This window comes from Microbulbifer maximicatervae (SeqCode) (assembly GCF_052467615.1).
Genome location: NZ_CP174319.1, coordinates 102,501 through 563,873, shown reverse-complemented (window position 1 = coordinate 563,873; position 461,373 = coordinate 102,501). Strand labels below are relative to the sequence as shown.

The window sequence follows — 461,373 nt, the reverse complement described above, 5'->3', positions numbered from 1 at the left end:
AAAATAAAGGAGATCGCCACCATCACAAGACTGGCGATAGTGAGAGGCTGCAATACTTTTTTCCAGAACTGCAACCAGTAGCGACTGGAGTCTTCACCTTTGCGATCGAGGAATTTGCCGTAAGCCCACAGATTGCGCGGTGACAGATCCGCAGGCAAAGGCACCACCAAAGCGAATAACTCTGGCGAAATCTCCGCCTTCCATTCGGTCGTAGGCAGTACTTCACTCTCGGTATGCTCACCGGTGAAGATGGTCGTGCGGCTATTCTCCAGCTCCCAGCGCTTGCCGTCAAAATGGCCGCGCTCAGCAAACTCCACCTGCTCCAGTTCTCGATCAGCACCGAAGTGGTAGCGGGTAACACCGTAAAGTTCACCATCCGGCAATGCCGCGTTGAAGTGAACAAACTCGCCACTGTCTTTCAGCCACAGGCCACTTTCCAGACCGCTCGCCTCCAGCTCACCCAATGCCCGGGCTTTGTCACTTTCGGCAATCACATTGGTCTTGGGAATAACAAATTCCGCCAGGCCCAAGCCCAGTAAAATCAGCAGCATAATGGGCTTCATCACCGCCCAGGTAATCCGACCGATTGAGACTCCGGCAGACCGCATAACGGTCAGCTCACTGGTACCTGCCAATGAACCAAGCCCCACCAGACACCCAACCAGGGCGGAAAAGCCCAGCTGTTCATAAATACGCGCCGGCAATGTCCAACCCACATACTTCAGGGCATCGATAAAGCCGTAATCCTTCTTCAGCTCCCCCAACTGGTCCACTAATGCAAAGACCACAGTGAGGCCAAGAATAATCATCAGTGCGCCACCCACAGCAACAATAACGGTGCGGGCGATATATAAATCGAGCTTACTCACCTGGCGACTCCTTCACACCCTCGGGCAAACGCTTGGGCGGCGCCTTGCGCCAATTTCTTCCCGCTAACAACAGCAAGCCGAGCAGTAAGAATGGCGGGTGAACCAGCCAGATCATTGCCGGATTGGAAATCTTGCCGTCCTCAATCGCCCCCCTGACACCCTGCAGGATTACCAGGTAGGTGATATACAGCAGAATGGCCGGGATCATCCTCGCAAAACGCCCCTGGCGAGGGTTGGTACGGGATAATGGAACTGCTAGTACTGCAACCACCAATACCAATATCGGAAGGCTGAAGCGCCAGTAGAGGTAGGCCCTCTGTTGTGGATCATCGCCTTTAAGAAGATCCAGGGTTGAAGCCGATTCCATCTGGTCCTGCAAGCGGCTGCGCTCGCGAGGCACCTCTAGAATCACTGAGTAACTGTCAAATTTCATCTGGCGATATTCCCGCTCACCGGGAACACCCTCATAGCGAAAACCGTCGCGCAGTACCAAATAGCGCAGGCCTGTCTCAGGATCTATCTCCTGTACACCTTCACGAGCACGGATGACAATCTGCTGGTCTGCCTCAGTTTCCTCTTCCGCACCACCCAACTCAGCCAGGAACACCCCCAACATGGTGGACTTGTCTTCGCTCAGACCATCGGCGTAATAAACCGCGCGGCCGCCCTGGGAGGACACAAATCTCTTTGGTACCAGGTGATCAAATTCGTTGCGCGCCTTTTCTGCATTTAACAGGCTGGTAGAACGCTCCATACCCGCCGGAGAGAAATACAGGCTCATGGACGCCACCACCAGCGCCAGCATCAGTGCTGGAATCATGGTATAGCCCAGCAAACGCCAATCGCTAAAGCCACAGGCGTGCAGAACCGTCATTTCACTTTCTATATAAAGGCGGCCATAGGAGAGGAGAATCCCCACAAACAGGCCCAGCGGTAATACCAGTTCCAGGAATCCCGGCAAACGGAACCCCATCAGGGAGAACAGGATATTCGCCGAAATATCACCGGCAGCAGCTTCCGCCAGGTATTTCACGAATCGGCCGCTCATCACAATTAACAGCAAAATTGCGCTAACCGCTAGCGTGGCAAACAGCAGCTCGCGGCAGAGATAGCGAAAAATAATCACAGGGCGAACAAATTCCTTGGTGACAGCGGTGTGATGGTGTCTGAATCAAAAACGAGCAAGTTTCCCTCTAGGTACAGCAATCCACAGGCAGGCGGGTTAAACTTGTGCGACGCATTATCACTAAAAATTCTTGCTATGTCTCGGCCTAGAGGCATGCAATCTATTGTCAGATTTTAAGGAAAGCGAAAAATGCAGTTCTCCGCCAAGGTTGCAGATATCAGTAAACAACGCAGTGCCTGCTCAATTATTTCAGCAGATGCCAAAAATAACCTCAGCGAAAGTGGAAAAAGCCTGGATAAACTGACCGGGGGAATGATTGCAAAAATCCTCAAGCGCGGGGACTTGGGGGCCAAATCCGGCAGCACCCAGCTGATCAATCTTATCGACGTTCCCAGCGAGCGCGTTCTGGTCGTACGCACCGGTAAAGGCACCATCAGCCAGGCGGAATTCCGCAAGCTGGCAGCCAGCAGTGCCAATGGAGTAAAGAACTTTAAAGAAGCCGCGAGCTACCTGTGCGAAGTAGAGGTTGAAGGTGCCGATAATCGCTGGAAAGCACAGCAAATCGCCATGGCCGCCGGTCTGGCAAGCTATCGCTACACCCTGTCCCGCACCGATGCAAAGCCCCTGCCCCTGGCGAAATTCACCATCCACGCCCCAGAGAAAAAGCAGCTGAAAGCTATTCAAGGCGGCATGGAAGTGGGTGCCGCTCAAGCACTGGGCAGCAATGTCGCCCGTGATTTGGGGGATCTCCCAGGCAATATCTGTACCCCCAACTACCTGGTTGCCCAGGCGAAGGCGCTGGCCAAAAAACATGCAAAGCTCACCACCAGCGTGCTGGACGAAAAGAAAATGAAAGCCCTGGGCATGGGTGCTTTCCTCAGCGTCTCCAAAGGCAGCGACGAGCCCCCCGCCCTGATTGCCATGAACTACAAAGGTGGCAAGGCCAGCGAAAAACCTGTGGTATTGGTTGGTAAAGGCATCACCTTCGATAGCGGCGGCATCAGCATCAAGCCGGGCCAGGCTATGGACGAAATGAAATACGACATGGGCGGTGCCGCCAGTGTCTTCGGCGTGATGAACGCCCTGGTTGAACTGCAGCCTTCTATCAACGTAGTAGGCCTGGTTGCCGCTGCTGAAAATATGCCCAGCGGCCGCGCCAGCAAGCCCGGTGATGTTGTGACTTCCATGTCCGGCAAAACCATCGAAATCCTCAACACCGATGCCGAAGGCCGCCTGGTTCTGTGCGATACGATCACCTACGCAGCCAAGTTCAAGCCCAGCGCAGTGATTGATATCGCCACCCTCACCGGTGCCTGTGTTATCGCCCTGGGCCATCACGCCACCGGTCTCTACGCCAATAACGAAGAACTGGCCAAGAGCCTTCTCCAGGCTGGCGAAACTACTGGCGACCGCGCATGGCAAATGCCACTGTGGGACGAGTACCAGTCCTCCCTGGATTCCAATTTTGCCGATGTCCAAAATATCGGTGGACGCGAAGCCGGTTCAGTAACCGCTGCCTGCTTCCTGGCGCGTTTTGCCAAAGACTACAAGTGGGCACATATGGATATTGCCGGTAGTGCCTGGAAGTCCGGCGCACAGAAAGGTGCAACCGGCCGTCCGGTTCCTCTACTGGTTGAATATCTACTGGGCAAATAAGTAGCCAAAGCGCACAATAGCCGCCGGCACCATCGGTGCCCGGCCGCCGGGCGGTCCATTAATTAATGGGCCGCTTTTGCTTTTGGCGGCGTATCAATATGGCCGGGATTATTTGACCAGTATCTGAAATGACTCGCATTGATTTCTATATTCTCTCTTCCGACCAACCGGAACACGCCGATGTTTTTGCCTGCCGCCTGGCTGAGAAAGCCTTCCGCGCGGGTATGCGTGTATTAATCGCGGTGGACGACCCGCAACGGGCGGAACAGATGGATCAACTGCTATGGACATTTCGCGAGGACAGTTTTCTGCCCCACGCCCCGCAAACTGAAAACCAACAGGCGCAAATAGAAATTAATAGCGGAGAAGACCCCGCAGATCACCACGGCTTACTGATCAATCTCTGCTCCAAAGTACCCAAATGGTTTAGCCGCTTTGAACGCTTGGCAGAAGTTGTGATCCAACAACCGGAACCATTAAAACGGTCCCGATTGCGATTTGGTCACTTCCGCGATCGCGGATATCCGTTACAATCCCATAAGATCAATTAGAGCCTCTAACTACGTCCGAGAGTCATGTCCGGCAAAAAAAACAAACACAAGCACCGCGGACAGCAGCGCAAGCAGCCCAGTGAATTTCTGGATGAACTTAATTCACTGCACAACTTGCTTGTCACCGACGAGAACAATGAAGAAATCCCCGTGCTCAGCCAGGTGGCCAAGCAGGGTAATCCTGTAACCCCAGAGCCCCCCACTCTTCCCACTATTGACGACATAGCAAAACCCAGTGGGACACCAGCTACCAGTGAGTTCGAAGATATCGACACCTCACTGGAAGATATCGACTTACCGATTTTATTTTCACCGGTTGAAGAAGAGATGCTGGCCCAGCAATCCCTGTCGCTGGCAGAGTCTGACCTGGCTCTATTGCGCCCGCTTCAAGAGCTGGCTGTAGAGGATGAGGAACCGCAGGCTTCCGCAGAAACCGGGCAAATCGACGAAGAGCCCGTTGAAGAAAAACCGGTTGAAACACCGTTAGAGCAGATTTCCCGGGAAAGCAAAACTGAAGATTTCCCAGAGGCCGAACCGGAGAGACAGCCCGAACCGCAGCCGGAGCCCCGAGCGGAAAACCCGTTCCTGCCAAATCATATTCGCTCCCGCCTCACCGGTGGACGGCCCCTGCCAGCTGAAGAAAATACCCAAGTAACCGAAGCCCCAGTGCCCCCGGCCCCGGAAGTAGAAGCAGAAGCTCCAACAACAGTGGCCCCAGCCCCTGAAGCCAAAAAAGAAGTTGAACTTCCAAGCACTGAGGCCCAAGCCGCCGAAGAAGATCCGGCCGCAGACCCTGAGCCCTCCGCCAAAGAGCGCCAGCGCCAGGAGTTGATCGAACAACTCGTCGCCCAGCAGCTGCCCAAACTGGAGCGCCGCCTGCGCGCCCAAATAGAACACGTGGTCGACGAGCTCGGCGTTTGGGATTAAGAGACGGCCTAAGGGAGCCTCTGAATAACTCCCTAAGCTCAAATACTGCCTTTTGCCCACCAGACCCCGGCGGTATAATTGCCGCCTTTTCCGCGCAGCCCGAGCAAGCACCAGACTATCCTGAGCCAAAACGCTGTGCACGCAGTCAGTTAAACACAAGGTTTCCCGCCCGCATGGACAAAACATACCAGCCCAACGCCATCGAACAGCAGTGGTACAAAACCTGGGAGGAGAACGGCTACTTCAAGCCTTCCGGGGATACTGAGGCCAAGCCCTACAGCATCATGATCCCGCCGCCGAACGTCACCGGCAGCCTGCATATGGGCCACGGTTTCCAGGAGTCCATCATGGACGCCCTGATTCGCTACCACCGCATGCAGGGAGACAACACCCTGTGGCAAGTGGGCACCGACCATGCCGGTATCGCCACCCAGATGGTGGTAGAGCGCCTGCTGGGCGCCGAAGGCGTATCCCGCCACGACCTGGGCCGCGACAAGTTTACTGAGAAGGTCTGGGAGTGGAAGGAAGAGTCCGGCGGCACCATTACCCGCCAGCTGCGCCGCCTGGGCGCCAGCCCCGACTGGTCCCGCGAACGCTTCACCATGGACGACGGCTTCTACAAAGCGGTGCAGGAAGTCTTTATCAAACTGTATGAAGACGGCCTGATTTATCGCGGCAAGCGCCTGGTGAACTGGGACCCGAAATTCCACACCGCGATCTCCGACCTGGAAGTATTAAACGAAGAGAAGCAGGGTCACCTGTGGCACTTCCGCTACCCGCTCTCCGACGGCTCCGGCCACTTGGTAGTTGCCACTACCCGCCCGGAAACCATGCTCGGCGATACCGCCGTAGCCGTACACCCGGAAGACGAGCGCTACCAGCACCTGATTGGCAAGACCATAAAGTTGCCCCTGGCGGATCGCGAAATCCCGATTATTGCCGACGAATACGTCGATCGTGAATTCGGCACCGGCTGTGTAAAAATCACCCCGGCACACGACTTCAACGACTACGAAATGGGCCAGCGCCACAACCTCGAGATGATTAACATCCTCGATGCCGACGCCCACCTGAACGACGCAGTGCCGGAAAAATACCGGGGCATGGAGCGCTTTGCCGCGCGCACCCAGATTGTCGATGACCTGGACGCCCTCGGCCTGCTGGAAAAAGTAGAGCCCCACACCCTCAAGGTACCTCACGGAGACCGCTCCGGCGCCGTGATTGAGCCCTGGCTCACCGATCAATGGTACGTAAAAACCCAGCCCCTGGCCGATGAAGCCATCGCCGCCGTTGAAGATGGCCGCGTTGAGTTCGTACCGAAAAACTACGAAAACATGTACTTCTCCTGGATGCGCGATATCCAGGATTGGTGTATTTCCCGTCAGCTGTGGTGGGGCCACCGCATCCCCGCCTGGTACGACAACGAAGGTAAAGTCTACGTTGGCCGTAGCGAAGAGGAAGTGCGCGAGAAGCACAACCTGGGCGCCGATATCAGCCTGCGCCAGGACGACGACGTACTCGACACCTGGTTCTCCTCCGGCCTGTGGACCTTCGGCACCCTGGGCTGGCCAGAAGATACCGAAGAACTGAAAGCCTTCCACCCCAGCTCCGTACTGGTCACCGGCTTCGATATTATTTTCTTCTGGGTCGCACGTATGATGATGCTGACCCTTTACTTCAAGAAGGAAGTACCGTTTAACACCGTGTACGTGCACGGCCTGGTGCGCGATAACCACGGCCAGAAGATGTCCAAGTCCAAGGGCAACGTGATCGATCCCATCGACCTGATCGACGGTATCGACCTGGAGAGCCTGGTACAGAAACGCACCAGCGGCCTGATGCAGCCGCACCTGCGCGAGAAAATCGAAAAGCAAACCCGCAAGGACTTCCCCGAAGGTTTCTCTGCTTTTGGTACCGATGCCCTGCGCTACACCTACTACTCACTGGCATCCACCGGCCGCGACATCAAGTTTGATGTGGGCCGTATCGAAGGCTTCCGCAATTTCTGTAACAAGATCTGGAATGCCTCCCGCTACGTGCTGCAAAACTGCGAAGAGCACGATTGTGGACAGGACGGCAGCACGGATTTTGAACTGACCATCGCCGACCGCTGGATTATTTCCCAATTGCAGCGCACCGAAATCACCGTACGCGAAGCCATGGACACCTACCGCTTCGACCTCGCCTCCCAGGCCCTGTACGACTTTATCTGGAGCGAGTACTGCAGCTGGTACCTGGAACTGTCCAAGCCGGTACTGTGGGACGACAACGCCTCCGACGCAGTGAAGAAAGGCACCCGCCGCACCCTGATCCGCGTACTGGAAACCATTTTGCGTCTGGCCCACCCGCTGATGCCGTTTATCACTGAAGAAATCTGGCAGCGTGTAAAAACCCTCGCCGGCTCCAACGGTGACACCATTATGCTGCAACAGTACCCGGAAGCCGATAACAGCAAGATCGACGAGGAAGCGGAAGCGGCCGTTGCCTGGTTGAAGCAGGTTATTGAAGGCGTGCGTAATATTCGCGGTGAAATGAATATTTCCCCAGCGAAGAAAATCCCACTGATCCTGCGCGGCGGTTCCAACCGAGACAAAGAACTTCTGGAGCAAGCCCGCAGCCTGCTGATCAAACTGGCGAGCCTCGAAGAAATCACCTGGCTGGAAAGTGGAGAAGCGGCCCCCGCCTCCGCCACTGCCCTGGTAGGCGATATGGAATTGCTGGTACCCATGGCCGGCTTGATCGACGTTAAAGCCGAAAGCGCCCGTCTACAAAAAGAGATTGATAAACTTTCCAAAGAACTCGCGCGGGTTGAAGGCAAACTCAACAATCCCAAGTTTGTAGACAAAGCCCCCGAAGCCGTTGTTGCCAAGGAGAAGGACAAGCTTGCAGAAATGAAAGGTGCTCACGAGCGTCTGCAACAGCAACTTGAGGAAATCAGTAACCTTTAAGATTACTGGTAATCCGCTCCATTAAAGAGCGGAGCTGATTTAAAAAAGGGGGCACTGCCCCCTTTTCTTTTTTTGACATAAATCAAACGACCCCTTCTAGCCCTAGTGCCTTTCGATTTTCTAGCAACTTCAGAACCTGAGTATGTACTCAATGTACCTGCATCGCCTATGGGTTTGTCAGCGCCAAAATCAGCTTTACCGAAGTGGTATACGACCTAAAGCGCGCTAAAACGCTTCAAGCTACGCTCAATCTTTCAACCCTCCTAAGTACCTGATAAGAAATCAACATGATTTCCGATCGGTTTGACTGTTATTTTTTATACAAAGATTCTGATTGATTGAAAACTCTAGGTCTAATAGTGAGTTAGAGAAAAACTATTCATTGGGGATAGTGACCAAACTAATTATTTTTGAACTTGGGACAAGAGTTCCGGTTTGTATGTGATTTATTGATCCCTCAAGGTTCTTACGTACTTCTTCGTTAGATTGATTCCAGAATAGTAATCATCATAATAGTGGTCAGAATGATTACTATATAAATGCCATGTTTCAAATAAGGGGGAGTCATAAACTATGAGTTATGAGCAAATCACAGACCTAAAAGAGATTGAGTCAAAGTTACAAAGTCTCGGTTGGGAACTTGATGCATGTGAGTATGATGATAAAGATGAATTCGAAGAAGTATTAGACCGACTATATCCGGGTGAGGTGAAAAAGGTAGCAAAACGTGCTTCTGAACTTGGCTCTGTAAAGGGGAAGCACTTGTACGGTCGAATGCTAGGAGATGAAGCTAGAAAACTCAAGGAAGACGGAAAACCGTACAAGGATTTACAGACGAAAGCCAGAGAGCTAGTTTTTTACGCAGCCAAAGGTGGTTGCTGGGGGGCTATGGATGATTTAGGAACTGAGCATACTGAAGATTTAGGGCCGCAAATGTACGAACAGCTTGCGTTTATCCAACTCTCCGGTCAAGACCCATTGGAACATGTTGAGTATTGTCGAGAGTATCTCAATATGAACATTACCCAGGAAGAAATAGACAAAGGTGTAAACCTATATAATGAGTTACACGATCACATGGAAGTAAATTCTATACAAAAGGAAAGTTGTAACTGTATTTTTCCATAGCAAATCATAACAAATGGTTGCAGTACGTTCCGCTGAACCTGGCATTAACTACACAAGGAGAAGTAATGAGCATTCGAGGAGTATTAACCCGGTTCGCTTTAACTTATATAACACTGATTTTCATCGTAGGATTTACACTTAACTATTTTGGCGTTGACAGTAATAGCGGCGTAAATTTCGGAATATTAATGGGCTCGATATTTTGGGTATGCTCTTCTTTTGCTAATAAGAATCGCCGCTATTTCAATAAAAGTGAAAAAACCAGGGTAGTAATTGCCCTCATCACTATTAACGTAGTTATTCAAGCTATTTTCGGGGCTATCGCACTTTCCGAATCTGGTCATGAAACAAGCGGTTCAGTTCTTTTGCTCTCAGTTGCAATTATCGGAGCTATTCATGCAGTCGCTATCTATTTCTTCGTAGGGTTTGCGAAAAAAACACTAATTAAGCAAGGCATCATAGAGAGTTAAGAAGGCCAGCCCGAGGGATGCCAAAACCTCCGTTTTGGTTTTGGCGCCCCCTGCTGGCAGAACTATGGTTAAAATGGGAATCGAGAAAATTGGAAACTTTGATCCCAATTATACTTTTTGTATTATTTATCTATGCAATTTTATTATTGATTATTGGATTCGTTAAATATGGACTATTTCTGATTCAAGAAAGAAGCACTGGGCAAATAGAAAAAATAGTAAAAACATATAGATTTACTTTCACCACAAAACTTAGTAATCATTTAAACTTCATCAACACCTTTATGTTGGCTATACTTATATCGTTTATAGTAGCTGGGCTTATATATGTGCTTAAACTTTTCAACTAAGCACTAGCAAACCATATTAAACGTGTCGTGGTTCATCGGTAAAGCCGATAGGATCTTTGTTCCGCTGCTTACAACTACACTATAGAGCCACAAATGTAGACGGCATGGTGCTGTAAAATTAAGGAAAAAGTTTTTTGAGAGCAGATCTTAGGAAAAAGATTATTGACGTTTGTGACCAAAAAATAGAAAAGAAAGGTAGTAATGTAGGAGTATCTTTCTATGCATTTTTCAAAAACAAGAATGATCAGCCAGAAATTCTAATGGAGGCCGCGAAGTGGTGGATAGAAACGCACCAACTTGATCATTTTGAAAAGGCCGAAAAAATCAAATCAATGATCAAGGCTGGTGTTTAACATGGTAACTTCCGGTCAAATTATCCAGCATCATAATAATATGCTCAAAGACGCACTACGGGCTGGACTCTGGTGCTTTCACACCTCCACGCTCTACCGTAGGCGCTATAAATCCATATGAGTAAAGAAAAATTAAAGCATAGTTGTAAGCAAAATCAGTACGAAGATGCTGAAATTCTCTATCAAAAAATTAATCAAGTGGAATGGGGTTGGGTTCTTTCGCAGTGGCAATCTGCGACTGAATTTGATATTGAGGATGGTTATAAAGGGAAAGTTGGCTCACAGATGTGCTCTCATCACCTCCTTATAAGATACTGCCCATTTTGTGGTGAAGATCTTAAAAATAGAAGAGAAGTGCATAGTAGCTTATAACAAGCTAATAAACTTCGCGCGTGAAAGACACACGCCGAATAGCTTACGATACGCTCCAGCTGCCAGTTATTAGAACGTTAACCCTATCGCCTAGCGGATTGAACACGCCAACGCGCGCCCTTGCTTAGGGCGCTCCGTAATCTCAACCAACTTCATCCCCCAGCACCCTCTCCTGTTGGACACGTCTATAGATTTCCTCACGGTGAACAGGTAGAGATTTTGGGGCACGTATGCCTATCTTTACCTGATTGCCCTTAACTTCCAATACCGTAATTGAAACGCTCGCTCCAATCCGTAAGTTTTCACCCGTCCGGCGCTTTAAGATCAACATAATTGCTTCCTATGAATACTCAAACCATGCGTAGACCTCCCTTAATGGAAGGATTTGAAAGTAACTTTTAAGGAAGTATCAGGTGGAGCGCGAGAACGGTAGGCATAGAGGTAGAAAAGGCAGACGCAACGCTTCCAGAGCCAGGGGACATGCCCCAAACTACTGAATGGACTCCACTTTATTGAAGACGAGCGGGTTTCTAGCGTATGATCCATATAGCCATTTTGATAGTCATAGTATCAATTTGGTTAGCTGGCCCCAGGTGTTAGCGCACCTTGGGTCAGCGCCTTTTACTTACTCTTACGTCACGCTACCGTTCTCCTTTGAGGGAATGGTTTTTAGAAAATTCTTGATTCTCTCGAGTTTCTTGGACCGCTTTGCTCATCGGCCTTCAGAAGGCTGTTCAATGACGACCCAAATACCGATAAATATCCACCGATTTTACGCAGCTTTGACACTAAAACAAACTGAATAAAATCCAATAAGATTATTTTTGTGCCTATATTTTGTGTATTCACAAACGGAGAATCTTAGTTGCACATAAAAATAAGCGTTAAGATTGATACTCTTCCCCGCAACTCACTTTGGAATCCAGAAACAATAGATTATCCATAACAGCCTCGCCCTGCTGTTTTTATGTACATTCTGTTGATTTTCTATACTTCTTGCCTCGAAGATCAAAAGCAGAAAATTACTAATGGTATAATGCGGCTTCTTTTGAATCGCTGTTATAAGTAATAAAAAAATGGAACCTGAAGAACTAAAAAGGAAGCTTGATCTAGTCGCGACTTCTTGCATGCAGCTTTCCAGAGAGTTGCAGTCTCTCGACACACAGTTAAGCCTGAATATGGACAGAAAAGCAATTCGGGAAATAATTACCAATCTCCACTGGGCAGCCGAAAACACAACCGTGGTTGGGCTTCACCAAATTGGAGAGGCGCTTGACGATAATATGGGTACCGGTCTCCATGATTGAAATTACTTATAATAAGCGCCGGCACAAATACAGGCTTCGCACTTTGGACTCACAACAAGTTGCTTGCCTGTGCCGCGGGCGTTACATACCCAAAAAGTGTAACCGGAATAATTAAATTAAGGAATAAGATGTCAGCGAATATAGCAAGCAGGTTGGAAACTGGAACCCCATATCTAAAAGACTTAATTGCAGATATAAACTCTGGACAGATCAAAGTTCCTCAATTTCAGCGCCAGTTTGTTTGGAAAGAAGAGCAAGCATTGAAGCTTCTGGACTCTATTGCAAGCAATTATCCAGTTGGCAGCTTGCTACTTTGGCGTACAAAAAATTCTCTAGCTGTAGAGCGAAATATTGGGGCCTTTAAGTTGCCAGAAACAGACGATATGTCTCCAACAGACTATGTTCTAGACGGGCAGCAAAGATTGACTGTAATTTATTCGGCACTAGGTGCTTTAGAAGGGCAAAATGGTTTTGATGCAGCTTACGATCTCGTTGAAGACTGCTTCATGGAGGCCCCTGAGGACTTTAGTCAAACTCAATTTCCCCTTCGCATTATATACAACACAACGAAGCTACTTAACTTCCGATCTGGACTTGTAAGTTATCCGAATGCAGATGAGTTACAAGAGAAGTTAGATGGTCTAATTGATGTAATTACAAACTATAGAATTCCAGTTGTTACTTTAAAGGAGCTAACTGTTGAGGAAGTTTGCCCAATTTTTGAAAGGATCAACAGTTCAGGAACTAGACTTTCGACGTACGACTTAATGGTTGCCGCAACATGGACAGAGAGCTTTGATTTGAATGAAGAGGCTCAAAAAATTGCGAATTCGTTAAAACCTAAAGGCTTTGATGATATTGATGGCAATACTGTTCTCAAATGCCTTTCTGCAATCAAACACAAAGGAATAAAGAAGGAGCAAGTTTTATCTCTAAGAAATCTATCTAAAGATGAAATGGATAGCTTAGTTGAAATAGCAAAGGCTGCGCTTCTTAAGACTATAGATTTACTTAAAACGGAGTTTAAAATATACAGCTGGGACTTCCTTCCTTATGAAGCTATTGCTGTTGTTCTTTCATACGTTTTCTCAAAAAGAAAGACGTTAACACTAGAAGACGTAAGACGTGTTAGAAAATGGTTTTGGTTAAGTGCATTTTCTGAACGATATCGGGGGGCATCAGAATCATTTGTCTCTCAAGACCTTGAAGCTATAGATTCTTTTGTTATTAATGGTGAAGATCCTAAAAAATCCTTTGGAAGCATTCCGACACAGGAAGCCTTTAAAAAGTTAGCGTTCAGAAGTAATAACTCCAGATCTCGGGCACTAATAATATTGCTTGCTCTGAAACGCCCGCGAAATATTACAAATGGAGCTGTTATTGATCCTGAAATAGCGCTATCGAACTACAACAGCAAACAATTTCACCACATTTATCCGAAAGCTCATCTAAAACGAATTAATGCATCTGGAGAGCACAATAGCTTAGCAAACTTCTGCATGTTGGCCGCTTCAGAAAACAATGCAATCAGTGATGATCATCCGAATGAGTATTTGCCGCACTTGATTAGCGAATTAGGAAAAGAAGTTGTGGATGTATTTAATTCTAATTACCTCCCGGATCCCAGATCAGTAGATTTTTCAACACTTGAATACCCTGAGTTCATTGATCTAAGGGCTAAATTGATGCTTGAAGATATTAATAAACTGACGAATGGTGAAAGCATATAAATCGGATAGCCGGTACTTTCTAGCTACCGGCCCCATACCACCTATTATGTGGGTCCGCAATGGGCGGTTACTTATTGGTTATAATCCTCTACCCACCGATAGTGTCGAGAAGCTCTTCATTTGAGCTGAGTGTCATGGCAGTGTGCCACCTCAACTTTATCCGACTGGAAACATATCGGTAGGCTAGCCCTGTCTTTTAAATCATGGATTTTGTGTTCAGGCTTTCACCCTGTCCAAGATATTCATCTTGGCATTTGGCTACTACACCACCGGCTGACTTCTGTTGAATCACCTCAGCCATTACTGAAGATCTAGGACAGCCAAAGACTGAGGGGTGGTTCCTGTAATAGAGCTAGCTACCTCTCTGGCGGCTCTTTCTCTTTGGTTTACAGGTAAAGGAGATTAAATACTTGGAATTGGTCTTCAGGCTATTGGGATCGCTGTTTTTCGATAAAAGGGCGGTAATCGTGCTGTTGAGTACTTAAGGCCGGGGTAGATTAGCAGGGCGTAGCTGAGAGGAGGCGCCGACAGTCGCTTATACCGTGTACCCAGCGTTTATCGAGTTGAGCACAAACTTTTTGTACAACCTCTACCGATCCCACCAAGCCTTTAAAGCGACTTTCAAAGTTCCGGCTGAGATAGAGCCAGTGCTTGGGTGAAATGCCGAGTCGCTCCAGAATAGGAGGTATGTTTTCGGCAATACAACCCCGTTTTCTGGGGTCTAAATGCCGGCCGCTCCAATCCACTAACTCCAAATAGTGATCCAGCTGGAAAGGAAGCCCTTTCGGCATATTCAAACGCTCACCGCCGACAAACGGAAGTAGATTTTTGGGCTGCTTACCTGAGACTGCCACACGAATACGCTGTTGAATCGAGGTGTAATCAGACTCTTCAGGTGTCTTGGCAATATTGGCACGGATGGGGTTAAGGTCTACATAGGCCATACAGGCGGCGAGTGCTCTTTCATCCAGTAAAGCCTGAGACTTGAACCGGCCCTCCCAAAAGCGGCCTGTACAGTTGTCTTCAGCATTGGCCTGGCGAGCGATGGATTCATTTAAACAGCGCATAAACCAGCTGATATCCATTAGACGCTCCCGCCATAGGGAAACGACCTCTTTTAGCCTGTCTTCCTCAGCATGATCGAGAGTATCGCCCTGAATATAGCGCTGAGCTAAGCTGGAAGCCTTGAATAGCTTTTGCCAGCGAGTAATTACCTCTGTAATAGACCACTTGTTAGCCGATTCTGTGTCGATATAGAGCACTATATGGTAGTGATTACTCATTACTGCATAGGCGGCAATATCTAGCGCAAACACCTCGGCTAACTTATGCATACGGCTTTCAATCCATTCGCGCCGATGCTCGTAATCTTTTCCGGATTCAGTATCTCTGCCACAGAGAAATGCACGCCGTACACAGCGGGAGACACAGTGATAGTACGGTGTTGCATCAAGAGATATCTGGGTGCTTCGCGGTAGAGTCATCGGCTGCACGCGCACTTATCTGTATAAACATACAGCATTTTGTGGGATTTCAATCTTTTGTCAATAGGGATGACGGTTTATACTTTCTATTTGGTGGGTGTCCAGGATCACGCTAACACGCAGTTTTGCTAGCGGCTTCCTCCCCACAAGACCTCTCGGTATTGCAGTTGCCATTCGCTAGTAATTAGCATTTAATGGCGCCCATTAAATGGTGATTTTCCTAAAGGGGACTTTCACTCATTAGTCCGCGTCTATGCTGGGCGTACCAAGCCGAACCAAGCACTTCCCTTGGTCGCTGGTACAGCCAAAACGCTGCGCTTATCTGCCTGCCCTTGTGTAGGGCGTGATATCTCAGGGGATTGAAGAGTTGTGATTATTAGGAATGTGATGTTAGTAATATCCTTTCTAGGGCTAGCTGGGTGTGCTTCAACCGAGTTGAAAAAATCATTTAAGCCAGTAAAAAATACATATGAAAGTATACAATTCAATCCTGTATTTGGCGAAGTGACTAGTAAACATCCAGAATATTTAAAGGCCCAGAAGGAGTGTGAAAATACTGTTTACGCTGACGGGGTCAAAATTAATGATATATTTGTACATGATCGATCAAAGTTAAATGGAATATCCACCAAACACATGTCTGAATATATTAAAAATAGATTATCTCTGGGTTTAGGCATTAATGGATCATTTAATTTGGCCAGTGCGGCTTTATCTATCCCAATTGAAAGTGATACCCCCTCTTATCAGTCTAAGGGTAATCCCAAAACATATGAAGATTATTCGAAAGAATATATGACTCTGGAGAAACCGACTGAGATTAAGACTATTAATAGCCTTCAGGAGAAATATATTGAATGTATGCGAGAAGAGAAAAAATTTGAGCCTATAAAATTTATTATAAAGAATTCTGAAACAGGTGAGATAATAAGGGAACACAAAGTCAAGAAATAAGACATATCGAGTAGTTGGCAGCTTTAAGCTGCCAACCATTTTGCGAGTCCGCAATGGGCGGTTCCCTATCCGTAATGAGTCTCTACCCAGCGATAGTGTCGAGCAGCACTTCACTTAAGTTGAGTGCCATGGCAGTGCGCTACCTCAACTTTATCCGACTGGAAACATATCGGTAGGCTAGCCCTGTCTTTTAACTTATGGAGTTTAGGTTCAGGCCTTCACTCTGTCCAAGGTATTCATCTTGGCATTAGGCTACTATGCCGTCGGCTAACCTCTGTTTAATCACCTTGCTCATTACTGACCTAGGCCCAGCTGTGTCTCACCTCTTTCAACTATCCCCGCGATGGTGGCTAGCGGGTTGGGCCTTATGGGGCACCGGCCACTCTGACAGCTTCACAGCAGCAAGCTAAACAGATCTCCCCTAAGAAAAGCGTGAACTTCCACTACGCAACTGCATCATTAACTCTACCCGCTAAATCACACGGCTTCAGTGCCCATGGCCACCTCGCCTCCAGGCTAAGCCTTATAGGATGTTTCTGTTTGCCAGCGCGTAGTTTTGTAAGCAGCTTCCTCCCCACAAGACCTCACGGTATTGCAGTTGCCATTCGCTAGTAGTTAGCATTTAATGGAAGCCATTAAACGGTGATTTTCCTACTGGGGACTTTCACCCATTAGTTCCCGCCCATGCTGGGTGTACCAATCAGCCGACCGCAAAAGCCTCGGCTGATTGAGGCGTTACATATACAATGAGGTACAACCTTGAAACTACTCTTAATCATTGGCATATGCTTAGCTTCTTATGCTCTCTATGCCAGCATGAAGAAGGCTGGTAAACCAACACATCCATTAAGTAGCTTGGCATCATTAATTTCTAACTCTAGTGAGAAGGTAAGTACCGATATAAATCTGTATTTAAATTCACCTGAATCATTCTTGAAAAAATATGAGTTCGAATTCAGAGAAAGAGATATTGAATCAGTAGATGAGATGTCTGATTCCGTCGTTGTAGTAGAAATTTTACTGAAGAATAAATTTCTTATATACGTAGATGGCGATCATGAACCAAGTGATGCATTGTTACAATTAAACATCCTTTCAAAGGAAAAACTACAGACAGCAGACTCATACAATGAGATCATGGATTCCTATAGATCAAGTAAGTATGGCATTGCAACTTTCCTACAGGATGGTGAATGGCCCTCTTTGTTTAAATGCGCAAACGAAGCAGGCTTTAAGCTTCTTGCTGTTGATGAAGATTCTGATTCTTTGCCATTAATCCTTGTGCCACTTGAGAAATCTCAAGAAATTCTAAAGGCGTTTAGAGAGGCAAGACTTAAGACCTATTTTTCAAGTAAATAAATGTAAATTGGGTAACCGGTAGTTTCTAGCTACCGGCCCTTAGACCACCCATCGTTCAGGCCAGTAATGGCCGGTTCCCTATCCGAAATGAATCTCTACCCAGCGATAGTGTCATGGCAGTGGACTCTGGTTATTTGCCTACCCATTTGCGGTCTTTTTTGATAGGAGTTTTGAATTAATGATCTCAGAGCTTAGATTGAGTGTTCTACTTCGAGGAGAGAAGTTTTCTCCAAAGGAAGCAGAGAATGTCACAGGGCTTAGACTTCAAGACAAATTAGAGCTTGGTGAGATTTCTCCGAGGGGGCGCTATCGAGGTAAGCCTGTACCCTATGGTACTGCTCAGCTAGAAGTTCCCGCCGAAATACCATATGAAGATAGGTTGATGTGGATAATTCGAGCCCTCGAAGTAAACCTTAAACAGCTATATGAATGTGGTGCTGAAGAGACAAGAATTTATGCAGGTTACTTCTATAAAGATCAATGCAATTTTGGCTTTAGCAGGGAGGAGTTGTCGTCAATAGCAAAACTTGATATAGATTTTGCTATATCCTGTTACGACATGTCAGATGAGGAATAAATGCACTAAATCGGATAGCCGATAGTTTCTAGCTACCGCCCCCGATACCACCCATCGCGCGAGTCGTTATTGGGCGGCTCCCTTTCCGTAATAAATCTCTACCCAACGATAATGTCGAGTAGCTCCTCATTTGAATAAAGTATCATGGCGGTGCGCAACTTCCGAGTCAGTGGCCACGCTGACGGCTTCACAGCAGCAAGCTAAACAGATATCCCCAGATAAAAACATGAACTTTCACCACACAACTGCATCATTGACTCTATCCACTATATCACTCGGCTGGGTGTCCTTGGCCACCTCGCCCCCAGGCTAAGTCTTAAAAAATACTTCTATTCGTCAGCTCGTAATTTTGCTAGCGGCCTCCTCCCCACAAGACCTCACGGTGTTGTAGTTGCCATTCGCTAGTAGTTAGCATTTAATGGAACCCATTAAATGGTGATCCTCCCACAGGGGACTTTCACCTCATGAGTCCGCGTCCACGCTGGGCGTACCAAGCACATGTTGTCGGACTAGTTATCCGTTGCGTTCCAAACCAGCCGCAATTGCGAGCGTTAGGCATCTATATAGAATATGCAAATAAAACTTAATGATTCAGAGGAAATCCAAATTCAACTGCTCAGTAGGGGAGCTTCAAATTACATTTATGACTGTAATTTGTTAGTTTCATTTAGAACTGGCGAAAAGACATATTCACAGGAAGTCTGGGTGGATGGTACTGAATTTAAGTGTTTTTTAAATGAGCTTGAAATACTCAACCATAAGTTAAGTGGAAAGGCCGAATTAGCTTCAGAAACGCCAGGAGAATTACTAATAAAATTTACATCTGTCGACTCCCTGGGTCATATGGCTCTCCACTTTGAGTTAGGTAAGCAAATTTGGATTGGTCCTGAGGTTTTTTGGTCCAAAATTATTCAAGCCTTTCCTATAGACGCCGAGTACTTGGAACGTATTTGTAAAGAAATGTTTAAAAGTTTTTCAGAAGTTAAAAATGCCTAACGAGCACCTACAGTTGACCCTAGATGCTCTGCGCCTTTTGGGCTTGCTGCGTAAACTAACCCAAATTCGCTCCATTCCAAGGCCAACTGATGTGGGCGTTAGTACTTTAAAAGCAGTCTCGATATGACAAAAGTAAGAAACAAGCTCACAACAGTACAGAAGAGAGAAAAGGCCGAGAGGCAAAAAAAATATATGTGGGTCTTCATGAGCGGGAAACAAGTTCGGGTTAAGCGTCCCCCAACCATAGATGGAATGGACGTTGACATGTATATTGAAAGGAACGCAGATCCTATTTGGCTACATGAGAACGGAATGCGGGAAGTTCTTCATGCAAGAGAAATGGATGAATCTAATGATGATATTTTTTAACCAGCGGCGTCTCTTCATTGAGGTGCTAAATCAGATAGCTGGTAGCTCCTAGCCCCCACACTGTCCATCGTGCGAGTCCGCAATGGATGGCTCCCTATCCTTAATAAATCTCTACCCAACGATAGTGTCGAGCAGCCCTTCACCTGAGTTGCGTCTCAAGGCCTTGCGCCACCTCAACTTTATCCGACTGGAAACAAATTGGTAGGTTAGCCCTGTCTTTTACCTCATGGATTTAGGTTCAGGCCTTCACCGTGTCCAAGGTATTAGCCTTGACATTAGGCTACAATGCCGTCGTCTAACTTCTGTTGAATCACCTTGGTCATTACTGATCGAGGCTCTACTGTGTTCCACCACTTGCTTTCTATCTTCACGACGCTGGCTAGCGGGTTGGACCTACTTGTGAGTCAGCGGTCACGGTGACAGCTTCACAGCAGCAAACTAAACAGATCTCCAAGATAAGAGCATGACCTTTCACTGCACAATTGCATCATTGACTCTGCCCATTAGATCACCCGGTGTCGCTGTCCCTGGCCACCTCGTACACCGGCTAAGCCTTGTATGAAGTTTCTGTACGTCAGACCATGGCTTTACTAGCGGCTTCCTCCCCACAAGACCTCGTGGTATTGCAGTTGCCATTCACTAGTAGTTCGCATTTAATGGCACCCATTAAACGGTGATCTTCCTACAGGAGAGTTCCACCCCATTAGTTCACGCCCATTCTTTGAGCGTCCTGGCCTCAGATAGAGCGTTAAGCCTATTTTGGCGATATAACTAATAACGTTCACAAGGAGTAATGAGTGAGTGAAGTAAATCTTTTCTTTCAAATTTCCTATTCAAATACGGATGACGCATCTCTTGCAAGCAAGAAAATTAGAAAATTACTGAATGAAAGTCATCAAGATCTTAATAGTGCACTTTATAAGTTAGAGGCTTTCAATGACAAAAACCTAGAAAATGAAATAACAGTTGAAAGCCTTCAAAGAACCAAGTCAAATATCAATATTTCTGCCTATAGCGGAAGGATTGACTCGCCAGTCTGGCTAATTAAATCAATAGCTTTAACGGGTTGCGAATACATTAGTTTGCGAGAGCAATGGGATGATGGTGGGCAAACACACTATTTTATAAAAGACAGAAAGGTCTCCAAAAAAGTATACGATGAGGAAAGCTACGAAGGAGATATAGCTGGTGATACTGAGGGACTCTATCTTCCTGAAGGCAGGGTCAGAATCAAAGCAAAATTATTGGAGTCTGACTGGATAGACAGTGACTTTGGCACTATTTGTTATATGAAATTTATGTCTGAAGATGGACATACGATTTATTACAAAGGGACTTCAGAAAAGCTGGCTTTGACTGCACTAGATGATTACGAAGATAACGTTGAATTTGACTGCTCTATTGAAAGGGAGCTAGTCGGTAGTATTTTCATAGCAAGAATTAAAAGACCCACCAATATTTTGGTTAAGGAAGCTGCAAAAGAGGAGTTCTCTCCAAAGTCTTTTAGGGGTAAAAATCGAAAATTTATTGATGGCCCGCTTGGTAAGCTTACATTAGCTTACTTAAATGAATACTCTTGCTCTTCCGAGAAGGCAATTCACTCTCTTTCTGATCATGGAATAATGGGGTTTACATTTACGGCCATTATATCGAAATTGAAAAAAATAGAAGAACACAACTTTTCAGGTTTTGGTATCAATATAAGTTTGGACGATAGCAAATTTAAAATGGTTGAAATCAATTCAGCCCAAGACGGATTAGAATTGGACCTAGAAAGTTTCAACAAGAAAATATTAGCTTGGAACATTGAGTTTTTTCAGCAAGAAATTAGAGAGAATTATTCTGAAATATCATGGGCCAATAAAGGCATCGATGTTAACTTAGTATTGAGAAGAAATGGCTTTAAGTTTGTTCTCAAGAAATTACCGAAGACAACATCGAAAAATGCACTTCAGACTTACAAATGGTATTCAGACCACCCAGGAGAAGCAGGCCTATTACACTGGAAGATTTTATTTGATGAGATCAAGCTTCTTGCTGATTCTGGAGACCCTGAATGTATGACAATTATTGGTCATTTATATAATTCCTCTGTTCGCTCATGGGATATGGATATTAAAGCTTCGGAGAAATATTGGAAGATGGCTGCAGAACTTGGTAACGTTGATGCAATGTGGGCTCTGGGTAGAGCATATAGCTGGAGAACTTGGCCAAATGACGAAGAAACTGCGATAAAATATCTAAAGATGGGGGCTAATTTAGGCCACAGGCAGTGTGCAAAAGAACTAAAAAAATATAACGTGTTAAACGAATAGAAAAGCCAGAAGTCGGGTAACCGGTAGTTTCTAGCTACCGGCCCCCATACCCCCCATCGCGCGGTTCCGCAATGGGCAGTTCCCTACCCGTAACGAATCTCTACCCAATGATAGTATCATGGCAGTAGACTGTAGTTATCTGTCTATCCATATACGGTTTTTTTTGATAGGAATTTGAAGTAATGATCGCCGAGCTTAGATTGAGTGTTCTACTTCGTGCAGAAAAATTTTCTTCAAAGGAAGCAGAGAATATCACAGGGGTTCGACTTCAAGATAAATTAGAGCTTGGAGAGATTTCCCCGAAAGGGCCCTATCGAGGTAAGCCTGTTCCTTATGGTACTGCCCAGCTAGAAGTTCCCGCTGAAATACCATATAACAACAGGTTAATGTCGGACCCTCGAAGTAAACCTTAAAAAGCTATATGGATGTGGTGCTGAAGAGACGAGAATTTATGCAGGTTACTTCTATAAAGATCAATGTAATTTTGGCTTTAAGAGGGAGGAGTTGTCTGCAACAGCGAAACTTGATATAGATTTTACAATATCATGTTACGACATTTCAGATGAAGAATAAATCTACTAAACCGGATAGCCGGTAGTTTCTAGCTGCCGGCCCCACATCACCCATCAAGCAGGTCCGCAATGGGTATTTCCCTATCCATAATGAATCTCTACCCAGCGATAGTGTCGAACAGCTCTTCACTTGGGCTGAGTCCCATGGCAGTGCGCTACTTCCGAGTTAGCAGCCACGCTGACAGCTTCACAGCAGCAAGCTAGATGGATCTCCCCAGATGAGAACATGAACCGTCACCACACAACTGTATCATTTACTCAATCCTGTAGATTACCTGGCTTCAGTACCCTTAACCACATCGCCTTCAGACTAAGTCTCATAAGATATTTCGGTCCGTCAGCTCGTAGCCTTAAAAGCCGCTTCCTCCCCACAAGGCCTCGCGGTGTTGCAGTTGCCATTCGCTAGTAGTTAGCATTTAATGGACCCCATTAAATGGTGATCCTCCTACATGGGAATGGGACTCTCACCCCATTAGTTTACAACCATGCTGGGCGTACCAAGTCAATCAATGCCACCGACATCTTACTTTATGTACTTTTGTATGGCTGCTACGCTCCCATTTACGCGCAAAAAGTATATAAAATAAGCCGCGACTGATTGCGGCGCTAGCATTCACATCCACATAATCCGTCAAACCTAAAGATATAAGAAAATGTCAGAATTTTACATAACAATTAATTTCAATGTTCCTCAAGATAAAAGGTCTAAAATTGAGAGCTTTCTCGAGGAGGGAACTATGAGCATGGATACTGAGGGTGCTATCAATGCGATCTCGTCGTTGGGAGAAGGTATCCGTGAGCTGCTTGAGATAACGGATGATGAAGGTGAGAGAGAGTGGTTAGATGAGCAGTTAACTTTGGAAGAACAGTTGGAGCCTCAGGAATGGAATATTGATGGAAATTCCGTGGAAATCGAGTACATGTGCGACTCTTGGGTTGCAAAGGGTTTCGTGAACTTGTTAATTAATATCTATCGCCTAGCTGGAATGGAAGGTGTTTCTGCAGCTGAACTCAATGAAGACGAATTTTGCGAGTAATCAAAGCTAAATTGGGTAGCCAGTAGTTCTAGCTACCGCCCCCCACACCACCCATCATGCGGATCCGCAATGGGTGGTTCGCTATCCGTAATAAACCCCTACCCAACACTAGAGTCAAGCATCTCTTCATTTAAGTTGATTGTCATGGCAGTACTCTCCCTCAACGTTATATCCAGCTGAAAACATATCGGTAGGCTACCCCTGCCTTTTAACTCATGGATTTAGGTTCAGGCTTTCACCGTGTCTAAGCTATTCATCTAGGCATTGGGCGCTACTATGCAGTCTGCCGGCTTTAGCTTAATAAGCTCATCAGCCATTACTGACCGAGGCGCGGCAATGTCCTACCATTTTTGTCTATCCCCACGGTGGTGGCTAGTGGGTTGGACCTAATTATGGGTCAGCGGCCACGCTGCCAGATTCACAATAGCAAATTAAACAGATCTTCCTAGATAAAAACGTAAACTTTCACTACACAACTGCATCATTGACTCTACCCGTTAGGTCACCCAGCTTCGGTGTCCTTTGCCACCTCGCCTCTAAGCCAAGCCTTATAGGATGTTTCTGTTCGTCTTTGCTAACCGCTTCCTCTCCACACGACCTCACGATGTTGCAGTTGCCATTCGCTAACAGTTAGCATTTAATAGAATCCATTAAATGGTGATCTTCCTACAGAGGACTTTCACTCCATTAGTCCACTCCCGTCCTGGGCGTACCAAGTCAATTAACTACGCGCCTTCGGCGCCCGACAGCTTATACTTCACTTCGCTATGTTTCGGCTGCGGGTGATTGAGGCGTTAAAACTCAAAAAGGAATCGTGCATGAAATTTATTGTTTTGGCTTTAACGCTTGCTATGTCATTGGCAGTTACTGCAAATCCAGTACCTAACTTTCCGTTCGTTATTGTCACGGAGAAACTTGAGCAAAAGGTAAAGCCCGATGTAGTAAAAGTACGCTTCAGTATATTGGCTTACGAACAATCCTCTAATAGAGCTATGGAGCAATTAACAAAATCCTCAGCACTGATGTTGGAGGCGCTTAAAAAGCATGGGGTACTCATTTCAAGCTTAGAGTCAACCCAAATTGATAAAAACACAAAGCGCGCTAGAAAAGACGGAGCCTATAATTTGGAGGTTTTGGGTTATGAGGTACAGCAAGGATTCAATTTGAGATTAACGAACCTCGATAAATACCCCAGCCTAATGAATGAACTGATCCGGCTAGATGGAGTTCAAAATATAGATGCATTCTTTGAGACGTCTAAAGAAGAAGAGTACAAAGAGAAAATGATAACTGAGCTTAGTGTAAAAGCTCGGAAAAAAGCTAATGCTCTTGCCCAAGCCCAATCTAGAAAGGTAAAAAGTGTATATGGTATAACTACGGAGGAAAACTTTGGTCAGGCGTACGCTATATTTTCCTTAGAGTACAACCCCCAAGAATATGCACTGGCTATGGCCGCAGATTCTTACGGTATGGACTTAGTTATGGCGGTGCCGGAATATATTAAAGTGGGACAAAGAATTACCGCAATATATGAACTTAACTAGCTTAAGTGATAAAAAGTGTAAATCGGGGGACGATAGCTTCTAGCTACCACTCCCATACATCCCATCATGCGGGTCCGCAATGGGCGGCTCCCTATCCGTAATGAATTTCTACCCAACGATAGTGTCGAGCAGGTCTTCATTTGAGCTAAGTATCATGGCAGTGCGCCATCTCAACTTTATCCGACTGGAAACATATCGGTAAGCTAGTCCTGTCTTTCAGCTCAAGGATTTAGGTTCAGGCCTTCACCTTGTCCAGGGTATTAATCTTGGCATTTGGCTACTATGCCATCGGCTGACTTCTGCTTAATCACCCTGACCACTACTGACCCAGGGCGCTGCTATGTCCCACCACTTTTGTCTGTCCCCGCGGTGGTGGCTAGCAGGTTGGGCCTACTTATGAGTCAGGGGCCATACTGACAGCTTCACAGCAGCAAGCTAAACAGATCTCCCCAGATAAGAACGTGAACTTTCACTACACAACTACACAACTACACAACTACACAACTACACAACTACACAACTACATAACTGACTCTACTCGCTAGATCATCCGTCTTCGGTGCCCCTGGCCACCTCGCCTCCAGGCTAAGCCTTATAGGATGTTTCTATTTGCCAGCGCGTAGTTTTGCTAGCGGCTTCTTCCCGCAAGGCCTCCCGGTATTACAGTTGCCATTCACTGGTAGTTAGCATTTAATGGCGCCTATTAAACGGTGATCTTCCTGCATGGGACTTTCACCCCATTAGTTCACGCCCATGCTGGGCGTACCAAGCGCATGCTGCCGGACTGTTTTTCCGCTGCGCTTCAAACCAGCTGAAAATCCGAGCGCTAGGCTTTTAGACTAAAGGTAGAACATGTCAGTAATTGAAAAGATGATGGATGCAGCAGAAGCTGATATTGACGTATTAAATTTGTTGAATTCTCAGGGAGATAACTTCGATCTACACAGAGATGTAGACTTTCTTATTGAAGCTCCAACTCAAGAAAAAGCGAAACTAATCTGCGAGTTCATAAATGACTATAACTATGGACACGCCACTCTTGAAGGCGAGCATGATGGGGCTCATCGTGTAACAGTGGTGATAAATATGCCTATTAACCAGAACATTATTACTTCTGTCTCGGGGCTCATGGTATGTATTTCAAGCCTCTTTGATGGTGTTCTTAACGGCTGGGGTTGTTGTGCACAAACCCAATCCTAAATCGAGTAGCCGGTAGTTTCTAGCCACCGGCCCCCACACCCGCCATCGTGTGAGTCTGCAATGGGCGGTTCCTATCCGTAATCTCTGCCCAACGATAGTGTCGAGCAGCGCTTCACTTAAGTTGAGTTGAGTTGAGTTGAGTTGAGTTGAGTTGAGTGTCATGACATTGCGCTACCTCAACTTTATCCAACTGAAAACATACCGGTAGGCGAACCCTGTCTTTGAACTCATCGATTTTAGATTCAGGCCTTCACACTACCAAGCCGGTGTTTGAGGCGTTAAGTTTACGGAAATATTATGAATTTAAGCTGGAACCCATTTCCTGAGTATCGAGATTTTTCGTTTCAGGCAATCCATGACGATTCGGAGGGTTTTCGAATACTTTTAGAGGCTTACTGTGACAAGATCTCGAATAAGCAAGCATTACGAGTGAGATTTCCTCTGGCTGGCCCGATGTACTACCACAGAGTAGATGAAGGCTTTTTGTTGTCTCCAGAAAGTACGATAGGTAATCCAGCCGCTACTTTTCAGCAAACAAAAGCATCGGATTTAATTGAGCGTTTTCATATGTTTAGCTGTAATATTTATCGAGAAAGTTCAATTGTTCATTATTGTATTTATACTGCTAATGAATGTATTGAAGTTCTCTCAGAATTTGAACCTGTCTGTGAAGATTTGTCGCGCCTGAAAACTTAACAAGTTGCTTAAATACGTTCCGGGCTGCGCCCTCCACGGACAGCCTACACTGTGTTTCGGCTGCCCTTTAGCAAAGCGTTAACTGGAATTTCTATATGAGTCAATTCAAGCCAGGCTTTAGGATTTCGTTACTCGATATAGCGGTGCTAACCGTCGCAGCTATTCTGACTTATGTGACAAGTAGCAGATCAATGATTTTGATGACGATTGTACTGTTCGTCGTTGGCCACTTTTTCTTGTTTTGTAACGTAATCCGAAGGCTTTAAATAGCGGGAATGAAATGAAGAAAGGAATCAAGACTACAGGAATACAATTACTGATCTTATTGGGCTTGTTTGTTGCTTCTATCGTTTGGTGGAGGCTTTGGTTTTACCAAGGCTTCGTTGGTCCCCCTCCTTTCTTACATTGGTTTATCCGCATGGATGGTGAGGCCTCGTATGACTTAACCTATTGTGAATTGTTAATTCAACTTATACTGGTTTGGTTATCATCTAATGTGTTTTACTATGTTAAAAGACTTTATGGTAAAAGCATTTAACCAACTCAGGCACGCGACCCACTTTCGTTCCGCCTTTCGGCTCCATAAAAAGCGCTCGCATGCTAAAGACGTTAAACGTAAGGAATCATATGAGAATAATGCGCTGGATTGGAGAAAAGCTGGCTTTTGGTTTTGTCTTTGGTATTGGTGTTTTTCTGGCCGTAGAGGGAGGTCAGAGGGCTGAGAAGAAGATAAAACGCATCTTTTATTCAAAGGAATATATTCAGTACTCTGGTGGCAACGAGCTTGAAATCAGTGATCACTCAGATATTCGAGATATGCGAGAGTACATAATCGGCGGTGTCATCAAAAATAACACCGAAGACTCATGGAAGAATGTGACCATTGATGTGGTCGTTCTAAAAAGTGGTATCGAGGTTGATCGCTGTCAGAAGGAGCTAGGGTTTCTGGCAGCAAATTCAACCGAAAGTTTTAGTGTAGTTTGTGATCGCGTGTTCCCAGAAAGAGTTACAAAAGATTATACATATACAATTGAAATTTCTTATGCGAGCCGTCGCGTTTAACAAGTCAATCAATGCCCCCCGTGGTGCTGAATCTTCGCACTGCGTGCTCTGGCCCATCATTGATGGCATTAAGCAATAAAGCTATGGCAAAATATAAAATATATTATTTCCAAATTTAAAATTGCGACAAGATGCATTCTAATTCTTGTATCTGTGTTGGCGCATATCCATAGTTATACTTGCTTCCTATTTACAGATGGATGCGGGCTAGCCGAGGGACTGTACGCTTTATATGGCATTGTCTTCGGGTCATCATTAACAGCCGCTGGCATCATGCTTCTTCATTTTTCAAAATGGCCTGCATGGCTAGGGCAGTTATTTTTAGTTTATGTTGCAATATTCTCGGTTACAGTGCAATAAATGCTTAACAACACCTACAATGATCGCCCTTCGGGCTGGACCGCTAAAAGCACTGCTTCGCAGCAACACAGCCGATTCACTCAGCGTTATGGATCATTATGAATTTTCCTAAGCTCAATCTATTATTGGTAATTTTCTTGACGTTGGGAGGTTGCTCTTCATTGGGAGCCCAGTATTATTGCGGTAATCCCGATAACAAAAAGAAGTGGGAGTTAGTTGATCTAACCTCTGAATCACAGCGGGTCTATTTGGAATTAATCCCAAAAGAGTCGGTGTTCTTCAAAACACCCAAAAAGTACTACTGGTATACGTCTGGGAAGCAAACTCGGTTGTGTTCGCCAACTCTGGAGTTGGAACCTGAATTTTTCGATGAATCGGTCGAGGGCTGCTTTATCTACGAGTTCATTTTTGAAGACAGCAATATAGTACAAGAACGTGAGCTAGTGTGTACAGGCTAAGCCATAACAAAGTGCTCTACCGGACCGCCTACTGCGTAGGCTGGGACTCGCAAAAAGCACGCTTTTTACTCGCCGGTAAGCACGACGTTATGCGTAAGTAGTCATGGAAGAAAAATACGAAGGATTCTGGCTTAATATTGATGAAGATGATTCATCTAGAGTTGTGTATGAAAGTTATAGAAAGAAGCTTGATCTCCTAAAAATAATTTATCAAAGAGCGGACGGTTGCTATCTACCTTCTTCATTTAGAAAGCAACGAGATCCACGTTGATGGCAAGTTCCGTGTCATAGACCAGGCTGACATGGAAGTATTACTCAAGAAACTTACTTCTAACGGCGATCAAAGAATTCAATGTGCTGGTGAAGAGTTTGATATGATCGAGCCTCCTGAAGAAAGAGATGTTGAAGTAAGAATATGTGTGTAGAGAACGTTACAATACTTCAGATATCAATGTCTAACAATGCGCTGCATCCGACTCTGGCGCTATCGCGCCTGCGTGTGCAAGCTTGGTGTTCTGTGTCAAAGGAGTTATCGTGAGTATACCTAAAAAGGGAAGTAGAAAAATTGTAGTAAAAGGAAATTCATACCGTTGGATCGTACGAGACCGGCCTACTTACACACAAGCTTGTCAAGGTGGGAAAATGCTTGCTGCTATTGAATTAGATAGCCAAAAAGGTTCTACGTTATCGGTTGAATTCAAGTGGCTGCGTCCAGATGTTGCAATAACTAGCTATCCAAACTCTGTGACTCCAAAGTTAATTGAATCATGTATTAAGAGTGCAATAAACGAAGGCTGGAATCCAATTAATCCTGGTCCAGTTTATAATTATTATTGTGAACTAGATCAACACAGAAATCGGGTAGCCGGTAGTTTCTAGCTACCGGCCCCCACACCACCCATCGTGCGGGTCCGCAATGGGCGGTTCCCTATCCGTAATGAATCTCTACCCAACGATCTCGCAATGAAATCAAACCCATCTCTTCGAAGAACTCATTATTGAGCGCAATATGAATACCCTCAGTTTTTGCGCTTCGCCAGTAACTTTTACCGGACGAGCCGCAGGTAACTGCCAGCGACCCTCTCACACCCATACGCAGTAAATTTCGAACTTTCGTTCTCACTCTGCGCCAATTCTTCCAATAGCTCATTCTTAATCGCCGCCGTATCCAGCAGTCAAGATCTATACATTTTTGATAGCCTTGCGCTATCCCAAAGTAGTTGATCCAACCACGGAGGTATACGGTAAGTTCTTTCAGTTTCTTTTCCATAGAGATACCACGAGATCGCCCTGTAATCTGGCGGACGCGGTATTTAAATTGGCGCAGTGACTTATCATGCCAGACAAGCTTTGCTCCACGGAAAGAAAAACCCAGAAACTTACAACGACTAACGGGGACTACTTGGCTTTTAGTATCGTTAACTTTGAGCTTAAGCTTGCGCTCAACAAAGCGTTTAATACTCGCCATTACCCGTTCACCCGCGCGCTTGGAAGCAACAACAATCACAAAATCATCCGCATAGCGAACAAAATCATGTCGGCGTTTTTCCAGCTCTTTATCGAGCAGGTCGAGTACAATGTTGGAGAGCAGCGGCGATAAAGGGCCCCCTTGTGGAACCCCCTCATGACAGGCTTTCCAGCATCCATCTTCTACACTTCCTGCACGCAAGTAACTTGCGATCAACTTGAGTAAACGCTTATCGCTGATTCTTTGGCCAAGTAAACTCATGAGGAAATTATGATTTACCCGATCGAAGAATTTAGATAAATCGACATCTACGGCTATTCGTTTCCCTCCCTCGATATACTTTCGCAGCTTTTTCACCGCATGATGCTGCGATCGCTTTGGGCGGAACCCATAGCTGAACTTCGAAAAGGTTTTATCGAAACTGGGACCGATGATTTGGGCGATAGCCTGCTGAATAACACGATCAAAGACCGTAGGTATCCCGAGACCACGCTGGCCACCATCTGGCTTGCGAATGTAGACGCGCCTGACGGGAAGCGGCTGGTAATGACCCTGTCGAATGGTCTCGATGAGGTCGTCGCCAACTGCCTTGAAGTGCTGCACAAAATTATCGACAGTAATCCCGTCAATGCCTGCGGCACCTTTGTTGCTTCGCACGTGTTTCCATGCAGCATTAAGATTTTCTTTGCTGAGGATGGCTTCAAGCAGATTTTCATTTGAGTTGAGTGTCATGGCAGTGCGCTACGTCAATTTTATATCCGGCTGGCAACATATCAGTAGGCTAGCCCTGTCTTTTAACTCGTGGATTTTGGGTTCAGGCCTTCACCGTATCCAAGGTGTTAATCTTGGCACTAGGCTACTATGCCGTCGGCTGACTTCTGTTCAATCACCTTGGCCATTACTGACCGAGGCGCTGCTGTGTTCCACCAATTTTGTTTACTCCCGCGATGGTGGCTAGCGGGCTGAGCCTACTTATGAGTCAGCGGCCAAGCTGACAGCTTTACAGCAGCAGGTTGAACAGATCTCCCCAGATAAGAACGTGAACTTTCACTACACAACTGCATCATTTACTCTACCCGTTAGACCACATGGCTTCGGTGTCCTTGGCCACCTCGCCTCCAGGCTAAGCCTTATATGATGTTTCTGTCCGTCAGCTCGTAGCTTTGCTAGCGGCTTCCTCCCCACAAGACCTCGCGGTATTGCAGTTGCCATTCGCTAGTAGTTAGCATTTAATGCAATCCATTAAACGGTGATCCTCCTACAGGGGACTTTCACCCCATTAATTCACGCCCATGCTGGGCGTACCAAATGTATCAAATTGATGCCTACGCTACCGCTTCGGCACAATTTATACAGGCGTTCTGCGTAAAGACTATGGGTAAACAAATAGAAATCTCTCTAACTCAAGATGATGAAATTCTTCTCGAGAAATACATATCAGAGAGGTTTGATATCAGGGTTGCTAATAGGTTCTATCCTGCGTCTTGGGATAAGTCAGCTCTTTACAAGACAAATGATACAAACCATTGGCTAATAATTGATGCTCGTGCAGAAGAGATTCTGATTGAATCTGCAAACTTGATTGATACTGGACCTAGCAAGGATTTATGGCAAATGAGGAGCAAGTCCTATTCATGCATCGAATGGGAAAGGGATATGAGGCCAAATCCTCAGTTTCCTACTGGAAGGTTGTTCTTAGATACTAGTCCTGGTTCAATATGGAAAGATATTTCATCTATTTCGGGAGATGATGTTTCAAAGATTTATAACCGTGCGTGTAGGTGGCTCAAGAAAAACTGCAAACTTACCGGTAGGGTGTGGTCAAGCAACCACACAGAACAAGGGCCAATAATTGGCTCCAGCCGGCGTGGCCGGTGTTCGTAATGTATCTCTACTCAGTGATAGTGTCGACCAGCTCTTCATTTGAGTTGAGTGTCATGGCATTATGCTACCTCAACTTTATCCAACTGAAAACATATCGATAACCTAGCCCTATTTTTTAACTAATGGATTTTGGGCTCAGGCTTTCACCATGTCCAAGGTATTCATCTTGGCATTAGACTACTATGTCGTCGACTGACTTCTGTTAAATCACCTCTGTCATTGCTAACCGAAGCGTTACTATATTCCACCAATTTTGTCTATCCCCGCGGTGGTGGCTAGCGGGTTGGACCTACTTATGAGTCAGCGGCCACGCTGACAGCCTCATAGCAGCAAGTTAAACATATCTCCTCAGATAAGAACGTGAACTTTTGTCATATAACTGCATCCTTGACTCTACCCGTTAGATCACCCGGTTTCAGTGCCCCTGGTCACCTCACCTCCAGACCAAGCCAAATAAGATGCTTCTGTTCATCAGCTCATAGCTTTACTAGCCGCTTCCTCCCCAGAAGACCTTGCTGTGTTTCAGTTGCCATTCGCTAGTAGTTAGCATTTAATGGAACCCATTAAATGGTGATCTTCCTACAGGGGAATTTTACCCGATTAGTTCACGTCCATGCTGGGCGTGCCAAATTTAGGCAAGCGGACAAATTACTACGCCTTCGATTCTGTAATTTGCCGTTGCAAGGGCGTAATGTGGGGCTAAGTCGAGGTCTTATTAAGAGATGTGGCGTAATTAACATTAGCTTATAGAATCACCCTGACACCCACTGAAGTGCTACGACAAATTTACTAGACACAATAAGTTGTTTTTATGCAGCCTTTTAATACTCAGTTTACCTTATCTAGAGATTACCTTGCCGAATGCTTTGATCAGTCTCTACCTTATGGGAAAAATATCAAGCCGAATTATCTTCTTCCTACATTATTATTATCTTCTGGTGTGGGATTACTGTTATTTACTGAGCAACCTAAGATCGCAAGTTGCACGTTAATTGCGTTGGGCGCGCTGGAGCTCATACATATTCGATTTCGACGAGCTTGGTGGTTAGCACGGCAGATGCTTGGGAAAAGTGCCGGTAGTGAAGTGAAATTAACTATAGACAAGGATGGAATCCAGACAAAAAATTCTTATACGGTAACAGCTCTGTTGTGGGCAGATATCGAGCGTACTATTGAAACTGATTTAGGGCTTATTTTGGTGACTAAATCTGGAGGGCAACAGTATTTATCTAAATCGTTATTACCTCCTGAATTAATTAATGAGATAGTTACCAAGATTAAGGGTTGATATTAGAGATCGCCCTCAAATTTGATTGTGCTGACCTCGTTTTGGAATTCAATGATTGGCAAGAAAACCACATCACTATCAAGTGTGAGAATACGCAAGGATTTCGGTTTTAAAATTCAGAATACGAGATTTCTGAGTCTGAGAGCTTTGATTCTTGTCACACCCTACATGATTCTGGGAGGATGAAAGAAGATCTTAAGCAGGGTGAAGCCTTGGAAGGTAAAAATTGGCTCCACTATAAATTAAACTTTAATACAGCTGGTGTAGTGGAGGTTCTATGTTCCAAACTTGCCAAAACTTAAATTGGGTAGCCGGTAGTTTATAGCTACCGGCCCCCACACCACCCATCGTGAGGATAGGCAATGAGCGTTTCCCTATCCGTAATGAATCTCTACCCAACGAAAGTACCGAACAGGTCTTCATTTGAGTTGAGTATCATTGCAGTGAGCTACTTCTTAGTCTGCAACAACCCCGACAACTTCACAGCAGAAAGCTAAACAGATCTCCCCAGATTGGAACGTGAATTTTCACTACACAACTGCATCATTGACCCTACCCGCTTGATCACCCGACTTCGGTGTCCTTAGCCACCTCGCCTCCAGGCTAAGCCTTATAGGATGTTTCTGTTCGTCTTTGCTAGCGGCTTCCTCTCCACAAGACCTCACGGGGTTGCAGTTGCCATTCGTTAGTAGTTAGCATTTAATGGAACCTATTAAACGGTGATCTTCCGACAGGGGACTTTACCCCTATTCGTCCATGCCCATACTGGGCGTACCAGGGCTAACCAGTATTGCCCCTTCGGGGCTGGAATTCGCTACGCTCGGCTGCTGTTGGCGGCATTATATTTTCTTCTCATCGGAGACAGGGAATGTCATCGAAAGAAATTTCCAACTATTATGACTTAACAGAACATAGTGATACTCGAGAAGATTTAATCTATGCTCTTAGCGAAGTAAAAGGAAGAAAGGTTGCTGTTGATTGTGGCTGTGGAGCAGGATCAGATATAGCTTATTTACGCGGTAAGGATTTCATAGTTCATGCCTTTGATATTGAGAATGAATCTATATCTAGATGTCGCAAACGATTTAAAGATGATGAGCAGGTTATTCTATCAATGGATAGTTTTAGCAGTTTCAATTATCCTGAGTCCTCACTAATAGTTGCTGATGCCAGTCTTTTCTTTTGTCCTGAAAAAGATTTTGAATCTGTTTGGTTGAAAATAACTAACTCTTTGACAAAAGGTGGAATTTTTTGCGGTTCATTCCTAGGGCCGAAAGACACAATGGCTGGGCCTGAGTATGATAAGGAAGCTTTCTGGAATGATACTCTAGTTATGAATGAATCGAAGATAAGAAAACACCTCAGTAACTTTGAGCTATTAAAGTGGACTGAACATGACCTTTCAGGAAAAACTACAGATGGTACACCGCATCATTGGCATATATTCTCCATCGTAGCGAGAAAAATCTAAATCGGGTAGCAAGTTGTTTCTAGCCACCAGCCCCCACACCAGCCATCGCGCAGATCCGCAACAGTCAGTTCTCTATCCATAATGAACCCCTACCCAACGATAGTCTCAAACAGCTCTTCTATTGAGTTGAGTGTCATTGCAGTGAGCTACTTCTGAGTACGCAGTTACGCTGACAACTGCACAGCGGCAAGCTAAGTAGATCTCCACAGATAAGAACGTGAACTTTCACTACACAACTGCATCATCTACCCTACTCGTTAGATCACATAACTTCGATATCCTTGGTACCTCGCTTCCAGACTAAGCTTTATGGTATATTTCTGTTCGTCAACTCGTAGTTTTGTTAGCCGCTTCCTCCCCAAAAGACCTCGCGGCGCTGCAGTTGCCATTCGCCAGTAGTTAGCATTTAACGGAAACCATTAAACGGTGATCTTCCTAAAGGGGACTTTCACCCCATTAGTTCATGCCCATGCTGGGCATACCATGTACAAGCAGGTTACTTCGGGCCTTTGACCCTTAGCAGGACGAACGACGCTATGCTCCAGCCGTCCCTGTTGTAGTCGTTATAGCCAAGGATAGATATGGAAAGCAATAAGATATTTCTAACAATCAACAGAGTTAACTCAATACTCTTTCTACTATTATTGATTAGTTCATTAATTGGGGCGTTTTTTATCTTTCAAGAGATAACGAAAAGTACAAGGAGAAATGCGGTAGAAATTGCTACTCCTGACAAAGAAACTAAAGAAGTAATCGAGCTTTCAGATGTAGAAACAATTCGAGACAAAGGAATCCAGTATATACGTGTCTATTCAAAGCGTGATGGCGTTTTAAAGTCTGGGGGGTATAGCCGAACCCTTCGAAACCTGCTTTTCTTAAGTCAAATCAGGGAGGAACCTATATGGTTACTTCCGAACAATAACTCTCAAATTATTGAACATCGCGTTCTTAAAACATATGATAGTCAAACAAATGAATCGACGTCCGACTACATATATGTGGAGATTATTCCTGAATCTGAAGGGATAAGTGCTTGTGTCAGCGCCACCGATGGAACAACCCTTGAGTGCCTTGATACTGGATTAAACAAAATCATCCAGTACGAGTATTTCTCAGATAAACAGACGCTGGGCTTGCTTGTTCAAGTGTCAAATGAACTTCGCTACAAAGTTTTTAACCTTGCCTCGAAGAATCTAGAGTCTGACAAATTTGTGATAAAGCTATAAATCGGGTAGTCGGTAGTTTCTAGCTACCGACCCTCACACCACTCATCGTGTAAGCCCGTAATGGACGCTTTCCTATCCGTAATGAATCTCTACCCAGCGATAGTATCGAGCAGCTCTTCATTTGAGTTAAGTGTCATGGCAATGCGCTACCTCAACTATACATCCGACTGGAAACATATCGGTAAGCTAGTTCTGCCTTATAACCCGTGAGTATAAGTCCAGACCTTCAATATGTCCAAGGTATTCAAATTGGTATTAGTCTATGACTTCTGTGGAATAACCCTGGTCATTACTTATCCAGACGCTGCTGTGTTGCGCCACTTTTGTCTATCCCCACCCAGGTTGGGCTTACTTATGAGGCAGCGACCACGCTGACAGCTTCAAGCTAATCAGATTTCCCCAGATAAGAACGTGAACTTTCACTACACAGCTACATCATTTACTCCACCCGTTAGATCACCCGGCTTCGGTGTCCTTGGCCACCTCGCATCCAGCCTAAGCCTTTTATGATGTTTCTGTTCCTCACCTCATAGTTTTGCTAGTGGCTTCCTTCCCAAAAGACTACACGGTATTGCAGTTGCCAATCGCTAGTAGTTAGAATTTAATAGAACCCATGAAATGGTAATCCTCGTACAGTGAACTTTCACCCCACTAGTCTACGCCCTTGCTGGGCGTACCAAGAAAAGGCAGAACGACGCTGAAGAGCCTGTGCGTCTGCTTTGGGCGTTAAGCATCAGCTCAAGTTATGAGTATCGAAATGGAAGCTAGAGAGTTCAAAGTAATAACAGGGATAGAACTCCCTGTATCTTTAATTGAACTCTACAAAGAAAAAGGGAAAGAAGGTTTTGGCCCTGAACATGGCATGCTCGGAATTATTACTGGCCACAAAAACGACTTAGATGATTCGATCTTGAGTCTATATCAGAGTTTATGTTCTGGAGACTCTGATGACCCCAACTGGATTTGGCCAACGGAACTAGTTCCATTTATTCATATTGGGTGTGCAATCCACTATTGCATAGATTCTACTTGCCAAAATAATAAAGTCATTGAATTCGATCCAACAGGTTATGATCCAGAGGTGGGCCCTAAAGGCCACTTCAAAGAGATTTGTCCGTCTTTTAAAGAATGGGTAGCAAGCAATGTGTAAATACTTAACAAACCGATCAACTTCGCGCCTACGTGGCCGGACAGCTAAAAACGTGGCTTCGCCACATTGCTGCCGCTATTGAGGCGTTAAGCGAAAAGATATGAGTACAGAAGAGGCAATGGAAAGGCTAGGGTATACGCAGGAATGGATCGATAGCGGTATCATCTCTGAGGAATTTCTAGCCTTGCAGTACCACGAGATAAATAATAGTGAGGACCAAAATGCAGAGCATTATAGGTGGGGTGGATTTCTCAACTATATTCGTGGAAAAAGCACACTATCAGACGATGAGGTAGAAAATATATTTTCGCTTGAAGATCGTGGTCCTGACGATATCGATCTTCATATAAATAGAGTAATTGAGCTGATTCAATCGGGTCTGCTAACCGATGAACAGTTTGTTAAAATTGCGCACCATAATGAGATTTTAGAAAAACCGATACAGAAGGTATATCAAAGGTTTGCATTGCGTCAAAAAATTCGTTCAATTGGTATTGAGCTAGCGTTTGATGAAGTAAAATCGTCAACAGATACTACAGTGCATGAGTATGTACTGGATCTTCCTGATGTTAAATTAGATCATGTCAGGTGGTTGGCGGAAAATGGCGCCAATAAGCGAGTACGTAATATTGCAAGGCAAATGGCCAATAGTCGTAGGTTCAGGGGTGACGCTTAAATTGGGTAGCCGGTAGTTTCTAGCTTCCGGCTACCACACCAGCTATCGTGCGAGTACGCGATGAGCGTTTACCTATCCGCAATGTATCCCCGCCCAACGATAGAGCCGAGCAGCTCTTCATTTGAGTAGAGTGTCATGGCAACGCGCTACCTCAGCGTTATCCAACTGGACATATATCAGTAGCCTAGCATTTCCTTTAAACTTGTGGATTTAGGTTCAGGCCTTCCCTCTGTCCAAGGTATTAATCTTGGCATTAGGCTACTATGCCATCGGCTGACTTCTGTTTAATCATCTCGGTTATAAATAACCGAAACGCTGCCGTGCTCCACCCTTTTTCTCTATCCCTGCGATGGTGGCTAGCGAATTGGGCCTATTTATGAGTCAGCGACCAAGTTGACAGCAGCAAGCTCAATCGATCTCTCCAGATAAGAATGTGAACCTTCACTACCCAACTACACTATTGAATCTATCCATTAGATCACCCGGCTTCGATGTCCTTGGCCATCTCGCATCCAGGCTAAGCTTTGTATGATATTTCTGTACGTCAGCTCATAACTCTACTAGCGGCCTCCTCCCCACAAGGCCTCTCGGTGCTGCAGTTGCCATTCGCTAGTAGTTATCATTTAATGGAACACATTAAATGGTGATCTTCCTACAGGGGACTTTCACCCCATTAGCACACGCCTATGCTGGGTGTAGCAAGTTAATCAATGCTACCCGGATCTCTGCATTAGGTGCTCCGGTCCATTATTGAGACGTTAAGTGAAATAATGCAATACGCTCCATTACTCTTACTATTGCTGTCGGCTATATCAGAAAATGTTTATGCATGTATGAAAATTGCTCCCTCCATGCTGAAGGAGTATGAGGGTATGTCAATCTATGAATCGAATTTAGCGTCGAGTGATATTGCTTTCGAGGGTACTTGATACAAGCCGAAACTACGGCACGAACAGCTCGAGAAAAGGGGGGTGTAAGAATCTATAAGTATCTCGTAATTGAGCCATTTAAAGGGAATATTAAAAAAAATGAGGTCGTAGAGGTATCACAGAATCGTACTTATTGTAGCTTTACCTATTGTATTGATAAGGAACATTTAGTTTATCTTACAAAAGATAAAATCGGACTATATCAATTTGGTATGGCTCACTCTGGCCCGCTATTTGATCAAATTCTAGATATGGAAAAAGAGGAAGATGTAGAGTTTTATCAAAAGATCGTAGAAGCCGGTAGAGGATCTGATTATGTGGTGCGATCATATTTTCCCAACGGGAAGCCAAGAATTTACACTTATAGTGTGGAAAAACAGCTGGACAAAGTACGTGTCGCATCAACATTTAAACCAGGTAGTCGGTAGTTTCTAGCCGCCGGCCCCCACACCACTCATTGTACGGGTCCGATTTGAGCGGTGCGCTATCCGTAATGAATCTCTGTTCAACGCAAGTGTCGAGCAGCTCTTCATTTTTCTGTTTAATTACTTTGCCAATCACTGACCGAAGCGCTACTTTGTTCTACTACCTCTCTCCTTCCCTGAGACGGTAAATAGCGTATTGAGCCTACTTATGAGTCAACGGCTACACGGACAGCTTCACAGCAGTAAGCTAAACAGATCTCGCTAGATAAAAACGTGAACTTTCACTACATAGCTGCATCATTGACACTACCCGTTAGATCACCCGGCTTCGCTGTCCTTGACCACCTCGTATCCAGGCTAAGCCTTTTATAATCTTTCTGTACGTCAGCTCATGGCTTTACTAGCGGCTTCATCCCCACAAAACCTCACGGTGTTACAGTTGCCATTCGCTAGTAGTTAGCATTTAATGGACCCCATTCGGCGGTGATCTTCCTAAAGGGGACTTTCACCTCATTACTTCGCTCCCATACTGGGCGTACCAAGTTTAGGCAGCCGACGCCTACGGCGCAGATGCTAAAAGCGTTAAGGCTATAGACTAAGTATCGAGCATGTGAGGAAATCATCAATGAGGGGCTGAGCTCATTTACACCCATACTACTTGGCTGTGGATCAGGAGCATTTGGCCTTGTAATGATTATCTCTGCACCACCAACTGATAAAGTAATCGGCTTCTATGTCTTCGCCAGTGCTTGTTTAAGCATTTCATTTGCCTGCATGTTTACTGGTAGAGTTCGTCAATTTTTCGGTAGCTTCATTGGTCTTGGATTGTATTCTGTACTGTCGTCCGCTGTTGCGGACACAATAACCACGGATAGATTCTTTTGAGTATTAGATATCTTGCAGAAACAAAAGACTACAAAGTCTATTCCATCTTCGAGTCTGTGTATTTAAAAAATAAGTCTACTTGTAGAAATCTAGTCGAGCATGAAGAAGAGGATCAATGTATAGCTTGGATCTACGGCGATCCAGATTCAGCTGTAATATCATGCGATGGAAGTTTCATTGTAGTAGCAGGATGTGGAATAACAATATTTTACATCGAAACTAACCAAGCAACTGAGCTATTTAACGAGCCTGATGACATTACTTGGACTGAGGGTATATACCAGAGCTCTGAAGATGATTGTAAATATGTCCGATTTAATGCACTTACCAAAAAAGATAACTTAAAAATACATCGCTTAGACACCCAAAAAGGTAGTCTGGAGGTGTTAAGCTGATGGCTATAAATCAGGTAGGCCCTAGTTTTTAGCTACCGGCCTCACACCACCCATCGTGCTGGTCCGCAATGGGCCGTGCCCTATCCCTGATGAATCTCTACTCAACAACAATATCGTGCAGCACTTCATTTGAGCTGAGTATCATGACAGTGCATTACCTCAACTTTATCCGGCTGGCAACATATTGGCAGGCTAGTCCTATCTTTTAACGCGTGGATTTTGGGTTCAGGACTTCACCATATCTAAGGTATTAGTCCTGGCATTAAGCTACTATGCCGCCGGCTGACTTATGTTTAACCACCTTTGTCATTACGACCGAGTCGCTGCTAAATTTTATATCCATTGCGATAGTGGCTCGCGAGCTGGGCCTACTTATGAGTTAGCAGCTACGCGGACGGCTTCATAGCAGTATGCTTATCAGACCTCCCCCGAGAAAAGCATGAACTTCCACTACCCAACTGCATCATGACTCTACCTATTAGCTCACAAGGCTTCGGTGACCTACCCACCTCGCCTACAGGCGAAGCCTCATAGGATATTTCTGTTCCTCAGTTCATAGCTTTAATAGCGGCTTCATCCCCACAAGATCTCACGGTGTTACAGTTGCCATTCGCTAGCAGTTATCATTTAATGGCGCCCATTAAATGGTGATTTTCCTACAGGGGATTTTTACCCCATTAGTTCATATCCAAGCTGGGTGTACTAAGTAAATCCATGTGACTCCTACGGTGTCACCTGATTTAGGCGTTATATTCCAGGAGAGATATGTTAATCCGAGGTAATGTAACCAACTTTGAGGGAGCATACTACAAAGAATTTTTTATCCATTTTGGGTTGATGGAATCGGCATCGTGTTTTGATATCTATTAGTGATGAGGATGAGCACCTTGATGTCCCCAAGAATGGAAGTATTAAACGTTTGGCTTGCTTCCGTGCTATCTGTCATTAAGGGAGCAGCCGCACATAACATCAATCAGATTTCAGGTCAAAATCACATCTCAGTATGTGGCGAAGTTCTAAATGTAGTGTAAGAAGGCGAACTTAAAATAGCTGTCGAATCGCTGCCATCACCAATAATGGCCAAGTTTGAAAATGATGTACAGGTGAAGGCTGGTTAGATTATTAAATTCAGCAGTGAGCTGCAGCTGCATGCACAATATAATAATTGCAAGCACGGTCGCCCACAATCGGGCTGGACTCGTCGCTGCGCTCCTAGCCCGTGTTACGGGCATCAGGCCCTTGGTATTAATCAAGGGGCCAGGCCGACAAGCTTAGATACGGCGACGAAGCTACACAAAAGGCTAACCCCATTCTCATATGAACGTACATGGAGGAATAATGAGATTAACGTATTTCTTTGACACGGCTCAGGAAGCAGAGTCATTCTTTCTTAGCCTGGTGCCACTATACTGCGGTGAGACTGCCACTATTGATGTGACACTTGATGAGTTTAGTTTAGGGCTCAGTGAATTGAGTGAGATCTGCACCATGTGCTCCTGGCACTGCGACAAAGACGGCATCTATGCATTTTTGGATTTTGAAGGTGACGCCTTCAAGATTGCTGATCAGATAAAAGCCACGATTGATAAAATACTTGAGCCTATGGACCTGCGTTATCGCGACTGCCAAGTGGAGAGGTCCTTAAGCGCCTTCGCTGAGGACGAAGAGCCTGACCACCTGAGACTAACCTGGCCTGAAAGTTGGGAACAGGCCCCAAATTTGGGCGAGGGCTGTACGTTCAATTACAATATTTATGCGCTTTTGCCGGCTGAAAATAAGCTGTATACGGGTAAGTGTCTATCTGAACAGCAACAAGCTAACCTAGTTAAGCACTGGTTAGATTACGGTGGTCTCACTGTCGAAGAACTCACTATGTACTATTGGTCAGACGGGGCCGATGGTAACTACACTCCAAGTTCACTCGAAAACATTTTGACTGCTATTTACGGGAACGGTCTACAGCAGTGCGGCTATATCAGTATTGCGTCAAAAAAGGGGCGGTACGTGAAGCGCTTGATCCAGGACCTATTGTTACCAAATGTAGAACTTTTCGATATTTCAGATAGTGGTTATGAAGGCGCTGGTAACGAGATCAAGATTGTCAGTGGTAGCGGCGTGCATCTGCAGTTCAATCTGAGGCGAGAGCTATCGGTGGAAGAACGGCAGGCTATTATGAAGCGCTACCAACAGAGTGATCTTTACAAGTTTATCAATACCGCTTTTTCCCGCCTGTTTGACATAGAGCCTGCCTTGGTGTTAGAAGATGATAACAATGCAAACGTTGAGTTTGAACATGCCGATCAACTCGAAGGGCACCTGGTAGCGCTATCAAACGCACTCAAAGGCGGTGGCTATAATATCTCAGCGATTAAGGTTAACAAAGCCCTGGTTAATCTTGGCATCCTTAGAGAGATGAAGGTACGAGGAGTTAAGACCCCTAAGAAGTCCTTCACTGAAGAACATTCTTCATTTGGTGAAAATATCCCTAAGTCTCATCGCAAAAATGATATTGAGGCACGGTATTATCCAGGAACTTTCAGAGCGCTGATGTACCAATTGGGAGAAGCTCCTTCTCTTACTGAGCGGTGATCGCACCACGCAAGAACTGTCCCACCAAAGATCTCTGGCATTAAAAATGAGATGAACTCCAGGATATTAAATACCGAAAAATGAATGGGTCGAACACTGCTTTGTAAACGAGTGCAATGCCCAAATCGGGTATCCGGTAGTTCCTAGCTACCGGCACCCACACCACTTATCATGCGGGCCCGTAATGGGAAGTTTCCTGTCCACAATGAATCTCTACCCAATGATTGTCTCGAGTAGCGCTTCAATTGAGTTAAATGTCATAGCATTGCGCTACCTCAACTTTATCCGACTGGCAATATATTGGTAGGCTAGCCCTGTCTTTTAACCCGTGGATTTTGGGTGCAGGGCCTCCCCCTGCCCAAGGTATTCATCTTGGTATTAGGCTACTATGCCGTCGGCTGACTTCTGTTTAATCTTCTAGGCCATTACTGACCGAGGCGCTACAGTGTCCTTGGGCACCTAGCCTCCGAGTTCAGCCTTATAGGGTGTTTCTGCTTATCAGCTCGGGGCCCTACCCGCGGTTTCCTCTCAACAAGACCTCACTGTATTACAGTTGCCATTCGCTAGTAGTTAGCATTTAATGGCGCCCATTAAATGGTGATCCTCCTACAGGGGACTTTCACCCCATTAGTTCACGCCGATGCTGGAAGCTTCGCCCCTTTGGGGCTGGACAATCACTCTACGCTCCAGCTACCAGTGATAAAATCGTTATATGGAAGTATATATGTTGAAGAAATTATCGGTACTATTGAGTTCTATTCTTTATATATCTTGTACGAATAATATCCCATATACCCCAATCGCGAAGGATAACTACGGGGATGATACTCCAGGCTACAAAGAGAAAGACTTAGGGGGCGGTCGCTACGATATTGAAGTTTGGGGGTACGAAAATACTAAAGAAGAATTGTATGTATATTATCTGCATAGGCGATCCCAAGAGCTCTGTAAATCTGGATATACATATATACCCAAAGATATAGAGTTGGTTATGGTTTCTAGTGGCCGGCAACCCAAAGTGAATTCAGGTAGATTGTGGAGTATACAGTGTGTAAATCCATAACGGCCACATGAATCGGGTAGTCGGTAGTTTCTAGCAACTGGCCCCCATACCACCCATCATGGGAGACTGCAATGGGCAACTCCCAATCCGTAATGAATATATCACATAAAGATATCAACTAAGTACACTGAGGGTTAACTACAGTAGGTTAAACAGATCTGCCCAGATAGGAGCGTGAACTTTCACTACTCGACTGCATCACTAACTCTTTCCACTAGATCACTCGGCTGGATGTCCTTGGCCACCTCGCCTCCATGCTAAGTCTTATAAACTACTTCTGTTCATCTTTGCTAGCGGCCTCCTCCCCACAAGACCTCACGGTATTGCAGTTGCCATTCGCTGGTAGTTAGCATTTAATGGCGCCCATTAAACGGTGATTTTCCTATAGGGGACTTTCACCCCACTAGTCTACGCGCTTACTGGGCGTACTAATACCGTCAAAATTGCCCTACGGGCTGGACCCCGGTGCTAACGTACCTCCGCCCGTTATCCTAGGCGTTATAAAAACCATCAAAAATAGGAGATTTAAATGGCTGAAGCATGGGGAACCGTAGTAATAAAAGGTGATGATTCTATAGTTGATCTTATTAAGGCTGACGATGAAAGTATCGAGTGGGCCTCAATGGAAAGTCTATTCTTGGCTTTAGGGTTGGGACAATTGAAAGGTAGTCATTATAAGCTTGAGTACTGCAAGGGCAATTCATTTTATCATGAGGGGATCCAGCGTGGTAATGGAATTGCTTCTATATCCATATTTGGTGATGAGTGGATGCCCGTTGTAGATGTCTTAGCTAAAAACGCACGTGGAATAGAGATCTACGCGAGAATCAGGGATGAATATGGCACGTCAGCCTATTACATACTAACAAAAGAGGAACAGCGGTTTAATTCTTCCTTGGACTACGAATGTGGTGTTGAAGAAAGCGAAGAGGCAGAGTTCGAGAAACAATGGAGTTCTTTGGTACCTTCTGAAATAAAATCGACATATTTTTCATAGCGGTGCAGTTTTACAAGTCGGTAGCCAGTAGTTTCTAGCTACCGCCCCCATACCATCCATCGTACGGGTCCGCAATGGGTGGCTCCCTATCTGTAATGAATCTCTACCCAGCGATAGTGCCAAGCAGATCTTCACTTGAGTTGAGTTGAGTTGAGTGTCATGACAGTGCGCCACCTCAACTTTATCCGGATGGGAAACATGTCGGTAGGCTAGCCCTATCTTTTAACTCGTGGATTTTGGGTTCAGGCCCTCAACCTGTCCAAGGTATTAAGCTACTATGCCGTAGGCTGGCTTCTGTTTAATCAGCTTAGTCAATTACTAACCGCGGCACTGATATGTCCCAACACTTTTGTCTATCCCCACGATGGTGGCTAGCGGGTTGGGCCCGGTTATGAGTCAGCGGCCATGCTTACAGTTTCACAGTAGCAATCTAAACGGGCCTCCCCAGATAAGAACGTGAACTTTCACTACACAACCGCATCATTTACCCTACTCGTTAGATCAAATAGTTTCGCTGCCCTTGGCTACCTCGCCTCCAGGCTAAACCTTATAAGATGTTTCCGTTTGTCAGCTCGTAGTTTTGCTAGCGGCTTCCTCCCCACAAGACCTCACGATACTGCAGTTGTCATTCGCTAGTAGTTAGCATTTAATGGCGCCCATTAAATGGTGATTTTCCTATAAGGGACTTCCACCCATTAGTCCGCGTCCATGCTGTACCAATCGCTCCCCTTGATCGCTGGTACAGCCAAAAGGCTGCGCTTATCTGCCTGCCCTTGTACAGGGCATGATATCTCAGGAGGTTGAAGAGTTGTGATTATTAGGAATATGGTGTTAGTAATACCCTTTCTCGGGCTAGCTGGGTGTGCTTCAACCGAGTTGAAAAAATCATTTAAACCAGTAAAAAAAACATATGAAACTATACAATTTAATCCTGTATTTGGAGAGGTGACCAGTAAACACCCAGAATATTTAAAGGCCCAGAAAGAGTGTGAAAATACTGTTTATGATGATGGGGTCAAAATTAATGATATATTAGTATATGATCGCTCAAAGCTAAACGGAATATCCACTAAACACATGTCTGAATATATTAAAAATAGATCATCTCGAAGTTTAGGCATTAATGGATCATTTAATTTGGCCAGTGCGGCTTTATCTATTCCAATTAAAAGTGATACCCCCTCTTATCAGTCTAAGGGTAACCCCAAAACATATGAAGATTATACGAAAGAATATATGACTCTGGAGAAGCCGACTGAGATTAAGGCTATTAATAGCCTTCAGGATAAATATATTGAATGTATGCAAGAAGAGAAAAATTTTGAGCCTTTGAAGTTTATAGTAAAGAATGCTGAAACAGGCGAGATAATAAGGGTACACAAAGTCAAGAAATAGACTATATCGAGTAGTTGGCAGCCTTAAGCTGCCAACCATTTTGCGGGTCCGCAATGAACAGTCCCCTATCAGTAATGAACCACTACCTATCGATAATATCGAGCAGCACTTCACTCAAGTTGAGTGTCATGGCAGTACGACTGCCCCAACTATATCCAACTGGCAACTTATCGGTAGGCTAACGTCTGTTTATTCACCTTGGCGATAGCTGACCGAGGCGCAGCTGTGCTCCTCCATTCTTTCTATCTCCACGTTGGTGGCTATCGGGTGGTGCCTAATTATGAGTCTGCGACCATGCTGACAACCTCCCCCAGCAAGACAAATAAATCTCCTCCGATAAGAACCTTGACTTTCACTACACAACCGCATCATTGACTCTACCCGTTAGATCACCCAGCTTCGATGTCCTTAACCACTTTGCTTCCAGGCTAAGTCTTTTAGGACGTATCTGTTCGTCTGCTCGTAGCTTTACTAGCCGCTTCCTCCACACAAAACTTCGAGGTGTTGGTGTTGCAGTTGCCATTAGTTAGTAGTTAGCATTTAATAGCGCCCATTGATTGGTGATTTTCCTATCGGGGATTTTCACCCCATTAGTTCACGCCCGTGCTGGGCATACCGAGCGTAGGCAAGCCGACGAAATTGGCGCTGCGCTTCAGCCTTACTCGTGCTAAAAGCGTTAGGTGTACGCATGGATATTACGATTGATGGGCCAACTTTCTACGACCAAGAAGATGAAAATATTTTCTTTTCCTGTATCTATGAGCTTCCTGACTACAAACAAGTACGAGGCCATGGAATGGAACTCACTATCAGCTTTAACCAATCACCTTCAGATGAAGCCATAATTAAATTATTGGTAATTTGTAGGCGCTGGCATATTAGTGCAAATGTACTTGAACGCTTTAAACGTAAAACAAATTTAGAGTGCTACCTGTGGAAGAATGAAATCCCACGGTCAAGCACCTAACAAATAAAGGCTGTGCGCCTTATGGATAGGACGTGCTAACGTGCAGTGCTGCTTTGGGTATTATGTGTAGTGGCGAGAAAAAATGAAAACCTTTGCATTAAGCTTGATTATTATTGGTAGCGTCATTGGTCTTTCTAACTGGGCATCAGGGCTAAGTGCTTTGATAAAGAAAGGTAGTACATCATTTTCCCCATATATAGGCGGTATAATTTGCTTGGGTGGAGTATATTTACATCCAACATTTCACTTGTCGGATTATTGGTGGCTTGCTTTAATCGTAGACTTTACATTGCTTCCATTAATATTAGTGTTAGCTTGTCAAGCTGCTAGAAATAGAGGAAGTCGTGAAAAAAAATAAATTGGGAGCAAGTAGTTTCTAGCTACCGGCCCCCACACCACCCATCGAGCGAGTCCGCAATGGACGGCTCCCTATTCGTAATGAATCTCTACCAGACAACATTATTGTCCAGCACTTCATCTGAGCTGAGTGTCACGAAAGTACGCTACCTCAAATTTATCCAAACTGGAAATATATCGGTAGGCTAGCCTAATCTTTTAACTCGTAGATTTAGGTTCAGGCCTTAACTCTGCCAAAGATATTAATCTTGCATTTGACCATTATGCAGCCTGCTGGCTTCTGTATAATCACCTAGCCATTACAGACCGAGGCGCAGCTGTGTTCCACCACTTTCATCTATCCCGAGATCGTGGCTAGCGGGTTAGGCCTACTTATGAGCTGACAGCCTCACAACAGTAAGTTACACACCCCCCCCAGATAAGGACGTGAATTGTCACCACACTACTGTATTATTTACTCTACACGTTAGATCACTCCGCGTCGGTATTCTTGGCTATCTCGCCTCCAGACTAAGCCGTATAGGATATTTCTATTCGTCAGCTCGTAGTTTTGCTAGCAGCTTCCTCGCCCACAAAACCTCACGGTGCTGCGGTTGCCATTCGCTAGTAGTTAGCATTTAATGGACCCCATTCAACGGTGATTTTCTTACAAGGGACTTTCGCCCTGTTAGCTTACGTCTATACTGGGCGTACCAAGTGGCGGCAATGCTAAGTCCATCACGGTTGGACTCAGCATTGTGTGCCTCGCCATTGCGCCAGGCGTTAAGCACACGCAAGATTAGGAACCCTCTCCATTTTATCGCGGCTTCTGAACTCGATAATTGATAGGGGAAAGAATAATGGATGATTTAAGAAGCAGGGCTGCGAGAAGATCCAAGACCAAAGCTAAGCCCCATAAGAATAGTGCTAGAACTAAAAAGCCGTGGATTTCGGAGAAAAACTGGAAGTTGATGTATACACGCTCTGAAAAGCTTCGTAGAGCTAAGCAATTAGGGATCGAGTACCCCAGGCGAACTATGCTTCAAATCCTAAATACTGAGCTTCCTGAGAAAGATTTAGATATGCGAAATCTCCTATTCATATGTAGCCGGAATCAGTGGCGTAGTCCTACAGCTGAAGCCATTTGGAGAAAACACCCTGATTTCAACGCTAAATCTGCGGGTACCAGCCCGCGGGCTAAAAAAACAGTCAGATCAGCGGATATTCGCTGGGCTGATGTGATATTTGTTATGGAACAAAAGCATAAAAATAGGCTAATAGCAGAATTCTCTAGAATGCTGGATCATAAGCCAGTTCATGTCTTAGATATTCCAGATGAATACAAATACATGGACCCAGAGTTAGTTCAAGAATTAGAATCGGTTGTTAGGGCGTACTTAGAGAGTTAGTGTCCAGGTTCAGCCCTTACAAAATTTAGGTAAGCTGAAAAACTACTACACCTGCGGTTCCGCAGTTCCCCTCTGCTAAAAACGGTAGGCGTGTAATATCGACAACCTCTTTGAGACATAATAATGAAGAAACTCAAAAACGAAAAAGAGTTAGTGAAAAAGGCTATAGCACTCGGTACTGCATATGGCACCAAGCGAGGAGTTGTCGAGTTCGAAGCTACCGATTCAGCTCACGAGAAACTCGAATATATTTACCGTCTTTTAGTTCACGATAAAATAATTCAACCGCTTCCAGAAGACAAGATATCACAGAAGGCAATCATGCATAGGTTGGCAATTTGGGCTTCAAAGTACTGAGCGCTCTAATAGGATTTTCAACTAAATCGGGTAGTCACTAGTGTCTAGCGAACCGCCCGATTCATACCGCCATCAGACAAGATACTTTGCCCATTGATGTATCGGGCTTCATGTGAAGCAAGAAAGACACAGGTCTGCCCGATTTCTTCGAACGTGGCAGTGCGCTGTGCGGGTATGGATCTGCGGGCAAACTCCGACAGGTTTACGTTTTCACAGAAGCCCGGCATTAAATTATTCATGCGAATATTGTATCTTGCATAACGATCACCATAGAGCTTGGCAAAACTGTGTAAAGCGCCACGCAGCATGCTCATCGGATAAGGCGCTCTCGGCTCAACCGTGTTCATTGAAGAAATATTGACAAATGCCCCTCCTCCCTGCTTGATATAAATCGGCGTGACTATACGGGCAAGCTTGACGACATTGAGCACGTACATATCGAGGCTCTCATGCCAGAGATCGTCGCTTAGCTCAAGCAGGGGGCCGTTGAAATCAGGATCGAACCCTACTGTTTTAATTTCTTCCGGCACCCCGCCACCATGGCCCATATTGCTAACGATGGCGTCAATACGGCCATAGGTTTGCATCGTATCGTCGACCATTGCCTGCAGATCTGCGGTTTCGAGAACCGAACCCTGCCGCCCTATGCCACCTAATTCCTTGGCCAGTTCAACACTGCGGTTGGAAGGGGACATCAACGAGACCTTGTAACCCGCCTTAGCCATTTCGCGGGCGCAGCCGGCACCAATTCCCTGACCAGTTCCGGTCATAATAGCAACTTTTGTTTCGGACATTACGCTATCCTCTAGTGCAAATAATTCATGGGTGGAGATCAATATACGATCTTTAAAAGTGGCAACAAAAGGATATAATTACATGTACTTATGAGTTTAATTCATACCAAAACACGATCTTTACCATCTTTGGCCGGCTTGCGTGGGTTTGAGGCTGCGGCAAGGCATATGAGTTTTACCGATGCTGCGAAGGAGTTGAGCGTTACGCAAACGGCGATCAGTCACCAAGTGAGAAATTTGGAGTCGAGACTGGGTGTAAAACTGTTCCATCGAGCGGGGAAGTCGATTTCATTGACCGATGCTGGGAAAAAGCTGTTATCCGAAGCCAGTGAATGTTTTGATCGACTCGAAAATGCGCTCCACCTCATCAAAGCCGAGAGTCAATCTCCGGTGGTAACCGTGAGCGTAACCCCCAGTTTTGCCAGCAAATGGTTAATACAGCGGTTAGGTAACTTCTGGAGAGCCTACCCTGATATACAGTTGAATGTTCACCATACCCTGGCTCTCGCCAATTTCACTAACGATGGCGTCGATATTTCCATTCGAGCTGGTGACGGAAACTGGCAAGGTTCAGTGACCAGGCTTTCGTTGCCGCTCGATTTAAGCCCGATTTGCCACCCTTCGCTGCTTAACGGCAAAAATCCTTTGAAAGTGCCATCCGACCTCAAGTATCAAACCTTGCTGCATGAAGATAATTTTGACGATTGGGCATCGTGGCTCAAAGCAGCCGGGGTCGACGATGTCGATCCGCGATCAGGTAGCGTCATGAATGATGGTAACTCTCTCGCAATTGCAGTCGAAAACTGCCAGGGCGTTGCACTGGGCCGAATATCTCTAATCGAGGATGACTTAAAATCTGGAAGAATCGTAAAACCATTTGATATAAGCATTGATTCCAACTTCTCTTATTATCTTGTCTGCCCATACGAAAAACTTGATAACCTTGGAGTACAGGCTTTTCGTAACTTTATACTCAGCGAGATAAGTCAAACTGTTTAACGTAAGTCAGGGGAGAAATAAGGTATCGCTTCACAACAATCAACTATCTGGACACGATAAAGCTTTACCGATAACCCTAATCATTATTGGCTTCATGTAAATTGAAATTTGATTGATAATTTGGAATACATAATTATGGCATCCAACTTTTAGATAGTTTGTAGTTACTGCAAGCACCTATCTACACCTTAACTCTCACTTCCAAAAAACTTTCCTAAAAGCTGGCACCACAGTTTCATTCAAGTACTATCGTTTTAAGTCAACAAGCCTTACGACCTTGCTAGTCCATCATAGAGTGCCAATAAAAGTTAATTTGTTGGAAAAGTATGGTATTTTTCCCTGTGAATTTATATGGCAGTAGCCAGCTAACGTTTACTGCTAAAGAGTAAATAGGTCGTTCCGAGAGCACCAGTTATAATCAGGCAGCGCAAGCTTATGCTGAAGAGTGGTTATCCAAAGAAGTGGTCTCGGAAGAATACTTTCTTACCCAATTTAATGAGGTTAAATCTTCTGAAGATAAAAGTTCAGAACATTATCAAAATAGTGGATTTCGTGATTTTTAACGTCCAAACGTTCGCTCAGTGAAATGGAGCTGTCTACAATTTTTGAATTAAAAGACAACGGTCCAGATAAATGTAATCTACATGAAAACCGTATTGTCAAGTTGATCCACTCTAATATACTACCTGACAGTCGACTTGATTGGATTGTACAATATCGAGAGACATCAGAAAGGCCAGTACAAAAAAAGTACTTTAGAGAAAAACTAACTAGAGAAGTCGAAAATAGCTCTGTCAGCGAATGCTTTGAAGAAATAAAGTTATGTGGTGATATTTATATCCAAGAGTATATTATACTCCGTAGCGTTCTAAAAGCTGAGCATGTAAAATGGCTTACTAAAAATGGCAGCAATAGAAAGCTTCGAAATATTGCTAAGGAGTTATTAAATAGCAGCAGATTTAAGGATTCAGTCGCCTTTATTGCTCACAAAATCATCCAACTGTATGAACCCGGCGCTTAAAGTATTAGCAGTAAATAGATGGCGAAGACAATAGAAAAATTGAAAACCGAGTATTAAAGGATTAAATATATGAAGTATTTTTTAGCATTTTTTGTTGCGTATGTTGTTTCCAGGCTTATTTTTAGCAGTTTTGATTTTCAGTATTTTTTATTTAGCGAGTCATTTGATATTAGGAAGCTGGCTATAGATGCTGGAGTTTTTGGGATTCTATTCTTTGGGGCCACCCACGCATTCGGATGGCTAGTGCCAAAAAAGAACAATAAGAGTGGTGCATAACCAGTTAAAAACTTGCAGCGAGGGGCCCAGCTACGTCCGGTTCGCTACGCTGGACGCGCTTTACAAAACGTTAAATGTATACATATATAAAATGCCAAATGGAGAAAAGCTAAACCATATCCAACCTTGTTTTTAGCCATGGTCGAAACCGTTAACACAAGAAAACAGATAGTCAGCCTTAATAGGGAAATAAACGCTCAGTCTGAGACAGGAAAGTATGAAGTGGCTTAAAATAAGCCACTTCTATCACAAACAGCTAATATCTGCTAAAGCGGCAGTGGCATAGGTTTTTCATTAACCTTAAGCTCGCTGTCTTTCAGACTGACATTTGAGCTGTAGCCGTCCTTAGTAGACACTAATAAACCTTGCTGTTCAAGGGACTCTAATATGGTCGGCACTTGTTGAGCAGCTATTTGCTCCAGTTGCTCTTCACTCATGCCTTGAGTTTGAGGGTTATTTTTCAATTGAGCTTTCATCACTTGTACGGCAATAAATTCAATTACAGCTTTATCGCCGTTTAGCTCGCCGTCAACTAAGGTATGTGACAGCCAAAAAGCTGGATCTAGCGGTTGCTCCGGTAACGCACTGATACCAACTAAGCTAGTATGAAGGTTACTGTTAAAGCTTCCTTGTGGGAAAGTGCCACGTAAGCTGGTAATGTTCAGTTGAGGCTCGCCAGCCACTAAAGATAGCAAGTTTTCGCTCATAAACTCCATTGTCTTAGCGGTTGCTTCTTCCGTAGGTAGTTTATTGAGTGAGACGGCAAAGTCCTGATAAGACTTCAAAAATTCCTGGCTGATATTGGTGACCTCAAGCTCAAGGGCCAGGTCTTCACCATGGAATTCAGCTATATCAACCTTTTTAGTTCCATAGGCAACTTGCATATTCCCCAGCTGATTTTCTGGGTTGAGTTCAGTACTGGCCTTTATATATAAATCAGCAATGTCAATATTTTCGTTTTGCTCTCTATCATTAAACTTTACGGCACCAAAGTTAATTGTTGTATCAGAATCATAAAAAGCACTTTCAAACATTGCTTCAAGGGAGGAAGGCATGGTCATATCCATAGTCAACCTTTCAACCTTAAAATCCCTTAGCTCGGAAGTAACAGTAAGGCTATCGGCACTCCCCTGATAAGCTAGTTGCTCATCCTGATATTGCCCTTTGCCTTGAAAACCGCTAAAGGTTAACTGAGCTTTTTGATTCTCAACATCAGTAGTAAATGGCGTAATGCTATCGTTATAGTAATAACCACCTAAGGCATTCATATTACCATGAACCTGGTAAAAAGGAGCTTCCTCAGCCCAAACCAAATGTTCACGCAATTGATCACCGGCAACTTCTAGTGTCCAGCCAAGCCAACCAAAACCAGCATGCTCGCCGAAACGGAAGGGGCCGTGGGAAGCACTAAAGTCTACTTCTACAGAAAAAGGATCAATTTCAGGGGCACCTGATACATCCGAGAAAGCACTGACATCCATGCTCACCAAAAAGGTGGTCTGGGTTGAAAACCAGGATGAATCCATGCTTTTTACTTCAACCGTGTATGCCGAATTTTCATTCGCGGCAGTGACTATTTCATCAATGGATGACTCTAGTTGAATGCCAACAATTTTCGGCGCAACAACACCTGTAAGCACTGCTGCCGGAAGCAATACTGTTAATACTTTTTTCATTGAGATAAATCCAATTTACAAATGGGATGGAAGACAGGTCTATTATCGACAGAGTTATTTCCAGCATTATCTCATATTTACAGACGACTGTAAGTCAAAATATATACTTTTCTAGTAAAGACTTCAGGCGTAATAGATATCAATTACAAAACAAGCGTACCTATAATGGCAATAAATAATGCAAGCTCTATGAATTCTATTGCGTGCGTTATCTTGACCGTTGCGCGGTAATGGTGGAAGAAATTTGCTAAGCAGTACTTGGAAGATCGCGAATCAAATCTTGGATGAAGTTTTGCTCCATTAAATAGTCGCCTCCCCCTTGGATATATTGGGAGAAGATTCCGAAAATACTTGTGAAGAACACCTTGTTGCATTCTTAGTTAGAGTGATAGCTATCATTAATCAACTGATGGTAGATACGATTACCACCGTAGATATCATCAGCCTGCATCCAGGAATGGGGTATAGATCACAACAGAAAAGTTGAGAAACTGCATTAGGAAGTTGACTCTCCAAAAAATTGGGAAGTGTCCCTGAAAGCCAAAAAAAAACTTAAAGATGCGTGTCCATTGCCCATAAACAATAGCACCCCAGTACCAGATACCTATATAAAACGCCCACTCATAGTTTTTACATACAACTTATCCCTGAGGAAAGCACGCGAGATAGAGAGAACTGTCGAATTACGGGGCACCTAACTCTGGTGTAATAATAGTTATAGAAACCCAAGAATTTGAGTAGAGCCAAAACTTGATGATGCACGAATAGACCACAAATACACTGATTTTCATAGGAAAAACAGTGTGTAAAGCGGGAAGTGTCTATCATCAACTCTCTTTGCCAGGATCCCATATATTAGAGCTGAAAGTTTAAAGAGAGAATCAGGTATACCAGACTGAGCTAGACTCCCAATGGACAAGTGATGTGTCCTTCCTTAAGATCAATATGAAAAAATGACCGCATAAGATGAATATAAGCTAGCGTCTACTTTACCGGTGGAGGCTTATGCAACAGGAAGTGCAAAAGGCGTAAGTAATCCTATGAATCGACGCAAGCTATTATCATTAGTTACCACTTTGAGCATCTTAATTGGCTTAGCCTTTGTCGCAACACCATTTTTTGCCTCTATGAATCCAAATAAAGCTGCTAAGAGCAACTCAAAAATCAGAATAGATTTGTCCGAGATAGCAGAGGTTGGAGCACTAGAAGTCGATTATCAATGGTATAAAGCTCTTGTGGTAAAAAATCCTGAAATGACAGTTTTCGTAGTGCCCTACTCCGATGGGACCTATTGGTTACCAGACCCCACCTGGGAGCGCCCTTTTCTGCCATGTAACAAATTCCTCATTCGAAAAGATGGCTTTTATTGCAAAGATCCCAGCCTCCATGAAGGTTGGCATGAACAGGCTCAATGGGATTCACAGGGGAGTAATAAAGGTACATGGATGCCCGATCTACAAAAGCTAAACTTTAGGATTCAGGGAAAGTACCTAGTACTGAGTCCAGAGTACAACTAATTACCAACAAGTCAATACAGCCGATCGATTGAAGTGTTAGGAAGTAAAAAATAGCCGTAATGAAAAATATATTTTTACCTATGGTTCTAATTCTATGCTCCTGCTCGTCAGGTATAGATGAAGACAGTATAAATATCGAAGCAGCGACTGAGTCTTTGGAACGGCTATTATTAAAATGTGCAGAGAAAGGAGAGTATTTTTCTAGTGAAGTAGATCATATTGAGCCAATCGGAAAAAGACACTCCTATTGCGACCAAAGTGGTGCTTATATCAAATATGGTAGTGTATTCGTTTCAGAGTACGGTTTGTATATGCCTGCAAAGGGAGTCACTGTTGTAGAATCTGATGGCTCTGACCCCAGCTATAAAAAAATCCATGAATCTTTCTATAGCTACAAAATTCGAGGGTAAAATTTCTAACTAACCATGTATGCGGCATAAGGGTAAACCAGATAAACTAGATTTAAAAGCGGCGGGAACTACTACTTAGTAAAATTTTAACAAGTAGAAAGTCTGCTAAAGTCTTACAAAATAGCGCCCTCACCAGGATACTAAAAACACTATGCGTATCGTTCTAATTATTTTAGCAATAGCTACTGCTGTCAGTTGCGCAATTCAGGTGCCTTACGAAGGTGACGGCAACCTTACCAGAAGCCTGTTAATTCAAACTTGGAGTAGGCCCGGAGAACATTGGACCTATCAATAGGGAGAGAAAGGCGAGTTAAATACATATATTGGCCACCCACACTTTCCGCTCACTTATGATTTTGTTTGATCTATAGAAGACTCTGTGCTGTATGTAGAATACGATCAATATTATGAGAAAGAACAAAAAGAATATACGTATAATATCCTTGAGCTACAACAAGCACGCATGGTCCTTGAGCCTTTATACGGAGGGCGTAAGATTGTCCTCAATGTATATAATTTTTAAAAAGAATTGCCAGCAGATCCTGAAAATTTGATTGGAGGCAAGTCGAGGCTAACAGATAGAGACTCCTGACTGTAAATGCAATGTTTAAATTCTTCAGGACACTCACTCGAGCGACAGCTAATACGGCCTGAACCGGTTACCTCACCTTCCAAGGTATCCTGAAGAGTGTCAGGTAAGGCTATTTACCCAGGGATCCGACATTAGCAACCTCCATAAAACTATATTCCTGTTGATTACTCCTCTTGTCAGATCAGTTAACGGAGTAAGCCGACATATTTCTATCCAATACACCGTAACTGGTCATATCTTATTGGCCTCTGACATTGCTCTTTGCGGTGAGGAGATATTATTTCTGACTTCCTCATCAGAAAAATTAAGGCGAGTCAGTCTCGTATTCAAGGTTACAACAACCGCTAAAACGGCTAATAGGACAGCAGCTGGTAAAGCGGTGCTGAGCGCTTGCCCGGCCAGTAGGTGCGATCCCGAAGCCCCGATCAGAGCTATCGAGAAGCCAGCATATCCCCACTGTTTAAGTGTTTTGAACTTTGGTTGAAGAATTGCAATCGCGCCAATCAAATAGGCGGTTCCTAAAATTTTCAACAAATAAAGCGGGTAGCCTAAATCAACCGTTGCCTGAACAATGGCTTCCTGTCCTGTTAGTTTGGCCATGCCTGATATCATCATCAGCACCGCGAACATAGAAGAGACCAGGTAAAAGATGACTGCCTGTTTTCTCATGAAGGGAATCCTGTTTCGTTAAATGACGAGTACAGATTAGATGTTCTCTTATTGCAGTTATATAGACAAAAAGGCAAACTTCTATTGCATGAATGCAACGTCAGGGTAATGTCATGGATTGGAACGATTTGAAGGTCGTTATCGCGCTTGCAGAGAAAGGAACCTTAAAGGCGGCTTCTAGGCAGTTAAATGTTAATTCAACCACTGTGTGGAGGCGGATCCAGCAGCTTGAAAGTAAGCTTTCAACGCAGCTTTTTATTGTTAGTCGTCGCGGCTACCAACTGACTGAGGCGGGGCGAACTGTTTTGGATAGTGCCAAGCGAATGGAGTCATTGGCCGATGGCATCCTCATTCAAAGTTCTCTGCAACATGACAAAGTTCAAGGTTTAATTCGTGTTACCGCACCCTCAACAATGGCAACGACCACTTTGCCCGAGTGGGTTAGTGAATTCCGGAGGCCATTCCCCGACGTTGAGTTTGAGATCCTTGAAAGTGAGCAGGCTCTGGTTATCGAGCATCGCGATGCGGACATTGCCATTAGGGCAAGTCATACAGCACCGGAAAACCTTATTGCACGTAAAATGAGAGATGTAAACTTAAGCATCTATGCCTCTGAAGACTTTTTGAAGGCTAGTGGGTACAACGCTCCTTTTAAGTTGTCCGAAATTGAACACCTAACAGCTATTGATTACGTGCACTTAGATAACCCAGCAGTGCTCTGGTATCAGAAACGAATTAAACACAACGCTAAATCCATATATTGTAATTCTATAACTACAGCATTGAACGCTGCGCTTAATGATCAAGGGATAGCGTTGTTACCAACTGATGATTCATACGATCTAGTTGAACTCTATCGACTGGACGCTAAGTACAACTCATCTTTGTGGATTCTGGCTAATAAGGATCTGAGAAACACAGCACGTATCAAGGCTTTTTGGGACTTCTTAATTACCAAAATGGAAAGTTATAAAGTTCAATGATTTAAATATTTCTATACTGCCCAAGAAATCCGAGTTGGTCCATCTAATTTTATGAATATCCTAATCGCGGAGTCGCTAAGCCCTTTGCCAATATGCACTACAATACCTAATAGAGAAATGCAATGACCTATGGAAAATGGTATAGATAGACTTCTAGACAAATTAATCACATCAGGCATTGGACAGACCAATGATCACAATTATCAGTCTGTAGTTAAATAGGACTACCAAATGTTTATGGTACCTTTTATGGATTATGTTTAGTTAGTAGCCCTTGATAACGGCTACCTAAAAATCGATATAACATAATCACTCGTAAATATAATTAACAAAAATACTGTAGATTGGACGCACCAATGCGCGTCACCGCTTACAGCATTCCAGACACTCAGCCAGTTTCTTAATGATTTTCGCCCCATTTTAATTTGTCAGTATATTTACCTACTTGGTTGCCTTTAACGTCCAGCACGGTGATTGACACACTTATTCCATTCCTTTAGTTCTCTCTAGTCTTATGCTTTCAGATCAACATATCTACTTCTTCTGATACTCGAGCCATATCCAGCTCTCCTGGCTGAGGGATTTGAAGGTATCTCTTGCGGAAATAGATGTGGAACCCGAGGATGTTAGACGCAAAAGAAAAAAAGTTAGGCGTAACGCTTCCAGAGCTTGAAGAGTCGCTCCAAGCCGCTGAATGTTCTTCACTTTATTGAAGAAGAGCGGGTTTCTAGCGTATGATTCATATAGTCACAAAAGCATCTTTATGACTATGCCAGCCAACCCTCTGGATATCATATTTTTACTAAATATAGTATTTTTGTATCCCTAGGATATTTTGACGAATGATAATGTTCAGCTGCTTTTGGATATACTGTTAGGGCAACATCATGCAAAAACTAATTACTATTTTATGCTTTCTTCTTGCTAGTCCAGCTCTAGGGAATGAAATTCTTGGCAAGTATAAAAGTGAGTCCACGATAGGCCTTGGCTTATTTGGCGGGCATATTTTAGTGATTGAAAATAAAGGCTTCATTCATAAAATCACTACTGATATAATGTGCAATAAAAGTGATCCAAATTGCCACCTTAATAAAGTGCCCTATAAACCTTATAAAGGTTCATATTCTTTACAGGGAAACCAGATTACCTTTGACAGTGAATTTATGGATGAAAAAATATATTATTATGTAAAGTATCACAATAAAGAATTTCTCTTAACTGAGACAGATAAATTTGCATTTGATCAAGCAAGAAGATTACCACCAGTGGTATTAGTAAAGATTTCGGATAGTCCGGAGCGAAACCAGCCTTAGCAAATTGCGGTACAATCATTTTTAAAATACTCAGACTGGACTAACCACACTTGGCTTCGACTGCCCGTGCTGGCAATATTATGCACATCAAGGGAATTGCCTGTTAACTCAAAGAGGTTCAAATGAATACGTTAGTATTACTTATAATTTTTGGTTACTTAATTATCTATATGTTCTTAGGATTGAACTTTTTGATGATCCTTATGGAGCAAAAAATTAAGATTAAGCTTAAACTAAGTACAAAGAACTTTTATTTTCCTATAGATCCTGAGACCAAAGAAAATCTATCTAAGCTCTTTAGCACTGAGACAAATCCAAGCGGATACTTAAGTGCACGAGTATACGGTATTGGTTCATTTGTAATGCTACTAATACCCATTTATTCAGGTATAGCATATAAGGTATACCAAATAATCCAAGGTATGTATGCATAAGAAGTTGCTTACATTGGCTGCAGCCCTTTGGACCTCTGCGGAATGTCCACGCCCCATGGCAAGACATTAAGCGTCAGGAGCAATTGAGTGAAACGAGGCTCAAAAGGGAGTGATAGAGAATTGGAGAAATTCTCCAGTATGTCTCTCCCTGACACAAATAAGGAGATTGAGCGCTGTATGTGGGGCTCAAAAAATGGTGGTACTACTACGGGACGTAAATCATTTTTCAAACGTCTAGTGTGGCTAGAAGACATTCGAGAAGAAAGACACGGTATAGAGGCTCCTAGGCGTGATTTCAGAAAGCACTAAAGTACAAACACTTAACAAGCCGCTCAAACTTATTCCGATCGTAAAAGGCGCGGCCTCCATTGGGATCGATACACTGCGTTCCGCTTACCGTTTAGCGGGGCGTTAACTGACCAGTGAAATCATGAATAAGGGAAAAGGAATAACACTTAGGCTCGTATTGGTAGTTGTAGTTGCAGCTGCGATTTCATTTTTCTTTGGAAGCAGCTTCTATATGACCATAGTTATAGTTACAGCTCTGGGACTGTTAGGCGAGATGGTGCATATGCCTGAGAATATGCCAGGAGCTGTCGACAACCACGAAGGAAAAGAAGTTCACCCATTTATTGCAATGATCATTGGAGTGCTTGTTGTATTAATTTTACTAATCATAGGTTTTTTGTTTCCAGAGATATATCGTTATGATTTTGGTTCATACAGTTAACAAACCGAAGCAATCGATCCCCTTGTTCGCCTGGATAGCCAAAACACAACACTTTTTTATCTGCCCTTATACGAGGCGTTAGCAGAGAAATCATGTTGAACCTAATATAATCTGATATCAATGACGGTTATCATTTCACAATCAACAGAAATGATGGGACGGTATCTATCGGTGAAGCACTTGAATTTTTCCACGGTAATTTTTCTCTACCTTCACTGACTTGCACCTTAAGACCATATTGGTAGACACTTGCAGTATCAGCAAGAACTTGGAATCATCGAGTAATGTCAGGAATACTAGAATTAGAGCGTCTTTTGAGCGGAATGAATCCCGAACTTATTGAAGGTGAATTTGTATTTTGCACTGTTTCGGGCTCATTAGCTCAATATATTGAATGGAACCCACTTGCAAGCTTCAACGAAAAAGAAGGATTAACACTTGTCTTAACAAAGGATATCGCAAGCCGTGAGGGCTTGCAGTTTAAAAATACTTACAAGCAAATAACTTTAACCGTACATTCTAGTTTAGAGGCTGTTGGATTAACAGCCGCTGTTTCTAACAAACTAGCTTCGAAGGGTATTAGTGCAAATGTAATTGCAGCATACTTCCATGACCATATTTTTGTACAATCAGAAAAAGCAAGGGAAGCGTTGATTGCATTGAAAGAAGTCGGCAAGAACAGTTTATAAGTGCTCCAACAAGGGCATATACTGGCTGACTACTACGCTGCGTGTCAGATTTTGACCACCTCGTATATACCTACTAAGCAAGTGTTAAGATTTTAGGGTTGAGAAAGTATGGCAAAGGAAATTGAGCGGAAGTTCTTAGTTGATAAAAAGGCTATTGCTTCTTTTACAGGTGGAAAAAGAATCAAACAAGCCTATATAAGTACGGAGTCCAAAGCTGTAGTCAGAGTTCGCGTAATCGGAGATCATGCATATCTAACATTGAAAGGTGAAAGTAAAGGAATTACACGGACTGAGTTTGAGTATCCAATACCCTTTGAAGACGCAAATGAAATGATTGCGGAGCTATGTGATGGTCCCCTCATAGATAAAACGAGGTTCATAGTAGAGCACGAAAAACACACCTGGGAAATAGATATCTTTCATGGAGACAATGACGGCTTGATTGTTGCTGAGGTCGAGATGCAAAGTGAATCTGAAAGTGTGGAGTTGCCGAAGTGGATTGATAAAGAGGTCACTGGAGATCCAAGATATTACAACTCCAATTTATTAGATTTTCCATTTAAAGATTGGGACAAATCATAACTAGAACCTGCACAACATTGACACATGCTTCGCTGAGCTAATCACAAAATAAATTCTGTATATCCTCGGCTCAGCGAGGCATCATGAGTAAATCACTATGAACCCAGCCATAGAAGGATTCCGGAGGTACAAACTTCAATGTAACGCAAGCGATGTGTACCTTGTTAGAAATACCGAAAAGAATTGGTTAAATGTACTTGCTTGGCCAAACTACCTCTCTCATGAGAAATGGAAAGTCCCATACAGAAACGCAAGTGGAGTACGCTATGATGGCATTATTAGGTGCCAAACAAGCCAATGACATCACACTCTAATTCCACTACTACGAAACCCTAAAAATTCCGATCTGCTTTTGATCAGAGGAATAGTTTAAGAACAATAGGCCCCTCCTTCATCTTCTGAATACTGGCGCACATCTTCATTTATCGAACTGTCGCAAGACATTACATAACCCTACCGAATAAAAAGTATACACATAAGAATTAAACGTTCCTTCGCACCACTGGCGCTATCTCCCGCAACGATTTATAAATCAGACAAGCGAATAGGATTACCGACAACTAAAAAATTTCTCAGAAAAGCAATAATCGTTTTTCAAATTATCTCTTCTTGCGTGAGAGCACCCTCAAAATCAGAATTCTTGATTTGCCCTTTTACTGCAAGACCAGTGATTGATACGGGCTTCGCCCGCAGAAACATGGGAGAGCGAAGTTGAATTACCCGGATCAGTTCACTCCTCAGATTTGGCCATTGATTGTTTATTGTCTGGCCGTATTTGCCCTAATTACCTTAATGCTCAGCCTTTCCTATTTTCTCGGTCAGAAACGCAGAGACCCGGCTACCGATGAGCCCTATGAGTCGGGTATTGTTTCCCAGGGCAATGCGCGTCTGCGCCTCTCTGTCGCCTATTACCTTGTTGCCATCCTGTTTATCGTCTTCGACCTGGAGGCGATTTACCTGTTTAGCTGGTCCATCGCATTTTATGAAACTGGCCTGCTCGGGTTTATCGAGGCCACCGTATTTATCGTGATACTGCTGGTGGGGCTTATTTATCTGTGGCGCCTGGGTGCACTTGACTGGGGCGGATACCAGAAGAGTTTGGAGAAACGCCAAAAACCCCGATAACAACAATGAGAATTCATAATGCGCTGGAAGCTGAGCAAAGCCGACGACCTTATTGCTACCGAACACGGCAATCCTTCTGAAGAAATAAGCACTCAAGATTTAGAAAAAAATATTCTCCTTACCAAACTCGAAGAGCTGGTTTCCTGGGGCCGTTCAAATTCCCTGTGGCCATTTAACTTCGGGTTGTCCTGTTGCTATGTAGAAATGGCCACCGCCTTCACCAGCCGCCACGACATCTCCCGATTTGGCGCTGAGGTCATCCGAGCAACCCCACGACAAGCGGATTTGATTGTAATTTCAGGGACGGTTTTCCTGAAAATGGCACCAGTGGTACAGCGACTCTACGAGCAAATGATCGAGCCCCGTTGGGTCATCTCCATGGGTTCCTGCGCAAATTCCGGCGGTATGTACGATATCTACAGTGTGGTTCAGGGGGTCGATAAGTTTCTCCCGGTCGATGTTTATGTGCCCGGCTGTCCACCACGCCCAGAGGCTCTACTGCAGGGATTGACCTTGCTGCAAAAGTCGGTGGCTGCGGAGAGACGAGCCTTCAGCTGGGTTGTGGATGATCAAGGAACTCACAAGGTTCCAAAGCCCAGTCAGCGTGATCTCCATAGGGAGGAACGTATGAAAGCTGACATGCTACGTGCGCCCGACAGTGTTTAGGCTTCATGGAATAAGAAAAAAACAACGGAATAGCCAATGACTGGCGTAATTGCGAAAACTGTCCACACAGCAACTCCCTACAGGAAAGCAGCAGAGGCATTTATTCGGGACCTCGACACCGGATATAAGCTTCACTCGTTCTGGTGGCAGCCACACTGTGATGATATGCCCACACTGTGGATCGAGAAACATGCCTTGATCCCTCTTTTACTCTTTCTCAAGCGGGATATCACCCAGCCATTTGAAATGCTGTATGACCTGAGTGCTATCGACGAACGGCTGCGGGTCAACCGTGGGGAGGGAACCGAAAAACAGCCTTCCAGCGATTTCACCCTGGTATATCAACTACTTTCATTTACCCGCAATTTATTTATTCGTATCAAGGTGGCTCTTCCCGAGAGTGATCTGAGCGCACCGACTATTACTGCCGTTTGGGAGAATGCCAACTGGTATGAACGGGAAGTGTGGGATCTATTCGGTATCGACTTTCCCGGTCATCCCCATTTACAGAGAATCATGATGCCCCTGACCTGGAAGGGGCATCCACTGCGCAAGGATCACCACGCCCGAGCTACCGAAGTCGACCCATTTAGTCTGTCAGAAGAGAAGGAGCGCAAAGAACAAGACGCCCTGCTGTTCCGGCCGGAAGACTGGGGCATGGCCAGGAGTAATGAAGACTCAGAGTTTATGTTCCTCAATCTGGGCCCGAATCACCCCAGTGTGCACGGGGTATTCCGTGTAGCCCTTCAGCTGGATGGTGAACAGATTATCGATGCAGTGCCAGATATCGGTTACCACCATCGCGGTGCGGAGAAGATGGCCGAGCGCCAGGCCTGGCATACCTATGTGCCCTACACTGACCGTATCGATTACCTCGGCGGTGTCATGAACAACCTGCCCTATGTGATGGCACTGGAGCAACTCGCCGGCATTAAGGTCCCTGAACGCGCACAGATGATACGGGTGATGATGTGCGAGTTCTTCCGCATATCCAGCCACCTGGTATTTTTTGGCACCTTTGCCCAGGACGTGGGGCAGATGTCTCCCGTGTTCTATATGTTTATCGATAGGGAAAAACTGTTTGGAATAGTTGAGGCCATTACCGGCGGCAGAATGCACCCGGCATGGTTCCGTATCGGCGGAGTAGCGCAGGACTTACCCCAAGGTTGGGACAAGATGGTGCGGGAATTTCTTGACTATATGCCCGCACGCTTAGCCGATTACGACGGCATGGTAATTAAAAACAAACTCCTGCAACGCCGCACCCGTGGCATTGGTGTCTACGATACGGCGGAGGCGTTTGAGTGGGGGGTTACCGGGCCAGGGCTTCGCGCCACGGGCCTGGATTGGGATCTGCGTAAAAAGCGCCCTTACAGCGGCTATGATCAGTTCGAGTTCGAGATTCCCAGCTACGATGGTGGGGACTGTTTCGACCGCTGCCGGGTCCGGGTGGATGAGATATGGCAGAGCCTGCGGATTATCCGCCAGTGCCTGGAAAATATGCCGGCAGGCCCTTATAAGTCGGACCACCCTTTGACTACCCCTCCGCGAAAGGGGCGCACCATGGAGGATATCGAGACTTTAATTCAGCACTTTGTGAATAACAGCTGGGGACCGGTAATGCCAGCCGGCGAAGTGTGTTATCCCATTGAGGCCACTAAAGGAATCAACAGCTACCAGATCGTTAGTGATGGGGGGACCACCTCATACAGGACCCGAATTCGCACCCCTTCATTCCCACACCTGCAAATGATTCCGTTGATGTCCAACGGACTGTTGATTGCTGACCTTATTGCCATTATTGCCAGCATCGACTTCGTCATGGCGGATGTGGACAGATAACAATAAAGAATTACGGCAGGCACAGGGCCGTACAGCAGCGGAGTAGAAAAGTGCACGGAAATACACCCAGCGTTTCAGCCATCGCAAACACAGATGGCGGCAGCGCCTCAACGAAACCTCCGCAAGTTCTATCTCGGGGGCGACTATGTCCAGCTTATTAGAACCGGAATTGATTGAAGTAATGGAGCAAGGCAATAGCAATTCAGCAGACAACCAGGCGACCTTAACAGTACAAGAAAAAGAGGAAATTGATCAGGAAGCCACCCACTACCACGAAAAAACTTCAGTGGGGCTCGAGGCGTTGCGGATTGTACAGAAACATCGCGGCTGGATTTCCGATGAGAGCCTCCAGGCAATTTCCAATTATCTGGATATTCCCGTTGCAGAACTTGAGAGTGTCGCCACCTACTTCCAGTTGATTTTCCGCCAACCAGTAGGTAAGGAAGTGATCTACCTGTGTAAAAGCTCCAGCTGCTGGATTATGGGTTGCGATAATTTGCAGAAAAAAATATCTGAGCGCTTAAATATCCAGCCTGGAGAAACCTCCGAAGATGGGATTTTCACCCTGCTGGAAACGCCCTGCCTGGGAGATTGTGACAAAGCCCCAGTCCTTATGCTCGGCGAAGAGATGCATCGCCATTTGGATGAGAAAGGTATTGATGAATTAATCGATAAGAAGAAAAAATACCATGCTGACAAATCCACTGACTAAAAATATTTCCAGTGAAAATATTGCCGCCACTATTGAGCAATATGTGGAAAACGACGGCTACCAGGGCTGGCGCAAAGCCATCACCATGGTACCGGACAGTATTATCAACGAAGTAAAAGATGCAGGCCTGCGCGGACGCGGTGGAGCGGGGTTTAACACTGGGCTGAAGTGGAGTTTTGTACCTAGGGGTGAAGATTCGCCCAAGCAGAAGTACATCGTCTGTAACGCCGATGAAATGGAACCCGGCGCCTTCAAAGACCGATTGCTAATGGAGCGAGACCCTCACCTCCTTCTTGAGGGAATGGCTATAGCCGCCTATGCCATTGGCGCCTCTCACGCCTATATTTTTATTCGTGGTGAATACCACCTGGCTGCAAACCGGCTCGAACAGGCAATCGATGAAGCCAAGCAGCAGGGCATGATTGGCGAAAATATTTTCGACAGTGGCTTTAATCTGGAGATCTGCCTGCACCGCAGCGCCGGTAACTATATCTGTGGTGAAGAAACCGCACTGCTAAACGCCCTTGAAGGCAAGCGGGCCATTCCCCGCGCCAAGCCCCCCTTCCCACAGGTCAGCGGTCTTTGGGGCAAACCCACTGTCGTTAACAATGTAGAGACCTTGTGCAACCTCCCCCATTTAATTAGCCACGGCGTGGAGTGGTACAAAAACCTTAGCCGGGGTGACGATGCGGGAAGCAAAATATTTGGTGTTAGCGGCAAGGTTAATAATCCAGGGGCTTGGGAACTCCCAATGGGGACGCCCATTCGCGAAATTATTGAACAACATGCCGGTGGCATGAAAGATGGCCTACAACTGAAGGGCATTCTTCCCGGTGGAGGATCGACCGACTTCCTCGGCCCGGACCACCTCGATCTTCCCATGGACTACGACGTTATCGGCAAGGCCGGCAGCCGTATGGGGACCGGCACGATCACCGTGCTCGACGATAAAACCTGCCCCGTTGGCTTGGTACTGAACTTGACCCAGTTCTTCGCGCGGGAATCCTGTGGCTGGTGTACCCCCTGCCGGGACGGTTTGCCCTGGGCAGTCAAAATTCTGGAGAGAATAGAGTCTGGCCAGGGGACTAAAGAAGACTTAGAACTCCTCAGGGAACAGTGCGAGCGTATTGGCCCCGGCAATACTTTTTGCGCCCTGGCTCCCGGCGCTGCAGAGCCTATACAAAGCGCGTTAAAACTCTTTGAACAGGATTTTATCGACCATATTGAAGGCGGTTGTTGCCCCTACCAATAAATTGGCGCGACTAAATTAGTACAACAACCCTGCCCCTGAAAGCATTAATAAAAAGAAGATGGATTTCAAATGCCAACCATCACAATAGACGGTAATAAATACCAGGTTGATGGAGATCAAAACCTGCTCACTGCCTGCCTGTCCCTGGGTTTGAATGTCCCCTATTTTTGCTGGCACCCCGCCATGGGATCTGTTGGCGCCTGCCGCCAGTGTGCAGTTATCGAGCATAAGGACAGCGAAGATCAACGGGGCCGTTTGATTATGAGCTGTATGACACCGATAAAAGACGGCGGTATTTACAGTGTCAGTTCGGAAGCTGCGAAAGATTTTCGCGGTTCTGTGATAGAAGACCTGATGACCAACCACCCTCATGATTGCCCGGTTTGTGAGGAGGGTGGCGAGTGTCACTTACAGGATATGACTGAAATGTCCGGTCATACCATGCGCCGCTATCAGGGTACCAAGCGCACCCATCGAAACCAGTATCTCGGTCCCTTTATCAATCACGAAATGAATCGCTGTATTACCTGCTATCGATGTGTCAGGTTCTATCACGACTATGCCGGTGGCGAGGATTTACAAGCACTGGGCCGCAATCACCAGGTCTTTTTTGGCCGCAATACTGAGGGCATGCTGGAAAATGGTTTTAGTGGGAACCTTGTCGAAGTGTGCCCCACCGGAGTATTTACCGATAAGACCTTCAGCCAGCACTTTGTCCGAAAATGGGATTTGCAAACAGCTGCCTCAGTCTGTGAACACTGCGCCGTGGGTTGCAACACCGCGCCAGGAGCGAGGGAATCCGGCAACAACCAAGACCCGATGTTGCGCCGTGTGGTTAACTTATATCACCACGATATCAACGGCTATTTTCTCTGTGACCGGGGGCGCTTTGGATACGAATATGTCAACAGTAAGAGCCGGATAACCCAGGTACTTTCTGCACGCAAAGATGATGTGATCAGCTCTACAGCAGAAACTGATGAACGTCTGCACAAAGAGGTTTCCCCCAAGGACGCGGTGTTCTCACTTTCAGAAAAACTCGCATCTGCGCAAAGAGGTGAGCATCACTTAATAGGCATAGGTTCACCCAGGGCATCATTGGAAAATAACTTCGCCCTATTAAAGTTTGTAGGGCGGGATAACTTCTTCTCTGGTCTCAACCAGCGGGATATGCAGCTACTACACCTTGTCGATAGAATTCAGAGCGATGCCAATATCCACAGCCCGACCATCCCTGAGATAGAAAATTCAGATGTTGTATTGATACTCGGAGAAGATATCTACAACACAGCCCCCAGGGTTGCTCTGGCAGTTCGCCAAGCAGCACGGAGCCGCCAAAAAGAACAAGCTGAATCATTAAGAATACCCTTGTGGCAGGATGCTTCCGTTCGACAATTAGAGGGTGAACCCAGTCCGATTATTTTTATCGGCACTGAACTCAATCAGATCTCAGATATTACCTGTAAAGCGATCTATACCCTGCCGGAACAGGCTGCCCAAATCGGCCAGGCAATTGCCAATAATATTCTGGAGGTTAAAAGCAACAAAACTTCACTGAGTCCAGAGAATCTGGAGGAAGCTGAAAGAATCTCAGCAATATTAACTGCGGCCAAGAACCCAGTGATCATCTCTGGAACCAGCAGCAAAAATATCCACCTTACCCACAGCGCAGCCAAAATCGCCAGTGCACTGGCAGAAAAAAATGGCAAACCTACTTCTCTATACTTGTGTTGTGAAGAGGCTAATAGCTTGGGAGTTATTCAACTGTTTGAGCCCGAAACCGGTTCCCTTGAGCATCTGATCACTGAACTCAAGAATGACAAAACCAATATCGATAAAACCCTAGTGATTCTGGAGAATGACCTCTCCTTAAGAATCGCGAGTGAAGAGTTAAACAGTCTGTTTGCCAGCGTCGACCATATCATTCTGCTGGACACCCTGCTCAATGAAACCGCCAAACATGCCGACTTAATCTTTCCTGTATCCGCAACGGCCGAATCCCAAGGGACATTTGTTAACAATACTGGTTTGGCACAGCGATTTTATGCGGTCTATGAAGGCACTGGGTATATCCAGGAGAGCTGGCGCTGGCTGGTAGATGCCGCTGGTTTTTGCACAGAACACTCCGAGAGTATCGACACTATTATCAATTGGAATCACTGCCCGGATATCACCGATTCCCTGGCAGAAAGTCTTGCTTCACTCAAGGTCATCAAAGATTTAGGGCCGGATGAAAACTTCCGGATTGACGGGCTCAAGGTTGCTCGACAGACCGCTCGCTACAGTGGGCGCACGGCTATTCACGCAGAGGAACATGTCTCAGAAGAGCCCCCACACCAAGACCCCGATGCTCCTATGAGCTTTAGCATGGAAGGTGTGCACAATCCAAACCGATCACCGCTGCAAGCCAATATCTGGTCTCCCGGATGGAACTCCAACCAATCGATTTTCAAGTTTCAGCAGGAAGTGGGTGGCGAACGCCGTGGTGGTGCCTCGGGTAAATATATCCAGCGGCGAGAGCAAGCACTATCGGAGTGGTCCTTGCCCACAGCCTCCGATGGCGATACAGATAGCGATAACCACAGTCTAGCGACACTGCCGATTTACCGAATGTTTGGTTCGGAAGAGCTCAGTAACCGCGCAATGGCCATCGCTACAGTGATCGATAAGCCATTCTTTACTTTAAATCGCGGTGATGCCGAAAGTGCCAACCTCAACCAGGGAGACACAGTGGCATTAGACACCAATAGCGGTGTTTTCCGGGGCAGTGTGATTATCTCCGATAGCCAACCTTCGGGCAGCCTGGGTGTGCCCTATGGTCTTCCAGGGCTTGAAACTCTTGCCCCCGTATTACCGGGTGGCGCCAATCTGTTGCCAGTGGAAGAAAGCTCCACAATCGGGCAAGAGGACTAATTATGAGCACAAATATCTGGATCATATTGCTCAATATTTTCGGCGTATTGATAGTTACCGTGCTGCTAGCAGCCATTTTAACTTGGGGCGAGCGCCGCCTATTGGGCTTTTGGCAAGATCGCCCGGGCCCTAACCGAGTAGGGAAATTTGGCACCCTGCAAGTTATTGCAGATATGATCAAGCTATTCTTTAAGGAAGACTTCACTCCGAAATTTGCAGATATTCCCGTATTTGTACTGGCACCCACTGTAGTTATGGCAACCATGTTGATTGCCTTTGCTGTAGTGCCCATATCGCCCAATATTGGGGTCACCGACCTGAATATCGGTTTACTGTTTGTGCTGGCTATGAGTTCTATTGCGGTCTATAGCGTAATTCTTGGAGGATATGCATCAAATAATAAATATGCTCTGCTCGGTGGGCTAAGGGCTGCCGCTCAAACCGTGTCCTATGAAGTATTTATGGGTTTGAGCCTGATGGGCGTCGTTATGCTCTCAGGCAGTTTCAATCTGCGTGAGATTGTTAATGCCCAGGCAGATGGTTGGTTTATCATCCCTCAATTCCTGGGTTTTATTGTTTTCTTTATTGCCGGTATTGCCGAGAGCCGCAGAACTCCATTTGATCTTCCGGAAGCTGAGCACGAACTGACAGCGGGATTCCATACCGAATACTCCGGTATGAAGTTCGGCATGTTCTTTGTGGGTGAATATCTGGCAGTGATTCTAATTTCAGCACTAATCACCACCCTGTTTCTCGGTGGATGGCACGGCCCCCTACTGCCCCCATTTATTTGGTTTTGCCTGAAAACTGCCATTCTGGTTGGTGTGTTTATTCTTTTAAGGGCGGCGATTCCACGCCCCCGCTACGACCAATTAATGAAGTTTGGCTGGAAGGTCATGCTACCTCTGGCCCTGATCAACCTACTGGCTACCGCAGCGGTACTTTTGTGGACAGCCTAGAAAATTAAAATAAGCGTGCGAGGCCAAAGAAATGATTTCAAGCCAGATTCGCAGCATGTGGTTGGTATTTAAACACCTGTTCCGGAAGAACGTTACCGTACAATACCCCGACCAAAAGCCCTATCTGGCACCCAGATATCGTGGCAGGATCGTGCTCACCCGAGATCCCAACGGTGACGAGCGCTGCGTTGCCTGTAATCTCTGCGCCGTTGCCTGCCCTCCTGATTGTATTTCACTGCAAAAAACAGAAGATCCTGACGGCCGCTGGCGTCCCGAATATTTTCGTATCAATTTTTCCCGCTGCATTATGTGTGGGCTTTGTGAAGATGCCTGCCCAACCTATGCCATCCAGCTAACACCTGACTTTGAGATGTGCGAGTACGATCGGCAAAACATGGTGTACGAAAAGGAAGATCTTCTAATCAGTGGCCCTGGTAAGTATCACGACTACAGCTTTTATCAAATTGCAGGAAAGGCCATCTCAGGTAAGGACAAGGGCGAAGCTCAAAATGAGGCCGAGCCCATTAATGTAAAAAGCCTAAATCTCTGATTTCAATAAGGCTAATAACTAAAAAGAGGTTTTCCCAGTGAATTACATTTTCTACTTAACCGCTGCGGTTGCCATTGTCTCAACCGCCATGGTTATCTTTCACAAGAACGCGGTCCACGCGCTACTTTATCTTGTCACTTCACTTTTATCGGTTGCCGTTATTTTCTACCAGTTTGGCGCCCCCCTGGCAGCAGCTTTGGAAGTTATTATTTATGCCGGCGCCATCATGGTATTGATTATTTTTGTCATCATGATGCTCAACCAGGGAGACGCTTCAGTTGCACAGGAGCAAGCCTGGTTACAACCCCACACCTGGATTGGCCCAGCCCTTCTATCAGCCATTTTGTTAATCCAGCTACTTCTGCTGGTTAGTAGCGGGCAAATTCCTTCAGAGCAAACCTACCACTATATCGGGCCCAAACAAGTCGGTATCGCACTTTTTAGTCATTACGTTCTCGCTGTCGAACTGGCTTCAATGCTGCTTTTGGCAGGGCTTGTTGGAGCTTTTCACCTCGCCCGACACAGAAGAACAGTTAAACCGGAGTGAAGCTATGCCTATCGAATCTGCACCTGGTTTGGAGGCTGGCGTGCTGTTGGCCTCCATTCTGTTTTGCTTGGGGTTAGCCGGATTACTCATCCGAAGAAATATTATTTTTATGCTGATGAGTATTGAAATTTGCACCAATGCCGCAGCATTAATGTTTGTTGTCGCCGGCGCACACTGGGGCAATGCTGATGGGCAGGTGATGTTTGTTTTTGTTGTCACCCTGGCCGCTGCCGAAGTAGCCATTGCACTGGCGCTGGTCTTGCAATTTTATTATCGCAAACACACGGTCGATATTGACCAGCTCAATGGATTGAGGGGTTAATATGAACGGATCACTAGCCTGGATACCATTACTTCCCTTTCTTGGTTTCCTGACCCTCATCAGTATTCCACTGTTTACACAAAAGGAACCCTCACAAAAGTTAGTGAGCCTGATTGGTGTGGGCAGTGTGGGAATAGCAGCGATTCTGGTTTTTAACCTCGCACTCTCCACCTTTCTGGGCAACCCGGAATCGGTCGTTACACTGTCAGTTTGGCAGTGGATGCGGGTATCAGACCTCCAACTCGGCTTCACCTTTCATGTGGACTGGCTAACCCTGGTAATGCTGATGATCATTACCGGAGTGGGCTTCCTTATCCACTTATACTCAGCCGGATATATGCGTGAAGATCCGGATTTCCGCCGCTACTTTTCCTACCTGAATCTCTTTGTCTCTGCCATGTTAATTCTTGTAATGGCGGACAACCTGGTACTTCTCTACCTGGGATGGGAAGGTGTTGGTCTTTGTTCCTACTTGCTCATTGGCTTTTGGTATAAGGACCCTGCAAACGGCGCGGCGGCACAGAAGGCATTTATCGTCACCCGCGTCGGCGATACCGCCATGGCGATCGGCTTGTTCCTGTTGTTCTTTGAGTTCTCAACACTAAATATACCGGAGCTCATCACAGCGGCAGGGAATCCCGGGGTCAATACTCAAATTGTCACTATCGCTATGCTGCTGTTACTGGGTGGCGCTGTGGGTAAGTCAGCACAGATTCCACTCCAGACCTGGCTTCCCGATGCGATGGCAGGCCCCACTCCCGTCAGCGCCCTTATCCACGCTGCCACCATGGTGACGGCCGGGGTCTACTTGATCGCCCGCATGCACCCGCTTTATCAGCTGTCTGGAACCGCCATGACAGCTGTAGCCATTGTCGGCGCTCTGACTCTATTAATCTCCGGATTCAGTGCTATCGCACAAAGTGATATCAAACGGGTCCTGGCCTATTCGACCATCTCCCAGATTGGATATATGTTCCTGGCCCTGGGTGTCGGTGCCTGGTCAGGAGCCATCTTCCATTTGATGACCCACGCCTTCTTCAAGGCTCTGCTCTTCCTCTCCGCAGGGTCAGTAATCCTGAGCGTACATCACGAGCAGAATATCTTTGCCATGGGCGGCCTCTATCGCAAAATCCCCTTTACCTTTATCTGCTTTACCATCGGTTGCGCCTGCCTGGCAGCACTCCCATTTACATCCGGTTTCTACAGCAAAGATCATATTTTGCTCAGTGCTTATGAATATCATCAAGGAGTAAACCTGCTTTGGCTTGCCGGTCTATTAGGTGCGCTGGTCACAGGGATTTATAGCTTCCGGGTTCTGTTTCTTGCATTTCTGGGCAGTGAGGGCAGCGCCTCCTCACACTGTAAAGACGCCAATAACACGGTGATGATGCTTCCCTTGGGCCTCCTCGCTGTACTTGCCCTATTTGGTGGAATTCTCGCTCCACCTCTCCAGGGAGTCTTTGGCACCCCAACCGACGAACACCACTCCTGGGTCATTGAAGCCATTGCCATTGCCATGCCGCTGATCGGCCTGTTTATCGCCTGGAAAATGTTCCTGTTCGAGAAGAAGGTTGGGGAGCAGCGCTCTCCACTAATGCAGTTTTGGTTTAAGGGATGGGGTTTTGACTGGGTCTATGACCGGGTCTTTGTAAGACCTTTTAAATTTATCACCGCCCTTAACCACAAAGATATTATCGACAGCATCTACAAGGGTACCGCTTCGCTGAGTGCACATCTAAATAACGCCCTCAGCTCTTCACAAAATGGCCAAATACGTTGGTACCTGGCCACCTTTGTAGCCGGATCAATTTTATTCCTAGCCCTGTTGGTGGCTCTATGACATTACTGGCAATAATTATAATTTTATTTGTTGGGGGAATATTAGCCTGGCTGGCAGAGAGACATCTCTATGAGGGTGGACGCTTAATCAGCCTGGTTTCCCTGATAATCGCATCCCTGCTCTTGATCAGCTATTTCCCCCAGGCAGAGTCCACAGTTGTTACAGGTGACAGTCAGTGGTGGGATAGCCTTTTGGTATCCTGGATACCCAGGTTTGGGATCAGCTTCCATCTGGCAATTGATGGGCTCAGCTTTCTTATGCTGCTACTGACAATGGGGATGGGGATCTTTGGGTTAGTAATGACCTGGAATGATGTCACCTTCCGGCGCGGCTTCTTTTATTTTAACTACCTGTGGACACTGGCCGGTATTGTCGGTGTGTTTACCGCTATCGACCTGTTTTTATTCTTTTTCTTCTGGGAAGTTATGCTGATTCCCATGCTGCTGTTGATTGCAGTTTGGGGTTATGAGGGCAGAGTCTACGCTGCGATAAAGTTCTTTATTTTCACCCAGGCAAGCAGCTTGTTAATGCTGATTGCCATCGTTGCCTTGGCATTTATCCACTATCGGAATAGCGGGCAACTGACCTTTAACTATATGGATTTGTTGGGTGCTCAACTGTCTGCAACAGCAGCTTATTGGTTAATGCTCGGATTTTTTATTGCCTTTATCGTCAAGTTGCCAGCGCTGCCCTTCCATACCTGGTTACCTGACGCCCATACCCAGGCCCCTACTGCCGGCAGTATTCTGCTGGCGGCGATTCTGTTGAAAACAGGAGCCTATGGTTTATTACGCTTTACACTGCCCTTATTCCCGGAGAGTTCACAAGCTTTTGCACCCGTTGCAATGACCATTGGAGCCATCAGTGTGGTCTACGGCGCATCGCTGGCATTCGCTCAGAAGGATATGAAAAGACTTGTGGCCTATTCCAGTGTGAGCCATATGGGATTTGTTCTATTGGGGCTCTACGCGCTGAATACTATCGCCCTGCAGGGCGCAGTGATGCAAATGATCGCCCACGGCTTGAGTACCGCTGCTCTCTTCGCATTAGTAGGCGCACTACAGCATCGTCTCCATACTCGGGATATGAGTCAGCTCGGCGGTGTCTGGCCTCTTCTGCCAAAGCTATCCGCCGTTGCACTCTTCTTTGCCATCGCCTCGCTAGGACTGCCTGGGCTGGGTAATTTTGTTGCCGAATTCCTGGTGCTTGTTGGTAGCTTTAAAGCTAATCACTGGTTAACGGTTATTGCAGCAATTGGGCTTATTGGAGCAGCACTCTATGCACTATTGATGATGCAACGTGTCTTCTTTGGCAAGTTTAATGACAAATTGAAACCCGCTACAGAGGGGAAAACTGTCAGTGATCTAAGCCTCAGGGAGATCTCTGCGCTTCTTTCACTGGCGGTGCTTCTCGTGATCTTCGGGCTCCGCCCCCAGCCTATCTTTGATATCGCCGAGCCTACGATTGCCAAATCAATGCAAAAATTTCAGGCCCCCGAAAATGAAGAAGTCGTCATAGAAAAGACAGGGCCGGAAACTTCAGCAAGCTTATCCTCTCCTACTGCTAAAAGCGCTAATACAGGTACATCTCTATGAGTGCCCAAGAACTATTTTCTATCCTACCGCTTTTACTGATTAGTGCCGGTATTGTAGTTTTGCTGCTCCAAGTATCCTTCTGGAGAAATCATGCGGGCGCTCTGGTTACAACTCTTATCACCTTGGTAGCCGCTATCATTGCCTGTTTCTGGGTTGGAGCCAGCCTATCGGGCAATAACGGGTCCATTCAAGTGACTGCCCTACTCTCGATTGACTACAACTCGTTGTTCTTCTGTCTGCTGATATTAGTTACCGCCATAGCCGTCAGCGTTATGGGATACAACTACTTAAAACTTCGGTGTGACCTGAATAGAAACCCGGATAGCTATCCAGAAGAGTTTTATATACTACTTTTACTTGCCATTTTGGGAGCAAGCACCCTGGTATTTGCCAGCCACTTTGCCACCTTTTTCCTCGGTATAGAATTAATTAGCCTCGCTCTTTATCCACTGTTGGGATTTGCGGTTACTGGCAATTTATCCTCAAGTAAAGATCAAGTAAATTCCCTGGAATCTGCCTTTAAATACTTAATCCTTTCAGCACTTTCTACCGCTCTCGGGCTATTCGGTATCGCATTAATTTATGCGGCGTCTGGGGCACTGGACTTTGGCAGTATCGCTACACGGATACAGGATCTTTCACAGACTTCTGCTCTTTTTGCAACCGGCGCCACTCTGCTGGTCATTTCTGTTGCTTTCAAGTTATCACTGGTTCCATTTCATATCTGGACACCCGATGTATTCCAGGGCGCACCTACGCCTACGACGGCGTTGATCGCCACAGTGGGAAAAACAGCCGTAATTGCCTTTCTGTTGCGATTCTTTAATACCTTAAATCTCTACCAGAGCCCTATTCTTATTGATTTACTGACAATCGCCGCCATAGCCAGCATGCTGATAGGAAATTTATTGGCCCTGATGCAAAACAATATCAAAAGGCTGCTGGCCTACTCCTCAATCGGCCATATAGGCTATTTAATTGTGGCGTTTATCATCGGCAATAGCGCGTTTGGTACAGAGGCGGTTATTTATTACATGGTCGCTTATGTCATTACTACACTAGGAGCCTTTGCAATTGTTGGCCTGATAGCTGATTCAGTGGAGGCCGCCCAACTAACCAATGGAACAAATGTCAGTGACGTGACCGACAGTGCAGATGATCCCTATCACAGAGACTTTTACCGGGGATTACTCTGGCGTAGTCCATGGCTGGCGAGCTGTCTTGCTCTAATGCTGTTATCTCTGGCTGGAATTCCCTTAACTATTGGGTTTATTGGGAAGTTTTACGTCTTTACCGCAGGTGTTGAAGGAAAAATGTGGGCTCTTCTCGCTGGTGTGGTTATTGGTAGTGCATTGGGCCTCTTCTATTACCTTCGTCTTCTACTTACGATGGTACAAAGAGATGCCATTGACACTAGCAGTAACAGCGAAACGTTACAAATTACCACTTCAGGGCAGTTTTTAATCGCAACTCTCGCTGCCGTACTGGTTTTTTTCGGAATATTTCCACAGGTCCTTATTAACTGGATAAATGCTATATAAAGTAGAGAGCGAGTGCTGATGTAAAAATATTTTAAAGCCCAGGCAATAGCCTGGTCATCAGAGGGTACTTACTATGAAGACTTTCAAACAAGCATTTGAAGTCATCAAGGATGCTGAGAGATTTCATCTGGAAATGGCAGCTGTTTACGAGACCTTACTGGACAAATCAGAAGACTACCGAACCCAATTGCTATTAAAACACATGCTTGAACATGAGCAGAGAATGGCGAAAAACCTGCAGAACTACAATGATGTAGCGCAAAATAAGGTGATGAAGACATGGCTGCAATACACCCATGAAGAAAGTGCCAATGACTTTATTCGCCGCCTCAATCTGAGTGATCCACCGACAATTCGTGAAATTAATAATATGGGACGAGAGGTAGATCGCTATTTCTCAGAACTCTATCAGGCGGTGTATGGTGCAATTGAGTCGATGGAGGTGAAAGAGGTGTTTGAAGACCTAAAGCAAATACAAGATAAGGAAAGAATTACCTTATCTATGGCCACAAATTCACTGTGGGATATGTAAAAATCCCGCTACTTACAGCGGGATCTAATCGTCACATAATTCTGCAGTCGGCTAACCCGGTATTAAGAAACACCAGGTTAGCCAGCTACATAGCAACTAGAACTACCTAGAACTCATACTGCGCTCTTACGTAGTACAGAGCTCCATTGAATCCCATAGGTGCCGTTTCCGGATATTCCGCTCCAGCAACACCGGACCAGGGGTTTTTATCCGGGTAGTTGTTGAATACGTTTTCCGCACCGGCAATCAAGGTCATGGAATCATTGAAGTCATAAGCAGCCTCAATATCCACAGTCCATTCATCACCGGCATCAATGGGCAAGCTGTAATCGTCCAAATGTGCTTCCCAGTAGCTACCGTAGTAGTTGAGTCGCACTAAGCCGCGCCAGCTGTCACCACTATGGGTGACAGATGCATTACCGCGCACCTCTGGTAAGCCATCCTCCAGCTGCCTGATACGCATTTCATCCATGGTATCCGTACTGAAATCGGTAACTTCCGTTTCCGTCCAGTTGAAAGCCAGGTTGAAATCTGTCGCATCACCGAGTGGGTAAGTCGCCACCAGGTCAACACCCTGGGTTTGGGTATCGAAGTCATTGGTGTAGAAACGGAAATATTCAAGGGAATCAGCACCACTGATGCCATCCTGAACCAACTGATCTCGCTCTTCATCAGTCAGTTCCTGGTTAGCAGATTGAGTGATTCGATCTGTAACCTCGATGAGGAAGTAATCCAGGGTAATATCCCAATCACCTGCGGCAATAATTGTACCGAAAGTAAAGCTCTGAGACTCCTCTGGCTGCAGCTGCTTACCGCCTTTCAATACCGCAATGGGATTGGTTGCCGGAATAGTTCCCCGGTTAGCCAATGCGCCATTGGTATATGCCGTAGTGACATTGGTAATGTTGGACTGACCTGGTGTTGGAGCACGGAAACCGGTGCTCAGTGTAGAGCGCAGGGCAATCACATCGTTGATTGTATAGTGGGCTGACAATTTGAAATTGGAAGTATCTCCGAAATCAGAGAAATCTTCCCAACGCAGTGCCGCACCTAATCGAAGAGCTTCGACGACTTCGAGTTCGAAGTCGGTGTAAAGTGCAATATTATCCCGGTCAAATGTGCCTACAACCTCAGGACCAAAACCAGAGAACCCATTCGAACCAATCAGGAAACCCTGCTCTGCCAGATCACCAACTTGCCAGGAGGCAGTATCACCCTGTTTGACCTCAAACTCTTCTTCACGCCATTCAAAGCCCGTGGCCATGAACAGAGGCATTCCGGCAAGTTCAATGCTCTTAGTCAAATCGATATTGAAGTTGTTTTCTTCCTGTATATAACCACCAGGGCTAAATCTGGTCGGGCTGTCAGGTCCGAGCGTGGCGTTGACGGTGTTGTAGATTAAAAAATCTACTTCGTTGTGACCGGTACTGGCACTTACGTCGTAGCCAATGCCATTTGCCAACTCACCACGAACACCAAATACTGCTGAGTAGTCCTCTAGCTCACCGCCAAAGCGCGGAGTAAATCCGCCTGGGAACATTTCGGTGTATGAGAAGCACTCATCACTAGACTGTGCTTCCTCATGGGTCATGCCAATACAATCATAGATACCATTGCTAGCATCCAGATCACCAATTAAGGGCTCATCATCAAGCGCATAAACGCCGGGACGAGTTTCCGGGTTCCGGAAGTAAAAGCCCCCATCTGTTTCGCGGCTGGCATAGTTACCAAAGGCATACAGCTCAGCAGTATCATTTATCTCTATGGCACTGTTAACAAAGAACTTGGTGTCGTCATTAACTTCTGGCTGGCCCCAGATCTGCGCAGGATTGGCAACATAGGTATTGCCATCTGCGATCAACTGGGCTGCATCGTCTCGCTGCACACTGCGGCTGGTAGAGTCCTGCTCACGGTACTCGAGGCTGACATTCACAAAACCAGAATCCGTCAGAGGCAGACCGAAATTCGCCGCTATCGTACTCTGATCACCATCACCTTCAGCGGTAGTTGCATACTTGGCTTCAACCGTGCCGCCCTCCGCTGCATCCTTTAACTGAAAGTTGATAACGCCGGCAATCGCATCGGAGCCATATTGGGCCGCGGCACCGTCACGGAGGACTTCAACCTGTTTCAGAGCAATCGCCGGAATTGCGGAGATATCTGGCCCCTGGGCACCATCTGAAACACCACTTCCGAGGAAGGAAATGACGGCAGCGCGATGGCGACGCTTGCCATTCACCAGAACCAGTGTGCTATCGGGTGGCAGTCCACGCAGGTTTGCAGGGCGAACGATTGAGGCAGCATCAGAAATTGGCTTTGCATTAACGTTGTAGGATGGAACAACGTTTCTAAGCAGGTTACTGAGATCTCCATCACCCTGGTTTACAAATTCTTCTCCGGTCACGATATCGATGGGAGCGGAGGAATCTGTAGCGGAACGCCCTTCAACACGGGTACCGATTGTTATCACTTCCTCAAGGAGTGCATCTTCAGCAAAAGTGGGACTGCTTAGTGCAGCAATCGAAGCTGCCAGCAGAGAGGGAGCGCCAAAGGCTGTAAGCCAGCGCTTCTTTTTTTCATTCATAGGAGAAATACCCTGTTTTAGTTATCTCTTATTTTCTTCCGAGCCAAATCAACCAGCTTTCACTTAAACCAATTTGTGCGTTACAGCAAAAATAAATTGGCTAATTAAGGTAGTGCTCCAGGAGATCAATAAAAATTTTTTACGCACTTGAAAGCTCGCTTATGCAGAGGGAGGTTACCACCAATACATTCACTGCAAGAAGTGTGACAACCAGAGAAAATGCCAGAAAAACTACAATTTGCAAGAGCAAAAAAGGCAATTTAAAAATTAAGAACGACTAAAAATGTAGATACTGACAAAACTGCCAAAAATAAAATAAATCTAATTAGATGATTAAATTAAATTTTAGTACAAAGGGAAGCCAAATAGAGCGCTCATGAACAAGCAGGGTATATCCCAAATAATAACTTCTACAGAGGACAAATGAAACTTATTTGATGATTTGAGGTAAAAAAATAACCTTAGCCTACCGTAATAAACATGATAAATATCATTTCACAAACAAATACCGTGAAGATATTTTATCTTGTCAGCTCTAACTCACAGACAAACATCCACAGAAAACCCACTTAACAAAAGAGGTTAATACTAAAAAACTAACGAATATGGGACAAGCAAACCTAACAAGAGTAGATTTGTGTTATAAAAAAACCACCCACTGATACGCTTCGAAGCTAGTAGAGTGGCTTTAATAAACGTCACAGTGAACTATCAGTCTAACTTTTGGTTGACAAAGATATCTCTAAGTAAACCTAGCAACACTATTCAACAATCAAGTGCGAACTTTATTGCGGCTTGAGCGTGAATCTCTGTGGAGTTCATCAGGTGAGTAGAGGTATCCTCTTGCGAAAGCAACATGCAAATCTCTGTACACCCTAGGATCACACCTTCGGCACCTCGATTGGATAGCAAATCCACAATACGAATAAATTCCATTTTTGAACTGTTAAGGACTCTTCCCTTACAGAGCTCTTCGTAAATAACCCTGTGGACTATCTCTCTATCGCTGGGCTCCGGAATCAAAACCTCAATCCCATACTTTTCCTGCATATAGCCACGATAGAAATCTTGCTCCATAGTAAAAGCTGTCGCCAACAAGCCGACGGTCTTTATCCCTCTGTTCTTAAGTGCTTCAGCTGTAGCATCACCAATATGTAAAAAAGGTACATCAATAGTCTCGATAATATCTCCGGCTACTTTATGCATAGTATTAGTGCACAATAAAATGCCCTCAGCACCAGCTTTTTCCAGGCACATTGCCGCCTCAACCAATAGCTTACTCGCCTGAGCCCAATCACCCTCCATTTGTAACCGTGCAATTTTTTCAAAATCGACGCTGTAAAGTAGAATTTCAGCCGAGTGCAGCCCTCCTAACTTTTGAGCAATTCCTTCATTAATCAGGCGATAATAAATTGCTGTACTCTCCCAACTCATTCCACCCAAAAGGCCAATCTTCTTCATCTTTGAGCTCATCTAATATCCCTTAATACATGTTGCGAATACTAACATGAGAGAGTCGAAAGACTGATTGTAAATTGAGGGCATTCAGGAATAGCGACAACTTAATTAAAAGTACCAATTCATATAAAATCGGTATTCACTTATAAATTACATACGGACGTGATTTAATACTTTTCTTATTCTTAGTGAAAGATCAATAATCAGACACTTCTGTAGGATCAACCCGCATACAGGAAGCTATTAAGTTTCTCTTACTGAAGTTGTAACCGGACACGACACTCATCAAGTTTTCCCTTCCCAATAGCCGGTGGGTAATCTCACCAAGAGGCAATCCTTGCCGGTCCAATTCCCGTGCTTCAGTTGCAAGATTTAACAAATAATCATACTTGGCTTGTAAGCGGATTTTTCCTTTTTCTACAATCCCTCTATGAGGACAAAATATAATATCAAAATCATAGGTGAGCACTTTTTTGATACTGTGCATTAAAGTTGGAATACTTTCATCTTTACGCAATAGCTTTAACTTACTAGCTACATACAGATCAGCAGTGAATATCCACCCTCGATCCTGAACCAGATAACAGGTCATGTCTTTGGCATGCCCTGGTGCGGGGATAACAACTACCTTTTCGCCGGAGAACCTTAAATCTTCCGGTAGTGGCGCAGCTTCCGCACGCCCGGCCCTCCCCCAAATCAGCATCTGTATTGGAGGTATCCGAAAGCCTCTCTTTAGTATCTCTACTGTCGCCTTAGGGGCTCTTGGTTGAATACCGGTAAGCTTATAAATTGCACCGGCGTTACCACTATGATCTTCGTGGTGATGGGTGAGGACTAATTGCCGAAAAGGTTTATTTTTTACAAACCACTTGACGTATTTCCACTGGTTACTGGGGCCGGCATCGATAATAGTGTCACCCAACCGATATACAATAAAGGTTGTATTGATACCAAAATCGAAACGGCCGACCCTTTGCGCATCCAGATCTTGATAGTCAAAAGAATCAATAACCGACACGCCACTCTCCAGCGCAAGAGACAGACCTTTAAGGAATTATAGAAGCATATCTATAAGGGCAGTCCTCCCCGGCAATTAGGCAATTTTAACGCCAACCATCGCAGGCTCAGGGAAAGAGAGTTTGATATAAGCTTAAATACGACACAGTAACCTTAATGGTGACAAGCTACTTTGTCATCTTTAAGCGCAACTGCAAACCCAACTTGGATGTGGCGCCAGTGGTGACCCAGGCAACGCGCCCGTCAGTGTCGACAATCAGCAAGGTTGGCGTCACTTTAACGCCCCATTGGGCGCTTAAAACACCATATGGATCATTTAGAGAAGGAAAAGCAAGTTTGTGATTCCGCATATATTCAGTAACCACCTCTTCTGTTCCAGACTGCATCGCAACACCAACAACCTGGTAATCCCGAGACAGGTCAGTCACAGCGGGGGAAACTATCCGGCAATAGGGGCACCAGGTTGCCCAAAAATAAATTAATACTGGACCTTTAGAGTACATTTGCTTTAGGTCAATAAGATTTCCCTGCAGCGATTGCCCCTCTAACTGAGGGGCCTGGTTCTCAGGGATATCTCTTTGGTGGAAATAACCCACGGCAGTAACCATTAGTACCGCCAAGGTGATAAATATCAACGCCTGAATCAGGTAGCTATAACGAGCTTTTTCCACCCCAAATAAACTCCTTTAGTACTTCACACTACACCCATAAGCCCGCGACGAGGACTTGGCCACAGCCAGTCCCTTCAGTGAAGCATCCAGTGCAGCAGAAACATAATTGTGTGAACTGCCTATAACCGCAGGATTGGCTGAGTCATTATCATCAATGGCTCCAGCATATACGACTTTCCCCTGAGGATTAATGATAAACATATGCGGAGTAGTTTTAGCTCCATAAGCACGCCCCATAACTCCAGAGGTATCCAGCAAAAAGGGTACGCTTGCGCCGAGGTTATGACTCTGTGCAACTGCCATAGCCTGCTCTGGCTCCAAATAGCCCTGCTTTCCTTTAGCTGAAGAAATAACCGTGAGCCAATTTACTTTCTGTGCTGTATACCTTTTTTGAAGGGACTGCATATTACCACTGCCATAGTGTTTCCTGACATAGGGGCAATCTTTATTAAACCATTCAATAACCAACCATTGGCCTGTGTAATCGGAAAGATTGTGAGTTTTTCCAGCAGCATCCACTACTGAGAATTCTGGCGCTTTTTGTCCAGGAACGGCTGCTGCCAACACAACACTCGGCAACATCAGGAATAAAAGCAAAACTCCTCTAAGTATCGAATTATTCACGTTGAAAAGTAATTTCATAATTAACCATCCTCACTATTAACAGTTAAGTGCTTACTAAACAGTGCTGCAATTAAAGACTCTTGCAGCAGTGGTGGAAGTAACTCTGGTTTTTTCTCTCCTGCAGGGTACCATGCATATACAGGTACAGAGTTCCTCCCTAAATCCTGCAAAGCTTGAGTAATTTCAGGGTTATAACGCGTCCAGTCGGCCCGAATTAGAAGCACGTTATTCTTTTTAAATAATGCTTGTACATTTGGGGTATCAAGCACCAGCTTTTTATTTACCTGGCAGGTAATACACCAGGCTGCGGTATAGTCAATAAATACAGGGCGCCCATTATCCAAGGCTTCCGTCAAAAGTGCCTTGTCATAACGATGCCAGTCATACGCCATTTCTGCAGATTGCTCACCACCCTCCATACGGATTGCCGGTAGAGATATTAGCAAAATAGCAGCGACACAAATCAGACCCGCTGCTCCCCCCTTTTTGGAAAAATTTTTTACTAGCCAGATTGCAAGAGTAACAACGAGCAACAGGCTTAAACCGGCCAACCAACCAGAGTCCCCAGCTAGGCGCCCTAAAACCCATAGTAGCCATATCACCGTTGCGTAAAGCGGAAATGCCAGAAACTGACGCAACTTCTCCATCCATGGACCTGGAGCTGGCAGATGCCTCAGTATTACAGGACTTGCACACATCAAAATAAATGGCGCAGCGAGCCCTAAACCGAGGCATAAGAAGATGAGTAGAGCCTGAAGTGGAGGAATCACCACCGCTGCTCCCAGAGCTGCTCCCATAAATGGACCGGTACAGGGGGCCGCAACAAAGACAGCTAAAACACCGGTGGTAAAGGAGCCACGGCTACTGGAGCTAGCAAGCCCCATTAATCGGTGCCCAAACTCAAAAAAGCCGCTAAAGGATAAGGCCATCAGCCAGAAGAGCATAATTAACCCAATTACCACAACCGGTGACTGAAGTTGAAAACCCCAGCCAACGGCCAACCCTCCCCAGCGTAGCGCCAATAAAGCAAGCCCCAGGGCAAGAAAAGTCACCATAATACCGGCGCTATATAGGAAAGATTCACGCAAACGTTCGGTTGGGCGATTACCACCGTCAATCAGTCCAAATAGCTTGATGGACAGCACCGGGAAAACACAGGGCATCAGATTCAATAGGAGACCGGCAATAAATGCTAACAGAAGTAAAAGCCATATAGAGGTCGCGCTCTTCTCAATTTCCACTTGGGATAAGAGGGGGGCAGAGACTTTCCAGGCCCGGTCCGAGTCTGTAATCACAAAATCGCTGCTTTCAATAATCTCAGAGCCTGGCAGACGCTTGAACTTATAGAGGAGAGTTTCATCTTTGCGCTGAACTTCTGGCTCAGACGCAGAGTACAAGTCACCATTTACGGGGAAAATACTAGGTATTTCATCGCTACGATTCCCACTGAGCTGCAAAGTAATATGCTCACTACCTCGCGCTGAAATGGATACTGGTTGCCACGGGCTCTCACTTTCTCCCCCTGGAAGCCTGTTGGCAAAGTAATTCCTTAACGCCAGATCTGTAGCTGGCCAAGCCGCCTGCTCTGCAACCGGCCGTACAAGGCTCATAGTGGCAAAGCCCGGTATGCAATCCACTTTACAAACCAACCACTCCAGGTCCGCATGCAGGATGATCTCTTGCGTGCGCTTATCTGGGAGGAGCTGGAACAGGTAGGCAACATTCCCGGAGTACCCCAGGTTAGTAAGATGCTCTACCCGGAGGCGCGTTGGGAATGGCCATTCGATCGGCCCTAATAAAGCGCCCTGAGCCTCCATATCAAACCGTGGAGCCGACCCTGAATCTCCAGCATTACGCCAATACACATGCCATCCAGGATCTACCTCAAAGTAGAATCCAACTGTCTCTCTCATTCCTTGGCGAAATGTATCAGGTGCCAGCCAACGCACTTTGACGTGATCACCAGATGCCGTCTCCTGTGCTACAGGGAGACCCGCAACCAACAGTAACGTTAAACAGCAGATGTTGATCAGCGTGGTCTTTATTTTCAATGTGATTCTCCTTCTCGCCTAATCAACTGGTATTCCTCCTTTGGGTCAGATACAAGTTACAACATTGGCCTCACCCATCACAAAACGAAGTCTCACTATACTCCGATCATACCTAACCTAAAGAAGCGCCCAGAATGCCTGCCTTGCAGATAAGTGACGGCCGTATCCTTACTTATGATGACTATGGTGATCCAAATGGCTGGCCTGTGCTTTTCAATCATGGCTTCTCAGATTCGCGACTAATTCGCAATCCTGATAAGGACCTTACCGCATCTCTTGGCGTAAGAATCATCTCAGTAGATCAACCTGGTGTGGGGGGATCATCTCCTCATAGAGGCCGGCGAATGGTTGATTGGGGATCGGATATCGAAGAACTGGTTAATCGTCTAAATATCGAGACATTTTCGGTAGTCGGCCATTCAGGTGGTGCCCCTCATGCACTTTCTATCGCTAACAAACTTCCCCACAGAGTCTCTAAAATTGCCCTTGCAGCCCCAGTTGCGCCACTGGACTACCCAGGAATGACTGACCTGCTAAAAAACCCGGATATCAGACTTATCGCAAAGATCCATCGTTGGCAATTTCTTACTCGTTGTCTGTGCCGATTAAGTGCATACCAAGCCAATAGCAATATACAAGATTATATTCAGCTCTTTGCAAAGAAAGACGCCTCTGATGCCGCACTGTTTATTCGAGACCCGGCACTTAAGAAAATGTTTGAAGAATCATTTTCTGCTGGAGCAACGCAGCATGGGGAGGGTTTTTTTGAAATGATAATGGCGCTTTGGGATTGGGGGTTTGATCCTCGTGAAATCACCACTTCCACCAAAATATTTTATGGTGATGCCGACGATATAATTGATATTAAAATGCCAGAATATCTCTCAAGTATAATGCCAAATAGCTCAACTCAAAGCTGGCACCAGCTGGGACACTATGCCTTTGTTAACAAGTACTGCTGGGTTGAGTTGCTCAAGTCAGCTCGCAAGTAAGCCTTGCGAACTTTACGAGCAACGCTTTTATCTAGCCATCAACAGGCAAAGCCTCTACAGCACTTACCGGGACCAGGCTTGAAATAAAATCCTCAGTGGCCACATCCCAGGAATAGGTCCTGGCATGAGTAACACAGTCCGATCGGTCCAATAATAGTGCCTTTTCTATGGCCACTTGCAGATTGCTATCCAACGCTCCAACGGGGGCATCACCAATGATATCTTTCGGACCTGTCACAGGGTAGGCGGCAACGGGCAAACCACAGGCTAAAGACTCAAGATTAACCAGACCAAAAGTGTCAGTTACCGAAGGAAATACAAAAACATCTGCAGCGCTGTAGCATTCAGTTAAGTCCTTACCCTCTTTAATTCCCAGATATACCGCCTGTGGAAACTTCCTCTTTAATTCATTGAGTTGAGGACCATCCCCCACGATAACTTTTGTTCCCGGTAACTCAATAGATAAAAACTTATCTAGTGATTTTTCCACTGCAACACGTCCTACATTGAGCATGATAGGTCGAGTTAGGCCCTCAAAAAGTTTTGTCTCAACTGGATGGAATTTTTCTAACTCTACGCCTCTTCGCCAGCGGGTGACACGGGCAATTCCCAAGGCTCGAGCTTCCGCTGCCATACCATCTGTAGTCACCATTGTTTGTGCTGCGGAATTATGAAAGCGACGCAGGAGACCGTGTAACCACTTCAGTGGAACTTTATAGCGAATCGATACATATTCAGAGAGACGGGACAGCCAAGATGTCGTAAAACGCAAATTATTCCGTTTGCAGTAGCCACGAACAGCCCACCCCACTGGACCTTCACTCATGATGTGAATGGCGTCCGGTGAAAAATCCTCAATAATTCGGGCAGCTTTCCCACCGGGAAATACTGCAATTTTCACTTCTTTATAGCCTGGCCAGGGGAAATTAGTAAAATCAGTAGCAGAAACAATTTTTACTTGGTGCCCTCGTGTTGTGAGTTCTTTCTCAGTTTTTTCCAGCACTCTGGAAACACCATTTAGTTGCTCCGGATAAGTATCCGTAGCAATCAAAATCTTCATATTTTGCACTCTTCAGCTATAGACATAAAACCTCACCTTCCACAAGCAACCTTGATTTCATATAAAATCAGGGCCATTGAAGTATAAAAAAATCACCACTTCGACACACAAGGGATTTTAGTTTGGTCACATCGATGTGAATATTTTTTGGCAATACCCTCAACTTCAGTGAGAAGATTATCATTCAGGGTTATAGGCTTGAGCCCCATCTCGATAAGCTGATCATTATTTACCAACAAATCATTTTCTTCTGACTCTTTTCTGGGGTTGTCCAAGTAGGCGATTCCTACCCCTGTCTTGTTGGAAATTATATTTGCTAGATCCCTGATACGATGCGTCTCTGTCATTTGATTCAGAATTTTGACTCTATCGCCTATCTCTGGAGGATTTTCAATAGCTAACTGAATACATTGACAGGTATCCTGAATATGAATGAATGCCCGCTTCTGGCCACCAGTGCCATGAACGGTAAGTGGGTAATTAATCGCCGCTTGCATCAGGAATCGATTGAGGACTGTTCCATAATCACCATCATAATCAAATCGATTAATCAGAGATTCATCCCTCTGTGTTTGTCGGGTCTGGGTACCCCAAACGATCCCTTGGTGTAAATCAGTGACACGTACCTGATCGTTCTTGTTATAGAAGGCAAATAACAATTGATCCTGAGCCTTTGTCATATGATAGATAGAACCTGGATTACTAGGGTAAAGAATCTCCTGTTCACTCAAATACCCTTCAGTCTCTACCTGGATTTTTAAATATCCTTCGAGAATAGTGAGACCAGCTGTTCCATACCCGTATACACCCATAGTACCCAAGTGAATCAAATGTATATCCAATCCGCTTGCCACTATAGCCGCCATGACATCATTGGTAGCATTCAAGTTATTATCAAGTGTATAACGTCTATGCTGGACAGATTTCATCGAATAGGGTGCGGCACGCTGTTCAGCAAAATGTACAATCGCGTCTGGTTTTTCCTCCTTTAAGAGAGTAAGCAATCGCTCAAAATCCTGTCCGAGGTTAATATAAATATGCCTGATGGACATACCGGAAACTTCACGCCATACACGAAGCCGCTCGGACAGGTGCCTGATTGGTGTCAATGAATCAACTTCAAGCTCAATATCAATTTTTCGCCGTGATAAGTTATCAACAATAATAACTTCATAACCCATCTCTGAAAGGTGGAGAGATGTAGGCCAACCACAAAATCCATCACCTCCCAAAATCAATATTTTCCTCACCCTACCCCCAAAAAATTCTTAGGATTCTATACAATTCGAATACACTAATATTCTTATCAGCTTCGAATTAACCTACCTCATTCAAAAGTACCAACCACAGTTAAACGAGGCCATACGGGCAAATTTATTCGACTTTTTGTGACAATGTCGTGACAATCCATATCACTATCCATGCTCCTTGTACGCCACAATGAGAAAAAAAGAATCACACGTTAAAAATATCTCTCAGCAGCTTTGTAGTTAATAGTAAGTTGAGGGCTTCCTCGCCTACAGGCGCAATAATAGAACTATCTCATTGTTTCTATATTGAAATATATGGCGACAAAGATCTTTATCGCGCCATTCAAATGAATAATGCGCCAATTTTACTTTTAGCCTAAATACATGGAGCACTCGAACGGAAACACCATTGTTTTAGACCGATCACTCTACCCCCCTATTAGAAGGGGAAAATACGCCAATAATGTTTTCAATAAAGCTAAACTTTTTTGACAATTATACGGTTCACATTAGTTGCACACACCCCAAAGCACCTTTCTGAAAGTAAGACAGTAATCAAATATCCTTTATCTCTGTATCTACGCTCACAAGCGCATGCTGAAATTTGATCTGGTATAACGAACTGGCACTCATCGAAGATAAGAAGTGTTTCCATAAACCCTATCTACAAAGGTGATATTAAATTCCACAAACAGATAAGTTATTAGCCTCCAAATCATGTGTCACCTGAAGACAATACGAATTCACAATTGGGGAATTCACTCTCAATCGAAAATAATTATAAGTTTTTCGAAATATCCATTGCCTTCAGTAACGTTAATAACCAGCACTTTTTCCTAAATCTAATGTCACAACCACCAGGAATAGGGACTTTCCGTGAAGTAGGAAAGCCTGTCACCGAAAGGCAAATATGCAAATACCTACCCTTTCAAAGGAACTTATTTATCAGAAACGGCAACTAAAAAAGCCGAAAAACAAAAACATAGCCGCGTACTAGCGCGGTAGGTTATGGGCAAAATCGACACAATCGGGATCGCATTTTAGATCTTTAGGTCAGTTAATCTGAGCTTTAAAATCTGCTATCGCAATACTGTATCTCCCGTGGTCTTGACGCCTGCCATAAGTGGCAGAACAGGCACAGTTCTACCTATAAGAAGCTTGCAAGGATGCTGTTAAACCTTCACTGGATGCACTTTGCGAGATAAAAATGTTATTACCAAAATCTCTATCAATTTTTCCTTGTAGCACAACTGACAATCAGTTTTTTGGGGAATCGTGCTTAAAAGAAAAGTGGTCGAGTGTCTCCGCATCGAGTGCATTTTCGTAGAAGAACTCACCTTACGTCCGCTCAATATCAGTACCCGGAGATATAGCTGATGATACTTAAAAAACACCTGTTGCCTGTCGCTATGGCAATATCGGCTTTAACATTTAATGCCACTCCAGCGCTTGCCGACTTTGGTTCCAAGCACGATAAAAACCGAGTTCCCAAGCACGCAAGAAAAAACCAAAGACAGCAAAGGGCCACTCCTTTCGATTTTAGTGAAGTCTTCGATACCGTACAGATATTGCATGCTGGGGCAATTGAAATTCACCTGGGTGGACATTTAGAGCAATCTGATCTCGAATCCATGGATACCTTGGAAGCCTATGTTCACGCTTTTGAGGAGGGCGATGAATTATTCGAGATGAATTACAACGCTCTCGACGGGGTCGGCGTAAATGTAGGCAACGGCAAAAGGTTCACCAGCTTCCCACGACCTGACCTGAAAGGGCCAAATGCATGGGCAAATGTCTTGCCCCACCGCACGACGGGCCCCAACGGTGACTCCTGTATCAGTTGTCACAACGTACCCGTGGCCGATGGCGGTGGTGGCGTTAACGATAATGTGATTCGCATGGACCCTGAGCGCAAGCAAAGAGGATTTATCGAACGCCAGTCGCCCCACCTGTTCGGAATGGGGGCTGTACAGTTGGTAGCAGAAGAAATGACTACCCAACTGCACACTCTGCGGGATGAGGCTATCAGTGAGAGCTGCTCATCCGGCACCGATACGACTGTCGCATTAACCGCAAAAGGCGTTAGCTTTGGTGAGATCTCCGTCTCCTGTGATGAGGTCAACTACGATAGCGTTGAAGGCCTAGATGCTGACCTGGTAGTCAGACCCTTTGAGTGGAAAGGCCTAACCGGATTTGTACGCGCATTCGTTCGTGGCGCGGCACACCAGGAATTGGGCATGCAGGCCACTGAACTGGTCGGTGATGCGGACAGTGACTTTGATTCGATCACTAACGAACTCAGTGTTGGTGACATCACCGCGTTAACTATCTACAACGCAGCGCAACCCCGTCCGGTAACAAAAATCGAGCTTAACAGCGTAATCGACTCCCTAACGGAAGAGGAGCAGGAGACATACGGCCTACCTTTAAGTGATGAGGAAATTGCCAGTATCGAAAATGGCGAAGAGCTATTTAGCTCCATTGGCTGTGCCTCTTGCCACTCCCCCGAGATGGAAGTTGCATCGCCGGTATTCTATGAGCCCTCTCAGCACGCTAGCTACCGCGATGAAACTTATCCCGCAGGCGATATAGCCGGCCTACCCAGCCAATCCCTGCAATTTAACTTGCTCACAGAGATCATGGATAACCCTCAGGAGCTTCCTTCTGGACAAACGCTAGGGCAATTTGAGGAATCGGAAAATGGCGGGGCTATAGTCCGCCTATATGGTGACCTTAAGCGTCACGATATGGGAACAGCCATGGCCGAGGAAATTGATGAAGGCAATGTGGGAGCCTCAGTATTCCTTACAGAAAACCTCTGGGGCGTTGGCTCAACACCACCTTATTTACACGATGGACGCGCTACCACTATGACTGAGGCGATTGTCTATCACGGTGGTGAAGCTGAATCCAGCAAGGAACAGTTTGATGCGCTGAGTGACACTGAAAAAGCAGACCTGGTCAACTTCCTGGATAACCTGGTGCTCTATCTCGCGGAAGAATAAACGCAAGGTTAACTCTATAGACCTGAAGCGGGGCGGTCACAGGCTCGCCCCGCCTCTCTTTATCCCCTCCCTAATCGGGAACATTTCGCTGGTGCCATTCAGCCAGGGACTCTTCAGGATAGCTTCCAAACATTTCGTCCCCCTTCCGTATATCTGGCTGCACCCAACTCGGAGCATAATCCAGCATCATGTGGCTACGCACTGGCGGTACCGGCAACTCAGAATCAATCGCAGAAGCGAAGGGGTGTACGAGTTCTGGCCAGCGCGGGTCCCAAAGCCATAACGCACTGCCACACTTTGAACAAAAATGTCGCTGTGCCGGACTCTTCCCGCTACTTTCCCGACTTCGAATCCCAATTTCAGCCTGATAGACACTCAAAAACTCCTCGCCCTCCACTTTCAGGGTTTGGAAATCTGCCCCCAGGTTAATAGCAAAGCCCCCTCCTCCAGCAGTTTTTCTGCATATTGAGCAGTAACAACGGTTGAAGGGATAAGGTTGCCCGGAGTTCAAACTGAACTTAACCGATTGGCAGTGGCAAGATCCTTTGAGTTTCACAGTACTTTTCCAGATTTAACTTGTCGTTCGGCATCAGATAAGTACGGTAGATCAATGCCCCTACAGATCGTTGTACAATAATTATCTGTCACTGAAACGCTATCGAACAATTACTAAAAAAAGGAAGAAATGACGTAACTACCCCTAGAACCACATCAGACAGGGATACTGATTACGAACTTATAGGGAGCATTCACAGCGCGCCTCTAAATCGGTGCACTCTTTCCCTCTAACACCGTAGTAGCCGTATCCAGGAAAACTGATTGATTTTCCTCTTTCCTAATGAGCCCCGAAGGTCAGCCAACGTTTGAAGCCGCCGGAAATACTAAGTGATGGTAAGTTCAGGAATATATACATTTTTAATTGAAGATTCCAAGTAGTGGGAGGAATACACTTTCACGACTATTAGAACCGTTCTAGCGATAAAAAATTTGCCATCCTCAATAATGACTACAATGATATACCCGACCTACCCTCTAGCATTCCCAAACTTAAATATTGGATAGTTTTCATGTCAAATTATCTTAAAAACGGCCACATTAACTGCCTATCCGTTACGCTCAAGCTAGACTACTAAATCTCCTCTCTTCCGGTATCAGCCCTGTGAAAAAAAATATTAGGCATGATAAGTGGAGCGCTGCTGAGTACGTTGAAGCATCGCAGATGCAGTGGCAGCAAGCTATGGAGGCGCTTAAACGATGTACTTTTCGCGACGCGAAATCGATTCTAGATGTAGGTTGCGGAGATGGCCGAATTACTCGATACTTGGCAGAGAACCTAAAATACGGCAAGGTTATTGGCGTAGATCTTACCGAGGACATGATAAGGCATGCTCGTGAAATGCATGGAGATGTCCCTAACCTATCTTTTCAACAAATGAGTGCAGATGAATTAAATTTCAATCATCAGTTCGACAAAATCTTCTCATTCAGCTGCCTACACTGGGTTAAAGACCAAGCCAAGGTTTGGGAGGGCTTCCATAAATACTTAAAAGATAATGGCGAAATTGTTTCGATAGTCGGCTTTCAGGCTGGGCATGAAAATTTTTGGGACACAGTGGATATGTTTCAAAATAGTTCAAAGTGGAAGCCACTTTTTATAAATTTTCGAGATCCATACAATCATTTTTCACTCCAGGAAATGCGTGACTTTATTGAAGGTGCAGGCTTCTACCTTTCGAGAATAGATGAGATATATCAGGTAGAATACTTTGGAACTCAAAAGAAGTTGACCGACTTCTTTCTTTCCTGGGTTCCTCAATTCCGACACCTACCTAACCCATTGAGAGAGGAATTTGCTAATCAAGTAATAGAAGAATACCTTCGCAAAATTCATATAAAAATGAAAAGCAGAGCAGGAGTCAGAATTAAACGATATATTATTGAGGTCGAAAAATAGAGGCAGGAAAAATATAGATACACTCACCCAAAAATTAACCCTAATTTAACAACTCATAAAATTTAACCCCCACCAATCACTAAGCAAGCAGTCTAGCAACTAACCCCGCAATATAATTTCCCCACCACAAATACATATTCCTCTAACCCTCAAAATACAGAAATTACACCAACCAAAGCAAAGAGTGCTTCGCTACAAATTGCAACTGAAATTCAAGGTCTAGAATCTAGGCATCTCATCCAAGTTAACTTGTAAGCATGAAGCAATCAAATTTCTCTTGCAGAAATTATAACCAGTCAAAGCGCTGAACAATCCTTCTTTACCTAATAAACGCAAAGTAGTCTCTTCTAAGGGCAGTCCCTGCTGCGTCAACTCCTGCGCTTCTCCAGATAGATTAAGCAGGTACTCATATTTTTTATTCAACTGCTGCCAACCATCCTCTACCACACCTCTATGAGGGCAAAGGATAACGTCAAATGAATGATCCAGGACTCCCTTTATACTTTTCATTAATGTAGGGACATCTTCATCAATACGCAGGAACTTTAAGTAGTTGGCAATAAATAAATCAGCACTAAACAGCCAGCCACGGTCAGACAGTAAATAGCAGGTCATATCCTTTGCATGCCCGGGACTAAATACTGGAACCACTTTTTCTCCACCAATGTAGACTTCCTCTGGAAGAGGTGCCACCTCCGCTTTTCCAGCAGTTCCCCAGAAAAACTTCTGCATCGGGGGAATTCGGAAGCCTTTTTTTAATATACCAATAGTCAGATCCGGGGCCACCGCCTGCACACCGGTAAGTTTCTGGATAGCGCCGGCATTGCCACTATGGTCTTCGTGGTGGTGAGTCAGCAATAACTGCTTTAGCGGTGCGTTTTGTATAAACGGCTTGACATACTTCCACTGATTGCTGGGACCTGTATCAATTACGGTTCCATTGAGGCGATAAACAACAAAGGTTGTATTAACACCCATATTGACTCGACCGACGCGAATAGCATCTAAGCCTTGATAATTAAAGGTTTCACGTACTGGCATAGCTGTGCCCTTGGATAGCTAGGCGTTATTTTTAGGCGAATGCCGTATCTTGGGGAATTGTATTTCCCATGAAAATGAATGACATATCCGTTCCGAACCCTAGACAGTTACGGAGGAGACACACCCTGACTTACTGCAGAATACTGACACTAGCTGGTCGAGGGTTATTCTAGTGCCACTACTTCTATTCCGGCATCGGTATAACGCCAACGCAAATTGAATTCACACAATTGCATGCCATAAGTGCGCTGTGGATCGGTCTTTTGGTATGCCGGTCTTGGATCCTGGGATAACACCTGTTCAATTAAACGGGGGAGATCTGTACCCCAGTCATCGCGGTAGGCTATGGCTTTATTCAGAACTGACTCGGGGATAGTAACGGGAATTTGCACTGGAGCTGCGTCAGCAAATTCACTTTGCGCATGCGTTAACGCATCCGCATAGGGAACATAGGGTTTAATATCCAATACCGGCGTACCATCGACCAAATCTGCCCCAGCAACTATCAACTCCACTTTAGGAGAGGTGCGTACCTCCAGAAGACGAACTACTGACAGCCCGATATTATTGGGGCGAAAAGGCGAGCGAGTGGCGAGTACACCCAGTTTCTTATTGCCGCCCAAACGGGGCGGGCGCACTTTAGCTGACCACTGCCCAGCGGCTTGGTGAAATTGGAACACTACCCAGATATGGCTATTTTGCTCCAGACCGGCAACTGCATCTGGCGTATCCAGGGGGGGTAACAACATAATACTGGCGCGACTGGCATCCGCCAATAGTGGCTGGCGGGGCACTCCAAACTTTTCTCCAAAGCAGGAATGCACCCGCGCAATAGGCTCTACAATCATTTACAAACTACTTATCAATACCGCCGACACACAGATATTTTATTTCCAGGTAATCCTCAATACCGTATTTTGAGCCCTCGCGCCCCTGCCCGGATTCTTTTACACCGCCAAAGGGTGCCATTTCGTTGGAAATAATACCCTCATTGATACCGACCATACCGTATTCAAGTCCTTCTGCAACACGCCAAATACGACCGATATCCCTGGAGTAAAAATAAGAAGCCAGACCAAATTCCGTATCGTTGGCCATTTTAATGACTTCTTCTTCAGAGGAGAATTTATATAGCGGAGCTACCGGACCGAAGATCTCTTCTTTGAACAAGTGCATTTGATCGGTGGCCCCACCCAATACTACGGGAGAATAAAAGCACTCCCCCATAGTACTGGGACCACCAGCAACTAGGGTTTGCGCGCCTTTTTGCAGCGCATCTTCCACCAGGGATTCCGTTTTCTTCACTGCTTTGGTGGTAATCATAGGGCCCATGTCGACACCGCTATCAAAACCACTGCCCATGGAAAGCTGGTTTACCGCAGCGGAAAATTTCTGTGCAAATTCATCGTAAACACCTTCCTGCACGAAAATGCGATTGGCGCATACACAGGTTTGACCGGCATTGCGATATTTACAAACAATTGCGCCCTTTACGGCTTCGCCAATGTCAGCATCATCAAAAACAATAAATGGGGCATTACCGCCCAATTCCATAGAGGTTTTTTTCATGGTTGCTGCACACTGGGCTTGCAGCAATTTTCCGACAGCGGTAGAACCGGTAAAAGTAAATTTCCGCACTAAGGGATTGGCCGTCATTTCTGCGCCAATCTCCGGTGCCTTATCCCCTGCGACAATATTAAAAACACCTGGGGGGATTCCCGCTTCCTCAGCGAGAACTGCGAGAGCCAGTGCGGATAGAGGTGTTTCGGAGGCGGGCTTGGCAATAAATGGACAGCCTGCGGCAATAGCGGGAGCCATTTTGCGTGCGATCATAGCACTGGGGAAATTCCATGGCGTTACAGAACAGGTCACACCAATCGACTGCTTGATAACCAAGAGCCGTTTATCACTGGAAGGCGGGCTAATAACATCCCCGTAGACGCGCTTGGCTTCTTCCGCAAACCATTCGACATAATTAGCACCATATACAATTTCGGTACGGGACTCTGTCAGTGGCTTGCCTTGCTCTGCGGTCAAAATAATGGCTAGATCATCGGCGTTAGCAATTATCAGCTCATACCAGCGCCTGAGTATTTTCGCTCTTTCTTTTACCGGAGTATCGCGCCAGGCAGGCCAGGCTTTATCAGCAGCTTCTATAGCACGGCGAGTCTCATCTGCCCCCAAGTTGGCGATACTGGCAACCGCCTTGCCAGTTGCCGGGTCCAACACATCGAAGGTATCGCCAGAATCAGCGTCAATCCACTGGCCATTGATATAGGACTGGTTGCGCAGCAATGCAGGATTCTTCAGCTTCAACATCGTATTCTCCTTGTGGTTTCTTCCCTGGCCCCGTCAAAAACGGGATCACTGGTACGATAGAAATCCCACAATGCCATTCCACTGTGGGTTAAGGCTGTAGAAGCTGGAGTGGTGCGCAAACCGGCAGTATCCCTTGCCGGCTTACAGGTAACCTAAGTTACCGCCTCTTATTTTTTCTTCTTTTTAACAAACTTCATCAGGCGGCGTTTCTTGGCCTTCTGGCGGTCACTCAGCTTGTTCTTTTTGTCCGCGTAGGGGTTAGCGCTGGTGCGGAACTCAATTTTTACCGGAGTACCGTGCAAATCCAGAGCCTTGCGGAAAGTCTTCTCCAGGTAGCGCACATAATGTGCCGGTACCTGCTCAGTCTGGTTACCGTGGATCACAATAACCGGCGGATTTTGTCCACCGGCGTGAGCGTAGCGCAATTTGATACGATGTCCGTGCACCAAAGGTGGTTGGTGCTCACTTACTGCCCACTCCAGAATACGAGTGAGGTGATTAGTGGACAGTTTGTCTGTAGCGCTCTGGTAAGCACCCTCAATGGACTCGTACAGATGCCCAACACCGGTGCCATGTAGTGCAGAAATAAAGTGCACATCAGCAAAGTCCACAAAGCGCAGGCGGCGCTCCAACTCGGCTTTCACATAGTCGCGATGATCCGCTTCCAGCCCATCCCACTTGTTCAGGGCAACTACCAGCGCGCGTCCCGCCTGTACTACGCTGCCCATCAGGTGCATATCCTGGTCCACCAGGCCTTCGCGGGCATCGATCACCAGCACCACCACGTTGGCATCTTCCACCGCCTGCAAGGTTTTGACGATAGAGAACTTCTCTACCGATTCCTTGATATTTTTCCGGCGGCGAATGCCCGCAGTATCGATCAGGGTGTAAGGCTTTTCGTCGCGTTCATAATTGATATAGACGCTATCGCGGGTTGTGCCGGGCTGATCGTAGACAACAACCCGGTCCTCACCCAAGAGGCGGTTAACCAGGGTGGATTTACCCACATTGGGGCGGCCCACAATGGCAATCTTGATTCCGGTCGCTTCTTCGGCTTCCTCTTCAACTTCTTGCTCGGGCAGGTCCTCGATTACCCGCTGCATCAGGGAGCGAACACCGCGCCCGTGGGTAGCAGTCGTCGGGAAAAGCTCACCAATACCCAATTCATAGAAAGGTGCCAGGGCAATATCCGGGTTTACCCCATCAACTTTGTTGGCCACCAGGAAAGTGGGCTTGGAGCGGGTGCGCAAGCGCTCGGCAATCATCTCGTCGGCTGGGGTCAGGCCGGCGCGGCTGTCCACCAAAAAGAGTACGAAGTCTGCTTCTTCGATGGCCTGCATAGATTGTTCGGCCATAGCCGCATCGATGCCTTCTTCGCCACCGGAAATACCACCGGTATCGACCAGTAACAGCTTGCGCCCGTCGATCTCCGCCTCACCGTATTTGCGATCGCGGGTAAGCCCGGCGTAGTTGGCCACCAAAGCGTCGCGAGACTTGGTCAACCGGTTAAAAAGTGTGGATTTGCCCACATTGGGGCGCCCGACCAGGGCAATTACTGGCAGCATACAAATTCTGGTTTTAGCCGTATAAAAAAATACAAAAGCCCGCGCGAGGCGGGCGATTTCAACTTGCCTGCACAGCAGGCTCCATTTGCGGGCTCTAAGCCCTAAGGCGGACAGCCTGTCCGCCTCTCGTCAGTTGGCTGCGATTATCAGGAATCAGCGAGGCGTAGAGCTGATAACTTGCCGTCATCCGACAGCACAAATATCAGATCGCCATCAACCAGAATGGGGATGCGAATCGCATCACCGTCCACCTGCTCGCGGCCAATAAATTGTCCGGAATTAGGGTCCAGCACATGCAGGTAGCCTTCCAGATCTCCCACAACGACCACGTCCTGGAAGAAAGCCGGTCCGCTCAATTCGCGGCGCAATAGTTCGTTATTACTCCACTCGATCTGGCCGCTGCCCACATTGTAGGCATAGACGCTACCGGAGGCATCACTGAGGTAGACATGGCCACCACCTACTGCCACTTCGTGGTGGGTAGAGGCATCGCGAGCCCAGAGGCCGCGGCCATTATCTTTGGACAGGGCGACAACACGGCCCTGGTAGCTGGCGGCAAACACCAAATCACCGCGCACTACTGGAGCACCGTCGATATCAACTACCCGCTCCAGCTCCGCAGAGCCCTGGGGAATAGCGACTCGCTGTTCCCAGCGCTGAATGCCATCGCGGGCGTCCAGGGCCAGCAGTTTGCCGTTATCCAGGCCGGCAATCACCATACCACCGCTAATAACAGGTGCTGCAGTACCGCGCAGGGTCAGTACTGGCAAATTGGTATTGTGGCTCCACAACTCTTCACCGCTGGTAGCGTCGAGGCCAACCAGCTTGCCATCTACGGTCTGCAGGACAACCACGCCAGCACCGATCGCTGGAGCGGCAACTACTTCGCCGGAGACCTGGTAATTCCATAGCTCAGCGCCGTTTTCGAGATCCAGAGCCACAGCGCGGCCGCGGTAGTCGGAGACTACCGCCATGCCCAGGCCAGTGCCCACACCACCGCTCAGATCTACATCCAGATCTGTCTCCCAGAGCTTGCGCCCGGAGCTGCGATCAAAAGCACTGATTTCACCATCGCTGCTGGCAGCTATCAGGCGACCATCGATAAGGCTCGGCTGCAGCATCGCGTAACGCTTTTGGTCAATACCGCCAATATCGGCAGACCACACCTCTTGCAGGGCAACAGTGGAGTTAATATCCACCAGTTCGACGGGGTCGACATCTTCCTTCTCGTCATTAGAGGCACAGGCAGCCAGGGCCACCGCTAGCGCCACCGCTGCAGTGCGACCCGCAGCGCGATTCAGAAATCCCATTACTCGTCTCCCTCAGATACAGGCTCGGTTTGGTTCTGAGCGTCACTGCTCTCGGTTACCGCCAGGCTTTCAGCCTTCAGGCGCAGAAGTTGGGTGTTGCCCGCTTGCTCTGGCAGAAGCTCTGTCAGCGCTTGCTCGTACGCGGCACGCGCACCGGCATTGTCACCCTTTTGCTTCAGGATATCACCACGGGTCTCAGAATAAAGCGCCGCAAATGCGGGAGGTACAGTGCCCTCAAGCAGTTTGAGACCTTGATCCGGCTCACCCCGGGCTGCCAAAACAGCGGCCAGGCGGCGTTTAGCGAGCAGCTCCAGGCTTGCTTCACTGGTGTTGTCGAGTACCCACTGCAGCTGCTGCTCGGCAGCTTCCAGGTCATTGCTCTCCGCTGAAATAGCCGCGAGACGCAGTGCAGCCTGGCTGGCGTAGATACGCTTGGCAAAATCATCTTTCAGCTGCTCGGCCACATTCTTGGCAGTGGTAAGCTGCTTGTTGTCCGGTTGATTGTTGTTGGCGGAGACCGCTTCAACGAAAGTCTGGTACAGGTCAGAGGCCGCTTCAGCCTTAGTGCGCTGATCTCCCTGCCACCACTGATAACCGAAGTAACCGGCCAGGGCCAGCACGACGCCAGTCACAATTCCCTTGCCATTTTCCGCCCACCAGCGCTTCAGCGTTTCTATTTGTTCTTGTTCGGTAAGATGCTCAGCCATTGGGTAATTTGCCTTTCCTGTAGATTACTAACTTTCCCGGCGGGGGCCTCCGCCTCCCTCAGTGTTTCTTTCAGCCTTGCAGCAGTGCTGCCAGCTCTTTTGGTGCCAGCGTTTGCTGCGGTTGGTCAGCGCGAAGGTACTTCACAGTTATCTGACCATTTGCAGCCTCATCTTCGCCGATAATCAGCGCATAATCGGCGCCGCTCTTATCAGCTTTCTTCATCTGGCTTTTAAAGCTTCCTCCACCACAGTGCAACTGCAGTCGCAACCAGGGCAGCTCGTCGCGCAATTGCTCGGCGGCTGTCATGGCAGCTGATTGTACATCACCAACGGCAACCAGGTAGGCATCTACCTGTTGCGAAAGGGATTCAGGCAACACTTCTAGGGTTTCCAGCATCAATACAAGGCGCTCAACACCCAGGCCAAAACCCACGCCCGGAGTGGCTTTGCCACCCATCTGTTCTACCAGGCCGTCATAGCGGCCACCGGCACACACAGTGCCCTGGGCACCGAGGCTGTCGGTCACCCACTCAAATACAGTTTTTCCGTAGTAGTCGAGACCGCGCACCAACTTGGGATTGATCTCATACTTAACGCCAGCCCCGTCCAAAAGTGCCTTTAACTGACTAAAGTGGGCGGCGGATTCCTCATCGAGGAAGTCCAGTAGACAGGGCGCATCCGCCAGCAGTTCCTGAGTTTGCGCATTTTTACTGTCGAGAATTCGCAGCGGATTGCGCTCCAGACGGCGCTGGCTGTCCTCATCCAGCTGGTCACGACGCTCACTTAAATAAGTGACCAGCGCATCCCGATAAGCTGCGCGGCTCTCGGCGTTACCCAGGGAATTGAGCTGCAGGGTCACATGTTCGCTGATACCCAGCTGACGCCACAGTCGCGCAGTCATGATCAGGATTTCTGCATCGATATCCGGCCCTTGAATGCCAAACACCTCGACACCAAACTGGTGGAACTGACGCAGGCGCCCCTTCTGTGGGCGCTCATAGCGGAACATAGGGCCGAAATACCATAGGCGCTGTGGCTGGTTCAGCAGGTTGCTCTGGATCGCCGCACGCACAGTGCCCGCTGTGCCCTCAGGGCGCAGGGTAACGCTGTCACCGCTCTTGTCATCAAAGGTGTACATTTCCTTCTCGACAATATCGGTAGCCTCGCCCACCGCACGGCAAAATAACTGGGTCGACTCCAGGTAGGGAGTGCGAATTTCGGTGTAGCCGTAGCGACTAGTAAGTTCACTCAGTGTGGCTTCCACGTACTGCCATACCGGGGACTGTTCCGGTAGCAGATCGTTCATGCCGCGAATTGCGCGAAGCTGTTTCAACGCTGTTCCTTAATTTTTCACTCAATTAATTGGGTCTTGCGCAGGGAGCTGTTGCCCTCTACGCCTTGGCGATGATATCCGCTTCGCGCTCGGCCTTGGCGGCCGCCTTCTCGCGAATCAAGCGTTCTAAATCATCCACCAGATTTTCATTCTTAAACTTGCGGTCCGGCTGCCCATCCACATAGATGGCATGGCTTGGGGTACCACCAGTCAGGCCTACATCGGCTTCTTTCGCTTCGCCGGGGCCGTTGACGATACAGCCAATTACTGCCACATCCAGCGGTGTGGTCACATCTTCCAGGCGCGTCTCCAGCTCATTCATGGTTTTCACCACATCGAAGTTCTGGCGCGAGCAGCTGGGGCAGGCAATAAAGTTAATACCTTTACTGCGCAGACGCAGGCTTTTGAGCAGATCCCAGCCCACTTTGACCTCTTCCACCGGGTCTGCAGCCAGGGAAACCCGCAGGGTGTCCCCGATACCGTCGAGCAGGAGGGCACCGAGACCAATCGCCGACTTCACTGTGCCGGCACGCAAGCCGCCAGCTTCGGTAATACCCAAGTGCAGCGGTTGCTCAATCTGCTGGGCCAGCTTGCGATAGGCAGCCGTGGCCATAAAGATATCGGATGCTTTTACACTGACTTTGAAGTCCTGGAAGTCCAGGCTGTCGAGGATCGATACATGGCGCAGCGCCGACTCTACCAGAGCATCCGGCGTGGGCTCGCCATACTTTTTCTGCAGGTCTTTTTCCAGGGAGCCCGCATTGACACCGATACGAATCGGGATATTCAGATCGCGAGCTTTATCCACTACGGCCCGAATACGCTTCTCTCGGCCAATATTGCCGGGGTTAATACGCAGGCAATCCACCCCCAGGTCTGCGACCCGCAGGGCGATACGGTAATCGAAGTGAATGTCTGCGACCAACGGGACATTCACCTGTTTTTTAATTTCTCCAAACGCCTCTGCGGCATCCATGCTGGGCACAGAAACCCGCACTATATCGGCTCCAGCCTGTTCCAGGCGCTGGATCTGGCCAACAGTAGCTGCTACATCGCAGGTTTCGGTGTTGGTCATACTTTGCACCGAGATCGGGGCACCCCCTCCGACCGGTACATCACCCACCATGATCTGGCGCGACTTGCGGCGGACAATGGGAGATTCAAATTGCATAGGCTGACCTGGTGGTATTACTGATAAAAATCGAGGGGAGATTATAGAGAGATTGGGCGCAAACCTACAGGGTTCGCGCCCAAACGGGGAAGATCATCTTAATCGCCGACAATCAGACGACGAGTGCGGCGGTCGCCAATAGGCTGGCTGTCGATAGTTTCATCGCGGTAAACCACATGGGTTGCACGGGCATTTCCCAACATCAGCTCAAATGGAGCATCTCCATCTAAAGATCTGGCACTGCCAGCAGCTTGGACCCCGGCCAGTAAAATCACACCTTGTGCGTCTTTCACCTCAACCCAGGCATCTTCATCAAAGCGAAGCCGCAAAGCGCCTTTCAGGGCCTGGTCCAACTGGGCTACTTGGGAGGGAACAGGCTCAACCACTTTTTCCACAGAAGCAGCGGGTTTATTCTCCACCGTTTCAGCACTGCCAACCTCAAGTTGAACATCAGCAACTCCATTTGATGCTGGTGCAAATGGCTCTGAGCTCAACTCTTCAACTGCAACTTCCTGCCCCTCTACTTCAGTAACCGGATCAGTTACAACTTCACTGGCAACGGGGGCTTCGGCAACCAGGTCCGCAGTATCCTCACCCATGGGCATACCGGGAATATTGACTGGAGTACCGTACTTCCACCAGAAGACACCACCCGCGAGCAACAGGGGAATCAGGGCCAGGGCACCATGTCCGCGCTTGCGCTCAGGGCGAAATGCCTCGGCTTTAGTGGTTCGCCGGGATTCACTGCGCTGTGCTGGCTGCGGCCGATCCCTATCATAGGCTTCCAAAGCCGGCTCAGCAGGAATATTCAACTCGCGACAAATATTGCGGATATAGCCTCGCGTGTAGACAGCTTCTGGCTGCTTTTCGTAATTATCGCTTTCAATCCACTCAACTGTGTTATCAATAATACACAGGCGCTGCGATAACTCCTCTCGGGACAGCCCGGCCGCTTCCCGAGCCGCCAGCAAAAGATTGCCAGCGGAACCCTTAGAAGTTTGCGTATTGGATACGACCTCACCACCTTCGCAGTGTTCGGGACTACTATCCGTCATTACCACTCAACTCCTGATATTTCAGTGTCTCCGCAGAGTACGGGTACAAATTCTTCAAAGCAAGGGCGTAACTCCGCTCCTTGTCACGATTGCCAAACACCTTCTCGATACGAATCCCAAGCCACAGTGACTGGGGTGTCTGGCGATTCTTTTCACTAAATTGATCCAGGTACGCCTTGGATTTTGCATAATCACCGGCGTTAAATTTCAGCTCAGCCATTTCGATCAACGCCAGCGGCAAATCGGAGTTCAGCGCTAACGCCCTGGCATAGGCCCCTTCCGCCTTGTCAGTGAAACCCAGACGCGCGGCCGTACGGCCGTAGTTAACCAAGGCAAAAGATCGACGATTATAGGTGAGGTCTGTAGAGGCGAGTTCGAACTGTTTGAGGGCCTCTTTGTAGCGCTCTTGTTTATAGAGAAAAACGCCGTAGTTAGTGTGAGCCATGGAAAACCCGTCGCTATAGCGCAAGGCTTTCTTGAAGTGAGACTCCGCAATATCCAGCTCACCATCCGCTTGATAAAGCAGTGCCAGACCGTGATGTGCCAGTGGGTTCTTTTTGCCCAATTCCAAAGCGCGGTTAAAATGACGGCGGGACTGCTCCCTGCTGTTGGGGTCCCGCAAATAGCGAAGCCCCAACTGAACATGGGTCTCCAATGCCTTATCCAGGTCAACTTCCTTGCGCTCGGGCATCCCAGAGGTTACACACCCCCCCAGCAGAGTACCGAGCAGCACCAGGAGCGACAGGCTCTTAAATTTCGCGGACACTACATCACCTGTATCTTTATTTTTCACTTATCGGCCCAGCGAGATTGCGCGGGTGTCACCAATACACCAATGAGTGCTAACGCCAATCCCTGGACAAAGCAAGCCCGCAAAACACAGCAAAACCCAACATCGACCACCGGCATCCACTGGCAGTGGTAAAAGTACATATCGGTATTTTGTGTGAGAAATCTGATCCCGCCTCAGCTGGCACTTTCCAAATCCCTATACTGCCGGAAAGCCTTGCCAGTTGCAGCCCTAAAACCCAATCAATTCCATTTAGTGATGACTTTGTCGAGTATTGTCAATCCGCCAGTACCGGTGTACCGGCGGAATAAGTAAAAAGGGCTTAGAAGAGTTAGAGTTGATTACCTTCCTGGTCAACCGCATCCAGCTGCATGCCATCTGGACCAGTGTCCCGCGGCGGAATCAATGACTGGACTGCATTGGAGTCAGTATTTGCCGCATCTGGATCAGTTAGGGTTTCGAGGAACGCTACCAGTAAATCAACTTCCTCGTCGTCCAAATTCACAGCGCCGTCGCCATTTTCAGCCAACAGTGCTTCAGTCAGTGCCTGGCCATTGGGCGCAACTTTCGCCGCACACTCATCCACCTCTGCAAACTGATCCAAATCGCACATCTCACTGTTGGTGAAATATTGGGAAACAGAGTCGGCTCGACCAGTGTAGTGTTCGACATTTCTTTTCAATGTACCGAACTGACCTGCGTGCCCCCAGGGGCCAGTGAGCGCCACGTTAAGCAGCGTTGGCGTGCGGAAGCTGCCGCTTCCATTACCACCCAAGTCAGCACCACTGCCACTCTCATCTTTACCAACACCAATTTGTGGATAACTGACAGCTCTCAACCCTTGATTAGAGAAAAAGGCTCCTGAGTGGCAATTTGTACACCCTGAATTTCGTGTCATAAAGGTAATTGCCCCTCGCTTTTCATCGTTATTGAGGGCCGCAAGGTCTCCATCAACATAATCAAAGAAGGGGTTATCAATAAAAATTTGCACCGCTTCGTAAGAGGCAATTGCCTCTGCAATTCTGCTGAAGTTAATTGCCGAATCGCCAAATGCTGCGGTAAACATTGCACCCCACGAGTCCTGGGTTAATTTTTCAGCGAGAATATCCTCACGATAATCAGTAAAACCATCATCGCTGGTATCGTCGTAACCGAACTGGGTAATATCCCCCATCTCAGCAGCTTCTGTGACCGGGAAGTGGGCTTGGGCCATCATCAGTGCGAGGGTACCAGTACCCACGGCCGCCTCTGTGTTGCGAGTAACATCCCGGGAGTCTGTCCTGAGCCCTCCATTACCATTGATCGCCACTCGGTTATCCCAAAACAAACCGTTATCCCAAAGGGCTACATTGCAGATAGGCTGGGCATTTCGAGGTACCAGCGGAACTTCATTCTGGCCGTCGGAGCGACCGGGACCGACTAATTCAGCATCAACGGGATCAACGCCAACTGGCATGGATAAGTCATCGCCACCACAACCTATTGCCGGGTGGTGGCAGGAAGAGCAAGATGCATCGCCATCAGCGCTCAGGTTTTTATTGTGAAACAAGCGCATACCCAGCTCTACCATGGCAGGGTCCTGTTCACTTCTGACCCGGGCAGCAAAGGCGCGCATATCTTCCAACTGCTCGGCCATACCAACGTCATCCAGCACTGCCTGTAAGCAGCTATCGAGACTGCCATCAGCAATATTGACCGCTGAACGCGCATTTTGACATTCATCAAAATCGGAAATTCGGCTATCAGAACCATCTGCATCAGAACCATTACTGAGCCCGTCATTAGTATTATTTACCAATGTTCTGGCAGTGACGCTGGCGGTCTCATCTTCGCTGTCGACATCGCCGGTGGTTACTGAGTAGGTATATTCAGTGTCTGATGAGAGACCTTCATCGACATGGTATCCGCTAGTCGTCTCAGCAATTCGTTCACTGCCACGATAGATAACATAGGTCGCACCAGTGCTTTCCCAGGAAAGACCAATGCTGGTACCGGAAAATGCGTTGCCGATCAGTTCTGCAGGAATAATTCCCTGACCTGAGCCTGTATCGCCATCGCCATCGCCATCGCCATCGCCATCGCCATCGCCATCGCCATCGCCATCGCCATCGCCATTATCATCATCACCTGAACCAGAATCACCATCACTGCCAGTATCAGAAGTTTCAGTAGGTGTGTCATTGTCACTACTTGAGGAACCACCTCCTCCGCAGCCCACCATCACAAGAAATAGAGGTAGGACCAGCAGCTTTACCAGAGCCGTTAGCGATAGTGTGATTTGATTTTTATCAACATTCATAGTTCTTGACCTGCCCGTCAATGACCTTTTCTTATTCCGAGTTCTGGACAGCAAATACAGACCTAAGTGCCAGCACTGGCATCAAAGGGTAAGGAAATACTTACTATATCTAAGAATAAATTCTGCGTTGCAACCTAATGAGAGATCTAGGGAGCCTCGCAGTGGTTGTGAACCGACCTGAAAATCAGCGGCATTGCGAAAATATCCAGTTACTCCCAGGGCCTACTGTAATGACTTAAAACGGGAATAACTGCTAATAAGGTCGCAGTAAGCTACTACATCCGTTCTCATAGTCAGGAATTTAATAAAAATTAGTAGTTTCAGTGTTTGCTTTAGAAAATATGTAAATTCAATCTCTGAAATTTGGGCGTTAACACCCAAACCCCAATGAAAATATTTTTGCGCCGTTGAATCAGAGGTGGGAAAAGCAAGAAGAGTTTGTAAGAACAAACTGTATCAGGATTGTTTCAGATAGATTAAAAAAAGCTGCCGAAAATAACCGACAGCTTTTTAGCGGTGACTACCGGCAAATAGCCGGCTAATCCAACTTAGGGGAAACGCAAAGCGCTCTTGACGCAACCATTTCCCAAAGAGTTATGGAATGAAGGCTATAAACTTTCACCATCGCTATCTTTTGCATCTAACTGCTTTCCATCTGGTCCACCATCCCGAGGAGGAATCAGAAACTGAATCTCATTAGAGTTGGTATTCGCGGCCTTGGGGTCAGTAAGAGTCCCCAGAAATACCACTATAAGGTCCATCTCTTCTTCGCTCAGGCGATTTATACCCCCACCCTCATTTCCATCTAAGATCGCCTGAGAGTGTGCCAAACCATTGGGAGCCAGTTTACTGGCGCAATTTTCAAGATCCTTGAATTGAGCGAGATCACACATCTCACTATTTTCAAAGTACCTGGAAATGGAGGCTCCATGATCACTGTAGTGTTCAACATTTCTCTTCAGCGTGCCAAACTGCCCGTTGTGCCCCCAGGGACCAGTGATCGCCACATTCAGTAAGGTCGGTGCCCTGAATGCTCCGAACCCTAAGGAACCCTCTCCACCCAGATCTTCCCCACTGCCACTCTCATCGGTTCCTATACCTATCTGCGGATAATTTGCGGCCATCAAGGCTTCAGACGTGAAGAAAGCTCCCTTGTGACAGAACGTGCACCCAGCATCCTTCGACATAAAAGTAATAGCACCACGCTTTTCCTCTACATCGAGCGCTTCCAGGTTACCGCCCACATAGTCAAAGAAGGGGTTATCGATAAATATTTGCACGGCTTCATAAGCTGCAATTGCTTCAGCAATACGACTGAAATTAATTTCAGAATCCCCAAAGGCAGATGTAAACAGGGGAGCCCAAGCTTCGACATCCAAATTAGCCGCTAATATATCTTCGCGGTATGCAGTGAAATTTTCATCGACAGAATCATCGTATCCAAAGTCCGCGATGTCACCCATTTCTGGCGGGGCCGTTACCGGGAAATGCGCCTGCGCCATAAGTAGGGCTAACGAACCAGATCCCACAGCATCATTCGTATTATCGGTAACATCTCTTGAATCCGTACGGAGAACGCCATTCGGACTCAGTGAGACCCGGTTATCCCAGAACAGTCCACGAGACCATAGTGACGCATTACAAATAGCTTGTGAATTTCTCGGCACTAAAGGCACTTCATTAGTTCCATCAGATCGACCTGGCCCGAGCAAAGCGGTATCTACAGCATTCACTCCAACCGGCATCGAGAGGTCATCTCCCCCACAACCAATCGCAGGGTGGTGACAGGATGAACAAGAAGCATCTTGATTAGCACTGAGAGACTTGTTGTGGAACAGACGCATGCCCAGCTCCACCTTGGCAGGATCCTGCTCACTGCGGACCCGTGCAGCAAAAGCCCGAATATCTTCGACAAGAGAAACCATGCGATTGTACTCGAGCATGGCTGCCAAACAATTGTCCAAGTCCTCTTCGAGTAGATCTAGTGCCGTCGCAGTATTTTTACACTCTGCAAACGTGGAGATACGCTCATTTAAAACATCATCTTCTGTACCGTTATTCAGGCCAGCATTGGTGTCATTAACTAATGTCTTGACCGTAACCTGCGAAGTTTCCGATTCGTTTGCAGCATCAACCGTACTGACAGAGTAAACATATTCGGTGTTAACTGAGAGGCCCTGTTCGACATAATAGTTATTGCTGGTTTCCGCGACCTTTTCACCGTTTCGATAGATAAAGTAAGTCTCACCATCTCTTTCCCAGTTAAGACCGATACTGGTTCCCGAGTGGGCATAGCCAATTAGCTCAGCGGGTTCACCGGCTTCTTCAGGCTCAGGCTCAGGATCGGTGCCCGTCCCTGAGCCGGAACCGGAACCGGAACCGGAACCGGAACCGGAACCGGAACCGGAACCGGAACCGGAACCGGAACCGGAACCGGAACCGGAACCGGAACCGGAACCATCATCACCCTGAACGGTATCTGCAGGCGAATTATCCTCACTACCAGATGACCCGGAGCCGCAACCGACTAACAGCGAAAACAGCGTGAGGAAAAAGAGTCTAAATAGGACTCTGGGAAAGACTTTTTGATCGAACTTCTGAGCACTCATAAGAATCCTAGTGATCCCTTCCATATATTTTTAATAATTCATAGGTGATAACGCGACACCAATAGATTTGGTTGACCAATTAAGGAAGAAATGTGAACAAAAGTCCGGAGTGAATCCCGGAGGAAACTACCAGCTCACCAGAATTTCAGGGGATAGCATTTTTTCCAGCAACAACTGACTAAAAACTTCGCAATCCAGACGATGACTTTTACCTAGCCCTGATCGCAAGAATTCACTCTCGGATCAACTTCGGCCTGGCCCTGGAAGCAAAGTAAGAATGAAACTGTGGTGAATTTTAAGGCAGAAGGTAGTTGCCTGAATGATGAATGCGAATAAAGTTCGCTAATGAAGAGTTGGCATCTCACCAGTAAGTCAATATTAGTGAGATGCTCAAATAAAATGCAGGAATATTAAAGTTCGTTGCCGTCCTGATCCCAGGCATCCAGCTGCATTCCATCGGGTCCGCCGTCACGGGGAGGAATCAGGGATTGGGTTGCATTTGAATTTACATTCTCTGCATCCGGGTCAGTGAGCGCCTCAAGAAATGCCGCTAAAAGCTTCACTTCATCGTCGTCTATCGGAAGTGCTGCATCACCATCAATCTCCAGAATTGCCTCGGTCAACTCCAGACCATTGGGCGCAACTTTCGCTGCGCAGTCTTCTAGCTCAGCAAACTGATCCAGGTCGCACATTTCACTATCTGCGAAATACCGGGATACCGAATCTGCTTGCCCGGCATAGTGCTCAATATTTCTTTCTAAGGAGCCAAACTGCCCGGCGTGCCCCCAGGGACCAGTAATGCCTGCATTGAGCAGTGTTGGAACACGAAAGCCACCGAGTACTGCCCCTCCCCAATCAGCGCCATCATCCTCTTTTCCGACACCAATTTGAGGATAGTTAACGACCCTCAAACCCTGGTTAGTAAAGAAGGCGCCCGTATGGCAAGCAGTACAACCAGAGCCTGGCGTAAAATAAGTAATTGCTCCCCGCTTCGCATCGTCATCCAGCGCTGTCAGGTCACCGTCGATATAGTCAAAGAAGGGGTTATCAATAAAAATATATACCGCTTCATAGGCGGCAATCGCCTGTGCAACCCTACTGTAGTCAATACTGTTGTCTCCATAAGCGGCAGCAAATAAGGGGCCCCAGGACTCCTCATTGAGCTTTGGTATAAGATATTCCTCACGGTAGTCAGTAAGGTCATCGTCGCTACTTTCGTCGTAGCCAAATTCAGAAATATCCCCCATCTCAGCAGCATCTGTCACCGGAAAATGGGCTTGGGCCATCATAAGTGCCAAAGTTCCGGTACCAACCGCCGCTTCAGTATTATTGGTTACATCCCTGGAGTCTGTTTTAAGGCCACCGTCGCTCGTGAAAAGAACGCGGTTGTCCCAGAATAATCCATTATCCCAGAGCGCCACATTACAAATAGGCTGGGCATTGCGTGCAACCAACGGCACTTCGTTTTCACCATCGGAACGCCCTGGGCCAAGCAAATCGGGATCAACGGCATTAACCCCAACAGACATGGAAAGATCATCACCAGCGCAGCCTATTGTCGGGTGGTGGCAAGAAGAACAGGCGGTATCACCGTTAGCACTAAGACTTTTACTGTGGAATAACCGCATACCCAACTCAACCATCTCCGGGTCTTGCTCACTTCTAACTCGAGCAGCGAAAGCACGCATATCCTCCAATTGCTCTGCCATTCCCACTTCATCCAGCACAGCCCGCAAGCAACTGTCGAGACTACTATCGTCAACATCTACGGCTGAGCGCTCATTTTGACATTCATCAAAATCAACAATGCGCTTTTCAATGGCCTCTGCTTCAGTACCATTGCTCAGGCCATCATTCGTGTTATTAACCAGTGTTTTTGCAGTAACACTATTAGTATCACTATCAATACTCCCCACACCGACCCAATAACTATATTCAGTATTAACTGAGAGGACTTCATCCACGTAATGGTTATCTGTAGTTTCTGCGATCAATTCGCCATCGCGATAGACGCTGTAGGTCTCTTCAGAGTCCTCCCAGGAGAGCCCTATGCTGGTGCCGGAGAAGGGATTTGCAATCAGTTCAGCAACCAAGATCCCCTGCTCTGAATCGGATTCATCATCTGACCCAGTATCACCATCCGAACCACCATCAGTATCACCGTCCGAATCGTCACCATCGTCTGAGCCAGAGCTATCCCCAGAGCCGCTATCATTTTCAGTAGTTTCTGTCGATGAATCATCCTCACCGCTAGAGGAACCACCTCCCCCACAGCCCACCATAAATAGAAATAAAGAAATGAACAGCAGCTTATTCAGCGCTACAAGCAATTGGGTTAATTGGTTTTTTTCCGCGTTCATAATGTTCGAACAGTCCCGTCGATAACTTTTCTTTTCCTAAGCCAGGCAACTCAGAGAACTCCATGCACTTCAACTCTCAACACAGCTGTGCAAGCATTTCTACACTTTGTTTCTCCTGAACCTAAGCACGCTGTAACAGCTCCAGGCCAAATGAAAATGACTGGATAGCACGCTATAGCGTCATAATGTTTTGATGGATGTTGGAGATACGGGTGTAGCTACTGCAAAGATCCAGTGCCAGACGGTCTAGTGAAGACCTCTCTCCAATGGCCAGCTATTTCATTCAAAGTCAAAATGTTGCAAGCAAAATGCAAATTAAAAAAATATGATCGTTTTGACCTAATCTCATGCATATATCCAACGCTCCCTTCCCGGGTAAATTTTCCTCGAGCGTTAAACGTTAGATAAAGCAATTTCGTTGACACGAAAAATAGAATAGAAAGGAAATTTCAGGCTGAACAGAGTTTTTTTGGGAAGGGGGAAATCGAAGCCAATAGGCTGCCAACAAGTTGGCAACCTATACAAAAAATTACCAGCGACTAGTTAACAATACGAACGGGGCGCTCCGCATTGCGGTAGCGCTCGGAGCGGCGGGTGCGGTCATTAACACTGCCCGCCAACTGACCACAGGCCGCATCAATATCATCGCCGCGTGTAGTGCGCACAGTCACGGTATAACCTTTGTCGAGCAAAATCTGCTGGAAGCGACGCAGTGCATTATTACTCACTCGCTGGTAGTCGGACAACTCAAACGGGTTAAAGGGAATCAGGTTAATTTTCACCGGAATCTCTTTAAGCAGCTCCGCTAATTGCTCAGCGTGCTCCGGGCGGTCGTTAACCTCGCGCATCAGCGTGTATTCAATGGTCATTTTACGGTGCGTATCCGGCATGCGGTCGATGTAGCGCTTGGCGGAATCCAGTAGCACCGCAATAGGGTATTTTTTATTGATCGGCACCAACTCGTTACGCAATTCATCGTTGGGCGCATGCAGGGAAATTGCCAGGCTCACATCGGTCACATCGGCGAGGCGGTCCAGTGCGGGCACTACACCGGAGGTCGACAGAGTAACGCGGCGCTTGGAAATACCGTAGGCGTTGTCTTCCATCATCAGGTTCATGGAATCGACCACATTGTCGAAATTGAGCAGCGGTTCACCCATGCCCATCATTACCACGTTGGTAACCTTGCGCGGTCCTTTCGGATCCAATTGACCGAAAGATTTACAGGCAATCCAGACCTGCCCGATAATTTCTGCCGCCGTTAAATCGCGGTTAAAGCCCTGCTTGCCAGTTGCACAAAAGCTGCAATCCAGGGAACAGCCCACCTGGGAGGAGACACAAAGGGTACCGCGATCACCATCGGGGATATAAACAGTCTCGATAGCATTGCCACCGGAAACTTTAATTAACCATTTCCGTGTGCCATCGGCGGAATCCCACTGATTCAATACTTCTGGGGCACGGACTTCGGCCACTTCCGTCAACTTTTGACGCAGGGCCTTGCTGACATTGGTCATCTCAGCAAAATCATCAACCCCATTCTGGTGAATCCACTTTAAAACCTGAACAGCGCGGAAGCGCTTCTCGCCCAATGATTCAAAAAAGGCGGCCAGCTTTTCTACCGAAAGGCCGAGCAGGTTGGTTTTCTCTGTGGTCATTCATTTCACCTCGGGGGAAGAATTGCACCGGTCCGGACAGACCGGTGCGATTTGTGGCGCGGATTAAGCGCGCGCGCAGATTTCGTCGTCGGCGAAGAAGTAGCTTACTTCGCGAGCAGCGGACTCTGCGGAGTCGGAACCGTGTACAGCGTTGGCGTCGATGCTGTCAGCGAAGTCAGCGCGGATGGTGCCAGCAGCAGCTTCTTTAGGGTTGGTAGCACCCATCAGGTCGCGGTTTGCCAGGATAGCGTTCTCGCCTTCCAGAACCTGTACAACAACTGGACCGGAAGTCATGAAGTCAACCAGGTCTTTGAAGAAAGGACGCTCTTTGTGCTCAGCGTAGAAACCTTCAGCTTTTTCGCGGGACAGTTGAACCATCTTCATGGCAACAATGCTCAGGCCAGCTTTCTCAAAACGGCTCTCGATTTCACCGATTACATTCTTGGCTACTGCGTCCGGCTTGATGATAGAAAGGGTACGCTCCAGGGCCATGGTTATCTCCAAATTGATTTTTTGTAACTTAACTTAGGAGTCTCCAAACAACTCTGTAAGCCCCGCAGGGCGGGCCTTCAAGGCTCGCAGAGGTGTTGCGGGATTGTTGCGGAGTTGTTCAGAGGCTCCCTACATAAAGAAAGAGCAACCTACTCAGTTGCTCTTCCCTGATATTCCTTTCATACCCACCGGGGGTACTCAATTTTTGATCACCGCATTTCGCGGCCGGCGGATTATACGGGGTATTGATCGACTTTTGTACTCTCTTGCCAATACTGCCCCCGAAGGCCGGTCACTCCTGCTCTTCGATCCAGGCAGCCTGGATCGCTTCGAGGATTTTCTCTCCGCAGCGATCGGGATCGTCATCAAACCCGGGCAGCGCCATCACCCAGTTGCGCAGGTCGACAAAGTTGACCGTCAGAGGGTCCACATCCTCGTGAGCTTCGCTCAACTCTATGGCAATATCGTGAATATCAGTCCACTTCATGATTCGGCTTCCTCAGCGTGCAAGTCAGTGCTTTTCCGACACCTGGTTGATGGTGTACTTGGGAATCTCGACCACCAGGTCTTCATCCTCCACAATCGCCTGACAGGACAGGCGAGACTCCGGCTCCAGGCCCCAGGCTTTATCCAGCAGGTCCTCTTCAAGCTCGTCCGGCTCTTCCAGGGAATCGAAGCCCTCGCGCACAATGACGTGGCAAGTGGTACAAGCACAGGCTTTTTCACAGGCGTGCTCAATTTCAATATCGTTGGCCAGGGCCGCGTCGATCACGCTGACACCGCTCTCCGCTTCCACCACTTTGCCCTCAGGGCACATTTCCGGATGGGGTAAAAATACTATCTTCGGCATGGGGTACTGAACCTCTGTGGTCTCAATCCGACGGGGAGAAAGTAACGACTCCCCGGCCGCCGGCAGCGCAGAGTCTGCGCCTGATCATGGTTATTTATCAAATTCATCCAAGCTGTGGCCCTGCATAGCGCGCTTAATGGAGGCATCCATACGCTTGGCAGCAAAAGGCTCAGACAACTTATTCAAGGCTTCGATACGTCGACGAATTTCCTCTGCGTCGCCGCCGTTATGGGCCAAGCGCAAAGCCTCCATCGCGTGCTCAAGCTCATTTAACTCACCTTCGTCCAGCAGCTGGGCACCGTTCTCACGCAGGGCCACCAACATGCTTTCCAGGGTTCTCTCCGCTTCCACCTGAGCCTCGCGCAGGGCGCGCAGGGCGATATCCTCAGCGGCGTGGGTGTAGGATTCCTGCAGCATTCGCGCAATATCCTTGTCCTCCAGCCCATAAGACGGTTTAACCGTAATATCGGCACTGACACCACTGCTTTTTTCCATGGCTGTCACTGATAAAAGACCGTCAGCATCCACCTGGAAAGTCACACGGATATGGGCGGCACCGGCCACCATCGGCGGTATGCCGCGCAATTCAAAGCGCGCCAGTGAGCGGCAGTCACTCACCAGTTCCCGCTCGCCCTGCACGACATGGATCGCCATGGCAGTCTGGCCATCTTTAAAAGTGGTGAACTCCTGGGCTTTGGAGACGGGGATGGTCGTGTTGCGATCAATCAGTTTTTCCGCGAGGCCGCCCATGGTTTCAATCCCGAGGGAAAGGGGAATAACATCCAACAACAGCAGTTCTTCGCTGGACTTATTGCCCACCAGTACATCAGCCTGAATCGCGGCGCCGATTGCTACTACTTGGTCGGGGTCAATTTCCGCATGGGGGGGACGACCAAAATAACCCTCAACCCGCTCCCGCACGCGCAGAGTACGAGTGGAGCCACCCACCAGAACCACTTCCTGCACCTCATCGGCACTGATACCGGCATCGCGCAGGGCGCGCTTGCAGGCGCGTAGGGTTTTGTCGATCAGGGGGTCCAGCAGTGAAGCCATGGTTTCGCGATCGAGTACACCGGACCAGTCGCCGTATTGCACTTCCACCTGCTCGACACTGGACAGGGATTCTTTCGCAGCACAGGCGCTGTCTAACAGGACTCGCTGGGTCGCAGCGTCGAGATCGGTACCCAATCCCACTTGCTCGGCGATCCAACTGGCAATGGTACGATCGAAATCGTCGCCACCGAGAGCGGTATCGCCGCCGGTAGACATGACTTCAAACACACCCCGGGACAGACGCAGAATAGAGATATCGAAGGTGCCGCCACCGAGGTCATAGACCGCGATCACACCCTCTTCGCCTTTATCCAGGCCATAGGCAACAGCCGCTGCTGTGGGCTCGTTGAGCAGGCGCAGGACTTTCAGGCCCGCCAGTTGGGCGGCGTCTTTGGTCGCTTGGCGCTGGGCATCATCGAAGTAGGCCGGCACGGTGATCACCGCACCATCCAGCTCACCGCCCGCTTTGCCATAGAGCGCTTCGCGGCCACGCGCAGCCAGTTTTTTCAGGATTTCTGCCGATACCTGCACCGGGTTTACCGGTCCGGCTGCAGTTTCAATCGAAGGCATACCGCCGCTGCTCTCAGCCAGGCGATAGGGCAGCTGCTCACCAAAACTTTTGATATCTGCAACACCTCGCCCCATCAGGCGCTTGATAGAAATCATAGTGTTGTAGGGATCTTCTGCAGCGCACGCGCGGGCTTCAGCACCCACGGTAATCGCCTCGGCTCCGTAGTGCACCGCTGATGGCAGGATCACTTCACCCTGCTCATCGGCAATGGCCTCTGCCGATCCACTGCGCACGGTCGCTACCAGTGAGTTAGTGGTCCCCAAATCGATACCCACTGCGTGCTTGCGCTGGTGGGGAGCTGGGCTCTGGCCCGGTTCAGAAATCTGCAGTAATGCCATTAGTTATCTCTTCTTTAAGCGGGGCGCGGTACCGTCTGGCCCTCTCAGTCAGTGCTCTCGCAACTAGTCGTTGAAAAGGTCTTCTTCCAGCTCGTCAATTTGTTTCTCAAGCTTGGCCAGGAACTGAAGCTTGCGCAGAGAATCCTCTGCTGCGCCCAGATCGCCCCCGTCATAAGTTTCGGCAAAGCGCTGTTCCTCATTGGAGATCAGCCCCCGCGCCTCAGCACTGAGCTCATCTAGCGCAGCTGCAGGATCGGGCTGCTCGCGCACTTCTTCCAGGCGCTCGCGCAACATCATCTGCTGCATCAGAAATTCAGTATCTTTGGTGGTCTGCTCAGGTGGCACATCTACCCCGGCCAACTTGAGTAGGTAGGCGGCGCGCTGTACCGGGTCGCGCAAAACGGTGTGCGCCTCATTAATCTGAGCCGCCATTTTGATGGCCAACAATTGTTCGCCCTCGGAATGGGAAGCGTATTTGTCCGGGTGGAATTCCCGCTGTAACTCCCGGTAGCGGGTCGCCAGGGCACTGCGATCGACCGCGAACGCGGGTTGCAGACCAAAAACTTCGAAATGGTTCAGGTTGGTTGCCATCTGAATATACCTACTGGGGCACAGCCTGGGACGCGGCTGAAGTTGCCGCTTACTGCTGCACGGCCCCCAACTGTCCGAGGAGCCAATAAAAAGGCCGGTATGCGCAGCGCACCCGGCCTTGTGGGGCGAGAGCGAATCAGACGTGGAAACTCTCGCCGCAGCCACACTCATTTTTTACATTGGGATTCGAGAAGGTGAAGCCTTCGTTCAGGCCTTCCTTGACGAAATCCAGCTGGGTGCCGTCGAGGTAAACCAGACTCTTGGGGTCCACCACCAACTTAACGCCGTTTTGCTCAAATACCGTATCTTCGGCTTCGAACGAATCGACAAATTCCAGCACATAGGCGAGACCGGAACAGCCGGCCGTTTTGACACCGACACGAATGCCGATTCCCTTGCCTCGCTTGGCCAATTGACTTTGAATGTGGGCCTCAGCGGCCTCGGTCATACTAATAGCCAAAACAACACCTTCGCTATGTTTAGACGCTACATTTGGACGAAAAGTTAACCCGCCGCAGATTCCTTGGCTTCTACAGCGTCATCGGACTCACCGCGCTTTTCACGGATATCGCGAACCGCAGCCTTGATCGCATCTTCAGCGAGAACCGAGCAGTGGATTTTTACCGGCGGCAGCGCCAGCTCCTCTGCAATGGCAGTGTTCTTGATCTGCTCCGCTTCGTCGATCGTCTTGCCTTTCACCCACTCGGTCAGGAGGGAGCTGGAGGCAATGGCGGAACCACAGCCGTAGGTCTTGAACTTGGCGTCTTCGATAACGCCCTCGTCGCTTACCTGAATCTGTAGGCGCATCACGTCACCACAGGCGGGCGCGCCCACCATACCGGTGCCTACATTGTCCGCCTTGTCGTCCATACGTCCAACATTGCGGGGGTGCTCGTAGTGGTCAATTACTTTATCGCTATAGGCCATGACTTTTCTCCTAACTCTTGCGCGCGCTTAGTGAGCGGCCCATTCAATCTTGTTCAGGTCTACGCCGTCTTTGTACATATCCCAAAGCGGTGACAATTCACGTAGTTTCTCCACTGCCTTGCGCACTTCTGCGGCAGCGGTGTCGACATCACTCTCGCTGGTAAAACGACCAAAGCTGAAACGCAGTGAGCTGTGCGCCAGTTCGTCGTTAACACCCAGGGCTCGCAGTACGTAGCTGGGCTCCAGGCTCGCAGAGGTACAGGCGGAACCGGAGGAAATCGCCAGGTCGCGCAGCGACATGATCAGGCTCTCACCTTCTACAAACGCAAAGCTCACGTTCAGGTTGCCCGGAATTCTCTTCTCGGCGGAACCGTTGATATGGACCTCTTCCATATCCTTGATCTGATCCCAGAAACGGTCGCGCAGAGAGCGCAGACGCTCGGCTTCCTGAGCCATTTCTTCTTTGGCAATACCAAAGGCTTCGCCCATACCGACAATCTGGTGAGTCGGCAGGGTACCGGAGCGCATGCCGCGCTCGTGGCCGCCACCGTGCATCTGGGCTTCCAGACGGATGCGGGGCTTGCGGCGTACGTAAAGGGCACCGATACCTTTGGGGCCGTAAATTTTATGGCCGGAGAAGGACATCAGGTCAACTTTCATTTCCTGAAGGTCGATCGGCAACTTGCCGGCGCTCTGGGCCGCGTCCACATGGAAAATAACTTTGCGCGAGCGACACAGTTCGCCGATTGCAGCGATATCGTTGATCACCCCAATCTCGTTGTTGACGTGCATCAGGCTCACCACAGTGGTGTCCTCACGCATAGCTTCCTCAACCTGCTCCGGATAGACGATGCCGTCTTCGCGGGGATTCAGGTAGGTCACTTCAAAACCTTCCCGCTCCAGCTGGCGGCAGGTATCCAAAACAGCTTTGTGCTCAATTTTGGAGGTAATGATGTGCTTGCCGCGACTCTGGTAAAAGTGGGCCGCACCCTTGATACCCAGGTTGTCAGACTCGGTGGCACCGCTGGTCCAGACAATTTCGCGCGGATCGGCGTTGATCAGCTCCGCCACCTGGCGTCGGGCATTCTCCACTGCTTCTTCCGCTTTCCAACCAAACAGGTGGGAGCGAGAGGCCGGATTGCCGAAATTGCCTTCCATCGTCAGCTGCTCTGCCATTTTCTTGGCGACGCGTGGGTCAACCGGACAGGTAGCCGAATAGTCCAGATAGATGGGAAGCTTCATAGTCATACCGTTTCCGCTTAGTAAATCTCTAATATCTGTCTGCTGGCCCGTTTGGGCCTCAATCACAGGCCGCCGAGTACAGCGACCCTCTCTTCCGGCGCCTCGCGCATATCTTGCCGACGCGCAACTTCCTGCACCTCAGCTCGGGAAACCAGGTTGGCCAAGCTGATACTGCTGAGGAAGCTATGAATCTGATCGCTCAAGTCTGACCAGAGGTAGTGGGTCAGGCACTGTTCGCCGTTGGCGCAATCCGCATTGCCGCCGCAGCTGGTGGCGTCTACAGATTCATTGACCGCATCAATGATCTGCGCCACAAAAATCTCTTCACCATCCCGCGCCAGGCGATAGCCACCGCCGGGTCCACGCACACTGGACACCAGCCCAGAATGCCGCAACCGGGAGAACAACTGCTCCAGGTAGGACAGTGATATACCCTGGCGCTTGGATATGTCTGCCAGACTGATCGGTCCGCGATCAGCGTGCAACGCCAGGTCCAGCATGGCAGTCACCGCGTAGCGGCCTTTGGTTGTCAAACGCATATCAGCTCCCAACTGATGTACAGCCCTTTTCCGATCGGGGCGCGAGTATGGAATAACCCACTACTGTAGTCAAGTATATAACCCAGCGGGACACTCGGGTACTCAACTAGTCGGGTCGCCCCTTACCACCAGAGCGATGAATGTAATTCTGGATTGAGGTCAACATACCGCGCAGTATACCCAGCTCCATATCATCGGGGCGCACCCGACTATACAGTCGGCGCAGGCGGGTCATTGTCTGACGGGGGTTATCCGGGTCAATAAAGCCCAGCTCGCCCAGCGCCTGTTGCAGGTGATCGAAATACAGCTCCATATCGCTGGCCTTGGCCGGTGGACGATCCCAATCGGTGTAATTCACAGGCTCACCCTTTTCCGCTTCCAGGGCCGCCATACGCACTTCGTAGGCAAGTACCTGAACAGCAGTCGCCAGGTTCAGGGAGCTGTATTCCGGGTTGGCAGGAATATGCACATGGTAGTTACAGGCCTGTAATTCTTCGTTGGTAAGCCCTCGATCCTCGCGGCCAAACACCAAAGCAACCGGATGAGACGCGGCCTCGGCGACGGTACGCTCTCCACACTGGCGCGGGGTCAGCAGGGGCCAAGGGATTCGGCGCTCGCGAGCGCTGGTGGCCACAACAAGACCACAATCAGCCACGGCTTCTTCCAGGGTATCCACCACAACGGCGCTATCGAGCAGCTCAGCTGCCCCTGCTGCACGCCAAACAGCATTGGCTGCAGGAAATTCCCGAGGCGCTACCAGGTACAGCTGACTCAGGCCCATATTCTTGAGCGCGCGCGCCGCACCACCAATATTTCCGGGGTGTGCGCTGTTAACCAGAACCACGCGCACATTGTCGAGCGCGGCAAGTGGAGTCGTGTCTAAAGGTGACTTGGCCATACTGAAAGTAATAAATCGGTGTCATGGGGGCGCGCGAGTGTAGCAAAAACCAATCGGAATCCCTACAATCGCGTCCGTCGCAGTTAACCTGCGGCCTGCTTTTTAACCCCTTTAACCACTTTGTGCGGAATAGTTATGGAACCCATGCTAAATATTGCCCTGCGCGCGGCGCGTAAGGCAGGAGAACTGATCGAACGGGCCTGGGAGCGCGGCGACCTGATGAAATTCGAAGAAAAGACGCGCAACGATTTCGTTACTGAAGTGGATAAGGCCAGCGAACAGGAAATTATCTATCACCTGCGCAAGGCCTACCCCAAGCACAGCATCCGCGCTGAAGAAAGCGGCCTGCAAGAGGGCGCAGAGCCCGATTACGAGTGGATTATCGATCCCCTCGATGGCACCACCAATTTTATCCACGGCGTCCCACAGTTCGCTGTTTCTATCGCCTGTCGCTATCGCGGCCGCATTGAGCACGCAGTCGTACTGGACCCGATCAAACGCGAAGAATTTACCGCAAGTCGCGGTCGCGGCGCTGCCCTGAATGGCCGCCGTATCCGCGTCTCTTCACGCCAGGGCATGCGCGGCTCTCTGATTGGCACCGGCATTCCCTTCAACGGCCTGCCGCTGGATAACATCGACGCCTACCTGGCCGCCCTAAAAGATATCGCTGGGCAAACTGCGGGAATCCGCCGCCCTGGCGCCGCAGCGCTGGATCTTGCCTATGTTGCTGCCGGGCGATTCGACGGCTTCTGGGAAATGTACCTGAACACCTGGGATATCGCAGCGGGCTCCCTGCTGGTCAAAGAGGCCGGCGGCCTGATCAGCGATTTCCGCGGTGGTGAAGACTACCTGGACTCCGGCCACCTGGTCTGTGCAACTCCGAAAGTATTTAAGCCCCTGGTGAAAATCGTGGGCAAACATATGGGGCACATACGCTAAAATCCTGAACGGCACTCCGGCAAATAAGATGCCGGGGTGCTGATTCCAACAGTCCAACTCACCTCTTCCCCGTCAAACACTCCATCAAAACTCGCGCAAGCTGCGGTCGATCAAAGTTATCCGGCAAAGCGGTGGTCACTCCCGAGGAAGCCTCTCCTCCCATAACCACCAAACAGGTTTTTTGAGTGACTTGATCCTGCTTGAGGATACTTACCAAATCCCCAACCGACATTCCCGGTAAGGTATTGTGAAACAACACCACATCCGGTGCTTGGGTACGCGCCATAAATATGGCCTCAACAACATCTGCGGCCACAGAAAGCTGTACTTGCGGCGCCCCCTGCAAAAGTTTTTCCACCCGAGCCACACTTTCAGGGCGGTTATCCACTAGCAGCAATATACAGTCGGGTAATGTTGACGGGGCATCAACAGAACTTGCAAATGACAGGAAAGACTCCGCAGCATCAACCATTGGGAATTCAACCCAAAATACTGAGCCCTGCCCTTCCTGACTGTCAAAATCGATCCGCCCCCCCATCGCCTCCGCCAGACGCTTGGCAATTGCAAGACCGACACCGGTACCCTCGATATGCCCCTTTTCCTCCCCCAAACGGTTAAAGGGTTCAAAAACTTCTTTGCGTCTCTCTGCTGCAATCCCCTTGCCGGTATCCAAAATATTCAGCCTCAACCAGCCATCGGCCTGCGGCGTAAAATTAATAATGACACGGCCATTTTCACGATTGTATTTCACCGCGTTGCCCGCCAGGTTCAATACAACTTGCTTATAGCGCACAGGGTCCGCACAAATATAAGCGGACTCCCAGCCGAGAGGCTCAAACACCAAACTGACACGACGGGTTTCAGCCAGGGGCTCGAGCAAACGTTTACATTCTGCAACCAAATCGGCCGGCCGAATCAATTCCATCGAGGGGCCCAAACGCCTACTGTCGATTCTGGCCAGCTCCAATACATCACCGACCAAATGCAATAAATGCTGCCCCGCGCGACGAATTTCTGATAAGCGCTGACGCTGGTCTGCGTTGAGACTCTGATCTAATTCGACAATTTGGCTGTAACCTAAAATTGCATTAAGTGGCGTGCGTAATTCATGGCTCAGGCTAAATAATAAATCTGCCCGATGCGCATTTTCCTCCCGCTGCAACTCCAGCTCCCGCTCCATTTGCGAAAGTCTTTCCCGGCTGCGGCTGACGTCTTGTAAAACTCCCAACACCCGCACGGGCTGACCGCGACTATTTAATTGGGCCTTACCGCGGCAGCGAACCCAAACCACACTGCTATCCGAACGCCAGATGCGAAATTCCACATCGAGCGGTAACCCCTCGCGCACATGATCCCGCATGGACTGCTCAACCCGAGGGAAGTCCTCCGCTAAAATTCGAGCCTTCCACTGCTCCGCGGCTGAAATACCGATACTGCGTATCGGGCTCACTTCATAACCCAGAATCCCCCAGCAGGCATCATCAAGCACCATTTCATCTGCGCGTAGATCCCACTCCCATAAACCATCGCCAACTCCAGACAGTGTCTGTAAGGGGCGCTCGCCAGGCAGGTTAGATAGGTAGCGCTGGGCCAAGGTTTCAGTGAAGTCAGCGCAACTTCCAATCACAACAAACCCACTGTCATCCTCGAGGTTTATTGCGCGTCCTCGCAATCGCAGCCAGCGCAATTGACCAAGACTATCGTAGGCCCGAAAAGTAGTATCGAAGTGTCCACCTTTGTTGGTAAGACGACGCCGCACAGTGATAATTCGATCCCGCTCATCAGAGTGAACCGAACGCAATTCATCACCCGTCCACAGGGAAGTCAAAGAGAGTTCTGCAGTTTCTGCAAACAGGAGCCAAATTTCACCCTGAGCACGCTGAGCACCGGAATCCGGATGCCACTCCCACAACCCGCAGTCTGAATCTAAAAACAAATCTTGCAAGCAGGCGTTATGACGAGGCAGGCGCGATGCATCCAAAGAGGAAAGCTCATCGCTGGTTGCCAACTGGAACACTGCGCTGGACGGATTTGGGGTTAGTGACTCTGACACACAGGGCTCGACTATCGAAATTAGCTCATTAATTACCTGGCTCATGCATCCTTGCCATACATAAAAGAGAGCCTCTCTCCCGGGGCCGTTAAATTTGGGAACGCCTCGGGAGACCCTAAACTAAAGCATTATGAGCTTTGCGCAAAGTGCGGGCAAAAAAAAGGCCCCGCAATGCGGGGCCGTAATCAGCGATGATGAGAGAAAACGGGAAGTCACCCAGTGTTAATGGTTTGCCATAACCCTAAGAAACTCTCCCGAAATGCGGGTCCGTTGTCCCGCACAATCACTAATGCAACACTTATGCCAACTTTAAAAACGGTGTTTTTAACCGGCATCACCCTTCATCCATTGTGTCACAGCAAACTTACGAACCATTGCGAACCTAAAAATATGGTCACCGCACCAAAACGATGCATTCTCGGCAAAGACACTAGGGGAAAAATCGCTATCAGGTCTGAGAAAAATCGGGACCGCAGAATATGGCCGGTGAGATTTGTTTCTCCCGGGCATACATAAACCCGAGGACCACACTATGAACACAACCTCGATAGACTCTACTCTCAAAAGAAAACGCTTCTGGCCTCCCACGTTGCTATTTGCCATAACCGGTTTGCTGGCAATTATTGCTGTGCCCCTATATGGCTTTATTTTTGGTTATCACTGGTATCAGTGGCTCGCATTCGCCGTAATGGGTGCAATGTGCAGCCTTTCTATCACCGCCGGATATCATCGCCTTTGGTCCCACAAAAGTTATGAGGCTCACTGGGCCCTACGATTATTATTTGCACTATTCGGAGCCGCAGCACTACAAGATTCTATTTTGAAGTGGTGCGATCATCATCGCCACCACCATCAGTTTGTTGATGACAACAACCGCGACCCCTACTCAGCCAAACGCGGATTTTGGTTTTCCCATATCGAATGGATGATGCATGAATATCCAACCAGCCACCAAAACTTCGAGAATGTACAAGACCTAAAGCGGGATAAAATTGTGATGTGGCAACACAATAACTACATTCCAATCACCGCCACCATGAATCTTGGGATTCTCACCCTGCTGGGAATTTGTACCGGCGATATTATTGGTATGTTCTTACTTGCAGGAGCACTCCGAATTGCCTTCTGTCACCACACTACTTTTATGGTAAATTCGATCATCCATCGATTTGGTAGCCAGCCCTACCGGGATGATGTGACCGCTTGCGACAACAAAATTGTTAATTTTTTTGTTTTTGGTGAGGGTTACCACAACTACCACCACGCCTTTCAGCTCGATTATCGCAATGGCATTCACTGGTTTCATTACGATCCAACCAAGTGGGTCATTAAAGCTCTTAGTCTGATCGGTATTACCCGTAACCTAAAAGTAGCCTCTCCAGTGAAAATTCAAAAAGCCAAGCTAGACCTACAGTTTAAGAAGGCGCGTAAGAAGCTGGAAAGCGGATCTCTGCCCAAGGGAGTCGAAGAGGCCCTAAAAAGTGAAGCTCTACAGCTCACTCATACCCTGGAAAAATGGGAGCAATTGCAATTAAAAAGCTATAAGGCTAAAAATGGAGAAAAGCCCAACAAATGGGAGTTAACCCAAATACAAACCAAGACGAATGAACTTGAGTACAGTTTGAAAATGCAAGGAGAACGACTTCAAGCTCTGATGGAACACGTCCAGGAAGAAAAACCTAAGGAAGCTTTATAATCAGGCCCCCTAATGGAGCCCAAACCTACACTTCTGCGTATTTGCTCACAGCAAATTTGCGCATGGAAAATGCCACCCGTTCATCCACATTTTTCCTGAACATTTCTTCATCAAATTTTTCGATAAAGCCCAAGCGCTCGCGCAAGCCAACACCGTTGGCAATTTGGATTGCCAACCCTGGACGCGCATTGGCCTCCAGTAAGAGCGGGCCACGTTCACGATCCAGAACAATGTCACAGCCTAAATAACCCAGCCCAGTCATTTCGTAACAGCTTGCCGCCAAGCGGACCAGCTCGTACCAACCTGGTACCTGCAATGCATCGAAAGGCACTTCAGTGTCCGGGTGCTGGTCAATTCGCAACCCGCGCATTACCGCATGACAACTTTTGCCCGTGGCCAGGTCGATACCAACACCCACAGCGCCCTGGTGCAAATTGGCTTTACCATCTGAGGCGTGGGTTGAGCAGCGCAGCATGGCCATCACCGGATAACCGCGAAAAACAATAACCCGCACATCAGGCACACCCTCAACAGAGTAGCGATCGAAGACCGGGTCAAAGTCCACCAGCGCCTCCACCATCACCCTGTCGGGTTTGCCACCGAGGCTGTAGAGGCCGCTGTGAATATTGCTCACGTGCCGCAAGATATCCAGCGCATCAATTTCAGCACCGGATATCTTTTTATATTTGTCGCCATTGCGACCGGCAATAACGAGAATACCTTTACCACCGGAGCCCCGTGCCGGCTTGATTACAAACTGCCATAGAGGGTCAATCACCTCCATAACTCGCTTGCGGCTGGCAGGACTTTCAAATGCCTCGATCAACTCGGGCACAGGAATTCCCGCTTTTTTAGCCGCACGCTTAGTGTTTAGCTTGTCGTCGACGATGGGATATTTTTTGCGATCGTTATAGCGCGCAATATAGTCAATATTACGCGCGTTCATCCCCAACACCCCCATGCGGCGCAGGGTCAGCGGAGATACCACTCCGCCGCGAACTTTATTGAAGATATGCTTAACTGAAAACTGCAGCATAACGCCCCCTAGCGAACCAGCGGACGGAAACGCATCAACTCACTGAGTCGATATCCGGTGTAGTTGCCCACCACCAGAATAAAGGCCAGCAATACCAACAGTAACTCGGGGAAGTTGAACGTCCAATGCTCAATATAGCGGTTGGTCATTACCCACCAAGCCAGTATCGCCACTAATAAGCTACCCCCGGACTGCACCACCACTTCGTAGGGACCATCCTCCTCCCACACAATCGACATACGCTCGATAGTCCAGGCAAGGATAATCATCGGGAAGAATGTCACTGTGAGAGCCTGCTCAATGCCCAGCTTATAGCTGACCACACTGATTGCCCCCATTATTATCACCACCGTCACCACGACGGCGGCGATCCTCGACACCAATAGCAAATTGAGCCTACTGAGATAAAACCTCACCCAAAGACCGAGGATCAGGATCAAAGTAAAAATGGCTAAACCGGTAATCAGCTGGGTTTCGATAAAGGCAATTGCCAGAAGTACCGGCATAAAGGTACCGGAGGTGCGCAGGCCCACAAATACACGCAGCAGCACCACCACCAGGGCCCCCACAGGCACCAGCAGGATCAGCTTGAAAATACTCTGCTGCTCAATGGGCAAACTGTAGATCGAGAAATCCACCAGCGCATCTTTCTCATCCTTGGTGCTGCGCATAGAGACATCGCGAGCTGGGACATCATTGGCAATCACAGAGAAAGTCACTTGAGAGTTACGACCGCCCTCAAGATCCAAAAGACTCTTGCCACCGCGCTGCCAAATAAAGAAATTTTCCGGCACACCTGGCTGGCCACTGCTGGGTTCAAACACGATCCAACGCTTGCCATCATAGACCTCAAGCAGATCTTCTGGAGATAGTCGACGTCGATCATCCTCCAGGTAGAGGCCGCGAATACGGTGGGCGGGGATATCGGCTGTCGCCAGTACAAGCAAAGCGACATCTACAAAAGAGCGGTCGGCGTAATGGCGGAAGATCAGGTTGCGATCCTGATTTTCATCGTCATTCAGTTCGAATAGTAATTGGGTAGTTAGAGATTCCACATCGGAAGAGCGCTCACGGGCCTGTTCAACCAGGGAGTAAATCGCCAAGCGCACCGCTTCTTGCTCACGGGCCCCCAGGAAGGGTTTTTGTATCTCAGTGCTCAGATCCAGAGGCTGCGCCAGCGCAGCACCGGGACGCTGGTAGACATCCAGCTGATAGAAGAGAGATTGGGGGCCTCTTGCGGCCCGGCGAGACCAAATGGCCCGATAGGCATCATCTTCTCTCGCGATATAGAAACCAAAACCGGAGGAACTGAAGGTCTCCCCCAGTATTTCCATATTGCGCTGTTCGCGCGGGAGGGTCAGTGCGGCCTTTACCGGACCGCCATCGGCATCGAAACCCACTTTTGCTTCGATAGTCCACACGGTGCGGTACTCACCCGGCAACAGCGGAAAACCCAACTCAAGGTTTTTATAGGCGGTCAGGCCTGCTCCTACCAATGCGAGTAACGCCGCAATTACATAAACTTGGACACGCGGCGACATTCGCCATTCCCCGTAACTCTGAGGTCCCAATTAGGAACCCAATTGGATAACTGGCCTATTTAACCCCGTCTATTTGGGGTTGGCCCTGGACATTGCGCCGGCTCACATCGACAACAGCGGCATCTTTGAGGAAGTTGCGTCCCAGCAGCATCAATAAATCAGAGCCGCCCTCATCGGTCAGGTTAACTTCGACCTGGTGGGTTATACGCCCAACAGTCAGGTTAAGCTCCACTACTGGCCTGCGCTGATTATCAAAGCCCAGGCGCTCCACTCGAACATGGCGTTTTATCGGCAGCTCTACCGAGACCGGGTCCATTTTGCTCGACTGAACAATCTGGAACCTGATCCAGTCCCTGCCATCCCGCTCGAACGGAGTCAGCTTCCTGACCCGCAGTGTGGAAGTGGGTGAACCTGTATCGACAACGGATTCCAGGATCAGGCCGGGAGGCTCTATGGCCACTTCTTCTACCGATCCCAAAACCAACTTATCTTTGGCAACGGGCACTTCGACTACTTTTTCTACAGTTCGTTCGATTACCCGCTCAACAACCTTCACTTCCGGTTCCGCACAAATCACTTCCGCAGGCTCTGGGCACTGCATTGCAGAATCTGGTGATTCTACCGGTGGTGCAACTTCCGCTGGTTGAGCGGCCCTGTCCCGCCCCGGATACATCAGTGACTCACAACCGGCGAGCACCGAAAGCGTCAACATTAACCACAGAAGGGAAAATCTCTGCATACCGACCAATTACCTCAAGCCCCATTAGCAATGCCATTCGGACCGCTACAAACGCGCGGTGTTCGCTTATCTGACGGAGAAATTGCTCCCCGCCTCAGGCAAAAGGTCGATATTAGCTCATGAGCGCGGCCACTGCACAGCGATGTCCGCCGAGTCGCGGGACTCAACACTAACAATGTGACATGCCGCCCAGAGTGATTGGGAGCACCGGGCTCAGGGAGTCAGAAGCCGGTTAGCCCTGCTGCAGGCGCTGATCGATAGTTTCCAAAATAGCCAGCAGTGCCGCAGCATCATCCCGCCCCTTGAAGAACTCTTCGGCAACCGGAGCAATACCACACTGGCCCGGTAGGGGCATCTCCCCTTCAATCAGGACCTGCATACGCGGCAAAAAAATAAATTGAAGCCACTGGGGCAAGGTCAAAGTATCCACACAAAATGGCTCGGTGCTGGCCAGGGCTTCTGCAGGCGGCGCATTATCCTGCCAAACCTGCAGGCTGCGCAGTTCAGATTCAAGGAACAGGAGCTGATCAGCGATTTCAGAATAAATAGGTTGCATAACTCATAGAACCTTCACATTTACAGCCGTGATAATACGCAATAGCCACCTGCCCAATCTGAGTAACAGCGCAAATACGACTAAAGATTTTCTAAATTTTTCGATTAAAGGGCGGCAGTGAATTGAGTATTGCCTGACCATAGCGACGGGTAACCACCCGGCGATCCAGCAAAGTGACTGTGCCGCTGTCCCCTTCTGCCCGCAGTAAGCGCCCGCAGGCCTGCACCAATTTTAGGGCTGCATCCGGCACTGTGATTTGCATAAACGGATTGCCGCCCTTAGCTTCAATCCACTCCGCCAGCGCCGCCTCAATGGGATCATCGGGCACCGCGAAAGGCAGTTTCGCAATAACCACGTGGCGGCAGTAGTCACCAGGCAAGTCCAATCCCTCGGCAAAACTTGCAAGCCCGAACAGGATACTGCTGCCACCGCCATCGATAATCTCACGGTGGCTATCCAGCAACTGCTGGCGGGATTGCTGCCCCTGCATCAGAATTCGGTTGCGCCAGGTACCAGGGAGCGCCTCGTAAACCGTCTCCATCTGGCGCCGGGAGGAAAACAGCACCAGAGCGCCACCCTCCCCTTTCAACAGGTCTGGCAACGCATCGATAATGGCGTCTGTGTGTTGCTCTGCATTGCCCGCATCTACAGCTTCCGGGGGCACTTGCAGTGTTGCACGGGAAAAATCGAAAGGACTCGGCACCACCTGATAGCTGGCATTGTCTGGAGTACCGGCACGCATTTGCAAACGATCAAATTTCCCCAAAGCTGTGAGTGTGGCCGAAGTCAGTACCGCGCCGTAACAGCGGCGCCACAAGCTGTACTCCAGGGTTTTGCCTGCGAGTATCGGTGAGCTGCAAACCTCAAAATCTGTGGAGCCGCCCCAGTCCACCAGGGTGACCCAGCGCGCCTGGGGCAATGCGCCATCAGCATCGGCACGGGCGTAATTCGCCCACAACAGAAGATTGGCCTCAGCGCGCCCATGCCAACTGCCCAACTGGGGGTACCAGCGCTCCAGATCTGCCAGGGGTACCGGCGAGTGGCCGTCCTCCATCATGCGTTGGGCGGCCTGCAACATCTTGCTGAGCAGGCTTTCCAACTCATCAAAGTCTTCCCGCAGCTTTTCCGCCAGCTGCGACATGGAATCGGGGATTACCCCACCTTCAAAGCGATGGCGGATGGTATTGCCCCGCTCATCTTCAAATTCACACAGCTCTTCAATCAGCGGCCACATCTGCTCCAACCCCTGCTTGGCAGAGGTGAGAACCGCCGGCAGCTGCTCGCCGCAGCGGTCGATCTGGGCGCCGTCACCAATCTCACCCAGCATCTGCCCCAGGGCCTTATTGGTTTGATCCAACCAACCGGTGGAAGCCCCTACGCGACTGTGGTGAGAGAAATGATTGAGAGCCTTTTCCGGTAGATGGTGGGCTTCATCAAGTACATAGATAGTCTCTTCCGGGGGCGGAAGAATCGCGCCACCACCCAGGGCCAGGTCCGCCAGCAACAGGTCGTGGTTAGCAACGATCACCTGGGTCTTGCCCAAGCTCTCTCGCGCTCGGAAGAAGCTGCAATTGGTGACATGGGGGCAGCGGCGGCCACTGCATTGGCGATGGTCAGTGGTAACCCGACTCCAATCATCCGTCTCGATCGTATCCGGCCAGTTATCCCGATCGCCATCCCAGGTACCCGATGTCAGGCTATCCGTCATCTTCTGGTAGAGAGCGACACTCTCCGCTTCCACCTGCGGGAGTTCATCTTCATAGAGACCAAGGGAAAGGCCGGTGCCGGAGGCAGAAAAGCTGGACAAGAGTTGATCCAACTTGGATAGGCAGAGATAGCGGCCACGGCCCTTCGCCAGGGCAAACTCAAATTTGAGCCCACTGTGACGAGCAACTTCTGGCAGGTCTTTGTGGATAATCTGTTCCTGCAGGGCCACAGTGGCGGTGGATATCACCAGGGTCTTGTCCTGGGCCTGGGCCAGGGGAATAGAGGCGAGAAGGTAAGCAACGGTTTTACCGGTACCCGTACCCGCTTCAACTACACAGATATGCTCGCCATCAGTCTTGTCGCTATCGCGCTCACCACTGGCATTCTGGGTGATGGAACCCAGTGAGCGGGCAATGGCGGCTACCATCAGCTTCTGCCCATAGCGGGCTTTCAGCCCTCGACCGGACAGGAATTGGCTATAGGCGCCCTGAATGGCGCTTTTGTGTTTTTCGTTGAGCACGGGGGTGAGGTCTATTCGCTAAGTGGCTGGCGCAGGGGGCGCTATTATCCACTAAGCGCCCTCTCCCCACCAGCTTCTGAACTCAGCGGGCCTTACTCATAGGCGAGGCGAGATACCACGGGATTGGCGTAGGCCTGAATAGCCTTGTCGCGCCAGCGCTCATCGACCCGAGCCATGCGCGCTTCAAACTTCTCCCGCTCTTCTTTATGTGCAGCGGGGTCCCAGGCTTTAGCCGGATATCCCACCGGTAATTGCGGAACCTCACCGTAAACCATCTCGTAGGCAATCATATTGGATGGATGCAATGTGTAGTTGCCGATAACTTGGCGATCTATTTCTTCAGCCAGGCTGTTTACATCGTTAAAATCACCTTCAATCGGCGTGCCGAAGGCGGCATGTACACGGCCTTTGTGACCGACAATGCCCTTACCAATCGAGGCCAAGTCCTCGTTTTTACCCTTCTTGTACTCGTCCTTGTGCTCGGTAACGTAAATTTCCTTGGCCTTCTGTGCATCACAGGGGTCCCATTCGTAGGAAATAGACACCGGAACAATATGCAACTTGCGCCAAAAATCGGCAAAGGGCGTTTCCCGGTCCTTAGTCATGGCGAACATGGCGCAGAGTGCTGGATTGGTGCGATCCAGGCCATCTTTGGCGCGCCCGGAACGCTGTGCGATCCACACATGCTCGTTATCGTTGACGATGGAGTGATAGATGTAATTGGACAACTGGGTTGCTGCCTGCAGCTTTTCCCGACGACTGCCAGAGCTGCGCACCACGGTGAAGCACTTGTTCAACTTCATCAGGTCGCTGGCAAACTGCTTGCTGAGCAGGTTGTCTCCAATCGCAATGCGGGAGGTCTCATGCCCTTCGCGGAACATCGCCTGAATCATCAGCGCCGGGTCCATAGCGATGTCACGGTGATTGCTGACAAACAGGCAGGCGCGATCCCTGGGCAGGGTGTCCAGTCCAGAAATGCTCAGGCCGGAGGTGGTGCGCTTGATCACCTTCTCCATATATTTGCCGACAATCTCTTGAAGATCCCGCACATTGCGAACATTGCGCAGTTCAAAGCGCAGAAACTGACGTACCAACCAGGCGACGGCGCCCTCCAGCTGAGCCAGTTTGGGGACAAGGAAATGCGCAGCTGCGTGGGACATTTCCGGGTCGGCAATTAGCCTTTTGATAACCTCGCGCACTTCATCATCGCGATAGGGGCGCATATCCTCGAATTGAGAGGGGTCTAACTCACTTGCTCTCATGAAATACTACCTGTCGGGCCTGCCTCAGACGGCCCGCACTTATTTATTTTGCGGCTGGATCAGCCGGGACTACTGGGCGCAGAACATACCGGAAGCGTCGACGAACTGCCAGCACTGGACCCGACCAGATAGTTGACCCCAGTGATAAATCCGGTTTCGACGACCAAGTCAACGCCAAAATACAGCGATGGTGCGATGATACAAAGTGGACTTCACCGCCCCAAGCTATGAGAATAAGGCTATTAACCGCCGCCGACGGCAAAACAACGATAACGAATACGGCGCTAGCCACGCAGTCAAGCAGGAGTTCACCTTGTCTCAATCCAACCCCAGCTCAGAGCCGCGCGCTCCCAGCTTAACGGACGCCCTGATCCCTCTCGGGATTCTCGTCGCCCTGTTGTCACTATCCGTATATTTCTACGGTGCAGACTCCTCCTACGGTCCCAATCAAATAGCGCTACTGCTCTGTGCCTGCGTTGTGGCCCTAATGGGGATGAAGAACGGACACAGCTGGAACGACATGGAAGGTGGGATGCTCCATGGCATTGGCCTGGTATTTGGCGCTATTCTGATCCTGCTGTCTGTAGGTGCACTTATCGGTAGCTGGATCCTGGCCGGCACAGTGCCTTCAATGATCTATTACGGCGTGCAGATTCTATCGCCACAGTGGTTCTACGCCGCCAGCTGTATTATTTGTGCCGTAGTAGGACTGAGTATTGGCTCCAGCTGGACCACAGCGGGCACCTTAGGTGTGGCACTGATGGGAATTGCCGGCGCTCTGGGCCTATCCCTTGAGGTCACTGCCGGAGCCGTAATCTCTGGCGCCTACTTCGGCGATAAGATGTCTCCGCTATCTGACACTACCAACGTGGCCGCAGCGGTAACATCCAATGATCTGTTCCAGCATATTCGCCATATGATGTCCACAGCGATCCCGGCCTTCGCGATCGCCCTGGCGGTTTTCGCTTTCCTGGGTTTTACCTCTGAAGCCAGTTCTGCCTCCGCAACTGATATCGAATCATTGCTCACCGCGCTTAGCAGTGAGTTCAAAATTTCCCTGGTTAGCCTGCTGCCTTTGATCTTGTTGCTAGCAATGGCTTGGCGCAAAGTCCCCGCTTTCCCAACATTGATCATCGGCTCCCTGGTTGGCTGTGCCATCGCACTGATTTTCGAACCGGAAGCCGCCCGTCGACTCGGTGGTGGTGAAGGTGCTTTAGCCCCCCTGAAGGGCGCTTGGTACAGTCTGTTCGACGGCTATAAGTCCACTTCCACCAACGAGAACGTGGCTGCATTGCTGTCCAAAGGTGGTATGAGCAGCATGCTCAACACCGTATGGCTGATCACCTCCGCCATGGCCTTCGGCGGCGCTATGGAGCGGGCCGGATTCCTACAGGTCATCGTCCAGGGAGTTTTGTCACTGGTTAAAACAGTGGGCGGCCTGGTAACTGCCACCGTCTTCACCTGCTTTGGAATGAACCTGGCCGCAGGCGATCAGTACATGGCGATTATTATTCCGGGCCGTATGTTCCGCGAAGCCTTCAAGGAAAAGGGCCTACACGGGCTTAACTTGTCTCGCACCCTCGAGGATTCCGGCACCATCACCTCTGTGCTGATTCCCTGGAATACTTGTGGTGCCTTTATGGCGGCAACGCTGGGTATTGCTACCTGGGAGTATTTACCTTTTGCCCTATTCAATATTATCTGCCCTCTGTTGGCGATCGCCTATGGCTGGCTGCACTTTAAACAGAAGCCCATTTCTGTAGCGGCTACGGCATCTTAAGGAAATAGACAAAACCCCTATGAGTGAAAGCGGTACCCTAAGCGCCCTGATCGAGCAGGCTGACTTCAAATTGCGCTGGTTCGATCTGGGCCGGCGCTTGCAGTCGGTTTCGAAATCCACTGCGGCATCCTTCGAAGCAGGTCTGGCTCCCTGGCCACACCCATACTTGCGCCAGGCCTGGACGGGCCTGCTGCTGCAACCAGCCGAAGGCGGTGAACCCATCGTCTGGTTCCTGCGCTTTCCGCTGGACGAGCAGGGCAAGCTGCAACTTCAAGCCCGAGATGGATTACTTCGCGCTCTGGCACAGGAACTCAAGCAGGGACCCGCTTCTGAATCTGCTGCGCAGCTGGACCAGCTGCTGCAGCAAAGTGGCTTGCTGTTTACCCCATCAACTGAGCGGCAGGCAGCATTTCACTCCCAAACAGCGCTTCTGCTGGGCCGCCAGCCCAGCGAACATTACGAGCCTGTCCTCCGCTATTTTGGCGACCCGGAAAATCACCGCTGGGACAACCTTGCGCTGCAAGGGATTGCCGACTTGGCCGTGCGCTGGGAAAAAGAAAGCACTTTGCTAATGCGCCAGATTGGAAAAGTCGCGGCTCCGGTTTTTATTAACATTTGCCATTGCCTGGAAAACCAGCCGGTCGACCACCGTCTTGCAGCAGCCATTATTGAGCGAGCAGAGCAAGAACTGACCGCAAACACGCCGGATATCTCGGTGGCCGCTGCTGCTATCAGGGGTATCTCTCACTCACCAGCCACAGGATTGCGACAGGCATTTATACAGTCACTTTTGGCTGAAGATGCCAGCAACCGGAATAAAGAAGTCCTGGCCGCAATAGGCAGTCGCTGCGTCCAAGATTTGGAAGGACAAGAATTGGCCGCACAGTGGGTTGGCAAGCTGGCTGATGCCGCTGACGAGCAGACTTTTAACTTACTGCTTTCCGATTTAATGTTCATTCCGAAAGTGCGAATCGCCCTATTGAGTGCTCTCCGTGACCCGGCAAGAAAAGAAAGTCTCGCAGTAGCTTTTGGCAATTTTTTGCACGGACCCAAACCGACACACTGAAGGCCTAAAGATAACGCCTCAGCTGGTGCTCCCTCACCCATTAAAGCTACTTTCACGAGTGAGAATTTTTAACAGAAAAAACTCTTACTCGTGAAACCATTTTCTTTGCATCGCAAAAAAACTCCCCAATCCATCAAGCGGCATTGTCAGCCACAATAGTAATTCTTAGAGTCTGCCTCAAAACTGGCGCGATCAGTTTCAGCGCGTAGATTAAACAACCGAAATTCACCATAAAAAACGGTCAGCACAAACCACATTTTTTTAAAAACCCCTTATTTAAGTAGTTTTTTAAAATAAATTGGCGCACCTCTTTTCATAACTTGATCATTGACAGACATTTAAACCCAACGCCTATTACACTCAAATAGGCGGTACCTTTGTAGAACAGATTTTACAAAGCTGACCAACAGGTGACGTTTTATTGGCTATGCTAATGGCTAACATCAACGGAAAGGAGTTAGGGGATGAATTTCACTCCAGCCAAGTACTTAATTGGAATTATCAGTGCACTGGTTCTTGCAGGTTGCTGTAGCCCTCCGGCACCTCCAGCTTACTGCCCACCCGGCGCTGAACAAATTCCTCTATCCATGGCTTGTCCTGCAGATGCCGACTGCTGGATGGCTTCCGACAGAGTGCGCTGCATGAAGGTGGTCAAGTAAAATCTTTTTCTTGCCCGACAGCGTGGTGATTCATACTAAATGAAGTTTTGACCAAATCACCGCTGACAGACACCCGATTTACAAAGCCTTATTTAGTATGGATCACCACAAAATGCCGCTCTAACGAGCGGCATTTGTCTTTCCCCACACAGTTCCTTATCTCGAAACATTCCCTGTAATAGACTGTGATGCCCGCGGCGCTGGCCCGGCAAAGAAAATGCCGTTAGCATTGCCGCCCAGAAATAATAAATAAAATTTGATTTGTGTACGTTTTAGCCAAGTGGCAATAAAAAGGCTCAGAAGAGAACAAACCGAATACCATGACTAGTGAAACCCTGGCTTTAAGCCGTGTAGCGGCAATCTCACGGTTGAAGTCCCATTTTGACCAACATAAGTGGTCGCTGAGAGAGCTGTTTGCAACGGATCCCCAAAGGACAGAGAAGTTCAGCTCAGACGCAGCCGGAATCTATCTGGATTACAGTAAAAACCACTTGCGTGAAGACACCCTTAAGTTGCTGTTGGAATATGCCGAAGAGCAGGGTCTGAACAACCAAATTACTGCGCTAGTGAACGGGGCCATTGTCAACAATACCGAACACCGCCCTGCCCTGCACACCGCGCTGCGCTTTCAGGGGCAACCGAAAACTGAACAAGAACGCGCGGTAAAAGATTGCCGCGAGCAAATGAAACAGTTTGCCGAGTCGGTGCACAGCCATAGCTGGCGCAGCTTCTCAGGTAAACCGATCCGCCATATCGTAAATATTGGTATCGGCGGTTCCGACCTGGGTCCGCGCATGGCGGTAGAGGCCCTCAGCCCTTGGCACAAAGACTCTATCGATGTGCACTTTGTATCAAATATCGATGGCGCAGACCTTAGCGACACCCTGGCTGGTATTGATGCGGAAGAAACCCTTTTTGTGATTGCTTCCAAGTCCTTTTCCACCTTGGAAACCCGTGAAAATGCGCTGTCCGCACGCCGTTGGATGTTATCTGCCGGTTGCGATGAGTCGCAGTTGGCCAAACACTTTGTTGCGGTGAGCAGTAATATTACTGCTGCTCAGGATTTCGGAATTGCTCCTGAGAATATTTTCCCAATGTGGGATTGGGTGGGTGGTCGCTACTCACTCTGGTCTGCTATCGGCCTGCCCATTGTTCTTGCTTGCGGCTATGAAGTTTTTGAACAGCTTCTGCAAGGCGCCAATGCAATGGACCAGCACTTCGCCACTGCTCCACTGGAGTCCAATCTACCCGTACTGATGGCGTTGACCCAGTTCTGGTATCGCCAGTGCTGGCATACGACCAGCCATGTCGTGCTGCCCTACGCGCAGCGCCTGGCCCGATTCCCTGCCTGGTTACAGCAGCTGGATATGGAGAGCCTGGGTAAAAGTGTCGACAAGGACGGGCAGGCGCTGGGCTACCCCAGTGGCAGCGTTATCTGGGGCAGTGAGGGTACGAATGGCCAACACTCTTTCCACCAATTATTGCACCAGGGAACCGATCTTATTCCAGCAGACTTTATCGCAGTCAAGGAACCGACGTCTGAACTCCTCGAACAGCACCGCTGGCTGCAGGCCTGTTGTATTAGCCAGAGCCAGGCGCTACTGCGAGGTAAAAGCCTGCATGAGGCCCGCCAGGAGCTGGAAGAAGCTGGTCACACTCATCGTGAGGCCCACGCCCTAGCCCCACATAAAGCAATCCCTGGTAATCGCTCCAGCAACACCCTGATCCTGGAAAAGTTAGATCCTTTCCACCTGGGCTCGCTCCTGGCACTGTACGAGCACAAAGTCTACGTTGGCGGCTGCCTGCTGGGGATCAACCCCTTTGATCAGTGGGGCGTCGAACTTGGTAAGCAGTTGAGTTCAAAAATCCATAAGGCTGCCAAGGGTGAAATTCCTCAGGATGACTGGGATAGTTCAACCCGCAGCCTGATGAAAAAGCTGCTCTAAACTCTACAAAAAAGGCCGCACTAATTAGTGCGGCCTTTTTTGATCTTTGTTAAGGACATCGTTAACTGGATGCAGAGCCCCGCTTCAGCATTGGCTCAATTAGATCCAGTGGCAACGGAAATACAATTGTAGAGCTGTTATTTGCGCCGGCAATATCAATCATGGTTTGCATATAGCGCAAAGTAATCGCGTTGGCATTTTTCGATAATTGATTCGCTGCCTCAGTCAGCTTTAAAGCCGCCTGCGCCTCCCCCTCTGCGTGTATAACTTTAGCCCGCCGCGCGCGCTCCGCCTCTGCCTGCTGTGCGATAGCCCGCACCATACTTTCATCAAGATCGATATGCTTAATCTCTACATTAGTAACTTTTACACCCCAGGCATCTGTTTGCTCATCGAGTATTTTTTGGATATCTACATTTAGCTTATCTCGCTCACATAACATCTCATCCAGCTCGTGCTTACCCAGTACCGAACGCAATGTAGTTTGCGCTAACTGGCTTACAGCCTCGTGATAGAATTCCACATTAATAATTGCAGACTGTGGATTAATTACCCGGTAATAAACCACTGCGTTGACTTTAACTGAGACATTATCCCTGCTGATAACATCCTGGGTGGGTACGTCCATCACCACAGTGCGCAGATCCACACGCTCCATAGTTTGAACAATGGGAATGATTATAATCAGTCCTGGCCCTTTCACTGTTTGAAAACGCCCCAGGAAAAATACCACCGCGCGCTCATACTCCCGCAAAATACGAATGGCATACATCAGTAGCAGTATGAGTGCGACTACCAGTATCCCAAAAAAATAACTGAGCATCATTGGACTCTCCTTAATCCCACCTTAACTGTTGAGCGCTGTCATTAGCTCAATTAATTACCCTACCTACTCCACCTCTACCCGTAAAACCATACCATGTTGGGCCACTACTCTAACTTTCTGCCCCACCTTCAGAGGCTGGTTACAGGTCGCCTGCCAAATCTCTCCATCGAGATGCACCAAGATCTCTGCGTCTTTAACTTCGCTTACCACTGCAGAGCGTCCCACAAAAGCCTGGTCTGCCGGGACTTTCGGCTGGCGTAAACTACGTCCAACAGCGGTCAGTAGCATCAATAAAAAGACACCACTTACACCGGCAATAGCCCCAATCAGCTGTTTGGAAACCTGCATTCCCGGCACATCACTATCAATAAGCATTACAGAGCCAATCACCAATGCAATAATTCCGCCGATCCCCAAGGCGCCGAAACTCGGCATAAAAACCTCTGCCACAATCAGCAATGCGCCAACAATAATTAATGCAAGACCAGCGTAATTAATCGGTAAAACTTGCAAGGCATAAAATGCCAGCAACAGGCAGATAACACCAACAATCCCTGGAACGAAAGCACCGGGGCTATAGCCCTCAAAAATAAGCCCGTAAATACCCACTAATAACAAAATATAGGCCACTTGAGGATTGGTAATCAGTGCCAGCAATTCATTACGCCAATCCGGCTCGTAACTTTCACTTTGCAGCTCGGCAATATTCTCCGGGATCGTATAATCGCCGGTATCGAGTAATACTTTTCGACCGGCAACCTGGCGCAATAAATCATCATCATTATCCGCAACAATATCGATAACATTCATTTTTAATGCTTCTGGAGCCGTCAGGGTCGCTGCTTCGCGTACAGCTTTTTCCGCCCAGTCTGCATTGCGCCCATGGCGCTGTGCCAACCCTCGGATAAACGCGACAGAGTCATTAACGACTTTGCGCTCCATGGCTGTTCCAGCAAGCGGTTTTTCTTTTTCTCCATCCTCACTGTCTTCCGCCTTTTCTTTTTTCTCTTCCTCCTGCTTTCCCCCCGGCATAGGTGTGCCCTGAGGTCCGCCAATCTGCACTGGCGTAGCCGCTCCCAAGGTGGTAGCAGGAGCCATAGCGGCGATCTGGCTGGCATAGAGAATATAAGTTCCCGCACTGGCGGCGCGCGCACCAGAGGGGTAAACGTAGGTGGCAATAGGGATTGGAGACGCAAGGATATGCTGGATAATATCCCGTGAGGCAGCATCTAACCCCCCAGGAGTATCCAGGTGCAGAATCACCAACTCGGCGCCCTGGTCCACAGCCTCCTGCGTGGCCCGCTTGAAATAATCAGTCGTCGCGGGACCTATGGCGCCATCAATTTTGAGTATGGCTACATGGGGAAAGGGCTCTTCCTGGGCGGCACTTCTACACACAAAAAAGCTGAGCAGCAGCGCCAGGAAAACCAAGCTGCGAAAGAACAAAACGGGCGAATTCTGCTTCGACATGCATCCATCCCTGATGCGACATCTGGCTCAACGCCAATATTTGGATATTGAGTGCCACAGCGAAAAAGCAAAATCACTTTAGCATTCACGACACCCTAGACCGGAAACAAAAAACCCCGGCTAATTCCATCAGATTAACAGAATTAGCCGGGGCCTTGTTTATTTCCACCGGGATTTACGCCCAGTTGAGTAGTTTTATACCCGATTGCGTCGGCTATACCAGTTCACATCGCGGGAATATTTATCTACCTGATTCTCAACACCCAGCAACATGGCAAACAGAGCCATACGCACCAGCAAGCCATTATCGGTCTGGCGGAAAATTGCCAGACTCGGATGTTCATTCAGGTCGGTATCCAGTTCGTTCGCCTCTGCGCGTGAATCCCGTGGCAGGGGGTGCATAATTACCGTGTTAGGCTCTGCGTGGCGGGTAAAAATAGCCTTATTCAGGCGGAAGCGCCCACGGTAGCGGTTGGCCTCTTCCTGAGAGGCAAAACGCTCTTCCTGGATACGGGTGGAGTAAACAATATCCACATGGGAGATAGAGGATTCCAGCTGATCGGTAACCGTCACCTCGTGCCCCGCCCCGCGCAGCATCTCCACAATCATTTCCGGCATCGCCAGTTCCGGTGGAGAAACCAGGGTAATCTGCACCTTGCCAAACAAACACAGCAGTTTGCACAGGGAGTGCACCGTGCGGCCGTGCTTGAGGTCGCCGATCATGGCGATACGAAAATCATCCAGGGTGCGGCCGTGCGCAGCCAGTTCCTTGCGAATGGTGTAGAGGTCCAACAGTGCCTGGGTGGGGTGTTCATTGGCGCCGTCGCCGCCGTTGACCACCGGCACACGACTCGCTTCAGCAAACTCAGCCACCGACCCTTCTTTTGGGTGGCGCATACAAATCACGTCGCTATAGCCCGATAGCACTCGGGCGGTGTCGTAAAGGGATTCGCCCTTTGCCATAGCGCTGGCAGTAATTCCTACCGTTTCACGTACAGTACCGCCCAACAGATTAAAGGCGGCTCCAAAACTCAGGCGAGTACGAGTGCTCGGCTCCATAAACATATTGCCGAGAATCGCCCCTTCCAATACTCGCGTTACCTTTTCACGCTGTGCATAGGGGGTCATGGCGTCAGCTACATCAAATACACGCTCTATGTCGGCGCGCTCAAATTGGCTGACCGACAGTATATTGGCTCCGATAAAGTCCATGGTTACTCCAGTGGTTGCGCCTTGTGGGCGCCGGGTATTCGCGAGCGGCATTCTACTCGGGCACCAGGAAAGAGCCCAGAGGAAGAACGGCCGCTGACGTGATTCGACACATTAGGCGAGTAAGCTATCGCCCCAGTTCTCCAGCTCTGTAATCAGGGAAATGCGCTCCGGGTGCTGCACCCGCAGCTCAGACAGCTGGCGGAAGTAATCTTCCAGGGTGACTGAGGCCCCGGCAGTAGCGTCAGTTAAGCGCTGGAAACACCAGATCTGCCAGCGCTGGTGCTCTTCCTCAGACAGGGTCTCGGGGAAATTGCGCGCCCGCATACGGAATAGCAGCTCGGGTAAGCGCTTATCGGTGAAAGGCACTTCACCCGCCAAAGCTTCCGGACCTCGGGCCGCCAGTCCACGGTGCAGTTCACGGCAGATATCGCGGTCAGAGTCGCAGAGGAACCCACCGTAAAGGTCCGCTTCCACATCTCTCTCAGGGAATTCCCTATCCAGGAATACGTTGTGCAGCTTTTCCGTCAAATCGATATCTTTGAGCTTCTGCCAGTTCGCCTCACAGGTTGTGCGATCGATACCCAGCTCTGCGGCGCGCTTGTCATCCAGCATATTTGCAGGCGCCAATACCGGGCACTTGTTCAAATGCACCAGTTTCAGCCCTACCGGCAACTCGCCCTCACCCAGCTTGTCGCGAGAGGTGTACAGGCGCTCTCGCAGAGTGTCTGCATCCAGGCTGAGTAATGGCTCGGGGTCCATTGCCAGGTTGGCAACAATAACCGCATTGCGGTTAACCGGGTGACTGGCCAAGGGCATCACATAGGTCAAGTGACCATGATTAGCAGAGACCTTGCCGGAAATATGCAATAGCGGACGGCGCTCGCGCATATCGATCATCTTGGCGGCCTCCTGCTTGCGACGCAGGCGGAACACATAATCGTACAGCTTTGGTTGCTGTTTGCGGATCAGCCTCGCCATATCAATGGTGGCGTGCACATCCGACAGCGCATCGTGGGCGCCCTCGTGGGAGATCCCATTGGCAGCGGTCAATTCTTCCAGGCGGAAGGACGGCGCACCGTCCTCACGGGTGGGCCACTGGATTCCCTCTGGGCGCAGGGCGTAGGTGAGGCGCACCATGTCAATAATGTCCCAACGGCTGTTGCCGGAGCGCCATTCCCGCTCATAGGGATCGAGCAGATTGCGATAAAGGGTGTAGCGAGTTACCTCGTCATCAAAACGCAAACTGTTGTAGCCCACCCCACAGGTGCCCGGCGCACCCAGTTCGGCGAGGATGCGCTGGATAAACTCTATTTCCGGCACTCCATTGGCCAGGGCTTTCTGCGGGCTAATGCCAGTCACCAGGCTCGCCATCGGCTGTGGCAGGCAATCCACTGAAGGGCGACAGTAAATCATCAATGGCTCGCCGACGATATTCAGTTCTTCGTCGGTCCTGATACCGGCAAACTGCGCCGGCTTGTCGGCACCCGGGTCTGTACCCCAGGTTTCATAATCGTGCCAATAAAGTGTGGTAGAACTCACGGTACCTCCATAATTTGGCGGCATCATACCACCGAGAACCTCCTCGTCTGGACACCCAAGTCGAGATTTCGAGCACTCCGGACCAACTCCTTTGCCAACGCTGGTTGCAAAGCCGCCACCGCCCATTAAAATTCGGCGTTTCCACGAATTTAAGACAGCACTTCACTCTATGAATATTCGCCAGCTCCTCACCGACAAATTCCAGGCCGCCATGCTCGCCGCCGGTATCCCCGAAGAATGCGGCCCGATTGTGGCACCTGCGAAGAAAGCCGGATTTGGCGACTACCAGGCCAATGGCGCTATGGGCGCTGCCAAGCGTATGGGCACCAACCCGCGTGAGCTGGCTGGCAAGATCCTTGAGCAGCTGGATAAGGGCGATATGATCGAAAAGGTCGAGATCGCAGGCCCCGGTTTCTTGAATATTCACTTGAGCGAACAGTGGCTGAGCCAGCAGCTATTGGCCGCCCAAGGCGACAAGCGCCTGAATATCGCCTCGGTTGAAGAGCCCAAGACCGTAGTCATCGACTATTCCCATCCCAACCTGGCCAAAGAAATGCACGTAGGCCACCTGCGCACCACCATTATCGGTGATGCCCTGGCACGCCTGTTGGAGTTCCAAGGTCACAAGGTAGTTCGCCAAAATCATATGGGCGACTGGGGCACCCAGTTCGGTATGTTGCTGGCACACCTTTCCGACAAGTTGGCAGACAGTGATGCAGAAGTGGCACTGGCCGACCTGGAAGTCTTCTACCGCGAAGCCAAGGTTCGCTTTGATGATGAAGAAGGCTTTGCCGATCGCGCCCGTGAATACGTTGTAAAACTGCAAGGCGGAGATGAGCAGTGCCTGAAACTGTGGAAGCAGTTTATTGATATCTCTATCAGCCACTGCGAAGAAATCTACTCCAAGCTAAATGTCACCCTTAAACAGGAAGACGTTTACGCTGAAAGCCAGTACAACGATGATCTGCCGGTGCTGGTAAAAGAGCTGTTGGATAATGGAATCGCTGTTGAAGACCAGGGCGCGATCGTTGTTTTCCTGGAAGAGATGGCCGATAAGGAAGGCAACCCCAGCCCGATGATTATCCAGAAGAAAGGCGGCGGCTACCTGTATGCCACCACCGACCTGGCCGCTATCCGCTACCGTGCCAACCAACTCAGTGCCGACCGTATCCTATATGTTGTTGATGCTCGCCAATCCCTGCACCTACAGCAGGCCTTTGTCGCCTCACGCAAAGCGAGCTTCCTGCCGGAGTCGGTTTCTCTAGAGCATTGCGCTTTTGGCACTATGATGGGCGACGACGGTAAGCCATTTAAAACCCGCACCGGCGGCACCGTAAAACTGGCAGCCCTCCTGGATGAAGCAGTAGAGCGTGCAGAGAAACTGGTGGCTGAGAAAAACCCGGAGCTGGATGCAAAAACCTGTGCAGAAATCGCGCGCAAGGTGGGCATCGGCGCGGTGAAATATGCGGACCTAAGCAAGACCCGCACTAACGATTACATCTTCAGCTGGGAATCCATGCTGAGCTTTGAGGGCAATACCGCCCCCTACCTACAGTATGCTTACACCCGCGTACGCAGTATTTTCCGCAAAGCCGGTATTGAGCCGAGCGAGCTCAAGGGCGATATCCAACTGGAAAACCCACAGGAACGCGCCCTGGCAATTAAACTAAGCCAATTTGGCGAAGTACTGGACCAGGTAGCCAAGGATACCTTCCCGCACGTACTCTGCACCTACTTGTACGAACTGGCCAGCGCCTATATGAGCTTCTACGAAGCCTGCCCAGTATTGAAAGAAGGCGTAAGTGAACAGCAGAAGCACAGCCGCCTGCAATTATGTAATCTAGTGGCCAGCACTATCGCTACTGGCCTCGACCTGCTTGGCATTGAAGTGATGGAGCAGATGTAAATTGCTCCAGCCCGGTATCACCTTCTGTAACTCTTCAGATAGGCAAACCGGGCAGCACCCGGGTAGGCGGCCTTCAGTTGTGGCCTACCCAACCATCCTGCACCATCTTTTATCCCACTCAGGCCACACGTTTCCCGCCAGCCTGACAAAAGGAAATCACCCGTGAAAATACTGATTACCGGCGCCTCCGGCCTATTGGGGCGCAGTGTATTTAAACAGCTTTCCAGCAATCCGATTTTTTCTGTTACCGGTACCGCCTTTTCCCGCGCGGGAGATAATTTAATTCGCCTGGATTTGTCCGATAGCGAAGCAGTGAAGACCTGCCTGCAACAGGTTAATCCCGATATTGTCATTCACTGCGCCGCCGAGCGCTGGCCTGATCGCTGCGCCGACAGCCCCGACACCGCCTGGCAGCTCAATGTCAGCAGCACAGAATTCCTGGCGAAATACTGTAACGAAAATGATACACAATTAGTGTATATCAGCACCGACTATGTTTTTGATGGCAGCACCCCGCCCTACAAAGCTGATGACAATCCCAACCCGGTTAACTTCTATGGCCGCAGTAAATTGGCAGGGGAAGAGGCGGTACTGAATAACGGAAGTCACTGGGTATTGAGGTTGCCCTGGTTATTCGGGCCCGTTGCCTATCTGGAGGAATCCGGCATCACCGCCCTACTGGATACTTTGCGCAAGCAAAAGCCAGTCACGTTGGATCACTGGGCTATTCGTTTTCCCACCAGTGTTGAGGAAGTGGCTGAAGTATTGGAGCAATGCCTGCTAAAAATTCGTAGTGGTATGAGTTTTGAAGGCATTTACCAGTGGAGTGGCGATACGGCCTGCACACGCTACGAACTCGCACACATTATTGCCAAGGCTTGCAATCTGAATGCCGAACACCTGAGCGCTGAAAGTGAACCCAATTTTACAGTGCCACGCCCTTACAATTGCCAGCTGGATAAATCAAAACTGACAGATATGGGGATTAGCAGTAGCGAACCCCTGGAGCAACAGCTATTACGAAATTTAAAGCCATTTATTGCAGGCTGATTTAAACAGCTTTCAGACAAAGCGCTACAGGGAAGTATCGCTGCCGGCCATGTTCCGGCTCACACCTGTGTAATACCGTTAACTCATACAACAAACGGTGCTACAAGGTGGCAATCGAGTAGATCAGGGAGGAGCTATTGGATTGCCGAGTAAAACCACTCGAATATTTAGGGAAGGATAAATGAAATTGAAACACTGGTTCTCTGCAGGAGCTCTGGTACTGGGCAGCCTAACCACATTGGCTTCTTGCAATGCGGATAGCGGACCTCACAGCAAGAAACCACACCAGGCCATCAAGACTGAAAACGCCCAACCCATTATCTGGATTGGCGACTTCAATAACTTTGACGATGCCGTAGCACTGATTCTAATCGCCAAAGACCCACGCTATACCCTGGAGCTGGCTGTCGTTGAGGACTCTTTCAATACCGTAGCGCACGGGGCCAACACTGTTTACAACATCCTCGAATGGCTGGGAAATAACGACACCCAGGTTATTCGCGGAGCCTATTTTGCCACAGAAGAAGTCGCCTACGGCGCAAACGGCAAAGCTTCAGTATCTCCGGTAAATGACGATAAGGCCGTTCTCGGCAGAGAAGACTATCAACTACCCAACTCCTCCGATTTCTCCACCGGCACCTGGAACCTGGAGCGCCGCAACGCCATGGGTATCAATCTCTACGGCCAGTATGTACCCGGCCCCTGGCGTGACAACGGCTCCACCTTATATGGAACTGACCACCTAATCCCGCGCGCCAAACAGGAGCACTACCGCTACCAAGGTAACAATGGTGTCTCCTTCAATTTTGAGCTGGCCGAAGACATTATCCTGGAAACGATGGATAACCTGGAGCAACGCCCAGTAGTTTTCAACACCGGTAAACTCACCACCCTGGCCCGGGTACTTGGCAAAGCCAGCGAAGAGCAGCTGGCTAAAATTGACCGCGTTATTATGATGGGCGGTGGCTTTGAGAATTATGAGCCGTTTACTGAGAGTCACGAAGCAGCCTGCTTTGGCGATAAATCTAGAAATCTGGGCGGCAATATTTTCTCCCACCCCAGCTTCGGCTGTGACAGCGACTTCAGTACCCATCAGGAATTCAATATTCTGCTCGACCCATTGAGCGCACAATGGGCCTTCGACGCCCTGAGTGAAAATAGTATTGAAACCTATCTGGTTCCGACCAACTCAACCGATATGGCCAAAGTACAAGGCAGCACCATCGAAGCCCTCGCAGAGCGCCGCGCAACTCCGGAAGCCTGCTACACCTCCCAACTCCTCAGTTCCATTCGTGAATTTGAGGGTGGGGATTTCCAGGGTAATGGTGACTTCGCCATGGATGCCGTTATTCGCCTGTGGGATATTATCGCTGCGCTGGTACTACTGGAGCCTGAAACCTTGGAAATGGAATTAGTGCCCGGCTATATCACCGTCGATCAACTAGATGCGGGCCTAGCCGACAGCACAACACCTTATGATCCAATTACCTTTGATCCAACAGTAGGAAAGACTACTTTTACTGACGCCGATGAGGGCTTGGCAGTAAATGTGGTTATGGGTATTAACCAGGATGCTGCGCGCTCAGCGATGATTGAGCGCTTGCGTGATCGCTTTAATGCTGCGCGGAAGGGGCCTAAATGCCGCGTTAAGTAATATTTAGCCTTACCCAAATAAATATTGGGGGCCTTTCATGTATTCCCTGCGATTGATACAAATACTTGAACAGGCCCTAAACTACATCTTAATCTAGTACGATAGTTTGTTAAATTAACATATAAACAGTATCACCCCCCTACATTCGTACAAAAGTACAAACAAACTAATAATTGAGAAATCCGTTAACTCTTTATCCTTAACCTACATTTAAGAACTTCGATTTGCTTTAACTCGAACCTCTAGTCTGGCATTCTCACCCTTCACAATTAGAGCTTTCCAAACAATAGGATTAAAAGATTTAGGCAAGTTTTACAACTGCAATTGAAACAATAAATCAAAGTAGATAATTGAAACATGCTCCTGTAAAGCAAGACAGCGTTCGCGCTCATATTAAAATTTAATTCATTAAGGAAATATAAAATGAATTGCTGGGAAATCATAGGGATTCCTCCAACAGTCGATATAAAATCAATTAAACGTGCCTACGCTAAAAAGTTAAAAACTCATCGACCAGATGAAGATCCTGAGGGTTTCCAATCTTTACGAGCCGCCTTCGAAAAGGCCCTAAAAGAAGCCAAGCGGTATCAGCCTGATAAAGAAATCAACAGTATAGCCAAGAATTCATCAGTCCCTAACACTGAAGAATCAAACCAGACCGAAACGCGATCTTACTCATCGAGCACGCCCCGAGAACTTGATACCGACTACATTAAAGAGTCAATCAACTCCCTACAAGAAGCCACAAGCAAACTTTACGCAAATTTTAACGAGCGAATACAACTACCACTATGGCGAGATATTTTTGAGAGTGAAGATCTATGGAATATAGAAATAAAACAACATATATCCCTCTGGCTATTTAGCTTTATTGGACAAAACAGATTCATTCCAAAGGAAGTTATCGAATATCTAGAAAGCATTTTCTGCTGGCATGAAAATTTCACTTGGCTGAAACGAACCTTTACTGAAGAATATATTGATTACGTATTCAATAGAATAGTAACTTCCAAGTGGGGACTAAACTACAAGGGTATCACTTTTCCAGAACCCACTAACCTAAATACAATCGAAACCTACTTATCACAACGAGAACACTTAGAGTATCTTGTTATCAGCAAACAAGATAAAGACCGCGATGAACTGCTTAACGAAATTACCAATAATAATATCCAAGATCCAGAGTTATACCGATTACTATCCTCATTTTTTTTCAACGAGAAAAATTTACCTTTAGCTTTCAAATATGGGCACCAACTAGCAAAATGGGATACTACAGCTATAGAGGGCCCTCTCACTATTGCCGCCATTTATTACAAAGAAAAAAATTTCAAGAAGGCACTAGAAAGCTATGAGACAGCATTATCTATAGATGAAGATCATGATATTGCTTTAAAGGGCTTAGCAGCATGTTATTTAGAGTTTAACGACTTATTTTCCGCAAAGTGCCTATATGAACAAGTTTCAATACAGACACCCTTTGACCTTGAGGCTCGCATCCAGCTAGTTCGCATTAATCAATTATTGATTAAAGAGAACCGGATAAAACTATCGGATAACCCTGAAGATATCAGCGCTCAATTTAAAACAGCTGAAAGCTACATTGAAATTGGAGCATATAACGAGGCTATTCAATTTATACTTTCGATTGTAAATAAAGATACACCAACTACAGAGCATATCGGCGACTTGCACTATTTGTTAGGACTCTCCTACGAAGCCAATAACAAATCATCAGATGCGGAATCCCAATTTATTAGAGCCCTAGAGATTTCAGAAGAAAATGGAGGGAATGGTTACTATGCGCTGCTTAAACTAGGGGAGATTTACGTCAATCAAGATCTGCATGAAAAAGCCATAACCCTGCTTAAAAAAGCAGCAAGGTACAACCCAGAATCCGCAAAAGTATTCGAATTGCTTGCCAATGCTCAGCGCTGTTTAAATTTGAACGAAGAAGCAATGCAAAATATTAATCGCTCAATATCGCTGGACCCCAATGAATGGCACAGCTACTCCATTCGCTCACTACTCTTAATGTCTGCAGAAGACTACGACGCTGCAGCTCGAGATCTCAAGGTGGTTCTACGTTCAAAACATAATTTCGCTCTAGCCTGGTATCGCCTGGGCACCTGTCAAAACAAACAAGGCATTTATGATGAAGCAGTGGATTCATACGAGCGGGCTCTATCCTATAACACCAAACTCAAAAGTGCTGCACTAGAATGGATTGAAGTTGCCTGTAAGGTCGAAAATATTGGAAGTGCAGAGTTAGCAAAGGAAGCATTCCTCAATGCCGATGGAAGTCCAGAAGAAATTGCCGAATATATCAACAGTATTGAGAGCATAAAAAATAGAGGGGGTAGTGAACATGAACAATAATAGAGCTAACACTTACAATCCTGACAACCTATCAGATGCTCAACTTTGGGGACTAGGGGTCAGCTCTATCCTCACAGAAATGAATGGCCAACGGCATGACACACTTTATCAATCAGGTGCGAGAACTGAAAATGTGGTCACTAACCTTATACACATGATGAAGCGCGACTGGGGAATTGAGTCGCGCGAAGAATACCTAGACATGCTGAAATGGCTATCTAACGAAGGGCACAACCATTCCTACATGCAGATCCAAAATCATTTTAATGCACTATCAGAAAGCTCAATTAATGCACTTATAGACATATACTCCCACGATACCGACAAACAGAGCAGTTTTAAAATAGTTAAGAATTATCGCCACACATTAAGAGTCGGCGGGATTGGTGCCTGGGATGACGGCCGATATGTCTCTATTTGTCGCTGGGGAGCCACTACAGGGGTACTTACAGAAGAGGAATCCTGGGAAAAAATACACCGAGTAGCTTTGCGAGTCCAGAACTCCTATGATAGCTGGTATAGCTTTGGGTTGAGTTATATAGCTGGCCGGCAATATTGGCGAAAAGACACCTCCGAATTCTTCGCTAAAGATGCGATGAATATGATCAAAGGGCTCACCGGAGATCCTAACAGCCCTTGGAATTTATTAGACTGGAATTTAGATTTATCACAAAATTCTTAAGCTTACTTTAAGGTATAAACTGTAATAACATAAAAAATTGATCTGGCAGATCCCGATGAACACTGGAGCGTTCTGTCAGATCAAGTAACAGACACCATAAGTGAAATTCGCCATTTTTACCTATAAGTAATGTTCAATACTCCGTCCGATCGTGAGGACACCCAGTATATTCCCACCCCATGTCCTCAAAAGTATGTCGGATTTCATAATACAGGGTTTCAGGAAAATTAAAGGCACTGGGTTGGCCAGCAATTACATAATAAGCGAATGGAGGAGTGGGGCTTCCCGGAACAAAACCTAATTTAGCCAAGTCTTCCACCACCTTAACTCGGCGCAATTTTGCTATAGCCTGATGCTCTCCTTCCCTCAGGTAACCGGATGGATTCCCCTTAACTTCCTCTTCGGATAGATAATACTGTAAAGGCGTAACTTGATCGGCATTAACTCCCGTTACCCATTCGGCAGCTATTTTGTAACTTTCATCAACGGTAAACAATAATCCTCTACTTTCCACTGGGAACCTGCCTATGCAATCTAATAATTTCAGCAATGTTAGAACATATGAAGTGTTCACTTAATTCAAAAAGCAGATCAAACAGATATCCAAGTTGGAAATGCTCGTACTGCAACACAATTGCGCAGTTACCTTTCACAATAAACAATGGGACACTTCACTAAAAGATATATCCACTTCCCCACCTAGCCAGTCATATTCGTTGCCCCAAAAAGCTTACAACTCACTTGTACTACGAGTAGACCTCACTAAAGTTGCTTTAATGAATTCATCGACAATCTCTAAAGCAAGAATTTAACTACGCCCAACTAAATGGATCTCCAAGTGAAATGCTGGCGGAAAAGTTCGCTGCCTTCGAGGTAAGTAGAGCTGACTATCTATGAGCCCTATGGAATCTTTTCACACCACTTCCTAAGCACTCCTCGCCCTTATACGCATCACTCGCTTAGTTCAGCACAGTACAAAATCGCCTCAACCCCCATTTCACAGGATTAAACCTACTTTTTGGCCCCAAATTTAGCAGTTTCCTCGCTCAAATCCCGCAGATTGCCCCTACTCGCCCCGATTGCTAAGATGCGCGCCTGCCGCTATGGCCCGGCTTCCCCTTTGGTTCCGTATTGCGACACTGGGGCTGCCTGCAAACCGATTTTCCCAAGCGTTACCCTCGCCTATCCGCAACGCGGAGGCCCGAGGCTTTCCACAGGAAAAGCGGTACTGAGGCCAGGTGCTATTTTTAACCGCGAGCGCACCGCGACGACTCCCTGCGACTACAGGAACGAAGTTTATGACCCAACCATCGCTGCAGCAGTTGGAACAACACGACGCCTTTATCCATCGCCATATCGGCCCCGATGCCAAACAGGTAGAGGCCATGCTGGAAACCCTCGGAGTTGCCAGCCTCGAAGAGCTGATCGAGAAAACCGTGCCCGAAGCCATTCGCAAGACCGATGAGCTGGATCTGGCCGACGCGATCAATGAAGTTGAGGCCCTCGCAGAGCTGAAAGATATCGCGGCGCGCAACAAGATCTACCGCACCTTTATTGGTATGGGTTACCACGACACCATTACCCCCAATGTGATCCTGCGCAACGTGCTGGAGAATCCGGGTTGGTACACCGCCTATACCCCTTACCAGCCGGAAATTGCCCAGGGGCGCCTGGAAGGCCTGCTGAACTTCCAGCAGATGATTATGGACCTCACCGGCATGGAACTGGCCAACGCCTCCATGCTGGATGAAGGCACCGCTGCCGCAGAAGCCATGGCCATGTGTAAGCGCCAGGTCAAGCGCAACAAGTCCAACGTCTACTTTGTGGACCAGGACTGCCATCCGCAAACTATCGCCGTAGTTAAGACCCGCGCCGAACACTTCGGCTTCGAAGTCGTGGTCGGCGATGTGGAAAAAGATATTCCCGCCGAGCTGTTCGGCGCACTGCTGCAATACCCCGGCAGCACCGGCCGTGTACGCGACCTGAGCGATATTATTGCCAAGGTCCACGAAGCCAACGCCCTGGTAACCGTGGCCGCAGATCTGATGAGCCTGGTAGCCCTGCGGGCACCGGGTGATATGGGTGCGGACGTAGTCGTCGGCTGTAACCAGCGCTTCGGTATCCCCATGGGTTACGGTGGCCCCCACGCAGGCTTCTTCGCCTTCCGCGAAGCTTACAAGCGCTCCGCACCGGGTCGTATTATCGGCGTTTCCGTCGACAGCAAAGGCAAGCGTGCCCTGCGCATGGCTATGCAGACCCGCGAGCAGCATATTCGCCGCGAGAAAGCCAACTCCAATATCTGTACCTCCCAAGTACTGCTGGCGGTGATGAGCGCGTTCTATGCGATTTACCACGGCCCCGAAGGCCTGAAAACCATCGCTGCCCGCATCCAGCGCCTGGCAGATATTCTCGCTTCCGCCCTGCAGCAGGAAGGCTTCAATCTGGCCCACGACAGCTGGTTCGATACCCTGAATGTCACCGTTGGCGCCAAGCAGGAAGAGATTTACCAGCGCGCCCTGGCCGCTGAGATCAACCTGCGTAAAATTGGTGAAGACGCCCTGGGTGTGAGCCTGAGTGAGACCGCCACCCTGCAAGATGTGTCCGACCTGATCAATGCCTTTATCGGCACCGAACACAGCATCGATCTGCATACTCTGGACAGCGAAATTGCAAGCAAGGGCTCCCTGGGTGTACCCGCCTCCCTGGTGCGCGAAACTGAATTCCTAACTCACCCGGTGTTCAACACTTACCACTCCGAGACCGAGATGCTGCGCTATCTCAAGTCTCTGGAAGCCAAGGATATCGCCCTGAATCACTCCATGATTCCCCTGGGCTCCTGCACTATGAAGCTGAACGCCACCGCCGAGATGATCCCGGTCACCTGGCCCGAGTTCGGCAAGCTGCACCCCTTCGCGCCAGTAGATCAAGCGGAAGGCTACGCGGAAATGTTCCGCCAGCTACAGCAGATGCTGTCCGCCTGCACCGGTTACGATGCGGTGAGCCTGCAGCCCAACGCCGGTTCCCAGGGTGAATACGCAGGCCTGGTCGCTATCAAGAAGTACTTCGAAGCTAAGGGCGAAACCCAGCGCGACATCTGCCTGATTCCCGCCTCTGCACACGGCACCAACCCGGCATCCGCCATGATGGTGAGTATGAAAGTGGTTGTGGTTGCCTGTGATGATAAAGGCAATGTGGATATCGAAGACCTGAAAGCCAAAATCGAAGAGCACGGCGACCGCATTGCCGCACTGATGGTCACTTACCCGTCCACCCACGGGGTGTTCGAGGAAGGTATCCGCGAAGTTTGCGATCTGGTTCACCAGGCTGGCGGCCAGGTTTATATCGACGGTGCCAACATGAACGCCTTGATCGGCGTCGCAGCTCCGGGCCAGTTCGGTGGTGACGTATCCCACCTGAACCTGCACAAAACTTTCTGTATTCCTCACGGTGGCGGCGGCCCCGGTATGGGTCCGATCGCTGTTGGCGAGCATCTGAAGCCCTACCTGGCGGCCCACCCGGTGACTGAAGTACCGGAAACCAATCTGGATAACGGCACCATCTCCGCCGCTCCCTGGGGCTCCGCCAGCATCCTGCCGATCAGTTGGATGTATATCCGTATGATGGGTAAGCAGGGTATGAAGCAGGCTACCGAGATGGCGATCCTGAACGCCAATTACGTAGCCAAGAAACTGGGTGAACACTACTCCCTGCTCTACACCGGTACCAATGGCTTTGTTGCCCACGAATGCCTGGTTGACCTGCGCCCACTCAAGGAAGCCAGCGGCATCACTGAAGAGGATATCGCCAAGCGTCTGATGGACTTTGGCTTCCACTCCCCCACCATGTCCTTTCCGGTAGCCGGCACCCTGATGATCGAGCCTACCGAAAGCGAATCCAAGGGTGAGCTGGATCGCTTTATCGAGGCTATGGCGACAATTCGCCAGGAAGTGGAAGATGTCACCAGCGGTAAATACACCCCTGAGGACAACCCACTACACAATGCCCCTCACACTCTTGAGGATGTAATGAGCGGTGAGTGGACCCACAGCTACTCCCGGGATATTGCTGCACGCCCGGCGGCGTGGTTAAAAGAGCATAAGGTGTGGCCCGCTGCTAACCGTATCGACAACGTCTACGGCGACCGCAACCTGATTTGTTCCTGCCCTCCGATTGAGAGCTACGCTGAGTAAGATCTAACACTCTCACAGGTGGATTTAAAAGCGGGCTTAATGCCCGCTTTTTCGTTTTTATTAGGCCTATTTAACCTTCGCACCACCCGCAAAGCTTTCCCCTTTTCATCTCAATCAATGGTAAGGAACACCCAATGAAAAGCGGCAAACAAAGAAGAACCGAAATTAAGCAAGCTCGAAGAAAAAGAATAGAGAAGTTAAATAGAGGCAAGATCCTTGATCAGTTCAGTGGCCCCATTCCCGACTGGGCTATTGCGGTAGATAGGGCAGCAATTGTGCACCACTCTTACTACATTGATACTCCTCTCTACTACTTGGATCGAGAATTTCAATGTAAAGATTGTGGCTCAGATGAAGTATGGACGGCAAAGCAACAAAAATGGTGGTATGAAATCGCCAAGGGAGACTTTGAGACCTCTGCGATTCGTTGTCGCCCCTGTAGGAAAAAGAAAAACCAAGCGAAAGCAGAACAGAAAGCTCATATGGAAGCAATGGCAAAGAAAAAGCCACACCCCAATGAGGCCTTCTTTAAAAAGGGCTTTATTAAGGAATAGTATAGGTGCATCTGGTAAGAACCAGAAATCACTCCTTGGGAGCCGAGTATAAGGATTGTATTTCGGAGTGTTTACTACCCACTCCGAAATAGCTTTACTAAAGAAAATTAACTAAATCATAACTATCAATATTTTTGAACTACTTAAGGCAATTAGGAAGCGCTGAAGTACCTGGCCATATTGTAGAAAGGTAACTGCTAGAATCTTTAGTCACATTAAATATCATAGTGCCACCACCAAGGTTATTATTTTCATTACAGGAGGCCAAAGCACTTGCAGTAGATGCACCATTCATCACAGTGGAAGCTCCAACACCTAGCTTAGACTTATCAACACCCAGATTGATATATTTCTGGATTCGTGAAGTACAGCTTGAGCCCAACCAATAGCTCATCTCCCAACCATAAGTTAATTGGTCGCCCAGTTTCTTCCCATTCCATTCAGCCTGAAAAGCATCGGTATCACTCCAAAGTGCTTTAGAAATAATTTTGTTAGGCATCTTCTCTCGCAATGCACTAGTCACTTTTACCAAGGAGTCAGAATAGGTTTGGCTGCACTGTGAGTACTCATCATCAATATCAATACCATCCAACCCATACTGATCCACGGCATCTTTTAGCTGCTGAGCAAAGTCATCAGCGGACTGCTCATCGGCAAAACAGGACCAACCTGCATTTTGGTGATTTCCGAGAACGCTGAGCACCACTTTCGTACCCTTGTCTTGCAATTCTTGTACTGTACTCAAATTGTTATTGAGCAAGTCTGACACTTGGTCATTAAAATGCAGTACAGCTTTCTGACCATCGTAATTAACATTTGCCGCGAAGATCACAGCTATATCAAACAACTGGCTGCCATCGCTCTCTGTAAAGCAGCCTGCATTGCCCAGGTTATTACTATTAACTTCTACGTAAGCAACTTTAGGCGCTGACACACTTTCCTGAGGAGTATCAGATTTACACAGAGTTGAGCCCAGCTCACGGATTTCATTCTTACGTGAACCACACCCATACCCGCTGCCATCCATGGAGGCATTATCGGCAAGATTTGCAATTTCCCAGTCCCCCAGGATGGAACACAGCTCATCCTTATAGATTTGAGCCTCAAGATAGGTGACCGGGCTTGCATCAGTTGCACAGCTGCTTCCACTAACAACATGAGGCGCTGAAGGTTCGGATTTACACAATGTCATGGATAATTGGCGACTTTCATTACTCGTCAATTGGCAATTATTTCCCAGATGTTCTATTGAGGACCCGTCTGATAAACCAACCAAATCACCATTATTGAGAAGATCACAAAATTCATTAGGATAATTAAGCGCTTCAGAATAGCTTACTGTTGTAGTGTCCGAGGGACAGTCATCCGAATTGACCACTTCAATATCTGCGTATGCACCAGTCTGAAATAAAATGGTGGCACAAGCAGCCTGCATTGCTCTACGTGTCGATTGTTTCATATTTATGCTCATTTTTATTATGTGGTTATGTAAATTCTATAATCTAATATCGATAGTCAAAAAAAATGGTGTAGAGCTTACACTCTACACCCAATACTACGATCAACGAGGTATTAGAATTTATAGTTTGCACCAATATATAGTCTGCGCCCAGAGTAATTATAATAAGTCATTCTGTTTTCCTGCTTCCAGAACCCCTCTGCCTTTTCCTCCGTTAAATTAATGATAGATGCCGTGAAATTGAGGTTTTCATTAAAGGTAAAGCTGGCATTAAGATCAAGCTGCCCATAAGCTTTATCGTATAAATTATACCCTTGGTGAAGCCCCCCAGCTCGATCATCTTTCCAGTTATAAGATGCTCGCACACTGTACAAATCATTTTCATAATAACCGGAAAGATTGTACTGGTGCTTAGCCGTTCCAGGAATTTCTGCCTCAGTTTCTTCACCATTAACAAACACCCCTGAAGTACTGGTGTCGGTGTAGGTATAATTTGCCATTACACCAAAACCACTTTCGAACGCGTGTTGTGCAAACAGCTCAACGCCTCTTGAAGTTGCCTCAGCACCACCCGTTTTTGTGGTCATGTCGACTTCAATGGGTCCATTGCAGCAATTGTGCTCACGTAATACAACTTCAGTTGTGGTTATAGGAAGGTTGCTGATATCCTTACTAAATAATGTTGCCCCAAGTGCGGAAGCATCAAAGTAATACCACTCAATTCCCAGGTCGAATTGATTGGAAAGCATCGCTTCTAGCCCAGTATTTGCTGAAGTGCCAGTCCCACGGCCGGTCCAAGAATCCGGCGAGTTAATATTTACAGGGGGGCCATAAGACTCAGCCTGCCCCAAATCAGCATAACTAACTCGAGACATGGTTTTTGCTGCAGCAAATCGTATTACAAGGTCATCAGTTAGATCCCAGGCAATATTCAAACTTGGCAGGAAGTTTTCACTATCAGCACTTCGGTTATTTGCATTGGTGATATCTGTCTCTTGACCAATGATGTCATCGTACGTCGAGGTAGTTAAGTCGGTATTAACATAGCGGACACCAAAGTTACCCCGGAAGGCTTCCCATTCAAAATCTGCCTGTGCGTAAAGTGAAAATATTTTCTCCTCGATGGTATAGGTACCGGATAAGACAGGAACTACAGTCCGGGTAAAATTATCACTAACGTAGGCTTTAAGCGCATCTATATCAAAAGGCAGATAGTTAATAGCCCCGGTATCGCCTGCGCTATTATCGATTACGCTGCCGCCAAGTAAGATTGAAGTGTCTGGATGAAAATCCGGGTTGTGGAACCATTCGGTACCCGACAACCACCCACGATAACCACCGTTATCCGAAATACCGTCATCCCACAGGAAAGTATCTCTTAGGGACTTAGCTTCATGATCCCGATATTTAGTACCGACATAGATTTTGTTAACTATTCCCCAATTGGTATCAAATCCCAGGTCAAGCTGATAATAATCTTCTCTATCCCGATTTTGGGTAGCGTCAGAACTAAACCAGTCATAGTATGGATAGGCCTCCTGATCCGAGGTGAGATCTGTAGAGATTTCGTAGCTAGGTTCCCCGTCGGCAATAGACCACAGCCAACTATTTACGGAACCATAACGTGCATCCATATTTGCCATGATTCTTTCGGAGACACCTCCTTTTGCAGAGCTGCGCCCTATATTCACTGCTGCTGTGTAAGAGTCACCTTCATACAGAATTTCGAGGTCGAATGTATGAGATTCTGATTCACCGTAGCTATCCTGCCCGGTCAATTGCGGAGACATTAAACCTCGCTCTACCTCGACACCACCATTGACATCAGCATCGCCCCAGTTATCAGCATTTAGCAGGCCGTTATCACCGTTGCCATAGGTAACTACGGTATCCCCTTCCAGCTCAACGCCAAAGTAGGGGTTATGGTTATCATTCCATTCAGCTAAGGTGAGATTCTGACTACGGGTATCGTACCCTAACTGGGAACCGAAATAGTTCAGAGAAAATTCCAAGCGCTCAGTTGGCCGCCATTGAGTAGTAATTTGATAACCATCCCTGGCCCTATCCTGCTCATGATTACCAATACCCATAGCCCTGGGCGCCCAAACATTGTTGTAAACTTCACCAGTTTCCTGGTCAACAATTGCCGGACGCTCAGCACCTTCAACTGTATCTGAATGGAATCGCCAATGGCTCGCGTAGTTTTCAATTGAGGTTACGGTTCTGTCCTGCTTGGTATAGCCAGCCAGGATACCAAAGGTTTCACTCTCATTTTTCCAGGAGTAAAAAGCACTATATTGAGGCTCCCACTGCTCATTAGTATCTGAGTAAGTGGTTTCAGTAGTTATAACACCCTCACCAGAATCCATTTCCAGAGGCTTACGACTGTGTAGAATAACCGTTCCGCCAATTCCTCCTTCATCAATTCTAGCTTCCGGGCTTTTGTAAACTTCTACTTTGCTAATCATGTTGGATGGCAGCAAAGTGTAATTAAAGCTTCGAGATGGCGCTTCTCCATCAGAGGTTGCAATGTAGTTTCCATTTAACTGAGTCAAGGTCCACTCGGCACTGGTGCCACGAATACTGACTCGACTACCCTCTCCACCACTGCGTGTAATTGTGATCCCTGGCACGCGCTGAAGAGAGTCTGCAACATTCTTATCCGGGAACTTGCCCACATCCTCGGCGGTTATCGCGTCTACAATAGCATTAGAATCCCGCTTAATTTCCAGGTTTCTGGTATTACTCTCAAGAATTCCGATTACCTCAATATGATCCATCGGTTTGTCTTTCTCAGAGATATCATCAGCAATCGCCACGCTACTAATGGCTAATGAAATAGCGGAGACTAGCGATTTCTGCTTAATCTCCCGGCTCCAGATTTTGACCGTGGTTCGTCTATTATTCTTGACTGTTTTCATAGTATCCCAACTTTCTTTTCTTATAAGTTTTTTAAAAGAGCCCCTCTCCAAGTTGGAGAGGGGCGAGAAACCGTCAGGGGACCCTAAACCCCGTAATGACAGTCCACTTGTTGAGCACTAAAACCCTAAGAAAAAAACGGGATAAGGGGGTAATAGAAACTGAGACAGGAATAGAACAAAATCGGCGTTTGGAATTTTGGAGGACACTAAGGGAAAGGTATTAGAAGGTATGAAAGGACAAAATTCGATTATGGATTTACAGGATATTCAACAAATAGATAAACTATATTTAAAGAGAAGAAAGCCAGCACCAAACCATTTCAACAAAAAACTTCTATTGATTATCCATCTCTAAGTAGTTCAGGAATGGCCTATCGCATTCAAAGTTGAGACTGGACTTCTTCTCTATAAATAGCGGGAAGCTGCCCAAACATGGTCTTGAAATGTCTACTGAAGTAACTGTGAGATGGAAATCCGACACGGTATGCGATTTCAGAAATTGGCCGCTGAGTATCCACCAGCATACGACGAGAGTTCTCTAACCTAACCTCCCTGACAAACTGCATTGGAGTTTTCTCCAAATACTTTTTAAATCGCCTCTCAAGTGCGCTAACAGACAAACTGGCCACCTCTGCTAGCTGTTCGACAGTAATCGGCTGGCTGTAATTATTTTTAATATATTCAACAGGCTTTTTCAGCTTATCCATTCTGGAGAGCGTTTTGACCGTCTCATTAAGATCGCGAGCTACGCCATAGGTACCAATAATTTTTCCAGTGGAATTCTTTAGTGGGCGCTTGGATGTCGTAAACCAAACCAACTCCCCACTTTTCCCTATATTTAACTCCAGTCGATCTGTAATCGTTTCACCCTCCATCACTCTTTGGTCATCACGCATATAGTTTTTTGCGAGATAAGAGGGGGAAAAATCCATATCAGAGCGGCCCACAACCTGATTAAGGGACCTGCATCCCACATGCTCAATAAACTCTCGGTTACAATGTACTACGTAACCAGAATCATCTTTCACCCAAAAAATAATATCTGATATTAAATCAAAAACCGCAATAATCTGCTGGGTAGACACCATTTCCAATATTGATTCAGACTTCATTATTATTATCTGCAATAGCTGGTAAAGAGCCCCTGTCTTTTTACATCGGCTTGAATTACTGCACAGGTCTAGCAAGCAGAAAAGACACTAAAAAGCGCCTTCTCGGCACTCTCCCCGCACCTCACCCCCATCTGCAGAAATAACCCGTTCAATTTCAAAATAGCCACGCTCACAGAAACCGGTTTCCAACATCTTTTGTTCGAGAGCCCAATCTAAATAAAGCTCTACACGGTCACTTGAACGGCCTCCCAAACCGATAGTATCCCGCTGCATTCGACGTTGAGAACTAGGCTGGTTTGAAACTGGGGGAGGAAGATCCTGTCGATCCTTCTCAAGAGTAAATGTAAAACGCTTAGCTCCGTTTTGAGCAATCTTAGTTACAAACGACTCTTTCATTCCGGGAATCGGCTTGTTACTGGAACAGGCACTGAGAAAAATAGGTAACGCTAGGCCAGCGGCAATAAATAAGCGGGCCTGAAAACTGCTAATATTTTTATTATTCACTCAAAATCCTCTCTAAACACTAACCTGCTTTACTACATCGAGCGCAAAGTTAGTATTGTTTACTGCGTTTCTATTTAAATACCACTGTTTTATTTCCGTGTATAAACACTCGCTCCTGCAAAACTAGTTGCAGCGCTCGAGTCAAAACCAATTTTTCGACATCCCTACCTGCATCCGCCATGGTTTCTGCAGAATAGGCATGATCCACATGTATTACATCCTGTTCAATGATCGGCCCTTCATCCAGATCATCGGTAACAAAGTGCGCTGTGGCTCCAATAATTTTTACTCCACGCTCGTAGGCCTGCTGATAGGGCTTGGCTCCGATAAATGCGGGCAGGAAAGAATGGTGGATGTTGATAATGCGTCCACTATAGCGAGCAACAAAATCAGGGGTCAGCACGCGCATATACTTGGCCAGCACCAGATAATCCGGGTTGTACTCATCCACTAAGGTGGCCACTTGCTGCTCGTGAGCTCCGCGCTCCATCCCCTCTGCAGAAATACAGTGGAAAGGAATATCAAACTTCTGTACCAGCCCCTCCAGATCCGGGTGATTGCCGATAACAGCCGCGATCTCCACATCCATAGCGCCGGAATAGCACTTCATCAGGATATCCCCCAGGCAGTGGGGCTCGCGGGTAACCATCAGCACCAGGCGTTTCTTCCGCTCTATGGATACCAAGCGACGCTCTGCGCCCTGGGGCAGTGTCATATCCAGATCTTCCAGGAAGGTGGCATCGTTAAAGATACCCTCCAGGGCAGTGCGCATAAAGAAGCGCCCCTCAACCCGGTCCACGAACTCATCATTCTTGATGATGTTCAGCTGGTGCTTGTAGCAAATATTGGTAATCTTTGCGATCAGCCCCTTATCATCGGGGCAGTCGGTCAGCAGTATCTTCTTTTCCATGGTCAAATTTCAGGCCAAATATCCAGAGTCCAGACTATACACTATGCCGACTTTACGATTCAGCGATCCATTCCGGGGAGAACATGGATAAAAACCTTTACGCCGATCATATGGCCACCCTGTGCCGCCGCTACGACGAAATCCTCGAGCAGAGCGGGTTTGATACCCTCAACGTATTCAGTGGCGCTCCCAGGGTGCAGTTCCTGGACGATAACTATTACCCGTTCAAGGTGAATCCCCACTTTAAGGCACTGGTTCCCATTACCGACAACCCCCACAGCTGGGTTATCTATCAGCGCGGACAAAAGCCAAAGCTTTTGTTCTACCGTCCAGTAGACTTTTGGCATTATGTACCGCCGGCACCCCAGACCTTCTGGAGCGATTTCTACGATATCGAGCTACTGAGCAAGCCGGCCGATGCCCAGGCGTTCCTGAGCTCGGAGAATGCCGCTTTTATCGGTGAGAGCGACAAGCTGCAAGGCTGGTCACTGGGGGAGGAAAATCCGGAGCTTCTGATCAACCGCTTGCACTGGGCCCGCGCTTATAAAACGCCTTATGAGGTCGCCTGCCTGCGTGAGGCGAACCGTATTGCGGTCAATGGGCACCGCGCCGCCGAACAGGCTTTCCGCAGTGGCGCCAGTGAATTTGAGATCAATCAAGCCTACCTGGGCGCTGCTGGCCAGGGCGAGAACCGTATGCCCTACGGCAACATTGTTGCCCTGAATGAACACGCCGCAATCCTGCACTACACCCACCTGTCTACTGAGCGGCTGCCTGAGCCGCAGCTGAAAAGCTTCCTGATCGATGCGGGTGCTGACTGCAATGGCTACTGCTCTGATATCACTCGCACCTACGCCTATGCCGATAATGAGTTCGCAGAGCTGGTAACGGCCATGGATGAAAAGCAGTTGCAGCTGGTAGACGGCCTCAAACCTGGCCTGCCTTACCCAGAACTACATCGCCAGTGCCACTTAAACGTGGGCGAGCTGTTGGCCCAATTTGGCATAATCAAAACCTCTGCCGAGAATGCCGTGGAATCCGGATTAACTCGCCCCTTCCTGCCACACGGCTTGGGTCACTTCCTCGGCCTCCAGGTACACGATGTCGGCGGTCACCAGACCGGCCCCGATGGAGGCACGACACCCCCACCGGCCAAGTACCCATTCCTGCGTACCAGCCGAACTATCGAGGAGAACCAGGTATTTACCATCGAACCTGGACTCTACTTTATCGATAGCCTATTGGGAGAGCTAAAAGACTCAGACCTCGCTGCCGAGGTTAACTGGGATAAGGTCGACAGCTTCCGCCCCTACGGCGGCGTGCGTATTGAAGACAATATTGTCGTACACGCAGCCGGCAACGAAAACCTTTCTCGCACCCCTTAGTTCATAGAGTAACGCAATATTGTGAGAGTGCTTACAAGTAAGCGCTCTCGCAATACCTTTACCTTACTCCGAAAGTTAAAACATTAAAGAACGCCCTACCGCTCCCGCTTTTCCTCTCGCCGCTTGCGCCCCTAAGCTGCTTGCCCCCTCACCGAAAAGAAGCCAAAGTCCATCACCGGTATTACAACAAGAAAAGGGACTGTTCATGAGAAAAAAAACACTGGCAACGCTTATCGCAGCCACAGTACTAGCCGCAGCCAATAGCGCTTATGCAAAATCAATCGAGTATATTTTTTACGATAAAGAGGGCATTGCTGGCTCTGAAGTTATTCATCAGGATGGAACAAAGGTATCTGGTGAATTAAAGCTCGGCTGGAATAACCGTCGCCTAAACCTCAAGGAGAGCTTCACTATCGGTGAGGCGGCAATGCCCGAGAAATTATCCATTGAAGGGATCAGCCCATTTGGTGCTCCAGTCAGCGAAGAATTTTCCCAGGAAAATGGTGTCTCTCGCTGGAAAGGTTCCGATGAACATGGCAGTGCAAAAACTTCCGAAGCCCAATTTTATATTCCCAAGAACAGTACCCTTGCCGTACAGACGCAATTGGTAAAAGCACTGATTGCCGATGCAGATCAAAATATTGATTTACTGCCGCAAGGAAAAGCACGCCTCCATAAGCTTGATAAAGTGACCCTGCAACAAGGCGAGAAAAAGAAAACGGTCCACCTTTACGGCGTAAGCGGCCTGGGCTTTACCCCAGATCTCGCCTGGTATGATGACAATGGGGATTTATTTGCCTCCGATGAGGGGGGATGGTTCGCCATCCTGCGCAAAGGCTGGGATAAATCTCACCTCGAAGAACTGAAAACCCGGCAAGTCGCAGCCGCAGACCAGTACCTGCAAAGTATTGCCAAGAAACATACCCACACATCAACCCAACCCATCCTGATCAGCAACGTCAACCTGGTTGATGTTGAATCTGGCAAACTGCAGAAAAAGCAGCATGTGCTGATCAAAGATGGAAAGATCGCAAAAATCAGTAAAAAACCGATCAAAGCCAACGGGGCAACCACCATTGATGCCCGTAACCATACGTTGATCCCCGGCCTCTGGGATATGCACGCCCACTTATCCCCTACCGATGGTGTTCTGAATATGGCCGCTGGCATTGTCAATGTTCGCGACATCGGTAATACCCATGAAAGTATCATGCGTATTGAAGGCATGTTTGAGTCAGAGCAAATCATTGGCGGCGACCTTTTCCGTGCGGGCTTTATGGACCGGGAAAGCGAAAATGCCATGCGAATGGGCAAGACTGCGGACAGCCTGGAAGAAGCCAAGGATATTGTCGAGTGGTATGCCGATCGCGGCTATCAGCAAATTAAAACTTACAGCTCGATGGAGCCCGAGTGGATCGCTCCGTTAGCCAAGCATATCCACGAAAATGGTATGCGTTTGTCCGGTCATATTCCTGCATTTATGACCGCCGAAGAGGCAGTGGACGCGGGCTTTGATGAAATTCAGCATATCAATATGCTGTTTCTGAATTTTATGGGCAAGATAGATACCCGTAAAAGACTGCGCTTTACAGAAATCGGAGAGCACGCCCACGAGCTGGATCTGGATAGCAAAGAAGTGGCTGCTTTCCTGGATAAGCTAGCCAAGAAAGGCACTGTCGTAGACGCAACCACCACCGTATTCAGTTCGATGTTACTGCGCCAGCCGGGCAAAGTAGATCCTGAATTTGCCGATATTACCGACCACCTTCCAGTCAATATCCAGCGCGCCTTTGTTGGGGCCGAACTGGATGTGAAGCCGGAACACCGGGATGACTACGACCTTTCAGCGGAAGCCCTGCTGGCCATGATGCTCAAGCTACACGAGCACAAGGTCACTATGGTCGCGGGCTCCGATGGCATCCCCGGATTTACCCTGTTACGCGAACTCGAACTCTATGCCAAAGCAGGTATTCCCAATATTGATGTACTGCGCACGGCTACACTGGTACCGGCGCAGGTTATGGGGGCCGACGAGTACACTGGCAGTATTGCAGTGGGAAAAAATGCAGACCTGGTTTTACTGGAGGGAAATCCCCTTGAGGATATTACCGCGCTGCGTCGCACTGCACTGGTGCTCGAGGGACAAAATATGTATCGCCCGGATGAACTTTACACTGCCTTGGGTATTAAACCTTTCCACCCTTCAGTGCCATTTGAATTAAATAATACTACTACAGTAGCCACCAAGTCCGAGTAAGTTAAAAAAACAGAAGCGAAAAAAACAGAAAAAAAACCGGCAATCCAAATGATTGCCGGTTTTTTATTTATAAATTGGCTAGGCCAGTTCTGTACGCACAGTGCGTGCAGCCTCTACCATATTCAGTAGGGATGACCCGACCTCAGCCCAGTTACGGGTTTTAAGGCCGCAGTCTGGGTTTACCCAAAGTCGCTCAACCGGCACCACCTGTGCAATTTTCTTAAGTCGCTCAACCAGCTCCCCCCTTTCCGGCACATTGGGTGAGTGAATATCGTAAATGCCAGGTCCAATTTCATTGGGGTAACCACCGGCCTTGTCGGCAAACGCGCTGAGTAGGCGCAAATCGGAGCGAGCTGATTCAATAGTAATTACATCCGCATCAAGGGAAACAATGGCATCCATAATTGCATTGAAATTGCTGTAACACATATGAGTGTGGATCTGGGTTTCCGCTTTTACTTCGCTACAGGTGTAGCGGAAACACCCTACCGCCCAGGCAAAATAATACTGGTGCTCAGACTCTCGAAGGGGAACTCCCTCACGCAAAGCCGGTTCATCAATCTGGATGATCCCGATACCGGCCGCCTCAAGATCCAACACTTCTTCCCGCAATGCCTTGGCAATTTGCAGACAGCTCTCACTGCGGTGAATATCTTCCCTCGGGAAGGACCAGTTGAGAATTGTCACCGGGCCGGTAAGCATACCTTTTACCGGCTTATTAGTAAGGCTCTGGGCATAGCTGCTCCACTCTACTGTCATAGCGTTAAGTCGGGAAATATCATCAAAAATAATCGGGGGTTTCACACAGCGAGAGCCATAACTTTGCACCCAGCCATTACCGGTGTGTACAAAACCATCCAGTTGCTCCCCGAAATATTCCACCATATCGTTGCGCTCAGCCTCACCATGCACCAGTACATCCAGACCGAGTATTTCCTGACGACGGATAGCTTCGGCAATTTCAGCGCGTAGATGTTCTAAATAATCCGCTTCAGAAATTTCGCTATTGCGGTACTTGCGGCGCACACCGCGCAAAAGATCCGTCTGTGGGAATGAGCCTATTGTGGTGGTTGGTAGCAGTGGCAATTGCCAACGCTTGGCCTGTACTAAAGAGCGATCCTGAAAGCACTGTTGACGCCAGGTATCCCGTAATTGATCAGCAATGGAGCCCTCGGCTACACCACTCTCTCCGCCTGAGACAGGGATCTCTGTGTCCTCATTGAGCAGCTGCTGTAATTGAGCCAACTCCTGAAGTTTCTGGCGGCTGTAAGCGAGCTTCTGTTTTTGCTCACTGGGCAGCTTGACCTCCGTTTCCAGATCCACAGGGCTATGGAGCAGGGAGCAACTGGCTGATAGCCATAGGCGATCTCCCAACTGCTTCGCCAAAGGCTGCAAAGTGCCCTGCCAACGATTGAGGTCTGCTCGCCACACATTTCGCCCATTAATCACACCCGCAGACAGAACCTTGTTCTTACCTGCCAGCTGGGCCGCAGCTTCAAGTTCTTCAGGTGCGCGTACACAGTCAATATGTACCCCGGACACAGGGAGGGAAAATACCAGCTCCAGATTCTCGCGCAAAGGTGAGAAATAGGTAGCCAGCAGTGTATTCACCCCCGGGGCTACTACCGCAATCTGCTGGTAGGTGCTATCAAAAGCCCCACGCCATTCATCCGGCAGATCCAGGCCTAGTATGGGTTCCTCCAACTGCACCCATTCAACTCCGAGGTCAGCGAGCTGAGACAGCAACTCGGCATAGCAAGGCAGGAGTTTTGGCACTAAATCCAGAGGGCTATCCACACCTCGCCCCAGCCACAGGTAAGTGAGTGGTCCGATAACCACCGGCTTGGCTTTGTAGCCCAGGGATTGGGCTTCCCGCACCTCGTCAAGTAACCACTCACTATCCAGGGAGAAGGCCTGATCATTGGAGAGTTCAGGGACCAAGTAGTGATAGTTGGTATCAAACCACTTGGTCATGGCACTGGCCGCTACCGGCTGTCCCGATGGAGCGCGACCACGGGCCAAGCGGAAATACTGGTCCAGCTTGTTATCTGCCGCTCCTTCTTTAAAGCGCTGACCGACCACACCAAACATCAGGGAGTGATTCAGAACCTGGTCGTACCAGGCGAAATCCCCCACAGCTACACGGCTCAAACCGGCCTCACTTTGGGCCTGCCAGTTACCACGGCGTATCTCTGTGCCCACTTGCAGCAACTGCTGCTGGGGCATATCACCGCGCCAATAGGCTTCTTGCGCTTTCTTCAGTTCGCGATTGGCTCCGATACGCGGATAGCCGAGGATATGTGTTTGCACCATGGCCGCCTTCCCAAGCTCTTTCCTGTGAGGGGATCAAAGTTGCCCCATTGAAAAATACCCCGCAGCTGCGATCTCGGTAACGGTCGCATTAGCGAGAGTCCTGACTTGATTGTGTGCGCACAGTGCTGTTCAATCAATTTCATATTTTTTGCAAATAACATGAATAATTTTAATGATGATTGAATTGCGCCATTTGCGTGCGCTGAGTGTTTTGCGTGAGACAGGCAGCCTGGTACGCGCAGCAGAGCGCCTTCACCTGACCCAGTCGGCTCTTTCGCACTTATTTCGCGAAATGGAGGACCGGCTCGGCCAAGAACTGTTTATACGTAAATCCCGGCCTCTGCGATTTACCAGTGCCGGTCTGAGACTGCTGCAATTGGCGGACGACATACTGCCCCAGGTAGCTATAGCACAACGGGACCTGTCTCGACTGGCATCTGGGCAAGCGGGCAGGCTCAATATCGCTATCGAGTGCCACAGCTGCTACCAGTGGCTGATGCCCGCACTGAATACCTTCCGGGACAGCTGGCCAGAAGTGGAACTGGACCTGTGCAGCGGCTTCCACTTCGCTCCCCTACCCGCACTGGTGCGCGGCGATCTGGACCTGGTTGTCACTTCTAATCCAGACCCCGATCTCAAAGGACTGCACTACGAGCCGCTATTCAGCTTTGAAATGTGCCTTGCCATAAGTCGCAAACACCCTCTAGCGCAGGAGAGCAAACGGCGTTGGGTAGAACCGCAGGAATTGGCTGGTGAAGTCCAGATTACCTATCCGGTTGAGCGCGAGCGGCTGGATATCTTCCAGCACTTCCTCGACCCCGCTGGAATTGAACCCGCAGAAGTTCGAACCGCAGAACTCACCGTGATGATGGTTCAGTTAGTAGCCAGCGGCCGAGGGGTTTGCGCCCTGCCCAATTGGGCGCTACACGAGTACCTGCAAAAGGGGTTTGTTTCCCAATTCCAGCTGGGTAAAGAGGGCCTTTGGAGCACTCTCTACGCGGCAGTGCGGGAAGATATGCTCGAGCAACCTTATCTCACAGACTTCCTCAAAACCGCACGGGATACCAGCTTTGCCAATCTACAAGGTGTGAGAGCGGCCAGAACCTGCCTAACCACTTACAAAAGTTAACTGGGCGGCTTAAGCCTTTGCGGAAATAATGACTTACTCAACCTCAGCACAATTATCAAACAAACTGAATATTTTCAGATCAAACAAATCAATGGTTTGGTCTGGCCGGAGAGGCCGGTAAAATCACACAAATAACTATACGGCAGTGGCCTGTACCCGGCCAAATGCCTGGACTTTGTAGGAGACCCTCTATGTCAAACCCGGTTGAACGTTGGAACTCAGTGAGTAAAGGACTGCACTGGCTTTTTGTAATCCTGCTGCTCTCTGTGTGGGGAGCGGTTGAACTGCATGAGTTTTACGAGCGCGGCGACCCCATGCGCGGCTGGTTTATGCAGCTGCACTTCTCGCTGGGAGTCGGTGTCCTGATGCTTCTGGCCCTTCGCCTCTACTGGCGTGCACGTCACAAGCGCCCACAGATTGAAGGCAAGAAGTGGCAGAAGGCACTGTCCAGCCTGACCCATGGTGGACTCTACCTGTTGATTCTGGCTATGCCGGTATCAGGCATCGTGATGCGCCAACTGTTTGGGCGCGATACCGAGTTTTTTGGCCTGTTTGCCGTTCCCAACCTGTTCGCCAAAAACCCGGATCTGGGCAAGCAAATCGCTTTCCTGCACAAAGATGTAATGTGGCCCGCCCTGCTCGTACTGGTTGGACTGCATATCGCCGCCGCCCTGTGGCACCACTTTATTGCCCGCGATAACACACTCACCCGTATGCTGCCACAGCGCTAATTCAAGTCAGGGAAGAAATAGAAGAAAGGAAACTGAATGGGAGAGCGCAGGCCTGCGCTCTCCCGGAATAAACCTGCTAAACAGGTACGACTTACTCGTCGTTATTGCCGCGCTTGGCTTTGGGCTTACCTTTGGGCTTGAACTTAGGCTTACCCTTGGGCTTCCCTTTCGATTTCACCGCCGCTTCATCGAAGCGGGTGATTTTCATCGGTTTACCGGAAACACGCACCTTCTTCAGGTGTTGGAACACCTCTTTCGGCATTCCCTGGGGCAGATCTACCGTGGTGAAATCGTTGTAGATTTCGATACGGCCGATATAGGAGCTGTCCAGATCCACCTCATTGGCAATAGCGCCAACAATGCTGCCGGGGCGCACGCCCTGCTCGCGGCCGATCTCGATACGGAAGCGCTCCAGCCCCTCATCGGGCGGCGGCAGCTTGCGATCTTTCTCGAAGCTTTCCTTCTTGCGGCGGCGACCACCGTCAAAGTCATCATCGCGCTCGCGACGCTCTTTGCGCGGCCTCTGCTCTTTCTCTTGAATCAGCAGGGGCTGGTCACCCTGGGCCATTGCAGCCAGCGCGGCAGCAACATCCAGAGGGTCAACCTCATTCTGCGCCAGGAATTCCTCAACCAGCTGACGATAGGGCGCCAGATCAGTTTGGCCTTCCAGGGTCGCGGTAATGCGCTCGCGGAAGCGCTGCATACGGGCGCTGTTAACTGCATCTGCGCTGGGCAAATCCAGTTTTTCGATCGGCTTCTTGGTCGCTTTCTCGATGACACGCAACATACGGCGCTCGCGGGGCGCCACAAACAGGATCGCATCGCCTTCGCGACCAGCGCGGCCGGTACGACCGATACGGTGAATATAAGCTTCGGTATCGTAGGGGATATCGTAGTTAATCACGTGGCTGATACGCTTTACGTCCAGTCCACGAGCCGCAACATCGGTGGCTACAACAATATCGAGCTTGCCGTTTTTCAGCTTGTCAATCACGGCTTCACGCAGGTTCTGCGCCATATCACCGTTCAGGGCGGCACTGGCGAACCCTCTGGCGGCCAGCTTATCTGCCAGTTCCACGGTGCTGTTTTTGGTCCGCACGAAGATAATCGTGGCGTCCACCGGCTCCGCTTCAAGAATACGGGTCAGTGCATCCAGTTTGTGCAGACCACCAACCGGCCAATAGCGCTGGCGAATGGTTTCCGCAGTCTCAGTCTTAACACGGATTTTTACTTCAACCGGCTCATCCAGATGCTCGCGGGCGATGCGGGCAATCTCTTTTGGCATAGTGGCGGAGAACAGCGCAATCTGGCGCTCTTCAGGAATCTGCTCCAATACCCACTGCACATCATCGATAAAGCCCATGCGCAGCATTTCATCCGCTTCATCCAGCACCAGGGTGCGTAGATTGGACAGATCCAGGGAACCACGACGCATATGGTCCATCACCCGTCCGGGAGTACCTACCACCAACTGAACGCCACGCTTCAACTGCTGTATCTGGCCGCGGTAGTCAGCGCCACCGTAGATAGGCGCAACGTGGAAACCTTTCAACTTGGATGCGTAAGACTGACAGGCTTCAGCCACCTGAATAGCCAGTTCGCGGGTCGGTGCCAGCACCAGTGCCTGAGGGCGACGATCCTTCAGGTCCAGCTGGGAGAGTAGCGGCAGCGCAAAAGCTGCGGTCTTGCCAGTGCCGGTCTGGGCCTGGCCTAGCACATCCCGCCCCTCCAGCAGGGACGGAATAGTTTGTGCCTGGATCGGGGAGGGAGTCTCATAGCCGAGCTTTTCGATGGCGCTGAGAATTTCAGACGGCAGACCCAACTGGTCGAAGCCGGCCGCTTTAGGGGTATCGGTCATTTCGGAATTCACTTGAAGCCAAAGTCCCTATCGCGGGACCGGAGCGGTGGGTAAAAGGCCGCGCAGTCTAACAGGTTAGACGATCCAGATCAGCCTGTTTTTTAGGCAAGTTGATTGGCATGTATCTGCCCCGACAGATAGGATATCAATATTGGGTAGATAAAAAGAAAAGCGTCATTGATCTAGAGGTAAAAAGAGTACAGCGCTCCTTAGACCATATCCACCTCAGTTTCAGGCTGCTGCCTTAGCTCCCTTGCACGGGCCTCCGTCAAGCGCCTGCAAACTCCATCGATTGTAGCGGTAATATGGCGGGAGAAGCTGCCATCCACTTGGGTCTTATCATAGAGATAGGCCCGAAATCGCTGGAAGAACTCCGTGTCTACCGGGTCGGATTGACTCCAAAAGCTGGAGAGCCCCCCTTGATGAGTCAGCCCCGGTAAGTCGTACAGTGATCTTCCAAGTACTTGAGTTGGCACCTCGTGGAAGAGTGCAGATATCCCCACTGTACTGTTGATTGTTACAACCCCTAGGGTGTGATCGAGCAAAGTCGGCAGGTGCAGGTCATGACAGTAGATAACCCTGCCAGTAATTTGGTAGCGAGTTTCCAGCTCCTGTATCAGCTTTTGATAGTGACAAAACCCTCGATCCATAGGGTGGTGCTTTATTACCATCATCGAACCCTTTGGAGCATTTTGTGCAAACGACTGCAACACCACCTCTATCGCATTTTCGATAGAAACCAGATCAGAGTGCTTTCGCAGTTGAAAATCATCGCGGGTTTGAAGTGGAAAAAGAAAGTACCGGCCGCTGAGCTCACCCGTCAAACGGGCCGTAAGTCCGCGCTCCATCAGTTTATAGAGGCCTTTTCGATAGAAACTCTTGATCCAGCAAACGCCTTCACCTAGCCAACTGAGACTACGGTGGTGCCGATAGTGGGGAAATTCCGATTGAGAAGCCCGCATCGCAAGATAATAGGCAATTGCAAAACGCGCTCGCCTAAAAAAAGTTTGCCCGACAGGCTTAACCTGCTTTCGCTCCCTGGCTCGATAACTATTAATTGCTTCTCGAGACCAGTCCGTACGCGAATGAGCGTTAACCCCGCCAAATTCAAGAGTGATAAAATCCGGGCGCAAATATCCCTCTTCAAATACACCAAAAGCGATACCCTTGGACTCGCAGATGGATTTTGCAATGGTATGCAGGCGGCGGCAGTCCCCATAGCAAAAAACAGTATCTACATTATTTTTAGATAGATAATCTGAGAAGAAGGCACTCCAATCACTTTCTCCCCCGGTGAAATCCACCTGAAAATCAGCCCAAGCGAAGTAGCGATCCCCGCCATTAAAGTTGATCTTATGAGTAATGACTCCGCTCTGTGACAGGCGCCTTGCCAATTGGGCAAAGAATGGTCCATGAGGTCCTTGTAAAAATACTGCCTCAGACATGTATTGGCTTTTCCTTGAACTAAGGTCACTGGATACGTTGAAACGAGGCGATGAATAAAAAAGAAATGACTGTGAAATTAGGCAAACTTCACAGTTATTATAATGAACTGCTTTTTACATCTATGCGAGCCATCTAACAACATAGAACTTGGATATTAGAGCCGCTACTAACAGGGCAGAAACTTCTGTAAATTTGGCAGCAAAAACTGCCCTACTGTGGTTTCTTACTTCAAGGATCTTCCCATCAATCAAACTGTATAGCGTAAAAATGCCAACACACAATTTGTATTTGGTACAAACCATAAAGTCAATTCATATAAAAACACAACCACTCAGCACGCCAAGAAATTAACATCTGGCGACACGCGAGAGAAAGATACCCCTGTAGCAAGCCGAATAAATTCCAACTCCATTTAATCCCACATCTTATACCAGGAAAAAATAGGTGTCAGTACAACTAGTACTATAATCACCAAAGTGTAATCGGGCGTAATAGAGTAAGAATGGCTTGCAGCCAGAAAGCCTTGGAAACCAGCTCCCGAACACTTAGCGTAGAAGGGAAAAATATAAAAGTTTGTTAAGTAGAAGTTTGAAACTATATTCCCTGAGATCTAAAAATTTAAACCAATCTATCAAAAGAAATAGAATAGATAGCCTTATACTGGATTTCGGGTACAGCTTTCAATATCTCATAAAGATTCTTCGGTATAAGGAAAAGAGTTTAAAACAAACTCCTTTTTTGTTTTCCAAAGAACGTGCCTTTTCAAGTAGTTCAATGGTAGTTTCTGCATTGATAAATTCTGTCGTTTTGGGATCCACATAGACCGGGTATAACAGCAAAGTAGCGGCAATCATCTGGTTTAAAGTTAAATTGCGCTGCCTTCTCGATGTAAAATCCCTTAACTCACCCGTGGGGATTTCTCTATCTTCGACAAGCGTATCCCTTGTGAGTCCCCAACCAGCATAAAAGGGTAACCCATAAGTGACCACTTGCTTGCCTCTCAGTAGTGCCTCAAAACCACTCAGGGAGCTCATGGTGTGAATTTCATCAGCGACTTTAATAGCAGAAACTATATCACCCTGTTCAAGCAAAGTGTCATAAAGGGAATCAGAACTCCCCTGCAAAGTACCTAGACGAGCACCGCAAACTACGTCAGGGTGCGGCTTATAAATAATATGAGAATCGGGGTTATTGAGCCTGACGCGCTCAAGAAGTGCCAGATTGCTTTTTATTATTGGGGAACCATTAGCTATCGAGGCATCACTTTCTACCTGCCCGGGAACTAAAATAATTTTTTTACCAGAGGAAAAACCAAAATCAACTGTAGGTTTATCTTCTACAACGTTGTATTTGCTAATCCCCTTATCGATCAATTTTTCTCGTAACCTTCTAGCTCTATCTAGAAGAGGATCAGGAAAACTACAGGTATTTAACAGCATCTCCAAATCGCTGGGCTGCCTGGCGTCAAAGTAAATACCACGACTATCTAGAACCAGTGAATTCGGAACGACCAGATCGGCACCCAAACCAACGGAACGCAAGAAACCGTCTTCAACCCTCCAGACATTTAAATCAGATTTCTTAGCCTCATCAAGCAAACCATCTGTAATCCGACTTGCCCATATCAGAACATTGGTTCCTGCCCTTGCATCTGGTACCTTTGCAGAAGAAAATTTAATCCTTCCCTTTCCACCGATAAAGCCTGGAATAAAACTCCTTTTCCAGTGAGAAAATCCTACTCCAACCCAGTCGCCATCAAAGCGATTCCACTGCCTGCGTTGTTCAGCAATTAATGCCACAGTGTCTTCAAAGTTACATCGATTGCCAGTATACGGATTAATATACCGGGAGTATTTGAGGTACGCAGCGCAAAAAACCTGAAGCAACGTTCGCTTCACACTGCGGCGACCACACTTTCCTCTATCCCGAGTTAACCCCCAGCCCGCGTAAAAAGGCACTCCAAAGCAGTGGACCTCCTTACCGGCGACCAGCGCCTCGAAACCCAGCTGGCTGCTGACCACATAGACCTTTTCAACTCCATCCAGGATTGACCAGGGAGAGATATCTTCAGAGATAATCCTACACCCCCTCAGTTCAGCCAGTTCCTTTAGATAGCCACGCTTTTTTCCTGCGACAACATCGGGATGAATCTTTACAAGAATTTCAGCATCAGGATTTTCATTAATTGCGGACTCAAGCATTTGAGAGAAATGCTGCTCAGAAGCCAACCCTCCTTTAACGGAAATATCCCCAAATGTTTGATCGACCACTAAAATAGATTTTTGTCCTGGCAAAATTTCCAGTGATATATCAGCCGACTGGTTATATTTCGACAGTCGGCTCTCTCGTATCAGTTTTAAGCCTTTCTCTGCACGAGCAAGGTCATCCAGTGAGAAATCAGCTTCTCTAATTAATGTTTCCAGGTCACTTGGCCGGGAGGCATCGTAATAGATACCTGTCGAGTCTACGACCAAGCTATGAGGTTCAGCACCATTTACGCCAAGGCCGAGTGAACGTAAAAAACCATCTTCTATGGAAATATAGGGCAAACTCAAATGAGTGGCGAGGCGCTGTGCTTTAAGAGCGCTTTTTTTTAACCCCCAGCCGGCCATCATGGTAATTGATCTATCGGGCTTAAGAGCTACATAGCGACATTCAGCTCCCAGGAAGTTCTCAAGGTTAGATAAACGCCGAAGTCCGAATGAGCAGTGTCCAATTACAGGCATTTCCTTGCCTCAAAAGAAAGTGCATCCCGAAGACTATGATCGTTAGCAAGGTCTAAGATTCCCTCAACCCAAGCTGAAGGTTCCATTGGTAGCAACAGACCATTTTCCCCGTGCCGCACTACGGAACCGTATATGTCCCCTTGAGCGAAAATACCTGCGGCACCAGCCTGGGTAATATCAAAAAACTTTGTATGCGACCTGGCGCGATTAAACGGTAAATCGAGCAAAGGTGCCAAACCAATTGATCGCCCTCGCTCTCGAAGCATCGACACATAGGTAGGCCACGTCATCGGGTGCAGTATCTGTACCCGTGGCAATCCTCGAAAGAGTCGATTGACACGCTGATCTCCAATTATCTCAAAATTGAGAATTGGACTGCGATTGAGGACTTCTTCTATCACCGGCCGCAGCCACAGAACATCTTCAAGGTGTGACGCAGAGCCATGGTAAAACACGGTCAAAGGCTGCTCCTGCTCACAACTCAAGGGAGCCGGCTGTAGCAACTCTGGTGACCAGCTTTGGTACTTTTCCTCAAGGTAGGATGTCGAAACCAATAGTTGTGCGCCGACAGATTTTAACCACCTCTGTTTAGACCAACTAAGCCGTAATATTTTTGCTTGATACCGAAGTGGCATGCTGGAGAACGCATACCAATCAAATAGGTCATCATCGATAAAGAGGTAAATTCTATGAAACCGACCTCTATTTTTATCTATAAATGACTTCCAACTCCGGGGGATGTAACGAACAAAGACTAACGATTTGCCATTAATATCCTGTTCAAACGGAGAGCTGGACCAAGTTATACACCGGAATTTGATTCCCCTGTCATACAAATATGGCCGAATAAAATAGTCTGTTGATGGGTTTGCTCCCTCTTCAATGACTAAACAGCTTTCTGTGGGAACCGAGTCAAGTGCCAAATTACTACCCCTCGAGCGGAAACACGATTGGAATCAAAATCAAAACTGTTATCGAATAAGCAATAGTCAGGGGTAATCCAGCCCTGAGGAAATCACGTAAATGATATCCTCCCAAGTTTTGCACAATCAGGTTAGTTTGATAGCCAAATGGGGTGAGAAAGCTGGCACTAGCTCCATAGGCTACGGCCATCACAAAGGGCATCCAGCTAACCCCAAAGCTCTCAGCCAAGCTCCATGCGAGTGGGAAAGCCAGTGCTGCAGCGGCGTTGTTGGTCATCAATTCTGTAAGCGCCAATGTCAGTAAGAAGATGCCCACCAACCCGGCTAATGGCCCCCAGTCCGCTAGTAAACTACGCAGCCCTAGCGCTAACGAATCTGCCAAACCACTACCCGCGAAAGCCTCAGCCAAAATCAGGGCACTAGTGATAATCAGCCATATCTGGAATGGGAAACGCCGCTGTAACTCAGTAGTAGATACGATTCCCAGACCAATCATTCCTCCAAGAAGAACCACGAGCCCTTTTAGCAGCGAGAAGACACCCAGTGCCGCACCGGCCACAACGGCAGCAAAGCCCAACCCCAAAAGCCAGTTATTACGTCGAGAGAGGTCGCGCCGAACCTCTGTGCCGCTGATCACATAGAAATTCTTATCAATATTCAGATGATGACGAAAATCCGGGCCCACCGCCAACAGCAGGGCATCCCCAGCGCGAAGCTCAATCTCACCGAGCTTGCCAGACAACCGCTCACCACCACGACGCATAGCAACCACGGCTGCATCAAACCGAGTACGAAAATTGCACCCTTTTAAAGATTGGCCAAGAATACTGGAACTGGGCGTAATCACTACTTCTGTAAGATTCAGGTCCAGATCCTCATCCTCCAACGCAAATAAACGCAGCCCTTCAATATCCTGTAAGCGACCAAGGTCACGTACATCACCACTAAAAATTAACTTATCCCCACAACGGATAACTTCGGAGGGACCCACTGGGCTAATAACCTGGCTGCCACGGACAATTTCAATTAAATAAAAAGTCTCCAATTGACGTAGGCGGTTTTGCTCGACACTTTTCCCATCCAATGGGGAGTCAGCTATCACTTCCGCCTCCAACAAATACTCAGTGACAGGCTCTTCCGTTACTCCCCCTTCCGGCAGAAGACGATTGCATAAGAGCAGTACCGCCAAGCCTACTAAAGCTGCGGCCAAGCCCACCGGTACAAAGGCAAAAAACTCCAAACTGGGAAGGCCGCGATCCAGCACAAAACTGTTAACAATCAAGTTAGTGGAGGTACCAATAAGCGTCAGAGTACCGCCGAGAATCGCCGCGTAAGATAACGGAATCAGTAATTTGGCCGCGGGCAAGCGCCGCTGCCCCTTCACACTTGAGGATAAGGCAGCCACAACTGCCGTATTGTTAAGAAACGCAGAACTTAATGCAGTAGCAGTGGTAAGCCTCAGCAAACTTGCCTTTAAGGAGCCCTTAATCAGTCCTTCTGAAATCGACCGCAACCAGCGGGCCTTCTCCAACCCCACCGACACGAGCATCAGAGCTACTAAAGTGGCTAAACCTGGGTTTGCTCCTTTCTGTAACGCTGACTCCGCTGGGACCAATCCAGTCAGGAAACAAGCACCAGCTGCCGCAGCAAACACCAAGGATGGACGAAAATGAGTAAAAATTAAACATCCGATAACCAGGGCGAAGATACCGGAAACAAATAATTGGGGGAAAGTCATAAGATCGAAAGGTCGCTCTGATTACCGATTCTAGTGTTCGTTTCTATATACAAACCTGTGCTGAGATCGAATTATGCCAAATCTTAGGTGAGTATGCCCCCCAGCGCATTTTCTCCAACAAAGCTGGCTTAGACTCAAGGTTAAAATACAACTTGCGAGATATCTCAGGGATCCTGATTAAGCACTTGCTCTATCATGAAACTACAACAATGCCAAGAATACCGTGACATATCGCTATGCTAGCGAGAAATCTTCATGAATCAGCGTCAGATGCGGATTATAGGCAGGATCAGTATCCAGTAAGCCTCCCCAGCGAGCCCGCATATACTCTGCCTCACGCTGTGCCCGCCGGCGTTTAGCTAAGGTATTATCGGCCCCGCGTGATACCGACTCATGGTGATACAGCTCTGCGTATGGTGTCCATAAGTTGCGATAACCTGCTTCACGCACTTTTAGGCATAGATCAACATCATTAAACGCGACAGCCAGGTTCTCCGCATCCAGGCCAGCAACTTCTAAAAATACCGACTTCCGTATCAATAGGCATGCTGCAGTTACAGCGGACAGATTCTGCACCAGATGCAGGCGCGAAAAGTATCCATATTCATGGCGGCTGAAGTACTTATGGGAGTGACCAGCAACACCACCAATTCCCAAAATCACTCCACCGTGCTGGATGGTATCATTTGGGTAATAGAGCTTCGCCCCGACACAACCAATTTCAGGCCTCTGAACCTGGCCGACCATCTCCGTTAGCCATTCATCGTTAATTGGCTCAATATCGTTATTTATCAGTCCGATGATCTCACCCTTGGCAAGGCTGACTCCAAAATTATTAATTGCAGAGTAGTTAAAGGGGTGATCCCAGCGATGCACTGAGACTCGGGAATCAGTAGCCCTCACTTCATCCAGAAAGTGTAAAGTTGCCTCACAACGACTCTGATTATCTAAAATCAGTAATTCAAAATTGGGGTAACATGTTCGGGTAAGGATAGCCTCCACACAGGGCTTCAGTATATCCAGGCTATCGCGGGTTGGAATGAGCAAGCTTACCAAGGGGGGCGGCTCAGAAATATCCCATCGCACCCGATAGCTATTAGGGGCTACACCAGGCAGAGCTCTGGCTTTCAGACCTTCACTTCCCAAGTAGTCACTTACAGCCCTAAGCCCCGCAGAAGCCGCATAATCTTTCGCGCAACTCTCTTGTGCTGTCGAGCCGCTAATAGCCCGCCAGTGATAGAGCACTTCGGGAATATGTGCTACGTTTTCCTTATTCAAATAGGGCATACAACGCAGTAACAAATCGTGGTCCTGACTTCCCTCAAATCCTGCACGAAATCCACCTACACGCTCAACCAGCTCACGGCGCAATACGGTTAAATGGCAAATATAATTTTGTGATAGTAGGAGATCTGGATTCCAGCCTGGCTTGAAATGAGGATCAAAGCGCACGCCTTGTTCATCAATTTTATCTTCATCGCTATACACTAATTGTAACTGCGGATTTTCTACAATTGACTGGGCAACTCGCTGTAGCGCGAATGGAGCCAGGGTATCATCATGATCTAAAAGCGCTATATATTCACCACCGGCCAACGACAAGGCACTATTACTTGCAGCCGAAATATGTCCATTTGCTGTTCGAAATATTACTTTGATACGCTGGTCTAGCTTTTGATATTTCTCCAGGCAGGATTTAACCTGAGCCTGACAAGAAGCATCATCAGCAATACACAGCTCCCAATGACTATAACTTTGTGCTAAAACCGAATTGATACATGAGCTTAACAGTTCAATATCAGTGTTATAGGTTGGAAGAATAATAGAAATTAAAGGTCTACCAGAGCCTTTAGCTAAATCCAGTGAGCCCGGATAAGAAGCAACTCTTTTTGCCTCTACAGTTCTAATCCACTCAGAATAATCACTGGTTTGCTTCCGTTTAACAAAAGTTCTTGCATAGTGCTGTAAAGCCAAATCCCGCCAGTTGCAACCTGATTCACGAGCCTCGCCACGAATGAGTTGTAAAACCTTTGCCTTTCCCTGACTACGAAATTTAAAGTGCATATTGGCCAAGCGCTGCGCCAGGCGATCGTAGGCAAACTGGGGGAGAAGCTTCACTAACTGGAAGTGTTGTACTGTAAATAGTCCTTCGGATTCCATAGGATCAAAGCGCAAAGCTTTAGGGCGTTGTTGAAGGTAGAGTAGACGCTTACTAACACGACCCGATTTACTTGGAAGAAATATACTATCCGGCTCGGTGAAGCCATCTCCATAGTCAAAATAGAGTTTAGAATCTGCAGACGACTGATTGTGCTGCAGTCCAAGTTCCACCATATACCAGCCAGGGCCAGGAGCTCGTCCCAGTACTTGGAATTGGGGGTCCGGTCCAGATGCACACCATAAAAAATCTGTTTCAGTGCAATCAGAGGGCTCAATCGCAATTCCGGGCTTAAGCCTGGGCGCCAAATCAACATAGAAAAAGGACTTAAAAATATTTAACACCGTAACAAATCCAGTTATTACTCAGCACTCTTAGCGGCACCGCATGCATTCGCCAATAAAATAATAGCTAGTTCAACTCACACTGAAACTGGTAAGTATCAGCCAACTGATACACACCTTAGACTAAGGGCTACCATCCAGTCTGAAGTTTACTTTGGCAGCAATGTTCGTGCCATAAATATAGGCCTCAATCTCGTCTCGATTGGACAAACCCATTTTAGGCTTAAACGCAAACCCGCATTTCAAATTCTGTGAAAGTCCCTTTCGCACAACGTCGGGCCGGTTTCTATTTAACTCAACTAAGTGCTCTTCCCCATTAATCAGTAAGCGAATTTTTATCGATCCCGCAAATTCTGCTGTCGCCCAACCAGTAATCAAGTCAGGACCCACATCTACAAAAATTTTTCCATAACACAGATATGGAGTCTCAGCAGTTATGCGTTCCTTCAAACGGGCAACGCCATTTTTTACACTTTCTACATGACAGAGAAGTGCATCGTCAGTCTCATCATTTAAATCATGAGCTTTAAAATAAGCTTCACCTTTTTTCCTAGTTGAACTACCAGCACCAGAACCCTTTTTCTCCTTTTTCATCGCATGTTCATGCCTGGACTTGACAACATAATGATTAACCCTTAACCCGTCATAGAGAACTCGAGTTGTCTTGGGTTCACTGGATGTACCATTTTCAAATTCAGTAGGTTGTAAGTTAGCAGAATAATAACGTCCGCTTTTAAGTACACATTCATGGACATGCATCTTTTCAACCAAAGATGGCTTCAAAATTGTTTTAATATGTCGGTTAAATTCGTGCTCTTGCTTGGAAGCTTGAGTAAATCGCTCAATCACCAAACCATCACTCTTGAACTTATGTCCAGATGAGCCGAAATTTCTCCAATTGAGCGCTAGTGCACTGGCATCCTCTATTTGATTAAAATCAGATAGCAAGCTTTTTAAATTAACGCCCTGCGCAGTAACGATAAATTCATCAGCATCAATAAAGCCGAGCAAATCAACTTTATCGCCAAAGCGATTTAAGATCAGATTATATGCCGGCATCTGTGGACCATGATCCCCTACTCTGGGGAAATAAATCCTATTTACTACTCCCAAGCTATCCAGAGCCTCCAACAATTGGGAGGAACCATCATCACTGACATTGTCTGCAATATAAAAAGTATCAACACCGATCAACTGGTGATACACGATCCACTCAAGGATGTACTCATATTCGTTCTTAAAAATCGCTGCTATTCCAAACTTCATTCGCGCTCAAAAGACCTTTCCAGGTGAGAGTACTATTTTCAACACTCTCACAATAAACAAAATATAACTTACAATTCGCGACCGTCTACTATAATCATCAAAAAGATGAAAGCTCAACTTTCCAAAAGACTAATTAGCAAGCTGTTTTGTGGGCATGTTTATAAAAAGAAGCCTGCAACCTTGAACAACCAATAAACTCTTTTAGTTTGCGCCCATCATCCTTTTCTATATCAAAAAGAAGAAAATTTTTCCGACCATAAAAATACTGAAGCACATTTGAATGATGCCTATGCCACTCATATTTCCAGCGCCGTATAACAGTTTCTCGATCGCATGAATAGATCTTCTCAAATCTGTGTAAATAACTACCATTACCGTGATTAAGCCGACTCTCAACCCATTTCTCTACAGGGCGTGTATTTAAAATAAAAAGAGAATCGGGGTACTGTCGATCCAACTCATGATAGTACTTTTCGAAAGCATACAGGCACCGACTTGAGACAAACTCCATATCACTATAGAAATCGAAATTTTTATATCCACTTAATAGAGGCTTCCCATGTAAGTAGTTGTCCTCAAGTCGTAAAGCCAAGCTCCCATGATCCCAGTGGACAGATTCATAGCCATTACGTAAGAAAAAATGATTTACACTGGTTGTACCGCACTTATTGAACCCAATTTGAGATACTTTCATACTAAAAAAATCTTTAAAAGCTTATTCATCCAAAGTGCTTCTTAACGTCGAGCTGCCTGTATTTGATCCAAATCGAAACAGTAAAGTAATACAGAATTTGGGTCTTGCTTTTAGCTATTTACACCGCTAACCAAGGACTATAACTTTCATCAAACTACATAACATACACTATCAAGAGGATGAAACAGAGCAATCAGGAAAAAGTAGCTTACATTACTAAATCACACATCTTGGATGAATTATACCGAGTAAAGGTGGAGAAATGCCCCATGATACAATTCACCGGACAGAACCACCCCCGTCAACACCTTGTAAGGTACCCCGGTTCCAAAATCGTGAGGCATACATACTAAGAAAGCCTTGTAAGAGATGATAAAATTGGCAGGGGTTGGCCCGTTCTGGCCACAACAACCTCTATAGAGGATAAATCCTTGATATCAGTTAAATCAAAGGAGAAGCCAATAAACCCCCTCCTGCCCAGCCCTCGTGCCTTGTAGATAGGATTGTATTCACTTGCTTTTGTCTCGGCTACAACTTCGCCATTATGTTTAACTCTAAGCAGCGCCGCTTCAGTCCCTCCCTCAGGCATCGCCCACCCCTTCAAATACCCGCTTTCCAAAGCTGTAGCGGCACCTCGTGTAAAGCATGCGCCGTTTCGAGCTAAATGAAGTCGCCAGTCAAATTGTGTACGAGCGCAGTTATAAAATTCATATTCCTTTGCATTCAAGGTTCGCAATTCAGATAGTTGTTCATTCGTGAGCCCTCTCGAATGAACAACCTCATTAGAAGTAATGTTTTGACGCAAAATTGGAATATTAATACCAAACTTTTTGTTAAGCAGGAGCAGAGAATCCTCAAATGATTCAACAAGCCCTATAAAGCCAAGTTGAGACCAATTACCCTGACCGACAAGACGGAGCTGTCTGTTAATATTTTCACGAGAGCGGTAAAAACTCTCAAAACTATCTTTATAACCTTGATGCCGAACTTTATGATTATACTCAGAAACAATTCTATTAACGGGATCGCGCAAAAAAGTTATCATCTGTCCAGCATCAAATATATCAATGTATTTTGACGCATGAAAATGACCAGTCAAAAATTGATATCCTTGCCTGTTAAAGTCCTGATAAAAACTCCAACCATCCATCTCCCCAGAAGCCCATTTTTTAATAAGGGGACTTGTCAAAGGCGAAACCCTGCCATAATCCTGACAAATTTTTGACCTTCCAAAATAAGTATCAGCACCTTTCCTGAAGCTTGTGCCAGCTGTTTTTGGGATATGCACAAAAATAATAGGTTTCACTAAAGCATCCCAAGCAGTATCCGCCAGTCTAAAAAAGCTCTTAACCACAAACCTTTCAACCACAACTGAAGAAGTAAATTAAAAGCTCATGTACAGCAATAGAGGGAAAATCATAAATATAACTATCCCTCAAAAAAAATAAATCACAACTTATCACTTAACAACAACCTTATAAGCTGATTTTTTCTGCGCCTTGAGAAATATATCTATAATCATCATCCCACTCAATAGAGTTCTTACTGGAATGGGTAACCAGCACAATTGTTTTATCCCTGCGGCAACCGCCTCATTGACCACATACCGAATAAACGGTTTATCGACGATAGGCAGCATACGGGTTCCCAAGCCGGCAACAGGTAAAATTGCTTTCATTTAAAATCGCAGTGTATCTACAAACAATTAATATAAAGAATAAAAATCCTTTTAAAATTTCTACTCTATTTTCTAATCCACCAAGGCTTTTAGAGAACGCCCTAATGGAACACTATTATCATCAAGAAATTTTTCCATTTTTTTCGCAAGCTCTAGCCTATTCCTATCAAATTCTTCAAAATCCCAATCTTTAAGAATTGACTCAATCTGAGATTTGCTTATACCAGCCTCGAAAGAACTCGCTGATACATGGGGGATTTTCATTTTTTCACAAAGCTCATGTGTCCTAGAATCAATATACAAACAAATAGCAGGAACACCAGATTGTATTGCAGACTGAACACCGTGGATTCTAGTACCAACAACGACATCCGTAGATCTGTGAGACAACATCCAATTTACAGCATCATTATATAGTCTAAAATTTTTTCTAACTGCGCCCCTAAATTCTGCTTCAGAAAATCCATAAGATGAAAAAGCAGGGAATATCTTCTCAAAGGATTTTTCAAAATCATCATCGGAAAAATTTGCCGCCAGCGATATAAAACTCTCAGGATGCTGAACAATATAATCACCACCTGATTGCACGGCCATCCTTAGCAAAGATGCCTCTAGACTTCTTAGCTCTTTATTGAATGGACTACCCGCAGCTATGTTTATTCTCTCCAGTTCATTTCCACATATTTTCTTATAGATATTTTCCCCTAATCTCTTATCGGAGGATATGAAATTAGTTTGGCATCCTATTGATACCACGTTGTTAGAAAACCCCAGTTTTTCCATCAAACTTAAAGTGTAATCCCCTCGCAGTGTTATTGCTGCCCCCTTTCTGCGTTCGAAAAAATCTCTAAGCCAAGAGATTGTTCCTTCTGGTATGAAACTAATGTCATCTGTTTTGGTTTTTACTTGCGCCCCCAATCCCAAACCAATCACAGGAACATTCAAATTACAAAGTGACAGCCCTCTTTTTGACAAATCAGTATGAAACCCGAGTTGATTTGCAAGTGAAAGCACAATACCAGCACCCTCACGATTAAAAATCGACGTATCAGTGCCAACACTCATCGGCCTACCTGAAAAATCAATAACACACTGCGTAGCAAAGTAGTAAATTAAATTTCCAGTATTACCACTAAACTGTGATTTATATTTATTAATATCATTCGGGAAAAATTTTTTCCCATAACCTGGACCAACATAGCTCCACTTCACAAAAGTAACCCCAATTTTTTAATTCACAAACTCAGTAAGTTTATTGCAAACTGAAATATCATAAGCAGCTAAAACAGCAAGATATCTTTTTATCAGAGCTTTTCGATTCTTGTCATAAGCCGCCCCATCAAATTTACAACTATCTACCATGTCTGCAACACCTCCAGCTACAAACATATCCCAAGAGCAAGTTGGCAGCATCATAATATCTGCAAGCTCACTTGTTCTCGTATCATGGGAAACAAACAATGATGGAACATAACTTTGGAAAGCAAGCATATTTCCATGTAATCGTGTACCAACTGACAAATCAAACTTTCGAGCATATTCCATCCAGGCCTCTGCATTAAAAAAAGTAACAAACCGTTCTTTAACAAAGCGCTCGAATACATCTCTTGACTCACCAGGGCACCATAAGTCAGCCTGATGAAGCATATGATGATTTCCCTCATCATATGCGTCTCCACGTGCCAAAGAAACTAATTCAAGGGGATTCTGGCATACAACCTCGAAATAGTTTTTCTTTATTGATAAATGAAATCCATCAAAAACTTTTTTAAATTTTTTCCTGTGCGCATCAATATTCACCAAAATACTTAATTTTTCCTCTGGCATATTCCTTAATGCTCTTAAAGAACTCTCACTCTTTAAACCCAACTCAGGATCTAAATTTGTAAAATTTGATGGGCACCCTACAACCTCTACATTATTAACCCCAAATGACTCAAGGAGTGTAGCCGTATACTCTCCTCGAACAGCGATTTTCGTAGCTAAGTCACTCAAAACTTTAGCAAACCTAATAGTCCCTTCCTTAAACTTAACCCCCTCATTCTTGTGAGTCGCTTGCGCCCCTAGGCCAACCACTAAGACTGGGAGGTTGGCTTTTTCTAGCTTGTCTGCCAAACTTCCCATATCCCGATCAGGATGTATAAAATTTGACGCAGGAAGAACAATTAGATCAAACTCACTTTGAATTTTCTTGGGATCGAAATTCCAACCTTCGATATACTTCTTATCACCTAAAATCTGTCGATCTACTGCATTCCAAAATGCATAATTTCCCGTGTTATTCCCGGAATTTAAAAAAGCTTCTTTTGTATTTTTATTAAATGATGACCCATTTGGGTTAGCACCAACAAATGCTATTCTTTTCATACAGCACCTAAGGAATTAACTTTTGAATAAAGAAATCGACTAGACATTCAGATTCGGACAATGGATTCCACTCAAATCCATTTATACCATTTACCAGGGGTTCAGAAACTATAAATTCACTCATATCAGTTCCGATACAGAATTTATCAGCAAACTTCCTATTTGACTCAGAGTAATACCCCATCAATACCCTTGCATAATATTTGGGAAGTACAAACTCAACATCCTGATTGTTAAAGGAGATAAACTCTTCCAGCAGCTCTGGCGCAGACACGCCTCTCCGATTAAGAGCCAGCTTTAAAAGGACCTCTCTCTTTTTCAGGGAGTAATTTGCTCCTTTTGAATCTGGAATAGCGTAACCTGATAAATTTCCAGATATACCACAGACCTCAAAGAACTGTTCCTCTATCTTTTGGTTTGAACTTCGCACCTGATCAAAATTAATGATCGATACTTTCGCTCCAAGATCTATCCATTCCTGACAGTTGGCATAATAATCCAGAAGGCTATCTTTTTTTGACCAAACAAGATTAGAAGTTCTACCTAAAGCTTTTACATCCTGGTTAAATCCTGAAGCCAGTAACTTGTCTTGTCTACGAACGGTATAGATAACCTCTACTTCATCAAAATAGGAAGAGAAGTAACTCAAAACTGACTTCTTATCGGAGAGCGTAAAATACTCAGATGAACAGATAGCTACAGAGCCTGTGCTAAATTTAGTCAGTTTTTTGGATATTTCAGATAACTTTTTTTCCTGCAGCAATCCGTTAATATCTTCGCGCTTTCGTAAGCGAGCATCCCCAATATGCTCACATGCAATAATATGTGGATCCAGCCCCGATATAACATCAACATCCTGATCAGCTTTTAGCCTTTTTACATTCAGGTTCATATAGGCTTGAATATAACTGGTGCCCGTCTTAGGCATTCCGACATGCAGATATAGTTTAGCCATGATAAATACCCATATGTTTATCTGCGCATTCACTAATAGTTAGAGGTTTCGGAATATTACTTGCGATCAGGTTCCAGCTACTACCCTCTCCACAGGCCTTCAGTATTGCCTGTTTCAGAGAATTACTACTCCCGTTACGGAAATGATATCCACTTATATTATCGGAAATTTTTTCAACCATGCCGCCGATATCACTACCGATCAAAGGACGGCCATGGTTAAAGGCCTCCTGAATAACCATCGGTGAGTTCTCCCACCATACCGATGGAATAATCACCCAGTCGGCTTGCTCCATTAAGCGACCTATTTCATGGGACTCATAGGATCCATGCAAGGTAACCAAATCGCCCAGATCCTCTAACAACCTAAGAATTTTCTCCTGAAACTCTTCCGTCTGTCCTTGTAAATTAGCTCCGTGAATATCCAAGTGAACCTTCTCTTGGAGATCTTCGGGCAACAGTTTAAAGGCCTCCAGTAATACATCTACACCTTTAAAAGGATTGATCTGACCAAAGAAAGCGAAACGGCCGCGTCCTTCTCCTTCTGCTAAGGGGCGAGATGCAGGCGTTTCAATCTCCGGCTGGCCATTTTCGATCATTACCATTTTCTCTTCGGGGATCCCCCAGACTTTATAGCGCTCAATGAGAAAATGACTGGGTGAGACGAACATATCCACCAAGTTAAAAATGGATTTGATATACTTCTCCCGCAGGAAGAAGTCCGCTGCAGAGCGATCGGGGAAACAATGTGCACAGTCAGTGGGAGATGACTTATAACAAAGCTTCATCTGTTTTCCAGGCTTAACCATTTGGCCATTATTAGCACAGATAGCTAAATATTCGTGCAGTGTTACAACAAGACGTGCATCCGGTAAGGTATTTCTTACCTCACGGATCAATTCCAACCCCATATGAATATAATGATGAAAATGTACTACAGTTGGTTTGTAGCGCTTTAATAATGCACGAAATTCCTGCCAAACATGCTTTTTACAACCCGATTGAAACAGAAAAAAATCGGACATATGAGTATGGAATAGAATCTCTTTGTTCGAATTAATAGTGGAGAAAGCAGATCCTCCATGGGAAGGCTGGTCGGTACGTGCCAAAAAAACAGTGTCCAAGCCCTGTCGTTCGTATTCCTTAAACAGATTGTAGGCGGCCACTTCTGCACCACCCTTGCTGTGATCCGGGTGACCGTGGGAAACAATCAGTATTCTGTGTTCAGTCATTGATAATTCCTTAACGAACCAGCTGTTCAATCAGGCTTCCCCAGCGCTCGGTATGTTGCCAGGCGTTATAAAGGGTGATTTTAAATTTCCAGTCTCTATTTTCGAACAAATTTTGTGACATCCGCTCTAGGTGGTAGAGCTTTTCATCGGCAAGAACATAATGACGGTAACCTGCTTCGCGTAATTTTAAGCAGAGATCAGAATCTTCAAAATCCCCGAGTACATAAGTCTCATCCAAACCATCCGCAGAATCATATAACGCTTTGCTAATAAACATACAAGCACCGGTAACTGCCGGTGATTCCATCACAGAATCAATATCCACCAACCATTCCGGATTACCCTTACCTGGGTGTTCGTTCAACCATAAGTTACCAAACTGGACGCTCTTGGAAAAACTCATACCCACATGCTGTATGGTGCCATCATCAAATACCAGCTTTGGTGCAACAACGCCAACATCTTCCAAGCCCGATGATTTTCTTTCAATTCGAGAAAGCCAACCACTACTACTTGGAATAATATCTGAGTTAAGCAGTACTAGTTTATCTGCGGTTGCATACTTGACGCCCAGGTTATTGGCACCTGCATAGCCCAGATTTCTGCCCCCATAGACCACCTTAAAGCTAATAGGAAACAACATACTGGTGTCATAACAGAATGGGATAAACTCATCGTAAAGTCTGGGGTCATCCAGGACGTAGATTAATTCAGTTTCATTAAAATCTTCATCATTAATAAACTGTGCAATCTGGTGTAGAAGAAAATCATAGCGGCCATAAAGCGGAACAATGACACTACGTTTAGGATTGCGAACCTCTGTACCAAACTGCAGTACTTCAACTCGAGGTTCGTCTAGAAGATCACGTCGATTCGACCAAAATGCAGATAATGCTGGGCCGATATGTTGACGCATATTTACCTGATAATCTCTTCCGGTAACATTAAAATTCACTAACACCTGTTGGCTAGCTAAAATGATATCTTCTCGCACATTGGATTGCTGTACTGAAATAGTGCCTAAAGCACCATCTTTAGTGACAAAAAGAAGTTCTAACTTAGCTTGCTCAATTAAATGTGGCATAGGTATCCAAGCAAAGAATCCAGCCTTATAAGTTGGACTTGCTTTTCCAGGAAAAGCTTCCAGAACATCCTGACGAGTATAGCGAGCAGACTCTTTAAGTAAGTTTTCGCTATAACTACCATCGGTAGTGCGCAAAACCAGACTCGCCATATCATTTTGTCCGTCTAAAAGCCAGCCTGATAGGAATAAACCGTGACCCGGGACTGCTAAAATGTTATCCCAGTGGGAGTTAACTTTAGATTTAAGCTGGTTTTCATCAAGTTTACGCAATCCTGGGATTTCAAATACACTGTTACCCATCCTTTCGAACATCAAGTCAAGTAGTTGTGCCTTTTCATCCGTACGCCAAGTCATACAATGGCCAAATAGGGATTCACCACTTAATTCAACAAAAGCATTTAACTCAACGCTCTTAGATTGAGTGTCTTTAGCAGCAACAGATAAACACAGGGATTTTTCGTTCACTGGGTGATCATAAGGCCAGTCCACCAACAGGCTATACCCCCAACGGGCGCTACCTTCAAAGCCAAAATGTCGATTTACATCTAAGCGAGTTGTGCGAAGCGTTGAGTAATTAAGTTCACCAATATTTGGCCCTTCAAAATCTTCATCGCTATCAATATATTCAAGGTGAAAATCCAGTGCATTATGGACGGGATGAAAAGCCCAACCTTGTATTAATAAATGCTTGCCACCAATAACACCGCATATATCAACCCAAACCTGAGCTATTTCCGGGAAATTCTTAGCGGGCTTAGTTGTTGCCGCTTTTAAACGCTCTAGTATCTTAATTCCCATTATCTCATTCCATCCTTATTCAGCGGTACTATATTGTTGTGCAATCCATTTACGGTAACTGCCATCCATTACCGCTCTCCACCAACAATCATTGTTCAAATACCATTGCAAGGTCTTGTAAATGCCTGTCTCAAAACTCTCCAGGGGTTGATAACCAAGTTCATTATTGGATTTCTTTGGGTCAATGGCATAGCGGCGGTCATGGCCTGCTCTATCCTGGACAAAAGTAATTAACTCTTGCGCATTACCTTTGATAACAGATAGCGCTTGAGGGTACTTAGTGGCTAGCGCAGTGTTTTCAGCAAACTCACGATTCATCAAGTCACAGATGAGTTTAACAATATCGATGTTTGCCCATTCATTAATGCCACCGATGTTATAGCACTCTCCAAGTTGCCCTTTTTGTATCACCTGCTCAATGCCCCTAGCGTGATCTTCGACATAAAGCCAATCGCGAATCTGTTTTCCATCTCCATATATAGGTAATGGTTGATTGAGCAAAATATTTGTGATCACCAGCGGAATCAATTTCTCTGGAAAATGATACGGGCCATAATTATTGGAGCAATTACTGGTTGTTACCTGCAGTCCATAAGTATGGTGATAGGCTCGAACTAGATGATCAGAGGCAGCCTTGCTGGCAGAGTACGGGCTATTTGGAGCGTATTGGCTCGTTTCACTAAATGCAGGATCTTCTGCTTCAAGGGTGCCATACACTTCATCAGTTGATACATGGTGGAAACGGTGAGTTTCTCGATGGAGCCCTTCATCCAGCCATACTTTTTTTACCGCCTTCAGTAAGCTATGAGTGCCGATAATATTTGTCTGGATAAAAGCATCAGGCCCACTTATCGAACGGTCCACATGGCTCTCAGCTGCAAAATGTACCAAAGTATCAATCTGATGCTCTCTAAGTATATTTTCGACCAATTGCGTATCAGAAATATCACCCTGATAAAACTTGAAAGTGGGCCGATCACTAATTGAATCTAAGTTTGCAAAATTACCAGCATAGGTGAGTGCATCCAGAACTACTACTACGTCTTGTGGATGGGTTTTCATCCAGTAGTGAACAAAATTGGCTCCTATAAAGCCTGCGCCACCGGTTACCAGCAAGTGTTTCATCTTCATACCAAAAAATTAGCTACGATTTATTTAAACTCGATTTGTACTATTGAGATTTTAGGGATAGTGCTTGTCTCAGAGACTCCCGCCAATGTGGCAGTTCAACTTCTAGCTCATGTATCAATCGGCTTTTATCTAAGACACTATATGGAGGCCTTTCAGCCGGTGTTGGATAGTCTTCAGTTTTAATTGCATCAATGGAAAGCTCTTTATCTGAAGGAATAAGGCCAAATTTCTTACTTTCTTCGAATATTGCTACTGCAAAATCATACCAACTTGCCACTCCCAGATCGGTGCAATGAAAGATACCTTTTACACTCTTTTGCTCGGCTAATATGAATAGAATCTTAGCAAGAGTTCCAGTCCATGTTGGTGTGCCTATCTGATCTGCAACCACACCTAATATCTTCCTGTCAGACATTAGTCGAAGCATCGTACTAACAAAGTTATTACCATGGGCAGAATAAACCCAAGCAGTACGTACTATTACCGCTTCTGGTAGTACATTCTGAACGGCAACTTCAGCTTCCGCTTTACTAGCACCATAAACCCCCAATGGATTCAACTTATTTGTTATCAAATAAGGGGATGACTTTTTCCCATCAAAAACGAAATCAGTAGATATGTGGATAAGTCTAACACTAAGGTTCTTACATACCTCAGCCAGGTTTGATGCGCCAATTGTATTAACAGCGAAAGCTAGATCTTGCTCTTTTTCAGCTTTATCTACAGCCGTATAAGCTGCCGCATTAATAATTAGATTTGGGCGATGCTTCTCTACTACCGATTCAACGGCGGACCGATCAGTAATATCAAGCTCCTCGCGAGATAAGCCAATCAGCTTATGCTCCACAGGACATAAACGATGAAGTTCACGTCCAAGCTGACCGTTTTTGCCAGTTACTAAAATTTTCATAGATACACCAACCGATTGCATATAATAATGATACGCATGACTTATATCGCAGCATTGAAAATGCAATTAATTTATTAATTACGAGGAGACCTTATATAAAGGCTTAACTTCAATTTCAGAAATATACTGTTATTGTTTGTTATGCAAAGTAGTCGGCATCCCGGAAATGCCTGCCTTCAGCATCTTTCCTTGAGAGTAGTGGGGGACGCCCATCTTCGATCGGCCAGCTTATATTTAGGTCCGGATCATTCCATAATATCGACTGCTCATAGTCTGGTGCATAATAATCTGTGCATTTATATACAAATTCAGCCGAATCACTTGTAACATAAAAACCGTGTGCGAATCCTTCTGGCACCCATAGTTGTCGTTTGTTCTCAGCTGACAAATAAACACCAACCCAGCTGCCGAAAGTTGATGAACTTTTGCGTAGGTCTACAGCAACATCAAAGACCTCTCCTTGTACCACTCGCACAAGTTTACCTTGAGTTTGCTCTGTTTGATAATGCAGTCCACGTAATATACCCCTTGATGATTTACTATGATTATCTTGTACAAATGCTCTATTTTCACATTTGTCCAAAAATACATCATCACGAAATGACTCAAAGAAAAATCCTCTTTCATCACCAAATATCTTTGGCTCGATGATTTTTACGTCGGGTATATCTGTTTCAATAATATTCATAACGTCTAAATGCCTACAACCGCCAAGACCAAGCTCTATCAAGCTCAAGCTTTAAACTGTAAGTAATGGATCCGTCCATCCCTAGACGATACCCTGGTTAAAATTCAAATAACCAATATATGTAATCAATTACTTAAATATTTGAAGCGTACCGGCGTTCGCTTAAAGATAATATTTCGCCATTTTCAATTAGCAATTGCATTAAGTATTTACCGTACCCACTTTTCATAAGAGGCTGTATTTGAGCTTCCAGTTCTTCAGCACTAATAAAGCCTTTGCGATAAGCGACTTCTTCAGGACAGGCTATCTTCTGTCCTTGTCGACGCTCTATTGTCTGAACAAATTGCGCTGCATCCAAAAGGTTGTCATGGGTACCTGTATCCAACCAGGCACTACCTCGACCAAGGTGCTCAACGTCTAGCTGCCCCTGCTCTAAATAAACCTTATTGATATCGGTGATTTCCAGCTCTCCACGAGCACTGGGTTTGATTTCTTTAGCAATATCACAGACTTGGCTGTCATAGAAATACAACCCCGTTACAGCATAGTTTGACTTGGGTGCTTCGGGCTTCTCCTCCAAACTTACCGCTTTTCCTTCAGTATCGAACTCCACTACACCGTACGCTTTAGGGTCAGCAACATGATAACCAAAGACAGTAGCGCCATTGTCTCGTTTATCAGCCTGCTGAAGAAGTCGGCTAAAGTTATGTGCGTAAAAAATATTATCGCCCAGAACCAGTGCACTATTACTGTCACCTACATGATCACGACCAATTACGAATGCTTGGGCCAAACCATCAGGTGAGGGCTGAACCGCATAGGAGATATTTAGCCCCCACTGTGCACCATCTTCCAGCAGGCGCTGGTAAAGGTACTGCTCTTCTGGTGTTGTGATAATAAGGATATCTCTAATGCCTGCTAACATAAGGGTCGTTAATGGATAGTAGATCATAGGCTTGTCATAAACAGCCATTAACTGTTTCCCTACACCTTTTGTTAAAGGATATAAGCGTGTGCCGGAACCTCCAGCCAAAATTATTCCTTTCCGATCAGAAGACCCCTTCACAAGCATTTCCCCCACCATTGAATCAATATTCATTTAATAGTCACATCAAGCATTAAGAGTTGCCGTGAAAAAACAGGATTAGCAGACCTGATAATCCTGGAAAGACATCAAACTTTAGAATGACAAATTCGGAGTGAATAATTACATACAACACTTAAAATCGGTATGATATAAGACTTACAGCTTATAACAGCCTGTAAGGAAACTAACCATACCGATTTATATCGTGCAATATGAGAGCCAATCTTAAAAAAGTTTACAACCTATTGGTACCAAGTTAGAAAGATAGAACTGCAGCGGTTCCGACAGCTATACGGTAGAGTATTTCTGTTACATCTTTGGTTACTTGTAATTCACTGGAGTGAATTTTTGGCATAATCATAATTTCATCTCCGGGGCGCAATCTATCCCCTAAACGATTATCAAAATCACCATCTTCTATACGGTTAATCGTTCCATCGAGATGTAGAATAACCAGCTCTTTACGATTTGCGTTATTAGCAAACCCGCCGGCCAACTCTATGTAGTCTTCCAGAGTCCGCTTCTTGCTGTAGACCAAGGAAGTTGGGAAAATTACCTCTCCCACGATTGACACAGTTGATGACTTCAAAGGCACAATCAGCTCATCACCATCTTCAAGCAGCATTTCTGCTGCATTTGGATTGTTCGCAATAACAACCTGGCCTCTGGGTTCAGCCTTTCGCGCTTGCTCGATAAAGCTCTGAATCATCATGGCACTATCTTTTTGCGCAGATTTTTCCAGGTCAGTGTTGGGCTGACGAGTTAGAACCTCCATCTGAAGCGCATCTAAAGAACGATCAAGAGCAGCTCTCTGCCGATCAGCGACACTCTTTCTATACAGCTGTATGGAGTTTCTGTCTGCATTATCACGAAAATTTAACTGACTCAGTAATTCATCAAGAGTTGCACCATAGGGCAGTACATAAGTTGCAGGCCCATCTAATTCACCAGAGACCCTGATTGAAATTGACTCAATATCGTTATCTCGCACTAACTCTATATGAGCTCCCGGATAAAGGCGTGTAGTCATAGCATTTGCAAGGGGCATATAGTCTGCTTGCTGGAGACCATCAATTACCTGAGTAATTCGTGCAAAGTTTGCCTGCGGATCAGGCTTCGTTACGAGGAGCATTTCACCCAGTTGAGTGTATGGTCCAGTAAATTCCATCTGTGCGGCTTGCTGAACAGCTCCTTCAACTGTTACCGAACCATTGCGAGCACCAACGACTACCACGTCGCCATTGCGAAGTTGTAAAGCAGGCATAATTCCATCGACCAAGAAGCTATACAGGTTTACCTTTTGTATTTCCTCTCCCTGGCGCATTACTTTGATATCAACAAAGCTGCCACTTTGCTCATCGATACCTCCAGCACTATCTAAATAGTAAAGGATCGAGTCTGAGCTAAAGCCGTTATACAGACCAGGGTTCTCAACAAAGCCCGTTACAAAGACTTTAACCGGCTGGCTCGCCTCTAAATTGGCATAAGCTTGCACATTATTCTTAAATACTCGTTTTACGTGGCGCAACACAAAGTCATTCAATGCGCCATTCTTCACTCCAGCAACATGGACTGGACCAACCTCGGGAACAAAAATATTACCTTTCGGATCAACCGGTAATGTCGCGCTGAAGCTATAGGCACCCCAAAGTTGTAGATTAACCTGGTCGCCAATCGATATTCTATAGTCGGGATTAAATCCACTAAATGGCTGATCTTTAAACGCTCCCTGAAACAGTGACTCCCCAAAAACGGGTATACCTGTCTTAGGCATTTCTGTTGAGGCAACCTCATCAATCAATTGCGTTTCCAGTGCTCCAGCCTGAATACTGGATAGTGAAACCAACAGTCCCAACCCAAAACTGAAGCGTTTTATTTTTTCAGTAATCATTTGCTTTTCTTTGTGAATTAATATTTACCAAATCAGCTAGTTAAAAATACTCACCGACACTGTGGGTTTTACTTACCTTATCAGGCATTACATTCTATGATCTCGAATAGTCACAACCAGCATTTTCCCTATTCCATATATCATCAAAAGAATAATCCCAAGACTGGCTAGATTATAGAGTTTATGTGGATACTCAGCTTTTTCTGCCAAAGATGGCTGAGTTACTACCATCAAGTGTTTGAGTTTCCCAGAAGCCTCCATACGGGCAGTTTCTAGTGCTTTTAAGGAGGCAGCATAGGCGTCAGTTGCAAATTGCAGATCGAGCTCAAGATTCTGAAAATCTGCAGCAAGAAAATTAAGCCGCTGATCGCCTCCATCTTCATCTATGCCCACCAAACGTACCCTTTCTACTTCAATTTGATTTTCAAGCGCATCTATATCGGCTTGCATAGATACCACTTGGGAGGAATCAATATTCAAGTAAGATTTTGCAGCCGTCAGGTTAGCCCGTTGTTCAGCTAACCGCGCCTCCAACCCCTGAATAATAGTACTTATACCTTTAGTAAGTTCTTCTGGACTAACCACTTTATGATTATTTTGGAAATCGAGTATCTCTTGCTTAGTGCTACGCAATTTAGCTTGAGCCAAGTCAACTTCATTTTTTACAAAAGCTACCTGCTTATCTGCAAGCTGATTACTGATTCCATTAACGAAATCTTCTGACTTTTGAATAACTGTTTCGACCAGACTTTTAGCAAATTTAGGATCAAAGGCCTGCATCTCTATCGTGATGATTCCAGTAGCTTCATCGTGGCCAACACCTATGTGATCACGATAGTATTCTAAATAGTCTTCCTGGGTGGCATCTGAAGCCAGTCTCGAGATGACATCGTGACTGGAACTTTTATAATAATCTGCCAGCTGTAAGGCTTCATTCAAATATAGAGCCATATCCAATGATTGAATATAATTGACTACTAAAAAGGCATCTTGATTGTCTGCCGACATACCAGGTATCAAGAATCCCAATGCAGGCGATGCTGCCTGTGAAGAAACACTATCTTTTACAATTAACTGGGCACTGCTCACATAACGCTCAGACACACCAAAAAGATAATATCCACTCATTAAAAGAATTGGTAATACCACAAGTAGCGAAATACCTTTAGATTGATAGAGCATTTTTAGAATGCCCCCTCCAGCTGCATTCCCTTTACTTCTTAGTAGTTTTGAAAAGCCATGGTATATTTTTTTAGAAAAGATTTTGGTCTCCTCCTTTTTTTTATCTAGACCCTGTTTCTCTTGGTCGATAATTAACTCTTTAGCTTCCATAAATGACTCTTAGGCGCTTACTGCCGGTTTGACGAAACCACTTTTTGGCTCAGGCTTATCATCTGCTTTTTCACCTCTATAAAGTTCAATAGCTTCATCAACAGTGTCAAAGATGCTGAGACCACCAGAATCAAGGTAAATACCTACATCACAGTTCTTTTTCAGCATCGACATGGCATGTGCCACAATAATAAAAGAAGAGTTTTTACGCTTTTCAGCAATGACTTCTTCACATTTTTTTTTGAATTGAGCATCGCCAACTGACATTACCTCATCCACTAAATAGATATCAAAATCAACGGCTATACTTAAACCAAAGGCTACTCGTGAACGCATTCCTGATGAATAGCTTTTTACTGGCATATCAAAGTAGTTTCCTATCTCTGCAAAGCCCTGAACTCTATCCATCAACCTCCGCTGTTCACTCCCCCAAATACCATGAATCCCACAGATAAAAGCAACATTCTCACGGCCGGTCATACTACCCTGGAATCCTCCAGCCAATCCCATTGGCCATGAAATCCTCTGATCAGTGATAACTCGTCCGTAGTCCGGATAATCAATCCCCCCTATAATCCGCAGTAGGGTTGTTTTTCCAGCTCCATTTCGCCCCAGAATTCCTATATTTTTTCCTTCTGGAAAATTTGCATTTACATCCTTAAACAGCACTTTTCTTCCATGTGGAGTCCGGAAAGATTTAGTGAGATTTTCTAATTGAATCATTGACTTCTTACCAAATCACGCCAATTGGCCCGATAGCACAAGAGCCCAAAAGCCAGCATTGTAATTGAAGCGCCAATTAAATATGTCAAATCCCCAAACATCCCATGATAATTTTCGAATAGCCCTTCTCGGGTTAATTCAATCACATGTAATATTGGATTCCACTCTAAATATATATGATATTCCTTGGGGACCTGCTCTAGAGAAAAGAACACTCCAGACATAAAGTAAAGAGGTCGTACAAGCATCGGAGAAAACTTTGCAATTTCGGGAAATTTCACCCCTACGATACAAAGAGCCAGACTTAAACCTAAGCCAAAACAAAAAAAGAAAACATTTACTACCACTAGAAGTAAAAAGTCATTAAATCGAGTTGAAACGCCAAACCAAGCAAATATACCCAAAAGTGCAATAATTGTTCCCAAGTAGATAACAAACTCTAGAAGCACTCGAGTAAGTACAGCATCAAATGGCCTAAGCTGGCGATAATTAAACAACCCTCTATTTGACTCTACCGCCGTTAACCCCTTTTGAAAGCAGTATGTAAAAAATAGGAAAGGCGCGATCCCTCCAAGCATAAATAGGGGAGTTGGAACACCTGGATAAAATGCATCTTTCAGGAAACTAAATACTGCTACCAAGACCATAATATGCAGCACCGGCTCGAGAAGCATCCAAGCATACCCCAGTCGCCACTTACCAAAGCGAGTTTTCATCTCGCGCACCAACAATGCGTAAATTACATCACGCTGAACTTGCCAAAAGGATCGTTGGGTTGATGGATGCATAGTGATTATTTTCTTGGCATTCTGTGAACCAGTCGCTTCCCTAGCTTGGGTGGAAACTGAGACAATTACTTCGTTAAATTTTGGCAGCTCAGAGAATCAAAACCCTTTATTAGATCGGCCTCTCTGAGTCACACCCCGTTCATTCTGAGTCAAAAGTCGCCATTCAATTGTCAGCGCACGTCAAAATGGACGCAGAATCCTATCGTAGCGCTCCTTATTCGTCATTTTTTAATTAATTACGTGCCATTACGTTCGCCTCAATAGTCTCGTTTAAAGCTGCCCATAACAGCTGATAGGCCCAGCAGGCACCCTCTCACAAGGATCACTAAAGCTTCTATGAACAAGCAGGCGACATCCTTTAGGTACATTCTAGTCACGGGACTAAATGCTATCACTTACATCTTTTATGAATGTGAAAACACCAACAGTAACTGGAAAAAACAGGCGTAAAAAGACATCAGAGAAGTACTTAACGCCATCGCTGGCATAACTTCTTTCGTCGCTTACAGAAACCATCCAGTATTCCTCTATACGTAGCTATTTCAATATTCATTCATTTTTGCTGAGCAAAATTCACGCCAAGGTAATTTTTAGGAGGGATATAAAAGCTATAAAGAAAAGGTTATCCGAGTACTTTCAGTAAAAGTTTCGAAGACTTGGAGATACCCTTGAGAGAAGAAATTGGTACCAATGTACCCCCCTCTAAGACTGCTCTTCATCCGTACAATCGTAGGCAAAGTGACTTTGGATCATTTCAACTACGCATCAGCACAACCTATCTTGCATTTGTGTACCACTTTTTTTGAGAACAGTAAGATTCACCTTGGGGAAAAAATGAGGGTTTTGAATATCCTTCCACTCGTATCCGCAATCCTGCCCTCAGAGATCAACTAAATATGCGAAGATATGGATATGGCTGGCGCTAGTCCATTATCCATAAGGTTCATGATTTGCTCGACAAAGTCTACTGAACAGCCATGATTAGGGGCATACGGATAAAGCACAAAGAAATCCTCACCTCCTCGCTGTCAACTCCTCTAGGTTGAGATCTATCTAGCGAGTTAGGGTCTTATAGTGACTCTACGTACTCACAGGCGGGTAATTTATTGCTCGCCTCTCAACTACATATTTTCTGACTCCTTATATTGCTTACCCCCGCAATTATGTTCACATAAGCCACTACAGCTCAAAAGTATTTACGATCGAAAAACTATTACCTTTCTTAATTTTTTGACTAGGTTTCAATCAGAAACTCTAACTCTGGTGAGGATTTAGTCGGTATTATTTGTGTCACTTCATAATTGGCCAATCCTTCACGATAGAATGGATCTTGTTTAAGTACCTTCTCTAACGCGGACCGGCTACCTATGGTCACCAGAATTACCCCACCTGTGCGAGGCTCTTTACGACCGGATAGCTGGAAGTATCCTAGCTCGTAGTATTCATTCAAGAATTCAAGATGTTCTGGAATAAACTTATTCACTTCTTCAAGGGGCTTTATGTAGGTAAGGGATACTATGAACATACTGATCAACCTATATTTGAAACCGAAAATAGCAGAAGTAGAGATAGGAGATTTATCTTCCATCACGTCTCTTAATGACGTAGATGAGCCCTAAAACTCTCAACCTTATTTAGAACGCCATTATACCTACATATACCCTGTAAATAAGGACAAAGAACTCAGCATTGATGCCCATTAAAGGGCTACCGTTCTAGATAGTATTATCTCAAGTACAAGTTCCAAAGAGGGATACAATAAGCCCCTGAATCAGCAACCACCCGCATAGCGGGTGGTATGGTGAAAGCCCCCAGAGGGGGCTTGTTACAATCCCGCCAATTGCATCTGCTCTTGCCGGCGTTCTTCAACCTCTTGATTCTTGATGTACTCTCGAATCATCTGCTCATCAAGCCCTACTGTACTCACGCAGTAGCCCCGAGCCCAAAAACGTCTTCCTGTGAAATTTCTCTGTACATGCTTGTACTTCCGAAATATCCGGATCGCAGATTTCCCTTTCAGAAACCCAACCGTATTGGAAACACTTAACCTGGGAGGAATCATTAACAACATATGAATGTGATCCCTCATTGCGTACCCCTCGACCAACTCAATGCCTTTTTGACGACACAAGTCTCGGAATATTGCTCCAATCTCACGTCTCAATGCCCCAACTAACGCTTTCTTTCGATACTTGGGCACAAATACCACATGGTACCTGCAATAATGTTTCACGTGAGCTTGGCACTGCCAATCTCGCATATGGCCTCCTTAAAGAACTTGCCGGTTCATGGAGGCCATATTTTTACTCTGCACGCCGGAACGGCAGAGCCTTGTCAAGTCTCACCGCCAGAGGCGGTGGTTTACCCATGTATTAATTAATGGGGCATAGATTGACAGCCTTCTATTTGCTTTTTGGTTGAAACCCAGCTTTCACGATAGTAAATACTTGCATCATAGTGGAACGTTAAAGTATTCGGATCCAAATAATATGGGAAACCACTATTGTTAGATATAATAAACTCATATCTCGTTAAGGCATGTTCTTGAAAAGCATAATACTGGCCATACTCAAATTTGTCACAGGTATTGCTGTAAATTTTTAATAGCCTATCAATAAATATTGCTTCTCTATTATATTTACTCATATCCTCCAGTAATTGAGCTCTGGCATTTAAAAAACTGGAAATAACAAAACCAAGAGCAAATACACAAAAAATCACTATATACTTTTTGATAGATAACTTTACTCGCTGGTATCCTTCTGACATCTGATAATCCTTAACAGTTAAATTAGCCATATAAACCAGCATGATTGTAACTTCATGATACAGATATGGACTTTATCTTATCTGCTCTATGAGGCAGTTAATCGTCAGCATACGTGTGCATGCTGACACAGATCAGCCGAAGCATTCACCCATTAATAAAATTGGGATTATACGAATGAGTATTATCGGCAAAGAATCATAAGAGCTTCACCTCTTGCTCCACCAATACCTCCCCCTACAACTTTCCACCCCTCGGGTACTTTTACAGTTTTTTCTGGAACTTCCCCATTGTTTAATGACCTTCCAGATACTTGCCATAAAGTAGCAGCAAAGCATTCACTTAACTGTTCATCTGATTGCTCTTTACCCTCTTCAGGATCAGCTTCAGCAAAAACGTTTAAAGCCCCAAGAGAAACTACCAATCCAAGTAGCCCAGAGAGTAAGATACTATGCTTTTTCATTGACTTCCTTTTAGAACTAATTCTTAAACTTCTTATTTATCCATCCTTTGCGATAGGAACATATGGCCGACTAAAAAGTCAATAAATACTCCTGCTTTTATTTAAGATTTATTCATTTTTCATCTATCTAACCAGCCGAAAGGTTTCTAAAGAGAAGCATAGATGTTGAGAGCTAATTTTTATTTTTCTAAAGACTCGATAAATAGCCATCGAAATAGTGACCAAAGAAAGTTACCAAATAATTCATATATACCAAAGGCTACACCTAAAGTACCCTCTCAGAATATTCGAGATACCTATGACTACTCTTGCGTATTGTCAGGAATTTGGTCTAATAAACAGTAGTGCATAATATTTCTTTCAGGTATTCTCGAATCACAATTAAACATGCCCTTATAAGTATTCATCAAAAAATCAGGGAGAACTGTAAAAGTTGCTAATAGAGGACTGTCATAATTAGCCCTTTTTCAAATTCTCGAATTACAGATGTCGCGATATGCTAAATAAGAGCCTCACTTAAGAGCTTCTTGTAAATCTCCTATTTTTACCATTAAAAAAATACAGTCATATATGGCGCTTGAGCATTTTTTAAACAGCAAGCAGAGCCTGGTTGTGGCATCATATTCATCTAAGCAGATTAACTTTCAGCCTATGGAAACGATGTAATGTGTAAAAAGTTATCCATTAAAACTGGCCTTACCATCCTAGCGTCCGCAATTACTTTGATGGGATGTACAAGTGCCCAGGAAAAAGAAGCGATGCAGAAGATAGTATTTTCTAACGCTGAGGCTATAGAAGAATGCGTACTAGTAGAAGATGTAACATGCAAAACAATCAGGGTTAACCAGGGAGATGTTTGTACTCCTTGGTTACAAAAAAGGGCTGTGCGAAGAGGTGGAACCCATGTGGTTAAGGCTTCTTCAATGGCGCAATTTGGCGATATCTATATGCCTAATGGAGTATCGGCAGGTAAGACTGTAACAGGCACGCATATCCCAGCGAAAATCTATAACTGTAATGCTGCAAGCGAATAAGCACTAGCATCGTCAGGGAGTAAGTCACATTATCACTTGCTCCCCGGCAGTATTCTTTAACGTTCCGATCAACTCAAGCTATAACTTCTTACCTTCCCCAATTTTAAGCACTCCTTGAAAGAAAAGCTCTAAAGAAGAGAGAATTTCTAGAATTTATCTTTTTCCTAACCACTAGGCACTTGCAGCAATCTTAATGAAATCTAGATAGTATGACTTATCATACAGTGGTTATCGACTTACTAAGACACGGCAATCCAGGTCTCTGCTTCTCCATCGATTACGGCGATCAACTGATTGTTACTGAACGGAGCTAATTCCAGCTCGTCTGAATATTTGGAAATAACAAGCTCAGCAGCATCTTCAAATGGTTGGTTTCCATAATGAGGTAAGGGATAGAAGTGCACGAGATTCAACCCGTCATAAGACTCTAGATTCTTCGCTGCATCGGGGTTATCCATCTCCTGGATATATGCGATATTCGGCGACAGGATTACAGTACCTGCCGACTCACCTATATAAGGCTTACCCAGACTAATCTGCTCCAACAAGATTTTATCAGCCCCGCTACGTCTAAGTTCTTGAAGTAGAAAATAGGTGTTACCACCAGTTACATAGATATACTCATTGTTTTGCAGTTTATCTTTAATCTCATCCATTGAAGCTTTAGAGACTTCCAACTCATCTACAATAAGACCTAACTGCTCCAGTTCCTTCTTGGCATCTTCCACATAAAAAGTGATCTCTTCGGGAATGCTTGCAGTAGGGATGAATGTAACCCTCTTACCTTCAAGCCGCTTATCAAAACTCGCGATCGCACTAGCGACCTCAGCAAAATACGAAGTCAAGAATAGCTTGGCCATATATTTTAATCCTTTAAAGTATTTAATTAATCAATTACTTGATATCGATATAGTTTACCCGAGATATCAACCAGGTAGTAAAGACACATCACAGTAGTCGCTTCCAAGCCAAGTAAAGTAATTTTTCCCAAAAGATTTGGCAACTTACTTTAATTAAACACAACAGCCCAAACTGATTCGCCACTGCTTCAGCATGCTGAAAATAGAGCTCCCGGGCAGGCTATGCGGCAATCACTCATCAAGGCCTTTACCCTCTCGGCTTTACTTTTGCCCCTAGCCCATCAACCAAAGATTGGCTGAATCTTTACCTAATACACACTTTTTAGGACCCATTTGGTACTACCGCTCTTATAAGAAGTACTATATGTTCTACGCCTAAATCTGAAGCCTGGTCTAAGATCTGGCCGGTATAAGGGCAACCATAAACCTGATACGACAGTATAAATAATTTACTGCTAAAGGTTATTGGAACCAGAGAGAAGCGAATCAACACTTCTAGACGAAAATTCTGGCAATCGCTACCTGCAGGGGAGTAACAGCTGGCATTATTGGGCATGGGATCTGGTTTTGTGGCAGCCGCTTAGTGTGGCTGCCACAACAAGTATGGAGAGTAAGTGCATCTAAATGTAAAAGTACAAAATGTTACGCTTATTCAAATACTCTGACTTCTCTTATATCACTTGAGCAATCTTTGTCTTAAACGCCTGGCTACCCTGCTTTTTATAGCTAGTAAAGAACTCGGTCCTTAACATCTATCGTCAGAAGCTGACGTTGGTCATCAGATTTTTCAGCCCAGACTTCGTAAGCTTTTTCTTTCACCTTTTGTACTTTTTCTTCATATGAGGCATGCCAATCATCTGCACCAGAAGATTTATCGACAATCAAGGTTTTTGATAGCCATAACTGTAGTTCTGAACTTTCTAGAGAAAACTCTCCATCTATATTGTTTTTCATAGGACGTAATTGGAAACCTTGCCCATATATAGGTCTTACAACAATGTAATATCGTTGCCCAGGCTCGACCGTGGCCTGCATGACATGGCCTTTAATACCCTCTGTAGCCATAAATGTATAAGTACCGGGATCAACATTTATCAAGAATTTTGACCTAGCCGACGCAACTCCCACAATTTGATCATTATCATCTGTAATATCAAATACTAATGCATTTAAGCCTGCGAACACTCCAGCAGAAGGACGAAGAAATATTATTTGTGCTTTATCTGATTGTGGTTCTTCCACTATCTGACTGGAAGACTCATGATTAAAGACATATTGCTGTACACACCCGGCCAACCCAAATATTAAAGCCAACACAACAAATACTACGCGCATTATTTAATCTCAATTTATTGGAATACTACTTCAAATTCACTTCAGTGCATTCAAAGGGATAGTTCATTATATCACTATCTTCGATATTACTCTGACCTATCTCAATTTTTAATAAAGAACAAGGTGTTCATACTGGGGACTTCCAGTAAATCCCATTAAAGTTCCCGAATATCTGCCCAACCACCCCGTCGAATTTTTCCCACTAATCACCAGCAAAATCACAGGGTAGTTGGCCACCTTCCAACCGCTGCTGCCGATGACATGGAACAGCAACTGTGCAGTAGCTAACCAGCCTAGGACAGTGGGGCAACCCCCTAATCGGTTTGATCAAAACCAATGCCAGCAACGGCTACCGCTAGCGCGCCATTGATACCGCTGCACAGTTATCCACATTGGAAGATCAACGCTCGCAGCTGATAGAAAAACTATCCACACTCGAGCAGACGCCCAGAACGCACAGCGCCTTCAACAGCTTGGCCAGCACCCTGAACACAGCCCCAGCAAAGCTTCAGCATATCGGCTTCCTCGCGCTGGCAATCATTACAGACATCGTAGGACTGGTAGCGTTACTCGCGTTTAACGCCGCTGCAACAGTTGCGAAACGCGCCACTAACCCGTTGCAACAGCCAGAAACAGTGGAAAAACACCCGTTACACACCGCCCACCTCAATGAAGAACAACAACATCTTGCCCAGCGAATCAGCGCCGGGGAGTTCGGCCCGAAGCCAGTGATGCGCAACATCATTAAAGATTTACGCCTTCGTTACGAAACCGTTAACCCTGTTTTCAAAGCACTGCAACAAGCAGGAACACTCAATAAAAATGGCCGGGGATACTTCCTCGCGAGTCAGGGAGGGCTGCCCAATGGGTAAGCTGGTTAAAGGGGTCACCTGGGCCAAAGAGCAATTCGAAAAAGGCTCCCGCCCTGGCAAAGAGAAAATCTTGGAGTGGATAGAGGTCGAGCATATCCCCGGCCAGATCATCGCCGGGGAGCCCTATGTGGATGCCGACAGGTTCGCCATACGCGACCACACCCGCAAAACCCCAGCCCAGAACACCGCCGCCAACGATGGCCAACCCAAGACCGGGATGGACCTGCTGGCTGGCTAACTCCAATTAAAGAGAAGTAGTCGAGCAAGGAAATGGCCAGACCAAAGAAGCCCCGTATGGTGGGCGATACACCACTACCGGACAACCTCTACCCGGACCCGCGCCACAGGGAAAACTACTGGCGCTATCGCCGCCCGGATGGCTCCAACAAGATCTTCAACGCATCTCTTGATGATGCTCTGCGTATGGCTGAGCAGGCTAATACTCACCGAGACGACAGCTTAAAACGCAAACCCACCAAGGTACCAGATAGAGCTAGCTTTGCACATCACACCGCGCGGTATATGGAATGGCGAGAGGAGAATGATCCACGCTTACCCAGCAAGGCCAGCTGGCGCAATCGCTGTAACGCACTAAAACGATTTGGCGAAGACTTCGAAGCGATCCCCATTCACAAAGCCAAATTGGCTGACCTGCGCAAATGGTGGGAATCCCTCACCTATCACCAACAGCACGCGCGCCGCGCTGAGTTTAATAAATTCTTTAATTACCTAATGGCTGAAGGCTTGAGCAAACTGGAAAGTAACCCCTTCACCACTGCCGACGACCGACCGCGCCTATTGGAAAAAGGAAAGCCCATTAAAAATCGCCAACGCTTAACCCTGGAAGCTTATTGGACCATCTATGAAAAGGCCGGGGAGTTAGGCTATGAAGCGCTACAAGTTGCCATGGGTATCAGTATGCTAACCACTATGCGCCGCGCTGATATTTGCGAGCTGAACTTTGAGAAACACCTGCAAGGTGACCATCTACGCAAGACGATTAATAAATCCGAAGCGCAAAGGGATAGCCTCGCCGCCAGCCATTTAAGTTTTAATTTAAAAACCCACCAACAACTTGGCAAACTTATAAACCGCGCAAGAGAACTCAGCCTAAGAAATTACCGCTGCCCCTACATACCGAGCCACTCACCTAAGCAACGGCGCACCGGAAAAACTAAAGAGCATGTTTGCCAGGTAAGCCCAGACCGACTTAGCGATATGTTCACTGAAGTCCGCAACGCTACCGGACTCTATATCGGCTTACCTAAAAACCAAATCCCACCCAGCTTCCATGAAGTGCGTAGTCTGGCTTCAGACCGTTTTAAGCGAATGGGATATGACGTGAAGTCAGTGCAGCAATTGATGGCGCATACTGATGAGCTTGTTACGCAGTCTTATCAAGCGGGACATGGTATTGATTATGAGGAGATTAGTATTTATTTGGATGAGCAGGCTATTGGGAGAGAGTTTTGAATTAAGAAGGGGCTTGCGCGCCCCCAAACCCTTTTATTTTCGTCACTTTCAGTCTTATCCAGCGAACAACAATACCTATTAAATTCCCCCACAAAATCTCATCATGTTTTACCTGACTGACGCTCAATAATTTTAACTACAGAATCCGATGGTACAATATTACCACTTTCCGTAACCATTCCCGTTTGTGCTGGTCTAAAGAGAGCATCAAGAGCCAATTTTCGATCTTCCTGCTCCACAAGCTTACCCTCATTCATAAGTGCTAAGTATGTTTTAAGCATAGTTTTCCTCTCTTCAGCCTCTAAATAAAGATGTTGTTGAGTAGAGAATTGCTTTGAACATAAACGTATAGAGAAACTAAGTATAGATATCACCAACACCGTAGTGATAAGTGTTGCTGGATTTAATACATTCAAAAGAAGCTTATCATCAGCCAACTCCTTAACAGGAAGATACTTCATTATCAAAAAAGGTGATATTGAAGTTATAACGAGCAAAGTAATAAGAAAACCAAGCCATATTTTTCTTGAATTATTATGTGTACTTTTTTTAGTTTCCCAGTAGGTTACAGCCGCATTAAGCTCCACCTGTGATAGATACACATCCTTTGCGCTCGAAACTTCTTTCTCAGCTATAGAAAGAACTTTACTTGATCTTCTAATATATGTAGTTTTTAGAGTTACGAATTTTCGTAGGACCTTTCTAGCCAGTACATTTAAGTCTCGCTTTGTCTCGCCTACCCATTTAATATATTCTTTTTTTTCATCGCTTTTCCAGCTTTCAAATTCTGATGATGACTCCTCACAGAGCTCTTTAATGCTCGATACTTCATTACAAACCTTTGTTAACTCCTCAGAAACTTTTTCAATTTCACTATCAATCCCAAAAAGCTCAATTCTATTTAATATCCTATTTGCCTTTAATCGGAAAGGTTCTGAGTCTACAAATGCCTTGTAAAGTTTAGAAAAATGTGAATTTCTATTTAAACTTGCTATCGATAGATATTGATCTACAACTTTTTTTATTTCTTGCCCCTGGAATCCATCACTCGGGACGCAACTCAGGTACAGCATATTTATAGAGACTATATTTGAATATTTTCTTTCATGTAATATTGCTCTTCCTTTTTTTCGACATGAAAATGGAAAATCTATAACATTAAGTAAATCTTCAATACGTGCTGTACTTTGATGTACAGCTGCCATATCTTTGTTTTTCCAATGTGAAGCGACGCTGGACAACATACTCAAAACAACATCTAAGATATGAGTCTTAAGATGTTTAGAAAATATACTCCATTGAGCTGGGACACCATTAAGCCATTCCCAACAATTTTTCTCCTCTGAAATAAAGACTTCAAGCTGCTCAACAGAATTAAATGTGTACGGCTCATTACCATCCCTCAAAGGTAATTTGATTTTCTTCACAGAGCTCAGTGTGTTATCGGCTTCTATCTCAGAGGCTTCATCATTCATTGGCTATCACTTTCCCTTTGCACTAAACCACGGCAATTAATTAAAACTCCCCTTATTTATACCACTTCGCCCCATACACCCATAAGATCCTTTTTAAGCTGAAAAACTCATATGATAATCGGCCTCCGAATTGGATCTATGGTACACATTTAAATGAATAGATTTTCTCGAGTTTTAGAGAAAGGCTGATCGCGAAGCGGTGAAGCTTCACCTGCCCAGAATTAAACATTAATTCGGGAAGGCCAGCAGGCCACCTAAGAAAACTATGAGGGAGAGAAATTCAGGCGAAAAAAAAGGGCCGATAAGGCCCTTTTTCAATACCCGTAAATTTGTGTACGGGTTTATGTGCAGTTTGTAGAAGTCAATTTCTCTTCTTCTGCAACCCCTTGATAGACAAGGGAAATTTGGTGGAGCTAAGCGGGATCGAACCGCTGACCTCAACACTGCCAGTGTTGCGCTCTCCCAGCTGAGCTATAGCCCCAAATTTTGTTACCTGACGTTTCCGTCGAAAGCGGGGCGCATTTTAGCAAGGTTTAGGCGCCTGTCAACAGAAAAAATAACTTTTTAATCAATTAGTTAGCTGCTGACACCACAGGCCCCCAGAGGCTGCTGCTTCCGGGGGGTCACCAACGCGGATAAGCCTTACTTGAGTCCAGCGTACTCTTTTTCCCAGCGCTTCAGCACCTTCTTCCCGGCACCGCCCAATACGTCGATCGCCTGGCGCAGGCGGGCGCGGCTGAGGTCGGGGCCCAGGAGCACCATGGCTTCCATCACGGAGAAGGACGCAGTGGTGCCGCTGATGGCGACAAACAGTGGAGCGTTAAAGTCTTTTAGCTTGATTTCCATGGCCGTGGACAGCGCCTTCACCGCCTGGAAGATACTGTCCTTGTCCCAAGCGCGAAGGGCTTCCAAACGCCACAGGGCAAACTGGAGTAGCTTCTTCTGGTCATCCAGGGGCAGCTTGTTACCGCTGAAGCTGTCTTCGGTCAGGGGCAGTTTGCCAGAGGCGAGGAAGCTAACCAGCGGAGCAAAGTCACCGAAGGTTTCCATGCGCTCTTTCGCCTGGGGCAGAACCTTAAGCAGGTTGTCGCGGTTAAACATCCACTCGGTCAGGCGATCGGCGAGTTGCTCGTTTTCCAGTTCGCGAATCCACAGGCCGTTCAACCAGGACAGTTTCTCTACATCGAATACCGGGCCACCCAGGGAAACACGCTTAATATCGAAGTGCTCCAGCATCTCTTCGAGAGAAAACTTCTCGCGCTCATCCGGCATGGACCAACCCATACGGCCGAGGTAGTTAAGCAGTGCTTCGGGCATAAAGCCGGCGCGCTGGTAATACAGGATAGAGGTGGGGTTCTTGCGCTTGGAAAGCTTGGTCTTGTCCGGGTTGCGCAACAGCGGCAGGTGGCAGAGCACCGGCATTTCCCAACCGAAGTATTCGTACAGCAGTTTGTGCTTGGGTGCGGAGTTGATCCACTCCTCACCGCGAAGAACATGGGTGATCTCCATCAGGTGATCATCCACCACGTTCGCCAAGTGGTAAGTGGGCATACCATCGGACTTGAGCAGAATTTGTGCGTCTACCTGAGCCCAATCAATTTCAATAGTACCGCGCAGCAGATCTTCCACCACACAAGTACCGCTCTCAGGCACATTCATGCGCACTACATAAGGTGCTCCGGCAGCGCGACGCTTTTCAACTTCCTCTTCCGGCAGAGCCAGGTCACTGGGCTTCAGTGAAGTACGGCCCGCTTCGCGCAATCCTTCACGGAGTTGCTCCAGTTCTTCCGCCGTACGGTAGCAGTGGAAGGCGTGCCCTTTTTGTACCAGCTCATCGCAGTAAGTTTTGTAGATATCGCCGCGCTCACTCTGGCGATAGGGGCCGTGAGGGCCGCCGACATCCGGTCCTTCCTGCCAATCCAGCCCGAGCCAACGCAGGCTGTCGAGAATGGCTTTCTCCGATTCCGGGGTACTGCGCTGCTGGTCGGTGTCTTCAATACGCAATACAAACTGGCCGCCTTGAGCGCGGGCAAAGCACTGGTTGAAGAGGGCAATATAGGCTGTACCAACGTGGGGATCACCGGTTGGAGACGGTGCGATTCGGGTTCTTACGGTCATGATAAACCTGATTGATAAATGGAGGACTCGTTAAACCGCAGGATTATAGCGCTGGCCAGCCTCTTGGCACAGGCGGGGTTTTCTCCTCAATAAGAATATTTACGCGCCATAACTTCATTATTGTGAGCTAATGACGTGACATACATCACGAAAAAAGTATTATTGCGGCCATAAAGAAGGAATGGCTTGACTAACGTATTACCCCAAATTTTGCAGGGGTTTCCGCGAGCAGCTTCTCCCTAAGAACGATAAATTAATCGCTCAGGATGGCATACCATGCAAAAAAATGTAGTTCGCACACTGTTTTCTGCTATTGCAGCAGGTACCCTTTTCAGCATTTCTGCCGCTTCAATGGCCGCTACTGATAGTGCAAGCAGTGATATCACCCTCTCTTTCACACCCACTATTGAGATCACTCGTGTAGACAACCTCACGATTACCGATCCCACTTTGGGTACCGATGCCGTAGGCACCGAAGATTTCTGTGTGGGCGGCCTCGGGTTCTCCACCTACAGCATTACTTTCGACAGTAATGACACAGTAAATGACACTGAGTTCACCCTCACTGACGGCACCAACAATGTCCCTTACAGTGTTGGTTTTGATAACAGCACTTCCGGTACTTTTACAACTGTTACCGAAGGCGATGCGTTGACAGGCCAAACCCGGAATATCGCTTCCTGTGGCTCCAGCGATAATGCGCGCTTCCAAATCACTGTGGCCAACAGCGATTGGGAAACTGCAACTGTGCTAAATGGCACCACCTATACCGATACCCTGCTGATCACTGTCGCCTCCGAGTAACAGTAAAGAGTGGCTGGCCCTGCCAGCCATAGCTCAATATGGCAGGACGTCATCTGGGGCGCCTTGCGCTGGCTTTGTGTCTGGTGCAAGCCTCTTGCCCCGATGCCCTTGCAGCGACCGCAGCGACTTTCCTACTGGAAACCTCTGCTCCTGAAGGGTTTGATGATCTCACCGAACCCCAGCAACTCGTGGTGGATCTCTACTACGGTGGCCGGGAAATTGGTGCTGCGCAAGTCACAATAGATCCGCGCTTTGTTCGCTTTGACTCCCCGTCTGAGGTACTCGAACTGTTGCCCGAAGTTCGCGATACCGAGCGAATTCTCTCCATCCTCGAACGACCGCAAACAAGAAACAGTCACCATGTATGCCGCTCAAACCGGCAGATTGGCTGCGGCTACTTAATGCCCTCGGAGTTTGCCGTTATTTACGATGAGCAGCTCTACCGGCTGGATCTTTTTTTCTCACAAGATCTGTTACCGCAACAAGCGGCAATCAATGACCCCTATTTGCCGGAAGCGAGTTCTGACTTCTCTGTCGTACAAAACCTGAGCGGTTCCTGGAGTGGGGTTGAAAGTGATTGGGGCCCGGACAGCTATAGCGCTGCATTAAATGGCAACACCATAGTGAGCTTTGGTGAAAGCGCTCTGCATTCACAATGGTCAGTGGCCTCAGAGCAGGACAGCCGGATCCATAATCTATATTGGAGTCGGGATTTTCAGGGGCAAGCCTATTCGGCCGGCCTTTTACAACCCCAAGGGGGCTTTGGCTATTTCCGGCCTCAGGAAGCGATCTATGGCGTAGAGCTACGCACTTCCCAGCGCACCCGAACTGATATCAGTTATCAACAGGGAGCGCCAGTTGAAATTAATATGCCGGTGCGCGGTAGAGTCGAGGTATATCGGGATGAACGACTTATCCACACCGAACTACTGGAGGCCGGCAACCGCCTGTTAAATACCTCTACCCTACCCCACGGCGCCTACGATATTGAGGTGCGCACCTACGATGAAGCGGGGCGGGTATTAAGCCGGCATATCGAATTCTTTGCCAAGGATTCGCTACTGCCGGCCCCCGGCGAGTGGTTTTGGAGCTTGCAGGCAGGTTTGCCCACCCGCAGTTTTTGGGACGACACTCTGCCGGACCACTACGACGATGGAATTATTACGGCCTCTATCGCACGCCGTTTAACGACCGGATTGGGTCTTTTTGTTTCTGGCGCCGCAGCCGAGGAGCAGCAATTGTTGGAAGTCGGCGGTCGCTGGATTGGCGAAGGCGTTGAAGTCTCCCCAAGCTTGGTCACATCCGGTGATGGACGCAGCGGATACCGATTGCAGGCATTACTTAAAATGCCCTACGGGACTTTTAGTGCAGTAAAAACCGAGCTGGATGCCAATACAACGCCGTTCAATAACGATAAATATACATTGCTGCCGGGCAGCTATTCCCAAACAAGTCTGAGTCTGCGCACAGCAGTATTGGGCGGACAGCTATCCCTAAGATTCAGCGAGCGGGACCAAAACCAACTCCCCGGCAACATCGACAATGGCGATTCACTGAGCAGTGCCCAGAAGTTAAAAACCCTGGAGTTCCGCCACCCCATTTTTAAAAGCACCCATTGGCTCGGCAACGCCACTCTGTCCCACAGTGATGCAGACGGCGAGCAATACACCAGTCTGGAATTCCAGTTCCGAATGCGCTCCAAACACTGGCAACACACCGCTAATCTCTATAGCGACAACAGTGAACAAAGCACTAGCAGCGAGCGATTTGCACTGCAAAGCCGCTGGTATGACCGGGATTTATGGGCGGCTGAATTTGAACAGCAGCTTTCTATGGAAGCATCCCCTGAAGCCAATTACCTGGAGGCCCGTACGCATTTAGCGGGACATCACGGATATTTGAATACTGCAGTTGGGCTTTATGATGATGATGAAGGCCGTGCGATCAACTACCTCGGAGGATTCAGCACCAACCTGATTGCCACAAAAAATTCCCTCAATTGGGGCGGTGAGCAAAATCTCCAGAGCGCAGTTATCGTAAATATCGAAGGCAGTGAAGATAAAGATTTTGAAGTTTTGGTTAATGGCAGCCGCCGTGGATACGCCAAAGGCGGCACAACGTCAGTGATTAATTTACCGGCTTATCGCAGTTACGACCTTTCCCTCCGGCCCCTGGAAGAGGGCTTTTTCGATTACCGGGAAACCTCCGAAACCATTACCCTGTATCCGGGCAATGTGGGCGCCAGCAGCTACCAGATACTGCCACAAATCCTGGTACTGGGCCGATTAACCAGCCTTGGCCAGGGGCTGGCAAATACAGAAGTAATCATTGGCGAACACTCAGCGAAAACTGACCAATACGGCGTTTTCCAAATGGAATTCCACGGTGAACATAACACCATCCTAAATACAGAAGTTCGCTGGGGAAATTGTAAAGCCTCAATCGAGGCCACTTCATCGGGTGATAGCTGGCTCAACCTGGGAACCATAGAAGAGTCAGAGGCCAAATGCCAGACTGGGCAAATAGCAGAGGTAAGCCGTGTCCATAACTAAGAAGCTGCACAAACTTGGCCTGGTCTCTGCGCTGTTGATTCCGCTATTTAATATACCAGTACAAGCCCAGGTAAATTGCTCCAGCAATAACGATTTGCGAGTTTGTGGCTTGGAAGATTCACACACTATTGATTACGAATCGGAACCTAAAGAAATTCAGTTCACTACCCGAAGCCTGCTGGGAAGCTGGACCCTGCGCTACGATGTAGAAGTGAGCCCGCTCAGTGGATCTACTTTCGCACTATTTGCGGACAGTGGTGAACAGCTGGATATTGATATTTCATTTCGAGCCAATAACGGCACCACGGAAACGCTCAGTCCAGGAACTCAGTCCGCTACTTTTGCCGGCACCAGCGACGATGCAGATACTTATTTAGTGATCGAGCTGGACAGCAGCCAAATACCCTCTTCCAGCCGCTACTCCGCCAGCTTTGAGATGACACTGAATAATTATTTTATTATTTGGACTGCCGGCACCGAAACAGTTCAGTTTGACATTGTGCTGGACGTAGAGCCAAACATCGCCATTCGCAATCTGGGTGATATTGACCTCAGCAACAGTGGCACCCTGTTTGGACAGGCCATTGAGGGCAGTGAGGACTTTTGTGTTGGCGGTATAGGATTTAGCGGTTACACAGTAAACCTGTCCAGCGCCAATGGCAGCACCGGGGGATCAGGCAGCAGTGCCTATGAATTGGGGGGAAACAGTGAACAAATCCCCTACAGCGTAGCCTTCTCAGACAATCTGGCTGCAACTTCAGGCATCTCCCCAGATAGCCTTGGCGATATCTCCGGCAGCTTTAGCCGAACTTCGGATGAAAACTGCCTTTCTGATAATGCGCGAATTTATATTTCCATTGCGCCCTCAGACTGGGAAAACGCGGGCGAACCTCTCTACACCGATGTACTCACAGTAACGGTGAGCAGCCAATGAGCTAAATACAAAATAATCCTTTAATCCGCCCAGCCTGCTATAGGCAAGCAACCAATTCTAATTAGCCACTAAGAGGAAAACGAACCCGCTCACTCTGCTGCCCTCGCAGTAAAACTTCCAGCTCACCGCCAACGGGTTTACCCGTTACTTCGATACTGGTGCCAGCGTATAACCGACCGGTGGCCTCAAGTTTTTCACACTTCTCTTCAGTCACACAATGACGTACTTCCACGACTTCTACATTAATATTGCCACTATTCGTGAGTCGGTAATTATCCCCTTCAGCCACTAAATCAATTTTATAAGCTCCGCCTTTTGGCTGCACAAATACCAATGCTTGATAAGCTACAAGGATTTTTAGTGCCGTTTTGTCACTCTTGATATCACCTACAACCGGTTTAAAAGTCACCCGGTAGACTTTTTCCTCTTCAAGATCTCTATCTAAGGCCATTAAGCGAAAGCGCTTTCTCTCTCCGGGGGCCAAGACAGCTCTTGCGGGGCTGACAAGGAGTTTAAATTCATCGGGATTTATCACCCTGACTCGACTCTCATTATCATGGCCGGGGTTATCCACACGGAATATTTCAGTTTGGATATATAGCGTCTCATTATCTGGGTTGCTGACGAGAACATCATCCCGGGCGCTGGGAGTATCTTCCAGGTAAAGGACAATTTTATCCACAGACATAGCTGCCATTACTGGCTGGACGACAAAGAATAGCAGTGAAAGCAGTACTTTTTTCATAAAGAGCGGGTACTTTTAGAACTTCTTATAGTAAGCGCAATATCGGGCTGTTTTATCCACAAGTCAAATCGGAACCTAATGAGCCCCCCTTAAATCAACATCACCAGTCCCGTTAGTAAATAAGAGGCAATACTGAATTGCCGTACACCGCCTGAAAAGTAAAACACTGCCAACGTAATAGATCATCCTGACGGGACATACCGCTAGCTCACTCAGTGGCGCGCTATCCATATGGGCAGTATGCAATCGATTCAGCATCATCACTTTGTAAAAACCCCAGCCCTCCATTGATAGCCCTCTGGTCCCATATTTCCTCCCCGTGAACCTTGCAACAGCGGTGGCACCGTCTATTTTTCCTGTATGACCCGGCTCCAGCCAGGGTCCGGTTCATCTCTGGGCAAAGGCCAAATTACGCCCAATTCCAGACGACAATAACACCCGCTTTTCGGACCAGATTCACATGTTAATTGCTCATCGCGGCGACAAGACCCGCCAACCAGAGAATACGATTGCCGCTTTCGAGGCGGCCCATAATCTGGGGGCCTGCGCTATTCAGTGCGATATCCGCTTCAGCGCCGACGGCACCCCCTGGTGCTTCCACGAGGATAGCCTGCACATCCCCGGCAATGACCAGTCCCAGGTCTTCCACTCCCTTAGGGACTCACAGTTACACCACCAGTCGATCAATCGCTTTATCGAGCTGGTGGACTGGGCCAGCTGCCATCGCCACCTGGATTGGTTTATCGGTATCTCACCTGCCAATATCGCCGCCACTGGATTTGTCACCGCCGTTAAAAAGTTAATGGAGCTGATGCGCAGTGAGAATGAGTCATTCGCTCTACTCACCGCAGACTGCCGCAGCCTCAGAGCCGCCCGCAATATGGGCTGGCATCGGGTTGCCCTTGAGATCAATAGTGTCTCCCGGTGCCTATCTGCCGACATTGTTACTTTGGCGCCAGAATATCTACTAATTCGCGACAGCCAGGTTGAATGTGACGAATTGCCCCCAGGCCCCTGGCAATGGGTTGTCTATGAAATCAACTCAACAGAAGAGGCAGTACTCTGGCGCAAGCGCGGTGCTCACCATATTCTCACCGGCAACTTGCCGCTGCTGATGCGCTCCCGGGAAGCGAGTGATGTCTACGGATTTTGATGTCCTGGTAGTCGGCGCAGGTATACAGGGAGCAGGAGCCGCTGAGGTTCTGGCCACAAATCACTATTCCGTGGTGATACTCGAACAGCTGGGTATCGCCGCCGCCACTTCCTCTCGCTCCTCCAAACTTATTCACGGCGGCTTGCGTTACCTGGAGAGCGGCCAGTTCCGTTTGGTCTACGAGTGCCTGCGGGAGAGAAAGTGGCTACTGGATAACAAGCCTGAACTCGTGAGAATGGTCCCTTTTTATATCCCTATCTACCAGCACAGCAGGAGACCGGCCTGGCTGGTCCGCTTGGGGTTGAGCCTCTACAGCCTGTTGTCGGGAATAAACAACAGCGATTCCCGCTTTCGAAAAGTCCCTAAATCCCAATGGGACAGCTTGCCGGGCCTGAATCGGGAAGGCCTGAAGGCTGTATTTCGCTACTACGATGCACAAACCGACGATGCCGCTTTAACCCGTGACGTTGTGGCTTCGGCAGTCGCTCAAGGGGCTCAAATAATTTGCCCTGGCAGTTTGGTAGGCGCAGAAGTCACCCGCGACCATGTCCGGATTGATTATGTAGCAAACGGCAAGCTCAACACCCTGCGCACCCGTGCACTGGTCAATTGCAGTGGCCCCTGGGTAGCCAATACCAATGCTCGCTGTACGCCCCCAGTAGATATTCCACCTATCGACTTGGTTGCAGGCACCCATATCTTGTTGCCTCTATCACTGGGCGACAAAATCTACTACGTCGAAGCTGATGACGGGCGCGCAATTTTTGTAATGCCCTGGCAAGACAAAACCCTGGTAGGGACCACAGAGCGGCCCTATTTCGGCGATCCTCGCGACGTAACACCGACTCTCGAGGAAGAGAGCTATCTCTTACAGGCCGTACAGAAATATTTTGCGCAAGCCCGAGGGCTGAACGGCGAGGACATTTGTGAGAGTTATGCGGGGCTGCGAGTACTTCCTGAAATGGAGAAGAGCCCCTTCGCGCGATCCCGGGAATCCATTATTTGCTGCGATGACGATAAGAAGCCACGGATGTTGGCCGTAGCAGGCGGCAAATTGACCAGCTACCGCGCTACTGCCCGCAAGATACTGAAAAAACTGGAGCCCACCCTCCAGGCTGGTCGATCGATTGCCACAAAAAATACCCCGACCAAAACAGAAGATAGTTCCTCCGAAAGAGAGCGAAATATTTAAATACATTTTGAATGTGCAGTTTAATTTTCCAATCTCAAGTCACTTTAATATCAACCCAAAATAGTCATCTGACAAATAAATTATCTCTTCACCTTTTTACCGTAAATATGCCCAACCAAATAGAAAGCGAACGGTATAATCAAATAGCTAATAATCGGTGCTATAATCGCCACAGCAGCAATTACTTGTAACAATTTATGTTCTGGCAAAATTAGGGCTAAGCTGTCGGGAATAAAATAAACCAAAGGAATCAAGGATAAAAATGTAATTAATGTAGCAAAATGCTTATTGTGATGAATCATAGATATACTCCCGCCCTCCCGTAAAAATGAGAGGGGCTTTGAATTACTTTTGGTTTGCTGCAGTAAGGTAGCTGTTGTATACCCATCGATAGGTCGTGTGTTGAGCTAATATGCCCCCAAGTTCCGTGCCGTGATCACTTCGCCAATCATCCATCATCTCAGCCAACACGGATGACCAAGTAGCAACTTTAACGCCCGCCTGCGTCATACGATGCATAGCAGCTTGTGTCACTGTACTATTCCAAGTACCAGAAGCATCCACTACGGCATATACATCATACCCTTCGGCTACAGCAGAGATAGCGGGAAACATCAAGCAGACATCCGTAACGATGCCAGCCATAATTATTTTTTTACGCCCGGTTGCCTCAATAGCTCGCTTAAACTCCGGACTTTTCCACGCGTTTATCTCACCTTCACGCTCAATTATTTCACTGCCCAAGATGGTTGTTATCTCTGGCATAATAGGACCATTAGGGCCTTCAGGCATACTCGCGGTAACAACAGTGGGTAAACCTACTGCTTTCGCAAGATTTGCCAATCCCTTTATGTTCTCCGTCATCAGATGCGGATCCAGATCCCGACAACTCACCAGTAGTCCCGTTTGATGATCAATTAATGCCAACACAGAATTGTCTTTAGTTAAGGTCTCTGAAAACTTATTCACGGTGCTACCTACCTATTTAATGTTTTAACTTTCTAATAACAATTGCACTTGTATTGACATCTGCAATTAACTTACCGCAACAACTCCTAATTAAATCTCCATCCTTCACGTTTTCTTTTTGCCCAGCTTCAGAAAAGACTCCCCAGCCTTTAGTTAGGTAAACCAGAATTTCGCCATTAAATGAAATTTGCTCAGCTGCATTTAAATTGGCGATCTCGATAATCGTACTGTTATCAAAGGTCACTGTTTGATCATCGCGGCCCCCATAAACCCGGGTGACCTTATTTTGGCTGGGCATGTAATACTTGTAGCCTGCGGCTTGACCAGAGACAGTTGGTAAGACCCATAACTGGATCATTCGATTTTTTTTACTATCCGGGTTCACCTCGTTGTGTGTAAACCCCTGGCCTCCAGCTCGCTGGACTTGCACTCCTCCTTTATCTAAACCTTTGCCATGCTCTAAAGAGCCCTCATGTTGTATTCGTCCATCCACCATGACCGAAATCACATCTATCTCACGGTGGGGGTGCATGCCTGTTTCGCCTTTCGGATTGAAGCGGGCATCGGCCAGATATACAAAATTATCGAGCCCTTCAGAGGTATGTGGATGTTTGTGCGGACCGAATACCTGGCTATCCGTGACCAACCTGTGCTCGGTAAGCCCAGCAAAACCGCCAAGCGGTAGTAAGTCACGTTTGAGGATTTTCATGATGTGCCTCCAAAATATGTAAGCGATGGAGGTATCTTAGGTACAACTTATTGTTTGATATATACCAAAATTAAAATATGACTATCTCACTTTCAACAACAATAGATTTCTATGAGCCAAGATCTCAAAGATATGATGGTGCTTTTAGCCGTAGTGGAAACAGGTAGCTTTATCCAAGCCTCAAATCGCCAGGCTATACCAAAAGCCAACTTAAGTAAGAAAATCACCCACCTGGAGGGTCAGCTATCAGTCAGGCTCTCAAACCTTAAAGGAAGTAGGTAGGAAGTATTTAAATCACTGTCTGCGTATTGAAGAAGAGATGATACTGACCGAAGGGGAAGTGTCTGAAATCCTGCAGGTTCATTACCGACCCAGCTCACCTTAAAAGATGAAACTCCTACGAAAATTAAAGGTTAGGAGAATCATCGAAAGTTATTTAATTAGCGTCCTGGTAAGATCCTTCCCATAATTTCGCAGTATGAAATAGGTGCTCGAGAAAATATAAGTCTAAGTTTTTCGGATGACTTCTAAATTATTAATCGAGGCACTGTTGCCAATCTATTACAAAGTTAGAGCATGGAAAGAAAGGTCATTTATACACCACACCCATAAAATAGAATCAAGATTACTTAAATCTGTGCGTTTATTGGGGCTCTACCTGAGATATTTAAACAAAGAAAACTATGTAATATCTGGCCGCAAGAATAGCGGACGAAAAAATGTTATCTCTAAGCGATTAAACTTCTGTCTTTCCACTACGGAAAGCTAAGTTAAAAAAGAAGCTGCTATTTAATAACGCCATACAGGGTCCATGCTCTCAATAAACTGCTGGCAAGATAATACTCTGACCTTACCCCAGTTACTCACCACTTAGGCGAGCCTAGTAGCGCTAAGTATTCACCAAAAGAGGCCCCGGTTCTGGAGCTTCACTACCAGCCCAGCAAGCATACGTTGCCCAGCGGGACAGCTGTCAGCCCCATGCAACCGATACGACTGTTGAGCACAATAAATGCTCAAGAGGTCAAAATACCCTCATCCAGATACATTTCCACATGGGGTCTACGTTTTACATCCCATATAATGGCGGGCTACTCTGTTTTTATTAGTCTGTTACACCGTAGTTTATGTCCGATTTTAGCCCCCATCGCTTTTGTACCGCTCCGCTGCTTGATTGGAGCGACCGCCATTGCCGCTATATGTGGCGCCTATTGAGCAAGCATGCACGCCTGTATTCGGAAATGGTGACCACCGGGGCAATACTGCATGGTGACCAACAGCGACATTTGCAATTTGATGCAGCTGAACAACCTGTCGCCCTGCAGTTGGGGGGCAATGACCCTCAAGAACTGGCTGAATGCGCCCGTATCGCCGAGGAGTGGGGCTATAGCGAAATCAATCTTAACTGTGGCTGCCCCAGTGACCGAGTCCAGTCCGGGCGTTTTGGCGCCTGCCTTATGGCGGAACCGGATGTGGTAGCCGCAGGACTCACTGCCATGCGGGAAGCGGTATCTATTCCGGTTACCGTCAAGCACCGTATCGGCATCGACGATATGGAAGACTACCCAGGCCTGACCCGCTTCGTGGAGGCCCAGGCCAATGCCGGTGTGGATACCTTTATCGTCCATGCGCGCAAAGCGTGGCTAAAAGGGCTAAGCCCCAAGGAAAACCGCGAAATTCCTCCGCTCAATTACGACATGGTTTACCAGTTGAAGAAAGATTACCCCCAACTGCAAATTGTTATTAACGGGGGGATCAATTCAATTGAGGAATGCCAGCAACATTTAAGCCACGTGGATGGTGTTATGCTGGGGCGCGCGGCTTACCAAACCCCGACAATCCTGGCCCAGGTGGACAGCCAATTATTTGGCGGTGAGACCGGCCCGGATGCCATCCAGGTGGTAGAGCAGATGCTGCCCTATATCGAGCAGGAAATGCAGCGCGGACAGCGCTTGAATCATATCACCCGGCATATGCTCGGGTTATTCCAGGGGCTTCCTGGTGCTCGGCGCTTCCGCCGCCATTTGAGCGAATATGCCCACAAGCCGGGGGCGGGTCCCGAGGTGCTTGAACAGGCATTGGCCCAGGTCACCCAAGCCGCTTAGACCGCTTTCAATATGTAGACCAGTGAATAATTAAGGGAGGAACCATGAACAAGTTGGAGCAACTCAAACAGCGCAGCCAGGTTGTAGCAGATACAGGAGATATTGAAGCAATTCGCCGATATTGTCCTCAAGATGCCACAACCAATCCCTCCCTACTGTTTAAGGCCGCCCAGCTCCCTCAGTACGACAACCATATCGCCGAAGCACTTCAGTGGGCCGAAAGCCACCAGGGTGGCTCGAACGCGGAAAATATTGCGCGCCTGGCCGCCATCAAACTGGCTGTCAGCATCGGCACGGAAATCTTGCAGTTGGTGCCCGGAGTGGTGTCCACCGAGGTCGATGCTCGCCTCTCCTTTGATACCCGCGCTACTATTGATTACGCACGCCACCTGATCGCCCTGTACGAACGCGCAGGTATTGCCAAAGAGCGGGTATTGATCAAGATCGCGTCGACCTGGGAAGGCATTGCTGCCGCATCAGTACTGGAGCGCGAGGGAATCCACTGCAACCTGACCTTGTTGTTCAGTCAATCCCAGGCGATTGCCTGTGCCGAAGCCGGGGTAACTCTGATCTCCCCCTTCGTCGGTCGAATCCTCGATTGGCATATCGCCAACAGCGGCCGCGAGTCATTCCCTGCGGAAGAGGACCCGGGCGTAATCTCGGTGCGCAATATCTATGAGTACTACAAGTCCCGAGACTACAAAACCATTGTGATGGGCGCCAGCTTCCGCAATACCGGGGAGATCGAGGCCCTGGCTGGTTGCGATCGACTGACAATCAGCCCTCAGCTACTACAGGCCCTGGAGGACAGTGAGGCACCTCTCGCTGCTGGCCTGCCACCGGTATCCGCAACCAAATCCCGGCCGACACAGGATCTGGCTGAAGCCGAATTCCGCTTTCAATTGAATAGCGATGCCATGGCCACTGAAAAGCTTGCCGATGGCATCCGGAACTTCGTGAAGGATCAGGAGCGTTTAGAGCTATTGTTACAGAACCGAGTAAAGGGACAGCAGGAAATTCATGCTGCAACAAATCCGTAAACTGTTTGAGCAGATAGGAAATAGCGTTGATGTTGAAGCACGTGATGAAAAAGACGTGCGGATGATCAGCGCTGCGCTGTTAGTCGAGGTCGCCACTGTCGATCAAAAGCTCGATGAGTGTGAGCGTGAAACGCTCACACAACTCCTATGCCAGCACTACTCTCTCGACCAGACTAGTGCCACAGAAATAGTCAGTGAAGCTATTGGCCAACGGGACAGAGCCACATCCCTGTTCGAGTTCACCCAGGCGGTGAATGAACAGTTCAGCGAGAGAGATAAATACCTGCTGATTTTGCAGATGTGGCAGGTAGCTTTTTCAGATGATGTTATCGAGGCTTTCGAGGAGCACCTGATTCGCAGGGTGGCAGAGCTAATTTATCTGCCACACGGACTCTTCACCAAGGCACGCGCCGAAGCGAGGGATATGAAGCGTTGCTAAGAAAGGGAGATTTCCAGGACTCGGGATTAGGAGAGAATAAGCGCTAGTGATAATGCGCCGAAGATTTGGCAACCGGGGAACATTCTCGCTCCAGGGTATGTACCAAGTCGCGAAAAGTCTCGGCGTTTTGCTCGTTCATGCTCATCAATACCCGGTGAGCTTCCAGCACCTTTTCCCGCGCAGCACACTCGTCGGGGCTATTACATACCAAAGGCGTGGTGGGTACGCTCATATCGTGAACCGTATCGCTGATTTCAACCAACGAATCAAAGCCCATAGCGTCCAATAGATGGCGGATACCTTTACCCGCAGAGAATACCAGCGGCTTATCACAGCCCCGCTCCAAAGCGCGAATAGCAATCTTCGCCATCAGGCCGAGGGTCGTACTATCGACACCTTCTGCACCACCGAGATCAAATGCCACTCCGGCAAAATCACCCCGTGCAAACATGTTGTCGATAAAGCTATCAAATGAGGTACAAAGGTTGAGACGAACATCACCTACTAACTTGATGACGTAGATGCCCTGGTGGGCCCCAACCATAATTTGCCCGGACTGCATAACAACCCCTGGCTCACCCGAATACACCTTTTGATAGAAGTGCAGGCGGATGGCAAAAGTTCACTGGTAGAGAACACAATAGCATTTGACGTTTTTGGCGCCTAGTGCAATTTTGTGCATAAAGTGGGCGGAGCTTACTCCTGACTATGCAGACTGACAAGTGCGATAAAGCACAAAATTCGACTTCATAGTCGAAGACTATCGATAGAAGTTTTAGGCATTACTGGCGGCCTAAAGTGAGAATCGTAATATCGTCCGGAAGGGCACCAAAAGTATCCATTTTTAGAGACTGACAGAGTCTGTCGAGTTCTCCCCCACTCTCTGAAATAGCCTGCAAAAGCTGGGCCTCTTTATCGAGCAGATCACCCTGTAATAATTCAAGTACACCGTCTGAACAAGCGACCAGGCGCCAAGCGGGCGGCAGCTCAGCACGCATCACTTGCCAATCACCCCGTTCAAAAATACCCAGGGGACGCCCTTTTCCCGGCAACCAGTCTGCACCCGCCTCACTAACCAGAGCCGGCATCGGTATTTGCCCGGCGACGGCATAGTGCAACTGCCGGGCACTACTATCCACAACCCCGACAAACATACTGGCGTGCTTGCCCAATTTTGTGGATAACAACTCGCCATTGACCAGATTAAGGACATCCAACAAGTCATCACTTAGGGAGTCCAGCTGGGCAAATAAGGGGCGCTCCCGCAAGCGATGCATAATGCTGTGCTTAATCAGGGCAGTAACTAACGCAGAAGAAACACCATGGCCCGACACATCGACCAGGTAAAAGGCTACAAAGCGCTCACCGAACAAGCCGTAATCAACAAAATCACCGCTCAGGTACAGGGAGGGAACCAGCCGGTAGGATGCTTCCACACCGCTGGGGTAGTGATAGGGGGTACGGGGAAGTAAATGCTGTTGCAGTAAACGGCCAGCTTCCTGGTCTCTGCGCAGCAGCTCCACATGATCCCGCAGTTCACTGTTGCGACGCTCCAAGGTCACTTTATATTCGCGATTCTGCTTCGCCAGGTTTTCTTCACCGCTGATACGGCAGATCATGCGATCAATAGCCGCCGCTTCTTCCAGGGGTTTAACCAGGTAGTCTTTGGCTCCAAGGCGCATCGCTTGGAGTACATCATCGGCAGCACTGTCTGAGGCAATAATTACCGCAGCCACTTCTGGGGCTATGCGCTTTATCCGCCGCAACACTTCCAGCCCACTCATATCCGGCAAATAGCGATCAATCAATACGATATGGAAAGCACCGGGGCTGAACTGGCCGATGCCATCTTCCCCGTTGTTGGCAACACTTACCTGGAAGCCAAAACGCGAAAGCGCCCCTCGCAAAAAATTGCGGGAGCGCTCATCGTCGGTTAGCACCAGGCTACTGGGGCCGGCCATATAAAGGCTCTAAAAAGTTATCTGCCCTAGGTGACAAATCAGTAGTCGGAAGCCTCTTCCACTTCACCCTGATCAATTGCCTCTGCGGCCTCTTCTTCGGTTTGAACATCCATTTCACCATCGACAATCAAATAGTCGCGGCGCTGCAGGTAAGCATCCCGCAAGAGTACATAGCGATCACCATGCAACAGGGACTCCGCTTGCAGCAGGCTGGCGCGGCTCTGAATGATATCTGTCCCCTTCAATGCATATTTGGTCGCGTCGTCATTTACATAGGTCAAGGGGTTGGTGTAGTAATCCACGACCCTGGCTGGGGTATCCCGTACAGTGGACGGACCCAGTAGCGGTAAAACCAGGTAGGGGCCAGAAGGCACTCCCCAAACAGCCAAGGTCTGGCCAAAGTCCTCGCCATCACCCTGCTCGAGACCCATGTGCTGGGCAACATCCAGAATACCGACAATACCTACCGTGGAATTCACCAGGAAACGACCCGCGTCATTGCCCGCTTGGCCCCATTTACCCTGCAGAACATCATTAAAAGTATTGGTAACTTCGCGCAGATTGTCGAAAAAGTTGCTGACACCGTGCTGCACGAAAATCGGGGTAATTTGGCGATAGCTGACAGCGGCGGGCTTCAACACATAGCGATCTGCACCATCGTTGAAGGAGAATATGGCCCGATTAAAACCTTCCCAGGGGTCGCGAAGTGATAAATCTTCGCCCTCGGCACCACCAAATTCATCGGCAGGATCAAAGCCGTACTCATCCTCGAGAGACAGGCCCCCGTCATCGGCACTGGCATCCTCTGCTCCGCTGGTATCTACCGCAGCCGGGTTTTGAGCTGCACCACCAAACGGATCTTGTTGCGCTAGCGCCCCTACTGGAGTAACAGCTATCAGAGTTGCCATTAACCAGGGCGATAAAGTTTTGCTTCCAAGCACAACCCTGCTCCTCTTATATCAAACTAGTGAGACCAAGGATTCTAACGCCCTAGTAATTCGTAAGCTACCCTCGGCAGCATAGCAGCTGGGATTTGCCAAAGATAAAGGAGTTTCAGGCAATCACAGGCTAAGCCTTTAAACCGGCAATAACCCCTTTATTCAGTAGTTTTTCTAATAAATCGGCACCAAAATCAAATAAGGAGTCACGACTAATATTGGGTAATTCCTGAGCCATCTGTTCCAATATTTGTAAGCCGGTGTAATCGCCCGCAGAGACCAACTGCAACAATCTGGCGGTGACGGCATTGATCTCCATAAAATTCACTTTGTCGGAACGATCCCGGTAAACGAAAAGGAACGTCGGTACCTCCGGCGGCTCTTGGGGCTGAAAATCCGGCCCCAACCGATGCACTGGGTAGCGGTAGCTGAGGCTCCAAACGAGGGGGGAAACTACAGGAACTTGCTGTAAAACATCCCCCTCTATCGCCAGCCCTTCCGGTAATTCCACATCACTGACATCTAAAGCCAACTCTACCCACTCGTAGTGGGCAAGCTCCAACAGGAACGGAGGATCTTGTGGTTGTTCTCCCCGTTCGTTCTGTAAATATGAGAGAAACTCTTCACTGATCTGCAAAAAATACGGGCTAACGGATGTATGTTTGTGGACAAAATCACGCACCATTTGATGCCAGTCTTCGTCGCTATAAAGACTGCGCAATACCGGGAATCCACTGGCAACAAAGGACTCAATATTGTTGTAAATCAAATCTCGATAAATAGCGACACGCCGGTCCTCAATTTCTGCCGGCGGCGCAACTTGATCCGGTGCGCGCAAATGGGCAGCAAAGTCCCGCTGCACACTTTTGAATGTCTCGGGCTTATCGACGACTGAGGACATAATTCTCTTCCACCTGGTGACTGGCCTGAATGGTTTTAATATGTCCTACTTCTTCAAGTAATTTGGGAATCGGCGGAATATTAAAATCCCGCTCAAGTAGCGTCGGCATCACACCGTGAATATCGTAGGCGCGATCGAGTAGTTCCCACACAGGATCAATAACCGGTGCACCATGGGTGTCCACCTTTAAATCCTCTGCCTCATCATAGTGCCCGGCAATATGTACGTAGCGAATTCTTTCAGTAGGTAGTGCAGATAGAAAGTCCAGCGCATCGTAGCGGTGGTTAATCGAGTTTACATAAATATTGTTCACGTCCAGAAGCAAATCACAATCGGCCTCTTCCAGCACCGCATTTAAAAAAGCCAGTTCAGTCATCTCCTGGCCCGGCGCCGCATAGTAGGAGACATTCTCCATTGCAATCCGTTCTTCCAGTGCGTCCTGGACCATACGGATTCGCTCGGCAACATACATCACCGCTTCTTGCGTAAAGGGAATGGGCAATAAATCGTACAAATGGCCGTGATCTGAGCAATAACTCAAGTGCTCACTGTAACCGCGAATATTGTGTTGCTTGATAAATTTTTTAATGGCTGCAACCAATTCCATATCCAATGGTTCTGGTGCACCAATCGAGAGAGATAAACCGTGAACTAAAAAGGGAAAACGCTCTGTATATTCCTTAAACCAGCGCCCATAGCGACCGCCAACACCAATCCAATTCTCGGGCGCTACCTCCAGAAAATCTACGGCATCTGTATCAAGGTTTTCACCCATCATTGAGCGGCGCAATCCAAACCCAGCGCCTTCTACGGAAAACTCGCGCAACACTTTCAGGTCTCACTTTTTTCAGCGATCAATAAAAAACAGGGTGGATCGCTAAAGCGTATCCACCCTCTTTGAGTACAACGAAAAATTACCCGCCACACTTACCTTCGCCGCACTTACCTTCTTTTTTCTTGCCTTCGCCGCACTTACCTTCGCCGCACTTGCCTTCTTTTTTCTTACCTTCGCCGCACTTGCCTTCGCCGCACTTACCCTCTTTCTTTTTATCATCACCATCGTGATCAGCCAGCGCCACGTTGTAGCCTGAGCTCAGGTCTGCTGCGGCAAAGGGGTTAGCATTGCTGTTGGCAGCAGATACATTCATAGCGGCAGTGGCGATAAACGCTGCGCCAACTGCGGCGGCTACAGGGGAAAGGTGCTTCTTGTTCATAGTGAATCTCCTAACTAGGTGTCCTTAGCAATAAAAAGTACAAGAGACTTTTTTCCACTCCGCAGAAGTATAATGCTGCGAAACAAAAATCAGTCATTGAATAGAACCCGCCACAAAATAACCGGTATCAAGGGGTCATTCTGGGCTCCAGGCCTGCTTTCAGTACTTCTGTCGGGCTCTCCATCAAATTCTTACACTTGATCAAAATTTTTTTTGTGATCTCTTTTCCATAGAGAAAATCAACCAAGCAAACCTTTCCCATCAATTTCTGCCCATGACTTGCTTAAGCGCTTGGATGACACCGGCATCAGGGTTTTTAGAGTCTGCGCGAATAAGGAAACACGAAATTCCTCCAACATCCAGCGAAACTCACGCAATTCTGCCTCTGCAGAGAGTTCTCTGGGTGAATATTTCTCCACTTGCGCCAAGTAAGGCTCCGCCGCCTTCTGGTATTCAACTTGCAGTTTTCGGTCACGGTTAGGGTCGAGAGCGGCCTTTTCCAAGCGCATTGCAATCGCCTTCAAATAGCGACCGTACTGGCGCAGCCATGACAGCGGAGTATCAAACAGGCATCCTCGGTAGAAGAGCCCAGCCAGTTGCTGCTGGATATCCCCCACCGCCATTGCGACCGCCAGGTTTTTCTGCTGCTTGATTTGTTTGCGCAGGGGCACCAGCTGGGCCAGGGCCTTGACCAACAGATCACCAATCTCCTGGGCCACCCCCACCAAGTCACCGTCATTTTCCAAAGCGGCCAGGAATTCAGCTTCGGTGCGCGGCAACTCCTCTTTGGGCCAGAAAACTTCGCGCACGGCTGCCATCAGGATGTCGTCAGCTACCTCCTCACGGCGCCCCAGATCCGCTGCAGAAAGCCCCAGCTCCTTGCCTCGCAACAGCTCTTTGCGCAGATACTTCACCTTCTCCGGCAAGTGCAACAGAGTCAAACGGCAAATACCGGCGCGAGTAAGCCTGCGAGCCTCACTGGGGTTATCCAGTAGCTTCAGGGAAACACTGTCTTTTCCTTCAACCAGCGCGGGGTAAGCCCGCACCTTGAGCCCGCCCTGGTTGAGAGTGTGGGTCTCTGGAAGATTACCGAAGTCCCAGCGGGAAATACCCTCCCGCTCAAAACTGTCGCCAGCTGTTGCCAGCCCCTGCTGTACCCGATCCCGGTAGCGCGCCTGCAATAGGGCCAAATCCCGATCTTGATCCAGCAATTTACCGCCTTCATCCATTACCTGGATATTGAAACGGTAATAATCTTCCAGGGCCTGTTCCGCAGACTCCCACACCTCATCTGGCAACTGCTGTGCTGTCTGGCGCTTCAGCTCCAGAGCCAACGACTGCCACAACGGGGTATTGTCTGCACGCAGTCGGGGCAAAGCCTTATCTATCGCAGCTGGCACTGGCACAAAATACTTGCGCCACTGCTTGGGCAGGGCTTTTACCAGAGCGATGCACTTGTCCCGCAAGATGCCCGGCACCAACCAGGAGAGGCGAGCTGCCGGCACCTGGTGCAGCGCTGCAACCGGCACCTGGATACTGACGCCATCATCCACACTGCCAGGCTCAAAGTGATAGCTGAGCGGATAGACAATACCGCCCGCCTGCAACTCATTGGGGAATTGGGCCTCTCCCACATGATCGGCACTCTGCTGCATCAATAAGTCGCGGGGAATAAACAGCAGCTGTGTATCGCTGGATTCCGCTTTCTTGCGCCAGTGCTCAAATCCAGCCAGGTTGACGATATCCGCCGGGATACGCTCATCAAAGAAACGGTACACCACTTCATCATCCACCAGAATATCCCGGCGACGGGATTTGGCTTCCAGCTCTTCCAGGGACTTCAACAGGTCGAGATAGTGCTTATAAAACCGGCCCTTACCGCGATAGCGTTGCTCCACCAGCGCCTGGCGAATAAACACTTCCCGAGAAGTTTGCGGGTCCAATTTGCCGTAGGGAATTCGACGTTTTTCCACCAGCACCAAACCGTAAAGGGAGACCTTCTCAAAGGCCATCACCTGTCCGGAGCGAGCGTCAAAATGGGGTTCAAAATAATTGCGCTTAACCAGATGCTGCGCAGCGGCCAATATCCACTCGGGTTCGGCCTTGGCTACGGTATGGGCGAACAGGCGGCTGGTCTCCAGTAACTGGGCAGACACCACCCAGCGGGGAGGTTTTTTAAATTGACCGGAGCCTGGGAAAATATGGAAACGACGGTTGCGGCAGCCGTTAAACTCCTTGTTTTCATCCCGCGCGCCAATATTGCCCAGCAATCCAACCACGATGGCTCGGTGTATCGCTTCGTATTCCGCCGGCTCTTTGTTTTCTTTAACTTCGAGATCGCGACAAGCTACGCGCAACTGATGGTGGATATCTCTCCACTCACGCATACGCAGCCAGGACAGGAAATTTTTCTGGCACCACTTGCGCAACTGATTTTGACTCAGTTCCTGACGCTGGACTTCAAAGGCATCCCATAGCTGAACGAAGGATAAAAAATCCGATTGTTCATGCTGCCACTGGCGATGCTTTTCATCCGCAGCCTGGCGTTTTTCTGCCGGGCGCTCGCGCGGGTCCTGCACGGCCAGAGCGGCGACAATAATCAAGAGCTCCCGCGCACTGCCATTCTCTGCCCCCGCCAATAACATACGGCTCAGGCGCGGGTCTAAAGGCAACCTAGATAGGGATCGCCCCAATTTAGTGACCCGGCCCTGCTCATCTACCGCCTGTAATTCCTGCAGCAATTTATAGCCGTCATTAATCAGTCGTGGGTCCGGCGGATCGACAAATGGAAACTCGCGGATATCACCGATACGCAACTGCAACATTTGCAGAATGACTGCGGCCAGATTCGTGCGCAGGATTTCCGCATCGGTAAATTCTGGGCGCTGCTCAAAATCCCGCTCTTCATACAAGCGCACACAAACGCCGGCGCTGACACGGCCACAGCGACCGGCACGCTGGTTGGCGCTGGCCTGGGAAACCGGCTCTATAGGCAGCCGCTGAATTTTACTGCGGTAGCTGTAGCGGCTCACTCGTGCAGTACCCGGGTCGATCACATAGCGGATACCGGGCACCGTAATAGAGGTCTCTGCCACATTGGTAGCGAGTACAATGCGACGGCCTTTATGGCCATGGAAAACTTTGGCTTGCTCCGCAAGGCTCAAGCGGGCATACAAGGGCAGCACTTCCAATTGCGCTATCTGTGCATCGCGCAAAGCCTTGGCGCACTCGCGGATTTCCCGCTCGCCGCTCATAAATACCAGGATATCCCCACCGCGCCGACTGCTGGACTTTTCCTCGTGCAGCAACTCCTCCACAGCAGTGACCACCTGCTCGTAGAGATCTGCATCCGTATCCGCTGCGGGGCGATAGTGAACTTCCACCGGGTAGGTACGACCGGAAACCTCGATAATTGGCGCATCGCCAAAGTGCCGGGAAAATTTTTCTAGGTCGATGGTGGCCGAGGTAATTATCAGTTTCAGGTCAGGGCGCTTGGGCAGTATGGTTTTCAAATAGCCCAACAGAAAATCAATATTAAGGCTGCGCTCATGGGCCTCATCGATGATCAAAGTATCGTATTTATTTAACAGGGGATCGCGCTGAATTTCAGCCAGCAGGATACCGTCTGTCATCAGTTTGACGTGGGTATGCTCGGTGCTGTGGTCGGTAAAGCGCACCTGGTAACCGACGGACTCTCCCAGGGGCTGCCCCAGCTCCTCAGCAATTCGATTGGCTACAGTGCGCGCGGCAATCCTGCGCGGCTGGGTGTGGCCGATCTGGCCATAAATTCCCCGGCCCAGTGACAGGCAAATTTTTGGCAACTGAGTGGTTTTACCAGAACCGGTTTCACCGGCAATCACTACAACCTGATTTTTCTCGATCTGCTCGGCGATTTCCTCCCGCCGCGCTACCACTGGCAACGACTCCGGCCACTGCACTTCCGGCAACTTGCGCCGGCGCTCCTCCACCAGGGTCTCAGACGCTTGGAGCTGCTGCTCCAATTGGGCCAACATGCGATCTACCGGCTTGCCCTCTTTCTGGCGCCGGCGCACATTTTTGACAGTCCTGCGCAACCCATAGCGGTCACGCCCCATGGTCGCGGAGATTCGGGCCTGCAGCGCCCCCAGTACTTTTTCTGCTTCGGTGTGACTCATAATTCGTACAGCAATGGCAAACGCGGGATTATACCCCCTGAGCACCGCAGGGCTATCAAACCTTATTGTGGCGCTCATCTATACTGGTGCGAATAGCACTTCTTCTGAGGGGCACGGCCTTTACGCTGGTGCAATTCCTCAGGGTCATACCTTGCGAGCAGTACTATGCAAGAGATCAAACCCAAGCCCCCCGCCAGCGCAGGCCAGCTGTTTGGCCACCCCAAGGGACTCTTCCTGTTGTTTGGTACTGAGATGTGGGAACGTCTCAGCTACTACGGCATGCGTGGTATTTTTGTCTTCTACCTGACCTCTACAGCGACTGCCGCAGTCTTCGGCTGGGAACAACTGACCGATACCGAATTGCAATCCAAAGCCCTCAGCTATCTGGGCTGGTATGCAATGCTGGTCTACCTAACCCCCATTATTGGTGGTTGGATGGCAGATAATCGCTGGGGCCAGCGCCGCTGTATTATGTTCGGCGGCACCTTGATGATGCTGGGGCAGTTCGCCCTGGGATTCCCCCACGGTTGGCTGCCAAATGGCAGCCAAATTTATATGCTATGGATCGGGTTGGCATTGCTGATTATCGGCAACGGTTTCTTCAAGCCAAATATCTCTACCATGGTCGGGGACCTCTATGAAGAGGGTGATCACCGCCGGGATACCGCTTTTACCATTTTTTATATGGGCATCAACCTGGGCTCAATCCTCGGTTACCTGCTGGTGGGCTGGATTGGGGAAAAGGTGGATTACCAGCTGGCCTTTATCGTCGCTGGCCTTGGCATGTTAGCCGGCCTAATCCTGCAGATGACCCAAGCCAAGCGCTACCTGGGAGAAATCGGTGTAGAACCTTCTGCGCACCTGGAACTGAAAGACAAGAAAGATGAGGACGTCGATAAGCGCCGCCCTTTGACTCAGGAGGAGCGAGACCGCATCAAAGTTATTTTGGTTTTGGGCGTGTTTATCGTGATTTTTTGGGCTGGCTTTGAGCAGGCTGCCGGTTCAATGAACTTATTCGCCAAATATCGAACCGACCTGAATGTGCTGGGGTGGGAGATTCCCGCCAGTTGGCTGCAGATGGTAAACCCTCTGTTTATTATTATCCTCGCGCCAATTATGGCCAGTATTTGGGTAGGCATGGGAGACCGGGAACCCAGCTCACCGGCCAAATTCAGTTTGGGACTGGTTTTTCTCGGCGTGGGATTCTTATCCATGTGCGGTGCCGCCCTGCAAATTGGCGATTCAGAGACCATTAAAGCGAGTATTTGGTGGCTGGTATTTGCCTATATTTTCCACACCATTGGCGAACTTTGCCTATCGCCAATTGGGCTCTCTGTCGTAACTAAATTATCTCCGCTGCGCTATTTATCCCTGATGATGGGGCTTTGGTTTGCCTTTATTGGTATTGCCAACAAAGGAGCCGCAGAGATCGGTAAACTCGTTGGTGTATCCGGTCCACTCGCAACCTTTGGCGGAGTAGCCCTGGCCGCAATTATTGCCGGAATTATCCTGTACTTTATTCGCGAGAAACTGGTGGACTGGATGCACGGTGCAGAAGAGGTTCACGTAAAGGTGGGCGAAACCACCAAGGAGGAACTGAGCATCACCGCCGATCACGACGGTGTACCGCCGAAGCATTTTAGCGGTAATGACAAATAAGGGAGCCAACCCATAAAAGGCGTATTTTGCGAGCACGGACCTCGCTCTTTAACGTTATCAGATTCCGGACCGCTAACAGGCGTACGTTTAGCAGTCAAAGATCTCTTTCAATTGAAAGGGGAGAAAAATACGGCAGGCAGCCCCGAGTGGTTCAATACTCACCCCCCAGCCAATAAAACTGCACTCAGCTTACAGCAATTACTGGAGGCCGGCTCAACCTTTATTGGATTTACTCTCCTTGATGAACTCGCCTACAGCATGCAGGGGAGTAATTTACATTACGGTTCTGCCGACAACCCTAAACTGCCCGGCTATTTTTGTGGGGGTTCCTCTATGGGATCGGCCGCCGCCGTGGCCTCAGGAACAGCCGATATTGCCTTAGGCACCGACACCGGCGGATCGGTGAGGGTACCTGCAAGCTATTGTGGTTTATTCGGCATTCGAACCAGTCACTCACTTATTCCTACCGACGGTGTTATCGGTTTAGCACCCTGCTTTGATACTGTCGGTTGGTTTAGTCAAACTCCTTCATTACTTGTAGACGTCGGCAAAATTCTCATCCCGTCACAGCACTTGTCCACAAATAAAGTAACCCGCCTGGTTATTTGCCCCGAGATCAGTCAACTGGCAGATACGCCCATTCAAGCAGCAATCCAGGAATTTATTCCTACATTAAATAATCAATTTCCTATCTGCGAGATTAAACACCTGTCTGATATTGAATTACTCGGCGAACTGGCGGGTGTATTCAGAATTTTGCAGGGCCGCGCCATCGCCAATACCCACGGAGACTGGTTGCGAAAATACCGGCCAGTATTTTCAGAGGACATCGCCACAAGAATTACTATGGCCCTATCAATTACCGACGATGAGATATCCTGGGCCAACGAAAAACGACAACAGTGGTGCAAGTTGATGGAAACATTACTACCGGACAACAGTAGCGTTTTACTAGTACCAACCACCCCCACAACCGCAATTAAGAAAGGGACCGATAGTGAATCCAGAAAATTACAAACAAATCGCCAGCGACTATTGGGTTTAACCGCTATTGCAGGGCTTTGGGGCGCCCCCCAGTGTCATCTGCCGTTGTTTTCTATCGTAGAAAATGGGATTAATACTGGGGGAAAAGAGATAGAGAAACCCAGTGGCTTCTCATTGATAATGACTCCACGAAGCGATTTTTCGCTTCTCTCTCTAGTTGAACAACTAACAAAATCCCTCGAAGGAATAGCAGGCAGCACCTACGGTGCTACCTGAAAAAGCGATCAGCCTTTTAACGCCCTTTAACCAAATAAGCGATGGCTCGATCCAACCCCTCCAGGGTCATCGGATACATATGCCCGTCCACCAGTCTCTGGGTCATACCGATACTGGGGGTATATTGCCAGTACTCCTCTCCTACAGGATTCAACCAGATCAGGTTACTGTAGGTATCGGTAACACGCTCCATCCAGGCCGCACCGGGCTCTTCATTCATATGTTCGACACTGCCGAAACGACTGGTAATTTCGTAGGGCGCCATAGACGCATCGCCGACAAAAATTACTTTGTAGTCCTTGCCATAGGTGCGCAGTATTTCCAGCAGCGAGGTATTTTCGCTATAGCGCCGCTGGTTGTCTTTCCACACATGCTCGTAAACAAAATTGTGGAAATAAAAATATTCGAGATGCTTGAACTCGGAACGACAGGCGGAGAACAGTTCTTCACAGACGCGCACATAGGGGTCCATAGAGCCCCCTACATCGAAAAAGATCAGCACCTTAATCGCATTATGTCGCTCCGGCACCATTTGAATATCCAGTAACCCTGCGTTGCGTGCAGTAGAGGAAATGGTGTTATCCAGATCCAGTTCCTCTGCGGCACCGGTGCGGGCAAATTTGCGCAACTTGCGCAGAGCCACCTGGATATTGCGGGTGCCCAGACTGATACTGTCATCCAGATTTTTAAACTGGCGCTTCTCCCAAACCTTTGACGCCGAGCGATTGCGCCCCTTACCACCCACACGGATACCGCCGGGATGATAACCACTATTGCCAAACGGGCTAGTGCCGCCAGTACCAATCCAGCGATTACCACCGCTGTGACGTTTCTTCTGCTCCTCTAGACGCTTTTTAAATTCCTCCAGTAGTTTTTCCAAGCCACCGAGGCTTTGCACCTGGGCCTTTTCCTCTTCGGTCAGCTGCTTCATAAATTCTGCACGCAGCCAGTCCTCGGGAATCATTTGCTCGACAATGTCGTCGAGGGTCTCAAGGTCCTTAAAATAGGCGTCGAAAGCGCGATCAAATTTATCGAAGTGCTTCTCATCCTTGACGAGGCAAACGCGGGCAAGGAAGTAAAATTCCTCAAGGTCGGCAAATACCAGGCGCTGCTGTAATGCCTCAAGCAGGGCCAGCAGTTCGGTGATGGTTACCGGTAATTTATAGCGGCGTAAATTCTGGAAAAAGCCAATCAGCATAATAATTCGCAGTCAGCACAGAGAAAAAATAACACCCGGTTAAACCGGGCCGAAATCACCGAGGACAATTTCAGCCCTCGGTGACATTAACCAACACAGTTTAGCGATTATCGCGACGGGCCATAAACGCCAGGCGCTCCAGCATATGGACATCCTGCTCGTTTTTCAGCAGGGCACCGTAGAGCGGCGGAATGGCATTGCTGCTATCGCTGTTTTTCAGGATCTCCTCGGGAATATCATCAGCCATCAACAGCTTGAGCCAATCGATCAGTTCGGAGGTCGAAGGCTTTTTCTTCAGGCCTGGAACCTCGCGCAGCTGGAAGAAAATATCCATTGCCTCGGCCACCAGCTGCCCTTTGATCCCTGGGTAGTGCACATCGACAATTTTGCGCATGGTGTCACGATCGGGGAAGCTGATGTAATGGAAAAAGCAACGGCGTAAAAAAGCGTCCGGCAACTCTTTCTCATTATTGGAAGTGATAATTACGATGGGGCGCTGCTTGGCCTTGATGGTTTCGCCAGTCTCATAGACAAAGAACTCCATACGATCCAGCTCAACCAGCAGGTCGTTGGGGAATTCGATATCCGCTTTATCGATTTCATCGATCAGCAGCACCACGCGCTCTTCTGCCGCAAAGGCCTCCCAAAGCTTACCGCGCTTAATGTAGTTGCCAATATCGTGAACCTTATCCACCCCCAGTTGGGAGTCCCGCAGGCGGGATACCGCGTCGTACTCGTACAGGCCCTGCTGGGCTTTGGTGGTGGATTTAATATGCCACTGAATCAGCTTTAGTCCGAGGCTCTCTGCTACCTGCTCGGCGAGCAGTGTTTTGCCGGTGCCGGGCTCACCCTTGATCAATAGTGGGCGCTGCAGGGTAACGGCCGCATTCACCGCCATCTGCAAGTCGTCGGTCGCTACATAGCTTTCGGTACCGGTAAACTTCATAACTGCTCCAATCCTGTCGTCGAGGCTAACTATCTCTTTTAGCGAATGATAATTGAACAACAGGTTGGGGGCGAGGCGGTAACGCTCAATTTGGATGACCAGCTTGCGCTGGGGGAATTTGCCAGTCCCGCAGGGCGAGCCTTGAAAGTACGCGTGGGCTTACCGAAGCAGCCTAGGCCATCTGGGTACTGCGGCGGTGTACAACCTGGCGACCTTTGCCGGTGATATACCAGCGGATGCCCAGGTGACTGTGAATTTTCCCGACCATCTCCAGCACCAGCAAGCTATTCAAGGCGCGGGCTATAGAATTGGTTTCCATACCGCTGTCCTGCACCATGCCGGAAAGAGACCGAAATACACACTCCCCGGTATTTAACAAATGCAGCACCTGTAGGGCATTGTCATCCAATTTACGGATCTGATTGAAATCGATGGTCGGCCCCTGCTCGGGGTCGCCCTCAATTTCATGCTCCAATAGGGGCATCATTTCCAACTGCATGGTGCGCAGTTCCTGCTCCATATTCTCTACTCGGGCGCGGGCAATACTGGCGTCTCGCAACTGGCGCCGCGCGGCGTTAAACACGAACATACGTGATGCAATTGCAGCGAGCAGGCAGTAACCGGTAAAAATCAATAAACGCGAGGGGTCACCCTGGATTTCTATCAACAAGTCACTCTGGGTGAATTTAAGGAATATCGGTACCATCAAGGCGCCACACAGCCCCATAATCAGGCAACGTGCGAGCCCCGCTGGATCTTCTTCGGTAAACAGCATTTGATAGTAATTGACCAACCCACCCAAAATGCCCGAAACCAGCATTACTGCAGTCAATATAAGCAGGTGATCGAGCATCAGTATTCCTCAGCCATTCGGCTCTCACTGCCAATCCGGGCAAGTGGGTATTGAACTGAATATTTCACTCTATTCACGACTGCCCTTGCCCTCTTCCCCTATTAGGTGCGAGGTATTTCCCACATGCCGGATACAGCCGCCTCTTGTTGTTACTGGATACCTGGCAGAAAAGTGACACTGCTTTTACATTGTTTTGCATTGCGCCACAGCGGGAACCAGCTTAATAGATATAGCAGCTGTCATTGACTGGGGTTGTCGGTCTAAAGGGTTTTAGCGCCTTTGATACGAGCAACCGAGTGAAGGCCTGGATATAGGCGTCGAGGAGGGACGATGGCTGCGCAAGTGAATTAAAGTGCAACAAAAAATACTGGGGGAATGGCTACCCTGCCCTCAGGCATGACAGCCATATCTTGGGTTATTGTTCGTTAAAGTAGGGATCTTCATCAAAGCGACGACGCCTGTCCCGGCGAAACCTCATCAGCAAGCTGACAATCCCCCAAACAACCATGATCGCCAGGGCTCCACCCGAAGCGAATATCAAATTGGTAGTGACCTCTGGCGCCGCTCCATTTTCTTCAAACAGCGTTTGATAAACAAATAGCGGCAACACCGGCACAGCAACTGACTCCGCTACAGAGGTCTTTGCCGGCGCCAGCAACACCGCCGCAGCCACTAACAGTAGAGTCTGGCGCACCCAACTCCATCGCCAATTGCGCATAAACCACCAGCCCGCCAACAGCATAACCAGTGTTGAAGCGGCGTATACCATCCAGGCAAATTGGAAATCTTCTGTCATTCTCTCACTCTACTTTCTGGCACACCGATTTAATATCGGGCAAATATGCCAGGGTCCTTTACATCGTCACTCGCTCGGAACCGGCATATTTACGCCGCTTCGCAGACAAGCACTGCCAGCCATAAATCGATCCGAAGAATGATTTAATTATGCGCAATATTCAAAGGCGTTCACAGGTCGCAGTTCCCGTTTGCGATCAACCTTGTTCAACCCAAGAGACAATATGATCCTCCATATCGTCTGAATGAACCGACTCTTCACTGACAACGCGCCCACGCACCGATATCCCCGCCCGATGTACGGATTCCGGGTCCCCCGACACCAGTGGGTGCCAGTCCGCAAGAGGGCGCCCTTCCGCAAGACTGCGGTATGCGCAGGTGAGCGGCAACCAATCGAATTCGGCAATATCCTCTATACGCAACTGAATACATCCGGGAACATGGGCTTTGCGCTGGCTGTACTCACTGCACTGGCAGGAATGGGTATCCAACAGGCGGCAGGCCACATTAGTGAGGTAGACCTCACCCGTATCCTCATCCTCCAAGCTGTGCAGACAGCAGCGACCACAACCGTCACAAAGCTGCTCCCACTCGGATCGACTCATTTGCTCCAGCGTTTTCCGCCGCCAAAAAGGCTCCTGTGCCATTTAGCTCGACTCAGCGTTGCAACTTGCTGTTCTTCAGCGCGATTTCACTCATTTCGGAATCGGCTATTGGCGGCATCTGTAAGTAATAGCCGCGAGTGAGCACCTCTTTGAGCAACTTGTCCGCCTCTGCACGGGCCAGCTTTTTGTCCGGCGTCACCAACATCGTAGTGACGTGCTGCGGCTTGCCGAAAAGCTCCAGTAGATTTTTGGGAACCCTCGTAGTGCCTTCGCGCTTATCCACGTACAGATACATTTCGTCTTTATTTGGACTGCGATAAATATCGCATAAAACTTTCACTTCAATTCCTCTTTACGCAATTGTTTCAGAGCTTCGAGCAAAGGGTGGCCAATCACATCGGCCCGCCACCCTGTGAGCCGCCCCTCTAACTCGGGTCGACGGGCCTGGACCAAGGCTTCCAGCTCTTTTTTGCGAATTAATATTTCGGCAGGCAACCCGGCCCGCTCGGCAATAGACACCATCTCAAGCCGCAGTTGCTTGAGGATCTCTCCCTGCTGCCGGTTGAGAGGCTGCTGCATTCGCGCAGGAGGATCGCTTCTCTCGCAGGCTTGGGCAACGATTTTTAACAGGGCCTCTCCGTGCTCACGCAAAGCCCGCCCTTCCATACCCAGTTGGCTCAAGGCACCTCTATGTCGAGGCAACTGTTGGGCCAGGCCGAGACAGATATTCTCTTTCAACAAGTGATTGCGCGGCATATTCAGCGCCCTGGCCTGCTTTTCGCGCCAGGCACACACATCCTGTAGCACTGCCAGTTGTTTACTGCGCAGGCGCCAGGCACCTTTCACTTTTTGGTAGTAAATCTCAGGCGGGTTCGGGTTTCGAGCCGTGACCACCAATGATGCACAGTCTTCCTGCAACCACTCCAGGCGCCCCTTCCCATTGAGGTCCTTTACCAGTACGCCGTAGAGTACCGGCAACCAAGCGACATCGAGGGCGGCATAGGTTTTCTGTGCATCACTGAGAGGTCTCTGCAGCCAGTCCGAGCGGGTTTCACTCTTGGGCAATTCAATATGCAGTAGCTGGTTAACTGTCGCCGCATAACCTAAGCCCGCTCCCATGCCACAGATCGCAGCGGCAATTTGGGTATCAAAAATGGGCTCGGGGATCACCCCCAGCAAGCGCTCCAGGGTTTCCAGGTCCTCACTACAACTGTGCATGATTTTAGTGACAGCGGTATCGAGCAAGAGGTCGCGAAGCGGCTGTAACTCCTCAATCGCCAAATTGTCGATCAGGTAGCAGTGTTTTCCATCACCTACCTGGACCAGGGCCGGTTGGGGATAAAAAGTACGGCTGCGCATGAACTCGGTATCCAGGGCTACCGCACTCTGCTTGCGCCATTCTGCACACAACTCTACCAGCTGCTCGTAACTGTCGACCCAGCGTGGAGTGGTATCTATTTCTGTCATTGATATCACTCAACTGCCGGAAAAAAATGCGGTTCGACTATTAAAGGCGTGGGCGAGAGTGCCGCCATCGATATATTCCAGCTCTCCGCCGATGGGCACACCGTGGGCAATCCGGCTCACCGTCACCCCCTGGGCACGAGCTCTCTCCGCGATGTACTGCGCGGTAGCTTCACCTTCTACCGTAGGGTTAGTGGCGACAATAAGTTCGCGCAACTGCTCAGTAGCGAGCCTCTGCTCCAGCAAGTCGATCCCCAGGTCCCCCGGGCCAATACCATCGATGGGCGAGAGATGCCCATGCAGGACAAAGTAGCGACCGTGGTAATTACCGGCCTGCTCAATAGCCAGAACATCAGCGGGCGTCTCAACCACGCACAGTGAGTCCTGCTCGCGCCGGCTATTGCTACACAATGAGCAAACGGGCTCCTCTGTCAGGGTGCGACACTGCCCACAGCGCCCCACTTGTTCCACCGCTCGTGTCAAACTCTGGGCCAGCAGGGAGGCAGCTTCTCGGTCTTTTTCCAACAGGTACATCGCCATGCGCTGCGCGGACTTGGGGCCCACACTGGGCAGACAGCGGAGCGCGCGGATCAGCTCTTCAATCAGGGGACTAAACATACAAACTCAAAACCAGTGGATGGCCACTTCTTAAAAGGGGAACTTAAAGCCTTCAGGCAAATTGATACCTGAAGTCAGGTCTCCCATCCCCTGCTTTTGCAGTTCCTGTGTTTTTTCCTCTACACGGCGCACAGCGTCGTTGACCGCAGCGGCCAGCAGGTCTTCCAGCATTTCCTTCTCCTCAGTCATCAGGGAGGGATCAATTTCCACAGATGTCACATCGTGGCGACCATTCATCGTCACCTTGACCATACCCGCCCCAGACTCACCGCAGATGCGAAGCTCAGTCAGGTCCTGCTGCATCTTCTGCATTTTTTCCTGCATATCGGCCTGCATTTTCTGGGCCTGCTGCATCAAATCGCCCAAACCTTTCATAGGTAACCTCTATCTTGTGCATGTGGCCCCGGAACAAACTGGGCCCTAATTGTCATTAATCTTCTACTACTAGTGATTCTACGGAACCCGGCACCAGTTCCGCACTCAATTCTATCTGTAACTCTTGAACCAGCGGGTCAGCGACCAGTGCATCCTGGGCAGCTTCAAGCCGCGCTTGGCGGGTAGCTGCGACTAATCGGGCGGGGGTACTCCCATGTACCTGCCCTACTTGTATCTGCGCTACCACAGGCTGTTGGAAGAAGTCAGCCAGAGAGTCCCCCAGACGCCGCTGGTGAACTTCGTCGTAGAGGCTGCTGTAGGATTCATCCAGGGTGAACGAGAGTATATTGTCCCGCCTGCCCACCATCTCCAAGTGCTGGGCAATGGAGTGCAAAATACCGGTAATACCCAGCTGTCCATACATTACCGGCCAACTGCCAGGCGTTAATGCTTCCAAACGCCCTTTTGGCACTTCCTGACTGCGGCTTTCTACCGGAGCCTCCCGCGAGGTATTCACCGTATTTTGTGGTACTGGTTGCTGTGATGCCGGCGCCGACTCCACTTCCGCAACTCGCTGGCGAAGCTCGGCCAGGACATCTTTACGCTGGGGACGCTCTTCTGCCACTCCCTGGACAGGAGGCGGGCTTGTAATTTGCTCCGGCTGAGCCTCCGTCGCTGGCTCACTGATCATTTCAGCTGGGGCTGCAGGCTCTACCTCCCTTTGCTCTGCCTGATTCTGCAACGGCTGCAGGCCCTGCACTGCCTGCGGGGGAGCCACATCAACCTTTGTAACAGCCTGCGGCTGTGCCGCTTCAGGCTTTTTTGCCGGACTGACCTCCGGTACTTCTGGCGCTACAGGGGCCTGTGGCTGTAGCGCTTCTAGAGCTGGTGCTGGTGAAACGGATTCGGAAGCCGATGGCAGTGGAGAACGGGGAATATCCGCAACTCCCTGAGGACGGAAGGCCAGCATCCGCAGTAGAGCCATTTCAAAGCCACTGCGCTGATCCGGGGCCAAGGGCAAGTCACGCCGGGCCAGCAGGGCCATCTGGTAATACAGCTGCACATTTTCCGGGGCGATACGCCCAGCTAAATTTCTCAGTCGCTCACCATCACCCAGGGAATTATCGATAGATTGCGGCAACACCTGAGCCACTGCGATACGGTGCAGGTTATCGGCGAGTTCTGCCAGCGCAGCACTGTAATCAGGGGCCTGCTGAGACAACTCAGCAACTGTGGCAAATAAAGCCTGTGCGTCCTCTTCAGACAAGGCTTGCAGCAGCTTCCACACCAAACCGGTATCGATACTGCCCAGCATACCGCGCACTTCTGCCTCGGTAATTTGCCCCCCACCAAATGCGATGGCCTGGTCAGTAAGACTCATCCCATCTCGCATACTGCCATCTGCGGCGCGACCGAGATGCCACAGGGCCCCTTCTTCAAACGGAACCTGTTCTTGCTCCAACACAAACTTCAAGTGCCCCACAACCCGCTCGGGGCTCATATTCTTCAGCTTGAACTGGAGACAGCGGGACAGCACGGTAACCGGCAACTTCTGCGGATCAGTCGTTGCCAGTAGAAACTTCACATGGGGAGGCGGTTCTTCGAGGGTTTTTAACAGCGCGTTAAACGAGCTGTTCGACAACATATGGACTTCGTCGATCAGGTAAACCTTGAAGCGACCCCGGGTCGGTGCGTACTGCACGTTCTCAAGCAGTTCACGAGTATCTTCGACCTTGGTACGCGAGGCTGCATCCACTTCGATCAAGTCGACAAAACGGCCATCGGCAATCTCATTGCAAGTGTGGCACTGGCCACAGGGTTCAGAACTAACTCCCTCTTCACAATTCAGACACTTGGCCAGGATTCGTGCGATCGTGGTTTTACCCACACCACGGGTACCGGCAAAGAGGTAGGCGTGGTGCAAGCGGCCATTATCCAGGGCGTTGATCAACGCCTGGAGAACATGCTCCTGTCCCACCATCTCGCGAAACAGCTTCGGCCGCCACTTCCGTGCCAGTACTTGATAACTCATTCAATCTCCGGTGCTCGACACACCTCTGCAAGGTCTTATTGTCTGCGCCTGTGGCGCGGCCGCCATTATACCGGCATCCATCGCCAGGCATAGAGAATCGAAGAGTGTGACCAGTCAAGTTCTATCGTACCTCTCGTAGCGAAACCAATGCTTGTGATATAACTGTGCGCCAGCTCGCACTAAGAACAATCAGTCCATAACTACAGCGAGCAGGGTACGGGGATCACGATCAGTAATGAATAAGGCCAGGAAGACGCTTCTTGAAAGGCTGTTTACCGAACACGGACAGGCCTTGGTACGCTTTGTCTCTCGCATTGTAAAAAGCCCTGACGATGCCGAGGATATCGCCCAACATGCCTATCTACGCCTGCAAAAACTCAGCGATGAGAAGGAACTTGAGAATCCACGGGCCTACCTCTACCAGATTGCCAATAACCTTGCTGTGGACCAGCTGCGTCGGGGCAAGCTTCATGTAGAGTATGTGAGCCAGCAGATCCCCATGGAGGGTGAGCCCTACACCGACGACCATGCGGACCATCAGTCACCAGAAAGGTTGCTGGCAGCCCGCCAGCAACTACAGTCCATCTACGAAACCATGGACAAGCTGCCCCTTAAGTGTCGCCAGGCCTTTCTATTGCATAGGACCCGGGGCCTCTCCTATAGCGAGATAGCTAAGGAGATGAATATCTCCGTGAGTAGTGTGGAAAAGTATATTTTGCAGGCTTTGAAAGCGTGTCGTAAGAAGGTGACTCCTGAAAGGTGACCTTCAGTCAGTTGCGCCACTTGTGACATATATCCTTAAAATAACGATAAAAAAATGAACCACCAGTATTCACACCTTAACAACAACTCCACAAAATTATTTGAGGGGGGAAGCTGTTCAGTCGTCTCAGCTTCGAAGGACCGAATTGAGTAAACCTAAATACTCTACATACAACAGAACATTTTACTGCAATTCAGTAAAAACTCGTTGGAATGACATTTTTATTCGACGGTATGCGCGGTAGAGGTCGCACAAATCCAGAAACTTTGAGTAATATGCCGCCCTGAATATCAAAGTACTAAAGTAACACTTCGTAAACCCAAGATGCTAGAGCAACCATGATGACTAACCCTAAGCAAGCAATAAGTGAAGAAAGCCTTGACCAGGCTTGCGCTTGGGTTGCTCGTTTGCGCTCTGACTCGATTACATCTAGCGACCGTCACCAGTTCAAGAAGTGGATTTCCCAAGAAGAGAATCAGCTGGCTTTTGCCGAAATCACTGAACTCTGGGGAGACCTGGGTGCTTTATCTCACCTACCGGTAGATACATTGTTCCCTGAAAGCATCCCCTCTCCGCAAAATAGAACTGCGATTTGCTCCGCATCCACCGATAACGCACAGGGGCAACAAAGCTCAAAGCAATGGACATTGCCGCAGTGGCTTATGGGCGGCGGTCTAGCAACCTGCGGAGCAATAGTTGCCCTGTGGGTTGGATATCAGGGTATGGGCGGCGAACTCAAGGCTCAAATATATGCGACTGAACGCGGACAAATACAGACAATAAACCTGTCCGATGGCTCAGAAGTAAAGCTGAACTCCAATAGTGAACTGCGGGTGATCTATAACCGCAATGAGCGCCGCACTGAGTTAGTTCGAGGTGAAGCCTTCTTCGAAGTGGCAAGGCAAACTTCTCGCCCCTTTACTGTTACTGCCGGCAGCGCCAATATCCGCGTATTGGGAACCGAATTTAACGTTGAACTCAACCCACAGAGCACAAGAGTATCTGTAACTGAGGGCACAGTCTCAGTCAGCGAAACCGATAGCGCTCCCGGCTTGGAGCCTGAATCAGTACAATTGGTCAAGAACGAGAAAGTCAGCGTTTCTGAAAGAGGACTCAGTCCAATTGGCCAAACATCACCGGAAGAAGCTACCGACTGGACAAAAGGACTGCTAGTCTTTGAAAAAACCCCACTTAAGGACGCTTTAACCGAGTTAAACCGTTATTTAGCTGTTCCAGTTGCCGCCTCCCCCCAAGTAGAGGACAAGTTGGTTTCAGGAACCTTTGAGATTTCCGACCCAGATAGCACCTTGAAAGCAATCGCTACTGCGCTCGATTTACATGAAGACCACAGCGACTCCAACCTGACTATCTTGTCTCCCGCACATAACTAGGTTATAACCGTCGATACGGCGGTTATATATTACACAAGCAAAATAAGCCCGCCCAAAAACTAAGAAAAACTATCAATTTGCTGCATTTTGACATGCTGCATGTATTTGAATGGGCACCTCATTGACACTTAGGTACTGGATAACAATATCCCTTGTGTTAGCGCTTTGCTCCCCTAGCGCTACCTACGCCCTATGCCCTGAATCGGGAATCGAAATCCCCAAAGGGAGCCTCTCTCAAGCTCTGATATCACTGGGCCAACAATGTAAAATATCACTGCTGGTTAGAGCCTCATCAGCTGCAAAATTTCAAGTTAACAGGCGGACACTACTTAGCCCCGACGGCCAATTTGAGCCCGCTTTAAAGCAACTATTAGAAGGAGTGCCGCTATCCTTCAAAAAAGTAGGCCCATCATCAGTAGCAGTTATTGAATCACCCCAGGCTAATACTAGCCCGCAAATAGCAACAGGTATTTTACAAACTGAAGAAGTAACGGTTACGGGTCAGAGCCTAACGGGAAGTCACTTGCGCCACTTCCAATCAGAAGGATACCTGCCGGTAGACCGTCTTTCGCGAGACCAGCTGGAAATGACCGGCGCTCAGACTATTGCCGATTTGCTAAAGTTTTTACCTGCTATCTCCGGCAACTCCACAAGCACTTCAGTTAGCCAGGAGAGCGATGGTACTGCAGCAGTCTCCCTGCGCGGCCTACCAGCCAATAGCACTCTTGTTCTCCTCAATGGGAGACGAATCATCAGCGATGGGTTTAATGGAGAAGCAACCGACTTAAACACTATCCCTCTAGCTCTTGTTGAAAGAGTCGAAATTCTAAAAGACGGGGCTTCGGCTGTTTATGGCTCCGATGCTATCGCAGGAGTTGTGAATATTATCCTGCAAACTGACTTTGAAGGGCTCACAGTGAAGAGCTATTACGGACAAGCTTCACAAGGTGATCGACAGAGTGAATCCCACCATTTAACCTGGGGATGGAGGGGGGACCGGTCTCACTTAATGTTAAACCTGGCCCAAAATCGCCAGGGAAAAGTAATGAGCCGGGACCGAGATCTCTCCAGCTCAGCGGATAGTCGCGCAATTGGGGGGACAGACCAGAGATCATCCGCCATCCCAGATGGCTTTATCGCCCTCGAGAGAAATGAGGTGTTAACCAACCTCTCCCCCGGAACCTATCAGAGCTGGTCGCCGGAAGAGAAATTTAACTACAGCGACTACACCTCAGCAATTACCCCCACCCAAAGTGACTCAATATACATAGCCGGCAACCTGGATATCGGCGAAAGCACGCAAGCTTTTTCTGAAATTATGGGAGTCCGATCTATCGGAGTATCAACCTCTGCTCCCACCCCTGTATTTACACGCTTTGACAACGGGGACCTAACGATAGCGGCTGATAATATTTACAATACTTTTAACGAAGAAATTTATGATGTCCGCAGACGCGTTATCGAGCTTGGCCCAAGGACACAAAACAACCGAACAAACACCTGGAGACTCAATACCGGAATTAAAGGCTTCTGGAATGAGTGGCAATGGGAACTAGGTGCCTCAATTCACAGAACCTCTAAGAAAGAAACACTAAACAATGTAATAGATCCCTTTGCGCTCTCCCTGGGGCTAAAAGGACCAGATGTCTGCAATATCACGACCTCCTGTGTGGCTGTAAACCTTCTTGGCCCCAGCGGAAGTATTGATGCGGAACAGCTAGAGTTCATTCGCGGCAAAAGTGTAACCACTAGCAACTCCCGAATGACATCTTTCACATTCATAACTGACGGCATTATCAAAAAGATATCAGCAGGAAATATTCTTGCAGCAGCAGGAATTGAGTTCAGACGGGAAAGCGTAAATCTTCACTCCAATGATAATTTTGGAATGTCCTTTATTGGTGGGCACGCCCCTGGATCTACAGAAGGAACCCGGCTTGTCAAAGAAGCTTTTGCTGAGGTGTCCATCCCGCTTATTTCAGAAAAGCTGTGGCTAGATGGTGCCATTAGAAGCTCTCACTACGACGACTTTGGGGATACTAGTAATCCCAAACTGGCTCTAAGATGGAAACCAGCCCCCTCCCTTCTTGTACGAAGCAGCTATACCACTGGGTTCAGAGCCCCAACTCTTACAGACATGAATCAACAGGGCTACCAAACACAAGAATTTCTATTCGACCCCTGTACCAGCACAAATGCAAGCGACCTTCCTGGCTGCCAATTTCAGTCAGACAGTTCACGGATACAATATTTAACTGAATTTAGCGGTAATCCAGATCTAGCTCCAGAAACATCCCGAACAATTTCTCTTGGAGTGACATGGGAACCTCTCAGGCTTTCCGACTTTATTGCTAAGTTTGACCTTTATGACATCGACGAAGACCAAGTGATCGGCACTAACCCCCAGTTTTTATTGGATCAAAATGCCTACTACAACCTTTATACGGATTTAGTCAAACGCGACCAAAGTGGCGATATCACCAAAATATATGCTTCTCGTATAAATCAAGGAAGCCGTGAAATTCGAGGATATGACGCCGCTTTTCGTTATCACTTCCAACTAGAGGGTGATAAGGAGCTGCATTTGGCTTTAAACATCAGCAGAATGCTTCACTACCTCAATCAAAGCTCACCTAACTCAACCAAAGAAGATCTATCTGGCACCTTCACAGATATTTCAGCCGGCGGCCCAGGATCATTGCCAAAGTGGAAAGCCAATGCTGGAGCATACATAAAAAAAGGCCCTTGGAATGCCGGCTATACCGTCCATTACGTGGACAGCCTTAAAGAAACGTTTACCACCCTGGACGGCACTAACGAAAGCCGCAATATCAGCGACTGGTCATCACATGACATTCAGGTTGCTTACACCCCGAGCTCTCGACTGAGATTTGCGTTCGGTATCAATAATTTACTAGATCGCTCACCTCCTTTTGCTTCAACCGCAGAGAGCAATAACCACGACTACCTTACATATGACCTAACAGGTCGATTCTTTTACGGAAGCTTCTCCCTAAGCCTTTAAGTTACACCTCTCTACTCAAACCTCTTCTGCCTCCCCTTTTACCGCTCTCAGACAGACCAAAAATAAAACAAAAAGATCGATGAGCGAGCACGCGCTGACCTACCAAACCTGACAATACGTAGTATCAGAAAAAAACACGATTCTTTTGAGGGGTTCCGCCCGCCAAACGTTAATAGGTGTGTTGGGAGGGAAGTAGCCACTTGGGGGTAGCTACTTCCAGCAATCGTCATTAATGACAACAGACTATAAATCCAACGATCAAGAGAGGATTGACAATGAAAAAGAACCTCCTGTCCGCAGCCGTAAAGGGAGCCCTGGGCTTCACCGCTGCCGCAATTATGGTTCCTGCAATGCCTGCTTTCGCTCAGCAAGATGCGGAAATGGTTGAAGAAGTTATCGTTACTGGCTCTCGTATCAAGCGCCAAGACCTTGAATCTGTTACTCCATTAACCTCTATTGGGGCAGAAGAGTTCAAGATTTCCGGTAACCTCAATATTGAGCAGAAACTCGCTGAACTACCTCAGACTCGGCCCAGCTTTGGTCCCAGCTCTAACAACCCTGGGGACGGTACTGCCCAGGTAGACCTTCGCGGCCTCGGAAGCTATCGTACAGTGGTTCTTGTCAACGGCCGCCGCTATATTCCCTCTACTCAAGAAGGTATCGTTGACCTGAACACCATTCCCAGCACCCTGATCCGGAGTGTTGATGTAATTACTGGTGGTGCTTCTGCGGTATACGGCTCCGATGCCCTCGCCGGTGTAGTTAACTTCCAGTTAGTAGACGATTTCGAAGGGGTTCAACTTACCAGCCTTTATGATGTTACAGAGGAAGGTGATGGCACCAAGCGCAATATCGACCTGACTATCGGTGGTAACTTTGCCGATGGACGCGGTAATGCTACCGTATATGCATCTTGGACTGACCGTGACCCCGTTTTCCAAGCTGACCGCAACTTCAGTACTAACACTTGGGGCGAAGCGGACACTGACGGGGACGGCTTCAACGATAGCCTGTCCACCTCTGGTTCCAGTGGCATTCCTGGCACAAACGTATTTAGTACTGGCACAACCTTTGAGCCAGATGGCACTTCTCGCGCTTTCCAAGACCCAGAAGACCGCTTTAACTACGCTCCAGATAACTATTTGCAGCTGCCGCAAGAGCGCTTCCTGATTAGTGCGTTTACGCATTACGACCTGAATGACAAAGTCACCGCTTATGGTGAAATGGCGTTCTCTCACAACCAAGTTCCACAGGAACTGGCCCCCACCCCTGCATTTACTACAGTTTCAGTAAACCCAAATACACCTTTCTTCGATGAAGCTTACCAAGAAACTCTTAGAAACCTGAATGTTGCAAATGGCAACAATGCAGATGATCCGGTTGATCTTTTCATCGGACGTCGAATGGTTGAAAATGGTTCTCGCGAATCAATAGATACTCGTGACGCTTTCCGCATCGTGACTGGCTTCCGTGGCGACATCAATGACGACTGGTCTTTTGATACTTACTACAGCTACTCCAATCTCGATCAGACCAACCGTCAAAACAACGACGTTGCGGCCTCCAAGTTCAAGCAAGCTATCCTTGTCACAGATGACGGCACAGCATGTCAAGATACTTCCAATGGCTGTGTACCATTAAATATTTGGGGCGCAGGCAATATCAGTGACGAAGCGATTAACTTCATCACTGTCGATGCCACAAACATTACCAGCATCACACAAGAAGTAATCTCTGCAAGCGTATCCGGCCTTCTGGGCACTGTTCCCTCTGCAGATGAAGCTATCGGTGTGGTGTTTGGTTTAGAGCATCGCGATGATGAGTCTAGCTTCCACCCTGATAGCTACCTCGCTACAGGCGACGTTTTGGGCTTTAATGCCGGGCAGCAGACCATTGGTGGTTATACCGCAATGGAAGCTTTTGCCGAAGTAAACGTACCGCTGGTTTCTGGCAAGCCTGGAGTTGAGAGCCTAGCTCTGTGGGGTGCATACCGCTATTCCGATTACTCGAATATTGGCGGAGTTAACTCTTTCGCAACTGCTTTAAACTACGCTCCAATTGAAATGGTTAAGTTCCGCGCAGGCTTTCAGCAGTCTGTTCGCGCTCCAAATGTCTACGAGCTTTACCTAGGTGAATCCGCAGGCTTCCCGCCCGCTAGCGACCCATGTGCTGTAGGCGGTTCAGGGGATACCGATACCTGTAACGCCACCATGCCTGATGGCGTAACTGCAGGCAGCTTTACTCAAGCGAATACCCAGATTGAAGGTGTTTTCGGCGGCAATGAGGAGCTTCAAGAGGAAACCTCAACTACGATCACATTTGGTGCAGTAATTGAGCCGATGGATGGCCTCGACATCGCTATCGACTACTACGATATTGAAATCGAAGATGCGATCGACGTATACGGCGGTGGTGTAAATAACATCCTGGATCTCTGCTACAACCAATTCCAAGATGCTAGCTCACCATATTGCCAAGCAATTAACCGCCGCAGCGACGGTAACGTTGACTACGTAGAAGCGTTTAATGCGAACATCGGCCTGATTGAGACCAGAGGTGTTGACCTCAACATTAACTACGGTACCGATCTGGACTTCGGCTTTGATGGTGCCTCCTACCTGAGCGTCACTTTCAACAGCACCTACCTGCTCCAGTACGACGTAACTCCCGTTGCTGAGTTCCCAAGTGTTGTGAATGAGTGTGCCGGCTATTACGGAAACACCTGTGAGGCACCCAGAGGCGAATTCAACTGGAATACACGTGTTAGCTGGCAGAGTGGCCCACTAACCTTGTCCGCCTTGGTTCGCTATCTTGATGGAACCAAAGATGACCAGTTGATGACCGTTAGTGGACCTCGCACTATCGAAGTTACCGCTGACAACATCGATGATCTGATGGATGCGGGCTCTGCTTTCACCAACATCGCCGTTGGAGACACTGTCACCAATCCATTCGATGAGCGCAACCAACTGGTTGTAGAGTCTATTGATGATGAGTTTTACCTTGACCTCAGCGCCGGCTGGGCAGTCAATGAAAACTTTGACATCAACTTTGGTATTAAGAATGTTCTAGATACTGAACCCACCACTTTGGGGGATTCTGCTGAGCAAGCTAATACCTATCCATCTACTTATGACTTGTTAGGTCCGCGCTACTTCCTGAGCGCAAGCTATCGTTTTGAGTAGAAGTAAGCTGATTGTCATTTGACACAAAGAAACGGCGAGCATTGCTCGCCGTTTCTTTAATTAGAAAATGTCTATGAAGAGAAATTTAACGCTTCAACAAGTCCTGGCGAGCCTTGGAAAAATGGTGGAGTCTGGACATGCTCAGAACGCGCTACCTGCAATCCAAAAATTGAATCAGCAGTTCCCGAACGAGCCGAATGTATTACACCTCTCCGCTCTCGCGTTAGGTGCAGTCAACAGTAAAAGAGAAGCTAAAGATTTCTTTGAAAAATCACTTAAAGCAAAAAATGACCAACCGCCGGTACATAATAATTTTGCTAACTTTCTAAAAGCGCAAAAGCAGATAGATCTTGCAAGGTACCATTACAAGCAAGCTATTCATTACAATCCGAAATTTACAGCCGCATGGCGAAATTTGGCAATACTTGAGTTTGAATCAAACAACCTAACTCTAGCCTATGAACATGCCTTAAAGGCCGCAAGCTTCACGCCTAGCTCTCCTGCTTCACTAACCCTCCTTGGAAATATCTGCAGAAAAAACAGCCAATTTCAAGATGCCTTGGATTTCTTTCAAAAAGCGAGGGCTCAAGATGCAAAGAATTTGAAGGCTACTTATGGATTAGCCATAACTTATTCTGACCTTGAGGAGCCTGAAAAAGCGCTAGCTTTGCTTGAAGAAGTTCTTAGCTTGGCACCTGATATGAGCGAAGCACTTTATGCCAAAGCACTTGCCGAACTAAACCTTGGCTACCATAAAACAGCCATAGAAACACTTGAGAAACTCATTACTACAGAACCTCTTCATACCGAGGCGCACAAAACCCTGAATGAAGCATATTGGCAGCTTGGTAATAAAGGGCTATTTTGCGAAAGCTATCGCAAGTTATCGCAATCCCCAAAAGATCATCGAGAAATCACCATTGCTCATATTGAAAGCTTAATCGCAGCAGGGTTAATTAAAGAGGCACAAAGCGTACTTGAGTCACGTCCAGATGTTGACACAAGCTTCGAACTTCTATTTCTCAGAGGCAAAATTGCCGAAGAGGAAGGAGATTTAAAGCTTGCCTTGAAATTCTATGAAACTGTTTTTTCAGTGCAACCTGACCTCAGCATTACAAAGCAGTACTTAATAACCCTTGTTAGAAACTATGAATTCGAAGTGGCTGATAAACTTGTTAAGCAGGCCTTAAAACAAGCCCCAAATGACCAACTTCTTTGGGCTATTCAAGGGACGTGCTGGAAAATGATGGGGAATGAGCGCTACCAATGGCTCACTCAAAATAGTAGCTATATTCAAGAGTATGTAATACCAACCCCAAATGGGTATTCCAGCCTTAACGAGTTCCTTCTGGAGTTAAAAGCAAATCTATTAGACATGCACAAACTGAAGGAGCGCCCCCTTTTTCAATCGGTACGCTCTGGAGTTCAAACACCTGGCAGACTGCTTCACAAAAGTCATCCTGTAATATGCTCCTTAAAGGAAAGCCTTAAAGAGGTCATTAGCGATTACATATCAAACTCACCTGAAGATGAGAAACACCCATTTTTAGGAAGAACGTCATCAAATTTTAAATTTTCTGGATCATGGTCCGTAATGCTAAAAGGTGGTGGACACCATGTTAGCCATGTGCATCCCCAAGGCTGGATTAGCTCCGCTTTTTATGTAGAATTACCACCACCAGAAAATGAAGGAGCCCCAACAAATCCAGGTGACATCTTTTTCGGGAAGTCTCCATATGAACTTGGAGAGAGAGATTTTGTGGAAAAGCAAATAACTCCCTCTAAAGGATCACTAGTTTTATTTCCTTCATACACTTGGCACGGAACAATCCCCCTACCAGAAGAATCCACGCATCTGAGAGTAACCACGCCGTTTGATGTAATCCCTAGCAATTAATAATTAACTGTGAACGCATTACGCCATTTCCCCACGCCTTAACCAGCCAGTAATTGAATAGCGGCTCTCAGGCGCAAATGGAGCAACATATGAAACTGAATGCTTCTGAGGGACTTTAAATACGTTTACAGCATTAAATGTTGGCACCAGTCCCTTGATTGCCCCTCCATCCTTCCCATAAAAATGCAAAACTCCGCCCCAGTCTAAATTCCAGTTTGGGGTTAAATTAATAACATATGCTGCAACTCTATTCTTCCCGGAAACACCATCATCATGCTCCTTTAGAAAATGCCCACGGTCAAAACATGTCGCTTGAACGTCGGCGAAAGCAATACTATTGTCCCCAACAACTGAGCGCATTAAGGATAAAAATGACTCGCTGTTAACCAACTGAAAAATAGACATAAACCGCTTATCCTGACCACTACCACGACTACAAAAATCAAATATAGGGATGCTCTTGTAAAGGTATTGAAACTCTGTCCCAGCCTGAGACCACACGATATCGTTCAACATACCTTTCTGATCAGCACTCCAACCACAATAATCAGAAAAGCTAATATCCGTATGAACACCAAGCTTATTGAAAGACAGGTTCCATTCCTTCTGCTCCCTCAAAAAAGAAAAAATATCACTAGCCGACTGACTATGAAGAAAATTAGGTACCTGTACAACTGATGACCTTAAGAACTCCTCCCGCAGCCTATCAACATCGAGATCAGATGATATACAATACATTACAACTCCCAGTAAGCATCGATCAGAAGAGATGCCTATAAGACAATTAAATTTCACTCAAGGTCGGCAATTTAAAACACTTAGGGAAGTATACCGAGATAAATCTGTCATATGAAGCATCACACCCCACCCAAAAGCCCCAAACCCTCTCAATGGGAGACCTCTATTGCCTCAATTGAACTTGATCTAAAACAGAAAAATTATACTTCTGCACATACACAACTTCTTAATCTGCCAACCTCGACCTCCTCCAGGCAAATTCAAAAATTGTTGATGCTTGCCTTTACGTCAAGACAGCTAAAAAAGAGGTCCGAAGCACTTAGCCAGCTAAAGGAAGCTGAAACTACAAACGGTATCACAGCAGCTGATCTCAAATTTATAGCAACAGAATATGTAGCCCTAGAAAAACACCATTATGCAGTCGCAGCAATTGAGAGAATTGAACCAATGGATGGGCAAACATTCCATTTGCTCGGTCTTTCTCACTTTAAGTTAGGGAATATAGGGAAAGCTTTTCCAATCTATAAAAAATTATTTTCTCATTTACAGAACAATCTGGCTATTGCCCGCGAGCTATCATTGGTCGCAGCGGAGTTCCGGGATTATGAAACCGCCATCACTGCATACTCTAGATATATTCAGTTAGTATCGCCCTCAGCCTCCGACCGTTTAAAGTATGCAGATCTATTACTAATGGCAAGAAAAACTGAAGAAAGCCAAGTCCAGCTCGAGAAAGCAATAAGCATGGGGGAAACATCCGCTCAGGCTGATCTATTGAAGGCTAAAATAAAAAGACTAAATGGGAACTATAGCGACTCAATTAAGCATGCAACACTAGCCACTTCAAAGAACCCCAAACTCAGCGCTGGATGGCAAATTATTGCTGAACTCACCCCTCCAAGTGACATTAGCCAAGCTCTAGTAAACAAACTAAATTCGGCCATTAAATCTCTATTAGAACCATCGATCGATGCGGAAATATGTAACTTTGCACTTTCAGAAATCTATATAAAACAAAACAAATACCAAAAATCCTACAAGCAAATTGGAATAGCCAACAAAATCAAGCTTGAACTACTAAAAAGGGCAAATAACACCTACGACCCTCGAAAAACAGAAGAATTGTTCTCGAAAATAATAGAGACATACAGCCTATCATCGCATGCGCACAACAAGAGTTCCAACCAAAACAGCCCTATATTTATAGTGGGAATGCCAAGATCAGGAACAACTTTAATAAATAAAATTATAGAAAATTCCAATAGTGTTTACAGTCTCGGAGAAAGTGAAGAAATACCTAGAACGGTATCCCAGCTGCAATTGAAATTTCAGGGGAAAGCCTATGAGAACATTCACAAATTAAGCTCTACCGACTGGAACCAGCTTGCTGAGCATTACATGAAACTCGAAACGGAAGCAGAAAAAGACACTGTGGACAAAATGCCCAGCAACCTACTAAACGTTGGATTGATTTTATCTTTATTCCCCAATGCCCGCATTATTCAAGTAGCCAGAAATCCTTTCGATGTATGCATGTCAATTCTTTCAAAGCCCTTTCCCGAAGGGCATACATATGCGTGCAAAGCAGAAGATGTCGCTCACTATTACTACCAATCAATGAGACTAATGCAATTTTGGGGCAAAACCTTCCCAAAGAGTATTTTCAACCTGAATTTTGATGAATTTCTATCCACACAAAAAGAAACTGCCCAAAAACTATACTCCTTTTTAGGCCTTAGATGGAGCGACAACATACTGTCCCTGAGGGGAAAATCTAACAATTTTACGTTTAGCGAGCTGCAAGTACGAAAACCTATAGATCCTTCAGAAGCCAAGAAATGGAGCAAATTTTCTGAGGCTGCCGAAGACCTCCTCGCAGCCTTAAACAACGAATCAAAAAGAGCCCTAAAGCATCAAACATCTAATACGGGAAGTTGAGATATGCAATATATAATTAATCGTGAACTTGACTCCCTTTACTGGAGCAATGAGTTTAATCAAGACCTGAGCTGCCGAGTTACAAACTTATTAAGTAACGATTCAGCCCACACTTTGAAAAAAGAAATCTTAAAATATGCGAGTTTTAAGCAGGCACATATTTCCAATGGGAAATACTCTGAGATATCAAAAGATGAATTTGCACAGTTAGATCTTAATGATCGCCGCACACTAGTACAAAACGTACATAAGTTAGCTAGCGATGGAGTTGGCTTTTGGTATGGAAGGCAAGAGTTGAGTCAGAGCTCAACCCCTCATCTAGCCAATATCTACAGCTGGCTTTCTAGCGAAGAGATGATAAAGAATATTAGGACTATTACAGGAATTTCATCGTTAGCATACCCAAGCGCCCAAATAACAGCTTTTGCTCCTGGGGATTTTTTAACTCGCCATAGAGACGATGTTTCGGCAGAAAAAAGAAGAGTGGCTTTTGTTTATAACTTATCCGAAAATTGGCATCCTGACTGGGGGGGACTCTTGCAGTTTTACAAAGATGATGGCACTCCCACTAAGTCTTGGTCTCCCACTTACAACAGCCTTTGCTTATTTCATGTCAAACATATTCATTCCGTAACTTGTGTTGCTCCATTTGCACCCAAGTTACGACTCGCTATAAGCGGCTGGTTTCACGACAAATAAATCATATCAATTTCTCACGATTGCACTTACTGCCTGTGAAAACTCCTCGCAGGCAAGCAACTCAAAGCTGCATACAGTGCACACTTTCCCCCAAACACCTCCAGCTTGATACCCACCTCACTACATTAACTATTCCTCTCACCTTTATTTCTGGAAGAAATTTCCACTATTCCTCAGGCAAATCCCCAGCCTCAGCGCTAAAAATTTTTATATTAATAAAAGACTCGGCTACGCAATAAATTAACGGCATAAACCTGTAAATAGGACAAAAAACCTAAAAAAATACTGTTTAACCCAATATCAGCCAATCCTAATCTATCTTCTAGGCCAAATTATTGGGTGCATGAAATGTCACAATAGTTCCATAATAAGCAAATATGCATTAAAGTCACTCATGTCACTTAAAGCTTTTTATCGAATAAAGCCTAATAAGCACCTTAAGTATAAGAAGGTTCCACTATGATCAAGACCAAATTGAGCATCGCCATCGCTGCTCTGGGCACCATCGCCAGCACTGGCGCTTTTGCTCAGGAATCTGCTGATGTTGGCGCAGAGGTAGAAGAAGTAATTGTTACTGGCTCGCGCATTGCTCGTGACCCACTGTCCACTACCGGACCAATCACCCTGGTTGATTCCGAAGCGATTCAACGCTCTGGTGTAGGCACTATTGATGAGCTGCTGAACCAACTTCCTTCTATGGGCACCACCGGCATCAATGCAAATGACAACAACGGCGGTGCTGGTCTTTCATTTGTAGATCTTCGCAACCTAGGTTCTGCACGTACCCTGGTTCTCGTTAACGGTCGTCGCTTCGTATCGTCCAGCTCTGGCGTAGCCTCTGCAGTAGATATGAACAATATCCCTGTAGACATGATCGACCGCATCGAAGTACTGACCGACGGTGCGTCTGCTGTATACGGTTCCGACGCGGTTGCAGGCGTAATTAACGTAGTCCTGAAAGACTCTTTCGACGGCGTTCGTATAAATGCTCGTGCGGGAGCAACCGAAGCTGGCGGTGGTGAGAATGGCGAACTTTCTGTCACTTTTGGTAAAGAGTTCGACCGTGGCCAGTTTATCGCTAACGTGACTCACAGTAAGCGCGACGAAATCGCTTATAGCGACCGCGACTGGGCGGGCCTGCAAAGCTCAATGTCTCCCACCGGTAATATCTTTACCAACTACGGCTCCTTCAGCGTTGCCGATGACGGTGTCACTTTGGGTGATTACTCCAGCTATGATATCGGCCAATACATGTGGCTTTCCGGTTCCATGGAGCGCACCAGCTTCACCGGAAGTGGCTCATACTCCATTACCGACGACATTGAGTTTTACGGGGAAGGTTCTTACACCCTGAAAACTACCAATCAGCAGCTTGCCGCTCAGCCCATGTACGCTGGCAATGGCCTCAACCTGACCGCTGACCACCTCTCTGATGAAGTTCAAGAGCAATTGGCAGAAGCATGGCAGGTAGCTGAAGATGCTTACCAGATTGAACTTGCAGCTTACAATGCTGCAGTTGCAGAGTGGGAAGCACAAGGTAGCCCTGAGGATCTTGAGCCTACAGCACCAACTGCAACCCACGGGGACAGCTGGTCAGACGGCCTCTCTGATGTTCGCCTGCGCCCTGTAGCCGGTGGAACTCGTGACTCCGAACAGAAAACTGAAACCTACCGTATCCTCGGCGGCTTACGCGGAGATCTTGCCAATGGTTGGGGCTGGGACGCTTTCGTAAGCTACGGTAAAAACGAAGGTGAAAACACTGTCGGAAATTCCATCAGCAAAACAATGCTGCAGGAAATCCTGGATGGGGAAAGTGGAATTGCTGACGAGGATATTCAGTTCCTCGGTGGCATGAGCGATGAAGTTATCGACTACATCAGCTACACCGATCGCGAAGACAACGAGTACGACATGCTCAATGTCGGCGCGAGCTTGACTGGAGACATCGAACAGATTCAATTCCAAGGCGGTGCCTTAGGGTTTGCTGCTGGTCTTGAATATCGAGAGGAGTCTGGCGAATTTAACCCCAGTGAAGAAACTCAATCCGGTGCCACATTTAGCAACCAGCAAGATGCGACATCCGGAGACTTCGCTGTAACTGAAGTATTTGCCGAGTTTAACCTGCCTATCCTGGCTGGCTTAAAGTATGCGGATGAGCTGTCTGTTGACGCCGCTGTTCGTTATTCCGACTACGACACATTTGGCGGCCAAGCGACTTACAAGCTCGGTGCAGTCTATGCGCCGACTGAAAACCTGCGCTTCCGTACCAGCTTGTCTACTGCATTCCGTGCTCCAGGCATTTATGAGCTCTACAGCGGTTCTTCACAGAGCTACGAGTATCTCATCGACCCATGTGACACTAGCAGCAACAACTCTGCTGGCCAGGGCGCAAACTGCGACATGGTAAGCGCGGGCTTCACCCAAGCCGGCTCCCAGGTACCGACAAACATCGGTGGTAACGAAGATCTTCAGCCTGAAGAATCAACAAGTTTCACCGCTGGTATTGTTTGGACTCCTAGCTTTGTAGAAGACCTGTCCATTACCCTGGACTACTTCGATATCCAAATCAAAGACGCCATCACAGATGCCGACACCCAGCAGATTTTGGATGATTGCTACAGAGACGGTATCAGCTCTGCCTGTGAGCTTGTTAGCCGTGGTACCAGTGGGCAAATTAACTACCTGGAAGGCTCTCTGCTGAATATTGGCGAAATTAATACCAGTGGTATTGATATCGACGTAGTTCAAAACCTTTACTACGATGCTGGTAAGCTGGCTCTGCGCGCTCAAGCGACCCACCTGCTTGAGTATGAGGAGTACAACACCCAGACTGACCAAACTACTGACTATGTAGACTACATAGGCACTACTGGCGACGCATACACCAAATGGCGCGGGCTGGCCAGTGCAACCTGGTATGCCGACAGCTGGGACTTTGGAGCAGACATTCAGTATATCGGTGATGGCCATAGCCCCTATATGGATATGCCTTCACACACCTACCTGAACTTGAAAGCAGGTTGGGATGTTAACGATTCCATGCGTCTTACTGCAGGTATCGACAACGTCACCGATCGCGAACCGTCTACTACCTCTGGTAGCGACTGGAATGGTACTTACGACTTCCAAGGCCGCTACGCCTGGGCTGGTGTTAGCTACCAGTTCTAAGTACTGACTTTACTAAGTCAAATCGATAAGGGCGCTATTTGGCGCCCTTATTTTTTCTAGTTAAGTATTCGCAAATAAAGTTACAACCGCTCTTACACTAACTACTCCCCAGCGCCCATTAAGAACTCTAACTTATTCATATATCTATTTTTAACGGATAAATTATTTACCAGTGAAAATGCCTCCGTAAAGCTCTCCCTGGAAGACACCACATCCCCAAGCTGGTATCGAGTTAATCCCAACAAAAAATGAAACCGGTGATCACTGCTATCGGCTCTTATAGCCCTTCGAAGGCGCTTTTCAGCCAGCTTAAACTTGCCATTTTCATAGGCTTTCCGCGCCTGATAGTAAATGTAATAAGGGTTTCTCTCACGATGATAGCGAACCCTATCTGCGTAGCCATCAGCCAGCACTTCCCTACCTGTGCTACGATACAAACGCTCTAAATTACTATTCGCAACAAGGTTTCCCTTTTGCAGGTTTAACGCCTGTAAATAACTCTGTTCAGCTTCGTCAAGATGGTTAAAGTGGCTGTAGAAAGCTCCTAGGTTTGACCATAGGTCCGCCCTATTCGGGTGTAACTGAATAGCTTTGCGCAGGTACAAAAATGCTTGCCTCTCTTCTCCCTCGCGCATCAACTCAACCCCCCGATTGCTGTAATAGAGCGCAAAAGCAACTCTATCCTCGAGCTTTTGCTGCTTGTAGATAGGGTCATAAGCAGCCAAGTTGAAGTCAATCACCCGCCGGCCCCGTGCATGCTCGGACACCATGTTCACATGGCGGTAGACAACGAAGATTTCGGCCTCATCCTGGTTCCAAACTGGAGGTACATCTACCTCATTAAAATAAGCTTGGGCACCCAATTGTCTAGCCATAGCTACCATCAATAAGGTAAATGTCAGGCAATTGCCACGCTTTCGGTGATAAGCCTCTATTGCGGGAAGGGTACTATCGGCATCGTATTCAAATTGCATATCTCCCTGACGGAAGGCGCCAAGCAGCCCCTTTAACCGCACATCGGGAGCTGAGCCGGGAGAAATCGTACTGAGGTAAGATTCTATATCGTTATCAAGATCTAATAATCCCTCGCTTGGGAGCTCAAATTTCTCAACTGGCCTGCCGAAAACTGCTTTACCACTCAAGACAAGATCGCTATCTGCAATTTCCACATGACGGCTTGGAGACTGGGAGCAACCAGTGGCCAGTAGAACCAGAGTAAGTCCGAATAGAAGCTTCACAGTTATTTCCCCTCAAGATTAGGATCACAATAGGATTTAACTCTAATTTACAGACTCACAAAGTACCCTATTGCCATTTTTATGAATAACCTCACAACAGTTCCCCTGTTAAATAGACAGCTGGTAAACTCTGCCCGTTGTACTGGAAACTCTGGACGCCCAGTCTTGCTCCCCCCTTGCATGACTAGCCTTGCCTGAGGTTCCCCAATAACTATTACAGACAGAGGAACCTCTATGTCTTCTAATGTCGCGGACGTCACCACGGCGGCCACACCTAGCTCAGGCGAGTTGCTTGGGCACCCCAAGGGTCTCTACATCTGTTTTGCGACAGAACTGTGGGAACGCTTCTCTTTCTATGGGATGAAGTACTTACTGCTACTTTATCTCACAAAGTATCACCTCTTTACGGACAGTGCTGGCTATGATGTCCTCGGGGCTTACGCTGGCCTCGTTTATGCGCTCCCCCTGATTGGTGGTCTTTTGGCTGACCGCTACCTGGGCATGAGAAAGGCTGTCCTGTTCGGCGGCATTTTGCTCTGCTTGGGGCACTTGTTGATGGCGGTCGAAGGCCACCAGGCGATTTCCTACGCCGCCGGCACTGTTCTCAGTGAGGCAATTACATTAAATGATGGCACGGTCATCGCTGCGGGCACCACCCTCACAGAAAAAGTGGTGATTCAGGATGTTGTTGCACTCAAAGTCTTCTTTATGGCTCTGGCCCTGATCACCGTTGGTGTGGGCTTCCTGAAGCCAAATATCTCGACAATTGTAGGTCAGCTATACCCCAAAAATGACTCCCGCCGCGATGCCGGGTTTACCATTTTCTATATGGGTATTAACGTCGGTTCCTTTATCGCTACCCTGCTGTGCGGCTGGCTTGGGGAAACCTACGGCTGGGGCTATGGCTTTGGCCTCGCTGGTATCGGCATGGTATTCGGCCTGATCACCTTCGTCTGGGGACAAAAGTACCTGGATGGCCTGGCAGAGCCAAGCCGCCCCGAAGTGCTCAAAGAGAAAGCCCTCGGCCCTATCAACAAAGAGTGGGCAGTGTACCTTGGCGCCATCCTGTCTTTGGGTGCGGTCTGGTACCTCGTACAAAGTGAGCCCGCCGTTCACCTTGCGCAAAACAGCCTTCTTATCGTGGCAATTGTCGGCCTGATCCTGTTCTCCATGCTGTATAAAGACAATAAAGGCAAAGACTTTATTGCTATCGGTATGGCTGCGCTCACCGCTGCCCTCGGCCTAATTTGGGCGTTTAGCGGCAATGACATCTGGCTCGGTGGAATGCTGCTGGCACTGGTTGGCTTTATTGGCTATGGCTTTGTTCGCCACTATAGCGAAGAGTTCTCCCGCACTGTGGTATTGATGGTTCTGATTACCTCCACCATCGTATTCTGGGCGCTGTTCGAACAGTCTGCCGGCTCCATGACTCTCTATGCAGACCGCGTACTGGATCGCTCTATCGGCGATGGCGAAGTTCGCGCTTCCATGTTCGGCTCCTTGAACGCTGGCTTTATCATGCTCCTGGCGATTCCATTCGCCGCCCTGTGGGTATGGCTCGGCAAGCGCGGCTGGGAACCCAGCACCCCGGTAAAATTCGGCCTCGGTATTATCCAGGCTGGCCTCGGCTTTGGCGCCCTGGTTCTCGGTGCGGAGTTCCCCACAGAGGCGGGCAAGGTTGCAATGATCTGGCTGGTATTGGCCTATCTGCTGCACACCTCCGGTGAGCTGTGCTTGTCCCCTGTTGGCCTGTCTGCTGTAACCAAGTTGTCTATTGGTAAAGTGGTCAGCGTCAGCATGGGTACCTGGTTCCTGGCGACCGCCCTATCTGAAACCGTTGCAACGCGAATCGGTAAGATGGCTGCCGTTCCACAGGGTGAAGCCACAGACCTGGCCTCAACCCTGACCACTTATACCAGTTTGTATGAGTATCTGATGTGGTGGGGCCTCGGTGTGGGTGCTCTGATGATTATCATCTCCCCGTTCCTGAAAAAAGGAATGTGCGGTATCCGCTAATCGCGGCAATGACGCAAAACCCAAAAGGCCACTGCATTGCAGTGGCCTTTTTTATTGGTCTACTGTTGAGCCCCTATAGGCGCGATTAAATCAACCCTTGCAGCAGCCCCATATTCAACCAGATAAAACGCAGGCCGATCACACACAGTAAAAGCGCAAAACAATGCTTCAGCATTTTCGCTGAAAGCCGGTGGGCGAGGTTTGCGCCGAAACGGGCAAATAGGGTACTGGTGATAACAATACCGACAAAGGCCGGCCAGTAAATATAGCCACTGCTCCACTCAGGCAGCAGTTCGTTATTCCACCCCTGGTAGACAAAACTGAGGGCGCCGGCGATGGCGATGGGTAGCCCGCACGCAGCAGACGTAGCGACAGCCCGCTGCATTTGTACGTGACAGTGGGACAGAAATGGCACCGTCAATGAACCGCCACCAATACCAAAAATCGCAGATGCCCAACCTATCACTCCACTCGCAGAGACCAGCGCGGGCGCACCGGGCAGGTTTCCAGCCCCTTCAGCTACCTGGGCGTGACGAATACCGCTCAGCCACATGCGCACCGCGATCACAATCGCAAAAATGCCGATCAACAACTGCAACCAGGCTCCAGGCAGTAATTCAGCCGTTGCGCCTCCGATCCAAGAGCCAACCAAAATACCGGGGACCATAATCCCAAAGATCTTCCAGTCCACCGCCCTTTTCTTATTGTGGGCGCGCACTGAACTTATTGATGTGACAATGATTGTTGCTAGGGAGGTACCCACAGCCATGTGGGTGAGGATTTCAGGGGATATCCCCATAGCGGTGTAAACAAAAACCAAGGCAGGGACAATGATCAGGCCACCACCTACGCCAAATAGTCCGGCAATAGTTCCAGCAGCGGCACCGACCAACAAATAAACCAGTAGTATTTCCATAGCCCACCCCGTTTAAATACGACAAACAATTTTGTCGCATTTAAACAGATATAAGCTGGGGATAGATAGCGACCTTAACTTCGGCTTTCCACTGTAAGCCAGTCAAACCCTTCCTGCTGACAGGCAAAAATACAGCTCTCCACTGTTTCGGCAACCTCTGCCAGGGCCTCCTTTGCCAGGGCAAGGCTGTTATTTTTTTCACTGATATGGGCTACAACCAGGTGCTGTAGCTGTTCATAGCCAACGCGCTGTAGAAAGCCAGCAGCCTGCTGATTACTCAGATGGCCATAGGCACCTCCAACGCGTCGCTTCAACGAAGGTGGATAGGGCCCTTGAGCGAGCATCAGAGGGTCGTGATTTGCCTCTAGAACCAAGGCATCACAATCACCAAAGTGCGCTTCAACATGAGGGGTGATAGTCCCCAAGTCCGTCAACAAGCCCAGACTGCTACCGCGACAGCGAAACACAAACTGCGCCGCCTCACGAGCATCGTGGGGAACCGCGACCGGGGTTATTTCAATATCAGCGACAACAAAAGGCTGGTGCCCCTCAATTAAGTGCAACTCCGGTAACTTGCCAATATCACGCGCCTTAAAAGTACCGGGCGTCAGGTAGACAGGCAGGCCATATCTGCGCGCAAGTGGACCTACACCAGAGAGGTGATCACTGTGTTCGTGGGTAACCACAATCGCAGAGATATCAGCGGGAGACATACCGAGCCGCGCCATACGGCGTTCGGTTTCCTTGATGGTAAAACCGCAGTCAACCAAAAGAAAGTGGTCGCCACTGGCGACCACTGTTCCATTGCCTTTACTGCCGCTTCCCAAAGAGGCGAAGCGCAGGCCCATTAAATAAGGTTCTGCTGGATAGATTGAAGCAGCTGGGAAGCTTCATTCTTTGAAAGCGGCTGTCCGCGAGTATCGCGCACGCGCACTTCAATCTCATCGTCATTACCACGAATAACAATCAGATAACCGGGATAAGCCTCGCTTGTAGCGGTTCCTACTCCCAGGCCTTTGATTTCCTTGAAGAGAGCAGGTTCAGCCCCCTCAGTCATATCAATTCCAGCCAAGATCTGCTGTAGGCTTACCTGATCAGCGCTCTCTGCCAGCTCATCTTCATCGCTCTTGCTACCCCAGGAGAACCAGCCTCCGTCGCCATCTTCCTCATCAGAAGCAAGTGCACGGTCTTCATCGTAGGTGACGTAAAAAAGTCCAATATCGGAATCTTCACGGTGCAGGCGATAAGCACCAGAATTCACAGCATGAGCGACAGTAGCCCAGGCCCGATCCATTTCGAGCCCCATTGCAATATAGGGCTCGTGACCAGCAGGCTCCCTCAACTGGACCTTAAGTGAGCTGCTACCAATTGCCTGGGCAACCAAAGACGCTGTAGCAGCAGCTGTTTCTGACGCCAGTGCCGTGGACATTTCATCAATCATCCACCCTTCACGCTCAGGGCTCGAAGAGCGATCAGGCCAATTAACGCTACCGCCAACCGGGGCTGCAGAAGGCACAGACAAGTGGCGCACATGAATCTCTGTCGTATCGGGTTGCACACCGGTTTCTACCTGCAAGCGATACTTATCTTTAGTGTCAGGACTCTCTTTAAAGGCCATCCAGGCAGTTTCCATCACACCCGCATTGGCATCTGACATTTCTATATTCAAGCCTGAGCTGCGAAGGAATTGGTGCAACTGGGGCCACACCTCTTCAGGAGGCTGGGATACCAGCACCCAGCGATTTCCGCCGAGCTTTTGAATCTTTACTCTCTCCAGACCCGCATTCACTGAAAGCGCTTGAGGACGCGGAACTTCAAAATCCCCCTGGGCCAGCTGCTCTCCTGCAATCTGCGGAATCTCATAGAGTTCCTCCTGGTGCTTGGTATTAACACCTTCAGGTATCCGCAGAGGCGTCAGGCTATCGGCATGCTGGTAATCATTACTGCGATCGCGGAAATAGCCATCGTTGCCGAACACACCGCACCCCGCCAGTGTAATACTGGAGATAAAGAGCCCGGCTCCAACGGTCAATTTTTTCATTAAAGCTATCCTGGTTAATTCTCAGTTCGCGGGTTTAGAGTACACCGGCACTGCGCAGAGCTTCGCGCACTGTTCCGTGGTGCTCAGGGGATAAACTTGTCAGAGGCAGGCGTATTCCACCGTCGACACGACCCATCTCCCGGAGAGCCCATTTCACCGGTATCGGGTTGGACTCCAAAAACAGCACTTTGTGCAATATTTGTATTCGCTGGTCAATTGTCCGTGCAGTCACCACATCACCGGCCAGCGCCGCTTCACACATTTGGGCCACTGCTGCGGGGGCCACATTAGCGGTTACACTAATATTTCCATGACCACCCAGTAACATTAGTTCAACCGCGGTACTATCGTCGCCAGAGTAAACGGCAAACCCTTCGGGCAGAGTATCTATTAAAACCTTAGCCCGCTCCAGGTCACCAGTGGCCTCCTTAATGCCTACGATATTGCCGACCAACGCCAGGCGCTGTACCGTTTCTGGCAGCATATCTACTGCTGTGCGGCCGGGAACATTGTAGAGAATTTGGGGAATGGAGACAGCTTTGGCCACCGCACGATAGTGCTGGTAGAGGCCTTCTTGGGTGGGCTTATTGTAATAAGGTGTAACCAGTAGGCAGGCATCTGCACCACATCGGGCGGCATTCTCTGTAAGGTCAATCGCTTCAGAAGTAGAGTTTGCGCCAGTTCCAGCAATCACTGGCACTCGACCTGCCACTTGGTCCACAACACGTCGAATAACCTCAATATGCTCATTGAAGTCCAAGGTTGCAGATTCACCGGTAGTCCCCACAGCAACCAGTGCTCGGGTCCCCTGCTCGATATGCCACTCAACGAGGTTGTGCAGACTGTCCCAATCCGGGCTTCCGTCTGCGTACATTGGGGTGGCCAGGGCCACCATACTACCGGTTAACATCCTCACTCCTTATTTTTTGCACTCCACCCGGAATACCACCGCCAGAGTCAGTTCAGTATGTTACTTAGGCCAGGGTATCTGCGCCAGTGCGACTAGCTCGCCACTCTTTTGCGTTTCTTTTTCTTTTTGCGTACCCCGTGATACACATTTTCTGCCCCTTCAGGACGGGTCTTAAAACGGCGATGCACCCACATGTATTGTTCTGGGGCCTCGCGAATACGCGCTTCGATAAACTGGTTCACCAAAATGGCATCTTGCAGCTCATCTCCCGAAGGGATCTGATCAATAGGATCGTAAATCTTCAAACGGTAACCTGAGCCATCATCCAGTCGTGTCACCACATAGGGCACCACTTTGGCCTTGCCGACCCTGGCGAACCGTGAGGTTCCCGTAACAGTCGCCGCCGGAACATCGAAGAAAGGAGCAAAGATCCCCTGCTTAATCCCATAATCCTGATCCGGAGCATACCAGACCGCACGCCCGCGCTGCAGGGCTCGCAATACCCCGCGCACATCTTTACGCTGATAAACACTGCCATTCTCAGTATGGCGCTCTCGCCCTTTGCGCTGCATGTAGTCATAAACCGGATTTTTGTGCGGCCGATACATGCCATCGAGAGTAATGCTCATCCCCATCATGGCGGCGCCGATTTCCAGGGTAGTGAAATGCATAGCCATCAGGAGAACGCCCTGGCCTTGGGCCTGGATGGCCTGCAGGGCTTCCAGCCCTTCAAAGGTAAAGCGTTTTCGTAACCATACGGCAGAGCGAAACCAGGCCATGCCGGTTTCCATCAAGGCGATTCCACTGGACTCAAAATTACGCCTAAGAAGTTCAGCTCGCTCACCTTCCCCCAGCTCGGGGAAGCACAGCGCAAGATTGCGTTCAGCAATCGTGCGTCGACTGGTAGCTACTCTTAGCATTAGGCGGCCAAACGCACGGCCCATGGCCAACTGCCAGCGATAGGGCAGTTGCGCGATCAAAAACCATAGTGCAAAAAGCAGCCAGGTCAGCCAGTAGCGAGGATGCAGCAATGCCGCGCGAAATCGGGGTTTTTCCATCAGATCTATATCAGGGTGTGGCGCCGAGGCGCAACCTAAGTCGGTTGAAAACGACGTAGTATACCCTATGCGAGGAGAGCGGGGACTGAGTAACAACCACAGGAGGTCAGTGCCTTAACAGGGTGTCCAACTCATCCACTGCGACACACCAATCCGAATCATCCAAGATAGCATTCTCCAGGAACTCTCGTTGCCCATCGCTCCAAAAGGAGGCGGAGGAAAGCTTCTCGTGACGGTGCAAATAGTGCGTGACCAGAAATTCATGGATCTGTGCATCTTCAGACGCCAGCCCCAACTGGGAAAACAGGTCCTTCAGTGTGTGATGTCCAGTAGTTTCCATAACGATTACCGCTATCTATTCTGGCAGCCATATTTTCATGGCGACTACCCCAATTATAGTTGGGCAGCCCCTGATTCATCCCGCATTATTCCTGCGGGGCTTTCAGAGGCATCACAGGCTTTCATCAATAGAATTCAGACTCTGCCCTTTTAGGGCGCCGGGTTGGGATTCCCCTGGTGTATAGCTTCGATAGCCGCTAATTGCTCACCATCCAGGGTAATTTCAACGCTGGAAATATTGGAACGCAATTGCTCGATAGTTGTGGCGCCAATGATATTTGAAGTGACAAATGGCTGCTGATTCACGAATGCCAGTGCCATCTGCGCAGGGTCCAGACCAAACTCCCGGGCCAAATCCACATAGGCCTGGGTCGCAGCCAGGGTTCGCTCTCCGGCGTAGCGCTGAAAGCGATCATAGCGGGTAAGTCGCGCACCCTCAGGCTTCCTTCCCCCCAGATACTTACCCGAAAGAACCCCAAATGCGAGGGGGGAGTACGCCAATAGGCCACATCTCTCGCGAATAGCAATTTCAGCGCAGCCAACTTCAAAAGCCCTGTTTAAAAGACTGTAGGGGTTTTGAATCGATACAATCCTTGGCTTCCCGTAGGCAATCGACTGCTGCAGGTACTCAAACATACCCCAGGGGGTCTCATTGGAAACACCGATATGACGAACCTTGCCCTGCTCAACCAACTCCTCGAGTGCGCCCAATGTTTCAGCTATAGACACACCATCGTCGCTGCCGTGGGTATAGTCCAGGCGCCCGAAGAAATTAGTTTGCCTTTCAGGCCAGTGGACCTGGTAGAGGTCAATGTAGTCAGTGCGCAAACGTTTTAAGGAATCGTCACAGGCCTGCAAAATCTGCTCTCGGTTCAGACGGGGACCCGAGCGAATATGGCCAACACCTGAATTGGCGGCACTGCGGCCCGCCACTTTAGTTGCGACAACAACCTGGTGCCTGCCTCCTCGCGCAGCCAACCAGTTGCCGATATATTCCTCGGTTCGGCCCTGGGTTTCTGGCCGTGGCGGTACGGGATACATTTCCGCGCAATCAATGAAGTTAACCCCTTGAGATATTGCATAGTCGAGTTGCTCAGCGGATTCAGCTTCATTATTTTGTTCACCATAAGTCATGGTGCCCAGGCAAATCTGGCTTACCTTAAGGTTGGTGGTGCCGAGTTGGCGATACTCCATTGAAAAGCCCCCATAAACCGAAAAACCGGATTATGCAGCTTTGCTAGGAAGAGTTGTAGGAGTGCGTTACGGAAGGGGAAACGGGACTCCCAAATGGAGTCCCGCATAAAATCAGCCAAATTTGGTATCTACAATGGGTGAGGTGTCGGCATCGTAATCAATACCATCAACACCAAATCCAAACAGCTTGAGGAAATCCGCCTGATAGCCCTTGAAGTCAGTCAAGTCGAACAGGTTCTCAGCAGTTACCTCTGGCCACAACTTTTCGATCTTCGCCTGGGTCTCAGGGCGCAGCTCTTTCTCGTCCATACGTAAACGGTTCACATCATCGAGACGTGGAGTATCGGTATAGAGCCCCTCAGTGTAGAGGCGGTATAGCTGTTCGATACAGCCCTCATGAGTCCCCTCTTCTTTCATGATTTTGTACGCAAGAGAGATATAGAGTGGCATCACCGGAATAGCAGAGCTGGATTGGGTCACCAGCGCCTTCAAAACGGCAACGTTAGCCGCAGCCTTACCGTTATCGGTGATCGCTTTTGCCGCGCGATCAAGATCTTCTTTAGCTTTACCGATAGTCGCGTGACCATAAATCGGCCAGGTCAACTTTTCACCGATATAGGTATAAGCCACAGTCTTGCAGTTATCAGCCAATACCCCGGCATCACCGAGGGCCTGCATCCACAGTTCCCAGTCTTCACCACCCATAACCTTGACGGTATTTGCGATCTCTTCGTCGCTCGCCGGCTCCAAAGTAATATCGGAGATCTCCAGCTTGTCAGTGTTCAGATTCTTGGCAGTGTAAGATTTGTTAATGGGCTTGAGTACAGAGCTATACAGCTCACCGCTTTTCGGATCTGTGCGACGCGGGGATGCCAAGCTGTAAACCACGAGATCAACCTGACCGAGGTCTTCTTTGATCATATCTACAGTCTGGGCTTTCACCTCATCTGAAAAGGCATCGCCATTGATACTCTTTGCGTAAAGCCCCGCTTTGTGGGCCTCCTGCTCAAAAGCTGCGGAATTGTAATAACCCGCAGAAGCCGTGCGCTTTTCAGTAGGCGGCTTCTCGAAAAACACACCAAGGGTGCTTGCGCCGCAACCAAAAGCAGCTGTAATTCGTGATGCCAGGCCGTAGCCTGTGGAGGCACCTATCACCAGCACCTTTTTGGGCCCATTTTCGACCGCTGGCTGGGACTGAATATACTCAATCTGCTCGCGTACGTTAGCAGCGCAGCCCTGCGGGTGGGCATTGGTACAAATAAAACCGCGTACTTTCGGCTGGATGATCATCCTTACAGTCTCTCCCTTCGTCTTTTGGGAATCGTTGTTACCTGATTACAGATACGCTGGTGGCGCTCCGGAGAACTATCAACCCAAGGTCGTGAGTGCGACGCCTGGGTCAGGTTCGTGGGCCATTCTAATCTCTGTCGCCGAGGAGTCCCATAGCGGTATTTCCCACAATCGATAGATGACGTCCAAAATATCTACTATCCCGGCCAAAGCGCCACATCCTGTTCAAAACCCAAACAGGAAATCGATATTTCCTGACTTTCCTGCACATAAAAGGGGCTACAGTGATTAATGTCGCGCCAAGCCGGTGCCACAAAAGGGCTAATTGACATATTTCCACAGGAAAACTCATCAACCGCGCTTTTTCTGGCTTGGCACGCTGTATGCAGTCTCACCAGTGAAGGAAGCTTTTCGCTGTCATACAGCAAGCCAGGGATAGCTCGAGCGTTGTTAAACCTGTAGTAAGTTAGGAAGGTCAGAGTGAAATACTATTCGCGACACTGTGTGAAACCCGGAGACCTCAATCCTGCCCAGCGCCTGTTTGGCGGACAGCTACTGTCCTGGATTGATGAGGAAGCAGCAATCTTTGCCGGCTGCCAGATGGGTACTCCAATGCTGGTCACCAAACTGATGTCGGAAATTGACTTCGTCAGCTCCGCTGGCTGCGGTGATGTGGTGGAGTTTGGATTCGAAGTGGTTGGTATCGGCCAAACCTCGCTCACAGTCCACTGCGAGGTTCGCAACAAACAGTCGCAGCAGCTGATTGTGCAAGTGGACCAAATTGTTTTTGTCGCGCTGGACGCAAATGGCAAGCCCACCCCTCACGCAAAGGCCGGCATGTCTCTGGAACAGGCCCGAATTGTTACTCAACAAGAGCGGGAGGTTCGCGAACGCAGAATTGCCAGCTGACTCTACCCCGGAGCAATAACGCTCTAGAGCAGTGAAACGGTGGCGGTATACTGACGCTTTGCACTAACCGCCATCGACTATGTTTGAACTGCGATTTCACACCCCCAAACCCTGGGCTCAAGTGGTGCTCGCCGACTTTGATCGATTCCTGCAGGACCATGCTGCCGCAGAGAAAAAGGCCTCCGGCATGGCGGTATCCATGTTCTCCCACTATCCCGACAAGCCCGTTTTAGTGGAAGCCATGATCAACCTGGCACTGGAAGAAATGAACCACTTCCGCCAGGTTATTAAGATTATGCATGATCGAGGGATCTACCAGGCACCGGATGAGAAAGATCCGTATATCAACGCCCTGCGCCAACTGATTCGCCGGGGGCCAGATGAATACTTGATGGACCGCCTGCTCACCGCAGCGATCATCGAAGCGCGGGGGTGCGAGCGCTTTGGACTGGTGGCTGAGGCACTGCCAGCTGGCCCCCTGAAAACCTTCTACCAGGTCATCACCGATAGTGAAGCTCGCCACCACGAACTATTTGTCGAACTCGCCCTGGAGTACTTTCCCCGCGAAAAAGTGGAAGCGAGGCTATCTGAATTACTCGACGAGGAAGCCGCGATTACTGCCGCACTCCCACACCGCGCGGCATTGCATTAGCGGACCGTAATTCAACGCAATTCCTATTCCCCTCCAATGGTGTATCCTGGCGCCAATCTCTAGCCCGACGTAGAGGCGCCAAACATATGCAGACTTTCCTTCGCCAACACTGGTTCCACCTGTTCTTATTGACCACATTTGCCATTACCTGGGCCTGGTCTGCCTGGAACCCCCTGCACCCCGATGACTGGTTGCTTGAGAACTATCTGGTATTTGCCGCTCTACCGATCATTTTGATCAGTGCACGGAGTTTTCCCTTATCAAATATCTCCTATACATTGATCACCATCTTCATGTGCCTTCATGTGATCGGCTCTCACTACACCTATGCCGAAACGCCTTTTGGCTACACCTTGCAGGAATGGCTGGGCTCCGATCGCAATATGTACGACCGCCTGGTGCATTTCAGCTTTGGCCTTCTCCTGGCCTATCCGGTGCGAGAGATTCTTGTGCGCCTGGCTCAGCTGCGTGGATTCTGGGCCTATTTCTTCCCGGTAGACGTGACTTTTGCGCTCTCATCAATCTACGAAATCATTGAGTGGCAAGCGGCAAAAGCTGTCTCTCCAGAATTGGGCGCAGCCTTCCTCGGCTCCCAGGGAGATATCTGGGACGCGCAGAAAGACATGCTGCTGGCGGGGCTCGGCTCTATCACCACCATGCTGGTGGTACTCGCCCTGAACCTGTGGTTGAACTCCAACGCCTGGAGTGAGATTCGCAACAGCCTTAAGGCCCCCCCGGGTGACAGCGCCCTGGGAGAAACCCGATTGCGCCACTGGTGGAGTAATCGACGCGGCTAGAATCCACCCCTATTTCGACAATGCATGATTTAGCGGTAAACGGGTTGTCTGCTTCATCGTCTCCATCACAAAACTGGAGCTGACATCAAACAGGTCGGCCTTGATTAGTTCCTTGTAGAGACGATCGTAGCCAGGCATATCGGTGACTACCGCTTTGATCAGATAGTCCAAATCTCCACTCATACGATGGACCTCAAGAATTTCAGCCACCCCCTGTATCAATTCGCTAAAACGGGCGGCCCACTGATCATTATGCTGGTTGGTACGAATTGAAATATAGACCGTCAGCGGCAAGTTCAGTTTTTGCTGATCGAGGAGGGTAACCCTGTCGCAAATCACCCCCTCATTCTCAAGACGGTGAATGCGGCGCCAACATGCCGACTTGGACATCCCAACCCGCTCGGCAATTTCCCCCACTGACAGGGTCGCATCAGCCTGCAACAGCTCGAGTATTGCCCTATCCAATTTGCTTAATCCTTCAGTCATCACTCAGTCCCCGCCTCGCCCAATCACACAAAAATAACGCTTTATGGCACAGTTTTACGATTTAAATCTTATTATCGGCACAATCATTCATAAATCACACAATAAAGGATACAAGTAGAGACATTGTTTCAAGCATTCGGGACTAAAGTGAGCCCCACAAAACAGGGGAAAGGAAATCATGACAGACCTGATAAAGCACATCCGCGACTCAGTAATCGGCGATATGCAAGCAATCGTAACGCCGTTTGGAAAACGTCCTCTGGTGTACGCCGACTACACAGCTTCCGGTCGTGCGCTGACATTTATCGAAGAGACTATCCGCCAGCAGGTACTGCCCTTCTATGCCAATACCCACAGCGAGAGCTCCTATACCGGTGCCCATACCACCGCGCTACGGGAGCAGGCCCGTGAAGAAATTCGTCAGGCAGTCAACGCCAGTGATAACCATAAAGTGATTTTTTGTGGTTCTGGTGCAACAGCCGCGATCAACAAATTGATCGATATTCTCAACTTGCGCCTGCCCGCAGACCTGGATAGGCAACACCAGCTCTTAAGTAGAATTCCCGAACATGATCGCCCGGTAATATTTATCGGCCCATACGAGCACCATTCCAATGAACTCCCCTGGCGAGAGAGCATTGCCGATTTAATCGCTATTCCACTGGATAAAAGAGGCAAACTTGACCTTGAAGTACTGGAATCAGAACTGCGCGCCCATGCCCATAGACCATTTAAAATCGGCAGTTTTTCTGCGGCCTCTAACGTAACCGGAATCAAAACAGATGTAGAGGCAGTGACTGCACTCCTTAAAAAACATGGAGCTTTATCATTTTGGGACTACGCCGCCGCAGCACCCTATGTGCAAATTAATATGCAAGGGCCAGCAACGCCGGATAGCCACTACCAAAAGGATGCCGTATTTATCTCCCCGCACAAATTCATCGGAGGACCCGGCACTCCAGGTATTCTGGTTGTACACGAAGACCTGCTGAAAAACTCGGTACCTGCTACACCGGGAGGCGGTACCGTCCTTTATGTCACACCGGAGGATCACCGCTATCTGGAAGACGCCGAGCGCAGTGAAGAGGGCGGCACTCCAGCCATTATCGAGTCGATCAGGGCCGGTATGGTTTTCAAACTTCAACAGACGGTGGGCGCAAAAGAGATTGGTCGACGCGAAACCCAATTTTTACAGCGGGCACTGCAACGCTGGTCGGAGGAGGAGGCCATTGAGATACTCGGCAATACTGACTCCGCACGACTATCCATCATCTCCCTGCGAATTAAATGGAACAATAAGGACCTTCACTACGGTTTTGTGGTGGCATTGCTCAATGACCTGTTTGGTATTCAGGTTCGCGGAGGCTGCTCCTGTGCCGGTCCCTATGGACACGCTTTATTGGGCATCGATATGGCCCACAGTAAATCCCTGGAAGAACAAATCCTGCAAGGTCAGAAGGTACTGAGACCCGGTTGGATAAGACTCAATTTTAACTATTTTATCAGCGAGGAGGTCTTCGAATACTTATTGGAGGCAGTGGCCCTGGTCGCCAACTACGGCTGGAGATTGTTGCCGTTTTACCGTTTTGACCCGCTCACCGGCGTATGGAGATATCAGGATAAGAAAATGAGGACATCGCTTGATATTTCTCAGCTGACATTTACTGATAAAGACACGCAACAAGAGCAGGAAAACCGTTGCAACTTAGATCTTAAGAGCTATTTAATGATGGGAGAAAAAGAGCTTCGCAAAGTTGCTCGCGAAGCCCATTTCTACGATTTAAGACTACCCGATGAGGCAGAACCCCTACGCTGGTTTGCCAGCCCCCGGGAAGCGGCACTGGCACTTTAAGTGGGAAGCGAAGGGGCTTCTACCGCAACAGCAACAGAGGCTGGCGGGCTTTCAACAACATTTTAACGGTGATGCTTCCCATCAGAAGGTCGTGCAGGCGGTTGTGACTGAAAGCTCCCATCACGGTTAGGTCAATCTGGTGCTCGGTTTGGTAGGCCACCAAAGCTTCAACGGTATTGCCGGTGAGATTACTGGCAGTGCAAGTGAGTCCTGCAGAATCCAGTTTGGCCGAGGCTTCAGCCAACAAATTCTCCGCAGTTTCAGCGGGCCCTACATAGACAAGGTGACAGGAGAGTTCGCGAAATAATGGGCTCTCTGCAACCATCGCCAATGCCTTGCACGAGGCCTCACTGCCATCGTAGGCAAGCATCACCCTGCTGGGCTCTGTGAAGTCCCGATTGACCACCAAAATCGGCTTGTGCAGTGAGCGCACTACTGTCTCCAGGTGAGCGCCAAGTCCACGCTCAGAATCCCCGTGCTCTTCACCGCGAATTCCCAACACCAGCGCGCGAATGGAGTCTTCCATTTCCACCACTGATTCTGTCAGGCTGTCGTGACGCTGGCAGGCTTTGATATTTTGCACACCGGCATCTTCGGCGCGGCTGCGGGCGGCCTGTAGCATCAGCTTGCCCTGCTGCACCATTAACTGCGCCCGCTGCTGCTCCAGCGCAGTTAACTCTTCCAGCAACTCCTCCTGACTTCCCAGGCCAATACTGCCGGTAAAATCGGTTACCGCAGGGACACTGCTTCTTTCGATGTTGTGCAACAGCTTCAGCGGTGCTTGCAGGCTCCTGGCCAGCCAGGCCGAGTAATCACACACCGCTCCAGTGTAATGAGAGCCATCGATACAAGAGAGTATCAATGGCGCTTTGCCGCCATTACCTGTGTTCTCATTGTTATTTTCGCTGTTGCTTACGGCCATCAATGTCCTCCAAGAACCCGCTCAATTTCCTCGGGCTTATCGTGTACGCCAAAACGGTCGACGATCGTTTCACTGGCCTCATTCAGTCCTACCAGCTCAACTTGTGCTCCCTCGCGGCGGAACTTAAGCACCACCTTGTCTAGCGCATTAACCCCGGAAACATCCCAGAAATGCGCGCGGTTGAGGTCGATCACCACCGTATCCACCACCTCTTTGAAATCAAATGAAGCGGTAAACTTATCGGCTGAATTGAAAAATACCTGCCCAATGACCTTGTAAGTGCGGCGACTCTGCTTTTCATCCAGGGAGCTGCTCACATACATAAAGTGACTGACTTTGTTGGCAAAGAACAGCGATGCCAACAGCACACCGACAAATACACCATAGGCCAGGTTGTGAGTCCACACTACCACAACCACAGTGGCCAGCATGACCAAATTTGTAGAGAGTGGGTAGTGCTTCAGGTTGCGGATGGAGCCCCAGTCAAAGGTGCCGATAGAGACCATAATCATGACTGCCACCAGCGCCGCCATGGGGATCACAGCAACCCAGTCACTGATAAACACTACCAGTGTCAGCAGACCGATACCGGCCACCAGAGTGGAAAGACGGCCGCGGCCACCGGATTTCACATTAATAACAGACTGGCCGATCATCGCACAGCCAGCCATACCACCCAGGGTACCCGCAGCAATATTGGCAATACCCTGACCTTTACACTCGCGGTTCTTGTCACTGGTAGTATCCGTCAGGTCGTCGACAATCGTCGCGGTCATCAGGGATTCCAGCAAGCCCACGACGGCCAGACCTGCGGAGTAGGGAAAGATAATCTGTAAGGTTTCAAAGTTAAGCGGAACTTCTGGCCAGAGGAAAACAGGCAAAGTATCCGGCAGCTCACCCATATCGCCGACAGTGCGAATATCCAATCCCATCGTCACTGCCACTGCGGTGAGGAGCAGAATACACACCAGCGGTGATGGCACAGCCTTGCCAATCACGGGGATATAAGGGAACAGGTAAATAATCCCCAGACCCGCCGCAGTCATTGCATAGACTTCCCAGGTGCCGCCGATCAATTCCGGCATTTGCGCCAGGAATATCAATATTGCCAGGGCATTGACGAACCCTGTCACCACAGCCCGGGAGACAAAACTCATTAAGCTCCCCAGCTTCAGGTAACCCGCAATAATCTGCAGTACCCCAGTCAATAAGGTTGCCGCAAGCAGATACTGCAACCCGTGTTCTTTCACCAGAGTCACCATCAGCAGAGCCATGGCCCCGGTGGCAGCGGAGATCATTCCCGGGCGACCACCGACAAATGCAATCACAACAGCGATACAGAAAGAGGCGTAGAGCCCGACCCTGGGGTCAACGCCCGCAATGATCGAGAAAGCGATGGCTTCGGGTATCAAAGCCAGGGCCACTACCAGGCCGGCGAGAACATCCCGACGTATGTTGCCGAACCAGTCGGCTTTGGTCGATGAGAGCAGCGAAGGAAACATAGGAGACAGCTAATTAAATTGAGATTGATCAAAAAAAGGCCGCGCACTCTAACATAAACGGCAGTAACCCCGCATGGCGCAGCCTCCCTCTCCCCACTTTTCCCCTGATAAATATCAGAACTGTCCACAGCTGTCCGACCGCGGACAAGGCGGACACCGGACACTTTTTGCGGACACCATTAAGAAAACAAAAAAACACAAAAAACTAAAAAAGTCTTTTTATATCAACAGGTTAAATAAAATTTAACTGTTGGCATGCTTATTGCGATACCCCTCCTAACAAGCAGATTCTTAGCTCTGAATCCAAATTTCCAAAAGCCTGCATCCAAATAGCAATGACAGGCAAAACAGCAAGAGAAACGGAAAGCCGCAATGATTAGAGATACTTCCGGACAAGATACCAAGATAGAAGCCGTGCCGGTTTGGAAGAACAAAAAGGTCGTCAAAGCCTCGGTATTTGCCGGTTTGACAGTGGCATTCCTGACCTGGGGTATCAACTCCTGGCACAGCAATAGCTCTGTCGACAGCACCCTCTCACTGTCTCAAGTCAATATCGCCCAGGTCCAGCGAGGAGACCTGGTGCGGGATCTGGTGGTTCAGGGCCAAGTGATCGCCGCAAACAGCCCCACACTTTTCAGCCCTGCCCAGGGCATTGTGAAGTTTGCAGTGAAAGCTGGGGATACCGTTGACGAAGGGCAGTTGTTGGCCACCGTCGACAGCCCGGAACTATCCAATCAGCTGGCCCAGGAAAACGCTCAACTCAACCAGCTGACGGTGAACCTGCAGCGCCAAAAAATCCAGGCCAAACGCCAGCATATGGAAAACCAGCAAAAGGCCGACCTGGCCAAAGTCAACCTCACCGCTGCCAAACGAGAATTGAGGCGAGCAGAGTTGTCGATGGAAAAGCAAATTATCTCGCGGCTGGATTTTGAAAAAACCAAGGACGATATGGCCCGCGCCCAGCTGGAGTACGAACAAGCCGTACAAAATGCGGGACTGGAAAAAGAATCACTGACCTTTGAAACCCAGAACCTGGAACTCCAGGTCTCACAACAACGCCTTCAGGTAGAAGAAACTGAGCGCCGAGTGCGCGAGCTGAACATTATCTCACCGGTCAACGGCACCATCGGTAGCTTAGCTGTGGCACAGCGCAGCGCCGTGGGCGCCAATGCGCCACTTATTACAGTTGTCGATCTCACCAGTTTTGAACTCGAGGCCAAAGTGCCGGAAAACTATGCCGACGACCTGGGTATCAGCATGGCCGTGGTAATCAAACTCGGTGGAAAAGAGCTACCAGGGGAAATTACTGCAATCTCCCCCGAGGTTATAAACGGCCAGGTGGTCGCACGGGTTCGTTTCACTGAGGGGCAGCCGAAAAAGCTTCGACAAAATCTCCGCCTCACCGCCCGCATACTGCTGGAAAACCGCAATAACGTGCTACTGGTCAAACGCGGTGGCTTCCTCGATCAAAGCGGTGGCAACCATGCCTTTCGTTTGAACAGCGAACAACAGGCAGAGCGAGTTTCCATCCAGATAGGCGCCTTTGGCTTAAAACAGGTAGAGATTATCTCAGGTCTACAAGAGGGAGACAGAATCATTATCTCCTCTTCCGAGGAACTCGAAAATGCCCAGCTAATTGCGCTGACAGATTAACCCCAAATTCAAATTGGAGCTCAGTAAAGCTCTTTAGTAAATCAATCAATAATTTAAAGTTTAAGAAAAAGGGAATATCGCAATGTTGAAAATGAACAATATCCGTAAAAGTTTCCGTACCGATACTATCGAAACTCATGCGCTGCGCGATTTCAGCCTTGAAGTTAAAGAGGGTGAGTTTGTTTCTGTGACCGGCCCCAGTGGCTCCGGTAAAACCACCTTTCTCAACATCGCCGGCCTACTGGAAACGCCCACCAGTGGAGAGTACCTGCTCGACGGTGAGAATGTTAGTAATCTCAATGACCGCCAGCGCTCACATCTGCGCAACGAAAAAATAGGCTTTATTTTCCAGGGGTTTAACCTGATTCCCGACCTAACTTTATTCGACAATATCGACGTTCCCCTGCGCTATCGTGGTTTCAATGCAAAAGAACGTCGCAAGCGTATTGAAAAAGTGCTCGAGCAGGTAGGCCTTTCTGCACGCGCTAAACACCTGCCGGCACAGCTCTCCGGTGGACAGCAGCAACGTATCGCTATCGCCCGCGCTTTAGCTGGCGAACCCCGTTTTCTACTTGCGGATGAGCCCACCGGTAACCTCGACTCCTTAATGGCCCGCCAGGTAATGGAGCTACTGGAGTTTATTAACGAGTGGGGAACCACCATCGTAATGGTTACCCACGATCCAGAACTCGCACGCCGTGCCCACCGCAACATCCAGATTGTAGATGGACAGGTTTGCGATTTACGTGCGGTCCCCGAGCAGCCTGCTGCCGTTACTGCTTAAGGAGACTGCACCATGTTTGGATACTATATTTCCCTGGCCCTACGAAGTTTGCGCGGAACCCCGATTTTAAGCAGCTTAATGGTTGCCGCTATTGCAGTCGGTGTCGGCGCCTCTATGACGGTGCTGACCCTGAACTACACTATGTCCCAGAATGCTTTAAAGCACAAAGACGACGTTCTCTTTGCCGTACAGCTAGACAGTTGGGATGTTAATAAAGCTTACAAAAGTAAGAATGAAATACCCTGGCAGCTGACCTATCGGGACGCCGAAGCGTTATTGCGCTCAGATATTCCCACCCGCCAAGTTGCCATGCATCGCTACGGTTTTACCGTTGAGATTGAAAATTCTGCTATTAGACCTTTTGAATCACATACCCGGGTAACTACCCGAGACTTTTTCGCTTTGTTCGATGTGCCCTTTATTTATGGTGGCACTTGGGAAAAGTCTGCTGATAGCTCTCCTACTCAAGTAGTTGTGCTTTCCAAGCCGACAAATGACAAGCTTTTCTCTGGTCAAAATAGCGTTGGAAAGACAATAAAACTCAACGACGAACCCTATACGGTAGTGGGCGTTATCGACACTTGGGAGCCCTCACCAAAGGTATATGATGTCAACAACAGCCCGTTTGATACAGTAGAAGAGTTATTCATACCCTTTGGCTTACACCGCAAATTGGAAATTCACAGCTGGGGCAACACCAATGGCTGGGACAATGCCGATCCGCAGGGATATGAAGAGTTTCTACAGAGTGAATATCTCTGGGTTCAATACTGGGTTGAACTTACAACTAGCGAACAAAAAGCACATTACGAAAATTTTCTTCGTGCTTATATTCAGCAAGAGAAAGCTCAAGGACGTTTCGAGCGACCACTAAAGTTTGCCTTGAGTAAGCCATCTGAGTGGTTGGTTCTCAATGAGGTACTCAGCGATGACAACCGCATTCTTGGGTGGGTTTCTTTGGCGTTTCTCCTGGTATGTATTATCAATGCCGTTGCATTATTGTTGGCAAAATTTCTACGCAAAGCACCAGAAGCTGGTGTGCGTCGCGCCTTGGGAGCAAGTAGAAGTGCGATTTTCACCCAGCACTTAATTGAAAGCGCAACCATAGGAATCATCGGCGGAGTAGCAGGTATTTTTCTCGCCATACTCGGCCTTAGCGGCATTCGCTACCTGGCCATGGGCCAAATCGACACACTTCCAACTATGGATTGGGTCATGATGGTTGCGGCTATTGGCCTGGCTATTGTCGCAAGCCTATTGGCAGGTTTCTATCCAGCATTGAAGATCAGTCAAACCAACCCTTCTATCTACCTGAAAACCCAGTAAGGCCTGACCATGCTTGAATTAAAACCGATGCTGTCCGCCCTCTGGCGCAACAAAGTTTCTGCACTGCTGATTGCCCTTCAGCTTGGCTTAACCCTGGCAATTATCAGCAACACAGCAATAATAATCCAAGATAGAGTAGAAAAGATAAACCGGCCCACAGGAATCGATGTCGACAACATTATTACTATTGGGTTCATGGCAATACCAAAAGACTACGACACAATTGGGGCGGTACGAGCCGATTTAGGGATTCTCCGTCAACTTCCAAATGTTGTCGATGCCTCGATCACTCAACAAATCCCTCTATCGCAATCAGGATCGTCTTCGGTATATCACAATAAAGCCAATCAGGAAATCGGCGGAGAAGGAGCCAACTACTATCAAGTTGATCCACACTTTATTAACACCCTCAATTTAAAGTTAGTCGCAGGTCGTAACTTTACCGAGGCCGATATGCAGGCCAGCAACTCTCACGAGGCTACAAAAAAACCTGTTGTCATTATCACCCAGCAACTTGCCGATAAATTCTACCCCAATCAGGATCCTATAGGACGGCCAATTTTCTCCGGTGGTAGCTCTGAACCGATGGAAATAGTCGGAGTTGTAGAACGGCATCTGGGAGCATGGGTTGGATGGTCCAAAGCTGGTAATGTGATGTTTTACCCAGAAATAAAAAATAGGCGTTATGCAAAATATATAGTACGTACAGAGCCGGGTAAACGCGATGAGGTAATGAAGGTGTTAGCTGACAAGCTTTCCGAGCGAGACCCTCAGCGAGTAATCTCTGTTGAGCCACTCTCTAAGTATGTCAAACGCAGCTATGCTATCGACAATATGATGGTTAAAGTACTCTCTATCGTTGCAGCTATGCTGAGCTTTATTGTAGCCCTTGGCATTGTAGGTCTAACCATTTTTTGGATTAACCAAAGGGCCAAGCAAATTGGTGTTAGACGTGCATTAGGGGCCACCCGTACTAATATCAGCCGATATTTCCTTATTGAAAACGGAATGATAGCGAGTCTGGGTATCGCAGTTGGCAGTGCAGCGGCACTGATTGCCAATCAATATATGGTTCGCGATTACTCACAGCCTACTTTAACAATTGTACCTCTAGTTATTTGTGCGCTACTGGTTCTCTTAGTCAGCCTTGTAGCTGCACTTGCCCCAGCACTACGAGCAGCCAATATATCGCCGGCGACAGCCACCCGAAGTATTTAAACAACAACCTTTAGGGGGTGAGCTAATTGCTCGCCCCCAAGATAAGGTAAAAGTTTTCCTCATTCATTTTCATGGTTTATCTGCCACATTCGGTCGACATACCCCCCAGCAAAAAAACAATAGGGACATTGATCTTGTTTAAAAAAATATCTTCTTTATTTTTTGTGGGGCTAACCTTCATTAGCCCAAACTTACAAGCTGAAAAACATCCGGTTATTGCTGGTCCACTAGTAACTGAAGAACTAGTACAACAAATTACTAGAGCCGACCAACGCTTATTTGATGCATTATTCAATAATTGTGATCTAAGAGAAGCACAAAACCTGGTGACCGATGACTTTGAAATGTACCATGACAAGTGGGGTCAAACAGCAAAGTCTGGAGAAGAGTTTGTCAAGGCCATTACCAATATGTGTAAACAGCGTGAAAATGGAAGTGGTATTCGTGCACGTCGTGAACTGGTAATCGAGAGCACTAAAATCTACCCTGTTAACCATTACGGTGCTATTCAGTCAGGCACCCATCGATTTTATGGCATCAATGACGACAAATCTGAGATCTTACGGGAAAGTTCACAGTTTACTCACCTCTGGAAACAGGTAGATGGAAAGTGGCAGCTCGCGAGGGTACTCAGCTTCGACCATAAACCTGCTGAGCAACACATCGTCCACTAACTCTCCCTAATCTATTTGTGGCAGGGAAAACCTGCCACAAGCATTCCCCCTCGCCATCAACACATTGCATAATAGGCGCCTTAATAGCGTGTCTTAGAAACTATGGACAAAGTACTTATTATTGACGACAACAGCAGTATCGTTTCCGCCCTGGAGATCCTGTTGTCTCTGCATGACTTGCAGCCACTTTGTGCGATTACTCCTCAAGCCGGCTTACAGCTACTACGAGAGAACAGCGATGTCAGCCTGGTTATCCAGGATATGAATTTCACCGCTGACACAACTTCTGGAGAAGAAGGCAAAGAACTGTTCTTCGCGATTCGGGAAATAAATCCGGACCTTCCGATTATCCTGCTGACAGCTTGGACTCAGCTGGAAATGGCCGTCGAGTTAGTCAGAGCTGGTGCTGCTGATTACCTGGGTAAGCCCTGGGATGACAATAAACTAATATCCACAATTAACAATTTATTGGAACTGGGAGAACTACAAAAGCGCCAGCAGGCATCCCAGCAACAAGCTTTGAATGCTCGCAGCCAATTACGGGAGGACTTTCTACTACAAGACATAATTTACCGCAGCGATAAAATGCAAAAGCTGTTGGAGATGGCCACTCAAGTAGCGAAATCTGAAGTTCCCATCCTGATCACAGGGCCAAATGGGGCCGGCAAAGAGAAGATTGCTGAGATTGTCCAGGCGAACTCTTCATCTAAAGAAGGGCCTTTTATTAAAGTTAATGTGGGTGCACTGCCGGAAGATCTGATGGAAGCAGAGCTGTTCGGAGCCGAACCTGGAGCCTATACCGGCGCCAGCAATCGGGCACGGGAGGGCAGGTTTGAGGCCGCCGATGGCGGCACCCTGTTCCTCGATGAAATTGGCGAGCTATCACCCAGCGGTCAGGTGAAACTACTGCGTGTACTACAAACCGGGGAATTCCAACGTTTAGGCAGCAGCCAAACCCGCAAAACCAAAGTTCGGGTAATCAGTGCTACCAATAGAGATCTCCACAAGGCTATCGAGGAAGGCAAGTTTCGCCAGGATTTATTTTATCGACTCAATGTTATAGAACTGCGCCTCCCACCACTGCATGAGCGCCCTGAAGACATCCCTCCCCTCGCGATGAGCTTCCTCGCAGAAAGTGGCAACTCAAAAAAGCTATCTCCTCAAGCGTTAAACGCCCTTACTCGCTATCATTGGCCCGGCAATGTGCGAGAACTTCAAAATGTTATGCAGCGAGCGGCCGTCCTTAGTCAGGAGGATACCATCGATGAAGCCGTCCTGGCACTTCCTGAGCAAACACCATCCGATAAAGTGGAAGTGAGTTTCGAGCCCAGTCGTGAGCTGCTACAAGAGACACTATCCAACTGCAATGGAATTATTGCCCAGGCTGCACGAGAACTCGGTATGAGCCGCCAAGCGCTATACCGCCGCCTGGAAAAACACGGTATACCCTATTGATGTCGAAATATTTTTCACTTGAAGGCCGCCTTATTGCAACAGCGGCCATTCCCTTAGTCGCTGGTGTTACCATATCCTGGCTCGGCATTCGGGCTGGCTTTAACCCATCACTCGCCTGGTCAGCGGGACTCATCATTTCATTGCCGTTATTAATTGTACTGATTCGCCTTATACTTGCCCCCCTAACTAGCACCCTAAAATCACTACAAAATGGCCTGCTAAATTTTCGTGACGGCGACTTCTCAATCTCCCTCGTACACCCCAAGGATAGTGAACTCCGGCAAATAACAATTCTCTATAACGAGATTGGGGAACACTTGCGTAAGGAACGTGCCCATATTTATCAACGGGAACTCCTCTTGGATACAGTTATCCAAACATCACCCCAAGCTCTTCTACTAGTGGATCAAAACGATCGCATTATTTATTCAAACAGTAGTGCCAAGCAACTTCTTAACAATGGAAGACCAATACAAGGACTACTTTTACCGAAGCTTTTATCCAAGAGCCCCAATGAAATAGCCAGCGCCATTAATAGTTGGAAGAATGGAATTTTTAATTATACCGATATCAATGGCCCCCACTCCATGCATATCGGAAACAGCTCTTTTGTTTTAAACACACAAAAACATCGACTAATCGTTTTACGCGAAATGACTCGTGAGCTGACCCGTGCGGAGGTAGAAGTTTGGAAAAAAGTTATCCGCTTAATCAGCCATGAACTGAATAACTCTCTAGCTCCAATTTCATCGCTCGCACACTCTGGAAAAATGTTGGTAACAAAGCCTGGCAAAGAGCAGGCTTTGGAAAAGGTTTTCGATATTATCGCAGACCGCTGCAAGCATCTGACAGAGTTCACTCAGGGATACGCCTCTTTTGCCAAACTGCCCGCTCCAAGCTGTGAGACTATTAGCTGGCAGGAGCTAGTCAATCGCATAATGCCAATTCAAGCCTTCTCCCTAAAGGGAAGCCTGCCAGACGAACCCGGTTACTTTGACCCCGTCCAAATAGAGCAAGCCCTACTAAATCTAATTAAGAATTCACGAGAAGCTGGAAGCGATAGCAAAGATATTGAACTTGAAGTTAGTACAGACAGTTTTGGGCAAAAGCTAGTACTCTCCGACCGAGGCTGCGGGATGAGTGAGAAAGTACTTGAGCAGGCACTACTCCCTTTCTTCTCAACAAAAGAGCAAGGCGTGGGTTTGGGATTAGCTCTATGTAGAGAAATCATTGATGCGCATGATGGGCATATTCAGCTTTTGAATCGTCCCAATGGAGGGTTGCAAATCTGTCTCTGGCTGCCATGGAAAAACAATAAAAATTAGATGTACAACAAGTTATGCTACAGAAGCCACCCAGATAAGGAAATAATTCCCAATAACATCATTAGGAAAATTTATCAGCGATCAAATTAACATCACACTTTAGTTTAAAATTATGCAAAATCCCCATAAATTTATTGCTACCTAATCATCCTGAAACGTCACCCCTCTGTAGCTAATAATAAAAAACCTGAGCTGCCATAACTCGAAATCTGACTATTTAAGTAAATTTTATTTATGTCTAATTTCGAAACTTAAAATCATCTCGGAACGCATAAGAAGGGATCATGCTAAAAATAAATAGTTTGCTCTCCGCCAGCACACTTGCACTGAGCCTGATGGCAGCCAATGCCCAGGCGATTAATTCACATCAAAAAGGTGGTGATCAAGTTGACTTGGTCATTGCCAATGAAGCCAAATTAATTGATATGCTCAAGCGCTCTGGGCGCATCAGCCAAGATGCCTCTATTGCAGAAGCTGAACGCACTTTAAGGGCTTACTTAAAAGAGCGGGCCACCCATAGCATTAATGGGGCTCAAGATCTTTCCAGCGATACCGTAACGATGATGCGCGATGCCAGAGGAAGACATCACCCCCGGCTTAAAAGGGGCAAAGGTTCCCTTCACCGCAACCATGGCAGCCGCCACCCTAGAAACATTCAACTAGAGAGCTACGACGGTGAAGCCCAAACTGCACGGGTTCTCGCTATTTTGATGGAGTTCCCCGATTTTCCCCATAACAGCATCGAGCCCGGGGAAAGTGATATGTACTACGCGGATTACGCCGCTGAACATTACGCTGACTTACTTTTCTCCCAAAACGGCTTTGAAGGCCCCAGCGGGGAAAACATGCTATCCATGCAACAGTTTTACTGGCAGCAATCCGGTAACAGCTACTCTGTTGAAGGCTCTGTAGCAGGTTGGTATATGGCCAGCCAACCAGCCGCTTATTACGGCAATAACACTGATGGTGATGCTCGCTCCCTAATTCGTGAGGCCCTGGAAGCTGCAGCTGCCGACCCCACAGTAAACCTGTCAGATTTTGATATTGAAGACCGTTACGACTTGGATGGCGATGGCGATTTTTGGGAAGCAGATGGTTTGGTAGACCACATCATGATCTTCCACTCCTCGGTTGGTGAAGAAGCAGGTGGCGGGCAACTGGGTGAAGACGCTATTTGGTCTCACCGTTGGAACCTTGGCAGCGTCTATTCACTTGAAGGAACTACTGCGGAGGTAGATTACTGGGGCGGCACTATGGCTGCTTATGATTACACCATTCAGCCGGCGGACGCCGCTGCAGGGGTTGTCAGCCATGAATATGGCCATGATTTGGGCTTGCCCGATGAATACGATACCGATGGTAGCGGTCGCGGTGAACCCGTCTCCTCCTGGTCCATTATGTCCAGTGGTAGCTGGGCCGGTATTATTCCGGGTTCAGAGCCCACCGGCTTCTCTGCCTATGCCAAGGAATACCTGCAACACAACCATGGTGGTAACTGGCTTCATGGTGAAACTATTGCACTAGATGAAATTCCTCGCCGCGGTATCGAGTTGCTACTCGATGAAGCGGTTAATAAGGGGACCAATAACGATGCAGTACGAATTGACCTACCAGCAAAACAAGAAATAGTTACCGAACCCAGCAGTGGAGAATACGCCTACTTCAGCGGTAGCGGCAACAACCTGCAAAACTCTATGACAATATCTGTTGATCTGAGCAATGCAGAAACAGCAAGCCTCTCTTTCAAAGCTTGGTACGACATTGAGCTGGATTGGGATTACGCCGCGATCATGGTAGATTCCGGTGATGGCTTTGTCTCCATTCCTGGTTCAGTAACTACAGATACCAACCCCAACGGCACCAACCCAGGTAATGGTATTACTGGTAGCTCCGAGGGCTGGATTGACGTTACATTCGATCTAAGCGCTTACGCCGGGCAAGAAATTAGCCTTTCACTTGCCTATATTACTGATGGCGCCGTAGCGAATTCAGGTCTTTTTGCCGATGACATCAGCATCGAAATTGATGACACAACATTCCTTTTCGATGATGCTGAAACTGATGGCAACTTTAGCCTTGCAGGCTTTAGCCGAAACCCAGGCTATCTCGAGCACGATCACTACTACTTACTCGAATGGCGTACGCATCGCGGCGTTGATGCCGGATTGGCACATGTGAATGTAGCCGGCGAGATGCTCACTTTCACAGAAGGCCTCTTGGTTTGGTACGTAGATTCCAGCTACGATAATAACTGGGTTGGCGTACACCCAGGAAACGGCTTCCTCGGAGTTGTTGATGCCGACCAAAATGTATTGAGATGGAGTGATGATTCCGTTGCCAGTACCCGCTATCAGGTTCACGATGCCACATTTAACATCGAAAGAGCCGACGACATGGTTCTGGATTTACTCGAGGACTACGGCATACTCTTAAGTGACACTCACAACCGCCGCTACCCATTGTTTAATGACACCCGGAGCTATAGCAGCGAAGAAATACCAGATGCCGGCCGCGCTATCACACCTTACGGCTTAAAGGTTCGGGTCGTATCTCGCAGCGGAGATAAATCTGTAGCTAAAATACGCGTAACCAAGTAAAGAAGTAAAAACAGACGGCGCCTACATGGCGCCGTCTCCAATTTAACAAATAGAATAAGATTACCGCTTAAAACAAAGCCTTTAATTTGAGCAAAACTCCCTTCTCCAGCTAACCTGAATGCCAGAAACTTATTTTCATCATTCAGGCGTTCATTTATGGAAAAGCCTCTAGACAACTCCCGTCGCCACTTTCTTAAGCTTTCAGGGACATCGCTACTTTTAATTCCTGCCACATTTATTGCAACACCCTCAGCTCAGGCCCAAATCAAAGCGCAAAAAGACAAGGTAAATTACCAGGATACTCCCAAGGATGGGAAAAAGTGCGTGGACTGTCAGCTGTTTGAGCCCCCCAATGCCTGCCTGGTTGTGGAGGGCGATATCAGTCCCGAAGGGTGGTGTAGCTTATTTGTTCTGAAGCAGGGCAACCCAGTTTCAAATTAAGCTGGGACCCGTTGTTCACCGCGCAATTTAATCACGTCCGCGCGGGGCGGAAGACCAAACATGCGGCTGTATTCACGGCTGAAATGAGAGGGGCTCTCATAGCCAACCCGATAGCTGGCGGAAGCCGCTTCCAGCCCCTCGGTCAACATTAGGCGTCGCGCCTCATGTAAGCGCAGCTTTTTCTGGAATTGCAACGGGGACATGCGGGTGATCTGCTTAAAGCTGTGATATAGGGATGACTCACTCATATTGGCCTGGTCGGCCAAGTCACTGATACGCAGCGGTTCTGAGAAGCGGTCTTTCAGCACCTCAATCACGCGGGATACCCGGTTCGCCTGGCTATCTACCATGGCAAACTTGCGCATCCGCGCGCCAATCTCCCCCATCAGGGCGCGATAGATAATTTCACGCCGAGCTAATGGCGCCAGTATCGGGACATCTTTAGGGCTATCCAGCAAGGAGACCAGCCGGTTTAGCGCATCGAGCATACCGTAATCCATTTTGGTCAGGCACAGGCCGCAGCTGACTTCGGGACAGTCGTAGCCAGCCTCCACACCCGGCGCCTTATCACCCAGCTCCATAACCAGGTCTGCCACCTCTTGTGGATCGATCGTTATCTTTACGCCGAGAAACGGAGTATCCAGGGAAGCGTCTTCAACACGTCCCAGGATCGGTAAGTGCACTGAGGTTGCCACATAGCTCAGCGGCATATAGGAAATTTCCCGGTCTCCCAGCTCCAAGGTCTTGCGGCCTTGAATAATAAAATTCAGGGACGGTGTATACACCGATGCCGCACAGGCTCCCGGCTCGTTGCAGCGAATCAGGGAGAGACCACCCAGTACTGTTTCATTTAATCCCTGTTCCGGTGCCTGACGCATCAGGGAGGCAATCAGTTTCTGCCGTATCGACTCCATATCCATGGCGACAGAGTTGAATTCCGCTCTTTTTTCAATGCTCATATGCTCCCCTTGTGCCCGCTAACAATTCCAAGACTCAACACGAAGTGGCACAGAGTATACGGAGTTTTAGGCAATTTCCGTGTAGTTTTGCAGGATTGGGCAATTACTGTGCAGTAATAGGTAACCATAACCGATTAATAGCCTTACAGTCGCTGTAATATCTTAATCACTTTTTGCGATAACTAGTTATATATCCAGTTCTTTACACGTCCTCCAGAATGTGATCCTTCCAACCCAAAAGCACGCCTTAAGTAGAAATAGGCAATCAATTAACAGTTCCCGGATACCGCAACCAACTTGGCCACCGCTAGAGTTGCGCCCTTACTGGGAGAAGCACCCAATAGCCCTTCCCCCTCCGTAGCAAAGGGAGTACACGCGTAATGGTAAGAAAATTAACGACGGTTTTATTCGGCGTATCTGCACTGGTACTCGCTGGCTGCAACAGTGACGCACCCAGCGGCCAACAGCCGCCTCCCCCAGCCGTGGAGGTCGCCCAGGTATCTGCAGGAAATACGACCTTGTGGCGCAGCTTTACCGGCCGTGTGGCAGCCCCAGAAACCGTTGAACTGCGCCCACGGGTTAGCGGTTATATCGACAAGGTTTCATTTGCCGAGGGAACTCTGGTCAAACAGGGCGATGTCCTGTTCACCATTGACCCCCGCCCTTACCAGGCCCGCGAACGCGCCGCCCGCGCAGACCTGGCTCGGGTTCGCAGCGACCTCTCCTATAGCGAGAAGCAAGCCGGCCGGGCAAAACAGCTACTTAACAGCAAAGCCATCTCCCGCGAAGAATACGATCGGCGTATCGCTTCGCGAGATTCGGCCCGAGCGGCCCTCAGCGCCGCCGAGGCAGCGCTGGAAAATGCCCAGTTGGACCTTCAATACACTGAAGTTAAAGCACCAATAAGTGGCCGAGTAAGCCGCGCCCTGGTTACTCAAGGCAATCTCGCCAATGCCGACAGCACCCTGCTGACAACGCTGGTCTCTGTCGACCCAATGTACGTGTATTTCGAAAGTGACGAACAGACTTTCGCTAAGGGCCGCGACTTGCTTAATAGCGGGCAAAAACCTGCTGTGCGCGTAGGTCTCGCCGGTGAGCAAGGCTATCCACACAGTGGAGAGTTGGACTTTATTGATAACCGCTTGAACAGCCATACCGGCACTATTCAGTTCCGCGCTGTGGTTAACAACAGGGACGGCTTTTTCAGACCGGGGCAATTTGCCCGGGTGGAAATGCCAATTGAAGAGGTTTCACAGGCAGTTTTAATCAATAGCAAAGCGGTTCTTACCGATCAGGACCGCCGGTATGTTTACATCGTCAACGACAGTAATGTCACCGAAAAGCGCCCCGTGGTCGCTGGCCAACGCCAAGGTGACCTCGTTGTTATCCGCAGCGGCCTGGAGCCCGGCGAGAAAATTGTGGTGAATGGCCTGCAAAAGATTTTCTTCCCGGGCATGCCCGTCGCACCGGAAATGGTGGCCATGCAGGAGCAGGTAAAGGCGACCCAAGTCGCCGGCCACTAAACAAAGAGCAAGGGGCTTGCCGAAGTGAGCCCATACATTCAGCTAATCCTATCAATGGAATCCGAGCGGCTGACTAAGTCGCTCTCGGAGTAGCAGTATATGAATTTTTCCCGTTTCTTTGTCGACAGACCGATATTTGCATCCGTGTTGTCGATCATTATTTTCGTCGTCGGCCTGATCAGTATTCCCTCACTGCCGGTCAGCGAATATCCCGAAGTTGTCCCCCCCAGCGTGCAAGTGAGTGCTCGCTATCCTGGCGCTAACCCTAAGACGATCTCAGAAACTGTAGCCACGCCGCTGGAAGAAGCGATTAACGGCGTGGAAAATATGATCTACATGAAGTCAGTGGCTGGTAGTGACGGCACCCTGACTTTGAACGTGACCTTTGAGTTGGGCACAGACCCGGATCAAGCCCAGGTACAGGTGCAAAACCGGGTGTCCCAGGCCTTGCCGCGCCTGCCCGAAGATGTCCGCCTGCAAGGTGTTACTACCCAGAAGCAGTCGCCAAACCTGATGATGGCGGTGCACCTGATTTCACCGGACGACAGCCTCGACGCTACCTATATTCGCAACTACGCCGTACTGCATATTCGCGATGAGCTATCGCGCATTCCCGGCGTAGGCCTCGCCGCCGTATTCGGTTCCGGTGACTACGCCATGCGCTTGTGGGTGGACCCGCAGAAAGCCGCCGCCGTAGGCATTACTGCTGCCGATATTGTCAGTGCCGTGCGTGAGCAGAACGTACAGGTTTCCGCCGGCCAGATCGGTGCCTCCCCCATGCCGAACGGCTCCGACTTCCTGATTTCCATTAACGCCAAAGGCCGCCTGGAAAGTGAAGAGGAGTTTGGCGATGTTGTACTCAAGACCGGCAATAATGGTGAGATCACCCGCCTGAGAGATGTGGCTCGTGTAGAGCTGGCCTCTTCCCAGGACTCCCTGCGCGCCCTGCTCAACGGCCGCCAGGCTGTCGCCATCCCTATTTTCCAATCCCCCGGCTCCAATTCATTGGAAGTTTCTGCGGCGGTACGGGAGAAAATGGCTGAACTGGATGACCAGTTCCCGGAAGGCCTCAAGTGGGAAGTCGCTTACGACCCCACGGTTTTTGTTAGCACCTCCATCAGCTCAGTGATCAAGACCCTACTGGAAGCTGTACTACTCGTGGTTCTGGTAGTTATCCTGTTCCTGCAAACCTGGCGCGCCTCACTGATCCCGCTGTTGGCCGTGCCGGTATCTATTGTCGGCACCTTTGCGGTGCTGTTAATGCTGGGCTTCTCAATCAACACCCTAACCCTGTTCGCCATGGTGCTGGCCATCGGTATTGTGGTGGATGACGCCATTGTGGTGGTGGAAAACGTCGAGCGGAATATCGAGGAGGGACTGACGCCTTTAGCCGCTGCCCACCAGGCCATGCGCGAGGTGAGCGGTCCGATTGTCGCGATCAGCCTGGTACTCTGCGCGGTGTTTGTGCCCATGGCATTCCTGGACGGCATCACCGGCCAGTTCTACCGCCAGTTTGCCACCACTATTGCCATCGCCACCATTATCTCCGCGATCAACTCTCTGACTCTATCTCCGGCTCTGGCGGCAACTCTGTTGAAGCCTCACGGCGCCAAACCGGATATGCCCGCGCGCATTATTGAGCGTTTGTTCGGCTGGATATTCCGCCCGTTCAACCGCTTCTTCCAGCGCAATTCCGAGCGCTACCAGCGAATCGTGGGTGGCAGCCTCAAGCGTCGCGGTATCGTATTTGGTGTTTACCTGATATTGCTTGGCGGTACTTTCGCCCTGTTCCAACAGGTGCCCGGCGGCTTTATTCCAGTTCAGGATAAGACTTACCTGGTGGGCAGTATCCGCCTGCCGGAAGGTGCTTCTCTGGACCGCACCGAGGAAGTTGCTCGCAGCGTGAGTGAATTGGCCCTGGAAACCGAAGGTGTTGCCAACGCCGCGGCCTTTGTCGGCTTCAATGCCCTGCAAGGTACCAACACCCCCAACGTGGGCACGGTATTTATCCTGTTCGACGATTTCGATGAACGTGAGCGCAGTGCCCAGGAAATCGCTGCGGAGCTAAATGGCAAGATCTCACAGATCAAGGAAGGCTTTGCCATGACCTTTATGCCGCCGCCCATCTTCGGTCTGGGTGCCGGCTCCGGCTACTCGCTCTATGTTCAGGACCGTCGCGGTGCCGGCTACGGTGAGCTGCAAAACGCCACCAATATGTTGGCGGGCGCCCTGAGCCAAGCCAGTGGCCTCAGCTACCCCTTCAGCTCCTACCAGGCCAATGTGCCGCAGATGGACGCGGAAGTGGATCGACTACAGGCCAAGGCTCAAGGTGTGCGCATGGACGACTTGTTCGGCACCCTGCAGCTCTACTTCGGCTCTATGTATATCAACGACTTCAACCTTTTCGGTCGCACCTACCAGGTCGTTGCCCAGGCTGATGCACCCTTCCGCGATGAAGTGCAGGATCTCGATAATCTCTACACTCGCAATATGAATGGGGAGATGGTGCCCATCAGCACCATGGTGACCCTGCGCCAGAGTTACGGACCCGATCCGGTGATCCGCTACAACGGCTATCCCGCAGCCGACCTGATGGGGCAGTCCGATCCCAGCATGCTGTCCTCTTCCGAGGCACTGGCAGCGGTTGAGCAGGTTGCCAGCCAAGCCCTGCCACCGGGCATGCAAATCCAATGGACCGACCTCAGCTTCCAGCAGGTCAACCAGGGCAATGCCGCCATGGTGGTTTTCCCTCTCGCAGTATTACTGGTATTCCTGGTGCTGGCCGCCCTCTATGAAAGCTGGGTAATGCCACTGGCGGTGATCCTGATCGTGCCCATGTGTCTGCTGGCTGCACTATTCGGTGTCTGGGCTACTGGCGGCGACAACAATGTATTTGTTCAAGTCGGGCTGGTTGTACTGATGGGGCTCGCTTGTAAGAACGCTATTTTAATCGTGGAATTTGCTCGCGAACTGGAAATGGAAGGCAAAGGCACTGTCGAGGCTGCACTGGAAGCCTGCCGCCTGCGTCTGCGCCCGATCATTATGACCTCAGTCGCCTTTATTGCCGGTGTTGTACCACTGGTATTGGCCGGCGGCGCTGGCGCTGAGGTCCGCAATGCCATGGGCATTACCGTATTTACCGGCATGATCGGTGTAACCCTGTTTGGCCTGTTCCTCACTCCGGTATTTTATGTTGCCCTGCGCAAGATTGCCGGCGGCAAACTATCAGCTGCCCGCACTACAGATAGCCAGAAGAGTAACTTACCTCTGGAGCAAGTAGCTAACACTTAACCCCGCTTAGCCCGGGCGCATAAATGCTGTGCGTCCGGGCTTTTTTCTATTTGCGCGTTTCCTTTTTCCAGCGGGCTCTCGGAAATAAAATTACATAAACCCGAATCAATAACCCCATGGGTACACAAAAAATAATAACGATCACCCCCAGAATGGCTCGCATATAGTCACTGCCCTCTTCGTGTTTCTCAGCGCGATCCCACAGATAAGACTGGTAACAGTGATCCGGCCCATCTATTGGCATCAAGGTGTAATTAATCACCCGCTCCAAAAATCTCCAATAGTGGCGAAAACGGGTTTCCGTCACTCTGGAAAAATACCCACAGCGTGCCGATATTGTTGCATCGGGATTACCACCGGCAATAGCATTTCCCAGCTGATCCACTGCGACAATTACATTTCGCATCCAGCTTCTATTGGCACCCCTCATTATTAAACCTGTTTAAATCGGCATCCCAAAATAAAACGATCCAGTCTTAATTTTTACTCCACTCAGGAAAAAACAATGGAGTCAAAATAAACTGCGTGCCCCCATACCACCATTTCGCACCGGCTCAAAAAGCGGCACTAGCGGAAAATTACTTGGTCAGTAGAAACTGTAACTCAACTCAAATGGTGAATAAGGTCCTTCACACCAATCACCGGTGTCCAGTTGATAGCAGTGCACACCCTCGGCAATACAGTTGTCGAGACTTCCCATATAGGGATCACCGGCCAGACAAAAACGCGGGAATGCTGTAAGTTCATCCGGTGGCACCGGAGTAGTTTTGTAGGTGTAGTAAGTTGCCGTGCCGGTTAAGTCATAACCGAAACCGTCAGCCACGCAGCCCGCCAGGGACTGCGCTACAAGAATAAGAAAAAAAACAACGCTAATTTTCATAGGAAATACAACGCCTTCCACCGGAAATATCAAAACAACGGGCACTGGGTGGACAAATAGAACCCGGCGCCAGCTCCTCAGAATCTCCCGGGCAGCTTGTTGGAGACGCAGGCGCATCTGGCACATGGGAGGAATGAGAGGAGTGAGAAGAGGGGTAACCCCGGTATTCCGCATGGCGGGGAATTGGCGGGCTTACGGGATAAACCACTTGATTGCGCGTATCGGGGGTTCCACAACCCTCAAGGAATACACCCATCGACAAGGCAGAAATAAATATCGCAAACTTTTGCATGGTAGCGCTCCGTATCAGCACCGCGCGGACAGAATCCACGCACTTTTAGATCCGGCTATTTCGCAACAGCTCCACACTGGGCTCGGCTACTGTCGTTAGTAAACCCGCAATATAGGGAAAAACCAGGCCATGGAGTCCTGCAAGCTATCTACGCAATCCGCCGCCTCGCATTCGCTTTTGGCGGTAAGGGGTTGTGGGTATTTTGTGTGGTTACTGCCGACTTCCACAAAGCTGGCGCTTTGTCCGGCAGCCTCTGCCTCATAAAAGAAAGGGTCTTCACCCTCCACTTCTTCCGCAGGCAAAAACAAGCAGCCCTGCATCGCAAATACCGCCACAAGCGGCAACGCGAATTTCCTTGTAGGTCCCATAATCCGACACCTCACATTTTCAGTGCTGCGATGATAGTAGCCTCTCTGTGAGTCTAGCTGCCGAGGCATTAGCAGCCAGCAACCCAGAATCGATTTGCGCGTAAATCATCTTGTTGATGTTTTTCGCGGCGAATATTTCATTTCCACTTAAAGGCTAACTTACTTATATGGAATGTACGGAGTTATTCAGAGGCTCCTTAGTCCTGACTATAAAAAAAGCGGCCGATTGGCCGCTTTTTTTACTGACTTTAACTCGCTGACAATTACAGCAACAGTCTGCGCACATCTGCCAGCACGCTGACCAAGTAAGTCATAAAGCGTCCGGCATCTCCGCCATTTACCGCGCGGTGATCGTAGGAGAGCGCCAAGGGCAACATCTGCCGAGGCTCAAAGTCCTTACCGTTCCACACCGGCTTCATCGCCAGCTTGGAAACACCGAGGATACCAACTTCCGGAGAATTGACGATCGGGGTAAATCCGGTGCCGCCGATAGCCCCCAAACTGGAAATGGTAAAGCAGGCGCCCTGCATCTCGTTGGGCTTCAGCTTGCCATCGCGGGCCTTCAGGGCCATTTCAGTGGCCTCGGCCGCCAGCTCGTACAAGCCTTTCTTATCCACATCGCGGATAACCGGCACCATTAAGCCTTTGGGTGTATCTACTGCCATACCCACATGCACATAGTCCTTGCGCACAATGTGCTCGCCATCGTTGTGCAGGGACACATTAAAGCTCGGCTCTGCACGCAGGGCCGCAGCTACCGCTTTCAGCAGGAAAGGCACTGGAGTGAGCTTCACTCCGCGCTTCTCCGCCTCGGCCTTCATGGACTTGCGGAAGGTTTCCAGCTCTGTGATATCCGCATCATCAAACTGGGTGACGTGAGGCACATTGAGCCAGTTGCGCGACATGTTGGCTGCGGTAATCTTGTGGATCTTGCTCATCGGCTCCACATTCACCGGGCCAAACTGGCTGAAGTCGATATCCGGCATCTTGGCGATACCGATTCCACCGCCGACACCAACCGCGCCGCTTTCAGCTTTCTTCACCTGCTCACGGATGTAATTATGCAGATCGTCCTTGGAGACCCGGTTGCGCGGGCCGGTAGGCTTCACCTTATTCAAGGTAACACCCAACTCGCGGGCCAGTTTGCGCACGGCCGGGCCAGCGTAAACCTGGGCTGCTGCGGTGAGGTTGCGCTCCAGCTGATAGTCTTTCTGCGGCACTGCCGGGGGCTCAACAGACGCAGATACCTGCTGTGGCGCGCTCTCGGCAGGCGCTGTCGCTGCAGGGGCTGCAGCTGTAGCCGCAGGCTCGGCGGCGCCTGCAGCAACGACTTTCAATATGCCCAGGGTGTCACCCGTGGAAACCTTATCGCCTTCTTTTACTGCGATAGAAACCACGGTACCGGCGCTGGGGGAAGGCACATCCATAGAGGCTTTATCGCCTTCCACCACAATCAGGGAGTCGCCCTCTTCGACTGCATCACCGGGCTGCACACTGATCTCGATCACATCAACCGCATCAGCGCCGCCCAGATCCGGGATCTGGATCGTTTCCTCTTTCGGCTCGCCGCTCGGCGTCGCCACAGGGGCTTCAGCCACAGGCTCTGCAACAGGTGCAGTTTCTTGCTTGGCGGGGGCCGCAGCCGGCTCCTCTGTCGGCGCTTCCGCCACATCGGTTTCGATTTCCCCAATCACGTCGCCTTCAGAGACCTTATCGCCCTCTTTCACGCTGATGCTGAGGATTTTGCCAGCCACTGGGGCTGGCACATCCATGGAGGCTTTATCGCCCTCCACCACAATCAGTGAATCCTCTTGCGCGACGGTATCGCCGACAGCAACAGAAATTTCAATCACATCCACCTGATCGGCACCACCGAGATCAGGCACTTTAATGACTTGTTTTGCCATAGGAGTTCTGCCTTCTCTTAGCTGATGCGCGGGTTAACTTTTTCGGCGTCGATATTGAGCTTCACGATTGCTTCCGCAACCTCTTTCGCATCAATAACGCCCTGCTTGGCCAAGCCGTTCAGTGCGGCAATTACCACGTAGTTGCGATCCACTTCGAAGAAGCGACGCAGCTGCTCGCGGCTGTCACTGCGGCCGAAACCATCGGTACCCAGGGTGGTCAGTTCACCGTCGATAAATTCGCGCAGTGGCTCCACATAGGAACGGATGTAGTCGGTAGAGGCGATAACCGGGGAGGTATTGCCTTCGAACTGCTCAGTGATCCAGGCTTTGCGCGGCTCGGCTTCCGGGTGCAGCATATTCCAGCGCGCCACATCCTGGCCTTCACGGGCCGATTCCACAGCGGAGGTGAGGCTCCAGACATCGGAGGTCACACCGAACTGGTCGGCGAGGATATCCGCCGCTGCCAGTACTTCGCGCAAAATAGTACCGCCACCAATCAGCTGTACATGTTTCTTCGCCGCTTTGCCCTTGGCGCCTTTCTTGACGTTGGACTGCAGCTTGTAAATACCGCGAATAATGCCCTCTTCCACGCCCTGAGGCATTTCCGGCTGCAGGTAGTTTTCGTTCTCGATAGTGATGTAGTAGAAGAGGTTCTTCTGCTCTTCGTACATCTCTTTCAAGCCGCGCTGCATAACTACAGCCAGCTCATAACCGTAAGCCGGGTCGTAGCTGCGGCAGTTGGGGATAGTGGAGGACAGTACGTGGCTGTGGCCATCCTGGTGCTGCAGACCCTCACCGTTCAAGGTGGTACGGCCAGCAGTGGCACCGATCAGGAAGCCGCGCGCCTGCATATCGCCAGCGGCCCAGGCCAGGTCGCCGATACGCTGGAAACCGAACATGGAGTAGTAGATATAGAAAGGCACCATCGGCACGCCGTGGTTGCTGTAAGCCGTGGCCAATGCCATCCAGGTGGACATAGCACCGGCTTCGTTGATGCCCTCTTCCAGCACCTGGCCTTTCTTATCTTCCTTGTAATACATGATCTGGCCGTGATCCACCGGGGTGTAGCGCTGCCCCTGGGAGGAATAAATTCCCAGCTGGCGGAACAGGCCTTCCATACCAAAGGTACGGGCTTCATCGGGAACGATCGGCGCGATGTTCTTGCCGATATTCTTGTCTTTCACCAAGGCCGCGATAGCGCGGACAAATGCCATGGTGGTGGAGATTTCGCGCTCACCGGAGCCTTTGGTCAGTGCGCTGAAGGCATCGAGACCGGGGACTTCCAGTTTCGGGCACTCAACCGGGCGACGGGGAACCGGGCCGCCCAGGGCCTTGCGGCGCTCCGCCATATATTTCATTTCCGGGCTGTCCGGAGATGGGCGGTAGTAAGGAACTTCTTCCAGCTCTTTATCGGTGAGCGGAATGGCAAAGCGATCGCGGAAACGCTTGAGGGAATCCAGATCCAGCTTCTTCACAGAGTGGGTATCCATCGCCGCTTCGCCGGCGGAGCCCAGGCCGTAACCTTTAACGGTCTGGGCCAGGATCACGGTGGGCTGGCCTTTGTGGGCCATCGCCGACGCGTAAGCTGCGTAGACTTTATAGGGATCGTGGCCACCGCGATTGAGCTTCATAATCTCATCGTCGGACATATCCTTAACCAGCTCCAGCAACTCCGGGTATTTGCCGAAGAAGTGCTCGCGGGTATAGGCGCCGCCGTTGGCCTTGAAGTTCTGCATCTCGCCATCGACCACTTCGTCCATGACTTTCTGCAGCAGGCCTTTGTCATCTTTCTCCAGCAGCGGATCCCATAGGCGGCCCCAGAGTACTTTGACAACATTCCAACCGGCACCTCGGAATACGCCTTCCAGCTCCTGCACGATCTTGCCGTTGCCGCGTACCGGGCCGTCCAGACGCTGCAGGTTACAGTTAACCACGAACACCAGATTTTCCAGTTGCTCGCGGCCGGCCAGGGAGATTGCGCCCAGGGTTTCCGGCTCGTCACACTCACCGTCACCGAGGAAGGCCCACACTTTGCGATCGCCGCGCGGGGACAGGCCGCGGGCAGACAGGTAGCGCATAATGTGCGCCTGGTAAATCGCCTGGATCGGCCCCAATCCCATGGAAACCGTGGGGAACTGCCAGTACTCTGGCATCAGCCAGGGGTGCGGGTAAGAGGAAAGGCCATTGCCGTTCACTTCGCGGCGGAAGTTGTCCAGCTGCTCTTCATCAAAACGCCCTTCCAAGTAGGAGCGAGCATAAATACCCGGTGCGCTGTGGCCCTGGAAGAAAATCAGGTCGCCGCGCTCTTCACCTTCATTGCCACGGAAGAAGTAGTTAAAGCCCACATCGTAGAGTGTGGCCGCAGAGGAGAAACTGGAGATATGGCCACCGAGGCCATCGTCATTCTGGTTGGCACGTACCACCATCGCCAGGGCATTCCAGCGAATCAGGGAGCGAATGCGGCGCTCCATAAATAAGTCGCCAGGCATACGCTTTTCCGCATTGGGCGGAATGGAATTGCGATAGGGAGTGGTGATTGCCGCAGGCAATTGTACGCCTACATCGGTAGCGCGGTCAGACAGCTGCTTCAGGAGGAAGGCTGCGCGTTCTTTGCCGCTATAGCGGATAACCGCTTGCAGCGCGTCCAGCCACTCCTGCGTTTCGAGGTTATCGGTATCTTCGTGCATCAAGTGCTCCTCGGCGAATTAGGCGACGTCGAGTCGGTCTATTTCTCAAAAATCGGTACGCGGGCAAACTACAGCGCGAGCAAAAAAAAGCTTCCTTTTTTTCTTGGTTCCGCCAATTCACCAACTTTGTTGGCGTAAATGCAAAGTTTGTGAATCTTTACTCGAATATGACGGTGAGGAAAGCGGCGCAATTGATTGCCGCAAGTGCCTAGTTTGACTGTGATTATTTGTTCCGGGGCCCGCGCAGACTGGCGGACAAAACCCCATCCCCGGTTGTTAGCGGAGGGAATTGTAGTATTACTACAAAAAATTTTCCAGATAGGACGGTTAGTAACAAATAAAACAAAAGAGCAAAACAATTATTTGCCGTTTGGCCGTTTCACCGGAACATTTAGTGGAATTTTTGAGAAAATGAACTACAAAATCGAGTCTCAAACAAAGACATCAGTCACAGCTGAACCAGCTCCCCACCGGGTTGATATTCAGCGTAGACCAAGTAACGCAGCGGGCCACCAGCCGCCAGGGCATTAAAGGGGTAACAAGTCACCAGCAATAAACCCCGCTCGGCAAAGATCGGCAAACGCTCTCTCTCACTGTCCACAATTCGCATTTCCGCAACCCGATAAGTATGCCAGCGTCCGCGTTTATCCTGCAGGTAAATGGAGGTACCCCGCCTGACACGCTCTAATCCCGCAAAGTGAGTATCCCGGTGTGCGGCAATAACCGTGGTGCGAGGCTCGCCAGGATTGCCGGACCCAGCTAAGAGACCAGGGCCGAAAGCCAACGCCTGGCCACTACCGCCGCTGAGAACAATTAATGGCGATTGCCCTTCCAACTTTAACTTGGCCACAGGCCAGGTGTCCGCCCAGGGCCAGGGCTTTTGCAGAGCCCCGCCCTGTAGCTGTTCTTCCCAAGCAATATTGATCAACACTTGGGCCAATTCTGCCTTGGCCAGGAGCCAGCTGGCTGAACCCAACTGCCACAAGCCCGTTCCCAAGCAAAGCATAAAGAGCAGTGAGCGAGCCACGCTTACACACCTCCCCGTTGCAGAGGATTAGCGCCGCTGGGTTGACGGGGGTCCGGTAAAACCCTGCGCAGGAAGGAACGCAGGGCTCGGGTCAAGTTGCTGCGCAAGGCCCGACCGCGCTGGAAGATCGCCGCAAACATCAACAATACCGCCGCTGCCAATAACTGCCCGTAGAGACCTGTAGCAGTTTGCGGATAGGCCTGGCGCTGTAGCACTTGCCCTTTAGCCACCATATTGGTGACCGAGCTGCGAGATAACTTCTCTTCAGCACTGCGTACAACTTCCTCTTCGACTGCAACAAAACTGGTGTAGGGGCTGGCAAGTTGATGCCTCAGGGCAATCTGCAAAATCTGTTCGCGCAGAGCCAGGCCCGCATCCGACTGTTCTCCAGACTGAAGCTGCCGGTCCCGCAGAGAATCTATCTTGCTGCGCGCCCAGACACTGCCGATGCCTGAAGTATCGCTACCACTCTCTACTTTCAGAGCGAGTTTGCGCACAAACTGTTTACCTGCCATTCGGCCCCGCAGCTGGATATCTCCCTGCAAGAGATCACCCTGCACCTTGGCCACCAACTGCATAGGCTCACCGTTATAGAGATCCGGGATGCGCTTGGGGTAGGCATCCGCGACGACTCCCTGGGGCCAACTGAGTTGCAGGTCTGTAGCCATAGGATTTTCCAACTTGGCGAACAGAGCCTGCATACGCTCACGAACTTCGGAAATATCACCGATGGTGACGAAAGTACCGCGTCCAAACTGAGCAGCTTTGCGCATAAAGTGGCTATTGGGAGCCGAACCAATACCCACAGTAAACAACCGGGCATTATGCAGGGACTGGCTAATTAACTCGAACAGGGCCCGCTCATTGCCTACCGCACCATCTGTAATAAATACGACTTGCTGAACGGTACTGGTGTCGTCCTGCATTTGCTGACCGAATGCCATTCGCAAGGCCGGCGCCATTTCTGTACCCCCCTCCGCATTCAGGTTTTCGATTTCCTGACGCGCACGGCGGATATTCTCCGCGCTCGCCGCTATCGGGCGCGGGAAAAATGCGCGGGTTGTACTGTTAAATTCAATAACGTTAAAGCGATCATTGTTGTGCAGGCGAGACAGTGCCAGGGTAAGGCTCTCCTTCGCCTGGCGAATAGAATTGCCAGACATGGAGCCGGAAGTATCGATCACATAAATCACTTCCCTTGGTAAACGCTGCGCGGCAGTACCGTCGCTGGGGGGCAGCAGCATGACCTGTAGATAAGCACCAGCCTGCTCTTCTGTTCCCTCTTGCGCTGTGATTTTCTCGCTAAACAATGCCGCCCGCGGCATAGCAGAAGCGCGCGGTTGCCAATTCAATAAGAAATCCCGATCCATAGCAGCTGTTTCATCTCGCAACTGAATCCGATAGCGACCGTCACCTCGGTTATCAATATCAACCTGGTGATAGGGGCTATCGATTTTTGCTAGTGGCAGTCCGCCATGTAGATCCACCTCGATAGAAATATTATGACTACCCAGTGCCTCTAGCTCCTGCGCTGGCTGCATAAACGGAGTTATCGACGCAGCATCCGGCACTTGATTAGTGGGCAGTGCCCAGCCACTACTCTCTGCCACCAACTCCTGCTCATCGCCGTTCAATGCCTGGGAAGATATTGGCTTGCCAGGGATATAGCGCGGGGTCAATGTCGTGGGCATACGCAGTGAAAAAACGCCGCTGTCATAATTAACCGGCTGCAAGAAGCGGATATTAATTTGCACCATCTCATCGGGAGCAATATTGGCCACTTTATTAGTGAACAGATTTGGGCGCTGCTGCTCTAGAAGAGCTGCACGCTTACCCGCCGCACGAGCAGCCTTATAAATCTTGGAGGCCTCTTTTCGCTCGCGTACCTTACCGACAATGCGGCGCTCGCCCACCTGAATTTCAAGCCCCGCTACCGCAGCTTGCTCAGGCAGTGGTAATGCATAAACCGCTTCCTGCCAGTCGTCAGTGGTATTCTTGAACTGCTGCTGAAGCTCTACTTCCGCTACCAGACCCCGCACGGAAATACTGACCCGACTGTTCAGGTGCACCGCTGGAATATACTTTCCGGACTCATTGCCAGTAAAAAGTAAGTCCCCCCCCTTTACATCGTCCAGGGTAACTGTCTCGGTGAACTCCTGCTGGATCACATCACTCACAGCGGGAAGTTCCTGGGCATTGACCTCTGCCCCGATTGCCGCAATCACAACCGCCAATACCACCACAACAAATAACAACCAGCGCCCTATACCACCAGTTTTCTGGCGGCGACGATAGTATTCCTCTGTCGGCAACATCAGATCGTCTTTATGGAACCGCTGCCCGAATAACATCACCCTGTTCACTCACTTCCCTCCACTTTTAAATTGGATGTTGAAGTCATTAAATAGGGGGAAATGGGCGAAAGGTGGCAGGGAAATGGGCGGGAAATGGGAGGAATTATGGCGAATTGTGGCATAAGAGGCATTTTTTACACTCTTATCACAACCCCACGATTGACCTTAAAAACATGTAAAAACCTCTACAAATCATAAAATTAAACACACCCAAGCGAATCTAATCCGGTTACCAATAATCGCTTAACAGCAGAGCCTTCAAACTCTGCACAAATCTTACTGCACGCATCACCAATGAGTGAATTACTTAAAACACCAACCGCAAGTAAGCAATCTAAACCTAAACACATACTACAAATTTTAGAAATACTCTTTTAAATAAATATCCGATACCACAAGAGCTACTTTCTTGAAATAGAAAAAAGGATAAAAGCAGCAACTTTTCAGACAAAATCACTTACCTCCACACACGCTACTCTACGAAAGTTAACTCTCCCCATTCTTCCTTAAAAAAGTCTTCCATCATCGTCAGATCATCAGACTTGAGCCCCTCCTTTGCATTCACCAGGGCATTCTCGCGCCGTTCCTCCTCCTTTTTCATTAGTTCAGCCACGTATTCATAATAATTACACCGAAGCCTCACAACCTCATCAGTCAAAATCAAAGGAACGCGAACATCGATATCATTATTTTTAGTACCAACTTCCCAATTTTGAACGACATCCAAAATCCATTTAATATCCCTAACAGTAAAAGCTTCCCCTTTTAACAGATCATTAAAATACTTCGAAATAGAAACAAATCTAATACTCTCACTGATAACCATGGCCATAGTACCTAAAGCACGATAGAAACTATCCTCAGGCTTACCACCAAAGCCATTAACCGCCATTTTTAATAGATCAAAATCCGCATCAAGCTTACCAAAATTCATTTCATTTTCTGCATATGCCCCATGATAGCCTAATGCATTGTAAGACTCACCTCTACTCAAAACAAAATCAAAAATCTCTGTCTTTGACCTCAACTCCTGCTGCTCTGGACGCAAATCCAATATCTCTGTACTTTTCCCAAGAGGAACGCTTGACCCTTGCTTGATAGCAGGACGCATAATCGATAAATGATATCTGGTTCCCGCAAAAGGAGTTTCTGGATTTGGATCAAAGCCGACCACATACAAGTCACACAAAGAAAGATAAAAATCTATCCGCTTCCTACGATATTCAAGTTGAACCGCCATGAAACCCAGCTTATCTTTCTCCTTATCAGGATTTTTCTCCACATCAAAACATGACCGTCTTGCACCATTTACAAAATGGGCAATATTTTCAATATCCCTCAAGAAATAATCTTTTTCGAGGCGCAGCCTTTTATGCTCCATCACAACAACTAAAATCCCAGTAAATTAACAATACGGCATAATAAAACCACTTAAGGAAAGATCAATCACAACTCATTACAAGAAAACAAAAACAAAACCTAGAAATTAAAAACAAGATAAAAATAAATCAAAAAAATGCACCTATGAAATTTAGAATGCCAATAACAAAACCACACATATGGAGAAGCAATACTGCGACAGAAAATGAAACACACGCGAAAGGCATCAACTCCACAACGCAACAACCACTGAAGACTCCAAAAGCAATATTTATGAAGACAATTGACCTTCGGAAAAATAAATAGCAGACATAAAAAAACCGGCGAAAACGCCGGTTTTTTTTCAGTTCGATCCAGATTAGTCGACCAGACCGTAATCCTTGCGGAGAACTTCGAGCAATTCCTCTTTGGGATTATCAGATATCTCAAGTTTCGTACCAATAATCTTCTCCGCAATACCAATATAAGTATTAGAGAGATCCATCAGCATAGATTCTGGCAGCTCGTTATCACGAGCTAAAGCCGAGCGCTCATCCATGCGATCTTTGTTCAACAGGATATCGGCATCGGGGAAGTAGTTGAGCAGGGCCTGGCGAAAACCCTCTTTGGATTTCTCCACAACCTTACCTGCGCGATACTGTTCGCCGTCCCAGATACGGGAGGAGTCCGGGGTTCCCACCTCATCCATATAGATCAGCTTTTCTTCACCATTGGCATCGGTGACATAGCCGAATTCAAACTTGGTATCGACAAAGACCTGATCGAGCTTTTCCAGCTCTGCGGAAATCAAATCGAAACCTTCTTTTAACAACTTCTCGTACAGATCGATATCGCACGCATTGCGGAAGCCAAAGGCCTCGAAATTGTCTTCGATATTCTTGCGAGTGACATTCACATCGTCTGCTTCCGGCACGCCGGGGATACCCTTGAGAATACCTTTGCTGGAGGGAGTAATGAGCAATTCAGGCAGCTTCTGGTCTTTCTGCAAGCCATCGGCAATCTCGATACCGCAGAACTCCCGCTCACCCTTTTCATAGGAGCGCCACATTGAGCCGGTGATGTACTGACGGGCGATCGCTTCGATCATAACCGGGCGCGCCTTCTGTACGATCCACACCAGCGGGTGCGGGATATCCAGAATGTGGCTATCGGCGAGGCCCTGCTCTTTAAACAGTTTGAACCAGTGATTGGAAATAGCATTTAGTGCTGCGCCCTTGCCTGGTACGCCACGCATACCGCCTTCGCCAGTCCAGATACAGTCGAACGCGGAGATGCGATCGGAAATCACCATTACCGCAAGTGGGGTGTCAGGAGAAACGGGGTAGCCCTTCTCCTCAATCAGGCGGCGGCTGTCTTCTTCGCTCAGCCAGTATACGGAGCGGACCTTGCCACTGTGGATAGGCTTGTCGGTGCGGATCGGCAGGTCATTATTGACCGCTAGAACTTTGTCAGCCAGGCTCATGGGCTCTCACCTATTTGAAGGGACCAAATAAAAGAAAGCGCGGCATTCTAGCAAATGCCGCGGCCTACAGACAAAGAAAGATATCGGGCAATTACTCCGAGCTTCGCCGGGCCTCCCATTCCACCTGGTGCTCATGGGTGGGCCAGGCACTCATAATGGCCTTGAGTAAGGTCGCCAGGGGAATTGCAAAGAAGACTCCCCAGAAGCCCCAGATGCCGCCAAAGAACAGCACCGCGAGGATAATGGCAACCGGGTGCAGGTTAACTGCCTCAGAAAACAGCAGTGGTACCAGTACGTTGCCATCGAGCAGTTGGATAATGCCGTAAGTCATCATCAGGTATAGAAACTCATTACTCCACCCCCACTGGAAAAGCCCAATAGCCGCAACGGGGATAGTGACAACCGCTGCACCGATATAAGGAATCAACACACTGAAACCCACGGCTACCGCCAGCAACAGGGCGTAGTTCACCCCCAGTAGCAGGAAGGCGGCATAACTGACAGCAGCCACAATGCCAATTTCTATTACCTTACCGCGTACATAATTGGCCACCTGATCATTCATCTCATGCCAAATCTGGTGGAGCATGGGCCGTTCTTTCGGCAGGAAAGAGGTGCACCAGCGAATCAGCTGCTCTGCGTCCTTCAGGAAGAAAAATACCAGGATCGGCACCACTACAACGTAAATCAGCAACCCGGCAAAAATGGGTAGGTTGGTAAGGGAGAAGGCCAGCAGTGTCTGTCCCAGGCCGCCCAATTCGCTGCCAAGGGTATTGAAGATTTCATCGATCTGCCCGGCCGAAATTAGTCGTGGGTAGCGCTCAGGGAGTAACAATAATAGTTCTTGGCCGCGCTGCACCATATTGGGCAACTCTGCCCCAAGCCGCACCAACTGACGCCAGATAATAGGTAGCACCACAAATAACAGAGCCACAATAGTACCCACCAACACCAAGCAGGAAAGGGTAACCGCTAGCCAGTGTGGCACACGCCAAGACTTCAGCTTTTGCACCATTCCCTGCATCAGGAAGGCGATCACCAGTGCGGTGAATACCGGGGCCAGCACTGCGCCCAGAGTCGCCAGAACCACCAGGGCCAGGGTCAATATTAAAACCAGAAGCACCACTTCTTCCTGACTGAAGTAGCGGTTCACCCAGCCTTTTACAATCGATAACATAGACTCTCGGGATTTATCTTTATTCATTTGCCAGCGTACAGCCAATATTGAAAGGTATTATTACGTCGCTCAGCGCGGAGCAGGGACCGGCCACTTAAAGATGCAAAACTGTGGAAGTCTCGCCAGGACCCTTCATCAGTGGCCAGCACACAAAGCAGCGTTCCCTCTGGGTATTCCCGCAATGCCCGGCGCATGGCCAGTAACGGTTGTGGGCAGGGCAGATTTCTTGCATCCACAATAGTGGCCACGTCCCAGTTCGGTATCTGGGTATCGGGCTGATTGGTAGAAGAAGTTACTGACATTGCCTTTTTAGTCACAAACCAGAATTGCCGGGGATTATAGCGCGAACCAGACGCCATAACCCGCGCAGGCTTTACGCTTTTTAACTTTCCGCCTGGCGCAAGTGTGAACCTTTTATGGTCCACTAAGTCCAAACCTCGACAGTCCAACGGGGTAGCGTATAGAGTTGGACTATAGATCCTTCATGGACAGACCGAGCAGTAATCAAGATGACTGATTCCAAAGACAGCCTGCTTCACCGAACGCGCCCCCCAGCTATCCTCCATCGACTTCGCGCAGGACTGCGAAGCCTGGGTATGGGGTTGTTACTCGGCGCAGTCCCGTTTGCTGCCATAGCGGACAGCGATGAAATACGGCTCCCCGAGCTCGGTGATAGAACCAGTGGGGTTGTCTCCCATACCCAAGAAAAAGAGCTGGGGCAGATGTGGCTGCGTATATTTCGCAGTCAGGTTCGCACCTCCAGTGATGCCCTGATCCAGCAATTTGTCGAGGGCATGGTCAAGGAATTGGCCGAGTACAGCCCACTGGAAGACAAAGAAATTGATGTTGTTGTAGTAAACAACAAAACCATGAACGCCTTTGCAGTCCCCGGTGGAGTCATGGGGGTCCATACCGGCCTGTTTCTGTTTGCAGAGCGTGAAGACCAGTTTGCATCGGTAGTTGCCCACGAATTGGGCCACCTCAGCCAGCGGCACTACGCCCGCTCTCTGGAAGCACAGCGCAATAGCACAATTCCCACCCTGGCCGGCATGCTCGGTGCCTTGGTTCTGGCGGCTACCGCCGGTGGCGAAGCGGGGATCGCGGCCATGAGCGTGACCCAGGCTGCAGCCCTGGACAACCAGCTGCGATTCAGCCGCAAGAATGAGCAAGAGGCAGATAGGGTCGGTATTGATACCCTAGCCAAATCCGGGCGCGATCCAGAGGCCGCCGGTGAAATGTTCGAACAAATGCTCAAGGCCACACGCTACTACCAGCGCCCGCCAGAATTTCTCCTGACCCACCCCGTTACGGAAAAGCGTATTGCCGATGCCAAGTTGCGCGCTCAGCGTATGGAAAAAGTGGCTCCCAGCGAGGACCTGGATTATCACCTGATGCGCGCCCGGGTACGGCTCGCCACAGAACCAACGCCGCAGCAAGCAGTAAAACGCTTTAGCGCGGAGCTGAATGGTATTAATGACAATGAGGATGCCGCCCGTTACGGCCTCGCCCTGGCCCAAGTAGCCGTAGGTAGACCCGATTCAGCGCTGGACACCTTGCAGCCCCTGTTAGACAAAACTCCCTCAAAAGCAGCCTATGTGCTGGCCCGAGCGGATATCGATCTGTTGCGAGAAGACTACAGCAGTGCCACCAAGCGCCTGCAGTGGGCCCTCGATCGCAATCCGGGAGACCACGCCTTACTCATGGGCCTCGCCAATGCCCACTTTAAAGCCGGTAACTACCTGGCTGCAGAACGCCTGCTGGCGAAATATAGCCGTACGCGGAAGAAAGACCCAGCAGTATGGTATCTACTGGCGGAGACTCACGGATTGGCCGGAGATATTGTTGGCGTACACGAAGCCCGGGCCGAGTATTACATCCTCAACGGCATATTCGACAAGGCTATTCAACACCTGCGCCATGGAATTCGCATGTCAAAAGACGATTACCAGGTCAATGCCATCCTGGAGCAGCGCCTCAAAGATGTGTTGAAAATGCAGGAAAGAATCGAGGAGCTGTAACTCCCCCCCAACGAAAAAGAGCGGCCACTGGCCGCTCTTTTTGTTTACTCACCGCTACTCCCCCGAGAGCTAACCTTTGCGGAAATCCAACATCCGCTGCAGCGGGATCATCGCCTTGCGCCCCAGTTCCGGGTCCACAAAGATCTCATTGTCCCCGCGCTCCAGTACACCACAGAGGTTCTCCAGAGAGTTCATCGCCATCCAGGGGCAATTAGCACAGCTGCGGCAAGTGGCTCCAGCACCGGCGGTTGGCGCCACCATCAGCTCTTTGTCTGGGCACTCCTGCTGCATCTTGTAGAAAATGCCCTGGTCGGTAGCCACAATAAAGCGCTTCTCTGGGCGGGTCTTGGCAGCATTAATAATCTGCGAGGTAGAACCCACAACGTCGGCCAGGGCTACCACAGAGGCGGGAGATTCAGGATGCACTAGAACCACAGCATCCGGGTAGAGGGCCTTTAAGTCCTCAACCCCCTTGGCCTTAAACTCTTCATGCACAATACAGGAACCATCCCATAACAGTACGTCTGCGCCGGTTTCCCGCTGGACATAGCCACCGAGGTGTTTGTCAGGTGCCCAAAGGATTTTTTCGCCATTGGCATCCAGGTGATCCACTACATCCAGCGCAATACTCGAGGTCACCACCCAGTCCGCCCTGGCTTTTACCGCAGCAGAAGTATTCGCGTAAACCACCACAGTGCGGTCCGGGTGCTGATCGCAAAAATCAGAGAACTCTTGCGGGGGACAGCCGATATCCAGGGAGCATGTTGCCTCAAGGGTCGGCATCAGTACTTTCTTGTTTGGGGTAAGAATCTTGGCGGTCTCACCCATAAACTTTACCCCGGCCACTACCAGGGTGTCCGCCGAGTGCTGAGCGCCAAAACGGGCCATTTCCAATGAGTCAGAAACGCAGCCGCCGGTCTCCTCCGCCAGGGCCTGAATCAAAGGGTCGGTATAGTAGTGTGCGACCAATACTGCATTCTGTTCTTTCAACAAGCGCTTGATGCGCTCGCGCCATTCTTGCAGCTCTTCTTCGCTATATTGAGACATTACCGGCTCCGCCAGGTGCGCTTGCACCAAAGAGCGAGAATCTACCTTGTCTGCGGCAATGGACTTATGAGTCATGACTAACTTCCAGTCGCGGAAAAGCGCGCATTATAGCGCAATGAAACGACACCACCACGCACCCTTTCGACAGCAATTTTAATCTGGCGTTACAGGCAAAATAGGCCGAAGGGAGTCAACCTGGTCATCTCAGAAAGTACACATTTCGGCAACAGGACCGCTATGGAGATTTTGGATACCGTGATAGTCGGGGCTGGGGTATTAGGACTTGCCTGCGCCTACCAGCTGAGTCGTGCCGGCCACAAAGTGTTGGTACTGGAACAACACAGTGCCATTGGAACTGAAACCAGCGCGCGCAATAGTGAGGTTATTCACGCAGGCCTCTACTATCCAACAGACAGCTTGAAAGCCCGTGCCTGTGTTAAGGGTAAATCCATGCTGTACCAATTTTGCCAGGAATATGCGGTGCCTCATAAGCAAATCGGCAAACTGGTAGTCGCTACCGATAGAGCACAGCTTGCGCAATTGAGAGACCTCAAAAATCAGGGGGATACTAATAACGCTGGCGGACTTCGATTACTAAGCGCCTCTGAAGCCCGATCTATGGAGCCGGAATTACAATGTGCCGGTGCCATTTACTCCCCGACGACCGGCATTATCGATAGCCACAGCCTGATGCTAGCCCTTGAGGGTGCCATGGAAGCCAGGGGAGGAGAAGTTATACTTGCGAGCAAAGTTGCGCGAATTGAAATATCCAGCGGCACTTGCCAACTCGTGATGGAGGATGGCTACAAACTGAAAACCTGCAATCTAATTGTGGCCGCAGGCCTCCACACAAGCTCGCTAGTGGGGACGATAAATAGCGAAGCTATAAAACGAGAAATTCCCACCACGTATTTTGTTAAGGGCAGTTACTTTACCCAGTCAAGTAAGGTACCTTTTTCACACTTAATTTACCCTCTACCCGAAAGTGCCGGCTTGGGTATTCATCTCACTCTGGATTTGGCTGGAGGTGCGCGGTTTGGTCCGGATGTGGAGTGGGTCGAGACCATTAACTACCAAGTGGATCCGAGTAAACTAAATACATTTTATGACAACATCCGTCGCTACTGGCCTGGAATATCAAAGAATACTTTACAGCCTGGCTATGCGGGCATTCGCTCCAAAATTGTACGCAGGGGCCACCCCGCTGGTGATTTCCAGATTTATCACAAAAGACTAGCGAATAAATCTCAGTTAGTGGCATTTTTTGGAATTGAATCCCCCGGGCTGACCTCTTCACTGTACCTCGGAGAAGTAATCGTAAAAATGATTTGCTAATTATTTACCCACTGGAAGAGAAATTCTGTTTAACTCAAACAATCACAACGAAAGCAGAAAGAATACGCTATTGAAGTGATAAAGTAGAAATAGTATTTATCTACCAATCACCTACATCAAGTTCAATATAAACCCCAGGGTATTCTTTCCCCTTAGCTTTTACGGTCCGAATTACTGAATAATCATACCCATATTCCCCGTACCCAGCTGTGTTGCCAGTGCGGTTTGGAAATCATTCACTTGAGTGGTGGTATGAGTATTTAAAGTACCTGTCTGAGAGGTGGTACTGGCGCTACTGAAAACCCCAGTTTGGCTAACATCAACCGTATTCATATTTCCATCTTGGGTAATGGTGATATTGGATGATGTGGCATCCGTTTGTAACACCATCAGAAAATTTGATGTGCCAGTTTGCAAAGTAGTCACACTACTCAGGTCAACCAATGTATCTTGCTCAGCATCAGCGGTATTATCCGTTCCCGATTGGGTGATATCAATCACACTATTACTAATAAATTCGTCCTGTTCAGCATCCACCATATTGGTGGAACCACTCTGAAATACCGTCAATGTTGAAGAGTCTACAAAATTACTTTGACTAATATCTACTTCATTCATACTACCGTTTTGTATAACAGTCGCGGCTGTTGAGGAAACGTCTCCCTCTTGACTTACCCCGGCTTCATTATTATCGCCAGTCTGGTTAATAGTGATAAAACTCTGGGAAACCAGGTCTTCCTGATCTACAAACATTCCATTGTCATTACCGTTTTGGGTAACAATGATAGAGCTATTTGAAATCTCATCACCCTGATCTACGTCTGCCTGATTACTTGCACCAGATTGAAAAATGCTCGCGGTAGACGAATCAACAACTGAAGCCTGAACTATATCACCATCATTTGAAGAGCCCAGCTGTATAATAGTCGCGGTGGATGAAGTGATATTGCTAAACTGATCGACATCTAAAACATTATCATCGCCAACTTGATTAACAATAATAGTGCTAGCCGAAATTACAGTCGACTGTTGTGCATCTGCATCGTTCATATCACCATTTTGAACACCACTAATCGTACTGGTATCAATTAAGTCTTCCTGCTCCAATTCGGCTCTGTTTGTTGAGCCCACCTGAGATGAGATTACACTACTGAAACTAACTTGGTTATCCTGCCTGGATTCAAATTCATTATCAGTTCCCGACTGGGTTGCGACCACAGAACTATTACTCACGATATCTCCTTGCGGGACCACTGCGTCGTTCATATCCCCTGTTTGAGTAATCGACACCAAGCTCTGGGTAACTCCCTCCTCCTGATCAAGGTCCGCATCGTTGGAATTGCCAAATTGGTTGACCGTTAAACTGGATGATTCAACTGTATTCTCCTGAAATGACTCAGCCTGATTCATATCCCCCTGTTGATTAATTGTGTTATTAGCTGCATTAACATTTATATCCTGAATCGAACTTGCCTCATTGTTATCTCCAATTTGTATGTGTGTAATCACACTACTGGTTGTATTATTCACCTGTTCCGCATCAGAGACATTTCCAGTTCCATCTTGAATAACCACAATCTGATTATCTGTAACCGAAGGATCAGACTGGTCAATTGTGGCTGTATTCATAGAGCCCTGCTGGGAGACACTGCTGACATTACTGTCTGCTAAAGCCCCACAGTGAACCACGGCCAACACCGCCGCAGCCAATGGCTTCATAAACTTCATAGCAAATTCCTTTTCAAACAAATTACCGACCAAACTACTGAGCAGGGGACTTCCTCACAAGGACAACGAGGAATTCATAACTATTTAGCACTATCAATCACAATTAAAAATTATGAATTAACAATAATAAATACAGGCATAATTTTATGGCCTTGAAATTCTACTGCATAATACTTCCCGTATTACCCCCCCCCACTTGGCTAGCAATAGCCACCTGCCCATCATTTGTTTGTGTCGTGACATGAATATTGGAAGAACCTATCTGGGAGACAGTGGCCAATCCAGTACTTAGTCCCAACTGAGAGACTTCTACATAATTCATATCACCACTCTGGAAGGTGGTAATAGAGGAGAAAAGAGCAAAGCCCTGCCCTACCAATGCCTCGTTGAGAGTTCCATCTTGCTCGACGCTGATAAAGCTTGACTCAGTTAGGTCCCCCTGAAATAACTCGGCACTATTTTCACTCCCAAGTTGATTAATTAGCCCAGTGCTATTAAGCGCAAAATCCTCATGGATTGCTTGTGCAAAGTTCATTGTCCCGTTCTGAGTAACAGCGACAGTACCCTGTATTCCCCCGACATCCACCTGGGCAGCAATACCCTCATTATTTGAACCGGACTGGATAACAGTGGCGCTACCAGCTTCAACAAAATCATCCTGGACCACCCAACCCAAATTGCCATCGCCAGACTGGATAATTAGAGCCGTACTCTCAGAGACTTCTGCAATTTGCTCCAGAATTGCTTCGTTCATCAAACCCGATTGCTCTATCGTGCCCGTATTCAAATCTGTAAGGGCACCTTGCAAAACAGATGCTTGGTGGGAATCCCCAGTTTGAGTTATCGAGACGGAATTATTGGTACTGGTCGGATTAGACTGATCCACTGTTGCCAGATGCCCAACACCATCCTGATCAATATCTGTCGTATTATTGCCGCCCATAGAATGGCCACTGAAAGTGAGCGCAGCTATTGCAGTAACTGAAGTCCAAATTCTCATTTAACTAATCCCTTGTACATAAATCCCACCCCTTCTGTTTAAAGTCCAGGCGTAGCAAAGCATCCCAGAAAATAATCTAAGCCAATTTAAATTAGAGTTAAAAGCCAAACCAGACAGGAGAGAGTCAATAGAAAGAGAACATGCAACTCCCTAAAAAATCACTCATATCTCAAATATAGGACTGAATAAAACACAAAAGAAAAACTGGGACTTTGCAGATACACGACAACTGCCGGTATTCATACTGATATCGCAAAGCCCCAATGAAATCTATTGAAAAATAAATCCAATATTGGAAGTACCATTTTGCGTTGCGATTGCAGTTTGTGAATCTAGCATTTGCGATGTTGTATGTTGATTCAAATCACCGATTTGAGTAGTTGTCGCCACACTGAGCATATTTCCCTGTTGGAGAACACCGGCAATATTACTGGTGCCATTTTGAAATATGGAGCCCGTAACTGAGGTGGCAGTGATTTGCCCCAACGTCGCATCATTCATTGACCCTAACTGAGTAACAGTTGCAGAGGCAAAAGAAGTTCCCCCAGCTTGCTGGGTAACGCCCATATTCGCAGTACCAGATTGGCTCACTATACCAACACTGGCATCTATACCAGTATCCTGAACGCCGCCACCAAAGTTTCCATCCCCTACTTGAGTCACACTTACAGTACTATTGGCAACACCATTCTGCTGTAGTGCCCCACCAAAGTTGCTGGTACCGGTTTGGGTAATAAGGACCGTACTTGAAGTAACTCCATTTTCCTGATCAGACTCGATATCATTCATATCGCCTGACTGAATAGCAGTAACGGTAGAGTTAAAAACCCCCATTAATTGCTCACTATCAAAGTTATTCTGGTTGCCAAGCTGATCTGCTGACACAGAGCTAAATTCAACAACACTCTGCTGGGAAATCTGGGCCATATTGTCATCGCCAATTTGATTTAGGATGACATCACTTCCCAAAATATCGAATACCTGCCCCATTATAATCGCATCATTCATATCCCCAGTTTGAGTCACCGCGATACTGGATGCTTCAGTATCAGTCTGGGTGATGGTCATAAAGTTCATTTCCCCAGCTTGATTTAGTTCCTGGGTAGAACCAAGTGACTCAAGTTGCTCCGCTGTCGTATCGTTATTATTCCCAATCTGGTTAATTTCCAACGAACTTGACTCAGTCATAAACTGCTGGAAAGACTCAGCCATATTGCCATCACCCTCTTGGTAGTGGGTCATGGTGTTACTTATGGCATCGCTCGCCTGGGTCGATGACGAAGAATTACCATCGCCAATCTGGGTGACATCTATCAGGTTCCCTATAGCCGTAGGGTCAACCTGATTGGCGTTCGCTGTATTACCCACTCCCTGCTGATCTATTAACGTCGTATTATTACTGGCCATCGCACTTCCACTCACTGCGGCCAATATAACTAGAGCTACAGGCTTCAACTTCCTCATAATTCAATCCTTCATTAACTATTCAAGCTTTTCTTGGGACTCAACTTAGAGGGCCTCATCAACAACATCGATACCAATAGGCATGCTGGCATAAGGCATGCGCAAAATCCAATTTAGCGCCATCCCTACTCCAAACAGCAGTATCCACCAAAGAAGTGTTAAAGCTCGCCAAACTCGAGCGCTGAGGCAATAAAATTGACACAGGCAATTATGCGAACAACAAACCCCAAGAGGAATTGACATGCACTGGCACAAGGTCACTTGCGATAATGAACGGCTGAATATTTAGAAACTATTCTCAAATCGCTGATCATGGGCCGACCAACTACTGGGTAAGAGTTAACGATAAGCGGCGATACAGCTATAAGAAGGAAGTGGGGAAAAACTAGGAACAAAGTATGGGATTAAATTTCTGTGCCACACAGATCAGAACCTAGCAGCACAGAAATCAAAGAACTGACTGCTACTGTAAAATTGTGCCGGTATTACTTACTCCAGACTGTGTCGCTATTGCTGTCTCGGCGGTACCCGCTTGAGAGGTAACATGCATATTCAATGTACCCGTTTGGGATATTGTGGCAACACCCGTAGTGATATTGTTCTGATCAATATTTACATCATTGGAGTCGCCGGTTTGCAACACTGTAGCTCTGGTAAAGAAGGCATTTCCTTGATCCAGCGTAGACATATTCATATCACCAAACTGGTCGACAATCATAGTTGAATTTTCAACCGTAAACACCTGTTCCAGGAGCGCCATATTGTCATTAGCCATTTGCAACAGCTCCATCACAAGAAAGCTAACCGAACCTAGCTGATCCAGGGCTGCGACATTTCCTATGCCATCCTGAGCACCAACTATCAAACTTGAGCTGACGCCTAAGTTTTGATTAACGTCCATTTGATTCATTTGGCCAATTTGTGTGGCCAGCAAAGTAGAATCGACCGTCTGCTGCTATAGAGAAAAACTCGGGCCGACAATTAGAAATATCTCTTACAAAAACCAACTCCTTTACCTACACAGATCGAACCGCACTACTTAGGGAGCCTCTGAATAACTCCGTGATACCTCTGGCATGCATAGCGGTTCACAATCAAGGCGCGGCTTCGCAGGAATGTCTAGACCTTTCAAGAGGTCGCAACGCGGAGTGTGAATCGCTCTGCAAGCCCCGAAGGGCGGGCCTTGAAGGCCACAGCTGCTGCGTTGCAGCTCTTGCAAAGGGCTACGCTATTCGCGGCGAGCTGCGCCTAACATCTGCAACCTTCAAGACCCGCAGAGGCATTACGGAGTTATTCAGAGGCTCCTTAGAAACTAAATCCGCAACATCAAGGTAAGCAGTATCCACCATAATTGGTGGCACGAAATGCTTGAGGAGGTAGCAACGCCAAAGACTGCATCCTTATTTCTCTGAAACTAGATTCATAGCATTAACTGGCTTCAAATTCCTACCAATGCGTCAGAAGACAAGTCGATGGCTCATTCAATACTACAAATATAATCTAAGCCATCCATGGGAATAAAGTACCCAATAACTAGGTATAAAGTTTTACAAAGAATAGAAGTGGCAGGTTTAGTGCATTCAGGGAAGAACCAAGAAAATCAGACATTGAGAACTATAAGAAAGGAATTTTTGGTCGCACTTGGCTTCATACCTTGAGCAACCGATTAAAAGTCGAGATATAAAGCTTATACTAGCCTTGTTTTGGAGATATCTCACTAAACCAACCATAACTTTGCATAACGACTCACCACTCTATCCAAAACAGGTTCGACAAGCCTCTATTTACTGCCACTAAAACTCGACTCCTCCAATATCAATTAGTATGGAAATATTTTGTCTGCCAAAAGCAATATACAAATGTGGAATTGGGTAACCAGCCACCAAAAATCATCCAATAGAATCACGCCAAACCTATCAGCAGATTTTTCTATTAGAGACCGAGGTTGCCAGCGATAATGGTATTTCCATCATAGAAAGCAACTCCCAGCCCTTGATAACTCTCAATAAGTAGAGCAGAATGCGCCTCAAATTGTCACTTCGCAAGTACCAGCTTTGTCAATCTGCTACTTTACCAAAATCAAACAATCACGAGGCACACGAAACCTGCTGCCTCGTATAGCGTTGTTTTTATTTTTGGTACAAGCGTTGATTCCCACAGGGTACATGCCAGCCTCGATCGCTACTGATGGTACAGTTATCAAACTCTGTCCTAGTGGCGTCTCACCAGAAGTAATGGCGATTATTCATCAGGGACATAATCAAAAGCCATTAAGCAGCGGTACAAAGAGCGAGCAGAATCACCACTCCCATCATCAACATATACACCATGAGATGGCGAGTATGTCAGCCGATAAAGTTGCAGAAAGTACAGATCATGATCACCATGCCGAAGGCAATTGGCAGCTGGACTGCAAGTTTGGTATTGCAAAGCCAAATTCCGAAGTAACATTTTTATCTACCCCTTATCTATCTAGCCTGTCAAAAACACGCTATATCCAGCAGCGACACTTGGCTGAGGAAGTAATCGCCAGCCTACATCGAAAACAGCAGCAGCGCGCTCCTCCCTTCTTCACCTCTTTGTCCACAATTTAAGTCTTTGCTCTTCACTTTTTGGGCTCGTTTACGCCTGCCCAAATCATGAAGCCAGTAAGGCATTCGATATAAGCAAATCAGCTTGCTCGTAGATACTACCAATCTAGTATCAGAGCACCTGTGCCTGTCGCTATATCGTCTGCGTTACAGCATCTAATTTATTTTATCGGCACGCTACATAGCGTTCCGACAGGATACCTATACATGAAAATTACTCGAAAGCTGCTCATCTCCTTAGCACTTATTGCTATCAGTAGCGCGCCTCAAGCTAAAGGCCAAGATCATCAATCCCAGTCAATTGAGGAGGTTGTAGTTACAGCTGATATCGACAATTCACTATCTGCACACTCTGCAAGTGAAGCAATTCATAACCTTCAGCGTGTTCCAGGGGGAGTTGACTTGGTTCGTGCCGAAGACTATTTAGTTGAGTTTACGCAGAGTATTGGTGACGCGCTGAAGTTCACACCCGGCGTTTACGCAGACACTTCAGCGCAGCGTGACAATCGAATTTCTATTCGGGGATCCGCTGCGAATGCTACTTATGAACGCCGAGGAATTACTGTATTGCGTGATGGAGTACCGATTTCACGTGCCAGTGGCAGCACCGAGTATCAAGAAATAGATCCACTATCTATTGACTATATCGAGATCTATAAAGGATCAAACGGCCTTCGTTATGGTGCAGCTTCACTGGGAGGTGCAATCAATGTGGTAACACCGACGGGAGCTACGTCAAAAGCTGGAAGTAATATAAGGTTGGAAAGCGGGTCATTCGATACATACCGAACCAGTATTAACACTAAAGGAAGAAATGACGCTTTTGATTATTATGGTGCGGTAACCAAACTAAACAGTAGTGGATTTAGAGAACATTCCGAAGTCGACAGTATTTATAGCTTTGGTAATGTTGGCTACAAATTTAGTGACAACATGGAAACTCGCTTTTTCCTGACCGCATTGCAGGACAATTTTGAGCTGGCTGGCTCTTTGACACACGACCAAGCATTAAGCAATCCTGACATGTCGCCAGAATCAAATATTGAACGCGATATGGATCGAAACCTTGATGTGTTTCGCTTATCAAATCGAACAGTTTTTGCACTAGATTCGCTCACTATTGAAGCCGGGGCTTGGCTAGCAACAAGATATTTGGATCACGCCATAACACCATATGCCGGCATCATTGAGCAAGGCGGAATGGAGTTTGGCATATCTACTGATATTACTGGTGATTTCCAACTGGATATCACTGATATTTCCTGGGTTATAGGTATAACCCATGCTGAAAGTAACAATGAGTCAGAACTGTTTGCGTACTCTGAGGGCCCTTTTAGCCCAACACCAACTGCCGAGAAGGGAAATTTATCAAGTAAAGATGATCGGAATGCGACGAATACTGTCATCTATGGACAGCTAGACTTCCCCCTAAGCGAGTCACTTAACCTAATCGCAGGAGCTCAATATATTAGTAGCGTCAGAGAAAACAAAAATATCTTTAACTCTGACCCCGCTCAGGATACGGGTGGACCGAAAGATGACACCGGTAAGTTGAGCTTCGAAAAATTCAATGGGCGCCTTGGTGTTATTTATACCCTACAAGATGAAAATCAGCTATACGCTAATGTGAGTGAAGGTTATGAGCCACCAGGGATAACTGATCTAACTTCGGGCGGAGCGGATCCATTTACAATTCTTGATGCACAGGAGTCATTGACTTTTGAGGTTGGGTCTCGCGGGCAGAAAGGTATTGTAAGCTGGGACGCATCTATTTATCACAGTGAAATTAGCAACGAATTTGTAGACGTTGGGCAGTCCGGGTTTAGCGGCGAAACAACAAGTACAGAAAACGCAAGAGGTAACACACTACACAAAGGTGTCGAGCTTGGTCTCGATATACAAATAAATAAGAATATTCTCTGGCGGAACATCTATAACTATAACGACTTTTGCTTTGATAATGATCCGGATAGAGGGGATAACAAGTTACCTGGAATACCTCAATCAATCTACGCCAGCGAATTGAAATACTCGAGCAATGGCAGGTGGTATGCAGGCATTAACTTGCGACATATTGCCAACGGAGCCTACGTTGACTACGCCAACACTGAAAGAACTGCGGGATATGAATTAATTGGCATTATTGCCGGTATCTCGATAAACGAAGCGATCGACTTATTTGCATCTGCGGAAAACCTAACCGACGAAAAATATATCTCAAATGTGTCAACAGTATCAGATCTTAGTATGGCTTCCAGTAATTCAGTTTTTACTCCAGGTCAAGGTCGCGCCTTCTATGTTGGTGTCAGCACTAACTTTTAATAGCCCCTCACAGTAGGAAATACATAAGCGAGGTAGCTTGATGAAACTGCAATTCATTAGATGGCACAGATTCCTAACCTGGATAGCTTTTTTTGGTGTTGTAACTTGGTCTTTGTCTGGAATATTCCATCCAATAATGGCTTGGTTTGGTCCGCAAGCCAAAAATACAATGCCACCCACGTTTCAAGCCAATGCAGAGACCTTATATAAACTTGAAAAAATTATTGACAAGCTGCCTATTGAAAGGGTGGCTATCGCTAAAGTTGTTCCTTCAAGTGAGGGTAATCTACTGCAGATTACAGAAGCTGATAACAGTCCAAGGCGTTATTTCAACCTTGAAACTGGAAGTGAGTTGTTTGATCATGATATAGCACAAGCAAAGTGGCTCACCTCTCATTACTTGGACTTACCACAAGAAAATATTATTGATGTTAAATTCAAGGAGAGCTTTAGCACTGATTACCCGCGAGTTAATCGCCTGCTGCCAGTTTATGAGGTGACCATTGCCGCCGACGATAATTTACTCAAAGCTTTTATCTACACCGAAACAGGTGCCTTAGCTGCTTTAAACAATAGTTTTAAAGCCAAAACTCAACTATTTTTCAGAGCGCTACATACCTGGAGCTGGCTAGATACTACCGGCCATGGGCGTGTGCTCACTGTTGCACTATTTATGTTGACGCTTGTAGTGATAGCTTCAACGGGACTCTATCTGATTTTTGCACTCCCCAGCCGCAAAATTCCGAAGTCTAATCGACGCTGGCATCGCCGCCTCGGCTACCTACTTTGGCTGCCATTACTTGGCTGGTCAGCAAGCGGGTTTTATCATTTATTACAGGCAGAATACATACAACCCATTTCAGGCTTGCGACTGCTTGAACCTGTGCAACTGGAAAGCTTTGCAGTTGCGGAAAGCGAGATGGCTCAGTGGCGGCATAGCATAGGGAGTAGCATTCCTAAGAAAGCGCATTTAAATGCTATTTCGCTCAATCAGTCCATCGATAAAAAACCACTTTATCGACTTGGAATTAGCGTTCCGATTGAAGAGTCAATGTCCAATTACCAACAGCGTAAAGCACGCTTTGGCGGACTGCCTCTGGAAAGATCATCAGCTTTAATCAACGCTCAAACAGGGGAGAAAGAGTCGGTTAAGGATCAGGACTTGGCCAAAGAACTAGCTCTACAATTCATCCAATCTAATAGCAATACAATCGACAATAGTAAAATTGATGAAATCAAGCTGGTTACACACTTTGGCCCAAACTATGACTTCCGCAATAAACGATTACCAGTTTGGCAGGTCGACTTGAACGACCCAGCCGGTAGCAGGTATTTTGTTGACCCAGTAACAGGTATTTTAGTTGACCGAAATCGAAAGATTGACCGATTGGAATCACTTTCATTTTCACTGCTTCACAAGTGGAATTTTTTACGCCCATTAATAGGAGCTGAAAAGCGTGACATATTGATTGTAATTACATTACTCGCCTTAATTGCAATGTCCTGCTTTGGATTGGCTATTTATTTAGCACGCAGAAAGCCAAGAGCTAGGAGGGTTGGTTCCAGCCTACCCCCTCAGGAAGCGTCTGGCTACATTAAAGCCTCGAATTAGAACTAGCCTTTTTCTCAGGCAAAACTCTCGGTCAAGAGCAGCCCCTGCGCCCAGGATCTACCCTTGACTGAGAGACTTATAGGGCAGAATAACCTAAAGGCTATACACGCCCCCTTTTAAGCTCAAGTGTTAACCACAATTATCGACAAAGGTGTTTTTACTGTCTCGAACTGACTTTTATCTTAGCTAAAAGTTTCTACAACAGCTTATTTTCCACATGCAACCTTGACACTAACGAGCACTAAATCGTGTTCATTGCCGATCTGGCGAGACTCTCTAACTCGGCAAAAGCCGCCGCCAAGACCAACATAAGGCCCTCTAAAGTAAATAGCGGCTATTGAGCCCAGGGTTAAGCACACACAACTTAAAGCACACCCTGGCGAGCACATCTGCGCAGTCGGCGAGCCTTTACGATGCGGAAAACTCTGATAGATCACCATACATGTAATATCCACCATTCAGAATCGAAAACGAAAGGAGCTGATTAATACAGCAAATAAGCACGGTAATAGAAAGTCTGAAACTAGCCCACGTGTACGATGGTAATACAGAGAAACTGGTTAATTGATAGTGGGGAAAAGGAGAGATGGTGGGTCGTGCTGGATTCGAACCAGCGACCAATTGGTTAAAAGCCAACTGCTCTACCAACTGAGCTAACGACCCCCAGGATGGTTGGACTAATTTGGTACTGGTCCAACTTGGGTTGTTTTTACCTTCGCGCAGAAGTGTAAAAACTGGGTGGGCTGCCTTGGGCATCCCTGTCGAAAATGGTGGGTCGTGCTGGATTCGAACCAGCGACCAATTGGTTAAAAGCCAACTGCTCTACCGACTGAGCTAACGACCCTTTTCGATGCCTCGTTGTGAGGAGCTGCGTATCTTACGGATCTATTTCGAAAAGACAATACCTAACTCAAAAAAAAATCTAACAAATTTAAGGAGTTAGGTATTTGTTCAAAAAATTGGCGCCAACGGCCAATTAAGGTGCGTAGACCGTGGGGTCCTCCAGGCCGGCCTCTGTGAAGCCGGCAGCCCTCAGGCGGCAACTGTCGCAGCGACGGCAGGCAGCGCCATCTGGCAAGGCTTGGTAGCAGGACACAGTTAAACTGTAGTCCACCCCTAAGCGGGTTCCTTCGGTAACAATATCCGCCTTGCTCATCTCCATCAGCGGCGCACGTATAGACAGCTTATTGCCCTCGACACCGGCCCTGGTAGCCAGGTTGGCCATCTTCTCGTAGGCCTCAATATATTCCGGCCGGCAATCCGGATAGCCGGAGTAGTCCACGGCGTTCACACCCACGAAAATATCCTGGGCGCCCAGCACCTCTGCCCAACCCAGGGCAATAGACAGGAATACCGTGTTTCGCGCCGGCACATAGGTCACCGGAATACCGGAGGTTTCCTCTTCAGGTACTTCGATAGAGTCATCGGTCAACGCCGACCCGCCGATTGAACGCAGGTCAAGCTTAACCACCTTGTGCTCAACGGCCCCCAAGTCCTTCGCCACCTTCTGCGCAGCCAATAGTTCTGCCTCGTGACGCTGGCCATAATCGAAGCCCAGGGCGTAACACTCGTAGCCCTCAGCGCGAGCCATGGCCAGTACGGTGGCTGAGTCCAGGCCTCCGGATAGCAAGATTACTGCTTTCTTTGCTGTCATTTTTTCCTCTTTTCTTGATGTGGCGCAGCGGCGCTTTAAACCCCTGGGATGTCGCCCCACAACAGCTTGTGCATTTGCATCTGCATACGCACCGGTAACCCATCTTCCAGTATCCATTCAGCTAGCTGGCGCGGCTGCAGCTGCTCGTAGCTGGGGGAGAAAAGCACCTCTCCAACCCGCTCAGGTATGCGGTACTGATCCAGGGTAAATCGAGCCCAGTCATAATCCCCGCGATCACAGATCACAAACTTGACCTGGTCCTGGCGAGTGAGTACTTGCATATTCTCCATACGGTTGCGGTGCTGCTCCCCGGAGGCCGGCGTTTTCAGGTCGACCACTCTCGACACCCGCTCATCCACTTTATCCACAGGCATAGCGCCACTGGTCTCGAGGGACACCGCATAGCCCGCATCGCAAAGCGCCTTCATCAGGGGAAAACAATTGGGCTGGGCCAGGGGCTCACCACCGGTAACGCACACATGGCGAGCGGGATGGCTTTGCACCTGCTGCAAAATCTGCTCCAGCGTCATGCGCTCGCCACCGTAAAAGGCGTACTCGGAGTCGCAATAGGTACAGCGTAACGGGCAGCCCGTCAGGCGTACAAACACCGTAGGAAGGCCGCTTTCTCGCGCCTCTCCCTGGAGGGAGTAGAAAATTTCACTGATTCTGAGTGATTCTTTGGAAAGATCGGTCATACACACCCAACACAAAAACGCCCGAGTGGCACATGCCACCCGGGCGCGGGATCATAGGCTTTTTCTGCTCAAAAAACCAGCGATGGCAGTCAGTAGCGGCTGAAGGCTACTGGAAGTTCTCCTGCAGATACTTCTTCGCCAGATTCGACGCTCTGGCGTCACTGGCTGCCACCTGCTCCAGCAGGTTGCGGGCTTTTTGCTGGTCGCCCAGCTGGTGGTAAACAGTACCCAGCTTGTAGCGGCCATCCCAGACTTTACTGGAATTCGGGTAACCGTCGAGGAGGGCTACGAACCACTCCCGAGCCTCTTCCAGGTTGCCTTGAACCAGTGCAATCTCACCCAGCCAGTAATTCGCATTCGGGGCGTACTGACCATTGGGGAAGTCCTGCAACAGGCTTTTGAACTCTTCACTGGCGCCGCCGTAATCGCCATTGCGGGCCAAGCCAAAGCTGGCCTGGTAGCGGTCGCGCTCGCTCTTGCCGTCTTTCGGGCCCTGGGGTTTAGGCGGCATTGCTGAGCCCCCCTGCCCTTGCATTGACGAAGCACCGCCTTCAGCGGTAGACGGCGGCTGAGCCGCTGGCTCTGTACCACTCAGGCGCGCAATACGCCGGTCCAGATCCATATAATCTTCGGTGCGCTGCTGTTTGAGACGCTTGATCTCATGGCGCAACTCTTCAACTGTGCCACGCAACTCCCGCACTTCCTGCTGCAAAACCTGCATCTGATAGTAGGCTTCGGCCTGGGGGTTGCCCTGGGCTCGGGGTGGTGACATACCGGCGCGGGCGAGCTGTGTCGGAGCACTGCTTTCCACTTCATCGGTATAAGTAATGGTCGACTGGTCCTGGCTTTTAGAAGACAGGTCTACAATCGGGGCCTGGGAAAATACCGGCGATGCCGCAGTCATTACTGCTGCGGCGATCGCTAGTTTTCTAATCGTTAAAGCCATTGGCATCCATTTTTACGATTAGTTAATAACAACGCGACGGTTCATCGCACGGGCAGATTCGTTAGAACCCATTTGAGCCGGACGCTCTTCACCGTAGCTGATTACTTCCAGGTTAGCTGCGTCTACGCCTTGCAGTACCAAAAAGTCGCGAACGGCATTGGCACGACGCTCACCCAGAGCCAGGTTGTACTCGCGAGTACCCAGTTCGTCAGCGTGGCCTTCCAGGCGAACAGAACCGGTGGCAGCGCGCATACGGTCAGCGTGACGGATCAGCAGTTCACGGGTTTCGGGCTTCAGCAGGGACTGGTCGAAATCGAAGTAAACTACGTTTTCCAGAGGTGCTACAGGCTCTTTCGGGGTATCAAAATCGGTGGTTTCAACCGCGGTATTATTTGCGGTTTCATCAACAATGGTTTCCCCGCCAGTCTTGGTATCATTGCTGCTACAACCAGCCATAACTGCCAATACACAGGCTAACCCAAGGCCTGTTTTTACTGATTTCAACATAAGCTACTCCGCTTTATATATAGTGTTATCGAAAATCCTGAAAGATTTCTACTTGCTCTAATTCACACCCTTCGCTTAAGCGCGTCGGGCACCCCCGCCTTATTCAAAGTACGGCGACCAGGCCGGTTCACGGACATCACCCCTCTGAGAGGGCAGGTTGTACTTCACCCCGGCATCCAGCGACACCGCTGCCAGAATACCTTTATCCCCACGTTTGGTAGCGTACATCAACATGGCCCCATTCGGCGCGATACTAGGGGATTCGTCCAGCGTAGTCTCCGTAAGGACACGCACTCTGCCCGAGTTGATATCCATCGTAGCGATGGTAAATACGCCCCTATTACGATGCACCATCACCAGTGTCTTTCCATCGGGAGAAACACGGGGCCGCGCATTGTAATCGCCATCGAAGGTTAAGCGGTCGACTTGACCAGTGGCAAGAGTCAATTGGTAAATTTGTGGCTTCCCTCCCCTATCGGAGGTGAAAACCAGTGATTTACCATCTGGCATCCAGTTCGGCTCGGTATCAATGGAGAAGTGCCTTGTCATTCTTGTCAGTTTATTACTGACCAGATCCAGCACGTAGATCTCCGGGTTGCCGTCCTTGGAGAGCACCATCGCCAGTTTGGTTCCATCCGGGGACCAGGTCGGCGAACTGTTGATGCCCTTGAAGTTAGTTAATTGCTTGCGCGCACCCGTGCGCAGGTTCTCGCGGAAAATTGCCGGGCGCCCGGTTTCAAAGGAGACGTAGGCGAGCTCCTGGCCATTGGGGGACCACATGGGAGACATCACCGGCGCACTGAAACGGCGGATCTGCTTGGCGCGAGCACCATCGATATCGGCACGCATCAGCAGATAGCTGGGCTTGCCGCCACGGGTCTCTTCCTGCACGTACACCATTTCCGTGGAGAAGGCACCTCGAATACCGGTGATAGCTTCAAAGATCTCATCGGCGGCGCGGTGGGCGATATCCCGCAGCTGGGTCTGGCCGCCGCGCACTTGCTTGGTGAACATCTTGTGCTGGCCGAAAACATTGACCAGATCAAAAGTGAGCAGGTAACCGGTGGCCTGCGGCTCAATGCGGCCGGTCACTATGTACTCGGTGCCGAGGATACGCCAATCGCGGAATACCACGTCTTCCGGGGCCTTGGGGAAAGACAGCATGTCCTCCTTGGGCACAGGGGAGAAAAGGCCACTGCGACGAAGGTCTGAGGAAATAATCCCGGAAACATCTTCCGCCAGTACCCCGCCACCAGACCAGCTGAATGGGGACACGGCGATCGGTGTGGGGTCATCGATACCGCTGGTGATATCCACCACCAGCTGGGCTCGGGCCCCCAGGCTCACCGAGGCGATTGCAATAATGACGACTGTCTTCAGTAAACTCTTGATCATTGGCGCAGATCTTCGACTTTAAAGTTCAAAATAGTTGTGCGGACTTCCCGCTCAAATACCACTGGTTCCTCCCGGGCCAGGTCGGCCACTTCGGGAAATACCTCCACTTTTTTAATAGCGGTCAGTACCGAGCGATCCAGGGCGGCATTACCACTGCCCTCGACGATATTAGCTGCCACCACCCGGCCGGTGGGGACAAAGTTTATTCTCACCTTGGTAAGCATACCGTTTCGGGCACTGGGCGGGCGACTCCATACCGCCTCAATTTGCTGCTGGATCGCCTGGCCAACGGACATCACCGCTTGCTCGGCCTCATTCGCATCCAGCAGTTCCTCTTCATCCTGGAGGGCCTCGTCAAAAGAACTCTGGCGCTCTTGGGCCAGCTTCTCCTTCAGCTCTTTTTCTTTGCGCGCCTTCTCTTGCTGCTCTTTCTCGCGACGGGCCTTCTCTGCCTGTGCCTTGCGATCAGCTTCGACTTTCGCTTTGCGTTTCTTTTCCGCCTCGAGCTTTTTCTTCTGCTCCAGGGCTGCGCGGCGCTTACGTTCGACCTCAGCCTTGCGTTTTTGCTCCGCAGCGCGATCGGCACGCTGTTTTATTTTATCGACCTTTTTCGGCAGTTTCTTCTTCGGTGTTGCCGCTTCAATCGTCACCAGTTTAGCCTGCACAAACTTTGGCATCGGTTTGCGCTCAGGCATACTGCTGGCTTCCCAGCCGTAGGTCATGGCAGCTATCAACGCCCCGTGTAACACGAGGCTGATGATGATCGCCAATGCATAAAAGCCTTTATTCACCGGCACCCTACCCCTGAGGTGGCTCTGTCACCAGGCCGACGCTGGGCGCTCCCGCCTGCTGCAGTTCGGTCATGGCATTGACGATCAGGCCATAGCGGGCCTCGGTGTCACCCCACACCAAAACCGGAGTTCCCGGCTTTTGGCGCAACACCTTAGCGACCGTTTGTTTAATTTCTTCGAGCGGCTTGGCGCTCTTCTCGTCAGTCCCCAGATTTAGGTAATAGGTGCCATCGGAGCGCACAGAAATAATCAGCGGCTCCTCATCAGTTTCCTCCATCGGCGCCGAGGGCGCGTTTGGAAGGTCGACTTTGACCCCCTGCATCAACAATGGTGCCGTGACCATGAAGACAATTAGCAGCACCAGCATTACGTCAATGTAGGGCACTACATTGATCTCGGAGACCAGCTTCTTTTTGGTTCCCTTGCGAAACACACTCATAGGGTTCGCCTATTCACTACTCAGCCGGAATGCACTTTGCGGTGCAGGATAGAGGAAAACTCCTCGGCGAAAGTTTCGTAGCTGGACAACAGCGACTCCGCCTTGGCGGAATAGCGGTTAAAAGCCATCACCGCAGGAATTGCTGCAAACAGGCCCATAGCCGTAGCCACCAACGCTTCACTGATACCGGGTGCGACCGTGGCAATAGTGGCCTGGTGCATAGTAGCGAGACCACGGAAAGAATTCATAATCCCCCACACAGTGCCAAACAGGCCGATATAGGGACTGACAGAGCCTACGGTTGCCAGGAACGGCAGGTTCATTTCCACCTTTTCCTGCTCCCGGGACATAGCCACACGCATGGCCCGCTCAGTGCCTTCCATCACCGCTTCAGGGCCGCTGCTACCCTGCTGGCGCAGGCGGGTAAACTCGGTAAAACCGGCGCGGAAAAGGGACTCAACACCATCGGTTCGGCCTTTTTCCGCTCGCTCGTTACCTTCGCGGAAGAGTTTGTTCAGGTCGGCACCGGACCAAAAGCGGCGCTCGAAATTGTTCAGGGAGCGCTTGGCCTGGGACAGGTAAAGCCCACGCTGGATAATCATCACCCAGGACACCACAGAGGCCAGTAACAGCAGCAGCATAACTAACTGTACCAACAGGCTGGCGTTCTGGATTAGCCCCCAAAGAGAAAGTTGTTCACCGGCGTTCATCTTCTTAAATAACTGCCTTTAATGCTGAATAAATAGGTTCCGGCAGGGCACAGGGCCTGCGGCTGTCGTCAGCGACACAAGCAACTTTGACCACACCTTCGCAAATTAGCTCATCGCCGCGCCAGATTTTTTGCTCAAAAGTCACTGCGGCCCGCCCCAGTTTGCCAATCGAGGCCGTAGCGCGCAATGCATCATCAAGAAGTGCGGACTTTCGATACTGGATCTCGGCGGAGTGCACCACCAGTAACAGACCCTGTTCTGGCATCGCCGGCTTATCATACCCGAGGGAGCGCAGCAGTTCTGTGCGCGCGCGCTCCATATACTTCAAATAATTGACGTAATAAACGATACCACCTGCGTCGGTATCCTCGATATAAACCCGCAGCGGAATACTGAAAACTTCCTTCACCCCATCCTCTCTCTACTTATTATCGGGCTTCGGCAGGCCGAAGTGCTCGTAGGCCAGGCCGGTTGCCACTCGCCCTCGCGGTGTGCGGGCGATATAACCCTGCTGAATCAGGTAGGGCTCTAACACATCTTCCAGGGTATCCCGCTCTTCACTGACTGCTGCAGCGAGACTGTCCACCCCCACCGGCCCACCATCGAACTTCTCAATCATGGCCAGTAGCATACGGCGATCCAGCTGATCGAAACCACGGGAATCCACATTGAGCATGTTGAGGGCGGCATCGGCAATTCCGGAATCCACGGCACCATCACCTTTAACCTCCGCGTAGTCGCGCACGCGGCGCAGCAGGCGGTTGGCTATTCGGGGGGTACCCCGAGCTCGACGGGCAACTTCGAGAGCACCACCTTCATCCATCTCCACTCCCATCAGGCCAGCGGAACGACGAACAATACTGGTGAGATCCTCAACGTTATAGAACTCAAGCCGCTGGACGATACCGAAGCGATCCCGCAGTGGCGAGGTAAGCAGGCCCGCCCTCGTGGTGGCACCCACCAATGTGAAGGGTGGCAGGTCGAGCTTGATGGAACGCGCCGCAGGCCCTTCACCGATCATAATATCCAGCTGGTAATCTTCCATCGCCGGATACAGTACCTCTTCCACATGGGGGCTGAGGCGGTGGATCTCATCGATAAACAGCACATCCCCCGGCTCCAGGTTGGTCATCAACGCAGCCAGATCGCCAGCCTTCTCCAATACCGGGCCCGAGGTGGTCTTAATGGCCACTCCCATTTCGGCGGCGATGATATTTGCCAGCGTGGTTTTACCCAGCCCCGGCGGTCCGAATACCAGGGTGTGATCCAGGGCCTCTTTGCGCAGCTTGGCAGCCTGAATAAAGATCTCCATTTGCTCCCGCACCACTGGCTGACCCACATAATCATCCAGGGTTTTGGGGCGCACGGCGCGGTCGTACTGCTCTTCCTGGCCCGAGGGGCCCACGGGCTCCGGTGCCACCAAACGGTCGGCTTCGATCATTGCAACAACTCCAGGGCCTCAGATTAAGCGGGGGCCATTCCCTTAAGGGCCAGGCGAATCAAAGTCGCGCTATCGGCATCCGGCTGCTCCTTGCTGGCGCGGGCCACCATTTTGCTGGCTTCAGTGGGCTTGTAACCCAGAGCCGCCAGGGCGCTCTCCGCTTCACCGGTGTGATCCACCTTGGGCTCGGCAGCAGCGGCCATCAAGGGGATATCGTTGGCGTCGCCAAAATCCGGGGTCAATTTATCCCGCAGCTCCACAATCAGGCGCTCGGCAGTCTTTTTACCGACGCCGGGGACTTTGACCAGCGCCGCTACATTATCCTCCGACACACAACGGGCCAGGGCAGCGCCGTCCAGCCCGGATAAAATAGCCAGGGCCATCTTGGGACCCACTCCACTCACCTTGATCAGGGTGCGAAACAATTTGCGGTCCCCATCGCGAATAAAACCATATAACTGCTGGGCCGTTTCCGATACCGCTAAATGAGTGTGCAGCTGCACCGGCTGCCCCAGTGCGGGCAGTTCAAAAATCGTGGTCATGGGTGCGAGCACTTCATAGCCCACCCCCTGTACATCCACCAACAGCAGAGGTGGCTGCACTGCTGCCAGGGTACCGCTCAATCTTCCAATCATGTGTTATTCCAGGTTTATATTGTCTGCGCCCTTTATGGGGCCGATTCTACCAGCCGATCACACGCTCAGGCGGCCGCGACGAAAACGACTGCGCGCACCGCCAGCGGTAAATACCAGGGTTTGCTCGGTATGCATATGGCACAGAGCCACGGCCAGCGCATCGGCGGCATCCTCCTGTGGCGACGCAGGTAGGGACAGCAGGGTTTTGACCATGTGCTGTACCTGCAATTTATCCGCTCCTCCGTTGCCGACCACTGCCTGCTTCACTTTGCGAGCTTCATATTCGGCTACTGCCAGACCGCTATTTGCCCCAGCTACAATAGCTGCCCCCCGGGCCTGTCCCAATTTCAGGGCGGAGCCGGCGCTCTTGGACATAAAAACATTTTCAATTGCCATCTGAGCAGGCTGGTATTGCTGGGCGATCTGGCTCACTGCATCAAAAATCAGTTTGAGGCGCTCAGGCAGGGGACCTTCGGGAATACGAATGACCCCGCTGGCCACATAGCGAGCCTTGCCCCGCTCTACATCGATAATTCCATAGCCCGTTTTTCGCGAGCCGGGATCAATACCCAGGATTCGGGTCAAAAGGCAGCTCCCCAAATATCTGTATGTTTATATAGTGGTGGGAGTGTCCCAAGGTGAACAGGAAGCGTCAAGAGAGGGGGAGTAAGAAGGACTTGAAAAGATAAAAAACAAGAGGCGGGACAGTAGCCGCCTCCAGTTACGGAACCAGCTTTAGCCCAGCTCCTCCATCACCTCTGCCGGAATATCCGCATTGGTGTAAACGTTTTGCACATCATCCAAGTCTTCCAGCATCTCGATCAGAGCGAGTACTTTTTCAGCACCGTCTTTATCCAGCGGAATCGTGGTGGACGGAATCATGGCAATTTCGGCACTGTCCGGGGTAAAACCAGCTGCAACCAGGGCGTCCTTAACCGTCAGGTAGTCCTGGAATTCAGTGGTAACTTCAACACTGCCGTCATCGTTGGATTCGATATCCTCAGCACCGGCTTCGAGAGCTGCTTCCATCAACGCATCTTCATCCACTCCGGTCTCGTAGAACATCTGACCTTTGCGGGTAAACAGGTAGCTAACGGAACCGTCGGTACCCAGGTTGCCACCGCGCTTGGTGAAGGCGTGACGCACTTCAGCCACTGTGCGGTTGCGGTTGTCAGTCAGGCACTCCACCAAGACCGCTACACCTCCAACGCCGTAGCCCTCGTAAACTACGGCTTCGTAGTTTTCACCATCCGCATTGCCGGCGCCACGGGCGATAGCTTTGTCGATGGTATCGCGCTTCATATTGGCGCCCAGAGCCTTATCGATAGTGGCGCGCAGCGCCGGGTTATCGTCCGGGTTTGGACCCGATTTGGCGGCTACCGTCAACTCGCGAATGATCTTGGTAAAGACCTTGCCCCGCTTGGCATCCTGAGCTGCTTTGCGGTGCTTAATATTGGCCCATTTACTATGTCCGGCCATTTTCCGTCTCTCTTCAGTCAGTGCGTAGGATGGGCCAAAGAGCGAAGCGAATCGCCCATCACTACGATTGGATGGGCCCGCTTCGCTCGGCCCATCGGGGAAAAATCAGCTGATTTTCTCTTCTTTTTGTCGCAGGCGAATACTCAGCTCACGCAGTTGTTTCGCATCTACAGCACCCGGGGCATCTGTCATCACACAGGCGGCGCTCTGGGTTTTCGGGAAAGCGATAACATCGCGAATTGAGTCACTGCCGGTCATCAACATCACCAGACGATCCAGGCCAAAGGCCAGGCCACCATGGGGCGGCGCACCGTATTTGAGTGCATCCAGCAGGAAGCCAAACTTCTCGCGCTGCTCTTCAGCATCGATACCCAGGATGCGGAATACCGCTTCCTGCATCAACTGGTCGTGGATACGAACAGAACCACCACCCAGCTCGGTGCCGTTAAGTACCATATCGTAAGCGCGGGAAAGTGCTTCGAGCGGATTCTTTTCCAACTCTTCCGGGGTACAGGAAGGCGCAGTGAAGGGGTGGTGCAACGCAGTCAGGCTGCCGTCGTCATTTTCTTCAAACATTGGGAAGGCGACAACCCACAAAGGCGCCCACTCGCTGGTGTACAGATCCAAGTCTTCACCCAGCTTGCAGCGCAATGCACCCAGGGCTTCGGAGACAATCTTGGCCTTGTCCGAGCCGAAGAAAAGAACGTCACCGTCTTCTGCTTGCAGGCGATCGAGAATGGCTGCACGGGTTTCAAGCGGCAGGAATTTGACGATTGGCGACTGCAGACCATTTTCCAGGTCAGAGCGATCGTTAACCTTGATGTACGCCAGGCCCTTGGCGCCATAAATACCGACAAATTTGCCGTAATCGTCCAGCTGCTTGCGGGTCAGTTTCTTACAACCGCCAGGTACTTTAATCGCAGCAACACGTCCCTTCGGATCATTGGCCGGCCCGGAGAATACCTTGAAGTCCACCTCGGTCATCAGGTCCTTGATCTCCACCATCTCCAGCGGAATACGCAGGTCCGGCTTGTCGGAACCGTAGCGCAGCATCGCTTGGTAGTGGGTCATACGCGGGAATTCACCCAGATCAACACCCTTAAGCTCTTTAAACAGCTTGCGAACCATGTTCTCGGTGATCGACATGATTTCCTCTTCGTCGAGGAAGGAGGTCTCAATATCGATCTGGGTAAATTCAGGCTGGCGATCAGCGCGCAAATCCTCATCGCGGAAACACTTAGCGATTTGGTAGTAGCGATCGAAACCGGAAACCATCAGCAACTGCTTAAACAGCTGTGGTGACTGTGGCAGGGCGAAGAACTTGCCCTCGTGAGTGCGGCTCGGCACCAGATAATCCCGGGCACCTTCTGGGGTGGCGCGGGTCAGGATTGGGGTCTCGATATCGAGGAAGCCGTGCTCATCCAGGTAATTGCGGATTGCGGTAGTCAGCTTGGAACGGAAATACAGGTTGTTCTGCATTTCGTTGCGGCGCAGATCCAGATAGCGGTATTTCAAGCGGATATCTTCACCCACCTCGGTGTGCTCATCCAGCTGGAAAGGCACTGTCTCAGCAGTATTGAGGATCTCCAGCTCTGTGCCGTAAACCTCAACTTCGCCGGTCACCATATTGGGATTCACGGCCTCTGGGGCACGGGCGCGCACACGACCTGTCACTTTAAGCACATATTCGCTGCGCACGCGATCGGCCATCTCGAAGTGTTCGGCCGCATCGGGGTCGAACACCACCTGTACAATTCCCTCGCGGTCGCGCAGGTCGATAAAAATCACTCCGCCGTGATCGCGGCGGCGGTCGACCCAGCCACAGAGGGTTACTACGCGGTCAATGTCCGCAGAACGAAGGACGCCACAGTAATCGCTGCGCATGGATGAAAATTCCCGTTATCGATAGGTGAAAAGATTAGTTAGAGGGTACACCGCACGGACAGCCCCGCACAGCTCGCCTAGGCCGTCTTTGCCGCCGCTGTGCCAGGCTTGTCGCTTTTGGCCTTACCATTGTTGGCAGAGTCACCGCCAGCGAGGTTTTTCTTGCTACCAGTTTTAAAATCAGTCTCATACCAACCGGCGCCCTTCAGGCGAAATCCAGCCGCTGAGATTTTCTTGCGCAGCTCGGCCTTCTCGCAAGCTGGGCAGTCTTTGAGCGGGTCATCGCTCATCCGCTGCAAAGCTTCCATTTCATGGCCGCAGGCATTGCACTGGTATTCATATATCGGCATTACACAGTACCTGGTGCTTAAAAAAAGGGGGAGAGAGTATACATGAGGCCTACAGAGGTAAGAAGCTGCACGGGTCTTTTCCCTGGGTAAAGCGTCCCATAAAGGCGACGTGAGGCTAAAAAATGTAAAAAAAGCACTATTTTTCTAGTATTTCTTCGTGCGGCCGAACAAAAACTATATATACTTCCCCCATCACCCGCTGAGACACCCGTAACGGATGCAGCGCAGCGGGAGAAAAAACACACTTTTACCGGATATATACCGAACAACAAAGAAGGAAGTAAGCCATGGCTGTCTCCAAGAAAGCTGCTACTAAAAAGGCCCCGGCAAAGAAAGCTGCGGCCAAAGCTGCACCGGCCAAGAAAGTAAAAGCAATCAAGGAAAAGTACACTAAGACTCAAGTACTTAATCAGATTGCAGAAAGCACTGAGCTGTCCCGCAAGCAGGTTCAATCTGTTCTGGACGAGCTGAACGATATCATCGAAGGCCACATCAAGAAGCGCGCAGTTGGCGAATTCACCCTGCCGGGCCTGATGAAAATCACCACCGTGAAAAAGCCGGCTAAGAAAGCTCGCAAGGGTATCAACCCGTTCACCGGTGAAGAGACTACCTTCAAGGCGAAGCCTGCCAGCATCCAGGTTAAAGTTCGCCCACTGAAGAAGCTGAAGGAAATGGCAGAGAACTAATACACTCTGTAAAGCCTCAGCTTAAAAACCCCGCTTATGCGGGGTTTTTTATTCACTCCCATTCCAAGCCAGTGCCCAGGCACCTGCTAAATAGATACCCCGGTATAGCAAAAGGCAATCCGCATTGAGGCAATACTGCCCCCAGGCAATATTTATTGCCCAGCGAATAGCGTAAAATAGCCAGCTTACCCGTAATAGAATCCATATAATTCCTATGCGCGCATCTCGTTATCTCATCGCAACCCAAAAAGAAACTCCCAACGACGCAGTGGTGATCAGCCATCAGCTGATGCTGCGTGCCGGCATGATCCGCCGTCTGTCTTCAGGTCTCTACACCTGGCTGCCCACTGGGTTGCGGGTGTTGCGCAAAGTCGAACGCATTGTTCGCGAAGAGATGGACCGCGCTGGCTCCCTGGAAGTACTGATGCCGGTCGTGCAGCCGGCAGAGCTTTGGGAAGAGTCCGGCCGCTGGCAGCAGTACGGCCCCGAACTCCTGCGCATCAAGGATCGCCACAACAATGACTTCTGCCTGGGCCCGACCCACGAGGAAGTCATCACCGACCTGATCCGCGGTGAAATCAATAGCTATAAGCAGTTGCCCGCCAATTTCTACCAGGTGCAGACTAAATTCCGCGATGAAATCCGTCCGCGCTTTGGCGTAATGCGCGCGCGCGAATTCACCATGAAGGATGCTTACTCCTTCCACGTGAACGAGGATTCCCTGCAGGAAACCTACGATATTATGCACGGCGCCTACTGCCAGATTTTTGAGCGCATTGGCCTGGACTACCGTCCGGTACTGGCAGACACCGGTTCAATCGGTGGCTCCAGCTCTCACGAATTCCACGTGCTGGCGCAGAGCGGCGAAGACGATATCGCCTTCTCCACAGAATCCCGCTACGCCGCCAATGTCGAATTGGCAGAAGCGGTTGCCCCAGCTGGCGAGCGCCCTGCTCCGTCGCAGGAAATGCAGGAAGTTCATACGCCGAACCAAAAAACCATCGCCGATGTCAGCGAGTTTTTGAAAAGTGATCCCGCCCACTCAGTAAAAACCCTGATTGTTCTGGGCGAGTGTGAAGAGGGTGAAACCGCTCCATTAATTGCCCTGGTACTGCGCGGCGATCACGAGCTGAACGAATTAAAAGCAGAGAAGCTGGCTGGAATCGCCAGCCCTATTCAGTTCGCCTCGGAAGAGCGCATCGCCGAAGAACTCAGTTGCAACATTGGCTCCCTGGGCCCGGTGGGCATAAAGATCGAGACTGTTGTGGATCGCTCTGCAGCGCACCTGGCAGACTTTATCTGCGGCGCCAATCGCGATGACTACCACTTAACCGGTGTGAACTGGGGTCGCGATGTGGAGTTGGGCCGCGTCGAAGACCTGCGCAATGTAGTGGCAGGCGACGCCAGCCCCGATGGCCAGGGCACCCTGGAAATCAAACGGGGCATCGAGGTCGGCCACATTTTCCAGTTAGGCGACAAATACAGCCGCGCTATGAATGCCACAGTACTGGATGAAAACGGTAAAGAGCAGGTTATGTCCATGGGCTGCTATGGCATCGGCGTTTCCCGAATCGTCGCTGCGGCGATCGAGCAGAACCACGACGACTCTGGGATTATCTGGCCCACTGCGATTGCACCTTTCCAGCTGGCGATTGTGCCAATCAATATGCACAAGAGCGATGTGGTAAGGGAGAAGTGCGAGCACCTGTATGAGTCCCTGCGCAGCAAGGGTATTGATGTATTGCTGATGGACGAAGCCAAAGCGCGACTGGGCGCTATGCTCGCCGATGTGGAGCTGATCGGTATTCCCCACCGCATTGTTATCGGCGATCGCGGCCTGGAAAAAGGTGTGGTGGAATATAAAGGTCGCGGAGATGCGGAAAGCCAGGAGTTTGCCGTATCCCAGCTCGAAGAAGTGTTATTGGAAAAATTTAATCAATAATTGTCGAGCCGCCCGGTCTGCCCCCAAGCAGGCCGGGACCTCTTACGGCAAAAGTGCTTTTTATCGGCGGCGTCACAAAATCACGCTGCCCATTTTGCCGGGCTTTTCGTAGAATCACCCCATGATAAAAAAAGCCACCGCCCTCTTGTTGCTCTGCCTTACCTGCTGTGCCGCCCAGGCTCAAAGCAGTAGAGCCGAGATCGACCCGGAGTTGCGCCTCGCCCTGCAGGACGCAGTTACCCAGGCCGACAGCTTTGTGGACCGCTTCGATGCGGAAGTGTGGCTAATGTCTAAATCCCAGCCTCTGTCCCGCTATATCAAAGATCCCAAGCGGCGGATGCACGTACTGAAAGCAGTCCACCGGGAGGCAACTCGGGCCGGGCTGCGCCCGGAAATTGTATTGGCGGTTATCCAGATTGAGAGTGCTTTTGACCCCTATGCGATATCCCGCGTTGGCGCTCTGGGTATGATGCAGGTAATGCCATTCTGGAAAAATGAAATCGGTCGACCCGACGATAACCTGATCGATATGGACACCAATCTAAGGTACGGATGTACCATTCTTAAACACTACATCAAGAAAGCCAAAGGCAATCTAGCCAACGCCCTCGCCTATTACAATGGTAGCTACGGCCGCCATACTTATAGCAGCAAGGTCCTGGATGCCTGGGCCGAGCGCTGGAGATAAACGATGACCGCCGGCTACTTATTTTTCTCCGGCGGTGCATGCGCTCTTCTTTTATTGGCGGCAACCAAGGTTGCTATACATCACTACCGGCTTGTTGCCGGGCGCTGCTTACTGGCCCTGCTGATAGCCGTGATCTGCTATTTACTCTGGCCCATCCTGCCACAACTGAGTGGACCTACTGCGCTCTTGCTTAACCTGCCAATTACTCTGATTCCCGCAATTTTTTGGCTGTTTACTCACCTGTTATGCCGCGAGGAAGAGCCTTTTCCCCTGTGGGGCTGGATTCCGATTGGTATTACCCTGGTCATCGGCATAGTCGCCTACCACGCACCATTGCCATTGACGTCAGATCAGCAATCCCCACTATTTACCCTTTCGCAGCTACTCAAACTCGGTTTAATCAGCCTCGGCCTACTGACACTACAACGACAGTTTCACCTGGACTTGGTCGCAGAGCGCCGACGCCTGCGCACAACCCTACTTATCGCCGTCGGCGCCTATATGCTGGTAGTAATTGGCGCAGAATCTATCTTTGCTTACCGCCCGCTTCCCAACGGTGTACCGACACTGCACGCACTATTTGCCAGCCTGTTGTCACTGGTTGCCTGCCTATGGTTGCTGGCCCTTTCCCCCAGCGCTCTGGGAGAATCCCTGCCGCGCCCGAAGAGGAGCGAGCCAGAGGAGGAAGAACAGCCTTTAGCTCCGCCACCTGAACTGGATGAACAACAGCAAACCCAGCTGCAAAAATTACAGGAACATATGCACAACGGTGGTTATCGCCATACCGGACTCACCATCAGGGAGCTCGCGGAGCAGTTGGATATTCGCGAACATGTGCTTCGTGTGCTGATTAATCGCCATCTGGGTTATCGCAATTTTAACGAATACCTAAATCAGTTTCGTATTGATGAAGCCAGCAACCGGTTGGCAGATCCGGAACAGGCCCATTTGCCAGTACTCACCATTGCTCTGGACATCGGCTATCGCTCCTTGAGCCCATTTAACGCTGCTTTCAAGCGCCGTCACAGCCAAACCCCCACTGAGTACCGCCGGGAAAAGCTGCCCGCCTGAATCTCCTCTCCTGAAAGAATCCGTCAGCATTTTTTCATATTCCGTAAGCCCGCAAAGTAAAAGGCTCCCAGACTGGGAGCGCGGTGAAAGCGATTTTCCCGCTGCGTGCCCGGCTCACCGAGACCCGATTTAACACCGGTGAGTCTCCCTTCAATAGAAGAATAATGATGGTGAGAATATGGATTTTTTAGTCGACATATCCCAGGACGGAGCCAAACATTTCCAGTTGAGTTTATTTCGCTATGTGCTGGCCGCTTCAGTAATGAGTATTTTGGCCGGCTGGCTGTTTCGCACCTGGATGAACCGGCGCCGTATCCAAAAGCGTCGTGCCGAGTGGAAAGATATTCGGCGGGAGGTGAGTTATTCACTATTAACGGTGTGTATCTTTACCCTGGTAGGGATTATTACCACCATGATGCACGATCTGGGACTGACCAAATTTTACTGGCAGTGGAGCGATTATCCACTCTGGTGGAGTATTGCCAGCCTGCCAGTAGTGATTTTGATCCACGACGCTTATTTTTACTGGACCCACCGAGGTATGCACCATCCCAAGGTGTTTAAACACTTCCACCGCCTACACCATCAGTCCAGAACACCCACGCCCTGGACGGCATACAGTTTTTCCGTAGGTGAAGCGGTCCTGATGGGCGCTTTCTCTCCCCTGATAGCCCTGATACTGCCACTTAATCCAACTATTTGGTTCACCTTTTTATTTATCAGCATCTTCCGCAACGCCATGCTGCACACTGGCCGCGAGTTCCACCCCCGCAGCTGGGTCGACGGCCCTATGGACAGGCTCACAACCACGACTCACCACGACTTGCACCACCAGCGCTTCCAGGGTAACTACGGCTTTTACTTCACTTGGTGGGATCGCTGGATGGGCACAGAATTTAAGGACTACAAGCAAGTCTTCCGGCAAGCAGTGGATGGGCAATTACACGGGGGAGAAAAAGAGGTGGAAATAGACAACAGCGCAGCAGAAGGCGCAAAAGCTCACGCTTAACCCACTCAAATCACTTAAATGGGCGCCGGGGTTCTCCCGGCTCCTTTCTACTAGCCGTAACAACCGTGTTAATGGCCATGCTGCAAAGGCAACCAGCGGGATTCTCGGTAACAGTAAAGTCCCCAGATCACAAAGACGACTTCGATAGCAAAAAGCACTAAATTGCGCTGATCAAAACCACTGATAAATAACATTCCGTAGAGGCGCCCAAGAGCGAAGCCGATATAGGCGATAGACATCGCAGCGTAAGCAACCCTGCGGTGCGGGCGCATAGCCAAAGCCACCAGTAGAATCACCGCAATGGCCAACATAAACCCGCCATAAGTGGCCATAAACTCGGGCATGGCTTCGGGGGTATCAAATGAAAAATCCACTTCATTCGCAAGGCTCTGCGGTTTAAACAGGGCCCAGAGGCCAATAGAAGCAAAAACCAATAGATTGAGTGTCAAATAGACTCTTCCCAAATATTTCAATCGATTCTCCCCTCTAATTTCTGTTACTCACCCCTATACAAGGGGAACACCGCTTTGGAGTACTGTCACAGTATATATGAGCCACACCCCGCCATACGCCGGAACAATTCACCAATTTGGTACAAAGCGATGGATTTATCAATATTTTCTTACTGGCAAACTGAGAATGTCTTTCCATAATTAGAATCCACAGCGCAACTCCGACCCACTCCAAAATAAGGGCCGCGCTTTTGAATACCACCACCTTCCTCAAGTCATTGGCGAAAGAGCCCCTGCTGTATTTTATTTCGATCGCCCTAATCCTATTGGGATTGGGAGAAATCCTGGAACCGCCTGCACAAGAGATTGTTATCAGCGAGGGGCGCGTCGAACATCTACGTTCGGTGTTTGAGCGCAAGTGGCACAGGTACCCCACCGATAGCGAGCTGGAGCAACTTATTGAGAATTACCTAAGAGAGGAAATACTTTACAGGGAAGCGCTTGCCCTGGGATTAGCCGAGAACGATACGGTAATCCGCCGCCGCCTACGAATGAAAATGGAACTTACGGCGCGTAATTTCGCTGACACTCAAGACCCTGGCGATCGAGTATTGGAGAAATTCCTTCAAGGTCAGGCTGATAAATACCAGAATCCCCCCACCCTATCTTTCCAACAACGATTTTTCTCAGTGAATCTGGCCTCATCAGATTCACGTGATTTTAACGACTTACTCATGCAGCTAAACAGCGGTCAGGCTTTCCCAATGATTGGAGACTCAACCCTACTGCCAGCTGCTTTTATCGACACTTCAAAGCCACGAATAGACAGGCAATTTGGGCTGGGATTTTCCGCTCAATTGTCCAAGCTGCCGGTTGGCGAGTGGAGTGGTCCAGTCCGCTCGACCTTCGGCGATCACCTGGTCCTCCTTGAGGAAATCAAGTCCACCCAGCTACCGGCATTGGCTGAAATACGCAGCCGCGTACTAAATGATTGGCAATCCCAGGCGCAAAAGAAGGTTCTGCAGGAGCAATATCTCCAGTACCGTAAAAACTACGAAGTTATTGTCCATAAGCCGGATAACTTCTCAGCGGAGGTTGCCGTCAAGTGATGCACATACGGCCACTCCTGTTCATTCTGCTCCTCAGCTTTACTCCAATACTATCTGCCCACGAACTGCGCCCGGCTTACCTGGGCATTACTCAAGTTGATGCGCAATTATTTAAAGTACTTTGGCGATTGCCCGCACAAGGCGATCTTCGCCTCGCTCTGAATGTCCATTTGGGCCAAGCTGCCTCCCCCCTAAGCCAACCCAGAGCGCAAATAAGTAAGGGCTACTACACAGAGCACTGGACCTTCCATCACCCCGGGGAGCTACAACAGCTGTCGATTCATATCGATGGCCTACAGAGCACTATGACCGATGCGCTAGTGCGGATCTCCTGGTTAGATGGGCGTGAGCAAGTTATCCGACTGACACCAGACCAGCCAGAATGGACCCTTGACCAACCCGCCAGCGAGTTCCAAGTCGCCCAAACTTACTTTGTGCTGGGCGTTGAACATATTCTTCTCGGTGTCGATCACTTGCTGTTCGTTTTGGCCCTGATCTTACTCAAACAAAGCCTTCGCCAGCTGATCGGCACTATCACTGCTTTCACTATCGCCCACAGTATTACCTTGGCAGCTGCCGTACTGGGCTATATCCATCTGCCGTCGGCGCCAGTGGAGGCGATTATCGCCCTCAGTATTTTACTGGCAGCCAGAGAAGCTGTACGCCAGGGGCATGGTGTTTTCAGTTTGACCAGTCGCTATCCATGGGCAATTGCCTTTGCTTTTGGACTTTTACACGGTTTGGGTTTTGCCGGTGTACTGGGGGAAATTGGGCTTCCCCAGGGGGCTATTCCCCAGGCATTACTGACTTTTAATCTCGGTGTGGAAGTGGGGCAATTAGTATTTATCACTGCTGTTCTTACAGCAATCAACTTGTATCAAAAGCTCCTTAAACTCTGGCTACGGTATGCCATTCGGAACCGCGAACAATACTCTTTCGGGGAGGGTGGAGGTAGCGGAATACCAGTCGCTACGGTGGTCGCGTATACGCTGGGGGGCATTGCCTGCTACTGGGTGATTGAGCGCAGCCTGCATATTGTTTTCCCATAACAGAGAACATTAACCGGCGCCCTGCAAATCACGGGCACCGGTTAATTTAAGGCTCAGTCCTGAAACAAGAGTTCCAGTGGGTAGCCGGTAAAAGGCTTGGTTTTCTCAATCACCAAATGAGAAGTCATACGGGAAATCGCCGCCTCTTCATTGGCCAACAACTGCTCTGAGACTCGATTAAAATCTGCTGCGTCTGGGCAGACGAAATGCAGCATATAGTCGAACTCACCAGACATTTTCACACAGGAAACAATCTGTGGAATATCGTTAATAATGCGGCGAAAGTTCTCACTGGTACGGGCATCCTGCCGCTTAAGCGCAACGTTTACATAAAACTCTGCATGCCGAACTTTATCCAAGTTTATCTCGGCAAAGAACTCGCGGATATAGCGCTCACTGGTCAGGCGTTTAACCCGGGCCAGACAGGCACTTTCCGATAATCCAATTTTTTCACTCAAATTCAGGTTACTTGTACGTGCGTTTGATTGCAGGGCCTGCAAAATACGCAAATTATGCCGGTCAATTTTCACGGAGCTATTTTCTTTTGAATCTGAAAGGGGGCAAGGATAGCGGTATTCGCCGGTGGCATAAACATTACAGCCGCCGGCATGGGAAACTTGTCATCACTTCAAAGGCGAATTTGGCGACAACCAGCCTCCCGGCAAAGGCCTAACCGGCCTGGCGGTTACCACTGGTGACGAACTGTTCAATGCGATCCAAGGCCCGCGACAACTCGGCCTCATCAGCCGCCAGGGTGAGGCGAACATGATTCACTGAACTGCTACCAAAGGGCGCGCCAGGCAGTACCGAGACCCGCTCAGCAACCAAAAGGGCTTCAGCGAAGGTTTGCCCGGAGCTGGATACCTTGGAGACATCCACCATTACAAACATCCCAGCCTCAGGGCTGTAGCAACTCAAGCCTGGTATCTGGCCAATCCTCTCAACAATCAGGTCTCGACGCTGCTGATAGGCATCCCGCATCTGCTTGACGAAGTAGCTATCAAACTCCAGGGCAAAGGCTGCAGCCTCCTGGATGAACTGAGGGCATCCAAAAATTGTCGCCCCTGCAAAAGCAATCAAACGATCTACCAGGGGACCACGAGCCACTGCCCACCCCAGGCGCCAGCCACTCATGGCGTGGGATTTGGACAAGCCATCAACCACAACAATATTATCCAGCGACTCCGCTGCCGTACGCAGAGAGGTGTGGCGGCGGGCAAAGGTGATCATTGAATAAACTTCATCACACACCAGCCAAATATTGCGCTCGCGGCAGTATGCCGCCAACTCGCGCAATTGTTCAGGGGTAGCCATCGCGCCAGTCGGGTTTACCGGCGTATTGATCATAACGACCTTGGTCTGCTCACTGATGGAGGCCTTGATAGCGTCGACATCAAAAGCGAAATTGGTCTCCGCCGGGCAAGTCACTCGCTTTACGGAGAGGCGCAAGGCATCACAAATGGGGACATAGCCGATATACATCGGCTCGGGAATTACAATCTCCTCACCGGGGTTTAGCAGGCAGGCAAGTACTGCGTAGATCGCGTTGGTTCCACCGGGGAAAACAACAACATCATCCGGATTACAGGGGTGGGGAGAGACCTTGCTCTCGATATCCGCGATAGCCCTGCGCAACATTGGCTCCCCGGCCGCAGGGGAATAGTGGGTGCGCCCCACTCCCAGGCGAGCGCGGGCAAAGTCGAGGATCGGCTCGGGGGTGTCAAAGTTGGGATCACCTACACAGAGAAAGATGACATCCTCCCCTTTATTGGCGAGATCGTGAGCCCGGTCGCTCACAGCCCAAACATTGGCGTCCTCACCATTCAAAGCCTCACTTTGCAAGCTGAACCTGGGGGTAAAATTTGTCACGTTTTTCACTATTTAGCAGCCATTTATAGGGGCTAAGGTAACAACCATCTGGGTAATCGGTGCCGCTATATGACCGTCAATTTCGCATTAGAGGGAGCTTTTCTCAGGTATTCCCGCAGATAATGCGGGGGCCAGTGTGTTCACGTGGATCGCGACTAAAAATAGATTTTTAGTCTCAGTTATTCAGGACGATCCTGGCGCCCCAGAGAGAGCGAGTAATGAGTAAAACTTAAGCAAGGTATCACCCCATCCCACTGCAATTGAACACTATTAAACGGAGCCAGGAAAACCCCAGGGCTATGTACAAAGCTTCATTACGATATTCTTTTTTGACGTCCCGTCCGCTCCCCATGCCCCTTTCACCTGACTCGCAGCAATCTCCCTCAAGTTTTCGCTGTATTTAGATTAACTTTAATCTTCAAAGATGGAGGGCAAACTCCAATCCCGGTATAGGTGCGAAACTGGCCCCTTAGCGCCTCTGGATATACTTAGTGTTAACCAGCTTTGATCTTCCGAAACTATCTATTACGGCTTGATTGCGTATTATCGTTAACACCTAAAAACCAATAAGTAAATTTTAATCATGGATAAGATGAAACAATTACTAACCTTACTTTTGCTCTCCTGTTCACTTACGGCAATCGGCACTGAAATTTCTCAGGAAAGGAAGTTGGAGCTTATTAATTCTATCGAGAAAAAGATTGCCTCCAACTATGTCCTGCAAGAAAACCTGGAAGCTATTCACTCTTCATTAAATAAAGTTGCAGAGTCAGAGGCATTCAGACAAGCCACTGACACAGAGTCAGTGGCTGGAATTATTAAATCCGCCTTAACAAAGCATGATAAACACTTTGGCGTAATCTGGGATGATCCAGAATCTCCCCAACAGCAGCCGAAACACGAGGATTGGTTTAGTAAGCTCAGTAGAAAAAATTCTGGATTTACCCGAGTCGAAGTTTTAGAGGGTAACATCGGCTATATTGATTTCTGGGGGTTTGACCATGTTAACGAGGAGTCCCAAGGTCGAGTGGCTGCAGCTATGGCATTAATCCAAGATGCTAGCGCTATTATTTTTGACCTGAGAAAGAATGGTGGTGGTAATGGCTTTATGGGCGGCCTTATCAGCGGTTATCTTTTTGATAAACCCACCCACCTCAATAGCATCCACTGGAAGCCCGCGGGCAATGTTACAGAGATATGGAGTCAGGAAAAGGTTCAGGGTAAAAAGGTAGCAGACACCCCGGTATATATATTAACCAGTAGCGATACCTTCTCAGCAGCAGAGGCCTTTGCGTACTATTTAAAGCACCTGGACCGTGCAACCATTATTGGAGAGGCTACCAAAGGTGGGGCAAATCCCTGGCAGTACTTCCCCCTTGGGAATGGCTTTAAAATAGCAATCCCTATCGCCAAGGCAGTCAATCCGATTACCAAAACTAACTGGGAGGGGACTGGTGTAAAACCAGATATCGAGACATCCCGGGAGAAAGCATTTTCAACAGCCTATAGGCTCGCCTTATAAGAGGCCAAAATCTCTACTGCACACCCGGAACATTTAAAAGAAATCCAGCAAAAGCTACAAAATTTCGTTAGCCTTTAAATTACCTCACCCTCCTTACAATAAGTATTCAGTCTATTAAATCAGGAGGGAGGCCTAGCCATTAGCTTCCCTTCCCAGATTAATTTAATATCTTACAAACAAAAAACGGCGTTTAAAAATTTTGAAGAACAGTCATTCACATTAAAATCCTAATGTAAACCTCATCTTATTCGTATTATGAGGCAAGTCAGATGTTTCAGTTTACCCAAATTCGCAGACATATCCCTGAGGATCTTGAGGACAGCTTTGCTCGACTCCCTCCAGATGAATATTTAAAATCCCAATATTCATATCGTTATCGAACATATTGCTCAGGATTATATCGTGGCAACTCAATCGAATGGAACTCTAGTACCATTTTCATGCAAAGTAAAACGATTAACAAATACCTCGGGGATATAGAGCGTCACTACCCCGCACTGGAACCAAGTGCTAGAATATTTTCGCAGAGCATTGTAAGGCACCTAGTATCCAGCCAATATATACCGGCAAACGAGTATCAGGTCGGATGCCACCAGATAAGAGTTCGTGCTACAGATGAATTCAACGCTTATCCCACCCCTGAAGGTTTTCACCAAGATGGGTTTGACTATGTAGCGATTAATTGTATTAATAGGAATAATGTCAATGGAGGCGAGTCATTCATCAGCAACTTGGATGAAAATGAAATTATATTTCATGGCACACTAACCCCAGGAAAAGCTTTAGTTTTGAACGACAGGTCACTCAAACACTACGTAAGCCCCATCACCCCTCTTTTTCCAGGGGAGGCTGTTAGAGATGTTGTGGTAATTACATTACACAGCAATACAATCAATATATAAAAATATGAAGTTTACCCAATCTAGATCACAGGGAATTATTTTTAGATCCAAAAGACTGGCCATCCAAATCAGTCTACCTTTATCTCTATACCTAACACTAGCTTATATATTTAAAGCCCCACAAGAAACGGAAGTCCTAGAAATATATTTAGTAGGATTATGTTTAATCCCAGTGCTGACCACACTCTGGCTATTAATATTTAACTCAGGAAAAGGAAAGGTAGACGAGTATAGCCTTGAGTTCACGAATAGTCACATCATCTATAGATCACTCTATGGCAATATAATCATTCCAATGTCAGATAAACTTTCAATTAAAACACACGGCAAACCACCTAACTCCATTTCCATAACGGGACACAACCACTCAGCCCATGTTGATTTAAATCTATTTTCATCACAACAGAGAAAGGAAATTCTTAAACAATGTCATTTTCTAAAAAATAACTGTCAAGATTAACCTTAGATACCACCACCTTCACTGTCTAGAGCCATAACTGCATAAACTCATTAAGGCTCACACTTCTCAATTACAAGAAGTTGATTTTTATCATACAATCTGGAGTTAGCTCTCAGATGGTTAGCATACCCTATCAATTCACCTAGAGCATTAACAAAAACCCTTTTGACTTTTAGATTTACATTTTTATAGTCATCAACAGATTGGAAAGCCCCACTTTCAAAATCAACAAAAGCTCTCTTTAAGTCTGAACTTGAAATACTCTGGGCCATTCGTACCCCTGAGAGAGTTACAATATAGGTACCTTCATCATACTGGCCAATATATAGGGAGCTACATTTCATGGCCCCATTCTCTATATCGTAAAATCCCTCCTCCATATCTAAAAACTGTTTGTAATCACCAAGAATTGTTTTAACCTCATTACAAATATTTTGATCTATCAGAGGCAATAAATCTAATTCTTTCTTATCAACCCCTTGTGTAACAAGCCCATACTCAATTACTGAGCAAAACTTCGCAACCTCTTCTTTATGGATTAAAGACAGCTCTCCATCATCCCCCACTTGAATAGAAAAGGAAAAACTAAACTGATTTAGAAAATCCACTTTCGACAGGAAATGGGAGTTTCCTTGGAACGAGGTTAACCAAGTGCCAAATGCATTAGGATACTCAACCAAGTAGATGCCCGGTTCCACTTCTGCCAAATCAAGTATAAAGCTACAATCGATTGGCTGCCGCTCTGAAGGAGAGCCTGACTTCATTTTAAATATATCTTTTCTTCGTACTTCAAATTTTTGTGAGAACACTCAAATAAATTCTCTTATTAACTTAATGTCCGCATCAAGATGCTTGCAAGACCATATAGCAAATCACCAGATAGCGTAGACATTTACCCATGGCAACCAACAACAAAAACCAAACCAAGCGAATTCTTAGAATACCAGCCATTACAGTAAGGGGATCACCAATAATAGGCACCCAGGAAAAAAACAGGGAGAATACCCCATATTTTTTAAATCTCTGTTCAGCCTTTACAAATTCCTCTTCAGACATTCTCAACCATTTCTTGATCATGCCCAAGCTGGCCCAGTAGCCTAATGCATAATTGAGAAGAGAGCCCGCTACATTCCCAGTAGTGGCGACTATTATCAGGGCCCAAGGGGAGAGCCCCTGGAGTAATAGACCAGTCATTACAATTTCTGAGCTTAGCGGCAGAATGGTCGCTGCCAGGAATGCTGATACGAAAAGCCCCAAAAATCCAAACTCAAGAAAGTACCCCATAATGACGACTCATACCTAGCTAAACTCGGCATTCCTTCTATCTATACTTATAATTGTGCCACTATAATCGAAAAAAGGGGGACATCCCAACCCCCCCCTCATCAGTGTTAGCGATACTAGCCACAAGCCTCTACTTTTTATATTCACCCTTGTTAACACATTTTAGAATTCATAACCTTACACAGACTTACTTAGGCCCAAGTACAGACCCGCTCATCCGAAGTCGAAATCAGTGTCCACCCCATAATCCTCCAGCCACCTTCTAGTTTTGCTATCGACAAGATATTGCAGGCAGCTTTCCTACTCCTTTCTTTTGATTTGGATCGCTGAAAAACAACAAGCGATGTTGCTGAACCATCTTCTGAAACATAAATTTTCTCTATATATAATCCGGAAAATGGATATGTCTCTAGATCCATAGTTTTACGCAGCTGGCCGATAATTACGGGGATTAAATCGGGATGACTAGACAACCCCGGCTGCTCACCGATAAAAAATAAAGGGGATTGAGCAAAGTACTTCTTCAAACTACTCGGCGGAGATGAACTATTAAATGTGCTGTAAAAATTTTTAATAAGATCAGAGACTTCACTGCGCGAGCTTGCATAAATCTCAGATGAAAAGATAATAAATACGACAAGCAACAGCGCCATAGCAATTTTCATGGCTACCACTTCCTATTTTAAGGAGTTTCTGAGTAACTCTGCAATTAGAGGGGAGTGACTAAAGGTTGAAGTATAGTTATGCTATTAATTCGCATGGACTAAAGAAGGGAATCTGACAATCACCAGACGGAGTTATTCTGTGCCAGAGGTAATAGTGGAGAGAAGTATTTACTGCCCTTATTGTGGTGAAATCATAAAAATACTGGTTGATTCATCAGTTTTGCCTCAACAGTACACTGAGGACTGCCAAGTTTGCTGTAGACCTATCGTTTTCTTTGTGGAACTCGATTTAAATGGCGAGCTATCTATCGTGGCTCATACTGAGGATGAAGCGTTCTAAGTCGCATTGTCGCACTCAAATTCACTTCAAATTGGCAAAAACTTCAATCGCTCGCTTCCGTCCAGCCCCCACATCGCAAATCACTTGAGGATAGCCTTGAGTCGGCGGTGGATCGTGTATGGCTTTGTCGCTCAGCTCCTTTAGCTCAGGTATAAACTTGCGGATAAAATCTCCATTGGGATCAAAACGTTGCGACTGACTATAAGGATTAAATACACGGAAATAGGGTGCAGCATCAGTACCCGTGGAGGCAGTCCACTGCCAGCCCCCATTGTTGGAAGCAAAGTCTGCATCAATTAAGCGCTGCATAAAGTAGCGCTCACCCCAGCGCCAATCTATCAGCATATTTTTACTGAGAAATGAAGCTACTATCATACGCAATCGATTATGCATCCAGGCAGTCTCATTTAACTGTCGCATCGCTGCATCAACTATCGGAACCCCAGTCTCCCCCAAAGTCCAACGCTCAAACTGATCCTTATTGTAGGACCAGGGGATTTGGTCAGTTTCCTGCTTGAATGGCCTCCCTTTACTCAGACGGGGAAAGTCCACCAACAAATGGGTATAAAACTCCCGCCAGATTAATTCGCTAATCCAACAGGCCGCCCCATCATCTCCACCCAGCCAACGCCCCTCATTCATATCCAACGCCATTGCTATACATTGGCGAATCGAAACAGCACCACTATTTAGGTAGGGGGATAAGCAGGAGGTACTATCAAGTGCTGGAAAGTCTCTCTCTGCCTGATAAGCAGATATTTTTCCACCGAACTTCTTGAGCCGTTTCAGTGCCGCCTTTTCTCCTGCTTGCCAACCTTTAATCAGGCCTGCATCGTCGATCTTATCTATCGAGTATGTCGACAGTTGCGTTGGAATCTTTTGGCTCAATTTCTGCCCTTCAGATAAAGAAAGCCACTTTGGCCAATGTGCTTCATTTTCCCGGGTAGAAATTTTCCGAGGCTTAGGCAAGGTTTTTACTTCACTATCGGCACACAATTGAATCAGTGCACGCTTGAAGGGGGTAAACACCTTGTAGGGTTCCCCTCCGCCGGTTCTTACTGCTCCCGGTGGAAGCAGGGTGCGGTCACTATAGAATTGAACCTGAACCCCCTCATTTGTCAGTAAATCTTTTACTGCATTATCACGGCGCAACTCATTGAGTGGATATTCAGCATTCGCATAGAGTGCATTGATATTCAGGCGCTCAACTATTTGCTGAAGAACCCCTGGAACCTGAGCAAAAGTAGGAACTTCAACGAAGTACAGCGGTATATTGCGCTCCTCTAATCCATCTTGTAATTCACGCAAACAGGCGATACGAAAAGTCACCAGCGGATTGCCTTCATCCTGGCTCTGCCAGGTATCCGGACAGGCAATAAATACAGCAGCCACCTCCTTACATTGCACACTGGCTTGGTAAAGTGCTGAATTATCATTGAGGCGTAAGTCACTGCGTAGCCATACCAGGCCACGCGGCAAAGTCACTGGGCGACTCATAGCTTTAAAGACTCCCGCAATTGTGTAACTGCACTCTCTGTATTTCCGGCAAGTACTTTTGTTAAAGGGAGTCGGTTCAGTTCAGTCAAAGCCAAACGCTGCACCTCAATAAAATCACCCGCAAGCCACAGAGGATCAGTCATCCCCTGAACAGCACTTGGTAGCTCACGTTCAAGAATATTTTTCGGCATAGCCTTGTGGCTATAGCAAAGCACTCCCTGAGCACCCAGTTTTTTGACTGTACTTCCCAGCTCCAATAATCCCGCAGGATAAGCCAGGGTAACGACCTCTATTCCTGCGGCAAGGAGTACCGCAATAAACATCTGTATAAATGCCTGTTGGCCCTGAAAGCCAATTTCCAGTAAAAGAATACGGGGCTTCGCCTGGGACTTGTCTTTGTCCAGGTTTTTCCTGGCCATACCATTAGTCAGAAGTAGCTGTTCATTTAACAGAGGCCAGAAAAATGTCTGCGCTCCATGGGCTTCAGGTAGGCGAAATCGCTCAAGCCGCACATGCAAAGGTTTCAGCCAATGCTCCAACAGCAAAGCTGCAGGGAATGAGGAAAACCACTGATCGAGACGGCGGCGCAGCTGGGGTTCTGCAAAGTCTCTGAGAAGACTGGAGGTTTCATCCAGCATCGCCTGCCAATTGTTTTTTCCATCGCCTGCAGTCGCTGGCACCCCTAAATTGTCCTGCTCTCGCGCCAACAGGTCTCGCACTTGACCAATGGAAACGCCCCTGGCTAGGCATTGCAGGACCTTTTCAATCTGCTCGACTTCCTCTTCACTATAAAGTCGATGCCCTTTGCTGGTGCGCATGGGTTTTAGTAAACCATAGCGGCGCTCCCAGGCCCGTAAGGTCACGGGATGCACCCCTGTCCTCCGAGCTATCTCACGAATCGGAAAATAGTTTTTTTCAACAACTTCTGGGTCGGACATGACGCTCATTATCGAAATTCACACAAACCCAACTCTGCCGGCTCGGCAGCGAGTAAGACCTGACTGTGGATAAAGTGGTGTGGGCTTCTCGGCAAGTAATGACGGAGCATAGTAAGCACCGCCGAAATCGGTTTATGCCCTTGCCGGTACTCCTCGATAAGCTGGGCTAATTCAGCCCGCTCTTCCCGGCTTAAATAGCCCTTTAAATGCCCCTGGCTGTGCATCAGTGCATTGGTTCGATCCTTGCGCGATGCATGTTGGGAGAGAATATCCATAATCCGCCCACGAATTTCATAAGCGAACTCTTCGGGGGTCACCGCACGAGAGTTGGAAACAAACTGACCCAAGGCACGGGTCAGAGGCTGGCTATGGGCTAGCAAGAGGTACTTATAAGCGGTGTAAAACTCAATAACTTTAGCGGGTCGAGGATCCGGCGATACATAGCGATGCCAGGCATCGTAAGCAAATACTCGGGTTAAAAAGTTCTCGCGAATATCGCTGGCATTCAGTCGCCCTACTTCCTCCATAGGGAGGTGGGGGAAATTCTCTCTCACACGCGCAGCAAATAGACCTGCCGAATGCGCCAGTACACCGCGACCATCTTCTTTGTAATGGGGGGTAGTACGCACACCGCAGCTGGGAGACTTTTGCATCAGGATAAAACCGCGCAACTGCTCAACCTCCGGGCTTATCTCATCTGCGTAAGCCTCAAGGTCCTCTGTCACATCGATATTGGTGTCATCGCGCCCAACTGCACGCAGGCGATCACTGACAATCAGGTGAATTGGTGGGCGGGGCACTCCCAAGCCTATTGCCACTTCCGGGCAGTAAGCTTGCAGATCAAAGCAATTACCCAGCAGCTGAGTGCAGACTTTGCTGTGCTTATGGCTACCGTTATATCGAACGGGATCACCCACGGCACAGCGGCTGATACCAACGGGAATCTTATGCGGCAGGAATTGAATATTCATAGTCACAAAGTGTGCAGGTAATGGCCTACCTTTTTTATAGCCTGTCACTAAAACTTATACAAGATCTGCTCTTGTATAAGTTTTTGGAAGTCTCTTGCAAGGTAACCGTGGCTTGCGCAAATACAAACCAAAGCTACAATGCAAAGCCGCGTTCATTCCGAGTTTTAGCGCTGCGCGCACTCTTATCGCCAGTCCCCGGTCTGCGATGCGGCCCATACCTCCCGGAAAGTACGGATTAGCTCATGATTCCAGCATTGCGCGAAGTCGACGAGGTTCAGGCGCTCTATTTGCAGTTCTTGCAGGAACTGAAGGACGCAGGTTTCCGTGGCGATACCACCCCCAGTTATGCCAGCCGCACGGTCCTGGCTACCGATAATTCGATATACCAGGTCCTCCCCCAGGCCGTTGTTTATCCCCGCGACAGTCGTGACTTGCAGCTGCTCGCCGAGCTGGCTGACAGGGAGGAGTTTCACTCGGTAGTGCTATCCCCCCGTGGCGGTGGTACCGGTACAAACGGCCAGTCCCTGACCGATGGACTGGTTGTAGATATCTCCCGCCATATGAACCAGATCCTCGAAATCAATGTTGAGAAGCGCTGGGTCCGGGTACAGGCCGGTGTGGTCAAAGATCAACTGAATGCAGCACTCAAACCCCACGGCCTCTTTTTTGCTCCGGAGCTTTCCACCAGTAACCGAGCCACCATTGGCGGCATGATCAATACCGATGCCTCAGGCCAGGGTTCATGTGTCTACGGCAAAACCCGCGATCACGTGCTGGAGTTACACACCGTATTATTGGGCGGTGAGATTTGGCACTCGGCCCCGATCGACGATGAGGAGCTGGCACAAGTTAGTGTCGGGGATAAACGCTCTGCACAGGTTCACCAAGTCTGTGATTCTATCGCGCGTACAAAAGCAGAGTTAATCACAGCAAAGTTTCCCAAGCTCAACCGCTGCCTCACCGGCTACGACCTGGCTCATATTCGCGACGACAAAGGCTTTAACCTCAATAGTGTTCTCTGTGGCTCAGAGGGAACCCTGGGTTTTATCGCCGAGGCAAAACTCAACCTGTTGCCAATTCCCAAATGTGTCGCTCTGGTCAATTTAAAGTACGACCATTTTCAAGAGGCGCTACGCGACGCCAAAGACCTGATGCTGGCCGGTCCCATGTCTATCGAGACAGTGGACAGCAAAGTGTTGCAGCTGGCGATGGAAGATATCGTCTGGCACAGCGTCAGTGAATTTTTCCCAGCGGATGATCGCCCGGTCAAGGGCATTAATTTAGTCGAGTACGCCGCCGATAGCGAAGAGGAATTGGAGCAGGCACTAGCCCAATTTACTGCTCATATTGATGAAGCTATTGGCCAGGCAGGTAAAAGTTTCGGTTATTCCATTGCCCGAGGCCACTCCGAGGTCAATCGAATCTGGGCCATGCGCAAACGGGCCGTGGGCTTACTGGGAAATGCCCAGGGAGAAAAACGCCCAATTCCCTTTGTCGAGGACACGGCAGTACCACCGGAAAACCTGGCAGATTTTATCGCTGAGTTCCGCACGGTATTGGATGAGGCCAATCTCGACTACGGTATGTTTGGCCATGTCGATGCGGGCGTGCTGCACGTGCGTCCGGCAATTGATATGAAAGACCCCCGGCAAGCCGCACAAATTCGTCCGATCACCGATCAGGTGGTCGCCCTCACACAGAAATATAAGGGCCTTTTGTGGGGGGAGCATGGGAAAGGTGTCAGGTCTGAATACGCACCGGAATTTTTTGGCGAGCTCTACCCAGAGCTGCAAAAAATCAAAGCCGCCTTCGATCCTCGCAACCAACTCAATCCGGGGAAAATAGCTACTCCCAGTGATGACAGCCAGCTGCTGAAAATTGACGAGGTATCCACCCGAGGCGAGCGGGACCGGCAAATTCCCGCCCAGGTCTGGGAGGGCTATGAGGAAGGTGTGCACTGCAACGGCAATGGTGCTTGCTTTAACTGGAACCCCGACGATGCCATGTGCCCTTCCTACAAGGCCACTCGCAACCGTATTCACTCTCCCAAGGGGCGCGCCTCTTTAATGCGCGAATGGCTGCGATTGCTCAGCGAAAAAAATGTTGATGCGGTCTCCAGTGCCCAGCGCCTGCGGGAACGCTCCTTTTTTGTCGGACTCCCCAAGCGCATTATCAATTCCCTGGCAAAAACCCGTGGCGAGTACGATTTCAATCACGAAGTTAACGAGGCAATGCAAGGCTGCCTGGCCTGTAAATCCTGTGTGGGGCAGTGCCCGATAAAAGTGGATGTGCCGGAGTTTCGCAGCAAATTCCTCGAACTCTACTACAGCCGCTATTTGCGTCCGCTAAAAGATTACGCCGTCGGTGGGCTGGAATTCCTGATGCCACACCTGGCCAAGCTACCTCAGTTATACAACTGGCCACTAAAACTCAAGCCAGTTTCCTTCCTGATGGAGCGCCTGTTCGGCATGGTGGACAGCCCACTGTTATCGGAAAAAACCTTGAAAGCGACTATGGCGGAGCTGGGTGTGCCTGTCGCCAGTGCCGCCTGCCTGGAGTCCTTGGGCCCGGCACAGCGCAGTCGCGCAGTGGTGATAGTGCAGGATGCTTTTACCAGTTACTTTGATGCCCAAGTGGTTGCCGACATCGTGCGCTTGCTAAAGCAGCTCGATTTTGTCCCCATGCTGGCGCCCTACCGCGCCAACGGCAAACCCCTACATGTGCACGGTTTCCTGCGCCAGTTCCAGAGGGTCGCTGAATTAAACAGCCAGATGCTTAACGACCTCGCCGCCAGCGGTATTCCCCTTGTGGGCATCGACCCCTCAATGACCCTGACTTATCGCTCCGAGTATAAAAAGCTGATGGGCGATGAGGCACCCAAGGTCCACTTGTTACAGGAATGGCTGGCTTCCCAGCGGGAGCACCTGGAACAACAGCGCCACCGCATAGCGCCCGCCAACTTCCAGCTTCTGCCCCATTGCAGTGAACAAACCAATGCCACCGCCTCGGTGAAAGACTGGCAAAATGTTTTCACTGCCCTGGGCCTGGAACTCGCTACCGAGAGCCTCGGCTGCTGCGGTATGGCCGGTACCTATGGCCACGAAGCAGATCACAAAGAGACCTCACGAGTCATTTTCCAGCAATCCTGGGCGCCCCGATTGAACAGTGGCGAAAACCAGTTGGCCACCGGCTATTCCTGTCGTTGCCAGGCCAGTCGCTTTGCAGGCGTATCCTTGCGCCATCCGCTACAGGGGCTACTGGCACAACTGGATAAATAGGCATTTACTGACGTAAGAGGCCCATATCTCCGGGTCTCTTACCGTCCACCCAAAGTAGCCTGCGGGAAGTGCCTATGCACAAACATCTCTCAAACCTGCTCATGCTGTTTTATGCACTGCTTGGCATCGCCGTATTGCTAGCAGCAATATCCATAAGCTCAAACTCCGGGAAACAACAATTAGGGCACCATCTATCCCAGGCCCAACACTCCCTGGCATTGGTTACTGAGGCTGAAACCTACGCCCGCACGGGCAACTACGCCGACGCACTGCCACTTTACGAAAAGGCCATCTCCTCGCTGTCCGACTATCCGGATCAACAGCAGGCCCTGCGCTACCGCTACGGTATTGTGCTCAATGCATTTAGCGCCCAAGCGCGACCTGACCTCTACCCCCTTGCCCGCGCACAGTTCGAATCGGTCCTCAATTACCTGGATGAGGGCGCGGTGCTACCGCAGTCCACCGCGAGAGTGCGGTCGGCCATGGCACACACTTACCATCAGCAAGCAGCAACGGAGAAGGAGCACACTCAGCGAGCTCATCTTCTACGCTCGGCTTACCTTCTATATAAGAGTGCAATCCAAGGCCTGCGCGAGCAGGCGGAATGGCAGAACCTTGCCATCACCTATTTCAACCTGGGGCAAGTCTGTGAATGGCAGGGAAACCTGGAGGAAGCCATCATCTGGTTGGAAAAAACGGTGAAGCTGGACATGCAGCACAAGCTGCCGGACCTCCAGGAAGACAGTGACTACTTATCCGCATTGCGCAGCCAGGTGGAACCGATACTGGAAAACCCCGAAACCGCGCTGTAAGTACTGGGGATTCCCTGCACTTTTTAATGTGACGCACCGGTTTTTCCGCTAAAACCTGCTGTTTTTTGTCATATCAGCAATATATGGAGAATAAGTCACAAATAATTTATGAGGAATTTTTTACTGTTCCAGTCATGCTAAGCAATGCCCTCCACCACTCCTAGCACGACTCTTTAGAATGACATCGCTGTCACGCAATTTTTCTCTTTTGAAACCATTTACCAAGGAGCTGGGTTCTATCCGGCCATTTCCTTCTGTACAAAATATATACAGTGCAATTTTATTGTTCTTTATATCTGAAAATTAAGCCATTTTTTTATTTTCTGTAAATAACCCGCCAATTCATACGGCTTTTTCTCGCTTTGCAGGAAAAAGTTGATACCTCAGGAATCGCCGGTAATATAGCCAGCGTTGATTAAATATTGATCAACGATTTCCAAACAAACTTGGAAATTTCACAAGCAGCCCTTGGCTTGTGACCATTTATGACCTGGAGGTAATGGGACATGATGAAACAGACTCTGCGAAATACTGCCTTTTTTATTGCTGCCTTGCTCGCTATCGGTGTAAGCGTTAATGCCTCAGCAGCACTTAAGAAAACCATGATTGTTGACGCAACTGCTTACAACTCTGTACCCGGACAAACTGACAGTGATCCCTGGGTAGCAGCTTGGAACAACCGCCTGCGCCCCGGTGACAAAATTATCGCCGTATCCCGTGACCTGGAAAAACACGGTCTGACTAACGGCGCCAAAGTTAAAATTGAAGGTCTGCCTGGCACCTATACCGTGCGCGACCGTATGAACAAGCGTTTTACTAACCGAATCGATGTTTGGATGGAGAAAGACATTAAGAAAGCCCGCGCCTGGGGCAAGAAAAAACTGAAGATTGTTTTTGAACCCGTAAAGTAATTAGACCTAATTTCAACAGAGCTTGTGACCCCGCCCTCCAGCGGGGTTTTTTTATTGTTAAAAGAATTTATATCTAATCCACCAAAAAGCAATCAGGGTTCCATCTCCATTAAAAACCCTTCTAGCTCTGTACAATTTGAATTTCCGATATAAAACAGGCTCGGCTGCTGGTTCTCGGTATAGCGATGTTTTAATCCATCCTCGCCAATTAATATTAAGTATTCTGATTTTACCCAGCGCTCACCCTCCCTGTATTCCGTTAGCCATAAAAGCGATGGCTGCCCCTCGTGACAGAGCCCATAAAACATGCGGGTTTTTTCCACCAGTTTCTTGGTCATGTAATCTAGATAGCGGCCGGGATAGGTATAGCGATCAGCCTCAATACCAATTTTCTCTGGGTTTATCCCCATATTGGCGCGGCCAACTCTCTGTATATAAATTGCCAGGTTCTCGTCGCAATCGAGACAATGGCGCCCGGCAACGATGGCATAGCCACTCAATTCGGAGATAAGTCGGGCTTCTTTCAGGTCAGTGGTGAGCAGCTGTCGATTGGAAAGGCGGATGCTCTCTGCGGATACCAGTGGACTTAATACAGTCACCAGCAGAATAAGGTAGCGCAGGTTCATGGGGAGGGTAACCGCAGGTTAGGTAGTACCGCCGGAGACCTGGATTCCACCATTGTCTCGCGGCGGCACTGTGATTGGGTGTGCTGTTACACAGTCGCGATTCCCTTCTCACATTAACCATAGCAGTTTGAACAAATGTCAGCCGACTTTTGCCACAACTCCCGCTGGGAATTGCCAGTCAGCCGATTCATTCTGAAGAGGGCTTACCAGCTGCCATCAGCTTCCTGAACTGGCCCAACAAAGGTAGCGATCCCCTCCTCTTTAAGAGCATCGAGCGCTTCATCCAGCGCTTCCCGCTCAGTCTCAAACGCGTCTTCCCAAACGGTTGAGTTGTTGTGTTCATCGACGATTTCAAGCAGCCAGCCGCCCTCACCATCTTCATAAATATCGATCTGGACGGAAACCTCGCCCTCCCGATAGATCTGGCTCAACTCCGATTCTTTCGGTGCAAACTCTTCGCCCATGGGATTCGCCTCGCTGTGACCTTGAAATTTCGGCCAGAACTTTGACAACTTGCGGCCCGACGGTCAACTACAAATCCCTTTTCTTGCAGATGCGGACCGCCTGCTTACTGTACGACAAGCTCCTTTTTTTGCGATAAAATGCGCGGCGATTTTTTCTGCTCCGGATTTGCGATCCGGCCCGCAACTGAGGAAGTACCATGAACCAATTTGTTGTCTGTGCACTGTATAAGTTCGTTACCCTTGAGAACTTTGAAACGCTTCGCGCCCCACTGCTGGAGGTGATGCAAGAAAACAGTGTTCGCGGCACCCTGCTGTTGGCCCAAGAGGGCATCAATGGCACTGTAGCCGGCTCCCGCGAAGGTATCGACGCGGTATTAGCCCATTTGAAGTCAGACGAGCGCCTCGCCAACCTGGACTACAAAGAGTCCATCACCCAGGCAATGCCCTTCCTGCGCAGTAAAGTGAAGCTAAAGAAAGAAATTGTCACCATGGGTGTAGAGGGCATTGATCCACTGCGCACCGTCGGCACCTATGTCAAACCCAAAGACTGGAATGCCCTGATCAGCGACCCAGAGGTTGTTGTCGTGGACACCCGCAATGACTATGAATTCCAAGTCGGTACTTTCAAGAATTCCATCAACCCGGAAACTGAGACTTTCCGCGAGTTCCCGCAGTACGTAAAAGAGAATATGGACCCGGCCAAGCACAAGAAGGTCGCCATGTTCTGCACCGGCGGTATCCGCTGCGAGAAGTCCACAGCCTATATGAAAGAGCAGGGCTTTGAAGAGGTATATCACCTCCACGGCGGTATTTTGAAATACCTGGAAGAAGTCCCAGCAGAAGAATCCCTGTGGGAAGGCGAGTGCTTTGTTTTCGATGAGCGGGTGACAGTCAACCACAACCTGGAACGCGGCAAATATGATCAATGCAATGCATGCCGCATGCCCATCACTGAGGAAGACCAGCAATCTCCCCTGTTCGAGCAGGGTGTAAGCTGCCCGCACTGCCACGACAAGGTGCCTGAAGCCGACCGAGCCCGTTTCCGCGAGCGCGAAAAGCAAATTCAGCTAGCCAAACAGCGCGGTGAAGTACACATTGGCCAGGACGCCCGCGCGCAAACCGTCTCCCGCCGCGAGCAAAAGAGGGAGGAGCGCCGCCGCCAGGCTGAAGCCCAACAGGCGCGCAACCAGCAGGCCTAACTCCTCCCCTAGAGAGCAAGAGGCTGAGGTACGACCTTTATCTGGGCTAGCCAGGCCTCTGCCTCGGCCTCCACAACGAACTCCCTAGAACTGAGCCTGCACAGGCAGGAGCCATGGCTCGGCAGCGGACAGGTCCAGCGCCCTCGCGGATGTAACACCGCGATAAATGCCCGTCGCAGCACAGGGTTCTCAGCAATAAAGTGAATAAACTTCTGGTGTTCCTCCAGTGTGGTTTTGCTGCGCGCATAACGCAGGTCAAGTAGTACACGTAGGGGTTTTCGGTGGCGATACTTTTCCACCAGTAGTGCAATGGCTTCTATTTTGTCCTTATACCCCACCGGACCAAAAAAAAGCACACGCGCTATTCCACCCGCCGGCCGATAGCTAATATGAAAATTCATTGATAACAGCACCCGTGCGCTTGTCTTTTTTATTTTTATCGACTACAGCTTCCGCAATGCCTCTTTTTATTGTCTTACCTGTATTGAAAACGCGAAATAAGGCAGACTTTTTTCTCGTACACTCCTGATATTTACTTCTACCTCAACGGCAATCCAACATCCGTATAAAGGGTTTGACGTTTGTCGGCGAAAATACTGCACCTGTAAACTCGTTTTAATACCCTCAGCCCCAACTACATTTAATAAGCGACAAAAAACCTGTAAATACTGCCACCTAAAAATCATAAGCGGTCTATATCGCAAAAAAATATCGGCTTTATGATTTTTAAAGCAATAAGTAACTAGTACGATCAAAATACCCCTGTTTTTTACCAGGTAATTCTGTGAAATATTTTGAAACTTCTAATTTACCCAGGGCGCGACAGAAGTGGGCTATCGCTAAAAGGAAATCTGTACCATAAAACAAGGAACAAACTAGTACGGCTTACTTCAATGAGGGGCACCGGGCTGCATCAATATAGAAATATTGGAGCCCGGTAAAAATAGAAAAACAAAGAAAATTATTTCTTTGTGATCAATATCGCGAATGGGTTCAACTTATTTCGATTTCCGGCATATCGCTGTCATCACTGCTGTTTAACCAGATCTGGGCAGCAGCCTTGCGGGCAATTTCGCAATAAAAACCAGCAATTTCACTATCTGGATCGGAAATAACACTGGGTTGCCCGCTATCCACATCGGCGCGGATTTTCTGTGCCAGCGGAAGCTCTCCCAGTAAATGGGTATCGTACTCTGCAGCGATTCGCTCACCGCCACCGGTACCGAAAATTGGCTCGCTGTGACCACACTTGGAACAAGTATGCAGCGCCATATTTTCCACAATACCCAGCACAGGTACCGATACCTTGCGGAACATCTCCACGCCCTTAATGGCATCTTTTAGTGCCAGGTCTTGAGGGGTAGTTACAATTACCGCACCGGCCAAGGTAGTTTTCTGTGCCAGCGTCAATTGAATATCCCCAGTACCCGGGGGCATATCCACAACCAGGTAATCAAGCCCATCCCGACTTTCCCCCCACAGGGTTTGACTGAGAATCTGGTTGAGCGCGCCGCTGGCCATAGGCCCGCGCCATACCGCAGGGGTCTCCTCGGTCATCAGGTACCCCAGAGACATTGTCTCTATTCCATGGGCCTCTACCGGCACAAAGAATTTCTGTTCTTTCACATGCGGGCGCTGGTCTTCAGTTCCCAGCATAGTGGGCAGGCTCGGGCCGTAGATATCAGCATCCAACAAACCAACCCGGGCACCTTCCGCCGCCAGGGCCAGGGCCAGATTGACCGCAGTCGTGGACTTGCCAACCCCGCCTTTACCCGACGCCACGGCAACAATATTTTTTACCTTCGCCAGAGTTTCCGGCGCCCCGGAAGTCGGCGTAGCGGGAATATCGCTGAACAGCTCAAACTGCAACTTAGAGCCTTTGAGGGGCCCGGCTTTCAACAGCGGCTGACAGCTTTCCTCTACTCTCTGGTGCCAGTCTGCCTCCTGGCTCGCACACGGATATCCCAGGGTAATCCCGGCGAAAACAGTTTCGTCCTCATACCCAACTTCAATTTCTGCGTCCAAATCATCCAGCGGCAAGCCACTGGCAGGATCATGCAACTGGCCGAGGCACTCCGCCAGTCGCTCCAGTTCAGCCTGAACTTCCTGTGACAGCTCGTCATGATCGTGATGATGATCGCTCACGGTATCTCCCTCTCAGCGCTTCTAGATTGGCTCGCATTGTGTCGGATGACGCGGCCTAACACCAGCCACAGCAGCCAAACAAGGATTCACATAAGCCAGCTTGATCCCTCCACGACATAGTGCAAATCTGCTATATTCCGCGGTCTTTTGACGATCTTCGGCCCACTCTCCGTGAGTCCCTGGCCGCAACCCCACAGCGATGGAAAAACCGATGTCCGATACGCGCAACATTCTCGTCACCAGCGCACTGCCCTATGCCAATGGCTCCCTACATCTGGGCCATGTGCTCGAATATATCCAAACCGATATTTGGGCCCGCTTCCAGCGTGCGCGCGGTAATAACTGCCTGTATATCTGTGCCGACGATGCTCACGGCACTGCAATTATGCTGAAGGCTGAACAACTGGGCCTGACCCCGGAACAGCATATCGCCAATATGCAGGCAGAACACGAGCGCGACTTCGCCGACTTCCTGATTGGTGTGGACAACTATCACTCCACCCATTCAGAGGAAAACCGCGAGCTGTCGGCAATGATCTACCGCCGCCTCAGCGAAAACGGCCACATCGCATCGCGCACTATTACCCAGGCTTTCGATCCAGAGAAACAGCTTTTCCTGGCGGATCGCTATATCAAGGGAACCTGCCCCCGCTGCAGCACACCCGACCAGTATGGTGATAACTGTGAAGCCTGTGGCGCCACCTACAGCCCTACCGAACTGATCGATCCGGTATCAGCGATCTCCGGCGCCACTCCGATAGAGAAGGAGTCAGAGCACTTCTTCTTTACCCTGCCCGCATTCACCGAATACCTGCGCGAGTGGACCCGCTCCGGTACCCTCCAGGATGAAGTGGCCAATAAGCTGGCCGAATGGCTGGAAGAGGGCCTGCAAGAGTGGGATATTTCCCGCGACGCCCCTTACTTCGGTTTCGAAATTCCCGATGCGCCGGGCAAATATTTCTACGTGTGGCTCGACGCTCCCATTGGCTATATGGCCAGTCTCAAAAACTACTGCGACAACAAAGGGCTGGACTGGCAGGAGTACTGGAAAAAAGACAGCGACGCCGAGGTCTACCACTTTATCGGCAAGGATATCGTCAACTTCCACGCACTCTTTTGGCCAGCCATGCTGGACTCAGCGGACTTCCGCACCCCCAACAAAGTTTGCGTACACGGCTTCCTTACCGTAAACGGCAAGAAGATGTCCAAGTCCCGCGGCACCTTTATCAATGCCCGCAACTACCTGGATCACTTGAGCCCTGAGTATTTGCGCTACTACTTCGCCGCCAAACTGACCGGTGGCGTCGATGACCTGGATCTGAACCTGGACGATTTTATCGCCAAGGTGAACTCTGACCTGGTGGGTAAAGTAGTCAATATCGCCTCTCGCACCGCCAAGTTTGTCAGCAAGTCCGGTGGCAAGCTGGCCGGCGAACTGGCCGACAAACAATTGTGGAACCAATTTGTAGAGGCGGCTCCACGAATTGCTGAGTATTACGAGCAGCGAGAATACGCCCGCGCCATGCGCGACATTATGGCTCTGGCCGACGCCGCCAACGCCTGGATCGCCGACAAGGCTCCCTGGTCCCTGGCCAAGCAGGAGGGCACCGAAGCTGAGGTTCTGGCTATTTGCTCCCAGGGTGTGAATATGTTCCGCGCCCTGATCACCTGGCTCGCCCCGGTATTGCCCAACACTGCACAAAAAGCGGCGGAGTTCCTCAACAGTGAGCTGGACTGGAACAGCGCAACCAAACCGCTGACAGATCACGAAATCAAGAAGTTCAAGCCGCTGCTGCAACGGGTGGAGAAAACCCAGGTAGATGCGGTTATGGATGCGGCTGCGGAATCCCTGGCCCAGCTACAAGCGGAAACCAAAGCTGCTACCGGCCCTCTGGCGGAGGACCCCATTGCTGAGGAAATCCAGTTTGATGACTTCGCCAAAGTAGACTTGAGGATCGCCCTGATCGCCAAAGCTGAGCATGTTGAAGGCGCCGGTAAACTGCTGCGCTTAACCCTGGACCTGGGCGGCGAAACCCGCCAGGTATTTGCCGGTATTAAAAGCGCCTACGCCCCTGAAGACCTGGAAGGTAAGCACACCGTTATGGTCGCTAACCTGGCGCCGCGTAAAATGCGCTTTGGTGTCAGTGAGGGTATGGTTCTGGCAGCGGGTCCCGGAGGTAAGGACCTGTGGATACTGGAGCCCCACGAGGGCGCCAAACCCGGTATGCGCGTAATGTAATTTCCCTGCGCTAACGCAGGGAAACTGCAATCAAGCCGGCACACACCAGCCCCACTCCCAGCAGCTGGGGCCTGTGTGCCGGCTCCTTGAGTAACCAGACCGCCAAACCCACGCCCAGGGGAATACTCAACTGCCTTAGGGCGACTACATAACTCACATTTTCAGTCATTGTCATCGCCAGCAGTACCAGGCCGTAAGTCGCTCCCATCATGGCACCGGTCAGAGCCCCGACCTTCAAATCCCGAAAACTTTGGATCAATGGCGCAGTGCCACTCTGCCCCAGGCACCCCAGAAGCAGCCATACACCACAGGCGAGAAACTGCATCCCCAAATAGCTGTAGGCCAGAACAAGCGCAGGGATAGTGCCTCCCGCAGCATCCCCCAGGTAAATCAGCGCCCCTTTATCCGCCAGTGAATAGCCCACAGTGCCAATGGCTGCTACCAGCGCCCAGGCGCAGTCCGCGCGCCAATAAGCTCTCCAGTGCCACTCGCGGAAATACACCAGCGGTACCAGCAGGCAGCCAATTGTCACCAACAGCATTCCCACCCAGGCGAGTGGAGGCAACGATTGCCCCAACAATACCGTTGCCAGTGCAACCAGCAATACCGGCAATGCTCGAGCAACGGGATAGACCAATCCCATATTGGCTCGCTGGTAGGCGAGGGATAAGCCCCCCATATAAATCATTTGAAAAAAACCACTACCGATAAGGAGGATCCAAAAACTTCGCGGGAGTGAATCAACCTGATATAGCAACCAAAAATTTAGCGGTAAAAGAAAAATTCCAACACTGAGAGTCGCGATACAAAAAAAGGCGGGAGTTGGTGTGCGGGACTTCCCCAGTAAATTCCAACCCGCGTGTAGAAATGCAGAAATTAAAACAAGACTGGCAGCGGTAAACGATATTCCCATAGAGGCCCTCTTCAATTGCGACAGAAAGGCCCCGACAAACCAACCGTAGCCACGAATATGCGCAGTTAAGGCCGCTGGCCAGCAAAGTTTTGCATTCCTTCTTCACTGCCGTAGCATGTCCACCACACTGCAAATCGATCGAGGAGATGTCATGCGCGGCGTATTTCTGGACACTTTGACAATGAAGCTTGAGGAGCTGGATACCTCGGCCCTAACAAATAGTCTAGACCAGTGGGACTTCTATGAAACGACTCCCGCCGAAAAAGTCGCGGAGCGAATCGCCGAGGCCGAGGTGGTAATAACCAATAAAGTCATAATAAGCCGCACATTATTGGAGCAGGCCAGCAAATTAAAAATGATTTGTGTTTGTGCAACCGGTACAAATAACATCGATCTCGCCGCCGCACAGGAATTAAATATTCCGGTGTACAACGTTAAAGGTTATGCGGGGGCTTCTGTACCACAGCACACTCTTGCCCTGATCCTGGCTCTTGCTTCCAAGTGGCACCGCTATCACAACGATGTTTTTGCCGGACGCTGGAGCCAATCTACAATTTTTTGCCTGCTCGATCACCCAGTGGTTGAACTCGCAGGAAAAACACTCGGTATCATTGGCTTTGGTGCCCTCGGGCAGAAGGTGGCAAAACTGGGGGAAGCCCTGGACATGCGGGTACTGGTGGCTGAATCATTTAGCGGCACACCCGCTGAAGGCAGGACGCCACTGCAACAATTGTGTGCAGAGTCCGATGTCATCAGCCTGCACTGCCCGCTCACAGAAGAAACCGATCAGCTGGTAGACGAGCAATTCATCGCCGCGATGAAACCCGGCGCACTCCTGGTCAATACGGCTCGGGGCGGGCTGGTCAATGAACAGGCACTGGCGGATGCTTTGCGCAGTGGACACCTTGGGGGGGCGGCGCTGGATGTCCTCAGCCAGGAGCCCCCACCCGCCAGTCACCCACTATTGGACAGAGATATCCCCAATTTGATTATCACCCCCCACAACGCCTGGATCAGCCGTGAATCACGCCAGCGCCTACTCAACGGGGTCGTAGAGAATATTGAAACCTGGAAAAGTGAGAGTACCAGCCATCCATAAACAACTCGCTTTTATCTAACCCAAGCCATCTCAGGCATCTGCCGGTCCGAGGACTAATCCCCTCGGTGAACTCAGGCCGGCTTTTGCCGTTTGAAACTACGACCGGGCCCGAACAGCTGCCAGCCATAGTCCAAGATCAGTAGCAGAGACAGGGACTTTTTCCTGCAAAAATCGCGTGAAAAAAACCCCTTTTTCAAGTGGGAATTACCACGCGGGACTATAGACTTCCTCGGCAATTAAACCCCGAGAGGAGAAACCTGATGGCAACCGCAAGATCTCCACATACGAACTCCAGTAGGGAGAAGCTGCAACAGGCCTATAATCTTGCTGGAGAGGCCGCTTCACAAGCTGCTGGCAGCTTGAAAGAGAGGGCCCGGACCTCTGTAGAGTCCCAGAGACAACGTGCCACCGATGTAATGGAAAAAGCGGAGTCCTCACTTCGGGAGCGCCCCATTCTCGCTGTTGGCTGTGCATTCGTTGTTGGCTGGGCAATTGCGAAGCTCTTTAAGTAACGCTTCTCTCTTTTTTTCGACTGGTAAGGACACCCCCTGATGGGCAATGAAAAAAAGTCCCAAGCGTCTGGCGAGAATGCCGATTCCGCTGCGCAGGAGCGCAGCCCGGGTCAGTCTTCACCTTCTCCCTCAGGGAAAGACTCTGATGGAGAAGGTGAAAATAGCCTTGAAGCTACCCTTGCTCGCGCCGAGGCAACACTGACCCTACTGACTGCCTGGTTGGCTAATATTCAAAAGCTATTCCAGTTGGAGTTGGATAGAACGATTGCAGCCGGCAAGCGTATTGTTGCCCTGCAACTGATGTTACTGCCTCTAAGTGCGGCCCTCATCGTCAGTCTCTGTGGAGGCGTTGGGCTGATTGCCTACTATTTTTCCCAGTCTATTTATTTGGCATTTCTGGTATTTATTCTTATCCAGGTCGCTATTTTGGCGGGAGCTATCGTTTATCAAAAGAAGCTGGTGCCCCTACTGGGTTTTGAAGAGACCAAGCGACAAGTTAAAGAGGCTTTAAACGATGTCACTGAAGTCTTTAAATAAACAGATCGAACAATGCAGCCGGGATACGGAGCGACAGCGGCTCAGTGTATTGGCAATCGTAAATCAGCAACAGCAAGATGTTCAGCAGCGTTTACAGGGAATTCCCCTGCCACTGGTTTTAGGTCTGGCTTTAATCGCCGGCTTCGCGGCGGAAAAATTGTGGCAATTGCCCCGCACCTCACAGGTGGTTCAGTTTATGCTGTCTATGAGGGCTTTTTAGCCGACGCTACTCTTTATATAAATATTAATTAACGGCCACTTTTAAAAAGAGGGGCACCGGAAAATAACCATAGAAAATAGATACTGGCACATCCTTGTGCCAGCCTTACCTATTAATACCCTGTATTAATCAACATCCTTATCGGTCACTTTATCTTGGGTGTTATTGTCAAAATCACCAGCGCTGTGGCGCTCATGTAGTTGTTCGCTGGGCTCACCCCAGGTTCGATTGACCATTCGTCCGCGCTTTACTGCTGGCCGCTCTCCAATTTCCCCCACCCAACGATTGAGATTTTTATAACTCTGGGTATCGAGAAATTCCGCCGCACTATAAGCTTCATTACGCACCAGAGCCCCATACCAGGGCCAGATCGCAATATCGGCGATGGTATAAGTCCTTCCCGCCACATACGGATGCTTTGCCAGCTGTTGGTCCAATACGTCCAACTGGCGCTTTACTTCCATAGCAAATCGGTTGATCGGGTATTCATATTTTTCCGGTGCATAGGCATAAAAGTGTCCAAAGCCTCCCCCCAGGTAAGGGGCCGAGCCCATCTGCCAGAAGAGCCAATTCAAAGCCTCGGTGCGCTGCTCGGGCGTATGAGGCAAGAGGACATTAAACTTTTCCGCCAGGTAAAGCAGTATGGAGCCACTTTCAAATACCCGGATTGGTGGCGTAGTGCTGTGATCCACTAAGACCGGAATCTTGGAATTTGGGTTTGCCTCTACAAAACCACTGCCAAACTGCTCTCCTTCAGTGATACGGACTAAATGGGCATCGTATTCGGCTCCCTCAAACCCGAGTTCCAATAACTCTTCTAACATCACCGTCGCTTTAACCCCGTTCGGCGTGGCCAAAGAATAGAGCTGCATCGGGTGCTGCCCCTGCGGCAGCGCTTTATCGTGGGTCGCACCCGCTACCGGCCGATTGATACTGGCAAAAGCGCCCCCGCTTTCCTTATCCCACTGCCAAACCTTGGGGGGAGTGTAGGTTTCGTTCGACATTAAACTGCTCCAACTGAATTTAAGGTTGCTCTCAAGCAAAAACACGCATGCCGCGTCAATATACTGTATTGCCTCTACCCCACGCTTAACACCAAGTACCAAACTGGGTTACCCATCTTGTACCTATCGTTTCAAATTGGCAAAGGTACTGCAAATAGTATCCACAAAGGCCTCCACCTTTACTCCAAGTGGAGTCCTTTTGATCCAGAGGTGGCCCTTTGTCGGCCCTTTTCCCCTGCCACCCTCCTCACGAGTTGAAGCCCCCAAGCGACTCAACCATAATAGCCGCCCTGCGCGGCATTCGACGGTGCTCACAAGGAAGGTGCTAGTCTCACCTTAACCCTGCCGACGCCATTGCCGCTGTTCGCGCCACTCCGCCCTCGGGCTTTAACCGGACCTGTTATGACCGAATTTGCCGTCATTCTGCTCAGCACCATCTTGGTCAATAATTATGTGTTAGTGCAGTTTCTCGGCCTGTGCCCGTTTATGGGAGTTTCCAATAAACTGGAGACCGCTGTGGGTATGGCCGGCGCTACCACCTTTGTACTTACTTTGGCCTCTATTTGTTCATACCTGGTCAACACCTATCTGTTGGCCCCTTTTGGTATTGAAGATCTTCGCACCATCTCATTTATTCTGGTGATTGCTGTTGTCGTACAGTTCACGCAGATGTTTATCCAGAAGACCAGCCCGTTGATGTACAAAGTGCTAGGCGTTTTTCTACCGCTGATCACTACCAACTGTGCCGTGTTGGGTGTCGCTCTGCAGAACACTATGAAAGCGCACACTTTTATACAGTCCACTCTTTACGGATTTGGCGCAGCAGTGGGTTTCTCCCTGGTGTTAATCTTGTTTTCCTCGATGCGCGAGCGCCTTTTTGCCGCCGATGTCCCGCTGCCATTTCGCGGCGCCGCAATCGGAATGGTCACTGCCGGACTGATGTCACTGGCATTTATGGGCTTTAGCGGTCTGGTATAGGATTTCGAAATGCTGGACTGGATTTCACAAATTTCTTCTCCCCTGCTGGTGCTCGGTGGCATGGCATTGGTATTCGGTGCCCTGCTGGGTTTCGCCGCCGTTCGCTTCCGGGTGGAGGGTGACCCGCTCGTTGAGCAGGTCGATGCCCTGTTGCCACAGACTCAATGTGGCCAGTGTGGCTACCCCGGCTGTCGCCCCTACGCAGAAGCGATAGTGCACGGCGATACCATCAACAAGTGCCCCCCCGGCGGGCAGGCCACTATCAATGAGTTGGCCAGTCTGCTGGATATAGAGCCCATGCCATTGGACGCCGAGCACGGCGTTGAAGATGTAAAAAAAGTGGCATTTATCCGCGAGGCGGAGTGCATCGGCTGTACCAAATGTATTCAAGCCTGCCCGGTAGATGCCATTGCCGGCGCCGCCAAATATATGCACACGGTGATCACCGATGAGTGCACAGGGTGTGACCTTTGTGTCGAACCCTGCCCCGTTGACTGTATCGATATGGTTCCCCTGGAAACCGCTTTACAGGATTGGCATCCACACAAGCCCAGCGATAGCTCGGTGCTAATTGCCAGCGATCGCCGCACTATTCAAGAACATACCGGGGGAGGCGCGGTTTGAACCCCGTAGATAGCAAGACCAAACAAAGAGAGGCCGTTCAGGAGAGACGCGCAGCCCGCGAGGCACAACTGATTGCCAGTGAAAAAGCGCGCGAGCTGCGCCCCAACGACTTCCCCGGCGGAGTGCACCCTCCCGAGAACAAACACCAGAGTACCGGTGAGCCTATAGGAGTGATCCCCCTCGCCGAGGACTTGATCGTACCACTGCTACAGCACTCCGGTACCACCGCCATACCGCTGGTGAACCTCGGTGATAAGGTATTAAAGGGGCAAAAGATTGCCGAAGCCGACGGTTTCATTAGCTGTCCAGTGCATGCTCCCAGCTCCGGCAGGGTTATGGCCATTGAACCCTATCCAGTTCCCCACCCTTCGGGTCTGCTGGAGGACTGCATTGTCATTCGCACAGACGGCGACGATGCCTGGTGCGAACTCACCCCCTGCGAAGATTACCTCCAGATTTCACCGATAGAGCTTCTGGACAAGATCCGCGACTGCGGTATTGCCGGCATGGGCGGTGCAGGGTTTCCAACCGCTGTGAAGCTAGACCCTCACGGCGGCGCCGAAATTGATACTTTGATTATCAATGGGACAGAGTGTGAACCCTATATCACTGCCGACGATATGCTTATGCGGGAGCGTGCCGACGAAATTATTGCCGGCGTGGAAATTCTTGCCCATATCCTCGACCAGCCCGAACGGGTATTGATTGGTATCGAAGACAATAAGCCCAAAGCTATCCGCGCGATGCGCAAAGCTGTCGAAGGCACTCGATTCGATATCGTGGTATTCCCCACAAAGTATCCGTCCGGCGGCGAAAAACAGCTGATTCAAATCCTTACCGGCCGAGAAGTGCCCAACAAAGGGCTACCGGCCAATGTGGGGATTGTATGCCAGAATGTCGGCACTGCTCGCGCGGTATATCGCGCGATTCGGTTTGGCGAACCCCTGATCAGCCGAGTGACGACTGTTGTCGGCAAAGCGCTGGAGCAGCAGCGCAATATCGATGTACCTATCGGCACTCCCATAGAACATATCCTCAAATATCACGGTATCCATCGCGGCCTGATGCAAAAGGTGATCATCGGCGGTCCGATGATGGGTTATACGATTGACGATCAACGCGCTCCGATTGTGAAAACCACCAACTGCCTGCTCGTACCGACCCGTGAGGAGCTACCGCCAGCACCGGTGGCCCAAGCTTGTATTCGCTGCGGTTTTTGCGCAGAGGCATGCCCGGCTTCACTGCTACCGCAACAACTCTATTGGTATGCCCGCGCCGACGAACGGGAGAAGCTACAGGCCTATAACCTGTTTGACTGTATCGAGTGCGGTGCCTGCTCTTACGTCTGCCCCAGTACGATTCCCCTGGTTCAGTACTATCGCGCTGCCAAAGGTGCAATTCGCACTGCTGAAGCGGAAAAAGAGAAGTCCGATCGCGCACGCGATCGTTTCGAATTCCGCAAGTTGCGCCTTGAAAAAGCTGAAAAAGAGAAAGAAGCAAAACGCGAAGCCCGGCGCAAAGCCGCTGAACAAGCTCGCCAGCAAAGGGAACAAAACCCTGAATCTCCGGCAGCCAAAGCTGAGAAGCAGGAAGCAGATGTTGTCGCCGCCGCCCTGGCGCGAGTTAAGTCCCGCCAGGAGGACCCCAAGCAGCTTTTAGCCCGCGCCCAGCGTACTTTCTCCAGTGCCGAGAGCCGGGTGGAACGCATGCGTAACAAACTGGAAGCTGCCGATGAGAGCCAGCGCGACCAATTGGCAGCACAACTCAAAGCTGCTGAAGTGAAATTGCAGGAAGCACAACACAAGTTGACCCTTGCCGAACGACGCGCCGATAGGGATACCGCCCGGGAGCCCAACCAGGAAGAAACCAATGCAGCTGTGCGGGCAATTACCAAAGCCCGTGCCTCCGCAGAGGCGCGGGCCCAGATGAGTGACGCCGACAGACTTGCTGCAGATATCGAGGCACTGCGCAAGCGCGTCGCCAAAGCTGAGACTCGCCTGCAAAAGGCTCGGGATGAAGATGATGCTAATCTGGGCGCATTCGAAAGCGCCTTGGAGAAGCTACAAAAGAAACTGGAAGACAAAATGCGCGAACACAAAGCAGCACAGGACGGAAAGCAATAATGTCTCTGATGCGCGCCACCTCCCCTCACGCCCGCTCCGGCAATGACACCACTAAAGTCATGCTACAAGTCGCCGCGGCCACCATACCCGGTGTGCTGGCGATGGTGATTTATTTCGGTATCGGAGTACTGATCAATATTGCCCTGTGCACAATCACAGCGCTTCTGTGTGAAGCAGCGGTAATGAGATTACGCGGCAGGCCGGCAGCATTCTATCTGCGGGATTGCAGTGCTTTTGTAACTGCACTGCTGCTCGGTATCGCGCTTCCAGCCTACTGTGCCTGGTGGCTGCCGATAGTGGGCACTGCGGTGGCTATTGTCCTGGCCAAGCATCTTTATGGCGGTATGGGGTACAACCCATTTAACCCCGCAATGGTGGGCTATGTTGTCCTGCTGATTAGTTTCCCGGTAGATATGACCCGCTGGGTGGGAGCTGCAGAGGTTATCGGCGGGACACCTAGCCTGGAAGAGGCCTTCTCTCTGGTAATCGGTACCTACAATGTCGATGGTTTTACCCGCGCTACACCGCTGGAAATCGTGCGGTTAAACGAGTCAGTGCTTCTCTCCCAGCTCTATGAAATGGAGCCGGTCCTCAATAAAGGCACATTTGCTGGAGTCGGTTGGGAAACCGTCAGCTTCGGATTCCTATTAGGTGGGCTGTTCTTACTATTTCGCGGCATTATTACCTGGCATGCACCGGTTGCCATGCTCGCCACCCTCACTCTGATTTCCCTGTTTTTCTACGACAGCGGCAGTTCCTTGTCAGAGGGATCCCCCGTACTGCATTTATTTTCTGGGGCCACCATGTTTGGGGCCTTCTTTATTATTACCGACCCTGTCAGCGGTGCCACCAGTAACCGGGGCCGCCTGATTTTTGGGGCCGGTGTGGGGCTGCTCACTTATGTAATCCGGGCCTGGGGCACTTACCCCGATGCGGTGGCTTTTGCTGTATTGCTGATGAACTTTGCAACACCAACCATTGATAACTACACGCTTCCACGGACCTATGGCCACAAGGGCTCCCGCCGCGCTACCGACCTGGAGGAGAGCTGATGCTTAAACAGTCAATGGCCTCCAATGCCGCCGTTCTCACTCTTATCGCCCTGGTCACTGCAGGTACACTCGCAGTGACCCAAATTACGACTAAAGAACCGATTGAGAGAGCTATCCGGGAAGCTTCGGCGAAAGCACTACTGGAAATTATCCCATTGGAACGCCACAGTAATGACATGTTGGTAGACACCTATCCAATTCCAAAACCTTACTGGAATCAGCTAGGCCTGCAACAAGGTGGAGATATCAATCTCGCGCGGGAAGAGGACGGAAAAGTCTCTGCAGTCATTGTGCCCGCAGTCACACCGGATGGATATTCCGGCCCGATAAAAATACTCGTTGGTGTGAATCGCGATGGCACTATTGCTGGCGTCAGGGTAACAAGCCACACAGAAACTCCGGGGCTGGGCGATAAAGTCGAGCTGAAAAAAAGTAACTGGGTGCTCCAGTTTGACGGCCTGTCACTAAAAAATCCGCCTTCAGCCGATTGGAAAGTACAAAAGGATGGCGGTGTTTTTGATGAATTTACTGGCGCAACAATTACTCCTCGCGCTGTTGTCAATGAAGTGCACCAGGTGCTTGAGTTTGTAGCCCAGCACCACGAACAAATATTTAATGCGCCAATGTCCAAGCGAGCGGTAGAGATTGAGAACTCTGAAATCGACTCGGAACAAGTACCTGCGGCGGTTGAGGAGCAGAACTGATGGCAACTCCCGGCTACACAAAAATCGCCCAAAATGGGCTGTGGAAAAATAACCCCGCGCTGGTGCAATTGCTTGGCCTCTGTCCCCTGCTGGCGGTCACCGGTTCCGTAGTGAACGGCATCGGCCTCGGTTTGGCCACTACCGGAGTTCTCACCTGCTCCAACCTTGCGGTCTCCCTAATCCGACGACAAATTCCGGATACTGTCCGTTTACCAGCCTCCGTTATGATCATCGCCACCTTCGTTACCTGCGTTGAGCTATTGATGAAGGCTTATACCTACGAGCTTTACTTGGTGCTAGGTATTTTTATCCCGCTAATCGTAACCAACTGTGCGATCCTCGGGCGAGCAGATGCTTTTGCCAGTAAAAACCCCGTGCTTCCGTCCCTGGCAGATGGATTTATGATGGGTATAGGTTTCACTGCAGTACTCATCGCCATTGGCGCAGTCAGAGAAATTCTTGGCCAAGGCACACTATTTTCAGATATGGACTTGTTATTTGGTTCAATGGCAAAAGATTGGGGTATTTCCATTTTTGGCAGTGACTATCCAGGCGTTCTTGTTGCCGTGCTTCCTCCCGGTGCATTCCTTGTCGCCGGCTTATTGATCGCAGCAAAAAACGCCATTGATATCGGTATTGAAAGACATAAAAGCCAGAAAGTTAAGATCATTCCAGGCTCAAAGCGCGTACGTGTTACCGGAAAAATCTCTTAAGATAAGCAGCAGCTAACCAATTTAATTCTGCAATTGAATGGCTATTTATCCTGCCAATCGATTGCAGAACTTAATTTTTTCACCAAAAGCCAAAATGTGAACCCCCTCACTAATCTGTATCTTGCGGATTTTTCATCTTTCACTTTTTCAGTATGATGAGATACATCATCAAATCCCCACTTTTTTACATTTATTGCGCTGTACCAGTGCAATATTCGTGTAATCGAATGTAATAGCATTATTCCCTTTTTTTAATTTTGTTTGGCTAGAATGGCACGGCCGACCAGCTTCACCTTGCTATCGGCGCCAACGCAATAAGACAGGGATAATGCTATGACTGTAGACACTGGAAAGTCTGAATTGGTCTACCACGGCCGCCGGGCCCAACGCGCAGATAGCCGTCTGCGGCGCAAGGCGATTCTAGAGGCCACCCTGAGACTGATCGTTAAAGAAGGTATCCGCGGCATCAGGCACCGTGCAGTCGCCCGCGAAGCTAACGTTCCTCTCGCGGCTACTACTTATTATTTCAAAGACCTGAATGACCTGATCAGCGATTCATTTACTTATTTTGTTGAGCAGGGACTCGAGGCTACACGCCAACTGCATGAAGAGAGTTTTAGTGCGGCACGGAATTTATCCGCACAAGAACGGGCGTCACATAGCAGTCGTAAACTGCTGATTCAACAATTGACCCGTTTTATTCTTACTCATGTCCGCACCCAGGCTGAAGACCGGGATCGCAGATTGGTTGAACTGGCATTCCGCAATGAAGCGCTTCGCAATGAGCAGCTGACCCGCGCGGTGCGGATGGCCAATCACGCCAGAGAGTCAATGATCAAGGAATTCTTCCAATTACTGGGTCTAGCGGATTCTGAAGCGGCTGCACAAATTGCTCACGGTACGATCCTGAACCTTGAGTATGAAATTTTGAGTGGTGCTATTGCTATCGACTCACCGCTGTTGGAACGCACCGTCACCTTGATGATCAACGGATTAATTCCAGCGGCAACAGTTGTTGCTGAAACTGCAGCATACGGCTGAATCTTTCTGAATTACTCGTCTCCAGGAAACGGGTATGGAGTTGTCCCCTCCATACCCAACTCCTCTTCATATAGCTCTTTCCAGATAGCTTCCAATAAAGATTAAGTGCAGCTTCCCGGTAGGGAGCTTACCCACTGCTTTAGTAATTCAACGCCCTCTGTATGCACCATGCTTCTACCTAATTCAGGCATCATGGCCCCAGGCGCGGTAGACTCTACACGAAAATTCAAAATAGAATTTTCAGGCTCTCCCGGTACTATTGCGAATAAATGCCCTCCACTGCCTGTACCCGCAGCAATAGGCGGTTTACATAGCCCGAGTTTGCGCCAATCAGTTTCGCTATGATGCAACATAAGCCCTGAGGTATCTGCCGGCCCAGAGGGATTGTGACAGTGGCCACAATTGATATCCAAATAAGCCCTGGCGCGATCTTCCAGAGACACAGTCGCATCGTAAATATTGGCATTTCTCGGCAAACTTTTCAGATCAGGCAGCCCACGTAAATAGCCGGCTTTTTGCCAAAACAGCAATTGATTTTCTACTCCGCTACGGTAGGGAAAGTCTTTATTCAGATGTCGAGCCTTAGGGCCGAGAGGAGAAATGGCTTTGTCAGTAAACTTTTCTGCATGACAACCAGCACATTGATTGGCGTCAGGTACTACATAACTAAGGTTTTCCTGCTGTCCGTTCAGGCTAACCAACTGAAAATTTTTCACATCACCAGCAATCTCAAGAGTTGCCTCAGTCTGCTCTTTATTCCAGACATAGGGCAGCGCCTGCCAATTTTCCTGCCTGCGGATTAAAAGCCGTGTCTCAACGAGACGGACACGATTTAAATCAAGTGCCTGCCCAAAGCGCCCCTCAACATAATCCGCAGAAAAGTCATCGGTACGGCGAACTGCACCACTACTCTCCTGTGGATAGTAAAATGTCTTGCTTAAGATAGTTCCGACAGGGTAATTAAACTGTTCTTCTCCGTAGGTTGCAAAAGCCCCCTCAGGCAGCCAGACGGTTCTGAACTTATGAGCATAATCGGTAAATAAACCCGTATTTAAATCATAGGGTAATGCTCTTTCCGCAGGGAAGAGCATACCTTTCTCCATCCTCAATAAATTCCATGCACTGAGTTTTTCGGGCACCTCTTCTACTGGGAATAAATGAACATCCTTTTTATATGATTCACACCCCGCAAGGCCAATCAATAATATAAGGCTCCAAATAGAGTAGATAAGCTTCCTACTTATTTGATTATTATTCTTCATTAGCTACCTCTATCACTGCCAAATGGTCTTCATTTTCCAGCTTTGAATCAAAGTCTAAAACTACTTTGGCAAGCTTTTCCAAATGACACTGATGAGGTTCTATATCCGTGGATATATTCTTATACTCATTTCCAAAATCTATATTGAGAATTCCTGCAGGCTCGTTATCAATACATAACTTTAATGCTTCAGGTATTTGACCATCCACCAGTTTACTTTGATCAACCACTCCATCCCAAAGAATATCCGGCAGTGTACCTGATATTCCAAACATAGCTAACTTCAGAGCTTTTAACTTAAGATGATCTGGCGATGTACCACCGCCAGAAAAGTTATTGGCATAGATATAGATCCCCTCTGGGTATGGGTCAAAATCAGCCTGCGTAGACTTATCACTATAGTATCCAGCCGTAAAATAGCTGCTGATCAATATGTTAGCAGTATCATTATCAGAAATATCATTTCCAAAAATCTCCACCCGATCATTCGAGTTAATAACCACCCCAGATCCTGCTGGCACGGCAGCAACCGGCGTGCCCTCATGACCAAAATTTCCAGTATTATTATTCTTTATCTGGTTATTGTAGATACGTGTACTGTGCCCTGGCTGCGGAAGATTAGGCATGTTAAAAACAAGAATTCCCCCAGTATTATTCACAGCAATATTGTTGTAAACATCTGCACCGATCGTATTCTCTACCTCAATACCCGCCACATTAAATTCTGCGCGGCTATTGCGAACAATAACATTCCGCGACTGACCGACATAAATTCCAGCATCTGAAGCGCCAATAGCTACCACACCATCGATTAAAGTATTTTCAGTCTGTACAGGATAAATACCATAGGCACCATTTTGGGTAGACGGGCCATTGGTCCATTCAACACGAACATCCCTGATGATAATGTTTTTGCCCTCATTAATTTTCAGGGCATCGCCTATGGTATCCTCAATAGCCAACCCCTCAATAGTAAAGTTACTGGCATTAACTAATATCCCCTCAGCACCCTGAATTTGCCCCTCAAAGGAGAGGACAGATTTATCCATGCCAGCTCCACGTAGCGTTACTCCATCAATATTCAGGGATAAACTACGATTGATATGGAATTTACCCTCAGGAATAGTAATAACATCCCCAGTCTTTGCGGATATCAGTTTTTTTAGTAGTTGCTTTTGAAAATCAACCTTACTGGAACTGTCCTCAACTCTGGATTCAGGCCGTTCAGAACATCCAACGGGTACTATTAATGCCAGAATTACTCCCATATACGCTAAAGTCTTCATAGCCACACCTTTTATATAAATTATTGTCAATTGAGCTACTCAAACCTCAAATTGGTACTCCTGTACCAATTTAAAGGTGAAAACAGGACTAAATACACACTTTGATACTATCCAACCAACACCTCGTTATCAAGGCGCTATTATTAGTACAGAAGACAACCCTAGAAATTCATTTAAGCGCCATACTCCCAAAAACAAAAACCACTTATTGAAATCAAGATGGCCAGCACTTCAATTAAAAAATGTCAGTTTTTGTGTTTTCTTATTTACGTATTCTGCTCACTTGACGCTGCTGCCGAAATGATAGTGATACAGATCTCTGCTCCTAATGGATCAAACCTCTACACAGAACAACCTATCGATAAAAGTACAGATATCAAAGGAAGCGAGCCTATCTATATCAAAATATCATCAACTCAATATCAAGCAATAAAGTGCAAAGGCCCGTGGGGCGCTACAAAGTACAAAAAATGGATGACGGAGGGGCCTGGTTTCAAGCTCTACCAAAGTGATAAGCAGTTGCTCATTCAGGTTGTTGAACACCGAGTAATTAGCGCTGACATGGCCATTAACTCCATGAGCATACATTGCATGGACGCAGAACCTAAACAAGTTATTAAATCAATAGCGGAGATAGTGATCGAAAGATCAATAAATTCAGAAGAAATACTAGAGTTTGATAACGGGTATAAATTATCTTACCAGTACTCAATTACAAAAGGAAAGCCGTAAGTTTAGTCATTCAGGAAACTATTCATACCGGCATAAACTTTTGCGCACTCCCCTTTCACCAAGTCTTCAAGAATCAAAAATGGATGAATCATATCGGAAAAGTGAACATTTTCAGATCTAACACCCACCTCTTCCACTTTCCGGTAGTAAATATCCCCAGTATCCCGGTGCGGGCAAAACTCTACGGTAAAAACTAAGGTTTCAGGAAGAGCTGCCGTAAAATCCATAAAAAGAGGGGATGCTTTTTTTCTACACTGCCCCTCAGCAAAATATTGCCCCAAGTACCAAATTGATTTTCGTGCCTCTAAAAAATAGCCTACCGCATTCTCTTCATGGGACCGTAAATGCATGGTGTAATCGAGAACCGGATAAATTAAAACCTGCTTTTTAATCTTAACGCTGTAGTCAAATTGAGCCAGGTGAGACATTGTGGCGGCCAGAGCGCCACCTGCAGAGTCCCCAGCGACAGACAAACTCGGTTGATAATATAAGCCCAATCTGTCCAGTGCCGCCCAAACCCCAACAACTGCGGCATAGCAATCTGTTACCGCGCTCGGATAGCGATTCTCAGGGGCCAACCGGTACTCAGGCGCAACAACAATATGTCGAGTCTCCCGGGCAATCTTTCTGCAAATCGGGTCAAATGAATAAACGTTTCCGGCTACATGGCCACCGCCATGAAAATAGAGAAGAACAGGTAGAACTTCATCGGGATAGGGGACAAAGACTCTTACAGGTACGTCGTATCCAGAGGCATAGATAATGCCATCTCCTACCGAGGCAACATCTGGAATATCAGTGACATACTTATCTATAAACTTTGTGGTCGATTCCCGAACATTGATGGGGTTGAACTCAAAGCCCTTTGAGTAGAGCTCTTTCATAGAGCTGTTGAATTCTTCAAGAAACCCCGAAAGGCGGTCATTTACTTTACGCATTGTCGTTACAGCCAGGATAGAAGAGACTTCGCCGTACCCATGAATATGAGCCCCTTCACCGGGTACGACGTCGATAGCTTGTATCCCCAGCCCTAAATCGCCTGGCGAAAATGCCTGAAACGACATTTACATCTGGCGGTAGCTACGAGCCCAAACTACTCAAGAGGAGTAAAAGACCGGTGCGGATACATAGCTCCAGAATAGAACTGTAGCAACCATAATAATGACTGCCATGACGAGTGACACCGTAATAATTGCACTGGCAAAAAGGAAGCCACGCTCTTCAGAAACACCCATCACAATAGGAATTCCCAAATAAAGCAGATAGACGGCGTAAGCAACCGCCAGAGTTGCGAGCAGTATGTCCAGCCACAACACAGGGTAAATCCCTGCAATACCCACAATAAAAATAGGCGTGGCAGTGAAACCCGCTACAACTACGCCTTTAAGGGGGTGAGTTTCAGCTCCGTAAGTCTTGGCCATCCAATGGATGAAATAACCAATAGCAGTGACAGCCAAAACCATTGTGCAATAAAATACGGCGACCAATTCCAAAGCACTTTGGCCCGTAATTCTCACCGGGGCACCAGTGCCAATCGTCCAACCAACCTGTGTCGTGCCAAAATACCACGCAGCTGCAGGAAGTAATGCCAGAACGATGACATAAGGAACCTGTCTACGCAGATTACGTTCAGAGAGACTGCCAATAAGCTGCCACTGTCTACGTGGTTGCAGCATAAGGCCAAGCATATGGGTCAACATCTCGTTATCCTCAACTGTGCAAGGAACTATAAGCGAGACCTATTAGCTCAAATTGATCTTGGAACTGCTGGTCAAAATGAGGTGTACCGCAATCAGGCCACTCTCAAGCTCCAATTTATTTCTTATTTAACCCCTTCACTTTTAGGTGTTAAGGTCGCACAAGTCAACAAACTCAATTAAATTGGCGGGAATGTTTACGCGAGCGTTTCGCTTGGAAACAAGTAAATAGAAAACACTGCTACAAAAAAACCCGCGAAGGATAAAGCAGGATTTATGGTGGGGAAAAGCTGGTTACTAGACCCAAGCAGCCTTGGAGACTGCCCGGGTACGAAGATTTAGTACTTAAACTACAGGCTCAACAGGGTGCATCCACCCGTAAGCATCCTCAGAACGCCCCTCCTGAATATCCAGCAGTGCTTGTCGCAAACGCTCTGCAACAGGACCTGGGGCATCGGCTAGTTCGTACTCTCTATCGCCATCACCAATTACGCTGATAGGACTGATTATTGCAGCAGTACCGCAAGCAAAAGCTTCGCTACAGTCTCCAGAAGCTATCTGCTCTAACAGCTCATCAATCGGGATCGCCCGCTCAACAACCTTGTACCCCAATCCCTCCGCAAGCTGGATCAGAGAATATCGTGTGATGCCCTCGAGAATTGAGCCGTTCAACGCTGGGGTATATATAGTGCCATCAATGACCGCAAAAAAATTCATCCCTGACAGCTCATCGATACTCTGCCGATTAGAGGGGCTCAACCAAAGCGACTGATCATAACCTCGCTCTTTAAGGCGGCCGATACTAAGTAGAGAACTGGCATAATTTCCGCCAACTTTAGCATCCCCAGTTCCCCCTACTGCAGCTCGAGCATCTTCTCTCTCAACCCACAAACGCATATTGCCGGAATGGTAGGCTTCCGAGGGACTAGCTATTACATAAAATTCATAGGCATTACTGGCTGAAACCGTTAGGTCCGGCTGGGTTCCCATTAGGAAAGGACGCAGGTACAGGGACTCACCGCTGTTGCTCGGGAGCAGGCCAGCGCAGTAAGCAGTCACAACACGAACGCCATCCAGGAACAGGGACTCAGGAACCGGAGGCATACATAAGCGCTTCGCTGAATATGCCATTCGTGCAGCATTCATTTCGGGCCGGAACAGTGCAGCTCCCCCCTCGGAAGTTCGATAGGCCTTCATTCCTTCAAAGCATGACTGCGCGTAGTGAAGTACCTTAGCAGCAGGGTCGACGGTCAGAGGCGCATAGGGGATCAACTCTCCACTACTCCAGCAACCATCCTGCCAAATGGCGCGAAACATTACTGGGGCCATGGCGGTTCCAAAGCCCAGCTTCTCGGGTGCTTCATAGCCCCGAAGGCTTACCGCGATCTCTGGATCGATATAGATACTCACTGAGCTCTCCTCTGAATTCGAATCAGCTGATTATGGCGCTTGTTACGCTGCAATCCAAATAGATCAACCTCTGATACAGCAACAGCAGTAATCTAACCCCAAATTCAGCATACTTGTTAGGACGATGATCCACCTATTTAGCTTCCGCCATCCTGATGTGGCACCAGCGCCAACCAAGCCACTCGCTACACTTCGCTGCCAAGTCGCGATATCGGACGTAATCAACAAATTTTTGGCATCTACTTACAGTCCCTCACCCCTAATTTGCACTCCCAACTGCTAAACCAAAAGGGTGGTCACAGGCATGCTGGCGCAATGGGCATTAAGTGGCTGAAGTACCCGCCGCAGCTTCCTTCTTGGCACATAGTGCTAGCTATACTGACTAATACGCGGCCAGGCAGGCATTTATAAGCATCCAGTCGCGCCGTCACTGTGAGCTTGAGGATACCCCCTCAATGCGCTCAGGGTCGAGAGAACCACATTCAGGAGAGAACTTCCGCCGTATTCGCTGTTGCAGTGGGCGAGCGGAAATAAGACCCGAAAACTGACAGGTGCAGGTTCCAACCTCAGCTGTTTGGTATTCGGTGAAGCCAAATATGAAACGGAAGTGGTTCAATCGTGACACAGATAGATACCAGCAATTCCTTTGCTATCGGCTTGATGTTTACAGCCACAGCACTGCTGTGTAATGGCGCCCTGGCCGACGATGGCGCACCTGTGGCAGTCCAAACTAATGCACCTCCAAAAGCCTTTATTGAAGCCGCCTCGAAACCACTCAAGAAAACACCTCGACAGCTAAGGCCCTCCGAGGCTGTAGAAAATTACCGTGAACGTATAGAGGAGCTCGAAGCCCAATATGGTGCTTATGGCGCCGGTATTGATGAACAGCTTTTGGGGCTGGCCACCGCATTACAGAAAGCTGGCGATCATGAGCAGGCTGTCACTGAATTTCGTCGTGCAATGCTGATTAGCAGAGTCAATGAGGGGCTCTATTCACTAAGCCAAATCCCTATGATCAAGCGCTTGATCGAGAGCCAAATAGCGCTCAATCAGTGGGAAGAAGCTAACGACAACCAGCAGTACCTCTACTGGCTCTACCAGAAAAATTACGGCGAAAAAGACCCCCGTATGCTGCCAGTAATCAACAACTTGAGTCGTTGGCATTTACAGGCTTATGTGGAGGAAAAAGGGGACACGCTATTTGAGCATCTAATTAGTGCAACCAATCTTTACAGTTTGGCGGTAGATATTATTACAAAAAACTTTGGCTCCACCGACCTTCGCCTTGTTGATGCCCTGCGCGGATTAAAAGCAACTAACTATTATCTGGCCACCTATAAGGGTGAACCCAACTCTCCAGTTTTTGTTAACGCCAGCTTTGGTGGTAGTGGCCCCGACTCACATCAGCGAACCAAATTAGATCACTACCGGATGAAGAGTTTTAACACCGGGAAAAAAGCCATTACCCGTATCGTTGATGTCTACCAAAGAAACCCCAAGTCCCCCCCGGCAGCCTCAGCCAAAGCCAAAGTTGAACTCGGCGACTGGTACATGATGTTTAACAAGTGGCACTCCGCACGCCAAACCTACGGCGAGGCCTACAAGGCACTTTGGGATAACGGTGCCTCTAACGATGAAATTGAGGACATATTTGGACGGCCTGTGGCTTTACCCGCGCTCCCCGTTTTGGAGTCGGACAGCAAAACCCTAGCCAATTCCCGGATTACGGTCTCCTATGATGTCACGGCTTTTGGCAAGGCGAGGAATATAAAAATACTCAGGGCTTACCCTTCAGATAAAGTGAAGATCCGCTCAAAAGTTAGAAACATTCTAAAACGCGCCAAATTCAGACCAAGGTTTGAAGATGGAGAGGCGGTGGAAACCCGCGGAATTGTGCAACGCTTTATATTCGACTGAGAAACCTATCACCACTGACACCAGCTCGATGTGGAATCTACGCAAATAATCAAATAACAACTATTTTTAAAGTTCCACATTGAGCATTTGCTAGTACCGGAAAAACACTTCATGTGTCTCACGCGGTCACACCGGCAAACAGTCTAGGAGAGAAAGAGATGACACCTCGAGCAGCGGTAGAAAAAATTCACCGCCACAGCTGTTTGTCAAAGGTACTGGTACCAATTGCGTTGGCGGCGATCTTAACCGGTGGGTGCAAGAGCCAACAAACTCAATCACAGCCACCAGCAATGCCATCTCTACCATCCTCCAGTTCATCTTCCAGTTCTGCATCGCAATCGCAATCGCAATCGCAATCGCAATCTAGTAGCAGCAGTAGTTCGCAAAGATCAGGCCAATCAACGGCTTCGAGCAGTGGGCAGCCTAGTAGCAGCTCTTCCAGCCAGCCCAGTGCGAATATGCCTACAGCAAGACCAGAACAGAGCCAGTCCTCCAGTAGTGGAAGTAGCGGATCAGAGTCGAGGGATCAAAGTTCACCTGGGGATCAAATGCCGGACCCCAACGGTTCAAATGATCCATCACCACCAATTTATACGGATCCCGAACAAACCAGCCAAAATGGAGAGAAACCCACTGATCCATCGTCTGGTGAAGATGGAACGCCTCCCGAAGAAATTGATTTTTCTGAGGAGGAGCAATCATCCTCGTCTTCCAGCGCAGCCTCTAGTAGTTCAGCTTCTAGTAGCAGCTCATCCAGTAGTAGTTCATCGGCCAGCGGCGCACCTGCCAGCAGTTCAGCTTCAGGGCAACCCGGCGGTGGTTCGCCACGTTCCGGCAGTGCCCCCAATGAAGCTCCCACTTCATCAGCAGATCGCGTTGCAGAACTTGAGGGCCAGTTTGAATCCACTATGGTCAGCTATGACGGCATGATTTTGCGAGAGCGCGACTTTGTAAGAAACAGACCGGGATCAGCCTCCGAAGAAAATAAAGAAGAAGCGATGGATGAGGCACCACCAGCAGGGGAATCCCTAGAAGACTTAATCCAATCTGCAGAAGCCGAAATTCCACCTCCCCCCAATGCAGGCCCAACATCAGGTAACGGCCCCAAAAATAATAACTCCAGTGGACAAATAACCGGTCCCGGACTGCCCGCCTCTGGACGTAAGGGTGATTTTAATCACGGTGGTTCACAGGCAGTTGTGCCCGCCGATATACCCAGTGGTACAGATGATGACGTCGTAGCTCGACAGATTCGTGAAGCTGCCACACGCGAGACTGACCCCGAATTGCGCGAAAAGCTTTGGGAAGAGTATCGCAAGTATAAAAGTGCAACGCAGTAGTCTTGGAGAACGCCGATATGTCGACCAACCAAAAAAACCGACCGGTTAAGTATCAGTTCATAGCAAGAGTCGCAGCATTTTTTCTAACTCTTGTTGTTATCAATGGTTGTACCACTACCGAAGTCAGAACTACCGCATTTACTCCGCTAACAATCGAAGATAACAATGTTCCCGAAGAGAGACTGCTGGATGTCGGCGTTATTCAATTCAATCCAGGTCTCGATACAGCACAAGCAGATGAAGATGAGCTTGTTTTTCCCGAACTTCGTCAAGCTGAATCCCGCTATATGGCTGTCACCCTTGCCGATTCATTGCAGTCCAGCCTGGGGTGGGGAGCTGTAAGGGTTATTCCATCGAGCCGCACCAATATTGATGTGACCGTATCCGGGCGTATTTTGCAATCTGATGGAGAAAAGCTGACGGTGGAAATCACCGTATCCGATTCCCGGGGGCAGTTGTGGTTTACCAAGCAGTATTCAGAGAACGCATCCCACTATGCCTACGACCGAAAGCACCCTACTGAAGGAGATGCTTTTCAGGGAATCTATAACCGTATTGCTAACGACATGCTGAATTACCGACAAAAACTTTCAAATCAGCAAATCGTAGAGCTGCGCACAATTTCTGAGATGCGATTTGCACGGGATTTTTCTCCCCAGGCATTCAATCGCTATTTAACTCAAAGTGCTGAGGGTGTCTATTTTTTAAGTGCTTTACCCGCAGAGAATGACCCCATGTTACAGAGGGTAAGAAAAATACGGGAAAGAGATTATCTGTTTGTCGACACTCTGCAGGAGTACTACGGCACCTTCGCCAAAAGTATGGAAGTTCCCTATCAGGAGTGGCGAGCCCGCAGCTATGAAGAAGTAAGGGAGATGCGAGAGTTAAAGCGCAAAGCCCGCAATCACACAATTATGGGGGCAGCAGCCATTATTGGAGGTATTGCAGCTGCTGGCGCTGGTACTGGAAGCGCCCAGGCAGCTGGGCAGGTTGGGATCGGTGCCGGGGGCTATCTTGTTAAAAGTGCATTTGACCGAAAATCCGATGCCAAGATGCATTTGGAAGCTCTGCAAGAATTAGGAGACTCCATCGAGGCAGAGGTAGAACCGCAAATTGTTGAGCTGGAAGATCGCACTATTACCCTCACAGGTACTGTTGAAAATCAGTATCGGCAATGGCGGGAAATTCTCAAGGAAATCTATGAAGCCGAAACTGGCGCAGTCAGTAACAGCATTTAAATCACGTTAGAGGTACCCAAAAGCACGCTAATCATTGTGATTAGTTATTACTGAATACCCAACATCTTCACTGGGTCATTGAATAACACGGCGGAATCACTATGCAGCACCGCGATAACTCCAAGGAAGATACAGTTCATATAGAGCCCGCAGAATTCACATTCGGCGGAGAGGAAAGCTCTAAATCCCCTAAGTCAACGACTGCCAACGCTATTCATCAACGGGAGCAAAGGTCCTACTGGCCCGCCGTTCTTGGGGTGATAATGGTAAGCGCACTGGTCGGTGTATTTTGGGGGCTTCCTCAAGTTGTAAAACCACCAAAGCGTTCAGCCGATACAATTGTCTCCGTACAGCCTGGAAACAGCGCACCTGTGGAGAGCAACCAAAAATCTCCTTATAGCGATGCAGAAATAATGCAGCAGCGCAGGGAGGTTCAAAAGGTTCTCCAGGAAATTCTTGAAATCAAAGAAGAGCTCAAAGATCGAAAGGTAGAAGTATGGGCTTTTGAAGAATTCTATTCTGCTGAAGACTTGGCTCTAAAAGCTGATGAAATTTATCGCAAACGAAATTTTATGGCAGCGCTCGAAAAATACCGGGAATCACTCCAGGCATTAGAGTACCTGAAAGATAGTATTCCCGAGCGTATTGAAACGCATATTAGTGAAGGTAATCGAGCTCTGAGTCAGGGAGATAAGGATTCCGCCAGCGATGCTTTCAAGATGGTATTAACCATATCCAATAACCATCCCAGAGGCCTTAAGGGTATTGAGCGAGCCGACAAACTCCCCCTCGCTTGGTGGCACTTAACTCAAGGAACAAAGGCATTTAAACAGGCCAAATTGGATTTGGCTCGGGAACAGCTCAAGAAATCTCTCGCGATCGACTCAGAAACAGCCGATGCTCAGGATCTATTAGCAAAGGTTGAGGGTGCAATTACAGAAAGGGATTATCAAAGCGCGATGTCATCTGGCTACGGTGCAATTGCCGAAGAAAAATTTGAATCGGCAAAATCCTATTTTCATCGAGCAAAGAACTTAAAGCCAACAGCAAAAGCCCCCGATATCGGCTTAGCACAAGCACAAAATGAAGCTGACAGAGTGCAGATAGAAAAACTCCTCCAACAAGCCCGCATGGAAGAAACCAAGGAAGAATGGCACAGAGCCCTAAAAAGTTATACAGATCTGGTCAAGAAGGACTCTAGCCTGGTGGACGCAATAACAGGCAAGGCTAGAGCTGCTGCCAGAGCAAAACTGGATGACCAGTTAAAAGACTTAATTCAAGATCCATTAACCCTTGGCGAAGGTAAAAGGAACTATTTTGCCCGACAAGTACTAACAGACGCTCGCAAACTCAATACTAAAACCCCAAGGCTGCAAAGACAAATTGAAGACCTTGAAAATGCCCTGACACAAGCCCTGATCCCCTTACCGGTTAAATTCAAGTCGGATCGAACCACCAGTGTCACCATTTACCATGTAGGGAAATTAGGTAATTTTGACCAACGGGAAATCGCGCTGAAACCTGGGCGCTATATCGCCATTGGTACCAGAGAAGGTTACCGAGACGTTCGCCAAGAGTTTGTTGTAAAACCAGGTAAGCCCACAACCGAAGTTGTTATCCAATGTGCCGAAAGGATAAACGGTGCCAATAATAGTTAAATGAGAGAACCCAGACAGCAGCATAAACTCTAAAAATAAGATTTTCCGTAATGAGCTGCGATGATAACAGACACCTCGTTGAGCTGAGCGAAACGAGGTGTTCTGTGACAAACACCCTATAAATCTCCATGCAGATTACGCCAGCAAGCTAAGCTTTCTGCAGATAGAAAATTGTGTACCCACCTTTGGTCAGGCTGACTGAGCATAAAGCGATGCGTGCCAAACCAATGCCATTGCGAAAAATCTATAAGTACCAGCAATAGGGAAACATAAATGACAGTGAAGGAAGCAGTACCTGTCCAGGATGAAAAGCCGCCAGTTCAGGAACAAAGCCTGATTGAGCCAGTTGGATTCACCCCGGTACAAATAAAATCTACCCGCGCGCGACTCTTTCTTTCTAAGCGAGCATTGATTGTCGCAGGTTGCCTTTTACTCGCTATTTTTGCACTCAGCTATCTGATTATGGCGCGGTCATTAATCTTTGATACCAACCCGGTTGATGCCCGCATCAAAGTCAGTGGGTTCGCCATCCCTCTGGGCGATGGACATTTGGTTTTACCTGGTAATTATCAATTCACGATCAGTGCTGACGGCTATTTACCCCAGAGCGGCGAAGTCGAAGTAAAACGTGACGGGCACAGTCGCCACTCCGTTTCCCTGGAAAAACTTCCAGGCCACCTACAGGTTAAAACAACGCCCCCTGTACCAGTAAAAATTCTTATTAATGGACGGGAAGTACCCAATAAAAATGGTCTTGTGGAAGCAATCAACGCAGGTCCTATGCGTGTGACTGTCCTATCAGACCGGTACTTGCCGTTCACCAGTGAAATCAATGTTGAGGGGCTAGACAATACCCACACACTGGAGGTCGCACTTCGACCGGCCTGGGCCAATATCACCGTCAGCAGCAACCCTCCCGGGGCCACGGTCACGGTTGAAGGAAAAGTTCTCGGCAGAACACCACTGACCACTGAATTAGTTCAGGGCGACAGAACCGTATCCATTTCACTGCCGGAACATAAAACTGTCGATATTCCTGTCGCTGTTACAGCCGGTGTCGATCAAACGCTAGCAACCGTCAGCCTGGGACCCGCTGATGGACTTTTACGTGTTGTTACCACCCCAGAGGGAGCGGGAGTGACGGTCAACGGAGAGTTTCGTGGTCATACCCCACTGGAACTGGAATTGGCCTCCGGCCACAGACATAGACTTCGCTTCTTCAAGGATGGCTACGCCTCTATTGAGCACACTGTTGACCTCGGTGCTGGAACACAGCGTGACCTGAATATAAACCTAAATGCTGTGTACGGCAGGGTACACGTCAGTAGCGTCCCTCCAGATGCGGAAGTTTACATTGATGGTCAATACGCCGGGAACAGTGGACAAACTTTCAACCTGCCAGCCCGCAGCCATAACATTGTCGTACGTAAACAGGGCTACCAGGAATTTGACACTCGTGTCATTCCCAGCACCAAACTGGAGCAAACTGTCAGAGCGGTACTGCTTACATCCAAACAAGCGCGCTGGAGAGAAACCCCATCAACTTTGCGTCACGCAGCTGGCGGCACCATGAAACTCATGCGCCCCAACGCCGTATTTACCATGGGATCATCCCGGCGAGAACAGGGGCGGCGGGCAAACGAGGTTATGCGTCAGGTATCTCTAAATCGGCCTTTCTATATTGGGACCACTGAAGTTACTAACCGGGAATATCGGCGTTTCAAGCGCCTGCATACCTCAAGCCATATAAATGGTGTCAGTCTCGACAATGACAATCTGCCAGTTGTAAATGTCAGTTGGGTAGAGGCAGTGCTATTTTGCAATTGGCTCAGTGAAAGAGACGGTCTCACACCGGTCTATTTGACGGAAGCCGGGCGTGTTGTCGGCTTTGATGGCGCAGCCAACGGTTATCGTTTACCGACTGAAGCCGAATGGGCCTGGGTTGCACGATACGATCAAGGCACCATGAAAAAATTCCCTTGGGGAAATGAGCTACCAATAAAGAGCAATTCCGGAAACTACGCAGATACTACTGCCACAAAACTAGTTCCTGCAGTCCTTCGCACCTACAGTGATCGTTACGCAGCTACCTCACCGGTAGGTAGCTACAGTCCTAATGCTTTTGGTATTTATGACTTAGGTGGAAATGTCTCTGAATGGATTCACGATCTATACACGATAGGGACCGGGTTATCCCGACGTATCGAAGAAAACCCTGTCGGTCCAGAGGATGGGGACTTCCATGTAATACGTGGTTCCAGTTGGCGTCATTCGGGGTTGACTGAGTTACGTCTCTCCTACCGTGATTACGGAGAGTCCGCTCGTAATGATATTGGCTTCCGCCTTGCCCGCTGGGTGAATTAGGAGACTAGTGTGAAATTTTTATTACTTACTTTACTGCTTCTATTTATCAACTTCGCGTACGCAGAAGATGAAAACAAGCCGGAAGAGAACCAACAAACAGCGGCAGTAATCCCCAAGAAAGAAGCACCAATAACTAGGAATAAAAGTAATTCAGATGACTATAAGGCCTCGGAAGAAATCTCCGAAGACTTATCGGTTTCCTTTCCCGTAGATATATAGAAATAGCTTCTAGCGAGTATCGCCATGAAATTTAAATCATCGGATTTTGTCTTCCAGGTCTTTGCTCTTCTGGGGTCTATTATTTTGGTCCACGCGATTTATGTCGCCATTATTCGCCCTAATGCAGATGCGCTAATTGAGGAGCAACTGGCGAGGGAGGCCGCTGGGGAAACCTACGTTCAACAACGCTCTATCTACATTGTGATGCGCGACTATGAGCAAGAGGCCTGCTTTGTTCTGATGTTGTGGGCAATGGCCATTATGGGACTGAAGGCACAGAGAAGCATTCGCGAGCGAAAATTACTGGACAAAGCTCTACTTAATATCAGCGAGGGAACTCCTATTCTTCCCGAGGATACCCGTGATTTATCCCGCCCGATACAAGCCCTTCCTGAAGAGGAGCGACGATATTTAGTTCCCAGGGCACTACTCACCGCCCTGCAGAGATTCGGTTCTACCAAGAATGTCGCCGCCGTTTCCAACTCTGTAAAAGAGGTTTGCGAAACTGAGGGAGACAGACTCGATTCTGAACTGGCAATGGTTCGCTATATTACCTGGGCTATTCCATCTATCGGATTTATTGGCACGGTACGAGGTATCGGCGAAGCATTATCACAGGCGCATCGAGCCGTAGAGGGGGATATAGCTGGCGTGACGGTAAGTCTGGGGGTCGCGTTTAACTCTACTTTTATCGCCCTGGTAATTAGTATCGTCATTATGTTTTTCACTCACCAGCTACAACTCATGCAGGAGCGCCTGGTGTTGGATACACAAAGTTACTGTGACAACCGCTTACTGCGTTTCCTGAAAATCAGCTAGCGGTTTTACCTGAATAAGTCGTAGCGAGGAATAAACCCATGGGACAAGGCGTCCTGGAAATAAATGACTGCGGATTACGTGTATTTTCAAATACTAACGAAGTACTGGAAAGTCCTGGAATTGCAGTTATTGAACACAATAAAATTCATATTGGTACCTCAGCTCAAATGCGTGCCAGGAGCCATCCGACTCAGGTTAACAACCAGTTTTGGAGAAGACTGAGCCTCGAGTCGCTAAAGTCAGAAAATCAACGCTGCCGCCACCATGCCGACTTGGTCTACTGCCACCTTCAGGAAATAGCGGAGCACTGTGACCTTCCCGATGAAATTGTTCTCGCTGTTCCCGGCAATTTTACCCACGAACAACTGGCCTTACTTCTGGGAGTTATTAAAGTCAGCGATATCAATATCGTAGGCATTGTTGATGCAGCAACCGCGTGCCTGGGTAATTTGGCTCCTGCAGGAATCCAACTGCATATCGACCTACAACTCCACCAGACACTGGTAACAAAGATTGCTGTGGATAAGCAAGCCACGGTGAAAACAGTAGAAACTGTTGCCGACGCAGGACTACACAACTTCCAGGAATCCTGGGCTCGCGTATTTACCGATGCATTTATTATGCAGTGCCGATTTGACCCTCTCCATTCAGCTGAATCAGAACAGCAACTCTATGATTTGATGCCCCAGTGGACTGATCGAGCGATGCGTCACGGAGAAGTTCTAGCTGAACTTGATGATCGAACAGCAAAGATCAGCCTGCGGCAGCTTCAAGATGCAACAACCCCTCTCCTTTCTCGTATACGAGCAATGATTGAAAACCTGGAGGAAAGTCAAAGTGTGAGTTTTATCTCCCATCGCTGGGCTGATATCCCAGGGGGAATTCAATTGGCCCAACGTGTACATCTTCTCTCAAGAGACTCCATTGCACATGCCATCAATCATCGCTGGAAAGAATTGCGCAGTGATAGCAGTACATTGAAACTGATCAACTCTGTCACTGCCCTCCCCCCTAGCGAGGTCAAGGTGCATGTAGAGAAATCCTCAGAAACCGTAGCGACACATTTACTTTTTGGCCACAAGGCACTGGCCGCCCAGGAACCTCTATTCGTTTTCTGGCATGACGAGAAATTTCAAGTCACCCCAACACCACCGGAGCACCCTGCCGCAACAGTCACAAATCATGCGGGCAGACTTGCTTTGCGGGTGGATGCTGGAATTCAGCTCACACTCAATGGAAAAGAGATTGAGTCACCCGTTAATCTCAACGCCGGCGATACAATTGGAGTTGCAGATTATCAAGATGTGATAACTGCGATTAGCGTGGAGCGATATGGGGCGTAAAAAGCGTCGTTTTTCCACATTTAGCCTGTCCTTCCTCGATATCATGTCCTGTGGTTTTGGGGCAGTAGCGTTAATTTTTCTTATTATCAAACACGGCTCCGATCACCAAGTTGAAGTAGAGACTGAAGATCTCACTGCCGAGGTGAACCTTCTGGAAGAGGAGGTGGAATTTGGACAGGAACACTTAGTTCAAGCCAGAAATACTCTGGATGTCGTTAGTGATGAACTGGTTGAGGCTCAAGGGCTTGCCAGGCGCATTTTGGAGCAAATAGAGGAAACCAAAGGCAATATCGCTGAAATCGACAGTATCGATGAAGAAGAGGATATCAAGAGGCTACAAGATAAACTCAAAAAACTGGAGCAGGCGAAAAAGAACCTTGAGGAAGAAAATAAAAAGCTGGGAAATAACGTTCGTAAATTTGTCGGTGATGGGGACCGTCAATACCTCACCGGCCTGCGCCTAGGCGGTAATCGCATCCTGATACTATTGGATTCATCGGCGTCTATGCTCGGCGACGAGCTTATTAAAATAATACGCGCCCGTAACATGTCTTCACCGGTAAAACGCAAAACTGAAAAATGGCGCAGGGCCGTCAGCACAGTCTCCTGGCTTACTGCTCAGTTTCCCAGAGATAGCCAATACCAGATCTATACTTTTAATACCTCTTTTCGTGCCGCAATAGCCGGTACAGAAGATCGCTGGCTCAATGTGGATGACCGCGACCAGTTGGACCAGGCTATCAAGGGGCTAGATGAAGTAGTGCCGGAAAATGGTACCAGTCTAGAGAGAGTATTTAACGCTATTAACGCTATGACGCCACTGCCCGACAACATTATTCTCATTACCGATGGGTTACCGACCCAAGGGATGAGTGCGCCCAGAAAACCCACTATTTCGGGTAGAGACAGGCGCAGTCTATTCAAGCGCGCGGTTAAAGTGCTCCCCAAGAATATCCCCATCAATGTCATTCTTGCCCCTATGGAGGGGGACCCATTTGCGGCTAGTGAATTTTGGAAGCTGGCGATGCAAAGCAAAGGCTCTTTCCTTGCACCTTCGAGGGACTGGCCATGATAGGAGCACAAAAAAAGCGTCGCCAGGAGGAGTTCAGCATTTCCTTCCTGGATGTTATCTGCTGTGGATTTGGCGCAATTGTTTTGCTGCTGATGATCGCCAAGACTGCAGAACCGATTGTATTAGAGGAAGCTGAAGTTGACCTCGAAGGGCAGGTATTGGAACTACAGCAACAGCTGGCAGAAATCCGTGGTGAGACCACAGTTATCAACCGGGACCTAAATTCCAAGCGAGAACAAATCGATATCGAGCGCAAGAGAATTGCCAACCTGCGCGGTGAGTTGGAAGCACTTCAAGCAGAATTTGCCAGTAAAACCGAAGGACAAAGTGAGGATGGCAAACTCAAAGGTGAGCTGACCATTGCACTACAATCCATCACTGATGAAATGCGTCGCCTACTGGGCGAGAACTACCAGCGTAAAAACAATGTTATTGGCGGAATCCCTGTCGACAGCGAATACATTCTCTTCATTATCGACACCTCCGGCAGTATGTTTAATTACGGCTGGGACCGAATGATGGCGGAGATGGTCAATACTCTAGACCTTTATCCCAATGTTAAAGGTATCCAGGTCATGAATGATATGGGGGACTATATGTTCTTCAATTATCGAAACAAGTGGATACCTGATACCCCAGGGCGCCGCCAAGCGATACTAAAGCGGTTGAAGTCCTGGAATCCTTTTAGTAACTCCAGCCCTGTTGAAGGTATCCAGAAAGCCGTCCGCAGCTTTTATGATCCCAGTAAGAAAATCAGTATTTATGTGCTTGGCGATGAATTCACCGGAAAATCAATCCGCAGGGTTATGTTAGCTGTCGAACGGGTAAATGCTAAGCACGGTGAGGGAAAACGAAATATCAGAATCCATGCAGTAGGATTCCCTGTACAGTTCTCTCGCCCTCCACACCTACAAACCACAGGACTGCGCTTTGCGGCCCTTATGCGCGAACTCACCTATCGAAATGGCGGCACTTTCGTGGGGTTGAATGACTTTCGCTAGTTAAATGATTCAAGGAGGAACATATGAGGTATAGGTCGACTTCCTTTGGACACCTAAAGGTACTTATTCTTGTAAGTTTCTTCCTGGGTGCTTGCAGTCATACAGTACAGGTAGATGGCAATTACCCAGCCCCAATAGGCGATCAATTGCCAATAACAGTAGGCTTCTACCTCAGTGAAGACTTTAAAAGTTTCACTTATAAAGAAGACAGTGAAGATCGTGAAGAATGGAATATAAGCACAGGCAGAGCACAAAAAAATCTGTTTGAAACAGTATTGGGTTCCATGTTTACCGATACCGTATCTCTATCCAGTTATCCACAGGAAGTCCCCGCCAATGTCGAACTGGTGATAGTTCCAGAAGTGCGAGAGCTGCAGTTCACAATGCCCAGAGAGACAAGGGTCAATATTTTTGAGGTATGGATTAAATACAACATGACTGCATTTGACCCCAGTGGCGGACAGGTTGCCAACTGGGTAATAACCGCTTACGGAAAAACCCCTACCGCATTTTTACAGTCCCAGGAACAGGCATTAACTCAGGCGATAAATATCGCCCTGCGCGATGCCGGAGCAAATCTCTATACCGGATTTGGGAAAGTTCCTGAACTACAGGCCTTTCTCTCTGGGAAGCGCCGATCGCTATCACTGAGAGAAATCAAGGTGAAAGCCAAAAAGGCTGAATAAGAGGAGTAAATCGTGTTCAAGCCACTTCTAGTTGCAGCGATAATCTTTATTAGCGGTTGTACTACTGTCGTAATTGATGAGTATCGACGCTCCGACGGTGAGCTTGCCGAAGGAGATTCCGTCGTCATCCTGGGCCGCCGTCACTCCAGTGAATATGAAACAGAGCCTGATTTAATTGCCTGTGTTGGTAGAGAACTACACAACCCTGAGTTAGGTGTAAACATTATTCCAGAGCAAGATTTTGTCGATCTTATGTACCCTTGGTTTGAACCCAGGACAGCACCTATGCATGTTCGCTCCCTAGATCGCCTGATGGAAAATGAAAGTGTGCGTGAGCGAATGGAAACCTATGGAGTGAAGTACATCGTCTGGATTGATGGTTCGACAGAGACCACAGCCAGTGCCGGCTCTATCAGCTGTACCATCAGTACCGGCGGTGCAGGGTGCTTTGGCTTTGGGACTTGGGATAAAGAATCTGACTACGAAGCGGCAGTATGGGATTTCAGGGACCGCGAACTGTCTGGGAAACTTAGTGCAGATGCCAAAGGAACCTCTTATATGCCTGCAATCGTGGTTCCAATACCACTAATCGCCAGAGTCCAGAATAATGCCTGTAAAGGAATGGCGCTGCAGCTCCAACAATTCTTGATGCCATCAGTAACACCCAGTTCATAAAAATTAAGACGCTATGGGAGGCCAGGGGTAATGAAATTTATCGAGCGTGTTTTTGCCAGCGCTATCCTAATACTCAGTGCAGGCTGTGCATTTAACCCTGCCACCAATAAGCCTGACCTGGTTCTAATGTCTGAGGACAAGGAGATCTCCATAGGTCGGGAGATGCATGAAAAGCTGATAGAGAGCACTCCAATCTATAAAGACCCAGTCCTAACCGCTTATGTTAATCATGTCGGGCAAAAAGTTGCCGCCGCCAGCGACAGACCGGATATCAAGTACCAATTTACGATCATCGACAGCCAGGATATCAACGCATTTGCCCTTCCCGGTGGGTATATCTACATCAACCGAGGCCTTCTAACTTACCTGCACTCAGAAGCTGAAATGGCCGCTGTACTAGCTCACGAGATTGGCCATATCACCGCCCGCCATGCCGTAAGGCAAAAAACAGCTGCGACCGGAGCCAGCGTTGTATCAGTATTGTCAGTTTTGGTTACCGGCAGTGGTGTAGTCGGAGATGTTGCAAATTTATATAGCACCGCTGCTGTGAAGGGCTACGGCCGCGAGATGGAACTGGAGGCGGATCGCTTCGGCGCCCAGTATATGTTCAACGCTGGATATGATCCCCAGGCCATGATCAATGTTATTGGGCTATTAAAGGATCAGGAGACATTTGCCCGGCGCCGTGCCCGTATTGAGGGCAAGAAACCGCAAACTTACCACGGTGTGTTTGCATCTCACCCGAGAAATGACCTTCGTCTACAAGAAGTTGTAAACGCTGCCGGCCAGCTTCCCGAAGACAACAAAGAAACCAAAGTAGAATACTATCGGGAAAAAACAGATGGCCTTGTGTATGGACAAAACACACAGCAGTCCACTAAAAATCGCTACAACCATAAACGGCTGGGTTTTTCCCTTTTATTTCCCGATGGCTGGTTGGTAGAAAATCAACGTTCAGCCATTGTCGGCTCTGCACCTGATAAAAGTGCACAAATTACCATTACAGTGACCCAACGCGATGGCAACCAGCCCGCTGATATGGCTCTGCGCTCAGAGTTCGATCTACGACAACTGGAAAAAGGGGAGAAACTCAATCAATATCGACTTGAAGGTCATACCGGAAAAATTCCACCGCTTGAAAAAGAGGATGCAGATCCAGACAGAATTGCGGTAATTTTTTATGGTAGCAGACAATTTGTACTGCAGGGAAAAGTCACAAATGATGAAGACTCAGATCCAGAAGCTATTGATAAATATGACAATTTATTCCTGACTAGCATTAGAAGCTTCAGGCCGCTACGACAAACTGACATTGTAGAAGAGAAGGACATCAAACGCTTGCGCTACGTCCAGGCCAATGAAAAAACCACCTTTGCCTCCCTGGCAAAACATATGGAAATCGGCGAATATGCAGAGGAGCAATTACGCCTGTTAAATGGTTATTATCCCCGAGGAGAACCCAAGCCCGGAGAATGGATAAAGATCGTTCAATAATTTTATTAGAATCAGCCCCTAATCCTTTTTCTATCATCCTCCAAAATTTTGGAGGGTTAGTGTCTATCTGAAAATAAAAGATAATAATAAGGAGTAAGTGATGAACGGCATGATGATGCAATCCCAGCTCATCCTCACCGGTATTATGAAGCATGCTCTAAGCAACTCACCGGATAGTGAGATTGTTTCAGTTACCTTGGATAACCCCGATTTTCGTTATAGCTATCAACAAGCTTTTGAGCGAGTCTCGCAATTGGCAAATGCACTACAAAAGCTTGGAGCCAATGATGGAGATCGAATTGGTACTCTTGCCTGGAACGATCACCGGCATTTTGAACTCTACTACGCAACTTCTTGCAGCGGGCTCGTTTGCCATACCATTAACCCCCGGCTTTTCCCTGAGCAAATATCTTACATTATTGAGCATGCCGCAGATCGATGGCTGTTTATTGATCCACTATTTATGCCCCTAATCGAATCTCTGGCAGAATATCTAGATTCGATTGAAGGCATCATTGTGCTAACTGATAAAGCACATATGCCCACCACAAGCCTGAGCAATGTTTACTGCTATGAAACATTGATTGCAGCAGAGCCCACTGAGTTTCAATGGCCTGAATTAGAGGAAGAGAGTGCAGCAGCACTCTGTTATACATCAGGCACAACAGGCAATCCCAAAGGGGTGCTTTATTCCCATCGCTCTCTGATGCTGCATACCTACGGCGTATTGATGCCAGATGTCTTTGCGATTAGAAGGGACGAAGCCATATTGCCTGTTGTCCCCATGTTTCACGTCAACGCCTGGTCAATACCCTATGCGGCACCGGCTGTTGGAGCAAAACTCGTGTTGCCTGGCCCCAAAATGGGGTGTGGAGAAACGCTCAGTCAATTAATTCAAAAGGAAGCCGTTACTATCGCTGCCGGCGTTCCAACCGTTTGGCTCGCCCTACTCAAATACCTGCGGGAAAGTGAAGAGACCCTACCCAGCTTGAATCGAGTAGTCGTGGGTGGATCGGCTTGCCCCTGGAGTATTATGGAGGAATTCGAGCAAAAGCATGGGGTATATACCCATCACGCCTGGGGCATGACTGAAATGAGCCCACTGGGAACCTACAATGCCCGCATGCCTGAGAACCTCTCTAAAGACGAAGCACAGGCCCTCAGGCTCAAGCAGGGCCGAGCGGGCTTTGGGGTCGAGATGCGTATTGTAGACCCCGAGGGAAATACCTTGGCACAAGACGGGCTGGCTTTTGGAGCCCTTCAAGTGCGTGGTCCCTGGGTCTGTGAGCGCTACTACCAATCCAAAGAGTCTGCACTTACCGAAGACGGCTGGTTTGATACTGGTGACGTTGCCACGATCGATGCTGACGGCTACCTGACAATCACTGATCGCACTAAGGATGTTATCAAGTCCGGCGGCGAGTGGATTTCCTCTATTGAGCTGGAGAATTTTGCTATGACACAGGCGGGAGTAGCCGAAGCCGCTGTTATTGGGGTTGCCCATGAAAAGTGGGCTGAGCGGCCTCTCCTGATCATTGTTCCTGCTGAAGGCAAAACACTAAAAACTGAGGAGATTCTGGCATCCTTTAAAGGGCATTTTGCCAACTGGTGGATTCCCGATGACTGTGTCATTGCCAAGGAAATCCCCCATACGGCTACAGGCAAAGTCAGCAAAAAAGACCTTCGAGAAATCTATGCCGACTATCTATGGTCTCACGAAGCCACTGTGTGAAGGGGATTAAGACGCTTTTGGCAGGCATCATCGCGGCATAGCAAAGCGTTGCACTGTAATAACGCAATTTTACCTACCTCAAGTCTTGATTAAATTTTGACGGCGCTGAAATAGCGCCGTTTTAGAGTGCTTAACTTCCTGTTAATACCTAAACCAGCGGTTCCTCTGTAGGCGACAATCTTTGCTTGCTGACTATTAACCCTTATCGATTCATGGTTTCCGGGCTGACTGGATATCGGTTTATCTTCTATTGACTTACCTAGGCGCACTAGCCAACCAGAATTGTCTAGAATTATCTTGAGTAGAAGTATCTGACTGTGGATATCCTGGAATATCTCAGTCCATGTGAGAGGGAATAGGGAATTTACACTTCCTTGCGTTGGATGGCACTGGCTTACAATCTAGCCATTATCATACTCCTCACAGCAACGGCATTTACTCATTAACGAGGAAGTCACAATGAAGAAATTATTCAGTTTGGTAATCGCTGCAATAATTACCATTTCTGCAAATACCCTAGCTTGGGCAGATAATGACCATGCCGCACAACTTGCGGAGCGCTTAGAGGCAACTAAAGCCAAGCTTAACCTCTCTGATGAGCAGGTAGAAAAAGTAAAGCCAATCCTGGAATCAGCCAATGAACAACGCCGCCAAGTGCTTGCAAAATACGGCGTTAACATAGAAAGTCCCTCTGGCGCTATCCAAAAGATGAGCTTTCGTGAGAAGCGCCAGTTAGGCAAAGAAATGGCCGCTATCAGAAAATCTACGCTCAGTGAAATGTCCACCGTACTGACGGATCAACAATTAGCAGAGTTCAAAAAGCTTCAAGAAGAAAATCGAGCAGCCTTCAAAGCCAAGCTTCAAGAGAGAAGAAATTAGAGTGTCCAGGGTTCATAATGCCTATCAGATAGACGAAGCCGCGCTGAATAGCTCTACGCTCGCTCTGCGAAAGCCTCGCCCCGACGGGGCTCTCGTATTCAGTTATATCCCTGTCATATTTCTCTGCTAGAAAGTGCCCCACAATTCATCACGGGCCTTTATCACATGTTAAAAAACCTTCTATCAGTAGTGTTGATTGGCTTTTCTGTAGCCGCAACACTAACCTGCGCGGACAACTTTGATCAGAGAAATAAACAAACTATTGTGGTAGCTCATAGAGGTGCCTCTGCCTACCTACCTGAACACACCCTCGAATCCAAAGCGCTGGCTTACGCTATGCGTCCAGACTATATCGAGCAAGACTTGGTACTCAGCAAAGATGATCACTTGATCGTAATGCACGATATTTATCTAGATAGTGTAACTAATGTCGCCGACGTTTTTCCCCAGCGTGCACGCGATGATGGTCACTTTTACACTATCGATTTTACCCTGAGCGAACTTAAGCAGCTTCAGGTATCAGAGCCCTTCATAGATAGTGAGGATGGACTTCAAGCAAAATACCCTGAGAGATTTCCAATATGGAAATCTAGCTTTAAGCTGTCCACCTTTGAGGAAGAACTGGAATTGATCCAGGGGCTTAACCGATCCCTGGGCTACGATATTGGCATCTACCCGGAGATTAAAAAACCCTACTTCCATCACTGGGAAGGAAAAGATATTGCCTCTATAGCCTTGCAATCACTCAAGAAATACGGCTATACCGATCGCGATCACAAAGTTTTTTTCCAATGCTTTGACGCAGAGGAGCTCCAGCGAGTTAAATTTGAGCTGATGCCCTCCATGGGGATGGATCTATCATTAGTTCAATTGATCGCCGCTACCGACTGGGGGGAAAAATTGGTCGAAGTGAATGGAGAAATTGAAAAGTACAATTATGACTGGATGCTGCAACAGGGGGGCTTGCGCAAAATCGCCACCTACGCAGATGGGATTGGCCCCTGGTATCCTATGTTAATGGAAGTAACGGATGGCCAACCAAGAGCTAACAGTGTTGTCCGCCGGGCACACCGCAGACAGCTAGAAGTTCACCCCTATACCTTCCGCGCGGATACAGGCAAGGTTCCCGAAGAATTTGAAAGCTTCGAGGACTTCCTGCATTTCGCTGTATATCAGCTGCGCATTGACGGTCTCTTTACCGACCACCCCGACAGAGCCGTTAACTATCTTTCCCGGGGACATAGGGATCGTTAAAAAATGAAATCAGAAAAAAGGCCGCATAGTGCGGCCTTTTTTTACTTAATCAAACTTGGAGAAGTCCGCTGGTCTCTTCTCCATAAAGGCCATAGCAGCCTCTTTAAACTCATCAGAGGCGAGGCGCTCCTTAAAGTAACGGCCTTCGTCTTGAATAAACTCTAACCCTTTCTCTAGAGTTGCTCTGCGCAAAAGCTGTTTAGTTAAACGGAGGGCAGCCGGAGCTTTCCTCGCTAACTCAGCGGCGGCTTCACGTGCGCGAACAATGGCCTGTTCTGGCGCCACTGCGGCATTACAGATACCAAATTCAACGGCTTCCTGAGCACTAAAACGCTTGCTCAACAATAACAGTTCAGAAGCTTTGGCATGGCCGGCGATCCTGGGCAACAAGTAGCTGGAGCCATACTCTGGACACAGCCCCAGGTCCACAAATGGCATCTGGAACATGGCGTCGTCTCCAGCAAAAGACAGGTCGCAATGCAACAGCATGGTTGTACCAATACCTACTGCGGGGCCATTAACGGCTGCAACTACCGGCTTGGGGAAGTGGTAAAGAGCACTCATAAACTGGAAAACCGGAGACTCCTCCCCTTCGGCAGAGCCACCCAGGAAATCTGTCAGGTCGTTACCACTGGTAAATATGCCCTCAGCACCGGTAATAATCGCGACGCGAACATCCGGGTTTGTAGCAGCGCTATTCAATAACCCTGCCATCGCGGTATACATGGCCATAGTCAGGGCATTTTTGCGACCGGGTCGATTAATCGTAATCTCGAGGATGCGGTCCTTAAGCTGAGCCTGAATTTCAGCGCATTCGCTTTGCATATTGTTCTCCGGGGTAAGAAGTAGATTGGGCTACTCTCAGTAGCCTAATTATGGAACCCCAACGGAAGCCACTTTTAATCCGCTGTAGGCCATCTATTTAGGAGATTCATATTAACCGCTACTCCCAGAGGTTCGAGTTCCTAATCAACCACTTTCGTTGACGGGATTAACCCGGTCACCAGTGACCGGGCCCTCTAGGTAACCAGCAACAGTAATCAAACTTTATTGGCTGAATCCCGGCGCAGAGGTTGGCACATGCAATGAACGCCACCGCCCCCCGGAGTAATCATTGAAATATCTGGGTCGATAACTTCCAGGCCATGTGCGCGACACTTCTCCGCCAGTCCGGTATTGGCCTTAGGTAGCATCACTCGATCGTTCCCCAGGGCAACGACATTCACTCCAAGTTCCAATACCTGCGGGAAGGGAATATCAATAATCTCTATATTTCGGCTTTTAAACCACTGCACCAGCTCCGGCTCAACAGCATCAACACAAATTGCTGCCAGCTTTTCCGCAAGCATGGCTACCATCACATCAATATGCAGGAAGAACGGATCGAACTGGTAGCCTTTAACTTCCCAGCCCTCTTTTTCCACCCAACTTTTCATCTGCTCAAATCCCTGCGGGCTGGTGCGTTCGCCGGAGTAGCCACACAGAATAACGCCGGGCTCTAACACCATAAAATCACCGCCCTCCAGAGAGCCTGCGGTGATAATGTCGTAAATAGGGATATTCAGCTCTGCATATTTCTTCACTATGGGCGCCCACTCACCACGGCGCCAAGGGCTGAACATCTGAGTCACGATAGGCCCCCAAGGGGTCATTACCGAGGAATCGCGACCGTAAATTTGGTAGGGCAATGTGCTGTCCGCTGGAATAAGGTGCGTATTCACTCCTGCATGGCGGTAGGCATCGAGCATCTCTCCATGCTGTGTCATCGCCACCTTGTGATCAAACTTCATACCGAGGCGCTCGGCACGTCGCGCACTCGCATTACCAGTGCGCCAGCTGAAGTTATCCACAGGCCCAATTAGAACATCTCTCAGTACGCCGTATTCTGAATCCATCCCCCACTCACTCAGGGGTGCCGTACCGCCGTTATCCTGACGGTGCTTCAAAGTAAAATTACTCATTCGCCTAAATTCCAACTTGTTATCAACTATGCCAAAACAAAGACAGTGCAACGCCGAGAGTTGACAGAAGCACTTGTTTTACTGCTACTTAAGCCTGCTCCGCACTGTTTAGCATTGCGTGAAGCAACACATTACAACCCGCCTCAAGATGATCCGGCTCCGCCGATTCTGCTTCATTGTGCGACAGCCCTCCTTCACAGGGCACAAAGATCATAGAGACAGGGGCGACTCGGGAAACATATACGGAATCGTGCCCAGCACCTGAAACCATCTTGCGATTGCTATATCCCAAGGTCTGCACAGCACTGCTAACCGAATCAATGCAATGCTTATCAAAGGCGACGGGAGGTGAGTACCACTCTTCACGAATATCGACTCTGGTACCTGTCTCTTCCTGTACTCTTTCAGCCGCCTTATACAAGGCTTTATGCAGATGGTTTAAGCCTTCAGGTAACGGGTGACGGAGGTCCAGTGCTAGCACAACCTCTTCAGGAACTGTATTTCGGCTGCCCGGCGCCGCCCTTAAATCCCCACAGGTCATACGCGCATCTTCTGAATACTCCCGGACTTCACGATACATGCGCTCGCACAGAATGGACATTGCCTGGACCGGATCACGGCGGTCCTCCATCGGAGTTGGACCCGCATGGCAAGGCGTTCCGTAAAAAGTTACGTCATACCAGCGAATACCCTGTACACCAGTGACAACACCAATTACCTGATCCTGTTTTTCGAGGATCGGGCCCTGCTCGATATGCGCTTCAAATGAAGCCTTAATAGCCCTCGGCTGAGCGGGCTCAGTACCGAGATAGCCGATCCGCTCCAACTCTTCACCGATAGTGATACCCGATTTATCCGCGCGGCTGTGCCCATACTCCAAGCTAAATTCACCAGCCCAAACCCCGGAGCCCACCATTGCAGGGGAAAAGCGCGCACCCTCCTCATTAGTCCATACAACCACCTCTAATGGGGCCTTGGTCCTGATACCTTGATCCTCTAGAGTGCGCAGAACTTCCAGGCCGGCAAGTACGCCATATACACCGTCAAATTTGCCACCCGTGGGCTGGGTATCCAAATGAGAACCAGTCACTACCGCAGGCAAGCTGTTATCTGCTCCCGGTCGGCGGGCAAAAATGTTGCCCATCTGGTCCACTCTGACCTCACAGCCTATATCTCGGCACCAGCGCACGAAAAGGTCGCGCCCTTCACGGTCTTCATCTGTCAGGGCTTGTCGATTGCATCCGCCCGCTGGGGTCGCGCCTATCTCAGCAATTTCCATCAGGCTATCCCAAAGGCGAGCGCCATTGACACGTAGGTTTTGTGCTGGGTTTTCCATTCAAAGAGCTCCGGGCTTTATAATGGGTCCAATATAAATCACTTTGCCGTAATTTTTGTTTTGATCCACACCGGCTAAAGAGAGCATTATTTTGTAACTGGTCAAAACACACTCAGGAAGCAGCTGACTATGACAATAACTTATAGCTCTTACCTAAAAGTAGACGAGCTTTTGCAGTGCCAGAAACCCCTTTCCGATGGTCCCGAGCACGACGAACTACTTTTCATTACTATTCATCAAAGCTACGAGCTCTGGTTCAAGCAAATGTTGCATGAACTGGATTTCCTGGTGCGACTATTCAACGCAGGTGAACGCAATCGCGCATTGCATACACTTAAACGTGTCGACACGATTTATCGTACTTTGATTCAACAGGTCGATATCCTGGAAACCCTAACCCCACTGGAGTTTATGTCTTTCCGCGATCGACTATCCACGGCTAGTGGTTTTCAGTCGTACCAGTTTCGCGAGTTGGAATTTCTTTACGGAGCCAAGGACCCGAAAAAACTGGAAAACTATACCCCTGGCTCAGAGCACTACCAGCGCTTGATGAAGCGCCTTGAGGCGCCGACCCTTTGGGATGCTTTCCTAAACTTTTTGGTTCACGAGGGGCATAAGGTACCCGCTAATGAGCTTGAAAGGGATTTTAGCCAAGTTGCAGAGCCTTCTTCAGCCGTCCAGAAAATACTGATCGATATCTATCGCAATGATCCACTGGTAAGTGAAATCTGTGAGGCTTTGGTGGACATCGATACTTCGTTACAACAGTGGCGTTACCGACATGTAAAAATGGTCGAGCGAACAATTGGCAGGAAAATGGGGACTGGTGGATCGAGCGGAGTAGGTTATTTACAGGGAACCCTATTTAGACCGGTTTTCCCCGACCTCTGGGCAATTCGTTCAGAATTCTGATATCGGATTTCATTTGAGGGGTACTTAAGTACCCCCAATTTGTGACCAGTTCAAAACCATAATTCACAAATGAAAAAAGCCAGCAATATGCTGGCTTTTTAAGCGCGGGTAACTCACCGGGAACTTAGTCCTCGTAAGGTACCAGAGAGACCTGAATACCCAGGCTCACTTCCTTCGCGGCATCCGCAATCTGTACGTAAGTATCCGCACTAGACTTGTTGTGTGCACGCACAATCACCATTGCCTGCGGGTTCTCCGCATACATCTGGGCGATACGGGCCCGTACAGCACGGCTGTCAATACGGCTGCCATCCGCCATGGTGATTTCATCATTTGCGCTAACCATCAACAGAATATTCTGCTTGGTAGGATCTGGCTCAGCATTGCTGGTCTCATTCGGATCAGGCACATTCACATCCAGCGCCTTCTCTTTAACAAATGAAGCAGTCACGATAAAGAAGATCAACATGATAAACACAACGTCCAACATGGGCGTCAGGTCGATATCTGCCTTTTCTTCTTCTACGGCCTTTCCGCGTCGTCTACTCATAAAACACCGTGCAATTTTCAAATATCAGGGGTGCCGGATTGACCGGTCTAATCTGGTGGGCAAGATTGCCGCGATTTCGCAAGCATTGCAAGTGCGAGCGATAACAGAGATAAATAAACTTTAAAAATCAATAAGTTACAGAATCGAGCCGACAGAAAAGATCAAATTTTAAGCAAAAATTCCGACTAACGTCCTGCTAGATAGCTGTGATAGTCAGGCACCTCATGCTCGAAGGATTGGTCCATCAATGGTGACTGTACCACCATATCTGCACTGCTCTGGTTGCAAGCCACTGGGATATTCCACGCTGCAGCAATACGCAGTAGTGCCTTGACGTCTGGGTCATGGGGCATGGGCTCAAAGGGGTCCCAGAAGAATATCAGTAAATCCACCTGCCCCTCGCTAATCCTCGCTCCGAGCTGCTGATCACCTCCCAGAGGGCCACTTAAGAGCTTTTCGACACTTAAACCCGTCGCATCTTCAATTTTTCCACCAGTAGTCCCCGTAGCCAATAACTGGTGTCGTTTGAGCAAATTGTGATGTCTGAGACACCACTGAATCATGGCATCTTTACGGTTGTCATGGGCTACCAGAGCCACTCGCTTTGTCGCCGGCAGTGCTTTAGCAATAAATTCCATTTGAACCTCAATATCAAGAGTCTCTTCTATAGTATCTCAAATAAGCACCGACAGATTTGATTTTCCCGTAGGTTTAGTCCCTGTTATCGCAACCCAACTCCTTTATAAAGACTTCCAAAATTACTACAAAACGATTCATTAGATTCGAAGAAGTAATGTGGATTAATTCAAAGACCTCTTTATTCATTGTTATCTAGAGTAAGATCCCCCTGAACACAGCCCCCCTCGCTATAATGCAACAGCAAGAAACCGGACCTTTATAAGGAGTAAGTATGAGCGTAGGAGCCTGGGAGCCACAGGTAAGTGGCCCACAAAATGAAACCAGTGAAGAATTCAACCGGGAGCAGTTGCTCAGACTTATCGAAATTGCAGAGTCAGATAAACCTTTTACAGAATCAGTAGGAGCGTTTGAAAAAGTACCCTCCACACTTATTCGCCTTCCCTTCCAACACTGGATTGAAGAGAGCGAACATTGGAACAGTGCCCAGCTATGGCAACTGATCCGCTTCTTTACTTTGGCAGAAATGAATCTGCCAGGCTGGGACGCCGGCGCTGAGTCTGCAGTAATTCCCCTCGCCAAAGTACTCAAGCAACGCTCGACGCCATTAACAAAAGAACAACTGTTATGGATTCGCCAGAATTCCAACAATCGTTATTTGCCCTACGGGCCACTATAAAGCTACACGATTGACTCCATATCACCCCAGTGACAGAGATATTCTGTTACTGGGTCAGTCCTCTCCCTCTCCCATTGCAAAACTCATAAGGTTGCCTTTGGTAAGAGCAGCTACTCCAAAGCAGAAGCATTGCCCATAAAAATATCATTAAGATTGTTGATCAACGCACGGATAATCAGGACTGCATTCAAATAGCTTCTGGTATTACTTGCCTCTGAATAACTGCCCTCTACTTCTTTTATGACGAGCAGGGATGTCACGTGATAGCAAAACAAATGACTGGAGACCAAGCGCTCGCTTTCTCGGTAATTAAAAAGACCTCGACTGAAGAGCACAAACTAATACAGTTCCGTCCCATTATATACATGGTTATAACTAGATTTATCACTGGTTTACTTTCCGCCATGTAAAAGTAAACCTCGCAGCAGTAATGGCAGATCCCGGCAGCCAAGGCCCCAAATACCCCAACCGGTTGGTACTTATATACGGGGCACTAGATCCCGTACATGAGTGTGAGTTCTCCCCCAGTTTTTAATTCCTTACTAAATACCAGGGTACGGCAATAGGACTCAAGCTGTCTCTGACATCTTGACACTTGCCAACTTTCCGCAATTTGAATATCACACTTCAATACGCAAGGTTACACAACCAGCTATGGAGGTTGCCCGCTAATTGACGCAGGCAAAAGCTCGCAGTTAAGTTTTGTTAATCCGGCTCTCTGTTAATTGATGAACAGAAACTATCTGCCACCATCAAAATCCAACTATAAAAGCCAAAACAACTAAACCAACAGGTTCATAAAGCTTACAAAATTACTCAACTATTTAACGCCACTGATACTGACTTGATACAAAGAATATTGAAGTTAAAGAATCACCAGTAATGAGTGCTTTCAAGTTCCCAAAAAGATCAAAAACACAGTTCAAACGGCCCCCAATTGAAAAATATGTAAAAAAAAGCCATTTTTTTTACATTAAATAGAAAAAAACCATCTAAAGGACTTGCAATTAGGTATACAAATAAGCTGCAATTAGCGCCGCTAGCTTGGGGGGACTCACTATCAATTGTTTTCTGCCGAAAACATGCATCTTGGACGGTGCCTAATTCCGTTAAAGATGGCTGAGAATAATTGATAGGAATGCCCCCACTTACTAAAACAATTCATTTTGCAGGGATATTTAAATGGCTACTAAAAAAGCTGCTCAAGTCGCTACCAGCGACATCGCAAAAATGGAAGCGGAGCTACGCTCCCTTACCGCTAAACTGGAAACTGCCCGCCTTAAGCAGGAAAAAGACCTGACTGTCAAAGCCGAGAAATTGGCAAACAGTGCCAAGAAGGCTGCCGCTAAAGCAAAAACTACTCAAGATAAAGTAGCGACTGTTAGAGCTAAGAAAAAGACTGCTGCTCAACAGCAACAGTTGAAAAAAGCACGTGAAGCCGCCGCTGCAGCTAAAACTGCTGCAACTGAAGCCAAAACTGCCGCAACTGAAGCCAAAGATGCATTGGCTGAGATCAAAGCCGCCAACAAGCTGGCTTCTCAGGTAGCTAAGATCGTCGCTAAAGAAGAAGCTGCTGTAGCTAAGAAACTGGCTGCTGCTGAAAAGAAAAAAGCCGCTGCCGAAGCGAAGAAAACTGCTGCTGCCGCTAAAAAAGCCGCTGCTGCTGACAAGAAGAAAGCCACTGCAGCTAAGAAAAAGCCCGGCCGCCCAGCTAAAACTGAAGAAGCCAAGAAGAAGCCTGGTCGTCCCGCTAAGACCGAAGAAGCTAAGAAAAAGCCTGGCCGTCCCAAAAAAGACGCCACTGAAGCCAAAAAGAAGCCCGGTCGCCCTGCAAAAACTGAAGCCGCTAAGAAAAAGCCCGGCCGCCCCAAAAAAGCAGAGACCGCAGCCGCCGCAGCAACTGATGCTGCTCCTGTAAAACGCGGTCGTGGCCGCCCACCTAAGGCAGAATCCGCACAAAAGAAGCCCGGTCGCCCAGCAAAAGCGGAAGCCGCTAAGAAAAAGCCAGGGCGCCCCAAAAAAGCAGAAGCCGCAGCAGCAACTGAAGCTGCTCCTGTAAAGCGCGGTCGCGGTCGTCCGCCCAAGGCTAAGTAAGCCAGCGCTTAAGCAAAACTGATTTATTCAGTTAGTTTAAACCCTGGCCTCGCCAGGGTTTAAACCGACCTTACTGCATCCGCAAGCCCTTCACCTGATGGTCCTCCCCCAATTCAATAACACAATCTGCCCAGCCCGGCATATCCTCTAGTAAGCTCCGCGTCACTCTTTCGTAGTGTTGTACAAACTGAACAATTTGTTGATCTGTCATCCCCATTCCGGAGCGAACCCTGAGTTTATGCTCCTGTAACTTACGCCACTCAATGATACATTCCATACTCGGCGCTTTGAGCATCACCCATACATCGATAAGCGAAAAAAGATCTCGATAAGAATCTTCCAACTGTTGATTAACATAACTTCGCCATTCGCCAGTACTATCTTCCCTGCACTCCAGTTCATTGAGCGGTCCTTCATGCCCTTCTGAAGGCCTGGCCCCTAGGCACCATCCTTCGAAGATAACAACATCAACTTGCCCCTTGAATACGGGCCACAAGTGCTCAGGGATCCGATCATCACGTCCTTTATCAAACCTAGGTAATGCGATAGCGGAATCAGTATTGGCTGTACACAGGGCCTTGAGCGTGCTGATCCCCAAGCCGATATCATGGGTTCCCGGCACACCACGAGTTTCGAGTAAAGGGTGTACCTGTATAGCCAGCCTGCGGCGCTGCTCCAGCGTTAAATAGATATCATCCAGAGACAAAACACAGCAGCGATAGCCCATCGCCTGGTAAATACATTGCCACACATCTGCCAGAGTCGACTTGCCGGTACCCTGCCCCCCGCTAACCCCAATTATTAATGGATTACTGCGCTTATGACGAGTCAGTACCCAAACTCCTAGGGGAAGAAAAAGTTGTTCGAGTACCTGGAGGAAATCGCATGGTAATTGATGCTCACGCAACAGCTCCTTAAAAGGCCCCGATAAACTCTCCTTAAGCTGTCCACTACGTTCTAAAATTTCATTCGGCCATTTAGCCTTATTCATAAATTCCCCGCTATAAAAACGGGGGCCTAAGCCCCCGAATTTTGTGATCACTAAGTATGATTACAGTACTTATATAGCCGTCACTAACTCGTTACCGACTCAATAGCCCCCTCTGGATTACCCCTCTTCTTGGAGCGGCCCGGTAGTACTAACATAATGGGTGTAACCAATAACGTCAGCAAAGTGGAAAAGGTAAGCCCGTAAACAATTGCACTGGCTAGCTTCACCCAAAAAGAGGCTATCACTCCATCGACAACAATATTGCGTCCGACCATATCCACACTGACGCCTAGCGCCAGGGGCAACAACCCGAGGATAGTTGTTGCCGTTGTCAAAAAGACCGGTCTCAGCCTCTGTGTCGATGCCTTTACTGCTGCTTCCGTTGGTGTGAGGCTCGGCTCATTCTTACGCACGAAATTATAAGTATCTATCAGTACAATATTATTGTTCACCACGATTCCAGCCAGCGCCACAATACCCACTCCAGTCATAATCACACTGAAGGTGCTTTGTGTTATTAGCAGACCAAACATCACTCCCAAAGTGGACATAATCACAGATGAAAGTACTAATAAAGACTGATAGAAGCTGTTGAACTGTGTTACTAACAGGATAAACATTAAAAACAGGGCCAGGAGGAAGGCTATACCTAGGAATTTAAAAGACTCATTCTGCTCCTCATCCGCCCCACGGAATAGCAGCTCAACCCGGTTATCCACCGGATTGCTCTGCAACCACTTCCTTATTTCCTTCACTTTGTCATCCGGCAGAATCCCCTCTTGCGCATCAGCCTTAATTTGCATGCGAGTAATTCCGTCGATTCGCTCAATCTTATCGACCTTGGGCATGGCTTCCGTGTGTACGAAACTGCTAATCGGAACAGTACCCTGCACGGTATTAACTTTTAGCTGATCGAGCGCAGCTATGCCTCTGGCACTTCTGGGGTACCTGATACGTATATCTACTTCTTCATCCGTATCATCGGGTCGATATTCTGCAACTCGGACGCCATTGGTAACCAACTGCACCGCCCTGCCAACTTCAGTGAGATCGGCACCATATAGAGCAGCCTTGGCTCGATCGACTTTCACTTCCCACTCGATGCCAGGTAGTGGCGCGGTGTTTACAATATCTCGCAACCCGCCAATTTCCTCCATTGCGCGGTGTAGTCGCCAGGTTTCCAGCAGTAGCTGCTCATAGTTCTGACTGCGCAACTCCAGAACAACATCCTTGCCTACCGGCGGTCCTCCCTCCATTACATTTGCGGTTACTTTAATTCCGGCAAAATCTGAGGTGCGGGAACGGATATCGGCAAAAATGTCGCGGCTCCGCCGCTCGCGTTCCTCTGCGGGATAAAGCTCCACTAACATATTGGCGATTTGATCTGGGGAACGATCAGAATTTCCAGAAATCCCTCCAGAACCAATAGTAGTGTGAGCTATTCGGACCTCAGGCACACTAAGCACGGCTCTTTCCACTTGCACCACCAGGTTTTTTTTCTCTTCCATGGACAAATTGCCCTGGGCCCTGATTTCTACATTGCCGTATTGCTCTTCTGTATCCGTGAAAAATTCAACACCCGCACCAAAATTGACAAAGCCAATAAAGATGGCAACCAGAATGGCAATAGTGGTTAAGAACCCACCCAGTGGGCGCTGCAGAACCTTCTCAAGAATACGCGCATACCAGCCGGTAATTCCAGGCAGGGCTCGAGGTAAGCCATCCTCTAACTGGCTCAGGTAGTTACGAGTAGAGGCATCCATTGCGCTTTTGCCAAACAGTGAACCCAGCACAGGAGCAAAAAACAGGGCGTACAAGAGTGACCCCGCCAATACTGCAAATACTGTAACGGGCAGGTAACGCATGAAGTCTCCCACCACTCCAGGCCACAGCATAATCGGCAAAAATGCTGCAAGGGTAGTTGCCGTTGAGGCAACTACCGGCCAGAACATCCGACTGACAGATGCAATATAGGACTCCCTTGCTGACAAACCTTCAGCCATTTTCCGATCGGCAAACTCGGTAATCACAATGGAGCCATCAATTAACATACCGAGGGCCAGCAACATTCCGAACATCACCATAAAGTTAAACGAATAACCCAGATACCAGGTGATGATGGAACCAAACAGCAAAGAGAAGGGCACTCCCAGTCCCACCAGAATTCCCGAGCGAAAGCCGAGCGCGGCAACGACAATAATCATTACCAATAGCATCGCGGTCAGGATGTTTCCCTGCATCTCACTGACCATATCCCGTGCAAAATCAGATTGGTCAAAAACAAACTCAACCGTAATTCCCTGCGGCAAAACACCAAATTCAGCCTGAACCACTTCCCGGACTCGATCCGCGACATCGACAGAGCTGGCATCGTTGCGCTTTTCAACATTAATAGCGAGCCCCGGACGGCCATTGATACTGGTGTAGCTCACTGCATCCTTGAAGGTTCTGCGAATATCTGTAACAGCACCCAAGGTCACAACTCCATCGCGTGACTTCTTGAGCGGAATTTCATAAACATCCTGGGCGGTCTCTATCAACCCAGGGACTTTCACTGAAAAACGGCCCCGATTGGTTTCCAACTCCCCTGCAGGAATTAACAGATTGTTCCCCAATACCGCGTTGATTAACTCCGCACTGGTGATTTGATAGTGCTCCAGTCGCACCGGATCAATCACTGCCTCAACGACCTCCTCCCTATTACCGTGGAGATCTGCACCGAGCACCTCAGGGATACTCTCTATCTTCCGCTTAAGCAATTCAGCCGAGCGCAGTAAAACCCGTTCATTCACTTGCTCACCGGATAGGGTAACGACAATGGTGGGGAAAGGTTGAGCGGATACTTCCTCCACGGTGGGCTCATCGGCATCCCGGGGCAGCTCAGCCCTGGCCCGCTCTACAGCATTGCGAATATCATCGACGGCATCATCTACACCAATGGCAGAGTCAAATTCAATCACGATATATGCAAGGGATTCCCGGGCGACAGCAATCACCTCGACAACCCCTTCTACCGCACGAATTTCCTTCTCCAGAGGGCGGACCAACAGGCGTACACCATCCTCTGGGGAAATTCCCTCATGAGTGACCTGTACAATTACAAATGGGGGGTTCACCTCAGGGCTTGATTCAATTGTCATCGCTGCGCGAGCAACTATGCCAATTAAAACAATCAGCAGCATCAGGCATATTGTGCTGCGATTTCTTTGAATAGCGCTTTCCAACATCTTCATCGCGAATCCCCCTCGGGAATCACTGAAGTTTCGGATACCGGAGTCACCTCAGCGGAATCTACTGGGGAAGCTTCCTTCGCTTGGTTCTCCCGGGAAAACTCTTCCCCAGTTTTCAGTATTTCTGCACGAACCAAATCTCCCGTAGTAACATATTCTTGTCCCACAGTAATCAGAGTGACTGTGTCAGGCAGTCCAGAAACCCAGACGCCGCCATCACCATCCCCAACCAATGAAACATTGATAAATTGCACTCGGTTTTTATCATTGAGAGTCCGCACCCCCAATTCACCGCTATCATCCAGCGTGAGTAGAGATGCATTAATATGGTGGGCCGTTATTTCACCGGTCGGGAGGACCAGCTGACCACTCAAGCCTCCGGGAAGTTGATTACCTGGATTATCTACTGCTACCTCCACTCGGTAAGCCCGAGTAATTTCCTGCGCCTGTTGACTGATATAACGAAGGTATCCGTCTACTAACAGTCCTCTTTGTAATTGGGCTCTCGCCGGCCCGCCCCCAACAAGGCTCCCCACTTGATCCTCTGAAACTTCGCCAACAATTAGGATGGGATCCAAGTCAAGAATGGTCGCGCATTCCTCTCCCCGGCGAATAAAATCTCCCAGCTCCACCGCTCGGCTATTCACTACTCCAGCAAATGGTGCACGAATTTGCAGTTTCTCTACCGTCACTTTGGCACGTGTGTACTCCGCCTTGGTTCGGGCAAGCTCAACTTGCTGCTGGGCCATTGCGGTATCCGACTGCAGTCCTTTTTTCTTAAGTTTCTCGGCACCGGCAAAGTCTATTTCTGCTTTGCGTTTTGCCGCTTCAGCTAATGCCAGTTGCTCAATACGATCTTCAGCCTCGATTTCGCAAATGACATCCCCTTGTCTAACTGTCTGCCCTTCCGCAACTGGAAGTGCAGCAATAATGCCATCCAGTTCAGCGCGCAAACGTACATGCCGGTTAGCCTCAGTGCGCCCATTCACTAGTATCTGAGTGGCGTATGGGCTGGACTCAATGATTTGGGCTTGAATTCGCAATTCAGGCTCTGGCTTCTTGGCAGTTACCTCTTTAGATTCTGACTGCTCATCCTCTGCATCGGAGAATAACTGCCCACTCAGCAGCCATAAAATAGCGATCACCGAAACAATAATTGCCATCCGGTAATTGCGCCTTGACCAGATTGATGCCAATACATTCATAACTTACTAAACCTGTTGGGCAATGATGCGCCATCGCAAAAGGGGTCTTAAATCCAATCGAAGGGATCTGCGATAACAACTGAAGCGAAGCGATTTTTACACAATCACAGCGACATATAAAAAGCCCCGCTGTGTCCTACTCGAATTCTGTCAATAAATACGTGGTTAATGTCGGGCAAATGAAATATCCGAGTGATCTACAAATTTAGACTGGAATCAGCAGATAGTCCCCCCTTAAGAAAGGTGTACACATGTGCCAATAAAAATAAGTACAAAGAGGAGGGAGAGCAGTCAGGAGCGAGGAAATAATTCTCTCGCCCTTGGTTTGAACGGGAAATCTCTACGACAGCATAGATTCCAGAAATCCAAGCATGTCGGATTCATCATCAACCAGCTCACCAGAACCAAACTCCGCATTCCAGTCGAGCAGAATTTGAGCCAAAGCTTTCGCCTGTTCCGCTAAGGCAATTAACTCTTCCCGGCTATTTTTTGGTCCCGTATAAAGTTTCAGCTTTCTATGGCTATTCGCCAACTGATGCCCCGGATACTTGGACCTATAGACCTCCAGTTTCCAACGCAATGAATGCACCATATTGCGATAGAAAACCAGTTTTGCTGGCAACTGTAAAAGTGATAAGTCTTCCAGGTCACCAAACAGCGTACAATCAACGCCTAGAACCTGAGTATCCTGGCTATGATTCGCGGCAAATACATCGGCACTGCGGGGCTCCGCCAATAGCATCGACAAATCACCAAATAACTCACCTGGACGTATTACCGCCAAAGGACGTTCATTTCCCGGAGCCTCCTCAGCTGCGGGACTATTCACCTTCACATGTAACTCACCGCGCAATAAGAAGTAGACCCATTGATCCACATCCCCTGCACGCAGCAGCTGTTCACCCGACTGAAGGCTGACCAACCGGGAGCGCTTTAGCAATACATCGTATTGCCACTCACTCGAGGCACGAATATCCCGAAATAGATGGATGACATTGAGAAGACGATCCACAGCATCCCGTGGATACTCGCTTAGAGGTTTAATTTCCATGCACAATTCAAATTTAGTGAAAACTATTCCATTTTCCTGAAAAGAGTGGCCTAAGCCACTCTGCAAAGTGCCATTCTAAACGATATCGACCTAGCACACCTGTTTCTAAGTGTGACAATCGTTTCCTTACCAACCCTTTATCTTGGGCGAATGAGGACAGTCTGACCTTATCAGGCTTGAACTCCGTTCCAGTTACAGTAGAGTTAGGTGTAGTGAGTAGTACATTGTACTCTCACAAGCTTTGGGCGCGCACTTTTTAATCTGACTTGTGTGCATTGGGGTTGGGGCCCCTGAATTCTTACTTAGCGGAACATTTTGCTCCTGCTACTGAGACACCGTAGAACAATGAAATCGATAAAAATTGTCCTCTCTTTTTGGGTGTTTACATTTGCTCTCACTGCGAAAGCTGCACCACTTTTAAACGGTCTTGCACTAGAAAAACAATTTAATAAAGACATTTATATCGCTGCAATATACTCGGAAAATCTAACCCGGGATTCCAGCACACTACTCGATAACAATATTCCTCGGCGCTTGGAGGTTCGTGTTATCACCAAAAGCCTGCCGGCACGGCGACTCCGCAATCAATGGATGGAAGCCATTGCGATTAACAACCGCGGAGATACGCTCAGCAGCCAGGCAGAAAACATGGTGACCTTTGCCAACCTGTTTAAGGGGCGCTTTGCTCACGGTGATCAATTGAGTATCGAGTTCGCTGCCGATACCGGCTCGACAACAATCTCCCTCAACAGTATTCGACTTGGAGAGATTGCTGACCCCGACTTCTTCAATACCTTGCTACGAGCCTGGATTGGTTCTGTCCCTCCCTCTACTGACTTTAAAGATGGGTTGCTTTCTGCCGGCCAAGTGTCAGGTAGCCTGGTAACTACATTCGAGTCCCTGGCCCCAACAAGCGAGAGAGTTGCCGAATTACAACTCAAGCAAATAAGCCAGGAAGAGGCCACTGCCGCCGAAGAGGCGCCAACTGAAGCCACTAAACCTAAACCGGCTATTGAAATTGCTGATCTTCCGCCTCCAACTCTAGCACTAGCCGCAACCGCTCCCGCTCCCGCTCCCGCTCCCGCAGCAGCGGTTGTAACTGAGGCCGATAGCATTCAAGGGGACAGTGAACAGGGACCTCAACCGGAAGGGGCCGTTCCAGCACAAGCTGAGGAAGAGATTGAGCTTATTACGGTACCTCCTGAGGATGGCCCGCTCCTGGCTGCAGATGCCGAAGATATGATGGAAGAGGAGGAAGAGGCTCCTCTGACGGCTGATATGATTCTGGCACGCCAGATCTATCACTCCAGCTTGCTGCGGCACACCTTCCGCTACATTCGCTACCCCAAACGGGCCCAAGAGCGGGGCCATGAAGGCAGTGTACGCCTAAATGTGACTATTGATTCTCAAGGCCAGGTACGAGATATCCAGCCGATACAAGAATCCCGTCATGCCAGCCTTAACCGGGAGGCCCAAGCTGCTGTACGCAGAGCTGGACCCTACCCTGGAGTCCCTGCGCAGCTAGGTACAGATACTTATAACTTTTCTATCCCTATCACTTTCCGCCTACCAGATTAAATAGCTACTCAACTTGTGCCAAAAGCCCCGCGATGCGGGGCTTTTGGTTAAACTCCCTCCAACTCAACTTGTCCCCAGCTAGGCGCAGCCCTCTTGCCCCAGCTCACCCCCTGCTTTTAGTATGCTCGGCGGATATTCAGCCAAAAGAGCAAAAATGAAAAAGTTACTATTACCACTCGCTATTGCCGGTACCCTGGCGGGAGCCCAGTTCCCTCTGTTTGCTGTCGCTCACGACCACTCCACCGGTAGTAAAGCTACCGCTGAGCAAGTTCAGCTTTCCTCGGGTATTGACCTGGGCGCTATGGATACCAGTGTACGGCCTCAAGACGACTTCTTTGCTTATGTAAACGGCACTTGGCTGAAGAATACTGAGATCCCTGCGGACAAGTCCCGCTGGGGTGGTTTCTCTATTCTGAGAGACCAAAGTACCGAACAAGTCAAAGCTCTGATTATGGAAGCCAGCCAGGGAGCCAAGAGCGCCGATGCCAAGCAAATTGGAGATCTCTACAACAGCTTTATGGATAAAAAGCTGATCGAGAAAAAAGGGCTCTCCGCGGTTTCCGGCGAACTCGCCAAAGTCGATGCAATTAAAAACCGCAAGGATCTTACCGATTTCTTCGCCTATGCGGATACCGTCGGCTACGATGTACCATTTGGCGGAAGCATCTGGCAGGACCTGAAGCAAGTAGAAAACTACATGACTTTCCTGTGGCAGGCAGGCCTTGGACTCCCTGACCGCGACTACTACTTCGAGGACACTGAGAAGAGTAAGAAACTCCGCGAAGCCTATATAACCTACCTCACTGACCTGCAAGACCTCGCGGGACTTAAAGAGGCTGACGACTTTGCCAACAAAATCTTCAAACTCGAGAAAAGTTTGGCAAAACACCATCGCAGCCGCGTTGATAACCGGGATCCGGAAAAGTATTACAACAAGAAAACTATTGTTGAACTTAAAGAGCTAATGCCCGTTATAGATTGGGACAGCTACCTGGCCAAAGCCCAATTGAAGAAAGCGGATAGTTTTATTGTCGGCCAGCCTGAGTATCTGGAAGCGGCCAATGAGATTATTGCTAATACTGAACTGGCAACCTGGAAGCGCTACCTGAAGGTCAAAGTACTCAATGCAATGGCGCCCTACATGCATGACGAAATCGCACAACTGCGCTTTGACTTCTATGGCACCACCGTTCACGGTATCGAACAGATGGAACCCCGTTGGAAGCGCGGAGTAGAATTCGTTAATGGTTCTGTTGGCGAGCTGGTCGGTAAGCGCTACGTAGAAAAGCACTTCCCACCCGAAGCCAAAGAGCGAATGATTGTACTTGTGGACAATCTGAAGGCCGCCTACCGGGAATCCATCGAATCCCTCGAGTGGATGGGCGAAGATACCAAAAAGCAGGCTCTGTTTAAGCTAAGCAATTTTTCCACCAAAATCGGCTACCCAGACAAGTGGCGTGACTACAGTAACTTGACAGTTAAATCCGATGACCTGATTGGCAACGTTCTGGCAGCTAACTTGTTTGAGTCCTCTTACGATCGCAATAAGCTGGGCAGGCCGATCGATCGCGATGAGTGGGGCATGAGCCCACAGACGGTGAATGCTTACTACAACCCAGCCATGAATGAAATCGTATTCCCTGCAGCGATTCTGCAACCACCATTCTTTAATATGAATGCGGATGATGCAGTCAACTACGGCGGTATCGGCGGTGTAATCGGCCACGAGATTGGGCACGGGTTCGATGATAAAGGCAGTAAATTTGATGGACGCGGCTATCTCAACAACTGGTGGACCGACTCCGACCGTAACAATTTTGAGCAGCTGACCAGCAAGCTCGTATCCCAGTACAACGCCTACGAACCGCTTGAGGGTGAACACATCAACGGCGAGCTGACCCTGGGCGAGAATATCGGCGATTTATCAGGCCTGGGAATTGCCTATAAAGCTTATAAAATGTCTCTAGATGGCGAAGAGGCACCTGTTATTGACGGCTTTACCGGCGATCAGAGGGTGTTTATGGGCTGGGCTCAGGTGTGGCGCAGCAAGATGCGCGATAAAGCCCTCAGTGGACGTTTGAAGGTAGATAGTCACTCTCCCGCTGAATATCGTGTGAAAGGCGTACTACCAAATATCGATGCCTTCTACGAAGCATTCGATATTAAGGAAGGCGACGGTATGTACCTGCCTGAAGAGGAAAGGGTAACTGTCTGGTAAACCGGTACCCTCACCTGGCCGCCCACGCGGCCGGGTTTCCCTTCAACCAATTCTACCTCTCCCCCAACAACCCCTAATCTAGCGTACCAATTTACCCTCTATCATGGGGATACCTCCCGTCGGCAGTATGACTTACCATTAGCTCACTTAAATAAGAAGAGAGTTGCCAATGGCTAACCAGTCTCAGTTTCATCTTCTCACTAGCCGCCGCTTTTTGCCGTTCTTCAGCACCCAATTCCTGGGCGCCTTCAATGACAATGTTTATAAAAACGCCCTAATTGTCATGATCGCCTTTCGCCTGGTGGAAAGTGAAGCAAACGCACTAATTAACTTGGCTGCTGGTTTGTTTATTCTTCCCTTTTTCTTATTTTCTGCCTCCGCCGGCCAGATCGCGGACAAATACGACAAGGGGAGGTTAATACGCTGGATTAAGCTAGGAGAGATCGCTATCGGTGCACTGGGTGTTTTCGCCCTTTTTAGCGGAAGCAACGCACTCTGTTTAACTGTGCTCTTTCTCTTGGGCATACAGTCCGCCTTTTTTGGCCCGGTGAAGTACGCGATTATCCCTCAACACTTGAAGCGTTCCGAACTGATAGGGGGCAATGCTCTGGTGGAAATGGGGACATTTGTGGCCATTTTAACGGGAACAATTGTCGGTAGCCTACTCGCAGGCCTCACAGGCCATGGGCAACAGGGAATTCTCTACTTAGGCCTGGTAATTATGGGCGCAGCTACCCTGGGATATCTGGCCAGCCGCTCAATCCCCGCAGCGCCAGCCCCCACACCCAATCTCAAAATAAACCCTAACCCCATTACTCAAACCCATAAAATACTCCGTGCCAGCGCGAATACTCCCTCAATTTTCTACTCCATTATTGGAATATCTTGGTTTTGGTTAATGGGGGCGGCCTATCTGACACAAATTCCCAGTTTTACCAAGAATGTCCTAGGTGGCAGTGAATCAGTGGTTACATTACTGCTGTGCAGTTTTACCATTGGTATTGCCATTGGGTCCTTAATCTGCGAGCGCCTCTCCAGTGGATTTATTGAACTTGGCCTGGTGCCTGTTGGTGCTGCTGGACTTACCATAAGTGGTATCGCCCTGGGTATCGTCGGGGGAAACTTTGCAGAACTCCATGAAGCCAGCTTTACCGCATTTCTAAGTACCGATGGTGCATACTCTCTTCTCAGTTGTCTGGTACTACTGGGGATGTTTGGGGGTCTTTACATCGTTCCTCTGTACACCATGATCCAGGATCGATCCGACCCGGCAATTCGTGCTCAAATTATCTCCGTAAACAATATTTTGAACGCCCTCTTTATGGTGGCTTCAGCGCTACTTGGAATTCTATTCCTCAATATGCTGGACGCGACCATACCGCAGTTCTTTCTTGTTATTGCCCTTATGAATGCGGCGGTCGCCATTTTTGTGTTCGCCAAAGTGCCAGAATTTGCTATGCGCTTTTTGATCTGGGCCCTTTCCCACACCATGTACCGGGTAAAGCACCAAGGGCTTGAACAGATACCCACAGAGGGACCAGCCCTAATCGCTTGCAATCATGTGAGTTATGTTGACGCACTATTACTCGCCGGCGCTGTCCGCCGTCCTATCCGCTTTATTATGTACAAGCCCATTTATGAAATTCCAATTTTGCACTTCGTCTTCAAAACAGGCAGGGCAATTCCAATTTGCTCCAAGCAGAAAGACCCCAAAGGGTATGAACAGGCTTTTCAAGCCATTGAGGACGGGCTAAAAGATGGAGATCTTCTCTGCATATTCCCCGAAGGTCAGTTGACGAAAGACGGAGAACTACAGCCATTTAAAGCAGGCATAGAAAAAATTCTGGAGAGAACCCCTGTCCCTGTAATCCCTATGGCCCTCCAAGGTCTCTGGGGAAGCTTTTTCAGTCATAAAGGCGGTCATGCCTTCACTACATTGCCCAAGCGTTTTTGGTCGCGGGTGAGCGTCGTTGCCGGCAGGCCTGTCGAAGCAGCCGGTGCCAAGGCAGAGGCTCTATACCGCCAAGTGCTGGGCTTGCGCGGAGAGAAACGCTAGCCTCCCCTTTTTCTTGACCAACAAGGATATGTGCCTACTTCACTGGTAGGCACATAAATTCTTCTCCTCCCTCAGGATGCCAGCCCCTCCTTAAATCATTCCGATCACCTATTCTGATAGCGAGAATAGAAATACATAGCTGCTAAGGGCGGCACAGGGACGAAGGCCTAACCATGGCTCAAAGCAACCAGTTCAAGCTCCTCGCCAGTCGCCGCTTTATGCCACTGTTTCTCTCACTGTTAAGCAGTGTTTTTAATGACAACCTGTTTAAAAACTCCCTGCTAGTCATACTGGCATTTCATTTAGCCAAAGCAGAAGCCAATACACTAATTAATCTCGCCAGTAGCCTTTATGTCATACCGTATTTTCTATTTTCACTCGCCGCTGGACAATTAGCTGACAAGTATGAAAAGGGTCGAGTCATAAGAATTATTAAAGCCGCCGAAATACTAATCGGTATCCTCGGGGCCATTGCGCTACTCACTGATGACCGAGTTTTAAGTTTCATTGTATTGATACTTTTTGCCACCCACACAGCTTTCTTTAGCCCTGTCAGATATGCCATCTTACCTCAGCACCTAAAGCAATCAGAATTGCTTGGAGGAAATGGTTTAGCCCAAGTTGCATCCTTTTCCGGAGTACTCGTTGGAACAATTGTCGGCACCCTCCTAGCCGGTGATGTGGGCCAGGGAAAACCTGGGCTGTTATATCTGAGCTTGGTGATGGTCACTGTCGCCGTACTAGGCTATCTCGCCAGTAGGGCAATCCCTCCGGCTCCTTCCTCAGCCCCCAATTTAAAAATAGATTGGAACCCCATCAGCCAAACGCTGAGAATTATGCGGGAAGTGATTAAAACACCCACCGTTTTTTACGCAATTATTGCAAACTCCTGGTTCTGGTTATTTAGCACGGCATACCTAACCCAGGTTCCCAGCTTTGTAAGAAATGTGCTTGGCGCCAGTGAACCAATAATCACGATTCTACTCTGCTGCCTAACTGTTGGCGTTGCTATAGGCTCACTAATGTGTGAGAGCTTGTCTCGCGGGCGTATTGAACTGGGCTTGGTGGCAGCCGGCGGGCTGGGAATGACGGTGGCGGGACTTTGGTTGGGCATCCTATCGGGAAACTATCAAATGCTCTCCAACGCATCCCTTAGCCAATTTCTACAGAGTGATGGTGGACTGACCATCTTATTTATCACGACTTTTATTGGCGTTGCCGGCGGTATTTTTATCGTACCGCTATACACTATTATTCAGGAAAGAACAGCAGAACAAATTCGCGCGCAGGTTATCTCTGTAAATAATGTCCTTAATGCCGTATTTGTAGTCATTATTTCTTTTTCTATTATTGGGCTACTCGGGCCTGTGGGCATGACAATTCCCCAGGTATTTACCCTGCTGGCCGTACTAAATTTCGCTCTTTTAGTACTCCTGCTTTTTCGAATGCCGGAAATGTTATTTGACACCCTTTCTTGGCTTATCTATATCCTGCCCAGGCGCACGAAATACGAGGGGACTGAGCAAATCCCTAGCGAAGGTTCAGCACTTCTAATTGCCCGCTATTCTAACCTGCTAACCCCATTTATTGTTAGCGGGGCAACGCAACGCAAGGTTCGCTTTATCCCCAGCGACGCCATTACTAACAGCCCTAGGCTTCACGCACTTTTACGCAAAAGTGACTATTTCCCCAAAAACTACTATGAAATCGAAGCTTCAGAGCTCAAGAGAAAGCACAATGCGATTCATAAGGCAGAGGCAACCAGGGATCTTCTGTGCATCCTGATTGAAGAAAGCAGCAGGAAAGAAATTACAGAGCTTGTCACTCTGCTCAAGGAAAATTTTCAAAGCGCATCATTGCCACTTATCCCTCTATCGATCCAAGGTTCGTTTAGCTATAAACGAAACCTAAAGACAACAGTACAGGTTGGCAGCCCAATACCGCTTGCAGAAATTTCTCCAGAACTGCTATTCGATAACCTGAAGGGTGCCGAATAAAGAGGGGCGGCCATTAAAAATAGGGTACCCACAGAGTTGCGGGTACCCGAAAGCCATTTAGGCCGCTTTAGCGGAACTGGAATCCGAGCGGCCGCCTTTCAGTAGCAACCACAGAGCGACAACCAGTATTGCCCCCTGAACACCAACACCTTGCCAAGTCGGATAGATACCCAACCAGTCGAAGCTGAGATTTACCGGCAGCGGGGAAATCGCAATCCACGCCGCTTCTTGCAGTGCCGCGACTGCCTTGCCCGCAAGAACAAATGACAACGCCAACAGTAAATAGGTCGTCATGGAGAAGAACTTGCCTATAGGCAAGCGAGCAGAGAAGCGCACAAAGGCAACGCCCAACACAACCAGCGATATCGCACCGGCAGCGAGGCCACCCCATAGGGCGCTGTACTGGCTGGAAGCTGTTTGCACCAATAGGGCCTGGTAGAACAGGATGGTTTCAAAAATTTCGCGGTACACAGCGACAAATGCGAGACCGGCGATGCCCCACAGGGCGCCAGCGCTAAGGCTGCGGTTGATACTGTTCTGGATATATTGCTGCCACTGATCCGCCTGGGTCTTACTGTGCATCCAGAAACCCACATAGAAGAGCACAACTGCGGCCAGAAGCGCTGCGACCCCTTCCATAACTTCCCGGCTGGCGCCACTGATGGAAATCAAACTCTGTGCGGCAACCCAAGTAATAACACCTGCGACCGCAGCGCTGATCCAACCGAAGTGAACAAATTTCAACGCATCGCGACGACCGGTTTTTACCAGGATCGTTGTCAGTGCAATCACAACCAGCAGCGCCTCGAGACCTTCGCGCAGAAGAATCACCAAGCTGGCAATAAATAGTGCACCCGCAGAGAGAGTTGTCTCCTGCATTAAAGATTCGGCGCGCCCCAGTTGCTCAAGAATTACCTGTACCTGAGCCCTGACTTGCTCGGGATTACTATCGGCATTCAGCTGACTGCGCAGCCCGAGCAGCTCCCGTTCAGTGGCTTTACGCAGATCGGCGTCGAGGGAATCCAGAGAGCTCTCCGCCATCTCAAAACCGTCCAGGTAGGCACTAATAGCCAGGGTGCGAGCGTGATCGTAGTTACCTTCCTGGTAGGCCACCAGGGACTTTTCCAGTTGCGCACGGGCTATCTCAATCGGCTGGCTACCGAGGCTCTCCTCACCAGCAAAGAAGGGTGTGGGGTCGGCACGCAGGGAAGCAACTGCCGCGCCGGACAGTTCCGGGCGATCACTCTGCAGCACATTGGGGCTGTACATCACGATATCCTGCAAGCTCGGCTCAACGCCATCACCCTCCCCCACTTCACCTTGGAAAGCCAGGCCGCCAACATAAAATGCCAGGGACCAGCGCTGCTGCTCATTCAGGTTTTTGAAGGCGGTCATTGCAGTGCCATCGATACCGTTACTGATAGCATCGTAAAGGCCCAGCAGGGAGCGATTTTCAGCGCGCTCCAACTCGTAGAAGTTTGTAGGCGCCGGCTCCAACTGTACCGCTAAGGGGCCATCCCCTCTACCCTCGATACCATGGCAGGTAACACACTGCGCCTGGTAGATAGCGCGACTCTCATCCACATTCAGCAATGCAGTGGGCAAAGATAGCGCGGGGGCGATAGACAGTAGCCCCTGACGCAACTTGGCGGTATGCGCTTGCACTTCCTGCACACTGGCCTTGCGGAGAATCGCCGCTTGCAGCGCATCCGCCTCGGTGCGGATCATCGCCGCTTCGGGCGACTCTTGCAGTTGTGCGCCGCGATCGATCAGTACCGAGGCGAACTCCTGCATCTCTGCAAACTCATCGTCACTAATGATCTCCCCATCTGCCACCGCTTCCGGATAATCCACACCGATGTACTCTGCCATCTGCATCAGCTGGCGCAATTCCTGCTCTGATAGACCGGAGGCCTGGGCTTGGACGGGTAGAACCGTAATGGCCAGTAGCGCCACTAGCAGGCGGGCCAAGTGTAAGGTGAGGCGCATGGAGAATCCTTTACTGTTATTGCAAAAGGGTTTTATCAATCTGGCGCATAATATAATTGATAATCATTCTCACAATAAAGCCTGCAAAAGGGCTACTCCCAAATAAAGCGGTTGCAAAAAAGGTTGTGCACAACTAAATTTAGCAAAATACAAACCGTCGAGGCTCTCCCAATGACCGATCTCTACTCAATTCCCGTGCAAACCGCTGATGGGCAAAAGACCACTCTTGCCGATTACAAAGACAAGGTGGTGCTAGTTGTTAACACGGCCAGTAAGTGTGGCTTCACCAAGCAATACGCGGGCCTGGAGGATTTATATAAAAAATACAAAGACCGTGGATTTACCGTCCTGGGCTTTCCCTGCAATCAATTTGGCAAGCAGGAACCCGGTAGCGATGAGGAAATTCAGGAATTTTGTGAACTGAACTTCGGAGTCAGCTTCCCCGTCTACGCCAAGCTGGACGTCAATGGCGATGAAGCTCACCCGCTCTTTGTGGAGCTCAAGAAACGTGCGCCAGGCCTATTGGGAACCGAGGGCATTAAGTGGAATTTCACTAAGTTCTTGATCGGTAAGAATGGCGAGAATGTTAAACGCTACGCGCCAAAGGATGCACCGGCATCCCTGGAGACAGAAATCGAGCGTATGCTCTGATGGTTGTCTGTGATGACGATTCCGGCGAGCTGGCACTGAACCGCCAGCTATGTTTTGCCCTCTACGCCGCATCCCGAGCCATGACCCGCGCCTACCAGCCGATGCTAAAGGAATTGGGGATCACCTATCCGCAATATCTGGTTTTAATGGTTCTGTGGGAGTGGGCCAACACCGAGGCGCCATCGGAAGAAGAGCAGAGCGTCAGTGCACTGGGGCAGAGGCTGATGCTGGATTCCGGCACCTTGACCCCGCTGCTTAAGCGGATGGAGCAAAACGGCCTGGTCAAGCGCCGCCGCAGCAATCAGGATGAACGGATAACCCTGATCACTGTGACAGAGGGAGGCCTTGCCCTTAAACCAAGAGCCAGAGAGTGGGTGACAGCACAGCTGGACAACAGCCGTATCAGCCGCAGCGAGGTAGAGCAACTACACGGAGACTTGTGGCAGTTTCTGCATAAATTGACCGATACCACCCTTTAATAGCGGACCCCATTGAAACCCTCAGTGGGGCAGCCCTTCAAAAAAAGGAAATAAACACTAAAAAACAGCCATCGGAGAAGATAATATAACAAAATAAGAAAATAATACGCCAATATTAGGATACACATTGACCTCTCGGTTGATTCCGCTTCATAATGCCCTGAATCCGACCTAATGCGGAAACTGTTGTATATGAAGACTCCATTTATCACTCAGCGCCAGTCTTTTCTTGCCCTAGCTTTCTCGCTACGACTGCCCCTGCGCGGCATATAATTTTTCTCCCCCCCACCCCCAACAGAATTCCAAACTTTATTTGAGCGATGCATAGACAGCGGCAAGGCCCCCTGTTTAGCCTCAAAGCAAATAAGGAGAACAAACGAAAATGAGCACAAAAAAAGATAAGTTAGTCATTTTTGATACCACTCTGCGCGATGGCGAGCAGAGTCCTGGCGCCTCTATGACGAGAGAGGAAAAAATTCGCATCGCCCGCATGCTCGAGAGAATGCGTGTCGATGTCATTGAGGCTGGATTCGCGATAGCCAGTCCCGGGGACTTCGAGTCGGTCAAGGCCGTCGCTGAAGCCGTTACCGAATCACGGGTTTGCAGCCTGGCCCGAGCGGTCAATGCCGATATCGTGCGCGCTGGCGAAGCCCTGAAGAATGCCAACGCCTCGCGTATCCACACATTTATTGCCACTTCTCCAATCCATATGAAATACAAGCTGCAAATGGAACCGGAAGCGGTGTTGCAGCAGGCAGTGAAAGCGGTTCAAACAGCGCGCAACTTTACCGACGATGTGGAATTCTCCCTCGAGGATGGCAGCCGCTCCGAGCCGGAATTTATGTATCGCATCATCGAAGCGGTTATCGCGGCAGGGGCCGGCACTATCAATATTCCCGACACCGTTGGTTACGGGGAACCGGAAGAGTATGGGGCTATGTTCCGCCGTGTTATCGAAAACGTTCCCAACTCCGACAAAGCCATCTTTTCGACCCACTGTCACAACGACCTGGGCCTCGCCGTTGCCAACTCCCTGTCAGCCGTGATGAACGGTGTGCGCCAAGTGGAATGCACCATCAATGGCTTGGGAGAGCGCGCCGGTAATGCCTCCCTGGAAGAAATCGTTATGGCAGTACAAACCCGCCAGGATCTCTACCCGGTAGAAACAGGGCTGGATACCAGCCACATCGTGCCCACTTCGAGAATGGTGTCGTCGATTACCGGCTTCCCGGTACAGCCCAACAAGGCCATTGTCGGCGCTAATGCATTTGCCCATGAGTCCGGTATTCACCAGGACGGTGTTCTGAAACACCGCGAGACCTACGAAATCATGCGCGCTGAAGATGTAGGCTGGGGTCAAAACCGTCTGGTTCTCGGTAAACACTCCGGCCGGGCTGCCGTCCGCGCCCGTTACGAAGAGCTGGGGGTAGATTTCGCCGATACCGAAGAATTCCAGCAGGTATTTGCCCGCTTTAAAGACCTCGCCGATAAGAAGCATGAGATCTTTGACGAAGATTTGCACTCTCTGGTGAGCGGAGGCGAGTCACCGGTAGAGCGATTCCAACTGAGTGACCTGGATGTGCGCACCAAAATCGGCTCAGCCCCCCAGGCCTTTGTCAGCCTCACCATTGACGGAGAGCCCCGACAGACTGAAGCCAGCGGAGGCGGCCCCGTAGATGCCACCTTCAAAGCTATTGAACAGCTGGTAAACAGCGGCGCCGACTTAAAACTTTATTCTGTAAATGCGGTCACTCAGGGAACAGACTCCCAAGGGTCCGTTACAGTGCGCCTGGAAAAAGACGGCCGCCTGGTCAACGGCGTTGGCGCAGATACAGATATCCTGATTGCCTCAGCACAAGCCTACATGGATGCGTTAAACTTGCTCGCCAGCAGTGAGAGTAAGAAACAGGGCGTATAAGTGAACGAGCTTCAGCGAGCGGAATATTTATCAGTACTTGGGGTTCCAAGCTATGTGCCCCGATTCGTATTGCCGCTCGCACCCGATCCTCGCCAAGCCGAACTGCCTCCCGCCGAAGAAGCTGCTGGGACTCAGCAGCCTCCGGTTGCAAGTGGAATAGCTCAAAACCCACTGCCCCACTCAGCAGATCAGATAATCACCCAGCCGGTGCAAAGTCCGGAGCGCAACGCCCGTGTGCTAGATGAAATAAGCGCTCTCACCGGCCAGACAAAACGCCCACAAGAGACGGTGGCAGTGACACCAGCTCCTGTTGCCCCCCCCCAGCACAGTGTTAAACCTTTTGTTTTGAACTGCTGGCGTATTGGGGAGGAACTCCTGGCCGTGGACAGCCACGAGCCCGGTGCAGCGCTTCCCCTGGAAGCCCTGTTCAACAATATTCTCCGCGCTTTGCACTGGCACCAGCTCCCCCGGCAACAGGAGCGCCTGCAATGGCCTTTAACAGAAAATCGCTTTGGTCCAGCCGAAGACGCCTCACAGGCTCGCGATACATTCTCCAGCTGGTTGGAGGCCTCTTATTCTCGTATGCCGGTTAAATCCATCTGGCTGATGGGCAGTGAAGCTCAAGACTTTTGCACTCCAATCCCTTTGGAAAGCCAGGTTGTCGAATGGCAGAAGGCCCGCTTAATTAGTATGCCCAGCCTCTCGCAACTACTGCGAGCCCCCGAACTAAAACGCCCCCTGTGGAATCTGTTGCGCACTAGTTACCCGACTGAAACCCGCGCAGAATGACCCATTTAAATTACACTGAGCTACAGTTGCGCTCCGCCCTTGCCGACGACTGTGCATCTCTGGCCCAGCTGGCAAAAAGTGCCCACAGTCATCCGTGGAGTGAAGCCCAATACCAGCAGAGTCTCAGCGCCGGCCACTACTGCTGGGTCCTGATCCAAGGCGATGACATTATCGCCTGTTGCGTGATCAGTAGCCTATTTGACCAGGCAGAAATCCTGGACATTGCTGTATCGCCAGCGCGACGCCGACAGGGCCTCGCTGAGGCACTGCTGAACAGCGTGAAAACGGAATTACCCTGCGAAGTTGAGCGAATTTTGCTCGAGGTGCGGGTATCCAATCTCGCTGCGCGCTCCCTCTATCGCAAACTGGGTTTCTCTGAAGACGGGATACGCAAAAATTATTACCCCGCGCAAAACGGCATGCGCGAGGACGCCGTACTCATGAGTCTCGCTCTGAATGACACTCAGTCGTAGAATGAGCCTCTCATTCGGAATTCCCGCCTTACCGACAAGGCCTTGAACGGCAGGCAACCACTCCTGCTCTGTAACACTATTCCCGACTTCCCAACCCCCTCGTTGGATTGACAAGAGTTATACATGTCTCTATCAAAAAGCAGCCCATCACTGCTGGAAGGTTCAGTTTCCAGTCACTTACAGAGACTGGCACTACCCATGGTCTGGGGAATTCTCGCCGCCATGTCCTTTAATATCGCCGATACCTATTTTGTCTCCCAGCTGGGCGATGGCCCCCTGGCGGCGATGAGTTTCACCTTCCCGGTAGTGATGGCCATAAACAGCTTTGCTATCGGTCTCGGCGCAGGTACTTCTTCGGCTGTGGCCCGGGTTTACGGCGCAGGGGATATAAAGAACGTTCGCCGCCTGGTAACTGACGCATCTGTACTGGCACTGCTGATTGCTGTTGTGATTACTGCAGTCGGCCTGGCCACCATGCGCCCTCTATTTGAGCTGCTGGGCGCCGGCCCCGATATGCTTCCGCTTATTGCCGATTACATGATCCCCTGGTATCTGGGAACCATCTTTGTCATTGTCCCGACCGTCGCGCTCGCTGCTCTTCGCGCCATTGGTAACAGCGCGGTAACCGGCCGTATTATGGTGGCGGTAGCCCTACTGAACCTGATTCTCGACCCCATTTTGATTTTTGGGCTTTTCGGCTTTCCCCGGCTTGAGCTCCAGGGAGCAGCTATCGCTACGATTATCGTGCGCGCCCTGAGCTTTATTGCTGCACTTTACTTCATCATCAAAAAAGAACACCTAATGACAGCCCCACAATGGCGGCTGAGCGGCCTACTCGAATCCTGGCGCAAAGTGTTGGCTGTCGGGCTTCCCGCTGTGCTCACCAATGTCATTATTCCCGTATCGGGAGGTGTTGTCGTTGCACTCGTTGCCGTGCACGGCGAAGATGCCGTCGCGGGCCTGGGAGTCGCACTCCGAGTAGAACCCCTGGCACTGATTGTATTTTACGCACTTTCCTCTGTGGTCGGCCCCTTTATGGGACAGAACGCCGGGGCGGAAAAGACCGACCGCCTGCGGGAAACCGTGAGAGTACTGGCAAGATTTTGCCTGGTATTTGGAGCGGGACTGGCTGTGCTTCTCTACTTTGTTGCAGAACCTATCGTAAGTCTGTTCAGTGATTCCACTGAAGTTCTCGCCGTCGCTGTTGCCTACCTGACCCTGGTACCTCTCAGCTATGCCGGGTACGGCTTTGTAATGTCTGCCAATGCCGCATTCAATGGACTCGGGAAACCGCTGCCTGCAACTGTCATTTCTTTCCTGCGGGTACTGGGTCTCTACCTACCCCTGGCCTGGATTGGAAACAGCCTGTGGGGCATGACCGGCCTGTTTGTCGCTACAGCAGCATCCAACCTGATTCTCGGCTTTGTTTCCTGGTGGTGGCTGCGCCGCGATACGCACCAGCGCACAGCAGAGACAACATCCAGCCCCGAGCTGTCAACCAACTGATCGATCTGTGGGCCGAATCACTCCTGATTCGGCCCATATCCATCCACCACCCCTAAAAACACAACACAAGGAAATCAGTGCCTTAACGGGCAGCGTACACATTACTTCCCATTTTTGCCGATAACTTCAAATTCCTCCAAACCCCGGCAGACAGCAACATAGCCCGCCTTCTTCTCTTACTGCGAAACATGGATGGTGATTCGATGAGGCTTCAGGAGATTTCCCCCCTTCAAACCCGCACCCTGTTAATCAACACACTGGCAATTTTTCTGGCCTGCACACCTTTAACAGGTTGTGACAATGACGATTCAGACCCACCCCCTTCAGACGACGATACTGGCGATGATAGCAGCCCCTGGGTGCTAAATACCGACGATGAACGGGCGCCTTACATCTACGAAAGCAATAGTAATGAGCAGGTCCTGGTCAATGTACAAAGCATCGAAACTGTCACTGTCGGCGGCAGGGAATACACTCAAGTCACAGCATCCGGAATCCCGGATTATGAAATTGAAATCACCACCGCTATCTACGACGAGCTAATCAATCGCCCCAAGGCGAGCACCGACTTTGTCTACGGCAGCCCCACAGTACAAATTGGCGATATCGTGAGTTTTGGTCAGGATATCGGCTTTAGCAGCAATCCACATACCTGCTACGCCGAAGCGGGTTTTGGATTCTGGCCGCCGGGCCCAGTCTGCCCAGAAAATGTTTCCCACAACAGCTATTTTCCAACTGAGCCAGAGGTCTCAGAAGAAGCTTGTGAAAGTGGACTCGGACCGCAGGGCTATTGGGTCAACGGCACCTCTATCTACCAGTGGAGCGATGGACAGTCCGTGAATGGTACCTGGCATACTCTGGCACCGGTCGCTGAGATGTACGATGTTGATATCTGTGGTGGACACGCTGCTCGGGGAGACTATCACCACCACTTCTACAGCGATTGCCTGGCCGACTTGGTTGGAGACACTGGAGATAGCCACTCCCCCGTCTACGGGTTTACCGCTGATGGCTATCCCATTTATGGCCCTTGGGAGGCCGATGGTGTACTTGTAGTAAGTAGCTGGGTCACTAGAGACTATGACGATGCCGACTCTACCAGCGGCTGCGGGATTGCCGGTGAGCGCAGTTGTTTACTGGTAGATGAATACGATTTATCACAGGGCACAAATACACTTGCCCAATCCGGCCCCAGTACCAGCGATACTTTTACGTCCCTATCAGGCAACCTTTTTCAAACCACCACCGGTTTTTTTTACGAAGACTATTACTGGGACTCCAATTTGACCAATCAGGAGGGCGCTTATCTGGATCAATACAATGGGCACAGTGACAGCGAGCGTGGTTATCACTACCACCTAACGGTAGAACTGAATGATGAAGGGCAGCTGACACCATCATTCCCCTATACTTTTGGGCCCCGCTTTTACGGCAAACTCGATGACCAGACAATTGTGAATGTTTGCTCCGATGAAGTCGGCGGAGGTTTTCCCCCTGGCCCACCGCCCATGTAACTAGCCCAGCAGAAAACAGCTTACCTATATCACCTATAAATCATTGATAAAGCCCCACGCCAGCCTGGAACCGGTTAAAGCTTCCAGACTGGCGACTCTCCCAAATACAGTCTCAGAACCCAGGCCTCTGCTTTCAGTAGCTGGCTTCACTAAATACAGCCAGCCAACTACTAGACCTTTAAGTCAAAAAAAATATCGAAAGAATAATATTTTATTTAAATTAAATACAAAGAAAGTCATTAACGAAATAAGTAATTTTCCAGCAAATAACTTTTTAACTGTTGATACAGAAAGAAAAGCCATCCTTTTGAACTTACGCACAAACTAAGCAGAAATAGAGAGCCAATTTAACCCTTTGCAAATTAGGTTAATATTTATCCACATTTTCTCCACTTTTATCCGCTAATTTCTGGACTAACCCCCATCTAGTTCACGGTGTGCTATGAAATTAACGGAAATTTTTGACACGGACCGAAAGTCCATTTTGCCTTATGTAATATCTCTGGTATTACTTTCCGGCGTACTCCAAGCATGCGGTGGAGGCGGCAGCTCTTCATCTGATTCAGATTCGTCATCTGAAGATACTAGCGACAGCGGCTCAGATTCCGGTGAGGATAATGACGATGACGATTCATCAGATGATAGTGACAGCTCAGACTCGAGCACCGATAGCGGGGTTTGGATTCTAAATACTGATGATGAGCGCGCACCCTATATCTATGAAAGTAACAGCAATGAACAAGTACTAGTAAATGTTCAGAGCGTTGAATCTGAAACTGTCGACGGTAAAGTATACACTGTTGTATCAGCAACCGGCATTCCAAATTACACTATCGAAATTACACAAACTGTTCTCGATGCACTCCTGGAACGTCCAAAAGCATCCTCTGACTTTTTAACCGGCAGCCCCTATGTCAGCGTTGGTGATATTGTCAGTTTTGGGCAGGACATTGGATATAAAAGTAATTCGTCCTGTGGTGCAGAAGCTGGTTATGGCTTTTGGCCACCGGGGCCTGTCTGTCCTGAAAATGTTTCCCATGTTGGCTATTTTCCCGTTGAACCTGAACCTGCAACTGACAGTTGTGAAACTGGTTTAGGGGTACAGGGCTACTGGGTAAATGGAACCTCTATTTATCAATGGAGTGACGGGATGAGTGTTGATAATACATGGCATACACTCGCCCCCCTAGCTGAAGTCTACGACGTTGATATTTGCGGTGGTCACGCGGCAAACGGTGATTATCACCACCATTTTTACAGTGAATGCCTCGCAGAGATGGTCGGCGATATTGGTGACGACCACTCTCCAATCTATGGCTACACCGCCGACGGCTATGCAATTTATGGCCCTTGGGAAAGTGAGGGTGAATTAGCGGAAAGTAGTTGGGCTGTTCGAGATTACGATGATGCCTCATCCGAAAGTGGCTGTGGTGTCGCCGGCGAGCGCAGCTGCTTATTAATCGATGAATATGATATTTCCCAAGGCGTGGAAACTACTTCTAATACTGGCCCAACTACAAGTGATTCATATACCTCCGCGTCCGGAAATGAATTTGAAACAGCTGCTGGTTTTTTCTATGAAGATTATTATTGGGACGAAGAACTTACAGCTCAAGGTGGAGTCTATTTAGATCAGTACAATGGCCATTCGGATGATGAGCGAGGATACCATTATCATCTTACCGTCACTGTCGATAGCGATGGACAATTAATCCCCGCCTTTCCCTTCACTTTTGGACCGCGCTTTTACGGAAAATTGGATGACCAAACTGTTGTCAGCCGATGCTCAACAACCGTGGGGCGGTAACCAATAAAGATAAATTGAGGTAACCTTCTCGTGAAAATTAACGGGTACTTTCTTGCCGGCTCATTAGCCTGGCTAACTGCAGCCAGTGTTGTGGCTCAACCTAATCCCAACTCTGGGCATAACAACGATCAACGTTCGGTTAGGGAAGTACCTGTTCGCAATAGCAATGGAAGAAACTGGCAAAACAACAACTCGATAAATTCAGAAAACACTAGAAATAACACTGCAGATTCCTCCACCGACTCAAACAGCAATACAGTTGAAGAGGAAAGTCCAACAGATACTACGGTAGATAATCCAACAGAAACAACTACCGACGAAACAAGCAATACATCGAATAATAACGAGGACACTTCTTCGGACGTTAACGAAGACAATTCCGGCTCCTCAGATAATTCGACAATTTCAGGTAACGAGGAAAGCTCGGTAACAGAGAGCTCCGGTACTACCTGGATTATCAATTCAACTAACGAACGCGCCCCCTATATTTACGAAAGTAACAGTAATCAGCAGGTTCTGGTTAATGTGCAAAGTATTGAATCTGTAACCGTTGCCGGAAAGGAATATACCCGCGTATCTGCTACCGGTATCCCGGACTACCAGATTGAAATAACCCAGGAAATACTAGACGCACTCATCAGCCGTCCAAAAGCCTCTACAGACTTCGTCAATGGCTACCCCTTGGTACAAACTGGTGAGGTTGTTAGCTTCGGCCAGGACATCGGCTATCGCAGTAATTCCAGCTGCGGCTCAGAAGCCGGTTATGGCTTCTGGCCCCCAGGTCCCGTGTGCCCCGAAAACGTCGACCATGTAGGCTATATTCCTGCTGAGCCTGAGGCATCCACTGACAGCTGTGAAACTGGGCTCGGTGTACAGGGTTACTGGGTAAATGGAACCTCAATTTACCAGTGGAGTGACGGACAGTCCGTAAATAACACTTGGCATACCCTGGCTCCCATGGCAGAAGTCTATGACGTAGATATCTGTGGCGGCCATGCAGCTAACGGCGATTACCACCATCACTTTTACAGTAATTGCCTGGCTGAAATTGCCGGGGACACCGCCGATGGACACTCCCCTATCTACGGCTATACCGCCGATGGCTACGCAATTTACGGTCCATGGGAAGACGCAGGTGTGCTAGCTAAAAGCAGCTGGGCAATACGGGATTACGACGATCCCCGTTCAGACACCGGCTGTGGCGTTGCCGGGCAACGCAGCTGTCTGCTAGTCGATGAATATGATATTGATCGTGGCGTATCCAATACAAATAACACCGGCCCCACTACCAGCGGCAGCTACACCTCTCAATCCGGAAACGAATTTGAAACTCCGGCAGGTTTTTTCTACGAGGATTATTACTGGGATGAAAGCCTGACAGCGCAAGGTGGCGAATACTTGGATCAATTTAATGGACACACTGACAGTGAAAGAGGTTATCACTACCACCTGACAGTTACACAGGATAACAATGGCCAACTAATCCCAGCTTTCCCATTTACCTTCGGCCCGCGCTTTGCCGGCAAGCTGGATGACCAAACTATCGTCAATCGCTGCTCAACCACCGTTGGCCGCTAACTCATATTCAAGCTTGGGAGTAAGAGTTAAATGAAAATGCACAGGTTCTTTATCGCTGGGTCTTTGGCCTGGATTTTTTCAGCCTCTATGACCGCGTATGCGGCACAGCCAAATCCTCACGCAGGCCACAATGGCGATCAGCATCCGGTGATAGAGATACCTCTGCATGTTGCCGCTCCCAGAATCGAACTGGACATGAGCCGCGACGATATGTCCGGCTATAACCTACATATTGACTACGATCGGTTTGAGCTGGAATCCCCTCGCTTTGCCAATGACGATTCTGAGCAGTTTCTGGAGGGGCACGCCCACCTTTACATCAATGGGGAAAAAATCCAACGTCTTTACGGCTCGGATTTACATATTCCCGGAAAATTACTAAAACCTGGTTTTAACCAAGTCACCGTGACTCTCAATGCACACGACCACAGCACTTGGAGCCGCGGTGGAAAGCGAATACTGGCAACCTTATTTGTTCACCTCGATAAGAAAGAGCTGGTATTACACCGCTTTTCAACATCACCTATCGGGGGCAACAAACAAATAGCCAAAGTCAGCCGACCTGATAATTAGATTAAGATCTGGAATTTTTCAAAGAAAGAATTGGAGCTAATACCCAAAAAAATATTTAATTAATAGCCGGCCCAATAATTAAAGGCTACTTAGGCTATTTACAATAAAGCAATAAGATATTTTTACCTGACTCACGGAGTATCGCTTTTGAACGCAGTGCACAAATCTGAAAAAAATTAAGACGATAAAGAGGATATAAAATGTAGCTAGCAGGCCATCCACATTTCATTCACTTTTGTGCGCTAGGTTCGGGGAGCAACTCCTCCATATGCCACGGTGTGATATGAAAATAATTAAAATTTTTGACCGGAATGGCCATCCTACACTCTCTTATACACTAGCGTTGATAATATCTCTCGGAGTTCTTCAGGGATGCGATAGTGGCTCTTCCTCAGATGAGGATGGCGATGATTCTTCTGAGACCTCCTCTGAAGAGTCAGATTCCAGCACTGATACTGGTGTCTGGATTATGAATACTGATGACGAACGCGCGCCTTACATTTATGAAAGTAACAGCAATGAGCAGGTTCTGGTCAACGTCCAGAGCGTAGCATCAGAAACCGTAGATGGCCGGGAATACACCGTTGTATCAGCAACCGGTGTTCCCGACTACGAGATTGAAATTACTCAAAGTATTCTAGACGGACTACTTGAACGTCCATTAGCCTCCTCTGATTTTGAAACCGGCAGCCCCACTGTCAGCGTTGGAGATATTGTCAGCTTTGGGCAGGATATTGGCTATACGGGTATTGGCACCTGTGATGTAGATGCCGGCTATGGATTTTGGCCACCAGGGCTCGTTTGCCCAGAGAACGTCTCTCATGTCGGATACATCCCTGTCGAACCCGAGCCCGCAACGGAGGAGTGCGCAACGGGGCTCGGCGTACAGGGCTACTGGGTAAATGGTGTCTCTATTTATGATTGGGGTGATGGTCAATCAGTGGATGGCACCTGGCAAACCCTGGCACCGGTTGCTGAGGTCTACGATGTGGATATCTGTGGTGGACACGCCGCAAACGGAGATTACCACCATCACTTTTATAGCGATTGCCTAGCCGATCTTGTTGGCGATATAGGTGACGACCACTCCCCTGTCTACGGCTATACCGCCGACGGCTATGCAATCTATGGCCCCTGGCAGAGTGAAGGAGAACTCGCAGAAAGCAGCTGGGCTGTACGAGATTATGACGACCCCAGCTCCGAGAGCGGTTGCGGCGTAGCAGGCGAGAGAAGCTGTCTCTTGGTGGATGAATACGACCTCTCCCAAGGAGTCGAAACAACATCGAATACCGGCCCCACGACAAGTGGCTCTTATACCTCCCTGTCAGGCAATGAGTTCACTACAGCAGCGGGCTTTTTCTACGAGGACTATTACTGGGACGAAGACCTGACTAATGAAGGCGGAGTATATTTGGACCAGCATAACGGTCACTCAGATGACGAAAGGGGATACCATTACCACCTGACTGTCACTGTCGATGATGATGGTGAGCTTGTCCCCGCCTTCCCATATACTTTTGGCCCCCGCTTTTACGGCAAGCTAGATGATCAAACTATTGTCAATGAGTGCTCAACACAGTAGTTCAGCGGTGCACTAACATTGAAGGCCAAGCCACTTTCCTAATACGCCGGAAATCTCCCTGGAGTCGCAGTAAGTGTAAGCTTTGCGGTCCCTTGTTTTTACGGGGACCGACACCCCAGGTAATGGAAGTAACTGGAGCAATAGCACCCGATAGACTAAAAGCACTGGTAACCAGAAGTATTCACAGCAACAGCAGTTTGAATGAAGTATGTTGCCCCATCGCCAAACCTGGGAGTGAGACAATAATGAAAATTCTTCGAGCCGTTCTTATCGGGTCTTTTATCTGGGGAATAACCAACCTTGCTACAGCACAGCCAGACTCACACACGGGCCATAACGGCGACCAACACCCAGTAGTCGAGATCCCTTTACACAATGCTGCACCGCGCATCGAACTGGACATTAGTCGCGATAAAATGTCCGGATATAACCTACATATAGACTACGACCGGTTCGAATTAGAATCCCCTCGCCACGCCAATGATGCCTCAAAGCAATATCTGGAAGGTCATGCCCATCTCTATATCAACGGTAAGAAAATACAGCGAATCTATGGTCCAGACTTACACCTTCCCGACAAGCTGTTTAAATCGGGCTTCAACCAAATTACTGTCACTCTTAACGCCCATGACCACAGTACCTGGAGCCGGGGAGGGAAGAGAATTCTTGCAACTCTATTTATCCGGCTCGATAAGCCCGATCTGATATTGCATCGTTTTTCTACATCTCCAATAAAGCCGGGAGTAAGCACAGGCAAACCGGGATAATAATAGAAGTAACTACCAGTAAGGACTCAATCTCTCCTACCGACTCAGGGCATGGAGGCCCCAAGAACAGCTTTGGATAACCAAGCTAAGCTTATTGGCACTTAGCTTGAGCTCTTATCGTGAGACTCTCGGAGTGTTAAAAGATTGCCCTGATATTTACAGTAAGTGTAGGCTTGATCTTCTGAGCCGCGTTTCCTCAGTGGAAACAGAGTAAAATGCACCTGAGCTCACTGTGAACACAGGCTACTGAAATCCAAGCTACCGGCTATGTCGTTAAATATTCGCTATAAACTAAGCCTCGCTTTCTTATTGACTACAGCAATTACTGTTGGCGGAATGTTCGTATTCTTTCAGTGGAGCTTTAAGCATGGTTTTATGACCTATATCCAGTCTCAGGAGCTTCGCGAGGTCGGCGATTTAGTAGATGAGTTACAAGAAATCTACGCCAGCGAAGGAAGCTGGCAATCTATCGACGGCAATAGCAGGCGCTGGCAAAGACTCCACAGACGCGTGATGTCCAGTCACTTTGAGGATATGCCACCCCCACATCGTCCACCTCCGGGTACGAGGGGCCCCCGCCGCCCGCCTGAGCCCCCACCTGAACACGCAGTGGGCAAGTCGCTTAATGCCCGCCTGGTCCTGTTGAACAAAGAGAAAAGACCTCTGATAGGTCGTTATTCAGGATCTGAGAACATGGTAATGCAGCCTCTGGTTGTGGATGGAGAAACCGTTGGTTACCTGGCTATCAATCCACTACCGGTGTTAGATGATGATTTGGCCGTAGGGTTTGTTAAAGAGCAATCGCGGACTTTCGCTCTTATCTCTGTTGCCACCTTCATTCTGGCACTAGCCATTGCCATCCCCCTTGCCTGGCAGCTGGTAAGGCCCATCCGTAAGCTGACCGAAGCAACATCCCATCTTACATCCGGCAACTTTAAAACCCGTATTGATATAGAGCAACGAGATGAGCTGGGCCAATTAAGTGCTGACTTTAATCGGCTCGCCGCAACGCTGGAAGCAAACGAACATGCTCGAAACCGATGGATGGCAGATATTTCGCATGAGCTGCGCACACCTCTCGCAGTATTAAAAGGGCAGATTGAAGCCATTCAAGACGGTATCAGATCAGCCACACCAGAGAACCTGCGTATACTGCACAGCAAAATTCAACAATTGAGCCGCCTGATAGATGATCTCTATGAGTTGTCTCTCTCCGACGCGGGGGCACTAAGTTACTGCAAGTCCGACATCTCCCTGGAAAATATCCTACGAAGTGTTATCGAAGACTTTGAAATTCCATTCGACCAGAAAGGTATTCGCTTGGGCAGCGACCTCCAACTATCGGAAGATAAGTTAGTCTACGCAGATGAAGCACGCCTCAATCAGTTATTTAGCAACCTGTTAACCAACAGCCTACGCTACACCGATAGTGGGGGACAACTCAAAGTAACTGCGCGCTGTGAAGCCCGAACAGCCATTATCACTTTCGCCGACTCCGCCCCCGGTGTTGCCAGTGCTGATATACCACACCTGTTCGAGCGCCTGTATAGAGCAGATAGTTCACGCAGCCGGGAAACCGGCGGTGCGGGTTTGGGGCTGTCAATTTGCCAAAATATTGTTACAGCACACGAGGGTAGCATTTCTGCAACTCCGTCCACTATGGGCGGTCTTGAAATAAGTATTTTTTTACCCCTAAGCCAAAGGATTAAATGGTAGGAAGTTATGAGCGCCAAAATATTAATAGTCGAAGATGAAACCGAACTTGCGCACCTACTACTGGATTATCTTCATGCCGCCGACTATCAAGCCGAGATCATTTCTGATGGTAATCAGGTTATCCCCAAAGTGGAAACTATGAAACCGGATTTGATCCTTCTCGACCTGATGCTACCTGGGCGGCATGGGATGGAGATTTGCGAAGAGATTCGCCAAAAAGGCAACGACGTTCCAATTATTATAATGACTGCGCAAATTGAGGAACCCGATCGTTTGCGCGGCCTGGAATCCGGTGCCGACGACTATGTTTGTAAACCCTACAGCCCCAGGGAACTCGTCGCACGGGTGAAAGCGGTGTTGCGCCGTCGACCACAAAAGGGCGAAGTCGGAAATGGTGGCATCGAACTAGATAGAAATACCGGGCAACTGCGAATCGGAGGTAAAGACGCCAACCTTACTGCGCTGGAGTTCCACCTATTTGACCTACTTTACAGTGAGCCCGGTCGAATTTTTTCCCGTGAACAAATCATGGACCGCATCTATTCCGATTACCGCGTAATCAGCGACCGAACTATTGATAGCCACATCAAAAAAGTGCGCAAAAAAATATCAGTGCTTATGCCTGAAAAAGAGTTGATTCACTCTGTCTACGGTGCTGGCTATAAGTTTGAGATAAATTAATTATGCCTGGGGGCACGCAGCCCCCAGATTCACACTACAAAGCTTCAGTAGCCAATTTTAACCATTCAGCAGTTTTTTCAGTAACCAGCGGGGTAATCACATCTCGCACCCTCTGGTGGTAGCGATTCAGCCATTCCCGTTCAGTCTCAGTGAGTAGTGCCACGTCAATCAAATTACGATCGATCGGAGCTAACGTAAGTTCTTCAAACTCTAGAAAATCTGGATAATTTTCACTCTTTTTCACAAACACCAAATTTTCAATACGGATGCCGTACTGCCCAGTGAGATAAAACCCCGGTTCGTTGGAAACGATCATCCCCGGCTGAAGAGCAACACCTGTCACAGCCTTACCTATCCGCTGTGGCCCCTCGTGAACACTTAAGAAACTACCAACACCGTGACCGGTACCGTGGGCATAATCCAGACCCACCTCCCACAGCGAACGGCGTGCAAGCGCATCAATTTGCTCTCCACAAGTCCCCTTGGGGAATCGCAAAGTCGCAATTGCTATATGCCCCTTTAAAACCCGGGTAAAGTTTTCTTTTGCCGAGGGCGGGAACTCACCCAGAGCAACAGTTCGGGTAATATCGGTGGTGCCATCTGGATATTGGCCACCAGAATCGCACAGATATACCCCTTCCGGCTTCATAACCAAACTGGATTCAGGGCTCACCCGATAGTGCACAATGGCCCCATTCGGACCATAGCCAGAAATTGTCTCAAAACTGTTGCCCTGAAACCCTTCGCGAGCCTCCCTTTTACTGCGTAAAAGCTTTACTGCGGACAATTCGTCAAAATGGCCTGTGGCAACCTGTTCAGGTATTTCCGCCAAGAATTCACACACCGCAGCACCATCCCTTTCGTGTGCAGCCTGGCTGCCTGCCAGTTCAATCGCATTCTTACAGGCCTTGGCTTCAGTGACCGGGTCACCTTCCAGCATTAGTTCAATATCCAGTGCTCGCAATTGCTGTAAAGTCCAACTGTTGCTAATCAGGGGATCTATCCATATTTTATTGACGTGGCGGCGCTTAATATTTTCAAATAATTCCCCTTTGGCCACGACTAGACTTACATCTTTATCCAAGTGCTCGATCAACGCATCCCCTACAGCGCCCTCCCCCAAATAAAGAGTTGCACTGCCATCCCGGTAAAGTACTGCATTGGCCAAGGCCACTGGTAAGTGCGGAATATCCTCTCCTCGGATATTAAAAAGCCAAGCACAGCTTTCAGGATTTGGTAGCCATAAAGCATCGGCTCGTTTTTCTGCGAGACGTCGGGCAATCCTCTGCCGTTTCTCTTTGGAATGCTCACCAGTAAAGATGAAGGGGTGTGGGCGTGCAGGCCCACAGGGAGATGCGGGGCGGTCATTCCAGATGGCATCAATCGGGCTCTGTTCCATCGGCTGTAGTTGGATATCCCTTTCAGCCAATCGCTTCTTGATCAAGGCCAATCCCGGCTCCGTGTGCAGTCGCGGGTCATACCCCAGAGACTGACCAGCATCCAGCTGACTACATAGCCACTCAATGATCGCGACTTGACTGAGGCTCATTAACTCAATGGGTTGATCACCGAGTTGTTGCTGTGCCTGCAAGGTATAGCGACCATCAACAAATAATGCCGCTTCTCGACTGCCTACCGCAGCCATTCCTGCGGAACCAGTGAAACCTGTCAGCCAGGGCAGTCGCTCATCTGCCGCAGGCACACTTTCATTTTGGTACTCATCAGCCCGGGGTACCAAGAAAGCATCGACACCCTGCCGCTGCAACTCTTCCCGCAATGCCTGTAAACGCTCCCGGCTCATAACCTCTCCCCTTCAATAACTGAGTTTGCCACTGCACCGCTAAAAGCCCCTCGATGACTGTTGGCCACAACAGAGTACAGTGTTAATCCAAATGGATTTGAGCAAATTGTCCAGGTGTGCCAGTCCCGCTGGCAACTCAGCCCATTGACATGACCCCATTCGCCGAGCTGGTAAACTGACAAGTCTAATTTCGCAGTATACCCCACCCTCGGAGCAACGCCTGCGTGTATAATACGCCCCTATTTTTTTCGAATATCCAGTGATCGAATCTTAAAGTATGGGTCAAAGTTCTTCCCTGGCAGGCTTTGCCGGCCGCCGCACCTTCGCCATTATTTCCCACCCGGACGCCGGTAAAACAACCGTGACCGAAAAGCTTCTTTTGTTCGGGAATGCAATCCAGCAAGCGGGCTCCGTTAAGGGGAAAAAAGGTCCCCACGCACGCTCTGATTGGATGACGATGGAACAGGAACGCGGTATTTCTGTTACCTCTTCCGTTATGCAGTTCCCCTACAAAGAGAGGACTGTAAACCTACTGGATACACCGGGGCACGAAGACTTCTCTGAAGATACCTACCGGGTACTCACCGCCGTCGACTCCGCACTGATGGTGATTGACGGGGCCAAAGGTGTGGAAGACCGCACCATCAAGTTGATGAATGTGTGCCGCTTGCGAACAACGCCGATTCTCTCATTTATCAACAAACTCGACCGGGATATTCGCGACCCGATCGAGGTAATGGATGAGATTGAAGAAGTTCTGAATATCCAGGCTGCCCCTATCAATTGGCCTTTGAGTTCAGGAAAAGGTTTCAAGGGGGTCTATAACCTCTACACCGATACCATCCATGTATTCTCCCAGGGTCAGGGCCACAGAATTCCCGATGATATTCAAATTAAGGGTCTGGACTCCGCTGAGGCTGACGCACTACTTGGCGAGTACGCCGAGGATATTCGGGAAGAGATTGAATTGGTTCGTGGAGCCACTCATGAGTTTGACCAGGAAGCTTATCTTGCCGGTGAACTGACCCCGGTATTTTTCGGTACGGCCTTGGGTAACTTTGGCGTAAGGGAAATGCTCGATGGTTTCGTTGAATGGGCGCCCTCACCCCAATCCCGGGAAACCAAAGAGAGAAAAGTAGAGCCCAGCGAAGATAAATTCTCCGGCTTTGTTTTTAAAATCCAAGCGAATATGGACCCCAAACACCGCGATAGAATTGCCTTTATGCGTGTCTGCTCCGGCACCTACAATCGCGGTATGAAAATGAAGCATGTGCGCATTGGCAAGGATGTAAAAATTGCTGATGCGGTGACATTTATGGCTGGCGACCGAACCCACGTAGAAGAGGCCATTGCCGGCGATATTATTGGTTTGCACAACCACGGTACTATCCAGATCGGCGATACCTTTACCGAAGGCGAAGCACTGAAGTTTACCGGCATTCCCAATTTCGCCCCGGAGCTGTTCCGTCGCATACGTTTAAAAGACCCTCTCAAATTAAAGCAATTACAAAAAGGGCTTCAGCAGCTTTCTGAAGAGGGGTCCACCCAGGTATTTTTCCCGCTGGATAACAACGACATTATCGTGGGCGCAGTTGGTGTACTACAGTTCGAAGTAGTCGCTTACCGATTAAAAGACGAATACAAAGTTGAAGCCATCTACGAAAACGTCAACGTGAACACTGCGCGCTGGGTAGATAGTGAAAGTGCCAAAGAACTAGAGAATTTCAAGCGCAAGGCCAGTACCAACCTGGCACTCGATGGCAGCGGACACCTGACCTACCTGGCACCGACGCGCGTTAATTTACAATTGGCTGAAGAGCGCTATCCGGAAGTTCGCTTTTATGCCACGCGGGAACACTAAAGCAGCAAGTCTAAGTACCTTTGTTGAAACCTTAGTGTGACAGCAGTAAGAAAGAGGCAAATAATGAGTCAGTTTGTAGAAATACCTACTGAAGTACCCAATGAAGTACCTCGGCTGGGCAATCGCATCACCAAAGCTATTGGCAAGTTGATAATCAAGATGCTCGGCTGGCGAATGGATGGGGAAATCCCTCCAGAAAGAAAAGTCATGGTGGCTTTGGCTCCCCACACATCCAATTGGGATTTTGTGGTTGCCATGCCATTTATTATGGCATTGGGTATTAAAATTTCCTGGCTCATGAAAAAGGAAGCTTTTTTCTTCCCGTTTAAAGGACTATTTATGTGGCTTGGAGGTGTTCCTACCGATAGGCGCGCCGCAGGTAATATCGCTCTACAAGTTGCATCGAGTTACCGGGAAAATGAAAAAATGTGGGTGGGGATTACTCCCGAGGGGACCCGCAAAAAAGTAGGGCGCTGGAAGAACGGTTTTTTAAGGATTTCCTATACCGCTCAAGTTCCTATTTTGCTTGTTGCCTGGGACTTTCCCAATAAGCGTATTTGCATTGACTCCCTGTACCAGCCTATCGGTGATCTGGAACAGGATATGGCAGAGATCCAAAAGCGCTTTAGCAAGTATCAGGGGTATTACCACGATAATGAAAGTACTCTTGAAAAGGGGTAACCAGTCCACTCGTGATACAGTTAAGTAGTGAGCTTTCTACTTATACCTACCTGATACTGACAGTAATCGCCTTTACCGCAGGCTTTGTCAGTGCGATCGCCGGGGGAGGGGGAATAATCACCCTCCCCGCTTTACTCTGGGCCGGCATTCCCCCACTCGATGCTCTCGGTACCAATAAGTTTCAAAGCGTCTTTGGCACCCTATCATCCACCATTAACTTCCTGCAAAAAGGCCAGTTGAATTTACGCCCCCTCTGGCCAGGACTACTTGCTGCAATTATCGGTTCCTGCCTAGGCACCTTAACAGTCGCTTCACTTGGGGAGGCTGGTCTCAATACCTTACTTCCCATCCTGCTCATTGCTATTGCCCTCTACTTTATTCTGTCCCCTCGCATTTCCGACATTGACTCAAAACCCAGAATCAGTAACGTTACTTTTAATCTAGTTGTTGGCGGTGGGCTCGGCTTTTACGGGGGCTTCTTTGGCCCTGGGATGGGGTCTATCTGTGCAGCCGCCTTCGCAGCGCTACTCGGCTACAATATGCGTGCGGCTACGGCATCAACAAAACCTATTGTGCTCGCTACCAATGTGACCTCTATGCTAATTTTTATCGCTGGAGGCCATATTTTTCTATTGCTCGCTATCGCTATGTCTTTTGCCCAGGTTGTAGGAGCTCGTCTCGGCTCCAACCTCGTGATTGCAAGAGGTGCCAGTATTATCAAACCGGTAATCATTATTGCCACCATTGCTGTGGCAATAAAACTATTAGTGGAGGATTGATATCGTGACCTGGCTGGCAACGCTTATTCTTTCTTTCATTGCCTTTGTTATTGTGGTTTGGGTTCTTATGCACCTGCGCAGACCCAGATTTCGAATGGACCGAGGCAGTTTTGTTAAGGGCCTTGAAGATGTAATCACCGGGCAAGCCAGCGATACTGAATGGCGAGCACTCCTCGCCTGCCCAATGCGACACGACCCAAAGCTTGAAGAGATGCGACAACGTTGCCTCAGTATTGAAGACAGCGAATATACTGGCGAACCGCCCTACTTATTTACAGAAAAAGGCCTGCATACGTTACGTGAAATTCGCGAGCAACTGATCGCGGCCTCATCAAATAACGAGCCAAAAGCTTAAGACCGAAGAGTATTAACAAAGGATAGACCGATGTTGAAACCACTGCTTTCCCTTACCGGGGGACTGATCACTACCATGGCACTGGGAATAGCCCAGGCAGCCCCTCTGTCACAGGAAGATGTATCTGTGGCGGAAGTATTACGTGACCGGGCACTGGAAAGCTCCGACGCCTACAGTATCGTAGAGTCTTTGACCGTAGAGGTTGGACCACGACGGACAGGCACTGAGGGCGATGAAAGAGCCGTTGCCTGGGCACAAGACAAAATGAAGGCATTTGGCTTTGATCGCGTCTATACCGAGCAAATTGAGGTACCCCGCTGGATTCGTGGCCATGCTCACGCCGAAGTCATATCCCCTTTCCCCCAGCCACTAGTTGTCTCCTCCCTCGGCTATGGCGCCGCCACTCCTGAGGGAGGGTTAACAGCGGAAATTATCGAGTTTCCCGATGTGCAGGCCCTGTTGAAGGCCCCGGCCAGCCAAGTGAAAGGTAAAATCGCTTTTATCAATAAGCGTATGGAGAGAGCGCGCACGGGAGAAGGCTACGGCCCTGCAGCGCAAGGTCGCAAGTTGGGAATGCGCGCTGCCGCTGAAAAAGGGGCTGCTGCCATGCTGTTGCGCTCCGTAGGAACCGACTCAGACCGATTTGCCCACACCGGTATGATGTCGGTTGATAATGTGGAAAACCCAGTTCCTGCACTCGCACTTTCCGCTCCTGATGCAAACCTGCTCGAGGCTATGCTCCAACGCGGCAAGCCAGTCCAGGTAAAACTTGATGTTGAAACTGAGCGACTGAATGACGGCCCCTCTTTTAATGTCATCGGTGAGATTACTGGCCGTGAGCAACCTGAAGAAGTCATGATTATCGGTGCGCACCTGGATTCCTGGGATGAAGGCACCGGGGCCTTGGACGACGGAGCTGGGGTTGCCATTGTTATGGAAACTGCACGTCTAATTGCTGAGCTGCCACAGCGCCCCCGTCGTACCTTGCGAGTCGTGCTGTTTGGTGCAGAGGAAATCGGATTGGTAGGTGCTAAGCAATATGTTGAGGCACACGTAAAAGAGCTGGACAATATTATTGCCGTCTCCGAATCAGACTTTGGAGCAGGGAAAGTCTGGCGTTTCGATACCCGTCTCCCTGAGAGCAAATTTGATATTGCAGATCAAATGATGCAACTCCTCGCCCCCCTGGGTATTGAGCGCGGAAATAATGAATCTTACGGTGGCCCAGATAGCAGTGTGTTTGTTGCGCGCGGTGTGCCAGCCTTTGGTCTATACCAGGACGGCACCGACTATTTCGATTATCACCACACACCCAACGATACCCTGGATAAAGTCGACCCTGAGAATCTGCGCCAGAATGTAGCGGCCTGGGTTGTAATGTCTTTCCTGACCACAGAAATGGAAGGAGACTTGGGCCGAGTTCCTACTGCCTCTGAATAAATAAAAGATACAGATGATATTTTTAAAGCCCCACCTAGTGGGGCTTTTTTTATCCCCAAACTTTTCTTCTCTCGCATACTGGCGTACCAATCAGCCGCAGTAATCCACAGATTTATCGCTCATAACACTGTTAATAACTGATGTCCGTTTTATGGCGTCTTTGTTACCAACAGAAACCATGGATAGAGTTGTGTATAACTCCGGGATATCCCCTGCCAGCCCCGTGGTTGCTTGGCTCTATTGAAGACGGGTAAAAAAGCAGCACTTTTTGCGTGGATTTCCACAGCCAGCGGTTACTAACAGAAAGTCTGGATAGAGTTGTGCATAACTTTAATAAACGGGCTACAGGCCCCGTGGTTACAGGGGATTACTGCAGAGACTAAAAAATCACCGATATTTTTACCGGCTAAATTTAATTTTTGACGGGAGTGGTATGGGTACTTTTCTGGTTTTTGCGCGAGTTATTTTGTTGGATTATTTTTTGAGTGAGTGTAAAGGCGTTTGGAGAGAAGATCGGTAAAGACCTATTTTTATAGGCTTTTTAGGAGAGCGTCTGTTTAAGGTGCTCAGGTAGTTTTAGGTTTTTTTTAATTACTGACTGACTTTTTAAATAGAAAGTTGAGCATTAAAATTTTTCAGAGCTATTTTTATTTTTTCTATTTAATTTCGACTAAGTACTTTCTGCTTTCTCTCTCTTCCTTCCCTTTCTTATTTTTTTCTTTTGTTTTTTGCTTCTTTAAAGTATTTTCAGCCATAAAAAAAGGGCCACCCTATTGGGTGGCCCTTTTCGGATTAGAAGCCTGACGATGACCTACTCTCACATGGGGAAGCCCCACACTACCATCGGCGATGTTGCGTTTCACTTCTGAGTTCGGCAAGGGATCAGGTGGTTCCACAACTCTATTGTCGTCAGGCAAACTGGCTTGGGTTGGCGTTGGTCTTATAAGCAATGTGCTTGGCCTGCCGTGTTATCGCTGTTTGCCTCGGTCATATTGTTGACCGGCGATAACCCCAAATAAGTCGGTAAAACAATCTGTAATAATACACCGCAAGCGATCGTATGTCTCTAACTCACAATCCGCTAGCTTAGCTAGTCGTTAGTAACCATCTCTGTTGTATGGTCAAGCCGCACGGGCAATTAGTACTGGTTAGCTCAACGCCTCACAACGCTTCCACACCCAGCCTATCAACGTGGTAGTCTTCCACGGCCCTTCAGGAGGCTCAAGGCCTCAGGGAGATCTTATCTTGAAGGAGGCTTCCCGCTTAGATGCTTTCAGCGGTTATCCCGTCCGAACATAGCTACCCGGCAATGCCACTGGCGTGACAACCGGAACACCAGAGGTTCGTTCACTCCGGTCCTCTCGTACTAGGAGCAACTCTTCTCAAATCTCCAACGCCCACGGCAGATAGGGACCGAACTGTCTCACGACGTTCTAAACCCAGCTCGCGTACCACTTTAAATGGCGAACAGCCATACCCTTGGGACCGGCTTCAGCCCCAGGATGTGATGAGCCGACATCGAGGTGCCAAACACCGCCGTCGATGTGAACTCTTGGGCGGTATCAGCCTGTTATCCCCGGAGTACCTTTTATCCGTTGAGCGATGGCCCTTCCATACAGAACCACCGGATCACTATGACCTACTTTCGTACCTGCTCGACATGTCTGTCTCGCAGTCAAGCGCACTTATACCATTATGCTCATTGCATGATTTCCGACCATGCTGAGTGCACCTTCGTACTCCTCCGTTACTCTTTGGGAGGAGACCGCCCCAGTCAAACTACCCACCATACACTGTCCTCGATCCGGATAACGGACCAGAGTTAGAACCTCAAACATACCAGGGTGGTATTTCAAGGACGGCTCCACAACAACTAGCGTCGCTGCTTCAAAGCCTCCCACCTATCCTACACAAATAGGCTCAAAGTTCAGTGCAAAGCTGTAGTAAAGGTTCACGGGGTCTTTCCGTCTAGCCGCGGGTACACTGCATCTTAACAGCGATTTCAATTTCACTGAGTCTCTGGTGGAGACAGCGTGGCCATCGTTACGCCATTCGTGCAGGTCGGAACTTACCCGACAAGGAATTTCGCTACCTTAGGACCGTTATAGTTACGGCCGCCGTTTACCGGGGCTTCGATCAAGAGCTTCGCCGAAGCTAACCCCATCAATTAACCTTCCGGCACCGGGCAGGCGTCACACCCTATACGTCCTCTTACGAGTTTGCAGAGTGCTATGTTTTTAATAAACAGTCGCAGCCACCTGGTCACTTCGACCGGCCTCAGCTTAGGGAGCAAGTCCCATCACCAAAACCGGCGTACCTTCTCCCGAAGTTACGGTACCATTTTGCCTAGTTCCTTCACCAGAGTTCTCTCAAGCGCCTTGGTATTCTCTACCTGACCACCTGTGTCGGTTTAGAGTACGATTCACTATTACCTGAAGCTTAGAAGTTTTTCCTGGAAGCAGGGCATCAACCACTTCACCCACTAAGTGGGCTTCGTCATCAGTTCTCAGCCTTAGGGACCCGGATTTGCCTAAGTCCCCAGCCTACAACCTTAAACATGGACAACCAATCGCCATGCTGGCCTAGCCTTCTCCGTCACTCCGTCGCAGTAATAGCGAGTACAGGAATATTAACCTGTTTCCCATCGACTACGGCTTTCGCCCTCGCCTTAGGGGTCGACTAACCCTGTCCCGATTAGCGTTGGACAGGAACCCTTGGTCTTCCGGCGGGGAGGTTTTTCACCTCCCTTATCGTTACTCATGTCAGCATTCGCACTTGTGATACCTCCAGCAGACCTCCCGATCCACCTTCAACGGCTTACACAACGCTCCTCTACCATGCTCCTAAGAGCATCCGCAGCTTCGGTTATCAGTTTGAGCCCCGGTATATCTTCCGCGCAGGCCGACTCGACTAGTGAGCTATTACGCTTTCTTTAAAGGATGGCTGCTTCTAAGCCAACCTCCTAGCTGTCTGGGCCTTCCCACATCGTTTCCCACTTAACTGATATTTGGGACCTTAGCTGGCGGTCTGGGTTGTTTCCCTTTCCACGACGGACGTTAGCACCCGCCGTGTGTCTCCCGCGATTGCACTCCTCGGTATTCGGAGTTTGCATGGGGTTGGTAAGTCGGGATGACCCCCTAGCCCAAACAGTGCTCTACCCCCGAGGGTGAGACGCGAGGCGCTACCTAAATAGCTTTCGAGGAGAACCAGCTATCTCCCGGCTTGATTAGCCTTTCACTCCGATCCACAGGTCATCCCCTAATTTTTCAACATTAGTGGGTTCGGTCCTCCAGTTGATGTTACTCAACCTTCAACCTGCCCATGGATAGATCGCCGGGTTTCGGGTCTATTGCCTGCAACTAAACGCCCTATTAAGACTCGATTTCTCTACGGCTCCCCTAAGCGGTTAACCTTGCTACAGACAATAAGTCGCTGACCCATTATACAAAAGGTACGCAGTCACCCCGAAGGGCTCCTACTGCTTGTACGTATACGGTTTCAGGTTCTATTTCACTCCCCTCTCCGGGGTTCTTTTCGCCTTTCCCTCACGGTACTGGTTCACTATCGGTCAGCTGGGAGTATTTAGCCTTGGAGGATGGTCCCCCCATATTCAGTCAAGATAACACGTGTCCCGACCTACTCGATTTCACTCTAAATGCCTTTTCGTGTACGGGGCTATCACCCTGTATCGCGGTACTTTCCAGAACCTTCCACTAAAACATAAAGAGCTTAAGGGCTAATCCCCGTTCGCTCGCCGCTACTAAGGGAATCTCGGTTGATTTCTTTTCCTCCGGGTACTTAGATGTTTCAGT

At 48.8% G+C, this 461,373-nt stretch carries 383 protein-coding genes, 3 tRNA genes and 2 rRNA genes (2 of these 388 running past the window's edge); 195 read left to right on the top strand and 193 right to left on the bottom strand.

Going from position 1 to position 461,373, the window contains the following annotated elements; genetic code table 11:
- Both lptG and lptF read right to left on the bottom strand, forming a co-directional pair.
- Positions 1 to 869 carry the 5' portion of an LPS export ABC transporter permease LptG gene (lptG, locus tag ACJJIM_RS02450; RefSeq protein WP_444912253.1) on the bottom strand. 193 nt of this gene lie to the left of the window's left edge, so 869 of the gene's 1,062 nt are visible here — the first part of the coding sequence; its start codon is at positions 867 to 869; its stop codon lies beyond the left edge, outside the window.
- Positions 862 to 1,995 (bottom strand): LPS export ABC transporter permease LptF, encoded by a 1,134-nt coding sequence (gene lptF / locus ACJJIM_RS02445; protein WP_444912252.1) that lies wholly within the window; start codon positions 1,993 to 1,995, stop codon positions 862 to 864. The genes lptG and lptF overlap by 8 nt, the downstream gene beginning before the upstream one ends.
- A 189-nt stretch (positions 1,996 to 2,184) precedes the next feature.
- Between lptF and ACJJIM_RS02440 the strand changes: the two genes are divergently transcribed.
- The 8 genes from ACJJIM_RS02440 (at position 2,185) to ACJJIM_RS02405 (ending at position 10,750) form a co-directional block, all read left to right on the top strand.
- Positions 2,185 to 3,651, top strand: a complete 1,467-nt coding sequence (locus tag ACJJIM_RS02440; protein ID WP_444912251.1) for a leucyl aminopeptidase — start codon at positions 2,185 to 2,187, stop codon at positions 3,649 to 3,651.
- A gap of 128 nt (positions 3,652 to 3,779) precedes the next feature.
- Positions 3,780 to 4,202, top strand: a complete 423-nt coding sequence (locus ACJJIM_RS02435; protein WP_282933987.1) for a DNA polymerase III subunit chi — start codon at positions 3,780 to 3,782, stop codon at positions 4,200 to 4,202.
- Positions 4,203 to 4,226: 24 nt separating this feature from the next.
- Positions 4,227 to 5,129, top strand: coding sequence for a hypothetical protein (locus ACJJIM_RS02430; protein ID WP_444912250.1), 903 nt, complete (start codon positions 4,227 to 4,229; stop codon positions 5,127 to 5,129).
- A 173-nt stretch (positions 5,130 to 5,302) separates the two neighbouring features.
- Complete coding sequence (locus tag ACJJIM_RS02425) at positions 5,303 to 8,077, top strand: valine--tRNA ligase (RefSeq protein ID WP_444912249.1); 2,775 nt, start codon at positions 5,303 to 5,305, stop codon at positions 8,075 to 8,077.
- Between the two features lie 573 nt (positions 8,078 to 8,650).
- Complete coding sequence (locus ACJJIM_RS02420) at positions 8,651 to 9,205, top strand: hypothetical protein (protein ID WP_444912248.1); 555 nt, start codon at positions 8,651 to 8,653, stop codon at positions 9,203 to 9,205.
- A gap of 65 nt (positions 9,206 to 9,270) precedes the next feature.
- Positions 9,271 to 9,675: an ABZJ_00895 family protein gene (locus tag ACJJIM_RS02415; RefSeq protein ID WP_444912247.1), complete on the top strand. Its 405-nt coding sequence runs from the start codon at positions 9,271 to 9,273 to the stop codon at positions 9,673 to 9,675.
- A gap of 484 nt (positions 9,676 to 10,159) precedes the next feature.
- A complete protein-coding gene (locus ACJJIM_RS02410) occupies positions 10,160 to 10,378 on the top strand; it encodes a DUF6500 family protein (RefSeq protein WP_444912246.1) in 219 nt (72 codons plus the stop codon).
- A 117-nt stretch (positions 10,379 to 10,495) separates the two neighbouring features.
- Positions 10,496 to 10,750 carry a hypothetical protein gene (locus ACJJIM_RS02405; RefSeq protein WP_444912245.1) on the top strand — a complete coding sequence of 85 codons (255 nt, stop codon included), beginning with the start codon at positions 10,496 to 10,498 and terminating at the stop codon, positions 10,748 to 10,750.
- A gap of 142 nt (positions 10,751 to 10,892) precedes the next feature.
- Here the strand turns inward: ACJJIM_RS02405 and csrA are convergent, their stop codons facing one another.
- A complete protein-coding gene (gene csrA / locus ACJJIM_RS02400) occupies positions 10,893 to 11,081 on the bottom strand; it encodes a carbon storage regulator CsrA (RefSeq protein WP_444912244.1) in 189 nt (62 codons plus the stop codon).
- Between the two features lie 745 nt (positions 11,082 to 11,826).
- On the opposite strand from csrA, the gene ACJJIM_RS02395 reads away from it, so the two are divergent.
- Both ACJJIM_RS02395 and ACJJIM_RS02390 read left to right on the top strand, forming a co-directional pair.
- The gene (locus ACJJIM_RS02395) at positions 11,827 to 12,057 is read left to right on the top strand and encodes a hypothetical protein (protein ID WP_444912243.1); all 231 of its coding nucleotides are present in this window, start codon (positions 11,827 to 11,829) and stop codon (positions 12,055 to 12,057) included.
- A gap of 128 nt (positions 12,058 to 12,185) precedes the next feature.
- Positions 12,186 to 13,787 carry a GmrSD restriction endonuclease domain-containing protein gene (locus tag ACJJIM_RS02390; RefSeq protein WP_444912242.1) on the top strand — a complete coding sequence of 534 codons (1,602 nt, stop codon included), beginning with the start codon at positions 12,186 to 12,188 and terminating at the stop codon, positions 13,785 to 13,787.
- Positions 13,788 to 14,284: 497 nt separating this feature from the next.
- Here the strand turns inward: ACJJIM_RS02390 and ACJJIM_RS02385 are convergent, their stop codons facing one another.
- Positions 14,285 to 15,271, bottom strand: a complete 987-nt coding sequence (locus ACJJIM_RS02385; RefSeq protein WP_444912241.1) for a transposase — start codon at positions 15,269 to 15,271, stop codon at positions 14,285 to 14,287.
- 387 nt (positions 15,272 to 15,658) lie between these two features.
- Here ACJJIM_RS02385 and ACJJIM_RS02380 point away from each other — a divergent pair, with 387 nt between their 5' ends.
- The 12 genes from ACJJIM_RS02380 (at position 15,659) to ACJJIM_RS02325 (ending at position 29,649) form a co-directional block, all read left to right on the top strand.
- On the top strand, positions 15,659 to 16,225 hold the full coding sequence (locus ACJJIM_RS02380) for a hypothetical protein (RefSeq protein ID WP_444912240.1): 567 nt from the start codon (positions 15,659 to 15,661) through the stop codon (positions 16,223 to 16,225).
- A 759-nt stretch (positions 16,226 to 16,984) separates the two neighbouring features.
- Positions 16,985 to 17,584, top strand: coding sequence for a DUF6630 family protein (locus tag ACJJIM_RS02375; RefSeq protein ID WP_444912239.1), 600 nt, complete (start codon positions 16,985 to 16,987; stop codon positions 17,582 to 17,584).
- A 178-nt stretch (positions 17,585 to 17,762) separates the two neighbouring features.
- Positions 17,763 to 18,161 carry a hypothetical protein gene (locus ACJJIM_RS02370; RefSeq protein WP_444912238.1) on the top strand — a complete coding sequence of 133 codons (399 nt, stop codon included), beginning with the start codon at positions 17,763 to 17,765 and terminating at the stop codon, positions 18,159 to 18,161.
- A gap of 570 nt (positions 18,162 to 18,731) precedes the next feature.
- Positions 18,732 to 19,157 carry a WapI family immunity protein gene (locus tag ACJJIM_RS02365; RefSeq protein ID WP_444912237.1) on the top strand — a complete coding sequence of 142 codons (426 nt, stop codon included), beginning with the start codon at positions 18,732 to 18,734 and terminating at the stop codon, positions 19,155 to 19,157.
- A 123-nt stretch (positions 19,158 to 19,280) separates the two neighbouring features.
- Positions 19,281 to 19,526, top strand: a complete 246-nt coding sequence (locus ACJJIM_RS02360) for a hypothetical protein (protein WP_444912236.1) — start codon at positions 19,281 to 19,283, stop codon at positions 19,524 to 19,526.
- Between the two features lie 797 nt (positions 19,527 to 20,323).
- The gene (locus ACJJIM_RS02355) at positions 20,324 to 21,841 is read left to right on the top strand and encodes a tetratricopeptide repeat protein (protein ID WP_444912235.1); all 1,518 of its coding nucleotides are present in this window, start codon (positions 20,324 to 20,326) and stop codon (positions 21,839 to 21,841) included.
- Between the two features lie 1,309 nt (positions 21,842 to 23,150).
- Positions 23,151 to 23,450 (top strand): hypothetical protein, encoded by a 300-nt coding sequence (locus ACJJIM_RS02350; RefSeq protein ID WP_413664627.1) that lies wholly within the window; start codon positions 23,151 to 23,153, stop codon positions 23,448 to 23,450.
- Positions 23,451 to 24,268: 818 nt separating this feature from the next.
- The gene (locus ACJJIM_RS02345; RefSeq protein ID WP_413664626.1) at positions 24,269 to 24,994 is read left to right on the top strand and encodes an SIMPL domain-containing protein; all 726 of its coding nucleotides are present in this window, start codon (positions 24,269 to 24,271) and stop codon (positions 24,992 to 24,994) included.
- Positions 24,995 to 25,846: 852 nt separating this feature from the next.
- A complete protein-coding gene (locus ACJJIM_RS02340; protein WP_413664625.1) occupies positions 25,847 to 26,194 on the top strand; it encodes a ribonuclease E inhibitor RraB in 348 nt (115 codons plus the stop codon).
- 297 nt (positions 26,195 to 26,491) lie between these two features.
- The gene (locus ACJJIM_RS02335; RefSeq protein ID WP_413664624.1) at positions 26,492 to 26,890 is read left to right on the top strand and encodes a hypothetical protein; all 399 of its coding nucleotides are present in this window, start codon (positions 26,492 to 26,494) and stop codon (positions 26,888 to 26,890) included.
- A gap of 627 nt (positions 26,891 to 27,517) precedes the next feature.
- Complete coding sequence (locus ACJJIM_RS02330; protein ID WP_413664623.1) at positions 27,518 to 27,952, top strand: FxLYD domain-containing protein; 435 nt, start codon at positions 27,518 to 27,520, stop codon at positions 27,950 to 27,952.
- Positions 27,953 to 29,304: 1,352 nt separating this feature from the next.
- Positions 29,305 to 29,649 carry a hypothetical protein gene (locus ACJJIM_RS02325; protein ID WP_444912234.1) on the top strand — a complete coding sequence of 115 codons (345 nt, stop codon included), beginning with the start codon at positions 29,305 to 29,307 and terminating at the stop codon, positions 29,647 to 29,649.
- A 49-nt stretch (positions 29,650 to 29,698) separates the two neighbouring features.
- Here the strand turns inward: ACJJIM_RS02325 and ltrA are convergent, their stop codons facing one another.
- Positions 29,699 to 30,970, bottom strand: coding sequence for a group II intron reverse transcriptase/maturase (gene ltrA / locus ACJJIM_RS02320; RefSeq protein WP_444911611.1), 1,272 nt, complete (start codon positions 30,968 to 30,970; stop codon positions 29,699 to 29,701).
- 576 nt (positions 30,971 to 31,546) lie between these two features.
- On the opposite strand from ltrA, the gene ACJJIM_RS02315 reads away from it, so the two are divergent.
- The 15 genes from ACJJIM_RS02315 to ACJJIM_RS02245 all read left to right on the top strand — a co-directional run bounded on the left by ACJJIM_RS02315 (position 31,547) and on the right by ACJJIM_RS02245 (position 49,680).
- Complete coding sequence (locus ACJJIM_RS02315) at positions 31,547 to 32,122, top strand: hypothetical protein (protein WP_444912233.1); 576 nt, start codon at positions 31,547 to 31,549, stop codon at positions 32,120 to 32,122.
- Positions 32,123 to 32,933: 811 nt separating this feature from the next.
- Positions 32,934 to 33,410, top strand: coding sequence for a YcxB family protein (locus ACJJIM_RS02310; protein WP_413664620.1), 477 nt, complete (start codon positions 32,934 to 32,936; stop codon positions 33,408 to 33,410).
- An 868-nt stretch (positions 33,411 to 34,278) separates the two neighbouring features.
- Positions 34,279 to 34,881 carry a class I SAM-dependent methyltransferase gene (locus ACJJIM_RS02305; RefSeq protein WP_413664619.1) on the top strand — a complete coding sequence of 201 codons (603 nt, stop codon included), beginning with the start codon at positions 34,279 to 34,281 and terminating at the stop codon, positions 34,879 to 34,881.
- A 581-nt stretch (positions 34,882 to 35,462) separates the two neighbouring features.
- Positions 35,463 to 36,107 carry a hypothetical protein gene (locus ACJJIM_RS02300; protein ID WP_413664618.1) on the top strand — a complete coding sequence of 215 codons (645 nt, stop codon included), beginning with the start codon at positions 35,463 to 35,465 and terminating at the stop codon, positions 36,105 to 36,107.
- Positions 36,108 to 36,864: 757 nt separating this feature from the next.
- Positions 36,865 to 37,257, top strand: a complete 393-nt coding sequence (locus ACJJIM_RS02295) for an SMI1/KNR4 family protein (protein WP_413664617.1) — start codon at positions 36,865 to 36,867, stop codon at positions 37,255 to 37,257.
- A gap of 100 nt (positions 37,258 to 37,357) precedes the next feature.
- A complete protein-coding gene (locus ACJJIM_RS02290; protein WP_413664616.1) occupies positions 37,358 to 37,933 on the top strand; it encodes a hypothetical protein in 576 nt (191 codons plus the stop codon).
- A gap of 925 nt (positions 37,934 to 38,858) precedes the next feature.
- On the top strand, positions 38,859 to 39,290 hold the full coding sequence (locus tag ACJJIM_RS02285) for a hypothetical protein (RefSeq protein WP_444912232.1): 432 nt from the start codon (positions 38,859 to 38,861) through the stop codon (positions 39,288 to 39,290).
- Positions 39,291 to 40,168: 878 nt separating this feature from the next.
- Positions 40,169 to 40,567, top strand: a complete 399-nt coding sequence (locus tag ACJJIM_RS02280) for a hypothetical protein (RefSeq protein WP_413664614.1) — start codon at positions 40,169 to 40,171, stop codon at positions 40,565 to 40,567.
- A 1,338-nt stretch (positions 40,568 to 41,905) separates the two neighbouring features.
- Positions 41,906 to 43,156, top strand: a complete 1,251-nt coding sequence (locus tag ACJJIM_RS02275) for a hypothetical protein (protein WP_444912231.1) — start codon at positions 41,906 to 41,908, stop codon at positions 43,154 to 43,156.
- 1,592 nt (positions 43,157 to 44,748) lie between these two features.
- Positions 44,749 to 45,216 (top strand): hypothetical protein, encoded by a 468-nt coding sequence (locus ACJJIM_RS02270; RefSeq protein WP_444912230.1) that lies wholly within the window; start codon positions 44,749 to 44,751, stop codon positions 45,214 to 45,216.
- An 810-nt stretch (positions 45,217 to 46,026) separates the two neighbouring features.
- Positions 46,027 to 46,611: a hypothetical protein gene (locus ACJJIM_RS02265; protein ID WP_444912229.1), complete on the top strand. Its 585-nt coding sequence runs from the start codon at positions 46,027 to 46,029 to the stop codon at positions 46,609 to 46,611.
- A gap of 688 nt (positions 46,612 to 47,299) precedes the next feature.
- Complete coding sequence (locus ACJJIM_RS02260) at positions 47,300 to 47,578, top strand: hypothetical protein (RefSeq protein ID WP_444912228.1); 279 nt, start codon at positions 47,300 to 47,302, stop codon at positions 47,576 to 47,578.
- 82 nt (positions 47,579 to 47,660) lie between these two features.
- The gene (locus ACJJIM_RS02255; RefSeq protein ID WP_444912227.1) at positions 47,661 to 47,936 is read left to right on the top strand and encodes a hypothetical protein; all 276 of its coding nucleotides are present in this window, start codon (positions 47,661 to 47,663) and stop codon (positions 47,934 to 47,936) included.
- Positions 47,937 to 48,774: 838 nt separating this feature from the next.
- Complete coding sequence (locus ACJJIM_RS02250) at positions 48,775 to 49,323, top strand: low molecular weight protein tyrosine phosphatase family protein (protein ID WP_444912226.1); 549 nt, start codon at positions 48,775 to 48,777, stop codon at positions 49,321 to 49,323.
- A 123-nt stretch (positions 49,324 to 49,446) separates the two neighbouring features.
- Complete coding sequence (locus ACJJIM_RS02245) at positions 49,447 to 49,680, top strand: DUF5062 family protein (RefSeq protein ID WP_444912225.1); 234 nt, start codon at positions 49,447 to 49,449, stop codon at positions 49,678 to 49,680.
- A gap of 44 nt (positions 49,681 to 49,724) precedes the next feature.
- Here the strand turns inward: ACJJIM_RS02245 and ACJJIM_RS02240 are convergent, their stop codons facing one another.
- On the bottom strand, positions 49,725 to 50,474 hold the full coding sequence (locus ACJJIM_RS02240) for an SDR family oxidoreductase (RefSeq protein WP_444912224.1): 750 nt from the start codon (positions 50,472 to 50,474) through the stop codon (positions 49,725 to 49,727).
- A 90-nt stretch (positions 50,475 to 50,564) separates the two neighbouring features.
- Between ACJJIM_RS02240 and gcvA the strand changes: the two genes are divergently transcribed.
- The 3 genes from gcvA (at position 50,565) to ACJJIM_RS02225 (ending at position 52,770) form a co-directional block, all read left to right on the top strand.
- The gene (gene gcvA / locus ACJJIM_RS02235; RefSeq protein ID WP_444912223.1) at positions 50,565 to 51,473 is read left to right on the top strand and encodes a transcriptional regulator GcvA; all 909 of its coding nucleotides are present in this window, start codon (positions 50,565 to 50,567) and stop codon (positions 51,471 to 51,473) included.
- A gap of 586 nt (positions 51,474 to 52,059) precedes the next feature.
- Positions 52,060 to 52,494, top strand: a complete 435-nt coding sequence (locus ACJJIM_RS02230) for a hypothetical protein (RefSeq protein ID WP_413664604.1) — start codon at positions 52,060 to 52,062, stop codon at positions 52,492 to 52,494.
- A 69-nt stretch (positions 52,495 to 52,563) separates the two neighbouring features.
- Positions 52,564 to 52,770: a hypothetical protein gene (locus tag ACJJIM_RS02225; protein ID WP_413664603.1), complete on the top strand. Its 207-nt coding sequence runs from the start codon at positions 52,564 to 52,566 to the stop codon at positions 52,768 to 52,770.
- 266 nt (positions 52,771 to 53,036) lie between these two features.
- Here the strand turns inward: ACJJIM_RS02225 and ACJJIM_RS02220 are convergent, their stop codons facing one another.
- Positions 53,037 to 54,446, bottom strand: coding sequence for a YdgA family protein (locus ACJJIM_RS02220; RefSeq protein ID WP_444912222.1), 1,410 nt, complete (start codon positions 54,444 to 54,446; stop codon positions 53,037 to 53,039).
- A gap of 1,040 nt (positions 54,447 to 55,486) precedes the next feature.
- On the opposite strand from ACJJIM_RS02220, the gene ACJJIM_RS02215 reads away from it, so the two are divergent.
- Positions 55,487 to 55,963: a hypothetical protein gene (locus tag ACJJIM_RS02215; RefSeq protein ID WP_444912221.1), complete on the top strand. Its 477-nt coding sequence runs from the start codon at positions 55,487 to 55,489 to the stop codon at positions 55,961 to 55,963.
- A 59-nt stretch (positions 55,964 to 56,022) separates the two neighbouring features.
- On the top strand, positions 56,023 to 56,373 hold the full coding sequence (locus ACJJIM_RS02210) for a hypothetical protein (RefSeq protein WP_444912220.1): 351 nt from the start codon (positions 56,023 to 56,025) through the stop codon (positions 56,371 to 56,373).
- A gap of 823 nt (positions 56,374 to 57,196) precedes the next feature.
- Here the strand turns inward: ACJJIM_RS02210 and ACJJIM_RS02205 are convergent.
- Entirely contained in the window at positions 57,197 to 57,634 is a 438-nt protein-coding gene (locus tag ACJJIM_RS02205; protein ID WP_444912219.1) for a DoxX family protein, read from the bottom strand.
- 113 nt (positions 57,635 to 57,747) lie between these two features.
- Here ACJJIM_RS02205 and ACJJIM_RS02200 point away from each other — a divergent pair, with 113 nt between their 5' ends.
- From ACJJIM_RS02200 to ACJJIM_RS02105, 20 genes are all read left to right on the top strand, one after another.
- Positions 57,748 to 58,617, top strand: coding sequence for a LysR family transcriptional regulator (locus tag ACJJIM_RS02200; protein WP_444912218.1), 870 nt, complete (start codon positions 57,748 to 57,750; stop codon positions 58,615 to 58,617).
- Positions 58,618 to 59,504: 887 nt separating this feature from the next.
- Positions 59,505 to 59,930, top strand: a complete 426-nt coding sequence (locus tag ACJJIM_RS02195) for a hypothetical protein (protein WP_444912217.1) — start codon at positions 59,505 to 59,507, stop codon at positions 59,928 to 59,930.
- Between the two features lie 122 nt (positions 59,931 to 60,052).
- Positions 60,053 to 60,364: a hypothetical protein gene (locus ACJJIM_RS02190; RefSeq protein WP_444912216.1), complete on the top strand. Its 312-nt coding sequence runs from the start codon at positions 60,053 to 60,055 to the stop codon at positions 60,362 to 60,364.
- A 430-nt stretch (positions 60,365 to 60,794) separates the two neighbouring features.
- Positions 60,795 to 61,094 (top strand): hypothetical protein, encoded by a 300-nt coding sequence (locus tag ACJJIM_RS02185; RefSeq protein WP_444912215.1) that lies wholly within the window; start codon positions 60,795 to 60,797, stop codon positions 61,092 to 61,094.
- A gap of 284 nt (positions 61,095 to 61,378) precedes the next feature.
- A complete protein-coding gene (locus ACJJIM_RS02180; protein ID WP_444912214.1) occupies positions 61,379 to 61,783 on the top strand; it encodes an ACT domain-containing protein in 405 nt (134 codons plus the stop codon).
- A gap of 108 nt (positions 61,784 to 61,891) precedes the next feature.
- Positions 61,892 to 62,365, top strand: coding sequence for a CYTH domain-containing protein (locus ACJJIM_RS02175; protein ID WP_444912213.1), 474 nt, complete (start codon positions 61,892 to 61,894; stop codon positions 62,363 to 62,365).
- A 711-nt stretch (positions 62,366 to 63,076) separates the two neighbouring features.
- Complete coding sequence (ndhC, locus tag ACJJIM_RS02170; RefSeq protein WP_282934024.1) at positions 63,077 to 63,490, top strand: NADH-quinone oxidoreductase subunit A; 414 nt, start codon at positions 63,077 to 63,079, stop codon at positions 63,488 to 63,490.
- Between the two features lie 18 nt (positions 63,491 to 63,508).
- Complete coding sequence (locus tag ACJJIM_RS02165; protein ID WP_282934025.1) at positions 63,509 to 64,156, top strand: NADH-quinone oxidoreductase subunit B; 648 nt, start codon at positions 63,509 to 63,511, stop codon at positions 64,154 to 64,156.
- 36 nt (positions 64,157 to 64,192) lie between these two features.
- Positions 64,193 to 65,998, top strand: coding sequence for an NADH-quinone oxidoreductase subunit C/D (gene nuoC, locus ACJJIM_RS02160; RefSeq protein WP_413664590.1), 1,806 nt, complete (start codon positions 64,193 to 64,195; stop codon positions 65,996 to 65,998).
- A gap of 145 nt (positions 65,999 to 66,143) precedes the next feature.
- Positions 66,144 to 66,710, top strand: a complete 567-nt coding sequence (gene nuoE / locus ACJJIM_RS02155) for an NADH-quinone oxidoreductase subunit NuoE (RefSeq protein WP_413664589.1) — start codon at positions 66,144 to 66,146, stop codon at positions 66,708 to 66,710.
- Entirely contained in the window at positions 66,688 to 67,962 is a 1,275-nt protein-coding gene (gene nuoF / locus ACJJIM_RS02150; RefSeq protein ID WP_444912212.1) for an NADH-quinone oxidoreductase subunit NuoF, read from the top strand. The genes nuoE and nuoF overlap by 23 nt, the downstream gene beginning before the upstream one ends.
- A 69-nt stretch (positions 67,963 to 68,031) precedes the next feature.
- Positions 68,032 to 70,875 (top strand): NADH-quinone oxidoreductase subunit NuoG, encoded by a 2,844-nt coding sequence (gene nuoG / locus ACJJIM_RS02145; protein ID WP_444912211.1) that lies wholly within the window; start codon positions 68,032 to 68,034, stop codon positions 70,873 to 70,875.
- A 2-nt stretch (positions 70,876 to 70,877) separates the two neighbouring features.
- Positions 70,878 to 71,834 carry an NADH-quinone oxidoreductase subunit NuoH gene (gene nuoH / locus ACJJIM_RS02140; protein ID WP_282934030.1) on the top strand — a complete coding sequence of 319 codons (957 nt, stop codon included), beginning with the start codon at positions 70,878 to 70,880 and terminating at the stop codon, positions 71,832 to 71,834.
- A gap of 31 nt (positions 71,835 to 71,865) precedes the next feature.
- On the top strand, positions 71,866 to 72,384 hold the full coding sequence (gene nuoI, locus ACJJIM_RS02135; protein WP_282934031.1) for an NADH-quinone oxidoreductase subunit NuoI: 519 nt from the start codon (positions 71,866 to 71,868) through the stop codon (positions 72,382 to 72,384).
- A gap of 37 nt (positions 72,385 to 72,421) precedes the next feature.
- Positions 72,422 to 72,931, top strand: coding sequence for an NADH-quinone oxidoreductase subunit J (gene nuoJ / locus ACJJIM_RS02130; protein ID WP_413664586.1), 510 nt, complete (start codon positions 72,422 to 72,424; stop codon positions 72,929 to 72,931).
- A gap of 4 nt (positions 72,932 to 72,935) precedes the next feature.
- Positions 72,936 to 73,253 (top strand): NADH-quinone oxidoreductase subunit NuoK, encoded by a 318-nt coding sequence (gene nuoK / locus ACJJIM_RS02125; RefSeq protein ID WP_413664585.1) that lies wholly within the window; start codon positions 72,936 to 72,938, stop codon positions 73,251 to 73,253.
- A 1-nt stretch (position 73,254) separates the two neighbouring features.
- Entirely contained in the window at positions 73,255 to 75,093 is a 1,839-nt protein-coding gene (gene nuoL / locus ACJJIM_RS02120) for an NADH-quinone oxidoreductase subunit L (protein ID WP_413664584.1), read from the top strand.
- Positions 75,090 to 76,688 (top strand): NADH-quinone oxidoreductase subunit M, encoded by a 1,599-nt coding sequence (gene nuoM, locus ACJJIM_RS02115; protein ID WP_413664583.1) that lies wholly within the window; start codon positions 75,090 to 75,092, stop codon positions 76,686 to 76,688. Before nuoL ends, nuoM begins: the two co-directional genes overlap by 4 nt.
- Complete coding sequence (locus ACJJIM_RS02110) at positions 76,685 to 78,229, top strand: NADH-quinone oxidoreductase subunit N (RefSeq protein WP_413664582.1); 1,545 nt, start codon at positions 76,685 to 76,687, stop codon at positions 78,227 to 78,229. Before nuoM ends, ACJJIM_RS02110 begins: the two co-directional genes overlap by 4 nt.
- A 73-nt stretch (positions 78,230 to 78,302) precedes the next feature.
- On the top strand, positions 78,303 to 78,761 hold the full coding sequence (locus ACJJIM_RS02105) for a hypothetical protein (RefSeq protein WP_282934036.1): 459 nt from the start codon (positions 78,303 to 78,305) through the stop codon (positions 78,759 to 78,761).
- Between the two features lie 106 nt (positions 78,762 to 78,867).
- Here the strand turns inward: ACJJIM_RS02105 and ACJJIM_RS02100 are convergent, their stop codons facing one another.
- The 6 genes from ACJJIM_RS02100 to ACJJIM_RS02075 form a co-directional block, all read right to left on the bottom strand.
- Entirely contained in the window at positions 78,868 to 81,345 is a 2,478-nt protein-coding gene (locus tag ACJJIM_RS02100) for a TonB-dependent receptor plug domain-containing protein (protein WP_413664581.1), read from the bottom strand.
- Positions 81,346 to 82,110: 765 nt separating this feature from the next.
- On the bottom strand, positions 82,111 to 82,818 hold the full coding sequence (locus ACJJIM_RS02095; protein WP_444912210.1) for an aspartate/glutamate racemase family protein: 708 nt from the start codon (positions 82,816 to 82,818) through the stop codon (positions 82,111 to 82,113).
- A gap of 181 nt (positions 82,819 to 82,999) precedes the next feature.
- Positions 83,000 to 83,821, bottom strand: a complete 822-nt coding sequence (locus tag ACJJIM_RS02090; protein WP_282934039.1) for an MBL fold metallo-hydrolase — start codon at positions 83,819 to 83,821, stop codon at positions 83,000 to 83,002.
- Positions 83,822 to 83,987: 166 nt separating this feature from the next.
- A complete protein-coding gene (locus ACJJIM_RS02085) occupies positions 83,988 to 84,491 on the bottom strand; it encodes a protein disulfide oxidoreductase (protein WP_444912209.1) in 504 nt (167 codons plus the stop codon).
- Positions 84,492 to 84,506: 15 nt separating this feature from the next.
- Positions 84,507 to 85,133 (bottom strand): thioredoxin family protein, encoded by a 627-nt coding sequence (locus ACJJIM_RS02080; RefSeq protein WP_444912208.1) that lies wholly within the window; start codon positions 85,131 to 85,133, stop codon positions 84,507 to 84,509.
- 2 nt (positions 85,134 to 85,135) lie between these two features.
- Positions 85,136 to 87,166: a protein-disulfide reductase DsbD family protein gene (locus tag ACJJIM_RS02075; protein ID WP_413664577.1), complete on the bottom strand. Its 2,031-nt coding sequence runs from the start codon at positions 87,164 to 87,166 to the stop codon at positions 85,136 to 85,138.
- A 134-nt stretch (positions 87,167 to 87,300) separates the two neighbouring features.
- On the opposite strand from ACJJIM_RS02075, the gene ACJJIM_RS02070 reads away from it, so the two are divergent.
- Positions 87,301 to 88,158: an alpha/beta hydrolase gene (locus tag ACJJIM_RS02070; RefSeq protein ID WP_413664576.1), complete on the top strand. Its 858-nt coding sequence runs from the start codon at positions 87,301 to 87,303 to the stop codon at positions 88,156 to 88,158.
- A gap of 31 nt (positions 88,159 to 88,189) precedes the next feature.
- Here the strand turns inward: ACJJIM_RS02070 and ACJJIM_RS02065 are convergent, their stop codons facing one another.
- Together ACJJIM_RS02065 and ACJJIM_RS02060 are read right to left on the bottom strand one after the other, a co-directional pair.
- Positions 88,190 to 89,218 (bottom strand): glycosyltransferase family 4 protein, encoded by a 1,029-nt coding sequence (locus tag ACJJIM_RS02065; protein WP_413664575.1) that lies wholly within the window; start codon positions 89,216 to 89,218, stop codon positions 88,190 to 88,192.
- A 92-nt stretch (positions 89,219 to 89,310) separates the two neighbouring features.
- Positions 89,311 to 90,468 carry an NAD-dependent epimerase/dehydratase family protein gene (locus tag ACJJIM_RS02060; RefSeq protein ID WP_444912207.1) on the bottom strand — a complete coding sequence of 386 codons (1,158 nt, stop codon included), beginning with the start codon at positions 90,466 to 90,468 and terminating at the stop codon, positions 89,311 to 89,313.
- A gap of 1,376 nt (positions 90,469 to 91,844) precedes the next feature.
- On the opposite strand from ACJJIM_RS02060, the gene ACJJIM_RS02055 reads away from it, so the two are divergent.
- On the top strand, positions 91,845 to 93,473 hold the full coding sequence (locus tag ACJJIM_RS02055; protein ID WP_444912206.1) for a di-heme oxidoredictase family protein: 1,629 nt from the start codon (positions 91,845 to 91,847) through the stop codon (positions 93,471 to 93,473).
- Between the two features lie 70 nt (positions 93,474 to 93,543).
- On the opposite strand, the gene ACJJIM_RS02050 is transcribed toward ACJJIM_RS02055, so the two are convergent.
- Positions 93,544 to 94,029, bottom strand: coding sequence for a GFA family protein (locus tag ACJJIM_RS02050; protein WP_444912205.1), 486 nt, complete (start codon positions 94,027 to 94,029; stop codon positions 93,544 to 93,546).
- Positions 94,030 to 94,632: 603 nt separating this feature from the next.
- On the opposite strand from ACJJIM_RS02050, the gene ACJJIM_RS02045 reads away from it, so the two are divergent.
- Positions 94,633 to 95,427 (top strand): class I SAM-dependent methyltransferase, encoded by a 795-nt coding sequence (locus ACJJIM_RS02045; RefSeq protein WP_444912204.1) that lies wholly within the window; start codon positions 94,633 to 94,635, stop codon positions 95,425 to 95,427.
- 219 nt (positions 95,428 to 95,646) lie between these two features.
- Here the strand turns inward: ACJJIM_RS02045 and ACJJIM_RS02040 are convergent, their stop codons facing one another.
- From ACJJIM_RS02040 to trmJ, 24 genes are all read right to left on the bottom strand, one after another.
- Complete coding sequence (locus tag ACJJIM_RS02040) at positions 95,647 to 96,468, bottom strand: MBL fold metallo-hydrolase (RefSeq protein WP_444912203.1); 822 nt, start codon at positions 96,466 to 96,468, stop codon at positions 95,647 to 95,649.
- Between the two features lie 164 nt (positions 96,469 to 96,632).
- Positions 96,633 to 97,316, bottom strand: a complete 684-nt coding sequence (gene tsaA / locus ACJJIM_RS02035) for a tRNA (N6-threonylcarbamoyladenosine(37)-N6)-methyltransferase TrmO (RefSeq protein ID WP_444912202.1) — start codon at positions 97,314 to 97,316, stop codon at positions 96,633 to 96,635.
- Between the two features lie 7 nt (positions 97,317 to 97,323).
- On the bottom strand, positions 97,324 to 98,787 hold the full coding sequence (locus tag ACJJIM_RS02030; protein ID WP_444895037.1) for an NAD-dependent succinate-semialdehyde dehydrogenase: 1,464 nt from the start codon (positions 98,785 to 98,787) through the stop codon (positions 97,324 to 97,326).
- A gap of 167 nt (positions 98,788 to 98,954) precedes the next feature.
- The gene (gene der, locus ACJJIM_RS02025) at positions 98,955 to 100,352 is read right to left on the bottom strand and encodes a ribosome biogenesis GTPase Der (RefSeq protein WP_282934066.1); all 1,398 of its coding nucleotides are present in this window, start codon (positions 100,350 to 100,352) and stop codon (positions 98,955 to 98,957) included.
- A gap of 146 nt (positions 100,353 to 100,498) precedes the next feature.
- Positions 100,499 to 101,662, bottom strand: a complete 1,164-nt coding sequence (gene bamB / locus ACJJIM_RS02020; RefSeq protein WP_282934067.1) for an outer membrane protein assembly factor BamB — start codon at positions 101,660 to 101,662, stop codon at positions 100,499 to 100,501.
- A complete protein-coding gene (locus ACJJIM_RS02015; RefSeq protein WP_444912201.1) occupies positions 101,662 to 102,369 on the bottom strand; it encodes a YfgM family protein in 708 nt (235 codons plus the stop codon). The genes bamB and ACJJIM_RS02015 overlap by 1 nt, the downstream gene beginning before the upstream one ends.
- Before the next feature lie 70 nt (positions 102,370 to 102,439).
- Positions 102,440 to 103,702, bottom strand: coding sequence for a histidine--tRNA ligase (gene hisS, locus ACJJIM_RS02010; RefSeq protein WP_413664564.1), 1,263 nt, complete (start codon positions 103,700 to 103,702; stop codon positions 102,440 to 102,442).
- Positions 103,703 to 103,760: 58 nt separating this feature from the next.
- Positions 103,761 to 104,873: a flavodoxin-dependent (E)-4-hydroxy-3-methylbut-2-enyl-diphosphate synthase gene (gene ispG, locus ACJJIM_RS02005; protein ID WP_444912200.1), complete on the bottom strand. Its 1,113-nt coding sequence runs from the start codon at positions 104,871 to 104,873 to the stop codon at positions 103,761 to 103,763.
- 98 nt (positions 104,874 to 104,971) lie between these two features.
- Positions 104,972 to 105,928, bottom strand: a complete 957-nt coding sequence (locus tag ACJJIM_RS02000) for a RodZ domain-containing protein (protein ID WP_413664563.1) — start codon at positions 105,926 to 105,928, stop codon at positions 104,972 to 104,974.
- The gene (gene pilW, locus ACJJIM_RS01995) at positions 105,918 to 106,694 is read right to left on the bottom strand and encodes a type IV pilus biogenesis/stability protein PilW (protein WP_444906250.1); all 777 of its coding nucleotides are present in this window, start codon (positions 106,692 to 106,694) and stop codon (positions 105,918 to 105,920) included. The genes ACJJIM_RS02000 and pilW overlap by 11 nt, the downstream gene beginning before the upstream one ends.
- A 355-nt stretch (positions 106,695 to 107,049) precedes the next feature.
- Positions 107,050 to 109,017, bottom strand: a complete 1,968-nt coding sequence (locus ACJJIM_RS01990) for a cytochrome c peroxidase (RefSeq protein WP_444912199.1) — start codon at positions 109,015 to 109,017, stop codon at positions 107,050 to 107,052.
- Positions 109,018 to 109,625: 608 nt separating this feature from the next.
- The gene (locus tag ACJJIM_RS01985; RefSeq protein ID WP_444912198.1) at positions 109,626 to 111,626 is read right to left on the bottom strand and encodes a cytochrome c peroxidase; all 2,001 of its coding nucleotides are present in this window, start codon (positions 111,624 to 111,626) and stop codon (positions 109,626 to 109,628) included.
- Between the two features lie 410 nt (positions 111,627 to 112,036).
- The gene (locus ACJJIM_RS01980; RefSeq protein ID WP_444912197.1) at positions 112,037 to 113,986 is read right to left on the bottom strand and encodes a cytochrome c peroxidase; all 1,950 of its coding nucleotides are present in this window, start codon (positions 113,984 to 113,986) and stop codon (positions 112,037 to 112,039) included.
- 539 nt (positions 113,987 to 114,525) lie between these two features.
- Entirely contained in the window at positions 114,526 to 115,644 is a 1,119-nt protein-coding gene (rlmN, locus tag ACJJIM_RS01975) for a 23S rRNA (adenine(2503)-C(2))-methyltransferase RlmN (RefSeq protein ID WP_282934075.1), read from the bottom strand.
- 63 nt (positions 115,645 to 115,707) lie between these two features.
- Positions 115,708 to 116,136, bottom strand: coding sequence for a nucleoside-diphosphate kinase (gene ndk, locus ACJJIM_RS01970; RefSeq protein WP_108731991.1), 429 nt, complete (start codon positions 116,134 to 116,136; stop codon positions 115,708 to 115,710).
- A gap of 292 nt (positions 116,137 to 116,428) precedes the next feature.
- The gene (gene iscX / locus ACJJIM_RS01965; protein ID WP_282934076.1) at positions 116,429 to 116,623 is read right to left on the bottom strand and encodes a Fe-S cluster assembly protein IscX; all 195 of its coding nucleotides are present in this window, start codon (positions 116,621 to 116,623) and stop codon (positions 116,429 to 116,431) included.
- A 24-nt stretch (positions 116,624 to 116,647) separates the two neighbouring features.
- Positions 116,648 to 116,986, bottom strand: coding sequence for an ISC system 2Fe-2S type ferredoxin (gene fdx, locus ACJJIM_RS01960; RefSeq protein ID WP_108731989.1), 339 nt, complete (start codon positions 116,984 to 116,986; stop codon positions 116,648 to 116,650).
- Between the two features lie 90 nt (positions 116,987 to 117,076).
- Positions 117,077 to 118,948, bottom strand: a complete 1,872-nt coding sequence (hscA, locus tag ACJJIM_RS01955) for a Fe-S protein assembly chaperone HscA (RefSeq protein ID WP_413664558.1) — start codon at positions 118,946 to 118,948, stop codon at positions 117,077 to 117,079.
- A 63-nt stretch (positions 118,949 to 119,011) separates the two neighbouring features.
- Positions 119,012 to 119,539: a co-chaperone HscB gene (hscB, locus tag ACJJIM_RS01950; protein ID WP_413664557.1), complete on the bottom strand. Its 528-nt coding sequence runs from the start codon at positions 119,537 to 119,539 to the stop codon at positions 119,012 to 119,014.
- A 136-nt stretch (positions 119,540 to 119,675) separates the two neighbouring features.
- Positions 119,676 to 119,987 (bottom strand): iron-sulfur cluster assembly protein IscA, encoded by a 312-nt coding sequence (gene iscA / locus ACJJIM_RS01945; RefSeq protein WP_444895049.1) that lies wholly within the window; start codon positions 119,985 to 119,987, stop codon positions 119,676 to 119,678.
- Positions 119,988 to 120,043: 56 nt separating this feature from the next.
- Entirely contained in the window at positions 120,044 to 120,466 is a 423-nt protein-coding gene (gene iscU, locus ACJJIM_RS01940) for a Fe-S cluster assembly scaffold IscU (protein ID WP_108731985.1), read from the bottom strand.
- Between the two features lie 27 nt (positions 120,467 to 120,493).
- Positions 120,494 to 121,708: an IscS subfamily cysteine desulfurase gene (locus tag ACJJIM_RS01935; RefSeq protein WP_413665847.1), complete on the bottom strand. Its 1,215-nt coding sequence runs from the start codon at positions 121,706 to 121,708 to the stop codon at positions 120,494 to 120,496.
- 62 nt (positions 121,709 to 121,770) lie between these two features.
- Complete coding sequence (gene iscR, locus ACJJIM_RS01930; protein ID WP_282934079.1) at positions 121,771 to 122,247, bottom strand: Fe-S cluster assembly transcriptional regulator IscR; 477 nt, start codon at positions 122,245 to 122,247, stop codon at positions 121,771 to 121,773.
- Between the two features lie 106 nt (positions 122,248 to 122,353).
- Positions 122,354 to 123,145: a tRNA (cytosine(32)/uridine(32)-2'-O)-methyltransferase TrmJ gene (trmJ, locus tag ACJJIM_RS01925; RefSeq protein ID WP_108731983.1), complete on the bottom strand. Its 792-nt coding sequence runs from the start codon at positions 123,143 to 123,145 to the stop codon at positions 122,354 to 122,356.
- A gap of 135 nt (positions 123,146 to 123,280) precedes the next feature.
- Between trmJ and ACJJIM_RS01920 the strand changes: the two genes are divergently transcribed.
- Positions 123,281 to 124,084, top strand: a complete 804-nt coding sequence (locus ACJJIM_RS01920; RefSeq protein WP_282934081.1) for an inositol monophosphatase family protein — start codon at positions 123,281 to 123,283, stop codon at positions 124,082 to 124,084.
- A gap of 58 nt (positions 124,085 to 124,142) precedes the next feature.
- Here ACJJIM_RS01920 and ACJJIM_RS01915 read toward each other — a convergent pair whose 3' ends face one another.
- Positions 124,143 to 126,182 (bottom strand): ATP-binding protein, encoded by a 2,040-nt coding sequence (locus ACJJIM_RS01915; RefSeq protein WP_413664556.1) that lies wholly within the window; start codon positions 126,180 to 126,182, stop codon positions 124,143 to 124,145.
- A 487-nt stretch (positions 126,183 to 126,669) separates the two neighbouring features.
- Between ACJJIM_RS01915 and ACJJIM_RS01910 the strand changes: the two genes are divergently transcribed.
- The gene (locus tag ACJJIM_RS01910; protein WP_413664555.1) at positions 126,670 to 127,833 is read left to right on the top strand and encodes an acyl-CoA desaturase; all 1,164 of its coding nucleotides are present in this window, start codon (positions 126,670 to 126,672) and stop codon (positions 127,831 to 127,833) included.
- 25 nt (positions 127,834 to 127,858) lie between these two features.
- Here ACJJIM_RS01910 and ACJJIM_RS01905 read toward each other — a convergent pair whose 3' ends face one another.
- The 6 genes from ACJJIM_RS01905 to ACJJIM_RS01880 all read right to left on the bottom strand — a co-directional run bounded on the left by ACJJIM_RS01905 (position 127,859) and on the right by ACJJIM_RS01880 (position 135,194).
- Entirely contained in the window at positions 127,859 to 128,869 is a 1,011-nt protein-coding gene (locus tag ACJJIM_RS01905) for an alpha-L-glutamate ligase-like protein (RefSeq protein ID WP_413664554.1), read from the bottom strand.
- An 8-nt stretch (positions 128,870 to 128,877) separates the two neighbouring features.
- Positions 128,878 to 130,410: an inactive transglutaminase family protein gene (locus ACJJIM_RS01900; protein WP_108731979.1), complete on the bottom strand. Its 1,533-nt coding sequence runs from the start codon at positions 130,408 to 130,410 to the stop codon at positions 128,878 to 128,880.
- A gap of 55 nt (positions 130,411 to 130,465) precedes the next feature.
- Complete coding sequence (locus ACJJIM_RS01895; protein WP_413664553.1) at positions 130,466 to 131,149, bottom strand: ATP-dependent zinc protease family protein; 684 nt, start codon at positions 131,147 to 131,149, stop codon at positions 130,466 to 130,468.
- A gap of 232 nt (positions 131,150 to 131,381) precedes the next feature.
- Positions 131,382 to 131,705, bottom strand: a complete 324-nt coding sequence (locus tag ACJJIM_RS01890; protein ID WP_282934088.1) for a YqcC family protein — start codon at positions 131,703 to 131,705, stop codon at positions 131,382 to 131,384.
- 91 nt (positions 131,706 to 131,796) lie between these two features.
- Complete coding sequence (dinG, locus tag ACJJIM_RS01885; protein WP_413664552.1) at positions 131,797 to 133,932, bottom strand: ATP-dependent DNA helicase DinG; 2,136 nt, start codon at positions 133,930 to 133,932, stop codon at positions 131,797 to 131,799.
- 92 nt (positions 133,933 to 134,024) lie between these two features.
- On the bottom strand, positions 134,025 to 135,194 hold the full coding sequence (locus ACJJIM_RS01880) for a 1-acyl-sn-glycerol-3-phosphate acyltransferase (protein ID WP_413664551.1): 1,170 nt from the start codon (positions 135,192 to 135,194) through the stop codon (positions 134,025 to 134,027).
- A gap of 313 nt (positions 135,195 to 135,507) precedes the next feature.
- Here ACJJIM_RS01880 and nhaC point away from each other — a divergent pair, with 313 nt between their 5' ends.
- From nhaC to pgi, 4 genes are all read left to right on the top strand, one after another.
- Complete coding sequence (gene nhaC, locus ACJJIM_RS01875) at positions 135,508 to 136,974, top strand: Na+/H+ antiporter NhaC (RefSeq protein WP_413665846.1); 1,467 nt, start codon at positions 135,508 to 135,510, stop codon at positions 136,972 to 136,974.
- Between the two features lie 19 nt (positions 136,975 to 136,993).
- Positions 136,994 to 138,040, top strand: coding sequence for a DUF3549 family protein (locus ACJJIM_RS01870; protein ID WP_413664550.1), 1,047 nt, complete (start codon positions 136,994 to 136,996; stop codon positions 138,038 to 138,040).
- A 464-nt stretch (positions 138,041 to 138,504) separates the two neighbouring features.
- Positions 138,505 to 138,699 carry a hypothetical protein gene (locus ACJJIM_RS01865; RefSeq protein ID WP_157533369.1) on the top strand — a complete coding sequence of 65 codons (195 nt, stop codon included), beginning with the start codon at positions 138,505 to 138,507 and terminating at the stop codon, positions 138,697 to 138,699.
- A gap of 320 nt (positions 138,700 to 139,019) precedes the next feature.
- On the top strand, positions 139,020 to 140,645 hold the full coding sequence (pgi, locus tag ACJJIM_RS01860; RefSeq protein ID WP_444912196.1) for a glucose-6-phosphate isomerase: 1,626 nt from the start codon (positions 139,020 to 139,022) through the stop codon (positions 140,643 to 140,645).
- Between the two features lie 61 nt (positions 140,646 to 140,706).
- Here pgi and ACJJIM_RS01855 read toward each other — a convergent pair whose 3' ends face one another.
- The 4 genes from ACJJIM_RS01855 to sbcB all read right to left on the bottom strand — a co-directional run bounded on the left by ACJJIM_RS01855 (position 140,707) and on the right by sbcB (position 145,716).
- Positions 140,707 to 141,471, bottom strand: a complete 765-nt coding sequence (locus tag ACJJIM_RS01855; RefSeq protein ID WP_413664548.1) for a slipin family protein — start codon at positions 141,469 to 141,471, stop codon at positions 140,707 to 140,709.
- Between the two features lie 63 nt (positions 141,472 to 141,534).
- Positions 141,535 to 142,941 (bottom strand): NfeD family protein, encoded by a 1,407-nt coding sequence (locus ACJJIM_RS01850; protein WP_413664547.1) that lies wholly within the window; start codon positions 142,939 to 142,941, stop codon positions 141,535 to 141,537.
- 195 nt (positions 142,942 to 143,136) lie between these two features.
- Positions 143,137 to 144,153 (bottom strand): aspartate carbamoyltransferase, encoded by a 1,017-nt coding sequence (locus tag ACJJIM_RS01845; protein WP_413664546.1) that lies wholly within the window; start codon positions 144,151 to 144,153, stop codon positions 143,137 to 143,139.
- A gap of 111 nt (positions 144,154 to 144,264) precedes the next feature.
- Positions 144,265 to 145,716 carry an exodeoxyribonuclease I gene (gene sbcB / locus ACJJIM_RS01840; protein WP_413665845.1) on the bottom strand — a complete coding sequence of 484 codons (1,452 nt, stop codon included), beginning with the start codon at positions 145,714 to 145,716 and terminating at the stop codon, positions 144,265 to 144,267.
- A gap of 145 nt (positions 145,717 to 145,861) precedes the next feature.
- On the opposite strand from sbcB, the gene argS reads away from it, so the two are divergent.
- From argS to ACJJIM_RS01815, 5 genes are all read left to right on the top strand, one after another.
- A complete protein-coding gene (argS, locus tag ACJJIM_RS01835; RefSeq protein WP_413664545.1) occupies positions 145,862 to 147,598 on the top strand; it encodes an arginine--tRNA ligase in 1,737 nt (578 codons plus the stop codon).
- Positions 147,599 to 147,760: 162 nt separating this feature from the next.
- Positions 147,761 to 148,648 (top strand): dTDP-4-dehydrorhamnose reductase family protein, encoded by an 888-nt coding sequence (locus ACJJIM_RS01830; RefSeq protein ID WP_413664544.1) that lies wholly within the window; start codon positions 147,761 to 147,763, stop codon positions 148,646 to 148,648.
- Between the two features lie 181 nt (positions 148,649 to 148,829).
- Positions 148,830 to 150,302, top strand: coding sequence for a nucleoside hydrolase (locus ACJJIM_RS01825; RefSeq protein WP_413664543.1), 1,473 nt, complete (start codon positions 148,830 to 148,832; stop codon positions 150,300 to 150,302).
- A gap of 423 nt (positions 150,303 to 150,725) precedes the next feature.
- Complete coding sequence (locus ACJJIM_RS01820; protein WP_413664542.1) at positions 150,726 to 152,681, top strand: J domain-containing protein; 1,956 nt, start codon at positions 150,726 to 150,728, stop codon at positions 152,679 to 152,681.
- Positions 152,671 to 153,363, top strand: a complete 693-nt coding sequence (locus tag ACJJIM_RS01815) for a DUF1266 domain-containing protein (protein ID WP_413664541.1) — start codon at positions 152,671 to 152,673, stop codon at positions 153,361 to 153,363. Before ACJJIM_RS01820 ends, ACJJIM_RS01815 begins: the two co-directional genes overlap by 11 nt.
- Positions 153,364 to 153,496: 133 nt before the next feature.
- Here ACJJIM_RS01815 and ACJJIM_RS01810 read toward each other — a convergent pair whose 3' ends face one another.
- Positions 153,497 to 153,877, bottom strand: coding sequence for a hypothetical protein (locus ACJJIM_RS01810; protein WP_413664540.1), 381 nt, complete (start codon positions 153,875 to 153,877; stop codon positions 153,497 to 153,499).
- Between the two features lie 784 nt (positions 153,878 to 154,661).
- Between ACJJIM_RS01810 and gcvP the strand changes: the two genes are divergently transcribed.
- Both gcvP and ACJJIM_RS01800 read left to right on the top strand, forming a co-directional pair.
- On the top strand, positions 154,662 to 157,553 hold the full coding sequence (gene gcvP / locus ACJJIM_RS01805) for an aminomethyl-transferring glycine dehydrogenase (RefSeq protein ID WP_413664539.1): 2,892 nt from the start codon (positions 154,662 to 154,664) through the stop codon (positions 157,551 to 157,553).
- A 134-nt stretch (positions 157,554 to 157,687) separates the two neighbouring features.
- Complete coding sequence (locus tag ACJJIM_RS01800; protein WP_444912195.1) at positions 157,688 to 158,107, top strand: zinc-ribbon domain-containing protein; 420 nt, start codon at positions 157,688 to 157,690, stop codon at positions 158,105 to 158,107.
- Between the two features lie 139 nt (positions 158,108 to 158,246).
- On the opposite strand, the gene ACJJIM_RS01795 is transcribed toward ACJJIM_RS01800, so the two are convergent.
- From ACJJIM_RS01795 to purU, 5 genes are all read right to left on the bottom strand, one after another.
- Positions 158,247 to 159,578: a glycosyl hydrolase family 18 protein gene (locus ACJJIM_RS01795; protein WP_444912194.1), complete on the bottom strand. Its 1,332-nt coding sequence runs from the start codon at positions 159,576 to 159,578 to the stop codon at positions 158,247 to 158,249.
- A gap of 101 nt (positions 159,579 to 159,679) precedes the next feature.
- Positions 159,680 to 162,487 (bottom strand): TonB-dependent receptor, encoded by a 2,808-nt coding sequence (locus tag ACJJIM_RS01790; protein WP_413664536.1) that lies wholly within the window; start codon positions 162,485 to 162,487, stop codon positions 159,680 to 159,682.
- A 380-nt stretch (positions 162,488 to 162,867) separates the two neighbouring features.
- Positions 162,868 to 163,599, bottom strand: a complete 732-nt coding sequence (locus ACJJIM_RS01785) for an AraC family transcriptional regulator (RefSeq protein ID WP_413664535.1) — start codon at positions 163,597 to 163,599, stop codon at positions 162,868 to 162,870.
- 87 nt (positions 163,600 to 163,686) lie between these two features.
- A complete protein-coding gene (locus ACJJIM_RS01780; RefSeq protein ID WP_444912193.1) occupies positions 163,687 to 164,103 on the bottom strand; it encodes a hypothetical protein in 417 nt (138 codons plus the stop codon).
- Between the two features lie 70 nt (positions 164,104 to 164,173).
- Complete coding sequence (purU, locus tag ACJJIM_RS01775) at positions 164,174 to 165,013, bottom strand: formyltetrahydrofolate deformylase (RefSeq protein ID WP_282934112.1); 840 nt, start codon at positions 165,011 to 165,013, stop codon at positions 164,174 to 164,176.
- Between the two features lie 83 nt (positions 165,014 to 165,096).
- Between purU and pepQ the strand changes: the two genes are divergently transcribed.
- Complete coding sequence (gene pepQ / locus ACJJIM_RS01770; RefSeq protein WP_444912192.1) at positions 165,097 to 166,398, top strand: Xaa-Pro dipeptidase; 1,302 nt, start codon at positions 165,097 to 165,099, stop codon at positions 166,396 to 166,398.
- Between the two features lie 205 nt (positions 166,399 to 166,603).
- Positions 166,604 to 168,655 (top strand): amidohydrolase family protein, encoded by a 2,052-nt coding sequence (locus ACJJIM_RS01765; RefSeq protein ID WP_444912191.1) that lies wholly within the window; start codon positions 166,604 to 166,606, stop codon positions 168,653 to 168,655.
- Between the two features lie 78 nt (positions 168,656 to 168,733).
- Here the strand turns inward: ACJJIM_RS01765 and metE are convergent, their stop codons facing one another.
- A complete protein-coding gene (gene metE / locus ACJJIM_RS01760) occupies positions 168,734 to 170,968 on the bottom strand; it encodes a 5-methyltetrahydropteroyltriglutamate--homocysteine S-methyltransferase (RefSeq protein ID WP_413664531.1) in 2,235 nt (744 codons plus the stop codon).
- A 172-nt stretch (positions 170,969 to 171,140) separates the two neighbouring features.
- Here metE and ACJJIM_RS01755 point away from each other — a divergent pair, with 172 nt between their 5' ends.
- Positions 171,141 to 172,097 (top strand): LysR substrate-binding domain-containing protein, encoded by a 957-nt coding sequence (locus ACJJIM_RS01755; RefSeq protein ID WP_444912190.1) that lies wholly within the window; start codon positions 171,141 to 171,143, stop codon positions 172,095 to 172,097.
- 191 nt (positions 172,098 to 172,288) lie between these two features.
- Positions 172,289 to 172,828 carry a cytochrome b gene (locus ACJJIM_RS01750; RefSeq protein ID WP_413664530.1) on the top strand — a complete coding sequence of 180 codons (540 nt, stop codon included), beginning with the start codon at positions 172,289 to 172,291 and terminating at the stop codon, positions 172,826 to 172,828.
- Positions 172,829 to 172,919: 91 nt separating this feature from the next.
- On the opposite strand, the gene ACJJIM_RS01745 is transcribed toward ACJJIM_RS01750, so the two are convergent.
- The 27 genes from ACJJIM_RS01745 to ACJJIM_RS01615 form a co-directional block, all read right to left on the bottom strand.
- The gene (locus ACJJIM_RS01745; protein ID WP_282934580.1) at positions 172,920 to 174,686 is read right to left on the bottom strand and encodes a DEAD/DEAH box helicase; all 1,767 of its coding nucleotides are present in this window, start codon (positions 174,684 to 174,686) and stop codon (positions 172,920 to 172,922) included.
- Positions 174,687 to 174,895: 209 nt separating this feature from the next.
- Positions 174,896 to 176,131: a capsule biosynthesis protein gene (locus ACJJIM_RS01740; protein WP_413664529.1), complete on the bottom strand. Its 1,236-nt coding sequence runs from the start codon at positions 176,129 to 176,131 to the stop codon at positions 174,896 to 174,898.
- A gap of 681 nt (positions 176,132 to 176,812) precedes the next feature.
- A complete protein-coding gene (locus ACJJIM_RS01735) occupies positions 176,813 to 178,858 on the bottom strand; it encodes a capsular polysaccharide biosynthesis protein (protein WP_444912189.1) in 2,046 nt (681 codons plus the stop codon).
- Entirely contained in the window at positions 178,849 to 179,319 is a 471-nt protein-coding gene (locus tag ACJJIM_RS01730; protein ID WP_413664527.1) for a hypothetical protein, read from the bottom strand. Before ACJJIM_RS01730 ends, ACJJIM_RS01735 begins: the two co-directional genes overlap by 10 nt.
- 466 nt (positions 179,320 to 179,785) lie before the next feature.
- A complete protein-coding gene (locus tag ACJJIM_RS01725) occupies positions 179,786 to 181,519 on the bottom strand; it encodes an SLC13 family permease (protein ID WP_413664526.1) in 1,734 nt (577 codons plus the stop codon).
- 234 nt (positions 181,520 to 181,753) lie between these two features.
- A complete protein-coding gene (locus ACJJIM_RS01720; protein WP_444912188.1) occupies positions 181,754 to 184,021 on the bottom strand; it encodes a glycosyltransferase family 2 protein in 2,268 nt (755 codons plus the stop codon).
- 123 nt (positions 184,022 to 184,144) lie between these two features.
- Complete coding sequence (locus ACJJIM_RS01715; protein ID WP_444912187.1) at positions 184,145 to 185,287, bottom strand: glycosyltransferase family 92 protein; 1,143 nt, start codon at positions 185,285 to 185,287, stop codon at positions 184,145 to 184,147.
- 133 nt (positions 185,288 to 185,420) lie between these two features.
- Entirely contained in the window at positions 185,421 to 185,981 is a 561-nt protein-coding gene (locus tag ACJJIM_RS01710) for a sulfotransferase (RefSeq protein ID WP_444912186.1), read from the bottom strand.
- Between the two features lie 349 nt (positions 185,982 to 186,330).
- Positions 186,331 to 187,287 (bottom strand): sulfotransferase family 2 domain-containing protein, encoded by a 957-nt coding sequence (locus ACJJIM_RS01705; RefSeq protein WP_444912185.1) that lies wholly within the window; start codon positions 187,285 to 187,287, stop codon positions 186,331 to 186,333.
- Positions 187,288 to 187,440: 153 nt separating this feature from the next.
- Positions 187,441 to 187,659, bottom strand: a complete 219-nt coding sequence (locus ACJJIM_RS01700; protein ID WP_444912184.1) for a hypothetical protein — start codon at positions 187,657 to 187,659, stop codon at positions 187,441 to 187,443.
- A gap of 72 nt (positions 187,660 to 187,731) precedes the next feature.
- A complete protein-coding gene (locus ACJJIM_RS01695) occupies positions 187,732 to 188,871 on the bottom strand; it encodes a polysaccharide pyruvyl transferase family protein (protein ID WP_413664520.1) in 1,140 nt (379 codons plus the stop codon).
- Positions 188,872 to 188,889: 18 nt separating this feature from the next.
- Entirely contained in the window at positions 188,890 to 190,026 is a 1,137-nt protein-coding gene (locus ACJJIM_RS01690; RefSeq protein WP_444912183.1) for a polysaccharide pyruvyl transferase family protein, read from the bottom strand.
- 7 nt (positions 190,027 to 190,033) lie between these two features.
- Entirely contained in the window at positions 190,034 to 190,981 is a 948-nt protein-coding gene (locus tag ACJJIM_RS01685; RefSeq protein WP_413664518.1) for a hypothetical protein, read from the bottom strand.
- Positions 190,974 to 192,212: a glycosyltransferase family 4 protein gene (locus tag ACJJIM_RS01680; RefSeq protein ID WP_444912182.1), complete on the bottom strand. Its 1,239-nt coding sequence runs from the start codon at positions 192,210 to 192,212 to the stop codon at positions 190,974 to 190,976. Before ACJJIM_RS01680 ends, ACJJIM_RS01685 begins: the two co-directional genes overlap by 8 nt.
- A 10-nt stretch (positions 192,213 to 192,222) precedes the next feature.
- Entirely contained in the window at positions 192,223 to 194,094 is a 1,872-nt protein-coding gene (locus tag ACJJIM_RS01675) for a glycosyltransferase family 2 protein (RefSeq protein WP_444912181.1), read from the bottom strand.
- A 15-nt stretch (positions 194,095 to 194,109) separates the two neighbouring features.
- The gene (gene rfbB / locus ACJJIM_RS01670) at positions 194,110 to 195,219 is read right to left on the bottom strand and encodes a dTDP-glucose 4,6-dehydratase (protein WP_444912180.1); all 1,110 of its coding nucleotides are present in this window, start codon (positions 195,217 to 195,219) and stop codon (positions 194,110 to 194,112) included.
- A gap of 46 nt (positions 195,220 to 195,265) precedes the next feature.
- The gene (gene rfbD, locus ACJJIM_RS01665; protein WP_444912179.1) at positions 195,266 to 196,135 is read right to left on the bottom strand and encodes a dTDP-4-dehydrorhamnose reductase; all 870 of its coding nucleotides are present in this window, start codon (positions 196,133 to 196,135) and stop codon (positions 195,266 to 195,268) included.
- Positions 196,136 to 196,274: 139 nt separating this feature from the next.
- A complete protein-coding gene (rfbC, locus tag ACJJIM_RS01660; RefSeq protein ID WP_444912178.1) occupies positions 196,275 to 196,823 on the bottom strand; it encodes a dTDP-4-dehydrorhamnose 3,5-epimerase in 549 nt (182 codons plus the stop codon).
- 133 nt (positions 196,824 to 196,956) lie between these two features.
- On the bottom strand, positions 196,957 to 197,895 hold the full coding sequence (gene rfbA / locus ACJJIM_RS01655; protein WP_444913382.1) for a glucose-1-phosphate thymidylyltransferase RfbA: 939 nt from the start codon (positions 197,893 to 197,895) through the stop codon (positions 196,957 to 196,959).
- A 271-nt stretch (positions 197,896 to 198,166) separates the two neighbouring features.
- Entirely contained in the window at positions 198,167 to 199,801 is a 1,635-nt protein-coding gene (locus ACJJIM_RS01650) for a polysaccharide biosynthesis/export family protein (protein WP_413664511.1), read from the bottom strand.
- Positions 199,802 to 199,888: 87 nt separating this feature from the next.
- The gene (locus ACJJIM_RS01645; RefSeq protein ID WP_413664510.1) at positions 199,889 to 201,133 is read right to left on the bottom strand and encodes a hypothetical protein; all 1,245 of its coding nucleotides are present in this window, start codon (positions 201,131 to 201,133) and stop codon (positions 199,889 to 199,891) included.
- Positions 201,134 to 201,142: 9 nt separating this feature from the next.
- The gene (locus tag ACJJIM_RS01640; RefSeq protein WP_413664509.1) at positions 201,143 to 201,856 is read right to left on the bottom strand and encodes an ABC transporter ATP-binding protein; all 714 of its coding nucleotides are present in this window, start codon (positions 201,854 to 201,856) and stop codon (positions 201,143 to 201,145) included.
- Positions 201,853 to 202,644 (bottom strand): ABC transporter permease, encoded by a 792-nt coding sequence (locus tag ACJJIM_RS01635; protein ID WP_444912177.1) that lies wholly within the window; start codon positions 202,642 to 202,644, stop codon positions 201,853 to 201,855. The genes ACJJIM_RS01640 and ACJJIM_RS01635 overlap by 4 nt, the downstream gene beginning before the upstream one ends.
- 1,234 nt (positions 202,645 to 203,878) lie before the next feature.
- Positions 203,879 to 204,232 (bottom strand): YciI family protein, encoded by a 354-nt coding sequence (locus ACJJIM_RS01630; protein ID WP_413664507.1) that lies wholly within the window; start codon positions 204,230 to 204,232, stop codon positions 203,879 to 203,881.
- 237 nt (positions 204,233 to 204,469) lie between these two features.
- Entirely contained in the window at positions 204,470 to 204,904 is a 435-nt protein-coding gene (gene tnpA, locus ACJJIM_RS01625) for an IS200/IS605 family transposase (RefSeq protein WP_413662175.1), read from the bottom strand.
- A 116-nt stretch (positions 204,905 to 205,020) separates the two neighbouring features.
- Entirely contained in the window at positions 205,021 to 205,413 is a 393-nt protein-coding gene (locus ACJJIM_RS01620) for a hypothetical protein (RefSeq protein WP_413664506.1), read from the bottom strand.
- A gap of 182 nt (positions 205,414 to 205,595) precedes the next feature.
- Complete coding sequence (locus tag ACJJIM_RS01615) at positions 205,596 to 205,874, bottom strand: hypothetical protein (RefSeq protein WP_413664505.1); 279 nt, start codon at positions 205,872 to 205,874, stop codon at positions 205,596 to 205,598.
- A 665-nt stretch (positions 205,875 to 206,539) separates the two neighbouring features.
- On the opposite strand from ACJJIM_RS01615, the gene ACJJIM_RS01610 reads away from it, so the two are divergent.
- A complete protein-coding gene (locus ACJJIM_RS01610; RefSeq protein ID WP_413664504.1) occupies positions 206,540 to 206,908 on the top strand; it encodes a hypothetical protein in 369 nt (122 codons plus the stop codon).
- 239 nt (positions 206,909 to 207,147) lie between these two features.
- On the opposite strand, the gene ACJJIM_RS01605 is transcribed toward ACJJIM_RS01610, so the two are convergent.
- Positions 207,148 to 207,768 (bottom strand): Type 1 glutamine amidotransferase-like domain-containing protein, encoded by a 621-nt coding sequence (locus ACJJIM_RS01605; RefSeq protein WP_413664503.1) that lies wholly within the window; start codon positions 207,766 to 207,768, stop codon positions 207,148 to 207,150.
- 726 nt (positions 207,769 to 208,494) lie between these two features.
- On the bottom strand, positions 208,495 to 209,103 hold the full coding sequence (locus ACJJIM_RS01600) for a hypothetical protein (RefSeq protein ID WP_444912176.1): 609 nt from the start codon (positions 209,101 to 209,103) through the stop codon (positions 208,495 to 208,497).
- A 392-nt stretch (positions 209,104 to 209,495) separates the two neighbouring features.
- Between ACJJIM_RS01600 and ACJJIM_RS01595 the strand changes: the two genes are divergently transcribed.
- The 3 genes from ACJJIM_RS01595 to ACJJIM_RS01585 are packed head-to-tail and all read left to right on the top strand — an operon-like array spanning position 209,496 to position 211,448.
- Positions 209,496 to 209,975 (top strand): hypothetical protein, encoded by a 480-nt coding sequence (locus ACJJIM_RS01595; protein ID WP_444912175.1) that lies wholly within the window; start codon positions 209,496 to 209,498, stop codon positions 209,973 to 209,975.
- Positions 209,968 to 210,213: a hypothetical protein gene (locus ACJJIM_RS01590; RefSeq protein ID WP_444912174.1), complete on the top strand. Its 246-nt coding sequence runs from the start codon at positions 209,968 to 209,970 to the stop codon at positions 210,211 to 210,213. Before ACJJIM_RS01595 ends, ACJJIM_RS01590 begins: the two co-directional genes overlap by 8 nt.
- A gap of 32 nt (positions 210,214 to 210,245) precedes the next feature.
- Positions 210,246 to 211,448 carry a tyrosine-type recombinase/integrase gene (locus tag ACJJIM_RS01585; RefSeq protein ID WP_444912173.1) on the top strand — a complete coding sequence of 401 codons (1,203 nt, stop codon included), beginning with the start codon at positions 210,246 to 210,248 and terminating at the stop codon, positions 211,446 to 211,448.
- A gap of 101 nt (positions 211,449 to 211,549) precedes the next feature.
- On the opposite strand, the gene ACJJIM_RS01580 is transcribed toward ACJJIM_RS01585, so the two are convergent.
- The 3 genes from ACJJIM_RS01580 to gltX form a co-directional block, all read right to left on the bottom strand.
- A complete protein-coding gene (locus ACJJIM_RS01580; RefSeq protein WP_413664498.1) occupies positions 211,550 to 212,923 on the bottom strand; it encodes a DUF6161 domain-containing protein in 1,374 nt (457 codons plus the stop codon).
- 405 nt (positions 212,924 to 213,328) lie between these two features.
- Positions 213,329 to 213,404, bottom strand: a tRNA-Ala gene (locus tag ACJJIM_RS01575).
- Between the two features lie 161 nt (positions 213,405 to 213,565).
- Positions 213,566 to 215,041, bottom strand: a complete 1,476-nt coding sequence (gene gltX, locus ACJJIM_RS01570; RefSeq protein ID WP_444912172.1) for a glutamate--tRNA ligase — start codon at positions 215,039 to 215,041, stop codon at positions 213,566 to 213,568.
- A gap of 276 nt (positions 215,042 to 215,317) precedes the next feature.
- On the opposite strand from gltX, the gene ACJJIM_RS01565 reads away from it, so the two are divergent.
- Genes ACJJIM_RS01565 through ACJJIM_RS01555 form a run of 3 tightly spaced genes read left to right on the top strand, consistent with a single transcriptional unit; the run spans position 215,318 to position 219,331 of the window.
- Positions 215,318 to 215,845 (top strand): hypothetical protein, encoded by a 528-nt coding sequence (locus ACJJIM_RS01565; RefSeq protein WP_444912171.1) that lies wholly within the window; start codon positions 215,318 to 215,320, stop codon positions 215,843 to 215,845.
- 38 nt (positions 215,846 to 215,883) lie between these two features.
- The gene (locus ACJJIM_RS01560) at positions 215,884 to 218,397 is read left to right on the top strand and encodes a TcfC E-set like domain-containing protein (protein WP_444912170.1); all 2,514 of its coding nucleotides are present in this window, start codon (positions 215,884 to 215,886) and stop codon (positions 218,395 to 218,397) included.
- Positions 218,384 to 219,331: a hypothetical protein gene (locus ACJJIM_RS01555; protein WP_444912169.1), complete on the top strand. Its 948-nt coding sequence runs from the start codon at positions 218,384 to 218,386 to the stop codon at positions 219,329 to 219,331. The genes ACJJIM_RS01560 and ACJJIM_RS01555 overlap by 14 nt, the downstream gene beginning before the upstream one ends.
- A 61-nt stretch (positions 219,332 to 219,392) precedes the next feature.
- On the opposite strand, the gene ACJJIM_RS01550 is transcribed toward ACJJIM_RS01555, so the two are convergent.
- Positions 219,393 to 220,076 (bottom strand): fimbrial biogenesis chaperone, encoded by a 684-nt coding sequence (locus tag ACJJIM_RS01550; protein WP_444912168.1) that lies wholly within the window; start codon positions 220,074 to 220,076, stop codon positions 219,393 to 219,395.
- A gap of 460 nt (positions 220,077 to 220,536) precedes the next feature.
- Between ACJJIM_RS01550 and ACJJIM_RS01545 the strand changes: the two genes are divergently transcribed.
- The gene (locus tag ACJJIM_RS01545; protein ID WP_413664492.1) at positions 220,537 to 221,229 is read left to right on the top strand and encodes a glycerophosphodiester phosphodiesterase family protein; all 693 of its coding nucleotides are present in this window, start codon (positions 220,537 to 220,539) and stop codon (positions 221,227 to 221,229) included.
- The gene (locus tag ACJJIM_RS01540) at positions 221,213 to 222,421 is read left to right on the top strand and encodes a glycerol-3-phosphate dehydrogenase/oxidase (protein ID WP_444906338.1); all 1,209 of its coding nucleotides are present in this window, start codon (positions 221,213 to 221,215) and stop codon (positions 222,419 to 222,421) included. The genes ACJJIM_RS01545 and ACJJIM_RS01540 overlap by 17 nt, the downstream gene beginning before the upstream one ends.
- Positions 222,422 to 222,501: 80 nt before the next feature.
- Here the strand turns inward: ACJJIM_RS01540 and ACJJIM_RS01535 are convergent, their stop codons facing one another.
- The 3 genes from ACJJIM_RS01535 to ACJJIM_RS01525 are packed head-to-tail and all read right to left on the bottom strand — an operon-like array spanning position 222,502 to position 224,099.
- The gene (locus tag ACJJIM_RS01535; protein WP_444912167.1) at positions 222,502 to 222,723 is read right to left on the bottom strand and encodes a hypothetical protein; all 222 of its coding nucleotides are present in this window, start codon (positions 222,721 to 222,723) and stop codon (positions 222,502 to 222,504) included.
- Between the two features lie 43 nt (positions 222,724 to 222,766).
- Positions 222,767 to 223,390, bottom strand: a complete 624-nt coding sequence (locus ACJJIM_RS01530) for an isochorismatase family protein (protein WP_444912166.1) — start codon at positions 223,388 to 223,390, stop codon at positions 222,767 to 222,769.
- Positions 223,391 to 223,406: 16 nt separating this feature from the next.
- A complete protein-coding gene (locus ACJJIM_RS01525) occupies positions 223,407 to 224,099 on the bottom strand; it encodes a pirin family protein (RefSeq protein WP_444912165.1) in 693 nt (230 codons plus the stop codon).
- Positions 224,100 to 224,210: 111 nt separating this feature from the next.
- Here ACJJIM_RS01525 and ACJJIM_RS01520 point away from each other — a divergent pair, with 111 nt between their 5' ends.
- The 4 genes from ACJJIM_RS01520 (at position 224,211) to ACJJIM_RS01505 (ending at position 227,680) form a co-directional block, all read left to right on the top strand.
- Positions 224,211 to 224,381 carry a LysR family transcriptional regulator gene (locus ACJJIM_RS01520; protein ID WP_444912164.1) on the top strand — a complete coding sequence of 57 codons (171 nt, stop codon included), beginning with the start codon at positions 224,211 to 224,213 and terminating at the stop codon, positions 224,379 to 224,381.
- Positions 224,382 to 225,223: 842 nt separating this feature from the next.
- On the top strand, positions 225,224 to 226,201 hold the full coding sequence (dusA, locus tag ACJJIM_RS01515) for a tRNA dihydrouridine(20/20a) synthase DusA (RefSeq protein WP_444912163.1): 978 nt from the start codon (positions 225,224 to 225,226) through the stop codon (positions 226,199 to 226,201).
- A 44-nt stretch (positions 226,202 to 226,245) separates the two neighbouring features.
- A complete protein-coding gene (tal, locus tag ACJJIM_RS01510) occupies positions 226,246 to 227,241 on the top strand; it encodes a transaldolase (RefSeq protein ID WP_444912162.1) in 996 nt (331 codons plus the stop codon).
- On the top strand, positions 227,222 to 227,680 hold the full coding sequence (locus ACJJIM_RS01505) for a tellurite resistance TerB family protein (RefSeq protein WP_282934160.1): 459 nt from the start codon (positions 227,222 to 227,224) through the stop codon (positions 227,678 to 227,680). Before tal ends, ACJJIM_RS01505 begins: the two co-directional genes overlap by 20 nt.
- Positions 227,681 to 227,723: 43 nt before the next feature.
- On the opposite strand, the gene ACJJIM_RS01500 is transcribed toward ACJJIM_RS01505, so the two are convergent.
- From ACJJIM_RS01500 to hrpA, 7 genes are all read right to left on the bottom strand, one after another.
- The gene (locus tag ACJJIM_RS01500) at positions 227,724 to 228,242 is read right to left on the bottom strand and encodes an STAS domain-containing protein (protein WP_282934161.1); all 519 of its coding nucleotides are present in this window, start codon (positions 228,240 to 228,242) and stop codon (positions 227,724 to 227,726) included.
- A gap of 220 nt (positions 228,243 to 228,462) precedes the next feature.
- Positions 228,463 to 229,641 (bottom strand): PP2C family protein-serine/threonine phosphatase, encoded by a 1,179-nt coding sequence (locus ACJJIM_RS01495; RefSeq protein ID WP_413664484.1) that lies wholly within the window; start codon positions 229,639 to 229,641, stop codon positions 228,463 to 228,465.
- A gap of 38 nt (positions 229,642 to 229,679) precedes the next feature.
- Positions 229,680 to 230,582 carry an MlaA family lipoprotein gene (locus ACJJIM_RS01490; protein WP_413664483.1) on the bottom strand — a complete coding sequence of 301 codons (903 nt, stop codon included), beginning with the start codon at positions 230,580 to 230,582 and terminating at the stop codon, positions 229,680 to 229,682.
- A gap of 127 nt (positions 230,583 to 230,709) precedes the next feature.
- Positions 230,710 to 231,480, bottom strand: coding sequence for an HvfC family RiPP maturation protein (locus ACJJIM_RS01485; RefSeq protein ID WP_444912161.1), 771 nt, complete (start codon positions 231,478 to 231,480; stop codon positions 230,710 to 230,712).
- Positions 231,461 to 232,306 carry an HvfB family MNIO-type RiPP peptide maturase gene (locus ACJJIM_RS01480; protein ID WP_444913381.1) on the bottom strand — a complete coding sequence of 282 codons (846 nt, stop codon included), beginning with the start codon at positions 232,304 to 232,306 and terminating at the stop codon, positions 231,461 to 231,463. Before ACJJIM_RS01480 ends, ACJJIM_RS01485 begins: the two co-directional genes overlap by 20 nt.
- Before the next feature lie 88 nt (positions 232,307 to 232,394).
- On the bottom strand, positions 232,395 to 232,694 hold the full coding sequence (locus ACJJIM_RS01475; RefSeq protein ID WP_108731896.1) for an HvfA family oxazolone/thioamide-modified RiPP metallophore: 300 nt from the start codon (positions 232,692 to 232,694) through the stop codon (positions 232,395 to 232,397).
- 239 nt (positions 232,695 to 232,933) lie between these two features.
- On the bottom strand, positions 232,934 to 236,848 hold the full coding sequence (gene hrpA / locus ACJJIM_RS01470) for an ATP-dependent RNA helicase HrpA (RefSeq protein ID WP_444912160.1): 3,915 nt from the start codon (positions 236,846 to 236,848) through the stop codon (positions 232,934 to 232,936).
- 165 nt (positions 236,849 to 237,013) lie between these two features.
- Between hrpA and ACJJIM_RS01465 the strand changes: the two genes are divergently transcribed.
- Both ACJJIM_RS01465 and ACJJIM_RS01460 read left to right on the top strand, forming a co-directional pair.
- Positions 237,014 to 238,507: a peptide MFS transporter gene (locus tag ACJJIM_RS01465; RefSeq protein WP_413664480.1), complete on the top strand. Its 1,494-nt coding sequence runs from the start codon at positions 237,014 to 237,016 to the stop codon at positions 238,505 to 238,507.
- A 12-nt stretch (positions 238,508 to 238,519) separates the two neighbouring features.
- Positions 238,520 to 239,767, top strand: coding sequence for an amidase family protein (locus ACJJIM_RS01460; RefSeq protein ID WP_444913380.1), 1,248 nt, complete (start codon positions 238,520 to 238,522; stop codon positions 239,765 to 239,767).
- Between the two features lie 16 nt (positions 239,768 to 239,783).
- On the opposite strand, the gene ACJJIM_RS01455 is transcribed toward ACJJIM_RS01460, so the two are convergent.
- From ACJJIM_RS01455 to dnaX, 10 genes are all read right to left on the bottom strand, one after another.
- Positions 239,784 to 240,965: a vWA domain-containing protein gene (locus ACJJIM_RS01455; RefSeq protein ID WP_108731893.1), complete on the bottom strand. Its 1,182-nt coding sequence runs from the start codon at positions 240,963 to 240,965 to the stop codon at positions 239,784 to 239,786.
- Positions 240,966 to 241,065: 100 nt separating this feature from the next.
- The gene (locus tag ACJJIM_RS01450; protein ID WP_444912159.1) at positions 241,066 to 241,911 is read right to left on the bottom strand and encodes an AAA family ATPase; all 846 of its coding nucleotides are present in this window, start codon (positions 241,909 to 241,911) and stop codon (positions 241,066 to 241,068) included.
- Positions 241,912 to 242,083: 172 nt separating this feature from the next.
- A complete protein-coding gene (locus ACJJIM_RS01445) occupies positions 242,084 to 242,764 on the bottom strand; it encodes a YEATS-associated helix-containing protein (RefSeq protein ID WP_108731891.1) in 681 nt (226 codons plus the stop codon).
- Positions 242,765 to 243,179: 415 nt separating this feature from the next.
- Positions 243,180 to 243,560, bottom strand: coding sequence for a hypothetical protein (locus ACJJIM_RS01440; RefSeq protein ID WP_282934168.1), 381 nt, complete (start codon positions 243,558 to 243,560; stop codon positions 243,180 to 243,182).
- 196 nt (positions 243,561 to 243,756) lie between these two features.
- Positions 243,757 to 244,206: a YcgN family cysteine cluster protein gene (locus tag ACJJIM_RS01435; protein WP_444892841.1), complete on the bottom strand. Its 450-nt coding sequence runs from the start codon at positions 244,204 to 244,206 to the stop codon at positions 243,757 to 243,759.
- Between the two features lie 10 nt (positions 244,207 to 244,216).
- Positions 244,217 to 244,504 carry a YcgL domain-containing protein gene (locus ACJJIM_RS01430; protein WP_413664475.1) on the bottom strand — a complete coding sequence of 96 codons (288 nt, stop codon included), beginning with the start codon at positions 244,502 to 244,504 and terminating at the stop codon, positions 244,217 to 244,219.
- Complete coding sequence (rnd, locus tag ACJJIM_RS01425; RefSeq protein ID WP_444912158.1) at positions 244,501 to 245,631, bottom strand: ribonuclease D; 1,131 nt, start codon at positions 245,629 to 245,631, stop codon at positions 244,501 to 244,503. The genes ACJJIM_RS01430 and rnd overlap by 4 nt, the downstream gene beginning before the upstream one ends.
- Positions 245,632 to 245,640: 9 nt before the next feature.
- Positions 245,641 to 246,246, bottom strand: coding sequence for a recombination mediator RecR (recR, locus tag ACJJIM_RS01420; protein WP_444912157.1), 606 nt, complete (start codon positions 246,244 to 246,246; stop codon positions 245,641 to 245,643).
- Between the two features lie 30 nt (positions 246,247 to 246,276).
- Complete coding sequence (locus tag ACJJIM_RS01415; protein WP_413664473.1) at positions 246,277 to 246,621, bottom strand: YbaB/EbfC family nucleoid-associated protein; 345 nt, start codon at positions 246,619 to 246,621, stop codon at positions 246,277 to 246,279.
- Positions 246,622 to 246,676: 55 nt separating this feature from the next.
- Positions 246,677 to 248,653 carry a DNA polymerase III subunit gamma/tau gene (gene dnaX / locus ACJJIM_RS01410; RefSeq protein ID WP_444912156.1) on the bottom strand — a complete coding sequence of 659 codons (1,977 nt, stop codon included), beginning with the start codon at positions 248,651 to 248,653 and terminating at the stop codon, positions 246,677 to 246,679.
- A gap of 235 nt (positions 248,654 to 248,888) precedes the next feature.
- On the opposite strand from dnaX, the gene ACJJIM_RS01405 reads away from it, so the two are divergent.
- The 5 genes from ACJJIM_RS01405 to ACJJIM_RS01385 all read left to right on the top strand — a co-directional run bounded on the left by ACJJIM_RS01405 (position 248,889) and on the right by ACJJIM_RS01385 (position 258,914).
- Positions 248,889 to 249,416: an RNA polymerase sigma factor gene (locus ACJJIM_RS01405; protein ID WP_413664471.1), complete on the top strand. Its 528-nt coding sequence runs from the start codon at positions 248,889 to 248,891 to the stop codon at positions 249,414 to 249,416.
- 338 nt (positions 249,417 to 249,754) lie between these two features.
- On the top strand, positions 249,755 to 250,807 hold the full coding sequence (locus ACJJIM_RS01400; RefSeq protein ID WP_413664470.1) for a FecR family protein: 1,053 nt from the start codon (positions 249,755 to 249,757) through the stop codon (positions 250,805 to 250,807).
- Positions 250,808 to 251,330: 523 nt separating this feature from the next.
- Positions 251,331 to 253,832 (top strand): TonB-dependent receptor, encoded by a 2,502-nt coding sequence (locus ACJJIM_RS01395; RefSeq protein ID WP_444912155.1) that lies wholly within the window; start codon positions 251,331 to 251,333, stop codon positions 253,830 to 253,832.
- 275 nt (positions 253,833 to 254,107) lie between these two features.
- Positions 254,108 to 257,017 (top strand): TonB-dependent receptor plug domain-containing protein, encoded by a 2,910-nt coding sequence (locus tag ACJJIM_RS01390; RefSeq protein ID WP_413664468.1) that lies wholly within the window; start codon positions 254,108 to 254,110, stop codon positions 257,015 to 257,017.
- 73 nt (positions 257,018 to 257,090) lie between these two features.
- Positions 257,091 to 258,914: a tetratricopeptide repeat protein gene (locus tag ACJJIM_RS01385; protein WP_413664467.1), complete on the top strand. Its 1,824-nt coding sequence runs from the start codon at positions 257,091 to 257,093 to the stop codon at positions 258,912 to 258,914.
- An 18-nt stretch (positions 258,915 to 258,932) separates the two neighbouring features.
- Here the strand turns inward: ACJJIM_RS01385 and ACJJIM_RS01380 are convergent, their stop codons facing one another.
- Positions 258,933 to 259,652, bottom strand: coding sequence for a 2OG-Fe(II) oxygenase (locus ACJJIM_RS01380; protein WP_413664466.1), 720 nt, complete (start codon positions 259,650 to 259,652; stop codon positions 258,933 to 258,935).
- Positions 259,653 to 259,763: 111 nt separating this feature from the next.
- Between ACJJIM_RS01380 and ACJJIM_RS01375 the strand changes: the two genes are divergently transcribed.
- The 3 genes from ACJJIM_RS01375 to ACJJIM_RS01365 all read left to right on the top strand — a co-directional run bounded on the left by ACJJIM_RS01375 (position 259,764) and on the right by ACJJIM_RS01365 (position 265,457).
- Positions 259,764 to 261,590 (top strand): tetratricopeptide repeat-containing sulfotransferase family protein, encoded by a 1,827-nt coding sequence (locus ACJJIM_RS01375; RefSeq protein ID WP_413664465.1) that lies wholly within the window; start codon positions 259,764 to 259,766, stop codon positions 261,588 to 261,590.
- A gap of 3 nt (positions 261,591 to 261,593) precedes the next feature.
- Positions 261,594 to 262,289, top strand: coding sequence for a 2OG-Fe(II) oxygenase family protein (locus ACJJIM_RS01370; RefSeq protein WP_413664464.1), 696 nt, complete (start codon positions 261,594 to 261,596; stop codon positions 262,287 to 262,289).
- Positions 262,290 to 262,748: 459 nt separating this feature from the next.
- Positions 262,749 to 265,457, top strand: coding sequence for a TonB-dependent receptor plug domain-containing protein (locus tag ACJJIM_RS01365; protein ID WP_413664463.1), 2,709 nt, complete (start codon positions 262,749 to 262,751; stop codon positions 265,455 to 265,457).
- Between the two features lie 101 nt (positions 265,458 to 265,558).
- On the opposite strand, the gene ACJJIM_RS01360 is transcribed toward ACJJIM_RS01365, so the two are convergent.
- Positions 265,559 to 266,695 carry a tetratricopeptide repeat protein gene (locus ACJJIM_RS01360; RefSeq protein WP_413664462.1) on the bottom strand — a complete coding sequence of 379 codons (1,137 nt, stop codon included), beginning with the start codon at positions 266,693 to 266,695 and terminating at the stop codon, positions 265,559 to 265,561.
- 234 nt (positions 266,696 to 266,929) lie between these two features.
- On the opposite strand from ACJJIM_RS01360, the gene ACJJIM_RS01355 reads away from it, so the two are divergent.
- The gene (locus ACJJIM_RS01355; protein ID WP_413664461.1) at positions 266,930 to 268,711 is read left to right on the top strand and encodes a peptide MFS transporter; all 1,782 of its coding nucleotides are present in this window, start codon (positions 266,930 to 266,932) and stop codon (positions 268,709 to 268,711) included.
- Between the two features lie 85 nt (positions 268,712 to 268,796).
- Here ACJJIM_RS01355 and ACJJIM_RS01350 read toward each other — a convergent pair whose 3' ends face one another.
- The 8 genes from ACJJIM_RS01350 to fabV all read right to left on the bottom strand — a co-directional run bounded on the left by ACJJIM_RS01350 (position 268,797) and on the right by fabV (position 276,459).
- Positions 268,797 to 269,627, bottom strand: coding sequence for a sulfite exporter TauE/SafE family protein (locus ACJJIM_RS01350; protein WP_413664460.1), 831 nt, complete (start codon positions 269,625 to 269,627; stop codon positions 268,797 to 268,799).
- A 74-nt stretch (positions 269,628 to 269,701) separates the two neighbouring features.
- Positions 269,702 to 270,475: an MBL fold metallo-hydrolase gene (locus ACJJIM_RS01345; RefSeq protein ID WP_413664459.1), complete on the bottom strand. Its 774-nt coding sequence runs from the start codon at positions 270,473 to 270,475 to the stop codon at positions 269,702 to 269,704.
- On the bottom strand, positions 270,475 to 271,668 hold the full coding sequence (gene bamC, locus ACJJIM_RS01340; RefSeq protein WP_413664458.1) for an outer membrane protein assembly factor BamC: 1,194 nt from the start codon (positions 271,666 to 271,668) through the stop codon (positions 270,475 to 270,477). The genes ACJJIM_RS01345 and bamC overlap by 1 nt, the downstream gene beginning before the upstream one ends.
- 34 nt (positions 271,669 to 271,702) lie before the next feature.
- Positions 271,703 to 272,578 (bottom strand): 4-hydroxy-tetrahydrodipicolinate synthase, encoded by an 876-nt coding sequence (gene dapA, locus ACJJIM_RS01335; protein WP_444912154.1) that lies wholly within the window; start codon positions 272,576 to 272,578, stop codon positions 271,703 to 271,705.
- 92 nt (positions 272,579 to 272,670) lie between these two features.
- A complete protein-coding gene (gene lpxL / locus ACJJIM_RS01330; protein WP_413664457.1) occupies positions 272,671 to 273,636 on the bottom strand; it encodes an LpxL/LpxP family Kdo(2)-lipid IV(A) lauroyl/palmitoleoyl acyltransferase in 966 nt (321 codons plus the stop codon).
- Positions 273,637 to 273,742: 106 nt separating this feature from the next.
- On the bottom strand, positions 273,743 to 273,976 hold the full coding sequence (locus ACJJIM_RS01325) for a DUF2789 family protein (RefSeq protein WP_413664456.1): 234 nt from the start codon (positions 273,974 to 273,976) through the stop codon (positions 273,743 to 273,745).
- Between the two features lie 149 nt (positions 273,977 to 274,125).
- Complete coding sequence (locus ACJJIM_RS01320; RefSeq protein ID WP_444912153.1) at positions 274,126 to 275,169, bottom strand: NADP(H)-dependent aldo-keto reductase; 1,044 nt, start codon at positions 275,167 to 275,169, stop codon at positions 274,126 to 274,128.
- Positions 275,170 to 275,280: 111 nt separating this feature from the next.
- On the bottom strand, positions 275,281 to 276,459 hold the full coding sequence (gene fabV, locus ACJJIM_RS01315) for an enoyl-ACP reductase FabV (protein WP_413664454.1): 1,179 nt from the start codon (positions 276,457 to 276,459) through the stop codon (positions 275,281 to 275,283).
- Positions 276,460 to 276,939: 480 nt separating this feature from the next.
- Here fabV and ACJJIM_RS01310 point away from each other — a divergent pair, with 480 nt between their 5' ends.
- The 3 genes from ACJJIM_RS01310 to ACJJIM_RS01300 all read left to right on the top strand — a co-directional run bounded on the left by ACJJIM_RS01310 (position 276,940) and on the right by ACJJIM_RS01300 (position 278,817).
- The gene (locus tag ACJJIM_RS01310) at positions 276,940 to 277,368 is read left to right on the top strand and encodes an acyl-CoA thioesterase (protein ID WP_413664453.1); all 429 of its coding nucleotides are present in this window, start codon (positions 276,940 to 276,942) and stop codon (positions 277,366 to 277,368) included.
- 79 nt (positions 277,369 to 277,447) lie between these two features.
- Positions 277,448 to 278,020, top strand: coding sequence for a tRNA-(ms[2]io[6]A)-hydroxylase (locus tag ACJJIM_RS01305; protein WP_413664452.1), 573 nt, complete (start codon positions 277,448 to 277,450; stop codon positions 278,018 to 278,020).
- Positions 278,021 to 278,106: 86 nt separating this feature from the next.
- A complete protein-coding gene (locus ACJJIM_RS01300; protein WP_444912152.1) occupies positions 278,107 to 278,817 on the top strand; it encodes a DUF2238 domain-containing protein in 711 nt (236 codons plus the stop codon).
- Positions 278,818 to 278,826: 9 nt separating this feature from the next.
- On the opposite strand, the gene ACJJIM_RS01295 is transcribed toward ACJJIM_RS01300, so the two are convergent.
- The gene (locus ACJJIM_RS01295) at positions 278,827 to 279,303 is read right to left on the bottom strand and encodes an Lrp/AsnC family transcriptional regulator (protein WP_413664450.1); all 477 of its coding nucleotides are present in this window, start codon (positions 279,301 to 279,303) and stop codon (positions 278,827 to 278,829) included.
- Positions 279,304 to 279,481: 178 nt separating this feature from the next.
- On the opposite strand from ACJJIM_RS01295, the gene ACJJIM_RS01290 reads away from it, so the two are divergent.
- Positions 279,482 to 281,155: an aminotransferase class V-fold PLP-dependent enzyme gene (locus tag ACJJIM_RS01290; protein WP_413664449.1), complete on the top strand. Its 1,674-nt coding sequence runs from the start codon at positions 279,482 to 279,484 to the stop codon at positions 281,153 to 281,155.
- Between the two features lie 19 nt (positions 281,156 to 281,174).
- Here the strand turns inward: ACJJIM_RS01290 and ACJJIM_RS01285 are convergent, their stop codons facing one another.
- Together ACJJIM_RS01285 and ACJJIM_RS01280 are read right to left on the bottom strand one after the other, a co-directional pair.
- Positions 281,175 to 282,077 carry a universal stress protein gene (locus ACJJIM_RS01285; protein WP_413664448.1) on the bottom strand — a complete coding sequence of 301 codons (903 nt, stop codon included), beginning with the start codon at positions 282,075 to 282,077 and terminating at the stop codon, positions 281,175 to 281,177.
- Positions 282,077 to 283,579, bottom strand: coding sequence for a SulP family inorganic anion transporter (locus ACJJIM_RS01280; RefSeq protein ID WP_413664447.1), 1,503 nt, complete (start codon positions 283,577 to 283,579; stop codon positions 282,077 to 282,079). Before ACJJIM_RS01280 ends, ACJJIM_RS01285 begins: the two co-directional genes overlap by 1 nt.
- Positions 283,580 to 283,951: 372 nt before the next feature.
- Here ACJJIM_RS01280 and ACJJIM_RS01275 point away from each other — a divergent pair, with 372 nt between their 5' ends.
- The 9 genes from ACJJIM_RS01275 (at position 283,952) to ACJJIM_RS01235 (ending at position 295,052) form a co-directional block, all read left to right on the top strand.
- Positions 283,952 to 285,232 carry an efflux RND transporter periplasmic adaptor subunit gene (locus ACJJIM_RS01275; RefSeq protein WP_444912151.1) on the top strand — a complete coding sequence of 427 codons (1,281 nt, stop codon included), beginning with the start codon at positions 283,952 to 283,954 and terminating at the stop codon, positions 285,230 to 285,232.
- Positions 285,233 to 285,314: 82 nt separating this feature from the next.
- A complete protein-coding gene (locus ACJJIM_RS01270) occupies positions 285,315 to 286,016 on the top strand; it encodes an ABC transporter ATP-binding protein (protein WP_108731860.1) in 702 nt (233 codons plus the stop codon).
- A 12-nt stretch (positions 286,017 to 286,028) separates the two neighbouring features.
- Positions 286,029 to 287,342 carry an ABC transporter permease gene (locus ACJJIM_RS01265; protein WP_413664445.1) on the top strand — a complete coding sequence of 438 codons (1,314 nt, stop codon included), beginning with the start codon at positions 286,029 to 286,031 and terminating at the stop codon, positions 287,340 to 287,342.
- Positions 287,343 to 287,351: 9 nt separating this feature from the next.
- On the top strand, positions 287,352 to 288,560 hold the full coding sequence (locus ACJJIM_RS01260) for an ABC transporter permease (protein ID WP_444912150.1): 1,209 nt from the start codon (positions 287,352 to 287,354) through the stop codon (positions 288,558 to 288,560).
- Between the two features lie 134 nt (positions 288,561 to 288,694).
- Positions 288,695 to 289,234 (top strand): nuclear transport factor 2 family protein, encoded by a 540-nt coding sequence (locus ACJJIM_RS01255; protein WP_413664443.1) that lies wholly within the window; start codon positions 288,695 to 288,697, stop codon positions 289,232 to 289,234.
- Between the two features lie 102 nt (positions 289,235 to 289,336).
- The gene (locus tag ACJJIM_RS01250) at positions 289,337 to 290,689 is read left to right on the top strand and encodes a sigma-54-dependent transcriptional regulator (RefSeq protein WP_413664442.1); all 1,353 of its coding nucleotides are present in this window, start codon (positions 289,337 to 289,339) and stop codon (positions 290,687 to 290,689) included.
- Entirely contained in the window at positions 290,689 to 292,014 is a 1,326-nt protein-coding gene (locus ACJJIM_RS01245; RefSeq protein ID WP_444912149.1) for a sensor histidine kinase, read from the top strand. The genes ACJJIM_RS01250 and ACJJIM_RS01245 overlap by 1 nt, the downstream gene beginning before the upstream one ends.
- 284 nt (positions 292,015 to 292,298) lie before the next feature.
- Positions 292,299 to 294,611 carry an immune inhibitor A domain-containing protein gene (locus ACJJIM_RS01240; protein ID WP_444912148.1) on the top strand — a complete coding sequence of 771 codons (2,313 nt, stop codon included), beginning with the start codon at positions 292,299 to 292,301 and terminating at the stop codon, positions 294,609 to 294,611.
- Between the two features lie 156 nt (positions 294,612 to 294,767).
- Positions 294,768 to 295,052 (top strand): hypothetical protein, encoded by a 285-nt coding sequence (locus tag ACJJIM_RS01235; RefSeq protein WP_413664439.1) that lies wholly within the window; start codon positions 294,768 to 294,770, stop codon positions 295,050 to 295,052.
- Here the strand turns inward: ACJJIM_RS01235 and ACJJIM_RS01230 are convergent.
- A complete protein-coding gene (locus ACJJIM_RS01230; protein ID WP_282934202.1) occupies positions 295,049 to 296,011 on the bottom strand; it encodes an AraC family transcriptional regulator in 963 nt (320 codons plus the stop codon). The two genes, ACJJIM_RS01235 and ACJJIM_RS01230, sit on opposite strands and share 4 nt — an antisense overlap.
- Positions 296,012 to 296,391: 380 nt before the next feature.
- Here ACJJIM_RS01230 and ACJJIM_RS01225 point away from each other — a divergent pair, with 380 nt between their 5' ends.
- Both ACJJIM_RS01225 and ACJJIM_RS01220 read left to right on the top strand, forming a co-directional pair.
- Positions 296,392 to 297,534 (top strand): efflux RND transporter periplasmic adaptor subunit, encoded by a 1,143-nt coding sequence (locus ACJJIM_RS01225; RefSeq protein ID WP_282934203.1) that lies wholly within the window; start codon positions 296,392 to 296,394, stop codon positions 297,532 to 297,534.
- A 99-nt stretch (positions 297,535 to 297,633) separates the two neighbouring features.
- Positions 297,634 to 300,825, top strand: coding sequence for an efflux RND transporter permease subunit (locus ACJJIM_RS01220; RefSeq protein WP_444912147.1), 3,192 nt, complete (start codon positions 297,634 to 297,636; stop codon positions 300,823 to 300,825).
- 46 nt (positions 300,826 to 300,871) lie between these two features.
- Here ACJJIM_RS01220 and ACJJIM_RS01215 read toward each other — a convergent pair whose 3' ends face one another.
- From ACJJIM_RS01215 to ACJJIM_RS01160, 12 genes are all read right to left on the bottom strand, one after another.
- Complete coding sequence (locus tag ACJJIM_RS01215; protein WP_282934205.1) at positions 300,872 to 301,231, bottom strand: hypothetical protein; 360 nt, start codon at positions 301,229 to 301,231, stop codon at positions 300,872 to 300,874.
- Positions 301,232 to 301,411: 180 nt separating this feature from the next.
- A complete protein-coding gene (locus tag ACJJIM_RS01210) occupies positions 301,412 to 301,705 on the bottom strand; it encodes a hypothetical protein (RefSeq protein WP_413664437.1) in 294 nt (97 codons plus the stop codon).
- A complete protein-coding gene (locus tag ACJJIM_RS01205) occupies positions 301,695 to 301,997 on the bottom strand; it encodes a hypothetical protein (protein WP_282934207.1) in 303 nt (100 codons plus the stop codon). Before ACJJIM_RS01205 ends, ACJJIM_RS01210 begins: the two co-directional genes overlap by 11 nt.
- A gap of 95 nt (positions 301,998 to 302,092) precedes the next feature.
- On the bottom strand, positions 302,093 to 302,365 hold the full coding sequence (locus ACJJIM_RS01200) for a hypothetical protein (protein ID WP_413664436.1): 273 nt from the start codon (positions 302,363 to 302,365) through the stop codon (positions 302,093 to 302,095).
- A gap of 263 nt (positions 302,366 to 302,628) precedes the next feature.
- Positions 302,629 to 304,272 (bottom strand): dihydrolipoyllysine-residue acetyltransferase, encoded by a 1,644-nt coding sequence (aceF, locus tag ACJJIM_RS01195; protein ID WP_413664435.1) that lies wholly within the window; start codon positions 304,270 to 304,272, stop codon positions 302,629 to 302,631.
- A 17-nt stretch (positions 304,273 to 304,289) separates the two neighbouring features.
- Positions 304,290 to 306,959, bottom strand: coding sequence for a pyruvate dehydrogenase (acetyl-transferring), homodimeric type (gene aceE / locus ACJJIM_RS01190; protein ID WP_282934210.1), 2,670 nt, complete (start codon positions 306,957 to 306,959; stop codon positions 304,290 to 304,292).
- Positions 306,960 to 307,407: 448 nt separating this feature from the next.
- Positions 307,408 to 307,986: a class GN sortase gene (locus ACJJIM_RS01185; protein ID WP_444912146.1), complete on the bottom strand. Its 579-nt coding sequence runs from the start codon at positions 307,984 to 307,986 to the stop codon at positions 307,408 to 307,410.
- Positions 307,987 to 307,988: 2 nt separating this feature from the next.
- Positions 307,989 to 310,349 (bottom strand): marine proteobacterial sortase target protein, encoded by a 2,361-nt coding sequence (locus ACJJIM_RS01180; RefSeq protein ID WP_444912145.1) that lies wholly within the window; start codon positions 310,347 to 310,349, stop codon positions 307,989 to 307,991.
- A gap of 463 nt (positions 310,350 to 310,812) precedes the next feature.
- Entirely contained in the window at positions 310,813 to 311,724 is a 912-nt protein-coding gene (locus tag ACJJIM_RS01175) for a hypothetical protein (RefSeq protein WP_413664431.1), read from the bottom strand.
- Positions 311,725 to 312,078: 354 nt separating this feature from the next.
- Entirely contained in the window at positions 312,079 to 313,182 is a 1,104-nt protein-coding gene (locus ACJJIM_RS01170; protein WP_413664430.1) for a phosphoribosylaminoimidazolesuccinocarboxamide synthase, read from the bottom strand.
- A gap of 91 nt (positions 313,183 to 313,273) precedes the next feature.
- Complete coding sequence (locus tag ACJJIM_RS01165) at positions 313,274 to 314,359, bottom strand: AI-2E family transporter (RefSeq protein ID WP_282934585.1); 1,086 nt, start codon at positions 314,357 to 314,359, stop codon at positions 313,274 to 313,276.
- 23 nt (positions 314,360 to 314,382) lie between these two features.
- Complete coding sequence (locus ACJJIM_RS01160; RefSeq protein ID WP_413664429.1) at positions 314,383 to 314,676, bottom strand: sulfurtransferase TusA family protein; 294 nt, start codon at positions 314,674 to 314,676, stop codon at positions 314,383 to 314,385.
- Between the two features lie 192 nt (positions 314,677 to 314,868).
- Here ACJJIM_RS01160 and ACJJIM_RS01155 point away from each other — a divergent pair, with 192 nt between their 5' ends.
- Positions 314,869 to 316,377 (top strand): M48 family metalloprotease, encoded by a 1,509-nt coding sequence (locus ACJJIM_RS01155; RefSeq protein ID WP_413664428.1) that lies wholly within the window; start codon positions 314,869 to 314,871, stop codon positions 316,375 to 316,377.
- A gap of 69 nt (positions 316,378 to 316,446) precedes the next feature.
- Here ACJJIM_RS01155 and nadA read toward each other — a convergent pair whose 3' ends face one another.
- Complete coding sequence (nadA, locus tag ACJJIM_RS01150; protein WP_413664427.1) at positions 316,447 to 317,499, bottom strand: quinolinate synthase NadA; 1,053 nt, start codon at positions 317,497 to 317,499, stop codon at positions 316,447 to 316,449.
- 162 nt (positions 317,500 to 317,661) lie between these two features.
- Here nadA and ACJJIM_RS01145 point away from each other — a divergent pair, with 162 nt between their 5' ends.
- The gene (locus tag ACJJIM_RS01145; RefSeq protein WP_444912144.1) at positions 317,662 to 318,759 is read left to right on the top strand and encodes an NAD(P)/FAD-dependent oxidoreductase; all 1,098 of its coding nucleotides are present in this window, start codon (positions 317,662 to 317,664) and stop codon (positions 318,757 to 318,759) included.
- A 171-nt stretch (positions 318,760 to 318,930) separates the two neighbouring features.
- Here the strand turns inward: ACJJIM_RS01145 and ACJJIM_RS01140 are convergent, their stop codons facing one another.
- The 4 genes from ACJJIM_RS01140 to ACJJIM_RS01125 all read right to left on the bottom strand — a co-directional run bounded on the left by ACJJIM_RS01140 (position 318,931) and on the right by ACJJIM_RS01125 (position 323,852).
- Positions 318,931 to 320,487: a hypothetical protein gene (locus ACJJIM_RS01140; protein WP_413664425.1), complete on the bottom strand. Its 1,557-nt coding sequence runs from the start codon at positions 320,485 to 320,487 to the stop codon at positions 318,931 to 318,933.
- 160 nt (positions 320,488 to 320,647) lie between these two features.
- Positions 320,648 to 321,487, bottom strand: coding sequence for a hypothetical protein (locus ACJJIM_RS01135; protein WP_413664424.1), 840 nt, complete (start codon positions 321,485 to 321,487; stop codon positions 320,648 to 320,650).
- A gap of 270 nt (positions 321,488 to 321,757) precedes the next feature.
- Positions 321,758 to 322,951: a hypothetical protein gene (locus ACJJIM_RS01130; RefSeq protein ID WP_413664423.1), complete on the bottom strand. Its 1,194-nt coding sequence runs from the start codon at positions 322,949 to 322,951 to the stop codon at positions 321,758 to 321,760.
- 463 nt (positions 322,952 to 323,414) lie between these two features.
- Complete coding sequence (locus ACJJIM_RS01125) at positions 323,415 to 323,852, bottom strand: hypothetical protein (protein ID WP_413664422.1); 438 nt, start codon at positions 323,850 to 323,852, stop codon at positions 323,415 to 323,417.
- A gap of 1,153 nt (positions 323,853 to 325,005) precedes the next feature.
- Between ACJJIM_RS01125 and ACJJIM_RS01120 the strand changes: the two genes are divergently transcribed.
- From ACJJIM_RS01120 to ACJJIM_RS01110, 3 genes are all read left to right on the top strand, one after another.
- Positions 325,006 to 325,545: a hypothetical protein gene (locus ACJJIM_RS01120; protein WP_444912143.1), complete on the top strand. Its 540-nt coding sequence runs from the start codon at positions 325,006 to 325,008 to the stop codon at positions 325,543 to 325,545.
- Positions 325,546 to 325,749: 204 nt separating this feature from the next.
- Positions 325,750 to 327,864 carry a TonB-dependent receptor family protein gene (locus ACJJIM_RS01115; RefSeq protein ID WP_444912142.1) on the top strand — a complete coding sequence of 705 codons (2,115 nt, stop codon included), beginning with the start codon at positions 325,750 to 325,752 and terminating at the stop codon, positions 327,862 to 327,864.
- A gap of 40 nt (positions 327,865 to 327,904) precedes the next feature.
- On the top strand, positions 327,905 to 329,476 hold the full coding sequence (locus tag ACJJIM_RS01110; RefSeq protein WP_444912141.1) for a PepSY domain-containing protein: 1,572 nt from the start codon (positions 327,905 to 327,907) through the stop codon (positions 329,474 to 329,476).
- Between the two features lie 587 nt (positions 329,477 to 330,063).
- Here the strand turns inward: ACJJIM_RS01110 and ACJJIM_RS01105 are convergent.
- The 17 genes from ACJJIM_RS01105 to ACJJIM_RS01025 all read right to left on the bottom strand — a co-directional run bounded on the left by ACJJIM_RS01105 (position 330,064) and on the right by ACJJIM_RS01025 (position 342,402).
- Positions 330,064 to 330,139, bottom strand: a tRNA-Lys gene (locus tag ACJJIM_RS01105).
- 105 nt (positions 330,140 to 330,244) lie between these two features.
- Positions 330,245 to 330,320: transfer RNA gene (locus ACJJIM_RS01100), tRNA-Lys, on the bottom strand.
- Positions 330,321 to 330,452: 132 nt separating this feature from the next.
- Positions 330,453 to 331,130, bottom strand: coding sequence for a 7-cyano-7-deazaguanine synthase QueC (gene queC / locus ACJJIM_RS01095; RefSeq protein ID WP_413664418.1), 678 nt, complete (start codon positions 331,128 to 331,130; stop codon positions 330,453 to 330,455).
- 35 nt (positions 331,131 to 331,165) lie between these two features.
- Positions 331,166 to 331,825 (bottom strand): 7-carboxy-7-deazaguanine synthase QueE, encoded by a 660-nt coding sequence (gene queE, locus ACJJIM_RS01090; RefSeq protein ID WP_413664417.1) that lies wholly within the window; start codon positions 331,823 to 331,825, stop codon positions 331,166 to 331,168.
- A gap of 106 nt (positions 331,826 to 331,931) precedes the next feature.
- Positions 331,932 to 332,771 carry a tol-pal system protein YbgF gene (ybgF, locus tag ACJJIM_RS01085; RefSeq protein ID WP_413664416.1) on the bottom strand — a complete coding sequence of 280 codons (840 nt, stop codon included), beginning with the start codon at positions 332,769 to 332,771 and terminating at the stop codon, positions 331,932 to 331,934.
- Positions 332,772 to 332,789: 18 nt separating this feature from the next.
- Complete coding sequence (locus ACJJIM_RS01080) at positions 332,790 to 333,278, bottom strand: OmpA family protein (RefSeq protein ID WP_413664415.1); 489 nt, start codon at positions 333,276 to 333,278, stop codon at positions 332,790 to 332,792.
- Between the two features lie 99 nt (positions 333,279 to 333,377).
- Positions 333,378 to 334,673 (bottom strand): Tol-Pal system beta propeller repeat protein TolB, encoded by a 1,296-nt coding sequence (gene tolB / locus ACJJIM_RS01075; protein ID WP_444912140.1) that lies wholly within the window; start codon positions 334,671 to 334,673, stop codon positions 333,378 to 333,380.
- The gene (gene tolA, locus ACJJIM_RS01070; protein ID WP_444912139.1) at positions 334,670 to 335,464 is read right to left on the bottom strand and encodes a cell envelope integrity protein TolA; all 795 of its coding nucleotides are present in this window, start codon (positions 335,462 to 335,464) and stop codon (positions 334,670 to 334,672) included. Before tolA ends, tolB begins: the two co-directional genes overlap by 4 nt.
- A gap of 7 nt (positions 335,465 to 335,471) precedes the next feature.
- Positions 335,472 to 335,903, bottom strand: a complete 432-nt coding sequence (gene tolR, locus ACJJIM_RS01065) for a protein TolR (protein ID WP_444892812.1) — start codon at positions 335,901 to 335,903, stop codon at positions 335,472 to 335,474.
- Between the two features lie 20 nt (positions 335,904 to 335,923).
- Positions 335,924 to 336,613: a protein TolQ gene (gene tolQ, locus ACJJIM_RS01060; RefSeq protein ID WP_108731827.1), complete on the bottom strand. Its 690-nt coding sequence runs from the start codon at positions 336,611 to 336,613 to the stop codon at positions 335,924 to 335,926.
- Between the two features lie 4 nt (positions 336,614 to 336,617).
- Positions 336,618 to 337,022: a tol-pal system-associated acyl-CoA thioesterase gene (gene ybgC, locus ACJJIM_RS01055; protein WP_282934233.1), complete on the bottom strand. Its 405-nt coding sequence runs from the start codon at positions 337,020 to 337,022 to the stop codon at positions 336,618 to 336,620.
- A 12-nt stretch (positions 337,023 to 337,034) separates the two neighbouring features.
- Positions 337,035 to 338,054 (bottom strand): Holliday junction branch migration DNA helicase RuvB, encoded by a 1,020-nt coding sequence (gene ruvB / locus ACJJIM_RS01050; protein ID WP_413664411.1) that lies wholly within the window; start codon positions 338,052 to 338,054, stop codon positions 337,035 to 337,037.
- A gap of 23 nt (positions 338,055 to 338,077) precedes the next feature.
- Positions 338,078 to 338,689 (bottom strand): Holliday junction branch migration protein RuvA, encoded by a 612-nt coding sequence (ruvA, locus tag ACJJIM_RS01045; RefSeq protein ID WP_282934234.1) that lies wholly within the window; start codon positions 338,687 to 338,689, stop codon positions 338,078 to 338,080.
- A 57-nt stretch (positions 338,690 to 338,746) separates the two neighbouring features.
- A complete protein-coding gene (gene ruvC, locus ACJJIM_RS01040) occupies positions 338,747 to 339,274 on the bottom strand; it encodes a crossover junction endodeoxyribonuclease RuvC (RefSeq protein ID WP_413664410.1) in 528 nt (175 codons plus the stop codon).
- Positions 339,275 to 339,424: 150 nt separating this feature from the next.
- A complete protein-coding gene (locus tag ACJJIM_RS01035) occupies positions 339,425 to 340,168 on the bottom strand; it encodes a YebC/PmpR family DNA-binding transcriptional regulator (RefSeq protein WP_444912138.1) in 744 nt (247 codons plus the stop codon).
- A gap of 105 nt (positions 340,169 to 340,273) precedes the next feature.
- The gene (aspS, locus tag ACJJIM_RS01030; RefSeq protein WP_282934237.1) at positions 340,274 to 342,052 is read right to left on the bottom strand and encodes an aspartate--tRNA ligase; all 1,779 of its coding nucleotides are present in this window, start codon (positions 342,050 to 342,052) and stop codon (positions 340,274 to 340,276) included.
- A 77-nt stretch (positions 342,053 to 342,129) separates the two neighbouring features.
- Complete coding sequence (locus ACJJIM_RS01025) at positions 342,130 to 342,402, bottom strand: FmdB family zinc ribbon protein (protein WP_444912137.1); 273 nt, start codon at positions 342,400 to 342,402, stop codon at positions 342,130 to 342,132.
- Between the two features lie 287 nt (positions 342,403 to 342,689).
- Between ACJJIM_RS01025 and ACJJIM_RS01020 the strand changes: the two genes are divergently transcribed.
- From ACJJIM_RS01020 to ACJJIM_RS01000, 5 genes are all read left to right on the top strand, one after another.
- A complete protein-coding gene (locus ACJJIM_RS01020) occupies positions 342,690 to 343,088 on the top strand; it encodes an HU family DNA-binding protein (protein ID WP_282934239.1) in 399 nt (132 codons plus the stop codon).
- A 214-nt stretch (positions 343,089 to 343,302) separates the two neighbouring features.
- Positions 343,303 to 345,030: a proline--tRNA ligase gene (locus ACJJIM_RS01015; protein ID WP_444912136.1), complete on the top strand. Its 1,728-nt coding sequence runs from the start codon at positions 343,303 to 343,305 to the stop codon at positions 345,028 to 345,030.
- Between the two features lie 121 nt (positions 345,031 to 345,151).
- Positions 345,152 to 345,718: a lytic transglycosylase domain-containing protein gene (locus tag ACJJIM_RS01010; RefSeq protein ID WP_108731817.1), complete on the top strand. Its 567-nt coding sequence runs from the start codon at positions 345,152 to 345,154 to the stop codon at positions 345,716 to 345,718.
- Positions 345,719 to 345,721: 3 nt separating this feature from the next.
- The gene (locus ACJJIM_RS01005; RefSeq protein ID WP_413664408.1) at positions 345,722 to 346,789 is read left to right on the top strand and encodes a helix-turn-helix transcriptional regulator; all 1,068 of its coding nucleotides are present in this window, start codon (positions 345,722 to 345,724) and stop codon (positions 346,787 to 346,789) included.
- Between the two features lie 178 nt (positions 346,790 to 346,967).
- Positions 346,968 to 347,798, top strand: coding sequence for a sterol desaturase family protein (locus ACJJIM_RS01000; RefSeq protein ID WP_413664407.1), 831 nt, complete (start codon positions 346,968 to 346,970; stop codon positions 347,796 to 347,798).
- A gap of 68 nt (positions 347,799 to 347,866) precedes the next feature.
- Here ACJJIM_RS01000 and ACJJIM_RS00995 read toward each other — a convergent pair whose 3' ends face one another.
- Positions 347,867 to 348,271, bottom strand: a complete 405-nt coding sequence (locus tag ACJJIM_RS00995; protein ID WP_282934243.1) for a DUF4345 family protein — start codon at positions 348,269 to 348,271, stop codon at positions 347,867 to 347,869.
- A 230-nt stretch (positions 348,272 to 348,501) separates the two neighbouring features.
- Here ACJJIM_RS00995 and ACJJIM_RS00990 point away from each other — a divergent pair, with 230 nt between their 5' ends.
- Both ACJJIM_RS00990 and ACJJIM_RS00985 read left to right on the top strand, forming a co-directional pair.
- Positions 348,502 to 349,359, top strand: a complete 858-nt coding sequence (locus tag ACJJIM_RS00990) for a peptidylprolyl isomerase (protein ID WP_444912135.1) — start codon at positions 348,502 to 348,504, stop codon at positions 349,357 to 349,359.
- Positions 349,359 to 350,408, top strand: a complete 1,050-nt coding sequence (locus tag ACJJIM_RS00985) for a HupE/UreJ family protein (protein ID WP_444913379.1) — start codon at positions 349,359 to 349,361, stop codon at positions 350,406 to 350,408. Before ACJJIM_RS00990 ends, ACJJIM_RS00985 begins: the two co-directional genes overlap by 1 nt.
- Before the next feature lie 53 nt (positions 350,409 to 350,461).
- Here the strand turns inward: ACJJIM_RS00985 and ACJJIM_RS00980 are convergent, their stop codons facing one another.
- Both ACJJIM_RS00980 and ACJJIM_RS00975 read right to left on the bottom strand, forming a co-directional pair.
- A complete protein-coding gene (locus ACJJIM_RS00980) occupies positions 350,462 to 350,938 on the bottom strand; it encodes an Lrp/AsnC family transcriptional regulator (RefSeq protein WP_444912134.1) in 477 nt (158 codons plus the stop codon).
- Positions 350,939 to 351,077: 139 nt separating this feature from the next.
- The gene (locus tag ACJJIM_RS00975; protein ID WP_444912133.1) at positions 351,078 to 352,277 is read right to left on the bottom strand and encodes a pyridoxal phosphate-dependent aminotransferase; all 1,200 of its coding nucleotides are present in this window, start codon (positions 352,275 to 352,277) and stop codon (positions 351,078 to 351,080) included.
- A 583-nt stretch (positions 352,278 to 352,860) separates the two neighbouring features.
- Between ACJJIM_RS00975 and ACJJIM_RS00970 the strand changes: the two genes are divergently transcribed.
- Positions 352,861 to 353,799, top strand: a complete 939-nt coding sequence (locus ACJJIM_RS00970; protein ID WP_444912132.1) for a S41 family peptidase — start codon at positions 352,861 to 352,863, stop codon at positions 353,797 to 353,799.
- A gap of 269 nt (positions 353,800 to 354,068) precedes the next feature.
- Complete coding sequence (locus tag ACJJIM_RS00965) at positions 354,069 to 354,701, top strand: 2OG-Fe dioxygenase family protein (RefSeq protein ID WP_444912131.1); 633 nt, start codon at positions 354,069 to 354,071, stop codon at positions 354,699 to 354,701.
- A gap of 510 nt (positions 354,702 to 355,211) precedes the next feature.
- Here ACJJIM_RS00965 and ACJJIM_RS00960 read toward each other — a convergent pair.
- The 3 genes from ACJJIM_RS00960 to ACJJIM_RS00950 all read right to left on the bottom strand — a co-directional run bounded on the left by ACJJIM_RS00960 (position 355,212) and on the right by ACJJIM_RS00950 (position 357,110).
- The gene (locus ACJJIM_RS00960; protein WP_444912130.1) at positions 355,212 to 355,970 is read right to left on the bottom strand and encodes a hypothetical protein; all 759 of its coding nucleotides are present in this window, start codon (positions 355,968 to 355,970) and stop codon (positions 355,212 to 355,214) included.
- A 34-nt stretch (positions 355,971 to 356,004) separates the two neighbouring features.
- Positions 356,005 to 356,445 (bottom strand): YqaA family protein, encoded by a 441-nt coding sequence (locus ACJJIM_RS00955; protein ID WP_444912129.1) that lies wholly within the window; start codon positions 356,443 to 356,445, stop codon positions 356,005 to 356,007.
- Positions 356,446 to 356,636: 191 nt separating this feature from the next.
- Positions 356,637 to 357,110, bottom strand: coding sequence for a hypothetical protein (locus tag ACJJIM_RS00950; RefSeq protein ID WP_444912128.1), 474 nt, complete (start codon positions 357,108 to 357,110; stop codon positions 356,637 to 356,639).
- 139 nt (positions 357,111 to 357,249) lie between these two features.
- Between ACJJIM_RS00950 and ACJJIM_RS00945 the strand changes: the two genes are divergently transcribed.
- On the top strand, positions 357,250 to 357,450 hold the full coding sequence (locus tag ACJJIM_RS00945) for a CPXCG motif-containing cysteine-rich protein (RefSeq protein WP_108731804.1): 201 nt from the start codon (positions 357,250 to 357,252) through the stop codon (positions 357,448 to 357,450).
- A gap of 21 nt (positions 357,451 to 357,471) precedes the next feature.
- Here the strand turns inward: ACJJIM_RS00945 and ACJJIM_RS00940 are convergent, their stop codons facing one another.
- Genes ACJJIM_RS00940 through ACJJIM_RS00930 form a run of 3 tightly spaced genes read right to left on the bottom strand, consistent with a single transcriptional unit; the run spans position 357,472 to position 360,856 of the window.
- Positions 357,472 to 358,947, bottom strand: a complete 1,476-nt coding sequence (locus ACJJIM_RS00940) for a cryptochrome/photolyase family protein (protein ID WP_444912127.1) — start codon at positions 358,945 to 358,947, stop codon at positions 357,472 to 357,474.
- The gene (locus ACJJIM_RS00935) at positions 358,944 to 359,885 is read right to left on the bottom strand and encodes a MerR family transcriptional regulator (protein ID WP_444912126.1); all 942 of its coding nucleotides are present in this window, start codon (positions 359,883 to 359,885) and stop codon (positions 358,944 to 358,946) included. The genes ACJJIM_RS00940 and ACJJIM_RS00935 overlap by 4 nt, the downstream gene beginning before the upstream one ends.
- A gap of 8 nt (positions 359,886 to 359,893) precedes the next feature.
- The gene (locus ACJJIM_RS00930; RefSeq protein ID WP_108731802.1) at positions 359,894 to 360,856 is read right to left on the bottom strand and encodes a YbgA family protein; all 963 of its coding nucleotides are present in this window, start codon (positions 360,854 to 360,856) and stop codon (positions 359,894 to 359,896) included.
- A gap of 242 nt (positions 360,857 to 361,098) precedes the next feature.
- Between ACJJIM_RS00930 and ydiJ the strand changes: the two genes are divergently transcribed.
- From ydiJ to ACJJIM_RS00915, 3 genes are all read left to right on the top strand, one after another.
- Entirely contained in the window at positions 361,099 to 364,134 is a 3,036-nt protein-coding gene (gene ydiJ / locus ACJJIM_RS00925; protein ID WP_444912125.1) for a D-2-hydroxyglutarate dehydrogenase YdiJ, read from the top strand.
- Between the two features lie 74 nt (positions 364,135 to 364,208).
- A complete protein-coding gene (locus ACJJIM_RS00920; RefSeq protein WP_282934256.1) occupies positions 364,209 to 364,946 on the top strand; it encodes a tetratricopeptide repeat protein in 738 nt (245 codons plus the stop codon).
- A gap of 506 nt (positions 364,947 to 365,452) precedes the next feature.
- The gene (locus tag ACJJIM_RS00915) at positions 365,453 to 365,857 is read left to right on the top strand and encodes a 3D domain-containing protein (protein WP_238152122.1); all 405 of its coding nucleotides are present in this window, start codon (positions 365,453 to 365,455) and stop codon (positions 365,855 to 365,857) included.
- Positions 365,858 to 365,949: 92 nt separating this feature from the next.
- Here ACJJIM_RS00915 and ACJJIM_RS00910 read toward each other — a convergent pair whose 3' ends face one another.
- A complete protein-coding gene (locus tag ACJJIM_RS00910) occupies positions 365,950 to 366,483 on the bottom strand; it encodes a hypothetical protein (protein WP_444895192.1) in 534 nt (177 codons plus the stop codon).
- A gap of 203 nt (positions 366,484 to 366,686) precedes the next feature.
- Positions 366,687 to 366,947 (bottom strand): hypothetical protein, encoded by a 261-nt coding sequence (locus ACJJIM_RS00905; protein WP_108731798.1) that lies wholly within the window; start codon positions 366,945 to 366,947, stop codon positions 366,687 to 366,689.
- Positions 366,948 to 367,144: 197 nt separating this feature from the next.
- Between ACJJIM_RS00905 and trhO the strand changes: the two genes are divergently transcribed.
- A complete protein-coding gene (gene trhO, locus ACJJIM_RS00900) occupies positions 367,145 to 368,146 on the top strand; it encodes an oxygen-dependent tRNA uridine(34) hydroxylase TrhO (protein WP_444892795.1) in 1,002 nt (333 codons plus the stop codon).
- Between the two features lie 8 nt (positions 368,147 to 368,154).
- On the opposite strand, the gene ACJJIM_RS00895 is transcribed toward trhO, so the two are convergent.
- Together ACJJIM_RS00895 and apbC are read right to left on the bottom strand one after the other, a co-directional pair.
- Positions 368,155 to 368,547: a hypothetical protein gene (locus ACJJIM_RS00895; RefSeq protein ID WP_282934259.1), complete on the bottom strand. Its 393-nt coding sequence runs from the start codon at positions 368,545 to 368,547 to the stop codon at positions 368,155 to 368,157.
- Positions 368,548 to 369,139: 592 nt separating this feature from the next.
- Positions 369,140 to 370,291, bottom strand: a complete 1,152-nt coding sequence (gene apbC / locus ACJJIM_RS00890) for an iron-sulfur cluster carrier protein ApbC (protein ID WP_413664391.1) — start codon at positions 370,289 to 370,291, stop codon at positions 369,140 to 369,142.
- A gap of 211 nt (positions 370,292 to 370,502) precedes the next feature.
- Here apbC and metG point away from each other — a divergent pair, with 211 nt between their 5' ends.
- Positions 370,503 to 372,530 carry a methionine--tRNA ligase gene (gene metG / locus ACJJIM_RS00885; protein WP_444912124.1) on the top strand — a complete coding sequence of 676 codons (2,028 nt, stop codon included), beginning with the start codon at positions 370,503 to 370,505 and terminating at the stop codon, positions 372,528 to 372,530.
- Between the two features lie 10 nt (positions 372,531 to 372,540).
- On the opposite strand, the gene ACJJIM_RS00880 is transcribed toward metG, so the two are convergent.
- A complete protein-coding gene (locus ACJJIM_RS00880) occupies positions 372,541 to 373,443 on the bottom strand; it encodes an EamA family transporter (protein WP_444906413.1) in 903 nt (300 codons plus the stop codon).
- 151 nt (positions 373,444 to 373,594) lie between these two features.
- Here ACJJIM_RS00880 and ACJJIM_RS00875 point away from each other — a divergent pair, with 151 nt between their 5' ends.
- From ACJJIM_RS00875 to ACJJIM_RS00860, 4 genes are all read left to right on the top strand, one after another.
- Positions 373,595 to 374,542 (top strand): D-2-hydroxyacid dehydrogenase, encoded by a 948-nt coding sequence (locus ACJJIM_RS00875; RefSeq protein WP_282934264.1) that lies wholly within the window; start codon positions 373,595 to 373,597, stop codon positions 374,540 to 374,542.
- A gap of 260 nt (positions 374,543 to 374,802) precedes the next feature.
- A complete protein-coding gene (locus tag ACJJIM_RS00870) occupies positions 374,803 to 375,054 on the top strand; it encodes a hypothetical protein (protein ID WP_282934265.1) in 252 nt (83 codons plus the stop codon).
- A 39-nt stretch (positions 375,055 to 375,093) separates the two neighbouring features.
- Positions 375,094 to 375,591, top strand: a complete 498-nt coding sequence (locus ACJJIM_RS00865) for a hypothetical protein (RefSeq protein ID WP_413664388.1) — start codon at positions 375,094 to 375,096, stop codon at positions 375,589 to 375,591.
- Positions 375,569 to 375,811 carry a hypothetical protein gene (locus ACJJIM_RS00860; protein ID WP_413664387.1) on the top strand — a complete coding sequence of 81 codons (243 nt, stop codon included), beginning with the start codon at positions 375,569 to 375,571 and terminating at the stop codon, positions 375,809 to 375,811. Before ACJJIM_RS00865 ends, ACJJIM_RS00860 begins: the two co-directional genes overlap by 23 nt.
- Before the next feature lie 125 nt (positions 375,812 to 375,936).
- Here ACJJIM_RS00860 and yghU read toward each other — a convergent pair whose 3' ends face one another.
- Entirely contained in the window at positions 375,937 to 376,815 is an 879-nt protein-coding gene (yghU, locus tag ACJJIM_RS00855) for a glutathione-dependent disulfide-bond oxidoreductase (RefSeq protein WP_444912123.1), read from the bottom strand.
- A gap of 402 nt (positions 376,816 to 377,217) precedes the next feature.
- Here yghU and rsxA point away from each other — a divergent pair, with 402 nt between their 5' ends.
- The 7 genes from rsxA to ACJJIM_RS00820 all read left to right on the top strand — a co-directional run bounded on the left by rsxA (position 377,218) and on the right by ACJJIM_RS00820 (position 384,050).
- Positions 377,218 to 377,793, top strand: a complete 576-nt coding sequence (rsxA, locus tag ACJJIM_RS00850) for an electron transport complex subunit RsxA (protein WP_108731788.1) — start codon at positions 377,218 to 377,220, stop codon at positions 377,791 to 377,793.
- 9 nt (positions 377,794 to 377,802) lie between these two features.
- Complete coding sequence (rsxB, locus tag ACJJIM_RS00845) at positions 377,803 to 378,417, top strand: electron transport complex subunit RsxB (protein WP_444912122.1); 615 nt, start codon at positions 377,803 to 377,805, stop codon at positions 378,415 to 378,417.
- A gap of 71 nt (positions 378,418 to 378,488) precedes the next feature.
- Entirely contained in the window at positions 378,489 to 380,540 is a 2,052-nt protein-coding gene (rsxC, locus tag ACJJIM_RS00840; protein ID WP_444913378.1) for an electron transport complex subunit RsxC, read from the top strand.
- Entirely contained in the window at positions 380,540 to 381,592 is a 1,053-nt protein-coding gene (locus ACJJIM_RS00835; RefSeq protein WP_444906414.1) for an RnfABCDGE type electron transport complex subunit D, read from the top strand. The genes rsxC and ACJJIM_RS00835 overlap by 1 nt, the downstream gene beginning before the upstream one ends.
- Positions 381,592 to 382,296 (top strand): electron transport complex subunit RsxG, encoded by a 705-nt coding sequence (gene rsxG / locus ACJJIM_RS00830; RefSeq protein WP_413664384.1) that lies wholly within the window; start codon positions 381,592 to 381,594, stop codon positions 382,294 to 382,296. Before ACJJIM_RS00835 ends, rsxG begins: the two co-directional genes overlap by 1 nt.
- Complete coding sequence (locus tag ACJJIM_RS00825; protein ID WP_444912121.1) at positions 382,296 to 383,009, top strand: electron transport complex subunit E; 714 nt, start codon at positions 382,296 to 382,298, stop codon at positions 383,007 to 383,009. Before rsxG ends, ACJJIM_RS00825 begins: the two co-directional genes overlap by 1 nt.
- Positions 383,010 to 383,342: 333 nt before the next feature.
- Complete coding sequence (locus tag ACJJIM_RS00820; protein WP_282934272.1) at positions 383,343 to 384,050, top strand: TetR/AcrR family transcriptional regulator; 708 nt, start codon at positions 383,343 to 383,345, stop codon at positions 384,048 to 384,050.
- Positions 384,051 to 384,151: 101 nt separating this feature from the next.
- On the opposite strand, the gene ACJJIM_RS00815 is transcribed toward ACJJIM_RS00820, so the two are convergent.
- Both ACJJIM_RS00815 and ACJJIM_RS00810 read right to left on the bottom strand, forming a co-directional pair.
- Positions 384,152 to 385,312: an SO2930 family diheme c-type cytochrome gene (locus ACJJIM_RS00815; RefSeq protein ID WP_444912120.1), complete on the bottom strand. Its 1,161-nt coding sequence runs from the start codon at positions 385,310 to 385,312 to the stop codon at positions 384,152 to 384,154.
- Entirely contained in the window at positions 385,302 to 386,597 is a 1,296-nt protein-coding gene (locus ACJJIM_RS00810; protein WP_444912119.1) for a parallel beta-helix domain-containing protein, read from the bottom strand. Before ACJJIM_RS00810 ends, ACJJIM_RS00815 begins: the two co-directional genes overlap by 11 nt.
- Before the next feature lie 219 nt (positions 386,598 to 386,816).
- Here ACJJIM_RS00810 and ACJJIM_RS00805 point away from each other — a divergent pair, with 219 nt between their 5' ends.
- Positions 386,817 to 387,329, top strand: a complete 513-nt coding sequence (locus tag ACJJIM_RS00805; protein ID WP_444912118.1) for a hypothetical protein — start codon at positions 386,817 to 386,819, stop codon at positions 387,327 to 387,329.
- A gap of 2 nt (positions 387,330 to 387,331) precedes the next feature.
- On the opposite strand, the gene ACJJIM_RS00800 is transcribed toward ACJJIM_RS00805, so the two are convergent.
- From ACJJIM_RS00800 to ACJJIM_RS00790, 3 genes are all read right to left on the bottom strand, one after another.
- A complete protein-coding gene (locus ACJJIM_RS00800; protein WP_444912117.1) occupies positions 387,332 to 388,393 on the bottom strand; it encodes an alpha/beta hydrolase in 1,062 nt (353 codons plus the stop codon).
- Positions 388,394 to 388,426: 33 nt separating this feature from the next.
- Positions 388,427 to 389,029: a Yip1 family protein gene (locus tag ACJJIM_RS00795; protein WP_444895205.1), complete on the bottom strand. Its 603-nt coding sequence runs from the start codon at positions 389,027 to 389,029 to the stop codon at positions 388,427 to 388,429.
- Between the two features lie 342 nt (positions 389,030 to 389,371).
- Positions 389,372 to 390,436 carry a branched-chain amino acid aminotransferase gene (locus tag ACJJIM_RS00790; protein ID WP_444912116.1) on the bottom strand — a complete coding sequence of 355 codons (1,065 nt, stop codon included), beginning with the start codon at positions 390,434 to 390,436 and terminating at the stop codon, positions 389,372 to 389,374.
- 618 nt (positions 390,437 to 391,054) lie between these two features.
- Here ACJJIM_RS00790 and ACJJIM_RS00785 point away from each other — a divergent pair.
- From ACJJIM_RS00785 to glpQ, 16 genes are all read left to right on the top strand, one after another.
- On the top strand, positions 391,055 to 392,353 hold the full coding sequence (locus ACJJIM_RS00785) for a hypothetical protein (RefSeq protein WP_444912115.1): 1,299 nt from the start codon (positions 391,055 to 391,057) through the stop codon (positions 392,351 to 392,353).
- A gap of 458 nt (positions 392,354 to 392,811) precedes the next feature.
- A complete protein-coding gene (locus ACJJIM_RS00780; protein ID WP_444912114.1) occupies positions 392,812 to 393,693 on the top strand; it encodes a hypothetical protein in 882 nt (293 codons plus the stop codon).
- Positions 393,694 to 393,710: 17 nt separating this feature from the next.
- Positions 393,711 to 394,931, top strand: coding sequence for a hypothetical protein (locus tag ACJJIM_RS00775; protein WP_444912113.1), 1,221 nt, complete (start codon positions 393,711 to 393,713; stop codon positions 394,929 to 394,931).
- Between the two features lie 101 nt (positions 394,932 to 395,032).
- Positions 395,033 to 396,589, top strand: a complete 1,557-nt coding sequence (locus ACJJIM_RS00770; RefSeq protein WP_444912112.1) for a hypothetical protein — start codon at positions 395,033 to 395,035, stop codon at positions 396,587 to 396,589.
- Positions 396,590 to 396,862: 273 nt separating this feature from the next.
- Positions 396,863 to 398,953: an SUMF1/EgtB/PvdO family nonheme iron enzyme gene (locus tag ACJJIM_RS00765; RefSeq protein ID WP_444912111.1), complete on the top strand. Its 2,091-nt coding sequence runs from the start codon at positions 396,863 to 396,865 to the stop codon at positions 398,951 to 398,953.
- A gap of 9 nt (positions 398,954 to 398,962) precedes the next feature.
- The gene (locus ACJJIM_RS00760) at positions 398,963 to 399,172 is read left to right on the top strand and encodes a hypothetical protein (RefSeq protein WP_413664372.1); all 210 of its coding nucleotides are present in this window, start codon (positions 398,963 to 398,965) and stop codon (positions 399,170 to 399,172) included.
- Between the two features lie 24 nt (positions 399,173 to 399,196).
- Positions 399,197 to 399,991, top strand: coding sequence for a MotA/TolQ/ExbB proton channel family protein (locus ACJJIM_RS00755; RefSeq protein ID WP_282934287.1), 795 nt, complete (start codon positions 399,197 to 399,199; stop codon positions 399,989 to 399,991).
- A 38-nt stretch (positions 399,992 to 400,029) separates the two neighbouring features.
- Positions 400,030 to 401,334 (top strand): hypothetical protein, encoded by a 1,305-nt coding sequence (locus tag ACJJIM_RS00750; RefSeq protein ID WP_444912110.1) that lies wholly within the window; start codon positions 400,030 to 400,032, stop codon positions 401,332 to 401,334.
- Entirely contained in the window at positions 401,324 to 402,406 is a 1,083-nt protein-coding gene (locus ACJJIM_RS00745) for a VWA domain-containing protein (protein WP_282934290.1), read from the top strand. Before ACJJIM_RS00750 ends, ACJJIM_RS00745 begins: the two co-directional genes overlap by 11 nt.
- Positions 402,403 to 403,407, top strand: coding sequence for a VWA domain-containing protein (locus ACJJIM_RS00740; protein ID WP_413664370.1), 1,005 nt, complete (start codon positions 402,403 to 402,405; stop codon positions 403,405 to 403,407). The genes ACJJIM_RS00745 and ACJJIM_RS00740 overlap by 4 nt, the downstream gene beginning before the upstream one ends.
- Positions 403,408 to 403,430: 23 nt before the next feature.
- Positions 403,431 to 404,093 (top strand): hypothetical protein, encoded by a 663-nt coding sequence (locus ACJJIM_RS00735; RefSeq protein WP_282934292.1) that lies wholly within the window; start codon positions 403,431 to 403,433, stop codon positions 404,091 to 404,093.
- Positions 404,094 to 404,105: 12 nt separating this feature from the next.
- Positions 404,106 to 404,768, top strand: coding sequence for a hypothetical protein (locus ACJJIM_RS00730; protein ID WP_444912109.1), 663 nt, complete (start codon positions 404,106 to 404,108; stop codon positions 404,766 to 404,768).
- Positions 404,769 to 404,798: 30 nt separating this feature from the next.
- A complete protein-coding gene (locus ACJJIM_RS00725; protein WP_444892777.1) occupies positions 404,799 to 406,262 on the top strand; it encodes a M48 family metalloprotease in 1,464 nt (487 codons plus the stop codon).
- A gap of 100 nt (positions 406,263 to 406,362) precedes the next feature.
- Entirely contained in the window at positions 406,363 to 407,994 is a 1,632-nt protein-coding gene (locus ACJJIM_RS00720; protein ID WP_444912108.1) for a long-chain fatty acid--CoA ligase, read from the top strand.
- Positions 407,995 to 408,453: 459 nt separating this feature from the next.
- A complete protein-coding gene (locus ACJJIM_RS00715) occupies positions 408,454 to 408,873 on the top strand; it encodes a hypothetical protein (RefSeq protein ID WP_444892775.1) in 420 nt (139 codons plus the stop codon).
- Positions 408,874 to 409,038: 165 nt separating this feature from the next.
- Positions 409,039 to 410,127 (top strand): glycerophosphodiester phosphodiesterase, encoded by a 1,089-nt coding sequence (gene glpQ, locus ACJJIM_RS00710; RefSeq protein WP_413664365.1) that lies wholly within the window; start codon positions 409,039 to 409,041, stop codon positions 410,125 to 410,127.
- Between the two features lie 45 nt (positions 410,128 to 410,172).
- Here the strand turns inward: glpQ and ACJJIM_RS00705 are convergent, their stop codons facing one another.
- The 3 genes from ACJJIM_RS00705 to ACJJIM_RS00695 all read right to left on the bottom strand — a co-directional run bounded on the left by ACJJIM_RS00705 (position 410,173) and on the right by ACJJIM_RS00695 (position 413,424).
- A complete protein-coding gene (locus ACJJIM_RS00705) occupies positions 410,173 to 410,952 on the bottom strand; it encodes an enoyl-CoA hydratase (RefSeq protein WP_413664364.1) in 780 nt (259 codons plus the stop codon).
- 215 nt (positions 410,953 to 411,167) lie between these two features.
- Positions 411,168 to 412,088 carry a dimethylarginine dimethylaminohydrolase family protein gene (locus tag ACJJIM_RS00700; RefSeq protein WP_444912107.1) on the bottom strand — a complete coding sequence of 307 codons (921 nt, stop codon included), beginning with the start codon at positions 412,086 to 412,088 and terminating at the stop codon, positions 411,168 to 411,170.
- A gap of 88 nt (positions 412,089 to 412,176) precedes the next feature.
- Positions 412,177 to 413,424: a Zn-dependent hydrolase gene (locus tag ACJJIM_RS00695; RefSeq protein WP_413664362.1), complete on the bottom strand. Its 1,248-nt coding sequence runs from the start codon at positions 413,422 to 413,424 to the stop codon at positions 412,177 to 412,179.
- A gap of 129 nt (positions 413,425 to 413,553) precedes the next feature.
- Between ACJJIM_RS00695 and ACJJIM_RS00690 the strand changes: the two genes are divergently transcribed.
- Complete coding sequence (locus ACJJIM_RS00690) at positions 413,554 to 414,336, top strand: tryptophan 2,3-dioxygenase (protein ID WP_413664361.1); 783 nt, start codon at positions 413,554 to 413,556, stop codon at positions 414,334 to 414,336.
- Between the two features lie 124 nt (positions 414,337 to 414,460).
- Here ACJJIM_RS00690 and ACJJIM_RS00685 read toward each other — a convergent pair whose 3' ends face one another.
- Together ACJJIM_RS00685 and ACJJIM_RS00680 are read right to left on the bottom strand one after the other, a co-directional pair.
- Positions 414,461 to 414,886 carry an ExbD/TolR family protein gene (locus ACJJIM_RS00685; RefSeq protein ID WP_413664360.1) on the bottom strand — a complete coding sequence of 142 codons (426 nt, stop codon included), beginning with the start codon at positions 414,884 to 414,886 and terminating at the stop codon, positions 414,461 to 414,463.
- 185 nt (positions 414,887 to 415,071) lie between these two features.
- Complete coding sequence (locus ACJJIM_RS00680; RefSeq protein ID WP_413664359.1) at positions 415,072 to 415,524, bottom strand: methylglyoxal synthase; 453 nt, start codon at positions 415,522 to 415,524, stop codon at positions 415,072 to 415,074.
- A 272-nt stretch (positions 415,525 to 415,796) separates the two neighbouring features.
- On the opposite strand from ACJJIM_RS00680, the gene ACJJIM_RS00675 reads away from it, so the two are divergent.
- A complete protein-coding gene (locus tag ACJJIM_RS00675; protein ID WP_282934304.1) occupies positions 415,797 to 416,201 on the top strand; it encodes a hypothetical protein in 405 nt (134 codons plus the stop codon).
- A gap of 1,182 nt (positions 416,202 to 417,383) precedes the next feature.
- Positions 417,384 to 418,295, top strand: a complete 912-nt coding sequence (locus ACJJIM_RS00670; RefSeq protein WP_444912106.1) for a hypothetical protein — start codon at positions 417,384 to 417,386, stop codon at positions 418,293 to 418,295.
- Between the two features lie 70 nt (positions 418,296 to 418,365).
- Here ACJJIM_RS00670 and ACJJIM_RS00665 read toward each other — a convergent pair whose 3' ends face one another.
- The 4 genes from ACJJIM_RS00665 to ACJJIM_RS00650 form a co-directional block, all read right to left on the bottom strand.
- Entirely contained in the window at positions 418,366 to 419,286 is a 921-nt protein-coding gene (locus tag ACJJIM_RS00665; RefSeq protein ID WP_444912105.1) for a phosphoribulokinase, read from the bottom strand.
- A gap of 83 nt (positions 419,287 to 419,369) precedes the next feature.
- Positions 419,370 to 422,519, bottom strand: coding sequence for an efflux RND transporter permease subunit (locus ACJJIM_RS00660; protein ID WP_444912104.1), 3,150 nt, complete (start codon positions 422,517 to 422,519; stop codon positions 419,370 to 419,372).
- Positions 422,516 to 423,679, bottom strand: a complete 1,164-nt coding sequence (locus tag ACJJIM_RS00655) for an efflux RND transporter periplasmic adaptor subunit (protein WP_444912103.1) — start codon at positions 423,677 to 423,679, stop codon at positions 422,516 to 422,518. Before ACJJIM_RS00655 ends, ACJJIM_RS00660 begins: the two co-directional genes overlap by 4 nt.
- Positions 423,680 to 424,061: 382 nt before the next feature.
- Positions 424,062 to 424,772 (bottom strand): Crp/Fnr family transcriptional regulator, encoded by a 711-nt coding sequence (locus tag ACJJIM_RS00650; RefSeq protein ID WP_444912102.1) that lies wholly within the window; start codon positions 424,770 to 424,772, stop codon positions 424,062 to 424,064.
- Positions 424,773 to 425,117: 345 nt separating this feature from the next.
- On the opposite strand from ACJJIM_RS00650, the gene ACJJIM_RS00645 reads away from it, so the two are divergent.
- The 4 genes from ACJJIM_RS00645 to ACJJIM_RS00630 all read left to right on the top strand — a co-directional run bounded on the left by ACJJIM_RS00645 (position 425,118) and on the right by ACJJIM_RS00630 (position 432,621).
- Positions 425,118 to 426,350: a TonB family protein gene (locus ACJJIM_RS00645; RefSeq protein WP_444912101.1), complete on the top strand. Its 1,233-nt coding sequence runs from the start codon at positions 425,118 to 425,120 to the stop codon at positions 426,348 to 426,350.
- A 154-nt stretch (positions 426,351 to 426,504) separates the two neighbouring features.
- Positions 426,505 to 428,568, top strand: coding sequence for a M13 family metallopeptidase (locus ACJJIM_RS00640; RefSeq protein ID WP_444912100.1), 2,064 nt, complete (start codon positions 426,505 to 426,507; stop codon positions 428,566 to 428,568).
- 169 nt (positions 428,569 to 428,737) lie between these two features.
- On the top strand, positions 428,738 to 430,624 hold the full coding sequence (locus ACJJIM_RS00635) for an MFS transporter (protein ID WP_444912099.1): 1,887 nt from the start codon (positions 428,738 to 428,740) through the stop codon (positions 430,622 to 430,624).
- Positions 430,625 to 430,797: 173 nt separating this feature from the next.
- Positions 430,798 to 432,621, top strand: coding sequence for an MFS transporter (locus ACJJIM_RS00630; protein ID WP_444912098.1), 1,824 nt, complete (start codon positions 430,798 to 430,800; stop codon positions 432,619 to 432,621).
- Positions 432,622 to 432,678: 57 nt separating this feature from the next.
- Here the strand turns inward: ACJJIM_RS00630 and ACJJIM_RS00625 are convergent, their stop codons facing one another.
- Positions 432,679 to 434,610 (bottom strand): FTR1 family protein, encoded by a 1,932-nt coding sequence (locus tag ACJJIM_RS00625; RefSeq protein ID WP_444912097.1) that lies wholly within the window; start codon positions 434,608 to 434,610, stop codon positions 432,679 to 432,681.
- Positions 434,611 to 434,781: 171 nt separating this feature from the next.
- On the opposite strand from ACJJIM_RS00625, the gene ACJJIM_RS00620 reads away from it, so the two are divergent.
- The 14 genes from ACJJIM_RS00620 to ACJJIM_RS00555 all read left to right on the top strand — a co-directional run bounded on the left by ACJJIM_RS00620 (position 434,782) and on the right by ACJJIM_RS00555 (position 450,644).
- On the top strand, positions 434,782 to 435,261 hold the full coding sequence (locus ACJJIM_RS00620) for a glutathione peroxidase (RefSeq protein WP_282934317.1): 480 nt from the start codon (positions 434,782 to 434,784) through the stop codon (positions 435,259 to 435,261).
- A complete protein-coding gene (locus ACJJIM_RS00615; protein ID WP_444912096.1) occupies positions 435,261 to 435,740 on the top strand; it encodes a MarR family winged helix-turn-helix transcriptional regulator in 480 nt (159 codons plus the stop codon). The genes ACJJIM_RS00620 and ACJJIM_RS00615 overlap by 1 nt, the downstream gene beginning before the upstream one ends.
- Positions 435,741 to 436,122: 382 nt before the next feature.
- Positions 436,123 to 437,658 (top strand): 2-isopropylmalate synthase, encoded by a 1,536-nt coding sequence (locus ACJJIM_RS00610; RefSeq protein ID WP_413664345.1) that lies wholly within the window; start codon positions 436,123 to 436,125, stop codon positions 437,656 to 437,658.
- The gene (locus ACJJIM_RS00605) at positions 437,659 to 438,447 is read left to right on the top strand and encodes a hypothetical protein (RefSeq protein WP_444912095.1); all 789 of its coding nucleotides are present in this window, start codon (positions 437,659 to 437,661) and stop codon (positions 438,445 to 438,447) included.
- Entirely contained in the window at positions 438,444 to 438,920 is a 477-nt protein-coding gene (gene rimI / locus ACJJIM_RS00600) for a ribosomal protein S18-alanine N-acetyltransferase (RefSeq protein ID WP_444912094.1), read from the top strand. Before ACJJIM_RS00605 ends, rimI begins: the two co-directional genes overlap by 4 nt.
- A gap of 123 nt (positions 438,921 to 439,043) precedes the next feature.
- Entirely contained in the window at positions 439,044 to 440,426 is a 1,383-nt protein-coding gene (locus ACJJIM_RS00595) for an MATE family efflux transporter (RefSeq protein ID WP_444912093.1), read from the top strand.
- Positions 440,427 to 440,629: 203 nt separating this feature from the next.
- On the top strand, positions 440,630 to 441,940 hold the full coding sequence (locus tag ACJJIM_RS00590) for a YHYH protein (RefSeq protein WP_444912092.1): 1,311 nt from the start codon (positions 440,630 to 440,632) through the stop codon (positions 441,938 to 441,940).
- 442 nt (positions 441,941 to 442,382) lie between these two features.
- A complete protein-coding gene (locus ACJJIM_RS00585) occupies positions 442,383 to 443,747 on the top strand; it encodes a YHYH protein (RefSeq protein WP_444912091.1) in 1,365 nt (454 codons plus the stop codon).
- A 30-nt stretch (positions 443,748 to 443,777) separates the two neighbouring features.
- Positions 443,778 to 445,325, top strand: coding sequence for a YHYH protein (locus tag ACJJIM_RS00580; protein WP_413664339.1), 1,548 nt, complete (start codon positions 443,778 to 443,780; stop codon positions 445,323 to 445,325).
- A 30-nt stretch (positions 445,326 to 445,355) separates the two neighbouring features.
- Positions 445,356 to 445,898, top strand: coding sequence for a hypothetical protein (locus ACJJIM_RS00575; protein ID WP_413664338.1), 543 nt, complete (start codon positions 445,356 to 445,358; stop codon positions 445,896 to 445,898).
- A gap of 283 nt (positions 445,899 to 446,181) precedes the next feature.
- Positions 446,182 to 447,480 carry a YHYH protein gene (locus ACJJIM_RS00570; RefSeq protein WP_413664337.1) on the top strand — a complete coding sequence of 433 codons (1,299 nt, stop codon included), beginning with the start codon at positions 446,182 to 446,184 and terminating at the stop codon, positions 447,478 to 447,480.
- A gap of 245 nt (positions 447,481 to 447,725) precedes the next feature.
- Positions 447,726 to 448,247 carry a hypothetical protein gene (locus ACJJIM_RS00565; RefSeq protein ID WP_444912090.1) on the top strand — a complete coding sequence of 174 codons (522 nt, stop codon included), beginning with the start codon at positions 447,726 to 447,728 and terminating at the stop codon, positions 448,245 to 448,247.
- A 267-nt stretch (positions 448,248 to 448,514) separates the two neighbouring features.
- Entirely contained in the window at positions 448,515 to 449,963 is a 1,449-nt protein-coding gene (locus tag ACJJIM_RS00560; protein WP_444912089.1) for an ATP-binding protein, read from the top strand.
- Positions 449,964 to 449,969: 6 nt separating this feature from the next.
- Positions 449,970 to 450,644 (top strand): response regulator, encoded by a 675-nt coding sequence (locus ACJJIM_RS00555; protein WP_413664334.1) that lies wholly within the window; start codon positions 449,970 to 449,972, stop codon positions 450,642 to 450,644.
- Between the two features lie 34 nt (positions 450,645 to 450,678).
- Here the strand turns inward: ACJJIM_RS00555 and ACJJIM_RS00550 are convergent, their stop codons facing one another.
- Positions 450,679 to 452,445: an aminopeptidase P family protein gene (locus tag ACJJIM_RS00550; protein ID WP_413664333.1), complete on the bottom strand. Its 1,767-nt coding sequence runs from the start codon at positions 452,443 to 452,445 to the stop codon at positions 450,679 to 450,681.
- Positions 452,446 to 452,722: 277 nt separating this feature from the next.
- On the opposite strand from ACJJIM_RS00550, the gene ACJJIM_RS00545 reads away from it, so the two are divergent.
- The 5 genes from ACJJIM_RS00545 (at position 452,723) to ACJJIM_RS00525 (ending at position 457,561) form a co-directional block, all read left to right on the top strand.
- The gene (locus tag ACJJIM_RS00545) at positions 452,723 to 454,306 is read left to right on the top strand and encodes a peptide chain release factor 3 (protein WP_413664332.1); all 1,584 of its coding nucleotides are present in this window, start codon (positions 452,723 to 452,725) and stop codon (positions 454,304 to 454,306) included.
- A gap of 63 nt (positions 454,307 to 454,369) precedes the next feature.
- Positions 454,370 to 454,987, top strand: a complete 618-nt coding sequence (locus ACJJIM_RS00540) for a 1-acyl-sn-glycerol-3-phosphate acyltransferase (protein ID WP_413664331.1) — start codon at positions 454,370 to 454,372, stop codon at positions 454,985 to 454,987.
- A gap of 11 nt (positions 454,988 to 454,998) precedes the next feature.
- Positions 454,999 to 455,766, top strand: coding sequence for a TSUP family transporter (locus tag ACJJIM_RS00535; protein WP_444892752.1), 768 nt, complete (start codon positions 454,999 to 455,001; stop codon positions 455,764 to 455,766).
- Positions 455,767 to 455,770: 4 nt separating this feature from the next.
- The gene (locus ACJJIM_RS00530; protein ID WP_413664329.1) at positions 455,771 to 456,121 is read left to right on the top strand and encodes a hypothetical protein; all 351 of its coding nucleotides are present in this window, start codon (positions 455,771 to 455,773) and stop codon (positions 456,119 to 456,121) included.
- Positions 456,122 to 456,151: 30 nt separating this feature from the next.
- Positions 456,152 to 457,561: a M20/M25/M40 family metallo-hydrolase gene (locus tag ACJJIM_RS00525; protein WP_444912088.1), complete on the top strand. Its 1,410-nt coding sequence runs from the start codon at positions 456,152 to 456,154 to the stop codon at positions 457,559 to 457,561.
- Positions 457,562 to 458,359: 798 nt separating this feature from the next.
- Here the strand turns inward: ACJJIM_RS00525 and rrf are convergent.
- Positions 458,360 to 458,475: ribosomal RNA gene (rrf, locus tag ACJJIM_RS00520) — 5S ribosomal RNA — on the bottom strand.
- Positions 458,476 to 458,678: 203 nt separating this feature from the next.
- Positions 458,679 to 461,373 (bottom strand): 23S ribosomal RNA (locus ACJJIM_RS00515) (it continues 187 nt past the right edge of the window).

Coding starts and splice junctions, on each gene's coding strand:
- ACJJIM_RS02240 (WP_444912224.1), bottom strand. CDS start 50,474: ATGTCCGAAACAAAAGTTGCTATTATGACCGGAACTGGTCAGGGAATT.
- rlmN (WP_282934075.1), bottom strand. CDS start 115,644: ATGACCACAGAGAAAACCAACCTGCTCGGCCTTTCGGTAGAAAAGCTG.
- ACJJIM_RS00570 (WP_413664337.1), top strand. CDS start 446,182: ATGAAAATAATTAAAATTTTTGACCGGAATGGCCATCCTACACTCTCT.
- ACJJIM_RS01580 (WP_413664498.1), bottom strand. CDS start 212,923: ATGAATGATGAAGCCTCTGAGATAGAAGCCGATAACACACTGAGCTCT.
- ACJJIM_RS01640 (WP_413664509.1), bottom strand. CDS start 201,856: ATGATTCAATTAGAAAATCTCACTAAATCTTTCCGGACTCCACATGGA.
- ACJJIM_RS02230 (WP_413664604.1), top strand. CDS start 52,060: ATGGAGCTGTCTACAATTTTTGAATTAAAAGACAACGGTCCAGATAAA.
- ACJJIM_RS01675 (WP_444912181.1), bottom strand. CDS start 194,094: ATGGGAATTAAGATACTAGAGCGTTTAAAAGCGGCAACAACTAAGCCC.
- ACJJIM_RS02385 (WP_444912241.1), bottom strand. CDS start 15,271: ATGACTCTACCGCGAAGCACCCAGATATCTCTTGATGCAACACCGTAC.
- ACJJIM_RS00565 (WP_444912090.1), top strand. CDS start 447,726: ATGAAAATTCTTCGAGCCGTTCTTATCGGGTCTTTTATCTGGGGAATA.
- der (WP_282934066.1), bottom strand. CDS start 100,352: ATGCTGCCAGTAATTGCCCTGGTCGGGCGCCCCAATGTGGGCAAATCC.
- ACJJIM_RS01390 (WP_413664468.1), top strand. CDS start 254,108: ATGAAAAAGAACCTCCTGTCCGCAGCCGTAAAGGGAGCCCTGGGCTTC.
- ACJJIM_RS01280 (WP_413664447.1), bottom strand. CDS start 283,579: ATGTTTCCTTCGCTGCTCTCATCGACCAAAGCCGACTGGTTCGGCAAC.
- ACJJIM_RS00585 (WP_444912091.1), top strand. CDS start 442,383: ATGAAATTAACGGAAATTTTTGACACGGACCGAAAGTCCATTTTGCCT.
- ACJJIM_RS01500 (WP_282934161.1), bottom strand. CDS start 228,242: ATGCAGTCCGGGCAAATTATGGTTGGGGCCCACCAGGGCATCTACGTC.
- ACJJIM_RS02420 (WP_444912248.1), top strand. CDS start 8,651: ATGAGTTATGAGCAAATCACAGACCTAAAAGAGATTGAGTCAAAGTTA.
- queE (WP_413664417.1), bottom strand. CDS start 331,825: ATGACCGATCTTTCCAAAGAATCACTCAGAATCAGTGAAATTTTCTAC.
- ACJJIM_RS01850 (WP_413664547.1), bottom strand. CDS start 142,941: ATGTCGAAGCAGAATTCGCCCGTTTTGTTCTTTCGCAGCTTGGTTTTC.
- ACJJIM_RS01370 (WP_413664464.1), top strand. CDS start 261,594: ATGCAATATATAATTAATCGTGAACTTGACTCCCTTTACTGGAGCAAT.
- ACJJIM_RS00625 (WP_444912097.1), bottom strand. CDS start 434,610: ATGCGCCTCACCTTACACTTGGCCCGCCTGCTAGTGGCGCTACTGGCC.
- ruvB (WP_413664411.1), bottom strand. CDS start 338,054: ATGATCGAAGCCGACCGTTTGGTGGCACCGGAGCCCGTGGGCCCCTCG.
- ACJJIM_RS02315 (WP_444912233.1), top strand. CDS start 31,547: ATGTATCAAATTGATGCCTACGCTACCGCTTCGGCACAATTTATACAG.
- ACJJIM_RS01210 (WP_413664437.1), bottom strand. CDS start 301,705: ATGAAAATTAGCGTTGTTTTTTTTCTTATTCTTGTAGCGCAGTCCCTG.
- ACJJIM_RS01560 (WP_444912170.1), top strand. CDS start 215,884: ATGGCAGGACGTCATCTGGGGCGCCTTGCGCTGGCTTTGTGTCTGGTG.
- ACJJIM_RS00640 (WP_444912100.1), top strand. CDS start 426,505: ATGAAAAAGTTACTATTACCACTCGCTATTGCCGGTACCCTGGCGGGA.
- ACJJIM_RS02290 (WP_413664616.1), top strand. CDS start 37,358: ATGAGTACAGAAGAGGCAATGGAAAGGCTAGGGTATACGCAGGAATGG.
- ACJJIM_RS01865 (WP_157533369.1), top strand. CDS start 138,505: ATGAATTTCACTCCAGCCAAGTACTTAATTGGAATTATCAGTGCACTG.
- ACJJIM_RS01900 (WP_108731979.1), bottom strand. CDS start 130,410: ATGTCGCCGCGTGTCCAAGTTTATGTAATTGCGGCGTTACTCGCATTG.
- ACJJIM_RS01700 (WP_444912184.1), bottom strand. CDS start 187,659: ATGAAAGCAATTTTACCTGTTGCCGGCTTGGGAACCCGTATGCTGCCT.
- ltrA (WP_444911611.1), bottom strand. CDS start 30,970: ATGACACTCAACTCAAATGAAAATCTGCTTGAAGCCATCCTCAGCAAA.
- ACJJIM_RS01260 (WP_444912150.1), top strand. CDS start 287,352: ATGCTTGAATTAAAACCGATGCTGTCCGCCCTCTGGCGCAACAAAGTT.
- ACJJIM_RS00685 (WP_413664360.1), bottom strand. CDS start 414,886: ATGAGTAGACGACGCGGAAAGGCCGTAGAAGAAGAAAAGGCAGATATC.
- ACJJIM_RS01645 (WP_413664510.1), bottom strand. CDS start 201,133: ATGGAAGCTAAAGAGTTAATTATCGACCAAGAGAAACAGGGTCTAGAT.
- ACJJIM_RS01935 (WP_413665847.1), bottom strand. CDS start 121,708: ATGAAGCTTCCCATCTATCTGGACTATTCGGCTACCTGTCCGGTTGAC.
- ACJJIM_RS01155 (WP_413664428.1), top strand. CDS start 314,869: ATGACTGATTCCAAAGACAGCCTGCTTCACCGAACGCGCCCCCCAGCT.
- ACJJIM_RS02180 (WP_444912214.1), top strand. CDS start 61,379: ATGTCAGGAATACTAGAATTAGAGCGTCTTTTGAGCGGAATGAATCCC.
- csrA (WP_444912244.1), bottom strand. CDS start 11,081: ATGTTGATCTTAAAGCGCCGGACGGGTGAAAACTTACGGATTGGAGCG.
- ACJJIM_RS00740 (WP_413664370.1), top strand. CDS start 402,403: ATGATAGGAGCACAAAAAAAGCGTCGCCAGGAGGAGTTCAGCATTTCC.
- ACJJIM_RS00780 (WP_444912114.1), top strand. CDS start 392,812: ATGCCTACAGCAAGACCAGAACAGAGCCAGTCCTCCAGTAGTGGAAGT.
- ACJJIM_RS00940 (WP_444912127.1), bottom strand. CDS start 358,947: ATGAGTCGCCCAGTGACTTTGCCGCGTGGCCTGGTATGGCTACGCAGT.
- ACJJIM_RS00755 (WP_282934287.1), top strand. CDS start 399,197: ATGAAATTTAAATCATCGGATTTTGTCTTCCAGGTCTTTGCTCTTCTG.
- ACJJIM_RS01010 (WP_108731817.1), top strand. CDS start 345,152: ATGATAAAAAAAGCCACCGCCCTCTTGTTGCTCTGCCTTACCTGCTGT.
- gcvP (WP_413664539.1), top strand. CDS start 154,662: ATGACCCAACCATCGCTGCAGCAGTTGGAACAACACGACGCCTTTATC.
- ACJJIM_RS01345 (WP_413664459.1), bottom strand. CDS start 270,475: ATGGGCCTGCGCTTCGCCTCTTTGGGAAGCGGCAGTAAAGGCAATGGA.
- ACJJIM_RS00590 (WP_444912092.1), top strand. CDS start 440,630: ATGAGGCTTCAGGAGATTTCCCCCCTTCAAACCCGCACCCTGTTAATC.
- ACJJIM_RS01000 (WP_413664407.1), top strand. CDS start 346,968: ATGGATTTTTTAGTCGACATATCCCAGGACGGAGCCAAACATTTCCAG.
- ACJJIM_RS02365 (WP_444912237.1), top strand. CDS start 18,732: ATGCAAATAAAACTTAATGATTCAGAGGAAATCCAAATTCAACTGCTC.
- pepQ (WP_444912192.1), top strand. CDS start 165,097: ATGGATAAAAACCTTTACGCCGATCATATGGCCACCCTGTGCCGCCGC.
- ACJJIM_RS00695 (WP_413664362.1), bottom strand. CDS start 413,424: ATGGAAAACCCAGCACAAAACCTACGTGTCAATGGCGCTCGCCTTTGG.
- ACJJIM_RS01685 (WP_413664518.1), bottom strand. CDS start 190,981: ATGGCTAAACTATATCTGCATGTCGGAATGCCTAAGACGGGCACCAGT.
- ACJJIM_RS02205 (WP_444912219.1), bottom strand. CDS start 57,634: ATGAGAAAACAGGCAGTCATCTTTTACCTGGTCTCTTCTATGTTCGCG.
- ACJJIM_RS02295 (WP_413664617.1), top strand. CDS start 36,865: ATGGAAGCTAGAGAGTTCAAAGTAATAACAGGGATAGAACTCCCTGTA.
- ACJJIM_RS02275 (WP_444912231.1), top strand. CDS start 41,906: ATGAGATTAACGTATTTCTTTGACACGGCTCAGGAAGCAGAGTCATTC.
- ACJJIM_RS01205 (WP_282934207.1), bottom strand. CDS start 301,997: ATGCAAAAGTTTGCGATATTTATTTCTGCCTTGTCGATGGGTGTATTC.
- nuoK (WP_413664585.1), top strand. CDS start 72,936: ATGCCTATCGAATCTGCACCTGGTTTGGAGGCTGGCGTGCTGTTGGCC.
- ACJJIM_RS01240 (WP_444912148.1), top strand. CDS start 292,299: ATGCTAAAAATAAATAGTTTGCTCTCCGCCAGCACACTTGCACTGAGC.
- ACJJIM_RS02195 (WP_444912217.1), top strand. CDS start 59,505: ATGCAAAAACTAATTACTATTTTATGCTTTCTTCTTGCTAGTCCAGCT.
- ACJJIM_RS02305 (WP_413664619.1), top strand. CDS start 34,279: ATGTCATCGAAAGAAATTTCCAACTATTATGACTTAACAGAACATAGT.
- ACJJIM_RS00915 (WP_238152122.1), top strand. CDS start 365,453: ATGATGAAACAGACTCTGCGAAATACTGCCTTTTTTATTGCTGCCTTG.
- recR (WP_444912157.1), bottom strand. CDS start 246,246: ATGTTTAGTCCCCTGATTGAAGAGCTGATCCGCGCGCTCCGCTGTCTG.
- ACJJIM_RS00525 (WP_444912088.1), top strand. CDS start 456,152: ATGTTGAAACCACTGCTTTCCCTTACCGGGGGACTGATCACTACCATG.
- ACJJIM_RS02100 (WP_413664581.1), bottom strand. CDS start 81,345: ATGAATGAAAAAAAGAAGCGCTGGCTTACAGCCTTTGGCGCTCCCTCT.
- ACJJIM_RS00575 (WP_413664338.1), top strand. CDS start 445,356: ATGAAAATGCACAGGTTCTTTATCGCTGGGTCTTTGGCCTGGATTTTT.
- yghU (WP_444912123.1), bottom strand. CDS start 376,815: ATGTCGAACGAAACCTACACTCCCCCCAAGGTTTGGCAGTGGGATAAG.
- rfbA (WP_444913382.1), bottom strand. CDS start 197,895: ATGCTTGTGAAGGGGTCTTCTGATCGGAAAGGAATAATTTTGGCTGGA.
- ACJJIM_RS01690 (WP_444912183.1), bottom strand. CDS start 190,026: ATGAAAAGAATAGCATTTGTTGGTGCTAACCCAAATGGGTCATCATTT.
- ACJJIM_RS00560 (WP_444912089.1), top strand. CDS start 448,515: ATGTCGTTAAATATTCGCTATAAACTAAGCCTCGCTTTCTTATTGACT.
- ACJJIM_RS00620 (WP_282934317.1), top strand. CDS start 434,782: ATGACCGATCTCTACTCAATTCCCGTGCAAACCGCTGATGGGCAAAAG.
- ACJJIM_RS01590 (WP_444912174.1), top strand. CDS start 209,968: ATGGGTAAGCTGGTTAAAGGGGTCACCTGGGCCAAAGAGCAATTCGAA.
- ACJJIM_RS01230 (WP_282934202.1), bottom strand. CDS start 296,011: ATGAGCATTGAAAAAAGAGCGGAATTCAACTCTGTCGCCATGGATATG.
- ydiJ (WP_444912125.1), top strand. CDS start 361,099: ATGATTCCAGCATTGCGCGAAGTCGACGAGGTTCAGGCGCTCTATTTG.
- ACJJIM_RS01295 (WP_413664450.1), bottom strand. CDS start 279,303: ATGACTGAAGGATTAAGCAAATTGGATAGGGCAATACTCGAGCTGTTG.
- nadA (WP_413664427.1), bottom strand. CDS start 317,499: ATGACTCATAAGTCCATTGCCGCAGACAAGGTAGATTCTCGCTCTTTG.
- ACJJIM_RS00875 (WP_282934264.1), top strand. CDS start 373,595: ATGCGCGGCGTATTTCTGGACACTTTGACAATGAAGCTTGAGGAGCTG.
- ACJJIM_RS02340 (WP_413664625.1), top strand. CDS start 25,847: ATGTCAGTAATTGAAAAGATGATGGATGCAGCAGAAGCTGATATTGAC.
- ACJJIM_RS00655 (WP_444912103.1), bottom strand. CDS start 423,679: ATGGCAATTATTGTTTCGGTGATCGCTATTTTATGGCTGCTGAGTGGG.
- ACJJIM_RS01525 (WP_444912165.1), bottom strand. CDS start 224,099: ATGAAAATCCTCAAACGTGACTTACTACCGCTTGGCGGTTTTGCTGGG.
- ACJJIM_RS01465 (WP_413664480.1), top strand. CDS start 237,014: ATGCAAGAGATCAAACCCAAGCCCCCCGCCAGCGCAGGCCAGCTGTTT.
- hscA (WP_413664558.1), bottom strand. CDS start 118,948: ATGGCATTACTGCAGATTTCTGAACCGGGCCAGAGCCCAGCTCCCCAC.
- ACJJIM_RS01715 (WP_444912187.1), bottom strand. CDS start 185,287: ATGAAGTTTGGAATAGCAGCGATTTTTAAGAACGAATATGAGTACATC.
- ACJJIM_RS01355 (WP_413664461.1), top strand. CDS start 266,930: ATGTCTTCTAATGTCGCGGACGTCACCACGGCGGCCACACCTAGCTCA.
- ACJJIM_RS02210 (WP_444912220.1), top strand. CDS start 56,023: ATGAAAAATATATTTTTACCTATGGTTCTAATTCTATGCTCCTGCTCG.
- ACJJIM_RS01845 (WP_413664546.1), bottom strand. CDS start 144,153: ATGGACTTTATCGGAGCCAATATACTGTCGGTCAGCCAATTTGAGCGC.
- ACJJIM_RS01300 (WP_444912152.1), top strand. CDS start 278,107: ATGCAGACTTTCCTTCGCCAACACTGGTTCCACCTGTTCTTATTGACC.
- ACJJIM_RS02270 (WP_444912230.1), top strand. CDS start 44,749: ATGGCTGAAGCATGGGGAACCGTAGTAATAAAAGGTGATGATTCTATA.
- ACJJIM_RS01915 (WP_413664556.1), bottom strand. CDS start 126,182: ATGAGCCAGGTAATTAATGAGCTAATTTCGATAGTCGAGCCCTGTGTG.
- ACJJIM_RS02330 (WP_413664623.1), top strand. CDS start 27,518: ATGAGAATAATGCGCTGGATTGGAGAAAAGCTGGCTTTTGGTTTTGTC.
- iscX (WP_282934076.1), bottom strand. CDS start 116,623: ATGAAGTGGACTGATATTCACGATATTGCCATAGAGTTGAGCGAAGCT.
- ACJJIM_RS00955 (WP_444912129.1), bottom strand. CDS start 356,445: ATGGGGTACTTTCTTGAGTTTGGATTTTTGGGGCTTTTCGTATCAGCA.
- ACJJIM_RS02055 (WP_444912206.1), top strand. CDS start 91,845: ATGATACTTAAAAAACACCTGTTGCCTGTCGCTATGGCAATATCGGCT.
- gcvA (WP_444912223.1), top strand. CDS start 50,565: ATGAGTTTAATTCATACCAAAACACGATCTTTACCATCTTTGGCCGGC.
- glpQ (WP_413664365.1), top strand. CDS start 409,039: ATGTTAAAAAACCTTCTATCAGTAGTGTTGATTGGCTTTTCTGTAGCC.
- ACJJIM_RS01680 (WP_444912182.1), bottom strand. CDS start 192,212: ATGACTGAACACAGAATACTGATTGTTTCCCACGGTCACCCGGATCAC.
- ACJJIM_RS00795 (WP_444895205.1), bottom strand. CDS start 389,029: ATGTTGACCCATATGCTTGGCCTTATGCTGCAACCACGTAGACAGTGG.
- ACJJIM_RS01405 (WP_413664471.1), top strand. CDS start 248,889: ATGAATAAGGCCAGGAAGACGCTTCTTGAAAGGCTGTTTACCGAACAC.
- ACJJIM_RS00680 (WP_413664359.1), bottom strand. CDS start 415,524: ATGGAATTTATTGCTAAAGCACTGCCGGCGACAAAGCGAGTGGCTCTG.
- bamB (WP_282934067.1), bottom strand. CDS start 101,662: ATGGGATTTCTGAATCGCGCTGCGGGTCGCACTGCAGCGGTGGCGCTA.
- ACJJIM_RS02105 (WP_282934036.1), top strand. CDS start 78,303: ATGAAGACTTTCAAACAAGCATTTGAAGTCATCAAGGATGCTGAGAGA.
- hrpA (WP_444912160.1), bottom strand. CDS start 236,848: ATGAGTCACACCGAAGCAGAAAAAGTACTGGGGGCGCTGCAGGCCCGA.
- nuoC (WP_413664590.1), top strand. CDS start 64,193: ATGACTGGCGTAATTGCGAAAACTGTCCACACAGCAACTCCCTACAGG.
- ACJJIM_RS01170 (WP_413664430.1), bottom strand. CDS start 313,182: ATGAGCCTGGCTGACAAAGTTCTAGCGGTCAATAATGACCTGCCGATC.
- ACJJIM_RS01505 (WP_282934160.1), top strand. CDS start 227,222: ATGCTGCAACAAATCCGTAAACTGTTTGAGCAGATAGGAAATAGCGTT.
- ACJJIM_RS02440 (WP_444912251.1), top strand. CDS start 2,185: ATGCAGTTCTCCGCCAAGGTTGCAGATATCAGTAAACAACGCAGTGCC.
- ispG (WP_444912200.1), bottom strand. CDS start 104,873: ATGCAATTTGAATCTCCCATTGTCCGCCGCAAGTCGCGCCAGATCATG.
- ACJJIM_RS01535 (WP_444912167.1), bottom strand. CDS start 222,723: ATGATTCATCACAATAAGCATTTTGCTACATTAATTACATTTTTATCC.
- ACJJIM_RS00615 (WP_444912096.1), top strand. CDS start 435,261: ATGGTTGTCTGTGATGACGATTCCGGCGAGCTGGCACTGAACCGCCAG.
- lpxL (WP_413664457.1), bottom strand. CDS start 273,636: ATGGAAAAACCCCGATTTCGCGCGGCATTGCTGCATCCTCGCTACTGG.
- ACJJIM_RS00870 (WP_282934265.1), top strand. CDS start 374,803: ATGGCAACCGCAAGATCTCCACATACGAACTCCAGTAGGGAGAAGCTG.
- ACJJIM_RS00820 (WP_282934272.1), top strand. CDS start 383,343: ATGACTGTAGACACTGGAAAGTCTGAATTGGTCTACCACGGCCGCCGG.
- metG (WP_444912124.1), top strand. CDS start 370,503: ATGTCCGATACGCGCAACATTCTCGTCACCAGCGCACTGCCCTATGCC.
- ACJJIM_RS02425 (WP_444912249.1), top strand. CDS start 5,303: ATGGACAAAACATACCAGCCCAACGCCATCGAACAGCAGTGGTACAAA.
- ACJJIM_RS00880 (WP_444906413.1), bottom strand. CDS start 373,443: ATGGGAATATCGTTTACCGCTGCCAGTCTTGTTTTAATTTCTGCATTT.
- ACJJIM_RS00775 (WP_444912113.1), top strand. CDS start 393,711: ATGTCGACCAACCAAAAAAACCGACCGGTTAAGTATCAGTTCATAGCA.
- ACJJIM_RS00540 (WP_413664331.1), top strand. CDS start 454,370: ATGAGTCAGTTTGTAGAAATACCTACTGAAGTACCCAATGAAGTACCT.
- ACJJIM_RS01110 (WP_444912141.1), top strand. CDS start 327,905: ATGAAACTGCAATTCATTAGATGGCACAGATTCCTAACCTGGATAGCT.
- ACJJIM_RS00815 (WP_444912120.1), bottom strand. CDS start 385,312: ATGAAGAATAATAATCAAATAAGTAGGAAGCTTATCTACTCTATTTGG.
- ACJJIM_RS00610 (WP_413664345.1), top strand. CDS start 436,123: ATGAGCACAAAAAAAGATAAGTTAGTCATTTTTGATACCACTCTGCGC.
- ACJJIM_RS01475 (WP_108731896.1), bottom strand. CDS start 232,694: ATGAACAAGAAGCACCTTTCCCCTGTAGCCGCCGCAGTTGGCGCAGCG.
- ACJJIM_RS00825 (WP_444912121.1), top strand. CDS start 382,296: ATGGCAACTCCCGGCTACACAAAAATCGCCCAAAATGGGCTGTGGAAA.
- bamC (WP_413664458.1), bottom strand. CDS start 271,668: ATGAAAAAATTGACCGTTGGAGCCGGGCTCTTTATCTCCAGTATTACA.
- aceF (WP_413664435.1), bottom strand. CDS start 304,272: ATGGCAAAACAAGTCATTAAAGTGCCTGATCTCGGTGGTGCCGATCAG.
- tolB (WP_444912140.1), bottom strand. CDS start 334,673: ATGATCAAGAGTTTACTGAAGACAGTCGTCATTATTGCAATCGCCTCG.
- ACJJIM_RS00665 (WP_444912105.1), bottom strand. CDS start 419,286: ATGAATAAGGCTAAATGGCCGAATGAAATTTTAGAACGTAGTGGACAG.
- aspS (WP_282934237.1), bottom strand. CDS start 342,052: ATGCGCAGCGATTACTGTGGCGTCCTTCGTTCTGCGGACATTGACCGC.
- ACJJIM_RS00660 (WP_444912104.1), bottom strand. CDS start 422,519: ATGAAGATGTTGGAAAGCGCTATTCAAAGAAATCGCAGCACAATATGC.
- ACJJIM_RS01380 (WP_413664466.1), bottom strand. CDS start 259,652: ATGTATTGTATATCATCTGATCTCGATGTTGATAGGCTGCGGGAGGAG.
- ACJJIM_RS01650 (WP_413664511.1), bottom strand. CDS start 199,801: ATGATTACTGAAAAAATAAAACGCTTCAGTTTTGGGTTGGGACTGTTG.
- ACJJIM_RS02070 (WP_413664576.1), top strand. CDS start 87,301: ATGCCTGCCTTGCAGATAAGTGACGGCCGTATCCTTACTTATGATGAC.
- ACJJIM_RS01890 (WP_282934088.1), bottom strand. CDS start 131,705: ATGCAACCTATTTATTCTGAAATCGCTGATCAGCTCCTGTTCCTTGAA.
- ACJJIM_RS01290 (WP_413664449.1), top strand. CDS start 279,482: ATGACAGACCTGATAAAGCACATCCGCGACTCAGTAATCGGCGATATG.
- ACJJIM_RS02395 (WP_444912243.1), top strand. CDS start 11,827: ATGGAACCTGAAGAACTAAAAAGGAAGCTTGATCTAGTCGCGACTTCT.
- ybgF (WP_413664416.1), bottom strand. CDS start 332,771: ATGGCTTTAACGATTAGAAAACTAGCGATCGCCGCAGCAGTAATGACT.
- ACJJIM_RS01545 (WP_413664492.1), top strand. CDS start 220,537: ATGTTAATTGCTCATCGCGGCGACAAGACCCGCCAACCAGAGAATACG.
- ACJJIM_RS00910 (WP_444895192.1), bottom strand. CDS start 366,483: ATGAACCTGCGCTACCTTATTCTGCTGGTGACTGTATTAAGTCCACTG.
- ACJJIM_RS01225 (WP_282934203.1), top strand. CDS start 296,392: ATGGTAAGAAAATTAACGACGGTTTTATTCGGCGTATCTGCACTGGTA.
- ACJJIM_RS02110 (WP_413664582.1), top strand. CDS start 76,685: ATGAGTGCCCAAGAACTATTTTCTATCCTACCGCTTTTACTGATTAGT.
- ACJJIM_RS02015 (WP_444912201.1), bottom strand. CDS start 102,369: ATGGCTGAGCATCTTACCGAACAAGAACAAATAGAAACGCTGAAGCGC.
- iscA (WP_444895049.1), bottom strand. CDS start 119,987: ATGACCGAGGCCGCTGAGGCCCACATTCAAAGTCAATTGGCCAAGCGA.
- ACJJIM_RS01285 (WP_413664448.1), bottom strand. CDS start 282,077: ATGGCCGTAAGCAACAGCGAAAATAACAATGAGAACACAGGTAATGGC.
- dnaX (WP_444912156.1), bottom strand. CDS start 248,653: ATGAGTTATCAAGTACTGGCACGGAAGTGGCGGCCGAAGCTGTTTCGC.
- queC (WP_413664418.1), bottom strand. CDS start 331,130: ATGACAGCAAAGAAAGCAGTAATCTTGCTATCCGGAGGCCTGGACTCA.
- ACJJIM_RS01400 (WP_413664470.1), top strand. CDS start 249,755: ATGATGACTAACCCTAAGCAAGCAATAAGTGAAGAAAGCCTTGACCAG.
- ACJJIM_RS01855 (WP_413664548.1), bottom strand. CDS start 141,471: ATGATGCTCAGTTATTTTTTTGGGATACTGGTAGTCGCACTCATACTG.
- ACJJIM_RS01785 (WP_413664535.1), bottom strand. CDS start 163,599: ATGAAGTCTGAATCAATATTGGAAATGGTGTCTACCCAGCAGATTATT.
- ACJJIM_RS01440 (WP_282934168.1), bottom strand. CDS start 243,560: ATGACAGAAGATTTCCAATTTGCCTGGATGGTATACGCCGCTTCAACA.
- ACJJIM_RS00860 (WP_413664387.1), top strand. CDS start 375,569: ATGTCACTGAAGTCTTTAAATAAACAGATCGAACAATGCAGCCGGGAT.
- ACJJIM_RS01025 (WP_444912137.1), bottom strand. CDS start 342,402: ATGCCGATATATGAATACCAGTGCAATGCCTGCGGCCATGAAATGGAA.
- ACJJIM_RS01800 (WP_444912195.1), top strand. CDS start 157,688: ATGAAAAGCGGCAAACAAAGAAGAACCGAAATTAAGCAAGCTCGAAGA.
- hscB (WP_413664557.1), bottom strand. CDS start 119,539: ATGGCAACCAACCTGAACCATTTCGAAGTTTTTGGTCTGCAACCCGCG.
- argS (WP_413664545.1), top strand. CDS start 145,862: ATGAATATTCGCCAGCTCCTCACCGACAAATTCCAGGCCGCCATGCTC.
- ACJJIM_RS00935 (WP_444912126.1), bottom strand. CDS start 359,885: ATGTCCGACCCAGAAGTTGTTGAAAAAAACTATTTTCCGATTCGTGAG.
- ACJJIM_RS01870 (WP_413664550.1), top strand. CDS start 136,994: ATGAGTGAAAGCGGTACCCTAAGCGCCCTGATCGAGCAGGCTGACTTC.
- tolR (WP_444892812.1), bottom strand. CDS start 335,903: ATGAGTGTGTTTCGCAAGGGAACCAAAAAGAAGCTGGTCTCCGAGATC.
- ACJJIM_RS01005 (WP_413664408.1), top strand. CDS start 345,722: ATGACCGCCGGCTACTTATTTTTCTCCGGCGGTGCATGCGCTCTTCTT.
- ACJJIM_RS02300 (WP_413664618.1), top strand. CDS start 35,463: ATGGAAAGCAATAAGATATTTCTAACAATCAACAGAGTTAACTCAATA.
- ACJJIM_RS01250 (WP_413664442.1), top strand. CDS start 289,337: ATGGACAAAGTACTTATTATTGACGACAACAGCAGTATCGTTTCCGCC.
- nuoI (WP_282934031.1), top strand. CDS start 71,866: ATGATTTCAAGCCAGATTCGCAGCATGTGGTTGGTATTTAAACACCTG.
- ACJJIM_RS01130 (WP_413664423.1), bottom strand. CDS start 322,951: ATGAGGAAGTTGAAGCCTGTAGCTCTAGTTATATTGGCCGCAGTGAGT.
- ACJJIM_RS01765 (WP_444912191.1), top strand. CDS start 166,604: ATGAGAAAAAAAACACTGGCAACGCTTATCGCAGCCACAGTACTAGCC.
- ACJJIM_RS02345 (WP_413664626.1), top strand. CDS start 24,269: ATGAAATTTATTGTTTTGGCTTTAACGCTTGCTATGTCATTGGCAGTT.
- ACJJIM_RS01990 (WP_444912199.1), bottom strand. CDS start 109,017: ATGAATGTTGATAAAAATCAAATCACACTATCGCTAACGGCTCTGGTA.
- ACJJIM_RS02030 (WP_444895037.1), bottom strand. CDS start 98,787: ATGTTGAAGCTGAAGAATCCTGCATTGCTGCGCAACCAGTCCTATATC.
- ACJJIM_RS02065 (WP_413664575.1), bottom strand. CDS start 89,218: ATGAAGATTTTGATTGCTACGGATACTTATCCGGAGCAACTAAATGGT.
- ACJJIM_RS00670 (WP_444912106.1), top strand. CDS start 417,384: ATGGCTACTAAAAAAGCTGCTCAAGTCGCTACCAGCGACATCGCAAAA.
- ACJJIM_RS01635 (WP_444912177.1), bottom strand. CDS start 202,644: ATGCATCCATCAACCCAACGATCCTTTTGGCAAGTTCAGCGTGATGTA.
- ACJJIM_RS01540 (WP_444906338.1), top strand. CDS start 221,213: ATGTCTACGGATTTTGATGTCCTGGTAGTCGGCGCAGGTATACAGGGA.
- ACJJIM_RS01815 (WP_413664541.1), top strand. CDS start 152,671: ATGAACAATAATAGAGCTAACACTTACAATCCTGACAACCTATCAGAT.
- ACJJIM_RS01745 (WP_282934580.1), bottom strand. CDS start 174,686: ATGACCGATACCCCTAAAGCGGCCGGCTTCGACCAGTTGGGTCTGCCG.
- ACJJIM_RS00800 (WP_444912117.1), bottom strand. CDS start 388,393: ATGTCGTTTCAGGCATTTTCGCCAGGCGATTTAGGGCTGGGGATACAA.
- ACJJIM_RS00765 (WP_444912111.1), top strand. CDS start 396,863: ATGACAGTGAAGGAAGCAGTACCTGTCCAGGATGAAAAGCCGCCAGTT.
- ACJJIM_RS01435 (WP_444892841.1), bottom strand. CDS start 244,206: ATGGCACAGGAGCCTTTTTGGCGGCGGAAAACGCTGGAGCAAATGAGT.
- ACJJIM_RS02220 (WP_444912222.1), bottom strand. CDS start 54,446: ATGAAAAAAGTATTAACAGTATTGCTTCCGGCAGCAGTGCTTACAGGT.
- ACJJIM_RS01825 (WP_413664543.1), top strand. CDS start 148,830: ATGAAATTGAAACACTGGTTCTCTGCAGGAGCTCTGGTACTGGGCAGC.
- ACJJIM_RS01140 (WP_413664425.1), bottom strand. CDS start 320,487: ATGAAGTTTATGAAGCCATTGGCTGCGGCGGTGTTGGCCGTGGTTCAC.
- ACJJIM_RS02245 (WP_444912225.1), top strand. CDS start 49,447: ATGAAGAAACTCAAAAACGAAAAAGAGTTAGTGAAAAAGGCTATAGCA.
- ACJJIM_RS02225 (WP_413664603.1), top strand. CDS start 52,564: ATGAAGTATTTTTTAGCATTTTTTGTTGCGTATGTTGTTTCCAGGCTT.
- ACJJIM_RS01415 (WP_413664473.1), bottom strand. CDS start 246,621: ATGAAAGGTTTGGGCGATTTGATGCAGCAGGCCCAGAAAATGCAGGCC.
- ACJJIM_RS01910 (WP_413664555.1), top strand. CDS start 126,670: ATGAACACAACCTCGATAGACTCTACTCTCAAAAGAAAACGCTTCTGG.
- ACJJIM_RS02040 (WP_444912203.1), bottom strand. CDS start 96,468: ATGCCAGTACGTGAAACCTTTAATTATCAAGGCTTAGATGCTATTCGC.
- ACJJIM_RS02255 (WP_444912227.1), top strand. CDS start 47,661: ATGAAAACCTTTGCATTAAGCTTGATTATTATTGGTAGCGTCATTGGT.
- ACJJIM_RS01305 (WP_413664452.1), top strand. CDS start 277,448: ATGTTTGAACTGCGATTTCACACCCCCAAACCCTGGGCTCAAGTGGTG.
- ACJJIM_RS01790 (WP_413664536.1), bottom strand. CDS start 162,487: ATGAAAACAGTCAAGAATAATAGACGAACCACGGTCAAAATCTGGAGC.
- ACJJIM_RS00630 (WP_444912098.1), top strand. CDS start 430,798: ATGGCTCAAAGCAACCAGTTCAAGCTCCTCGCCAGTCGCCGCTTTATG.
- nuoE (WP_413664589.1), top strand. CDS start 66,144: ATGTCCAGCTTATTAGAACCGGAATTGATTGAAGTAATGGAGCAAGGC.
- ACJJIM_RS00805 (WP_444912118.1), top strand. CDS start 386,817: ATGGCCAGCACTTCAATTAAAAAATGTCAGTTTTTGTGTTTTCTTATT.
- ACJJIM_RS02430 (WP_444912250.1), top strand. CDS start 4,227: ATGTCCGGCAAAAAAAACAAACACAAGCACCGCGGACAGCAGCGCAAG.
- ACJJIM_RS01485 (WP_444912161.1), bottom strand. CDS start 231,480: ATGTCCTCAGTCGTCGATAAGCCCGAGACATTCAAAAGTGTGCAGCGG.
- iscR (WP_282934079.1), bottom strand. CDS start 122,247: ATGCGTTTGACAACCAAAGGCCGCTACGCGGTGACTGCCATGCTGGAC.
- ACJJIM_RS00985 (WP_444913379.1), top strand. CDS start 349,359: ATGCACATACGGCCACTCCTGTTCATTCTGCTCCTCAGCTTTACTCCA.
- ACJJIM_RS01350 (WP_413664460.1), bottom strand. CDS start 269,627: ATGGAAATACTACTGGTTTATTTGTTGGTCGGTGCCGCTGCTGGAACT.
- ACJJIM_RS00865 (WP_413664388.1), top strand. CDS start 375,094: ATGGGCAATGAAAAAAAGTCCCAAGCGTCTGGCGAGAATGCCGATTCC.
- ACJJIM_RS01605 (WP_413664503.1), bottom strand. CDS start 207,768: ATGGCCAAGCTATTCTTGACTTCGTATTTTGCTGAGGTCGCTAGTGCG.
- ACJJIM_RS00700 (WP_444912107.1), bottom strand. CDS start 412,088: ATGAGTAATTTTACTTTGAAGCACCGTCAGGATAACGGCGGTACGGCA.
- ACJJIM_RS01385 (WP_413664467.1), top strand. CDS start 257,091: ATGAAGAGAAATTTAACGCTTCAACAAGTCCTGGCGAGCCTTGGAAAA.
- ACJJIM_RS01725 (WP_413664526.1), bottom strand. CDS start 181,519: ATGACTTTCCCCCAATTATTTGTTTCCGGTATCTTCGCCCTGGTTATC.
- ACJJIM_RS01600 (WP_444912176.1), bottom strand. CDS start 209,103: ATGCGCGTAGTATTTGTTGTGTTGGCTTTAATATTTGGGTTGGCCGGG.
- ACJJIM_RS01265 (WP_413664445.1), top strand. CDS start 286,029: ATGTTTGGATACTATATTTCCCTGGCCCTACGAAGTTTGCGCGGAACC.
- ACJJIM_RS02380 (WP_444912240.1), top strand. CDS start 15,659: ATGTTAGTAATATCCTTTCTAGGGCTAGCTGGGTGTGCTTCAACCGAG.
- ACJJIM_RS01220 (WP_444912147.1), top strand. CDS start 297,634: ATGAATTTTTCCCGTTTCTTTGTCGACAGACCGATATTTGCATCCGTG.
- ACJJIM_RS00745 (WP_282934290.1), top strand. CDS start 401,324: ATGGGGCGTAAAAAGCGTCGTTTTTCCACATTTAGCCTGTCCTTCCTC.
- ACJJIM_RS01080 (WP_413664415.1), bottom strand. CDS start 333,278: ATGTTGAAATCAGTAAAAACAGGCCTTGGGTTAGCCTGTGTATTGGCA.
- ACJJIM_RS01020 (WP_282934239.1), top strand. CDS start 342,690: ATGGCTGTCTCCAAGAAAGCTGCTACTAAAAAGGCCCCGGCAAAGAAA.
- ACJJIM_RS02190 (WP_444912216.1), top strand. CDS start 60,053: ATGAATACGTTAGTATTACTTATAATTTTTGGTTACTTAATTATCTAT.
- tsaA (WP_444912202.1), bottom strand. CDS start 97,316: ATGATTGTAGAGCCTATTGCGCGGGTGCATTCCTGCTTTGGAGAAAAG.
- ACJJIM_RS00810 (WP_444912119.1), bottom strand. CDS start 386,597: ATGAAGACTTTAGCGTATATGGGAGTAATTCTGGCATTAATAGTACCC.
- ACJJIM_RS00675 (WP_282934304.1), top strand. CDS start 415,797: ATGAGCGTAGGAGCCTGGGAGCCACAGGTAAGTGGCCCACAAAATGAA.
- ACJJIM_RS00930 (WP_108731802.1), bottom strand. CDS start 360,856: ATGAATATTCAATTCCTGCCGCATAAGATTCCCGTTGGTATCAGCCGC.
- ACJJIM_RS02260 (WP_444912228.1), top strand. CDS start 47,300: ATGGATATTACGATTGATGGGCCAACTTTCTACGACCAAGAAGATGAA.
- rsxB (WP_444912122.1), top strand. CDS start 377,803: ATGCTGGACTGGATTTCACAAATTTCTTCTCCCCTGCTGGTGCTCGGT.
- ndk (WP_108731991.1), bottom strand. CDS start 116,136: ATGGCCCTGGAGCGTACCCTTTCTATCATCAAGCCGGACGCAGTAGCC.
- ACJJIM_RS01820 (WP_413664542.1), top strand. CDS start 150,726: ATGAATTGCTGGGAAATCATAGGGATTCCTCCAACAGTCGATATAAAA.
- rimI (WP_444912094.1), top strand. CDS start 438,444: ATGACCCATTTAAATTACACTGAGCTACAGTTGCGCTCCGCCCTTGCC.
- ACJJIM_RS02165 (WP_282934025.1), top strand. CDS start 63,509: ATGCGCTGGAAGCTGAGCAAAGCCGACGACCTTATTGCTACCGAACAC.
- ACJJIM_RS01325 (WP_413664456.1), bottom strand. CDS start 273,976: ATGGAAACTACTGGACATCACACACTGAAGGACCTGTTTTCCCAGTTG.
- ACJJIM_RS01735 (WP_444912189.1), bottom strand. CDS start 178,858: ATGCCTGTAATTGGACACTGCTCATTCGGACTTCGGCGTTTATCTAAC.
- ACJJIM_RS01445 (WP_108731891.1), bottom strand. CDS start 242,764: ATGCTCGATCACCTGCTTATATTGACTGCAGTAATGCTGGTTTCGGGC.
- iscU (WP_108731985.1), bottom strand. CDS start 120,466: ATGGCCTATAGCGATAAAGTAATTGACCACTACGAGCACCCCCGCAAT.
- ACJJIM_RS01035 (WP_444912138.1), bottom strand. CDS start 340,168: ATGGCCGGACATAGTAAATGGGCCAATATTAAGCACCGCAAAGCAGCT.
- ACJJIM_RS01740 (WP_413664529.1), bottom strand. CDS start 176,131: ATGTCTGAGGCAGTATTTTTACAAGGACCTCATGGACCATTCTTTGCC.
- ACJJIM_RS00920 (WP_282934256.1), top strand. CDS start 364,209: ATGCACAAACATCTCTCAAACCTGCTCATGCTGTTTTATGCACTGCTT.
- ACJJIM_RS00725 (WP_444892777.1), top strand. CDS start 404,799: ATGAAATTTATCGAGCGTGTTTTTGCCAGCGCTATCCTAATACTCAGT.
- ACJJIM_RS00905 (WP_108731798.1), bottom strand. CDS start 366,947: ATGGGCGAAGAGTTTGCACCGAAAGAATCGGAGTTGAGCCAGATCTAT.
- ACJJIM_RS01985 (WP_444912198.1), bottom strand. CDS start 111,626: ATGAGTGCTCAGAAGTTCGATCAAAAAGTCTTTCCCAGAGTCCTATTT.
- ACJJIM_RS01905 (WP_413664554.1), bottom strand. CDS start 128,869: ATGCTGCAGTTTTCAGTTAAGCATATCTTCAATAAAGTTCGCGGCGGA.
- dapA (WP_444912154.1), bottom strand. CDS start 272,578: ATGTTAACCGGTAGTATGGTGGCCCTGGCCACCCCAATGTACGCAGAC.
- ACJJIM_RS01115 (WP_444912142.1), top strand. CDS start 325,750: ATGAAAATTACTCGAAAGCTGCTCATCTCCTTAGCACTTATTGCTATC.
- ACJJIM_RS00720 (WP_444912108.1), top strand. CDS start 406,363: ATGAACGGCATGATGATGCAATCCCAGCTCATCCTCACCGGTATTATG.
- ACJJIM_RS00545 (WP_413664332.1), top strand. CDS start 452,723: ATGGGTCAAAGTTCTTCCCTGGCAGGCTTTGCCGGCCGCCGCACCTTC.
- ACJJIM_RS01165 (WP_282934585.1), bottom strand. CDS start 314,359: ATGTTATCGATTGTAAAAGGCTGGGTGAACCGCTACTTCAGTCAGGAA.
- sbcB (WP_413665845.1), bottom strand. CDS start 145,716: ATGCCGCCAAATTATGGAGGTACCGTGAGTTCTACCACACTTTATTGG.
- ACJJIM_RS01585 (WP_444912173.1), top strand. CDS start 210,246: ATGGCCAGACCAAAGAAGCCCCGTATGGTGGGCGATACACCACTACCG.
- ACJJIM_RS01375 (WP_413664465.1), top strand. CDS start 259,764: ATGAAGCATCACACCCCACCCAAAAGCCCCAAACCCTCTCAATGGGAG.
- ACJJIM_RS01365 (WP_413664463.1), top strand. CDS start 262,749: ATGATCAAGACCAAATTGAGCATCGCCATCGCTGCTCTGGGCACCATC.
- rnd (WP_444912158.1), bottom strand. CDS start 245,631: ATGACAGAAATAGATACCACTCCACGCTGGGTCGACAGTTACGAGCAG.
- rsxG (WP_413664384.1), top strand. CDS start 381,592: ATGCTTAAACAGTCAATGGCCTCCAATGCCGCCGTTCTCACTCTTATC.
- rfbC (WP_444912178.1), bottom strand. CDS start 196,823: ATGAATATTATTGAAACAGATATACCCGACGTAAAAATCATCGAGCCA.
- nuoF (WP_444912212.1), top strand. CDS start 66,688: ATGCTGACAAATCCACTGACTAAAAATATTTCCAGTGAAAATATTGCC.
- ACJJIM_RS00970 (WP_444912132.1), top strand. CDS start 352,861: ATGGATAAGATGAAACAATTACTAACCTTACTTTTGCTCTCCTGTTCA.
- ACJJIM_RS02200 (WP_444912218.1), top strand. CDS start 57,748: ATGGATTGGAACGATTTGAAGGTCGTTATCGCGCTTGCAGAGAAAGGA.
- ACJJIM_RS01015 (WP_444912136.1), top strand. CDS start 343,303: ATGCGCGCATCTCGTTATCTCATCGCAACCCAAAAAGAAACTCCCAAC.
- ruvA (WP_282934234.1), bottom strand. CDS start 338,689: ATGATTGGAAGATTGAGCGGTACCCTGGCAGCAGTGCAGCCACCTCTG.
- ACJJIM_RS01550 (WP_444912168.1), bottom strand. CDS start 220,076: ATGAAAAAAGTACTGCTTTCACTGCTATTCTTTGTCGTCCAGCCAGTA.
- ACJJIM_RS02250 (WP_444912226.1), top strand. CDS start 48,775: ATGGATGATTTAAGAAGCAGGGCTGCGAGAAGATCCAAGACCAAAGCT.
- tnpA (WP_413662175.1), bottom strand. CDS start 204,904: ATGCGAGATTGGCAGTGCCAAGCTCACGTGAAACATTATTGCAGGTAC.
- rfbB (WP_444912180.1), bottom strand. CDS start 195,219: ATGAAACACTTGCTGGTAACCGGTGGCGCAGGCTTTATAGGAGCCAAT.
- fdx (WP_108731989.1), bottom strand. CDS start 116,986: ATGCCGAAGATAGTATTTTTACCCCATCCGGAAATGTGCCCTGAGGGC.
- nuoL (WP_413664584.1), top strand. CDS start 73,255: ATGAACGGATCACTAGCCTGGATACCATTACTTCCCTTTCTTGGTTTC.
- aceE (WP_282934210.1), bottom strand. CDS start 306,959: ATGCACGAAGATACCGATAACCTCGAAACGCAGGAGTGGCTGGACGCG.
- ACJJIM_RS00635 (WP_444912099.1), top strand. CDS start 428,738: ATGGCTAACCAGTCTCAGTTTCATCTTCTCACTAGCCGCCGCTTTTTG.
- ACJJIM_RS02095 (WP_444912210.1), bottom strand. CDS start 82,818: ATGAGCTCAAAGATGAAGAAGATTGGCCTTTTGGGTGGAATGAGTTGG.
- ACJJIM_RS02215 (WP_444912221.1), top strand. CDS start 55,487: ATGAATCGACGCAAGCTATTATCATTAGTTACCACTTTGAGCATCTTA.
- ACJJIM_RS02370 (WP_444912238.1), top strand. CDS start 17,763: ATGATCTCAGAGCTTAGATTGAGTGTTCTACTTCGAGGAGAGAAGTTT.
- ACJJIM_RS02175 (WP_444912213.1), top strand. CDS start 61,892: ATGGCAAAGGAAATTGAGCGGAAGTTCTTAGTTGATAAAAAGGCTATT.
- ACJJIM_RS00770 (WP_444912112.1), top strand. CDS start 395,033: ATGCAGCACCGCGATAACTCCAAGGAAGATACAGTTCATATAGAGCCC.
- ACJJIM_RS00735 (WP_282934292.1), top strand. CDS start 403,431: ATGAGGTATAGGTCGACTTCCTTTGGACACCTAAAGGTACTTATTCTT.
- ACJJIM_RS02350 (WP_413664627.1), top strand. CDS start 23,151: ATGAGCATGGATACTGAGGGTGCTATCAATGCGATCTCGTCGTTGGGA.
- ACJJIM_RS01215 (WP_282934205.1), bottom strand. CDS start 301,231: ATGCGAAATGTAATTGTCGCAGTGGATCAGCTGGGAAATGCTATTGCC.
- ACJJIM_RS00690 (WP_413664361.1), top strand. CDS start 413,554: ATGACAATAACTTATAGCTCTTACCTAAAAGTAGACGAGCTTTTGCAG.
- ACJJIM_RS01755 (WP_444912190.1), top strand. CDS start 171,141: ATGATGATTGAATTGCGCCATTTGCGTGCGCTGAGTGTTTTGCGTGAG.
- ACJJIM_RS01565 (WP_444912171.1), top strand. CDS start 215,318: ATGCAAAAAAATGTAGTTCGCACACTGTTTTCTGCTATTGCAGCAGGT.
- ACJJIM_RS01895 (WP_413664553.1), bottom strand. CDS start 131,149: ATGCAGAGATTTTCCCTTCTGTGGTTAATGTTGACGCTTTCGGTGCTC.
- ACJJIM_RS00595 (WP_444912093.1), top strand. CDS start 439,044: ATGTCTCTATCAAAAAGCAGCCCATCACTGCTGGAAGGTTCAGTTTCC.
- ACJJIM_RS01880 (WP_413664551.1), bottom strand. CDS start 135,194: ATGAGAGCAAGTGAGTTAGACCCCTCTCAATTCGAGGATATGCGCCCC.
- ACJJIM_RS02435 (WP_282933987.1), top strand. CDS start 3,780: ATGACTCGCATTGATTTCTATATTCTCTCTTCCGACCAACCGGAACAC.
- ACJJIM_RS00650 (WP_444912102.1), bottom strand. CDS start 424,772: ATGGAAATTAAACCTCTAAGCGAGTATCCACGGGATGCTGTGGATCGT.
- nuoH (WP_282934030.1), top strand. CDS start 70,878: ATGAGCACAAATATCTGGATCATATTGCTCAATATTTTCGGCGTATTG.
- ACJJIM_RS02310 (WP_413664620.1), top strand. CDS start 32,934: ATGCAGCCTTTTAATACTCAGTTTACCTTATCTAGAGATTACCTTGCC.
- trmJ (WP_108731983.1), bottom strand. CDS start 123,145: ATGGCCAAGTCACCTTTAGACACGACTCCACTTGCCGCGCTCGACAAT.
- ACJJIM_RS01630 (WP_413664507.1), bottom strand. CDS start 204,232: ATGGAAGATAAATCTCCTATCTCTACTTCTGCTATTTTCGGTTTCAAA.
- fabV (WP_413664454.1), bottom strand. CDS start 276,459: ATGATCATCCAGCCGAAAGTACGCGGTTTTATTTGTACCAATGCCCAC.
- ACJJIM_RS02390 (WP_444912242.1), top strand. CDS start 12,186: ATGTCAGCGAATATAGCAAGCAGGTTGGAAACTGGAACCCCATATCTA.
- gltX (WP_444912172.1), bottom strand. CDS start 215,041: ATGACCGTAAGAACCCGAATCGCACCGTCTCCAACCGGTGATCCCCAC.
- ACJJIM_RS01455 (WP_108731893.1), bottom strand. CDS start 240,965: ATGCTGATTGGCTTTTTCCAGAATTTACGCCGCTATAAATTACCGGTA.
- ACJJIM_RS01200 (WP_413664436.1), bottom strand. CDS start 302,365: ATGGGACCTACAAGGAAATTCGCGTTGCCGCTTGTGGCGGTATTTGCG.
- ACJJIM_RS02360 (WP_444912236.1), top strand. CDS start 19,281: ATGACAAAAGTAAGAAACAAGCTCACAACAGTACAGAAGAGAGAAAAG.
- ACJJIM_RS02080 (WP_444912208.1), bottom strand. CDS start 85,133: ATGAAATTACTTTTCAACGTGAATAATTCGATACTTAGAGGAGTTTTG.
- dusA (WP_444912163.1), top strand. CDS start 225,224: ATGTCCGATTTTAGCCCCCATCGCTTTTGTACCGCTCCGCTGCTTGAT.
- ACJJIM_RS00705 (WP_413664364.1), bottom strand. CDS start 410,952: ATGCAAAGCGAATGCGCTGAAATTCAGGCTCAGCTTAAGGACCGCATC.
- ACJJIM_RS02335 (WP_413664624.1), top strand. CDS start 26,492: ATGAATTTAAGCTGGAACCCATTTCCTGAGTATCGAGATTTTTCGTTT.
- nuoG (WP_444912211.1), top strand. CDS start 68,032: ATGCCAACCATCACAATAGACGGTAATAAATACCAGGTTGATGGAGAT.
- ACJJIM_RS01495 (WP_413664484.1), bottom strand. CDS start 229,641: ATGGCCGGCCCCAGTAGCCTGGTGCTAACCGACGATGAGCGCTCCCGC.
- ACJJIM_RS01145 (WP_444912144.1), top strand. CDS start 317,662: ATGGAGATTTTGGATACCGTGATAGTCGGGGCTGGGGTATTAGGACTT.
- ACJJIM_RS01620 (WP_413664506.1), bottom strand. CDS start 205,413: ATGTCAGAAGGATACCAGCGAGTAAAGTTATCTATCAAAAAGTATATA.
- ACJJIM_RS00645 (WP_444912101.1), top strand. CDS start 425,118: ATGAAATCGATAAAAATTGTCCTCTCTTTTTGGGTGTTTACATTTGCT.
- tal (WP_444912162.1), top strand. CDS start 226,246: ATGAACAAGTTGGAGCAACTCAAACAGCGCAGCCAGGTTGTAGCAGAT.
- ACJJIM_RS01610 (WP_413664504.1), top strand. CDS start 206,540: ATGTGTAAAAAGTTATCCATTAAAACTGGCCTTACCATCCTAGCGTCC.
- ACJJIM_RS02000 (WP_413664563.1), bottom strand. CDS start 105,928: ATGACGGATAGTAGTCCCGAACACTGCGAAGGTGGTGAGGTCGTATCC.
- ACJJIM_RS01275 (WP_444912151.1), top strand. CDS start 283,952: ATGATTAGAGATACTTCCGGACAAGATACCAAGATAGAAGCCGTGCCG.
- tolQ (WP_108731827.1), bottom strand. CDS start 336,613: ATGAACGCCGGTGAACAACTTTCTCTTTGGGGGCTAATCCAGAACGCC.
- ACJJIM_RS00550 (WP_413664333.1), bottom strand. CDS start 452,445: ATGAGCCGGGAGCGTTTACAGGCATTGCGGGAAGAGTTGCAGCGGCAG.
- ACJJIM_RS02415 (WP_444912247.1), top strand. CDS start 9,271: ATGAGCATTCGAGGAGTATTAACCCGGTTCGCTTTAACTTATATAACA.
- ACJJIM_RS01980 (WP_444912197.1), bottom strand. CDS start 113,986: ATGAACGCGGAAAAAAACCAATTAACCCAATTGCTTGTAGCGCTGAAT.
- ACJJIM_RS01795 (WP_444912194.1), bottom strand. CDS start 159,578: ATGAGCATAAATATGAAACAATCGACACGTAGAGCAATGCAGGCTGCT.
- ACJJIM_RS01125 (WP_413664422.1), bottom strand. CDS start 323,852: ATGGACGTTAATCAAAACTTAGGCGTCAGCTCAAGTTTGATAGTTGGT.
- trhO (WP_444892795.1), top strand. CDS start 367,145: ATGAACCAATTTGTTGTCTGTGCACTGTATAAGTTCGTTACCCTTGAG.
- metE (WP_413664531.1), bottom strand. CDS start 170,968: ATGGTGCAAACACATATCCTCGGCTATCCGCGTATCGGAGCCAATCGC.
- ACJJIM_RS01135 (WP_413664424.1), bottom strand. CDS start 321,487: ATGAGAATTTGGACTTCAGTTACTGCAATAGCTGCGCTCACTTTCAGT.
- ACJJIM_RS01710 (WP_444912186.1), bottom strand. CDS start 185,981: ATGAAAGTATCTCAAATTGGGTTCAATAAGTGCGGTACAACCAGTGTA.
- ACJJIM_RS01615 (WP_413664505.1), bottom strand. CDS start 205,874: ATGAAAAAGCATAGTATCTTACTCTCTGGGCTACTTGGATTGGTAGTT.
- ACJJIM_RS00965 (WP_444912131.1), top strand. CDS start 354,069: ATGTTTCAGTTTACCCAAATTCGCAGACATATCCCTGAGGATCTTGAG.
- rfbD (WP_444912179.1), bottom strand. CDS start 196,135: ATGAAAATTTTAGTAACTGGCAAAAACGGTCAGCTTGGACGTGAACTT.
- purU (WP_282934112.1), bottom strand. CDS start 165,013: ATGGAAAAGAAGATACTGCTGACCGACTGCCCCGATGATAAGGGGCTG.
- ACJJIM_RS01320 (WP_444912153.1), bottom strand. CDS start 275,169: ATGGAGTATCGCCAACTCGGCACCACCAACCTTAAGGTAAGCCAGATT.
- rsxA (WP_108731788.1), top strand. CDS start 377,218: ATGACCGAATTTGCCGTCATTCTGCTCAGCACCATCTTGGTCAATAAT.
- ACJJIM_RS00555 (WP_413664334.1), top strand. CDS start 449,970: ATGAGCGCCAAAATATTAATAGTCGAAGATGAAACCGAACTTGCGCAC.
- ACJJIM_RS02405 (WP_444912245.1), top strand. CDS start 10,496: ATGAGTAAAGAAAAATTAAAGCATAGTTGTAAGCAAAATCAGTACGAA.
- ACJJIM_RS01520 (WP_444912164.1), top strand. CDS start 224,211: ATGAGCCAAGATCTCAAAGATATGATGGTGCTTTTAGCCGTAGTGGAA.
- pgi (WP_444912196.1), top strand. CDS start 139,020: ATGACTAGTGAAACCCTGGCTTTAAGCCGTGTAGCGGCAATCTCACGG.
- ACJJIM_RS01920 (WP_282934081.1), top strand. CDS start 123,281: ATGGAACCCATGCTAAATATTGCCCTGCGCGCGGCGCGTAAGGCAGGA.
- ACJJIM_RS01750 (WP_413664530.1), top strand. CDS start 172,289: ATGTCAAACCCGGTTGAACGTTGGAACTCAGTGAGTAAAGGACTGCAC.
- ACJJIM_RS02185 (WP_444912215.1), top strand. CDS start 60,795: ATGAATAAGGGAAAAGGAATAACACTTAGGCTCGTATTGGTAGTTGTA.
- ACJJIM_RS00715 (WP_444892775.1), top strand. CDS start 408,454: ATGAAGAAATTATTCAGTTTGGTAATCGCTGCAATAATTACCATTTCT.
- ACJJIM_RS01245 (WP_444912149.1), top strand. CDS start 290,689: ATGTCGAAATATTTTTCACTTGAAGGCCGCCTTATTGCAACAGCGGCC.
- ACJJIM_RS01235 (WP_413664439.1), top strand. CDS start 294,768: ATGGAAAAGCCTCTAGACAACTCCCGTCGCCACTTTCTTAAGCTTTCA.
- ACJJIM_RS00750 (WP_444912110.1), top strand. CDS start 400,030: ATGGGACAAGGCGTCCTGGAAATAAATGACTGCGGATTACGTGTATTT.
- ACJJIM_RS01270 (WP_108731860.1), top strand. CDS start 285,315: ATGTTGAAAATGAACAATATCCGTAAAAGTTTCCGTACCGATACTATC.
- nuoM (WP_413664583.1), top strand. CDS start 75,090: ATGACATTACTGGCAATAATTATAATTTTATTTGTTGGGGGAATATTA.
- ACJJIM_RS00950 (WP_444912128.1), bottom strand. CDS start 357,110: ATGAAAATTGCTATGGCGCTGTTGCTTGTCGTATTTATTATCTTTTCA.
- ACJJIM_RS01450 (WP_444912159.1), bottom strand. CDS start 241,911: ATGAAGTTTACCGGTACCGAAAGCTATGTAGCGACCGACGACTTGCAG.
- ACJJIM_RS00895 (WP_282934259.1), bottom strand. CDS start 368,547: ATGAATTTTCATATTAGCTATCGGCCGGCGGGTGGAATAGCGCGTGTG.
- ACJJIM_RS00835 (WP_444906414.1), top strand. CDS start 380,540: ATGTCTCTGATGCGCGCCACCTCCCCTCACGCCCGCTCCGGCAATGAC.